Source organism: Carnobacterium sp. CP1, assembly GCF_001483965.1.
Taxonomy (GTDB): domain Bacteria; phylum Bacillota; class Bacilli; order Lactobacillales; family Carnobacteriaceae; genus Carnobacterium_A; species Carnobacterium_A antarcticum.
Genome location: NZ_CP010796.1, coordinates 1,381,786 through 1,770,000, shown reverse-complemented (window position 1 = coordinate 1,770,000; position 388,215 = coordinate 1,381,786). Strand labels below are relative to the sequence as shown.

At 38.1% G+C, this 388,215-nt stretch carries 378 protein-coding genes, 2 rRNA genes, 9 pseudogenes and 5 other annotated features (2 of these 394 cut by a window edge); of the genes and pseudogenes, 308 read left to right on the top strand and 81 right to left on the bottom strand.

What is annotated here, in order from left to right; genetic code table 11:
* The 6 genes and pseudogenes from NY10_RS08375 to NY10_RS08350 form a co-directional block, all read left to right on the top strand.
* A 23S ribosomal RNA gene (locus tag NY10_RS08375) occupies nucleotides 1–1,120 on the top strand (it extends 1,800 nt beyond the left edge of the window).
* Between the two features lie 92 nt (nucleotides 1,121–1,212).
* Nucleotides 1,213–1,328: ribosomal RNA gene (gene rrf / locus NY10_RS08370) — 5S ribosomal RNA — on the top strand.
* A gap of 199 nt (nucleotides 1,329–1,527) precedes the next feature.
* Nucleotides 1,528–4,173: a magnesium-translocating P-type ATPase gene (mgtA, locus tag NY10_RS08365; protein WP_058919541.1), complete on the top strand. Its 2,646-nt coding sequence runs from the start codon at nucleotides 1,528–1,530 to the stop codon at nucleotides 4,171–4,173.
* A gap of 317 nt (nucleotides 4,174–4,490) precedes the next feature.
* Entirely contained in the window at nucleotides 4,491–5,855 is a 1,365-nt protein-coding gene (locus tag NY10_RS08360) for a L,D-transpeptidase family protein (protein ID WP_058919540.1), read from the top strand.
* A 126-nt stretch (nucleotides 5,856–5,981) separates the two neighbouring features.
* The gene (gene gntK / locus NY10_RS08355) at nucleotides 5,982–7,517 is read left to right on the top strand and encodes a gluconokinase (protein ID WP_082664222.1); all 1,536 of its coding nucleotides are present in this window, start codon (nucleotides 5,982–5,984) and stop codon (nucleotides 7,515–7,517) included.
* Nucleotides 7,518–7,596: 79 nt separating this feature from the next.
* A pseudogene (locus NY10_RS08350) lies at nucleotides 7,597–8,145 on the top strand (sugar O-acetyltransferase); the annotation flags it as partial.
* A 122-nt stretch (nucleotides 8,146–8,267) separates the two neighbouring features.
* Here NY10_RS08350 and NY10_RS08345 read toward each other — a convergent pair.
* Entirely contained in the window at nucleotides 8,268–9,374 is a 1,107-nt protein-coding gene (locus tag NY10_RS08345; protein ID WP_058919538.1) for an ABC transporter ATP-binding protein, read from the bottom strand.
* A 543-nt stretch (nucleotides 9,375–9,917) separates the two neighbouring features.
* Here NY10_RS08345 and NY10_RS08340 point away from each other — a divergent pair.
* The 12 genes and pseudogenes from NY10_RS08340 (at nucleotide 9,918) to NY10_RS08290 (ending at nucleotide 20,828) form a co-directional block, all read left to right on the top strand.
* Nucleotides 9,918–10,451 carry a dCTP deaminase/dUTPase family protein gene (locus NY10_RS08340; RefSeq protein ID WP_058919537.1) on the top strand — a complete coding sequence of 178 codons (534 nt, stop codon included), beginning with the start codon at nucleotides 9,918–9,920 and terminating at the stop codon, nucleotides 10,449–10,451.
* Nucleotides 10,452–10,683: 232 nt separating this feature from the next.
* Nucleotides 10,684–12,054 carry a DNA repair protein RadA gene (radA, locus tag NY10_RS08335; RefSeq protein WP_058920296.1) on the top strand — a complete coding sequence of 457 codons (1,371 nt, stop codon included), beginning with the start codon at nucleotides 10,684–10,686 and terminating at the stop codon, nucleotides 12,052–12,054.
* Between the two features lie 83 nt (nucleotides 12,055–12,137).
* Entirely contained in the window at nucleotides 12,138–13,247 is a 1,110-nt protein-coding gene (locus NY10_RS08330; protein ID WP_058919536.1) for a PIN/TRAM domain-containing protein, read from the top strand.
* A gap of 10 nt (nucleotides 13,248–13,257) precedes the next feature.
* Nucleotides 13,258–13,887, top strand: a pseudogene (gene ispD, locus NY10_RS12705) (2-C-methyl-D-erythritol 4-phosphate cytidylyltransferase); the annotation flags it as partial.
* A gap of 99 nt (nucleotides 13,888–13,986) precedes the next feature.
* Nucleotides 13,987–14,463, top strand: a complete 477-nt coding sequence (gene ispF / locus NY10_RS12700; protein ID WP_197409005.1) for a 2-C-methyl-D-erythritol 2,4-cyclodiphosphate synthase — start codon at nucleotides 13,987–13,989, stop codon at nucleotides 14,461–14,463.
* 23 nt (nucleotides 14,464–14,486) lie between these two features.
* Entirely contained in the window at nucleotides 14,487–15,956 is a 1,470-nt protein-coding gene (gene gltX / locus NY10_RS08320; protein WP_058919534.1) for a glutamate--tRNA ligase, read from the top strand.
* A 57-nt stretch (nucleotides 15,957–16,013) separates the two neighbouring features.
* Nucleotides 16,014–16,251, top strand: a binding site (T-box leader).
* An 88-nt stretch (nucleotides 16,252–16,339) separates the two neighbouring features.
* Nucleotides 16,340–16,870, top strand: a complete 531-nt coding sequence (epsC, locus tag NY10_RS08315) for a serine O-acetyltransferase EpsC (RefSeq protein ID WP_058919533.1) — start codon at nucleotides 16,340–16,342, stop codon at nucleotides 16,868–16,870.
* A 36-nt stretch (nucleotides 16,871–16,906) separates the two neighbouring features.
* Entirely contained in the window at nucleotides 16,907–18,313 is a 1,407-nt protein-coding gene (gene cysS / locus NY10_RS08310) for a cysteine--tRNA ligase (RefSeq protein ID WP_058919532.1), read from the top strand.
* A 7-nt stretch (nucleotides 18,314–18,320) separates the two neighbouring features.
* Nucleotides 18,321–18,734: a Mini-ribonuclease 3 gene (locus tag NY10_RS08305; protein ID WP_058919531.1), complete on the top strand. Its 414-nt coding sequence runs from the start codon at nucleotides 18,321–18,323 to the stop codon at nucleotides 18,732–18,734.
* Nucleotides 18,721–19,563, top strand: coding sequence for a 23S rRNA (guanosine(2251)-2'-O)-methyltransferase RlmB (gene rlmB, locus NY10_RS08300; RefSeq protein WP_082664221.1), 843 nt, complete (start codon nucleotides 18,721–18,723; stop codon nucleotides 19,561–19,563). The genes NY10_RS08305 and rlmB overlap by 14 nt, the downstream gene beginning before the upstream one ends.
* A 35-nt stretch (nucleotides 19,564–19,598) precedes the next feature.
* Nucleotides 19,599–20,126, top strand: coding sequence for an NYN domain-containing protein (locus NY10_RS08295; RefSeq protein WP_058920294.1), 528 nt, complete (start codon nucleotides 19,599–19,601; stop codon nucleotides 20,124–20,126).
* Nucleotides 20,127–20,231: 105 nt separating this feature from the next.
* A complete protein-coding gene (locus NY10_RS08290) occupies nucleotides 20,232–20,828 on the top strand; it encodes a sigma-70 family RNA polymerase sigma factor (RefSeq protein WP_058919530.1) in 597 nt (198 codons plus the stop codon).
* A gap of 201 nt (nucleotides 20,829–21,029) precedes the next feature.
* Here NY10_RS08290 and NY10_RS08285 read toward each other — a convergent pair whose 3' ends face one another.
* The 3 genes from NY10_RS08285 to NY10_RS08275 all read right to left on the bottom strand — a co-directional run bounded on the left by NY10_RS08285 (nucleotide 21,030) and on the right by NY10_RS08275 (nucleotide 24,686).
* Nucleotides 21,030–22,010: a polyprenyl synthetase family protein gene (locus NY10_RS08285; protein ID WP_058919529.1), complete on the bottom strand. Its 981-nt coding sequence runs from the start codon at nucleotides 22,008–22,010 to the stop codon at nucleotides 21,030–21,032.
* A 38-nt stretch (nucleotides 22,011–22,048) separates the two neighbouring features.
* A complete protein-coding gene (locus NY10_RS08280) occupies nucleotides 22,049–22,627 on the bottom strand; it encodes a Gx transporter family protein (protein WP_058919528.1) in 579 nt (192 codons plus the stop codon).
* Between the two features lie 196 nt (nucleotides 22,628–22,823).
* Nucleotides 22,824–24,686 carry an NAD(P)/FAD-dependent oxidoreductase gene (locus NY10_RS08275; RefSeq protein WP_058919527.1) on the bottom strand — a complete coding sequence of 621 codons (1,863 nt, stop codon included), beginning with the start codon at nucleotides 24,684–24,686 and terminating at the stop codon, nucleotides 22,824–22,826.
* A gap of 361 nt (nucleotides 24,687–25,047) precedes the next feature.
* Here NY10_RS08275 and NY10_RS08270 point away from each other — a divergent pair, with 361 nt between their 5' ends.
* The 6 genes from NY10_RS08270 to nusG all read left to right on the top strand — a co-directional run bounded on the left by NY10_RS08270 (nucleotide 25,048) and on the right by nusG (nucleotide 29,002).
* The gene (locus tag NY10_RS08270) at nucleotides 25,048–25,575 is read left to right on the top strand and encodes an FMN-binding protein (RefSeq protein ID WP_058919526.1); all 528 of its coding nucleotides are present in this window, start codon (nucleotides 25,048–25,050) and stop codon (nucleotides 25,573–25,575) included.
* 152 nt (nucleotides 25,576–25,727) lie between these two features.
* On the top strand, nucleotides 25,728–26,777 hold the full coding sequence (locus NY10_RS08265) for an FAD:protein FMN transferase (protein ID WP_058919525.1): 1,050 nt from the start codon (nucleotides 25,728–25,730) through the stop codon (nucleotides 26,775–26,777).
* A 37-nt stretch (nucleotides 26,778–26,814) separates the two neighbouring features.
* A complete protein-coding gene (menA, locus tag NY10_RS08260) occupies nucleotides 26,815–27,756 on the top strand; it encodes a 1,4-dihydroxy-2-naphthoate polyprenyltransferase (protein WP_058919524.1) in 942 nt (313 codons plus the stop codon).
* 159 nt (nucleotides 27,757–27,915) lie between these two features.
* Nucleotides 27,916–28,068, top strand: coding sequence for a 50S ribosomal protein L33 (gene rpmG, locus NY10_RS08255; RefSeq protein ID WP_058919523.1), 153 nt, complete (start codon nucleotides 27,916–27,918; stop codon nucleotides 28,066–28,068).
* A gap of 36 nt (nucleotides 28,069–28,104) precedes the next feature.
* Nucleotides 28,105–28,284: a preprotein translocase subunit SecE gene (gene secE / locus NY10_RS08250; RefSeq protein WP_058919522.1), complete on the top strand. Its 180-nt coding sequence runs from the start codon at nucleotides 28,105–28,107 to the stop codon at nucleotides 28,282–28,284.
* Nucleotides 28,285–28,453: 169 nt separating this feature from the next.
* Nucleotides 28,454–29,002, top strand: coding sequence for a transcription termination/antitermination protein NusG (nusG, locus tag NY10_RS08245; RefSeq protein ID WP_058919521.1), 549 nt, complete (start codon nucleotides 28,454–28,456; stop codon nucleotides 29,000–29,002).
* Between the two features lie 415 nt (nucleotides 29,003–29,417).
* Here the strand turns inward: nusG and NY10_RS08240 are convergent, their stop codons facing one another.
* Nucleotides 29,418–30,179 (bottom strand): NRDE family protein, encoded by a 762-nt coding sequence (locus NY10_RS08240; RefSeq protein WP_058919520.1) that lies wholly within the window; start codon nucleotides 30,177–30,179, stop codon nucleotides 29,418–29,420.
* A 154-nt stretch (nucleotides 30,180–30,333) separates the two neighbouring features.
* Here NY10_RS08240 and NY10_RS08235 point away from each other — a divergent pair, with 154 nt between their 5' ends.
* From NY10_RS08235 to NY10_RS08190, 10 genes are all read left to right on the top strand, one after another.
* Entirely contained in the window at nucleotides 30,334–30,819 is a 486-nt protein-coding gene (locus NY10_RS08235) for a hypothetical protein (protein WP_058919519.1), read from the top strand.
* Between the two features lie 124 nt (nucleotides 30,820–30,943).
* A complete protein-coding gene (rplK, locus tag NY10_RS08230; RefSeq protein ID WP_058919518.1) occupies nucleotides 30,944–31,369 on the top strand; it encodes a 50S ribosomal protein L11 in 426 nt (141 codons plus the stop codon).
* Nucleotides 31,370–31,466: 97 nt separating this feature from the next.
* The gene (rplA, locus tag NY10_RS08225; RefSeq protein WP_058919517.1) at nucleotides 31,467–32,165 is read left to right on the top strand and encodes a 50S ribosomal protein L1; all 699 of its coding nucleotides are present in this window, start codon (nucleotides 31,467–31,469) and stop codon (nucleotides 32,163–32,165) included.
* A 53-nt stretch (nucleotides 32,166–32,218) separates the two neighbouring features.
* Nucleotides 32,219–32,346: a sequence feature (ribosomal protein L10 leader region), on the top strand.
* Between the two features lie 55 nt (nucleotides 32,347–32,401).
* Nucleotides 32,402–32,902: a 50S ribosomal protein L10 gene (gene rplJ, locus NY10_RS08220; RefSeq protein WP_058919516.1), complete on the top strand. Its 501-nt coding sequence runs from the start codon at nucleotides 32,402–32,404 to the stop codon at nucleotides 32,900–32,902.
* Between the two features lie 90 nt (nucleotides 32,903–32,992).
* On the top strand, nucleotides 32,993–33,358 hold the full coding sequence (gene rplL, locus NY10_RS08215; RefSeq protein ID WP_058919515.1) for a 50S ribosomal protein L7/L12: 366 nt from the start codon (nucleotides 32,993–32,995) through the stop codon (nucleotides 33,356–33,358).
* An 88-nt stretch (nucleotides 33,359–33,446) separates the two neighbouring features.
* Nucleotides 33,447–34,052 carry a class I SAM-dependent methyltransferase gene (locus NY10_RS08210; protein ID WP_058919514.1) on the top strand — a complete coding sequence of 202 codons (606 nt, stop codon included), beginning with the start codon at nucleotides 33,447–33,449 and terminating at the stop codon, nucleotides 34,050–34,052.
* Between the two features lie 334 nt (nucleotides 34,053–34,386).
* A complete protein-coding gene (gene rpoB / locus NY10_RS08205; RefSeq protein ID WP_058919513.1) occupies nucleotides 34,387–37,950 on the top strand; it encodes a DNA-directed RNA polymerase subunit beta in 3,564 nt (1,187 codons plus the stop codon).
* Between the two features lie 231 nt (nucleotides 37,951–38,181).
* Nucleotides 38,182–41,805 carry a DNA-directed RNA polymerase subunit beta' gene (gene rpoC, locus NY10_RS08200; RefSeq protein WP_058919512.1) on the top strand — a complete coding sequence of 1,208 codons (3,624 nt, stop codon included), beginning with the start codon at nucleotides 38,182–38,184 and terminating at the stop codon, nucleotides 41,803–41,805.
* A gap of 387 nt (nucleotides 41,806–42,192) precedes the next feature.
* Complete coding sequence (locus NY10_RS08195) at nucleotides 42,193–43,653, top strand: NAD-dependent succinate-semialdehyde dehydrogenase (protein ID WP_231726798.1); 1,461 nt, start codon at nucleotides 42,193–42,195, stop codon at nucleotides 43,651–43,653.
* Nucleotides 43,654–43,687: 34 nt separating this feature from the next.
* Nucleotides 43,688–44,605, top strand: a complete 918-nt coding sequence (locus tag NY10_RS08190; protein WP_058919511.1) for an NADP-dependent oxidoreductase — start codon at nucleotides 43,688–43,690, stop codon at nucleotides 44,603–44,605.
* 63 nt (nucleotides 44,606–44,668) lie between these two features.
* Here NY10_RS08190 and NY10_RS08185 read toward each other — a convergent pair whose 3' ends face one another.
* Complete coding sequence (locus tag NY10_RS08185) at nucleotides 44,669–45,442, bottom strand: prepilin peptidase (RefSeq protein WP_156413283.1); 774 nt, start codon at nucleotides 45,440–45,442, stop codon at nucleotides 44,669–44,671.
* Between the two features lie 45 nt (nucleotides 45,443–45,487).
* On the opposite strand from NY10_RS08185, the gene NY10_RS08180 reads away from it, so the two are divergent.
* The 50 genes from NY10_RS08180 to NY10_RS07935 all read left to right on the top strand — a co-directional run bounded on the left by NY10_RS08180 (nucleotide 45,488) and on the right by NY10_RS07935 (nucleotide 82,555).
* Entirely contained in the window at nucleotides 45,488–45,721 is a 234-nt protein-coding gene (locus NY10_RS08180) for a hypothetical protein (RefSeq protein ID WP_058919509.1), read from the top strand.
* Nucleotides 45,722–45,745: 24 nt separating this feature from the next.
* Entirely contained in the window at nucleotides 45,746–46,159 is a 414-nt protein-coding gene (gene rpsL, locus NY10_RS08175) for a 30S ribosomal protein S12 (protein WP_058919508.1), read from the top strand.
* 67 nt (nucleotides 46,160–46,226) lie between these two features.
* Nucleotides 46,227–46,697, top strand: coding sequence for a 30S ribosomal protein S7 (gene rpsG / locus NY10_RS08170; protein WP_058919507.1), 471 nt, complete (start codon nucleotides 46,227–46,229; stop codon nucleotides 46,695–46,697).
* A 116-nt stretch (nucleotides 46,698–46,813) separates the two neighbouring features.
* Nucleotides 46,814–48,898 carry an elongation factor G gene (gene fusA / locus NY10_RS08165; protein WP_058919506.1) on the top strand — a complete coding sequence of 695 codons (2,085 nt, stop codon included), beginning with the start codon at nucleotides 46,814–46,816 and terminating at the stop codon, nucleotides 48,896–48,898.
* A 135-nt stretch (nucleotides 48,899–49,033) separates the two neighbouring features.
* Entirely contained in the window at nucleotides 49,034–50,224 is a 1,191-nt protein-coding gene (gene tuf, locus NY10_RS08160; RefSeq protein ID WP_058919505.1) for an elongation factor Tu, read from the top strand.
* 717 nt (nucleotides 50,225–50,941) lie between these two features.
* Nucleotides 50,942–51,964, top strand: coding sequence for a branched-chain amino acid aminotransferase (locus tag NY10_RS08155; protein ID WP_058919504.1), 1,023 nt, complete (start codon nucleotides 50,942–50,944; stop codon nucleotides 51,962–51,964).
* A gap of 450 nt (nucleotides 51,965–52,414) precedes the next feature.
* Nucleotides 52,415–52,723, top strand: a complete 309-nt coding sequence (gene rpsJ, locus NY10_RS08150) for a 30S ribosomal protein S10 (RefSeq protein ID WP_058919503.1) — start codon at nucleotides 52,415–52,417, stop codon at nucleotides 52,721–52,723.
* A 28-nt stretch (nucleotides 52,724–52,751) separates the two neighbouring features.
* The gene (rplC, locus tag NY10_RS08145) at nucleotides 52,752–53,387 is read left to right on the top strand and encodes a 50S ribosomal protein L3 (protein WP_058919502.1); all 636 of its coding nucleotides are present in this window, start codon (nucleotides 52,752–52,754) and stop codon (nucleotides 53,385–53,387) included.
* A 26-nt stretch (nucleotides 53,388–53,413) separates the two neighbouring features.
* Nucleotides 53,414–54,037 (top strand): 50S ribosomal protein L4, encoded by a 624-nt coding sequence (rplD, locus tag NY10_RS08140; RefSeq protein WP_058919501.1) that lies wholly within the window; start codon nucleotides 53,414–53,416, stop codon nucleotides 54,035–54,037.
* Nucleotides 54,037–54,321: a 50S ribosomal protein L23 gene (gene rplW / locus NY10_RS08135; protein WP_058919500.1), complete on the top strand. Its 285-nt coding sequence runs from the start codon at nucleotides 54,037–54,039 to the stop codon at nucleotides 54,319–54,321. Before rplD ends, rplW begins: the two co-directional genes overlap by 1 nt.
* Before the next feature lie 36 nt (nucleotides 54,322–54,357).
* Nucleotides 54,358–55,191, top strand: coding sequence for a 50S ribosomal protein L2 (rplB, locus tag NY10_RS08130; RefSeq protein ID WP_058919499.1), 834 nt, complete (start codon nucleotides 54,358–54,360; stop codon nucleotides 55,189–55,191).
* A 52-nt stretch (nucleotides 55,192–55,243) separates the two neighbouring features.
* Nucleotides 55,244–55,522: a 30S ribosomal protein S19 gene (gene rpsS / locus NY10_RS08125; protein ID WP_058919498.1), complete on the top strand. Its 279-nt coding sequence runs from the start codon at nucleotides 55,244–55,246 to the stop codon at nucleotides 55,520–55,522.
* A gap of 20 nt (nucleotides 55,523–55,542) precedes the next feature.
* Nucleotides 55,543–55,899 carry a 50S ribosomal protein L22 gene (gene rplV, locus NY10_RS08120; RefSeq protein ID WP_058919497.1) on the top strand — a complete coding sequence of 119 codons (357 nt, stop codon included), beginning with the start codon at nucleotides 55,543–55,545 and terminating at the stop codon, nucleotides 55,897–55,899.
* Nucleotides 55,900–55,902: 3 nt separating this feature from the next.
* The gene (gene rpsC / locus NY10_RS08115) at nucleotides 55,903–56,559 is read left to right on the top strand and encodes a 30S ribosomal protein S3 (protein ID WP_058919496.1); all 657 of its coding nucleotides are present in this window, start codon (nucleotides 55,903–55,905) and stop codon (nucleotides 56,557–56,559) included.
* A gap of 2 nt (nucleotides 56,560–56,561) precedes the next feature.
* A complete protein-coding gene (rplP, locus tag NY10_RS08110) occupies nucleotides 56,562–56,996 on the top strand; it encodes a 50S ribosomal protein L16 (RefSeq protein WP_058919495.1) in 435 nt (144 codons plus the stop codon).
* The gene (gene rpmC, locus NY10_RS08105) at nucleotides 56,986–57,180 is read left to right on the top strand and encodes a 50S ribosomal protein L29 (protein ID WP_058919494.1); all 195 of its coding nucleotides are present in this window, start codon (nucleotides 56,986–56,988) and stop codon (nucleotides 57,178–57,180) included. Before rplP ends, rpmC begins: the two co-directional genes overlap by 11 nt.
* A gap of 27 nt (nucleotides 57,181–57,207) precedes the next feature.
* Nucleotides 57,208–57,474 (top strand): 30S ribosomal protein S17, encoded by a 267-nt coding sequence (gene rpsQ, locus NY10_RS08100; protein WP_058919493.1) that lies wholly within the window; start codon nucleotides 57,208–57,210, stop codon nucleotides 57,472–57,474.
* A gap of 51 nt (nucleotides 57,475–57,525) precedes the next feature.
* The gene (gene rplN / locus NY10_RS08095) at nucleotides 57,526–57,894 is read left to right on the top strand and encodes a 50S ribosomal protein L14 (protein ID WP_058919492.1); all 369 of its coding nucleotides are present in this window, start codon (nucleotides 57,526–57,528) and stop codon (nucleotides 57,892–57,894) included.
* A gap of 36 nt (nucleotides 57,895–57,930) precedes the next feature.
* A complete protein-coding gene (gene rplX, locus NY10_RS08090) occupies nucleotides 57,931–58,242 on the top strand; it encodes a 50S ribosomal protein L24 (protein WP_058919491.1) in 312 nt (103 codons plus the stop codon).
* Between the two features lie 26 nt (nucleotides 58,243–58,268).
* Nucleotides 58,269–58,808 (top strand): 50S ribosomal protein L5, encoded by a 540-nt coding sequence (rplE, locus tag NY10_RS08085; protein WP_058919490.1) that lies wholly within the window; start codon nucleotides 58,269–58,271, stop codon nucleotides 58,806–58,808.
* Between the two features lie 18 nt (nucleotides 58,809–58,826).
* Nucleotides 58,827–59,012 (top strand): type Z 30S ribosomal protein S14, encoded by a 186-nt coding sequence (locus tag NY10_RS08080; RefSeq protein ID WP_016184192.1) that lies wholly within the window; start codon nucleotides 58,827–58,829, stop codon nucleotides 59,010–59,012.
* 32 nt (nucleotides 59,013–59,044) lie between these two features.
* On the top strand, nucleotides 59,045–59,443 hold the full coding sequence (gene rpsH / locus NY10_RS08075) for a 30S ribosomal protein S8 (RefSeq protein ID WP_058919489.1): 399 nt from the start codon (nucleotides 59,045–59,047) through the stop codon (nucleotides 59,441–59,443).
* A 31-nt stretch (nucleotides 59,444–59,474) separates the two neighbouring features.
* Nucleotides 59,475–60,011: a 50S ribosomal protein L6 gene (rplF, locus tag NY10_RS08070; protein WP_058919488.1), complete on the top strand. Its 537-nt coding sequence runs from the start codon at nucleotides 59,475–59,477 to the stop codon at nucleotides 60,009–60,011.
* Nucleotides 60,012–60,056: 45 nt separating this feature from the next.
* Complete coding sequence (rplR, locus tag NY10_RS08065; RefSeq protein ID WP_082664219.1) at nucleotides 60,057–60,413, top strand: 50S ribosomal protein L18; 357 nt, start codon at nucleotides 60,057–60,059, stop codon at nucleotides 60,411–60,413.
* 20 nt (nucleotides 60,414–60,433) lie between these two features.
* Nucleotides 60,434–60,934: a 30S ribosomal protein S5 gene (rpsE, locus tag NY10_RS08060; protein WP_058919486.1), complete on the top strand. Its 501-nt coding sequence runs from the start codon at nucleotides 60,434–60,436 to the stop codon at nucleotides 60,932–60,934.
* Nucleotides 60,935–60,951: 17 nt separating this feature from the next.
* Nucleotides 60,952–61,131 carry a 50S ribosomal protein L30 gene (gene rpmD, locus NY10_RS08055; protein WP_058919485.1) on the top strand — a complete coding sequence of 60 codons (180 nt, stop codon included), beginning with the start codon at nucleotides 60,952–60,954 and terminating at the stop codon, nucleotides 61,129–61,131.
* 43 nt (nucleotides 61,132–61,174) lie between these two features.
* The gene (gene rplO / locus NY10_RS08050; protein ID WP_058919484.1) at nucleotides 61,175–61,615 is read left to right on the top strand and encodes a 50S ribosomal protein L15; all 441 of its coding nucleotides are present in this window, start codon (nucleotides 61,175–61,177) and stop codon (nucleotides 61,613–61,615) included.
* The gene (gene secY, locus NY10_RS08045) at nucleotides 61,615–62,913 is read left to right on the top strand and encodes a preprotein translocase subunit SecY (protein ID WP_058919483.1); all 1,299 of its coding nucleotides are present in this window, start codon (nucleotides 61,615–61,617) and stop codon (nucleotides 62,911–62,913) included. The genes rplO and secY overlap by 1 nt, the downstream gene beginning before the upstream one ends.
* Before the next feature lie 60 nt (nucleotides 62,914–62,973).
* The gene (locus tag NY10_RS08040) at nucleotides 62,974–63,630 is read left to right on the top strand and encodes an adenylate kinase (RefSeq protein WP_058919482.1); all 657 of its coding nucleotides are present in this window, start codon (nucleotides 62,974–62,976) and stop codon (nucleotides 63,628–63,630) included.
* Between the two features lie 253 nt (nucleotides 63,631–63,883).
* Entirely contained in the window at nucleotides 63,884–64,102 is a 219-nt protein-coding gene (gene infA / locus NY10_RS08035; RefSeq protein ID WP_034551736.1) for a translation initiation factor IF-1, read from the top strand.
* A 35-nt stretch (nucleotides 64,103–64,137) separates the two neighbouring features.
* Entirely contained in the window at nucleotides 64,138–64,251 is a 114-nt protein-coding gene (rpmJ, locus tag NY10_RS08030; protein WP_034551737.1) for a 50S ribosomal protein L36, read from the top strand.
* Between the two features lie 30 nt (nucleotides 64,252–64,281).
* Nucleotides 64,282–64,647, top strand: coding sequence for a 30S ribosomal protein S13 (gene rpsM, locus NY10_RS08025; RefSeq protein WP_058919481.1), 366 nt, complete (start codon nucleotides 64,282–64,284; stop codon nucleotides 64,645–64,647).
* A 25-nt stretch (nucleotides 64,648–64,672) separates the two neighbouring features.
* Entirely contained in the window at nucleotides 64,673–65,059 is a 387-nt protein-coding gene (rpsK, locus tag NY10_RS08020) for a 30S ribosomal protein S11 (protein ID WP_058919480.1), read from the top strand.
* A 73-nt stretch (nucleotides 65,060–65,132) separates the two neighbouring features.
* Nucleotides 65,133–66,077, top strand: a complete 945-nt coding sequence (locus NY10_RS08015) for a DNA-directed RNA polymerase subunit alpha (RefSeq protein ID WP_058919479.1) — start codon at nucleotides 65,133–65,135, stop codon at nucleotides 66,075–66,077.
* Nucleotides 66,078–66,103: 26 nt separating this feature from the next.
* On the top strand, nucleotides 66,104–66,484 hold the full coding sequence (gene rplQ, locus NY10_RS08010) for a 50S ribosomal protein L17 (RefSeq protein WP_058919478.1): 381 nt from the start codon (nucleotides 66,104–66,106) through the stop codon (nucleotides 66,482–66,484).
* Nucleotides 66,485–67,140: 656 nt separating this feature from the next.
* Nucleotides 67,141–67,980 (top strand): energy-coupling factor ABC transporter ATP-binding protein, encoded by an 840-nt coding sequence (locus NY10_RS08005; RefSeq protein ID WP_058919477.1) that lies wholly within the window; start codon nucleotides 67,141–67,143, stop codon nucleotides 67,978–67,980.
* Nucleotides 67,956–68,867: an energy-coupling factor ABC transporter ATP-binding protein gene (locus NY10_RS08000; protein WP_058919476.1), complete on the top strand. Its 912-nt coding sequence runs from the start codon at nucleotides 67,956–67,958 to the stop codon at nucleotides 68,865–68,867. Before NY10_RS08005 ends, NY10_RS08000 begins: the two co-directional genes overlap by 25 nt.
* Nucleotides 68,864–69,661 (top strand): energy-coupling factor transporter transmembrane component T family protein, encoded by a 798-nt coding sequence (locus tag NY10_RS07995; protein WP_058919475.1) that lies wholly within the window; start codon nucleotides 68,864–68,866, stop codon nucleotides 69,659–69,661. The genes NY10_RS08000 and NY10_RS07995 overlap by 4 nt, the downstream gene beginning before the upstream one ends.
* A gap of 189 nt (nucleotides 69,662–69,850) precedes the next feature.
* Nucleotides 69,851–70,666: a tRNA pseudouridine(38-40) synthase TruA gene (gene truA / locus NY10_RS07990; protein ID WP_058919474.1), complete on the top strand. Its 816-nt coding sequence runs from the start codon at nucleotides 69,851–69,853 to the stop codon at nucleotides 70,664–70,666.
* A complete protein-coding gene (locus NY10_RS07985) occupies nucleotides 70,667–71,173 on the top strand; it encodes a GNAT family N-acetyltransferase (protein WP_058919473.1) in 507 nt (168 codons plus the stop codon). It begins immediately after the preceding gene.
* A 67-nt stretch (nucleotides 71,174–71,240) separates the two neighbouring features.
* The gene (locus tag NY10_RS07980) at nucleotides 71,241–71,684 is read left to right on the top strand and encodes a hypothetical protein (RefSeq protein ID WP_058919472.1); all 444 of its coding nucleotides are present in this window, start codon (nucleotides 71,241–71,243) and stop codon (nucleotides 71,682–71,684) included.
* Nucleotides 71,685–71,835: 151 nt separating this feature from the next.
* Entirely contained in the window at nucleotides 71,836–72,279 is a 444-nt protein-coding gene (gene rplM, locus NY10_RS07975; protein ID WP_058919471.1) for a 50S ribosomal protein L13, read from the top strand.
* Between the two features lie 13 nt (nucleotides 72,280–72,292).
* Nucleotides 72,293–72,685, top strand: coding sequence for a 30S ribosomal protein S9 (rpsI, locus tag NY10_RS07970; RefSeq protein ID WP_058919470.1), 393 nt, complete (start codon nucleotides 72,293–72,295; stop codon nucleotides 72,683–72,685).
* Between the two features lie 646 nt (nucleotides 72,686–73,331).
* Nucleotides 73,332–74,162 (top strand): SPFH domain-containing protein, encoded by an 831-nt coding sequence (locus NY10_RS07965; protein WP_231726720.1) that lies wholly within the window; start codon nucleotides 73,332–73,334, stop codon nucleotides 74,160–74,162.
* 522 nt (nucleotides 74,163–74,684) lie between these two features.
* The gene (locus NY10_RS12900) at nucleotides 74,685–74,816 is read left to right on the top strand and encodes a hypothetical protein (protein WP_058919469.1); all 132 of its coding nucleotides are present in this window, start codon (nucleotides 74,685–74,687) and stop codon (nucleotides 74,814–74,816) included.
* Nucleotides 74,817–75,329: 513 nt separating this feature from the next.
* Complete coding sequence (locus tag NY10_RS07955) at nucleotides 75,330–75,893, top strand: restriction endonuclease subunit S (RefSeq protein WP_058919468.1); 564 nt, start codon at nucleotides 75,330–75,332, stop codon at nucleotides 75,891–75,893.
* 19 nt (nucleotides 75,894–75,912) lie between these two features.
* Nucleotides 75,913–77,508, top strand: coding sequence for a type I restriction-modification system subunit M (locus tag NY10_RS07950; protein WP_058919467.1), 1,596 nt, complete (start codon nucleotides 75,913–75,915; stop codon nucleotides 77,506–77,508).
* Nucleotides 77,498–78,721, top strand: a complete 1,224-nt coding sequence (locus NY10_RS07945) for a restriction endonuclease subunit S (protein WP_058919466.1) — start codon at nucleotides 77,498–77,500, stop codon at nucleotides 78,719–78,721. The genes NY10_RS07950 and NY10_RS07945 overlap by 11 nt, the downstream gene beginning before the upstream one ends.
* A gap of 13 nt (nucleotides 78,722–78,734) precedes the next feature.
* Nucleotides 78,735–81,905 (top strand): type I restriction endonuclease subunit R, encoded by a 3,171-nt coding sequence (locus NY10_RS07940; RefSeq protein ID WP_058919465.1) that lies wholly within the window; start codon nucleotides 78,735–78,737, stop codon nucleotides 81,903–81,905.
* A gap of 272 nt (nucleotides 81,906–82,177) precedes the next feature.
* Nucleotides 82,178–82,555 carry a pyridoxamine 5'-phosphate oxidase family protein gene (locus tag NY10_RS07935; RefSeq protein WP_058919464.1) on the top strand — a complete coding sequence of 126 codons (378 nt, stop codon included), beginning with the start codon at nucleotides 82,178–82,180 and terminating at the stop codon, nucleotides 82,553–82,555.
* Nucleotides 82,556–83,037: 482 nt separating this feature from the next.
* On the opposite strand, the gene NY10_RS12695 is transcribed toward NY10_RS07935, so the two are convergent.
* Complete coding sequence (locus tag NY10_RS12695) at nucleotides 83,038–83,199, bottom strand: hypothetical protein (RefSeq protein ID WP_197408958.1); 162 nt, start codon at nucleotides 83,197–83,199, stop codon at nucleotides 83,038–83,040.
* A 337-nt stretch (nucleotides 83,200–83,536) separates the two neighbouring features.
* Between NY10_RS12695 and NY10_RS07930 the strand changes: the two genes are divergently transcribed.
* The 3 genes from NY10_RS07930 to NY10_RS07920 all read left to right on the top strand — a co-directional run bounded on the left by NY10_RS07930 (nucleotide 83,537) and on the right by NY10_RS07920 (nucleotide 85,349).
* Nucleotides 83,537–83,746: a hypothetical protein gene (locus NY10_RS07930; protein ID WP_058919463.1), complete on the top strand. Its 210-nt coding sequence runs from the start codon at nucleotides 83,537–83,539 to the stop codon at nucleotides 83,744–83,746.
* 257 nt (nucleotides 83,747–84,003) lie between these two features.
* Nucleotides 84,004–84,744, top strand: a complete 741-nt coding sequence (gene truA / locus NY10_RS07925; protein WP_058919462.1) for a tRNA pseudouridine(38-40) synthase TruA — start codon at nucleotides 84,004–84,006, stop codon at nucleotides 84,742–84,744.
* 380 nt (nucleotides 84,745–85,124) lie between these two features.
* Entirely contained in the window at nucleotides 85,125–85,349 is a 225-nt protein-coding gene (locus tag NY10_RS07920; RefSeq protein WP_058919461.1) for a hypothetical protein, read from the top strand.
* Nucleotides 85,350–85,676: 327 nt separating this feature from the next.
* On the opposite strand, the pseudogene NY10_RS12440 reads toward NY10_RS07920, so the two are convergent.
* From NY10_RS12440 to NY10_RS07905, 4 genes and pseudogenes are all read right to left on the bottom strand, one after another.
* Nucleotides 85,677–86,021 (bottom strand): annotated as a pseudogene (locus NY10_RS12440) (DUF1304 domain-containing protein).
* A gap of 18 nt (nucleotides 86,022–86,039) precedes the next feature.
* The gene (locus tag NY10_RS07915) at nucleotides 86,040–86,327 is read right to left on the bottom strand and encodes a putative quinol monooxygenase (protein ID WP_058919460.1); all 288 of its coding nucleotides are present in this window, start codon (nucleotides 86,325–86,327) and stop codon (nucleotides 86,040–86,042) included.
* A gap of 17 nt (nucleotides 86,328–86,344) precedes the next feature.
* Entirely contained in the window at nucleotides 86,345–86,974 is a 630-nt protein-coding gene (locus NY10_RS07910; protein ID WP_058919459.1) for a nitroreductase family protein, read from the bottom strand.
* Between the two features lie 2 nt (nucleotides 86,975–86,976).
* On the bottom strand, nucleotides 86,977–87,396 hold the full coding sequence (locus tag NY10_RS07905; RefSeq protein ID WP_058919458.1) for a MarR family winged helix-turn-helix transcriptional regulator: 420 nt from the start codon (nucleotides 87,394–87,396) through the stop codon (nucleotides 86,977–86,979).
* A 432-nt stretch (nucleotides 87,397–87,828) separates the two neighbouring features.
* On the opposite strand from NY10_RS07905, the gene NY10_RS12435 reads away from it, so the two are divergent.
* A complete protein-coding gene (locus tag NY10_RS12435) occupies nucleotides 87,829–87,912 on the top strand; it encodes a hypothetical protein (RefSeq protein ID WP_231726797.1) in 84 nt (27 codons plus the stop codon).
* Nucleotides 87,913–87,962: 50 nt separating this feature from the next.
* Nucleotides 87,963–88,149: pseudogene (locus NY10_RS12805) on the top strand (type IA DNA topoisomerase); the annotation flags it as partial.
* Nucleotides 88,150–88,279: 130 nt separating this feature from the next.
* Here the strand turns inward: NY10_RS12805 and NY10_RS07895 are convergent.
* Nucleotides 88,280–89,995, bottom strand: a complete 1,716-nt coding sequence (locus tag NY10_RS07895; protein ID WP_058919456.1) for a catalase — start codon at nucleotides 89,993–89,995, stop codon at nucleotides 88,280–88,282.
* A gap of 325 nt (nucleotides 89,996–90,320) precedes the next feature.
* Nucleotides 90,321–91,634, bottom strand: coding sequence for an IS1380 family transposase (locus tag NY10_RS07890; protein ID WP_058919455.1), 1,314 nt, complete (start codon nucleotides 91,632–91,634; stop codon nucleotides 90,321–90,323).
* 263 nt (nucleotides 91,635–91,897) lie between these two features.
* On the opposite strand from NY10_RS07890, the gene NY10_RS07885 reads away from it, so the two are divergent.
* Nucleotides 91,898–92,323, top strand: coding sequence for a cupin domain-containing protein (locus NY10_RS07885; protein ID WP_058919454.1), 426 nt, complete (start codon nucleotides 91,898–91,900; stop codon nucleotides 92,321–92,323).
* Between the two features lie 750 nt (nucleotides 92,324–93,073).
* Nucleotides 93,074–94,855 (top strand): pyruvate oxidase, encoded by a 1,782-nt coding sequence (spxB, locus tag NY10_RS07880; RefSeq protein ID WP_058919453.1) that lies wholly within the window; start codon nucleotides 93,074–93,076, stop codon nucleotides 94,853–94,855.
* Nucleotides 94,856–94,925: 70 nt separating this feature from the next.
* Here the strand turns inward: spxB and NY10_RS12895 are convergent, their stop codons facing one another.
* On the bottom strand, nucleotides 94,926–95,048 hold the full coding sequence (locus tag NY10_RS12895; protein ID WP_257721131.1) for a helix-turn-helix domain-containing protein: 123 nt from the start codon (nucleotides 95,046–95,048) through the stop codon (nucleotides 94,926–94,928).
* A 339-nt stretch (nucleotides 95,049–95,387) separates the two neighbouring features.
* On the opposite strand from NY10_RS12895, the gene NY10_RS07875 reads away from it, so the two are divergent.
* Nucleotides 95,388–97,307, top strand: coding sequence for a heavy metal translocating P-type ATPase (locus tag NY10_RS07875; RefSeq protein WP_376821393.1), 1,920 nt, complete (start codon nucleotides 95,388–95,390; stop codon nucleotides 97,305–97,307).
* A 178-nt stretch (nucleotides 97,308–97,485) separates the two neighbouring features.
* On the opposite strand, the gene NY10_RS07870 is transcribed toward NY10_RS07875, so the two are convergent.
* The 4 genes from NY10_RS07870 to NY10_RS07855 are packed head-to-tail and all read right to left on the bottom strand — an operon-like array spanning nucleotide 97,486 to nucleotide 101,276.
* The gene (locus tag NY10_RS07870) at nucleotides 97,486–98,739 is read right to left on the bottom strand and encodes an NAD(P)H-dependent oxidoreductase (RefSeq protein ID WP_058919451.1); all 1,254 of its coding nucleotides are present in this window, start codon (nucleotides 98,737–98,739) and stop codon (nucleotides 97,486–97,488) included.
* Between the two features lie 20 nt (nucleotides 98,740–98,759).
* Complete coding sequence (locus NY10_RS07865) at nucleotides 98,760–99,368, bottom strand: NADPH-dependent FMN reductase (RefSeq protein WP_058919450.1); 609 nt, start codon at nucleotides 99,366–99,368, stop codon at nucleotides 98,760–98,762.
* Between the two features lie 43 nt (nucleotides 99,369–99,411).
* Nucleotides 99,412–100,350, bottom strand: a complete 939-nt coding sequence (locus tag NY10_RS07860; RefSeq protein ID WP_376821386.1) for an FAD:protein FMN transferase — start codon at nucleotides 100,348–100,350, stop codon at nucleotides 99,412–99,414.
* A gap of 44 nt (nucleotides 100,351–100,394) precedes the next feature.
* The gene (locus tag NY10_RS07855) at nucleotides 100,395–101,276 is read right to left on the bottom strand and encodes a helix-turn-helix domain-containing protein (protein WP_058919449.1); all 882 of its coding nucleotides are present in this window, start codon (nucleotides 101,274–101,276) and stop codon (nucleotides 100,395–100,397) included.
* A 1,022-nt stretch (nucleotides 101,277–102,298) separates the two neighbouring features.
* Here NY10_RS07855 and mazE point away from each other — a divergent pair.
* From mazE to NY10_RS07825, 6 genes are all read left to right on the top strand, one after another.
* Nucleotides 102,299–102,490, top strand: coding sequence for a type II toxin-antitoxin system PemI/MazE family antitoxin (gene mazE, locus NY10_RS07845; RefSeq protein WP_156413281.1), 192 nt, complete (start codon nucleotides 102,299–102,301; stop codon nucleotides 102,488–102,490).
* A 756-nt stretch (nucleotides 102,491–103,246) separates the two neighbouring features.
* Complete coding sequence (locus NY10_RS07840) at nucleotides 103,247–103,804, top strand: DapH/DapD/GlmU-related protein (protein WP_058919446.1); 558 nt, start codon at nucleotides 103,247–103,249, stop codon at nucleotides 103,802–103,804.
* 36 nt (nucleotides 103,805–103,840) lie between these two features.
* Nucleotides 103,841–103,993, top strand: coding sequence for a hypothetical protein (locus tag NY10_RS12690; protein ID WP_197408957.1), 153 nt, complete (start codon nucleotides 103,841–103,843; stop codon nucleotides 103,991–103,993).
* A complete protein-coding gene (locus NY10_RS07835; protein WP_197408956.1) occupies nucleotides 103,990–104,559 on the top strand; it encodes a dihydrofolate reductase family protein in 570 nt (189 codons plus the stop codon). The genes NY10_RS12690 and NY10_RS07835 overlap by 4 nt, the downstream gene beginning before the upstream one ends.
* Before the next feature lie 28 nt (nucleotides 104,560–104,587).
* Nucleotides 104,588–105,457 carry an aldo/keto reductase gene (locus NY10_RS07830; RefSeq protein WP_197409004.1) on the top strand — a complete coding sequence of 290 codons (870 nt, stop codon included), beginning with the start codon at nucleotides 104,588–104,590 and terminating at the stop codon, nucleotides 105,455–105,457.
* A gap of 55 nt (nucleotides 105,458–105,512) precedes the next feature.
* The gene (locus tag NY10_RS07825; RefSeq protein ID WP_058919444.1) at nucleotides 105,513–106,166 is read left to right on the top strand and encodes an SDR family oxidoreductase; all 654 of its coding nucleotides are present in this window, start codon (nucleotides 105,513–105,515) and stop codon (nucleotides 106,164–106,166) included.
* A 105-nt stretch (nucleotides 106,167–106,271) separates the two neighbouring features.
* Here the strand turns inward: NY10_RS07825 and msrA (NY10_RS07820) are convergent, their stop codons facing one another.
* Both msrA (NY10_RS07820) and NY10_RS07815 read right to left on the bottom strand, forming a co-directional pair.
* Nucleotides 106,272–107,111, bottom strand: coding sequence for a peptide-methionine (S)-S-oxide reductase MsrA (msrA, locus tag NY10_RS07820; RefSeq protein ID WP_058919443.1), 840 nt, complete (start codon nucleotides 107,109–107,111; stop codon nucleotides 106,272–106,274).
* A 190-nt stretch (nucleotides 107,112–107,301) separates the two neighbouring features.
* Nucleotides 107,302–108,303, bottom strand: a complete 1,002-nt coding sequence (locus NY10_RS07815; protein ID WP_058919442.1) for a nucleoid-associated protein — start codon at nucleotides 108,301–108,303, stop codon at nucleotides 107,302–107,304.
* A 211-nt stretch (nucleotides 108,304–108,514) separates the two neighbouring features.
* Between NY10_RS07815 and deoC the strand changes: the two genes are divergently transcribed.
* Complete coding sequence (gene deoC / locus NY10_RS07810) at nucleotides 108,515–109,207, top strand: deoxyribose-phosphate aldolase (RefSeq protein ID WP_058919441.1); 693 nt, start codon at nucleotides 108,515–108,517, stop codon at nucleotides 109,205–109,207.
* A gap of 212 nt (nucleotides 109,208–109,419) precedes the next feature.
* Nucleotides 109,420–110,235, top strand: coding sequence for a MurR/RpiR family transcriptional regulator (locus NY10_RS07805; protein WP_058920290.1), 816 nt, complete (start codon nucleotides 109,420–109,422; stop codon nucleotides 110,233–110,235).
* Between the two features lie 44 nt (nucleotides 110,236–110,279).
* Here the strand turns inward: NY10_RS07805 and NY10_RS07800 are convergent, their stop codons facing one another.
* Together NY10_RS07800 and NY10_RS07795 are read right to left on the bottom strand one after the other, a co-directional pair.
* On the bottom strand, nucleotides 110,280–111,257 hold the full coding sequence (locus tag NY10_RS07800; protein WP_058919440.1) for a Gfo/Idh/MocA family protein: 978 nt from the start codon (nucleotides 111,255–111,257) through the stop codon (nucleotides 110,280–110,282).
* A 54-nt stretch (nucleotides 111,258–111,311) separates the two neighbouring features.
* Nucleotides 111,312–112,328, bottom strand: a complete 1,017-nt coding sequence (locus NY10_RS07795; protein ID WP_058919439.1) for a Gfo/Idh/MocA family oxidoreductase — start codon at nucleotides 112,326–112,328, stop codon at nucleotides 111,312–111,314.
* Nucleotides 112,329–112,655: 327 nt separating this feature from the next.
* On the opposite strand from NY10_RS07795, the gene nth reads away from it, so the two are divergent.
* From nth to NY10_RS07755, 8 genes are all read left to right on the top strand, one after another.
* Nucleotides 112,656–113,300 (top strand): endonuclease III, encoded by a 645-nt coding sequence (nth, locus tag NY10_RS07790; protein ID WP_058920289.1) that lies wholly within the window; start codon nucleotides 112,656–112,658, stop codon nucleotides 113,298–113,300.
* Between the two features lie 231 nt (nucleotides 113,301–113,531).
* Nucleotides 113,532–114,491: a glutathione S-transferase family protein gene (locus NY10_RS07785; protein WP_058919438.1), complete on the top strand. Its 960-nt coding sequence runs from the start codon at nucleotides 113,532–113,534 to the stop codon at nucleotides 114,489–114,491.
* A 45-nt stretch (nucleotides 114,492–114,536) separates the two neighbouring features.
* Nucleotides 114,537–114,929 carry a DUF1398 family protein gene (locus NY10_RS07780; protein WP_058919437.1) on the top strand — a complete coding sequence of 131 codons (393 nt, stop codon included), beginning with the start codon at nucleotides 114,537–114,539 and terminating at the stop codon, nucleotides 114,927–114,929.
* 401 nt (nucleotides 114,930–115,330) lie between these two features.
* Complete coding sequence (gene gap / locus NY10_RS07775) at nucleotides 115,331–116,341, top strand: type I glyceraldehyde-3-phosphate dehydrogenase (RefSeq protein ID WP_058919436.1); 1,011 nt, start codon at nucleotides 115,331–115,333, stop codon at nucleotides 116,339–116,341.
* 596 nt (nucleotides 116,342–116,937) lie between these two features.
* The gene (locus NY10_RS07770) at nucleotides 116,938–118,554 is read left to right on the top strand and encodes a purple acid phosphatase family protein (RefSeq protein ID WP_231726719.1); all 1,617 of its coding nucleotides are present in this window, start codon (nucleotides 116,938–116,940) and stop codon (nucleotides 118,552–118,554) included.
* A 127-nt stretch (nucleotides 118,555–118,681) separates the two neighbouring features.
* Nucleotides 118,682–119,134 carry a MarR family winged helix-turn-helix transcriptional regulator gene (locus NY10_RS07765; protein WP_058919434.1) on the top strand — a complete coding sequence of 151 codons (453 nt, stop codon included), beginning with the start codon at nucleotides 118,682–118,684 and terminating at the stop codon, nucleotides 119,132–119,134.
* 14 nt (nucleotides 119,135–119,148) lie between these two features.
* On the top strand, nucleotides 119,149–119,661 hold the full coding sequence (locus tag NY10_RS07760) for a GNAT family N-acetyltransferase (protein WP_156413280.1): 513 nt from the start codon (nucleotides 119,149–119,151) through the stop codon (nucleotides 119,659–119,661).
* Between the two features lie 170 nt (nucleotides 119,662–119,831).
* Nucleotides 119,832–120,665 (top strand): histidinol-phosphatase HisJ family protein, encoded by an 834-nt coding sequence (locus NY10_RS07755; protein WP_058919433.1) that lies wholly within the window; start codon nucleotides 119,832–119,834, stop codon nucleotides 120,663–120,665.
* 398 nt (nucleotides 120,666–121,063) lie between these two features.
* Here NY10_RS07755 and NY10_RS07750 read toward each other — a convergent pair whose 3' ends face one another.
* On the bottom strand, nucleotides 121,064–122,449 hold the full coding sequence (locus NY10_RS07750) for a M24 family metallopeptidase (RefSeq protein ID WP_082664217.1): 1,386 nt from the start codon (nucleotides 122,447–122,449) through the stop codon (nucleotides 121,064–121,066).
* Nucleotides 122,439–123,233: a DeoR/GlpR family DNA-binding transcription regulator gene (locus NY10_RS07745; protein WP_231726718.1), complete on the bottom strand. Its 795-nt coding sequence runs from the start codon at nucleotides 123,231–123,233 to the stop codon at nucleotides 122,439–122,441. Before NY10_RS07745 ends, NY10_RS07750 begins: the two co-directional genes overlap by 11 nt.
* A gap of 208 nt (nucleotides 123,234–123,441) precedes the next feature.
* Between NY10_RS07745 and NY10_RS07740 the strand changes: the two genes are divergently transcribed.
* The 6 genes and pseudogenes from NY10_RS07740 to NY10_RS12610 all read left to right on the top strand — a co-directional run.
* Nucleotides 123,442–123,858 carry an RrF2 family transcriptional regulator gene (locus tag NY10_RS07740; RefSeq protein WP_058919430.1) on the top strand — a complete coding sequence of 139 codons (417 nt, stop codon included), beginning with the start codon at nucleotides 123,442–123,444 and terminating at the stop codon, nucleotides 123,856–123,858.
* A gap of 71 nt (nucleotides 123,859–123,929) precedes the next feature.
* On the top strand, nucleotides 123,930–124,517 hold the full coding sequence (locus tag NY10_RS07735) for a class I SAM-dependent methyltransferase (RefSeq protein ID WP_058919429.1): 588 nt from the start codon (nucleotides 123,930–123,932) through the stop codon (nucleotides 124,515–124,517).
* Nucleotides 124,518–124,698: 181 nt separating this feature from the next.
* The gene (locus NY10_RS07730; protein WP_082664216.1) at nucleotides 124,699–125,145 is read left to right on the top strand and encodes a MarR family winged helix-turn-helix transcriptional regulator; all 447 of its coding nucleotides are present in this window, start codon (nucleotides 124,699–124,701) and stop codon (nucleotides 125,143–125,145) included.
* An 18-nt stretch (nucleotides 125,146–125,163) separates the two neighbouring features.
* The gene (locus NY10_RS07725) at nucleotides 125,164–126,900 is read left to right on the top strand and encodes an ABC transporter ATP-binding protein (RefSeq protein WP_058919428.1); all 1,737 of its coding nucleotides are present in this window, start codon (nucleotides 125,164–125,166) and stop codon (nucleotides 126,898–126,900) included.
* Nucleotides 126,890–128,776, top strand: a complete 1,887-nt coding sequence (locus tag NY10_RS07720) for an ABC transporter ATP-binding protein (RefSeq protein ID WP_058919427.1) — start codon at nucleotides 126,890–126,892, stop codon at nucleotides 128,774–128,776. Before NY10_RS07725 ends, NY10_RS07720 begins: the two co-directional genes overlap by 11 nt.
* 91 nt (nucleotides 128,777–128,867) lie before the next feature.
* Nucleotides 128,868–128,975 (top strand): annotated as a pseudogene (locus NY10_RS12610) (class 1b ribonucleoside-diphosphate reductase subunit beta); the annotation flags it as partial.
* 158 nt (nucleotides 128,976–129,133) lie between these two features.
* Here the strand turns inward: NY10_RS12610 and NY10_RS07715 are convergent.
* The gene (locus tag NY10_RS07715) at nucleotides 129,134–129,835 is read right to left on the bottom strand and encodes a Crp/Fnr family transcriptional regulator (RefSeq protein WP_058919426.1); all 702 of its coding nucleotides are present in this window, start codon (nucleotides 129,833–129,835) and stop codon (nucleotides 129,134–129,136) included.
* A gap of 205 nt (nucleotides 129,836–130,040) precedes the next feature.
* On the opposite strand from NY10_RS07715, the gene NY10_RS07710 reads away from it, so the two are divergent.
* From NY10_RS07710 to NY10_RS07675, 9 genes are all read left to right on the top strand, one after another.
* Nucleotides 130,041–131,171: an acyl-CoA dehydrogenase family protein gene (locus tag NY10_RS07710; RefSeq protein WP_058919425.1), complete on the top strand. Its 1,131-nt coding sequence runs from the start codon at nucleotides 130,041–130,043 to the stop codon at nucleotides 131,169–131,171.
* A gap of 5 nt (nucleotides 131,172–131,176) precedes the next feature.
* The gene (locus NY10_RS07705; protein ID WP_058919424.1) at nucleotides 131,177–131,971 is read left to right on the top strand and encodes an electron transfer flavoprotein subunit beta/FixA family protein; all 795 of its coding nucleotides are present in this window, start codon (nucleotides 131,177–131,179) and stop codon (nucleotides 131,969–131,971) included.
* A 15-nt stretch (nucleotides 131,972–131,986) separates the two neighbouring features.
* Nucleotides 131,987–132,955 (top strand): electron transfer flavoprotein subunit alpha/FixB family protein, encoded by a 969-nt coding sequence (locus NY10_RS07700; RefSeq protein ID WP_058919423.1) that lies wholly within the window; start codon nucleotides 131,987–131,989, stop codon nucleotides 132,953–132,955.
* 645 nt (nucleotides 132,956–133,600) lie between these two features.
* Nucleotides 133,601–133,834 carry a heavy-metal-associated domain-containing protein gene (locus NY10_RS07695; protein ID WP_058919422.1) on the top strand — a complete coding sequence of 78 codons (234 nt, stop codon included), beginning with the start codon at nucleotides 133,601–133,603 and terminating at the stop codon, nucleotides 133,832–133,834.
* Nucleotides 133,835–133,865: 31 nt separating this feature from the next.
* A complete protein-coding gene (locus NY10_RS07690; RefSeq protein WP_058919421.1) occupies nucleotides 133,866–134,159 on the top strand; it encodes a hypothetical protein in 294 nt (97 codons plus the stop codon).
* A gap of 178 nt (nucleotides 134,160–134,337) precedes the next feature.
* On the top strand, nucleotides 134,338–136,248 hold the full coding sequence (locus NY10_RS07685; protein WP_058919420.1) for a heavy metal translocating P-type ATPase: 1,911 nt from the start codon (nucleotides 134,338–134,340) through the stop codon (nucleotides 136,246–136,248).
* Nucleotides 136,249–136,370: 122 nt separating this feature from the next.
* Nucleotides 136,371–136,514, top strand: coding sequence for a hypothetical protein (locus NY10_RS12605; RefSeq protein ID WP_156413279.1), 144 nt, complete (start codon nucleotides 136,371–136,373; stop codon nucleotides 136,512–136,514).
* 265 nt (nucleotides 136,515–136,779) lie between these two features.
* On the top strand, nucleotides 136,780–137,328 hold the full coding sequence (locus tag NY10_RS07680; protein WP_058919419.1) for a GNAT family N-acetyltransferase: 549 nt from the start codon (nucleotides 136,780–136,782) through the stop codon (nucleotides 137,326–137,328).
* A gap of 107 nt (nucleotides 137,329–137,435) precedes the next feature.
* Nucleotides 137,436–138,419, top strand: coding sequence for a sensor domain-containing diguanylate cyclase (locus NY10_RS07675; protein ID WP_058919418.1), 984 nt, complete (start codon nucleotides 137,436–137,438; stop codon nucleotides 138,417–138,419).
* A 230-nt stretch (nucleotides 138,420–138,649) separates the two neighbouring features.
* Here the strand turns inward: NY10_RS07675 and NY10_RS07670 are convergent, their stop codons facing one another.
* Nucleotides 138,650–138,994 carry a hypothetical protein gene (locus NY10_RS07670; protein ID WP_058919417.1) on the bottom strand — a complete coding sequence of 115 codons (345 nt, stop codon included), beginning with the start codon at nucleotides 138,992–138,994 and terminating at the stop codon, nucleotides 138,650–138,652.
* A 216-nt stretch (nucleotides 138,995–139,210) separates the two neighbouring features.
* Here NY10_RS07670 and NY10_RS07665 point away from each other — a divergent pair, with 216 nt between their 5' ends.
* Complete coding sequence (locus tag NY10_RS07665; protein ID WP_058919416.1) at nucleotides 139,211–140,302, top strand: plasmid pRiA4b ORF-3 family protein; 1,092 nt, start codon at nucleotides 139,211–139,213, stop codon at nucleotides 140,300–140,302.
* Between the two features lie 312 nt (nucleotides 140,303–140,614).
* On the opposite strand, the gene NY10_RS07660 is transcribed toward NY10_RS07665, so the two are convergent.
* A complete protein-coding gene (locus NY10_RS07660; protein WP_058919415.1) occupies nucleotides 140,615–141,061 on the bottom strand; it encodes a hypothetical protein in 447 nt (148 codons plus the stop codon).
* Nucleotides 141,062–141,342: 281 nt separating this feature from the next.
* Between NY10_RS07660 and NY10_RS07655 the strand changes: the two genes are divergently transcribed.
* From NY10_RS07655 to NY10_RS07635, 5 genes are all read left to right on the top strand, one after another.
* Nucleotides 141,343–142,557: a YdcF family protein gene (locus tag NY10_RS07655; protein ID WP_058919414.1), complete on the top strand. Its 1,215-nt coding sequence runs from the start codon at nucleotides 141,343–141,345 to the stop codon at nucleotides 142,555–142,557.
* A gap of 522 nt (nucleotides 142,558–143,079) precedes the next feature.
* The gene (locus tag NY10_RS07650; protein ID WP_058919413.1) at nucleotides 143,080–144,225 is read left to right on the top strand and encodes a DUF8173 domain-containing protein; all 1,146 of its coding nucleotides are present in this window, start codon (nucleotides 143,080–143,082) and stop codon (nucleotides 144,223–144,225) included.
* A gap of 346 nt (nucleotides 144,226–144,571) precedes the next feature.
* On the top strand, nucleotides 144,572–145,684 hold the full coding sequence (locus tag NY10_RS07645) for an S-(hydroxymethyl)glutathione dehydrogenase/class III alcohol dehydrogenase (RefSeq protein ID WP_058919412.1): 1,113 nt from the start codon (nucleotides 144,572–144,574) through the stop codon (nucleotides 145,682–145,684).
* A 35-nt stretch (nucleotides 145,685–145,719) separates the two neighbouring features.
* The gene (gene fghA / locus NY10_RS07640; RefSeq protein WP_058919411.1) at nucleotides 145,720–146,568 is read left to right on the top strand and encodes an S-formylglutathione hydrolase; all 849 of its coding nucleotides are present in this window, start codon (nucleotides 145,720–145,722) and stop codon (nucleotides 146,566–146,568) included.
* A gap of 207 nt (nucleotides 146,569–146,775) precedes the next feature.
* The gene (locus tag NY10_RS07635) at nucleotides 146,776–147,126 is read left to right on the top strand and encodes a hypothetical protein (RefSeq protein ID WP_058919410.1); all 351 of its coding nucleotides are present in this window, start codon (nucleotides 146,776–146,778) and stop codon (nucleotides 147,124–147,126) included.
* Nucleotides 147,127–147,319: 193 nt separating this feature from the next.
* Here the strand turns inward: NY10_RS07635 and NY10_RS07630 are convergent, their stop codons facing one another.
* A complete protein-coding gene (locus NY10_RS07630; RefSeq protein ID WP_058919409.1) occupies nucleotides 147,320–147,883 on the bottom strand; it encodes a plasmid pRiA4b ORF-3 family protein in 564 nt (187 codons plus the stop codon).
* A 582-nt stretch (nucleotides 147,884–148,465) separates the two neighbouring features.
* Between NY10_RS07630 and NY10_RS07625 the strand changes: the two genes are divergently transcribed.
* Nucleotides 148,466–149,407: a 2-keto-3-deoxygluconate permease gene (locus tag NY10_RS07625; RefSeq protein ID WP_058919408.1), complete on the top strand. Its 942-nt coding sequence runs from the start codon at nucleotides 148,466–148,468 to the stop codon at nucleotides 149,405–149,407.
* A 61-nt stretch (nucleotides 149,408–149,468) separates the two neighbouring features.
* Here NY10_RS07625 and NY10_RS07620 read toward each other — a convergent pair whose 3' ends face one another.
* Entirely contained in the window at nucleotides 149,469–149,900 is a 432-nt protein-coding gene (locus NY10_RS07620) for a VOC family protein (protein ID WP_058919407.1), read from the bottom strand.
* 187 nt (nucleotides 149,901–150,087) lie between these two features.
* Between NY10_RS07620 and NY10_RS07615 the strand changes: the two genes are divergently transcribed.
* The 3 genes from NY10_RS07615 (at nucleotide 150,088) to NY10_RS07605 (ending at nucleotide 152,501) form a co-directional block, all read left to right on the top strand.
* A complete protein-coding gene (locus NY10_RS07615) occupies nucleotides 150,088–150,936 on the top strand; it encodes an aldo/keto reductase (RefSeq protein ID WP_058919406.1) in 849 nt (282 codons plus the stop codon).
* Between the two features lie 42 nt (nucleotides 150,937–150,978).
* Nucleotides 150,979–151,482, top strand: coding sequence for a cupin domain-containing protein (locus NY10_RS07610; protein ID WP_058919405.1), 504 nt, complete (start codon nucleotides 150,979–150,981; stop codon nucleotides 151,480–151,482).
* Nucleotides 151,483–151,622: 140 nt separating this feature from the next.
* On the top strand, nucleotides 151,623–152,501 hold the full coding sequence (locus NY10_RS07605) for an aldose 1-epimerase family protein (protein WP_058919404.1): 879 nt from the start codon (nucleotides 151,623–151,625) through the stop codon (nucleotides 152,499–152,501).
* 104 nt (nucleotides 152,502–152,605) lie between these two features.
* Here the strand turns inward: NY10_RS07605 and NY10_RS07600 are convergent, their stop codons facing one another.
* On the bottom strand, nucleotides 152,606–153,208 hold the full coding sequence (locus tag NY10_RS07600) for a hypothetical protein (RefSeq protein WP_058919403.1): 603 nt from the start codon (nucleotides 153,206–153,208) through the stop codon (nucleotides 152,606–152,608).
* Between the two features lie 224 nt (nucleotides 153,209–153,432).
* On the opposite strand from NY10_RS07600, the gene NY10_RS07595 reads away from it, so the two are divergent.
* The 3 genes and pseudogenes from NY10_RS07595 to NY10_RS07585 all read left to right on the top strand — a co-directional run bounded on the left by NY10_RS07595 (nucleotide 153,433) and on the right by NY10_RS07585 (nucleotide 156,382).
* Complete coding sequence (locus NY10_RS07595; RefSeq protein WP_058919402.1) at nucleotides 153,433–153,909, top strand: DUF2975 domain-containing protein; 477 nt, start codon at nucleotides 153,433–153,435, stop codon at nucleotides 153,907–153,909.
* A gap of 10 nt (nucleotides 153,910–153,919) precedes the next feature.
* Complete coding sequence (locus NY10_RS07590) at nucleotides 153,920–154,135, top strand: helix-turn-helix domain-containing protein (RefSeq protein WP_058919401.1); 216 nt, start codon at nucleotides 153,920–153,922, stop codon at nucleotides 154,133–154,135.
* A 482-nt stretch (nucleotides 154,136–154,617) separates the two neighbouring features.
* Nucleotides 154,618–156,382, top strand: a pseudogene (locus tag NY10_RS07585) (glycoside hydrolase family 3 protein).
* Nucleotides 156,383–156,570: 188 nt separating this feature from the next.
* On the opposite strand, the gene NY10_RS07580 reads toward NY10_RS07585, so the two are convergent.
* Nucleotides 156,571–157,398: a sulfurtransferase gene (locus NY10_RS07580; RefSeq protein WP_058919400.1), complete on the bottom strand. Its 828-nt coding sequence runs from the start codon at nucleotides 157,396–157,398 to the stop codon at nucleotides 156,571–156,573.
* Between the two features lie 296 nt (nucleotides 157,399–157,694).
* Entirely contained in the window at nucleotides 157,695–158,399 is a 705-nt protein-coding gene (locus NY10_RS07575; RefSeq protein WP_058919399.1) for a helix-turn-helix transcriptional regulator, read from the bottom strand.
* A 180-nt stretch (nucleotides 158,400–158,579) separates the two neighbouring features.
* On the opposite strand from NY10_RS07575, the gene NY10_RS07570 reads away from it, so the two are divergent.
* The 8 genes from NY10_RS07570 to NY10_RS07535 all read left to right on the top strand — a co-directional run bounded on the left by NY10_RS07570 (nucleotide 158,580) and on the right by NY10_RS07535 (nucleotide 168,638).
* Nucleotides 158,580–158,939 carry a RidA family protein gene (locus tag NY10_RS07570; protein WP_058919398.1) on the top strand — a complete coding sequence of 120 codons (360 nt, stop codon included), beginning with the start codon at nucleotides 158,580–158,582 and terminating at the stop codon, nucleotides 158,937–158,939.
* A gap of 95 nt (nucleotides 158,940–159,034) precedes the next feature.
* The gene (locus NY10_RS07565) at nucleotides 159,035–160,090 is read left to right on the top strand and encodes a PTS sugar transporter subunit IIC (RefSeq protein ID WP_058919397.1); all 1,056 of its coding nucleotides are present in this window, start codon (nucleotides 159,035–159,037) and stop codon (nucleotides 160,088–160,090) included.
* Nucleotides 160,091–160,166: 76 nt separating this feature from the next.
* Nucleotides 160,167–161,438, top strand: a complete 1,272-nt coding sequence (gene serS / locus NY10_RS07560; RefSeq protein ID WP_058919396.1) for a serine--tRNA ligase — start codon at nucleotides 160,167–160,169, stop codon at nucleotides 161,436–161,438.
* Between the two features lie 116 nt (nucleotides 161,439–161,554).
* Nucleotides 161,555–162,928 carry a D-serine ammonia-lyase gene (gene dsdA / locus NY10_RS07555; protein WP_058919395.1) on the top strand — a complete coding sequence of 458 codons (1,374 nt, stop codon included), beginning with the start codon at nucleotides 161,555–161,557 and terminating at the stop codon, nucleotides 162,926–162,928.
* A gap of 560 nt (nucleotides 162,929–163,488) precedes the next feature.
* On the top strand, nucleotides 163,489–164,769 hold the full coding sequence (locus tag NY10_RS07550; protein ID WP_231726717.1) for a M20 family metallo-hydrolase: 1,281 nt from the start codon (nucleotides 163,489–163,491) through the stop codon (nucleotides 164,767–164,769).
* Between the two features lie 326 nt (nucleotides 164,770–165,095).
* Complete coding sequence (locus NY10_RS07545) at nucleotides 165,096–165,890, top strand: MurR/RpiR family transcriptional regulator (RefSeq protein WP_058919394.1); 795 nt, start codon at nucleotides 165,096–165,098, stop codon at nucleotides 165,888–165,890.
* A 344-nt stretch (nucleotides 165,891–166,234) separates the two neighbouring features.
* Nucleotides 166,235–167,824 (top strand): PTS transporter subunit EIIC, encoded by a 1,590-nt coding sequence (locus NY10_RS07540; RefSeq protein WP_058919393.1) that lies wholly within the window; start codon nucleotides 166,235–166,237, stop codon nucleotides 167,822–167,824.
* A gap of 88 nt (nucleotides 167,825–167,912) precedes the next feature.
* Nucleotides 167,913–168,638, top strand: a complete 726-nt coding sequence (locus NY10_RS07535; RefSeq protein ID WP_058919392.1) for a glucosamine-6-phosphate deaminase — start codon at nucleotides 167,913–167,915, stop codon at nucleotides 168,636–168,638.
* A 236-nt stretch (nucleotides 168,639–168,874) separates the two neighbouring features.
* Here the strand turns inward: NY10_RS07535 and trpA are convergent, their stop codons facing one another.
* From trpA to NY10_RS07505, 6 genes are all read right to left on the bottom strand, one after another.
* On the bottom strand, nucleotides 168,875–169,666 hold the full coding sequence (gene trpA / locus NY10_RS07530; RefSeq protein WP_058919391.1) for a tryptophan synthase subunit alpha: 792 nt from the start codon (nucleotides 169,664–169,666) through the stop codon (nucleotides 168,875–168,877).
* Nucleotides 169,659–170,840 carry a tryptophan synthase subunit beta gene (trpB, locus tag NY10_RS07525; protein WP_058919390.1) on the bottom strand — a complete coding sequence of 394 codons (1,182 nt, stop codon included), beginning with the start codon at nucleotides 170,838–170,840 and terminating at the stop codon, nucleotides 169,659–169,661. The genes trpA and trpB overlap by 8 nt, the downstream gene beginning before the upstream one ends.
* Nucleotides 170,837–171,454, bottom strand: a complete 618-nt coding sequence (locus NY10_RS07520; RefSeq protein ID WP_058919389.1) for a phosphoribosylanthranilate isomerase — start codon at nucleotides 171,452–171,454, stop codon at nucleotides 170,837–170,839. The genes trpB and NY10_RS07520 overlap by 4 nt, the downstream gene beginning before the upstream one ends.
* Nucleotides 171,447–172,235, bottom strand: a complete 789-nt coding sequence (gene trpC / locus NY10_RS07515; protein WP_058919388.1) for an indole-3-glycerol phosphate synthase TrpC — start codon at nucleotides 172,233–172,235, stop codon at nucleotides 171,447–171,449. Before trpC ends, NY10_RS07520 begins: the two co-directional genes overlap by 8 nt.
* Nucleotides 172,235–173,308 (bottom strand): anthranilate phosphoribosyltransferase, encoded by a 1,074-nt coding sequence (trpD, locus tag NY10_RS07510; protein WP_231726716.1) that lies wholly within the window; start codon nucleotides 173,306–173,308, stop codon nucleotides 172,235–172,237. The genes trpC and trpD overlap by 1 nt, the downstream gene beginning before the upstream one ends.
* A 79-nt stretch (nucleotides 173,309–173,387) precedes the next feature.
* Nucleotides 173,388–173,633: a binding site (T-box leader), on the bottom strand.
* A gap of 195 nt (nucleotides 173,634–173,828) precedes the next feature.
* Nucleotides 173,829–175,265, bottom strand: coding sequence for a PTS transporter subunit IIC (locus tag NY10_RS07505; RefSeq protein ID WP_058919387.1), 1,437 nt, complete (start codon nucleotides 175,263–175,265; stop codon nucleotides 173,829–173,831).
* A gap of 181 nt (nucleotides 175,266–175,446) precedes the next feature.
* Between NY10_RS07505 and NY10_RS07500 the strand changes: the two genes are divergently transcribed.
* The 13 genes from NY10_RS07500 (at nucleotide 175,447) to NY10_RS07440 (ending at nucleotide 188,856) form a co-directional block, all read left to right on the top strand.
* Nucleotides 175,447–176,460 carry a LacI family DNA-binding transcriptional regulator gene (locus NY10_RS07500; protein ID WP_058919386.1) on the top strand — a complete coding sequence of 338 codons (1,014 nt, stop codon included), beginning with the start codon at nucleotides 175,447–175,449 and terminating at the stop codon, nucleotides 176,458–176,460.
* Complete coding sequence (gene rpe, locus NY10_RS07495) at nucleotides 176,453–177,112, top strand: ribulose-phosphate 3-epimerase (RefSeq protein ID WP_058919385.1); 660 nt, start codon at nucleotides 176,453–176,455, stop codon at nucleotides 177,110–177,112. Before NY10_RS07500 ends, rpe begins: the two co-directional genes overlap by 8 nt.
* Nucleotides 177,113–177,125: 13 nt before the next feature.
* On the top strand, nucleotides 177,126–178,052 hold the full coding sequence (locus tag NY10_RS07490) for a ribokinase (protein WP_058919384.1): 927 nt from the start codon (nucleotides 177,126–177,128) through the stop codon (nucleotides 178,050–178,052).
* A gap of 467 nt (nucleotides 178,053–178,519) precedes the next feature.
* Nucleotides 178,520–178,797: a binding site (T-box leader), on the top strand.
* Nucleotides 178,798–178,869: 72 nt separating this feature from the next.
* Nucleotides 178,870–179,997: an iron-containing alcohol dehydrogenase family protein gene (locus tag NY10_RS07485; protein ID WP_058919383.1), complete on the top strand. Its 1,128-nt coding sequence runs from the start codon at nucleotides 178,870–178,872 to the stop codon at nucleotides 179,995–179,997.
* Nucleotides 179,997–181,211 (top strand): aminotransferase class I/II-fold pyridoxal phosphate-dependent enzyme, encoded by a 1,215-nt coding sequence (locus NY10_RS07480; RefSeq protein ID WP_197409002.1) that lies wholly within the window; start codon nucleotides 179,997–179,999, stop codon nucleotides 181,209–181,211. Before NY10_RS07485 ends, NY10_RS07480 begins: the two co-directional genes overlap by 1 nt.
* Nucleotides 181,208–182,035: a MetQ/NlpA family ABC transporter substrate-binding protein gene (locus NY10_RS07475; protein WP_058919381.1), complete on the top strand. Its 828-nt coding sequence runs from the start codon at nucleotides 181,208–181,210 to the stop codon at nucleotides 182,033–182,035. Before NY10_RS07480 ends, NY10_RS07475 begins: the two co-directional genes overlap by 4 nt.
* A 111-nt stretch (nucleotides 182,036–182,146) precedes the next feature.
* Nucleotides 182,147–183,265, top strand: a complete 1,119-nt coding sequence (locus NY10_RS07470) for a 5-methyltetrahydropteroyltriglutamate--homocysteine S-methyltransferase (protein ID WP_058919380.1) — start codon at nucleotides 182,147–182,149, stop codon at nucleotides 183,263–183,265.
* Between the two features lie 35 nt (nucleotides 183,266–183,300).
* On the top strand, nucleotides 183,301–183,765 hold the full coding sequence (locus tag NY10_RS07465; protein ID WP_058919379.1) for an S-ribosylhomocysteine lyase: 465 nt from the start codon (nucleotides 183,301–183,303) through the stop codon (nucleotides 183,763–183,765).
* A 25-nt stretch (nucleotides 183,766–183,790) separates the two neighbouring features.
* Nucleotides 183,791–184,561, top strand: a complete 771-nt coding sequence (locus NY10_RS07460; RefSeq protein ID WP_058919378.1) for an SDR family NAD(P)-dependent oxidoreductase — start codon at nucleotides 183,791–183,793, stop codon at nucleotides 184,559–184,561.
* A gap of 16 nt (nucleotides 184,562–184,577) precedes the next feature.
* Nucleotides 184,578–185,453: a MetQ/NlpA family ABC transporter substrate-binding protein gene (locus tag NY10_RS07455; protein WP_058919377.1), complete on the top strand. Its 876-nt coding sequence runs from the start codon at nucleotides 184,578–184,580 to the stop codon at nucleotides 185,451–185,453.
* 548 nt (nucleotides 185,454–186,001) lie between these two features.
* Entirely contained in the window at nucleotides 186,002–186,649 is a 648-nt protein-coding gene (locus NY10_RS07450) for an NADPH-dependent FMN reductase (protein ID WP_231726715.1), read from the top strand.
* A 201-nt stretch (nucleotides 186,650–186,850) separates the two neighbouring features.
* Complete coding sequence (locus NY10_RS07445) at nucleotides 186,851–187,666, top strand: AraC family ligand binding domain-containing protein (protein WP_082664214.1); 816 nt, start codon at nucleotides 186,851–186,853, stop codon at nucleotides 187,664–187,666.
* Between the two features lie 110 nt (nucleotides 187,667–187,776).
* Nucleotides 187,777–188,856, top strand: coding sequence for a Gfo/Idh/MocA family protein (locus NY10_RS07440; RefSeq protein ID WP_197408955.1), 1,080 nt, complete (start codon nucleotides 187,777–187,779; stop codon nucleotides 188,854–188,856).
* Between the two features lie 74 nt (nucleotides 188,857–188,930).
* Here the strand turns inward: NY10_RS07440 and NY10_RS07435 are convergent, their stop codons facing one another.
* Genes NY10_RS07435 through NY10_RS07425 form a run of 3 tightly spaced genes read right to left on the bottom strand, consistent with a single transcriptional unit; the run spans nucleotide 188,931 to nucleotide 193,719 of the window.
* Entirely contained in the window at nucleotides 188,931–190,751 is a 1,821-nt protein-coding gene (locus NY10_RS07435; RefSeq protein ID WP_058919375.1) for an ABC transporter substrate-binding protein, read from the bottom strand.
* A gap of 56 nt (nucleotides 190,752–190,807) precedes the next feature.
* Complete coding sequence (locus NY10_RS07430; RefSeq protein ID WP_058919374.1) at nucleotides 190,808–192,271, bottom strand: ABC transporter permease; 1,464 nt, start codon at nucleotides 192,269–192,271, stop codon at nucleotides 190,808–190,810.
* A 17-nt stretch (nucleotides 192,272–192,288) separates the two neighbouring features.
* Entirely contained in the window at nucleotides 192,289–193,719 is a 1,431-nt protein-coding gene (locus NY10_RS07425) for an ABC transporter permease (RefSeq protein WP_058919373.1), read from the bottom strand.
* Nucleotides 193,720–193,832: 113 nt separating this feature from the next.
* Nucleotides 193,833–194,118 (bottom strand) — a binding site (T-box leader).
* Nucleotides 194,119–194,335: 217 nt separating this feature from the next.
* On the opposite strand from NY10_RS07425, the pseudogene NY10_RS12800 reads away from it, so the two are divergent.
* Together NY10_RS12800 and NY10_RS12795 are read left to right on the top strand one after the other, a co-directional pair.
* A pseudogene (locus NY10_RS12800) lies at nucleotides 194,336–195,100 on the top strand (ABC transporter ATP-binding protein); the annotation flags it as partial.
* Between the two features lie 63 nt (nucleotides 195,101–195,163).
* Nucleotides 195,164–196,066, top strand: coding sequence for an ABC transporter ATP-binding protein (locus NY10_RS12795; protein WP_231726795.1), 903 nt, complete (start codon nucleotides 195,164–195,166; stop codon nucleotides 196,064–196,066).
* A 211-nt stretch (nucleotides 196,067–196,277) separates the two neighbouring features.
* On the opposite strand, the gene NY10_RS07415 is transcribed toward NY10_RS12795, so the two are convergent.
* Both NY10_RS07415 and NY10_RS07410 read right to left on the bottom strand, forming a co-directional pair.
* Complete coding sequence (locus NY10_RS07415; RefSeq protein WP_058919371.1) at nucleotides 196,278–196,820, bottom strand: DUF2812 domain-containing protein; 543 nt, start codon at nucleotides 196,818–196,820, stop codon at nucleotides 196,278–196,280.
* A 2-nt stretch (nucleotides 196,821–196,822) separates the two neighbouring features.
* Nucleotides 196,823–197,140, bottom strand: coding sequence for a PadR family transcriptional regulator (locus NY10_RS07410; RefSeq protein ID WP_442857123.1), 318 nt, complete (start codon nucleotides 197,138–197,140; stop codon nucleotides 196,823–196,825).
* Nucleotides 197,141–197,400: 260 nt separating this feature from the next.
* Between NY10_RS07410 and NY10_RS07405 the strand changes: the two genes are divergently transcribed.
* A complete protein-coding gene (locus NY10_RS07405) occupies nucleotides 197,401–197,742 on the top strand; it encodes a DUF1516 family protein (protein ID WP_058919370.1) in 342 nt (113 codons plus the stop codon).
* Between the two features lie 107 nt (nucleotides 197,743–197,849).
* Here the strand turns inward: NY10_RS07405 and NY10_RS07400 are convergent, their stop codons facing one another.
* Entirely contained in the window at nucleotides 197,850–198,986 is a 1,137-nt protein-coding gene (locus tag NY10_RS07400; protein WP_058919369.1) for a helix-turn-helix domain-containing protein, read from the bottom strand.
* Between the two features lie 55 nt (nucleotides 198,987–199,041).
* Between NY10_RS07400 and NY10_RS12600 the strand changes: the two are divergent.
* The 3 genes and pseudogenes from NY10_RS12600 to NY10_RS07390 all read left to right on the top strand — a co-directional run.
* Nucleotides 199,042–199,185: pseudogene (locus tag NY10_RS12600) on the top strand (glycoside hydrolase family 2 TIM barrel-domain containing protein); the annotation flags it as partial.
* Nucleotides 199,186–199,269: 84 nt separating this feature from the next.
* Nucleotides 199,270–199,860: a PfkB family carbohydrate kinase gene (locus NY10_RS07395; RefSeq protein WP_058919368.1), complete on the top strand. Its 591-nt coding sequence runs from the start codon at nucleotides 199,270–199,272 to the stop codon at nucleotides 199,858–199,860.
* Between the two features lie 317 nt (nucleotides 199,861–200,177).
* Nucleotides 200,178–200,462, top strand: a complete 285-nt coding sequence (locus NY10_RS07390; protein ID WP_058919367.1) for a YkvA family protein — start codon at nucleotides 200,178–200,180, stop codon at nucleotides 200,460–200,462.
* A gap of 324 nt (nucleotides 200,463–200,786) precedes the next feature.
* On the opposite strand, the gene NY10_RS07385 is transcribed toward NY10_RS07390, so the two are convergent.
* Nucleotides 200,787–201,191, bottom strand: coding sequence for an RING finger protein (locus tag NY10_RS07385; protein ID WP_058919366.1), 405 nt, complete (start codon nucleotides 201,189–201,191; stop codon nucleotides 200,787–200,789).
* A gap of 514 nt (nucleotides 201,192–201,705) precedes the next feature.
* Between NY10_RS07385 and NY10_RS07380 the strand changes: the two genes are divergently transcribed.
* The 12 genes from NY10_RS07380 to NY10_RS07325 all read left to right on the top strand — a co-directional run bounded on the left by NY10_RS07380 (nucleotide 201,706) and on the right by NY10_RS07325 (nucleotide 216,071).
* Nucleotides 201,706–203,136, top strand: coding sequence for a 6-phospho-beta-glucosidase (locus NY10_RS07380; protein ID WP_058919365.1), 1,431 nt, complete (start codon nucleotides 201,706–201,708; stop codon nucleotides 203,134–203,136).
* A gap of 424 nt (nucleotides 203,137–203,560) precedes the next feature.
* On the top strand, nucleotides 203,561–204,649 hold the full coding sequence (gene chvE / locus NY10_RS07375; RefSeq protein ID WP_058919364.1) for a multiple monosaccharide ABC transporter substrate-binding protein: 1,089 nt from the start codon (nucleotides 203,561–203,563) through the stop codon (nucleotides 204,647–204,649).
* Nucleotides 204,650–204,722: 73 nt separating this feature from the next.
* Nucleotides 204,723–206,252, top strand: a complete 1,530-nt coding sequence (mmsA, locus tag NY10_RS07370; RefSeq protein ID WP_058919363.1) for a multiple monosaccharide ABC transporter ATP-binding protein — start codon at nucleotides 204,723–204,725, stop codon at nucleotides 206,250–206,252.
* Nucleotides 206,253–207,470, top strand: coding sequence for a multiple monosaccharide ABC transporter permease (gene mmsB, locus NY10_RS07365; RefSeq protein WP_058919362.1), 1,218 nt, complete (start codon nucleotides 206,253–206,255; stop codon nucleotides 207,468–207,470).
* Nucleotides 207,471–207,497: 27 nt separating this feature from the next.
* Nucleotides 207,498–207,812: a PTS sugar transporter subunit IIB gene (locus tag NY10_RS07360; protein WP_058919361.1), complete on the top strand. Its 315-nt coding sequence runs from the start codon at nucleotides 207,498–207,500 to the stop codon at nucleotides 207,810–207,812.
* A 336-nt stretch (nucleotides 207,813–208,148) separates the two neighbouring features.
* The gene (locus NY10_RS07355) at nucleotides 208,149–209,243 is read left to right on the top strand and encodes a GntR family transcriptional regulator (protein ID WP_058919360.1); all 1,095 of its coding nucleotides are present in this window, start codon (nucleotides 208,149–208,151) and stop codon (nucleotides 209,241–209,243) included.
* A 307-nt stretch (nucleotides 209,244–209,550) separates the two neighbouring features.
* Nucleotides 209,551–211,158 carry a xylulokinase gene (locus tag NY10_RS07350; RefSeq protein WP_058919359.1) on the top strand — a complete coding sequence of 536 codons (1,608 nt, stop codon included), beginning with the start codon at nucleotides 209,551–209,553 and terminating at the stop codon, nucleotides 211,156–211,158.
* Nucleotides 211,159–211,214: 56 nt separating this feature from the next.
* Entirely contained in the window at nucleotides 211,215–211,916 is a 702-nt protein-coding gene (locus NY10_RS07345; RefSeq protein WP_058919358.1) for an L-ribulose-5-phosphate 4-epimerase, read from the top strand.
* Nucleotides 211,917–211,930: 14 nt separating this feature from the next.
* Nucleotides 211,931–213,355: an L-arabinose isomerase gene (gene araA / locus NY10_RS07340; protein WP_058919357.1), complete on the top strand. Its 1,425-nt coding sequence runs from the start codon at nucleotides 211,931–211,933 to the stop codon at nucleotides 213,353–213,355.
* A 444-nt stretch (nucleotides 213,356–213,799) separates the two neighbouring features.
* Nucleotides 213,800–214,246 (top strand): DUF2871 domain-containing protein, encoded by a 447-nt coding sequence (locus NY10_RS07335; RefSeq protein ID WP_058919356.1) that lies wholly within the window; start codon nucleotides 213,800–213,802, stop codon nucleotides 214,244–214,246.
* Between the two features lie 71 nt (nucleotides 214,247–214,317).
* Nucleotides 214,318–215,250 (top strand): ABC transporter ATP-binding protein, encoded by a 933-nt coding sequence (locus NY10_RS07330; protein WP_058919355.1) that lies wholly within the window; start codon nucleotides 214,318–214,320, stop codon nucleotides 215,248–215,250.
* Nucleotides 215,247–216,071 (top strand): ABC transporter permease, encoded by an 825-nt coding sequence (locus NY10_RS07325; RefSeq protein ID WP_058919354.1) that lies wholly within the window; start codon nucleotides 215,247–215,249, stop codon nucleotides 216,069–216,071. Before NY10_RS07330 ends, NY10_RS07325 begins: the two co-directional genes overlap by 4 nt.
* Nucleotides 216,072–216,209: 138 nt before the next feature.
* Here NY10_RS07325 and NY10_RS07320 read toward each other — a convergent pair whose 3' ends face one another.
* Nucleotides 216,210–217,889: a protein O-GlcNAcase gene (locus NY10_RS07320; RefSeq protein WP_058919353.1), complete on the bottom strand. Its 1,680-nt coding sequence runs from the start codon at nucleotides 217,887–217,889 to the stop codon at nucleotides 216,210–216,212.
* 298 nt (nucleotides 217,890–218,187) lie between these two features.
* Here NY10_RS07320 and NY10_RS07315 point away from each other — a divergent pair, with 298 nt between their 5' ends.
* From NY10_RS07315 to NY10_RS07240, 16 genes are all read left to right on the top strand, one after another.
* The gene (locus NY10_RS07315; RefSeq protein ID WP_058919352.1) at nucleotides 218,188–219,273 is read left to right on the top strand and encodes a DUF871 domain-containing protein; all 1,086 of its coding nucleotides are present in this window, start codon (nucleotides 218,188–218,190) and stop codon (nucleotides 219,271–219,273) included.
* A 257-nt stretch (nucleotides 219,274–219,530) separates the two neighbouring features.
* Complete coding sequence (locus NY10_RS07310) at nucleotides 219,531–220,577, top strand: PTS sugar transporter subunit IIC (protein WP_058919351.1); 1,047 nt, start codon at nucleotides 219,531–219,533, stop codon at nucleotides 220,575–220,577.
* Between the two features lie 39 nt (nucleotides 220,578–220,616).
* The gene (locus tag NY10_RS07305) at nucleotides 220,617–221,543 is read left to right on the top strand and encodes a 2-dehydropantoate 2-reductase (protein ID WP_058919350.1); all 927 of its coding nucleotides are present in this window, start codon (nucleotides 220,617–220,619) and stop codon (nucleotides 221,541–221,543) included.
* Between the two features lie 373 nt (nucleotides 221,544–221,916).
* Entirely contained in the window at nucleotides 221,917–222,552 is a 636-nt protein-coding gene (locus NY10_RS07300) for a CBS domain-containing protein (RefSeq protein ID WP_058919349.1), read from the top strand.
* 9 nt (nucleotides 222,553–222,561) lie between these two features.
* Nucleotides 222,562–223,398 (top strand): pyruvate, water dikinase regulatory protein, encoded by an 837-nt coding sequence (locus NY10_RS07295; protein ID WP_058919348.1) that lies wholly within the window; start codon nucleotides 222,562–222,564, stop codon nucleotides 223,396–223,398.
* Between the two features lie 74 nt (nucleotides 223,399–223,472).
* Nucleotides 223,473–226,097, top strand: a complete 2,625-nt coding sequence (gene ppdK / locus NY10_RS07290) for a pyruvate, phosphate dikinase (RefSeq protein ID WP_058919347.1) — start codon at nucleotides 223,473–223,475, stop codon at nucleotides 226,095–226,097.
* A gap of 199 nt (nucleotides 226,098–226,296) precedes the next feature.
* Nucleotides 226,297–226,950: an ABC transporter ATP-binding protein gene (locus tag NY10_RS07285; RefSeq protein WP_058919346.1), complete on the top strand. Its 654-nt coding sequence runs from the start codon at nucleotides 226,297–226,299 to the stop codon at nucleotides 226,948–226,950.
* Entirely contained in the window at nucleotides 226,947–227,705 is a 759-nt protein-coding gene (locus NY10_RS07280; protein ID WP_035031473.1) for an ABC transporter permease, read from the top strand. Before NY10_RS07285 ends, NY10_RS07280 begins: the two co-directional genes overlap by 4 nt.
* 498 nt (nucleotides 227,706–228,203) lie before the next feature.
* Nucleotides 228,204–229,070 (top strand): YtnP family quorum-quenching lactonase, encoded by an 867-nt coding sequence (locus NY10_RS07275; protein WP_058919345.1) that lies wholly within the window; start codon nucleotides 228,204–228,206, stop codon nucleotides 229,068–229,070.
* 279 nt (nucleotides 229,071–229,349) lie between these two features.
* Nucleotides 229,350–230,570, top strand: a complete 1,221-nt coding sequence (gene fadE / locus NY10_RS07270) for an acyl-CoA dehydrogenase FadE (RefSeq protein WP_058919344.1) — start codon at nucleotides 229,350–229,352, stop codon at nucleotides 230,568–230,570.
* A gap of 144 nt (nucleotides 230,571–230,714) precedes the next feature.
* A complete protein-coding gene (locus NY10_RS07265; protein ID WP_058919343.1) occupies nucleotides 230,715–231,617 on the top strand; it encodes a LysR family transcriptional regulator in 903 nt (300 codons plus the stop codon).
* A 272-nt stretch (nucleotides 231,618–231,889) separates the two neighbouring features.
* Nucleotides 231,890–233,068: an acetyl-CoA C-acetyltransferase gene (locus NY10_RS07260; RefSeq protein ID WP_058919342.1), complete on the top strand. Its 1,179-nt coding sequence runs from the start codon at nucleotides 231,890–231,892 to the stop codon at nucleotides 233,066–233,068.
* Nucleotides 233,069–233,120: 52 nt separating this feature from the next.
* Nucleotides 233,121–234,248: an acyl-CoA dehydrogenase family protein gene (locus NY10_RS07255; RefSeq protein WP_058919341.1), complete on the top strand. Its 1,128-nt coding sequence runs from the start codon at nucleotides 233,121–233,123 to the stop codon at nucleotides 234,246–234,248.
* Between the two features lie 36 nt (nucleotides 234,249–234,284).
* A complete protein-coding gene (locus tag NY10_RS07250) occupies nucleotides 234,285–235,139 on the top strand; it encodes a 3-hydroxybutyryl-CoA dehydrogenase (RefSeq protein ID WP_058919340.1) in 855 nt (284 codons plus the stop codon).
* Nucleotides 235,140–235,154: 15 nt separating this feature from the next.
* Nucleotides 235,155–235,940, top strand: a complete 786-nt coding sequence (locus tag NY10_RS07245; RefSeq protein WP_058919339.1) for an enoyl-CoA hydratase-related protein — start codon at nucleotides 235,155–235,157, stop codon at nucleotides 235,938–235,940.
* A gap of 32 nt (nucleotides 235,941–235,972) precedes the next feature.
* Complete coding sequence (locus NY10_RS07240; RefSeq protein WP_231726714.1) at nucleotides 235,973–237,313, top strand: acetyl-CoA hydrolase/transferase family protein; 1,341 nt, start codon at nucleotides 235,973–235,975, stop codon at nucleotides 237,311–237,313.
* Between the two features lie 114 nt (nucleotides 237,314–237,427).
* On the opposite strand, the gene NY10_RS07235 is transcribed toward NY10_RS07240, so the two are convergent.
* A complete protein-coding gene (locus tag NY10_RS07235; protein ID WP_082664272.1) occupies nucleotides 237,428–238,579 on the bottom strand; it encodes an NAD(P)/FAD-dependent oxidoreductase in 1,152 nt (383 codons plus the stop codon).
* Between the two features lie 103 nt (nucleotides 238,580–238,682).
* Nucleotides 238,683–239,480: an SDR family NAD(P)-dependent oxidoreductase gene (locus NY10_RS07230; protein ID WP_058919337.1), complete on the bottom strand. Its 798-nt coding sequence runs from the start codon at nucleotides 239,478–239,480 to the stop codon at nucleotides 238,683–238,685.
* Nucleotides 239,481–239,770: 290 nt separating this feature from the next.
* Between NY10_RS07230 and NY10_RS07225 the strand changes: the two genes are divergently transcribed.
* From NY10_RS07225 to buk, 8 genes are all read left to right on the top strand, one after another.
* Nucleotides 239,771–240,664, top strand: coding sequence for a metallophosphoesterase (locus NY10_RS07225; protein ID WP_058919336.1), 894 nt, complete (start codon nucleotides 239,771–239,773; stop codon nucleotides 240,662–240,664).
* Nucleotides 240,665–240,905: 241 nt separating this feature from the next.
* Nucleotides 240,906–242,024 (top strand): pyruvate dehydrogenase (acetyl-transferring) E1 component subunit alpha, encoded by a 1,119-nt coding sequence (gene pdhA, locus NY10_RS07220; protein WP_058919335.1) that lies wholly within the window; start codon nucleotides 240,906–240,908, stop codon nucleotides 242,022–242,024.
* Nucleotides 242,017–242,994 (top strand): alpha-ketoacid dehydrogenase subunit beta, encoded by a 978-nt coding sequence (locus NY10_RS07215; protein ID WP_058919334.1) that lies wholly within the window; start codon nucleotides 242,017–242,019, stop codon nucleotides 242,992–242,994. Before pdhA ends, NY10_RS07215 begins: the two co-directional genes overlap by 8 nt.
* A 23-nt stretch (nucleotides 242,995–243,017) precedes the next feature.
* Nucleotides 243,018–244,382: a dihydrolipoamide acetyltransferase family protein gene (locus NY10_RS07210; protein ID WP_058919333.1), complete on the top strand. Its 1,365-nt coding sequence runs from the start codon at nucleotides 243,018–243,020 to the stop codon at nucleotides 244,380–244,382.
* Nucleotides 244,383–244,392: 10 nt separating this feature from the next.
* The gene (gene lpdA, locus NY10_RS07205; RefSeq protein ID WP_058919332.1) at nucleotides 244,393–245,805 is read left to right on the top strand and encodes a dihydrolipoyl dehydrogenase; all 1,413 of its coding nucleotides are present in this window, start codon (nucleotides 244,393–244,395) and stop codon (nucleotides 245,803–245,805) included.
* A gap of 114 nt (nucleotides 245,806–245,919) precedes the next feature.
* Nucleotides 245,920–246,969: a PTS sugar transporter subunit IIC gene (locus tag NY10_RS07200; RefSeq protein WP_197408954.1), complete on the top strand. Its 1,050-nt coding sequence runs from the start codon at nucleotides 245,920–245,922 to the stop codon at nucleotides 246,967–246,969.
* A 143-nt stretch (nucleotides 246,970–247,112) separates the two neighbouring features.
* Nucleotides 247,113–247,910 (top strand): phosphate acyltransferase, encoded by a 798-nt coding sequence (locus NY10_RS07195; RefSeq protein WP_058919331.1) that lies wholly within the window; start codon nucleotides 247,113–247,115, stop codon nucleotides 247,908–247,910.
* A gap of 1 nt (nucleotide 247,911) precedes the next feature.
* Nucleotides 247,912–248,997: a butyrate kinase gene (gene buk, locus NY10_RS07190; protein WP_058919330.1), complete on the top strand. Its 1,086-nt coding sequence runs from the start codon at nucleotides 247,912–247,914 to the stop codon at nucleotides 248,995–248,997.
* Between the two features lie 182 nt (nucleotides 248,998–249,179).
* Here buk and NY10_RS07185 read toward each other — a convergent pair whose 3' ends face one another.
* The gene (locus NY10_RS07185) at nucleotides 249,180–250,061 is read right to left on the bottom strand and encodes a LysR family transcriptional regulator (protein ID WP_058919329.1); all 882 of its coding nucleotides are present in this window, start codon (nucleotides 250,059–250,061) and stop codon (nucleotides 249,180–249,182) included.
* Between the two features lie 306 nt (nucleotides 250,062–250,367).
* On the opposite strand from NY10_RS07185, the gene NY10_RS07180 reads away from it, so the two are divergent.
* From NY10_RS07180 to NY10_RS07165, 4 genes are all read left to right on the top strand, one after another.
* Nucleotides 250,368–250,787 (top strand): hypothetical protein, encoded by a 420-nt coding sequence (locus NY10_RS07180; RefSeq protein ID WP_058919328.1) that lies wholly within the window; start codon nucleotides 250,368–250,370, stop codon nucleotides 250,785–250,787.
* 47 nt (nucleotides 250,788–250,834) lie between these two features.
* Nucleotides 250,835–251,230 carry a hypothetical protein gene (locus NY10_RS07175; RefSeq protein ID WP_058919327.1) on the top strand — a complete coding sequence of 132 codons (396 nt, stop codon included), beginning with the start codon at nucleotides 250,835–250,837 and terminating at the stop codon, nucleotides 251,228–251,230.
* A gap of 116 nt (nucleotides 251,231–251,346) precedes the next feature.
* Nucleotides 251,347–251,868, top strand: a complete 522-nt coding sequence (locus tag NY10_RS07170; protein WP_058919326.1) for a cysteine hydrolase family protein — start codon at nucleotides 251,347–251,349, stop codon at nucleotides 251,866–251,868.
* A gap of 70 nt (nucleotides 251,869–251,938) precedes the next feature.
* Complete coding sequence (locus NY10_RS07165) at nucleotides 251,939–252,430, top strand: LURP-one-related/scramblase family protein (RefSeq protein WP_058919325.1); 492 nt, start codon at nucleotides 251,939–251,941, stop codon at nucleotides 252,428–252,430.
* Between the two features lie 162 nt (nucleotides 252,431–252,592).
* On the opposite strand, the gene NY10_RS07160 is transcribed toward NY10_RS07165, so the two are convergent.
* Nucleotides 252,593–253,435 carry an aldo/keto reductase gene (locus NY10_RS07160; RefSeq protein WP_058919324.1) on the bottom strand — a complete coding sequence of 281 codons (843 nt, stop codon included), beginning with the start codon at nucleotides 253,433–253,435 and terminating at the stop codon, nucleotides 252,593–252,595.
* Nucleotides 253,436–253,759: 324 nt separating this feature from the next.
* On the opposite strand from NY10_RS07160, the gene NY10_RS07155 reads away from it, so the two are divergent.
* The 49 genes from NY10_RS07155 (at nucleotide 253,760) to NY10_RS06915 (ending at nucleotide 296,239) form a co-directional block, all read left to right on the top strand.
* Nucleotides 253,760–255,817, top strand: a complete 2,058-nt coding sequence (locus tag NY10_RS07155; RefSeq protein ID WP_082664271.1) for a methyl-accepting chemotaxis protein — start codon at nucleotides 253,760–253,762, stop codon at nucleotides 255,815–255,817.
* A 203-nt stretch (nucleotides 255,818–256,020) separates the two neighbouring features.
* On the top strand, nucleotides 256,021–256,476 hold the full coding sequence (locus NY10_RS07150) for a chemotaxis protein CheW (RefSeq protein WP_058919323.1): 456 nt from the start codon (nucleotides 256,021–256,023) through the stop codon (nucleotides 256,474–256,476).
* 48 nt (nucleotides 256,477–256,524) lie between these two features.
* Nucleotides 256,525–257,007, top strand: a complete 483-nt coding sequence (locus NY10_RS07145) for a chemotaxis protein CheD (protein ID WP_058919322.1) — start codon at nucleotides 256,525–256,527, stop codon at nucleotides 257,005–257,007.
* 23 nt (nucleotides 257,008–257,030) lie between these two features.
* Complete coding sequence (locus NY10_RS07140; protein ID WP_082664210.1) at nucleotides 257,031–258,059, top strand: protein-glutamate methylesterase/protein-glutamine glutaminase; 1,029 nt, start codon at nucleotides 257,031–257,033, stop codon at nucleotides 258,057–258,059.
* Nucleotides 258,056–258,826 (top strand): CheR family methyltransferase, encoded by a 771-nt coding sequence (locus tag NY10_RS07135; RefSeq protein WP_058919321.1) that lies wholly within the window; start codon nucleotides 258,056–258,058, stop codon nucleotides 258,824–258,826. The genes NY10_RS07140 and NY10_RS07135 overlap by 4 nt, the downstream gene beginning before the upstream one ends.
* A 96-nt stretch (nucleotides 258,827–258,922) precedes the next feature.
* Nucleotides 258,923–260,983, top strand: a complete 2,061-nt coding sequence (locus tag NY10_RS07130) for a chemotaxis protein CheA (RefSeq protein ID WP_058919320.1) — start codon at nucleotides 258,923–258,925, stop codon at nucleotides 260,981–260,983.
* Nucleotides 260,973–261,578 (top strand): chemotaxis protein CheC, encoded by a 606-nt coding sequence (locus tag NY10_RS07125; protein ID WP_082664209.1) that lies wholly within the window; start codon nucleotides 260,973–260,975, stop codon nucleotides 261,576–261,578. The genes NY10_RS07130 and NY10_RS07125 overlap by 11 nt, the downstream gene beginning before the upstream one ends.
* A gap of 3 nt (nucleotides 261,579–261,581) precedes the next feature.
* A complete protein-coding gene (locus NY10_RS07120; RefSeq protein ID WP_058919318.1) occupies nucleotides 261,582–261,944 on the top strand; it encodes a response regulator in 363 nt (120 codons plus the stop codon).
* 9 nt (nucleotides 261,945–261,953) lie between these two features.
* A complete protein-coding gene (locus tag NY10_RS07115) occupies nucleotides 261,954–262,370 on the top strand; it encodes a chemotaxis protein CheW (protein WP_231726713.1) in 417 nt (138 codons plus the stop codon).
* A gap of 2 nt (nucleotides 262,371–262,372) precedes the next feature.
* On the top strand, nucleotides 262,373–263,371 hold the full coding sequence (gene fliM / locus NY10_RS07110; RefSeq protein ID WP_058919316.1) for a flagellar motor switch protein FliM: 999 nt from the start codon (nucleotides 262,373–262,375) through the stop codon (nucleotides 263,369–263,371).
* Entirely contained in the window at nucleotides 263,371–264,417 is a 1,047-nt protein-coding gene (gene fliY, locus NY10_RS07105) for a flagellar motor switch phosphatase FliY (RefSeq protein ID WP_058919315.1), read from the top strand. Before fliM ends, fliY begins: the two co-directional genes overlap by 1 nt.
* 851 nt (nucleotides 264,418–265,268) lie before the next feature.
* Nucleotides 265,269–265,556, top strand: coding sequence for a flagellar biosynthesis anti-sigma factor FlgM (gene flgM / locus NY10_RS07100; protein ID WP_058919314.1), 288 nt, complete (start codon nucleotides 265,269–265,271; stop codon nucleotides 265,554–265,556).
* 8 nt (nucleotides 265,557–265,564) lie between these two features.
* A complete protein-coding gene (locus NY10_RS07095) occupies nucleotides 265,565–265,933 on the top strand; it encodes a flagellar motor switch protein (RefSeq protein ID WP_058919313.1) in 369 nt (122 codons plus the stop codon).
* Between the two features lie 12 nt (nucleotides 265,934–265,945).
* Nucleotides 265,946–267,391: a flagellar hook-associated protein FlgK gene (gene flgK / locus NY10_RS07090; protein ID WP_058919312.1), complete on the top strand. Its 1,446-nt coding sequence runs from the start codon at nucleotides 265,946–265,948 to the stop codon at nucleotides 267,389–267,391.
* 3 nt (nucleotides 267,392–267,394) lie between these two features.
* Nucleotides 267,395–268,318 (top strand): flagellar hook-associated protein FlgL, encoded by a 924-nt coding sequence (gene flgL / locus NY10_RS07085; protein WP_058919311.1) that lies wholly within the window; start codon nucleotides 267,395–267,397, stop codon nucleotides 268,316–268,318.
* Nucleotides 268,319–268,451: 133 nt separating this feature from the next.
* The gene (locus NY10_RS07080) at nucleotides 268,452–269,060 is read left to right on the top strand and encodes a hypothetical protein (RefSeq protein WP_058919310.1); all 609 of its coding nucleotides are present in this window, start codon (nucleotides 268,452–268,454) and stop codon (nucleotides 269,058–269,060) included.
* 83 nt (nucleotides 269,061–269,143) lie between these two features.
* Nucleotides 269,144–269,392 (top strand): hypothetical protein, encoded by a 249-nt coding sequence (locus NY10_RS07075; protein WP_058919309.1) that lies wholly within the window; start codon nucleotides 269,144–269,146, stop codon nucleotides 269,390–269,392.
* Between the two features lie 98 nt (nucleotides 269,393–269,490).
* Nucleotides 269,491–270,411, top strand: coding sequence for a flagellin N-terminal helical domain-containing protein (locus tag NY10_RS07070; protein WP_058919308.1), 921 nt, complete (start codon nucleotides 269,491–269,493; stop codon nucleotides 270,409–270,411).
* A 71-nt stretch (nucleotides 270,412–270,482) separates the two neighbouring features.
* Nucleotides 270,483–270,851 (top strand): flagellar protein FlaG, encoded by a 369-nt coding sequence (locus tag NY10_RS07065; protein WP_058919307.1) that lies wholly within the window; start codon nucleotides 270,483–270,485, stop codon nucleotides 270,849–270,851.
* Nucleotides 270,852–270,855: 4 nt separating this feature from the next.
* Nucleotides 270,856–272,310, top strand: coding sequence for a flagellar filament capping protein FliD (fliD, locus tag NY10_RS07060; protein ID WP_058919306.1), 1,455 nt, complete (start codon nucleotides 270,856–270,858; stop codon nucleotides 272,308–272,310).
* A 53-nt stretch (nucleotides 272,311–272,363) separates the two neighbouring features.
* Nucleotides 272,364–272,726 (top strand): hypothetical protein, encoded by a 363-nt coding sequence (locus NY10_RS07055; RefSeq protein ID WP_058919305.1) that lies wholly within the window; start codon nucleotides 272,364–272,366, stop codon nucleotides 272,724–272,726.
* Between the two features lie 199 nt (nucleotides 272,727–272,925).
* A complete protein-coding gene (fliS, locus tag NY10_RS07050; RefSeq protein ID WP_058919304.1) occupies nucleotides 272,926–273,291 on the top strand; it encodes a flagellar export chaperone FliS in 366 nt (121 codons plus the stop codon).
* A 425-nt stretch (nucleotides 273,292–273,716) separates the two neighbouring features.
* Nucleotides 273,717–274,097, top strand: coding sequence for a flagellar basal body rod protein FlgB (gene flgB / locus NY10_RS07045; protein ID WP_231726712.1), 381 nt, complete (start codon nucleotides 273,717–273,719; stop codon nucleotides 274,095–274,097).
* Nucleotides 274,098–274,121: 24 nt separating this feature from the next.
* Nucleotides 274,122–274,556: a flagellar basal body rod protein FlgC gene (gene flgC / locus NY10_RS07040; RefSeq protein ID WP_058919302.1), complete on the top strand. Its 435-nt coding sequence runs from the start codon at nucleotides 274,122–274,124 to the stop codon at nucleotides 274,554–274,556.
* Between the two features lie 36 nt (nucleotides 274,557–274,592).
* The gene (gene fliE, locus NY10_RS07035; protein WP_058919301.1) at nucleotides 274,593–274,910 is read left to right on the top strand and encodes a flagellar hook-basal body complex protein FliE; all 318 of its coding nucleotides are present in this window, start codon (nucleotides 274,593–274,595) and stop codon (nucleotides 274,908–274,910) included.
* Between the two features lie 27 nt (nucleotides 274,911–274,937).
* Nucleotides 274,938–276,542 carry a flagellar basal-body MS-ring/collar protein FliF gene (gene fliF, locus NY10_RS07030; RefSeq protein WP_058919300.1) on the top strand — a complete coding sequence of 535 codons (1,605 nt, stop codon included), beginning with the start codon at nucleotides 274,938–274,940 and terminating at the stop codon, nucleotides 276,540–276,542.
* 9 nt (nucleotides 276,543–276,551) lie between these two features.
* Nucleotides 276,552–277,556, top strand: a complete 1,005-nt coding sequence (fliG, locus tag NY10_RS07025; protein WP_058920279.1) for a flagellar motor switch protein FliG — start codon at nucleotides 276,552–276,554, stop codon at nucleotides 277,554–277,556.
* Nucleotides 277,540–278,304 (top strand): FliH/SctL family protein, encoded by a 765-nt coding sequence (locus NY10_RS07020; protein WP_058919299.1) that lies wholly within the window; start codon nucleotides 277,540–277,542, stop codon nucleotides 278,302–278,304. Before fliG ends, NY10_RS07020 begins: the two co-directional genes overlap by 17 nt.
* Before the next feature lie 70 nt (nucleotides 278,305–278,374).
* Entirely contained in the window at nucleotides 278,375–279,652 is a 1,278-nt protein-coding gene (gene fliI / locus NY10_RS07015) for a flagellar protein export ATPase FliI (RefSeq protein WP_231726793.1), read from the top strand.
* A gap of 22 nt (nucleotides 279,653–279,674) precedes the next feature.
* Nucleotides 279,675–280,109 (top strand): flagellar export protein FliJ, encoded by a 435-nt coding sequence (fliJ, locus tag NY10_RS07010; RefSeq protein WP_082664208.1) that lies wholly within the window; start codon nucleotides 279,675–279,677, stop codon nucleotides 280,107–280,109.
* A 73-nt stretch (nucleotides 280,110–280,182) separates the two neighbouring features.
* Entirely contained in the window at nucleotides 280,183–281,568 is a 1,386-nt protein-coding gene (locus NY10_RS07005; protein WP_058919297.1) for a flagellar hook-length control protein FliK, read from the top strand.
* Between the two features lie 24 nt (nucleotides 281,569–281,592).
* Nucleotides 281,593–282,018 carry a hypothetical protein gene (locus NY10_RS07000; RefSeq protein ID WP_058919296.1) on the top strand — a complete coding sequence of 142 codons (426 nt, stop codon included), beginning with the start codon at nucleotides 281,593–281,595 and terminating at the stop codon, nucleotides 282,016–282,018.
* Nucleotides 282,018–282,398, top strand: a complete 381-nt coding sequence (locus NY10_RS06995; protein ID WP_058919295.1) for a TIGR02530 family flagellar biosynthesis protein — start codon at nucleotides 282,018–282,020, stop codon at nucleotides 282,396–282,398. The genes NY10_RS07000 and NY10_RS06995 overlap by 1 nt, the downstream gene beginning before the upstream one ends.
* A 73-nt stretch (nucleotides 282,399–282,471) precedes the next feature.
* Nucleotides 282,472–283,335 carry a flagellar hook-basal body complex protein gene (locus NY10_RS06990; protein WP_058919294.1) on the top strand — a complete coding sequence of 288 codons (864 nt, stop codon included), beginning with the start codon at nucleotides 282,472–282,474 and terminating at the stop codon, nucleotides 283,333–283,335.
* Nucleotides 283,336–283,444: 109 nt separating this feature from the next.
* Nucleotides 283,445–283,648: a flagellar FlbD family protein gene (locus tag NY10_RS06985; RefSeq protein WP_058919293.1), complete on the top strand. Its 204-nt coding sequence runs from the start codon at nucleotides 283,445–283,447 to the stop codon at nucleotides 283,646–283,648.
* On the top strand, nucleotides 283,645–284,445 hold the full coding sequence (locus NY10_RS06980; protein ID WP_058919292.1) for a motility protein A: 801 nt from the start codon (nucleotides 283,645–283,647) through the stop codon (nucleotides 284,443–284,445). The genes NY10_RS06985 and NY10_RS06980 overlap by 4 nt, the downstream gene beginning before the upstream one ends.
* A 1-nt stretch (nucleotide 284,446) precedes the next feature.
* The gene (locus NY10_RS06975; protein ID WP_058919291.1) at nucleotides 284,447–285,169 is read left to right on the top strand and encodes a flagellar motor protein MotB; all 723 of its coding nucleotides are present in this window, start codon (nucleotides 284,447–284,449) and stop codon (nucleotides 285,167–285,169) included.
* Nucleotides 285,170–285,172: 3 nt separating this feature from the next.
* Nucleotides 285,173–285,640, top strand: a complete 468-nt coding sequence (locus NY10_RS06970; RefSeq protein ID WP_058919290.1) for a flagellar basal body-associated FliL family protein — start codon at nucleotides 285,173–285,175, stop codon at nucleotides 285,638–285,640.
* A gap of 23 nt (nucleotides 285,641–285,663) precedes the next feature.
* Complete coding sequence (locus tag NY10_RS06965; RefSeq protein WP_231726711.1) at nucleotides 285,664–286,053, top strand: flagellar biosynthetic protein FliO; 390 nt, start codon at nucleotides 285,664–285,666, stop codon at nucleotides 286,051–286,053.
* On the top strand, nucleotides 286,050–286,808 hold the full coding sequence (fliP, locus tag NY10_RS06960) for a flagellar type III secretion system pore protein FliP (protein WP_058919289.1): 759 nt from the start codon (nucleotides 286,050–286,052) through the stop codon (nucleotides 286,806–286,808). The genes NY10_RS06965 and fliP overlap by 4 nt, the downstream gene beginning before the upstream one ends.
* A 9-nt stretch (nucleotides 286,809–286,817) precedes the next feature.
* On the top strand, nucleotides 286,818–287,081 hold the full coding sequence (fliQ, locus tag NY10_RS06955) for a flagellar biosynthesis protein FliQ (protein ID WP_058919288.1): 264 nt from the start codon (nucleotides 286,818–286,820) through the stop codon (nucleotides 287,079–287,081).
* Nucleotides 287,078–287,854: a flagellar biosynthetic protein FliR gene (gene fliR, locus NY10_RS06950; protein ID WP_231726710.1), complete on the top strand. Its 777-nt coding sequence runs from the start codon at nucleotides 287,078–287,080 to the stop codon at nucleotides 287,852–287,854. The genes fliQ and fliR overlap by 4 nt, the downstream gene beginning before the upstream one ends.
* An 11-nt stretch (nucleotides 287,855–287,865) precedes the next feature.
* Nucleotides 287,866–288,933, top strand: a complete 1,068-nt coding sequence (flhB, locus tag NY10_RS06945) for a flagellar biosynthesis protein FlhB (protein ID WP_058919287.1) — start codon at nucleotides 287,866–287,868, stop codon at nucleotides 288,931–288,933.
* Nucleotides 288,934–288,964: 31 nt separating this feature from the next.
* A complete protein-coding gene (gene flhA, locus NY10_RS06940) occupies nucleotides 288,965–291,046 on the top strand; it encodes a flagellar biosynthesis protein FlhA (RefSeq protein ID WP_058919286.1) in 2,082 nt (693 codons plus the stop codon).
* A gap of 47 nt (nucleotides 291,047–291,093) precedes the next feature.
* The gene (locus NY10_RS06935) at nucleotides 291,094–291,810 is read left to right on the top strand and encodes a sigma-70 family RNA polymerase sigma factor (protein ID WP_058919285.1); all 717 of its coding nucleotides are present in this window, start codon (nucleotides 291,094–291,096) and stop codon (nucleotides 291,808–291,810) included.
* Nucleotides 291,803–292,561: a flagellar hook-basal body protein gene (locus tag NY10_RS06930; RefSeq protein WP_058919284.1), complete on the top strand. Its 759-nt coding sequence runs from the start codon at nucleotides 291,803–291,805 to the stop codon at nucleotides 292,559–292,561. The genes NY10_RS06935 and NY10_RS06930 overlap by 8 nt, the downstream gene beginning before the upstream one ends.
* 12 nt (nucleotides 292,562–292,573) lie before the next feature.
* Nucleotides 292,574–293,329, top strand: coding sequence for a flagellar hook-basal body protein (locus tag NY10_RS06925; protein ID WP_058919283.1), 756 nt, complete (start codon nucleotides 292,574–292,576; stop codon nucleotides 293,327–293,329).
* A 299-nt stretch (nucleotides 293,330–293,628) separates the two neighbouring features.
* Nucleotides 293,629–294,345, top strand: coding sequence for a cell division ATP-binding protein FtsE (gene ftsE / locus NY10_RS06920; RefSeq protein ID WP_058919282.1), 717 nt, complete (start codon nucleotides 293,629–293,631; stop codon nucleotides 294,343–294,345).
* A 187-nt stretch (nucleotides 294,346–294,532) separates the two neighbouring features.
* Complete coding sequence (locus NY10_RS06915) at nucleotides 294,533–296,239, top strand: methyl-accepting chemotaxis protein (RefSeq protein WP_058919281.1); 1,707 nt, start codon at nucleotides 294,533–294,535, stop codon at nucleotides 296,237–296,239.
* Nucleotides 296,240–296,478: 239 nt separating this feature from the next.
* Here the strand turns inward: NY10_RS06915 and NY10_RS06910 are convergent, their stop codons facing one another.
* The 3 genes from NY10_RS06910 to NY10_RS06900 form a co-directional block, all read right to left on the bottom strand.
* Nucleotides 296,479–297,342, bottom strand: coding sequence for a glycosyltransferase family 8 protein (locus tag NY10_RS06910; RefSeq protein WP_058919280.1), 864 nt, complete (start codon nucleotides 297,340–297,342; stop codon nucleotides 296,479–296,481).
* Nucleotides 297,343–297,494: 152 nt separating this feature from the next.
* Nucleotides 297,495–298,826 (bottom strand): DUF438 domain-containing protein, encoded by a 1,332-nt coding sequence (locus NY10_RS06905; protein ID WP_058919279.1) that lies wholly within the window; start codon nucleotides 298,824–298,826, stop codon nucleotides 297,495–297,497.
* Between the two features lie 4 nt (nucleotides 298,827–298,830).
* Nucleotides 298,831–299,055, bottom strand: coding sequence for a DUF1858 domain-containing protein (locus tag NY10_RS06900; protein ID WP_058919278.1), 225 nt, complete (start codon nucleotides 299,053–299,055; stop codon nucleotides 298,831–298,833).
* A 454-nt stretch (nucleotides 299,056–299,509) separates the two neighbouring features.
* Between NY10_RS06900 and NY10_RS06895 the strand changes: the two genes are divergently transcribed.
* The 11 genes from NY10_RS06895 to NY10_RS06845 all read left to right on the top strand — a co-directional run bounded on the left by NY10_RS06895 (nucleotide 299,510) and on the right by NY10_RS06845 (nucleotide 309,843).
* A complete protein-coding gene (locus NY10_RS06895) occupies nucleotides 299,510–300,277 on the top strand; it encodes a hypothetical protein (protein WP_058919277.1) in 768 nt (255 codons plus the stop codon).
* Nucleotides 300,274–301,506, top strand: a complete 1,233-nt coding sequence (locus tag NY10_RS06890) for a glycosyltransferase family 2 protein (protein WP_082664206.1) — start codon at nucleotides 300,274–300,276, stop codon at nucleotides 301,504–301,506. Before NY10_RS06895 ends, NY10_RS06890 begins: the two co-directional genes overlap by 4 nt.
* Nucleotides 301,503–302,546: a hypothetical protein gene (locus NY10_RS06885; RefSeq protein WP_058919276.1), complete on the top strand. Its 1,044-nt coding sequence runs from the start codon at nucleotides 301,503–301,505 to the stop codon at nucleotides 302,544–302,546. Before NY10_RS06890 ends, NY10_RS06885 begins: the two co-directional genes overlap by 4 nt.
* 74 nt (nucleotides 302,547–302,620) lie before the next feature.
* Nucleotides 302,621–303,343 carry an EAL domain-containing protein gene (locus NY10_RS06880; RefSeq protein ID WP_058919275.1) on the top strand — a complete coding sequence of 241 codons (723 nt, stop codon included), beginning with the start codon at nucleotides 302,621–302,623 and terminating at the stop codon, nucleotides 303,341–303,343.
* Between the two features lie 55 nt (nucleotides 303,344–303,398).
* The gene (locus tag NY10_RS06875) at nucleotides 303,399–304,496 is read left to right on the top strand and encodes a diguanylate cyclase (protein ID WP_058919274.1); all 1,098 of its coding nucleotides are present in this window, start codon (nucleotides 303,399–303,401) and stop codon (nucleotides 304,494–304,496) included.
* Between the two features lie 146 nt (nucleotides 304,497–304,642).
* Nucleotides 304,643–304,981 carry a thioredoxin family protein gene (locus tag NY10_RS06870; RefSeq protein ID WP_058919273.1) on the top strand — a complete coding sequence of 113 codons (339 nt, stop codon included), beginning with the start codon at nucleotides 304,643–304,645 and terminating at the stop codon, nucleotides 304,979–304,981.
* Between the two features lie 531 nt (nucleotides 304,982–305,512).
* Complete coding sequence (locus tag NY10_RS06865) at nucleotides 305,513–306,445, top strand: PLP-dependent cysteine synthase family protein (protein WP_058919272.1); 933 nt, start codon at nucleotides 305,513–305,515, stop codon at nucleotides 306,443–306,445.
* Complete coding sequence (locus NY10_RS06860; RefSeq protein ID WP_058919271.1) at nucleotides 306,442–307,584, top strand: bifunctional cystathionine gamma-lyase/homocysteine desulfhydrase; 1,143 nt, start codon at nucleotides 306,442–306,444, stop codon at nucleotides 307,582–307,584. The genes NY10_RS06865 and NY10_RS06860 overlap by 4 nt, the downstream gene beginning before the upstream one ends.
* Before the next feature lie 18 nt (nucleotides 307,585–307,602).
* The gene (locus tag NY10_RS06855; RefSeq protein WP_058919270.1) at nucleotides 307,603–308,244 is read left to right on the top strand and encodes a class I SAM-dependent methyltransferase; all 642 of its coding nucleotides are present in this window, start codon (nucleotides 307,603–307,605) and stop codon (nucleotides 308,242–308,244) included.
* A gap of 16 nt (nucleotides 308,245–308,260) precedes the next feature.
* Nucleotides 308,261–308,731, top strand: coding sequence for an S-ribosylhomocysteine lyase (locus tag NY10_RS06850; protein ID WP_058919269.1), 471 nt, complete (start codon nucleotides 308,261–308,263; stop codon nucleotides 308,729–308,731).
* Nucleotides 308,732–308,982: 251 nt separating this feature from the next.
* Nucleotides 308,983–309,843, top strand: coding sequence for a pyridoxamine kinase (locus NY10_RS06845; RefSeq protein WP_058919268.1), 861 nt, complete (start codon nucleotides 308,983–308,985; stop codon nucleotides 309,841–309,843).
* A gap of 88 nt (nucleotides 309,844–309,931) precedes the next feature.
* On the opposite strand, the gene pepT is transcribed toward NY10_RS06845, so the two are convergent.
* A complete protein-coding gene (pepT, locus tag NY10_RS06840; protein WP_058919267.1) occupies nucleotides 309,932–311,161 on the bottom strand; it encodes a peptidase T in 1,230 nt (409 codons plus the stop codon).
* A 17-nt stretch (nucleotides 311,162–311,178) separates the two neighbouring features.
* Entirely contained in the window at nucleotides 311,179–312,843 is a 1,665-nt protein-coding gene (locus NY10_RS06835; RefSeq protein WP_058919266.1) for a peptide ABC transporter substrate-binding protein, read from the bottom strand.
* A gap of 407 nt (nucleotides 312,844–313,250) precedes the next feature.
* Here NY10_RS06835 and NY10_RS06830 point away from each other — a divergent pair, with 407 nt between their 5' ends.
* Nucleotides 313,251–313,772: a LapA family protein gene (locus tag NY10_RS06830; protein ID WP_058919265.1), complete on the top strand. Its 522-nt coding sequence runs from the start codon at nucleotides 313,251–313,253 to the stop codon at nucleotides 313,770–313,772.
* 87 nt (nucleotides 313,773–313,859) lie between these two features.
* On the opposite strand, the gene NY10_RS06825 is transcribed toward NY10_RS06830, so the two are convergent.
* Nucleotides 313,860–314,348, bottom strand: coding sequence for an ECF transporter S component (locus NY10_RS06825; RefSeq protein WP_231726709.1), 489 nt, complete (start codon nucleotides 314,346–314,348; stop codon nucleotides 313,860–313,862).
* A 148-nt stretch (nucleotides 314,349–314,496) separates the two neighbouring features.
* Nucleotides 314,497–315,147: a peptide-methionine (S)-S-oxide reductase MsrA gene (gene msrA, locus NY10_RS06820; RefSeq protein WP_058919263.1), complete on the bottom strand. Its 651-nt coding sequence runs from the start codon at nucleotides 315,145–315,147 to the stop codon at nucleotides 314,497–314,499.
* A 457-nt stretch (nucleotides 315,148–315,604) separates the two neighbouring features.
* Here msrA (NY10_RS06820) and NY10_RS06815 point away from each other — a divergent pair, with 457 nt between their 5' ends.
* Nucleotides 315,605–315,985 (top strand): VOC family protein, encoded by a 381-nt coding sequence (locus NY10_RS06815; RefSeq protein ID WP_058919262.1) that lies wholly within the window; start codon nucleotides 315,605–315,607, stop codon nucleotides 315,983–315,985.
* Between the two features lie 164 nt (nucleotides 315,986–316,149).
* Here the strand turns inward: NY10_RS06815 and NY10_RS06810 are convergent, their stop codons facing one another.
* The 4 genes from NY10_RS06810 to NY10_RS06795 all read right to left on the bottom strand — a co-directional run bounded on the left by NY10_RS06810 (nucleotide 316,150) and on the right by NY10_RS06795 (nucleotide 319,467).
* Complete coding sequence (locus tag NY10_RS06810) at nucleotides 316,150–317,136, bottom strand: permease prefix domain 1-containing protein (RefSeq protein WP_058919261.1); 987 nt, start codon at nucleotides 317,134–317,136, stop codon at nucleotides 316,150–316,152.
* Nucleotides 317,136–317,468: a PadR family transcriptional regulator gene (locus NY10_RS06805; protein WP_058919260.1), complete on the bottom strand. Its 333-nt coding sequence runs from the start codon at nucleotides 317,466–317,468 to the stop codon at nucleotides 317,136–317,138. The genes NY10_RS06810 and NY10_RS06805 overlap by 1 nt, the downstream gene beginning before the upstream one ends.
* A 175-nt stretch (nucleotides 317,469–317,643) precedes the next feature.
* Nucleotides 317,644–318,438 carry an ion transporter gene (locus NY10_RS06800; RefSeq protein WP_058919259.1) on the bottom strand — a complete coding sequence of 265 codons (795 nt, stop codon included), beginning with the start codon at nucleotides 318,436–318,438 and terminating at the stop codon, nucleotides 317,644–317,646.
* 288 nt (nucleotides 318,439–318,726) lie between these two features.
* Entirely contained in the window at nucleotides 318,727–319,467 is a 741-nt protein-coding gene (locus NY10_RS06795) for an SDR family NAD(P)-dependent oxidoreductase (protein ID WP_058919258.1), read from the bottom strand.
* A gap of 231 nt (nucleotides 319,468–319,698) precedes the next feature.
* Between NY10_RS06795 and pepF the strand changes: the two genes are divergently transcribed.
* Nucleotides 319,699–321,510 (top strand): oligoendopeptidase F, encoded by a 1,812-nt coding sequence (pepF, locus tag NY10_RS06790; RefSeq protein ID WP_058919257.1) that lies wholly within the window; start codon nucleotides 319,699–319,701, stop codon nucleotides 321,508–321,510.
* An 84-nt stretch (nucleotides 321,511–321,594) separates the two neighbouring features.
* Here the strand turns inward: pepF and NY10_RS06785 are convergent, their stop codons facing one another.
* Complete coding sequence (locus NY10_RS06785) at nucleotides 321,595–322,014, bottom strand: pyridoxamine 5'-phosphate oxidase family protein (protein WP_058919256.1); 420 nt, start codon at nucleotides 322,012–322,014, stop codon at nucleotides 321,595–321,597.
* Between the two features lie 226 nt (nucleotides 322,015–322,240).
* Here NY10_RS06785 and NY10_RS06780 point away from each other — a divergent pair, with 226 nt between their 5' ends.
* The 3 genes from NY10_RS06780 (at nucleotide 322,241) to NY10_RS06770 (ending at nucleotide 325,376) form a co-directional block, all read left to right on the top strand.
* A complete protein-coding gene (locus NY10_RS06780; protein ID WP_058919255.1) occupies nucleotides 322,241–323,554 on the top strand; it encodes an ABC transporter substrate-binding protein in 1,314 nt (437 codons plus the stop codon).
* A gap of 101 nt (nucleotides 323,555–323,655) precedes the next feature.
* Nucleotides 323,656–324,528, top strand: coding sequence for a carbohydrate ABC transporter permease (locus NY10_RS06775; RefSeq protein WP_058919254.1), 873 nt, complete (start codon nucleotides 323,656–323,658; stop codon nucleotides 324,526–324,528).
* A gap of 32 nt (nucleotides 324,529–324,560) precedes the next feature.
* The gene (locus NY10_RS06770) at nucleotides 324,561–325,376 is read left to right on the top strand and encodes a carbohydrate ABC transporter permease (protein ID WP_058919253.1); all 816 of its coding nucleotides are present in this window, start codon (nucleotides 324,561–324,563) and stop codon (nucleotides 325,374–325,376) included.
* Between the two features lie 129 nt (nucleotides 325,377–325,505).
* Here NY10_RS06770 and NY10_RS06765 read toward each other — a convergent pair whose 3' ends face one another.
* Nucleotides 325,506–325,868, bottom strand: a complete 363-nt coding sequence (locus NY10_RS06765) for an MFS transporter (protein WP_058919252.1) — start codon at nucleotides 325,866–325,868, stop codon at nucleotides 325,506–325,508.
* 259 nt (nucleotides 325,869–326,127) lie between these two features.
* Between NY10_RS06765 and NY10_RS06760 the strand changes: the two genes are divergently transcribed.
* The 5 genes from NY10_RS06760 to NY10_RS06740 all read left to right on the top strand — a co-directional run bounded on the left by NY10_RS06760 (nucleotide 326,128) and on the right by NY10_RS06740 (nucleotide 329,883).
* On the top strand, nucleotides 326,128–326,592 hold the full coding sequence (locus NY10_RS06760; protein ID WP_197408952.1) for a VOC family protein: 465 nt from the start codon (nucleotides 326,128–326,130) through the stop codon (nucleotides 326,590–326,592).
* Between the two features lie 65 nt (nucleotides 326,593–326,657).
* Complete coding sequence (locus NY10_RS06755; protein WP_058919251.1) at nucleotides 326,658–327,332, top strand: CAP domain-containing protein; 675 nt, start codon at nucleotides 326,658–326,660, stop codon at nucleotides 327,330–327,332.
* Between the two features lie 186 nt (nucleotides 327,333–327,518).
* Complete coding sequence (locus tag NY10_RS12680; RefSeq protein WP_058919250.1) at nucleotides 327,519–327,707, top strand: NADPH-dependent FMN reductase; 189 nt, start codon at nucleotides 327,519–327,521, stop codon at nucleotides 327,705–327,707.
* A 345-nt stretch (nucleotides 327,708–328,052) separates the two neighbouring features.
* A complete protein-coding gene (locus tag NY10_RS06745; RefSeq protein WP_058919249.1) occupies nucleotides 328,053–328,880 on the top strand; it encodes a YsnF/AvaK domain-containing protein in 828 nt (275 codons plus the stop codon).
* A 169-nt stretch (nucleotides 328,881–329,049) separates the two neighbouring features.
* Nucleotides 329,050–329,883, top strand: a complete 834-nt coding sequence (locus NY10_RS06740; RefSeq protein WP_231726708.1) for a histidinol-phosphatase HisJ family protein — start codon at nucleotides 329,050–329,052, stop codon at nucleotides 329,881–329,883.
* A 46-nt stretch (nucleotides 329,884–329,929) separates the two neighbouring features.
* On the opposite strand, the gene NY10_RS06735 is transcribed toward NY10_RS06740, so the two are convergent.
* Nucleotides 329,930–330,385 (bottom strand): YaiI/YqxD family protein, encoded by a 456-nt coding sequence (locus NY10_RS06735; protein ID WP_058920274.1) that lies wholly within the window; start codon nucleotides 330,383–330,385, stop codon nucleotides 329,930–329,932.
* Nucleotides 330,386–330,581: 196 nt separating this feature from the next.
* On the opposite strand from NY10_RS06735, the gene NY10_RS06730 reads away from it, so the two are divergent.
* Together NY10_RS06730 and NY10_RS06725 are read left to right on the top strand one after the other, a co-directional pair.
* Nucleotides 330,582–330,989: a secondary thiamine-phosphate synthase enzyme YjbQ gene (locus NY10_RS06730; protein WP_058919247.1), complete on the top strand. Its 408-nt coding sequence runs from the start codon at nucleotides 330,582–330,584 to the stop codon at nucleotides 330,987–330,989.
* A gap of 51 nt (nucleotides 330,990–331,040) precedes the next feature.
* Nucleotides 331,041–331,517 (top strand): AI-2E family transporter, encoded by a 477-nt coding sequence (locus tag NY10_RS06725; RefSeq protein ID WP_231726707.1) that lies wholly within the window; start codon nucleotides 331,041–331,043, stop codon nucleotides 331,515–331,517.
* A 93-nt stretch (nucleotides 331,518–331,610) separates the two neighbouring features.
* Here the strand turns inward: NY10_RS06725 and NY10_RS06720 are convergent, their stop codons facing one another.
* Nucleotides 331,611–332,216, bottom strand: a complete 606-nt coding sequence (locus NY10_RS06720; protein ID WP_058919245.1) for a 50S ribosomal protein L25 — start codon at nucleotides 332,214–332,216, stop codon at nucleotides 331,611–331,613.
* A gap of 173 nt (nucleotides 332,217–332,389) precedes the next feature.
* Complete coding sequence (locus NY10_RS06715) at nucleotides 332,390–333,571, bottom strand: acetyl-CoA C-acetyltransferase (protein WP_058919244.1); 1,182 nt, start codon at nucleotides 333,569–333,571, stop codon at nucleotides 332,390–332,392.
* A gap of 355 nt (nucleotides 333,572–333,926) precedes the next feature.
* Here NY10_RS06715 and NY10_RS06710 point away from each other — a divergent pair, with 355 nt between their 5' ends.
* On the top strand, nucleotides 333,927–335,120 hold the full coding sequence (locus NY10_RS06710) for a hydroxymethylglutaryl-CoA synthase (protein WP_058919243.1): 1,194 nt from the start codon (nucleotides 333,927–333,929) through the stop codon (nucleotides 335,118–335,120).
* A 446-nt stretch (nucleotides 335,121–335,566) separates the two neighbouring features.
* Here the strand turns inward: NY10_RS06710 and NY10_RS06705 are convergent, their stop codons facing one another.
* A complete protein-coding gene (locus tag NY10_RS06705; protein ID WP_058919242.1) occupies nucleotides 335,567–336,478 on the bottom strand; it encodes an aldo/keto reductase in 912 nt (303 codons plus the stop codon).
* Nucleotides 336,479–336,646: 168 nt separating this feature from the next.
* Nucleotides 336,647–337,489, bottom strand: a complete 843-nt coding sequence (locus NY10_RS06700) for an aminotransferase class IV (protein ID WP_231726706.1) — start codon at nucleotides 337,487–337,489, stop codon at nucleotides 336,647–336,649.
* 185 nt (nucleotides 337,490–337,674) lie between these two features.
* Between NY10_RS06700 and NY10_RS06695 the strand changes: the two genes are divergently transcribed.
* The gene (locus NY10_RS06695; RefSeq protein ID WP_058919240.1) at nucleotides 337,675–338,292 is read left to right on the top strand and encodes an NUDIX hydrolase; all 618 of its coding nucleotides are present in this window, start codon (nucleotides 337,675–337,677) and stop codon (nucleotides 338,290–338,292) included.
* 308 nt (nucleotides 338,293–338,600) lie between these two features.
* Here NY10_RS06695 and NY10_RS06690 read toward each other — a convergent pair whose 3' ends face one another.
* Entirely contained in the window at nucleotides 338,601–339,191 is a 591-nt protein-coding gene (locus NY10_RS06690; protein WP_058919239.1) for a general stress protein, read from the bottom strand.
* A gap of 192 nt (nucleotides 339,192–339,383) precedes the next feature.
* On the opposite strand from NY10_RS06690, the gene NY10_RS06685 reads away from it, so the two are divergent.
* The 10 genes from NY10_RS06685 to cydC all read left to right on the top strand — a co-directional run bounded on the left by NY10_RS06685 (nucleotide 339,384) and on the right by cydC (nucleotide 351,377).
* Nucleotides 339,384–339,857 (top strand): Dps family protein, encoded by a 474-nt coding sequence (locus NY10_RS06685; RefSeq protein ID WP_058919238.1) that lies wholly within the window; start codon nucleotides 339,384–339,386, stop codon nucleotides 339,855–339,857.
* Between the two features lie 175 nt (nucleotides 339,858–340,032).
* Nucleotides 340,033–341,016 carry a YsnF/AvaK domain-containing protein gene (locus NY10_RS06680; RefSeq protein WP_058919237.1) on the top strand — a complete coding sequence of 328 codons (984 nt, stop codon included), beginning with the start codon at nucleotides 340,033–340,035 and terminating at the stop codon, nucleotides 341,014–341,016.
* A 348-nt stretch (nucleotides 341,017–341,364) separates the two neighbouring features.
* A complete protein-coding gene (locus NY10_RS06675) occupies nucleotides 341,365–341,937 on the top strand; it encodes a TetR/AcrR family transcriptional regulator (RefSeq protein WP_058919236.1) in 573 nt (190 codons plus the stop codon).
* A gap of 78 nt (nucleotides 341,938–342,015) precedes the next feature.
* The gene (locus tag NY10_RS06670) at nucleotides 342,016–343,140 is read left to right on the top strand and encodes an ABC transporter permease (protein WP_058919235.1); all 1,125 of its coding nucleotides are present in this window, start codon (nucleotides 342,016–342,018) and stop codon (nucleotides 343,138–343,140) included.
* Nucleotides 343,140–343,814 (top strand): ABC transporter ATP-binding protein, encoded by a 675-nt coding sequence (locus tag NY10_RS06665; protein WP_058919234.1) that lies wholly within the window; start codon nucleotides 343,140–343,142, stop codon nucleotides 343,812–343,814. Before NY10_RS06670 ends, NY10_RS06665 begins: the two co-directional genes overlap by 1 nt.
* A gap of 137 nt (nucleotides 343,815–343,951) precedes the next feature.
* Nucleotides 343,952–345,181: a dicarboxylate/amino acid:cation symporter gene (locus NY10_RS06660; RefSeq protein WP_058919233.1), complete on the top strand. Its 1,230-nt coding sequence runs from the start codon at nucleotides 343,952–343,954 to the stop codon at nucleotides 345,179–345,181.
* Nucleotides 345,182–345,462: 281 nt separating this feature from the next.
* Nucleotides 345,463–346,833, top strand: a complete 1,371-nt coding sequence (locus tag NY10_RS06655; RefSeq protein ID WP_231726792.1) for a cytochrome ubiquinol oxidase subunit I — start codon at nucleotides 345,463–345,465, stop codon at nucleotides 346,831–346,833.
* Nucleotides 346,834–346,841: 8 nt separating this feature from the next.
* Nucleotides 346,842–347,858 carry a cytochrome d ubiquinol oxidase subunit II gene (cydB, locus tag NY10_RS06650; protein ID WP_058920273.1) on the top strand — a complete coding sequence of 339 codons (1,017 nt, stop codon included), beginning with the start codon at nucleotides 346,842–346,844 and terminating at the stop codon, nucleotides 347,856–347,858.
* A 2-nt stretch (nucleotides 347,859–347,860) separates the two neighbouring features.
* Complete coding sequence (gene cydD / locus NY10_RS06645) at nucleotides 347,861–349,603, top strand: thiol reductant ABC exporter subunit CydD (protein WP_058919231.1); 1,743 nt, start codon at nucleotides 347,861–347,863, stop codon at nucleotides 349,601–349,603.
* Complete coding sequence (cydC, locus tag NY10_RS06640; protein WP_058919230.1) at nucleotides 349,596–351,377, top strand: thiol reductant ABC exporter subunit CydC; 1,782 nt, start codon at nucleotides 349,596–349,598, stop codon at nucleotides 351,375–351,377. The genes cydD and cydC overlap by 8 nt, the downstream gene beginning before the upstream one ends.
* A gap of 43 nt (nucleotides 351,378–351,420) precedes the next feature.
* On the opposite strand, the gene NY10_RS06635 is transcribed toward cydC, so the two are convergent.
* The gene (locus NY10_RS06635; protein WP_082664205.1) at nucleotides 351,421–352,407 is read right to left on the bottom strand and encodes a polyprenyl synthetase family protein; all 987 of its coding nucleotides are present in this window, start codon (nucleotides 352,405–352,407) and stop codon (nucleotides 351,421–351,423) included.
* Nucleotides 352,408–353,332: 925 nt separating this feature from the next.
* Here NY10_RS06635 and NY10_RS06630 point away from each other — a divergent pair.
* A complete protein-coding gene (locus NY10_RS06630) occupies nucleotides 353,333–354,538 on the top strand; it encodes an NAD(P)/FAD-dependent oxidoreductase (protein ID WP_058920271.1) in 1,206 nt (401 codons plus the stop codon).
* 88 nt (nucleotides 354,539–354,626) lie between these two features.
* Here the strand turns inward: NY10_RS06630 and NY10_RS06625 are convergent, their stop codons facing one another.
* The 3 genes from NY10_RS06625 to NY10_RS06615 all read right to left on the bottom strand — a co-directional run bounded on the left by NY10_RS06625 (nucleotide 354,627) and on the right by NY10_RS06615 (nucleotide 356,963).
* Nucleotides 354,627–355,061 (bottom strand): acyl-CoA thioesterase, encoded by a 435-nt coding sequence (locus NY10_RS06625; RefSeq protein ID WP_082664204.1) that lies wholly within the window; start codon nucleotides 355,059–355,061, stop codon nucleotides 354,627–354,629.
* A 67-nt stretch (nucleotides 355,062–355,128) separates the two neighbouring features.
* Complete coding sequence (gene add, locus NY10_RS06620; RefSeq protein ID WP_058919228.1) at nucleotides 355,129–356,169, bottom strand: adenosine deaminase; 1,041 nt, start codon at nucleotides 356,167–356,169, stop codon at nucleotides 355,129–355,131.
* Nucleotides 356,170–356,402: 233 nt separating this feature from the next.
* Nucleotides 356,403–356,963 (bottom strand): hypothetical protein, encoded by a 561-nt coding sequence (locus tag NY10_RS06615; RefSeq protein ID WP_058919227.1) that lies wholly within the window; start codon nucleotides 356,961–356,963, stop codon nucleotides 356,403–356,405.
* 408 nt (nucleotides 356,964–357,371) lie between these two features.
* On the opposite strand from NY10_RS06615, the gene NY10_RS06610 reads away from it, so the two are divergent.
* Both NY10_RS06610 and NY10_RS06605 read left to right on the top strand, forming a co-directional pair.
* Entirely contained in the window at nucleotides 357,372–358,229 is an 858-nt protein-coding gene (locus NY10_RS06610; protein WP_082664203.1) for a glycosyltransferase family 8 protein, read from the top strand.
* A 107-nt stretch (nucleotides 358,230–358,336) separates the two neighbouring features.
* A complete protein-coding gene (locus NY10_RS06605; protein WP_058919225.1) occupies nucleotides 358,337–359,197 on the top strand; it encodes a glycosyltransferase family 8 protein in 861 nt (286 codons plus the stop codon).
* A 208-nt stretch (nucleotides 359,198–359,405) separates the two neighbouring features.
* Here the strand turns inward: NY10_RS06605 and NY10_RS06600 are convergent, their stop codons facing one another.
* The gene (locus tag NY10_RS06600; protein ID WP_058919224.1) at nucleotides 359,406–360,242 is read right to left on the bottom strand and encodes a helix-turn-helix transcriptional regulator; all 837 of its coding nucleotides are present in this window, start codon (nucleotides 360,240–360,242) and stop codon (nucleotides 359,406–359,408) included.
* Between the two features lie 207 nt (nucleotides 360,243–360,449).
* On the opposite strand from NY10_RS06600, the gene NY10_RS06595 reads away from it, so the two are divergent.
* The 6 genes and pseudogenes from NY10_RS06595 to NY10_RS06570 all read left to right on the top strand — a co-directional run bounded on the left by NY10_RS06595 (nucleotide 360,450) and on the right by NY10_RS06570 (nucleotide 368,810).
* Nucleotides 360,450–362,207, top strand: a complete 1,758-nt coding sequence (locus tag NY10_RS06595) for an ABC transporter ATP-binding protein (protein WP_058919223.1) — start codon at nucleotides 360,450–360,452, stop codon at nucleotides 362,205–362,207.
* Entirely contained in the window at nucleotides 362,194–363,975 is a 1,782-nt protein-coding gene (locus NY10_RS06590) for an ABC transporter ATP-binding protein (RefSeq protein ID WP_058919222.1), read from the top strand. The genes NY10_RS06595 and NY10_RS06590 overlap by 14 nt, the downstream gene beginning before the upstream one ends.
* Nucleotides 363,976–364,105: 130 nt before the next feature.
* Entirely contained in the window at nucleotides 364,106–364,873 is a 768-nt protein-coding gene (locus NY10_RS06585) for an acyl-[acyl-carrier-protein] thioesterase (protein WP_058919221.1), read from the top strand.
* Between the two features lie 4 nt (nucleotides 364,874–364,877).
* Nucleotides 364,878–365,858 carry a LacI family DNA-binding transcriptional regulator gene (locus tag NY10_RS06580; RefSeq protein ID WP_058919220.1) on the top strand — a complete coding sequence of 327 codons (981 nt, stop codon included), beginning with the start codon at nucleotides 364,878–364,880 and terminating at the stop codon, nucleotides 365,856–365,858.
* A gap of 151 nt (nucleotides 365,859–366,009) precedes the next feature.
* A pseudogene (locus tag NY10_RS06575) lies at nucleotides 366,010–367,389 on the top strand (sucrose-specific PTS transporter subunit IIBC); the annotation flags it as partial.
* Nucleotides 367,390–367,427: 38 nt separating this feature from the next.
* Nucleotides 367,428–368,810, top strand: a complete 1,383-nt coding sequence (locus NY10_RS06570; protein ID WP_058919218.1) for a glycoside hydrolase family 32 protein — start codon at nucleotides 367,428–367,430, stop codon at nucleotides 368,808–368,810.
* Nucleotides 368,811–368,856: 46 nt separating this feature from the next.
* On the opposite strand, the gene NY10_RS06565 is transcribed toward NY10_RS06570, so the two are convergent.
* Nucleotides 368,857–369,822, bottom strand: a complete 966-nt coding sequence (locus NY10_RS06565) for an asparaginase (protein WP_058919217.1) — start codon at nucleotides 369,820–369,822, stop codon at nucleotides 368,857–368,859.
* Between the two features lie 83 nt (nucleotides 369,823–369,905).
* Nucleotides 369,906–370,523 carry an MBL fold metallo-hydrolase gene (locus NY10_RS06560; RefSeq protein ID WP_058919216.1) on the bottom strand — a complete coding sequence of 206 codons (618 nt, stop codon included), beginning with the start codon at nucleotides 370,521–370,523 and terminating at the stop codon, nucleotides 369,906–369,908.
* Between the two features lie 328 nt (nucleotides 370,524–370,851).
* Here NY10_RS06560 and NY10_RS06555 point away from each other — a divergent pair, with 328 nt between their 5' ends.
* Together NY10_RS06555 and NY10_RS06550 are read left to right on the top strand one after the other, a co-directional pair.
* On the top strand, nucleotides 370,852–372,300 hold the full coding sequence (locus tag NY10_RS06555; protein WP_058919215.1) for a DEAD/DEAH box helicase: 1,449 nt from the start codon (nucleotides 370,852–370,854) through the stop codon (nucleotides 372,298–372,300).
* A gap of 98 nt (nucleotides 372,301–372,398) precedes the next feature.
* Complete coding sequence (locus NY10_RS06550; protein WP_058919214.1) at nucleotides 372,399–372,734, top strand: hypothetical protein; 336 nt, start codon at nucleotides 372,399–372,401, stop codon at nucleotides 372,732–372,734.
* A gap of 131 nt (nucleotides 372,735–372,865) precedes the next feature.
* Here the strand turns inward: NY10_RS06550 and NY10_RS06545 are convergent, their stop codons facing one another.
* Both NY10_RS06545 and NY10_RS06540 read right to left on the bottom strand, forming a co-directional pair.
* The gene (locus NY10_RS06545) at nucleotides 372,866–374,497 is read right to left on the bottom strand and encodes an ABC-F family ATP-binding cassette domain-containing protein (protein ID WP_058919213.1); all 1,632 of its coding nucleotides are present in this window, start codon (nucleotides 374,495–374,497) and stop codon (nucleotides 372,866–372,868) included.
* Between the two features lie 226 nt (nucleotides 374,498–374,723).
* A complete protein-coding gene (locus NY10_RS06540; protein ID WP_058919212.1) occupies nucleotides 374,724–375,764 on the bottom strand; it encodes a hypothetical protein in 1,041 nt (346 codons plus the stop codon).
* 155 nt (nucleotides 375,765–375,919) lie between these two features.
* On the opposite strand from NY10_RS06540, the gene NY10_RS06535 reads away from it, so the two are divergent.
* From NY10_RS06535 to NY10_RS06520, 4 genes are all read left to right on the top strand, one after another.
* Nucleotides 375,920–376,882 carry a phosphoglycerate dehydrogenase gene (locus tag NY10_RS06535; RefSeq protein WP_058919211.1) on the top strand — a complete coding sequence of 321 codons (963 nt, stop codon included), beginning with the start codon at nucleotides 375,920–375,922 and terminating at the stop codon, nucleotides 376,880–376,882.
* Nucleotides 376,883–377,199: 317 nt separating this feature from the next.
* Complete coding sequence (locus NY10_RS06530) at nucleotides 377,200–378,096, top strand: transporter substrate-binding domain-containing protein (RefSeq protein ID WP_231726705.1); 897 nt, start codon at nucleotides 377,200–377,202, stop codon at nucleotides 378,094–378,096.
* A 57-nt stretch (nucleotides 378,097–378,153) separates the two neighbouring features.
* Nucleotides 378,154–378,987 carry a transporter substrate-binding domain-containing protein gene (locus NY10_RS06525; RefSeq protein ID WP_058920269.1) on the top strand — a complete coding sequence of 278 codons (834 nt, stop codon included), beginning with the start codon at nucleotides 378,154–378,156 and terminating at the stop codon, nucleotides 378,985–378,987.
* Between the two features lie 17 nt (nucleotides 378,988–379,004).
* A complete protein-coding gene (locus tag NY10_RS06520; RefSeq protein WP_058919210.1) occupies nucleotides 379,005–379,685 on the top strand; it encodes an amino acid ABC transporter permease in 681 nt (226 codons plus the stop codon).
* Nucleotides 379,686–379,803: 118 nt separating this feature from the next.
* On the opposite strand, the gene NY10_RS06515 is transcribed toward NY10_RS06520, so the two are convergent.
* A complete protein-coding gene (locus tag NY10_RS06515; RefSeq protein WP_231726791.1) occupies nucleotides 379,804–380,769 on the bottom strand; it encodes a LacI family DNA-binding transcriptional regulator in 966 nt (321 codons plus the stop codon).
* Nucleotides 380,770–380,934: 165 nt separating this feature from the next.
* Here NY10_RS06515 and brnQ point away from each other — a divergent pair, with 165 nt between their 5' ends.
* Both brnQ and NY10_RS06505 read left to right on the top strand, forming a co-directional pair.
* Nucleotides 380,935–382,296 (top strand): branched-chain amino acid transport system II carrier protein, encoded by a 1,362-nt coding sequence (brnQ, locus tag NY10_RS06510; RefSeq protein ID WP_058919208.1) that lies wholly within the window; start codon nucleotides 380,935–380,937, stop codon nucleotides 382,294–382,296.
* Nucleotides 382,297–382,398: 102 nt separating this feature from the next.
* Complete coding sequence (locus tag NY10_RS06505) at nucleotides 382,399–383,160, top strand: MerR family transcriptional regulator (RefSeq protein ID WP_058919207.1); 762 nt, start codon at nucleotides 382,399–382,401, stop codon at nucleotides 383,158–383,160.
* Nucleotides 383,161–383,225: 65 nt separating this feature from the next.
* Here the strand turns inward: NY10_RS06505 and NY10_RS06500 are convergent, their stop codons facing one another.
* On the bottom strand, nucleotides 383,226–384,389 hold the full coding sequence (locus tag NY10_RS06500; RefSeq protein WP_058919206.1) for an MFS transporter: 1,164 nt from the start codon (nucleotides 384,387–384,389) through the stop codon (nucleotides 383,226–383,228).
* A gap of 266 nt (nucleotides 384,390–384,655) precedes the next feature.
* Nucleotides 384,656–385,135, bottom strand: coding sequence for a nucleoside 2-deoxyribosyltransferase (locus NY10_RS06495; RefSeq protein ID WP_058919205.1), 480 nt, complete (start codon nucleotides 385,133–385,135; stop codon nucleotides 384,656–384,658).
* Between the two features lie 156 nt (nucleotides 385,136–385,291).
* Between NY10_RS06495 and NY10_RS12930 the strand changes: the two genes are divergently transcribed.
* From NY10_RS12930 to uvrC, 3 genes are all read left to right on the top strand, one after another.
* Nucleotides 385,292–386,476 carry a 3D domain-containing protein gene (locus NY10_RS12930; RefSeq protein ID WP_058919204.1) on the top strand — a complete coding sequence of 395 codons (1,185 nt, stop codon included), beginning with the start codon at nucleotides 385,292–385,294 and terminating at the stop codon, nucleotides 386,474–386,476.
* A gap of 28 nt (nucleotides 386,477–386,504) precedes the next feature.
* On the top strand, nucleotides 386,505–386,765 hold the full coding sequence (locus tag NY10_RS06485) for a hypothetical protein (RefSeq protein ID WP_058919203.1): 261 nt from the start codon (nucleotides 386,505–386,507) through the stop codon (nucleotides 386,763–386,765).
* A gap of 150 nt (nucleotides 386,766–386,915) precedes the next feature.
* Nucleotides 386,916–388,215, top strand: partial view of an excinuclease ABC subunit UvrC gene (gene uvrC / locus NY10_RS06480; RefSeq protein WP_058919202.1) — the 5' portion only. Its footprint extends 473 nt past the window's final position; 1,300 of the gene's 1,773 nt are visible here — the first part of the coding sequence; it begins with the start codon at nucleotides 386,916–386,918; its stop codon lies off the right edge, out of view.

Sequence of the window (388,215 nt, the reverse complement as noted above, 5' to 3'; positions counted from 1 at the left end):
CAAAAACACAGGTCTCTGCTAAATCGAAAGATGACGTATAGGGGCTGACGCCTGCCCGGTGCTGGAAGGTTAAGAGGATGGGTTAGCTCTCGAGCGAAGCTCAGAATTGAAGCCCCAGTAAACGGCGGCCGTAACTATAACGGTCCTAAGGTAGCGAAATTCCTTGTCGGGTAAGTTCCGACCCGCACGAAAGGCGTAATGATTTGGGCACTGTCTCAACGAGAGACTCGGTGAAATTATAGTACCTGTGAAGATGCAGGTTACCCGCGACAGGACGGAAAGACCCCATGGAGCTTTACTGCAGTTTGATATTGAGTGTTTGTACAGCTTGTACAGGATAGGTAGGAGCCGATGAAACCAGGACGCTAGTCTTGGTGGAGGCGTTGGTGGGATACTACCCTTGCTGTATGACCACTCTAACCCACAGCCATGATCTGGCTGGGAGACAGTGTCTGACGGGCAGTTTGACTGGGGCGGTCGCCTCCTAAAGAGTAACGGAGGCGCCCAAAGGTTCCCTCAGAATGGTTGGAAATCATTCGTAGAGTGTAAAGGCAGAAGGGAGCTTGACTGCGAGACCTACAAGTCGAGCAGGGACGAAAGTCGGGCTTAGTGATCCGGTGGTTCCGCATGGAAGGGCCATCGCTCAACGGATAAAAGCTACCCTGGGGATAACAGGCTTATCTCCCCCAAGAGTCCACATCGACGGGGAGGTTTGGCACCTCGATGTCGGCTCATCGCATCCTGGGGCTGTAGTCGGTCCCAAGGGTTGGGCTGTTCGCCCATTAAAGCGGTACGCGAGCTGGGTTCAGAACGTCGTGAGACAGTTCGGTCCCTATCCGTCGCGGGCGCAGGAAATTTGAGAGGAGCTGTCCTTAGTACGAGAGGACCGGGATGGACACACCGCTGGTGTACCAGTTGTTCTGCCAAGAGCATCGCTGGGTAGCTATGTGTGGACGGGATAAACGCTGAAAGCATCTAAGCGTGAAGCCCCCCTCAAGATGAGATTTCCCATCACGCAAGTGAGTAAGACCCCTGAGAGATGATCAGGTAGATAGGTTGGAAGTGGAAGTACAGCGATGTATGGAGCGGACCAATACTAATCGGTCGAGGACTTAACCAATTTTTTAAACGGTGTCTTGGTTTCGACACGATGTTGCAAAAGAAAAACACTATCCAGTTTTGAGAGAACACCGTTCTCTTGATGAAAAAATGTGCGGTGGTGACGGCAAGAAGGTCACACCTGTTCCCATGCCGAACACAGCAGTTAAGCTTCTTAGCGCCGATGGTAGTGAAGGGTTTCCCTTTGTGAGAGTAGGACGCTGCCGCGCAATCTAAAAAGGTACCATCTTCGGATGGTACCTTTTTTGTGTTATACTGAATAACAATAACGGATTTAAGGTTATATTAAATGAAAAATCACCATCGTAAACGGTTATCTGAAGAATTTTTAGGTAAGATACATTCCATGAGCAGCATCTTTAATTTCTTTACTGTTTTGTTTTTTAGAACAATGGAGGTGTGTGGGTGATGAAAAAAAAAACTGAGACTTCACAAAGCCAATCAAAAGCAGCTATTCAAACATTAGTGAGATTCAGTAAAAAGGATATTGACCAAATCTATAGTGAATTGGACACAGATAAAGAGGGATTGTCTGATGAAGCGGTAGCAGAAAAAATAGAAAAATACGGTCTCAATCAACTAACTCATGAAAAAAGTGTTCCATGGTATAAGCAGTTGATTAAATCTTTTATCGATCCATTTACTTTAGTATTGATGACATTAGCAGTAATCTCTTTTATAACTGACGTTTTGTTATCTCCTCCCGAAAGCCGCAGTTTTAAGACTGTGATCGTTATCAGTACTTTAGTAGCTATTAGCGGATTTTTGAAATTCTCACAAGAATACCGTTCAAACAAAGCCGCGGATAAGCTTAAGACATTGATCAGTTCGACTTCAGATATTCTGCGAAAAAAATCAGGTATTCAAGAAATAGATGTGGAGAACATTGTGCCTGGAGATATTATTAGTTTAGCAGCGGGTGATATTATTCCTGCTGATTTAAGGCTGATAGTCAGTAATGATTTACTGGTAAGCGAATCATCTTTAACAGGTGAATCAGAACCGGTTGAAAAAGTTGCTTCTCCTTTAAACAGCATTTCTGACGATACAGGGGTCACTGAACTGAGCAACATCTGTCTGTTAGGAACAACGATTGCAAGCGGTAGTGCGACAGGCATTGTGCTTGCTACGGGAGATGCTACTTACTTTAGTTCAATCGCGTCTTCTATTGTAACGCAAAAAAATAAAACCAGTTTTGATAAAGGCATAAAAAAAATTAGTTTGCTTTTAATTAGATTGATGATATTAATGGTTCCTTTAGTCTTTGTCGTAAATGGGATCACGAAAGGAGACTGGCTGCAGGCACTGTTATTTGCTATTTCTATTGCGGTAGGACTGACGCCGGAAATGCTGCCAGTCATTGTGACAACGAACCTTGCAAAGGGAGCCATTTTAATGGGCAAGCATAAAACGGTGGTCAAAGAATTGGACGCTATTCAAAATTTCGGTGCAATGGATATCTTGTGCACGGATAAAACAGGAACGCTGACAATGGATGAAATGACCGTTACAACGTATTTGAACGCTCGGGGTGAAGAAGATCCAACGGTCTTAAGAAAAGCTTATTTGAATAGTTTCTTTCAAACAGGTTTACGCAATTTGATGGATGTTGCAGTTCTTGAAAAGGGAAAAGATAACGGGTTCAGCAATCTTGAACACCAGTACAGTAAAGTAGAAGAAATCCCATTTGATTTTATCCGAAGAAGAATCTCAGTGGTTTTAAAAGACACGGAAGGCAAAAATAAAATGATAACGAAAGGTGCTTATGAAGAGATAATAGGCATTTGTACTCAAGTAGAAAACGGCGGAAAAATAGAAACCCTTACAGCAGATGAAAAGAAAGAAGCTTTGGATAGAGCTAAAAAGTTAAGTAGTGAAGGCATTCGAGTGATTGCCATTGCTCAAAAAGAACAACCAGCAGCTAGCGAAGCAACAAGCAAAGCGGAAGAAAAAGAATTAGTATTAGCAGGTTTCGTGGGTTTCTTAGACCCGGTCAAAGAATCTGCAGGCGAAGCTCTAAAAGTGCTTGAAGAGGATGGCATAGACGTTAAAATTTTAACAGGGGATAGCGGAGCGGTCACTCTTAAAGTCTGTCAAAATTTAGGATTAGTTGTTCAAAGAGTTTTGCTAGGCAACGAAATCGGCAAAATGTCAGATGAAGAGCTGGCAGCTGCTGTAGAAGAAACCAGTGTCTTTGCCAAACTTGAGCCGTTACAAAAATCTCGTATCATCCAATCTTTACAAGAAAAAGCCCATATTGTAGGCTATATGGGAGATGGCATCAATGATGCTGCCGCACTTCATCAAGCGGATGTTGGCATTTCAGTCGATACCGCTGTTGGGATCGCTAAAGATTCAGCCGATATTATTTTACTTGAAAAAGATTTGCGGGTATTAGAAGAGGGCGTTATTGAAGGACGCAAAGTCTTTGGCAATATCATGAAATATATTAAAATTACAGTCAGTTCTAACTTTGGGAATGTTTTTAGTGTCTTACTGGCTAGTTTGGTACTGCCGTTTTTGCCGATGCTGCCCATTCAGCTGCTCGTTCAAAACTTATTGTACAATATATCTCAACTAGCCATACCTTGGGATACAATGGATCAAGAATATTTAAAAAAGCCGCGTAAATGGAACGCTGATGATATCGGAAAGTTCATGTTATTTGTTGGACCGATCAGTTCTATTTTTGATGTCGTAACGTTTTTAGTGATGTGGTTTATTTTTAAAGCTAATACACCAGCCATGCAGTCTTTGTTTCAAACAGGCTGGTTTGTGGTCGGGCTTTTATCTCAAACGTTGATTGTACACATGATTCGAACCGAAAAAATTCCTTTTATAGAAAGCAGAGCTACGCTTCCAGTAATGGCATTGAGTGGCGGTATGATGCTGATAGGAGCTGGTTTGCCGTTTACACCTTTTGGCACATCTATCGGCTTAACAGCATTGCCGCTAGCTTATTTTCCTTGGTTGATTGGAATTTTATTCAGTTATAGCTTGTTGTTGCAATTGGTAAAAAAAAGATACATTAAAAGATTTAATCGATGGCTTTAAAGGAGATGAAAAAACAAGCAGTGGGGAAAAAGAGCCGTATTTAATGATCAAGGATAAAAATCAGCGGTATTTTACTGGTTCGTCCACTGTTCAATAGTACAAATCTTAGGATAAGCAGTTGAATAGTTGAACATTAAAAATAGGCCTGCTCTTTTCTTAGAGGAAATGAAGAAAGGAATGGAATGTTCTTTAATTACGGTCAAAACATGGTAAAATAAAGGTGACCACGTAGGTTATCTTTTTAAAAATTGTTTGATGGTTGGGCACTCTCTCATAACTCAGGAACTTTACGTATAAACAAAAAGGAATGAATACAAATGGAGACTAATAAAAAATCAATATTTATTGGATTAGGGATATTTTTGATTTTGATTGGAGGCTTTTATATTTTTAAAAGCATGCAGTACCAGGATCAATTTCTGCCTAAAACCACTGCTGACGGTATCTCTATCGGAAAGCAAACAGTAGAAGAAGCAAACAAAACACTTCAAAAACATTACCAAGAAAAAACGTTTAAAGCGACCGAAAAAGGCGAAGAACTGTTTGCCTTTACTGGATCTGATATAGGTGTATCGAATGATTTTAGCGAAACGCTAGAAAAACAATTAGCGAAACAAAATCCTTGGTCATGGCCAGTGAGTCGTTTTAGTTCCAAGAACAAACAAGTAGCCATTGAAGGGGCTGCCTCGGATGAAGCACAAGTAAAAGAATTTGTAGCTGCTTTGCCATTGGGAAATGAAAACCGTACAAAACCGGTAAATGCAACGCTTAAAAAAACAGAAACAGATTTCGAAATTCAGCCTGAAGTGAAAGGGAACAGTTTTGATTTAGAAAAAGTCAATCAGCTGATCAGAGAGGCTGTTCAAAAAAACTCAACTACTATAGAGTTGGAGCAAGCGTATGCTACTCCAACGGTTTATGCAGACGATGAAGCATTGCAAGCCAATTTGGCAGAGGCAAAAAAACTAAGCGATCTGTCGATCACTTATCAAATATTTGGTTCAGAAGAGATTGTGCCACGTGAAACATTAGTCAATTGGCTGAATGTGGACGATACAGGTTCAGTGGGAGTAGATAAAGCTCAACTCACTGCTTATATGCAAAAATTAAGCGATAAGTACAGTACGTATGAGAAAGCTCGTGATTTTACCTCTTCTAAAAAAGGTGTGGTCAGTGTTCCAGCTGGAACGTATGGTTGGACTTTAGATGTGGCACGGGAAACAGAAGCTCTGGCTGAGGATATCTTGGCTGGTAAGGATGTTGACCGGACTCCCCGCTACAATGGATCTGGATATGCAGATGATGGTAATGAGTTTGGAGAAAATTATATAGAAATCGATTTAGAAGCACAACATATGTGGTTTTACAAAGATGGAAAGTTAGCTTTAGAGACGGATGTTATCACTGGTAAACCAAGTACACCGACTCCTAAAGGAATCTTTTATGTTTGGAAACAAGAACGCAACGCTACCTTAACCGGTGAAGATTATGCAACGCCGGTTGATCATTGGTTGCCGATCGACTGGAGCGGAGTAGGAATCCATGATTCACCATGGCAAACGAATTATGGTGGGAAAACTTATTTGACCAAAGGTTCTCATGGGTGTATAAATACTCCTCCTGAGGTAATGGTAAAGATATATGATCAAATTGAGATCGGAACGCCTGTAATTGTTTATTAAAATAGAAAAAGCGCAACGAAATGAAACTTTTCGTTGTGCTTTTTTTATGAAAGGCTATACTTTTTATAAGGCAGTGCCGTTAAATAATCAAGTTATCAAGAGAAAGATAATTAAGGAGGACTTTTTTTGAAACAACAGTATGTTATTGGGGTCGATATGGGAACAACCAGCACAAAAGCGGTTTTGTTTGAACCGAATGGAACAGCGATAGATGTAGCGTATACAGCCTATCCGTTGATCAAGGAAACACCCGACATGGCGGAACAAGATTTAGATGTTTTATTTGAGGCCGTGTTGTTAAGTGTTGGAACATTAATGGATAAGACAGCCTGCCGTCCTGAAGATATTCTATGTGTTAGTTTTTCAAGTGCCATGCACAGCTTGATTGCGATGGACCAACTGAATCAACCTTTGACGAGAAGCATTACATGGGCAGATAATCGTTCAGCCAAATGGGCGGATCAATTAAAAGAAACAAACGGTTTAGAAATATACCACCGGACAGGAACACCGATTCATCCTATGTCTCCATTAGCTAAAATCATTTGGTTGAGAGAAGAGCATCCTGTTATTTTTAATAAAACAGCAAAATTTATTGGTATAAAAGAATACATTTTTTATCAATTATTTGGTGAATACATAGTTGATTATTCCATTGCTTCTAGCACGGGTTTGTTTAATATTCATGATTTCAAATGGGACAGTCTGGCCTTAGCAACCGCTGGTATTGACGAAAGTCGATTGTCCAGTTTAGCAGCACCGACTAATCAACTAGCGGGAATGTCGGCGAAGTATGCAGAGCAAATGGGGCTTTTGCAAGATACTCCATTTGTTCTGGGAGGAAACGACGGCTGTCTTTCCAATTTAGGAGTAGGAGCTGTGGAGCCAGGGATAGCAGCGGTCACTATTGGAACAAGCGGCGCAGTTAGAATGGTCACCGATCGTCCGGTTACAGATCCGCAAGGGCGGACCTTTTGTTATGTTTTAGATGAAAAACATTGGGTGATCGGGGGCGCAGTCAATAACGGCGGCGTGGTTTTAGAATGGGCAAGCCATCAGTATTTTCAAATGGAACAGCAATTGGCCGGTGAAAAGGAACAGACAGCTTACGATTGCTTGATGGAACAAATTGCTGCTGTGCCAGCCGGTTCTAAAGGCTTGTTTTTTCATCCTTACCTCAACGGCGAACGTGCGCCGTTATGGGATGCAGAAGCACGCGGTTCGTTTTTTGGAATTAATACGATGCACCGTCCTGAACATTTTTTGAGAGCGGTTTTAGAAGGCATCTGCTTTAATCTTTACGACGTTCTACATGATTTGACTGAATTGGCGGGCAAGCCTAAAAAAATCATGGCAACGGGCGGGTTTTCAAGATCAGAAGTTTGGCGCCAAATGTTGACAGACATTTTTAATCAGGAATTAACATTGCCGGAAAGTTTTGAAAGTTCTTGTTTAGGTGCGGCAGTCTTCGGCTTAAAAAGCATGGGAGTCATCCAAGAACTATCAGAAGTAACGTCAATGACCGGCTTCGAATACAGTCATGCTCCCCAAGCAGCAGAAGGGGAAATCTATGGAACGATGTTTCCAGTCTATCGACAACTAAGTCAAACATTTGCCAGCAATTACCATCAAGTTGCAGCAATACAACGGATTTTAGAATAAAACAATTTAAGGTGAGTCGCATATAGTACAGAAATATGGGATAATAAAAAAGAGATTTAATAATGAAAGGGGAAACAAGATGGCTTCTCAAAAAGAAAACATGATTGCTGGTGAAATGTACGATTCATCAGATTCAGAATTATCAACGGCTCGAAAATTTGCTCGAAAAACATTAAGAGAGTTCAATCAAGCAGAAGATTCAGATGAGGCAAAAGCACTGCTGAAAAATCTTTTTGGTTCAACAGGCGAAAATTTTCACTTCAATCCAGGCTTAGTAGCAGATTATGGATTTAATATACATATAGGTGAAAATTTTTATGCGAATTTTAACTGTACATTATTGGATATCTGCCCGATCACCATTGGAAAAAATTGTATGTTAGCTCCCAATGTCCAATTGTACACAGCGACTCATCCTTTAGATCCTGTAAAACGCAATACGGTTTGGGAGTATGGCAAGCCGATCACGTTGGGCGATAATGTTTGGATCGGCGGAGGCGCAATCGTGATTCCGGGAGTTACTTTAGGTAATAATGTTGTTGTGGCAGCTGGTGCAGTAGTCACGAAGTCATTTCCTGATAATGTGGTTATCGGCGGAAACCCTGCTAGAGTTATCAAAGAATTGGATCTTTAATACAAACTAAAAAACTATCCAATGAGGTAAAGTGCCTCAATGGATAGTTTTTTGCGTCCCGCTAAATTACAGCAGAGACTAAACCTCCTCCTGATTTACCAGGAGGAGGCAGGGGATTATAAGCGAATGACATCTTGCGTTTCTGTATCAAAGAAGTGAGACTTGTTCAAGTCAAAAGCTAAATCGATAAATTCACCAGGAGCATGGTAATCACGAGCATCTACTTTTGAAATAAATTCCGTATCATCCACACGAGTATAAAGCATCGTTTCAGCACCAAGCAATTCAGAAACCACTACTTCAGCATGTACCACACTATTTGGATTGGTATCTAAAGCAATTTGTTCGCTATGGATATCTTCTGGGCGGATACCAAAGACTAATTTTTTACCTTCATAGCCTTGTTCTATCAAACTTTTACTTTTGCCTTCAGGAATGGTTAATTTTAAACCTGCTCCATTTGTGATGACATTGCCGTTCAATGTAACGTTAAAGAAGTTCATGGCCGGTGAACCGATAAATCCAGCTACAAAAACGTTTACTGGCGTGTCGTAGACTTCTTTAGGCGAACCAATTTGTTGAACAAAGCCGTCTTTCATAATAACGATACGATCGGCCATTGTCATCGCTTCTGTTTGGTCATGTGTAACATAGATAGTAGTCGTTTCTAAACGACGGTGCAACTTAGCGATCTCAGCCCGCATCGCGACACGTAATTTAGCATCCAAGTTAGATAAAGGCTCATCCATCAAGAAAACTTTAGCGTCCCGTACAATAGCTCGGCCTAAAGCTACCCGTTGGCGTTGTCCGCCAGATAATGCAGCCGGTTTGCGTTTTAAGTATTCCGTTAAGCCTAAAATCTCAGCGGCTTCTTCTACACGGCGTTTGATTTCTTCTTTTTTATATTTACGTAATTTCAATCCAAAAGCCATGTTATCGTAAACAGTCATATGCGGGTACAAGGCATAGTTTTGGAAAACCATAGCGATATCGCGGTCTTTAGGCGCTACATCGTTCATCAACGTATCTCCAATAAACAATTCCCCTTCAGAAATATCTTCTAAGCCGGCGATCATTCTTAAGGTCGTTGATTTCCCACAACCGGATGGTCCAACGAACACGATAAATTCACGATCTTTGATTTTTAAATTAAAGTCTGTTACGGAGTACTCTGGATTATTTTCGTATTTTTTATGAATATTATTTAAAGCGATCTCTACCATGTTTTTCACCTGTCCTATTCATTAGTTTATAAGTAACTCAATACATTCAGTGTAATGTAAACGCTGTCTTTTTGAAACGTAGCAGTGCACAAGTTTTTGTACATTTTTTTGTGCAACATGCCGATTTAAGTGGATAGGTGACAATTGAAGGGGAAAATCGCACCCTGTTATGAGCTAGAGTCCATTTATCTCACAATTGATCCAAAAAAGAGTAGCAAATTGTTAGATAAAGCCAGTCTAGTTCTGTAGTGTCCGTATAATGGTGTGAAAAGAGAAAGGTCAGTTCAACTTTTAATACAATATAGTTCCCACAACAAACATTGAGAAAGGATAATGGTTATGACCCAACTAAATCCTAATATAAATGTTGATTGGAAATTTATTGGATTCGAAAATGTCACTACCTGCTAGTCGGAAGATATCGTAATAAAGCCTGGTTTTTGGTATAATGAATAAGGAGTTTTAGGAATCTTGAAAAATAATATACAGTGATGTAAAAGTTTTCTATTAAACGAACTAGATTTAAAGGGGACCCAGTATAGAATGGAAAAAGTACGTGGATTTGAACGTGTGTCACATTACGAAACAAAAGATATTCAGTTACCGATCAGAGCAACGAACCATGCGGCCGGTTATGATTTTGAAGCTGCAGAAGATTGTTTAGTACCGTCGATTTGGAAAGTGTTGTTTAAGAATAAAGCAAAAGAAACCTTGGCAACGGATGCTGTTTTTCCGGAAGAAAATCGCAAATATTTAAAATCAACGTTGGTGCCAACAGGCATTAAAGCGTATATGGGAGAAAATGAGTATTTACAGTTAGCCAACCGCTCCAGCAACCCGATCAAAAATCAACTGCTGTTGCCTAACGGAGTAGGGATCATTGATGCGGATTATTACAATAACGAAAGCAATGAAGGACACATTTATTTTCAATTTGTTAATTACGGCATCACAGATCACTTGATCAAAAAAGGTGACCGAATTGGACAAGGAATTTTTATGCCTTTCTTGAAGGCTGATAACGAAAGAACAACCGGGCAAAGCCGATCTGGCGGTTTTGGTTCATCTGGCAGATAACGGCAAGTTGAAATGACAATGGCATAAGAAAAAGAAGAAACCAGGAGCTAAAGCTTCATGGTTTCTTCTTTTAAAAATCACAGTTTAAGCATTTGCGTATTCTATACTAAACGTGACGTTAACACAAACGGATTTGAAAGGCTTTTTGGTGGTTTTAAAGCGTATTCTCCTTTTATTTGTGGTAAAATAAGATTAAATTCAGCTTAATGAATCAGAAGGGAATGTTCGATTGGTGGCAAAAAAAATAGCAACAAAGTTTGTCTGCCAGGCTTGTGGATATGAATCCCCAAAATGGATGGGCCGCTGCCCAAACTGTGGCGCATGGAACCAAATGGAAGAAGAAATAATAGCAGATAAAAACAATCGTAGAAGCCGAGTCAGTATGGCTGGTAAAACAGCTAAGGCACAGGCTATAGAAGACATTACCGTTTCTAAAATCCCCAGAGTAAAAACTAAGCTAGCTGAACTGAACCGTGTATTAGGCGGAGGAGTTGTTCCTGGATCAATGGTGTTGATCGGTGGAGACCCGGGTATCGGAAAATCTACTTTGCTGCTGCAAGTCTCTGCCCAGCTCAATCAAGCAGGCGGAAAAGTTCTTTATGTATCAGGCGAAGAAAGTGCCGGCCAATTGAAAATGAGTGCCAATCGTTTAGGTGTAAAAGGTTCAGATTTTTATATTTATCCGGAAACGGATATGGCTGCCATTCGTCAGACTATCGAAGAGATCCAACCGGATTTTGTGATCATTGATTCCATTCAAACGATGAGCCAACCCGATGTTTCAAGTGTGGTCGGAAGTGTGAGCCAAGTACGTGAAAGTACCGCTGATTTAATGAAAATTGCTAAAACAAATAATATTGCTATTTTTATCGTTGGGCATGTAACCAAAGAAGGATCGATTGCCGGACCGAAAATGCTGGAACATATGGTAGACACCGTGCTTTATTTTGAAGGCGACCGACACCACACGTTCCGAATTTTACGGGCAGTCAAAAACCGTTTTGGTTCAACCAATGAGATCGGCATCTTCGAGATGCGAGAAGGCGGTCTAGTCGAAGTCGTGAACCCTTCAGAAATGTTTTTGGAAGAGCGACTAGCGGGTGCAACCGGCTCTGCCGTTGTTTCAGCCATGGAAGGTACCAGGCCGATTTTGGTAGAGATTCAGTCACTGATCACGCCGACTGTGTTTGGAAATGCTAAACGGACGGTTAGCGGACTAGATCATAACCGTGTATCTTTGATCATGGCTGTCTTAGAAAAACGAGCAGGGTTATTGCTGCAAAATCAGGATGCTTATCTAAAAGCAGCAGGCGGTGTAAAATTGGATGAACCTGCAATTGATTTAGCCATTGCCGTCAGTATTGCTTCAAGTTACCAAGAAAAAGAAACACGGCCTAAAGACTGTTTTATCGGAGAATTAGGTTTAACAGGAGAAGTCCGGCGCGTAAGCCGAATTGATCAACGAGTTCAAGAAGCTGCTAAATTAGGCTTTACTCGCTTGTTTATACCCAAAAACAACATTGGCGGCTGGACGTTCCCGGAAGGAATTGAAATCGTCGGTGTTACAACTATAGCCGATACGATCCGTAAAGCATTCGCTTAGATATAAAAGCAAGACAATCAAATGGAACATGCGTTTTTTGCTGAAAAAGTAAAAAACGCAGCCATTTCTAAAGGAGGATTATTTTGGCTAAAAAAATTATTACTGGAATTTTTTTACTGATTGGTGGAAGTGTAGGAGCGAGTTTTTTACCAATGGTATGGGAAATCTTTCATATATCAAATCAACTATTTAACAATTCATTTGTGAACATTTTAATTGGTGCTATTATATTTTTATTACTATCTATTCCTAGCGAGAAATACATTGAACAAGGCATAAAAAAATTAGAACTTTTATTAAGCCAACAAAGCGTCACATATTTACTTTTTGGCAGCCTTGGAACGATTATTGGAATGGTCTTGGCTTGGTTGGGCAGTTTATTTTTGATCGGCTTATCTTTGCCAGTGATCAGCAATGTTTTTCCGATCATTGTTATGGTCGTATTTGCTTATTTAGGTTTCCGGATCGGAACGACCCGACGCGAAGAATGGCGCAAGCTGTTTCAATCAAAAGCGAAGAAAAATACAGAAGACGATAGTCAGGTTTTGGAAAGAAGAGCAGATGAAACGTTCCGCAAATACAAAATTTTAGATACCAGTGTTATTATCGATGGACGGATTTACGATATCGCAAAAACCGGATTTCTTGAAGGAGTTATTTTGATTCCTAATTTTGTGCTGCAAGAACTGCAGTACATTGCGGATTCTTCCGATAGCCTCAAACGCGTTCGCGGACGCCGCGGGTTAGATATTTTGAATGCACTGCAAAAAGAAAATGATATGGAAGTTGAAATGTACGATGGCGACTTCGAAGACATTACGGAAGTCGATTCAAAATTGATCAAATTGGCTAAATTGTTAGACGGTGTGGTTGTGACCAATGATTACAACTTAAACAAAGTCAGTGAATTTCAAAACGTCCCTGTTTTAAACATCAATGCCCTTGCCAACGCTGTAAAACCTGTGGTCATACCTGGGGAAAATATGACAGTGTTGGTGGTCAAAGTTGGAACGGAACGCAATCAAGGTGTTGCTTATTTGGATGACGGCACGATGATCGTTGTTGAAGATGGACAATACTTTATGAATAAAACCATTGAAGTTGTCGTAACGAGTGCGCTCCAAACGGCAGCAGGACGAATGATTTTTGCGAAACCCGTCCACTCTCAAAAAGGAATTAAAGAAAAAGAATAGGGGACTTGTGATGAACAAAGACTATGAGCTGATTTTATTGGCGGCTGGTCATGGGAGGCGGATGAACGCTTCTGAAAATAAAGTTCTATTGCCGCTCCTGAATAAACCAATGATTGCTTATCCCTTAAACACTTTTTTAAGCGATAAAAACTGCCGGCACATTATTATAGTGGCCAAAGAAGACGAAATCTCCTTATTGAAAGAGCTGGTTAAAAAAGACAATACTTCTGCCCAGACACCGATTACGTTTACTGTAGGAGGGCGGGAAAGACAAGACAGTGTTTACGCTGGTCTAAAAAGCCTTCATGAGCCAGCTTCAGGTTTTGTGATGATCCATGATGGAGCGCGACCGTTCATTGAACGGAAAAGCATCGATCAGCTAAACGAAAAAGTTCATACTGCTGGTTCGGCTATTTTGGGCATGCCGGTCAAAGATACCATTAAATCGGTGGAACTAGGAAAGGTCAAAAAAACCTTGCCGCGGCCTGAACTTTGGCAAGTCCAGACTCCTCAAGCATTCAGCAGTCCATTGATTTTCAAAGCGCATCAAAAAGCGGATGAAGAACATTTCTTCGGAACGGATGATGCATCATTGGTTGAACGCTTAGGCGGAGCCGTAACAATGGTCGAGGGCAGTTATGACAACATCAAAATAACGACGCCGGAAGATTTGATCACAGGTGAAGCGATTCTTCAGCAACAATTAAAAGAGCATCAGAAAGAAAAAGGAGCTGATCTTATGCTGCGAGTTGGACAAGGATACGACGTTCATCAATTGGTTAAAGGTCGGCCTTGTATCATCGGCGGAGTGACGTTGCCTTATGAATATGGGCTACTAGGGCATTCTGATGCAGATGTTTTGATTCATGCAATCATTGATGCCTTACTCGGAGCCGCTGGATTAGGCGATATCGGCCAGTTGTTTCCAGATGACGATCCTCGATTTAAAGATAGCGATTCAAGACAGCTGCTGCAAACAGTCAGCGGCTTGCTGGCATCAAAAGGGTACCGTGTCGGCAACATCGATGCCACTCTGTTGGCTGAACAGCCTAAAATGCACCCTTATTTAAAAGAAATGCAAAAAAACCTAGCAATTGATTGTCAAATAGGCATAGAACGTGTTAACGTAAAAGCAACGACATCTGAAAAAATGGGTTTTGTCGGTCGCCAAGAAGGTATCGCAGCAATGGCCATTTGTTTATTAGAAATAAAATAAAAAACCGGAAATGAGGAAATAACATGACAAAAAAAGTTCGGGTACGTTATGCACCAAGTCCAACAGGGCATTTACACATTGGGAATGCTCGTACAGCATTATTTAATTATTTGTTCGCACGCCATAACGGTGGAGATTTTATTTTAAGAATTGAAGATACCGACCAAAAACGCAACATTACAAATGGCGAACAAAGCCAATTGGAAAACTTAGCATGGTTGGGCATCGATTGGGATGAAAGTCCTGACAAACCTGGTGAATATGGTCCTTACCGACAATCAGAACGCCGGGAAACTTATGATCCATTGGTAGAACAACTCCTATTAAGCAATCGTGCTTACAAATGTTATTGTTCTGAAGAAGAATTAGAAGCAGAGCGGGATGCGCAACGTGCTCGTGGAGAAATGCCTCATTATGGTGGAACTTGTGCTCATTTGACCGCAGCAGAAAAAAGCGAAAAAGAAGCAGAAGGAATTGAACCGGTTATTCGTTTCCGCGTGTCGCCAGAAAACACGTACAGTTTTGAAGATATTGTAAAAGGCCATATTTCTTTTGAAGCCGCAAGTGTTGGGGGCGATTTCGTGATCGCTAAACGCGATGGTATGCCTACATACAACTTCGCAGTCGTTGTGGACGATCATTATATGGAAATTACACACGTTTTACGTGGCGATGATCATATTGCTAATACGCCAAAGCAATTGATGATTTACGAAGCCTTTGGATGGAAAGCACCTGAATTTGGCCATATGACGTTGATCATCAATAGCGAAACAGGGAAAAAATTAAGCAAACGGGATGAAAGTATCCTGCAATTTATTGAACAATACCGTGATTTAGGCTACTTGCCGGATGCAATGTTCAACTTTATTGCATTACTGGGCTGGTCACCGGTCGGAGAAGACGAAATTTTTGACCAAGAAGCCTTTATTAAAATGTTTGATCCGAATCGTTTAAGCAAATCACCAGCTGCTTTTGATCCTAAAAAATTAGAATGGATCAACAACCAATACATGAAACAAGCAGACCTTGAAACGGTTACGTCTTTAGCATTGCCTCACTTGATCAAAGCGGGCTATGTAGAAGAAAACCCTTCAGCTGACAAACAAGCTTGGGTCCAAAAACTGATTGGCTTGTACCATGAACAAATGAGTTACGGCGCTGAAATCGTAGAGTTGTCTAGTTTATTCTTTACTGAAACTCCAGAGCTGGACGAGGTTGCCAAAGAAGTACTGGCCGGAGAAACGGTTTCTGAAGTTCTCCATGCATTTTATGACGTTCTGGATACATTAGAAACTTTTGATGTCGCTAGCATCAAAGCTGGCATCAAAACGGTTCAAAAAGAAACAGGCATTAAAGGGAAAAACCTCTTTATGCCGATTCGTGTAGCTGTAACCGGTCAATCTCACGGTCCTGAACTAGGAGAAACAATCGAATTATTGGGTCGCGAAAAAACAAAAGCTCATTTAAAAACCGCTATTGCTCATTTATAAGAGCCTTGCACGAAGTTGACTTGATATAAAACGAAGAACAGAAAGAATTAAATAGCATAAAAAACAGTGAAGAGAAAGAGTACCTTAAAAGAAACCTCCAGAGAGTCTGTATGGGTGAAAGCAGATGGTTTAGTTTAAGCGAAGTGCCTCTCTGAGTTGAGGTATTGAACCTGCAGTAGGTACCTATCGGCTAACATCCGTTAACTTGTCCAAGGTAGTTGTTGAAGGAATACAAAAAATGTAGACCTGACAAACTACGAAGAAAAGTGGAACCACGCGAGACAGCGTCTTTTATGCAGATAAAAGGCGCTGTTTTGTTTTTTTTGACCCATTCATTTGGTTGCTAAAAGTTAAATTGTGCAATGAAAGCGAGGAAAGGGTAGATGAATAGGCTAAAGGAAGATATACAAACGATCAAAAAAAATGATCCTTCAGTAAAAAGTACACTTGAAATTATACTGGCATATCCAAGTTTTTACGCGGTCTTATTGCATCGGTTGGCACACAGCCTTCACCGTCATCGTTTTTATTTAATTGCACGAATTGTGGCTGCTGGCTCTCGTTTCATTACGGGAATCGAAATTCATCCGGGAGCTGTTATCGGCAGAAGGTTGTTTATTGACCATGGCATGGGAATCGTGATAGGAGAAACAGCTGTGATCGGAGAAGACGTAACCATTTTTCATGGGGTAACACTAGGCGGAACCGGTAAAGACAAAGGCAAACGTCATCCGACTATTGGAAACAATGTTCTCTTATCTGCCCATGTTCAAGTACTAGGCCCCATTACGATTGGCAATAATGCTAAAATCGGCGCTGCAGCAGTGGTTCTAGAATCTATTCCAGCTGATGCTACAGCAGTGGGTATCCCGGCAAAAGTTGTGAAAAAAGCGGGTGTCAAATTGCCGCACTAATTTTTTCAATAAATGAATGATTAAAGGAGAATAGATATGTTAAAAATATACAATACATTAACAAGAGAAAAAGAATTGTTTGTGCCATTAGAGACCGGCAAGGTAAAAATGTATGTATGCGGACCAACGGTTTACAACTACATTCATATTGGAAATGCACGAAGCACCGTTGCTTTTGATACGGTTCGCCGTTATTTAGAATACCGAGGCTATCAAGTGAATTTTGTCTCCAATTTTACAGATGTAGATGACAAAATCATTAACGCAGCTAAAGCGTTAAACTTAACGGCACCAGAAGTAGCTGAACGGTTTATTCAAGCTTACTATGAAGATACGATAGCGTTGGGTGTTGAGAAAGCGACCGCCAATCCGCGCGTAATGGATAACATTCCAGCTATTATTGAATTTGTTGCGGTTTTAATTGAAAAAGAGTATGCATACGAATCCGCTGGAGATGTTTATTACCGCACCCGTAAATTCAAAAAATACGGCCAGTTGAGCGGTATTTCTATTGATGAGCTGGAAATCGGCGCCAGCAATCGGATGGAAGCCAATGAAAATGAAAAAAAAGAAGACCCGCTTGATTTTGCCTTATGGAAAGCAGCTAAGCCAGATGAAATCAGTTGGAATTCTCCTTGGGGAGCTGGGCGCCCTGGTTGGCATATTGAATGTTCCGTGATGGCAACCAAATATTTAGGCGATACCATCGATATCCATGCCGGCGGACAAGACTTGTCTTTTCCACATCATGAAAATGAAATAGCTCAAAGTGAGGCCAAAACAGGGCATACGTTCGCACGTTATTGGATGCACAATGGATTCGTGACGATGGATAATGAGAAAATGAGTAAATCGTTAGGGAACTTTGTCTTGGTTCATGATATTATTAAACAAGTCGATCCGCAGATTTTACGCTTTTTTATGGCTACGACTCAGTATCGCCGCCCGATCAGCTATAATGACGCAACGATCGATGAAGCACGCAACAATTTGACTAAATTAACCATGGCATTTGATAATGTTTCTTATCGATTAGCTGATGCAGTCGCACAAAAACCGGCTGACCAGCATGAATTGGAAAAATTAGCTGAATTTAAGCAGCGGTTCATAGCAGAAATGGACGATGATTTTAATGCGGCCAATGGCATCACAGTTGTTTATGAATTGGCAAAAGCCATGAACGTCTACAGCGAGCAAAAAGAAGTTTCAAAAACCGTGTTAGAAGCAATGTTAACGCAATTTCAAGAATTGATGCAAATTTTTGGGATCACATTCGGCAAAGAAGAGCTGTTGGATCAAAAAATCGAAGAGTTGCTTGAAGAACGTACGGCTGCGCGTAACAATAAAGATTTTCAAAGAAGCGATGAAATCAGAGATTTGCTAAAAGCGGAAGGAATTATTTTAGATGACACCCCACAAGGAACAAGATGGAGAAGAGGATAACAAAAAAATGACAGAAAAAAATTGGGCTCTTTTAAATGGGCTGGCATTAGCTTATGTAGGAGATGCGATTTACGAAATTTATATTCGCGAACACTTGGTTCAAATTGGGCAGACCCGACCAAACCAATTGCATAAAATTGCCACTAAATATGTTTCTGCTAAAGCCCAAAACAGCTTGATGCACGATATGCTGGCAGAAGAAAATTTTTTAACGGAAGAAGAAGTAGCTATCTATCGGCGCGGACGAAATGCGAAAAGCCATACGTCTGCTAAAAATGTTGCTGTGACAACTTACCGGGTCTCAACCGGTTTTGAAGCCTTAATGGGTTATTTGCATTTGTCTAAACAGACCGAACGTATGGAAGAATTGATCAACTGGTGTATTCAGAAAGTGGAGGTAGCAAATAATGTCCAAAGATAGAAAGAAATTTGAAAAACGAAGCTCGAGCCAACAACGTCCGAATCGTCAAAAACCGCAAAATAGACCGGTCGAACCGGTTGAAGAGGTGGAAGAAGAACGCGATTTAGTGGCAGGACGTCTTCCAGCAATCGAAGTGTTAAAGTCAGAAAGAGACATCAATAAAATCTTCATTCAAGAAGGACTAAGCGGTTCGAAAATGAATGAGATTCAACAATTAGCTAAAAAACGCAGTGTTCAAGTATCGTTCGTTCCTAAAGCAAAATTAGACCAGTTAGTTGATGGAGTAAATCATCAAGGCGTTGTTATCGCTGCAGCTGCGTTCCAGTATGCTACGATTGATGATTTGTTTGCGGCAGCGGCTGCAAAAGGGGAAGAACCGTTCTTTATTATTTTAGATGGAGTAGAAGATCCTCATAACCTTGGTTCCATCATGCGTACAGCAGATGCCAGCGGAGCACATGGTATGATCATACCCAAGAGACGTGCAGTCGGATTAACCGCTACTGTAGCCAAAGCTTCAACAGGAGCTATTGAACATGTTCCAGTAGCTCGTGTGACCAATTTGACCCAAACCATCAATGAATTAAAAGAACGTGGTGTTTGGCTTTATGGAACAGACATGGAAGGGCAAGATTATCGGCAATGGGAAACTAATTTACCGATTGGGTTAGTGATTGGCAATGAAGGCAAAGGCATTTCACGTTTAGTAAAAGAACAAATGGACGGCATGGTAACGATTCCGATGACAGGTCATGTCCAAAGTTTAAATGCGAGCGTTGCAGCTAGTTTGTTAATGTACGAAGTTTTCCGAGGAAGATCTGCAAAATAAGTTAAAATAAGATGAGAAGGGTGGGCGGATTTATCATGAAAAAAGAATTGTTAATTATTGATGGGTATAATATGATAGGCTCATGGCCAGAATTAGTGAAATTAAAAGACAAAGATGAGATGGAAGATGCTCGTGATTTGTTGCTGCATGAGTTAGCTAATTACCAACAATATGAAGGCATGGACATACGCGTGGTATTTGATGCCCAACTTGTTCCCGGAATCCAGAAAACGTACAAAAAATACCATTTATCGGTTGTTTTTACGAAAGAAGGAGAAACAGCGGATAGTTATATTGAGCGGATGATCGGAGAAGAAAATCTGCTGATCACTCAAGTAACCGTTGCCACTAGCGATCTTGCGGAACAATGGTTAGTCTTTCAAAGAGGTGCGTTACGTAAATCGGCTAATGAGTTGTATAATGACTTAAAACGCGCTAAAAAAGCCATCGATGCCGATGCAAAAGATTATCGTTTTCAAAATTACCGTCGAAATTCGCCCTGGAATCACCACCAATTAGATACACTAGAAAAGCTAAGAGATGACTTAACGAAAGAAAAATAAGGTGCTTGCTTATTTTTTGAGAATTTTCGAGAATAGTAGACTCAAAAATATAATTGTTGTTATTTTTTAGCTTGAATAGTAGACCATCTAAAGGAGGAACAAGATTTGTTGGATAAGGAGAATTTTTATACGCAAATGAGCGACAGCGAATTGATTCAAAGCATTAAAGGCGGGAACGAAGAACCATTTGATATTCTTTTTGAGCGATACCGTGCTTTAGCTATCAAAATGACAAACGGTTATTATTTGAAAAGTTTCGAAGCGGAAGATTTTTTACAAGAAGCCCGGATGATTTTTTTAAAAGCAATTCATACTTATGATAGTGAAAAAGGTCACACGTTCGGAAATTTTTATAAATTGAACTTAAAACACCATATGTTCAGCCTCGTGCGAAAAGATATGGCCAAGAAGAGAACCATTGAAAAGCTTGCAGAATCTTATGATAACTTGCTTGAAATGAGAGAAGGAATGCAGCATCCAAGGCACGGGAATGTAGAAACCCCTACGCTTGAACTGCTCCAAGTACGTGAAAAACTGGCTGATTATCAAGCGACTTTGTCTGAATTTGAGCAAAAAGTATTTTTAGATTATATTCACAATGTCGATGTAGAAGATATTGCGGAAAATTTGAACTGTGACCTCTCTCAAATAAAAAATGCTTTGGACCGTTGTAAGCGCAAAATGAAACAATTATTTGATTGACTCATTTGTGTCTAAAAGTTGATAACACTTCAATAAACTCGTTTTAAAAGATGCATTCAGCCTTAAATGAAAGCGGATACTTTCGGTGGAGAGCTGAAGTTTTTCTGGAAATACCCCATGTGTCTACTATTCTTGCAAGTTTTTAAACACTTGTAGAAAAAGCCTTTGAAAAGATTAGTCATCTTTTCAAAGGCTTTTTTATTATAGTCGGCGATTTAATAAGCTAAGAGTAACTTCGCGAATGATCTCTTTCTCAACTTGATCGGGCAATTGCTGAATACGTTTGAGAGCTTTTTGCGTATATTTTTCTGCTAACTTTTGAGCTTCAGCTAATCCGCCGAGTTTGATAACCAATTGTTGAACTTCTAGGGCATCCTCCTTGGTCATCTGTTCTTGTTTTGCAATCAATTGTTTTAAACGTGGATCATTTTTCCGCAAAGCGTAAATCAAAGGAGAGGTGTACACGCCTTGTTTGACATCTTCTAAAACGGGTTTGCCAAAGTTTTCTGTACTTTGCGAATAATCTAAGATATCATCCATAATCTGAAAGGCCATTCCAATATGACTGCCAATGTAATATCCGTTTCGAGCAAACCGTTCGGATTGTCCGCCTTCTAAAGCCCCAGAATAGCAGGCAAGGGAGAATAGCTGAGCCGTTTTTCCGGATATTTGAGTTAAATAATTTCGAATGGTCATCGTTTGTTTATAACGCAAATGCATCTGGTCTAATTCTCCTAATAAAATGCGTTCCATACCTCTCGTATTTATTTCGATTTGATTGTCTGTAGTCGCATAGGTTGATAAGAGCCGAAAACAGACTGTGAAAAGATAATCGCCCGCATAAACAGCTACATCTTTGCCATACTGTGCTTGAATACTAGGTTTTCCGCGCCTTTTCGGAGAATCGTCAATGATGTCATCATGAATCAAAGTCGCCATATGCAACAATTCGATTGCAGCAGCTACTGAACGGGTTCTTTCGCTATTTTGTTCTTTTCCGAATTTAGAAAAGAGAAGAGTGTAAGCAGGTCGGACCATTTTTCCGCCGGCATGAATACGATCTAAGAGCACGGATTCAATTTCTTTGTTTCGTAATCGAACTTGTTCACCCATTAATTGGGTCGTTTTTTCTAATTCTGCTGCTAATTCAGGATAGGTTGTCCATAAAGGATGGATCTGCATAGCTCTTTCTCCTTTCTTTTCTAAACGCTAAGAAGCGGTTAGCTTTCAAGTGGTTTGAACCATTTGGTCAGTTTTTTCTTTTTGGCAGGCTGATCGTAATAGACAGCACGAAAATCGCGTAGTGTACGGACATGATCCAATAAGTAATTAGCGGCAATGCCGATAGCAATGCCAGATAAGATGCCCATAAAGGAAAGAACAGGTAAGTAGAGCATCACGGTCCAGGTCTGTGAGATCCAGCTCGCTACCATCAACTGCCCGACATTATGCAAGATTCCGCCAGTGGCGCTGATGCCGATTATGCTGACATATTTAGAACCTAATTGTTTCACGATCATCATGCCTAGGTAACTGAGGAGAGCCCCGGCACAACTATACATAAAAGTAGACAATGTTCCGCCTAATAAAGTAGTCATGATCAATCGCATCCACACAACAGTGAAACTATCTTTAAAAGGCAGTGTAAAAATCGCGACGATCGTTATTAAGTTGGCAATACCTAGTTTTGCTCCTGGAGCAAAAGCGAAGGGAAAGGGTATGCTTCTTTCTACTAAACCAAGAATTACGGCTTGAGCGGCAAGCAAAGCGATGTAAACAATTTTTTGGTTTTTAGTCATAGGCCATCCATCCTTAGTTTAATAGTTATTATGAGTGTTCAAGAAAAATAGTAAGAGACAGCAAAGAATGGTCAAAAAAATCATTCTTTGTTCTATCTTAGCATTTTAATGGAGCTGACTGCTAATAAGGTAAGATGAGTGAAAACAGAGACGTTCTGCTTCCACACATCTTTACACAAATTAATATCTATTCGGTTTATTTATATAAAGATCTAGGCGTTCCATACCACCATTTTCCAGCAGCTTTTTGCACCCAGGGAATCACGTAGTAGTCTAAACCAAACGCACGTCCAGAACCATTCATTAGCGCGATCGCTACGAAAACGAACCAGATATTTACCCAGTAGAACATACCGGATAATGCGAAACTAGCAACTAATCCAATGGTCAAAGCACTCAACAACCAAACAAACAAACCGGCGATGATTGCTAACCCAATGGCAATTTCAAGCAAGGTCATGACTTTTTGGAAAATTAGCGCCACTTCTGGAGTTGGGACCATAAATTTCATTAAACTCTCAAACCAGGCTGGGGCTTTAGAGAACACCATCATCGGTTCTTCACCATACGCAAAGCTCAAACTAAAGACTGGTTTAGCAACTTCCGCAACGGCTTCTCCAGCATCTGCTGCTTCAGAAGCACCGGTTGTAGCTTCTTGTAACCATGAGAACGGCAAAACGACTTCATTGCCAAACCAGCTTGTTGTTCCAAATAAGCCGAAGACTTTTTTTACTCCTTCGAAAAGCCACATGCTTCCGTAGAAAACACGTAGCGGAACGCTCCAAAGAACGTTTCCGTAGCGAGAAAGGTGTCCGCGGAAAATGTTGCGTTGGTCTTTTATGTGGAAAAATTCATGGAAAATATATTGAACGGCATAATAGCCTGAACGAATCCCAAAGAAATAATACAAGTTAACAAGGTGTTTCATTAAAACAGCTAAAAATCCGCTCAAATGAATGTTGTCGCCTAAGTGGGCAACGCCGTATTTAGAACCGATCGAAACCATAAATCCTTGATATTTTCCAACGTACTTCTGTTTCTCTGTATTTTCAATTGCAGCAATAATGTTTTCAGCAGCGGTATGTCCTGTTTGTTCAGCTGCTTGAACGATTTGCGGTGTTGGAGTATCTTTGAACTCTTCATAATAAACGAGGTCTCCGATAACATAAACATTCTCTAGGCCTTTAGCTTCCATGTATTCATTTGCTACCAAACGTCCTGCTCGTCCTTCAACCATATCGAAAGCTTCGGTGTCCGTATTTGCTTTTACACCTGCTGTCCAAATCAAGGTGTGTGTCGAAATTTTTTCACCAGATTTCAGTGTAATGCTTTCAGCGTCAACGGCTATGATTGGAGAAGACTTCAATAACTGAATACCTTTCTTGGTCATAAACCGTTCGGCTTTATCTGCATCGCTGCGAGAGATCATATTAAGAATAGTTGGAGCAGCTTCAACAACGGTTAACGTGATTTCAGAAGCATCGATTTTATTGTCTTTTGCTAAACGTTTTTTCCAATCTAATAACTCGCCAATCATTTCGATCCCGGTAAACCCAGAGCCGCAGACAACGAACGTTAACATGGCTTTGCGTTTGGCAGCATCTCGTTCAAGGGCTGCTTTGGCGACTGTTTCTTCTATATGAGTGCGGATTTTCACGGCATCTTCTAAAGACCAAAGAGTAAAGGCGTGCTCTTTTACGCCGGGAGTCCCAAAATCATTAGGTTCTCCGCCCATACCTAAGATAAGGTAGTCAAAGGCGTAAACATCATTTTCGGTAATGACTGTTTTTTTATTGTGGTCGATTTCGGTTACGGTATCTGTTACCAAGCGAACGTTTTTCAAACGGCAAAATAAACGTTGCAGATCATATTGGATAGCATTTGGTTCAACTCGTCCTCCGGCTACTTCATGTAATTCAGTCATATACGTTTGATACGAATTCCGATCGATAAGTGTGATGGTTACCTCGGGGTTCTTTTTAAATCGTTTTGCTAATTTTTTGGTGGCCGCAATTCCTGCAAATCCAGCGCCAACAACAACAATATTTTTTTGGGACATCTTTCCCACTCCTTTTATAGTTAATAGATCTATTGAGCATACTTGCGATTAACCTACCTTGAAAAGTTATTTGTAAAGACTATTTCTAAAAATAAAAATTGCTTAAAAAAATATTTAGTTAACTATTTCACAAGTAACTTCGAATTCATTATATAAGATAAAAGTTTTCTTGTCTAGTGTTTGTTGTGGTTTTTTTAGTATCCAGTGTACTGAAATGCTATTTTTAAAAAATGATTCATTAAACTTGTGAAAAAAGTAGACAACTAAAACGAAACAGGCTATACTGAACTCAGATATTCCTTCAGGTTGTGAATTATTTATCAAACTAAGGAGTAGACTAAAGAAAAGGTGGTAAATGATTATGGAAATCAAAAAAGGTTTTAAGTTGGCATCGGTTATTTTTACTTCAGCAATTGTTTTGGCAGCTTGTGGAGACAACACGGCCACGGAAGATACTGCTTCATCAGCGGTTTCAAGTGAGGTGGCATCAAGCGAAGTACTATCAAGTGAAGCAACTGTTGGCGAATTACAAGATGGAACTTATAAATTAGAAGAAAAAAACTTAGATGATAATGGTTGGAAAGTCAACTTTACTATGGTTGTCAAAGACGGCAAGATTGCAGAATCAAACTATGACTATGTGGACAAAGACGGCAATTTGAAATCAGAAGATGAAGGCTACCAAGAAGCGATGAAAGAAAAAACCGGCACAGGCCCTGCAGAATACATTCCTGAATTAAATGCAGAGTTAGTGGCTAAAGGCGACCCGGCTGAAGTTGAAGTCGTAACCGGAGCTACTCACTCAGCAGAAGCGTTCAAGATGTATGCTCAACAATTGGTAGATGCTGCTGAAGAAGGAAATACAGAAACGATTATGGTAGACAATTAATAATCAATAGAAGAATCATCTTTCGCTAGCCGGCATCCGTGCTCAGTAGGTCTTAGATTAACTTCTAGGACCTATTTAACTGTTTTTATAGGCGGCGGGTTAGATATAATGAATACAAAGAACGGATAAAAGTGATAAAGGGGTTCTGAGAAATGAAACAATGGAAAATGCTCTTTTCTTTAATCGTTGCTTTGTTGATTGTTACAAGCTGCGGCAAAGAAAACGAAGCACGCGACTTAGTGAGCGATCCTTATAGTCGGACAGAATTTATGATGGGAACCGTTGTAAATGTAAAAATTTATAATGAAGGAAAAGAAGAGGTGTTAACAGCTGTTTTTGACCGCATGGAAGAATTGGCGGGAAAAATCACCGTGGATGAACCGGGATCAGAAGTTGAAGCGATCAATCAACAAGCTGGTATTGCTCCAGTAGCTGTTTCGGAAGATGTTTACGAGTTATTAGAAGCTGCATATGCTTACAGTGAAGAGACCCGCGGAAGTTTTGATATGACGATAGGGCCGTTGACTGAATTGTGGCATATCGGGTTTGACGATGCCCGAAAACCGGAACAAGCTGAAATAGACGAAGCTTTAACATTAGTAGATTACCGACAAGTTGAGTTTTATGAAGCCAACCAGACGGTCTACCTTCCAAAGCAAGGGATGCGGTTAGATTTAGGTGCTATCGCCAAAGGTTACATCACCGATGAAGTCGTCAAAGTATTGAAAGAACACGAAGTAGATACCGCTATTGTGGATCTTGGCGGGAATGTTTTTGTGTTAGGCCACAGTCCGCGAGCTGAAAACGCGGATTGGAACGTTGGTGTTCAAGATCCTTTTGAAACAAGAGGGGAAATCTTGGGTTCCATTCCGGTCAGCAATCAAACGATAGTGACATCTGGTATTTACGAACGTTTTCTTGAAGTAGATGGAATGCAATACCACCATTTGATGGATCCGGAAACGGGTTACCCTTTTGACAATGAAATAGCCGGAGTCAGCATTATTTCAGAAAAATCTATTGATGGGGACGGGCTTTCAACAGCGGCTTTTTCAGATGGGCTTGAAGCTGGACTGGACTATATCGAACAAATAGAAGGTGTTGAAGCCATTTTTGTGACTAAAGATCGTAATGTCTATGTAACAGATGGATTGAAAAAAGGTTTTCATTTAAATAACGACACATTTACTTTACAAGAGTGAAAGAACATAAATAAGACTCAAGAAAGCAGGTGATGTAATGAAGGCAGCAACTTTTTTTAAATTAGTAGAGATTCAAACCAAAATTGCCAGTCTTTTTCCTTTTTTATTAGGGACATTGTTTGCTGGCTATTATTTTAAAGCCGTTAACTTTGGGAATACGATCGTTTTCTTTTTAGCGATGATTATTTTCGATATGACAACGACAGCTATTAACAACTTAATGGATTATCAAAAAGCAAAAGACAATGGCTACAAAGATGATGTCAATATTATTGGGCAAGAACAGATTCCTGAAGCGATCGTGATTCGTTTGATTTTAACGATGTTAGCAACAGCAGCGCTCCTTGGCCTGTGGTTAGTAGTGCGGACAAATGTATTGTTGTTCTTTATGGGAGGCGCCTGTTTTGTTATTGGAGTTTTTTATACATTTGGACCGGTACCGATTTCTAGAATGCCTCTGGGAGAAGCTGTTTCTGGATTAGTGATGGGATTTGGTATCTTTTTTATAGCGGTATATGTGAATATTCCCTCAGAACTCTTGCTTAGTTTAGCTTTTCAAGGAGTTGTTTTTTCATTAACGGGCAACCTCTTAACAATTATTAAAATCTTTTTTGTCTCGCTGCCCACAGTCTTTCTAATTGCCAACATCATGTTGGCCAATAATATTTGTGATTTAGAACAAGATATTAGCAATCATCGTTTTACACTGCCTTTTTATATTGGGAAAAAGAATGCAGTAGGGCTTTTTAATCTTTTAATGTATGCTGCTTACGGAGTTGTAGTAGGGGCTGTTCTATTGAAATTGCTGCATCCTGTATTATTAGGAGTGTTGCTCACACTGGCTCCTGTTAGGAAAAATCTTGCGCAGTTTAATCAACGGCAAGTTAAAGAAGAGACGTTTTCGGTGGCGATTAAAAATATTTCACTTTTTAGCGGAGCAGAAATTCTTTTGTTGGCCCTTAGTTTATGGCTGCCTTAAAGGAAGCTGAGCGATTTTTACTTTTCAACTGGTGAAGTTTATTTACAATTTTACGATAAGGATTATGCTGCTGAAAAAAGAACAATTGACACCATGGAAGAGTGATGGTAAATTTAGGGAGATGTTACTCGCCAATTCAGAAAGTATAGGTGGAAAAAAATGAACACTAAAAAAGCAGCGTTAGCCTGTTCTGTGTGCGGCTCTAGAAATTATTCTAAAAAGGTCAACAGTGCTGGCCGTACAGAGCGATTAGAAGTGAAAAAGTTTTGTAAATATTGCAATCAACATACCGTTCATCGTGAAACAAAATAACAAAAAACAGTTAGGTGTCCGTTCGGAGGGAATAACATGGGAAAAATAAAAAACTTTTTCGGTGACGTACGCCGAGAAATGAAACAAGTTACTTGGCCAACGAGCAAAGAATTAAAGAAAAACACGCTGATAGTTTTTGGAGTTTGTTTATTATTTGCAGTTTTCTTTATGGTTGTTGACTTTGGAATCGTCTCTATTCTTGATTTTATTTTATAAAATTAGCAGGAACCACTAGCGGGTTTGTCCGTTAGATGGTATACTTAATGCAAATAGATAGCGCGTAGAACCTTCTTTAATCCTAAGTGAATGAAGGTTTTTTTTGTGTCGTGAATAAGAATGAAACAAATCAATTGAAATTGAACTAAAAAGAATAGGAGTGGTTGAGATGGAACAAGTTGAAATCGAAAAACACTGGTATGTCTTACACACATACTCAGGATACGAAAATAAAGTAAAACAAAACATCGAATCGCGTGCGAACAGTATGGGGATGGAAGATTATATCTTTCGCGTTGTGATTCCGGAAGAAGAAGAAACAGAAACAAAAAATGGGAAAGAAAAAGTGAGCATGAAAAAGACATTTCCGGGATATGTTTTAGTGGAAATGATCATGTCTGACGATTCTTGGTATGTCGTACGGAATACTCCCGGTGTTACTGGATTTGTTGGCTCTCATGGAGCTGGAAGCAAGCCGGCACCGTTATTAAAAGAAGAAATCGAAGCTATCTTGCGTCGTTTAGGCATCAGCACGCGTCATAAAGAAGTTGAGTTTGAAGTCGGCGAAACTGTAACGATCATTGAAGGTGCGTTTAGCGGTATGACCGGGAAAGTTACCGAGATTGAATATGAGAAAGCTAAACTGAAAGTCAATGTTGAAATGTTTGGTCGTGAAACAAGTACTGAACTTGATTTCGAACAAGCAGATAAACTTTAATCACCATTAAAAACGGACCCTTTGGCAAATCGTGTTGGTAACTCTTAAGGGTGGGAATTTCCTCCGGAAATTTCAAGTTTGTAGCATGAAGTCCCTTCCTTTATCAACATCAAAAATGAAGGAACCTTTTATTCTAACGGTGAATTTTGACTGTAATTATTTTTTCACAAAAAATAATGTAGTGATTTTGATTCACCAACGTTAAGTATTATAGAACCTAAAAACGAAAAGCTTTTTGTCGAAGACCAGCAAATCTTATGGATCAGCTGTCTCTGGCAAAAAGCTTCTTTTGTATTTTTGGCTCTTTGTTAAATCATATTGGCGACTCTTGGGCAGGAAGATTTCCGCCAGAAATTTCAAGGTCGTGGAGTACAGTCATGACGTTTGCTGATATCAAAGAGGATAGCCCTGATTTTTAAGGAGTGATTTGAAACTGGAATTGGTTTTCTTCAATCTGTTCGGTCTGATTGTAGCGTCGTTCTGCAAATGTGACAAAATCGTTGTTATCGATGAATAAGGCTGTGGAAGAAACTGTTCCATTTAAAGAGCTGCTGATAAAGAGAGCATCTGTTTCTTGATTTGTGTTTGTTTTTTGCGAGTTGGCTGTATCAGCCGGCTTTCCAAAAAGGTCAAGAAGAACAGTGGGAGATAGAGTTGCACTTTGTTTAACGTACTGCGCTAATCGTCGATTGCCTTCCACAACTTTAGGCCAAGGAGTATCAAGCGTAGCATTGCTCAGTCCGTGTGCTCCTGGCGAAAGCGGTATGAGTTGATCTAGGCGGCTATTGTAATGCATCAATGTTTCAGAATCTCCAACGAGCAAGTTGAACCCGTCGAATAGAGAACGTTGTTTCCGTAAATCATGCAAGAAGGTTTCTGGGGACATCTCGGTTGTTAAATAGTGCTGGACGATCGTTCCGCGGGATCGTGGTTTTGGTTGGCTGGCCATACTGGCTGTAGCAGAAGAGTGAGCATTCGTTAGAGCTGCGAAGCGCCCTGTTTTAGTGATGCCTAACCATGTTCCGAACTTACGCAAATCCCGGCCTGCTAAAATAAACGGCTCGTCTTCCCAAAAATGAGCTGCGGCAGTTGGGCGGTCATAAGCTTCATCACGGTTAGCGACTAAGATAAGTTTGTAATTAGGGTGTTCATGGAATTGGAAATTAAGCAAGCACATAGCGGACTTCCTTCCTATTGGTTTCTTTCTTAAGTATACTTAAGCTTAGAAAGCAATGCAAAAACAAGAAGTGCAGCTGAGCAATAAAGACTGTGCTATACTGTTGCCTTGAAACCGTTGTTGATTTGTAAGTTGCATTTTGGAGGGAACAGAAATGAAAGAAGCTATTTTACTGTTGGCTAAGCTGGTAAATGAGGTGCACGATGTCTTGGCGTATCAATTTGGCGTTCGTATGACTGATAAGGATTTGCATTTTTGGGTTATGGGCATCATTGGGATCATCTTTTTCCTGTTCGTCTATGTATTCTTTAAAGCGATTGAAAAAATGAAATTCAGCACAACCATTTTGGCATTTATTTATACCTTTACTATGATGGTGGTTTTAGTATTTGCGATTGAAATACAACAAGCGATCACGAATCGAGGCAATATGGAATTTGCAGATGCTGCCATCGGTTTATGGGGTTTTTTAGTTTTTTTCTTTGGTTATGCACTATTTGCGGGTATTGTTTACAGCGTTGTCCGTTCAGTGAGAAAAATGAGAAAGCAGCCGGAACAAACAGAAAAACAACTAGAAATAGAAGTTGAGGATAAGCCGACTAGACGCTATCGAACAGAAAAACGAAAAAACAAAAAATAGGGGTTGTCGTTAAGTAAAAGAGATGGTATAGTAATTGGGTACGTTTTGACGTATGCAAGAATGTGGGAGGGGAAATTTTAACCCCATTAACCACATCACGGACTCATTCAAGGAGGTATGTCTCGTGGCCAAAAAAGTTGTTAAGATAGTTAAATTGCAGATTCCTGCAGGAAAAGCAAATCCAGCTCCACCAGTAGGACCAGCTTTAGGTCAAGCGCAAGTGAACATTATGGGATTCTGTAAAGAATTCAATGCTCGTACGCAAGATCTAGGTGGCTTACTAACACCAGTTGTAATTTCTGTTTATGAAGATCGTTCATTTACATTTGTTACAAAAACACCGCCTGCTGCTGTTTTACTTAAAAAAGCTGCTGGTATTGATAAAGCATCTGGTGAACCAAACAAGAAAAAAGTTGCAACTGTTACAAGTGCACAAGTAAGAGAAATTGCTGAAACTAAAATGCCTGACCTAAACGCTGCTTCAGTTGAAGCTGCTATGCAAATGGTTGAAGGTACTGCACGAAGCATGGGATTTGTTGTAGAAGGCTAATCTCGAAACACGCTTCTCAGTGTCTCTCGTATGAAAGAAGACGAGGATCAAGTGGGAGGTAAAACCGTTATAACCACAATCAAGGAGGAAATGAAAGATGGCTAAAAAAAGTAAACAATATTTAGCAGCTTTGGAAAAAGTTGACACTGAAAAACTTTATTCTGTAGAAGAAGCTGTAGCTTTAGTGCAAGAAACAAACTATGCTAAATTTGATGCAACTGTTGAAGTAGCATACAGACTTGGTGTTGACCCTAAAAAAGCTGACCAACAAATTCGTGGGGCAGTTGTTCTTCCAAATGGAACAGGTAAAACACAAAAAGTTTTAGTTTTTGCTAAAGGTGAAAAAGCTAAAGAAGCAGAAGCAGCAGGAGCAGACTACGTCGGCGACGCTGAACTTGTTCAAAAAATCAATGGCGGATGGTTTGATTTCGACGTTGTTGTAGCAACTCCGGACATGATGGCTGAAGTTGGTCGTTTAGGACGCGTTTTAGGACCCAAAGGATTAATGCCTAACCCTAAAACAGGAACAGTTACAATGGATGTTGCTAAAGCAATCAATGAAATTAAAGCTGGTAAAGTAACGTATCGTGTTGATAAAGCAGGAAACGTTCACGCTCCAATCGGTAAAGTATCGTTTGATGCAGCTAAATTGGTTGAAAACTTTGCAACGATCCAAGACACAATGGTGAAAGTAAAACCTTCAACTGCTAAAGGCGACTACATTAAAAATGTTACCATTACAAGCACGTTTGGACCTGGTATCAAAGTTAACGTAAGTACGTTTAACAAAGCTTAATTTAAAAAAACAAAAAATGTCTTGACCTGGACGGTTTGAGTTGATAGAATCGTCTAGGTTAAGAACTATTACCGAAGACAGTAGGTGGCTATATGCCTTAATTTCCTGCCGAGGATGATATGTGAAAGCATACAATACTCCCTCTATGTCTACGGTGACATGGAGTTTTTTACGTTATAGAGACTTTTTAGTTGATGAAGCGAAAAAATTCCAATCGATCGGGAGGTGAAAAGTTAATGAGTCAAGCAGCAATTGAACAAAAACAATTACTTGTTGAAAAAGCAACAACTCGATTCCAAAACGCAGCATCTGTTGTAGTGATGGATTACCGTGGTTTAACTGTTCAAGAAGTAACAGACTTGCGTAAACAATTACGTGATGCAGGAATTTCAATGAAAGTTATCAAAAACTCTGTGTTGAGCCGTGCAGCAGAAGCAGCTGGTTTAGCAGGAATGGATGATGTTTTTAAAGGACCTACTGCTATCGCATTTAGTGATGAAGATGTTATTGCACCTGCAAAAATCATCGCTGACTTTGCAAAAGAAGCACCAGCTTTAGAAATTAAAGGTGGCGTCATCGAAGGCAAAGTTTCATCAGTAGAAGAAATGAACGCTCTTGCAAAACTACCAAACCGCGAAGGTTTGCTATCTATGTTACTATCAGTACTTCAAGCACCGGTTCGCAACACTGCTCTTGTTATCAAAGCAGTTGCAGAATCAAAAGAAGAAGTAGCTTAATAAGAGAAATGGCTTATTGTTCGTTTGAACACGTAAGTTAAGTAAGATGAACAAAACTAACCTATAAACCTATAATGGAGGAAAATAACAATGGCATTAAACATTGAACAAATCGTTGCTGATTTGAAAGAATCAACAGTATTAGAATTAAACGACTTAGTAAAAGCAATCGAAGAAGAATTTGGCGTAACTGCAGCTGCACCTGTAGCTGCTGCTGGTGGCGGAGAAGCTGCTGCTGCTGAACAAACAGAATTCACAGTAGAATTAACTTCTGTTGGAGACGCAAAAATCAAAGTTATCAAAGCAGTTCGCGAAGCAACTGGTTTAGGCTTGAAAGAAGCTAAAGCTTTAGTTGACGGAGCTCCTGCACCAATTAAAGAAGACGTTTCTAAAGAAGACGCTGAAGCTATGAAAGAAGCATTAGAAGCTGTTGGCGCAACTGTAACACTTAAATAATCAATCTGCTTTAACAGTAGAATTTTTAGACACGCAGTTCGCTGCGTGTCTTTTTTAACTTTAAAGCTAAAATCAAGGAGGGTTTGATATGGCAGATCATTATTTCACGAATAAACCAAGCGCGGCAAGCGAACATTCAGCGTGGACATACGAATTGCGCGGCCAAACATTTAAGTTTGTTACGGACTTGGGTGTGTTTTCGAAAAAAACAGTCGATTTTGGGTCGCGTTTATTGGTTGAGACACTTGATTTAACTTCGTTAGTTGAGGGAGATATTTTAGATGTAGGCTGTGGTTATGGACCGATCGGATTGGCATTCGCCAAAGAAGCTAGTGAACGTACGGTAGAGATGGTCGATGTAAACGAGCGGGCGCTTGGCTTAGCTAAGCAAAATGCTTCTAATAACCGAATCGGCAATGTTTCTATTCATATTTCTGATATTTACGAACAAGTAGCGCAAAAAGAATTTGCAGCAGTCGTCAGCAATCCGCCGATTCGTGCCGGGAAATCAGTCGTGCACGGTATTTTGACAGGTGCTTATGACTATCTCAAAAAAGATGGTATATTAATGATCGTGATTCAAAAGAAACAAGGTGCTCCTAGTGCTAAAGCGAAAATGGAAGAAACATTCGGCAATGCAGAAGTCATTAGTAAAGACAAAGGATATTGGATTATCCAAAGCGTTAAACGGTAAAAACCAAAAAGATGGTCATCTTTAACAAAACAGGATTTATTGTGCTTGACAGAGGGCTTTTTTTTCGGTAAAATAATCTAATGCAGTAAGTGTGTCCAGTAGAAGTAAACTTGTTCTGAAATATTGTCCAGAATAGGTTTTTAAAGAAAAACAAAAGAAAATGTGATTTTTATTTAAAAGTTCACGACTCTTTTGGTTTTTTTTTGTCAAAAAATAGGGTTGCAGATCAAATGTTGCGTATTTTTAATAATTGTTACGCAATTGTAATATGTTGATCCGCCGTAAATTTTGATGGTCTACGTACACAATCAAAACATTTTGAGGGGTGAACAGGTTGGCAGGCCATTTAGTAAATTACGGAAAACACCGTACACGTAGAAGTTTCGCACGAATCAACGAAGTTTTAGAACTTCCGAATTTGATTGAAATTCAAACCAATTCCTACCAATGGTTCTTAGATGAAGGCTTACGTGAAATGTTTAAAGACATTTCTCCAATAGAAGACTTCGCAGGAAACCTATCATTAGAGTTCCTTGATTACCAATTACAAGAATCTAAATATACCGTTGAAGAAGCTCGTTCTCACGATGCAAACTACTCAGCGCCTATTTATGTGAAATTACGTTTGATCAATAAAGTAACCGGTGAAGTGAAAGACCAAGAAGTCTTCTTTGGGGATTTCCCTTTGATGACCGACATGGGAACTTTTGTTATTAACGGAGCAGAACGAGTTATCGTTTCTCAGTTGGTTCGTTCGCCAGGTGTTTACTTTAACAGTAAACTAGATAAAAACGGTAAAGAAGGTTTCGGATCTACCTTGATTCCAAACCGTGGAGCTTGGTTGGAGTACGAAACAGACGCAAAAGATATTTCTTATGTGCGTATTGACCGTACACGTAAAATCCCGTTATCTGTTTTAGTTCGTGCGCTTGGGTTCGGATCAGACGATCAAATCCTTGAGATTTTTGGAGAGAATGAAAGCCTTCGTTTAACTCTAGAAAAAGACTTGCACAAAAACGCCAGCGACTCGCGGACGGAAGAAGCGTTAAAAGATGTTTATGAACGTCTGCGTCCAGGTGAACCTAAAACAGCAGATAGCTCAAGAAGCTTATTGACTGCTCGCTTTTTCGATCCAAAACGTTATGATTTAGCAAACGTGGGTCGTTACAAAGTGAATAAAAAATTAAACCTAAAAACACGTTTATTCAATTTAACATTAGCTGAAACTTTGGTTGACCCAGAAACAGGAGAAATCTTAGTAGAAGAAGGAACTAAATTAGACCGTGACCAAATGGACATTTTAGATCCTTACCTTGATGCTGGTCTAAACAGTGTTACGTATTACCCAACAGAAGATGCGGTCGTTACTGAACCGATCACTCTGCAAGTTGTAAAAGTTGTTTCTCCAAAAGACCCTGAACGAGTTGTGAATGTGATCGGAAATGGCGTAATATCAACAGAAATCAAAAATGCTACACCGGCTGATATTATTTCTTCAATGAACTATTTCTTTAACTTGCAAGAAGGCATCGGCAATGTAGATGACATTGACCACTTAGGCAACCGTCGTATTCGTTCGGTTGGTGAACTATTGCAAAACCAATACCGTATTGGTTTGTCTCGAATGGAACGTGTGGTACGTGAGCGGATGTCGATCCAAGATATGGCTACCGTTACACCACAACAATTGATCAACATTCGTCCAGTTGTTGCGGCCATCAAAGAATTCTTTGGGTCATCTCAACTGTCACAATTTATGGATCAAACCAACCCATTAGGCGAGTTGACTCATAAACGTCGTTTATCTGCTTTAGGACCCGGTGGTTTAACCAGAGACCGTGCTGGATACGAAGTTCGTGACGTGCATTACTCGCATTATGGCCGTATGTGTCCGATTGAAACACCTGAAGGACCAAACATTGGACTGATCAACAGCTTATCTAGTTTCGCAAAAGTAAATAAATTTGGATTCATTGAAACACCTTACCGTCGCGTAGACCGCGAAACTGGTAAAGTAACAGACCACATCGACTATTTAACAGCAGATGAAGAAGATGCGTATGTTGTTGCGCAAGCAAATGCAGAGTTGAATGAAGATGGCACATTTGCGAACGATATCGTATTGGCTCGTTATGTAGAAGAAAACTTAGAAGTACCGATCGGCCGTGTAGATTATATGGACGTTTCTCCTAAACAAGTAGTTGCTGTAGCAACAGCTTGTATTCCTTTCTTGGAAAACGATGATAGTAACCGGGCATTGATGGGTGCAAACATGCAACGTCAAGCTGTACCGTTGATCAGACCAGAAGCACCATTAGTGGGAACTGGTATGGAACACGTAGCGGCAAAAGACTCAGGCGCGGCAATTATTTGTCAAAATGACGGAATCGTTGAATACGTAGACGCTAAAGAAATTCGTATTCGTCAAGACAACGGGGCATTAGATAAATACCCTGTTACAAAATTCCGTCGTTCAAACGCAGGTACTTGTTACAATCAACGTCCAATCGTTGCTAAAGGCGATCGCGTAGACAAAGGCGAGATTTTAGCAGATGGTTCTTCTATGGAAAATGGGGAAATGGCTTTAGGTCAAAACCCATTAGTAGCCTTCATGACTTGGGAAGGGTACAACTATGAAGATGCGATCATCATGAGCGAACGTTTAGTCAAAGATGATGTGTACACGTCGATCCATATTGAAGAATATGAGTCAGAAGCACGTGACACGAAACTTGGACCTGAAGAAATCACTCGTGAGATTCCTAACGTCGGAGAAGATGCTTTAAAAGATCTAGATGAAATGGGTATTATCCGCATTGGGGCTGAAGTTCTTGATGGCGATTTGCTGGTTGGGAAAGTAACTCCTAAAGGGGTAACGGAACTATCAGCAGAAGAGCGTCTATTGCATGCGATCTTTGGTGAAAAAGCTCGTGAAGTAAGAGATACTTCTTTACGCGTACCACATGGTGGCGGCGGAACAGTCCATGATGTTAAGATCTTTACTCGTGAAGCAGGAGATGAGTTATCTCCAGGAGTAAACATGCTTGTTCGGGTTTACATTGTTCAAAAACGTAAAATCAATGAAGGGGACAAAATGGCGGGACGTCATGGTAACAAAGGTGTTGTTTCGTTGATTATGCCGGAAGAAGATATGCCGTTTATGCCTGATGGAACTCCTGTTGATATTATGTTAAACCCATTAGGGGTACCTTCACGGATGAATATTGGACAAGTACTTGAATTGCATATGGGAATGGCCGCTCGCAAAATGGGCATTCACATTGCATCGCCTGTATTTGATGGAGCCAATGAAAAAGACGTTTGGGAAACAGTTCAAGAAGCCGGAATGGCTGCAGATGCGAAAACCGTTCTTTATGACGGACGTAGCGGAGAACCGTTTGACAACCGCATTTCTGTCGGAGTAATGTACATGATCAAACTGGCCCACATGGTCGATGATAAATTACATGCTCGTTCAACTGGACCTTACTCACTAGTTACACAACAACCATTGGGTGGTAAAGCTCAATTTGGTGGACAACGTTTTGGTGAGATGGAAGTTTGGGCACTTGAAGCTTATGGTGCAGCTTATACACTGCAAGAAATCCTGACATACAAATCAGATGATGTTGTTGGACGTGTTAAAACGTACGAAGCTATCGTTAAAGGCGATCCTATTCCAAAACCAGGTGTTCCTGAATCATTCCGCGTATTAGTTAAAGAATTACAAGCTTTAGGATTAGATATGAAAGTATTGAATGCTGAAGATGAAGAAATTGAACTACGCGATATGGATGACGATGATGACATCGTAAACATTGATGCTCTGAGCAAATACGCTGAAGAACAAGAAAAAGTTCGCGCAGAAGCAGCAGAAAAAGAACGACTAAAAGATTAAGATGCGAAGCGCTCTGTTCAGCTCTGACAGAAAAATAGAAAAATTCCCGCAGAAGGCTGTAAGCCTTGAGGACAATTTTGTCTTTTTTCCGAAGAGCTAGAGCGCGCAGCTCGATTAAAGAAGATGCGGAGAGTTCCTCCGGGGACTCGGGTTTCCGCTCTATTTTGTAATGAACCAAAACAGTGAGCAGATAGGGCAGCTCGATATAAAAAATAAAGGGAGGTAGGCCCCTTGATAGACGTTAATAATTTTGAAAGTATGCAAATTGGTTTGGCCTCTCCAGATAAGATTCGCAGTTGGTCTTATGGAGAAGTCAAAAAACCTGAAACCATTAACTATCGTACATTGAAACCTGAACGAGATGGTTTATTCTGTGAACGTATTTTCGGACCTTCAAAAGACTGGGAATGTGCTTGTGGAAAATACAAACGAATTCGTTACAAAGGCATCGTCTGCGACCGTTGTGGAGTTGAAGTAACTCGTTCTAAAGTACGTCGTGAACGTATGGGTCATATTGAATTAGCAGCACCAGTTACTCACATTTGGTATTTCAAAGGGATTCCAAGCCGTATGGGACTTGTGTTAGACATGAGCCCACGTGCTCTTGAAGAAATCATTTATTTCGCTTCTTACGTTGTTATCGAACCTGGTAACACACCGATGGAAAAGAAACAATTATTGACTGAAAGAGAATACCGTGAACGTCGTGATCAATATGGAACAGAATTTCAAGCTGAAATGGGAGCAGAAGCCATTAAGCAATTATTGAACGATGTAAATCTTGAAAAAGAAGTGACTGAATTAAAAGAAGAATTAAAAACAGCACAAGGCCAAAAACGGACACGTGCTATTCGTCGCTTGGATATTCTAGAAGCTTTCCGTAATTCTGGAAACCACCCATCATGGATGGTTATGGATGTTATTCCGATTATTCCTCCAGAAATTCGCCCAATGGTTCAATTAGAAGGCGGACGCTTTGCGACAAGTGATTTAAATGACTTGTACCGTCGTGTAATTAACCGTAACAACCGTTTGAAACGTCTACTAGATTTAATGGCACCGAATATCATTGTTCAAAATGAAAAACGGATGTTGCAAGAAGCAGTCGATGCTTTGATTGATAATGGTCGTCGCGGCCGTCCAGTTACTGGACCAGGTAACCGTCCATTGAAATCATTGTCACACATGCTAAAAGGAAAACAAGGTCGTTTCCGTCAAAACTTACTTGGTAAACGTGTAGACTATTCAGGCCGTTCGGTTATTGTTGTTGGACCAACGCTTAAAATGTACCAATGTGGATTGCCGAAACAAATGGCCATTGAACTTTTCAAACCATTTGTAATGAGAGAACTTGTTGCCCGCGATATCGCCAGCAATATCAAAAACGCAAAACGCAAAATCGATCGTCAAGACGATGCTATCTGGCCTGTCTTGGAAGAAGTTATCCGCGAACACCCAGTTCTATTGAACCGGGCACCAACATTACACAGATTAGGAATCCAAGCTTTTGAGCCTGTTCTTGTAGAGGGTAAAGCTATTCGCTTGCACCCATTAGTCTGTGAAGCTTATAACGCCGACTTCGATGGAGACCAAATGGCTGTCCATGTACCGTTAAGTGAAGAGGCACAAGCTGAAGCGCGTATGTTGATGCTTGCTGCTCAAAACATTCTAAATCCAAAAGATGGTAAACCAGTAGTTACTCCTTCTCAAGATATGGTATTGGGGAACTATTACCTTACAATGGAAGAAGAAGGACGCGAAGGCGAAGGAATGACATTCAGCAGTTTGAATGAAGCATTGGTTGCTTACCAAAGCGGCTATGTGCATTTACATTCACGGATTGGAATCCGTGCAATCGATATTCCGAACAAACCGTTTACTGAATGGCAAAAAGATAAAATGATGATCACGACTGTTGGGAAATTGATTTTCAATGAAATCATGCCTGGGGAATTCCCATACATGAATGAGCCGACTCAAGTAAACCTTGAGGTTGCTACACCAGACAAATACTTTGTCGAAGCAGCAACGGATATTCCGGCTCACATTAAAGAGCAAGCGTTGATCAAACCATTTAAGAAGAAAAACCTTGGTAATATTATTGCAGAAGTTTTCAAACGTTTCAAAATAACCGAAACATCAAAAATGTTAGACAGAATGAAAGACTTAGGATACAAATATTCTACTATTGCAGGGATTACCGTAGGAATTTCGGATATCGTTGTCTTGCATGAAAAACAAGAGATGTTAGATGAAGCTCATGGACAAGTAGACAATGTAACCAAACAATTCCGTCGTGGTTTAATTACGGATGATGAACGTTATGAACGTGTTATTGCTATCTGGAATGCTGCTAAAGACCGTATTCAAGTGAAATTGATGGAAAGTTTAGATGACCGCAACCCGATCTTCATGATGAGTGACTCAGGTGCCCGTGGTAACATCTCCAACTTTACTCAACTGGCTGGTATGCGTGGATTGATGGCTGCACCGAATGGACAAATCATGGAATTACCGATCACATCTAACTTCCGTGAAGGACTATCAGTTTTAGAAATGTTTATCTCTACCCATGGTGCTCGTAAAGGAATGACCGATACGGCTCTGAAAACGGCTGACTCGGGTTACTTGACTCGTCGTTTAGTAGACGTGGCACAAGATGTTATCATTCGTGAAACAGATTGTGGAACGGACCGTGGTTTAGAAGTTACTGCTATTAAAGAAGGCAATGAAGTGATTGAACCTCTTGAGGAGCGTTTGTTAGGTCGTTATACACGTAAAACGATCTTTAATCCTAAAGACGGATCTGTTATCATCAAAAATAACGAAATCATCACAGAAGACATTGCAAAAGAAATTATAGACGCAGATATTGAACAAGTTACCATTCGTTCAGTATTTACATGTAATACTAAACATGGTGTTTGTAAGTATTGTTATGGCCGTAACTTGGCTACAGGTTCAGAAGTTGAAGTTGGAGAAGCAGTTGGAACAATTGCAGCTCAATCAATTGGAGAACCAGGAACCCAATTAACCATGCGTACTTTCCATACAGGTGGAGTTGCCGGAGACGATATTACTCAAGGTCTTCCACGTATCCAAGAAATTTTTGAAGCTCGTCATCCTAAAGGACAAGCTGTTATCACTGAAGTAACCGGTGAAGTCATTGCGATTGAAGAAAATCCAGCAGATCGTACGAAAGAAATTACGATCAAAGGAGTAACCGATACGCGTAGTTACCAAATTCCGTTTACTTCCCGCATGAAAGTTGCTGAAGGCGACATCGTTAAACGTGGTTCAAGCTTAATTGAAGGATCAGTCGATCCTAAACAACTATTAGGTGTCAGCGATGTTCTTTCTGTTGAAAACTATCTCTTACGTGAAGTTCAAAAAGTTTACCGTATGCAAGGGGTAGAAATCGGCGACAAACATATCGAAGTTATGGTTCGTCAAATGTTGCGGAAAGTTCGTATCATGGATCCAGGTGAAACAGACGTCTTGCCAGGAACGTTGATCGACATCCATGATTTCACAGACGAAAATAACCGTACGCTATTAGCCGGCGGTGTTCCAGCGACAGCTCGTCCAGTTTTACTTGGAATTACTAAAGCTTCTCTTGAAACAAATAGTTTCTTGTCAGCTGCTTCCTTCCAAGAGACGACACGTGTCTTAACAGATGCTGCTATTCGCGGAAAACGTGATCCGTTATTAGGATTGAAAGAAAACGTCATTATCGGAAAAATCATTCCAGCTGGTACAGGAATGCCGAAATATCGTAAAATGGAACCAAAAGGAGTTGGCGTTGTGAGCGAGAATGTTTACAGCATCAATGACAAAAAGGAACCGAATATATAAGATAAGTTAAAAAGGCCGTTCAACTGATGCTACAATCAGCTGAACGGCCTTTTTTGTTTGCCTAAACTTCATAACTTTAGTCGTTGCTTTTCCGTCGATAGTGCGAATTCCTTTTGCGTGCCTTAACAATGTTAAAGCTCTGTCCATGAGGTACGCAAATCCTTTTTGAGTACCTCAACATTGCTAAACCCCTATCGTTAAGGTACACAAACCCTATTTGCGTACCTTAACGATGTTAAATCTCTCTCCTTAAGGTACATAACCTCCTTTTTTCATTTGCCTACTTATTTGAAAGTGACATTATTTTTAGTGAGCCGGAAGGTGTGCTATGCTAATTATGAGTAGAAATATAAAAACCAAAAAATTGAAGGAGTGTTTTAAGTGGGAATAACACGAAAAAAATTACCGGATATGCAATCAGGGCTTTATATTGACGGACAATGGACAACAGGCTCGCTGGAAAGTAAAGCAGTCAACAACCCTGCTACAGGCGAAGAGTTGATACAAGTGGCACAAGCCGATACAGCTGATACTGAAAAAGCTATTGCAGCAGCAAAAGCGGCTTTTCCAGTATGGTCAGGAATGGAATTGAAAGAAAGAGTAAAGATTCTGCACAAAATTGCGGATTTAATGGAAGAAAATGCAGATCGACTAGCACTGATCATGACGCTAGAACAAGGCAAACCACTAGCAGAAGCAAAAGGCGAAATCAAAACGAACGTAGAAAATATGCATTGGAATGCTGAAGAAGCTAGGCGGATCTATGGTGAAACGATTCCTGCTCCTAATAACCACAAATTTGAAGTTAAGAAGCAGCCAGTAGGCGTTGTTGGTGCCATTACCCCTTGGAACTTTCCGTCTAACATGATCATACGGAAGATATCGCCCGCTATTTCAGCTGGCTGCACGATTATTTTGAAACCAGCCAGCAGCACACCGCTCTCTGCTATTGCATTATTTGAGTTGTTTGAACAAGCGGGGTTACCGGCCGGCGTAGCTAATTTGGTAATGGGGCCATCAAGTGATATCGGTAAAGCCTTAACGGACAGTAATGATGTTCGCAAATTAACGTTTACCGGCTCAACCAAGGTAGGGCAGCAATTGTATGAACAGTGCGGGGCTACCTTGAAAAAAATCTCATTAGAATTAGGCGGGCATGCACCGTTTATTGTTTTTGCAGATGCACCGATCGAAGAAACGGTCAAGACATTAGTAGCTATGAAATTCAGGAACAATGGGCAAGCTTGTACATCGCCTAACCGTATTTTTGTCGAAAAATCGATCAAAAAAGAATTCACGGCTGCTTTAAATCAAGCTGTTTCTCAAGTGAAGGTCGGGAATGGGCTAGATGAAGTGACGGTAGGCCCGCTAATCAATGAAGAAGCTCGTGAAACGATTGATGCTCAATTAGCGGATGCAAAAAATAAAGGTGCAGACATTCCTGTCGGTGGGGGTCGCTTGACAGAAGGAGAATATGAAAAAGGATTCTTTTATCAGCCAACTGTCGTCGATGGCGTAACGAAAGAAATGGATATATTCTATGAAGAAACTTTTGGTCCAGTCGTTCCGCTGATTGAATTTGAAGAAGAAGATGACGTGATTCAAATGGCTAATGATACCAACTTCGGTTTGGCTTCTTACGTTTTCACTACTGACTTGCGTCGTGCTGAAAAAGTGAGTCGAGCTTTAGAGTATGGATTAGTAGGAGTCAACAATACGCAAGTTTCTCAGTCAGAAACACCTTTTGGCGGTGTGAAACATTCTGGTCTAGGCCGCGAAAATGGGCATTATGGAATTGAAGAGTTTCTTGAAGTTAAATTTGTCCACACCACTTACTTTGCTGATTAAGAGAGAGTGCCTAAAAAAGAAAGAAGGGCTAAAGATGAAAGCTGTACGGGTTGATGAATTTGGCGGACCGGAAGTACTGAAATTAGAAGAAACCGAGACACCGGTGCCAAAGGATGATGAGGTACTGATCAAAGTTCGTTATGCAGGAGTATTGCCGGTTGACTGGAAAATCCGACAAGGCAAGGCAGGCAAGAGACATTTTCCTTATACTCCGGGAATTGCCGCTTCGGGGATTATTGAACAAGTTGGTAAAGATGTGGTAGGTTTTAAAATCGGCGATGCCGTTTTCGGCAGAACAAAACGCGGAGCCTATAAAGAAAAGGCCGCTATTCCCATGACAGCCTTGAATCACAAACCTGTCAATCTTTCATTTGAACAAGCGGCTACGATTATTGCCGGTGCAGAAACAGCCTGGAAAGCTTTATTTACACAAGGCGATCTAAAAGCTGGTCAACGTGTTTTGATCCATGCTGCAGCTGGCGGAGTAGGACATTATGCCGTTCAGTTGGCTAAATGGAAAGGGGCAGAAGTTATCGGAACAGCATCAACGGATAACCAAAGCTTTTTAAAAGAATTAGGCGCAGACCAAGGAATCGATTATAAAAAGCAACGGTTTGAAGAAGAGGTAGCGGCCGTTGATTTAGTTATTGATTTGATTGGCGGCGAAACCCAAGACCGATCTTGGGAAATCATCAAGCCAGGTGGAAAGTTAGTCAGTTTGGTCGGCATTCGCAACCCACAAGCTGCAACAGATCATTTAGTTACAGGAATAGACAATCAGGATAGCCCCACACTAAGTGATTTGGACCAATTAGCAGAACTGATGGCTAATGGTACAATCAAAACAGAAATCGAGAAGGTTTATCCATTGGAAAAAGTTCGAGAAGCTATGATGCAAAGTGAGACTGGCCACGGCCGAGGGCGCATTTTGCTGAAGGTGACAGCTGATTAACACTGGATTAGATAATAAGACAGAGCAAAAGGGATAAAAGTACTTTTGCTCTGTTTTATTTTGTCAGATAAAAAGTTTCTCAGTTAAGGCCAAGAGAGCTTCACCGTAGCGGATAGAAAAGAACACACCGAAAAAGATAAAGGGAGCAAAAGGCAGATGAGTTTGGCGAGTTATTTTTTTTAATAGTAAAAGAATACTAGCCAGCAGCAACAACGATAAAGAAGCTGCAAACAAGGTGAACAGCATTAGTTTGAAACCTAAAAATAAGCCAAGGATACCAAAAAGTTTTACATCGCCGCCGCCAATGGCTTGATCTGTGATCCAATACAAGGCATAAAACAAACTAAAATAAAAGAGAGCGCTGAGCAGATAGTGAGTAAATGAGAGTGGATGATACAACATTCGACCGATCAACACGAGAGAAAAAAAGGACGCCATAAGCGAGTCTGGCAATAACTGGTAGTGGAGATCGGTTACGCTGAAGATCAGACTAAAGGCAACCAGCAGATACATTAAAAAAAGTTCTTGCGGTTGAGCTGCAAAAGCTAAGGCAATAGAAACAAAGAGAAAACCAGTCCAAATTTCGCTAAGCGGATAAAAAAGCGAAAGGGAAGCGCGGCAATGGCGGCACCGTCCTTTCTGAAACAGAAAAGAAAAAACAGGAATCAGTTCAGTTGGACCAAGCGAATGCTGACAATCAGCACAATGCGAGGCCGGATGGACAATGGATTGTCCCAAAGGAATTCTTAAACCGACGACCATAAAAAAAGAACCGAAACAACAACCAAGCAATCCGATCAATAGAAACAAGAGAAACACAGACATTTTTTGATTCACCTAGCTTTCTTCATTCATTTGCTTTTGTTATAAGGAATATACGTAATGTTTAATGAAAAAAATTATTTTGAAGAAAAAAGAAAAAATGTTGTCCTTTTGTTGACAAGAAAAAAAAGACATGGTATGATTCACAAGGTGCTTTTGTATACAGATTCCTGTCGATCAGTCGTTCTGACTGGTACAAGGGCCATTAATTCTACAAGTAAAGCTGGTTGCGATTTGCAGCACTATTTTTTTGCTGAAAAAAGAACCACCTGGATGTGTGGACTAGAAAGATAAACACAGGGAAGGAGGAAATTACCAATGCCTACTATTAATCAATTAGTTCGTAGCCCTCGTAAATCTAAAGCAGAAAAGTCTGAATCACCTGCTTTGAACAGAGGATATAACAGTAAAAGAAAAAAACAAACAACAGTAAACTCACCTCAAAAGCGTGGTGTTTGTACTCGTGTGGGAACTATGACTCCTAAAAAACCTAACTCAGCGTTACGTAAATATGCACGTGTTCGTTTGTCTAACTTAATTGAAGTAACAGCATATATCCCAGGAGAAGGACATAACCTACAAGAACATAGTGTTGTACTTATCCGTGGAGGACGTGTTAAGGATTTACCGGGTGTACGTTACCACATCGTTCGTGGTGCATTAGATACTGCTGGTGTTACTGACCGTAAACAAAGTCGTTCTAAATATGGTGCTAAAAAACCTAAAAAATAAGCTAACTGCTTAATTTGAAAATGAAATTCGTATTCTAAAAAAACTATTATTGAAAGGAGGAATTTGGATGCCTCGTAAAGGTCCTATTACTAAACGTGATGTGTTACCTGATCCAATTTATAATTCTAAATTAGTTACTCGCTTAATCAACCGTTTAATGGTTGATGGTAAACGTGGGAAAGCTGCTACTATTCTTTACAGCTCACTTGATGTTGTTAAAGAACAAACAGGCAACGATCCTATGGAAGTGTTTGAACAAGCAATGAAAAACATTATGCCTGTTCTTGAAGTTAAAGCTCGTCGTGTTGGGGGTTCTAACTACCAAGTTCCAGTCGAAGTTCGTCCAGAACGTCGTACTGCACTTGCTCTTCGTTGGTTAGTAAACTACGCTCGTCTGCGTGGAGAAGATACTATGGAACAACGTCTTGCTAAAGAAATCATGGATGCTGCAAACAACTCAGGTTCTGCAGTTAAAAAACGTGAAGATACACATAAAATGGCAGAAGCGAACAAAGCTTTCGCTCACTACCGTTGGTAAAATTTTTCCAAAAAAAGGCTTGGTTCCTATTGTAGAAACCTGGCCTTTATTGGAAAAGAGTGTATTTAAACTAAACATTAAAAACTTAATTAATTTAAGAGAGGTGTTATTGCAAGATGGCTAAAAGAGAGTTTACTCTAGAAAATACCCGTAATATCGGAATCATGGCCCATATCGATGCTGGTAAAACAACAACGACTGAGCGTGTCCTTTATTATACTGGCCGTATCCATAAAATTGGTGAAACCCACGAAGGTGGAGCACAAATGGACTGGATGGCACAAGAACAAGAGCGTGGAATCACGATTACATCTGCTGCAACAACAGCTGCTTGGAAAGGACACCGCGTAAATATCATCGATACTCCAGGTCACGTTGACTTCACTGTTGAAGTTGAACGTTCTCTACGTGTATTAGATGGTGCTGTAATGCTACTTGATGCACAATCAGGTGTTGAACCTCAAACTGAAACAGTTTGGCGTCAAGCAACAACTTATGGTGTACCTCGTATTGTATTCATTAACAAAATGGATAAAACCGGAGCAGACTTTTTGTATTCAGTAGGCACAATGCACGATCGCTTACAAGCAAACGCTCACCCGATTCAGTTGCCGATGGGTGCTGAAACAGAATTTATCGGAATTATCGATTTAGTTAAAATGAAAGCTGAAATCTATGAAGACGACATGGGCCAAGTGGTTCGTGAAGAAGACATTCCTGCAGAATACCAAGAGTTAGCAGACGAATGGCGTACAAAATTGATTGAAGCTGTTGCTGAATTAGACGAAGATATGATGGAAAGATACCTTGAAGGCGAAGAGATTACTGAAGCAGAACTTATTGCTGGTATTCGTAAAGCAACTTTAAGCGTTGAATTTTACCCAGTTCTTTGTGGTTCAGCATTTAAAAACAAAGGTGTTCAAATGATGCTAGATGCAGTTATTGATTACCTACCATCTCCAATCGACGTTAAACCTATGGAAGGTATCTTACCAGGTACTGAAGACACAGTTGAACGTCCTGCAGATGATAGCGCACCATTCGCAGCATTAGCATTTAAAGTTATGACTGACCCGTTTGTAGGTCGTCTAACATTCTTCCGTGTGTATTCAGGAACGTTACAAGCTGGATCATATATCCAAAATGCTTCAAAAGGCAAACGTGAACGTGTAGGTCGTATCTTGCAAATGCATGCGAACTCTCGTAGCGAAATCCCTGAAGTATTTGCCGGAGACATTGCAGCAGCAGTCGGATTGAAAGATACGACTACTGGAGATACACTGTGTGACGAAAAATCACAAGTTATCTTAGAATCAATGGACTTCCCGGAACCTGTTATCCAAGTAGCGATTGAACCTAAATCAAAAGCTGACCAAGATAAAATGGGTGTTGCATTACAAAAATTAGCTGAAGAAGATCCAACTTTCCGTGCTGAAACAGACCACGAAACAGGTGAAACGATCATCGCTGGTATGGGTGAATTACACTTAGATATCATCGTTGACCGTATGAAACGTGAATTCGGTGTTGAAGCTACTGTTGGAGCTCCTCAAGTTTCTTATCGTGAAACATTCCGCGGTTCGACTCAAGCTGAAGGTAAATTCGTTCGTCAATCTGGTGGTAAAGGTCAATACGGTCACGTATGGATCGAATTCTCACCAAATGAAGAAGGAAAAGGCTTTGAGTTTGAAGATGCAATCGTTGGTGGTGTTGTTCCTCGTGAATACATCCCAGCAGTTAAAGCGGGATTAGAAGCTTCATTAGATAACGGTGTTCTTGCTGGTTATCCGTTAGTGGATATCAAAGCAAAACTTTATGATGGTTCTTACCATGATGTCGACTCAAATGAAACGGCATTTAAAGTAGCGGCTTCAATGGCACTTAAAAATGCTGCGAAGAAAGCTAACCCTGTTATTTTGGAACCGATGATGGCTGTTGATATTACAATTCCTGAAGACTATTTAGGAGACGTAATGGGACACATTAGTGCTCGTCGTGGACGGATCGAAGGCTCAGAAGTACGTGGAAATACGACTATCGTTAAAGGTACGATTCCACTAGCTGAAATGTTCGGATACGCTACAGCATTACGTTCAGCAACACAAGGCCGTGGTACATTCTCAATGACATTTGATCATTACGAAGATGTTCCTAAGTCGATTTCTGCAGAAATCATTAAGAAAAATGGCGGCGAAGCGTAAAGTTAACGGTAATCGTTAAGTATTGCTTTTCCCGGCATTAATCGGTATAATTCTTACAAATGATAGGGACGAACTGAGGTTTTTCCCTATCTAAAATAAAAAATGAAAACTCATTCCAAGGAGGAAATTACTAAAATGGCAAAAGAAAAATACGATCGCTCAAAACCCCATGTTAACGTTGGTACTATTGGACACGTTGACCATGGTAAAACTACTTTAACAGCTGCAATCACAACTGTATTAGCTAAAAAAGGTTTCGTAAGTACTGCAAAAGACTACGCTTCTATCGATGGTGCTCCAGAAGAGCGCGAACGTGGAATCACAATTTCAACTTCTCACGTTGAATACGAAACTGAAAACCGCCACTACGCTCACGTAGACTGCCCAGGCCATGCTGACTATGTTAAAAACATGATCACTGGTGCTGCACAAATGGATGGCGCTATCTTAGTAGTATCTGCTGCTGATGGCCCAATGCCTCAAACTCGTGAACACATTCTATTGTCTCGTCAAGTTGGTGTTCCATACATCGTTGTTTTCTTAAACAAAGTTGACATGGTTGATGACGAAGAATTACTAGAGTTAGTTGAAATGGAAGTTCGTGACTTGTTAACAGAATACGAATTCCCAGGAGACGACACTCCAGTTATTGCTGGTTCTGCTCTTAAAGCTCTTGAAGGCGTTGCAGAATACGAAGACAAAATCATGGACTTGATGGAAGCTGTAGACACTTACATTCCAACTCCGGAACGTGCTACTGACAAACCATTCATGATGCCAGTTGAGGATGTATTCTCAATCACTGGACGTGGAACAGTTGCTACAGGACGTGTAGAAGCTGGTGAAATCAAAGTCGGTGAAGAAGTAGAAATCATCGGAATCCATGAAGCGACAACTAAATCTACTGTTACAGGTGTTGAAATGTTCCGTAAATTGCTAGACTACGCTCAAGCAGGGGACAACATCGGTGCTTTATTACGTGGGGTTGCTCGTGAAGACATCCAACGTGGACAAGTATTAGCTAAACCAGGTTCAATCACTCCGCATACTAAATTTAAAGGCGAAGTTTATATCTTATCAAAAGAAGAAGGTGGACGTCACACTCCATTCTTCGCTAACTACCGCCCGCAATTCTACTTCCGTACAACTGACGTAACTGGTGTTGTTGAGTTACCAGAAGGTACTGAAATGGTTATGCCAGGAGACAACGTTACAATTGACGTTCAATTGATCGCACCAATCGCTATTGACCCAGGTACTAAATTCACTATCCGTGAAGGTGGACGTACTGTTGGAGCTGGCGTTGTAGTTTCAATCGAAGCTTAATCAACAAAAACTAAAAGTGATTTAAAAAGGACTCTGCCAGTGGCAGAGCGTGTTCAGACAAGAAAAAAGCCGTATCGGTTATCCGATGCGGCTTTTTTATGTTCTTTTTTTGATTTGTTAAAAAAGTTGGGTACCATATAGAAGATGGAATAGTAGTCGTATGGTACACGAAAATAGGTTATATGCCCTATTATTGTGTGATAAAACTAGAGTTAAAGTGCAAGAACAGGATACGAACCTTAACTGTATGATAAGACTCGACTTGAGGCACACAAAATCCAGATGCGTACCTTAAGAGTGGATTCGAATAGAGCATAAGGTACACAAACTCTTTTTGAGGACGGTAAGGATAGAAAACCTCTCTCCGTATGTCACGCAAGACAAGTGCATTAGTTGGGTTTTTCGTCTGTGGTCGAGAAAAGCTCCGATTGGATTGGGTTGGCTAAAACCAAACCGGTTAAGAGTCGTATGGACGATGGAATAGCATAGGGCGCATAAGAACAAAGCGCGTTTTTTAGAAAAGGGCTTTTAAAAGAAGGTGACGCTTAATATGCAATGCTAAAGAAATAAAATATAAAAACTATTATTCAGAATCTAATCCAAAATAACTATAAAACAGCTTGTTTCTAAAGTTTTAGAAGATTTAGAAACTTAACCTCATCTTATTCTAATAATTGTGTTACACTAGAAAGCAATATAGCGTAAGGAGTGGTTGGAATGAGAAAAACAGTAGACTTGGATTGGGCAAATTTAGGATTTAGCTACATTAAAACAGATTACCGTTACATCTCGTATTGGAAAGATGGAAAATGGGATGATGGAGCTTTGACAGAAGATAATAAAGTACATATTAGTGAAGGGTCGACTGCTTTGCATTATGGCCAAACGGTTTTTGAAGGAATGAAAGCTTACCGTGCAAAAGACGGCAGCATCAATCTGTTTCGAGCGGATCAGAATGCTGAAAGAATGCAACGGAGCTGTCGACGTTTGCTGATGCCGGAAATTCCTACAGATACCTTTATAGAAGCGGTTAAAAAAGTTGTCAAAGCGAATGAAGCGTATATCCCACCGTATGGTACAGGAGGATCGTTGTATCTTCGTCCGTTTATGATTGGTGTAGGAGACAACATTGGGGTTAAGCCTGCTGAAGAATATCTATTCTCAATTTTTTGTATGCCGGTCGGAGCTTACTTTAAAGGCGGCTTGCTTCCAACAAACTTTATGGTATCTGGATATGACCGAGCAGCTGGGAACGGAACAGGTGCTGCTAAAGTTGGGGGTAATTATGGCGGGAGTTTGCTGCCAGGCAGAGAAGCGCAACAAAAGAATTTCAGTGACGCGATTTATCTTGATCCGATCACGCATACAAAAATTGAAGAAGTGGGGTCAGCGAACTTCTTTGGAATTACTAAAGATAATAAATTTATCACTCCCGTTTCGCCTTCTATCTTGCCGAGTATCACAAAATATTCTTTGTTGTATTTAGCTAAAGAACGTTTGGGGTTAGAGGTGGAAGAAGGAGATGTTTATGTAGATGAATTGGATCGGTTTGCGGAAGCAGGAGCTTGCGGAACAGCCGCAGTTATTTCGCCAATCGGCGGCATTCAATATGGAGAAGATTTCCATGTGTTTTATAGCGAAACAGAAGTTGGGCCGATAACCAAAAAACTTTACGAAGAATTGACGGGAATCCAATACGGAGAAGTTCCGGCTCCTGAAGGCTGGATCGTCAAAGTTTGATTATTTCAGTAGTCATCTAAAGATTGAATACCATTCTTCTGATCGGTAAGAAGGTCAGTTAAATAAAAAGAGATTTCTTAACACTTTTAAGTAGACAAATGAAACAGAATAAGTTACGATAAGCGAGTTGATCACTTCTTATCGTAGCTTATTTATTTTAACCAAATGATTGCTTTCTTCTATAGAATAAGAAGAATGTTTCGGCAAGAACATAAAAAAGCAAAACAATAAAAATAAAAAGTAAAAAATGCTTGATAAAAAAAGATGTATCTTGTATAATTGAACAGGTGCTGATTTCAAAGAAGAGATCGTACTGGGTATTTCGAAAGAAACCCAATGGCTATGAAACGAGAGGTTGCGACACACCCGGCCGCTTTGCCACGGCGAGTGTGACGGAAATTTTCGTGGAGCAATGTCTAATTTCTAAGACTAGGCGAAGGAGGGAAAATGATGGCAAAACAAAAAATTCGGATTCGTTTAAAAGCTTATGAACATCGTCTTTTAGACCAATCAGCAGAAAAGATTGTAGAAACAGCAAAAAGAACTGGTGCTAGCGTGTCTGGTCCAATTCCATTACCAACAGAAAGAAGCCTTTATACTGTGATTCGTGCGACTCACAAATATAAAGATTCTCGTGAGCAATTTGAAATGCTTACACACAAACGTGTGATTGATATTATCAATCCTACACCAAAAACTGTTGATGCTTTAACAAAACTTGATCTACCATCTGGCGTAGACATCGAGATCAAACTTTAATACAAACTAAAAAAATGGAGGTGTACTCATGACCAAAGGAATCTTAGGCAAAAAAGTAGGGATGACACAAATCTTTACAGCGTCAGGCGAATTAATCCCTGTAACTGTAATCGAAGCAACACCAAACGTTGTTTTGCAACTTAAAACAATGGAAAACGACGGCTATGAAGCTGTTCAATTGGGTTACCAAGACAAACGTGATATTTTATCAAACAAACCTGCAAAAGGACATGTAGCAAAAGCAGATACTGCTCCTAAGCGCTTCATACGTGAATTTGACGATGTTGAGCTGGGAGAATACGAAGTGGGTAAAGAAATTCGTGTTGAGACTTTCGAAGCTGGAGACATCGTTGATGTAACGGGGACTTCAAAAGGTAAAGGATTCCAAGGCGTTATCAAACGTCACGGATATGGCCGCGGCCCAATGTCCCACGGATCCCGTCACCACCGTCGTCCTGGTTCATTGGGTGACGCTAACGCAGCTCGCGTATTTAAACAAACATTACTACCTGGCCGTATGGGCGGAAACCGCATTACAATTCAAAACCTTGAAATTGTTCGCGTAGACGCTGAGAAAAACGTTATTCTTATTAAAGGAAACGTACCAGGAGCTAAAAAATCCTTAATCCAAATTAGATCTGCTCACAAACAAGCAGCTAAATAATGAACTAAGAGAGGAGGAACAAAGGAATGCCAAAATTAGCATTATACAAACAAGATGGTACCCAAAATGGTGAAGTTACTTTAGACGACGCTATTTTCGGTATTGAACCAAACGAAAACGTTGTGTTTGACGCAATCATTATGCAACGCGCTTCATTAAGACAAGGAACTCATGCAGTTAAAAGCCGCGGTGCAGTACGCGGCGGTGGACGTAAGCCTTGGCGTCAAAAGGGAACAGGTCGTGCTCGTGCAGGATCTACTCGTTCTCCAATCTGGCGTGGTGGTGGTACAGTCTTCGGACCTACTCCTCGTTCATATAGCTACAAACTTCCTAAAAAAGTTCGTCGTTTAGCTATTAAATCAGTTCTTTCTACTAAAGTAGCAGAAGAAGATTTAATCGTTGTTGACGCATTGAACTTCGATGCACCAAAAACTAAAGAGTTTGCAAAAGTGTTAGAAAATCTAAACGTTGATACAAAAGTATTAGTAGTTGTAGAAGACGGAAATGATTTCACAATGTTATCAGCACGTAACCTTCCTGGAGTTACTGTAGTAGCTCACGACAACGTTACTGTACTGGATGTTGTATCTCACAACAAAATGATTTTGACACAAACTGCTCTTACTAAGGTAGAGGAGGTTCTTCAATAATGGATGTACGTGACGTAATCAAGCGCCCAATTATCACTGAAGCTTCAATGCTTGCTCAAGATGATAAAAAATTCACTTTCGAAGTGGATGTTCGCGCTAATAAAACTCAAGTAAAACAAGCAGTTGAAGAAGTTTTTGACGTTAAAGTTAAAAATGTAAACATCATGAACGTACGTGGGAAATTAAAACGTATGGGTAAACATGCTGGCTACACAAAAAAACGTCGTAAAGCAATCGTAACTTTAACAGCTGATTCTAAAGACATTCAATTCTTTGAAGCATAATTAAGACTTCAAAATACTATTCGGGAGGGAAAACACGTGGCGATTAGAAAGTATAAACCTACCACAAACGGTCGTCGTAATATGACTGGTTCAGATTTCGCTGAGATCACTTCAACAACGCCTGAAAAGACTTTGTTGGAACCGATCAAAAGAAATGCTGGTCGTAATAACGACGGTAAAATCACTGTCCGTCACCGCGGTGGTGGCCATAAACGCAATTACCGTGTGATTGACTTTAAACGTAACAAAGATGGTGTTGTCGGCATCGTCAAAACGGTTGAGTATGACCCAAACCGTTCTGCAAATATTGCATTAGTGCAATACACAGATGGAGTTAAAACATATATCATAGCACCAAAAGGAATCGAAGTTGGACAACAAATTTTCTCTGGAGCAGATGCAGATATCAAAGTTGGTAACGCACTTCCATTAGAAAATATCCCAGTGGGTACTGTTATCCATAACATCGAATTGAAACCAGGTAAAGGTGGACAATTAGTACGTTCTGCTGGAACTAACGCACAAGTGTTAGGTAAAGAAGGAAAATACGTATTGGTTCGCTTAAACTCAGGAGAAGTTCGTATGATTTTGGCAACTTGTCGTGCTACTGTTGGTTCTGTAGGGAACGAGCAACACGAATTGATCAACATTGGTAAAGCTGGTCGTAGCCGTTGGTTAGGCAAACGCTCAACTGTACGTGGATCAGTAATGAACCCGAACGATCACCCGCATGGTGGTGGTGAAGGTAAAGCTCCAATCGGACATCCAAGTCCAATGACTCCATGGGGCAAACCTGCTCTAGGATTGAAAACTCGTAACAAAAAAGCTCAATCTGACAAATTTATTGTACGTCGTCGTAAGAAAAAATAAATCAAGGTTAGCTGGTCAGCCAGCTACCTAATGAATGGAAGGAGGTTCAACCATGGGTCGTAGTCTTAAAAAAGGACCTTTTGTAGATGAACACTTGATGAAAAAAATGGAAGCATTGGCTAAAAGCGAAAAGAAATCTGTCGTTAAAACATGGTCACGCCGTTCAACGATTTTCCCAAGTTTTGTAGGATACACAATAGCAGTCTATGATGGACGCAAACATGTTCCTGTTTATGTACAAGAAGATATGGTCGGACACAAATTAGGCGAATTCGCACCAACAAGAACTTACCGCGGTCACGCTGCGGATGACAAAAGAACTAGACGTTAATATCGAGGGGAGGATTACTCATGCAAGAACAAATTACAGCAGCTAAAGCAACTGCAAAAACTGTTCGCATTGCGCCTCGTAAAGTTCGTTTAGTTGTCGATCTTATCAGAGGTAAAAGCGTTGGAGAAGCAATTTCAATTTTGAAATTCACTCCACGTGGAGCATCGCCAGTAGTTGAAAAAGTGCTTATGTCAGCAATTGCAAATGCAGAACATAACTACGATTTAGATGTAGAAAACTTGGTAGTTAGCGAAGCTTTTGTTAACGAAGGGGCAACGATGAAACGTTTCCGTCCTCGTGCTAAAGGATCAGCTGCACCAATTATGAAACGTACAAGTCACATTACAGTTGTGGTATCAGAGAAGAAGGAGGGATAATCTGTGGGTCAAAAAATTAATCCAACGGGGTTACGCGTAGGCATCATCCGCGATTGGGATGCTAAATGGTATGCAGAAAAAGAATATGCTAACTATTTACACGAAGATCTACGTATCCGTGAATACATTGCTAAAAAACTTAGCGACGCTTCTATTTCACAAATTGAAATCGAACGTGCTGCTAATCGTGTAAATGTTTCACTTCATACTGCTAAACCGGGCATGGTTATCGGTAAAGGCGGTTCTGAAGTTGATTCACTACGTAAAAAATTAAACGAGTTAACAGGCAAACGTGTCCACATCAACATCGTGGAAATCAAAAAACCTGACTTAGATGCAAAATTAGTTGGCGAAGGAATTGCTCGTCAATTAGAAAGCCGTGTTGCTTTCCGTCGTGCTCAAAAACAAGCCATCCAACGTACTATGCGTTCTGGCGCTAAAGGAATCAAAACGCAAGTTTCTGGTCGTCTAAACGGTGCAGATATCGCTCGTAGCGAAACTCACTCTGAAGGATCAGTTCCATTGCACACATTGCGTGCCGATATCGACTACGCATGGGAAGAAGCAGATACTACTTATGGTAAATTAGGCGTTAAAGTCTGGATCTACCGTGGAGAAATTCTTCCAACAAAAAAGAACGCTGAGAAAGGAGGGAAATAATCATGTTAGTACCTAAACGTGTAAAATTCCGTCGTGAATTTAGAGGTAAAATGCGTGGTGAAGCTAAAGGTGGTAAAGAAGTAACCTTTGGAGAATGGGGCTTACAAGCTGTTGATTCTCACTGGATCACTAACCGCCAAATCGAAGCAGCACGTATCGCAATGACACGTTATATGAAACGTGGTGGGAAAGTATGGATTAAAATCTTCCCTCACAAATCATATACGTCTAAAGCAATCGGAGTTCGTATGGGTTCTGGTAAAGGAGCTCCTGAAGGTTGGGTAGCACCAGTTAAACGTGGAAAAATCATGTTTGAAGTTGGTGGCGTCTCTGAGGAAATCGCTCGTGAAGCATTACGTCTAGCTTCTCACAAATTACCGATCAAAACGAAAATTGTAAAACGTACAGAAACTGGTGGTGAATCGAATGAAGGCTAATGAACTTAAAGAGTTATCCACTGCTGAAATGATTGGAAAAGAGAAAGAATACAAAGAAGAACTATTCAATCTGCGATTCCAATTAGCAACAGGTCAATTAGAAAATACTTCTCGTTTAAGTGAAGTTCGCAAATCGATTGCACGCATTAAAACTGCGTTACGTCAAGCTGAGCTACAAAAATAGTTGATTGGCAAAGGAGGCTACCAAACAATGAATGAAGAACGTAATCATCGTAAAGTTTACCAAGGACGCGTTGTTTCTGACAAAATGGATAAGACAATCGTTGTCGTAACAGAAACTCAAAAGAGACATAGCAAATACGGTAAACGTATGAAATATTCTAAAAAATACAAAGCACATGATGAAAACAATGTTGCCAAAATGGGCGATATCGTAAAAATTATGGAAACTCGTCCGTTATCAGCTACAAAACATTTCCGTTTAATGGAAGTTGTAGAAGAGTCAATTATCATCTAATTGAAACTCAAGATGAAGATCTGTTTCTAATTCCGAAAGGAGGATACTCTAGTGATTCAATCAGAAAGTCGTTTAAAAGTTGCTGACAACTCAGGCGCACGTGAAGTGTTAGCTATTAAAGTTCTAGGCGGTTCAGGCCGTAAGACTGCTAATATTGGTGATGTAATTGTTTGTAGTGTGAAACATGCAACACCAGGTGGCGTTGTCAAAAAAGGTGAAGTTGTTAAGGCTGTTATTGTTCGTACTAAATCTGGCGCTCGTCGTACAGATGGTTCTTACATTAAATTTGATGAAAATGCTTGTGTAATCATTCGTGACGATAAAAGTCCGCGTGGAACACGTATCTTTGGACCTGTTGCACGTGAATTGCGTGAAAACAATTTCATGAAGATCATTTCATTAGCTCCAGAAGTTCTATAATAACCAACCATCCACTAAAGGAGGTGCAAGAAACACATGTACATTAAAACAGGTGATAAAGTAAAAGTAATTACTGGTAAAGACAAAGGAAAAGAAGGCGTGATTTTAAAAGCTTTCCCTAAAAAAGACCAAGTAATCGTTGAAGGAATCAACACGGTGAAAAAACACCAAAAACCTAGTTCATTAAATCCGCAAGGAGGCATTCTTGAAACTGAAGCTCCAGTTCACGTTTCTAACGTAATGCTGATTGACGCTTCTACTGGCGAACCAACACGCGTTGGCTACAAAGTTGAAGATGGTAAAAAAGTACGTATTTCTAAAAAAACTGGTGAAGTTTTAGATAAATAAATCATAAGGAAGGAGGGACAACCCGCATGAACCGCCTTAAAGAAAAATATTTGAACGAAGTAACACCATCATTGGTGGAAAAATTTGAGTACAAATCAGTTATGCAAACTCCAAAAGTTGAAAAGATCGTTATCAACATGGGAGTCGGCGATGCTGTATCAAACGCTAAAAATTTAGATAAAGCTGTTGATGAGTTAACCGTTATTTCTGGTCAAAAACCAATCATAACTAAAGCTAAAAAATCAATTGCTGCTTTCCGTTTACGTGAAGGTATGCCAATTGGTACTAAAGTTACTTTACGTGGAGACAGAATGTACGATTTCTTAGACAAATTGGTTTCTGTTTCACTTCCTCGTGTACGTGACTTCCATGGTGTAAGCAAAAAAGCTTTCGACGGACGTGGAAACTACACTTTAGGAATTAAAGAACAATTGATCTTCCCAGAAGTTAACTACGATACTGTAGATAAAGTTCGAGGAATGGATATTGTTATCGTAACAACTGCTCAAACAGATGAAGAAGCACGCGAACTTTTAACACAACTTGGAATGCCATTCCAAAAATAAACTAAGGAGGCGAACTACGTGGCTAAAAAATCAATGATTGCTAAGAACAAACGCCCTGCAAAATTCTCAACTCAAGAGTACACTCGTTGCGAACGTTGCGGACGTCCACACTCAGTTTATCGTAAATTTAAACTTTGCCGTATTTGCTTCCGCGAACTTGCCTATAAAGGACAAATTCCCGGCGTGAAGAAAGCAAGCTGGTAAGACGATACTCGCATAAAGGAGGCTAAAAACAAATGGTCATGACAGATCCAATCGCAGATTTTCTAACTCGTATTCGTAATGCCAACCTGGCACGTCACGAATCATTAGAAGTACCTGCTTCAAAAATTAAAAAAGATGTTGCTGACATTTTAAAACGTGAAGGTTTCGTAAAAAATGTAGAGTACATGGAAGATGACAAACAAGGGGTTATCCGTGTTTTCTTGAAATATGGAAAAGACAACGAACGTGTTATCACAGGTTTGAAACGTATCTCTAAACCAGGTTTGCGTGTATACGCTAAATCCGGCGAAGTGCCTAAAGTTCTTAACGGACTTGGGATCGCGATCGTATCAACTTCTGAAGGTGTATTTACAGATAAAGAAGCTAGAGCTAAAAACGTCGGTGGAGAAATTATTGCTTACGTTTGGTAATTTTGGAAATTAAACAAGGAGGTGCATAGCTGTGAGCCGTATCGGTAATAAAACAATCACTGTTCCTGAAGGCGTAACGATTACTCGTAACGAGAATGAAGTTACTGTTAAAGGACCAAAAGGTGAATTGACTCGCTCTTTCAGCCCTATTATTACAATGACTGTAGATGGTAACGAAATTTCTTTTGCTCGTCCAAACGATTTGAAAGAAAATCGTGCGATGCATGGAACAATGCGTGCCAACTTAAACAATATGATTGTTGGTGTAACTGTAGGATTTGAAAAAGCTTTAGACTTAATCGGTGTTGGGTACCGTGCACAATTACAAGGAAACAAACTTGTAATGAACGTAGGATACTCACATCCAATCGAATTCAATGTAGAAGAAGGATTAACTGTTGAAGTTCCTGCTAATACTAGAGTTGTCGTTAAAGGTACAAACAAAGAACGTGTCGGAGAATTAGCTGCGAATATTCGTGCTGTTCGTCCACCAGAGCCTTATAAAGGTAAAGGAATTCGTTACGTTGATGAATTTGTACGTCGTAAAGAAGGTAAAACTGGTAAGTAATTACCTAGTTGCCTAAGCAAGTAAAAAAATAAAGAGGTGACAATTGTGATCAATAAACCAGACAAAAATAAAGTACGTTTGAAAAGACATTCACGTGTACGTTCTAAAATTTCTGGTACTGCAGAGTGCCCACGTTTAAACGTTTTCCGTTCTAATACAAATATCTACGCTCAATTAATTGATGACGTAGCGGGTGTGACGCTAGCAAGCGCATCTTCATTAGACAAAGGAATTTCAGGCGATACAAAAGTTGCTCAAGCAACAGCTGTCGGCGAATTAGTAGCTAAAAACGCTGCTGAAAAAGGAATCAAAAAAGTAGTCTTTGACCGTGGTGGATACCTTTACCATGGCCGTGTGCAAGCTTTAGCTGAAGCAGCTCGCGAAAATGGACTAGAATTTTAAAAAAAGGAGGAATACCACACATGGTTTACATCGATCCAACTCAATTGGAATTAGAAGATCGTGTAGTTTCAATCAACCGCGTAACTAAAGTTGTAAAAGGTGGACGTCGTTTACGTTTTGCTGCATTAGTTGTTGTAGGAGATAAAAACGGACACGTAGGTTTCGGTACTGGTAAAGCTCAAGAAGTACCTGAAGCTATCCGTAAAGCAATTGAAGATGCTAAGAAGAATCTTATTGAAGTACCTATGGTTGAAAGTACGATTCCTCATGAAGTTATCGGACGTTACAGCGGCGGAAACATTTTAATGAAACCTGCTAAAGAAGGTTCTGGAGTATCTGCTGGTGGCCCAGTACGTGCTATCTTAGAGCTTGCTGGAGTAGCGGACATTACAAGTAAATCTTTAGGATCAAGCACACCAATCAACATGGTTCGTGCAACAGTTCAAGGATTACAACAATTAAAACGCGTTGAAGAAGTTGCAAAACTTCGTAACAAATCTGTAGAAGAAATTCTAGGATAAAAGGAGGACAATAAGAAATGGCTAATTTAGAAATCACTTTAAAACGTAGCGTTATCGGACGTCCTCAAAATCAACGTGATACAGTTAAAGCATTAGGTTTGAAAAAAACTAATACTACTGTAGTTAAACCTGCTAATGAAGCAATCAAAGGTATGGTTAACACAATTTCACATTTAGTGGACGTTAAAGAAGTTTAAAAAAAAGAACGAAATCTTTTATTGAAGGAGGTGCCCAATCTATATGAAACTTCATGAATTAACATATGCTGAAGGTTCTCGTAAAGAACGCAACCGCGTTGGACGTGGATCTTCATCAGGTAATGGTAAAACTTCAGGTCGTGGTCAAAAAGGACAAAAGTCACGTTCAGGTGGTGGCGTACGTCTAGGGTTCGAAGGTGGACAAACACCATTGTTCCGTCGTTTGCCTAAACGTGGATTTACAAACATCAACCGTAAAGAATATGCTATTGTGAATCTTGAAACCTTAAACCGTTTTGAAGATGGTACAGAAGTAACACCAGCAATGTTGGTCGAATCTGGTATCATCAAAGCTGAAAAATCTGGGATTAAAGTTTTGGGTAACGGTCAAGTTGAACGTAAACTAACTGTTAAAGCAAGCAAATTCTCCCAAGCAGCTAAAGAAGCTATTGAAGCTGCTGGTGGTTCAATCGAGGTGATCTAATGTTTACATTACTGAAGAATGCATTCCAAGTAAAAGACATTAGAAGCAGAATTCTCTTCACTCTCGGTATTTTAGTAATCTTTCGCATAGGAACCCATTTAACGGTTCCTGGCGTAGATGCCACGGCTTTACAAGGCCTTTCATCTTCTTCGAATGGTCTGTTTGGTCTGTTGAATACCTTTGGTGGGGGAGCATTGAGCAATTATTCTATTTTTGCACTAGGTGTTTCTCCTTATATCACATCTTCAATCGTCGTCCAATTGTTACAAATGGATATTATTCCTAAGTTCGTTGAATGGTCAAAACAAGGTGAAGTAGGACGCAGAAAGTTAAATCAAGTTACACGGTACTTAACGATCGGCTTGGCATTTGTTCAAGCTATCGGTATCTCATTTGGTTTTAACGCGCTGACAGGTACTGGCTTAGTCAAAAACCCTGGAACGTCTGCTTATCTTTCGATTGCAATTATCTTAACAGCCGGAACTATGTTGGTTATGTGGCTGGGGGAACAAATTACAGTCAAAGGATTTGGGAACGGAACGTCAATGATCATCTTTTCAGGGATCATTGCAAAAATACCGACAGATATAGCAACTTACTACAACATCCAAATTCGTAATGCCGGAGATGAGCTTGTAGGGGCGATTCTTTTTACAATTGCTATTTTAGTTGTAATAGCGTTACTTGTAGTTGTAGTCGTTTATATCGAGAATGCAAAACGTAAAATACCTGTTCAATATTCGAAACGAGTGACTGGCTCAGGCCAAAGCTCACACTTGCCTTTAAAAGTAAACTCAGCTGGAGTTATTCCAGTTATCTTCGCAAGTTCGTTCATTATGACACCACAAACGCTGTTGGGATTCTTTAGTCAGAATAACGCAGATGCACAATGGTTCGTCATTCTGAATAAAATCTTTAACTTGCAAGAACCAATTGGTGCCGTATTATATACGTTGCTGATTGTGGTCTTTACTTACTTCTATGCATTCATTCAAGTGAATCCAGAAAAAGTAGCAGAAAACTTACAAAAACAAGGCGGCTATATCCCAAGTGTGCGTCCTGGTAAACCGACACAAGACTTTCTCTCTCGTACATTAACCCGTTTGAGTACAGTCGGTGCCCTTTATCTAGGAATTATCGCATTATTGCCGATCGTCGCATCCGGCTTGTGGAATTTGCCTCCATCTCTTGCTTTAGGTGGTACGAGCTTACTGATCGTAGTAGGTGTCGCACTAGATTCAGTTAGACAACTGGAAGGCCAAATGATCAAACGGAGTTACCAAGGCTTTATACAATAAGAAGAAAGTGTTGGGGAATTATCCTCAGCACTCATTCTTACATTAATAGGAGGGTAAATGATGAATCTCATTTTAATGGGTCTTCCTGGTGCAGGAAAAGGAACGCAAGCTGAACAAATCGTGGACACATACCATGTGCCTCACATTTCAACAGGCGATATGTTCCGTGCTGCTATCAAAAATGAAACTGCCTTAGGTTTAGAAGCAAAAACATTTATGGATAAAGGTGAATTGGTACCTGATGAAGTAACAAACGGGATTGTAAAAGAACGTTTAGCTGAAGCAGATACTGAAAACGGCTTTTTATTAGATGGATTTCCAAGAACCCTAAATCAAGCGGAAGCTTTGGAAAACATTCTTAAAGACTTGAACAAGAAATTAGATGCCGTTATTTACATCAATGTAAACAAAGACATTTTAATGGAACGTTTAACTGGACGGATTATCTGTCGTACATGTGGTGCAACTTATCATAAAACCAATAAGCCGCCAAAAGTGGCTGGTACATGTGATCGTTGTGGCGGACATGATTTCTATCAAAGAGAAGACGATAAACCTGAAACCGTTGAAAACCGAATTGCTATTAACCTTGAATTAACAAACACTCTGTTAGACTTTTATACAAAACGTTCTGTTTTGCATACTGTCAATGGCGAGGACGATGTTCAAGACGTGTTCAAAGATATTCAAGAAATTATTGCTGATACTAAAAAGTAAGGCGAAAATTGAGTCTGTTCTTTTGATCCGTTTATGATACCTGCTCTATATTGAAGTTGTTAAGTAAGCAAAGCGATAGTCTGCAGTAGGCTTGTTACTATGTTAAGTTTGTGTTATAATGTGCCAGGTGTTGAATTTTCAACTCTGTTATGTTGTGTAACAATTAATAGGTTAAAAAAACAGAAGGTGAGGGCTATGGCGCTCACTGTTTATCGCGTTTAAGATGCGAAACACTTTAAAGGAGGTACGAGGCGTGGCGAAAGACGATGTCATTGAAATTGAAGGAACAGTCGTTGAAACTTTGCCGAATGCAATGTTTAAAGTCGAACTTGAAAATGGCCATATTGTATTGGCACACGTTTCAGGCAAAATCCGTATGCACTACATTAGAATTCTACCTGGAGACAAAGTTACAGTTGAGTTGTCCCCATACGATCTAACACGTGGTCGCATCACATATCGCTTTAAATAATTGTACTCCGTCAATTAAAATGGGAGGTATAGTTCATGAAAGTAAGACCATCAGTTAAGAAAATTTGTGACAAATGCAAAGTTATCCGTCGTAACGGACGTGTTATGGTGATTTGTGAAAATCCAAAACATAAACAACGTCAAGGATAATGATTTAAACTATTAGGAGGTGTAATTGAAATGGCTCGTATTGCTGGTGTAGATATTCCGCGTGATAAACGTGTAGTAATTTCTCTAACATATATTTTTGGAATCGGTAAAACAACAGCTCAAAAAGTTTTGAAAGCTGCTGACGTTTCTGAAGAAATTCGTGTAAATGACTTAACAAATGATCAATTAGATGCTATTCGTGCAGAAATTGACAAATTAAAAATTGAAGGTGACCTTCGTCGTGAAGTAAGCCAAAACATCAAACGTTTGCTTGAAATTGGTTCATATAGAGGCATGCGTCACCGCCGTGGTTTACCAGTTCGTGGACAAAACACGAAAAACAACGCGCGTACTCGTAAAGGCCCGTCTAAATCAATTGCAGGTAAGAAAAAATAATAATTAAGTAAGGAGGTCAACCTTCATGGTAAAAAAAGTTGTACGTAAACGCCGTGTGAAAAAAAATATCGAAAGTGGGGTTGCTCACATTCGCTCTACTTTTAACAACACTATTGTAATGATCACAGATGTTCATGGAAATGCTATTTCATGGTCTTCTGCAGGAGCTTTAGGCTTCCGTGGATCAAGAAAATCAACTCCATTTGCAGCTCAAATGGCCGCAGAAGCAGCCGCTAAAGTATGTATGGAAAATGGTATGAAAACTGTAGAAGTTGCCGTTAAAGGTCCTGGTTCAGGTCGTGAAGCAGCAATTCGTTCTCTACAAGCAACTGGTTTAGAAGTTACTGCTATTCGTGACGTAACTCCTATCCCGCATAATGGATGCCGCCCTCCAAAACGCCGTCGTGTTTAATTGAGAGCTGCTTCGTTTTGTTGCTTTGCGCTCGTTAACATGAACTTCACGTTTTGAAAGGGGTATAGATAGAATGATCGAAATTGAAAAACCAAGAATTGAAACGATTGAGATCAGCGATGATGCTAAGTTTGGTAAATTCGTTGTAGAGCCACTTGAACGCGGTTATGGAACAACGCTAGGAAACTCTCTACGTCGTATCTTGTTGTCTTCTCTACCGGGAGCAGCAGTAACCACTATTCAAATTGATGGTGTTTTACACGAGTTTTCAGCTGTCGATGGTGTACTTGAAGATGTAACGTCAATCATTTTAAACATAAAAAAACTTGCACTCAAGTTATATTCTGGTGAAGATAAAACGATTGAAATCGATGTAAAAGGTCCAGCAGTTGTCACAGCAGCTGATATCGTTTACGATAGCGATGTTGAAATCTTGAACCCTGACTTGTACATTTGTACTGTAGCAGAAGGCGCGCGTTTCCACGTTCGCATGACAGCTAAAACGGGTAGAGGTTATGCAAGAGCTGAACACAATAAACAAGATGATATGCCTATTGGCGTATTGCCAATCGATTCGATTTACACCCCAGTTAGTCGTGTAAACTACCAAGTAGAAAACGCACGGGTTGGTCAAAAAGATATTTTTGATAAATTAACGCTTGATGTATGGGCAGATGGTTCTATTAGCCCGGAAGAAGCTGTTAGTCTTGCAGCTAAAATTCTAACTGAACATTTAAATATCTTCGTGAATCTAACCGATGAAGCTCGTAAAGCTGAAATCATGGTAGAAAAAGAAGAAACGCATAAAGAAAAAATGCTTGAAATGACTATTGAAGAACTTGATTTATCTGTACGTTCATACAACTGTTTGAAACGTGCTGGAATTAATTCTGTTCAAGAATTAACCGATAAATCAGAAGCTGAAATGATCAAAGTACGCAATCTAGGACGTAAATCACTTGAGGAAGTTAAATTTAAGTTATCTGAACTTAATTTAAACTTACGTCAAGACGATTAGTACTGTACCAAGGGAGGAAAATCAAAATGGGTTACCGTAAATTAGGCCGTACAAGCTCACAACGTAAAGCAATGTTACGCGATTTAACATCTGACTTGATCATCAACGAGCGTATTGTTACAACTGAAACACGCGCTAAAGAAATCCGTAAAACAACTGAAAAAATGATCACTTTAGGTAAAAAAGGCGACTTGCACGCACGTCGTCAAGCAGCAGCTTTTGTTCGCAATGAAGTAGCTTCTATTAAAGAAGAAGGCGAAGAAATCGTTGTTCAATCTGCTTTACAAAAACTATTTAGTGATATCGCGCCTCGTTACACTGAGCGTCAAGGTGGATACACGCGTATCATGAAAACAGAACCACGTCGCGGCGATGCTGCACCAATGGTTATTATTGAATTAGTTTAATCTTATAACTGGATGGAAACTGCCGCATTGGATACGTTCAGTGTGGGAACGAAGTTGGTTGAGAAAACGAAATTCAAATGAAGTTCGCTTTTTTGATGTAATGTAAAGAGTGTTATGATGATGGAATGAACAATTGGTTTATTCCAAGTCTAGCTCGAAACTTCTCTTGAATGAAAATGGGTTTCATTCAAGAGAGGTAAATTCATCGAGAAAAGTGATTTTTTTTGTCTTAAAACAGGCAACAAATAAGTGGGTCTGTCCCCTTATTTGTTGCCTGTTTTAGTATAAAGAATGCTATCTCTTTGCTGAATCGTGTTTGCGATCCTTAGGAGTTGAAATTTCCTCCAGAAATTTCAAGAATGTAGAATACATCTATTTCACTTGTTAACAACAAAAAAATAAAAGTAAAAATTCAACCACCATGATCACTAATAAAGAAAGAACTGTTTTCACCTATAAAATGAAAAATAAACGCAACAAGTCTGACCGGTTTAGATGTTATAAACACGTTAAAAAAGACTAATGGAGACGGCAATTTAAAAAGCAGGCATTTGAAGCGGTTACCTTGGTAACAAAGGCTTGAGCGTATTGCACCGGATCCTTTTTTTTGATAGTCTTAAGAAGACTTGAATTAAAAAGAACGCGAGGAATGTTCAATGGAGAAAATCATATCGTTAAAAGATATTTCATACCAATACCATGCAACAGATACTAGATTAGCTTTGAACAACGTTTCTCTTTCCATCGAAGCTGGAGAGTGGGTCGCGATCATCGGCCATAACGGTTCGGGAAAGTCTACATTAGCCAAAACAATCAATGGATTGATCGCTCCTGCCAGCGGAGAAGTAACCGTTGGAGGATTAGCTCTTACTGAAGAAAACATTTGGAAAATCAGAGAAATGGTCGGAATGGTTTTTCAAAACCCTGATAACCAATTCGTTGGATCAACGGTTCAAGACGATGTTGCCTTTGGTTTAGAAAACTTGGGCGTTCCAAGAGAAGAAATGATTGAACGGGTGGCGGATGCCATTGAACGTGTAAAAATGTCTGATTTCATGGAGAAAGAACCTGCTCGTTTATCTGGTGGACAAAAGCAGCGTGTCGCGATTGCGGGTGTTGTAGCATTGCGTCCAGCTATCATCATATTAGATGAAGCGACGAGTATGCTGGATCCTCAAGGAAGACAAGAAGTTTTGGCTACGGTCAAAGCGATCAAAGAAGAAGCTAACTTAACGGTCATTTCGATCACGCACGACATCGATGAAGCAGCCAATGCCAACCGAATTTTGGTAATGGAAAACGGCGAATTGATCCAAGAGGGAACGCCGGAAGAAATTTTTGCTTCAGGAGAAAAATTGATTCACATGGGCTTAGATTTGCCGTTTCCTGAGCGACTGAAATTAGATCTAAAAGAACGCGGCATTGATGTGCCAAGTGAGTACCTGACAGAAGAAGGGATGGTGGACTGGCTATGGACATTACTTTCGAAGAAGTAGGGTTCACTTATCAAAAAGGCACGCCTTTTGAAAACCGGGCTTTATACGCCATTGATATGACCATTAAAGAAGGCAGTTTTACAGCTTTAGTCGGCCATACCGGCAGCGGGAAATCAACGGTGCTGCAGCACTTAAATGCACTGATGAAACCAACAGAAGGAACGGTCACGATCGGAGAACGAATAATCACACCGACGACCAATAATAAAAATTTGAAATCGATTCGCAAACAAGTAGGTATTGTATTTCAATTCCCAGAAGCCCAATTGTTTGAAGAAACCGTTGCTAAAGATATTGCTTTTGGTCCTAAGAACTTTGGGGTTCCTGAAGCTGAAGCAATTGAATTAGCCCGAAAGATGCTGCCGTTAGTCGGTTTAGATGAAATTTTTATGGAACGGTCACCGTTTGACTTATCCGGCGGCCAAATGCGACGTGTGGCCATTGCCGGTGTATTGGCGATGGAACCGCAAGTACTGGTGCTAGACGAGCCGACTGCAGGACTAGATCCGCAAGGCAGAAGAGAAATGATGGAGATGTTTTATGATTTGCATCGTGAAAAAGGACTGACGATCGTTTTGGTGACTCACCAAATGGATGATGTAGCTAATTACGCTGATCATATGGTTATACTTGAAAAAGGTACCGTTATTAGAGAAGGCGCACCGCAAGAGATTTTTCAAGATGGCGACTGGCTGAAGTCAAAACAATTAGGCGTACCAGCTGCTGTTTCATTCGGACAGCTGTTACAGGCTAAATTGCCTTCGTTTAACGAACGTTTGCTGTTAACGACTAATGAACTGGCAGATGCGATTGCAGCGCAGGTGAATGCTCTAACAGCGAATGAGCGCCATCAAGAGCCTACAAGTGAAGCAGGTGAACCTAAATGATGGATAAACTGATTTTTGGCCGTTACATTCCTGGCGATTCTTGGATCCATAAACTCGATCCCAGAGCCAAGTTAATGGGCAGTATGTTCTTTATTGGAATTATCTTTCTAGCAAACAACTGGCAAACGTATTTCTTGCTCTTTTTGTTTACCATGTTTGTGATTCAATTATCTAAAATCAAATTGAGCTTTTTCATTAATGGGGTCAAACCTCTGATTTGGCTGATTTTATTTACGGTCATCTTGCAAGTTTTGTTTACAGGCGGCGGGACGGTCTACTTTTCTTGGGGACCGATCGTGGTTTCGCAAGAAGGACTCTTGAACGGAATATTTATTTTCTGCCGTTTTGTCCTGATTATTTTTATGTCGACGTTATTGACGCTAACGACCATGCCGCTTTCTCTGACGGATGCTATTGAATACCTGTTGCGGCCGTTAGTGTTTTTGAAAGTGCCGGTTTATGAAATCGCACTGATGTTGTCGATTGCTTTGCGTTTTGTACCGACATTAATGGACGAAACCGAAAAGATCATGAACGCACAGCGAGCTAGAGGAGTCGACTTTGGTGAAGGAAACGTCTTTCAGCAAATGAAAGCCATCGTTCCCTTACTGATCCCTTTATTCGTCAGTTCGTTTAACCGTGCAGAAGAATTAGCAACAGCCATGGAAGCTCGTGGTTACCAAGGTGGAGAAGGACGAACCAAGTACCGCCAATTGAAATGGGCTTCACGCGATAACCTTGTGATCATCGGCTATGGATTGCTGACTGTCGCTCTAGTCGCTTTAAGAGCCTAAGATAAAGCAGAATAAAGACTCATTCATCAGCTGTTGGAAGAGTCTTTTTTCTTTTGAAAATAAAAGGGTCTTTGTCAAATCAGTATGAGGAACGCTTAGGGAATAACATTTTCTCTAGAATACAGCCGCTTCACTTATGAATACCCAAAACGATAGAATCAAATAAAACATTTTTAGGAGTCAATGATAATGGAAACAACACGCTATAAAATCATTATTCAGTACGATGGAACCAATTTTAGCGGCTTTCAAATCCAACCTCACGATCGAACCGTTCAAGGCGATATTGAGAAAGCTTTAAAAATCATGACCAAAGGCATCGAGATCAAAATACAAGGTTCTGGCCGGACCGATTCAGGTGTACATGCACTCGGACAAGTGATCCATTTTGATTACCCTATTCAGATGCCGATAGCAAACATGAAACGTGCGCTGAATAGTTTAACGACGGATGAGATCGAAGTTTGTGATGTAGAAATCGTTAGCGAAGACTTTCATGCTCGCTACCTGACAACTGGGAAAAAGTACCAATACCGTGTAGACACCAATAAAGACACCAACCCTTTCAAACGGTTGTATACGAAGCACCATCAATACCCGATAAACATGGAAGCTCTGCAGCAAGCCTTAAAAGACATTGAAGGAACCCATGATTTTACGAGTTTTTGTGCTTCTAACAGCGGGCGGGAAAATAAAGTACGGACGGTTTACGAAGCCAGTGTGGTACAAGACGCAGCAAATGGCGAATTGATTTTTACGTTTCGCGGCAATGGTTTTCTATACAATATGGTTCGGATCTTCATCGGCACGTTATTGCAAATTGCCAACGGCAGACGCCCGGCAGACGATATGAAACGATTATTGGAAGTGAAAGACCGCAATCAAGCGGGCCCGACTGCAGCGCCTCAAGGATTGTATTTGGTAGAGGTTTATTATGACCTAGAAGAAGCAACGAAAGGCACCGCTTTTTATACACCCGAGACTAAAAAAATGGGAGTTAACTAAATGGACATATACATTCGAACCAGCCAATGGGCTGATTACCCGCAAATCGTAGAGATCGAAAACCAAATCTGGAATTCTACCAACACGCCGCAAGTGACCCATTATGCTTCACCAGAAGAGTATGCAGCACGATTTCCAGTAGGGTCGCATTTAGTGGCGGTCTCCCGCATCCGAAATGAAGTGCTAGGGTTTATTGGATTTCATCGTGCTACGAGCATGGAGGCCCACCAATGGACGTGGACGATCGATATTGGCGTCAACCCCGCTGCACAAAGTTCAGGAGTCGGAACAAAACTGCTGGATGCTGTAAAAAAACAAGCCCAAAGCGAACAGATTCATAAACTGAGCCTTCGTGTTTTAGGAACCAACCAAAATGCGATTCGTTTTTACCAAAAAAACGGCTTTGAAATCGAAGGCATTTTGAAAGATGAATTCTATCTCGACGGTCATTTTGTAGACGATATTTTCATGGCCTTTCCTTTAAAAAATGATACTCATTTGGTATAATGACACAATTATAAAGTCAAGTGCATAACTATAAGCGGACATAACTGAACAGTAAAGGAGTAGTTACATGAAAAAAGCACTATTGGTCTTTGTGGCGACGGCCTTCGTTTTAACAGGGTGCGGAACAAACAAAGCTGAGGCACCTACGAATGGTACTTCAGAACAATCAAGCCAGACGAGTCAAGAAAGCTCAGCTGTCGAAAGTTCAACAACGATAGAAGAAGCAGATAAAGAAGACAGCGACATGGCTTCAATCAGCGAAGAGGAACTAGAAAACGCTGAACCAGCAACTGATATCAGTCAGTATGAAGAATTAACTTATGTGCAAGAAAAAGTAGACTTATCAGACTATGAGAGCCGCATTGTAACAGACAATCCAGGTACACGCGTGATGCTGTTTCTTGATGGCACCAAACAAGTCTATAAAACAGTCTATGTGAAGCATAAGCAATGGCTGAAAGTAATAGATTTGCAAGCGAACAATTTAGTGATAAATGAATCAATACAGTAGCCGATAAAAGTTTCAAAAAGTTAGTTAGAATGATTGACAATTAGCTTTTAAAAAGGTATTATGTTAGGTGGTATTGTTTGCCCCACATAATGAGCCCCGGAAACTTATATTGTGCAACAAACAAACAGATAAGAATATGGAGGAAAAAAACGTGCGTACAACTTATATGGCTAAACCTAGCGAAGTAGAACGTAAATGGTATGTGGTAGACGCAACCGATATCCCTATGGGACGTTTGTCTACTGTAGTAGCATCCATTCTACGCGGTAAAAATAAACCAACTTTCACACCACACATCGATACAGGTGATTTCGTGATCGTTATTAATGCAGAAAAAATCAAATTGACTGGTAAAAAAGCAACTGACAAAATTTATTCTCACCACACTGGTTACATTGGTGGATTGAAACAAGTATCAGCTGGTGAATTGCGTGCTAACAACCCGCGTAAACTAATTGAATTGTCTGTAAAAGGTATGTTGCCTAAGAACACTTTAGGACGCAAACAAGGCATGAAATTACACGTTTACGGTGGTTCTGAACACGAACACCAAGCACAACAACCAGAAGTACTAGACATCACTAACCTAATTTAAGGAGGGAATTTCATTGGCACAAGTACAATATACCGGCACAGGCCGTCGTAAAAACTCAACAGCCCGCGTACGTTTAGTACCAGGTACTGGAAAAATCATCATGAACAAAAAAGACATCACTGAATACATGCCTTTCCCATATCTATACGTAATCGTTAAACAACCTTTAGCAGTTACTGAAACATTGGAAAACTATGATGTGCATGTAAACGTAAATGGTGGAGGCTACACTGGACAAGCAGGCGCTACTCGTCATGGTATCGCTCGTGCGTTGCTACAAGTAGACCCAGCTTTCCGTTCACCGTTAAAAGCTGCAGGCTTGTTAACACGTGACCCACGTATGGTTGAACGTAAAAAACCAGGTCTTAAAAAAGCTCGTAAAGCTAGCCAATTTTCAAAACGTTAATACTACGTTATATATTATCAAAAGAGAACCGCCTTATATGGCAGTTCTCTTTTTTTATGCACGAAAATTGGCGGTCTCAATTTGCTGTGTCTGTTCGAACAAAGAGAGTTACAGACACAGTAGTAGGCGTAACGAAGTGAAGCGTAGTTTCCATAGTGATGTACGAATGTAGTACAAGGCGAACGGAGAGAGCATGCAAAAAACGTTAATTGCTGGAGCCGTCGCGAATTTATTCGCTTACGGATACAGTATGGGACGGAGATTTCGAAAGAAATCGAGTACCAATCATTACAATATCAAGAAGAACTGTCATATGGCAGTTCTTTTTTTGCTTTAAATTTTTTAAAAATATTTAATTAAGGGTAGAAATTTAAGGAATTCAATGTTTTGGCTCATTTTTTTGGTATAATTAAAAGTGATGATTTTTTATGGGAAGAGGCAGAAAAAACAATAATCAACTCGTAAAAGAAAAAGTATGTAGAGAAGAATGCGTAGACTTAAAGCAGGAGATTCTGTGTATTTCTCTTTATATATTGCAGTAAACAATTATACGGGGTGATAATTTTGTAAGTAATAAAATAAAAAGGGAAGTTTTAGTTATTATTACGTTAGTGGTTCATTTGAAAAAAGAAAAGAGGAAATAGAATTGAACGAAAAAGTATACGATAAGAACAGCATCAAAAAAATCAAAGGGCTAATCATTGGTATTATAGTAATTATCCTATTAATAGGCGGCTTTTTAGTGTTTTTTGAAAAAATAGAAAATGGTTATGTAGGTGTTCGTTATTCAATGAATGGCGGAGTTAAAGATCAAACTCTAAGTCAGGGGGTTAAATTTGTAGGTCTTGATAAAGTAACCCAATATCCTATTCGATTGCAAACGGTTAAAGCAGAAAAGTTAAATTTAGCTACAGAAGATGGAAAAGCTACTCACGTATCTATTACATATGCTTATAAAGTAGACTCAAAAAAAGTTTCTGACGTATTTAAAGAATTTGGAAGTATTAACGTTGAAGACATTGAAGCCAATTGGTTAAAAGCACAATTGCTTAAATCCTCCCGTGCTGTAGTAGCTAGATATAGTTTATTGGATGTAACGGGATCGAAATCAACAGAAGTTCAGCAATCAATCTTAGAAGATTTCACTAAAGCAGTTGAACAAAAAGGATTTCTGGTAGAAGATGTTGCTTTTGGAGTTCCAGATGTAGATGCTGAAACACAAAAATCAATTGATGAAATTATTAAAGCTGGTCAAGAAAAAGAAAAAGCTATCTTAGAAGCTGATACAGCAAAAACAAAAGCTGATAGTTTAGCCTATCAAAAAGTAAAAGCAGCAGAAGCTGAAGCTGAGGCAAATAAAAAGTTATCAGAATCCATTTCAGAAGAATTAATTAAGTTAAAAGAAGTAGAAGCACGTTTAGAACATGGTTGGGTTGAAGTACAAACTGGTGAAGTAATTGTTGATACTACTAAGTAGGTGATAAAATGATTTTTTTCTTAGGTAAGCTTATTTTTATAATTATACTAGTAATACTAATAGGTAGTTTATTATTTGAGCTTTTTAAAGGCGCTAATAAAAACAAAGATGATGATTTAAACTTTTAAGTACCTTTTTGAAAATGTATAGTTGAAAATTTTGAGAAAGAGGTTCTTGTGATTACAAGGATCTCTTTTCTGTTACTTATCTCAAATCTCATTCTACTAAAAAATATTGCCATTTATTGGACAAGTTATTTGCTTAATAAATTAAAATTTGTTTGTTACTTCTCGGTTTATCCTGTATGATTTAAGGAAGATTGTAAAACCAAATATTGTACTGTTGGGCAAAGGATACGGAAAATAATAATGGATTTAAGAAATAGTGTTATGCGGTTTTAAAAATGGATTCACCATTTTTTAAAAGCTCGTAGACATTAAAATTAATTCCATTAATGTAGTCATCACTCCTCTTATCTCACTGAAAGTATTTAGTGCTACATTAACGAGGCGGTGTGAAAAAGTGAATTCAAAAGAGAAAATGTTAGAGTTAATTAAAAAGAAACAAGCAGGTGGCGGAAAATCTAAACAAACCAACACACCAAAAAATGATATAAAAAATATGCGAAAAGGTCCAAAGATTTTTAATAAATAAGCTAATTACACTACTTTGAAGAGGCAATGGATAGTGATGGATTGCGAATATCTGCTGTCCGTCTAATGTTCTAGTCCTGAAGCTGAATGAATAAAATGATGAAGATAGTAGAGTTGAATGTAGTTTATTTTACGCGACACCTAAAACTAGTAAATCTTCTCGCTTTTAAAGCGTTCATACATCTTATATATCAATAATTCAAGACACCTTCCTTATGAAGAGTGTCTATTTTTTTGCCTAAATTGGCAATCTCAATTTACTAAGTCCGTTCAAATAGATAGTTACGTATACAGTCAGTAGTAGGGGTAACGAAATGAAGTATAGTTACCAAGTTTTTGGATTTCTATTTTTCTGTAGTATTTAAAAGTTAGTGATAAAGGATTTGAAACCCAAAAATTAATTTTGTAATTTCGTGGAATTACTTATTAAATATTGACTAATTTCTAATCTATGTTATCATTCAAACGTACGTTCTTCGTAATTTGTTTAAATTACTCGGAAGGGAGTTGACGTATGAAATTCGAAAAAGTAGTACAGATAAACGTTGGACAAAATATCTCTAGATTTAAAGGGAAACAAAGTGATCGTTCAGGTATTTATACTAATGAGGATTTAATTGGTGATTTGCAAGAAGGTTTAAGGAATTTGACGACTAAAGCTGATACAAGTCTTTCTCAAAAGGATAAGTACCAATTATTCCCAGGAGACATTTTGTATAGTTTTGTAAGTTCCAAAGCAGGGATTGTTAGTAATAAGAATACAGGAAAATTGTTTAATCAGAACTTTGCAAAACTGACATTGCTATCTGACGAAATAGACTCAAAATACATATGCTATATTTTGAATGAATCAGTAAGTATAAAGAAGCAAATGGCCATTTTAATGCAAGGCAGCGTTGTTCCGAAGCTAACTCCAGCTATTTTACGTGAAATTGATATTAAACTCCCAAACAAAGATACGCAGTCAATTATTGGAACCAACTACTTTAACTTAAACAGGTACCAATACTTAACCGAATTAGAGATAGATCTAAATAGAAGAATATATTTAGAAATGCTAAAAAAATTAGATGTTTAAAGAAAAGAGGAATTAAATTATGGGAAACAATTTAAATCAGAAATTATTTAGTGCAGCGGATAATCTTCGCAGCAAAATGGATGCTTCCGAATATAAGAACTACTTATTAGGGTTGATTTTCTACAAATACCTTTCTGATAAATTATTGCAAAAAGTGGTGGAGTTAGCGGATGAGTCGTTAGAAGAATATGATACTGCAGATAAACAAACAGCTCTTTATCAAGAGTTGTTATCTGATGAAGAATCCAAAGAAGATTTGATTGCAACGATCGTCGATACCTTAGGTTATGATATCGAGCCAGCTTATCTCTTTAATGTGTTAGCGGATCAAGCTAAACAAAATGTTTTTCAGTTGAATGAATTAAACAAAGCATTCATCCAATTATCGTCGAACTATGATCAATTTAGTGGGCTGTTTGATGATGTCGATTTGCAATCAAGAAAATTGGGAGCGGATGACCAGCAGCGGAATGTCACGATCACAGAAGTCTTAAAGAAATTAAACGACGTTGATGTAATTGGGCACCAAGGAGACGTCATAGGGGACGCTTATGAGTATCTGATCAGTCAATTCGCCTCAGAGGCAGGTAAGAAAGCCGGAGAGTTCTATACTCCGCATATGGTCTCAGACATGATGGCGCAAATCGTGACGATTGGTCAAGAAGACAAGCGGTTGCTTAGTGTTTTTGACCCAACGATGGGTTCAGGCTCGTTGATGCTTAACGTAAGAAACTATTTGAACTATCCAGAAAACGTCAAATACCATGGTCAGGAATTAAATACGACAACGTATAACTTAGCTAAAATGAACTTGATCTTGCACGGTGTAGATGCAGAAGATATGGAGCTGCGCAATGGGGATACGCTGAATAAAGACTGGCCGACTGATGAACCTTATACGTTTGATTCAGTCGTCATGAATCCTCCTTATTCGGCCAAATGGTCTGCAGACGATACCTTTTTAGACGATTCTCGCTTTAACCGCTATGGCAAATTAGCACCAAAATCAAAAGCGGACTTTGCGTTTCTTTTACACGGTTATTATCACTTAAAAGAAACAGGTACGATGGCGATTGTTTTGCCGCATGGTGTGTTGTTTAGAGGAGCAGCAGAAGGTGTTATTCGTAAGAAGCTGTTGGAAGATGGCAGTATCTATGCTGTGATTGGTATGCCGGCTAATTTGTTCTTCGGAACTTCTATCCCAACGACCGTTATTATTTTGAAGAAGAACCGAACCAACCGTGATGTTCTATTCATTGATGCTAGCAGTGACTTCATTAAAGAAAAGAATCAGAATAAATTGACTCAAGAAAATATCGAAAAAGTTGTTTCAACTTATAAAGAACGAAAAACTATTGAAAAATACGCTCATGTAGCAAGCTTTGAAGAAATCAAAGAAAATGACTTTAACTTAAATATTCCTCGGTATGTGGATACATTTGAAGAAGAAGATCCTATTGATATGGTATCCATTGGAAAGGAAATAAAAGAAATACGCCAAGAAAAACAAGCACTTGAAACAAGTCTTTTCGAAGCTATTTCTTCGCTTCAGGTAAATTCAGAAGATGCGGAATGGATCAAAGGCGCTTTAGAGGTGTTTAACTATGAAAAGTAATAAACAACCAGAACTTCGTTTTCCTGGATTTCGTGAAGAATGGGAACAGCATAAGTTAGGCGACATCACAGATAGTTTTTCTGGTGGTACGCCAACTGCAAATAATAACTATTACTATAATGGACATGTCCCTTTTATTCGCTCTGGTGAGATTAGTTATGATACAACTGAACTTTTTATAACTGAAGAAGCTATAAAAAAATCATCTGCTAAGCTCGTTAATAAAGGAGATATTTTGTATGCTTTATATGGAGCAACTAGTGGAGAAGTTGGTATTTCTCAAATAGATGGTGCAATTAATCAAGCTATTTTAGCTATAAAGCCAAGATTTGGTGATGATTCTTATTTTATATCCCAATGGTTGAGAAAACAAAAACAGATAATTATAAGTACTTACTTACAAGGAGGACAAGGTAATTTATCAGGTGGAATAGTAAAAAAATTAATGATTGATATTCCAGTTAGTAAGGAAGAACAAAGAAAAATAAGTATATTTTTCAAACAACTCGATGATACTATTGTGCTTCATCAGCAAGAACTTACTACCCTTAAAGAAACTAAACAAGGCTTTCTACAAAATATGTTCCCAAAAGAGGGGGAGAGGGTTCCTGAAATCCGTTTTCCAGGATTTACTGACGATTGGGAACAGCGGAAGTTTGAAGATGTAATTACCTCAATTCAAACTGGAACTAATTTATTGGGTTCGAAGGCTAACCTAGGAATTCCCTTAATAAAAATGGGCAATATTCAAAGAGGTTATTTTAGTTTTAATAAATTAGAGTTTCTAAGCTCAACTGAACAAGTAGAAGAGAAAGACATTGCTTATTATGGAGATTTTCTTTTTAATACTAGAAATACTTTAGAACTTGTGGGGAAAGGAGCTACATGGTTTGGAGAAAGTGGCAAGTACGCGTTTAATAGCAACATCGCTCGATTCAAATTTGAAAGTGTCAATACTTCTTTTTTTAATTACCTTTATAACACACCGGAACTAATTAAACAGGTACAAGCAAGAGCAGTTGGAACAACTAGTGTAGCTGCAGTTTATCCAAGAGATCTGGACTCTATAAAATTTTTGCTTCCAAAAATTGATGAGCAAATAAAAATAGGTTCATTTTTCAAACAGCTCGACGACACTATCGCTCTTCACCAACGTGAGTTAGACCTATTAAAAGAAACCAAAAAAGCATTCTTACAAAAAATGTTTGTTTAAGGAGATGAGTTCAATGAATAAAATCAATCATCGTGATGAAGCTGAAATTGAAAAACATCTCATTGATGTGTTGGGGGAAGGACATAACCAATGGACTTATCGCCCAGATTTGAAATCTGAGGAGGATCTTTGGCAAAACCTGCGCCATAAAATCACGCAAAATAACCTATCTGAAATTGAAGAACATCCTTTGACCGATAAAGAGTTTGACACCATCAAAACAGAATTGCTTTTGCGTACTCAAACGCCGTTTGATGCGGCAAAATGGTTAAAAGGAGAAAACGGCATTTCTCGGATCACCATTGATCGTGAAGACAGGAATTTAGGTTCAGTCTCATTGGTTCTTTATTCTAACCAAGATATTGGCGGCGGCATTTCCAGCTATGAAGTGGTCAATCAGATCGCCAAGAAGGGCAGTAGTGTTGATGCACGCGATCGTCGTTTTGATGTGACCTTATTGATCAACGGATTGCCGATCATTCAAATTGAATTGAAACAAGTGACTGCAAAAGATGGGGTTTACCAAGCGTTTAATCAAATTAAAAAGTATGCAGAAGAAGGAATGTTCAGAAATAATATCTTTTCAACTTTGCAGTTATTTGTCGTATCCAATGAACAAACCACACGCTACTTTGCGAATGCGATGCCAAAAGACATGCACCGGAAATTCTTGTTTAGCTGGCGTACGAGAGACAACAAAAAAGTAGATAATTTATATGAATTCTGCAAACAAGCCTTGAACATCCCGGATGCCCATCGTTTGATTGCACATTATACGATCGTCAGTGAAGACCAAGACAATAAAACACTGATGGTTTTGCATCCGTATCAAGTTCACGCGATTGAAGCGCTCTTTACAGCTGCCAACAAACACCAATCAGGTTATGTGTGGCATGCAACTGGCTCAGGAAAGACCTTGACCAGTTTCGTTTCGACAAAGCTGCTTGCAAGAAAATCAGGTATTGATCGGACAATTATGTTGGTGGACCGGAAAGATTTGGATAACCAAACGACTAGTGAATTTACGAAATTTGCTTCAGAATTCAATACCGGCATATCTTCAGGAAACTCTAAAGCAAATAGCCTGATTGTTGGAACGGGAAGTGCTAAAGAATTAAGCGATACCCTTTTAGCAGATGCCAATTCGAATGTTATCATTGTTACCACTCGTCAAAAGTTGGATGCTGCTTTAAAGTACGCCAACAAGCAAGAAGAACAAAAAGGAACGAACCGCTACCGTAAATTAATGGGTCAGCATATCGTCTTTATTGTAGATGAATGCCATCGTGCTTTAAGTGCTGAAAACATGGAAGAGATCAAAGCATTTTTTCCTAATTCTACTTGGTTTGGTTTTACCGGAACGCCTATTTTTAATGAGAACAAGAAACAGGCTAAAGGCCAACTGGCACGAACAACCCATGACCAATATGGAGAAGTTCTACATACGTACACCATAAAAAATGCATTGGAAGATGGAGCTGTCTTAGGGTTTCAAGTAGAACACGAAGACACGATTGAACCCACTTCTTTAGACAATAAAATCCATCACCAGTTTCGTGTGAATGAGAAATATGCTCACTATACAACTGAAGAGATTAATAAAGTAATTGATGAGATGGATGGCATCAAAAAGGAAAGTTATTTGGCAAGCAGCACATATGAAGATGATGAACATATTCAAAAAGTCATCCATAAAATTTTCCGGCCGGATAATGCCTATACGAAATTCGATTTTCGAAACGGAAAACCGACAAAGTCAGCGATTCTAACGACTAGCTCTATTGTCATGGCAAAGAAGTACTATCAAGCGATCAAAGAAATGATGAAAGATTCAGATTGGATGGAAAAAGAGTTTCCCAATCATCCAGTTCGAGCAGGACGTACAATGGATGATCCAGACTTTCCGCGAATTGCCATTACCTACTCACTGGAAGAAAACGCAGGTGATTCCAGTGAACAGCAAAAAGAAATGCAAGAAATTATCGAAGAATACAATGCTTATTACCATACTGCCTGGAATTTAGCAGAGATTGATCGTTATAACGGAGATATCAATAATCGATTGGCACGAAAACGAGCTGAATTTAAACAATTTGGCCGGCAAGTAGACTTAGTCATTGTTGTAGACCGCTTATTAACGGGCTTTGATGCGCCCACAGTCCAAACTCTTTTTGTAGATCGGAATTTAGACTATGCCGGTTTGATTCAAGCTTTTTCTAGAACCAATCGGACGTATCCAGACAAGACTAAAGGAATGATTGTGACTTTCAGGAAACCAGCAACGATGGAAAAGAACGTGGCAGATGCTACTAAATTGTATTCAGAAGCAAAAGAAGAAACAGGGTTGATTTATCCGACCTATACGGAATCCAAGAAACGCTTCAAAAAAGCCTATCGAAAAATCCAAGAATTCACATTCGTATCTGATGAGCTAGACGAGCACAGTTCTGTAGAAACTCGTGTCGATTATGTCAAAGCTTTTCAAGAGTTGAACAACGCCTATGAATCTCTGGTTACTTATGATGATTACAATGATGATATGGAACAATCATCAGCACTGCAAGGACAAGTGAATGTCTTGGAAGAACAAGTGGGAGTTTATGAAACGGTTAAAGGATCACTTATCGACATTGAACCGGATCCAGATCAAATAGATCCAGAAATACCGGATTTTTCAGAAATATCCTTTTACACGGATAGTACGATCAAGTTATACGATATCGATTCCGCTTATATCGATCAATTATTGGGAATTTATGCAGCCAATAGTTTAGATGCGAGGGAAGAAATTGAGAAAGCTTTGCAGAAGCTAAACAAGACGGAAAGCGTCAAACAAGTCTATCGACACATTTTAAATGCGATTGACCAGGAAGAAATCGACGCAAAAGAAGATATTTTTGTGATAAAAAGACACTTCTTTACTCAAGCACAGGATCAATTGATTCAGGATTTTTCTAAAGAGTGGTTTGTATCTCCCAGCGAACTAAGGTCTTCAGTCGTTCAATACATGATTGGTATGGAATCCATTCCCAATCTCAAAGGAATCATTGAAAGCAAAGATTACGACGCCTATAAAAACCTTCACCCAGAAGTAAAACCATTTAAATACCCTCAAGCCATGAAGCGCGCCTGGCGGGAAGTATTAGACGAACAGATCTTGCCGTTAGATAATGAATTAAGATGATAAAAGATGAAATAATTTCGGTCGCTCAAAAAAACATAGCTAGTTTATTTGATGTAGGTGTTCCAACTATAAATAAGCATCAAAAAATATAGTAAAACAAGAGAACTTTCTGAAGAATGAACTATTTCCAAATGGACATAGTTCAAAACGAATACGAAATACTGGAAGGTTAGGATTAATTAATCTTCCAATATTCATACCTTGTATTGAACGCACATTCGGAAAGGGGTATAATAAAAAAGTCACAAAGGTACGTAAGAGGAGGAAAAAATGTGTTAAGTAAAAAGTTTTATGAGGTAATTCAACAAGAAGGAGTTGTTTCCGTAACTTCATGGGGAAATGATGATAAGCCCAACGTTAGGTGTACTTGGAATTCCTATCTGCGTATTATGGAGGACGAACGTATTTTAGCTCCTATCGCAGGATTTACAAGTGTTCAAGGTGATGTTGTTAAGAATGACCAGGTTATTTTAACATTAGGCAGCCGCGAAGTAGAAGGATTCAATAACTATCAAGGAACTGGCTTCTTAATAGAAGGCCGGGCACGTTTTACAGATTCTGGTAATGAATTTGAACAAATGAAAGCAGAGTTTCCTTTCATGAATAAATTACTTGAAGTAACTGTAGAATCAACTAAACAGCTCCTTTAAACTATACCCTTTAATTATCTACGCTATATATCCTGTAGCATTATTAGCTAGTTATTCAAAAGACACATTGTATTCATTGCAGTGTGTCTGTTTTTCTAGATGTGTCCGTCTCGGACAACAGTATAGAAACTTACTCTATTACTGGAAGTTAAAATGATTTTTAATTATCTTAGCCGCATCTTCAGGAGAAAGAGACGTATTATCAATTTTCAGATAATGATAAAAAGGAATTTCGCCTTCTATGCTTTCGCAACGCCACCAATTATCAACGTCTAATAAGTTCTTGTTAGACTAATCTAAATTTCTTTTTGAAGGTTTATTCTCAAGACGATTTTGCGTTTGGTTTCGCTTCAACCGTTCTTCTTGTGTAGTCACGAGCTTTATGCAACAAACTTCTTCGTTTCTTTTCGTAAACAATCCGCTAATATAATTTATGTATTCCTAATCAGAAGGTTGGTAAAATGCCCACAAATAAGTAAATACTAACCTGTAATCTTCTGTCTTAGCGTATTCATCTTGAAAAACTTCTCGAAGTCTTTTAATGGCTTGTCCATTGTATTCACCAAATACTTCAATAGCTGGTTCAATTGTCCTACTGTCATTTTTCCAACGGCAGCATTCCCAATAAGCAGCACTAGTTTCATCTATTTCCCCTCCATCTCCAAATAAACCAGAAAGCAAATTTATTGTATAACAGTTCTTTTATTTTGAGCTGGTTTCTAACTTATATTAGTAGTTAAGCATAGCAAATGAGATAGTTCTTACCAATATTCTCTTACTACTATTTACTTTTAGAGCCGGTCAAAGTTGATTCATAACATAATGTGTTTTCTAGACTAGTCTAGCTTAATGATATGCCTTCCATCTATTTAATTGTATCAACTCATGCTATAATGAGGAGCTTAAGATAAATGGGCTTTTACTTTGAACGGATGCCAAGAAAAGCCTCCGACTATCGATAAAATATGGAGGTGTAAGAGAATGAATAAACAATGGACGATTGATACGATTAAAGAATTCGTTGAAAAAAATTCAGACAGTAAGTTGCTGACGACAGAATATCACGGTTTTTCTCAAAAACTACTATTAGAATGCGAATGCGGCAACAAGTTTGAAAAATCCTTTACGAAATTTAAAAACAAAAATCAACGTAAGTGTGAAGTTTGCCAACCGCTAAAAGAGGCACGCTAAACATAGAGGGAATAAACGAAATGCCGGTTTCTTTTAAGAGAAGTCGGTATTTTTTTGGTGTAACCGTTGTTCTGCATTTAGCAGTTAAAGGCCCCCCTGCCTTCATAATATGTAAAAAAAAGCTTTAGTAAATATGGTTTTCAATAATATGTTTTAAGTTATTTCGTGTATTTATAGAGTCTTTTTGACGTACGCAATTAAATGCGGCATAGTAATAAAAGAAACGAAAACAGAATAAGATGAATAAGAGGGATAACATGAGAAACATTAAAATGAGCATTGAATATGACGGCGGCAGATACCAGGGATGGCAAAGACTAGGGGATTCTGACAAAACCATTCAAGGGAAAATAGAGAATATCCTGTCGGAAATGACGAAAACCAACATTGAAATCGTCGGATCAGGCCGGACAGATGCCGGAACCCATGCCAAGGGACAGGTAGCCAATTTCAAGACGACATCTAACTTGGATTTGGTGGCGATGCGGGATTATCTGAACACTTATCTCCCACGAGATATTATCGTTAAAGAATTGGAGGAGGTTCCTGAAAGGTTCCATGCCCGGTATAATGTCGTCGGTAAAAAATACAGCTATTATGTCTGGAATACTGCTGTACCATCTGCATTTGAACGCAATTATAGCTACCATTACCCTGAACAACTTGATGTCGATAGGATGAATGAGGCTTGCAGCAAGCTTATCGGAACCCATGACTTCATCGGTTTCTCTTCGCTCAAGAAGACGAAAAAGTCGACGGTCAGGACTATTGATGAAATTACAATCCACAGAGAAGGTGATTTGCTGAACTTTACGTTTATAGGGGAAGGCTTCCTGTATAAAATGGTTAGAATCATTATGGGGACGCTCCTGGAAATCGGGGCAGGAACAAAAAGTCCAGAATGCATTGATGCCATCTTTAAGAGTGGGGTCAGAAGTGATGCCGGGATGACCGTGCCTTCTCAAGGACTGTTCTTAGATGAAGTTTATTACGATTGATGGGACTAAGATGACGTATTAGATGGTTATCCGCATGAAGGCGTTCTTTCAAATAGAGCAATAAAAATTGAGATTGAAAAAATCACACAGTAGATAGCAAAAAAGAAACTAAAAAAGGGCTAACCAGCGATGAAGTAGGAACACAAGAAGCCTTTCTAAAAAGTATCTCAAATTTTATTAACCATTTGATTGGTTTAAAAAACAAAATGTTTATACATGATTTCATTTCTAATACAAAATAAACATGTATTGGAGAGGTTTATAAAAAAAGAACCCTATGGAGATAGAATTCCCTATACGGGATTTTATCCAATTTCATGTATCGAATTTTTAAGTTAGCTAGGGTACAATAAATCTAATCAGTATAGAGGAGGAAGAGTATGAAAAATGCAGGTGAATGTCCAAAGTGTGCATCAAGAAATATTGTAAGAATTCCAGGCCAAACAGGTGCGGTTGGAATTGGTAATAATATTTCTATTGGCTCAGTTATTCCTACTTTAGTAGATGTATCAAGATACTTATGTTCTGAATGTGGCTTTTTGGAGGAATGGATTGTCGATAAAGAAGACATAGAAAAAGTAGTCAAAAAATTTAAAGGTAAATAGATTACTAGTGGAGATATAGTGAAAAAAACAAAGAAAGTAAATGGAACCTAAATAATTCATAGTTTTTCTGAAAGCTATCTAAAATCTTGATTAAATACTATACTTACTGAAGAGAGAAATGATAGCTAAAAAAACTGACACCAGCACTGGGATCAGTTTTTTAGTTTTTTAATTAACCCTCTTTTTTTATTGTCTTTGAAACAAGGGGTCAAGTTAAATGTTTTTAGCACATATTAAGGCTCTATATCGGTCTATTGTGTATTAATAATTTGTAAAATCCAAATATTTTTTAACACTAGCTCCTTCGTAGAGACGTAGTTATAAAAATTAAAAGAGTGTTGAAATTAAGGTTACTAGAGCTGGACCACCTTGTGTAAAAATAATTTTTTTACTACTTGTAACACTACCATATGAAGCAACAACTATAATGTAAACTAATAGCAATCTTGTGACTTCAAGAGAATCTGTTGATAAAAATGCACCATAGAGCAATCCTAACCCAAATAAACCATTATATACTCATTGATTTTTGAGTAATACATTAAGTGATTTTTGACTTAATTCTTTCTGATCAATGTTGAATATACGACTTGTCTTGCTAGAAGTTGTAATAATTGTTTGGATATACAGGATATAAAAAAACTCAATTGCAACCACTACCGTTAAAATAATAGATCATGTAGACATAAGTTATTCGCCTAATTCGGAAATTTTTAAGTCTGGCGCTTTTAAGCTGTAATCAGCTATTTTACTAACAAAATTTTGTAGTAAAGGATTTTGATTATGGGTATCAATTGCAAATTGATCTTTCCAAATTTCTACCATAATGAATGTATTTCTTTCTTCTAGTGATTCGTAAAGATTGTAGGCTAAACAACCGTCTTCTTTTCTAGTTTCTGAAATTAATTCTTTGGTGTCTGATAGAAAATTATCACGTTGATCTCCTTTGATAAAAAATGAGGCATTAATAACTTTCATTAAATAATCTTCCTCTCTTATTTAAAAGTAGTGAATTCTTTTGCATCCAGTCGAATAGAATCATATCCTTCTTCTAATGCTTTACCAATGGATAGAATCATGACCGGTACATAACGTTCTTTTTCTAAGCCAAATGCTTCTGCTAATTCATCGGCTTCAAATCCACCAATAGGGTTCGTATCATATCCATAAGCGCGTGCAACAAGCATAAACTGCATAGCAGCTAAACTGGAATCAATTTTTACGACATCATTCATTTCTTCTCTAGTGAAATTTTTGTAATAAGGGATAATTGCAGCTAATTGCTCATCTCTCACTTTTGGAGACATTTTGCCTTCAATTACTGCCTGATTATAAATCGCTTCTCCATACTCATAACATTCCATATCTCCAAATATAAGTATCATTGCTGAAGATGTGTCATTTTGTCTTGTATTGAAACGAATTAATGGTTTCAATTTTTGTTTTTCTTCAGTACTCTCGACAACTACGAAACGCCAAGGCTGCATATTTACTGACGATGGTGCTATGGTTGATTTCTGGATCATTTCAAGCATTTCTTCTTTAGAAATTTTGACACTCTCATCGTACAATCTGATAGATTTTCTATTATAAGCGATATCTGAAAAGTCATTATTTATTGTCATTTTTAAACCTCTTCTTGTTTGATTAACTTTTTAAGCAATAGTTGTAACTGCTTTTCTTCTACAGAACTAAGTAGATGATATAAAGGATTTTGTAGCTTATCATGTTCTTCTTCACAGATTTCAAGATCCTGTTTTGCTTTCTCAGTAATTTCTACGAAGACTTCTCGATTATTTTCTTTATTTCTTTCTCGAATTACATATTCTTTTTCTTCTAGAACTTTTAAATGTCTCGTTACGGCAGCACTATCTATTCGTAGCTTATGCTGTATTTGCTTTTGCGAACATTTTCCTGTTTCTTTAAGAAGCATCATTAATTCATATCTGGTTAAACTAAATCCAGTGGCTTTCTCAAATCTGGATGTCATTTCTTGATTCGCAATCTTTATCTGATAAAGAAGACTACTAAATTCTCTAAGATTCAAACTATACCTCCTTTTTAATTCTATAATTGATTAATCAATCGTTGACAAGTCAAATATGGAATTAAAATATCATTTTGTAAACAATAAAAAATAAATTTAAACAATTACTATTATCCAGGTTTTAGAAAAATCATTAAAATATTTTTCATTTCTAATAAAAAGGAGGTTTAAACATGGTAGTAGTGCAGGTTGGTTTAGAGCTTCCAGATGATATTCAAGAAGGTATTGCAAAAGGTATACCAAGGATGTCTGGTAGTGTTGTTAGAAAGGTCAATAGTGGAGCAATTGTGAGACATTTAAAAGAAGCAAATATTGATAAAGAAAAAGACAGTCATATCTTTAGTTTGAAAAAGGCCAGTGAGATAGTAAGTAATGTAAATCCCAAGACTAAACTAATTGTTGGAAGTTCTCTTATTTTAGGCGTAGCAACTACTGGAGACTCACTCTTATACACAGGTAGAGAAAATGACAGGAATTAGCAAAAGTACCTTAACAAGATATAAGCGGAAGAAATAATTGAAATAGTACAAAATACGTTTAGTAACAGCTAAATAAAGATCCATGTAAAAGAAATCGATAATAGCCTCACTATTGGAACTTGTCCCAAATATCGGAATAATAATATTGGAAAAGGGAAATTTTATGGTTGTTCTAACTATCCGACTTGTAAATTTACTTTATCCAATAATTTTCGAAAAGAAAAATATAAAAGAATTATTAGAGGGCAAAGAAATGTTAGTCAAAAGTATTAAAAAACCTATAATGCAACACTAGTGGTAAATATTATATAAAATAAAAAAATGAGATAACTTTGAGCATAGTCAAAATTATCTCATTTTTTTATTATATTTTAGCATATTAACGACTATTAGTAATGGTTATTTTATAAGACAAATGGATCGTTCATGATATCGGAGTAAGCTGTTGGATCTCCAGCATTTGTATCACGGCCATTTTCACCTAAGTCTTTGGCTGTTTCTGGTACACCAACTGGTTCAGAAGGTACATTTAAATCTGCATAACCACGTGCATTTGCTTCTTCCCAAGCTTTACGAGAATCATTCGGTGTTGGTGTTACATCGACATCATTGATAGCGATATTCATAGCAGCTGCTACACCTTTTCCGTATTCTGGGTCGGCTTGATAAGTATTGCGAATGTGACGGTGTTTGATTTGTAAAGTAGCATCTCCCATATTGCGGGCTGTGTTTTCAAATAACACTAATTGTTGTTCAGCAGACATAGCACGGAATAATTGACCTGGTTGAGTGTAGTAGTCATGATCATCTTCACGGAAATCATAAGTAGCTACCGGTCCGTTATCTTGTGCAGGCGTTTCGTTTTCACGGTTATCAGTCCAGTTACCATAACTGTTTGGTGTGTAATGAACTTCACTTCCGCCGTTCCCGTCAACTCGCATAGCGCCATCACGGTGGTAGATGTGGTGGTCTTTAACACCACGTGGTGCATTTACTGGAATTTGGTGGCTATTAACACCAATACGGTAACGTGCAGCGTCACTATAGCCGAACAAGCGAGCTTGTAGCATACGGTCAGGTGAATAACTGATACCTGGTACAACGTTAAGTGGTGAGAATGATACTTGTTCTACGTCTTGGAAGTAGTTAGCAGCATTACGGTTTAATTCAAATTCACCAACTTCGATGATTGGGTAATCTTCTTTCGGCCACATCTTTGTTAGGTCGAATGGATTATTTTTCCAAGCCTTTGCTTGCTCTTCAGTCATAATTTGGAAATACATCTTCCATTTCGGGAATTGCCCTTGTTCAATGGCATTATATAAGTCGTTTTGATGAGACTCACGGTCTCCTGCAATGACTTGTTCAGATTCTTGGTCTGTTAAGTTTTGGATACCTTGCTCAGAACGGAAGAACATTTTCACCCAAACACGTTCGTTATTTTCATTAATCAAGCTATATGCATGGCTACTAAATCCATGCATATGGCGATAAGATGAAGGAATACCACGATCACTCATCACGATTGTGACTTGTAGCAAAGCTTCGGGTAGAGATGTCCAGAAATCCCAGTTGTTATTAGCACTACGCATGTTTGTACGTGGATCACGTTTAATTGCGCGGTTCAAATCGATAAATTGTTTTGGCTCACGGATGAAAAATACTGGCGTATTGTTACCAGCCATATCCCAGTTACCTTCTTCAGTATAAAACTTCAAAGCAAAACCACGGATATCACGTTCAGCATCAGCAGCACCACGTTCACCAGCTACTGTAGAGAAGCGAGCAAACATTTCTGTTTCTTTCCCAACTTCTGAAAATAATTTTGCTTTTGTATATTTTGATATATCATTTGTAACTTTAAAGGTACCAAAAGCGCCTGACCCTTTTGCGTGCATACGACGTTCAGGAATTACTTCACGGTTAAAGTTTGCTAGTTTTTCTTGTAACCAAGCGTCCTCTAAAAAAGTTGCGGGGCCGCGTTTACCGGCAGTCATGGAGTCAAAGTTATTGTTTACTGGTGCACCACTTTGATGATGAAGTGCTTTTTGATCTCCTGTTGTTTGATTGCGACTAGGTTCTGAACCGTTCAAACCATTCTTGTCCATTGGATTAGACATTTAATCTTCCTTTCATCATTTAAATTTAATAGTACTCTTAATAGTATAGCGGTCTTTAGGCAAAAAAATAAGGTAAATGTTCAAATGTTTAAAAGATAACGTTTTTATATAAAATATCACTAGCCTGAATAATTCATACTTCTAAAATTTATCTGTAAAAGTTATTTTTTTTATCTGTCCATCCCAATTAATTTACTTTTTTATTCATTAAAGGATGGAAAAAGTTAAAATAGGTAAAACGATGAGCTGAATGATAGGGTATTACTTAATTTTGGCCGCACGAACTCCCTGAAAGAAATGAATTTTTTAAAATTCATTTGGATGGTCACCAACAGAGTTGTTGTATTTTTTCTAACAACTGATAGAAACTATCTTGAAAGACATGAGTCGTGCTCAGTTTTAATAGCAATCTACGGCTACTTCGTACCAATTTTCCTGCTACTTTAAATAAATGCAAGCGGAGAGTATCAATTTGAAGTGTCGCTTCTTTTGCTGATAAACAAAGTGTTCGCATAAAGTTAACGATATTGTAAGCCAATAGGCTTATCATCATATGAGCATGATTTTCCAGAAAAGTTGAGCTATCGGTTTTATCAAAATAGAATCCATTCTTTGCTTCTTTAATAAAGTTCTCCATCGTACCGCGATTTTGATAGGTATAAAATATGTTTTCAGCGGATAAATTTTCTGAACAATTGGTGATCACATATTCATGGCGAAAAATCAGCTCTCCTGCTTCTCTAGTTGATTTGATGCAAACCCGACGTTCTTGTGACCAACTTTTTGCTCGATAAGACGTAGAATAGTAGTGAACTTCTTTTTCTTCCCAATGATGATCATCGCCAATTAAAATGAATGATTCTGCTAACTTTGCTAGTTGAGCATTGGCTTTCAGACGAATCACATAAAAGCTTTCGTTCAATTCACAAGTTTCATATACTTCTGGTGTCGCAAAGCCGCTGTCTCCACGCACAAGAATCGTTGTGCAAGGAAGTTTCTGGCTGTAATGATTGAGTAAAGGCCTTAGAAAATCCCTTACACCGTTTGATGTATAAACATTTCCAGAACGAAGTTCTGCCTTTAAAAAGTCGCCCGTTAGCCCATCAAAAGCAACTAAAGGGTGGTAACCGTTTGTTTGATAGTGGGCATTATAGTTCGTTCCTTCTTGATTTCCAAAAGTATCCGAATGAGTAGAATCCAAATCAATGATCATCTCTGTTGTGTTTCGCTTCAATCGTACTTTATCAATCAAAGCTTGATTCAAATCTTGGAATTGACGGATCGTTTTTTCATCTATTCGGTCCCAGAAACGTGAAAGAGAAGGTTGTGAAGCAGCAGTTTCTTTATTTAAAATAAGTTGGAAGATGAGATCTTCCTTCAATAGTTTAGCTGATGAATCTGCAGCGTAGCCAGAGATCAGTTGGAAAAGAAGTTGTTCTAGTAAGGAGATATTGTCGTGTCTCCAGTAAGTCCGGTCCTCTTTGATTTGAAGGAAGCTTTTGGCTAATTCTAAAAATCCAAGTGAGTCCATAAATTCTTTTACTAAAATCAATCCGGCATCTGTTGAAAGATTACCACCAGTGTTGGAAACTGTTAGTTTAGGATTGAAATTTATCCGTTTTTCCTGTAATGTAGCCATTGAGAGAACTCCTTTCATGGTTTAGTTTAGTCACTTTAACCATAACAGATTGGGGTTCTTTTTGTACACCCAAAGGGTGTTGTAAAATATGTGAAATAATGGCTTCACTGTAAGGTTTTAGATAGCTTTCAGAAAAACTATGAATTATTTAGGTTTGAATATAATATTAAATATTTGCTTTTTAACTTAGTTATTAGTAAAGTTATCATATAGATAGTTTGTAATGATTGTAAAATGAAACTTATTCTAAGGAGGAAGAAGAAATGGAAATTAACGATAAAAAATATGGAAAAAAACCTTATATAGTGAATATCGAAGAGGCTACTGTCCAAAATGATAGGTATCGGACAACAATGTGGACGGGTGAAAAATTACAAGTCACCGTTATGTCTATCCAGCCTAATGATGATATAGGGTTAGAAGTTCACCATGGTATTGATCAATTTATTCGTATTGAAGAAGGAAACGGACTATGTAAAATGGGCCCTACAGAAGACAACTTGAATTTTGAACAAAAAGTTAAAGATGATGACGCTGTTTTTGTTCCAGCTGATATGTGGCATAATATCTTGAATACAGGTGATAAACCTTTAAAACTATACACGGTTTATGCAGGTCCAGATCATATTCCAGGTACTATACATGAAACACATGATGATGCACGTAATGATCCTAATGAACAAGACTAGAATAAATTTGTTTTAAATTGAAAAAAAAAGGCTTAGGACTTTTGTCCTAAACCTTTTTTTCCAAATACACTATTATTTTATTTGGATCAGTTTAAGTTCTAACCCAAAATAAACATTTACTAGGTATTAATCTGATTTATTTTTCGCTGTCTATTATAAATGTCGATTAAAATATTCAGATTTCCTAACTTAAAAAACCATGTATATATACCCTTGATTTAATAAGGTTTTATATACACGAATTTATCTAATTTCATGTATCGTATATTATTTTTTATTTAGTATTAACAGTAAAGATAGTAATTCGAGCAGCCTTATCTTTTTACATCTTTTTAGATAACATTTCTCCTATGAAAATAAATACAGCAAATACAATTGCACCTATAACAGCAGCTGTTAATTCAGTTGAATTATTAACAAAGTATTGAGTTAATAAGCTAGCAATAAAATATACACCTACTAGTAATAGGCACTTTTTAAAGTTAATTTTTTCATAATTAGTTGTTCCTTTTTTATTTTTAGTACATCAAAGATGGACAATCTTTATTCGAATCTTTATTTTAATCTAAAGTAAAAAAACTAAAAAAACAATCTTGGTCTAATAAGGTTCTAGATATATGATACTATCCAACTACTTTTCTTTATGAAAACGTATTTAATGGAAAATGAACTTTGATTATTAATCTAAACGTGGTAAAATTGTGTTTGAATTTTATTTTTGCGAAATTAATCTCTAGGAGGATTTTTTAAATGACAGATGGAAAAACTAAAGTTAGTACAGCTTCACTGAAAGTGTTAGCAGGATGGGGAATAGACACAATTTATGGAATTCCTTCGGGAACTTTAGCCCCTTTAATGGAAGCTTTAGGTGAACAAGAAGAGACAGATATTAAATTCCTTCAAGTAAAACATGAAGAAGTTGGAGCAATGGCAGCTGTAATGCAATGGAAATTCGGCGGAAAATTAGGTGTGTGTGTTGGATCAGGTGGTCCTGGTGCATCTCACTTAATCAATGGTCTTTACGATGCAGCTATGGATAACACACCAGTTTTAGCTATATTAGGATCTCGTCCACAAAGAGAACTAAACATGGATGCTTTCCAAGAATTAAACCAAAACCCAATGTTCGACCATATCGCAGTATACAACCGTCGTGTTGCTTACGCTGAACAATTACCAAAATTGATCGACGACGCAATCCGTACTGCTATCTCTAAACGTGGAGTAGCTGTATTAGAAGTACCTGGCGACTTCGGTTACCACGAAATTGCTAACGACGCATTCTACTCTTCAGGTCACAGCTACCGTGATTACGTTTCTTCTGCAATCAATGAAGCAGATATCGACGCAGCTGTTGAAGTGTTAAACAACGCTAAACGACCTGTTATCTATGCAGGTATCGGAACTATGGGACACGGTCCAGCAGTCCAAGAATTATCTCGTAAATTAAAAGCTCCAGTTATCACAACTGGTAAAAACTTTGAAACTTTCGACTATAACTTTGAAGGATTAACTGGTTCAACATACCGTGTTGGTTGGAAACCAGCTAACGAAGCTGTTAGAGAAGCAGATACAGTTCTTTTCGTTGGTTCAAACTTCCCGTTTGCTGAAGTAGAAAATACTTTCGGAAGCGTTGAAAAATTCATCCAAATCGACAACAACCCAACAATGCTTGGTAAACGCCATAACGCAGATGTTGCTATTCTTGGTGATGCTGGTGAAGCAGTTCATTCATTACTAGAAAAAGTAGCACCTGTTGAAGAATCAGCTTGGTGGAATGCTAACTTGAAAAACGTTCAAAACTGGCGTGACTACATGACTAAGTTGGAAACTAAAGAATCTGGTGCTTTACAACTTTATCAAGTATACAACGCTATCAACAAATATGCTGACGAAGATGCAATCTACTCAATTGATGTTGGTAACTCAACTCAAACATCTATCCGTCACTTGCACATGACTCCTAAAAACATGTGGAGAACTTCTCCATTGTTTGCTTCAATGGGTATCGCACTTCCAGGTGGTATTGCAGCTAATAATGTTTACCCTGGACGTCAAGTATTTAACTTAATGGGTGACGGTGCGTTCTCTATGAACTACCAAGATGTTGTTACTAACGTTCGTTACAACATGCCTGTTATCAACGTAGTATTCACTAACACTGAGTATGGTTTCATCAAGAACAAATACGAAGATACAAACACAAACACTTTCGGTACTGAATTTACTGATGTAGACTACGCTAAAATTGGTGAAGCACAAGGTGCTGTTGGTTTCACAGTAAGCCGTATCGAAGACATGGATCAAGTAATGGCTGAAGCTATTAAAGCTAACAAAGAAGGTAAAACAGTTGTAATCGATGCTAAGATCACTAAAGATCGTCCAATTCCAGTAGAAACATTGAAATTAGACCCTGCATTGTACAGTTCAGAAGAAATCAAAGCTTACAAAGAAAAATATGAAGCTGAAGAATTAGTACCATTTAGCGAGTACCTAAAAGCTGAAGGTCTAGAATCTATCTTAGCTAAATAATTTTTTGATGTACAACTTATAGTTTAATAAAAAAGGTGAGTCGCTATGTTATAGTGACTTGCCTTTTTTGTTAGGCAGATTTTATAAAGAACTTTGTCGTACAGTTTGCCGGCAAAGACTTTAGATGATATTGTACCGTTTGTTTGGTAACACCGATCATATCTGCTCCCTCTGTTACCGTTTTATCTGTCAAAACTACACCTACATACATGATTCTATTTTCTACCCTTTATTTTAAATTATCTATTCGTGTACCGTATTAATTCATTGGTTGTTATTAAGGTCTGGAACAACGGCATAAGAAAACAGATTGATTCTGTTGACAAAGTATAATCAAAGGATATAATAAAAGTGTAGACATATGAGTGTATGTTCATATGTAGTTCGTAACTGTTCCGATTTGCGAAAAAAACCAACTGCCATGCAGTTCAAAATGCTGGATGGTTGTAAGCCGAATAGTTTGAAATAAGCGTATAAAAATACACAAGGTTTTAGAAAGGTGATAGAAATGGAAAATGCCGAAAAGAAACAAATGCACACAAGTCATGATCATTCTCATAGCCACGACCACAGTCACGAAGATGAGCATAGTCACGGAAAAATGCCGGTTGTATTATACTTTATTGGGTTAATCGCGTTTTTTATCGCGTTCTTTTTAAAAAATGACAGTTTAGTGTTAAAAAACGTCTTGTTTTTGACGGCTGCTATTACCGCCGGCTATGACGTTATTATCCTTGAAGGAATCAAAGAAACGATTGCAAACTCTAAAAGCCAAAAGAAATTTATGCCCAACTCGCATATGTTGATGGGGTTGGCAGCATTAGGCGCTTCCCTCATAGGCCAATTTAGTGAAGGGGCGTTATTGATTCTCATCTTTTCGGGTGCGCATTTTCTTGAAGAGTACGCTGAGGGAAGAAGTAAAAGAGAAATCACTAAATTACTTGAAATGAATCCAACGACAGCCAGACTGATCATGACTGATGGCACTACAAAAATCGTTGATGTCAGCGAGTTAAAGGTTGGAGACCAACTCCAAGTACTAAATGGTGACCAAGTACCCATTGACGGAATGATTTTATCGGGCACCACCTCAATTGATGAATCTTCTATCAACGGTGAAAGCATGCCTAAAGAGAAGTCAAAAGGAGATGCGGTTTTCGGAAGTACGATTAATGGAACCGGCACTTTTACGATGGAAGTCACTAAAGAAAACAAAGATACGGTCTTCTCGAAAATCTTACAACTCGTCAATCAAAACCAAAACAACCAAACAAAAGCTGCCAGTATTATACAAAAATTTGAACCTAAATATGTTAAGGTAGTTTTGATTTTGGCATCAGCAGTCATTCTATTCACACCTTTTATGTTGGGCTGGTCATGGGCGCACAGTATTTACAGAGGATTAGTTCTTTTGATTGCAGCTTCTCCTTGTGCTTTAGCAGCAAGCACCGTCTCAGCAACGTTGTCCGCAACCTCAAATCTTGCAAAACGAGGAGTGCTGTCAAAAGGGAGTGCTTATTTATCACAATTAGCAGAGATCGATGCCATTGCTTTTGATAAAACAGGTACCCTTACTTATGGGAAGCCTGAAGTAACAAATGTTCATTTTTCTGATGCTGTAAATAAAGAAAACATGATCGATATCGTAATCGCTCTTGAAAAAGAATCGAATCACCCACTTGCAGACGCTATATTAAGAAAGTTCGATGCCAAAAACAAACTACCCATCGAAGTGACCAACCAAATCGGAAAAGGGTTAGTTGGAGAACATGATGGATCCCAATATCGTGTAGGCAAGCCGACTTCTTTTGAAGATGTTTCTGCTGAATACACTCGTTTAAATGCTAAATGGGCATCAGAAGGAAAGACCGTTGTATATATAGCCGAAAACGAAACAGTTATTGGGCTGATAGCTCTGATGGATGTTCCGAATAAAAATGCAAAAGCAACGATTGATTACTTTAAGAAACTCGGTATCCATACGACTTTGATCACTGGAGACTCAGAGATGACTGGAAAAGCTGTTGCTGAACAATTAGGAATAGACGAAGTTGTCGCTAATGTTATGCCTGAAGACAAATCTAACATTATAGAACAACAAAAAGAAAAATACGGAGTAACGGCCATGGTCGGTGATGGTGTGAATGATGCACCAGCCCTTGTTACAGCAGATATCGGCATTGCTATGGGAGACGGTACCGATGTAGCAGTAGAAGTATCGGATTTGGTTTTAATGCAAAGTGATTTGTCTAAATTAGTAGAAGCTCACAAAGTTTCTTCAAAAATGAATCGTGTTACTTGGCAAAACATTATTTTTTCAATGGCAGTAGTTGTCTTTTTAATTGTCGTTAGTTTCTTGGGATTAACCAATATTGCGATTAGTGTAATCGTCCATGAAGGAAGTACTTTAGTGGTGATACTAAATGGGCTCCGGTTGCTACGATCTCGCTAACGGTTCGAAATACGCCAGTTGTCTGGTTTGTCAGTAATAAAATCGCGTAAAGCGGACAAGCAAGCAGCTGGATGTTCAAATCTAAGCATAAAAAATACGTTTACTAAAACAAACAGACCCGGCAAGCAGAAATGCTTATCGGGTCTATTTATTTTTTAGTTGGATCGTTTTAATACTATTATCCCTTAACAGAAGCACTCGAAACGCTGTCTACGGCTACAGCTACTGGAACTTCTTCTTCGCTTTCGGTAACACTAGCACTTGAAACACTGTCTACTTCTTCTTTTTCTTTAGTAGAAGCACTTGATACTGCATCGACATCTCCAACCAACGTTTGTTTGGTTTGTTTTAAATACCAGTCGATGATTGGTTTGAAGTCTAAAATGAATTCATTGATTCCGACATAGTTGCCTTCTTCGTCGTGCATGGCTTGGTAATTATGAACGACGTATTTATCTGGTCCGTGTGTTGGCACGTGAACCCGGACAGCATCTTGTTCTCCTGAACGCAGTTGTTGAATAACCCATTCAACATTTTTCAATGCTTTTTCTGGGTGGCAATTTGCCAACGGGTTTCCTGCTTGTCCAGGTACACGAGACGCTAACATCTCACTGCCAGGTTTTGTATGGTTGTAGTATAAGAACTGGTTGTTTTGGTCAGCATATGTTAATTCCATCGGCATAGACGCTAAGAAGTAATTCAATTGATCAACGGTAAGGATTCCGCGATTTAATTTAACATAGGCTTTTCCTTCGACAGCGTTAACGGCTTCAGCAGCTCGCTCGACCCAATCCTCAGCAGACATATCGACGCCTTCAATGGTTGTGTCGCAAGTTCCTGTTGCATGCAAATCTTCTGGTTCAGCAGGTTTTGGTTTAGGACCTTCTAATAAAGACACAACATTGATAAATTGGATGAATTTTTGCAAAGAGCTTTCTAAAAAGTTGCTTGTATTTTGATCTTTTAAATTTTCATTTTCGTCAAAAGCTTCTTTTACCTTGCCTAATAAAAACTCATTACCGGGCAGGACCATCGCATTAACACCAGGAGCATCTAGAATTTGACGCAAGTGCAGTTGTGCGCGAGAAGAACCTTGATCGTAATAAGATGCGCCAACGATCATGACGGGTTTGTTTTCTAATGGATGGATTTTAAACGATAACCATTCCAATAAGCTCTTTAAACCAGCGGGAATGGTGCGGTTGTGTTCAGGTGTAGCGATGATGACGCCATCAGCACTTAAGATTTTGTTGCTGATCTTTTGAATAGCAGGGCTGCTTGTTTGGTCATCGCTTTGGTTGAACAACGGAATGTCTTTGATTTCTAGTACCTCTAATTCGAACAAATGACCAAATTGTTTAGCAATGTATTTTAACAATAAACGATTATATGATACTTCTGCGTTAGATCCTACAATACCGACTAATTTCATTTTCTTTCGTCTCCTATTCTTTAAAGGTTTTCCCATGAGAAGCTTTCAGCTTCTTTTTTGTTGATAGCGTGTGCGCTTTTTAATTGGTTGGTGATGTCCATAAAAATTTGGAAATCTTCAAACAGTCCTTCTAGCTTTTCAATTTGTTCGAAATCGATCAAGCCGGCGTCTTCGTTAAAAGCTTGTAAAGAATGGCTTAATAAAAATTCAGAACTTGGCATGACACGAGCTTTTAATTCTGGAGCGTCGAGGATTTGGCGCAAATGCATTTGTGCTCTTGAAGAACCAAGTGTTCCGTAAGAAGCTCCAGTAGTCATAACGGGTTTATCCACAAAAGGGAATATGCCGTATGAAAGCCAGTTAAGAGCATTGATCAGTGATGCAGGAACAGAGTGGTCGTATTCTGGCGTACTAATGATCACACCGTCAGCATCCTCAATTTTTTTAGCCAATTCTTGAACGCTAACAGGCAATTGTTTGTTCTCTGGTTTGTTAAATAGGGGAAGATCTTTGATTTCAACCACTTCAATCTGTGCTTGATTTGAAAAATGTTTTTGAATAAACTGCAATAACATCCGATTAGTAGAGTGATCTGAATTTGTTCCAACTAAACCAATAATTTTTTTCATGTTGGTACTTCCTTTCAGTAATGTTTTTAGTGTAAGCAATAAACTAATTCATTTTGATGATTTTGTCTTCTAATGCAGCGGAATAGAGCATTTTTACTTCTTTTGTAATGACCAATCCGTCTATGCCTTCTAATTGATTTAAGATATGCATAATTTCTTCAGACGATTTTCCAAATAAACGAGTCGTCCATATTTCGCCATCGATCGATTTGTCGGAAACAATTGTTAAGCTTGCAACATCGGTTTCTATTGGATAGCCCGTATGTGGGTCCAAAATATGATGATACGTTTGTTCGTTATCGCTCAGGCTTCTTTCGTAAATACCTGAGGTGACGATGGATTGATTCAAAGCTTTTAAAGCAACCATCGATTGATCGCGAGAGGGCCCAGGACGCCGTATACCAATTTTCCAATGACGGTCTTTATTAGTAGGCGAAGGGCCTAAAACCACAATGTTTCCGCCTAGATTGATCAAAGCAGATAAGGTACCGACACTTTTTAAATAATCGATCAGCAAATCGGCGATGAAGCCTTTTGCTAAAGAACCTAAATCGATCAGCATGCCAGGTTCTCTTAAAAAAACCGTTTGGGCTTCGTCATTTAAGACAATGTTTTGTGGGTCTGTTTTTTTGAGCAGGAGTTGAATGTCTTCTGCTGCAGGAACTTTAGCGTCATCGAAACCAATACGCCACGTTTGAACTAATGGCCCGATAGCAATGTTTAGGTTGCTGGCTGGAGAACAGCTGTGGTGTTTCCCAATTTTGATCAATTGGTATAAGTCAGGATGGACAGAAACGGGTTGGAACCCGGCATTTTTATTGATGGCCATTAACTCAGAGCTTGGATCATTTGCACTAAAGCGGTGTTCATATTCCTTTAATCGAGTAACCAACTCGTCTAATACTAAATCAGGAGTTTCGTGTTGAACCAATAAATCAATGACGGTTCCCATCAAATGAATGACTCTTCGTTTTTGATCCAACTGTTATCGCCTCTTTTCTTCTAAAGAATGTTGCTAACAAATCGTTACAGTTTATTTTCACCGCTACGAGACAATACCGTTTTTTCTAGTACAGCCAGCTCTCTGAGCAAAACATAATTTTTATTGATTTTGGCATAAGCCCTAGCATCATAGACTAATTCTAAAATATGTTCTTTTGATTCATTCTGACTAACGGCATTTTTGACTAACTGGAAAGCGGCTCGTGCAAGATAGAACGTTACGTGATTATCTGAGCAAATTGATATAGCATACTTCAACAACGTATTGCTTGCTTCTAGTTCATGAACTTCAGCGTAAAACACACTGCATTGAAAGACGATATTAAGAACTCGCCAAGTATCTGCTAATTCCGTTGTTTCATAAGAATAAATTTGTTCAAGAACTTTATTAAAATAAAATTCGGCTTTTTCTTGATCCGCTTCGCGAAAGTAAACCATCCCAGTTCCGGTATACGCTAATAATCGAAAAATTTCCGAATCATCGGTATCTTCTGCTAATAAGATTTTGTCAAAGTTGAACAAAATATCCGTGATAGCACAATTTTGAAAAATCATGATAAACCCTTTTAAATAAAAGTAACGCAAGGATAAAATAGAATCTGCAATCGTGTTGACAGCAATAGTATTAAGCAAAGCTGCTGCTTGTTCATATTCGCTGGTAACAAGGAAAAACTCCGCTTTGTTCATCGTTTCAATCGTCTCTGTATACCTGATTCCCACTCTTGGAAATAAATCAGCTAATGGAAGTCCTAAACGATTACAAAGTTTGATCAGTATTTTCAAATTGGGGACTTGTCCATTATTTTCAAATCGGCTTAAGGTTGCTTGAGTACAAATGCCTTCAGCTAATTCTACTTGAGAAAACCCTGTCGCTTTACGCGCTTCAATAAATCTCTCAATGTTCATGCTGTTCCTCCAATGTTTGTTAACTTGTTCGTTATTGAGTTTGTTTGTTTTAATAACCGGTTACATCGATAAAGAAATAATTCAAGATAGCTACTATTGACTCTTTTCTTAGAATGGCCAAGTCACGTCTACCAAAGGATTTATGAAGGTTTTCGCTTAATCTTCCCATTTCGATAACACATCCCTTTTTTGTTGTGATTTTATTCACATATCTTCTACACACTTATAATACTCTGTTAAAACATTTATGTCAATACAGATATATAAAATAATATATAAAAAACGATATAAAGGTTTTAAACTAATGGTTCATGAATATTGAACTTCTATTTTAAAAAAATCTTTTCGGCTGCGGCCGCAAAGGTCCGATCGGATTGGATAAACGCGGTTGCGTGCCTTAACGTGTGATAGACATAGAAAATAAGGCACACAAAAGCAAGTTGCGTACCTTATGAGTGGGTTCGAATGGAACTTAAGGTACGCAAATCCTTTTTGAGTACCGCAAGTATGAAGCAGAAGAACTTGAACTGTTTAGTTATTTCTTAGAACAAGAAGGCCTTCAATTAAAAGTGGACCAAACAAACCAAAAATCTAACGTTAAAAAAACAAGCACTGATTAGGTGCTTGTTTTTTTGATTTATCGGTTCTAAATGTTTAACTTATATAACTTAAATCCCTTATAATGAATGTACTAATAAGAATGTGAATTGTTATAATGCGTTCAGAAAAGGTGCTATCTATTAAGAAAGGTAGGGATAAAGGTTGAAATATAGAGGGAAGTTTAAGAATGTTAAACTGTCATTTTACAGATCTCGGTTTGAAGTTGAAACATTCTCCAAAATAAGTACAACTGAAATATATATAAAGTTGAAAAGGAAAAAAGAAACTAAGTTCGAAAAATCTCTGAAAGAAGGTATGAAAAGATATGACCATGCTCTTAGAGAATTAGCGAAAAGATAATCAGAAAGAAGAGGATACTAATGGTCTTGAAGAGAAAAACCTTTTTAGTAGGAGATTCACTAATGATTAATCTTCCAGACGAATTACACGTAAAAGAGAATGCCACATATTATTTCCATAAAAAAGAAAATGGCGCAATAGTTCTTATACCTGAAGTAGATGATTATTTCAAAGAAGTGAGAGATGGAGAATTTAGTGAAGCACTTGCATGGGAAGATATCTACATTCCTCAAGTGAGAGAATGGGAAGAATAATAAATTTAAAAAATATAATAATAGATTCACGTAAGTAGAGAAAGAGCTGCTCAGTTTTTTTGGATTTAAGCAGCAATTTCTCTGTTTTTTTTGCCGGTGGATGGTGTACTTAAGATTTTTCCGTAAACTGGTTGGTATCAGCCTGGATCTTAATCTGTAAACGTTGGAAAGCCAAAATTTAAAGGCTAGATGTCAATCTTGATTTTCAAAAAATGTTTGTAGATTTAACTTTTAATCTTTAATAAGCGGCATTCGCCCTTTGTATCCACAAAAAGGACAAGTTATGATTCGTTCATCGGGTATACCTGTTTTTAAAGCAAGTGCAAAACTTATTTATGATAATTTAAAACTGGAGCCACAATTCGGACAGATAAAGTGAGTTGTACTCGTATATGTGTCCGTATATTTTTTTATCATTAAATACATAAACACAAGTGCTATTGCCGTGGTAAGTAACCCAATGATAGTATCCATTTCAATCCTCCTCATAAGATATGTTTTAAGAACACCGAATTTTCCTTTGATCATAAACAGCTCATTTTTTAACAAATTCTAAATGTTCTATAGGAAGAGAATTTAATGAATCTTATACCTGATCAAGACTAGTAACGAACTAATGAACTAGATAATTAAAAATAACCAGCTATAGACAAAAAGAATAGATGAGTATTCTATATAAGTATTAGTCAGATTAAGATTATCCTAGTATGATGAAGTTAAATAACAAGAAATAACTGAATAGGTGGGTGAAGGGATATGAAAGACTTATTAAAACAAATTATTGGTAAGGAAATAGTAAAAGGTTCCCCAATTTTTGAAGAAATACACGAGCAAAAGGCAGAAAATGAAAGATTAGTGATGGAATTGAATACCGAATACCATGCTCCGTCGGATGTGCGTGCAGCACTTGAAAAAATTACTGGTGAATCGATTGATTCTTCAGTTACTGTTTCGTTGCCTTTTTACACAGATTTTGGAAAACATATTTCATTTGGAAAAGATATTTTTCTCAATCAAAATGTTACTTTTGTTGATTTAGGCGGTATTTACCTTGAAGATAATGTGTTGATCGGACCTGGGGCGCGATTGCTCACAGTGAACCATTTAGTGGACCCGGCAAAAAGAAGAGGAATAATAGTAGATTCGATTCGAATTAAGGAAAACGCATGGATCGGTGCAAATGTAACCGTTTTGGCTGGCGTAACAATTGGTAAAAATGCTATTGTTTCAGCAGATGCTACGGTCACCAAAGACGTGCCAGACAATGTAATTGTTGCAGGTACACCTGCGAGAATCATTAAAGAAATTGATTAAACAATCAGTTTATATAAATAGGAGGAAAATTAAGCTATGAATAAACCGTATGTCATTATCCATACACACACCTCTATCGATGGCAATCTAGATATCATGGATTTGCCAGAATTTAAAGAAGCGAGCCGCCAATACCAGGAACTTTCCATAAATCCAGAAAACAACAATTCGGAATCCATGGTTATTTGAACGGAAAAACGACAACTGAAGATAATATGACCCATTACAAAACACCGAAGCTGGATGAAAATGCAGCACCCGTCCCTGAAGGGGATTATGTAGCAGATCCAGATGCTCCTATGTATTATTTGTCCATTGATGCACGTGGAGAACTGGCTTTTGAAGAAAATTTCTCTGATTATGGCGGTGTTTCTTCTCATATTGTAGAAGTCTTGACGGAACAAGCGTCAAACGCGTATAAAGATTTTCTTAGAAAGAAAAAGATATCGTATATCATTGCTGGTAAAGAGCAAATCGACTATGAAGCGATGTTGGACAAATTCTACAATCTATTTGGCATCAAGCGAATGATGGTTGGAGGCGGCGGAACGCTTAACTGGTCATTTGTTCAAAACGGACTGGTTGATGAAGTCAGTGTCATCTTGTCTCCTATCGCAAATGGGGATCCGGGTGGACACCGTTTCTTCGTTGCCAAAGAACCATATACCCAAATTAAAGAAACAGCTTTCCAATTGGAGTCTGTTGAAACATTGGAACACGGCACCATATGGATTCGCTATTCTGTCAAAAAATAAGCAGAGATAGAAAGAAGGCAATAAAATGGTGTTAAATGAAACGTATACATTATCAAATGGGGTTAAAGTTCCTAAATTAGGTTTAGGTACATGGATGATCGATAATGAAGCAGTGGTTCAAGTTGTAAAAGATGCTCTTGATTCAGGCTACCGTCATATCGATACGGCTGAAGCTTATCTTAATGAAGAAGGCGTAGGGCGCGGTATAAAAGAGTCTGGCATCCACCGCGAAGATGTTTTTGTTACTACAAAGCTCGAAGGCGACATCAAAAACTACGATGAAGCTGTCAAAGCAATCAATGAATCGCTGGAACGCTTGGATATGGCTTATATCGACTTAATGATTATTCATAGTCCACAACCATGGGCTAACTTCCGTGACGGCAATCATTACTTTGAAGGAAATTTAGAAGCCTGGCGTGCCTTAGAAGAAACTTATGAAGCAGGCAAACTACGGGCAATAGGCGTTTCTAACTTTGAACAAATAGATTTGGAAAATCTAATTAATAATGGGAAAGTTAAACCAATGGTGAACCAAATTCTCGCACACATTACAAATGTTCCTAGCGACGTAATTGAGTACAGTCAAAGTCTCGATATTGTTGTCGAAGCATACTCACCAATCGCTCATGGTGCCATTCTTGACCACCCTGTTGTCAAAGGAATTGCTGAAAAGTACGAGGTTTCGCCTGCTCAATTAAGCATTCGCTATGTCATACAATTAGACATGGTCGCTTTGCCTAAATCTACTAACAAAGAGCATATGAAATCTAATGCCGCGGTAGATTTTACGATCTCTGAGGAAGATATGAAAACTTTAAATGAGTTGCCTCTTATCGAGACTTATGGTGACGATGAGGTCATGCCAGTCTTTAGTTCACAATACAAGAATAAGTAAGAAATATATGCTATGCTGAATTCAATTCGCGTAATATATTGAAAGGAGTTTTCAAATGAAAGTATTAGTTGTAGGTGCCAATGGGAAAGTAGCTCGTCATTTTGCTGATTTTGCAAAAGAAGATTCTGCTATTGAAGAAATAGCAATGATCCGCAATAGTGAACAAGCTGGTTTCTTCGAAGAACGAGGGATTGAAACAGTTCTCTTAGATCTTGTCAAAAATTCAGTAGATGAATTGGCTGAAGCAATGAAAAATGTCGATGCGGTTATCTTTAGTGCAGGTGCTGGCGGAAGTGGTTTTGATAAAACTGTTCTAATCGACTTAGATGGAGCTATTAAAGCAATGACCGCTGCAGAACAAGCTGGCGTTAAACGTTTTGTTATGGTTAGCACCTTCCGTACAGGCCGTGAGGAAATGGCTAAAGAACATGATTTACAAGTTTATACAATCGCCAAAAATTATGCGGATGAATGGTTGAAAAATCGTACAGAACTAGATTGGACGATTGTCCATCCTGGTATATTAGTTGATACACCTGGTACCAATCAAATAAAAGTTGGTATGGGACAAGACATCAATGAGATTCCACGTCAAGATGTGGCTCAAACCTTGATTTCTGTACTTCATAATGACAACACGATTAAACAAGAATTTGAAGTTCTAGCTGGCAATACAGCCGTCGAAGAAGCTATTAGTAATTTAAAATAAATAGATGTTTAAAAAAATTAAACCAAAGACCCCAAAAGCTTTTTATGTTAGCTTTTGGGGTCTTTTTATGCAGTGAGATACAATAAACTATACATTGTTTAATGATTAAGGTTTCTTAGTAAACCGTTTGACTTCAGTCCTAAATTTACCTTGCAAACGTTGAAAAGCCAAAAATTGTTGACGAGACCGTTCAATTCTTTTGTATCTCTTGCGGTTTTTCTTATAAAATTGTTGGTGATAGTTTTCTGCCGGCCAAAATACGCTTGCAGGTTCAATTAATGTAACGATTGGATGCTTGTATTTGCCGGATTCTACTAAACACTGTTTTGATTTTTCAGCAATCTGTCGTTGCCTCTCATTTCGAACAAAAATAATCGGACGATACTGATTGCCCCGATCTTGAAATTGACCAAACTCATCTGTGGGATCGGTCAACTGCCAATAAAGCTCTACTAAATCTTCATACTGTATGATTCTTGTATCAAAAATAATTTCAACGGCTTCTACATGCCCGGTATATTGACCGCTCACTTGATCATAAGTGGGGCAGTCAATATGTCCACCAGTGTACCCAGATAAGACGGAAACGATCCCATCAAGAGTTTCAAAAGGCTCTACCATACACCAGAAACAGCCGCCTGCAAATATAGCGGAATCTTGATAAGCCAGTTCATCAGTGGAGTGTTTCGTAAAATCAAATTGAGTATTGGCAGCAGCATTACCGGTAATCTTATTATAAAAATCTGTCACATCAGCAGTTAAGTTATTTCTTAAAGCAAGCGGACGTAAATCAGCTTCAAGTTTTGAAAGCTGATCTTCAAAATTAGCACCGTCTTCTATAGCTTTTTTGGTTGCCAATAATAATGACCGTTCCCATTCCCGAGTTGCTGGATTGAGTATGAGATTATATAGATTTTCGAGTGTCTCTTCATGATTATTGTTCATCTTGAAGACCATCCTTACGTATGATTTTTTAGTGAAAAGCTTCTGAATTAAACTAGTTAAAAATGAATCTTCTTACTTCATTATACATTAGCAAGTATGGCACAAGTACTTTTAAAACTCGCAAGGAATAAAATAGAAAATCGTACCCTGGATGAGTTTTTCAATACTCACTTAGGGTACGATTTACTTATTAAAACAAGTTTTTTATTTTTTCAATGTTTTTGATCATAACTGAAGTGGTTCCATCTGGGTTATTAATAAACTCGACAACTTCTGGATCTTTATAGAGATCTATAGGGATACTGATTTCGATACCGTTATCTAAACGGAATTTTTGCTTCGAATATTTCGGGCCAGCTACGGCTACTTCAGCAGGAGCGCGATCTACGTATCCCATTTCAGTTATTTCTTCAAAGAACTTTTCTTTTTTCGCATGATTATCCCCGTAAAGGGTCTCGGCAATCACTTGGTTATCAATGACGTTTTCTTCAGTCATACTATGAACAAGCGCTTCTTTCGTATCGGCCAACACTTGGAACTCTTCATCATTAAAAGCTTTACTTGTTTTTTGAACAGCTTTTTTTATGATCGAGATGTTTTCTTTCAGACTTGGCTGAGGTTTATCTTCTAAAAACAATTCTGTAAAATAATAAACTTTCTCTGCTAATTCAGCAATCATATGTTTTTTCTCGATAATGTGATATTCCATGGTGTTTAAATTCAGCACCATTCCTTCTTGAATCGCTTGGCGAGCACTCGGTAAAATGGAGCGATTAACAATCAACTGATTCGTTAGTATTTCCTCTTCATAAGAGACATAATGGGTGATGCTGTCAGAATAATTTAACTTGAAAAGTCCTAAATGAGGCACTTCGTCCAAGGTGAAGAAGACAAATAATAAATCAGCTGGCGGTATTTCTGGATTGATTTTTGTAATGGAAAAGAATTTATCGCTCAACGTTTTTGTCATCTCAATAAAATCTTCTTGAATAGTAGAAAAAGTTTGGCTTAAAGGGTTATCTTCTGTTAATATCCCGGTTTTCATATTGTCTGAATCTTCTACTTTTTCAATCATGGCTTGAAGATAATCCATTGTAAATTTCTCCGTCAAATCTAATCCAGCAAAAGAAAAAATCGGTTCGTTGCTGTTCAAGTCAAAAATGTGTAAAATGGCTTCTTTTATATAAATCATTTTGTTCCCTCCGTTTTCAGTCACGCTTAGTAGTATCTCACAAATGTGACATTCGCAAAAGAGATTTTTCGAGAAACGGGATAGTAAAAACACAGATGGCTAAAAAAACTTTCTTCTCCAAAGTCCAGAACGTTCTTTTTCCTTGATGAGACCTAGAAGAGTCTTAATTGTGTTAAAATGAAATCGAATTCAATAAGAGGAGGAAGCAAAAATGACATTTCAATTGAGCGTGACAGAATTAGCAAATATGGTGGACCATACATTGTTGAAAGCAGATGCACAGAAAGCCGGATTTGAAAAATTGTGTCAAGAAGCTGATGAATATGGGTTTAAAATGGTGGCGATCAATTCCGCACCGGTTGCTCTTTGTAGTGAATTATTAAAAGAAAGTCCCGTTCATGTCGGAGCGGCCATTGGTTTTCCGCTGGGGCAGACTACAATTGCTGCTAAGGTTTTTGAAGTCGCGGATGCGATCAAAAATGGTGCTGATGAAATTGATTATGTAATCAATATCGGCGAGTTAAAAGAAGGAAACTTAGCGTATATAGAACAGGAAATGAAAAAAATCGTAGCTGCCTGTCAAGCGAATAACGTGTTAAGCAAAGTGATTTTAGAAAATTGTTATTTGACAAATGAAGAAAAAATTGCTGTTTGTGAAATTGCTAAAAGAGTTAAACCTGATTTTGTAAAAACGTCAACAGGGTTTGGCACTGGCGGAGCAACGATTGCAGATGTAAAACTAATGAAAGAGACAGTAGGAGCAGAGGTCAAGATAAAAGCAGCAGGAGGCATACGTGATTTTGCAACGGCTAAAGCAATGGTAGAAGCTGGTGCTGAGCGATTAGGAACTAGCTCAGGGATTAAAATTATTAACGAGTATAAATCGTTCGTCAAGGAAGCCTAATTTATGATAATGCAAAAAGTGATGACCAAATCAAACCTAATGTTTTCATCTGATGGGTTCCTTAGTTCGTATATAAAGATATATTATTTTATATTCGCGGTTAGATAGTAAATGATAATTAATTGATATAGGTTCATTTTAGAAAGGAGTTGTTAAAGTTGGTACAAACATTGACTAAGTTGAAGGATCAAACGAACTTTACAAATACGGAGATGAGGATTGCCGATTATATCATCCAAAACATCACTAAGATTCCTACGATATACATTGAGGATCTAGCAAAATTAACGTATACTTCTCACTCGACGATTATCCGTCTCTGTAAAAAAATGGGATACGATGGATTTAGAAGTTTTAAGGACGCTATTTCAGGTGTAGTTTATAGTCAATTGCATTTACCTAGTGAAGTAGATGCTAATTTTCCTTTTAAACAAGAAGATTTAACCATGGATATAGCTAAGAATATGGCAAATTTAACGATTGATACAATAAAAAAGACTTTAAATCAATTAGATGAAGATTTACTACAATCAGTGGCAGAAATTCTTTTCAAATCTAAGCATATTTTTCTGTTTTCTCGTGGTGATTCACAAGTACGAGCGAGAAGTTTTCAAAATAAATTAGTAAAGATTAATAGATTTGCTATTATTTCTGAAGAATATGCAGATGAGGCATGGAATGCTTCTAACCTTACTCCAAAAGATTGTGCTTTATTTCTGTCTTATAGTGGAACTAGTCCGCAATACAAGCGTATGTTACAACATTTTTCTAACAAAAAGATCCCAACTATTTTGATAACAGGGAATACAGAATCTGATTTGATTAAATTAACTACCAAAACGATAGTGGTAGTCCAGGAAGAATATGATTTTGTAAAGGTTGGGACTTTTGCATCACAAGTTGCCTTTCAATATGTATTAGACACGTTGTATTCTATTTTATATGCAAAAGAATACAGCAGTAATTTGGAAAAATTAAAAGAAAAACAGTCACTCATTCAAAATGGAATTTTGTCAGAAGAACTATGACCCATCCATATATTGAAAAAGCATCTGTTTTTCACTTTAAAAATTTAGCCTAATGATATACCAGCAGAATCTAATCCTTTATCTACAATAGACATAACCATTTCACTGTGATCAAGGTGGTTTGTCATCGTTTCAACGTCAGATTCTCTTATGATTCTTTCAAATTCAGTAAATTCCTCATACATCCGATGCGTATGCACTTTAAAATCAACGATTTCGCTCTTATTTTGATTGTCTATTATAGTAAACCTATCGATAGTACTTGTCGGTCCGTCAATAATGATAGCTCCTTTATCGCCTTGGATAATGGTTCGTATCGGAGCTGTAGAATCTTTAGCACCTATGCAGACTACTTTTTTATCCCCATAATCCAAGCTTAGGATGCCAGAAGTATCAATTCCGTTTTCAACATTTGCCAAGTAACTGACTTTTTGGGGCTTTCCAAAAATACCCGTTACAAAATGGATATTATAAATATTAATATCCATTAAAGCTCCACCACCCATTTTAGGATTGAAAGCTGGTAATATATCTCCTTGTTTGAAGGCATCATACCTTGATGAGTATTGTGAATAATTGCATTCAATAATTTTAATAGCTCCAATAGTCTTTATAGCTTCTTTTATTTTTTTGTAATTGGTTAAATATTGATTGGTTATAGCTTCTAACAACATGACATTGTTTGCTGAAGCTAATTCTCTTAGTTCTTTCATTTCGGATAAGTTTAAGGTAAAAGGTTTTTCACATATAACATTTTTTTTATTAAGGATGGCTTGTTTAGCAAAAGAAAAATGCAAATGATTGGGCAATGCAATATAAACAGTATCGATAGCCTTACTTTTTAAACAATCTTCATAATTAGTTAAGACTTGACGAATGCCATAGTTGTTTTTTAAAAGCCTCATTTTATCCATGCTTCTATCCGTTCCTACAATTGCCTCTAATTGAATCCCTGGAACATCACAGACCATAGTTAAAAAATCATTCACGATCATGCCAGAACCTATAATGGCTAGTTTCATTGTAAACCTTCTTTCTTAGTTGAATGATCCTTGTTTTTCTAACGAATAGATAAATTAATATTTAATACTTTGAATACCTTCTTCAAGTATCTCTAGTTGACGAATCGTTTCTTCATCTTTCACGGACTTATCTTTTCCATTGATAATAGACTCATACAATCCTTCATAAACACGACTGTAATCCCCAATTTCTGAAATGACTTTTTCTTCATGATAAAGGCCATCAGTATCTATATAAGTCACAGTACCGTAATGATTTGGGGTATCTATCCCGAAATCGGCATTAGTTGGCATATAGAACAATTTTAGGTGTTCTTCTTGTCTATCTTTCTCTTGCTTGATAAACATGCCCTTCTTACCATATAGAACAAAACTTGGTCGTGGTTTTATTCTGAAGTAACTTGATTTAACAGAAACCTTTATTTTTGAATAGTAAAAGTCCAAGTCAAAATAATCATTCATTCGATTAGGACCCAATAATTGTCTTACATCATAATGAATGGAGTCTGGATCTCCAAAATAGGAAAGAACTTGATCGATTGTATGGCACCCATGTCCATACAAATAGCTTGAAGATGCTGAAAATTCTGTGCTGTTTTCTGGAACTTCTGGTCTGAAATAATCATAATGCATTTCTACTTCTAGCAATTCACCTATAACGCCGCTTTCGATAATTTTTTGTGCGGTCAGAAAATCTGAATCGTAGCGTCTGTTTTGGTAACATTGAACGAGTAAATTTTTTGATTTTGCTAACTCAAATAGTTCTTTTGCTTCTTCAGCAGTTTCGGTAAAAGGTTTTTCAACTAGTGTGTTTTTCCCGTTCTCTAGTGATAATTTTGCAAATTCAAAATGTAATGAACTAGGAAGGCAAATTGCAACCAATTGAATTTCTGGATCATTCCAAATGTCTTCTAAATTCGTTGTGTAGTGGACTCCAGGAACCTTATCCCATGAACTATTTTCATGACGAGAATAGATAGTCTTCACTTTAATGTTCCCTGTTTTTAATGAAAAAGGTAAATGATAACGATTCGTACTTTTCCCATTACCGATATAAGCTATTGTTAACATAAAAAAACCTCCTATAGTATCTGATAATTAGATTATATATGAAAATGATTGAAATAAACCGTTACTCATCCATTCAGGTTCCCAAGTTCTTGTTTCTTCCAAATAAAGTAATATAACCTGAACATTATGTTCAGAGATAACTTTCACGTTTTTTACAGGTTTATTTTATTTAACATTAGGGGTTGACACATAAAGATTATTCTTTGCCTTTCTAGTATTCTAAATACCAGAGAATCAATGTGCAGCGCTAAAGAACCGATGGGAATGTATTTTAGTGCTGTTGAAAATATGGTATATTTTAAAAAACGAATAAAGAAAGGAAAGCCTATGCTGACAAAAGAAGCCGCTCAACACGTTATCTATGAAATTATGAAACTTTATCCTAACGCTGTCCCAATGATGCACTATCAAAACCCATTTCAATTGTTGATGGTCGTTATCTTAAGTGCGCAGGCAACAGATGTGTCAGTCGCTAAAGTGAAAGACAAGTTATTCGAACGCTATCCCAATCCTCAAGCTGTTAGCGAATCTTCACCGGAAGAAATTGAATCATACATAAAAACAGTCGGACTTTACCGGAACAAAGCAAAGTATATCTATAAAAGCAGTTGTCAATTACTTGAAAAATTTGATGGAAAAGTTCCAAATACACGCAAGGAACTGCAATCATTAACTGGAATTGGACCTAAATCAGCTAATATATTATTGAATGTCGCCTTTAGCCAAGATGCTTTTGCAGTGGACACACATGTCGCACGAGTTTGTAAGCATCACAAAATAGTAGAAGAAAATGCCACGCCCAAACAAATTGAAGAACGCGTGACAGAAATTATCCCAGCAAAATACTGGGGAAGAGCACACCAGTCCATGATCTCACTCGGAAGAGAAATATGCACACCCAGAAATAAGAAGTGCCATGAGTATCCACAGTTGTATAAGGATTTAGAAGAAGAACCAACTGATACTGTCTAGATTTAGATACGGTTATTAAGCAGAAAGCAAAAAGAATCTGATCAAGCTGGGAAACTAAAGTATTAGAAGTTTTATTAACCAGGATATAAAAACAGTTGTTTTTAAAAAAAGCAGATAAACGTTTAATTAACAGACTAATCTATTTGTTATTCTTGATCATGCTACCTATAATGAAAATAGAAGACAACTACAAATAATGTATAAAGTTCAGTATTTGAAAGGGGAATAATGATGGGATTATTAGTAGACGGCAAGTGGCATGATCAATGGTATGACACTGAAGGCAGCGGAGGACGATTTATTCGTCAAGAGTCACAGTTCCGGAACTGGATCACACCAGATGGAAGTGCAGGACCAAGCGGTGAAGGCGGGTTTAAAGCTGAACCTGGACGTTATCATTTATACGTAGCATTAGCCTGTCCTTGGGCAAACCGTGCGCTGATCATGCGTAAATTAAAAGGATTAGAAGAGATGATTTCAGTCTCTGTTGTGAATCCTTTAATGGCAGAAAACGGCTGGACATTTGAACCAGAAGAAGGTGTGATTCCTGATCCGGTGATTGATGCAAACTATCTTTATGAAGTTTATACGCATGTCGAACCTGAGTATAGCGGGCGCGTGACCGTGCCTGTTTTATACGATTTGAAACAAAATGAAATCGTAAACAATGAATCTGCTGAAATTATGCGCATCTTAAATTCGGCTTTTGATGAAGTCGGCGCAAAAGCAGGCGATTATTATCCTGAAGAGTTGCGTTCAGAGATCGATACGATCAATGAGAAAGTGTATGATTCTGTCAATAATGGGGTATACAAAGCAGGATTTGCAACGAAGCAAGAGGTTTACCAAGAAGAAGTCACTAAACTATTTGATGCTCTTGATGAACTAGAAGAACGGTTAGGGGAGAACCGCTATCTAATAGGCGACCAAATAACCGAAGCTGATTGGAGATTGTTTACGACGTTGATCCGTTTTGATAGTGTCTATTACGGTCATTTCAAATGCAATATCAAACGAATAACGGACTACAAAAATCTTTGGCGCTACACAAGAGAGTTATACAATTGGCCGGGTATAGCGGAGACGGTGAACTTTAAGCACATCAAAGAACATTATTACCGCAGCCATAAAAACATTAATCCGACGAGTATCGTTCCAGTAGGACCAGAATTGGATTTTAGTTTGAATTGATTGAATAGAATCAAAGAAACCGTTCAGCAAAAGGAGCTTATCTAAATGAGTCTAAATTATCAAGAGATTGAAAAAGTGGTCAATGCAGAAAAAAATGCTGGTGAATTTGCGCAATTAATGCACGAATTAAAAAAATTAGGTGTTAAACGCTATGATTACTTAGTAGCTGAAGGAATCTATCGCTATTTTGATGAGGATAATTCTGTTGACTTAAAATTGAATGGGATCCCAAAAGAAGTTTTTGAACAAAGTAATCCTGAAGCCATCAAATCGGCTGTCAAAAGAGCTCAATCAGGAGAGTTTGATTTTGAAAAATTTTGCGAGTTAGCTGGAGAAGCTGGCGTTCCAGTTTGGACAAGCGATTTAGTATCGAAACAAGTCACTTATTACAGCACTGATCATCAGGTATTACTAGTAGAGCCGATTCCTGGACTATGAGGCAATCAAGTAGTAATAACATAGAACCTACAGTTTTGTAGAAATTCTATTTTTAGTTGTGCTTTTTCAACTAAAGCAATCAATTTATTGATACATTTGAAAGTAACTGTTTGGAATATATAGCATAAAAAGAGAACCGCTTATATGCGGTTCTCTTTTTATGCTTGAAAAATAACGGTCTTAACTCGCTGGAATCCGCATCTTAATACTGATATAGACTAGGAAAATCCGGGAAACTTTTAATATAATTCTGCCCCATTTTTCATTGTTATTCCTTCATGGAAAGTGTTTGTAGAACGGACTGTGCCTAGCAGCCAAAACGAATGAAGCATACAATTGGAAACTTTGTTGTAAAAGCGTTACCATAAAAATAGATACAAATAAAGAAGGAGGAAATATTGATGTCGATAAAAGTAGCGATTAATGGATTTGGACGTATTGGACGTTTGGCATTGCGTCGGATGTTGGAAAAGGACACAGACTTAGAGGTTGTCGCAATCAATGACTTGACGAATAATGACGACTTGGTTTATTTGCTAAAATACGATACGGCACAAGGCCGGTTCCCGTATGATGTAGAAGTTGGGAACGATGCGATTGTGGTAGATGGGAAAAAAATCAAATCGTTTGAAGAAAAAGATGCTAGTCAGTTACCATGGGGCGATTTAGGCATCGACATTGTCTTGGAATGTACTGGTTTTTATACTTCAGCGAAAAAATCACAAGCCCATTTGGATGCAGGTGCAAAACGTGTCTTAATCTCTGCACCGGTAAAAGCTGCGGGAGCGGAAGTAGACAATACTAAAACAATCGTTTATGGTGTGAATCATGATTCGCTTGATGAAAATGACAAAATCGTCTCTGCAGCATCGTGCACCACGAACTGTTTAGCACCAATGGCAAATGTATTGAACAACAAGTATGGAATCGACAGTGCTTTAATGTCAACAATTCATGCGTATACTGCATCGCAAGCATTGCAAGATTCCCCAGGTGGACGTAAAAACCGTGCAGGGGCACAAAATGCTATACCGGCTTCAACAGGTGCTGCCAAAGCGGTAGGGAAAGTTATTCCTGAATTAGATGGAAAAATTGACGGAACGGCTGTCAGAATTCCGACTATTACGGGATCAATGACAGAACTATACTCTGTTTTGAATAAAGAAGTAACAGTGGAAGAAGTAAACGCGGCAATGAAAGAAGCTTCAAACGATGCGTTTCTTTATACTGAAGACGAAATCGTATCTTCAGACGTTATCGGAGTACCTGCTGGCTCAATTTTTGATGCCACTCAAACAAAAGTAATCGAAGGCACTAAGGGACAATTAGTCAAAACGGTTGCTTGGTACGATAACGAGTATGGCTTTGTGTCTAACATGGTAGGTACTTTAGAACATTTTGCTGCTATTTAAACAACAGGCTAATTAACGGGGAGCAGAAAGCTTCCCGTTTTTTTGTGTTTCAAAACGTTAATATTATACATACCAATGCTTAAAGGCACTTTTAAATTTTAAAGAGTGCCATTTTATATTGATTCTATTTTCCACGAAACGTTCATATTGAAATCAAAAAGTATGTACAAATCCTCAGTTTTGGAAGCACCAAACTCAACTTAGAATAGCAATTGCCCAGTGTGAATTCATTCTATTCTTCATAATTGATTGTCAAAAAAAGGACTGTTTATTTGGCAGCTCTTTCTTTGTGTAAATCCATGTTTACTGAATCTTTACGTGTTATTGATCAACACTAAACATTCGTCCTCTACAGTAAGAGTATAGGCTCATTTGATTGAGGGCTTATAAATATATCTTGATTTGGGAGGAAAAGAATTGCATATAAAAAAAAAGTTAATAGATTTTCTGTTCCAAGTATAGCTGCCGTGGTTTTGTTGGTACCGTTTGTGTTAGCCGGCTGCCAAACAAACGCAGCACCAAGCACTTCAGAAACGGCTTCTTCAGTGGTTAGTTCTTCAGGAAATGAGATAGAGTTATTAGAGAGTAAGCCAAAGGTGGCTGAAGTTGAAGCAAACAATGTACCTAACCGTATCATTACGACACTCAATGGAGATACTCAAACTCAAATGGGCTTTAATTGGTATACAACGGATAAATTTGACGATGCCAAAGCGTGGGTAAGTACGTCAGAAGATTTAAGCGATCCATTAATTTTTGAACCAGAAGCTGTCGAAGTGACGAATCAATACGCAGAAAGAACAGAAGACGGTTTTTATATTTATGCAGATTTGGAAATGGATGAAGAAGGAAATCCTGTGGAAGGAGAAAACAGCGAACCCGTTGTGAATGGCTACTACACAGATGAAGGCAAAAGCGGACCGGAATGGACAAGCGGAGATGCAGTCGGTTCGTTAGATTTGGTTGACGTGACAGAATACTCTTATAAGACCTTAGCAACGGATTTAGAGCCGAGCACCACTTACTACTACCAAGTTGGAAGCGAAACGGGCGAAAAGAGCGAGGTGGGAACATTCAATACCTCAGGTGAATCAGGCGATGAATTTACTTTCGTACAATACACCGATACTCAAAATGCTTATTGGAATGAAAATGTCCTCAATGAAGCGGCTTACGGTGCAGATACCATTAAACAAGCTTTGGAAATTGCTGATGCCGATTTTGTGCTGCACACAGGGGATGTCGTGGAAACAGCCGAAGTAGAAGATGAATGGATCGATATATTTTCTCAATCTGAAGAATCTTGGTTGCAGCAGCCGTTAGTCGTTGCCCCAGGAAACCATGATGAATATGCGTTAAAGTATGGCGACTCTCAATTAACTGAGAAATTTAATGAACATGTCAATGTGCCGGTAACAAATGATAAAGTCGATGGCGGATCTTATTACTCGCTTGATTACAATGGCGTACATATCGTAGTCGCTAATACGAACGACAATAAAGTATCTGAAGACAATCCAGAAGGCAAGGCTTTAGGCGAAGAACAATTAGCATGGATCGAAGCAGATATCAAACAAGCTCGTGAAAATGGTGCTGAATGGGTTGTGTTAACTTACCATAAACCGTTGTACTCTAAATCTTATCATTCGCTTCAAGACGAAGATGTTCAAAAAGTCAGAGAAGAATTTATGCAAATGATTGATGAATTAGATGTTGACCTGGCTTTACAAGGACACGATCATGTCATCTCTAGAACGAAGTCTCTGAACTTTGTACCGACAGATGAAAATTTCTCCAATGCTACAATCGACCAGTCAGAAGTTGTTATTGGAGAAGACAATGTCGAATACTACAAGAACCCGTCTGGGACAGTATTTGTATTACCGAACACAGGAGGGACAAAAGCCTATGATGATCTTTACAGCAAATCACTGGAACATGTTCATGAGGTAAGACCGGATTTAGATTGGATGACTCAAGAAGATTTAGATTACTACAACAACCTTTTTGCTTTCGGCGGACAACCGCAAAAAGATGGTGTATTTGCAAATTCGCATTCCAACAATCGGGACTCCACTGTTCAAAACTTTGCCGTTTATAATGTAAATGGAGACGAACTGACAGTAGAAATTTACCAAGTATTTGGCGAGCTGCTGGAAGGCGAAGAACGTGCAGTTGAAAAAGTACATGAATTTGGAATTGTGAAAGAGTAAAAGTACGTAGGTAGAACATAATTTATCAAAAGGGAGAGGACTGCTTATACGGCACCTCTCTTTTTTGTTGTATTTGCAACAAAGTTTTTATACAATAAGAGTGTCAATGATGAAATGAGGGAACGAGATGATAAATATTCTTCGTGATATTGGTGTCATTGCGAGATCGTTAGATTCGATCGCCAATATAGAGTTTAAAGAGTTAAATCTTACAAGAGGACAGTACCTTTATTTGGTAAGAATTAAGGAGAACCCGGGAATTATACCGGATAATTTAAGCGAAATGATAAAAATTGATCGAACCACTGCGTCAAGAGCCATTCGAAAACTTGAGGAACGCGGGTTTATTGAGAAGAGATCCGATTCAGCAAACAAAAAGATAAAAAGATTATTTACTACCAAAAAAGGCGATGAGTTAGCTGATTTTATAATCAAAGAGAATGAATACTCGAATGAAGTTGCTTTAAAGGGTTTGACGGATGAGGAAATCGAGACTTTTTCTCAACTTTTAAGCAAAATCAAACTCAATACTGAACGAGATTGGGGCTTTGTAAAAAAAGGAAATAAAAGGACTTACTGAAGGAGCTGTTAAATTTGGAATTTAAAAAAGGCACATTAGCTGATGTAATGCTGCTTCAGCAAATCAGTATTGAAACATTTACAGATACTTTTAAAGAACAAAATACCGAGGAAGATCTAAAACAGTATTTAGAGAAAGCTTATACTGTTGATCAGCTCAAAAAAGAATTAGCTAATGAGAAATCTTCTTTTTTCTTTTTACAAGATAATGAAGAAACAGTAGGTTATTTAAAAGTAAACGTAGAGGATGCCCAAACAGAGGATATTGCTGAAAGTGCTATGGAAATCGAACGAATTTACATTCGCAGTCATTATAAAAGAAAGGGTTATGGGAAATTCTTGATAGAACAAGCTGAAAGGTTTGCTCAAAAAGCAAACAAAAAGGCTATTTGGTTAGGTGTTTGGGAGGAAAATACAGCAGCTCTAGCCTTTTACAAAGATAGAGGATTTGTTCAGACGAGCTCACACTCCTTTTTCATGGGAGATGACGAACAAACAGATCTCATCATGACAAAACAATTGGTTTAATGGTGAAAGGAATCAAGAATTAACAGGTTGATGAAATAAAGGATAAAAGAAGTACCAACCTATTAACTGTCTAGAGCGATTATAAAAATAGGGGGAAAAGCGATGCGCGATTACCATACAGCAAAGAATGGCGAATAAAAAAATGGATGACTTAAGGGAGTTTTGTTTAGATGGTTTATGCGGATTATCATGTCCATAGCGATTACAGTGACGATTCCTGGTATTTAATGGAAGATGTCGTAAAAGATGCTATTCAGTTAGGTTTAGAGGAAATTTGTTTTACTGATCATGTAGATTATGGGGTCAAACCCGATTGGAAACCAGAGGAAGAGTTTCAAGCAGGTGAGAATAAAGACGTTAAAAATGTTCATTACGAACTTTATTTTTCGGAGCTAGAGAAACTTTCTAAGAAATATGAAAAAAACATAACCATTAAAAAAGGCCTAGAGTTCGGTATGCAAATCCATACAATTCCGCAGTTTGAGAAACTCTATCAGTCTCAAGACTTTGACTTTATTTTGTTATCAGTCCATCAAATTGAAAATAAAGAATTTTGGACAGGAGAATTTCAAAAAGGGCACACACATCGGGAAAGTTACGATAGGTATTACGATGAGATGTATCAATTAGTCACTTCTTATAAAGAGTATAGCGTGTTGGCACATATGGATTTGGTGAGACGTTACCTAGATAAAGAAGTTGATATGTTTGAGTATAGTAAAGATAAAATAGTGAAAATATTAAAAAAAGTGATAGAAGACAATAAAGGAATAGAAATAAACACATCCTCAGTTCGGTATGGAATCAACGGTTTGACGCCTTCTATAGAAATCTTAAAATTGTATCATGAGCTTGGAGGTAAGATCATTACGATTGGCAGCGATAGTCATAAACCAGAACATTTAGGGTTTCACATCAAAGAATCCAAGAAAATTTTAAAAGATATTGGTTATACTCATTTTTGTACTTTTGATAAAATGAAACCTATCTTTCACAAACTATAGAATTTTTGGTATTGTGTTGATTCTCTATTTGTAAAATAGATAGTGAAAAAATGTAGAAGATAGATACTCAATTCCTTTTACGTACCTTAAGTTGGTTGAATTTCTATCGATAAGGCAGGCAAATCCATTTTGCATACCTTAAGTAGGATAAAATTTCTCCCTTAAGGCACGCAAATCAATTTTGCATGCCCTAAAGGAGAAAAAGACTATCATTTAAGTCACGCAAACTTTTTTTGAATAAAATAATGTCTTTAACCTCCTACTTATTTTGGCTAAATCGGTAGGATTCTTCCATATATAATAAAAAATGACACCTTCCTCTTTTTTATACAGGAGAAAGGTGTCATGTTTATTTGTTTATTTTTTTTTAACGAGTAAGTTGAAAGCGAAATTTTAGTTTACGCTTCTTTTGTATAAGCTAGTGTTTTATTCAAGAAGAATGGAGTATAGAAAGCTACAGTATCGCTTAAAGGTAAAATATCATCAGAAAGATCAATGTTGATTACATTTTTGATGTAGTTTCTTCTATCTTCAATACGTTTCCAAACATCTGGATACTGCTGTTTTAACTCGTCTCTCAAAGCTTTATCGGCTATAGCGATTGGTTCTTCAGCGCTTGCACCTGAGTAGCCTGGCACACTTGGAATGATATCCACTTGGAACAGTTGTCCGCTTTTAACTACAGCTTTAGATCCTGGGTAGAATGGAGAAGACATCCACTCGTCATCTCCTGTGTAGTGTCCAGGGTTTAGGGTCCAGCCATAAACGTCAGAAGGGAATACTTTCTCGATCATAGAGTAAAATTCATCGCCAGAAATACCAATGCTGATATTTTCTAACCAAGTTGCATAGGCTGTGAAGTAAGGTTTGCCCAATTTATCCAAATAATCTTTTTGATTCTCTGGCAGTTCTTCTTGAGAAGAAACTACAAATCCAGCACGACTGCTCAAACCGCCTTTGTAGCCTACAGTTATGGAGTAGTTGTCGGACAATTGGGCTTCTTTATCTCTTGGATAAAGAGTCGCATTAGTGAACCGTTGTCCGGCAGCACTAATGGTCGTGACAGTATTTGGTTGTCCATCTTGTGCAAGCAAAGCGCCAATTTCTTTTTCGGTTTTGCCAGCTTCAATTGCTTGTATCGCATTAAACATGCCGATACCTGCTAGAGAAGCACCGTATTCAAAATGAGCAATTTCATTGGCATTATGCGTTGTACGCAAGCCGCCTTCAGGAGAGCTCAAAGAAAACGTGAAGTTCTTTAACTGGCTTCTGTTCGAAACATAGTTTAACAAGCTGTCTATGATATAAAATGGCAAATCAAATAAATCTGCATTATCGTAACTGCTAGAAGTAAAAAGTTTCCAGCCAATGATACCAATTTGAGCATCTGGTTTAATTTGGCTTTCTTCAAAATGATCTTCCAACGTTTTTTCGCCATCCATCGGTTGGTTTGGAAGAGAGAAGAAAGGAACATGGATTGGTTTAGCATCCACTCTAGAATGTTCCGCCAACTTCAGATTTTCATTTCCTAATAATAAATAACTGTCTCCATTAGCATGAATGACTAAGCAAGCTTCTTCGAACCGTGGGATAAAGCCAGTAAAATATTCAAAGTTGGCTCCGTGTTCACGATCGGCATAGATGATCGCCGTATCCATTGAATAGGTTTTCATTTGTTTTAGAAAGTTTTCTTTTCTAGCAGCCATTGTTTCGTCCGTTAATATGACGGATTGCGGGTTAGAGTGTATAGTAGGCAGCGTTACAGTGTTTAAATTAATGTTCATTTTTAATTTCCTCTTTTCTAACAGATTTTATATTGGTTAATTGGTTTATTTCTTTAAATACAGGTTGTTCACTTTCCAAGTCCGTTACGATCATATCAAAGTCGGTAATTTCCCCTACTTTATGGAGATAAGACAAACCAAATTTCTTGTGATCGGCTACGAGCACATTTTTTCTAGATTGTTTCATAATATTCTTTTTGGTAAAAGCATCTTCTCCATTTGGCAGTGTAATCCCTGAGTTAACAGTAATGCCTTCTGTGCCTATAAAGGCAATATCAAAATTGAAATTTTTGACAAAATCAGATGTTTCTAAACCTAAAAAGCCTTTTGAAAGATCTCGATACTTTCCAGGAACACAATGCAGCTGAATGTCCTCAAATTTAGCTAAAGAATTCATAACCAATAATGAATTGGTATAAAACTGACAATTTTCGATATTGAATAATTCTCTGGCAACGGCTAACGTGGTTGTTCCGGTCTCAATAAAAACAGAGCTTCCAGGTTTGACTAAGGTTCGGCAAAATTTGGCAATCATTTTTTTCTCATAAATACTGACTTCTTCTTTGATCGATATTGGGTTTTCAAGTGAGGCATCTTCTCGGTAGATAGCACCTCCATGGACCAATTGGATTTCTTCCCATTTGGCGAGCTCTTTTAAATCTCGATTGATCGTCATCATAGAGACGCTTAGTTCATCAGCTAGTTCTTTTGTAGTAACCTCACCATTGATTTTTACTAAATCGAGGATAAGTTCTTGTCTTTTCGTTTGATTCAATTGAAACACCTCCTTAACTTATCTACTGGTGTTGGTTTCTTCTCATTCATTGTAACATTTAACGGAATAAAAGCAACACATAATAACATATTGTTAGTTTAGTGTTATTTTAAATTTATTTCAAAAAGATGTTTTGACTAAATTATCATTAAATGATAAGATGAAATTTAATTAAGGATAATAAGAGTCTTTAATATCTTTAATAAGGAGGGAAACCATGAAATACTCAAAAGCTACTGATAATGCATTGCACACAATGGTGTATTTAATGACTTTGCCTGAAGGAGATATGATAGGGGTTCAGAGCCTAGCGGAAACACAAAGACTTTCGCCAACCTATTTGTCAAAGATATTAACGAAACTTGCTAAAGCTGGATTAGTAGAATCGACACGGGGAGTTAAGGGAGGATATCGAGTCTCTAAACCAAAAGATAACATCACATTTTTAGATGTCATAAAAGCAATTGAAGGAGACTCTAGTTTGTTCAGTTGTTCTATAAACCATAATCAAGGCTGCATGATTGAGGATGTCATGATAAAAGCAGAACAAAATATGAAAGACGAACTTGAGCATAACTATCTCATTGATATCGTCTCTAAAATGGAAGAAAAGCATATGCATAAAAACAAATAAAATGAAGAACAAGGGACTGTTGGCAGTTTTATCTACGGTGCCAAACAGTTAAATTGAAAAGGAGAATGAATATGAAAAACTATGACCACTCACATCATAAGGGTAATTTTGAAAAGAAAGTCGCGTCTCTAGACAATGCAAAAAGAAGAGAGGAATTCCCGCCAGAACAGTTGCTGAAACAATTTCCAATCAACGCTAACGACACTATTTTAGATATAGGGGCAGGAACGGGATTTTTAACGATACCGGCTGCTAAAGCAACTGATGGTCTGGTCTATGCTCTTGATATAGATCCTAAAATGTTGCAGATCATCCGTTCTAAGGCTGATGAAGAAGGACTTAAAAATATACGAACCATTAAAGAAGAAATGAAAGATTTGCCTTTATCAGCCAATTCAATGGATATTGTTTTAGCTTCGTTAGTCCTGCATGAGATAAATCCTTTACCTGAGATATTACAGTTCATCAACCAAGTCCTTAAAACAAAGGGCACATTTGTATGTGTGGAATTAGAAAAAGAGGAAAATTCAAGTCAGCATCACCCAAGAATAGCTTCAACTGAAATGGAACAACAGCTAAACCGAGCAGGGTTTGAAGTAACCAAGAAATATCATCCGACAGATGCTATTTACGTTATCATTGCTCAAAAGAAAGACTAAGTTGAGACGCTTAATTTTATCTCAAAAATAATATTGATCATGTAAGAGAAAAGCAATGTATTTTTATAAAATTACTTTGAAAAGGTAAGTAGATTTATCTATCTATTTATTTTTTTTTTTGCTAACATAGTTACTTATAGTAACTATGTTAGGTAACTTAATTCGGAAGGAGAGGGAAACAATGGATCATCAACTATCGGAAGAATATATTGATGCCTGTATGTGTGCAAAACAAACGATACAGTTTTTGCCTGAGCCGCCTCTTGAAGTACAAAAGAGGCATATTTATATCATCAAAACATTGTATAACTTGTCAATAAAGTTGGATGAAGTACGCATCAGTGACATTGCTGAGACAATTGGGGTAACGTTGCCGAGTATTACTAAGAATATCACAACGTTAGAAAAACAGGGTTATATCAATAAAGAAGCAAACAAAGAAGATAAGCGAGTGGTAAATATTCGATTAACTAAAAAGGGGTTAGCGTTGCATCAAAAAATGGTCTACGATTTTCATCACAAAAATAGTCAGATTTTAGAAGAAGTTCCGGATGAAGACATCCGCTTGACGATCAAAACGATTTACCGAATACATGATCTAATGGAGCGAGCACATTTGCTCAATTAAAAGAAGAGGAGTACGACAATGTATAAAACATTAATGAAATCATTGCGGCAATATAAGAAACCTGCCTATTTGACCATGCTGTTTATGGCCTTAGAAGTTGCTGTGGAAATCTTCATTCCTTTTCTTATGGCAAAGATTATTGATAGAGGGTTGATGGAAAGGGATATAGCGTATATTTTGAAAATAGGTTCATTAATGTTTGTGATGGCCTGTTTTTCCATGCTGTTTGGAGTATTGGCCGGAAAATTTTCTTCCGATGCGGCAGTAGGACTTTCAACGAATCTTCGTCAAGATATCTACGAAAATATTCAAACCTTTGCATTTGATAACATTGACAAATATTCCTCATCTAGTCTGATTACAAGACTCACAACAGATATTACGAATATTCAAATGGCTTTTCAAATGGTACTAAAAACTATTATTCGCTCGCCATTCATGATTGCATTTGCATTTGCAATGGCATCTTATACAAATTTGAAATTATCTTTGACCATTCTCATCATTGTTCCTATTGTAGCGTTCATTTTGATCGGTCTTATCTATCGTGTGCATCCTTATTTTATAGAAGTTTTCAAAAAATATGATCGATTAAATCAAACCGTACAAGAAGATATTAATGGAGTGCGTGTGGTGAAATCGTTCGTTCGTGAAGAGAAAGAAATTGAAAAATTTAAAAAAGCTTCTGAGGATATTAAATCTCTATTTATGAAGGCAGAAAAAATTATTGCTTTTAATGCTCCGGTGATGCAGATCGCTATTTATTCTTGTTTGCTCCTTGTTTATTGGTTTGGGGCCAAGTATGTTGTCGGCGGAACAATGAGTACGGGTGAGTTAACGAGTTTTATTACTTACATGATGCAAATCTTAACGAGTATTATGATGATTTCCATGATTTTTGTGATGATCGTTATTTCTGAAGCTTCGGTAGAACGGGTTGCTGAAGTTCTGAATGAAAAAGCGACATTGTCAAATCCAGAAAAGCCGCTTACGACAATTGAAAATGGCGACATTGAATTTAAAAATGTTCAGTTTAAATACAATAAACGATCAGAAGAGGCAGATTTAAGTCAGATTAATTTAACCATCAAGTCTGGTGAAACGATAGGGATCATTGGTGGAACGGGTAGTGGAAAGAGTACACTTATTCAGTTGATTCCCAGATTATATGATGCAACTGAAGGAGAAGTATACGTTTCAGGACATGATGTAAAAGACTATGATTTAGTGACGTTGCGTGACCAAATTGCAATGGTATTGCAAAAGAACACATTATTCTCAGGAACGATCATTGAAAATTTGAGATGGGGAGACAAAGAAGCTTCTGAAGAAGAAGTTCAACGAGTTGCCAAATTAGCTCAAGCAGATGATTTTGTTCAAGCCTTTCCAGATAACTATGAAACGGTGTTGGATCAAGGTGGTTCGAATGTTTCCGGTGGTCAGAAACAGCGGTTGACGATTGCGCGCGCATTATTAAAACAACCTAAAATCCTAATTTTAGACGATTCGACCAGTGCAGTAGATACAAAAACAGATGCTTATATTCGAAAAGCATTTACAGAAGAAATTCCGAATACAACAAAAATCATTGTGGCACAGCGCATTTCTTCCATTCAGGATGCTGATCGCATTATCGTATTAGAAGAAGGCAAGATCGATGGCATTGGGACACACGAAGAATTGTTGGAAAACAATATGATCTATAAAGAAGTATTCGATTCTCAAGTAAAGGGAGGGACGATAGTTGAAGAATAACTCGAACGTGAAACCAGCTGTTAGTCCATTAAAAACACTTAAAAGAATTCTTTCATATGCAACGAAGCAATATAAAGTACGGATACTCATCGTAATTGTCAGTATTATCATTAGTGCAGCAACCAATGCAATTGGAATCAGCTTTACGAAAACATTGATTGACGACTATATTGCTCCTCTTCTTACTCAAGAAACGCCTGATTTTTCAAATCTAGCACGTATTATTAGTCTAATGGCACTATTGTATTTGACCGGTGCCCTTTTCACCTATATTTTTAATCGTACAATGGTGACTGTATCGCAGGGAATCTTAAAAGACATTCGGGATGAACTGTTTACGCATATGGAATCTTTGCCGATTCGTTACTTTGATAGCAATGCGACAGGTGATATTATGAGTCATTACACGAATGATATTGATACGCTAAGACAGATGATCAGCCAATCGATTCCGCAAATTTTTTCTGCACTGATTACGATTTTATCAATTATTATTGCGATGTTCATTATTAATATACCGATGACGTTGGTTGTCTTATCTATGATAGGTGTGATGATTGCCGTTGTTCGTACGATCGGTAGTAAAAGCAGCCGTTACTTCTCTATTCAACAAGCTGCATTGGGAACATTGAATGGCTATATAGAAGAAATGATTGAAGGCCAAAAGGTCGTTAAAGTCTTTAACCATGAAGAAGAGGCAATTGCTGATTTTAGTGATTTGAATGAAAACCTAAGAGAAAATGCTACGAAAGCCAATACCTATGCCAATATCTTAATGCCGATCATGGGAAATATTGGGAATTTTATGTATTTATTAACGGCTGTAATAGGATCCATTTTTTCGATTACAGGAATCACGACGCTGACAGTAGGAAGTATCGCGTCGTTTGTTCAATTCACGAAAAGCATTAGCATGCCTGTATCGCAAATTTCGCAACAGTTTAATGCGATCATCTTGTCGTTAGCGGGTGCAGAACGTATTTTTAAACTATTAGCTGAAAAACCTGAAGAAGACACTGGAACAATTGAGTTAGTTAATATCACTAAAAGTGTTGACGGGAAAATCGAAGAATCCAGACAACGCACAGGTGAATGGGCATGGAAACAAACGACTGCTGATCACGAGGTTGCTTATACGGAATTAACGGGAGATGTGCGCTTTAACGGTGTAACGTTTGGGTATAATCCCAATAAAACGATTCTTCACAATATTAATCTATTTGCAAAACCCGGTCAAAAGATTGCGTTTGTTGGGGCAACTGGAGCTGGAAAAACAACGATCACCAATTTGATCAATCGCTTCTATGATATTCAAGAAGGGACCATCACTTATGATGGCATTGATGTCAAAAAAATCAAAAAAGATGCTTTAAGAAAATCATTGGGTATTGTATTGCAAGACACGCATTTATTCTCAGGAACGATCAAAGACAATATTCGTTACGGCAGATTAGATGCCACCGATGAAGAAGTTGAAGCAGCTGCAAAATTAGTCAATGCTGACTTCTTTATCAGACAATTGCCGCATGGTTACGATACTGAATTAACAGGTGATGGCGGCTCGCTTTCTCAAGGACAAAGGCAATTGCTCGCAATCGCCAGAGCTGCAGTAGCAAATCCGCCAGTTCTGATTCTTGATGAAGCAACTTCAAGTATTGATACGCGGACGGAATCGGTTGTTCAAAGCGGAATGGATGCCTTAATGAAGGGAAGAACGGTATTTGTGATTGCCCACCGGCTTTCAACAGTTCGCAATTCAGATGCGATTATGGTGATGGAACAAGGACGAATCATTGAAAGAGGAAACCATGAAGAGTTGATTGCTCAAGAAGGAGAGTATTATCAATTATATACCGGTGCATTTGAAATGAATTAACGAATAATAGACCAAGAAGTAATAGGTTTTTTATGGTGAACATCACAAGGGAGTAATCAGATGAAAAACACAGATACTCAACAATTAGAAAGATGTCAATCCCATTGTTATGAATGAGATATCCAATGAAACAGCTAATCATGATTTCTTTTCACAAGTTGGAGCAAGTTACTTGATGGGCAATGCCGAGATCATGTGAGACGAAGGTTAGGAGTTTTAATACAATAGCCTAATTTCGCTGCTTCGTTAGATCGAAATAGTGTTAGTTAAAAGTATAATATCTAAACTAAAAAAAGTTGCTAATAAATTTTATTAGCAACTTTTTTAGTATTTAAGAATAATGATTAGTTTTATTTTTTATAAAATGTTTAACAATTTAAATTTCCCATATGCAATTTCTTCAATGATTTTTTCTTTTTCTAACCAGGTCAACTCTCGGCTTAACGATTCAGAAGTTGTTCCTAAGTAAGAAGCCAAATCTTTTTTAGCCATGTTTAATTCAACAATGGGCTCTTTTTCTGCAGAATCAACCAAGCTCATTAAAAAGTGCAGCAATCTGTTTCTAACCGTTTCAGTTGTTGCCCAAGCAGTTTGTTGTTCAGAAGTACTCAACCTGTTGGTAATGGCACCTAGCATTTCAATAGAGATACTTGGATGTTCTAATAGTAGCTCACGGAAATCTTCATGTCTAATTGCACAAATAGAACAATCTGATTGCGCTTGCGCAAAGGCTTCATAAACGCCTTTCTTGAATAAAGCCAATTCTCCAGTAAATTCATTTTGATTAACCATTCGTACTAATTGTTCTTTTCCTGTTTCTGATAAACGGTACACACGTAATTTCCCGCTTTTTAAAAAATAAAAGGAATCAGCTATTTCTCCAGGACGATAAATCATCTCTCCATGGAAGAATTGTTTTCGGTGGATTAAGGAATGAACCTTTCCCATTTGTTCAGCTGTTAAGGATTGGAATATAGGAACAGTCTGTATACAGTATTGTTTTTTAGCTTTGCATGCACATTCACAAGTATGATGAGATATTGATTTTCTTTTGTCCATCTTATACTCTCCTCTATTAATACTTTGTATGTCTCTTTAATTTTATCACTTTTCTGCTCTGAAGAATAGACTAAGCAATTATAAACAAAAGAATACTGTTGTACTTGATTTAAATCAAGTACATATGAAAAAAAATACGCTATATTTAGTTTATTGAAGTATTAGGATTTTTCTTGTGTATATTTGAACAAAGGGAGTGTAAAGAATGAGTATAAAATTAACTCAGTCGCAAGTCATGTTACATCAGATGGTTACAGATTTTGCGGATAAAGAAGTAAAACCATTGGATATATTGATTGATAAACAGAGGAATTTCCCTGCAGAATTATGGGATAAATTTGTAAACACCGGGTTTTTAGGCTTAACAATACCAGAAGAATACGGTGGTGCCGGATTTGATGTTATTGCTAGTTCTCAAACAGTTTATGATTTTGCTGTTCGAAATGCCAGCATAGCTTTTACTTTAGAAGGCCATTATAAGTCAGTTGATCAAGTATTAAAATATGGAACAACTGAGTTAAAAGAAAAATATTTACCTCAAGCAAATAATCGGATTTTTGGTTTCTCTTCAACAGAGCCGCAAGGCGGATCTAATGTGATGGGCCATACAGCCAAGGCAGTTAAAGAAGGCGATAAGTGGGTTTTAAATGGCAATAAGACCATGATAACAAATGGCGGATTAGCAGAAGTATATTGTGTGCTTCTTAAAACATCTCCAACAGAGTTATCTTGCTTCCTTGTTGATGAAGATATGCCTGGTTTTAAACATGGAAAAAGAGAGAATTTCATTGGGATGAATGGGACACCTATAGGAGAAATTTTTCTGGAAAACGTTATTGTCAGTGAAGAACACTTGCTTGGAACTGTAGGGCAAGGTGTAGCAATAGGAGACAATGCCCACTATGATGCTCGTATTTTGATGGGTGCGATTGCAGCCGGGATCACTGAACATGCCTTGAATATTGCAATTGATTACGCAAAACAACGTGAAGTGAAAGGCGAGCCTATCACTCAATTGTATTCTATTCAAGAAAAAATCACAGAAATTGCGATTGCCAAAGAGAATACCCAATTGCTTTATCAAGAGGCAGCTAAATTAAAAATAGCAGGTAAACCTTATGCTAAAGTAGCTACCATGGCGAAATCATATGGCAGCCGCGCTTCATACACTGCAGCCGATCATGCTTTACAAGTGCTGGGCGGTTATGGCTACAGCCGAGAATATCCAGTGGAACATTTATTACGTGATGCTCGTGCTTTGCAGCTTGCTGAAGGATCATTAGAAAAAATGATGATTGAAATAGCTAAAGAAGTTGTAAGTGAGGGAAAGGAGTGAGTTCAATGAGCTTAAAGATTGTCGTATGTATTAAACAAGTGCCTGTTTCTAATAACTTGAAAATTGATCCGATTACTAAAAACTTAATTCGCTCAGGAGAACCTGGAGTGATGAACCCTTATGATAAAAATGCCATTGAAGCAGCACTTCGCTTGAAAGATGAGTGGGGAGGAGAGGTTATCTTGTTGTCTATGGGTCCCCCAGATTTTGAGATGACTTTACGACAAGGCTTAGCTATGGGTTGTGATGATGCTGTACTATTAAGTTCAAGAAAGTTCGGTGGAGCAGATACTTTAGCAACAGGCTATGTTTTATCGCAAGCTGTCAAGAAATTGAAAAATGTAGATTTAGTTTTATTTGGACGCCAGTCAGTAGATGCTGATACGAGTCAGGTTGGACCAATCGTGTCTGAATTTTTAGACTGGCCACAAATTACATTTGTTAGTGAACTGCATGGTCACGATAAACAAGTAATGACTGCAACTCGGTTATTAGAGAATATGCAGCAAAAAATTGAGTTCCAATTGCCTGCAGTAGTGACAGTCCGTAGTGAACTGAACGAGCCGCGTTACCCAAATCCTCGCAACATCCAAAAAAGCTATCAAAAAAATATTCGTGTTTGGGATGAAAACAACTTAGCTGTTGACGCTGAGAGAATAGGCTTAAAAGGGTCACCAACAGTCGTGCGTAGTGTATGGGCGCCGGAAAAAGAAGTGAAAGCCACAACATTTCTTGAAGGAACACCTGATGAAGCCATTCGTGAATTATTAATACAAATGAGAGCCAGCAATTTGCTCTAAGAAAGGTTGAGAAAAATGACTAGCCAGGAAATTTGGGTATACGCGGAAAAGCATGTAGGAATCATCCAACCCGTTACCTACCAATTGATAACCAAAGCAAAAGAGATTGCTGGTGATAAAAAGGTTGTTGTGATCTTATTTGAAGCAACTGATAAAAAATTAGAAGATAACATTAAAGAGTACGGTCCAGATGAAATAGTCGTAGTAAAAGATGATCGTTTGAAAGATGCAACCGATTCTGAAATTGCTAGTCTAATGGCAGAGTTAGCAAAACATCGCAAGCCAAATAGTATTCTTTTTGGAGCTACAGTTGTCGGCCGTTCAATTGCACCTCGCTTGCAAGCAAAGCTAAATACTGGTCTGACATCAGATTGCTTAAATCTAACGTTCGATGGCGATTTACTTGTTCAAATAAAACCATCTTATGGTGACAATATTATGTGTGAGATTATCTGTCCGGACCATCGCCCGCAAATGGCTTCCGTACGACCAAATACCTTTGAAGCTAAGAAAAGTAATAGTGAATTAGTTACAGTAACAGAAGTAAGTGATTTGTCTTTTAAAGAAGCAAAACGAGTGAAAATTATAGAAGAAACTCCTCTACTTTCTAAAAGCGACAGTATTGCAAATGCAGATCGAGTAATCGCACTAGGAAGAGGAGCTGCAGATGAAAAAGCTGTTGCTTTGGCAGAAGAACTTGCCCGCAAACTTGGGGCAAAAATCGGAGTGACACGTCCTCTAACAGATCATCCTAAATTTAGTGGAGATGATCAAATTGGACAATCTGGAAATGCTATTGCACCCAGACTATTGATTAATTTGGGTATCCATGGAGCAGTACAGTATACAACTGGAATTGGAAGTGCAGAACTAATCGTGTCTGTTAATAAGGATCCAGAAGCACCCATTTTCCAACATTCAGATTACAGTTACATTGGAGACTCAGTCAGCTTCTTAGAAGGCTTCTTAAAAGTTGTTCAGTAATGATGAGAGACCGTGTGTTATGGTGAAACAATTTTTATAAAAAAAAAAAGCCAAAGGTAAAATGTAAATTTCTACGCCAAACATATTAAGAACAGCAATACATATCCATGACCGTGGATGTGTACTGCTGTTCTTTTTGGTATAGAATAGTATAAAACAATTGTAGGAAAATAGGAAAAAAGCTTTTACCAAAGGGTTCAAAATCTCGCTGCACTCGCTTTGTACGATTCGACGAACCGACTAAAGCTGGAAGTCTCCTGCCTATTACGCTCTGCGTTGCTCCCCAAGCCTGATTTCCTAAATTTCTTTCTAGTCAAAGCGGGCTTATCCTGATTTTTTTATATAGTAGAGGCGAAGATGGGGCCGCTAACACCAGAAGCGGAATGGCACCTTTTTTAGCAGCCGTTCACCAAGTAAACCAACTGCAGCTGTTCGCCTCAATTATTTTCCAAGAAATGATCCAACCGTTTTTTTCTGAAATAAACACGTAAAACAAATGCGAACGCATCCAAATTCAAAAAAAAAATAAAAACTTGATGCGCGTCAATTTTTATTCAGTACAAACCAACTATACTACAAGTGTAAAGAGAAAGAGGCGAAGAAAAAACCTCTACTACAAATAAAAAAATAAAGGGGAAATGAATGATGTCAAAAGCAGTCCTTACATTAGAAGCATTATCTTGTCCAAGTTGTTTGCAAAAAATTGAGAGCGCAGTAAAAGGGTTGAACGGAATCGACAAAGACAGTGTAAAGGTTTTGTTTAACTCCAGTAAAGTAAAAGCCGATTTTGATGCAGATACTCTTTCTATTGAAGAAATTGAAAAAGCAATCATCGACTTGGGCTACCCAGTCCTTAAAACCAAAGTGAAATCTTCTTAAACGAACACAAATCAGAAAGAAGGAATGTATAATGGCACTACTCAATGAAGTGGCAGATAAGTATTTTGAAAAATTAGATATATTTACAGTAGCAATTACACGTGCCCATGGTAAGAACCACCCTGAAGCGTTTGAAGTACGAGAATTGTTCAGTGAAATAAAGGAGAAAATACAAATAGCCGGTTCAACTAAACCCAATTTAGATGCGGAACTCACTCAATTGCGTGAAGTTACAAACAATTACACCATCCCTGGTGATGTTTGCGGAACGTATGCTGCGGTATACAACATGCTTTCTGAAACAGATCAAGCGTACCAAGCTTGATGTATCTTTAAAAAAATGTACGCCCAGAAAGAAACTAACTATTCTTTCTGGGCTTTTTTCTTAATTAACTCCAATGAAATAAATAGAAATTCTCCAAACTTGATGGCCGTCAAGTTATATATTTTGAAATTGTCCTATACTTTACTTAACAACAAAATACACATTGGAGGAAAAAATTATGCAGCATTATATACTAAGTAAGAAAAACCAAATGACATTGATCAGCGGTGTGTTGATCGGACTAGGATTCTTTAGCCATTTTATTTTAGAAAACGTGAGGATCTCTGAATGGTCTTTGATCATCGCTTCTATTTTTGGAGTCGCTCCAATTGCTATCCAAGCGTATCAAGCAATAAAAGTAAAAGTTGTCAGCATTGATTTGCTAGTCACTATCGCTGTCATCGGAGCTTTTTTAATTCAAAATTACGAAGAAGCAGCTATTGTTACTTTCTTATTTTTATTTGGACATTTCTTGGAACAACGCACATTGAATCAAACCCGATCTGCTATCAAAGAATTAACTGAAATGGCACCAGAAAGTGCTTTAAGACAAATGGAAGATGGAGAATTTGAAGAAGTAGACGTGGAGGATGTAGACGAAGGAGAGGTCTTGCTCGTCAAAACCGGCGCAAAAGTCCCAGTAGATGGAACCATCATTTCAGGTGAAGGCCATATTAATGAAGCCAGTATCACAGGGGAATCAGTTCCAGCAAACAAAACAGTTGGTTCAGAAGTCTTTGCAGGCACCATTTTAGAAAATGGAACGATCCAAATTCGTGCTGATCGAGTGGGAGAAGACACGACGTTTGGAAAAATCATTGAATTGGTTGAAGAAGCACAAGATTCTAAATCCGAAGCAGAACGGTTCATTGACCGCTTTGCCAAATACTACACGCCAATTGTCTTAGTACTTGCATTTGTTGTGTGGGTGTTCAGCCAAAACATCGAATTGGCGATTACCATTTTGGTGCTGGGCTGTCCAGGTGCATTGGTTATCGGAGTTCCCGTTTCGAATGTTGCCGGTATTGGAAATGGTGCCCGTAACGGGGTTCTGCTAAAAGGAAGCGAAGTTATTCATGACTTCAGCCGAGTGGATACGATCGTATTTGATAAAACAGGAACATTGACAGTAGGGAACCCAACTGTAGCGGAAACAGAATTTTATGGGAAAGGTGGCACTGAAGTACTTGGTTATTTGGCAAGTGTGGAACGTGAATCCGATCACCCGCTTGCAAAAGCCGTCCTCCAACAAATTGGCGAAACGACTCTTTCTACCGTGGAAGGAACAGAAGTCGTCAAAGGCGGCGGTATTGTGGCAAACGTGAACGGACACCGGCTAGCTATTGGAAATGTTGCATTGATGGAAAAAGAACATGCCGTATTCAGTAAAAAAGCACAAAAAGACGTAGAACGCTTTGAAAAAAATGGCAACTCGTTGGTACTGACAGCGGTCGATGGCGAATTGAAGATTCTGATGGGCATTCGTGATCAAGTCCGCTTGGGAGTAAAAGAAGATCTGCAAGAGTTAAAAAAATTAGGTGTGAAAAACCTGGTTGTTCTTTCTGGCGATAATCAAGGAACGGTGGATGCCGTTGCTCGCGAACTAGGATTAACAGAAGCACATGGACACATGCTGCCGGAAGATAAATCGGCTCATATCGAGAAATTACAAAGAGCAGGCCAAATCGTTGCTTTTGTCGGAGATGGGGTTAACGACAGTCCTTCTCTAGCTTTAGCGGATATCGGAATTGCGATGGGAAATGGAACAGACGTTGCCATTGAAACGTCCGATGTGGTCTTGATGAACTCTGACTTCAGCCGTTTACCGCATGCGTTAGGTTTGGCAAAAGCCACTGCTCTAAATATGAAACAAAATATTATCATTGCAGTCGGTGTGGTCTTAGTCTTATTGGCCAGCGTCTTCTTTAGTGAATGGATGAATATGTCTATCGGCATGCTGGTGCACGAAGGAAGCATCTTAGTTGTTATTTTCAATGGAATGAGACTATTGAACTATCGTTTACAAGGCAAAAGGATCCTCAAGAAAACGAAAACTAACTCAACATCAGAAGCAGCACATACTGCTTAATTTTTTTAAAAGAAAGCACTTGCCAAAGAGAAGGCTGCTAAAGGATCAGATAGGATTATTTGACTCTTTAGCAGCTTTAATTATTGGAAGGTGTTTTTTTTGCTGTTTAGGACCCAAATAATGTGAACAAATTTGACATAATAAATGAAGCGATAGTGAAATTGGACGAACTATACCATAACGAAGAAGTACAAGAGTATATCGAGGAACAATTTGACGGTATAAAAGTTACTGTCCAAAAAGACATTTCTTATTTAGAAGAATAGCAAAAATAGTGTGGGAAAAAGCGTTTAGACTTGGAACTTCTACCTCACAGATAATACCCCTAAGCAACTTCAGCTGTTTTGTAGGGTCCATTTTATTTTGTTAGAGGCTTTTTTTCTTGTGTTTTTTAGATAACTGTCTGATATGCGCCTATATTCACTCAGAGCATTTAAAGCCATAATTTGTAAAAAAATTATCTGCTGAATTGTATAAATATATCAGGTATTATATATACATAGAAGAACGATACCTGGGGAGGATAATCGGATGAGAAACAAAGGAACTCAACAACTCGAAACAGGAAGATTACTCTTAAGAAGAATCACATTGAATGATGCAGAAGATATGTATCATAACTGGGCAAGTGATAAGGAAGTAACCAAACATTTAACTTGGAAACCGCATAAAAGTATCGAGGATACAAAAGCCACTATCTCAAGTTGGGAAAAAGAATTAGAACAAGAAGACTGCTACCGTTGGTGTATAGAATTAAAAGGAAACCGGCAAGTCATCGGAACAATTGACGTGGTCGAGATAAATAGCGACATTGAATGCGCAATGATTGGATACTGCATGGCTAAACGTTACTGGGGTCAAGGGACTATGACAGAAGCATTCATTGCTGTTAAGGACTTTTTATTTGAAGAAGTTGGGATTAATAGAATAGAAGCCAGCCACCATACTGAAAATCCAGGTTCCGGAAAAGTTATGGAAAAGGTTGGCATGAGTTTTGAAGGAACCAAAAGAGAAGGAGCAAAAGATAATGAAGGAAATCTTTGCGATATAGCAACTTACGCCATCCTTAAATCAGATTAGGAAATGGGAACTTTGGTGTAGAGTAAAAAGAATTACCTTTTATTATTGGAAGGTGTTGTTTAAAAAATTCCAGAACTATGTGGAAGTTTTAAAAAGGAGACTGGACTATGCAAGACTATCAAGAATATACAAAAGAAGAGTTGATTCTGCAGATGACTTCTTTGACCAGATTAAATAAAGAATTGTTGCAAACCATTCAAGAGTCAGAACGACTAGAATTTGGATGGACAGGAAATCTAGGGCAATGGTTTTGGGATTTTACTACCAATGAAGTAACATTTAACCCTTTAAAAGCAGAAGCTATTGGGTATATGAAAGAAGATTTACCAGAGAAAGTTCCTTATCAATTTTTTACAGACAAAGTTCATCCCGATGATAAAGATGAAGTGATGCAGCAGATGACAAATCACCTGACTGGGAAAACGCCCGTTTGGGAAGTGAAGTACCGTATTCAAGCTAAAGATGGCTCATGGAAAGTGTATCAGGATCGTGGAAAGGTAACGGAGCGAAACGAAAAAAATGAACCGCTTTTTCTTAAAGGAATAGTATTTGATATCACACAAGAAGAGCAGGAAAGAGAGCTATTGAAGGTTAAAAATAAAAACTTAACTAGTCGAATGAAGATAGATACGCTTACTTCTCTGCGCACACGATCGTCTATTATCGTAGAGTTGGTAAAACATGCGAACAGATCGAAAAAAGAGGACATCCCGTTATCAGTGATGGTTCTAAATGTCGATAATTACACTAAATATGAAGAAGATTTTGGAATAGTGTTAAGTGAAGAGATATTGAAAGTCGTAGGACAGGTGATAAAAGCTGCTACTGAAGACAAATATGTGGCTGGAAGATACAGAGATTCTGTGTTTTTAATCCTATTGGAAAATACGCAAATAGAAGAAGCGTTGATATTGGCTGAAACAATCAAGCAGACCGTTTTGGAAACTGTTTTTGATGTGCCTCACCATATAACGATTAGTGGAGGAATTTCTACATTTCAATCAGAAGAAGCAATCAGCGAGTTGATTCAAAAGGTTGCTAAGAAATTAGTAGCCGCCCAAAAAAATGGTGGAAACCAGATTGTAATATAAAAATGCATCAAGAGGTTTGATAAAACGTAGCTAAAAAGAAAAAGTATCTAGAGAAGTCAATAAGGTTTCTCTGGATGCTTTTATAATACAAAAAGAAACCTTCCTGATACAATGCAAATACAGATATTCCACTTACCAACACCAAAAAGAATAGAACTAGTTTTTTAGTGATTTTATTTTACCTTCCAATTCATAACGGGTATTCTGTATAAATTAATATCTTAAGAACATTAACTCTGCTGAATCATTTCTTCTAGTTTATCTGTTAAACGGCACATTTTTGGCCATGAGAGAGATACTTTCCCTTTTTCCCATTTTGGAATATCGTATTTGCTGGCATGGCTTAATCGAATTAAGTCTTCTTCGGATAAGTTGAGTTGTTCTTTCCACACCTTTACTTTTCTAAAGCGTTTTTTATAAACAATGCTGTAATAGAGACCAATAAAAGCAGGGACAAAAGTAATGATAAACCAAGGATTTCTCCAATCAAAAAAGAAATTAAAAGAAAGACCAAATAAAAAACAAACAATCGTAACCAATAGGATGATAATACTATCTTTTTTTAATCGACTCATTATTACACCTCTTCTACATAAAAATTGTCCTTTATTTGATGGATTATTTGGTTCATTAGAAAAGCGATACAGTTTAAGTGTAACATTAATTATTCTATAAACAATGCTATAATATAGACCAATATAAGTAGGAATGAAAATAATGATAAACCAAGAATCTCTTCATTCAAGGAATAAGATATTGTTCTTAAACTTATAATAAGAGGAGGAACGAGTATGTTGATACAAGGAACAAAGAAATTGTTGGATCAATTAAAACTAAAACCAGCGGATTTAACGGTTTTGCCAGAGGAAGAAGCACTGTTTTGCTGGCATGCGAACTTAGTGATAATCAATCGACGAAAAGCAGTGATATTGATGCAAGATACTTCACGCTACATCGTGGTGTTATGGGGAATGAAACAGAAAGAGTTTCAAAAAATCGATGATTGGATCATAGAAGCCATTAGGCAGACGATGCTTGCAGAACAAATAAAGCCAGAACTGGTTGAACGTTATCTAAATGAAGCTGGGCCAGTCAGATTTGGAAAAACAAAGAATCGCTCACATGTAGCGCAGCTAAACTTGGCCATAAAGGAACTATCCTTTTGGGAGGAAGAGTTGAACCCAGAAACTATTATTCAAATAGATGCCGCCATTCGTTCCGGCAAGCGACTGGTGGGAGATGGATCAGGAAGTTACAGATATCCAAATGAATGGTTTTATTCAGAATTTAAAAAACGATACGGGGAAGCGGTATTTAGTTGTCCTATGGCAGAACTAGAGGTTCAATTGCAGTTGGAAGGCAAACCAACCATTAGACAACTGAGTGTGCCGTTATCCCGAACATTTGAAGAACTTCATGAGATTCTGCAAGCGTCATTTGGATGGCAGAATAGCCATCTCCATGAATTTAGTTTTACTGCACAAAATGGAAGGCCTCGAACCCGGTTAGTGATGGATGAAGAGGCATTTGAATATGCAATTGGTGCTGAAAAACTGATTCGAGATCATGAGGTCACATTAGCCGACTATTTGACTGAGGGCTTATTGTTTCAGTATATTTATGATTTTGGAGATCATTGGGAACACAACATCTTAGTGAAGAAGATAAGCGCAGCTGGAGAATTCAATCATCCAATTTGTACAAAAATAGAAGGGACTACACCGCCAGAAGACGTAGGCGGACGTTATGGCTACGAGGACTTTCTGAGTATTATTGGAGATTCAGAAAATGAAGCATATGAAAACATGAGGAAGTGGGCAAAGATGCAAGGTTATAGCGAGCCGAACAGCAAACGAATCAATCATGATTTGAAAGGTCTCTAGGAAAAGAAATAAAAAGCTTTAGACATAAGATCAACTAAAGGATTAGAGAATAAAAGGATATCTATCTAAAAAGTAATATAGCGTAGTTAAAAGCAAAACATGCGGCATAGATCAAAGCACCTCCTTAATTCTGATAAAACTAAGGAAGTGCTTTTTTATGCAATCAGCTTGCTGAATTCTTTTTTTGAAAATAATACAAAAATCCCTTTGTGATAGACACAACCTTGAGCAGGTCTGTGTCTATCACAAAGGGAACATATCAATGTTTTGGTACAGTCCATCCATTTGAACGGTTTTATTTAAGTTCAGGATTTAGCGCAAATTTGCATATAGAGCAGTGATCCACAAATCGAAGTTTTCTTGTTCTTCGTATTGCATCACATCATACATTTCAGAGCTGACAACTTGGAATTGTTTTTTGAAGACAGGCAGATCAAATTCTTCCATCTGCGTGTCTCGTTTAACGCGGCTAAAAATCTTAGCAAAATCTTTACTGCTGTATCCGATATCTTTTCTTTTCAATACTAGAGGTACACCTTTTTTCGTGATGCCCATCGCTTGTGCGGCATTAAAAGCAGCTTCTTTAACGGCAAAAACCCGGTCGCTTGATGCAAGTTTCGTTAGAATATATCTTGATTTTTGGCAATCGTACTTCGCCAATTCGTTAACGGCTGCGAGTCTGGTTTCCCAGCTGTCTTTTGTAGTCGCTTTGATTTTTAATTCTTCTATATTAGCGGGTTCTGCTTGAATGATTTTCATGGTCACGCTGCCTCTTTCTGTTTCTAGTCTAACGTTCATACTATAGAGTTCGTTTTACTTTTACAAGGTTATTTTGATTAAATACACTATTTCTTCTGGTCGTATTTTTTAATTTCTTTAGATACTATAGTTCAACGAATTAAATAACGGTTTTAGTTCCCGCAAAGTCAGGTTGAAGTTTTGACGCAAAAATAACAATGTGCTATGTTAGTGATATGAAATGAAAGCGATTTCCGTTTCGGGGGAGTTGGATAAAATAATAAAAAAGGAAGGTGTTAACAGTGAATAAGAAAGTTTCTTTGTTCTTTATAGCGTTTGCAACGCTTATTCTTGCGTCATGTTCTGATTCAGGCAATACTATAACCGACGATAATTCTGCAACTTCTACTGCTGTAGAAACTTCTGAGGTAAAAGATAACGCAAATGAAAGCTCTTTAGAAACAGAAGAACCAAAAGAGAATACGGAAGAATTATTCCAACAAGTTCGTAATAATGAGCCTACAAGCGAGCGAATAGCAGCTCTTGAAGAAATCGCGATGCATTATTATTGGTATGGCGGTGATATGAAAAAAGCTGAAAAAGAATTGTTTCAAGGAATAACGTTGCATGGCGATTATGATGTAGTAGAACAATCTTTTGCCCGTGCGACAGTTATCGACCCTTATGACGTCGAATTAAAGCGTTCATTGGCTTCTGCACAGATATTACAAGATAAAATACCAGAAGCCCTAAAGTCATTTGAAGAAATTATTGATATTGACCCTGATAATTTTGAAGCTCACATACTGCATGCTGCTTATTCAAAAGTTACAGGAGATACAGACTCATTTGAAAAAGACATACAAAAACTTTCTGAAATAGACCAAGAACGAGGGCAAGAATACGAGGTGAAATTTGATTCTATTGAGGAAATAGAAAAAACGACACTTAATTCTGAAGTTCCTGAAAATATTACTAAAGATAATCATGCTATCATTACCTTAGGTTACGCTCTTTCAGATGAAGGAGAAATGCAGGAAACCCTCTTAGAAAGATTAAAAGTCACTTTGAAGGCTGCAGAGAAGTACCCAGATTCAAAAATCATTGTAACGGGCGGAGTACCTAAAAAAGGACACACAGAAGCAGAACTAATGTATGATTGGCTAGTTGAAAAAGGTATTGATAAAGAAAGAATATTTAAAGAAGCATTGGCCACAGATACTGTTGAGAATGCATTGTTTTCTATGGATATCGTAAGAGAAGAGGGACTGCAAGATATTACGTTGATTACGAGTGCAAGTCATATGAGACGGGCACTTGTAACGTTTAATGAAGCCAGTCAATTGATGGATACGTTAGAGAATAAAACATCAAATCGAGAATTTACGAATGTTGTGTATATGGATTACGATAGTGAAGAAGAAGCACAAAAAGTGACGGAAGAAGAAGAGATGGTTATCTACCGTGACTTCATTCGTACTTCTGGTATATGGCAATTCCCCGGATTACAAAGGTAAATTGAAATCAAGAAAGACAGTCATAAACAAAGAGAAATTGTTTGTGAGTTTATACCCTATTTTTTTAGGGCACTATTCGGTTTATAAAACTTCTTTAATTTAACGAAAAGAAAACATTCCACTACACATGTTTCGTTAAGAGCATGTCGTAATGGAATGTTTTTTTGTGTAAAAGTTTTATTATTTAATAGCTGCTTCCAGAGCAACATTGATCATGTCGCCGAAGCTTGTTTGTTGTTCATGGAAGTTTTTCGGATTCGAAAATGTTACGAGAATATTTTGATATCAACGAACAACTCTATTTGTTACCGCTTGCAACAATGGTGTAGTATAATAAGTTTATAAGAGACGCGATGAAACTATCACAAAACCAGAACAGTTGGAGCGGTTATCCATCTCACTTAGTGATTTGATGTTAAACTGTTTGGTTAATAGTGGTCAGCTAATTTCCCATAGATTTGATGAACTAAACGGCAGCTAATGATTTCCAAATAGGTGAAAAACTTAAAGGAGAGGGGTCTTATGCTAAAGATCAACCGCAACAAGAAATTTAAAGCACTACTTCTATCGTTGCTCTTGGTTGTATTTATGTCGATTCCTTTTGCGAGTGTTTTAGCGGAAAGTATTTCTGGGGACAATATTGTTGTAGAGTCAGGTGAAACATTAGAAAAAACGAGTTTTCTTTCAGGAGAAAATGTTCGTGTCGATGGGGATATAAATGGGACTACTTTTATAACTGCTGGTAACGTAGAGGTTAATGGAACGATTGATGGAGATTTATTTGTAGCAGGTCAAAGTACGGTTATAAATGGTACAGTCAAAGGTAGCGTATTTGTGGCTGGGCAAAATGTCACTCTAAATGGTGTTGTTGAAAATACTATTTATCTAGCTGGAGCTACATTGAAAGTGAAGTCTCAAACAAACGGCAGTGCTTTTTTAGCAGGACAAAATATCTTCGTTGAAAAGGGTACAGTCATTGAGAAAGATGTTTTTGTTGGTGGAGCTAAAGTTTATCAAAATGGCGTAATCAATGGTGATTTGTCTAGTTCAAGTGATTCTTTATCTATTGATGGTAAGATCGGCGGAGATTTAAAATACAGCAGTCAAAACAAAGCAGATTTTTCCAATAATTCTGAAGTCATAGGAGAAACAACTTGGAAAAAAATTGAACCTAAATCTTCTGAATCTGCTAAGTCAGTGTTTACGACTGCACTCTTGATGAAAATTCTTTTTAGCATAATAGCTCCTTTAGTTGTATGGCTTTTTGTTAGATGGATCAGACCGGAGTTTTGGCCTAACGTAGCTGAAAAAATAGCAGTTTCTCCACTTAGAGTCCTTGGTTTTGGAGCTTTAGCTGTTGTATTGATTCCTATCGTTTCTATCCTTTTAATGATTACAGTTATAGGGATACCGTTAAGTTTTATCTTATTAGCACTATATGGAGTAGCTTTTTATATTTCAAAGATCATTCTTTCAGTTTTTATGGGTCTTTGGTTCCAAAAAAGATTTAATTGGTCCAATGCACGATCATTTTGGTTGTTTTTATTAGGATTAATTATTCTCTCTGTTTTAGGAGTTACCCCAATAATTGGTATGATTGTTGGTCTTGTCATTGCATTTTTCGGAATGGGATCCATCGTATTGTCTCTACTAGAGGGCAGAAGTTAAATAAAAAACACCTGGAAAGGTATGAACCCCAAAAAGTCAGATGTGCTCGTTCTATTTATAGATGAGAGCTGTGACCTCAAAAAGTTGGTTTTTGCAGAGTAGGGTTTCCTGCTCTGTTCTTTATTGTTTATTTTTACAAAATCAGCATCCAATTTTTGTCTGGTTTTAATGCTAAGAACATTTAAAGAAGATAAGCAGATACAATTGAAGCAAGTTGTAGCAAAAGAACAGGCATGGTATCATTTGGCTAAGATGCATTTTTTAGGGGGAAGCAGAGTATGCAAGCAATAGAGTATATACCCCTTGATTTTGGATTAATTTGATAGGATAAAAGGAGACAAACAAAATGAAATCACGCGCAGCAGTTGCATTTGGACCAGGTCAACCTCTTGAAATAGTAGAAATCGATGTAGCAGGACCTGAAAAAGGGGAAGTATTAGTTAAAATTACAGATACAGCTGTTTGTCATACGGATGCCTATACCTTATCTGGTACGGATCCAGAAGGCGTTTTTCCCGCAGTATTGGGACATGAAGGCGGTGGGATCGTTGTAGAAGTCGGAGAAGGAGTAACTTCCGTTCAACCAGGGGATCATGTGATTCCGTTATACACACCGGAATGCGGCAAATGTGAATACTGTACTTCAGGTAAAACGAACTTATGTCAAGCGATTCGTGAAACGCAAGGCAAAGGATTAATGCCGGACGGAACGACTCGTTTTTCTTATAAAGGAGAACCTATCTATCATTATATGGGAACAAGCACATTTAGTGAATATACGGTTGTTTCTGAAATTTCGTTAGCAAAAGTAAATCCAGAAGCACCTTTAGAAAAAGTCTGCTTATTGGGTTGCGGTGTAACCACTGGGATTGGTGCGGTAAGCAATGCAGCGAAAGTAACAGAAGGCGATACTATCGCTGTTTTCGGGTTAGGCGCAATCGGGTTAGCGGTTATTCAAGGAGCTGTTCAAGCAAAAGCTGGACGCATTATTGCTATTGATACAAATCCAGATAAGTTTGAATTAGCTAAAGAAATGGGCGCTACCGACTTTTTAAACCCCAAAGAATACGATCGTCCTATTCAAGAAGTCATCGTTGACTTAACAAATGGCGGTGTGGATTATAGTTTTGAATGTATCGGAAATGTACATGTGATGCGTTCAGCTTTAGAATGCTGCCATAAAGGCTGGGGAGAAAGCGTCGTTATCGGGGTAGCCGGAGCTGGCGAAGAAATCAGCACTCGTCCATTCCAACTAGTGACTGGACGCGTTTGGCGCGGTTCTGCTTTTGGCGGAGTAAAAGGGCGCTCAGAATTGCCAGGTATGGTTGAGAAAGCGATGAGCGGCGAGATTCAATTGGATCCATTTATCACGCATACTTTGCCATTTGAACAAATCAATGAAGCATTTGATTTACTGCATGAAGGAAAATCAATTCGTACGGTTCTTTCTTACCATTAAGTTGTTTCAATCAATTTCATATGAGGGGGATAAACATGTCAAAATTAGAACTGCTTGAAGAACACGTTGTTTTTGACGGAACACAATACAAATATCGTCATGATTCACACACTTTAGGTTGCCCAATGACCTTCAGTTTATTTTTGCCAAATAAAGAAAAGTTTTCTAATCCGCCTTTATTTTGGTGGTTATCAGGCTTAACGTGCACCGATGATAATTTTACGCAAAAATCCGGCGCACAAAAAGCTGCTGCGCGTTTAGGCGTAGCGATGATCATGCCAGATACTAGTCCTCGTGGAGAGCATGTAGCAGATTCAGAGGATTGGGATTTAGGCCAAGGAGCAGGATTTTACCTTAATGCTACCGAACAGCCGTGGGAGCCTCATTATAAAATGTACGATTACATCACTAAAGAACTGTCTGCCATCGCTCATGACCAGTTTCAATTAACTGGCCCAGAATTTATTTCAGGTCATTCTATGGGCGGCCATGGGGCTTTAGTGGTTGGACTGCGTAATGCAGAGCGGTTCCACTCGATTTCTGCTTTTGCGCCGATCGTTAATCCTAGTCAAGTTCCGTGGGGGATAAAAGCCTTCAACGCGTATCTTGGCAGCGATAAAGAAAAATGGCGTGAATGGGATGCAGCAGAACTGCTAAAGAATTACACGGGCAAAAAGATTCCAGTGTTGATTGATCAAGGAGATGCGGATTCTTTTTATGAAAAACAATTGCAGCCATCTAAGCTAGCGGCTGTTGCAGAGGAGAAAAACTATCCGTTGACGGTCCGAATGCAAAAAGGACATGACCATAGTTATTATACGATTGCGAGTTTTATTGAAGAACACCTAGAGTTTCACTTATCTCAATTGGCTAATAATCAATAAACGAAGACTTTCTGTAAACAAATCGGTTAGAAATAAAACAGTCAGTAATGCCAGCATACTGGTATGGCTGACTGTTTTTTTTTAGCGCTGTATCAAGAGTATTGGTGATTTGAAAATCATGTGTATGTGCGTCTATAAAATTATGCTAATGTTATTAAAGTAAAGCAGCAAGTGAGTATACAAAAGTCCTATAAGGGGTTGATAGTCTTGGTTGATAAAGAAACACAAATAAAGATACTGTTGTATGGAAATGCATTAGATTTTGCCTGTAAAACTCTTGGGATTAAAAATATGAGGTACCATAAGTACTCTAACGTTTTTACGGTTAGTGAAGCAGAAGTATATGACTATACATTGATCCATGGTATCCCGCAGAGTGATGCAACAAGATCATCTATGGCTGAAGGCTTCCATTATTTTAAAGAAGAAGACAAATGGACTACTTTTTTTAGCGAAAGAGGTTCGATCTTCCATGAAAAAAACTTTAAGGATGACGAGCTCGGTAAAAAGTATATCGTACATACACTGCTGCAATTAGCTGGTACTGGCCTCTATTAGCAGTTGTTTTTAATAACTGAACGTTTTTTCTAAGTAATAATGGCCTGATTTCTCGATTTAATATTGAGAAATCGGGCCTTTATTTAAAACCATTAAGGTTACGCAAGATTAATGAAAAGAAAGTCACTGAAAAGCGCAACGAATCAATCCATAGTCGGTATAGCTATAGTTTATCTTATTCCAACTTTATTGATTACTTAAAATCTAAATCAGAAAATCCTTCCCCCAACATATCATTGATGTCTTCGACAATCTCCTTCGAATCTGGATTAATTAATAAGAAATCACCGTCTATTAGTTCGCCTCGGCTGTTTTCTTCAGGAGTGTCATTTTTTGCTTTAAGACAAATAGGGTAGTACATATCAGGAGCAGGTTCTAAAATTTTCTCGAGTACGATTTCATGTTCCCAGTCATCTCCGAAATCATATGTATAAACAACTCGATCTTTTTCTTTTTTGAACCACTTAGCTAGAGTTTCTTCTTCCTCATTTAAATTTTCAATGAACGAGGCGAAGTTGCCCCAGCTAGCATCCGAGTTAGGCCCTTGATACTCATTATCAGGTTCGATAAAAATATTTTGGATCTTTCGACCATTTGATTTTCGAATAGAAAAGTTGTGTAAATGAGAATTATACCAATCGAAAGCAACTTGAATAACTTCATGTAGTTCACGAAAAGTGGAATCACTATTCACCTGGACTCTTCGCCATACGGGTACTCCGATATCTAGTAAAGAAATTTTAAATTGAAAAATCATACAAGCACACCCTTCTCTTTTAATTATTCATAAAACTTAAAGAAGCAAAAAAATAGCAGCTTTCACTCAACTATATTATCACAAGAGAACATATTATGAAAAATTAAATTCTATGACCTATCTAGGGTTGCATGAAACATTCATTGTTCCACAATAAGGTCTTTATCGTTCCTCAAGAGAGTTTTGCGCGCCTTAATCCGACTTTTACTGTACAGTTAAGGCCCCCATGGCTTGTTCTAAATCGATAAAGGTTTGATAAAGCAGCAGCTTTTTTGTCGCTTGAACAAGTTTAAAAAGTTAATGCTTATCATGCCTGCAAGTACTGGGGAAAATGGTAGTATAGTAAAATGCAGAAACAATAGAGTTAGGTGCGTACATTCCTAGCTGAAAAAGACATAGAAGCTTTCTTAAGTGCATTAATCAAACAAGGAAGCTAGAATAGAAAGTATAATATTCTACAAGTTCCCTTGTTGAGCAGCAAATGTATTCGTGTTTTAAGTGCACATAATGAATTCTTTTTATTTTTTCAATAAATGAACAAGCCTAATCCGTTTCAAACGGAAGGACTGAGGAGGAAGAAACATGGTAAAATTTATGAATAAGATTCCAGCAGGAACGTTTCTCGTTCCAATGCTGCTGAGTGCATTGCTTTATACTTTATGGCCGAATTTATTTAGCAATCTAGGTGGGATTACAAATGCTTTTCTTGGAGGAAGCGGAACGAATTTTATCATAGGATTGATTTGTTTTTGTTCCGGAATCGGGATCAATCTTAAAACACTTGGCAAACTTTTTAAACGCCATGGGGTATTGTTGCTCGTGAAGTTGGTTTTAACTGTTGGTTTTGGACTATTATTTATCGCCCTTTTTGGACAATCTGGCGTTTTTGGTATTAGTGCTTTGGCTTTTATAGTAGCCATTTGCAGTATGAATCCTGCTCTTTATATTTCAATTGTAAATGATTTCGGAGACGAAGTAGATAAAGCAGCTATTGGTTTAGTCGGTTTATTTGGAATTCCTGCAGTACCCATGCTTATTTATGCCATTTCTGGTCAAGGAGAAATCGCATGGATGCCGATTATCTCAACTATTTTGCCGCTTATATTGGGAATGATTTTAGGGAATTTAGATAAAGATTTTTCAAAGATTTTTGGTGCAGGAATCAGTGTACTGCTTCCAATACTTGGCTGGAATATTGGTCAAGGAATGAACTTGATTGAAGGACTGCAATCTGGTATTTATGGAATTATACTAGTCGTCGTATTCTATGTCTTGATGAGTCCGCTAGTTGTAGTGGATAAAATGATTCTAAAGAACGATGGAGTGGCCGCATTATCCATGAATGCAGTTGCAGGAGTTTCAGCGTCTTTCCCAGCCATCATCGCTCAAGTCAATCCTGGGCTAGAGTCTTACGTTACCAGTGCAACGACACAAATCGTCACTTTAGCCATTATCACTATTCTAGTTACACCGATGTTGGCTCGCAAATTGTACCAACAGACTCATAAAATCGATTCTAAATAGAAAGAACAAAAAAGGAAAACTGCCATCGCTGCAGTTCTCCTTTTTTTGTATGGACAATGAATTAGTCAAACGTTTCTTTTAAGATATCAATTCTTTCTTCATAGCTCACTTCGCGGTGAATTTCATGCAGCATCCAAACATAACCAAAAGGGTCTAAAAACTGTGCATTTGAAATGCCGAATTCTTCCATTCTTGTTACACCTTGTATCTCTGAGCAGCCATTCTCAATAGCGGCTTGATAGGTCTTATCTATATCATTAACCATAATATTGAACCAAAAAGATTGCGGATGACCTTCTTTAGGAGCTACTAAGTGGTATTCAGGGTTCTCGTCTAGCATATGAAAACGAGCTTCGAAAATAGTAAAGACAACTTCATTTGTGCCAGGTTTAAAGTCAGACACTTCTACACGTTTAACCGGGAAGATCTTTTCATATAATTCAAGAGCTTTTAAACTATCCTTTACAACAAAATCAAATTCTACAACTTCCATTCATAATCCCTCGCTTTTATTTTTAGTATAGCAGAAAAGATTTTATTAAACATTAGTCGCGCTAAGTAGAAGGTATGTTTTTATTAGGAGATATTTCAGCTACTGAATGCGTATTACATGATAGACTTCTCTTAATCCTTTATACTGAATAATGTAAGCTATTATTCATGGAGAGGATGAAAGCAAGATGACAAAAACAGAAAAATTCGAATTAAATGATGGAACAAGTTTGCCGGCGATTGGATTTGGAACGGTAAATATTCAAGGAGCTAAAGGTGTGAACAGTGTTCTTACAGCGATTGATGCGGGTTATCGACTCATCGATACTTCAACCAACTATATGAATGAAGGTATGGTAGGAGAAGCGATTCGTCGTTCGACCGTTCCGCGCGAAGAATTGCTCATCAGTTCAAAATTACCAGGAAAAGCGCATGAATACGATAAGGCAATCAAAATGATTCAAGAATCGTTATATCGTATCGGCATTGATTATTTTGATAAATATCTGATTCACTGGCCGTTGCCTAAACAAGGCAAATACGAAGAAGCATGGCAAGCGTTGGTAGATGCACAAAAATTTGGTCTGATCAAAACGATTGGCGTATCGAACTTCTTACCAGAGCACCTTGAACGCATTATCGAAAAGACGGGTGTTACTCCTGCTACGAATCAAATTGAACGCCATCCCTACTTTAATAATAAAGAGTTGGTCGAAGCCAATAATGAACTGGGTATTGTAACAGAAGCTTGGAGTCCGTTTGGTCGTGAAATCAATGATGTATTGGAAAATGAAACCATTGTTGCGATTGCGGAAAAATATGGAAAAGAACCTGCTCAAATTATTATCCGTTGGAATTTGCAAAATAACGTTATGCCCATTGTAAAAGCTTCTTCTTTCAGTCATCAAAAAGCCAATCTCGATGCCTTTGATTTCGAATTAACAGAAGAAGACTGTCAAAAAATCGATGCTTTAGATAAAGGGGAAGCTGGCAGGGTAGAAGGACAACATCCAAATGAATATGAAGAGTTTGATTAAGATAATTTTTGAACAGGTGTAAGAGAAAGGAAGTTAAAAACGATGGTAGAAATTTTTTATACCGAAGAAAATAAACCCTTTCCTAACAATTCGCTCCCTGTCCTTTATTATCCTCAAGGAGTGGCTGATTTATTAGACAAGTCTGATCCAGCACAGAATGTACTGGCTCTATTTGAACAAAACGGTTATTCAAATGGTTGGGTGAATGGTATCTTTCCTTATCATCATTTTCATGCTACGACCCACGAAGTATTGGCTTGTATTGCTGGCGAAGCGACCATACAGCTGGGTGGTCCAGATGCAGAAAAGTACCCATTTACTCAAGGAGATGTGTTGCTCCTGCCAGCAGGCGTAGCTCATAAGCGGATAGATGCAAGTCATGATTTCAAGATAGTAGGCGCTTATCCTGAAGGGCTTGAACCAGATATGCAAAAAGGCGAAGCAGAAAATTATGAGGTCATCAAACAACTGATTGCTTCTGTTGTTCGGCCAGCTAAAGACCCAGTTGAAGGGGAAGATGGAGCAGTCATAAAGCATTGGACCTAGAAAATTATTCTAGGTCTTTTTTTCTTCTTTAAAGCACCGATTTTTTCTGGAAGGGAAGATTCAACATTTCTGATTCTATTGATTTTGAAAGGATGGAAGCGTATGCTTGAAAAGCGCAATAGAAATAGAGGAGGAAAAAAATGCTGAAATTAGAAAATGACCAATTACTTGTTGAAGTAGCTGCACAAGGAGCAGAGCTGCAAAAAATTTATCATAAAAAAGAAAAATTTGATTATCTTTGGGATGGAAATCCTGATTTTTGGGGAAGCCATGCACCGAATTTATTTCCAATTATTGGTCGTTTAAATGAGTACAAATACAACAAAGATGGACAAACTTACGAATTGCCGCAACATGGGTTTGCGAAAGATTTTGAATTTGAAGTAGCAGAATCTTCCGCTGCAAAAGCAGTGTTTGTGTTGAAATCAAATGAAGAAACACAAGCAATGTATCCATACGATTTTACTCTAACGATTACTTATAGTTTAGAAGGTCCTGAACTTAAGGTGGCTTATAAAGTGAAAAACCATTCCGCTGAAACAATGCCTTTTTCAATCGGAGGCCATCCTGCATTTAATATTCCAATGAATGGCGAAGGAACTTACGATGACTATACATTGACCATTGATCCTAAAAAAGAAGTGAGTTATTTCGAAATTGATCCAGTTCCTTACCGAAGCGGTGACAAGAAACCCTTTAAAGACATGGAAAACGGCATTTTAAAAATGAACCATGAAACATTCCGTGATGGACTGATCATTATAGATGAACCAAATATTGAAACGGTTACGTTAGCATCGCCTAACAATAAACACGGAGTCACAGTTGATGTTTCAGAGTTTCCTTATTTATGCTTATGGACTAAAGAACAAATGGATGCACCTTTTATTTGTATCGAACCATTCTATGGACTTCCAGATGTCATCGGAGAAGTTGGAACGCTTGAAGAAAAAGAAGGCATTATCTTGTTAGAAGCAGAAGAACAAAAAGATGTCGCCTTTACGATTGCAACATTCTAAGAATGAAATGAACCAAAAGCTCAACATTCATAAAAGCACAACTCGTTTTAAAAAGTATGCTGCCTCCCTAATATTAGGGGCGCAGCATACTTTTTTGTTTAAAATCAATATTTCTTTTTTGGGTGCCGATCAATTACTTCTGGGTATTTAGCAAGCAATTCTTCTCCAGCTGGCGTCAGTTGGTAACCTCTGATTTTGAAATATGGAGCGAGTTGCTCTTCTGTTAATTGTTCTTTAGCTAATTCCATTAACTCTGTTTTGTTCAGCTTAGAATAGCCAGTCAGTCCAAATTGTTTGAAAATGGCTTTTAACTGTGCAGCATTGAGGTGAGTTAATGAGTCAGTTGCCGAAAGTTCTTTCGCATAACCCATTTGTTGGACTTCATCTAATGCTTGTTTTGCGTTGATGCCGTAATCGTATTCAAAATATTTTGGAAAAACGCTCGTATTCGTAAATGTACCAAAATTTATGCGCCATAATAAAATAAGGTGACCAGGCAAGATATCTTCCTCGAAACGAATCATGTTTCGTTTTGGGACAGTATTTCCTGAGCCGATACTGACCGAGTTTAACCACTCTTCCAAATCACGGTTTGGCGATATATAAGGTGCTTCTGCATAATCCTGATAGAGTGAGAGAACGTTTTGTACGTCTTTGTTCTTTAAATCTAAATGACTATTTTGTTTATCGATGTTAGTTGTATTCATTAGAATCTCCTTTCCATGATAAATAATTATGATTCTCTTCTATTTTGATAAATGATAGAAGAGAAGTCAATAGATTTAAAAAGTATTCAGTCCTATTTTCTCACTATTTTTATATTTGTTTATTTATTATAGTTTAAGAAAAACGTAAACCGATATAAATATATTGTAATACGATAAATAAGGTGCTAAAGTAAAATAAATAATTATTAAATGAGGTGTTTTTTGTGAAAAAAGGTACTACACTCTTTTTAAAGTTAGCTGTTCTTCTTATCGGGCTTCCTATTCTTGCATTGAGTTTATTTGGACTGACTTGGTTAATTAATAATCCAGCAAGCCCAGCCTATAATCAATTATTATATCCCATTTTGATTGGTATATATGTATCTGTATTCCCATTTTTCGCTGCTTTATACCAAGCGTTTAAGCTATTAAATCATATTGATAGGAACCAATCTTTTTCTGATCTATCAGTTAAAGCGTTAAAAAATATCAAGTTTTGTGCACTGCTAATCAGTGGCTTATATTTGGTGATTTTGCCATTTATGTTTGGCTTAGCCCAAATGGATGATGCCCCTGGTCTAGTCTTAGTCGGAATGGTTCCTGTTTTTGCTTCACTGGTGATTGCCGTTTTTGCTGCAGTTCTGCAGAGGCTGTTACAAGAAGCAATTAAGATAAAATCAGAAAATGAATTAACGGTCTGAGGTGAATAATATGGCAATTATAATCAATATTGATGTGATGTTGGCTAAAAGAAAAATGAGCGTAACGGAACTTTCGGAGAAGGTTGGAATTACGATGGCGAATCTTTCTATATTAAAAAACGGAAAGGCAAAAGCGATTCGATTAACAACTTTAGAGGCAGTTTGTAAGGCCTTAGAATGTCAGCCTGGAGATATTTTGGAATACCAAAGGGATGAAGATGTTTAAAGGAAATAAATAAAGTAGGTTCAGATTCGTTTAACTAACGAGTAATTTAAATGGATAAATATTTTAAAGCTGGTCACGAAATAGTGAGCAGTTTTTTTTATTCTATTACAGTTTGAATACCTCAGGAAGATTCTGATTTAAAGGACACAATACGCAATTTTTTGGGATGAATTTAAATTTTAGTGCCAATTTTAGAAAAATGGGTATGACAAAATAAATTAAAAATGCTATAATGAAAACGCTTTGTGATACCAAGTTTCATTATTCGATACTTAGCTATTCGTAAAAGTAAAAACAAGAAAGCGTTAAAAGATAGTTCAATCGTTGTTGTTTCTTGAATTTGTTAATATTATTAGCATTCCTCATAGAAACCGTTAACTATAATTGAAAACGTTTTTCCGGGTAGATATTTTTGTAGAAAATGGAACAAGCAGCAAAATATAAGAATAACTAGAAATTAATGTTAAAAGGAGATGTCTATAATGAAAGTGGATTTACAAGCACAACCTTATAATTTAGATGAAACTGGAATAAAATGGGTGAAAGATACCATTGAAGAGATGACCATTGAAGAAAAAATTGGTCAACTATTTATCAACATGGGAGCTACTCGTGATGAAGATTACCTGAAAAGTGTTGTAAATGATTACCACATTGCTGGTGTACGTTACAATCCAGGTAAAGCTGAAGAAGTTTATTAACAAAATAGAATCTTGCAAGAAAACAGTAAAATTCCTTTATTGATCGCTGCTAATACAGAAGCAGGCGGAAACGGCGCTTGTACTGACGGAACGTACATTGGGCATGAAGTGAAAATTGCTGCAACAAATGATCCGAAATACGCATATGAAATGGGGCGTGTATCCGGAGTTGAAGCTGCTGCGATTGGATGCAACTGGAGTTTTGCTCCAATCGTTGACATCAACCGCAACTGGCGCAACCCAATCATCTCAACTCGTACTTGGTCAGCGGATGTAGACCAAACGATCGAACTGTCATTAGCTTACATGAAAGGGATTCAAGAAAGCGGCATTGCACCAGCTGCAAAACATTTCCCAGGAGATGGAATTGATGAACGTGATCAGCATTTATCATTTGCTCCAAACTCATTGTCGGTTGATGAATGGGATGCAACATTTGGAAAAGTATACAGCAGTTTATTCGAAGCGGGCTTACCTTCGATTATGGCTGGACACATTGGCTTGCCTGAATATGTCAGCTATTTCAATCCAGATGCAACCATTAAAGAAAGAACATTCCCTGCAACACTAAACAAGTATATTTTAATAGATTTATTGCGCGATAAAAATGGAATTCAATGGGTTAGTTGTTACGGATGCGAGCCACATGGTTGCTTTAACTTCTCCAATGAAACGTAAAGACATGTTGCCGGCAGCAGTTGCAGCTGGTTCAGACTTATTCTTGTTCTTTAATGATCCAGACGAAGATTTCCAATGAATGATGGAAGGGTACGAAAACGGCGTTATTACGGAAGACCGTTTACAAGAAGCGTTAACGCGTATTTTAGGAACTAAAGCAGCATTAGGTTTGCATAAAAAAATTAAAACTGAAATTATGCCGCCTAAAGAAGAAGCTTTAGCTAAGATCGGTTTACCTGAAAACAAGAAAATTGCTGAAGAAGTTGCGGACAAAGCAATTACTTTGGTTAAAAACAATGAAGATATTTTCCCGATTTCACCAGCAAAACAAAACCGTGTTTTATTAGTAGACATTAAAGGTGTAGAAGGCGGTTTTGGGGCTTTAATTGGTGGAGGTGGGCAAAAACCTTCTGAAATGTTGAAAGAAAGATTAGAAGCTGAAGGCTTTGAAGTCAGTATTTGAGAATCTGCGATGGATAAAATCATGAAGCTTCCTGAAAAAGAAATGAAAGCTGCCATCGCAAATGTTTACGCTCAAAAACGTCCGATTTCAGAATTAACAGATAACTATGACTTGATCATTAACTTGTCGGTGGTTAACCCAAATACGAATCAACGAATCCAATGGCCTGCAAGTAAAGGTACACCAGATATTCCATTCTACGTGCAAGAAGTACCGACAATCTTTATTTCATTATTGTCACCATTCCATTTGGCAGACGTACCTCAAGTTCAAACGTATATCAACACTTACGACAGCAAAGACTTCACAGTAGATGCTTTAGTAGAAAAAATGTTGGGACGTTCTGAATTCGCTGGCGTTAGTCCAGTTGACGCATTCTGTGGGTTTGAAGACACTAAATACTAAGAGTACATGATGCTTACCGCTTATTAGTCGTTAATTGGAGACTGATAAGGGAATAAGGGTCAAACAAAACAACCAAACAGGCTGAATCCTCTAAAGGATCCCGGCTGTTTGGTTGTTTTTTATTAAGTTTGTCAATAAAACAACAACTTTAGTTCAAAATTTACGGATATCGTAAGCTCGATATCTTTTTAATCTTTTACTACCTCGTTATCATCGTAACTAACCCAATCACTATAGCCGCCTGGATACAACTTGGGTTTCAAACCAGCTTCTTCCATGAATAACACATTGACTGTTCCGGTTATGCCTGAACCGCAGTGGACAATGATTTCCTCGTATTTATCAAGAGATTTGAACTTCTCGTTTATATTTTCGATATCTATTATCGTGCCTTCATTGACCAAATCCATCCAAGGATAGTTTAGAGCGTTAGGAATATGCCCAGGCAATTTATCTAAAGGCTCTATTTGTCCCGAATACCGTTCATGTGCTCTGGAATCGACAATGGCTGTAGAGGTTGATGCAGCAGCTGTTTTTACCTCTGAGATCTCAGCGATCATGGCTGAATTTAGATTTAAATTTAAAGATGTAGATATTCTAGGCTTTGTAATAGCTGTAGTCGTTTCTAGACCGTTATCAATCCAATGCTTGATGCCGCCTTCTAATAAAAATACGTTATCCTTACCAGCATATTTTAGCAGCCACCATAGTCTGCCCGCCATGGCCAAATTTCCATCATCATAAACGATGATTGTAGAGGAATCATTGATTCCTAAATTTTTCATCTCGTCAATAAAGATTTTCATATCGGGTAAGGGATGTCTGCCGCCATGAGGGCCAATTTCACCGGTCATCGTATTTTCCATGGAGACGAAGTGAGCTCTGCTAATATGTCCTTCTTTGTACTGATTAAAGCCTGCTTTCGCGTCATTCAACTCTGCGCGGGCGTCTAGTATGATCAAATCATCATTTAAACGATTCTCTAGCAACCACGATTGCGTAACAAAATTCTTCATATGTCCTCCTAAATAGATAAATTGTTGAAATAAATTACTAATCACACACTAAAACTGTTCAATTCGCATTTTTCTGAAAAAAATTCTTTGCAATGGTTGATAAGATAGTTTATTCAAAGTTACTGTAAAGGTTTGCTGCTACGGATGAGCATATATAAAAACCTTTATTAGGAAAGAACTTGACTGATTTATAAAAATTGGAACTAGATTGCTTTACTTGTTTTTTAATTAGGGAAAATTTTGATTTAAGCTAACAGAAACGAACTATAAGGCAATAAAGTTTTATTAAGGCTGACTTACGCTTGATTTGTTTTGGCTACAATTTTTAAGTAACGATAAACACTTGGCTCGGATACATTTAAAACTTCGGCTACTTGGGAGACTGCCCCCTTTAGTTGGAAGATTCCTTTCTTCTCTAACTGCTCTACGATATGAATTTTTGCTTCTTGATTTAGAAGAAAATTTTCATCAAAAATAGAAGGACCGATAATATCAGAAATGATGTCTTTTATGTTACTGGAAAGGACTTCTACAAATTCATCACTATTTTCCTGAGCAGTGCTTGGGGCTAGTTGGTTTGGATTTATTGTGTTATTTTCACTGTCCAAGACATCATCTTTTGCGTTTATGAGCTGAAGGATATCCTGTGCAATAGTTTTGTATTTTGTGTAGTTCGTATTAATGCAAAGCATTCCTTCCAATCTTCCTTGGTTATCTTTAATAAAAAAGGTAGAGCCTTGAATATGGTTGACGCCATTGGCTTTTGCTTTGTAATTTGTTACATAGTCGCTTTTCAAATATTCTTTTTTCTTTATTAATTCTAAAGCAAAACCAGTAAGCGGAGAATTTTTTGTTCTTCCGCTGATAGAGTTATTTTCAATGGCAGCGATATAAGACTGTTCTTCTTCTATCACATGAAACACGATTTCATGATTAGGGCCTAAAGTTTTACCTAAAAAACAAACTAAGCCTACATATTGATTAAATGTCTCTTTTTTCATTTTGGATTCTCCTTTTTTAATGTAAGTAACGTACAAATATTATATCATAATGATAAAAAAGTTACATCTTGACTTTATATTTTAATAATGATTATAATTTTTATTAATAATAATAAAAAGTTATTGACAGCGCTTTCCTATATGTTTATAGTAAAGGAAGAACACAAGGAGGTGATATATATGCAAACTGTGCCATCAGCAATAGGTCCTTATTCTGCTTATCGAAAAGCTGGGAATCTTCTTTTCACGTCAGGTCAATTGCCTATAGATCCTAAAACAAACCAATTAGAAGACAATTTTTCAGACCAATGTAAGAGATCTTTAATGAATATTCAATCTATTTTAGAACAAGAGAATTTGAAAATGGAAGATATTGTTAAGGTAACAGTTTTATTAAAGGACTTATCTTATTTTGAAGAAGTAAACAGGTTATTTGAAGAATTTTTTCAAAAACCTTATCCTACACGGACGGCTTTTGAAGTTTCAAAGCTTCCTAAAAACGCTCTAATTGAAATAGAAGCTATCGCGTTTTTGAAATGATTTTGCAAAGAATTCTAAACCATAAAAAATTTTGAATCACAATGAAAAGGTTTACAATTTCGTGTGTTTTTACTGAGAAAAAGGGAGGGAATTCGATGGATATTTTACTTGGAACGGTTTTATTATTAGCAGTACTGTCTTTTTTCACGATATTCAATTACAAAGCACCACATGGATCAAAAGCAATGGGAGCATTGGCTAACGCAGCTTGTGCAAGTTTTTTAGTGGAAGCCTTTCACTACGCTTTTTTTGGAAATGTGTTGAATTTAAAATTCTTAGGGGAAGTAGGTGCTGCTAATGGAAGCCTTGGCGGTGTAGCAGCAGCAATATTAGTTCCTTTAGCTTTAGGAGTTTCTCCAGTGTATGCTGTTTTAGTAGGACTTTCTTTATCAGGTATGGGAATATTACCTGGTTTTATCGCTGGTTATCTTATCTCTTTTGTTATTAAGAAGATGGAAGAAAAGATACCTGGTGGATTAGATTTAATCGTTATTATCGTGATTGGTGCTCCTTTAGCTCGTCTGATTGGAGCAATAAGTTCTCCTCTCGTAGATGCCACACTTCTTCAAATTGGTGAAATATTGACTTCTACTGCTAATTCTAGTCCTATAATGATGGGAATTATCTTAGGGGGAATTATCACAGTAGTTGCAACAGCTCCATTAAGTTCTATGGCATTAACGGCAATGTTAGGCTTAACAGGTGTTCCAATGGCTATAGGAGCATTAGCTGTATTTGGGTCATCCTTTATGAATTATGTTCTATTTAGCAGAATGAAATTTGGAAGCAAGAAAGATACCATATCTGTAGCTATAGAACCTTTAACTCAAGCAGACATTATTTCCGCTAATCCCCTTCCTGTTTATGGAACGAACTTTATTGGAGGAGCTGCAAGCGGAATTATCGTGGCACTTATGGGACTTGTAAATAATACTCCAGGTACGGCTACCCCAATTGCAGGTTTTGCAGTCATGTTCGCGTATAATCCAGCAGGAAAAGTACTGATTACTGCTTTAGGATGTATCATTGTAAGTGTAGCAAGCGGTTATCTTGGATCTTACATCTTTAAAAACACTAAAATCGTAACGGCTGAAGAAGTTAGAACAGGTGGAGGGTTAGCAAAAAAGAAAGCTATTGAAGTTATAACCTGACATTAAACTATAAATAAACAGATAGATATAAGATAAATGAGAACAGTTCAATAACTACGAGGGGAGGATAAATGAAGTGCTGGATATCAATAAAATCAGAACAAACGAAGATTACTATCATAAACGGATGATGGACAGAGGGATAGAAAAAGAAGTAATCGAGGACATAATAGATTTAGATAAAAATCGCAGAACTAAACTAAAAGAAGTTGAACGGTTGAGAAGCGAAAAAAATGCGGATAACAAAAGGATTCAGCAGTTGCAGAAAGAAGAGATCCATGCTGATAAAGTAATTTATGATACAAAAGAAAAAAATAAAGAAATCAAAAAGTTACAAGAACAACTAACGAAAATTGAAAAAAAGTTGTATGAACTTCTTATCACACTTCCGAATATAGCAGATGATAGTGTCCCTTTGGGAGACGATGAACAAGAAAATAAAGAAATACGTGTTAGAGGTGAGAGAAAAAACTTTGAATTTGAGCCGCTGCCTCATTACGAATTGGGAGAAAATCTAGGAATTCTTGATTTTGTAAGAGGATCGAAAGTTTCAGGTAATCGGTTTGTGTATTACAAAGGAATAGGAGCTAGGCTGGAAAGAGCTGTTTATAATTTTATGCTAGATTTACACACTAGGAACCATGGGTATACAGAAGTCATTCCTCCTTACTTAGTGAAAGAATCAGCGATGTTTGGTACAGGACAGTTTCCTAAATTCAAGGAAGATGTTTTTAGTATCGAAAATGAAAACTTAGTATTGATTCCAACTGCAGAGGTTCCGTTAACGAACTATTATGCTAATGAAATCATTGAATACGAAAAGCTGCCTATTTACTTTACAGCATTAAGTCCTTCATTTCGTTCAGAAGCTGGAAGTGCTGGAAGAGATACACGCGGTTTGATTCGGATGCATCAATTTCATAAAGTCGAAATGGTCAAGTTTACAGATAAAGAATCTTCTTTTGAAGAATTAGAAAAGATGACTCATGATGCTGAAGAAGTGCTGCAGGTATTAGGACTCTCATATAGAACTATTGTATTGTGTACAGGAGATATGGGCTTTTCTGCCACAAAAACTTATGATATAGAAGTTTGGTTTCCTTCGCAAAATACTTATCGAGAAATCTCTTCTTGTTCCAATTGTTTAGATTTTCAGGCACGAAGAGCTAAAATTCGATATCGGGATCAAAAAGGAAAAAGCGAGTATGCCCATACTTTAAACGGATCTGGATTAGCAGTAGGAAGAACAGTGGCTGCTATTTTAGAAAATTATCAACAGGCAGATGGCAGTATTCTTATTCCAACAGCTTTGATTCCATATATGGATGGCATTGAAGTAATTCGATGATTTCATATCTCAGCTATAAATTTGCGTGCCCCACAGTCAAATGAGAGCGTTTTAATCTGTTTGAAAGTTATATTCAGTAAAAATATTATTAATTTAAATCTTAGGAGGAAAATAATATGAGTGAACAAATTATTGCAGGTAAAACATTGGGAAATTGGGAAGAAGAAATACCAGTATTAAAAAACATCATGGAGACAGAGAGTGTTTTTTGGATCAATCGTTTCAAAAGCGATTTTGCAACGGCCTCAAAGAAAGTGGAACTTTCCAAAGCTGATGTAGACGATGCTGAAGAACGTTTAGCACGCTTTGCTTCCTTTATAGTAACTGCATTTCCAGAGACAGAAAAAACAAAAGGAATCATTGAATCGAAAATAACTGCTATACCGACAATGAAGGCAGAACTTGAACAATATTACGATACGATTATTGAAGGAAAACTACTATTGAAACGTGATGACACATTGCCGATTGCAGGCACGATCAAAGCAAGAGGGGCAATCTACGAAGTATTAAAACATGCAGAAACACTTGCGTTAGAAGAAGGTTTGCTGAAAAGCATCGATGAAGACTATATAATTTTCGCAAGCGATGAGTTTCGTGAGTTTTTTGCTAAACATAAAATCATGGTAGGAACTACTGGAAACCTAGGTATTAGTGTAGGGATAATGGGAGCAAAATTGGGATTTGAAGTTACTGTTCATATGTCTGTAGAAGCTAAGCAATGGAAAAAAGATTTATTAAGATCCCATGGTGTTACGGTAATTGAGCACAATACAAATTTTACAAAAGCAGTGGAAAATGGAAGGATGCAATCAGACCAAGATCCGACGTGTTACTTTGTTGATGACGAACATTCCATGGACCTGTTTTTAGGATATACAGTAGCTGGTAATCGTCTAAAAAAACAATTAGATGAACAAAGGGTGAAAGTTGATGAAGACCATCCATTATTTGTGTATTTGCCATGCGGAATCGGGGGCAGCCCAGGAGGTATTACATTCGGATTAAAACAAGTTTATGGAGATAATGTTCATTGTTTCTTCTCAGAACCAACACATATGCCTTCAATGATGCTAGGGTTGATTACAGATGAGTATGATGAAGTATCAATAGACGACTTTGATATTGATGGCAAAACTGGAATGGATGGATTAGCGGTTCCACGAACGTCCGGTTTTGTTTCAAAGTTAATGAAAAATTTCTTTGATGGCGGTTTTACATTGCAAGAAAAAGAAGCTCAGCATTTCTTGACAGCCATGATAGATAAAGAAGGTATTGGCTTAGAACCAGCAGCTTTAGCTGGTGTTCCAGGGGCTGCTCGTTTATTTAGTACAACAGAAGGGAAATGTTATCTGTCCGAAAAAGGATTAACTGAAAAGATGGGCCAAGCAACACATATTGCCTGGGCTACAGGAGGAAGTATGGTTCCTAAAGAGGATATGAAAGAGTTTTATAGACAAGGTTTAAAGAAAAGTGATGTTTTAAGCTAATCGAAATAAATTTCATGGAAATAAACAACTTGTTTTATCTTGAATAGCAGCGGCTAACAGCTTACTTTATTTTAAAAAAACAAAGAAGTAATCAAGAGTAGGAATCCTCATTACTACACTAAATAAAAGACAAAGAGCAATAACGAATAAAAGTCTCTTATTCAGCCTTAAAAAGTTGAGTAAGGGACTTTTTCGCATTATGTTACAACTACTTATTGGCTGAATTTTTGTAGGTAGTATTTTTAAGATACAAGGTATTACGTAAATTTAATAATTTGAGATTTTGATGCTTTATATAGCTAAAAAACATATGTATATGGTACTGTTTAAATCACTATTGTATGGCTATATAATTTTTGCGGTTTATAGATTTAAGATACATAGATTATTTATGAATAGCTGTGTATCTAATTTTTTCTAGAAAAATAGTACACCTTTTTAAGAAATAATATTCTAAACGTGAATATTATTTCTTAGTGTTCTCAGAACGTTGTTTACAATATTTTCCGGTGTTACGATGAGTTTGATAAAAATAAACTATTATACCGGAGGCGTATCAAATGTTGGAAACAAATTTAGAGCGAATTATTGATAATATCGAAACCCTAGCTACCTTTAATGCCACACCTGGAAATGGAGTCACCCGGTCCGCTTATTCAAAAGAAGATCAGCAAGCTAAAGAGTATTTAATTAATGAAATGAAAAAGCTTGGATTAACTATTTGGGAAGACGGCTTCTCAACTTTATTTGGACGCAAAGAAGGAAAATTAAAAGATGCGCCGGTTGTTATGATTGGTTCTCATTATGATTCTGTTGTTAATGGCGGTGCTTTCGATGGAGCAGCTGGTGTAGTTTCTGCATTAGAAACCATGCGTGTTTTATTGGAAAATAATATCGAAAACGATTATCCAATTGAATTGATTTTAATGAATGCAGAAGAAGGCGAAACTTTTGGACCGGGAACAGGTGTATCCAACTCACGTGCTATGGTGGGAACGATGACTGAACTGGAACTTAAGACGGTTAAAAACCGTCATGGACAAACGAAGTTAGAGGCGATGAAAGAATACGGACTAGATCCTGATTTAGAAAGTGCTAAAAGAGCGCCAAAATCAATTAAGAATTTCGTAGAATTGCACATTGAACAAGGGCCAATTTTAGAAAAAGATAACGTTGATGTTGGCTTAATTGAGTATTTACCAGGTATAGGCCGCTATAAGATGAGATTTCATGGAGAATTAGAGGATTCTACAGCTCCAATGGACAAACGCAAAGATGCGTTAGTAGCAGCTTCAAAATTCGTTATTGCTGTTAACGATATTATGAAAGGACTAGGATCAGGAATTGCTGGTACAGTTGGTGCCTTGGACATTTCTCCAAATTCTAATCAATTTATTCCAGATTATGTACAAGCATTAGTTGAAATCAGAACATTTGATAAAGCAATTCTCGATAGCACTGATTTGAAGGAAGAATTCCAGAGAATTTTAGCAGGTATCGAAGCAGAAACGGGTGTTCAAACTGAATTACTGGAAATGGCTCGTATTGGCTACCCTAACCCAACCCCGCCAAGTATGATGGATGCTGAAAATGTAGATAAAATGAAAGGGATCTGCGACACATTAGGTTATTCGCATGCTATTATTAATAATGGAACGGGACATGATGCTATGATCATGACTGATTTTGCACCTACAAATATGATTTATGTTCCAAGTAAAGAAGGTGTTTCTCATCATCCAGATGAATGGACAGATTATGCTGACTTGAAAAAAGGAGCAGATGTGTTGTTAAACTTGACGATGGATATTTGTATGGAAAATAAAGAAACAGAATTTTAAACGAAAGTGAAAGATCCTCGGAGATACCCTATAAATTCTTATGAATAAATCTAGTTAGATAGATCTTACTGTGCAGTTTAAACAGAGTAAGGTCTTTTTTATTTGAGAAAACGTATTATCATCTACAATCAATGAATGCTTATAAGAGTTGTAATTTATTTAGAAAAAGAAGCAGCAAATTGAAATAATAACAGTTCCATAAGAAATTTTTACATTCATCAAAGAGGTTTCTAAACATATTAGAGACTTTTAATATAAACCGTTCTTATGTTAAACTGATATATAACAGAATTTTGAATTTAGTTAACATAGGAGGCAATTGACCCATGAGATTAGAGCAGCTTATTAATAAGTACTACGATTCGCTAAATGAAAACGATTTATATGTCATCAGCTTCATTAGCCAAAACCTTGAATTATGCGGCGACAAAACGGTGTCTGAAATTGCTCAGTACTCGAATGTTTCAGCTTCAACGATTATTCGTATGGTTAAAAAACTTGGATTTAAAGGGTATAGCGAATTTCGCTACTTTTTAAAAGAAGAAATTAAAAGTATGGAAAATACTAAAGTTTCCAGCAACGATTATTTTAACTCTTCCACTGTATTAGAAGATGTCAAAGCTACTATCCGCCTATTTGAGCAAGATAAAAGTGCTGAAAAAATTTATGAATTAATGGTCAGTTCTAAACGGATTTTTGCTTATGGTACAGGTTATGGACAAGGATTGATGTTGAGCGAATTTTCAAGGTGCTTGATGAACAGTAACATTCATTTGATCATTATCCCTAGCAAGGTAGAACTGGAATTAATCGCTCAAAGTATCACATCAGATGACCTATTGTTTATTATAGGATTGTCAGGAAATGTAGATTCTATAGAACCAGTGCTTAAAAGCATCTCGCTTAAAGGAACGCCGATGGTTTCAGTGACAGTTTTTTCAAGGAACACACTATCCTACCTGACAGATTATAATCTTTATTATCAAGTATCAAATATGAACAAAACCAGTAATTTAAACAACACTTCTTTTTGTACATTGAATTTGGTTTTAAGTTTGTTGTATGAAGGATTCATTAATTACAGTAAAGATCATCCACAGTCTTTCCTGCAAGAAGAGTAACTTCTTAACGATTAAATGAGACTATTTTTATAAAAATAAAAGAATTATAAAAAGATTGCCAACATTGATTGTTGCCAATCTTTTTTAATACCTGCTGAAAGAATATAGCAGTACAAAAAAGCCTGAATAATAATTCAGAAAATGAACCAAAATCCGTGTTCTGGTTCATTAATTTATCTGCATGAAAGCGATTGATAAGTTTTGGACAAGATGATAATCTTTATTTAGCAAGTCGACTGTAAACGTTTACCAGTAAAAAGGAGGATGAACGGTTATCTTATATGGGTATAATAGTGAATCGTTTTATCAGAAAAAAATTAAAATTTAAAGAGGGTGGGGAATAAATGAGAACACAAATTCAAAAATTAGGAAAAACGTTGATGGGCCCGCTATCCATCATTGTAGCATCAGGGTTATTATTAGGCATCGTATCTATTCTGCAAAATCCAGCCATTGTTGGTGAAGGACTAGCTAATGCATATGCGATTCAAACATTTATAGGCGGAGCTCAAGCCATTGTGTCTACCATGTTTGGGTTGCTGCCAATTTTATTTGCTATTTCTGTTGCGACAGGTATGGCGAAAGAAGACAAAGAAATTGCTGGTTTTTCAGTGGTTATCGGATTTATTCTATTTCATGTAGTCATCAATTATTTGTTGCAGCTCAATAACATTACTGCAGAAAATACTTCTATTGAATACTTAACTAGTCAAGGCTTGAGCGACATACGTGCAGTAGAATTCGGTAGTGTCTATGAGACCATGTTAGGTGTCTTCACTTATCGGATGGGTGTTTTTGGCGGTATTGTAGTCGGTCTTTGGACAGCATTTATCCATAATCGGTATCATACAAAACAATTGCCTATAGCATTTAGTTTCTTTAGTGGAAATCGTTTTGTACCGATCGTCATTATTCTAACGATTCCGTTTCTTTCTATTATTTCTTATTTCGTATGGCCGTTCTTTAACATAGCAATCAATGGCTTAGGTAGTTTAATTGGGCAATCAGGTGCTTTTGGTTCCTTCATCTATGGTTTTTCAGAACGCTTATTGATTCCAACTGGGTTGCACCATGTGTTAAACCAATTGATTCGTTTCACACCACTTGGAGGAACAGCTATGGTTGATGGAGAAACAATTTCAGGAGCACTATCTATTTTTAACGCTGAAATGGCTTCGCCAAATATGAATTTAGTTGTATTACGGCAATCAACGAGATTCTTAACACAAGGGTATCACCCTTTTATGTTATTCGGTTTGCCTGGAGCATGTTATGCAATGTATAAAACAGCTTATCTAGAACAACGTCCGAAAATTAAAGGAATGCTCTTTGCTGCTGCATTGACTTCTTTTGTAACCGGTATAACGGAACCAATTGAATTCGCCTTTATTTTCATATCTCCAATTCTTTGGGTATTCCATGCCTTTATGTCAGGTCTGTCCTTCTTATTAATGACATTGATGAATGTCGCTGTAGGGAACGCCGGCGGAGGTATGATTGATTTAACGATTTTCGGTATTTTGCAAGGCACTTACACCAGGTGGTATTTATGTGTGGCAGTAGGTCTAGTTTATGCAGTTGTGTATTATTTTGTATTTAAATATGTGATTGAACGCTTTGATGTGAAAACTCCAGGTAGAACAAACGTTGCTGACGAAACTGAAGAGGATGCAGTCGTGGTATCAAATGATAATTTAGGAGCAAGTATTTTAAGCGCTCTAGGGGGCAAAGAAAACGTTGTTGAAATTGATAACTGTATCTCACGTTTACGTTTAGTACTAAAAGACACTTCTATCGTAAATGAACGGTTGTTAGCATCGACAGGGTCTATGGGATTAGTCAAGATCAACCAAAATAATATCCAAGTCGTTTATGGCGGGAAAGTGGAAAAAGCAGCTCAATCGCTAAAACAAGAGATAAAAGCACAAAAATAAGTATGGTAGAATAGAAATAGATAAAAAATAACTGCCTCAGCAATGAGAATGATGTAAAGTTGAGGCAGCTTAAAGGAGAAAAAAGAATATGCAAACAATTTTTGTAAAAGATTATGATGAAATGTCAAAGAAAGCTTTTGAAGTATTGAAAGAAGTTATTGAAGAAAACAAAGAACCGGTACTTTCTTTAAATACAGGAGGCACTCCTAGAGGGTTATTTAAGTATTTAGTAGAAGGGATAAACAATGGCCTAGATATCAGCAATGCTACCATCTTTAATCTAGATGAGTATGTAGGTCCAAAAAATGCTGTGTACACTGTTCGGACCTATATGTATGAAAACCTTTTTAATTTAATTCAAAACCAACCCAAACAGGCATACTTGATTGATGGAGAAACAGCAAACCCTGATCAAGAGATTGAACGATACAAAGAGCTTCTTTCCCAAAACAAAAGAGATATCCAAATACTAGGTCTTGGAACAAACGGACATATTGGGGCAAACGAACCAGGAACGCCATTTGATTCAACCATGTTTTTAGCTGAACACGAAGAATCGACTGTACAAAGCACGATGAAAGAATACGGCATTACTAGAGAAGAAGCACCGACTGAAATGTTTACATTAGGATTTTCAGAAATTTTAGATGCTGAGAAGGTACTGTTGTTAGTTTCAGGTGCACATAAAGCTGAAGCAGTCAAAGCGTTCTTAGAAGGCGAGATTACTCCAGATTGTCCTGTTACAGCTTTAAGAAATCACGATAATGTTATTGTTATCATCGATGAAGCTGCTGCTTCATTATTAGAAAAGTAAGTCTTGTGTTAAACCTTTAAATAATAGACGTAAAAAATCGGCAGAATTTCTTTGCCGATTTTTTATCTTTTTTACCAATAGAATCCATGCTTATTATACTCTTGGATAGAAGAAAAGTCAGAAAAATTTATGGAACTAAGTTAAGAAAGCAGTGCTATATACATACGGTATCAAGTATTCATAAGAAATTTTATCGCTATAGTTACTTATTTAAAACCGATAGAAGAACCATAAATTCAAACGTGCATTTTCAAATCATCTCCCATAGCCATTACCATACTGTTAATGTATTGATGAACAGCATCTGGAGATTCTGTTCCTTTTTCTGCGATAATATTGACGATTGCACTTCCAACGATCACGCCATCTGCTGCTTGAGAAATCTCTTTTGCTTGTTCGGGGGTGGAGATGCCAAAGCCAATGGCACAAGGAATGTCACTGACTTCTCTAACTTTTTTGATGATGTCTGCGATATTGGTGCTGATATTGCTGCGGACTCCTGTTACTCCAAGAGAAGAAACGACGTATAAAAATCCCGTAGCTTCTTTGGCGATTTTATGGATTCTTTCATCAGAAGAAGGAGCGATCATAGAGATGTGCTCAACACCGTATTGTCTGCAAGCACCAGAAATGACGTGTTTTTCCTCGAAGGGCATGTCTGGAACGATGATCCCGTCCACTCCAACTTCTTGGCAGCGGGCCATAAATTTATCCACGCCATACACAAAAACGGGATTGAGATAAGTCATCAAGACAAATGGTGTTGTGATGTCTTCGCGCAAATCCTGCACCATTTGAAAAATATCATCCACATTGATGCCATTTGATAGTGCCCGTTCGTCCGCTTGTTGGATGGCAGGACCTTCAGCTACAGGGTCAGAAAAAGGGATGCCGATTTCAATGAGGCTTGCGCCGGCGTCTACAGCTTTTCGAATGACCCGTTTAGTGGTAGCGATCGTGGGATCTCCAGCTGTAATAAAAGGAATAAAGGCTTTCTTATTTTTAAATGCTGCTGCTATTCTACTCATGAATATCCACTCCTTTGTAACGTGCAATGGCAGCCACGTCTTTGTCTCCTCGCCCGGATAAACAGACGACGATCACTTGATCTTTGTCCATTTCGGGAGCGATTTTTTTAGCATAGGCAATGGCATGCGAGCTTTCGATTGCGGGTATAATGCCTTCGGTTCTCGATAAGTAGCCAAAAGCTTCGACCGCTTCTTCATCGGTAATGGATACATAGGTCGCTCTGCCAATATCGTGCAAATTAGCATGCTCAGGACCAACTCCTGGGTAATCTAGACCCGCAGAAATAGAATGAACGGGAGCGATTTGTCCATAACTGTCTTGGCAGAAATAAGAGGACATGCCATGGAAAATACCTTGTGTCCCAACGGCGAGAGTAGCGGCTGTTTCTTTGGTATCAATTCCGCGGCCGGCAGCTTCACAGCCAATCAGTTGTACATCTTCATCTTCTATAAAATCATAAAACATTCCAATGGCGTTGCTTCCGCCTCCGATACAAGCCATGACCATATCTGGAAGTTTGTTTTCTCTTTCCAGAATCTGGACTTTTGTTTCTTCGCCGATGACTTTTTGGAAATCTCTTACCATGGTAGGGAAGGGGTGAGGACCCATCACTGAACCGATAGCATAGTGTGAATCTTCGAAATTAGAAGTCCAGTCTTTCATAGCTTCATTGACGGCATCTTTTAAAGTCCGCGTACCCGTAGTTACTGGAATGACTGTCGTGCCCAGCAGTTCCATCCGGAAAACATTCAATGCTTGTCTTTGGGTGTCTTCTTCTCCCATGTAAACTACGCACTCCATATCTATCAGAGCTGCAGCAGTAGCAGTGGCTACTCCATGTTGGCCAGCGCCTGTTTCAGCGATGATTCGGGTTTTTCCCATTTTTTTTGCTAGCAAAACCTGACCAAGCACATTATTGATTTTATGGGCGCCGGTATGATTCAAATCTTCTCTTTTTAAATAAATTTTTGCACCGCCAAGTTTTTTTGTCATTTTTTCAGCATAATACAAAAGAGAAGGGCGCCCAGCATAAGTGGCTAGCAAATGGTTCAGCTCAGCGTTAAAATCCGCATCCTCTTTATAAAAATCGTAAGCTGTTTCCAATTCCGCAATGGCATTCATCACCGTTTCTGGAATAAATTGCCCACCGTGTTTTCCAAAATAGTTTTTCATGCTGTAACCTCCTGTATATTTGATAACAATTGAATAATCTTATTTCTGTCTTTGTATCCATCGGTTTCAACACCGCTGGAAATATCAACGGCATAAGGATGCAGCTGTTGAATGGCTTGCTTGATGTTTTGAGGGTTCAAGCCGCCTGCTAAAAAATAGTCTTCTTTTTTATCTCTCAACATTTCCCAGTTGAACGTTTTTCCTGTTCCGCCCATCTTGTTTCCGTGATAGGCATCATAAAGCAAGTAGTCAGCTGCATAGGACCGATTCAGATTGGATTCAGAAGAGACTCGAACGGCTTTGATGATTTTTGCATCTGTCTGTTGTGCCAATTCTTTTAAGTACTGGTCGTCTTCATCCCCATGCAGCTGAATCAAATCGATGACTTGTTCATTCACTAGCTGCAAAATCGATTCGACGGGTTCATTCACAAAAACGCCCACCGTTTGTATCCGACGGTCCAGATGGCGACGGAGAATTTCTGCTTCTTGAAAAGTGATTCTCCGAGGGCTTTTTGCAAATACAAAGCCAGCAAAATCGGGCAAAGTTTCATTTAAAATAGCACTATCTTCCAAACGGCGGATGCCGCAGATTTTGACTTTTGTTTTAGACACTCAAGACACCACGTAATTCTGCTAATTTCGCTTGTTTATCTGTTGCTTGCATCAATGTTTCGCCAATTAGAACACCATTTACGGCCTTTTCTTCTAACAGGGATATGTCTGCTCGCGTTTTAATTCCGCTTTCCGCTATAAAAAGGATATTTTGGGGCACCTGATTTCGAAGCAGAACAGCATTTTGGATATCGACTTCAAATGTCTTCAAGTTTCGGTTGTTGACGCCGATGATGCGTGGATTTATGGATAAGGATTTTTTGAGTTCTGACTGAGAATGAACTTCTACCAAGGCTGACATTCCTAGAGTGTGTGCCAACTCTTGATACCGTTTCAGTTCTTCAGTTTCCAATAAAGCAGCGATCAACAGAATGGCATCAGCACCAATAACTTTGGATTCATAAATTTGGTACTCGTCGACGATAAAGTCTTTTCTTAAAATCGGAATCGAAGTAGTCCGTTTGATTTTAGATAAAAATTTATTTTCACCTTGGAAAAAATCCGGTTCAGTCAATACCGATAGCGCAGCTGCTCCAGCAGCTTCATAGGATTGAGCAATCGTTTGATATGGAAAATCCACTGCGATCACACCTTTTGATGGTGAAGCTTTTTTTACTTCACAAATGAAACTCATATTTGATGCTGCTAAAGCTGTTTCAAAAGGAAAATCTTGTTCAATAGGCAATGCAAAGGCTTGTTTTTTTAAATCTTCTAAAGCGAGTTTTTCTTTTGCGCGTGCCACTCGGTGTTTGGTTGCGGCTGAGATTTTATCGAGTATCATTATTTATTCACCTCATTTGAAAGTTGTTTGAATTGCTCCATTTTTGCTAAAGCTTGTCCGCTGTCGATCAAGTCTGCAGCTTGCAAGATAGCTTCCATAATGGAAAGATTATCTTTAGCTAAGTAAATAGAGAGCCCGGCATTGCAGATAACGGTGTCTCGTTTGGCTCCTGTTTCTCCAGAAAGAACTGCTAATGTAATGCGGGCATTTTCTTCAGGACCGCCGCCAGTCAACTCTTCTTTATGGCAATAGTCAAATCCATATTCTGCAGGATCAAACTGGAAATGGCGGATAGTGCCGTTTCGGATTTCAGAAACTTCTGTGGTGGTCGTCAGCGTGATTTCGTCTAATCCGTCATTTCCGCAGAAAACCATCGCTTTTTCCATTCCCAAATTTTTAAGCACTTCGGCTAAAGGTTTTACCAATTGTGTATTGTATACTCCCAGCATTTGCATTCGAGCACCCGCAGGATTTGCCAAAGGTCCGAGCAAATTGAAAAGAGTTCTGATTCCAATTTCTTTGCGCACAGGAGCAGCATATTTCATTGCCGGATGATAGGTGGGAGCGAACATAAAGCACATGCCTAACTCTTCTAATATTTTTTCGCTCTGCAAAGCCGTTAGATGGATATTGATGCCCAATGCTTCAAGCACATCTGCACTGCCGCTTTTGCTGGAAGCACTGCGATTTCCATGTTTCGCTATAGGGACCCCAGCTGCAGCAATCACAAAAGCAGAAGTAGTAGAAATGTTGAAGGTATAAGCTTCGTCGCCTCCTGTACCTACGATATCAAGAGTATTTGCCAAAGAATGAACTTTTTCAGAATAGTTTCTCATTACTGAAGCTGAAGCCGTGATTTCTTCTACGGTTTCACCTTTCAGACGCAAAGCCGTGAGGTAAGCGGAAATTTGAGCGTTCGTCGCTTTGCCATCCATGATTTCTGCCATTGCTTCTGTAGTTCGTTCGTAGCTCAAGTGCTCGCCATTCATTAATTCAGAAATGGCTGTTTTAATACCTGCATTCTTTATTGGGGAAGTCATTGTCTCAGGAGTCTTTAGTTGTTTGAGAGCCATTTTTTATCATCCTTTCTATTGATCAATTAGGTCCATATACGTATGTTTTCGTACAAAAAAAGCTCTTGTCCCTCTATAAAAAAGGGACAAGAGCTTAGACTCCTGCGATACCACCCAAATTGGCGCTGTTATAGCGCCCACTCGTTTTACATACTATCATATGTACCCTGCTTGTTAACGGATAGGGTTTCCCGTCAGCTCCTACTATGATTTCAGAGCTGCCCTCTCTAGTCCATTCAAGAAAATTCCTGTTGCCGTATTCTCACCATTGACGGCTCTCTTTAAACATTCATCATTCTCTACTACTCTAGATTATCGGTTTGGTTAAAATTGATTAAGTTAGATTCATTTAAATTTAATGTTTTGTTAATATACCGAGAAGTATAGTTCAACTTTTTATAAGTGTCAACCTTTATGATAAAAGAATAAAAAGATGCCAGTAAATAAAACCACTGGCACCAAATAGGTAAAAGTATGCTCATATTTAATGATTTTATAAAAATTTGAAACAGTAAAACAACTATTCACTTACATTAACAGCTTTTTGTTTTGTAAAAGAAGATTTGTTCAATTCAGCAGCTTTTAAATTATCTTTTTTCATTTGTTTAAAGTACCACACGAACATTAAAATATAAGCCGCTAATGCTGCTACAGATAACAAGATTAAGGATAGATCCATAGTGTCGACCGCTTTCCCTAATAATACAGCTAACATTTTTTCTAAAGGATCCGAATCGACAGAACTAAATAACTGTCCTTCTGATAAACCAGCAGGGAAGTTATTCATCGCAATAGATGCTGATGTAAGGAAATTTCCTATAAGAGTGGCTGCCCATAAGAATAATGGAATCATGATCGTACCAATAATGGTCATACGGATTACTTTTCCTTTAGTAACAATCAACAAGGCAGGGGTTAGGACCGTTAATAAAATTCCTCCTAAAGGAAGGACTTGGTTTCCTGGAAGAACCATCGCGATAATTAAAAGAATAGGAGCTAAAATATTAGCTACTGCCCATACCTCGGCTCTTGAAGCAAGAATCGGCCAATCGATGGCGATAAATAATTTTCGGCCTCGTAAACGTTTGCTCATTAAAGTAGTAACTCCATCTGATAATGGTTCAATAGCAGGACCGAACCAACCGCCAACATAAGCAAACAGTTCCAAAGCAACTCCTGCAGTAAACGCTAGAGTGAAGATTTCTTGAGGACTTTGTTGTCCTAATAAGCCAATAAACAGGCCTAAATAAACACCAATGGCAAATTTACTGCCCCAAAAACCAATTTTTTTATTTAAAATTTCAGCATTAAAATCATATTTATCGATAAAAGGAATACAGATATCAATTAATTTATTAAAGACCATTACGATAGGAGCTACTAGTAAAGATGGATGCGCTGTCGTAGTGATATTTGTTTCTTCGTAGTCTAGTAATTCGTTGATTGTCGGTTTCATGACATCCGCATTGATCAACATAAGGGCATAGATAAAGACTACAAAAATGGAAGTTATAAAAATGTTGTTATTAGAGTATTCTAAAATAATCAATCCTATAATAGATATATTCCAAATATTAAATAAATCAACATTTAGGGTTTGAGTAAGGGACGTAAACAATAGAATTAAATTCATAATGATACAAATGAACGCAAAATATAGGGTATACATAGATCCCCATGTAATCACAGCTAGAGGTGCCCACCCTAAATCGGTTATAGACAAAGAGACACCAGTAGATTCAACAAAGCTATTTAAAGCTGGTCCAAACGCACCGGTTAGTAAGGATATAATAGCGCCCATACCGGTTAATGCAATGGCCATTCTGAGACCGCCTTCAATTGATTTTGAAAAAGAAACTTTAAATACTAACGATAGTAACGTAATAACAATAAACATCATAGCAGGTGCGCCTAATCCAATGAAAAAGTTAAATCCTGCATTTAGTGCATCAAACATATTCAACATCCCCTTTAATTTTCGTAAATGCGTAACCGGTTACGAATTTTGAGGACGTTTACAATTTATCACATTTAACTTTTAAACACAAGGGAAAATATTTGAGTTGACAAACGCTTTCAAAAGGAGTTATGATAATAAGCGTAATCGGTTACGTTATTTTCAAAGAGGAGTTTAAAGTATGACAACAATACGCGATGTAGCAAAGTTAGCAAATGTTTCTACTGCTACTGTTTCTAGAATCATTAATGGAAAGGGAGAAGCAAGCCCTGAAACTATTAAACGTGTAAATAAGGTAATAAAAGAAGTAGGCTATAGACCTAATTCATTAGCTAAAAGCTTATCAAAGCGAGATTCAAATTTGATAGCTTTAATAATACCCACTTTAAATAATCCTTTTTTTCCAGAATTAGTTGAAGCAATTGAAACCGCAGCTAGTAAATATGGATACAACTTATATCTTTGTAATAGTGAAGACCAACGATCAAAAGTTGAGTACTTTCTCGATTCAATCGTAGATCATTATGCATGTGGAGCAATTATTAATTCGTTACATGTCAATGAAGAGGATTTAAAACGTTTAGAAGAACGGGGGATCCCCACAATTACAATCGATAGAACACAATTTTCACATCCTTATTCTGCCGTTGGAGTAAACCATAAAGATGGCGGATACCAAGCTGTTTCTCATTTAGTTAAAAACAATAACTGTAAGAAAATCGTTTTTTTGTCGGGACCAGATGGTGAAAAAAGCTCTTTAGATCGTTTAGAGGGTTACAGAGAGGCTTTAAAGGAAAATAAAATAAAAGATTTTGAAAAAATTGTTTATGGCAATTTTGAAACGGTTAGTGGATATGAAGCAATTAATGAATTAATTAAAAATGGTTGTATTTTTGATGCCATTTTTAGTTCTAATGACGCAATGGCATTTGGTGCTATTAGAGCATGTATCGATGCAGGCTTAAAAATACCAGAACAAGTAAAAATCATTGGATATGATAATGTTTTGCTTTCAAGTTATTTTTATCCCAAATTAACTACTGTTAGTCAGCATAAATCACGTATTGGAGAACTTACGATTAAAGAATTGGACCGTTTGATAAACGAACCAAACAGTAAGCCCAAAAAATATAATCTTTCTCCTGATTTAATAGTCAGAGAGTCATCAAATAATAGGAGTGTAAAAAATGAATAAACTAGGACCATCATTAATGTGCACGGATTTGGGAAATGTAGAACAAGATATTAAAGAATTAGACAATGCAGCAGTGGATTTTTATCACATTGATGTTATGGATGGGGTTTTTGTTCCGAATTTTGGTCTTAACCCCGACTTTGTTAAAAGAGTTCGGGAAATAACTGAAAAACCACTTGATGTACATTTAATGGTGACAGACCCAAGTCGCTATATCGATACATTTGCAGAAGCAGGTGCAGATATGATTTCTATACATGCTGAAGCAACATCTAATTTACAAGGCGACTTAGCAAGAATCCAAGCACATGGTTTGAAAGCAGGGGTAGCCATCAATCCTGCTACTTCACTGGATGTATTGGAATACGTCTATGACGTAACCGATTACGTAGTTGTGATGACGGTAAATCCAGGGTTTGCAGGTCAAAAATTTATACCGGCTACCTATGATAAAATCCAGGAGCTTAGTGATCAAATAAAAAAACGCGGGCTGCAAATTGAAATACAAGTAGATGGAAATATTGGAGAGAATACGATTCCTAAATGTAAGGATAATGGAGCAACGATGTACATCGGCGGATCAAGTGCGGTATACAATAGCACAGGAACACTTAAAGAAAATGTCCAAAAGACAAAACAATTATTAGCGTAGGGAGGAAGTAAAGATGAATTATGATGTAGTCGTACTTGGGAGTATCAACATGGATGTACGTGTGGAAACGAATAACTATCCTGAATATAGTGAAACTGTTTTCGCAAATAAAATAGAAATGCTGCCTGGAGGAAAAGGTTCAAACCAAGCCGTTAGCGTAGCGAAACAAGGGAAGAAATTAGCTTTTTTAGGTGCTGTTGGTCAAGATAGCGCGGGCAACCAAATGCTTCAAAACCTAGAAAATAAAGGTATTTCAACTAGCAATATTTTGCAAACAGATAAAGCAGGTACAGGAACTTTTGTAGCGATTGTTGATAACAGTGGTGAAAATACAATGGTTGGTACGATGGGCGCTAACGAAAAACTTCTAAAAGAAGACATAAGAGAAGTTTTTTCAGATATTGATGCTAAGATTTTATTATTGCAAATGGAAACGAGTAAAGAGTCTATTATTGAGACTATGAAAATTGCGAAAGAAAAAAAGATGTACACTATTTTAGATCCTGCTCCTGCAGATGGGTATTTTGAGGAAGCTCTTAAGTATGCAAGTTTGGTTACTCCTAACCAGCAAGAAACAGAAAAAATAACTGGAATCAAAGTAGTAGATGAAGAGACAGCATTTGAAGCAGCTAAAAAAATACATGCCATGGGAGTTCCTGATGTTATCGTTAAAATGGGGAACAAGGGCAGTTTAGTATACAAAAATGGAGAAAAGATTTTAGTTGATTCAATCAAAGTCAGGGCAGTTGATACGGTTGGAGCTGGAGACACTTTTGCTGGAGCACTAGCAGCCGCATTAGTTGATACAGATGATTTAGTAGAAGCTGTACGATTTGCAAACATAGCAGCTGGCATCAAAGTTTCTAGGTTCGGGGGACAAGAAGCTATACCGACTAGAGAAGAAGTTATAGCATACCAAAAAGAAGCTATAACACAATAAAAATACTAGAGACAGCTAAAAGAAGATGAAGAGAGTAAAAAGTTTAATTTATTAAGAAACCATTTGAGTTTTACCTAAAGAAAAGCTAAAGGCAACTTGTTACCATTAGCATCAATGAAACCAAAAAAGTTTAGTAATGAGTATGGCAAATGAATAGTCCATTGCCATACTCATTTTTTTACAGTAAAAGCTAAGTGTAACCTATCCAGATGTTAAATTTCTATCGTTAAGATAGGCAAATCCTTTTTGAATGCTGTAAGGAGTTTAAATCCACATTTTTACTAACGAAATATGAGATAGAACTCTTTGAACTGCTTTTTTATTTTATCTTTATGGGCTTTTGAGGTATGTTTTTGCATTCTAGGCGTCAAAATCTCTAAAGATTAGAAATTAAAGTTGACAAAATAAATGAGAGATGTTAAATTAGCGTTACATTAAATTTTGGTTATAATAAAATTTGAATTGAGTGGAACGCAATGATAAGAAAAGTACATTTAAGCGGAATCTTTACAGAGAGCCCTGGTAGCTGAAAAAGGGAAGAGAAAGCTGAATGGAAAATGGTCTTTGAGTGGAACAATTGAACGTTCTAGTGAGTTTTTCATAGAACTTTAGGTTGTTACGGGTGCACCCGTTACAGTGCTACAGTATGGCGAGTAGTTTTTTGCTTTAGTACTGGAAAAGGTGGGAACTGTGAAGTTTTCATAAACCAAGGTGGTAACACGAAATCAATGATTCCGTCCTTGCACAAAAGATTTTTCTTTTGTGTGGGGGCGGATTTTTTTGTTTGCAAATAGAAATAAAGCTGGAGGGTATGCAGATGTCATTAGTTGTAAGAACAGGTCCACAAGAATATGAATGCGGAATCGGCGTTTTAGATTCCTTAACAAGCAAATTAAAAGCACGAGGTATTCGTAAAGCTGTGATCGTTCATGGAACAAACTCTTGGAAAAGAGCAGAAACGTATTTATCCCATCTGATCAACAGTGAGATCACATTAGAATTTGTAGCATTCAATGGGGAATGTACCTATGAAGAAGTGAATCGAATCGTGGAACGGCTAAAAGAAACCCACGCAGAGGCAATTATTGGAGTAGGTGGCGGTAAGCTGATGGATACCGTCAAATATGCTGCAGAAAAAATTACTGGGGTTCAATCGATTTTGATTCCGACGTTAGCCAGCAACTGTGCCCCATGGACGCCCTTAAGCGTGATGTATACAGCAGATGGCGTTTGCTTAGGGTTTGATATTCACACGAAACAAGTAGCCTTATTGGCTATTGAACCGAGTTTGTTACTAGATGCACCGGTCAATTACTTTGTGGCCGGAGTAGCGGATACCTTGGCTAAATGGTATGAATCGGATGTCATCTTGTCTCGACCAGAGCACCAAACAAATGCATTGCTGCTGATTTCTCGTGCTGCAGCGTTAAATTGCAGAGATACCATCGTCAACTATGGCCAGCAAGCTGTTGCAGATATTCAAACTCACTCGCTTACTCCAGCCTTTATCCAAGTGTGTGAAACCATTATTGCGGTCAGCGGTTTGGTCGGAGGCTTGGGAGATGAATACGCACGTACGACGATTGCTCATGCGGTTCACGATAAACTAACTATTTTTCCTGAAACTCATGTCTTTTTACACGGCGAAAAAGTCGCTTACGGGATTATGGTTCAGTTAGCGTTTGAAGAAAAATGGGTAGAAGTAGCTCGATTAGCTGTTTTTTATGAATCGCTGCAGTTGCCAAAAACCTTAACCGATTTGAACTTAAGTCGTTTGACGGACGATCAATTAGCGGCATTTACGGCTAGCGTAGCCTTAGACAATAACCTTATTCAATCTGGTTACGAGGCAGCAAAAGAAGACATCCAAAAAGCCATTCATTCTTTAGAAGATTATTTAGGGATAAAAGTAGTTAGTGAAACTAAAATGGGGGAATCTTTATGATCACATTTGAGCCGTCAGATGCGTTAAAGCGGCTTCCAAATCAGTTCTTTACTCGTTTGCGTTCAAAAGCCGCTAAACTTATCGAACAAGGATACGACGTGATCGACTTAGGCATCGGAAATCCTGATTTGCCAACGCCAGCTTTTATCGTTGATGAGTTAAAAGCAGCAGCGGATAATCCAGTGAACGATCGGTACGGACCCTATCGAGGGTATGACTATTTAAGAGAAGCTGTTGCAGCATATTACTGGCGCGAATACGGAGTTGAGGTAGATCCTGAAACCGAAGTAGCCGTATTGCATGGGTCAAAAGCGGGAATTGTGAGCATTAGTCAGTGTTTGCTGAATCCTGGAGATACAGTCTTATTGCCAAACCCTGCTTATCCAGATTACTTATCGGGTATTGCTTTAGCAGATGCTGAAATTGCTTCACTGCCGTTATTAGCTGAAAACAATTTTTTACCTGAATACGGTTTAGTCGGTCCAACGATTGCTGCCAAAGCGAAATTGTTGTTTCTAAATTACCCGAATAACCCAACAGCCGCCACAGCGACTGCAGAATTTTTCGCAGATACTGTTGCCTTTGCCCAAAAGAATCAGATTTGTGTGGCACATGATTTTGCTTATGGGACGATCGGGTTTGATGGCGAAAAACCCTTAAGTTTTTTACAGACGCCTGGAGCAAAAGAAGTCGGGATCGAGTTTTTCACTTTATCGAAATCACACAATATGGCTGGATGGCGCATTGGATTTGCCGTCGGAAATACATCGGTTATCGAAAGTTTGAATGTGATGCAAGACCATACGAATGTCAGTTTATATGGAGGAATCCAGCAAGCAGCGGCCAAAGCCTTAAGGGGAGACCAAACCACAGTAAAAGAATTAACCGCTATTTACGAAAAACGCAGAAACCTATTTCTCGCTGAATTGGAACAGACTGGATTAGAAATTCAAAAGCCCAAAGGTTCTTTTTATGTATGGATAAAGGCACCAGACGGATTTACATCAGCAGAATTTTTTGATGTCTTGCTAAATGAAGCGCATGTGATCGTGGCAACTGGGGATGGGTTCGGGACGTTGGGTGAAGGATATGTTCGTGTAGGGCTGTCACAAGCAGATGACCAAATCCTCGAAGCAGCAAAAAGAATCGCTCAGTTAACTCTATTTAAAGCACCAATAGCAGAAAAAACACTTGTTAGGAGGACACTATCATGAAACGAAAACTAGGAATGATCACAACGTTAGCCATCGGAGCCATTTTGACAGGATGCAGTGGAAATGAAGCAGCTTCTTCAGAAAAAGAAGGGTTGTTGAGCGATGGCGTATTAACCGTCGGCGTAACAGCTGGTCCGCATGAAGATATTGTAAATGAAGTCAAAAAATTGGCGGCAGAAGATGGGTTTGAGATCGAGGTGGTCTCATTTACAGATTTTGTTAAACCGAATACAGCTTTAGAAGAAGGCGAATTAGACATTAATTCCTTTCAAACAGGTATTTTTTTAGACAGTGTGGTAGCAGAAAGCGGATATGAATTAACCAAAGCGGAACCGACCATAACGATTCCGATGGGCATCTACTCTGAAGCTTATCAGGATATTAGTGATATCAAAGAAGGAGACACCATCGGTATCCCAAATTCACCTACTCAAGAGGGACGTGCATTGCAATTATTTGAAGAAGCCGGATTGATCACATTACCAGAAGGTTCTGGAGTAGAAGTCATTATCAGTGACATTGTTGAAAATCCTTTAAATCTAACCTTCCTTACTTCAGAGGCGGCCCAATTGCCTTCCCAACTGCAAGATTTAGGAGCGGCAGGCATCAATTCAAATTATGTATTGGATGCTGAAATGGATCCTGAAGAATATGGTTTGTTAATGGAAAATGTCGACGATTTGGTACAAGCCAATTACGTTGTTTCCCGCACCGAGAATAAAGATGATGAAGCGTTAGCGCAATTTATCGACTACTATAAAACGGACGAGATCAAACAATTTATTGAAAAGGAATTTAAAGGCGCGGTCGTTCCTTCGTGGTAAAAAACTAGTTGGTTAAGGACTACGGCAATTTCTCCAGTATGAAAATGACAGAATTGTTTCTTTAATGTAAGGCAGATTTGTTTAAATACTAATTAGAAAGAGGGAATGAAAATGACAGTAGCTGCAGAAAAATCAACCAGAACCGTTGCACCATTTAGAGGAGATCAAGTAGGGAGTTTCTTACGTCCAAGAGCGTTGAAAGACGCTCGCCAAGCTTTTGTGTCAGGAAGTATTTCTTCAGAAGAATTGCGTAAAGCGGAAGATGAAGAAATCAACAGACTGGTCGATAAACAAGTGGAAGTGGGACTCAAAGCAGTAACTGATGGTGAGTTCCGCAGAAGCTGGTGGCATTTAGATTTCCTAGAAGGCTTAACAGGAATTGAAGGCTATGTGCCAGAACACGGCTATTTCTTTGAAGGAGTAGAAACGGAAAAATACGATGTTCGAAATACAGGAAAAATCGCTTTCAATCCGAACCATCCTTTTTTTAAAGACTTTGTCTATTTAAAAGAAAGTGTAGGCGACAGAGCGCTGCCGAAAGCAACGATTCCTAGTCCAAACCAATTGCTGCACCAAGGCATTCGTGATGAAACTATTTACCCAACAGTAGAAGCTTTTTGCAAAGATATTCAACAAGCGTACCGTGAAACGATTCAAGAGTTTTATCGCTTAGGCTGCCGTTATTTACAAATCGACGATTGTTTCTGGGGTGTATTGTGTTACGACAAAGTGGTAGAAGATATTTCTGAAGAAGAATTAACCAATTTGAAAGAATTGTCTGCAAAAAATGTGCAAGGCATTTTGAAAGATAAACCGGCTGACTTAGTGATCACCACACACATTTGCCGCGGAAACTATGCTTCTACCTTTGCTGGGAGCGGAGCTTACGAACCGGTGGCTAAAGAGTTGTTTGGCCAAACAGATTACGATGGCTACTTTTTAGAATACGATACTGAACGATCTGGCGGTTTTGAACCGTTGCGTTTTTATAAAGGCCAAGGTCAAATCGTGTTAGGGCTGATAACGTCTAAAACCGGTGAGTTGGAAGCAAAAGAAGACATCAAAGCACGTATCCAAGAAGCCGCCAAATATGTTCCATTAGAGCAGCTTTGCTTGAGTACACAATGCGGTTTTGCTTCAACAGAAGAAGGAAACCATTTAACCGAAGAAGAGCAGTGGAATAAAGTGAAATTGGTACTAGAAGTTGCCCAAGAAGTTTGGGGAAATTAACCGTTGAAAATGGAAAAAATTAGGAGGAATGCAGCATGGCAAAAGTAGAAAGTTTTGAATTAGATCATAATTTGGTGAAAGCACCGTATGTACGTGTAGCGGGAGTGGAAAAAAGCGGTAAAGGCAGTATTGTTCAAAAATATGATTTGCGCTTTTTGCAGCCGAATCAAGATGCATTGCCTACAGCAGCTCTGCATACATTAGAACATTTGTTAGCGACTTACTTGCGAGATGAGCTGGAAGGAATTATTGACATTTCGCCGATGGGCTGCCGTACCGGATTTTATTTGATCAAATGGGAGGAAGATTCGCCCGAAGTTGTAGCAGCAGCTTTAGAGAAAACCTTGCAACGTGTTTTAGAAACAGAAGATGTTCCAGCTGTATCCCCAACTTCTTGCGGAAATTACAAAGACCATTCTTTATTTGCGGCGAAAGAATACGCAAAGATCGTACTAGAAAAAGGCCTTAGCAGAGATCCATTTGAACGTGTATTTGCATAATGTCACTCTTAGGAGGTAAGCACTAATGATCGGAATTGATTTGTCTGGCAAAGTAGCTTTGGTAACCGGCGGAAAAAGCGGGATAGGAAAAGCGGTCGTAGACAGTTTGCTGGAAGCCGGGGCTTTTGTGGTTTCTGGAGATTTAGGTTATAAAGAAGGCTTCGAACTGGAAACAGACCGATTTGCCGTTTCAAAATTGAATGTTGCTTCAGAAGCGTCAGTCCAGAGCTGGTTGGAGAGTACAATAGCAGCTTTTGGTAAAGTCGACATTCTAGTGAACAGCGCGGGTATTTCAACTATGGATTTAGTGGTAGACAGCCAAACTTCTGACTGGGACAAAGTCATGGATGTGAATGCCAAAGGAGTATTTTTGACTTCAAAGTATGTCGGAAAGCTTATGCAAGAAGTTGGGAATGGCGGTCGGATCATTCAGATTGCTTCACAAGCTGGAAAAAACGGCTATACCGCACTAGGCACCTATACAGCTTCTAAACACGCTGTTTTGGGGTTCACCAAAACGATGGCAAAAGAGCTGGCAAAAGACAATATCTTGGTCAATGCTGTCTGTCCTGGAGTTGTCGAAACAGAAATGAAGCATCGTGAAAGAGTAGAAGGCGGACTTATCAGAGGCATGACGCCTGAAGAAATTTATGCTGAGGACTGTTCGCAAATACCGCTTGGTCGCACAGCAGCAGCATCGGAAGTTGCGAGTGTGGTTCTATTCTTAGCAAGCCACTTGTCAGCATATATGACAGGACAAGCGATCAACGTGACCGGCGGCATGACTATGCATTAAGAAAGGACGATGAGGTATGAAAAAAAGACAAAGCGTTCTATCATCCATTTTAATCACAACAGCTCTTGTATTGGCTGCCTGCAGTTCAACAGGAGATGCGTCAGAAACCGAATCTTCGAAAAACGATTCGAGCGAATCACAAACAATAGTGATCGGAGCCCAAGCATCAGATGTTCAAATTTGGGAATACATTGCTCGATCCGATGCTGCAAAAGAAGCAGGAGTCACATTAGAAGTTGAAGAAGTAAACGGCGGTCCTCAATTGAATACGGCGACCGTTGAAGGCGAAGTGGATGTCAATGCCTTTCAATCATGGGCATACTTAAACTCATTTAATGAAGAGAGCGGGTCCGATTTAACTGCTTTTGCAACAACTTACTTAGAACCAATGGGCATCTACACTGACAAATTTGACGCTATAAAAGATGTGAGCGAAGGCTCTGTTGTGGCGATTGCCGACAATCCATCGAATGCTTCAAGAGGCTTATTATTGCTCGAAGCAGCAGGGTTGATCACATTACCCGATGACTTTGATGCATTAGGCACAACCAGTGATATCATCGAGAATCCTAAAAATTTAATCTTTGTTGAAATCGATGATACAACCGGTCCGCGAGTGCTGCAAGATGTAGACTTGGTCTTGATCGGAAATACGGTTGCACTGGAAGGCGAATTGAATGTCTTGGAAGATTCAATCTTCCATGAAGAGATCAACGACGAAACAAAAAATAACGTTAATATTCTGGTTACACAAAAAGCGAATGCCGCTAATGAAGATGTTCTGAAATTAGGCGAACTGTACCACGATGAAGAAGTTCAAGAATATATCGAAGAACAATTTGACGGCACAAAAGTCCCTGTCAAAAAAGACATTTCTTATTTAGAAGACTAACAAGAAAGATAGGCTCTTTGTCCAATTGTGTTGGTAATTCTTAGGGAGCGAAATTTCTTCCAGGATTTATGTGTTTGCTTGTAGAAAGCTATGGGACCTCCTGGAGAAGACTTATGTCTTCAGGTTTTCAAGCCTCTTCATGGCTACAAGCAGCCACTATTCCTCCAAAATTTCAAGATTGTAGCATACAGTCATTTTAGTTGCCAGCCTCAAAAAGGATAGAACCTAAAAATGCAGCAATCGATCATTAGTTGATCCATTGCTGTATTTTTTTGATTAATTGAGCTGACCGATATTTATTTGGTGTAGAAAGGAAAAAAAGAAGTACCTTGAAACCATTAGTGATACCGTTACCATTTCTTTGTTTAGAGGAATTGAACCAAAAGATTAAAAGACCAATAAAGTAGTTTTGATAAACAAATCTCTAATTCGTGATAAATTAGCTTGAAATGCTTTTAATTCTGTGGCATACTAAGCAAGTACTTACGAAATGTAAGTGAATGATTGACGGTCCACCTTCAATTAAATAAATCAACGGAGGAAATACATTGAGCAGTAAATCAGTATTCACTCGAATGAGCGAAGCGTTATTCGGAAAAAAAGAAGAAACAATAATAGAAGAAAAGGGGAAAAAAATTATGAAAATCGGTATTATCTCAGGAAGCGTACGCGAAGGAAGAAACTCAGAAGCAGTAACACAATGGATTTATGATTTTGCAGTAAACAGAAACGATGAAGGAGTAGAATACGAAATCGTTGAGTTAGCTGATTATGATCTACCGCTATTGGGAGCTAAACTTCCTGAAGAGCGTCAAGCAGCAGCAGGTGCAGCTATTCAAGCATGGTCTGAAAAAATGGCTTCATTTGATGGATATGTATTTATCACTCCAGAATACAATCATGCAGTAGGTGGAGCATTAAAAAATGCTACTGACTTCTTAAAACCAGAAGTAGCGAATAAAGCAGCAGCATTGGTTGGATACGGCAGCTTAGGCGGCGCACGTGCTCACGAAAATATGCGTTCGATCTTAGGCGAATTGAGTGTTGCTACTGTCCACACGACAACAAACTTCTCTATAATGTCTGACTTTGAAAACATGAGTATTTTCAAACCAAATGACTACAATAAAGTTAATGCACAAGGTATGTTTGATGACTTATTGCTATGGTCACAAGCTTTCAGCACAATCAGATAAGCATAAAAATATAGAATAAATGCCCTTCAAGGTAGTCGCGATAAAAAGTGACTGCTATACTTGAAGGGCGTTTTTTATGGAGAAGTTTTTTATTTGATTGTCCAATAATGTGCTACACTAAGACAAAAAGCAGTTTCAGTCAATCATTTAACAACAAGTGAACACGACTAGATAATGAAATGTCCAAGGAGGAAATGTATAATGAAAGGGTATTCAAAAAAGCCGCACAAGATGAATTATCAACTATCTTTGGTTGCTTTTTCTCATATCAAGGGACAAGCGAAAGATTTAGAGTTTCATTCTCACCAACACTATGAACTTTATTTTTTTCATGGAAGAGAATGCAAATATTTGATCAATAATCAGATATATGATTTAAAACCTGGAGACATGTTGTTTTTAGATGGTTTGGATTTGCATAAAGCACATGTAACGGGCAATAAAGAGTTATACGTCGGTATGCTGCCTTTTGATGCGATGGCTTCTTTAGAAAAAGTCATCGAATTCTGTCATGAAGCAAACGATGTAGCTAAGAAATTAGCCGAACATGGGATAAAATTGTATTACCACAATCATCACATCGAATTAAAAAAATACGATGGAAAATATTTGTTGGATATTATCCGTGAAGAAGCTCCTTTATTAGGTTTTGAATTGGATGTCCACTGGGTACAACGCGGCGGTAAAAACCCGGTTTCTGTATTAAAAGACTATGCTGGAAAAGTAGATCTAGTGCATTTGAAAGATTATCGAGTCGCTAGTATCCCTCCGGAAGCTTTTGATGCTTTAAAAGAAGGGGACTACGAAACCTTTATGACGGCATTTGCCAATATCATTCAATTTGCGGAATTAGGCCAAGGCAGTTTAGATTTGCCAGAGATCATTGAACAAAGTATCGCCAGTGGAACACGTTATTTATTGGTGGAGCAAGATGATCAATATGGACGCGACCCATTCGACTGTTTGATTACTTCACGCGATTATTTGTACAACGCAGGCTACAAAAACTTATTTTAAATCTAGGAAATAAACGATATATGGGGCTAAGAGTTCGACGCTTAGCTCCATATATTTGTTAAGTTTATAATCAGAAGAATAAAAAAATAGTTGGTGGAAGGATGATCGAAATGAAGCAAGACGGAATGAACTATGCACCAAAAGGCAAGCCAAATCCAGTAGTTGAACCCGGTGAGTTTAATTTTGCCGTAACAGCTTTGGATCACGGACATATCAATGGGATGACCAATGGATTGCTGGAAGCAGGAGCAACATTAAAATGGGTCTATGACCCAGATCCAGAAAAAGTAGCCGCTTATCAAGAACAATTTCCTGAAGCGGCAGTAGCGGAATCATTAGAAGCCATTCTTGCGGATCCAGCGGTTCAATTAGTTGCAGCTGCCGTTATTCCAAATTTACGCAGTGAGATGGGCAATCGAGTGATGCGGGCCGGAAAAGATTATTTTACGGATAAAACAGCTTTCACAACGATGGCGCAATTGGAAGAAACTAAAAAAGTTGTTGCTGAAACAGGCCGCAAGTTTTTTGTTTACTTTAGTGAACGCCTGCATGTTGAAGGAGCAGTTTTTGCAGGACAATTGATCAAAGACGGTAAAATTGGAGAAGTCATTCAAGTGACCGGTTTTGGTCCACATCGTTTGGACAAAGACATACGCCCAGACTGGTTCTTTAAGAAAGAACAATATGGCGGAATCTTGTGCGACATCGGCAGCCACCAAATTGAACAGTTCTTGTATTATACCGGCAATGAAAATGCTGAAGTTCTGCACAGTAAAGTCGGAAACTATGCTAATCCCGACACTCCTGAACTGGAAGATTATGGAGATGCAACATTCCTAGGCGACAATGGAGCAACTTTCATCTTTAAAGTCGATTGGTTTACACCAGATGGCTTAAGCACTTGGGGAGATGGCCGAACATTTATTACGGGGACTAAAGGAACGATTGAAGTTCGCAAATACCTTGATGTAGCGCGTGAAGAAACCGGCGATCATTTGTATTTGGTTACTGCAGAAGGAGAGGAACATTATTCTCTAACGGGAGAAGTAGGCTTCCCATTCTTTGGCGAAATGATCAAAGACTGTATCAACCGTACTGAAAAGGCTATGACACAAGAGCATATTTTTAAAGCTCAAGAGTTGTGCTTGATTTCGCAAGAAAAAGCAATGGTTATTCCAACAAAAAAATAAACAACTTATCCTTAACAAACGAAAAGCCGCATCAAAAATCCTATTATGGATTTCTGATGCGGCTTTTTCTTAGCTTATTTTGCTGAATCTAAATAATTTTGATAGAATTCTTCTACTTTAGCTGGATCGGCTACTAACTCATTTCCAGTGTCGACTAACGGACTAACAGTCGAGTAAGCTTTTAATTTCAAACCATCGTAAGCAGAACTGATTTCATCTTGGTTGATGGAGTAAAGAATCGATTTACGCAAATCGGCACTATCAGAAACATCCCGTCCATTGGTATTGAACAACATGTACGTTACACCATTACTTGGCATACTTTGTAATGTTAAGCTGTCTTCGCCTTCAACAACGTCATATTTTGTTTCATCTAATCCATACAATAAGTGGATTTCACCAGAACGTAAAGCAGATAGGGCACTATCCGCATCTCCGATAAAACGAACCGTCACATTAGCAATCTGTGCTTCGTTTTCTGTTCCAGCCATATAAGCCGGATTTTTTTGGAAAGTTGCGGCATAGTCGTCTTTTTGGATCATGATGTAAGGACCGCTGGCATACAAATGATTGTCATATGTTTCGCCTTTTGTTACGGTCCGTTGGTCTCCGTAAGGGATATCAGTAGTGATATCAAAGTTTTCGATATCGTATGTGTTGATGCTTTCAACTTGTTCTTGTGACACGATTCCTGCAGATTGGTGCGCCAAGTAGTTTAAGACTTGCGGGAAAGGTTCTGTTGTGGTCATTTTGATCACTTGGTAATTTCCTGAAGCATTATCAACTTGTTCTGCATCTTCTACAACTGCAGCAATAGGAGCTTCTAAACCAGCTTCTAAAGCTTCTTTGACAGACCCGCTGCCGTCAGACAACTGAGCATTTTCAAGTTCAGTAAGATCTGTAACCAAGCTAGCCGAGTCGATGTGCTCATGTAAACTGTACGTCCGGTGGTCTGGTACAGAATTCGGATTTTTTGCGCGGTTTAATGAGAAAATAGCATCTTGACCACTGACCATTTTACCAGTATCGACAGCTTGTCCATCTTCAACGGCTGCAAAATTAATATCATCGCGTAAAATGAAGTAGTAATCCGAGTTGCCGTCTGCGATTGCGTGGTTGTAACTTAAAGAGCCATCAGAAACAACTTTGTCATCATCTGTTAAGTTCACTAAGCGGACATACATATTCGTATTCAATTGATTAATCGATCCGTCATTGCCTTTGATAGGGTCTAATGAAGTCAAATCTCCCATCGTTTGCGTCAACAGCAGGGATTCTGTATCGTTCAAAGCCGTGTCGTTAAATTGCACGTTTTCCCAAGCAAAAGCACGCGATTTTGACAAACGAATAGAATCAGGCTTTAAGAGTTCGCTGTTAAATGCTTGAGCTTTTAAAGAAGTATAAAGCGGGGCGATATAAGCATTTTCAGTAACTAAGACATCTTCTAATCCTTTATACGTTTGAGTATACTCATCAGCAGTTTGCAGAGCTGCTTCATCAATCAAAGCATCTACTTCGCTGTTTGACATGCTGCTGTTATCGCCGTCTGTAATAAATAAAGAACGCACAGCATAGTCAGGATTTCCGGTTACAGTTGTCCAGCTTGAGATCGCTAGATCATAATTACCAGCTTCTTTTTGGGTTTGGAAACTAGCATAGTCCGGCTGAGTATTCAATTTTACATCGAAGCCATTTTTGATCAATTGATCTCTGACGATATTCATGTCGGTTTCATTGCTTGAAGTGCCTAATAGTTCAATCGTATTTTTTTCCGTTGTTTCACTAGTTGAAGCAGAGTTGCCGTTGCTCGCTTGGTCTTCTGTTTGAACACCACAAGCTGCTAATAAAACCACACCAGCTGTAAGAGTTAGTAGAGATAATAATCGTTTTTTCATTGCACTTAACCTCCAAGTTTTTTTATTGTCTATAAAACAAAGATAATGAACCCTTATTAATTCAATTTTGGATCGGTGGCATCTCGGATACCATCGCCCAAGAAATTAAACGATAAAACCAGCAGGATAATCGCTAACCCTGGATAGATCGCCAAATACGGACTAGTCTCTAAGTATTGGCTGCCGATCCTTAAAATATTTCCCCACTCTGGAATGTGAGCTTCAACCCCGAGTCCAAGATAACTTAAACTGCTTGTCGAAATAACGGCCGTTCCGATTGTTAACGTTGAACGAACGATCATTGGAGCCATCGCATTCGGGATAACATGCCTTGAAATGATCCGGCCGTTAGTTTGTCCCAAAGCCCGAGCTGATTCAATGTATTCCAAATTGCTGACTTGCATGACATTGGCTCGCATCGTTCTAGCATAAGATGGAATCGAGCCTAAACTTAATGCAATGACTAAGTTCGTTGTTGAAGCGCCAAATGCCGCTATGATCGTAATGGCTAACAGCATGCCGGGAATGGCGTAAAGCACATCCAATAATCGCATGATTACGTTGTCGGTCGTACGGCCGTAAAAACCAGATATTGCGCCTAAAACGCCGCCAACGACTAAAGGAATGGCGGTTGCGATCAAACCGACAGACAACGAAATTTGTGTGCCGAAAATAATTCTTGAAAAAACATCGCGTCCATAATTATCCGTGCCAAAAGGATAACGTAAAGAAGGACTTTTCAAAATCGAGCTGTAGTCATTTTGAACCGCAAAAGAATAACTAAACGTCCAATTACAGGTAACCGCCAGCATGATCAAAAAAGTAATGAACAGCAGTCCAAGCAAAGCGGCTTGATTTTTGATCAACTTTTCGCGAATACTGGTTTGACGTTTCCCTATGTGGTCGGGTTTATTATTTTGATACAAAGAAGCTGCGACAAAAAAGACAAGTATGTTCCCTGTAAGACCGGTCAGCGCCAGTATGAGCAACGTTATTTTTTGAACCGTTGGCTGCCAGTCAAACCATCTTTGTCCAAAGGCTAAAACGAAGCTATGGAAAATCAGAGAAGCAATCATCAGATAAAAGAGCGGTAAAAAAGTGTTCGATACAAACGGTTTGAACACATTCAATGCCGTCACAGCAATGACGAGTACATCTACCAACACCATATAAATAGCATAAATCAGGCTAGTCGTTAGTGTTTTTTTCAGCGTGATGATTCCTGAAATAAAAGCAAAGATATTTCCAATCAAAAGACTAAAGAGCATGACCACTGAAAGGATTTTAACTGAAGGAAGTTTTATTTCAGCATGGAAATCGTCTTTTTTGACCATTTGGAGTAACCATTGGTGTACTAAACTGACGAGTACATTTAAAACACCTATTCCTAGAATCACCGGTTTAAATCCAAACGGCTGAAATTGAATGCTCAGCAGTACCCATAATACGGCATACCCCCAAGTCAATCCATTGTTGAAGCGGATTTGTTGGTAAACCAAATTTGTTTGGTATGATTTCACTTAAGAGACACCTGCTTTCATCGTCCGCTTTTGATCCGAGAACGAATTCGTGGATCAATAAAGCTGTAAAGTAAGTCAATAAAGACATTGACCATCGATAAGATAACGGCGATATAAATAACGCCGCCCATAACACTTGGGATATCTGGAACAAACTGTTTATCGACAATATAGCTCCCTACACCATTGATATTAAATACTTTTTCCGTCACAGAGGAGCCGCCCAGCATTCCGCCAAACTGTAAGCCAATAATCGTAACGATCGGAATCAAAGCGTTTGGTACGGCATGCCGCAGAATAACTCTTCTAGTTGACAGGCCTTTAGCTCGGGCTGTCAAAATGTAATCTTCATTGATGACTTCCAGTGTCGATGAACGGGTCATTCGCGCAACCGAAGCCATCAAGCCCGTTCCCAGAACAACGGCTGGCATAATAAGAGAAACCAGATTGTCCGCATTGTAAGTAGCCGGCAGCCACCCTAAGTTGATAGAGAATGTCAAAATAAAGATCAATCCTTGCCAGAAACTAGGAATGGATATTCCGATCAAAGCAATCAACATAAAAAGATGGTCAAACGTTGTGTTAGCTTTAACCGCTGCATAAATTCCAGCAGGGAGAGCAACTACAACGGAAAGCGCCAAGGCGAATAAAGTCAATTGTAAAGTGACTGGGAAGCGACGCATGATCATTGTTACAACACGTTCATTTCCTTCAAAAGCATTGCCTAGATCAAATGTGAAAATACCTTTGATGGTTCGGCCCAACTGGATCAGATAAGGATCATCTAAGCCATGAACAGCATTAAAGTTGATAATTTGTTCAGGCGTTGCTTGTACTCCTAAAATGTTTGTCGCTGAATCTGAAGGCGATAAGTACAATAAAGTAAAGACGATAATGGTAACGCCGATAATAACGAACACCATCATAATTAAGCGATCAACAATGTAGCGCAACGTAGGAATAGAGACGATCAACAAGAGTACATACATAGGCAAGCCCAGAAATAGAGACAAAACAAAACCCAGCGGCTGCTGCAGCCATTTGACGGTTTCATTCAAGAAACTGGGCTGCTCGCTAGTTGATTCTTGGTAATAAGCCAATGTACGCTCCTTTAGTTCTTTTTGATAAGCCGTCTGATAAAGTTCATTCACTCTTTTTTCCATCTGTGCTTTCGAGCTGTTTTGCTGCAGAAAATCAGCCTTTCGTTTTTCTTGGTTCAGAAGGTTTTCCTTTAAAGCCGCTGCCGCACCGCTTTCTTCAAATGTTCGTTTGATTTTTTTCTCCACAGCGTGTAATTCAGATAAGCGATTCTTTAGTAAGTAGCGGATGAGCACGAGCAGTTGAAACGGGAAGCTGAGCAAACCTAAACCCAAGGCAATAATGCGTTGCTGAGAAGCTTCTTGATAAGATTGACTGATCGTTTGCAGCCAATTTGGTTTGGCGTGCATGGCATTTCCTCCTTTCGGTTTTTTATTTTTTTAGTGATTCGTTAGATGTGATTTTTCCTGAAAAACAAACAAAAAAGCCCTTAAACGGCTCTTCTTCATATGATGAAGAGCTGTTTAAGGGCAAAATGCAATATTTTACGGTTCCACCTTAATGGTTACAAAGAGAAAAAGAACTGCCATTCTTGTTTTACTTTGTATGCTTAATTCGGTACGGCGCCATAAATAACAGACGGATATACCGATTTGCTGTAACGGGCAAACCCGATATGGTCTAAAGAAATGTCCATTCAACCATACAACTCCAAGATGCACTTCCAAATTTTCTTCCAGATCCCTTTCCACCAGACGGGACTCGCTGTGCTGTCATCCAACTTGTACTTTTCTTTTCATCGTTTTTCAGAGGTGTTCACTTGTCTAACTAGACATAAATATAGCAAACACTCTTATATTCGTCAAGCGATTAAGTGGAAAACTTTTAATTAGTAAGTAACGGGGTTTATTTTTAGATTGAATCGTGTTACATTTCTAAGCAAGAGAACTGCCATTTAATACCTAAAACAGCCTAAACAGGATCATCTTTATTTATTTTGACTAAGAATGGTTAAAGGAGTCGCTTATGGAAACGCTATTGAATGTAAACAATTTATCTGTCTCTTTTACGACAGGAAGCAGTACACAGCAAGTCACCTCGAATGTTTCTTTCGCAGTTAAAAAAGGAGAAACACTGGGAATCGTTGGAGAATCTGGCAGCGGAAAGAGCGTAACGGCTCGCTCGATTATGGGGTTGTTAGCGCCCAATGCCTATGTTCATTCTAAAAGCAATATTGTATTTATGGGGAAAGATTTGCTTAGCCTGCCTGAGAAAAAAATGAGAGGTATACGGGGAAAAGATATCGGGATGATTTTTCAAGATCCGATGACTTCTTTGAACCCAACGATGACAGTCGGAAGCCAAATCACTGAAACGATTCTTTATCATGAAAAATTATCGAAAATAGAAGCAGAAATCCGAGCAAAAGACATTATGCATCATGTTGGGATCACTGATGTAGACGTACGGTACAAACAGTATGCCCATGAATTTTCAGGAGGCATGCGTCAGCGGATGATGATTGCTTTAGCGTTAGTCTGCAAACCGGCACTGTTGATCGCAGATGAACCGACAACAGCATTAGACGTCACGATCCAAGCTCAAATTTTGGACTTATTAAAAGAGGTTCAAGAGAAGTTTGGGACAGCGATTATTTTGATCACACATGACTTTGGTGTTGTAGCAAATATGTGCGATCAAGTGATCGTTATGAAAAATGGCCAAGTAGTAGAAACAGGCGAAACAAAAGACGTTTTTCAGCACCCGAAAGAAGCGTATACTAAAATGCTTTTGGCTGCCATTCCCAATTTGCATAAAGAAAAGTCAGAACGACATAAAAAAAAGCTGGCAGAAATCCACTCAGGAAAACGAAAAAAACTGCTAGACGTTTCTCATCTAGAAAAACATTTCCCTTTAGGAAAAACCGGTCTATTAAAAGCAGTGGATGACATCAGCTTTGCCATTTATGAAGGGGAAACCCTTGGCTTAGTTGGTGAATCTGGCTCTGGAAAATCGACTACCGGAAGAACGATTCTTCGTTTGCATGAAGCCACTGGCGGAGAAACCTTGTATCAAGGGTTTGACTTGAACCATCTGTCTCCAAAAGAATTAAAAACGATGCGCAAGCACATGCAGATCATCTTTCAAGATCCGTATGCTTCTTTGAATCCGCGAATGAAAATTCAAGATATTATTGGTGAAGCTTTGGATATCCACCATTTAGCCAAAAACAAAAAAGAACGCAATGCTAAAGTAGCTGAATTGTTGCGTCTCGTTGGACTAAATGAAGAATTTGCACAGCGTTATCCGCATGAATTCTCAGGCGGTCAAAGACAGCGAATTGGTATCGCACGAGCTTTAGCAGTAGATCCTGCATTTATTGTCCTCGATGAACCATTATCAGCATTAGATGCGTCTATTCAAGCACAAATTGTTGAACTTTTAGAAGAGCTGCAAGAAAGACTAGGGTTATCCTATTTATTTATTGCTCATGACTTAGCGATGGTCAAGCAGATATCAGACCGAGTAGCTGTGATGTACAATGGTCGAATCGTAGAATTAGCCGATGCGGAAGAATTATTTTCAAATCCCATTCATCCGTATACGAAAAAACTATTAGCTGCCATTCCAGTTCCAGACCCAGCTTATGAGGCGACTAAAAAACCAATAAGTGCAGCGACCGATGAAGAAGCTGGATTTCATTCAGAAAAAAGTGTCTTTAAAGAAGTCAGCCCTCATCATTGGGTAGCTCAATGAACTGAAAAAAATAAAAAAAGGTTTAAATCAAAGGGAAATTTGATTTAAGCCTTTTTTTACGGATACATATGAAATCATCTGTAAAAAAGAGATCTGTTCCAACCTCTATTAAATAATACTGCTTTTAATCCTGCTGCTATTCTTTTAGTTGAGGTACTAAATAAATATTCTGCACATATACCTACAGTTTAAATTAAATTGAGCAAGTTGCTTATGTCTGTTCTAATTGATTGATTTTTTTTGTTAAGTTAAAGAAAAGCTTTCCGTAGAGGATTAAAATAATCAGGAAACAAATGGTTATTGGAATACCGCTGATAAGGGATCTGGTAGTGAATAAATTTGATAATAGAAGAAAAAGCAAGATAAGTGACATAGTCATTCCGAACCAGGTCCAATGCATTCTTACCTTTTTCAATAAACCAATCATCGAATCCTTGTCCGTAAAGATTTCAAGATTTTGAGTTTCGTCTGTACTAAGTTTTCTGAAGTAAATCCAACTGCCTTGAAATATAGGATAAGAGTAAACAGCTTCCCAACCAGCATCTTCAAAAATAGCCAAATATTCATCTAAATCTTCTAAAGTTTCTTTGTAGTCAATACGATAAACATAGTTTGCCGGTTTACCTTGTTCAAATTGGTACTGAAAGTTTTTATATTTAGAAAAATGCCAGCCTTCTAAAGCCATATTATGCAGAAAATCCTGCTCTTTTTCCAGTTGATCTACTGTAATGAATTTAAATACTTTTTTCTCCATGATTATAGACCTCCTTTAGAGTTTAGATAGAGTTCCTCAATACGTGCTTTCTCACTATCTAAAATCTCTTTTCCTAAGGGTGTGATTTGATAAATTTTTCGGTTGCTTTCTTCTTTTACTGGTTCGATCAAACCGTCATTTTTCATCTTTGATAAAGTTCCATAAATAGTTCCCGGACCTAATGAAATACGTTTTTTAGTCAGCTTTTCAACATAATCAATAATGGCATATCCATGTTTCGGTGTAACTAAAGATAGAAGGATATAGAATGCAGTTTCAGTCATCGGAATATAAGAATGTTTCAATTTTTTGTTGTTCAATATATCACACCTCGATGTATTTGGTAAGTATAGTATATCACGCTGCGATATATATTGTGAAAGAAAAGGTATCGTAACGCGATGCTGTTTATCCTTAGTATTGCGGAGTGCTACTCCAGATATAATATGGATACCTTATAGACTAATGAAAATAAAAAAGAACAATAGTATAGTCAGCGATTCTTCTAATTGATTGAAAGTGACACTAGTGTTACAATGAGAAATGTAAACACACTAATTAATTAGAGGAGGAGAAAGAAATGTGGCTGCACACTCATTTAACAGCTTTTATACTTTTATTTATAGCCGTTTTAGTAAAATTACTTAACCAGGATAAAGAGATGAAACCACTCTTGATGGTCATACGGGTGATTTATCTTATCTTGATCGTAACGGGAGCACGTTTAGTCTTTTATACATTCGAATCTCAAATGGTATTAACGATAGTGAAGATTTTACTTGGGTTAAGCACAATTGGTATTTGTGAAATGGCCTTTAGCAAAAAAGGCACAAAAGCGATGAAAAATGGACTAGTTGGTTTACTAGTAATAACTGCAATTGTCGGGTTAGTACTAGCAGGCGGACGACCGTTTATATCTTAATAGAATTAGAAAAGAACATGACAAAAAAGGTGCCTCAAAAACAACAGTTTCTGAGGCACCTTTTTTGTCTAATTTCAATGTATACATAGCATTTCTCGAAAAAGTTGCTACTTATTTGTATTGGCTATGAAAAGAGAAGGAGTCATACCCGTCACTTTTTTAAACACTTTCCCAAAATAATTGGAATCATTAAAACCAACGAGTAAAGCAATTTCAGTAATGGATAGACTTCCTTTTTCTAAATAAGGTTTTGCTTCTTCTATTTTTTTGTAATGAATATATTGTGTTAGCGTCATGTGTGTTTCGCTTTTAAACTTACGGGACAAATGAGCTGGATTGACATAAATTTTTTTCGCGATTTCTTCCAACGTTAATGGATAATCGATGTGCAGCAAAATATAATGAATCGCTCTTTTGACAATATCACTGTACTCTGGATTTGAATACGTACGTACACTTTCGCTGTATTCCATTAAGAGCGCTCTTCTAATTTCATATAACGTTGGCAGATCCTTGGTGCGTTCAATCATGATGGCAAATTTTTCAGAAATGCTGTGCAGATAGATAGGGTGGACTCCGCCTTTTTCAGCAGCTTTTCGATTCAACGTGTTTAATGAGAACAAAAGGTTTTTATATGCTCGAATAGGATTATCGCTGGCCCGATACGAGAAGTCGATCAATTCTAGGTGCTCATCCATAATTTTGATGGCGAGAAGCCCATCGCCTTTAGCAACCACTGACATGAGTTCGTTTTCAAATTTATAGCGAGCTTCGATAGTCTGTTGTGTAGGTTCTTGTTTACTGAGGACTTCATGTTTTGTAGAGAAAGATGGAAGAGAATCAGATGATCGTAATTGCGGCGCCACATAAGGATGTGAAAACAAATTTGTCAAAAGGACATTCAAATGATTCAACTCATGGGGATGAACGACAATTAAAGAATCGTAAAAATCTTGCAGTGTTTTACGACTATGAAGGGGTAATTGATTGGAAGAAATTACACGGTTAATAAAGTCAAGGTTAGGCGCATTAGAAAGAAAAGGGCCAACAAAAATAGAACCTTGAAATTTTTCTTCTTCCCACAAACCAATCGCACTATATTCTAATCCAAAACTGGTATTAAAAAAATAGCAGCAATTCGGTTTTTGTTTCTGTAATTGTTCTGTTACCTTCAAAAAAGTATCCATAGTAGGCATTATTTCTTCAGAAAAAGATGGATGAACCAACTGAATTAAGTTTACCAACCGTTGCCAACAAAAGACGTTATGGCTGTGCCAGCTTCATTTAATGATCAAGGTGTCGGATTTTGAAATGAAGCAAGGTACCAATCGTGTGCAAGGGAATAAAAAAGGAGTATTCAATCGTGCTCGCCAGCCAAAAATGGTTGTTCGCTCACTAAGAGACCGCTGGAAAGCTATTCCTGATTTTAACTACAAAAAATAACGACAAGAAAATTGGGAGGATCAGGCATAACTTGATCCTCTTTTAAAAAAAGAATAAAAAAACGGTTAGGAAGTGGAAATAGCAATGAAGAAAGATGTTGTTTTAATCGGTGAAGCGATGGGTTTATTTAGTGCATATGAGTCTGGAAAATTAGACGATGCATATTATTTCTCCAAAAAAGTTGCTGGAGCAGAAGTAAACGTAGGAATCGGCTTATCTCGCTTAGGGATAGATGCAGAACTCATTACCCGCCTAGGGGACGATTACTTTGGACGTTACATTTTAAAGTTCTTAGAGTTAGAGGGAATTGGGACCGAATTCATTTCTCTGGATGAGGATAGCAATACGGGTTTCATGTTGAAAAGCAAGATGGATGAAGGAGATCCTGAAACAGCGTATTATCGAAAAGGCAGTGCCTTTTCCAAGCTGTTTATTGAAGATGTAATCGGTCTGGTTGATTTTAAAAATGTAAATGATACTGTAGGAGCAGGTGACGGATTTGCGGTAGGAATCATTAGCGGTTATTTAGATGGGTTAACTTTAGAACAATCCACTGTTCGTGCAAACGCTATCGGAGCGATCCAAGTACAAAACCTTGGGGATAATGAAAGGCTGCCAGATAGAGAGACGTTATTGGATTTTATTGAACAAGGGAACAGTTTGATTCAAGATTAACCAATTTATAAATGGTTATCCATTAATAGACAGAGTAGTTTTTTTTAACTATTCTGTCTATTTTTATTTAATTAAACTAACTTTTTTTCGTGTATGAATGTCATACTCTAGACTGATTTATTTCTTCGGGAAATCCGTTATACTAAAGCCATGAACGAAAGCGATAGGTTCAATAAAGAATCTTTGCCTATTATTTCGTTAATAAAGTCTCCCAAAAGGCTAGTTTTCTAAACAAGTTGCAAAAGCATCCGCTCAGTCTCAGGAATTTGGCAAGCAAGTCTAACTAATTTTTCTATAATTGCAAAGGATGATGAAAAATGAAAATGGTACAAAAACAAAAGAAGACACCTATGACACAAATAAAATCACTTTTACTATCCCTTTTTAGTACAAAAGTAAGTGGGAAAAAGAAATTGATGGTAGGGGCAATCGTTCTTTATATTATCAGCCCTATCGATTTTATTCCGGATTTTATTCCTGTAGCAGGCTATGCTGACGATGTGATACTACCGATTTTACTGATTATTGCCAATAAATTATTGTCGGATAATAGCGGATTAGAAACCAATAAACCAATAAAAGAAGCTGAAAAGGTTCAATAAATCTACAAAAAAAGAATAGCTCTTTGTCGTGTTGGAAACTCTTAAAAATTGAAATTTCTTCCGGAAATTTTAAGATTGTAGATTACATTCATTTCCCTTATCAATACCAAAAACGATAGAAAAAAAGAATTGTCACATAGACAATTCTTTTTTTTAGCTTTAAATAAAATGAGATAGTGAATTTACTGAAATATGTTATCCATTATTTAACGCAGACCTTTTTTAAACAGAGAAAACAAAATCCCGTTCAATCTATCGGGAAAGTTCGACAAGAGATGAACGGGATTCTTTTAAAAAAGTACTGTCTATTGAGAAGTTGTTACATTAAGTTTTTTTGATGAATTGCTCCTTGCAGTGAGGACAGGTAATGTTGATTTTTCCTTTATTTCGCGGAACACGCAATTTTTCATGGCAGTTGGGGCAAGAGTAGAACTTATATGCTTTGCGTTGGTAAAATTTGTTCCGTTTTTTGTTCCATTCTCCCTTAAGCCGGCGAGTAAATGTTAGATATTTCAGGTTTTCTTGATACCGTTTTGTCCGATTGCGCGAAAATATTCGATAATAACTAATGATGATGGCTGCCCACCCTAGTAAGCCGCCAATCGGCCAATTCAGTAAATTAAACAAGATAATGAAAGCAAGACCACCGTAAAGCAAGAAGCTGGAGAGTTTATCCACGCCGTATCTGCCAATCATAAATTTCTGGAATTGAGTTTTGATTTTTCCCATTCAGTTTGTCGCCTCTTTCTGTATTACGTATATGGATAGTAATAAGTAGTATACCATTTCAAATAAAAGTTGCGACTGTCTTTGGTCTGAGTTTAGGGTTGAAGTTACCAATAGGGTTGAAGACGTTTAGGATGATTTCTTCAATGCACTTATTTTTTCTTGTACACCTTATCTGTGTAGTCTAAGCTAAATAAAATAAGGATGACACACAAAAAACTTTACACCAATCATAGGGGCTCCGCCCAAAATGATAGAAGCATGTGTAAGAGGAAAATTCCCCCATCTGGATCAGGAAGTCACGTATTGGAATCAATAGATAAAAATCCTATTGTGTTTGACTGTACACAAGTTATTAGCGAACTAAAATTTGAGAGGAAATTAAGGTTCCTCATAAGTTTAACGGAATTTTAATAAAACGCCTTCATAGTCCTTACAATGGAAAAACCACTGTGCTACACTAATAGAGAAGTACAGAAATACAGCTTTCACTGAATAGAACTGAAGGAGGATATTTATGGGACTTAGGAAAGATTTTTTGTGGGGCGGCGCTACAGCAGCCAATCAATGCGAAGGTGGCTATAATAAAGGCGGACGCGGTCTAGCGAACGTAGATGTCGTTCCGATTGGAGAAGATCGTTTTCCGATTATTGCTGGGAAACAAAAAATGTTTGATTTTGACGATGAGCATTTTTATCCAGCAAAAGAAGCCATTGATATGTACGATCACTACAAAGAAGATATTGCTTTATTTGGAGAAATGGGGTTCAAAACCTATCGTTTATCTATTGCTTGGAGCCGCATTTTTCCAATGGGAGACGAAGCAGAACCAAACGAAGAAGGCTTGCAATTCTATGAAGACTTATTCAAAGAATGCCATAAATACGGTATTGAACCCTTAGTGACCATTACGCATTTTGATTGTCCAATGCATTTGATCGAGAAATATGGAGCATGGCGCAGCCGCGAAATGATCGGTTTTTATGAAAATCTTTGTAACGTTATTTTCCGTCGTTACAAAGGGCTGGTAAAATACTGGTTAACGTTTAACGAAATCAATATGATTCTTCATGCTCCATTTATGGGAGCGGGATTATATTTTGAAGAAGGCGAAAATGAAGAACAAGCAAAATACCAAGCTGCTCATCATGAATTAGTAGCGAGTGCCATTGCTACACGTATCGCTCATGAAGTAGACCCAGAAAACCAAGTGGGCTGTATGCTAGCTGCAGGGCATTATTACCCTTATTCATGTAAACCAGAAGATGTCTTCAAAGCGCAAGAAGCCGACCGTGAGAACTACTTCTTTATTGATGTTCAATCACGTGGAGAATACCCTGCCTATGCTTTGAAAAAACTAGAACGTGAAGGCGTCACGATTCAAATGGAAGATGGAGATTTAGAGTTGTTGAAAGAAAACACAGTAGACTTTATCTCTTTCTCTTACTATTCTTCACGTGTTGTTTCGACTGATCCAAAAGTAAATGAAACAACATCTGGCAATATATTTGCTTCTGTAAAAAACCCTTATTTAGAAGTCAGTGAGTGGGGCTGGCAAATAGACCCATTAGGACTAAGAACGACGATGAATTCATTGTATGATCGGTATCAAAAACCTCTTTTCATCGTTGAAAACGGCTTAGGGGCTATAGACGAACCAGATGAAAATGGATACGTAGCTGACGATTACCGTATTGACTACTTAGCAGCGCACTTGCAGGCTATGAAAGATGCCGTTGAACTAGACGGAGTAGATTTGATGGGATATACAAGCTGGGGCTGTATTGACTTAGTCAGTGCCGGTACGGGTGAAATGAAAAAACGTTACGGTTTTATCTATGTTGACCGCGACAATGAAGGCAACGGGACTTTAGCTCGTTCTAAGAAAAAATCATTTGACTGGTACAAAAAAGTGATCGCAAGCAACGGAGAAGACTTATCTGTTTAAAGAGTGCTGATTCGTTTAAAACAAAAATGTTATATTAAGGTAAAGAGCCTTTCTCAGTGGAGAAAGGCTTTTTATGATGCTTACGTATTGGTGAGTTGTGAGGTTTATACTATACAGATATTATAGACTATTCATCAATTTGTTCGGACAATAAAAATAAAAATGTTTACACGTACGTATAAGTGGGGTATAATAATTTTTGAAAGCGCTATTAAAAATTAAGTTAGGAGAATTAAAATGACATAATACGCGATAGCTGTTGACCTGATATACTGTTTATCCAATTGTATTTTAGAACTTGAATTTAAAAGGTGGTGTAGTTAAAGCAAGCTGAATTAGAAAGCAATTATTCTATTGCTAGTTTTAAAAATTGTAACAGTAGAACGCATAGTTAATTCAAAAAAATTAGTGAGGAGAAATAAAAATGACTAAAAAAAATATAAAAAAATTTATTTTGTCTTTTGTAGGACTAATCTCGTTTGTATTACTAGCAGCATGCGGCAATTCAGAAGCAGATGATTCAACAGCTTATATAGGTATTTCTATGCCGACGCAATCAGCAGAACGCTGGATTGATGATGGAAACAATATGGTTTCTAAATTAGAAGAGTTGGGTTACAAAACAGACTTACAATATGCTGAGGACGTTGTAGATAATCAAGTTTCTCAAATTGAGAACATGATTACAAAAGGTGTGGATATTATTGTAATCGCTTCCGTTGACGGATCAGCTTTAACGGATGTATTACAAAAGGCAAAAAATGAAGGAATTGAAGTTATTGCCTATGATAGATTACTAATGAACAGTGAAAATGTAGATTACTATGCAACTTTTGATAATTTTGGAGTTGGTGTTTTAGGTGCATCTTATATTGAAAACGCTTTAGGTTTGAAGGATGGGGAAGGACCTTTTAATATAGAATTATTTGGTGGTTCACCTGATGACAACAATGCCGTCATTAACTTTGATGGGGTTATGTCTGTGTTTAAACCTTATTTTGATAGTGGACAATTAGTTGTTCCTAGTAAACAAACCAAGTTTAACCAAATCGCTACATTGCGTTGGGATGGGGCAACTGCGCAATCTCGCATGGATAATCTTTTAAGTGCTAATTATACTGACGAAACGATAGATGCTGTTTTATCTCCATATGATCCAATTAGTTTAGGTGTTATCTCTTCATTAAAAGGTGTAGGTTACGGTTCGGACAGCAAACCATTGCCAGTTATTACAGGACAAGATGCTAACTTGCCAGCAATCAAATCTATTGTTGCCGGTGAACAAACACAAACTATCTTTAAAGATACTAGAGAATTAGCATCTGTAACGATTGATATGATCGAAGCAATCGTAAATGATAAAGAAGTAGAAGTTAATGATACAGAAACATATGATAATGGCGTAAAAGTCGTTCCTACTTTTACAGTAGAGCCAGTTTCAGTAGATGAAGACAATTACAAAGAGGTCTTGATTGACAGTGATTACTACACAGAAGAAGAAATCAATAATTAATAACTAATATATTATTCTGGGTCTTAGCTATTTTATTCTAACTAAGGTCCAGAATAAGATTAGGAGGGATTATGTGTCAGATATTATACTAGAAATGAAAAATATTACTAAAGATTTTTCAGGTGTGAAAGCATTAGATAATGTCAATCTTAAAGTTAAAAAGGGAGAAGTTCATGCTTTATGCGGAGAAAATGGAGCAGGAAAGTCTACACTTATGAAAATTCTCAGCGGTGTTTATCCTTTTGGAGAATACTCGGGAGATATCATTTACAACGGTGAAGTTTGTCAATTTAAATCAATATCTGATAGTGAACGAAAAGGAATTGTTATCATCCATCAAGAATTAGCCCTTATCCCTTATTTGTCAGTAAAAGAAAATATCTTTTTGGGAAACGAACAATCAAAGAAAGGAATCATTGATTGGGATTTAACCGAAAAGAAAGCTTCAAATTTATTGAAAACGGTTGGATTGACTATTTCCCCAAATGTTTTAGTTACACAGTTGGGTGTTGGACAGCAACAGTTAGTCGAGATAGCAAAAGCATTCTCCAAGAATGTTCAGTTGCTAATACTAGATGAGCCGACGGCAGCTTTAAACGAGGATGATAGTGAAAATCTTCTAGAACTTATCAAAGAATTTAAAAAACAAGGGATAACTTCTATTATTATCTCTCATAAGTTGAATGAAATAACAGATATTGCAGATAATGTAACCATTATCCGAGATGGAAAATCGATTGAAACATTGTCAAATGAACAAATTGACGAAAACCGGATCATCAAGGGAATGGTTGGAAGAGATCTAACGAACAGATACCCTGATAGAGAACCCAAAATAGGGAAAAAAATATTTGAAGTAAAGAATTGGAATGTTTATCATCCTCTGGATACGAAGAGAAAGGTGAATGATAACCTGAATTTTCACATCAAAGCTGGAGAGATAGTTGGTATTGCTGGATTGATGGGAGCAGGAAGAACTGAATTTGCTATGAGTGTTTTTGGAAAGTCCTATGGTTCTAACATCAGCGGGCAAATCATAAAAAACGATAAAGAAATTAAATTAAATAATGTATCTGAAGCCATTAAAAACCGAATTGCTTATCTCTCGGAAGATAGAAAGAATTATGGATTAAATCTATTACAAGACATCAAAGAAAACGTTACTATGGCGAGTTTGTCAAAAATTTCAAGTAAAGGAGTTATAGATAAAGAAAAAGAAATTACTGAGGCTGAGAAATATCGAGATAATATGCGAATAAAAACAAAAGATATTTATCAGAATGTAGGAAATTTAAGTGGAGGAAATCAACAAAAAGTGGTCTTAGGCAAATGGTTGATGTCTGAACCTGATATTCTTTTTCTTGACGAACCTACACGTGGTATTGATGTAGGAGCGAAATTTGAAATTTATTCTATTATTGAACAAATGGCGCGAGCAGGAAAAGCTATTTGCATTATTTCGTCAGAATTACCTGAAATATTAGGAATGTGTGACAGAATTTATACAATGAACGAAGGGCGCTTTACAGGAGATGTTCCTAAAGAAGGGGTTACACAGGAAGATCTAATGAAACTTATGACTGCTGAGGAGGCAATGATATAAATGGAACAGACAAGTGATGAAAAAACACTATCAAAAGAGAATAACAGAGAGAAAAAAACAATTAAAGATATAGCGTTAGATATTCTTAGCAAATACAGTATGATTTTTATTTTAATAGCTATTTTGATTGCATTCCAGCTTTTGACAGATGGAATTCTTTGGAAGCCGTTAAACATTACCAACTTGATATTACAAAATAGTCATGTGCTTGTTTTAGCCATAGGAATGCTGCTTGTCATATTACTTGGAGATGTAGATTTATCGGTGGGATCAGTTGTAGCTTTCGTTGGAGCTGCATCAGCTGTTATGATGGTTCAGTGGCAATGGCATCCAATGATCGCTATCATAGCCTCTTTGCTAGTGGGCGGTTTAATAGGAGCTTGGAACGGCTTTTGGATTTCTTATGTTGGTATTCCGGCATTCATTGTTACTCTAGCAGGTTTATTGTCCTTTAGGGGGCTGACTCAGGTTATTCTCGGCGGCACTACACTGGCACCTTTTCCTACATTTTTTACTAAGTTAAGTTCTGGATATATTCCTGACTTTATTGGTAATGGGGAACTACATTTAACCTCTATTTTAATAGGATTGGTTTTATCATTGCTTTCAGTTTGGAATATGTGGAAAGCACGTAAAAGAAAGAAAGATAATCTATTCGAAGTAGAATCTTCAGCATGGTTTATAACTAAAGCAGCAATCATGTTTGCTTCAATTATGTTGTTGACTTTTGTATTGGCTTCTTATCAAGGATATCCAGTTATTTTGATTCTATTAGCCGTCTTAGTCATGATTTATGGTTTTTTAACAACAAAAACAACTATTGGAAGACAAATATATGCAACAGGAGGGAACCGAAAAGCTGCTGAATTATCAGGTGTTAAGACAAAGAAGCTGACTTTTTGGATCTTTGTTAATATGGGAGTTATGGCTGCTTTGTCTGGTTTGTTAGTAGCTTCTCGTTTAAATGCAGCGACACCAAATGCTGGTAATGGGTTTGAATTAGATGCTATTGCAGCAGTATATATAGGAGGAGCATCTGCATCAGGTGGTATTGGAACGATTCTTGGAGCCGTTATCGGCGGGTTGATCATGGGTATTTTGAATAATGGAATGTCTATTATGGGAATCGGTATTGATTGGCAACAAGCTATCAAAGGATTGATACTATTACTTGCTGTTGCTTTTGATATTTATAGCAGAAAAAGAAAAGCATCTTAATATATATATATGAGGAGTGGATGATTTATGGAAAATAAAACAGTCCTTCTTATCTGTACAGCAGGAATTACAGCAGGATTAATCGTAAAAAACATTCAAAATATTATGGAAAATAAAGGGGAGAATTATCATATTTATTCTGCGCCTGCAATTGTTGCAGAAAATATTATAAAAGAACAAAAAATTGATGCTTTGCTGATTGCTCCCCAGTCTAAGTATGAAGTATCAAGATTAGAAGAGTTGCTCAATTATAAAAAGGTACCGTATAGATTAATTGATGAGGAAGATTATGAGATATTAAATGCTCAAGCGATTTATAATAAATTGAAATCAATGTTATAACATAAGAAGGAAGAATTGCTAAAAATGATAACTAAGCATGTCATTAAGGGACAAAGTTATCTATTTAAATACCTCAAGCAGCTATGTCAACAGTATAAAAAGTTGACATAGCTGCTTTTTTTAGGCCATCTGTGTGGGAATGTTCCTTGCCAGTCAACAGTATTGGATAGGCAACACTTTATGATGTTTTCAACAAAAAGATTGAAGGCATTAACAATAACCGTAATAGAAAATATAATTTGCGGAAGTTTTATAAAATAAAGTTGTACGTTATTGCAACTATATATGACTTGCTGTACTATATACGTACGTACAAGTTTGAGGAGGAGCGAAACTATGGCGAGTGAACCCAAATATATAGTTATTAAAAATAAGTTGAAACAGCTTATTTTAAATGGAGAATATGATATAGGCAGCAAAATACCTTCAGAAGCAGAATTGAAGGATAAGTTTAATGTTAGTCGGCATACTATACGTCAATCTATTTCAGAATTAGCAAACGATGGTTATTTAAGAAGAGAGCAAGGATCAGGAACGTATGTAAGCAATCAATACCAGATAGAGACAAAAGAGACATCACAAAAAACGATAGGTGTTATTACAACGTATCTTTCTGATTATATTTTCCCCTCTATTATTAGAGGAATAGAAGACGAGTTGAGTAAAAAGGGATATGCTTTACTGCTGTCTAGTACCCAAAATAATGTCGAGAATGAAAAAAGAAGTCTCGAAATGATGCTTGAAAAGCATATTGATGGTTTAATTGTTGAACCGACTAAAAGTGCAGAGTTAAACCCAAATCTAAACTATTACTTACGTATGCAAGAGAGAGGAATTCCTTATGTGTCCATCAATGCTTCTTATGAAGAGTTGGATGCACCAGAAATAAGAATGAACGATATATTAGCAAGCGAAAAACTAACTTCTCATTTACTAGAATTAGGACATACCCGCATTTGTATGATAACAAAAACAGATGACTTACAAGGAAAAGAGCGAATGAAAGGATTTATCAGAGCTTATAGCAAAGTTAATAAAACATTTGATGGCAGCTTAATGATTACCTTTGATACAGAGCACATAGGTGAACTGCCAAAAGATATTGATCGTGTCTTAAAACTTGAAAACTCTCCAACTGCTTTTGTTTGTTACAACGATCAGATAGCTATAAAAGTCATTGAACGCGTTACTAATAGTGGAAAAGAAGTTCCGCTAGATATTTCAGTCGTCAGCCATGACAATTCTCTTTTGAGCACAGCAACAGATATAAAACTAACTTCTATTAACCACCCCAAAGAACAATTAGGAAGAGATGCAGCAAATTGGATTATACAAGCGATTGAAAAAAATTCATTTAAGCAACAATCTATTATTTATGAACCGGAATTAATAATGCGGTCTTCTACAAGTAAAAATAATGAAATTGATTAATCTATCTTTAATGGGCAGTACCGATCTATATTTGTCATTGAAATTCAAAAGAAGAATTGCTTTAATAATGCCAGTGAAATAGAACAAATTTGGCCTTTCAATGATGTTATATAGCGAAGAAAATAGCAACAATCGGCAGAATGAAATGATAGAAAAATAAAGTGGTATAAAAAACCTTTATGTACGTACAATTGTAATAAATATGTTGACGTGTACGTACATTAAGGTTATACTTTTATTGTAGATTTGATAGCGCTTTCTACTTTAGGTATTTTTATTAAAACTTTGAGGGAGGAGTGAATAAGAATTGAATAGTAAATTCGAAAAAATTAAAAAAGATATTTTGAGTAACCGGACTACTTTGGGAATCGAGTTAGGTTCCACTAGAATTAAAGCAGTGTTGATTGATTCAGACTATCGACCTATCGCATCAGGAAGCTATGAATGGGAGAATCGTCTAGAAGAAGGTGTTTGGACCTATTCGTTTGAAGACATTTGGAAGGGGATACAAGAAAGTTACCGAGTGATGGCTGAGGATGTTCAAAAGCAATATGGCGAAGTATTGACAGCGGTAGGCTCTATTGGATTTAGCGCCATGATGCACGGTTATTTAGCATTTGATAAATACGGGGAGCTTTTAGTTCCTTTTCGTACTTGGCGAAATGCAATGACGGAACAAGCTGAAAAAGAGCTGACCAAACATTTTGACTACCCGATCCCGCAACGATGGAGTATAGCCCACTTGTATCAAGCGATATTAAATGATGAAGAACATATAAATGAAATCGATTTCTTTACGACGCTTGCTGGATATGTTCATTGGAAACTAACTGGTGAAAAGGTGCTTGGGGTGGGAGATGCTTCAGGGATGTTTCCAATTGATGCGACAACTAAAAACTATCATCAGAAGATGCTTGTTCAGTTTGGAGACCTGATCCAAGAAAAAGAGTACGCTTGGAAACTTGAAAACATTTTGCCGGAAGTTCTAGTGGCAGGCAAAAAAGCCGGTTCATTAACGAAAGAGGGAGCACATCTGTTAGATCCTTCTGGAAATTTACAGGCTGGTATTCCTTTGTGTCCACCTGAAGGCGATGCTGGAACAGGAATGGCGGCAACTAACAGTGTGGCTGAACGCACAGGGAACGTTTCGGCGGGGACCTCAGCATTTGCTATGATTGTTTTAGAGAAAGAACTGGAAAAGGTTCATCCTGAAATTGATTTGGTGACGACTCCTACTGGAAGTTTAGTCGGCATGGTGCATACGAATAATTGTTCTTCAGACGTGAATGCTTGGATAAACCTTTTTGCTGAATTTACAGTTGCTGCTGGGCTGCAAATGGATAAGAATGAACTGTTTAGTCTTTTATTTAATGAGGCTCTAAAGGGAGAACCAGACGGCGGTGGTTTACTGTCCTATGGATATTATTCTGGCGAAAACATTACACATATGACTGAAGGCAGACCGTTATTTGTCCGTCAACCAGACAGTCAGTTTACTCTGGCTAACTTTATGCGTGTTCATTTGTTTTCAGCATTTGGAGCTATGAAGATTGGAATGGATATCTTAACAAAAGAAGAACAGATTAATATTGATTCAATCGTCGGGCACGGTGGGGTTTTTAAAACTGAAAAAGTAGGACAGCAAGTAATGGCAGCCGTGATGAATGCACCAGTGACTGTTATGGAGACAGCTGGAGAAGGCGGAGCTTGGGGAATTGCCTTGCTAGCTGCGTACTTGCGTGAAAAAGAGAGCGGAGAATCTTTGGATGGTTTCTTAGAGAAAAAAGTATTCAAAGAAGAAAAAGGATCGACTATTGCGCCTCTTCAAGAAGATGTGGCAGGTTTTGAAGTGTTTATTGACCGCTATCAAAAAGGATTACCAATTGAACAGGCAGCAATCGATTGTTTGCGTTAAATAAAGATAAAATACTATAAATAAAATAATGGAGCTAAAAAACAGGAGGTTGAAAAGTGTTAGATGCATTAAAAAAAGAAGTCTATGAAGCCAATATGCTGTTACCTGAATACCACCTGATTACATTTACTTGGGGAAATGTCAGCGGTATTGATCGAGAAAAAGGACTAGTTGTCATTAAACCAAGTGGCGTTGAATATGAGCATTTGAAACCTAGTGATATGGTGGTAGTGGATTTAGAGGGTAGAGTGGTTGAGGGAGACTTAAATCCTTCAAGTGATACGGCTACACATGTTGAGTTATATAAAGCTTTTCCTAATATACAAGGTATCGTGCATACTCATTCACCATGGGCTGTTTCATTTGCACAAGCTGGACGTTCTATTCCAGCAGCAGGAACAACACAAAGTGATTACTTCTATGGAGATATCCCAGTGACGAGAGCAATGAAAGAAAGTGAAATCGTAACGGAGTACGAAAAACAGACAGGAACAGTTATCATCGAGACATTCGACGAAAAAGGACTTTCACCTGAGGAAATTCCGGGAGTATTGGTAAACGATCATGGGCCATTTACTTGGGGAACATCCGCTAAAAATGCTGTTCACAATGCAGTTGTCCTGGAGCAAGTTGCAGAGATGACGTATCATTCCTTACAATTGAATCCATTTGATATTCGGATGGACCAAGTACTGTTAGATAAGCACTTTAAAAGAAAACATGGGAAAGACGCTTATTATGGACAAACTAAAAAATAGAGGAGCTAACTGAAATGTTGCAAACAAACGCTAAAGAATTCTGGTTCGTTGTGGGAAGTCAAAACTTATACGGAGAAGAAACGTTAAACCAAGTCAAGGAACATGCCGCACAGATCGTGGAAGGCCTAAATAAAAGCGGGGTTTTATCTTATCCTTTGGTTTTTAAAGACTTAGTAACAACTTCTGATGAAATCAAACATGTGATGAAAGAAGTAAACTACCAAGATAATGTTGCTGGTGTAATTACATGGATGCATACGTTTTCTCCAGCAAAAATGTGGATTGCTGGAACAAAATTATTGCAAAAACCATTATTGCATTTAGCAACCCAATTTAATGAAAAAATTCCTTGGGATACAATCGACATGGATTTTATGAACTTAAACCAATCAGCTCATGGAGACCGTGAGTATGGCTTTATTAATGCTCGTTTGAAGAAAAACAACAAAATTGTTGTAGGGTATTGGGGAAATAAATCAGTTCAAAAAGATATTTCCTTGTGGATGGATGCAGCCATTGGATTTATCGAAAGTCAAAATATTAAAGTAGCTCGTTTTGGGGACAATATGCGCCATGTTGCAGTTACAGAAGGAGATAAAGTTGAAGCAGCTATTCAATTTGGCTGGACTGTGGATTACTATGGTATCGGTGATTTGGTAGCAGAAATGGATAAAGTAACAAATGAAGAAATTCAATCAACCTACGAGGAATGCCAAAAATTGTATGAATTTGAACAAGGAGATAATGATCCGGCCTATTACGAAGAACACGTAAAAGAACAAATCAAAATTGAAATAGCGCTACGAAGATTCCTTGAAGCTGGCGGTTACACTGCCTTTACAACGAATTTTGAAGATTTGCACGGTATGAAACAATTACCAGGAATGGCTGTTCAACGCTTAAATGCAGAAGGATATGGTTTTGCTGGAGAAGGCGATTGGAAAACCGCTGCACTAGATCGCTTAATGAAAATTATGGCTAAAAACAAACAGACCGGCTTTATGGAAGATTACACATATGATTTAACAGAAGGTAGTGAAATGATTCTACAATCTCATATGTTGGAAGTTGACCCTACATTGGCAAGCAATAAGCCAAAGGTAATTGTGCACCCGCTTGGTATCGGTGACAAAGAAGATCCTGCTCGTTTAGTATTTGATGGAGCGGCAGGAAGCGGCGTTGTAGTTTCTATGCTGGACTTGGGAACTCATTACCGTTTGTTGATCAATGCTGTAGAAGCTGAAATACCAACTCAATCAGCTCCTAATTTGCCAGTAGCGCGAGTATTGTGGAAACCAAAACCAAACTTTAAAGAGGGCGTAACAAAATGGATTCAATCAGGCGGTGGACACCATACAGTTGTTTCACTCGTGTTGACGGTAGAACAGATTCAAGACTGGGCGAAATTAGTCAACTTGGAAACTGTAGTAATTGACTAAAAAATGTAACTTCCTCGAATAAAAAAAATTTAAGGAATAGAAGAGTATTAAAGTTATGTAAACTCAAAATGTTTTATGTTTAAAGCTGTGAGACGTGGAGCGAATAGAGATAGGAAATTCATAGATCGTCGAGTACTATTTATGAAGTAGACATATAGTATATGTAAGATAAAAGTAGTTGGATAGAAAACAGGAACTGAGGCTTTTATCTCAGTTTCTATTTTTTTTAGTAATTTACATAAAACAAATAAGTTTGCTGATGCTTTTACAACTATTCTTATAACGGCATTGAATACTACAAAATTATTTTCAATAGAATGAACTCGTCTTTCTTGACATCATTATCGTACCTCGTTATACTAATTCCATAAAGTTACACATGTGTAACTTTGGGAAGATAACATGGAAAAATAAGGTATCAAAGACCAAAGAGGAGGAATAAAAATGAAACGATTATTAAATACTAGTCTTTTTTATGCTGTTTTTGGTTTAGCAGCTGGTTTATTTTATAGAGAATTTACGAATGTCTATAATTTTACGGGGTGGACGCCGCTAAGCGTACTCCATACGCATGCTTTAATGTTAGGGATGTTTACATTTTTGATTTTGCTGCTGTTTGAAAAAGTATTCCACATTACACAACACAAAAAATTTAAGCCATTTTACATGATTTACAATATAGGATTATTATCGACTTTACTGATGCTGACGGTTAGAGGCGTTACGACGGTTTTAGGAACAGATTTAACCTCAGGAGCAAACGCTGCTATTTCTGGCGTAGCCGGCTTAGCACATATTCTCTTGACCGTAGCTATCATACAATTGTTTATTCTGCTGTATACCATCATTGGTAATGAAAACAATCTCGTTAAATCTAGTCAAAAAGAATAATTCAGACTCCATTTATTTTTTGTTATAAAAAACAGAATTCCAGGTAAAAAAAACGAAAAAGGAGAATGATGATGAAACCGATTATTGAAGTTAAAAACTATACCAAGAAGTATGGCGACTTTACAGCAGTGGATAACGTTTCTTTTGAAGTAGAAGAAGGCAGTGTTTTTGCCTTTCTTGGTCCAAATGGAGCGGGAAAAAGCACGACTATCAACACACTGTGTACAATGATGGAAAAAACATCAGGAACGTTGCTGATTGACGGCAAAGATGTCTCAAAAGAAAAAGATGAAGTACGCAAAGCGATTGGAGTCGTTTTCCAATCACAAACATTAGACGAGAAAATGACTATTTCCGAGAATTTGAATATGCATTGTGTTTTTTATAGTATTCCTAAAAAAGAAGTGAAAGACAGAATTCATTTTGTACTAGAGCTTGTGGACCTGCTTGATTGGAAAGACAAAAACGTCTCTAGTCTGTCAGGTGGAATGAAGCGGCGGGTTGAAATCGCTCGTGCTTTGTTACATTATCCAAAAGTGTTGTTTCTAGATGAACCAACGACCGGATTAGATCCTCAGACGCGTAACCGCATGTGGGAGTATATTACAAAACTTCAGAAAGAAAAAAACATTACAATATTTCTGACCACCCATTATATGGACGAAGCTGAAATTTGCGACCATGTGGCGATTATGGATGATGGAAAAATTATGGTGGACGATACTCCTGAAAACTTAAAACAGCAGTATACAAAAGATAAAGCGACTTTGCATGTAAGCAGTCCGGAAAAATTTGAAGAAGCATTAACAAAGGAACACGTTGGTTACCAAAGAGAAAAAGAAACGTTTTATGTCGATGTTGATGCAGCTAACATTCAGACTTTTTTAGATTTTATTCAGCCGTTTAAAAACGAAATTCAAGACTTAGAAATCAAAAAAGGAACATTGAATGATGTGTTTTTGAAAATTACAGGTAAAGCTATAAGAGAGGAGACTTCAGAATGAGAACGATCACGGCACTATGGTTAAGAAATATTCGAGGGTTTGTTCGCGACCGAGTAAAACTGATTACTTCGCTTGTTATTCCGTTCTTCTTTCTCTACGTTTTTAGTTCAATTTTTAAAACAGATCAAGTAGAGGATCCAACTGCCTTTTTACTAGCTGGGATTACTGTTGCAACAGTATTTCAAACCTCATTAAATATTGCAACGTCTACGATTGATGATACAGTATCAGGGTTTATGAAAGAGGTTTTAGTCAGTCCGACTAGCCGCTTGCAAGTAGCACTAGGCCAAATATTATCAGCAGCTACTATCGCAACAGCTCAAGGGGTGTTGATTTTGATTATTGGTTTCTTTACAGGTTTGAGGTTTGACCATTGGCAAACGATTTTTTATGTAGTAGCGGCACTGATTTTGATTGGTTTAGTGTTCTCAGGATTGGGTTTGTTTTTAGCCTCTATGGTAAAAAGCTCATCTACCTTCCAAGTGGTGCAGCAAGCCGTCGTACTGCCGTTCACATTTTTATCGGGTGCATATATTCCAATCGAGTTTTTGCCTAAAGTATTAAAGTTCGTTTCTTATTTTAACCCCATGACTTATACCACTGCTTTTTTCAGAACGATTATGTTAGAAAAAGGCGGTTTAACTCAAGCGGGATGGTTAAAACTAGGTTTAGCATTTGATTTCAATGGATTTATTGTAACACCGTGGATAAGTGGAGTCGTGATCGCTGCTTTTGGCGGCTTGTTCTTATTCTTAGCGACAAATTCTTTTGTGCATGCGGATTTTAATAAAATTTCTCGTACACCAGCAGCAGGTAAATAGAAAAAAGAGGTATCTTAAAAAAACCGTTGACTAAAAATCAACGGCTTTTTTATTTAAAGACGATTAAATGTAAGCGAGAGACACAACCATTTCAACAGCTTGCCGTTCTTTATTGAGATCTTGAACAAGATAACCTTGTCATTCGACCTTTTCTATTATTGCAGGCAGATCAGCTAGTTTCCAATATTGAACAAATGCAGCTGGAAGATCAGCACCGATTCGGCAAGGAATATCGGCTAGCTTTGCTTGTGCCGAATGAACCTTGTCAGCATCGCCTGCTAGTATTGCCTGCCAATAATTGAAATCTTCTTGAACCCGTTTCAACCAAGGTCCGATCGCTTGTTGAAAAGCACTATCTCGGACTTCCGACAATTTCCAACTGGCTTCAACCAATTGTTCTAGTTGACCTGTAATAAAATCAACATCTTTTTCTCGGATAGCTTTTTGCTGTTCAAAGGTAAGGACTTCTCGTGTGTATTTGTTAGGATTAAATTGAGCAAAAACTTTTAACGAGTGAACATATTCAACCGGCAGGTACTCATTCAACGTTTTCTTCCAGCTGTCTGCTGTCTTATAGCCGGTCGGGTCCCAGAGAAATTGACTCATATTATGGATAGTCAATTTTGAGAGTTCCCATTGTGCCATGGGGTTAGAAACAACTCCAGCAACACGGAATTGTTCTTGTCCCAGCAATGGAGAACGGTTTTCGTATGGACTTAGAAAAAGCAATTCATAGTCTTTTTGATAATCGTTTACCGGAATGTTGTCCCAGATGATCATCGGACGCTTATAGGCAGCAGCCATGGTTTCAACTTCAGCAGTGGTGATTCGTGCAGCTAAAGTTGAAGGACCTGTCCAAAATAAGGGGATACTTTCCGGCATCTTTTCACTCAAAATCTCCAGATAAGACGAGTCTTGGTGATTATCGTATTCTGTTGGACAAACGACTAAACAGTAGTCTTCTAGTTCATTTTTTAAAAAATTGTCGACTTGCGTAACCAAATAGGCATGTGCACTGGCAGAAGAGGCAAACTTCTTTTTAGCGTTGCCTTTTAAGAGGTAGTCGATATCATCCAACAGCAAGCCGAAGTTTCTAATACCTGAATCGATTAACTGCTGTAATTTGGTCGTCAAAACTCTGACTTCTTCTGCTTGAGTGTAGTCAATATCGTTACCAGGACTAATCATATAATAAAAATCGATCATCTCTTTTTCAGCGGTTTCGATAAGCTCTTCAAACTGACAAAGAGCTTTTTCAGGATACAACGTACGCCATAATTTACGTTGGTAGACATCATCTTTTGGAGCGTACATATAAGTATTCATTCGATGGTTACCAAGATAACGCAGAACATCTAAGCGGTCGGAATGCTGCCAGGGAAGCCCGTAAAAGCCTTCGATAACACCGCGTACTTGAAAAGAAACCGAATGGGCAATTGAAATCAACAAACAGGCTGTGCCACTGGTAGTTTTTTCAAACAGCAGATTTAAAGCTTCAGCTGCGTAGCGAAAGCCGCGTAAGTTTTTGGTTTTAATAATGACTTCCTTCTGCTCGGTGACCGTTAAAGTAAAACTATCAGATTTTAAATTACGGTCAAACTCATGCGTTAATACCATATCGGTTTCTCCGGAAAAGTCATTCGGCACCATTTCAAAAAGGGTATCGGTTAGCCTGCTTCCAAATGCATCTTGAAAAGTCTCAAAACGGAAAAACTTTCCTGAAAATTTAATCTTTAAGGGCCCATTTGCAAAAGAAAGGTATTTGCCTTTCGTATAAACTTCTTGGTAGGCAGAGAATTTTTGTAGTAATGTTTCCAATTTTTTTCCTCCTAAAATAGAGTGAACTAAAAAAATGAATAGAATGATAATGTTGTAGTCTATTTTACTCCTATATACAGCTTTTAATAGATACAAACTATAGCAAAATTAGCAATAACTTAATGACTTTAATAAGGTTTAGACAATTTATCTTTTGGTAGTTCAAATTTCATTTCTTTGCTTTAACGTTTAGAACTTCGATTATCAAGAAAAAAGCTTATAGTCCTTTACAATTATACGGAAAACGCTTACCATGGATGAGTATAAGCAAAAAACAGAACTTTTATGGAGGGTTACAATGAAAAATATCGGAATTTCTATTTATCCAGCTAAAAGTACGTTTGAAAAGGATAAAGAATACTTAACTTTAGCAAGTAAATACGGCTTTACACGAGTTTTTATGAGCTTACTGGAAGTCGAAGGCGACACTACGGAAGTCGTTGAAAAATTCAAAAAAGCGATCAACTATGCGAATTCAGTTGGGATCGAAACGGTTTTAGATATCAATCCTGGTTTATTTGGACAGCTGGGGGTCAGCTACAGCGATCTGAGCTTTTTTAAAGAACTCGGTGCAAGCGCTATCCGGTTGGATCTAGGCTTTACAGGTGCTGAAGAAGCCCATATGACCCAAAACCCAGAACGGTTGAAAATTGAAGTAAACATGAGCAGCGGGACAAAGTATATTGACAATGTGATGAGCAACCAGCCGAATCGGGATTATTTAACAGCTTCTCACAATTTCTACCCGCAACTTTACTCTGGTCTTTCTCAAGAGCACTTTGAAAAGACAACTGCACAATTCAACCAATATAATCTTCATACCGCTGCATTTGTCACAGCCAAAAATGGCGAACTTGGTCCATGGCCGGTTCAAGCCGGGTTATGTACATTGGAACAGCATCGTTATTTACCGATCCATACACAACTTACTCACTACAAGCTAATGGATTCGATTGATGACTTGTTGATTGGAAATGCATATGCTGCTGAAGAAGAATTAAAAGCTGTAGCAGAAGGTTATCTTGGAGCTTATCCACAATTGAAAATAGAGTTTACGGAAAGTGCAACAGATCTAGAAAAGAAAGTTATTTTAGAGGAAATCCACAGTTACCGTGGCGACCGTTCTGAATATATGATTCGTTCTTCTATGACACGTGTTAAATACAAAAACGAAGATTTCCCTGCACATCAAACAGGGCAAATTAAAAAAGGCGATATTCTAATTTGTAATGATCAATTCGGGCAATACAAAGGCGAAACGCAAATTGCTTTGAAAGAAATGGAAGATGACGGAACCCGAAACATCGTGGGCCGCATCAAAGAAGAAGCGGTATTCTTATTGGATTACTTGCCGCCTTCAGCCAACTTCTGTTTTGTAGAATAAAATAAAAAACACCCCTGTAAAAGTCTGTTTTTATTATACTTTTATAGGGGTATTTAGTTACTGAAGTTAAATATTCATCTTGGCTAAGTTAGAAAATAATTAGAAATAGAAGGATTTACACGAATTAGTTCAAAAAAAATTGAAGTCTATAAAAGTTTGTGATATTATGAACTTGTAAGAAAGATATGTGAAACAAATCACAGAAATAAAAAGTACATGGTCTCTATCAATTAAAATAGGAAAGGTTGAGTTTAATAATGGAAAATAAAGTTGCGTATACAGGGAAAGATTATTTAAATAAAGTCTTAGCAGGAACAGCCTCAGGAGTCGTTATAGGATTGATTGCAAATGCAATATTGGGTTCGATCTTCAAGTCGCTTATACCGTATGGATCTGTATTTGAGTTATTAGCAAGTGTTGTCATGATCATGCAATTTATCACACCAGCAATTATTGGAGTTCTAGTAGCCTTACAGTTTAAATTAAGCGGAATGGAAAGTGTCGTTATAGGAGCCGCCGCCTTTTTAGGTTCAGGTGCTTATCAAGTTACTGAAGCCGGAGTGCAATTAGTTGGTATTGGGGATTTGATCAACGTTATGCTCGTCTCTGCTATTGCAGTATTTGTTACACGGCTTCTGCAAGGTCGATTAGGTTCATTAACACTGATACTAATGCCGATCATCGTTAGTGTAGGTGTAGGCACGTTAGGTTTGATCATGCTTCCATATGTTGGCATCATCACTTCTTCACTTGGAAACTTGATCAACAGCTTTACTTCTTTACAACCATTACTAATGACTATCTTAATATCTATTGCGTTTTCTATCATCATTATTTCACCAATTTCAACCGTTGCGATAGGAATTGCTATCGGAGTTACTGGATTAGGAGCTGGAGCAGCAGCAGTGGGAATAACGGCATGTACTGCCATTTTAGTAATCGGTTCTATCCGAATCAACCAAACTGGGACAACCTTAGCCATTTTATTGGGAGCCATGAAAATGATGATTCCTAACTTGATCAAACATCCAAAAATCATGATTCCAGTTGTTATCAATGCCTTTGTTTCAGGGATTGGTGTTTATATGCTGACCATTCAAGGTACACCGCAAACAGCTGGTTTTGGAATCGTTGGTTTAGTTGGACCTATCCAATCCTTTAATATGGGAACAGGGTTAATGAACGTTCTTTTAGCCTACTTTGTGATCCCTTTTGTAGGTGGTTACCTTATTGACTTTGTTTGCAATAAAGTACTGCATATTTATGAGAATGATATCTTCAAATTTATACCAGCTTCAAATTAAATGAAAGATAATTTATTAAACAAATGGGGGAATTTTAAAATGAAAATAGCAATTGCGGGTTCTGGAGCTTTAGGTTGTGGATTTGGTTATATGATGCAAAAAAATGGAAACGACGTTACTTTGATAGACTTTTGGGAAGATCACATTAAAGCCATTCAAAAAAACGGTTTGACTATAACTGTAAATGGAAAAGAAGACAACATTGACATTCCCATAGGAAAACCTGCTGACATTAAAGACACATTCGATGCTGTGTTTATTTTCACTAAATCAATGGGCTTACGTCATATGTTAGAAGAAATTAAACACTTGCTGTCAGAAGATACTAAGGTTATCTGTTTATTAAATGGATTGGGACATGCTAAGACAATTGCTGAATACATTCCAGAAAAAAATATCATTATGGGTACGACTGTTTGGACAGGTGGGCTAGATGCGCCAGGGAAAACACATTTCATGGGTGAAGGTCCTGTTGAAGTCCAAAATGCGGATATCAACGAAAAAGAAAGTACCCTTCAAATAGTGAAAATGATGGCCGATAGCGGGTTGAACGGTGTCTATAGTCAAGATGTTCATTTTACAACATGGAGAAAAGCTTGCGTCAATGGCACAATGAACGCTTTGTGTTCCCTACTAGATTGCAATATTAAAGAGTTGTTCGCAACTTCTGAACATGAAGACCTGATCAAAGAAATCGTCAGTGAATTTTCTCTTGTGGCGGAAACTGAAGGTGTCCATTTAGACGTAGAAGAAACGGTTAGCTACTTGAAAGCGACAGCAGAAAAAGTTGGAGCTCATTATCCTTCTATGCATCAAGACTTGCAGAATAAACGTCTGACCGAAATTGACTTTTTGAATGGTACAGTAGCAAAAGAAGCAGAAAATAAAGGATTAAACGCTCCTTATAGTAAATTGATCACTCAATTGATTCATGCCAAAGAAGATATTCTAGGCATCAAGCGTTAAGGCAAATCAATATGCTATCTTAAATAAGACAAAGCACGACCTGATACTTTTAGTTAATGAGAGAGTAGTCATGCCCGAATGGGTTTAAAATGGAAAGAATATTCCTGAATTGTAGGATTTATTTAATTAAGAAAACATCAAAAAATAAGGAGTGAGGATAGATTATACTGTCTAATCTCCTTATTTTTTTGGTTTTAAATAGCTTAATTTATTGCTTATTTTCTTGACAACTAAGCAAATAAAACGGAAAAATGTTTTTACAAAGGACTTATTAAACAACAAGACCATTCAATAGAGTATATATTAGTTGACAATATTTTTAATGTGACATACTATATTGTGTATGTGATGGCTTATTGAAAGAGGGGAAACAATGGAACTAAGCGAACGTCAAAAAGAAATTATTGAGATAGTAAAAAAGAATGAACCGATTACAGGGGAAAATATCGCTGGATTACTAGGATTCTCTCGCTCAACGTTAAGACCCGATTTATCACTCCTGACATTAAGTGAATTGTTGATTGCGAAACCTAAAGTAGGGTACTTTTACAATGCCCATAGAGTAGAGCCATTTATAATAAAGGATATAAAGGAAAAAAAAGTAGAAGATGTTATGAGTGTTCCCGTAATCGTCAGCTCCGATACATCCATTCAAGATACTATAATAAAAATGTTTTTAGAAGATGCAGGCTCGATTTATATCACAGAACAACACCATCTTGTTGGGATCGTCTCTAGGAAAGACTTATTAAAAACAGTGATGGGGAAAATGAATATTGAGGAAATACCGATTAGTATGGCCATGACTAGAGTACCGAATATTGCCTATGTACTTAGTGGTGACTCGGTTGAGTTCGCTACAAAAAAACTTTTAGAACATGAAGTTGATAGTCTTCCGGTCATAGAATCTACTGATGGAAATGGACCGAGGCCGTTAAAAGTAATTGGCAAATTTTCAAAAACTTTAGTTAGCCGCTTATTCTTGAACATTATCAATAATGAAATTTAGGAGGATCATATGAAACCAGCAGCAATTTATCTTATTTCTGACTCGATAGGGGAAACTGGTGAGCAAGTCGTACACTCTATCCTTTCTCAGTATTCGTTAGAAGTGGAGAACATCAAAAAATATACCCATATATTAACTAAAAATATGTTAGATGCGGTGCTTATCAGTATCTCTCAAGAAAGAAATGTGGTTGTCTTTTATACATTGGTTCAAGAAGAATTAAGACAGCACTTAACTGATTTTGCTGAAAAACAGAACTTTCTTTTAGTGGATATCTTAGGAAACGGATTGGCTGCTATAGCGCAAGCGACCTCTTTAAAACCATTGGGAGAACCAGGCATCATCCGGAAAATGGATCGAGAATATTTTAACCGAATTGAAGCAATCGAATTTTCTGTTCGATATGATGATGGGAAAGACCCCAGAGGCATATTAAAAGCCGATTTAGTGATTTTAGGAGTATCTAGGACTTCTAAAACGCCTTTATCTATGTACTTAGCAAATAAAAATATTCGCGTTGCAAATGTTCCACTTTTTCCTGAATCTGAACCGCCAAAAGAAATTTACCAAATTTCACCAACTAAAGTTATTGGTTTGACCAATACTCCTGAAAAGCTAAACAGTATAAGAAAAGAGCGGTTAAAGACTTTAGGATTGCCGCAAAATGCTAGTTATGCTGAAATGAACCGTATTTTGGAAGAACTAGAGTACGCTGATAAAATCATGAAAAGAATTGGTTGTTTAGTTATAGATGTCTCTAATAACGCCATAGAAGAAACGGCGAACTTGATTTTTGATTATATGAAAAAAACAAATACTGCTCTAATCAATAAAAATGAAAGTTAGTAATAATGATGAGTAGAAAAACGCAACGCATTCGTGTATAAAATAACAGATAAAAAAAGAAAGAGGCTGATAAAATGACTGAAAAATACGTTTATAACTTTAATGAGGGTAAAAAAGAAATGAAAGAATTACTTGGCGGAAAAGGGGCTAACTTAGCTGAAATGACGAAGATAGCACTACCTGTCCCTTCAGGATTCACTTTAACTACAGAAAGTTGTAACCGTTTTTTTGTTGAAGATCAAGTTATTTGGACTGGTTTAGAAATGGAAATCAATGATCATTTAAAAGAACTAGAGCAGTCGACGGGGAAAAAATTTTCAGACATGGAAAACCCGCTGCTTTTATCTGTTCGATCAGGAGCAGCTCATTCTATGCCAGGTATGATGGATACAGTTCTAAATTTGGGGTTGAATGATCATTCGGTCATTGGGCTGGCTAAAGCAACGTCTAATGAGCGCTTTGCTTATGATAGCTACCGCCGTTTTATACAAATGTTCTCAGATGTTGTCATGGAAATCCCTAAAATACATTTTGAATCCATCTTGGAAGAAGCTAAAAGGAAGCAGGGAGTTGCATTAGACAAAGAACTTGATGGAAATGATTTAAAAGAAATCGTTAAAAAATACAAAGAAGTGTATTTACAAGAAACTGGCGAAGACTTTCCGCAAGAACCCATGGTGCAGCTGATACTTGCTATCAAAGCAGTGTTTGCCTCTTGGAATAATCCAAGAGCAGTATTTTATAGAGAAATGCACGGGATATCTAAATTGAATGGTACTGCTGTCAATGTACAAGCAATGGTATTTGGAAACAAAGGAGAATCTTCTGGGACAGGAGTAGCTTTTACTAGAAACCCTGGAAACGGCGAAAAAAAATTATTTGGCGAGTTTTTATTAAATGCACAGGGCGAAGATGTTGTTGCAGGCGTTCGTACACCAAATGAGTTAGCAGAACTAAAAGATCTGATGCCCAAAGTGTATCAACAATTAGAAATAGCAGCAAAAAATCTTGAAAGCCATTACAAAGATATGCAAGATATTGAATTTACCATTGAAAATGGAGAACTTTTTTTATTGCAGACCCGAAACGGAAAAAGAACGGCACATGCAGCCATCACTATTGCCGTTGATTTACACGAAGAAGGAAAAATTACTAAAGAAGAAGCTTTGTTAAGAATTGATCCCCAACAATTAAATCAATTGCTGCACCCGAATTTTGACGAAAAAGCTGCCGCTCAAGCAACGGTTTTGGCAAAAGGGCTTGCGGCTTCACCGGGAGCAGCTTCAGGAAGAATTTATTTTACTGCTGAAGCAGTAGAAGCAGCCTATGAAAAGGGAATAAAATCTATTTTAGTGAGACAAGAAACATCTCCTGAAGACATCTCTGGGATGGTTAAATCAGAAGGGATTTTGACAGCCAGAGGAGGGATGACTTCTCATGCTGCCGTAGTGGCTCGTGGAATGGGGAAATGCTGTATCGCCGGCTGTACAGAAATGAAGGTCAATGAAGAGGAAAAGATTGTCAAATACAAGGGCGGCGTGTTAAGTGAAGGAGACGTTATTTCGTTAGATGGCACAACTGGGACCGTTTATCTCGGTGAAATAGAAAAAAGCAAGCCGACTTTAGGAGGCAAGTTCACCAAGCTGATGGAATGGATTGATGAAACCAAAACAATGGCTGTTCGTGCCAATGCGGATACACCAGAAGATGCGAAACAAGCCTTAGAATTTTATGCTGAAGGCATCGGACTTATCAGAACCGAGCATATGTTTTTTAAAGAAGGGCGAATTTCTTCATTCAGAAGAATGATTTTAGCTGAAACGGTTGAAGAGCGAGCAAAAGCGTTGAATGAGATATTGCCTATGCAAAAAAATGATTTTTATCAAATCTATGAGGTCATGGGAGAGCTTCCAGTAACGATCCGCTTGTTAGACCCACCTTTACATGAATTCATGCCTGTTAAAGAAGAGGAAATTCGCCAGTTAGCTGAAACGATGTCCTTGAGTTTAGAAGAGTTAAACGGACGCATAAATGAATTGCATGAAGTTAATCCAATGTTGGGACACCGGGGGGTTCGATTAGGAATAACTTATCCTGAAATCAGCAGAATGCAAGTAAGGGCCATTATGGAAGCTGCTTTAGAACATAAGTCGGATAAAAACAGCGACATTCAACCAGAAATCATGATTCCGCTTATCAGCGATGTAAAAGAATTGTCTTATATCAAAGCAGAAATAGAAGATGAAATCCAAAAAGTGTTCATTGAGAAAGGCAAGTCACTTGCTTATCACATTGGAACAATGATCGAAGTTCCTCGAGCTGCACTGACAGCTGATAAAATTGCCGAGGAAGCCGATTTCTTTAGTTTTGGAACTAACGATTTAACTCAGATGGGGTTTGGTTTTTCAAGAGACGACTCTGGTGGTTTTATTTCGGAATACATGAATAAAAATATTTTTGAAAACGGACCCTTTGATACCATTGATCAAGAAGGTATCGGTCAGCTAGTTGAAATGGCTGTCGAGAGAGGACGCATCACCAAACCGAATTTCAAAATAGGTATTTGCGGGGAGCATGGCGGGGATCCTGCATCTATTGAATTTTTCCAAAGACTGGGAATAAATTATGTCTCTTGTTCTCCATTCCGTGTACCCATTGCACGTCTGGCAGCTGCCCAAGCAGCGATTAACGATCGTTAGTTTAATCAAAACATAGGAGCAGAAGTTTTTTACAGGAATAAACAGGCCAAATGTTAGGTTTCCTAGTAGAAAATCACCCGAAAGAAGAAACTTCATTGGATCATTAGTTGATAACTGTTATAATATAAGCTGCTCTATCAATGAGCAGCTTTTTTTATGTTTACATAAACTGTTTTAAAGAAAACAAAGGAGGAGACAGATGAGCAAACCGATTATTAAATTGACTCAACTGAGTTTTAAAGCAAATGATAACTTGATTTTAAATGACATCAATCTTTCCATTGAAGAAGGAGAATTTGTGACGATTACCGGACCATCTGGCAGCGGAAAAAGTACGCTTTTAAAAATAATGGCTTCTATGATCTCGCAAACGGCCGGCTCAATAGACTATCAAGGTAAGCGTCTGGAAGAGTATGATCCGATTGCGTACCGTAAAGAAGTTTCTTATTGTTTTCAGACAGCGGTATTGTTTGGGAAAACCGTTCAGGAAAACCTGTCTTTTCCTTATGAAATCAGACAAGAAACTTTTAACTCTGAAAAAGCCGCAGCTTATCTAATGAAGGTCGGATTGAATAAAACGTATTTGACAAAAAATATCAACGATCTGTCAGGTGGGGAAAAACAACGGATCGCTTTAGTGCGCAATTTGTTGATTACACCCAAGGTTCTATTGCTGGATGAAGTTACTAGTGCACTGGATGCGGAAAATCAATTTATCGTCAGACACTTGATTCGAGAAATGAATCAAACAGAAGGCATTACTGTATTGTGGGTCACACATAACGCTGACGAAATTGCAGAATCAGACCGTGTCATCCAGATTGTCAATGGAGAAGCGGAGGAAAAAAGATGAATTTAGAAATCAGCAACACCTCATTGTTACTGGCAACAGGATTAGTGTTGGTTGCACTGGGGGTTGTTTACAAAGAAAAGCTTGATTTAGGAAAAGACATTCTATGGGGCGTTTTTCGCGCTGTCGTCCAATTATTTGCAGTCGGTTATGTACTTGGATATGTTTTCAAGTTGGACAACACCATAGTCACGCTGGCCATGTCATTGGTTATTGTTTTTAATGCTTCCTACAATGCTGCTAAAAGAAGTCAAGGGATTCCGGGAGCGTTTAAAACATCTTTTATTGCAATTTTAACTGCGACTGCTTTGACATTGGTTATCCTGTTATTTTCAGGCTCCATTGCATTCAGCCCTTCTCAAGTCGTTCCGATATCCGGAATGATTGCCAGCAACTCAATGATTGCAATCGGAATTTGCTATCGAAATCTGAATAGTAAATTTACCGACCAGCGTCAGCAGATACTAGAAAAATTAGCACTGGGAGCGGACTTAAAACAAGCTTCCATTTCAATTGTCCGAGACAGTATTAAAGCGGGAATGTCCCCGACGATCGATTCAGCTAAGACGCTTGGCTTAGTCAGTTTGCCAGGGATGATGTCAGGGTTGATGTTTGCTGGAGTTGATCCGACACAAGCCATAAAATACCAAATCATGGTGACATTTATGTTGCTCTCAACGACTAGTATCGCTTCGGTTATAGCCAGTTATCGAGCCTATAAAGGTTTCTATAATGAACGAAAACAACTAATTGGTTAAAGAAAAAATGAGAAACAAGCCTGAGATTCTATTTCAGGCTTGTTTTTTTTTGAGTGGATCAGGCAAGGAACGGTGCTTTACTAGAGGGTGGGAACCAAAAGGGAGCGACTCCAGATAGCATTCCCTACATACGTATTGACCTTACTGTTAAAGATCGATCATGGGCAAGAACACAAACTGAGTAAGCGATTGGAAGTTTCCTGTGATAACTGATTTATAATGCCTGTCTGGGAGAAGTATTAAAACGAATCCAGCAAATCTGAGGCAACCTTTAAACATTAGACCTAAAAATATAATTCTCTGAGGTTTTTTCATAGAAAGAGTATAAAATTATGTATTGGAATAAGTACGAATTCCTTTCAGTAGAAAAAATTAGTAGCAATATTTTTTTGTTTGATAGTGTTAACGTTAATTATTTTACCTTTGAATAAATACAATGTTATGGTTATAATCGATTCGGAATAGCAGAAAGCGTTTTTTGACAAAAGGAGGATATAGATGGATACTTTGGATTTTTATAATATGAGATTGACTTGGATGGATGGTGGAATCACCTCAATGGATGGTGGAGCGATGTTTGGCGTTGTACCTAAGCCATTGTGGTCGCGTAAATATCCATTTAACGAAAAAAACCAAATTGAATTACCGACGGATTCGATACTTATTCAATATCAAGGCAAAAACTATATGATCGATGCTGGAGTAGGGAAAGGAAAGCTGACAGATAGACAAAAACGCAATTTTGGAGTAAGAGAAGAGACAGAAATACAACAAAGTCTAGCTGAAGTAGGTCTAACAGTTGAGGATATAGATTTCTTATTGATGACTCATTTGCATTTCGATCATGCAGGCGGCTTGACGCATATTGAAAATGAAGAATTGGTTTCTACTTTTCCTAACGCGACTATCTATGTTAATGCAATTGAATGGGACGAGATAAGAAATCCGAATATTCGCTCTAAAAGTACTTACTGGAAAGAAAACTGGGAGCCTATTCAACACCAGGTCACAACGTATCAGGATTCGTTTGAAGTTGTTCCGGGAATTGAGATGATTCATACCGGAGGCCACAGTGCGGGACATGCAATTATCAAGTTGACACAAGAAAATGAAACCATGCTTCATATGGCAGACATTATGCCAACACATGCTCACCAAAATCCGTTATGGGTGTTAGCTTACGATGATTACCCAATGACTTCTGTCTTTAGCAAAGAAAAATGGATGAAAGAAGCGTATGAGAACCAATACAGCTTTGTTTTTTATCACGATGCATATTACCGGATGATGAAATGGGATAAAACAGGTAAAGAAGTAGTAGATTCTTTAAAAAGAAGTAAAAAAGCTTATATTACATTTGATTAAATGAAGTAGCGCTAGTTGAATACTGATTTGTTTAAATCCGTATTCAATTAGTGCTTTTTTTAGTCTTTTTTTAAAAAAATAGAATTAAAGATATTGAAAATTTTGGTGAGGATAAGTAGAGGAAGTTAGAATAAATAAGTACATTCAAGAAGGATATAACTTTTACTTATATATTCTATAATTATAGGTAAGTAGACGGAAGTTGAAGAATGCCTTAAATTAAGTGTTGTAAGCGGTTCAAGAAAATAAGTCTATTAAAACAACTAAGGGGAGAATAAAATGATGAACACAATTCAAAAGAAAAGACCGGTCGACTTAGCAACGTTTTATCCGTCAGATTTATATGAATATTCAAGTGAATTAACAGACGGAGAATTAACTGTTTTAAAAGAATTACGTGAAGCGTTAGAAAAAGAACTAAGACCATTACTAAGCGAGTATTGGGAAAAAGCAGAATTCCCATTTGAAGCGTTTAAAAAAGTAGAAAAAGTTAGAATGATGGATAACCCATTATTATTTGAAGGTCGTGAAGATAAACGCAAACCAAGTGAATTATACAATGTCTTCAGATATTTTGAGTTAGCTAAACTTGATGCTTCTATTGCAACATTCTATACCGTTCACGGTGGATTATTCTACGCAACACTGTTGGAAGGTGGAAGCGAAGAACAAATTGAACGTTGGGCTGGAGAGACAGCGTCATACAATATTCAAGGCTGTTTTGCTTTGACTGAACCAGACCATGGTTCAGATATCGCAGGTGGATTGGCAACAAGCGCAAGAAAAGAAGACGATAAATGGATTATTAATGGTGAAAAACGCTGGATCGGTGGAGCTGGATCAGCTGACGAAATGGCAGTTTTTGCCCGTGACGAAACAGATGGAAAAGTTAAAGCTTTCATCATTCCCGGTAAAGCTAAAGGAGTACACGTAGAAAAAATTGAAGGGAAAATTTCATTACGAATGACACAAAATGGACATATCACGTTTACTGACGTAGAAGTGGGAGAAGACCGTCGTTTACAAAATGTGAATTCATTCAAAGATGTAGCTGGCATTTTGCGCATTACTCGTGCGGATATTTCACACTTAGCAACAGGATTAACAGCGGGTGCTTTTGAAGCAGCATTACGTTACGTGAAAAAACGTGAACAATTTGGTAAAAATTTAGGAGCATTTCAATTGGTTCAAGAAAAATTATCTATTATGCAAGCGAATGTAACAGCGAACTTAAGCTTCTCTGTACGTCTTGCTCAAATGCAAGAAAAAGGGAACTATGGTGAAGTAAATTCATCAATGGCAAAAATGCACAATGCTTTACGCATGAGAGAAACCGTTGCATTAGCACGGGAAGTAGTGGGCGGAAATGGAATCACTTTAGAAACAGATGTAGCTCGTTTCTTTGCAGATGCAGAAGCTATCTATTCTTACGAAGGTACACATGAAATTAATGCCTTAATTGTTGGCAGGTATTTAACAGGCGTAGGTGCGTTTGTTTAAAATAAACGAATGGCTCATAAAACAGAGATAACATTATTCTGTTTTATGGGTTTTTTGACTTCTATTACACAAATAAATAGAACCGTGGTATTCTATAGATGATTACAGATAAACAGATTTAAAACATAAAGGAGAATAAAGGAATTGGATATCACACAATTAAACTATTTCGTCAATATTGTTGAATGCGGTTGCAATTTGTCTCTAGCTGCCAAAAAAATACATATCTCTCAGTCAGCATTAAGTCAGATGGTCACTAATTTTGAAAAAGAAGAAGAAATAAATCTTTTTTATCGAAAAAATGGACGTCTTGAAGAACCGACAGCAAGCGGAGAGAAATTGTATCACTACGCGTTAGATATTTTAAAAATGCATGATGAAATGAAAGATATGATTCGAAAAGAGTCGTCAAAACAAAAAGGTACTATTCGTTTAGGGTTGCCTTCATTGATTTTGCGGGTTTTCTTCTCCAATTTCTTTTCCAAATTTATTGTAGAAAACCCTGAAATTAAAATTGAAATCGTAGAAGATGGCTGTAATGAATTAAGAAGGATGCTTTTGCAAAAAGATTTAGATTACGCTGTCTTGATTGAACCAACTAATTTGGATACAAAAGCATTTGAAGAGCATGTTATTCAAATCGATGAGCTAACAGCTTTTATGTCGACAGCACATCCTTTAGCGAAAAATAAAAAAATTGCATGGAGAGAATTGGATAATTTTCCAATTGCAACGTTCAATGAATCTTTTGTAACCAATGATTTAGTTAAAAGAACATTTAAAGAAAATCAGTTGGAAACTGAAATAATTTTTACTTCATCCTCATGGGATTTTTTGATTGAAACCACTCGTTACACAGACACGATCGCTATTTTGCCTTCTCCGATTCGTCGCTACCTGAGTACCGAAAACTACGTTGAAAAGTCTTTTAAAAATCCTATTCCTTTTAATGTTTTATTGTGTCGTCCCATTAAAAATAGTTATTCGTCTGTAGAAACAGTATTACACGAGTCTATTTTAAGTTACTTTTATCAACCGATAGAATAATATGAAGAGTAAACGCATTATATTGTGCAGAGCTTTTCGATAGACAAGAACGAAAAAAACGACGTCTGTGTCAGTTTTTTTCGTTTTTTTTTGTTGCATGGTAAACGGTTCACAATTATATTAGCAAAACTTATAGTTTTTGTAATTTATACTTGTTAGACCTTTGTTGAAAAACCCTATATGATTTGGTTGTAAACGCTTCACAAGAAAGCATTATATATGAACCTATAAGCTTAATGAAACAGAAGAACAATTATTTGGAGGGAATTTACATGACAGAAGCTGTAATCGTATCAGCATTAAGAACACCAGTCGGAACATTTGGCGGAGCTTTTAAAGATGTATCAGCAGTTGATTTGGGGACCGCTGTTGTAAGAAAAGCTATTGAAAGTATTAATTTAGACCCATCGACAATTGACGAACTTGTTTTTGGAAACGTTTTAAGCGCAGGATTAGGTCAAAATGTTGCTAGACAAGTAGCCATGAATGCAGGAATTCCAAAACATGTTCCTTCTTTCGGCATTAACAAAGTATGTGGATCAGGTTTGAAGACAGTTGCTTTAGCAGCTCAGTCGATTCTTTCAGGAGATAATGAAATCGTTATTGCTGGAGGTACAGAAAGCATGAGCCAATCACCATATGTGCTGCCTGATGCTCGTTGGGGCAAAAGAATGGGTAATGGACAAATGGTTGACACGATGTTGAAGGATGGCTTAACGGATGCTTTTACAGACATTCATATGGGTGTAACGGCTGAAAACATAGTTGAAAAATATCACTTTACTCGCGAGCAACAAGATGAATTAGCTGTTCGTAGCCAAAATAATGCAGAAAAAGCTGTCACTTCCGGACGATTTAAAAATGAAATCGTGCCAATTGAAGTGCCGCAACGGAAAGGTGAGCCAAAAGTTGTAGATACAGATGAGCATCCAAGATTTGGCACAACAATGGAGTCAATGTCTAAGCTGAAACCTGCCTTTAAAAAAGATGGTTCCGTTACAGCAGGAAATGCTTCAGGTTTAAATGATGGTGCAGCGGCTATTATCGTAATGAGCCGTGAAAAAGCAGAAGAACTAGGTTTAAAACCATTAGCTACCATCAAATCATATGCTAGTGCGGGTGTCGACCCTGAAATTATGGGGTGCGGTCCAATTCCAGCTACTCAAAAAGCATTGAAAAAAGTAGGTTTAACTGTTAAGGACTTAGATTTAATAGAAGCGAATGAAGCTTTCGCTGCTCAAGCATTAAGCGTTATTACTGACTTGGAATTAAACACAGACATCGTAAATGTAAACGGTGGAGCTATTGCTTTAGGACATCCAATCGGAGCTAGCGGTGCTCGTATATTGGTTACATTACTTCATGAAATGGAAAAGCGTGACTCAAAATGTGGACTAGCGACATTATGTATTGGTGGAGGACAAGGAGTTTCATTAATTGTAGAACGTTAATATTTAAATTAGATTGTCAAGTCCTTTAGGTACCAGAGAGGAGTAAGAAGCTATGACGATTTCAGCAATAGAACAAATAATTAACCAAGTTGCTGACTTTTCTAAAAAAAGTATTCAACCGGTTGCATCTGAATATGATAAGACAGAAGAGTTTCCAGAAAAACAACTGAAACAATTGAGTGATATGGGTGTTTTTCGGATTCCGATCGAGCGTTTGTATGGCGGGCTTGAAGGTTCATTTAAAGATTTCTTGAACGTCATTCAAATTATTTCAAAAGACTGTGCTTCAACAGCTAGTGTTTTGTTAACACACTCCTCAATGGGAACTTGGCCAATTTATCAGTATGGTACAGAACGTCAAAAGCAAGAGTATCTGCCAGCGATGTTAAGCGGAGAAACACTTAGTGCGCTTGCTTTAAACGAGCTGGGAATGAGCAATGATTTAGAAAACATGGAAACACTAGCAGTGGAACAAGAAGATCACTGGGAGTTGAATGGAGCGAAAGCATTTGTTTCAAATGCTGGAAAAGCTAAGTTTTACTTAGTTGCTAGTAAGACGATTGCTACAGATGGAAAGAAGGGTTACGGCGTATTTATTATAGATGCTGAAATGCAGGGGCTTATTATCGGGAAGATTGAAGAAAAAATGGGAATTCGAGCACTTCCAGTAGCTCCACTTGAATTTGTGAATATTCGTGTACCGAAAGAAAATTTGTTAGGCAATCAATGCGATGGAGAAAAGCAGTGTCAAACCGTCAGGGACCGCATGCGCTTATCGGTTGCTGCTCAAGCTGTCGGGATTGCTGAAGGAGCTTTTGAACGGGCATTGAATTACGTCAGTCAAGACCGAAAATTCGGTCAAAGATTAATTGATTTACGCAATACTCAGTTCAGATTAGCTGAAACGTACACTGAATTACAAGCAACAGTTGCTTTTTTGGATAAGATAGCCAGCACTCACTGTGCAGATTCTATGCAGATTGCCATGGCCAAATTAAAAGCGGCTGCTATTGCTGAAGAAGTGACAGAGATGGCTATTCAGGTAACTGGAGGCTACGGGTATATGCGAAACAATGATATTGAACGCTATGCTAGAGATGCTAAGTTAACGACCATTTATGGAGGATCCCTAGAAACACTAAAAGAAATTATCTCAAAAAACTGGGTAGATCAAGGATGAAATAAAGTAAGTGTAAATCTTTAGAGGAGTGAAGAAATGGAAATCAAAAAAATAATGATCATTGGATCAGGACAAATGGGTAGTGGAATCGCTCAAGTAATTGCAGAAGCTGGATACGATGTGATTTTAAACGATATTAAAGAAGAATTTGTGCAACAAGGTTTTAATAAAGTTGAAAAAACTCTAACAAGAGATGTTGAAAAAGGCCGCAAAACAGCAGCTGAAAAAGAATCAATCCTTTCTCGTTTTGTGCTTTCAACAGATATTCAAGATGCTGAAGAAGTACAACTAGTTGTTGAAGCAGCAACTGAGAATAAAAAAATTAAACTATCTATTTTTAAAGAACTGGATGAAATAACGGCAAGTGATACGATCTTAGCTAGCAACACATCTTCTCTTTCTATCACAGAAATCGCTTCTGCGACAAAGCGACCTGAAAAAGTAATTGGATTGCATTTTTTCAACCCAGTTCCAGTAATGAAATTAGTTGAAATCAATAGGGGGATGGCAACAAGTACTGAAACAACAGCTGCCGTCAAGAAGTTAAGCGAAAAAATCGGAAAAGTTACTATCGATATCAAAGATTCACCGGGTTTCGCTGTAAATCGTATTTTAGTTCCGATGATTAATGAAGCAATTTTTGCAATACATGAAGGCGTCGCAACAGCACAAGAAGTGGATGAAGCGATGAAATTAGGTGCAAATCATCCGATGGGGCCAATTGCTTTGGCTGATTACATTGGCTTAGATGTTTGCTTAGCGATCATGGAAGTCTTATACACTGGATTTAATGATTCGAAGTACCGTCCTTGCCCATTATTGAAAAAATATGTAGAAGCTGGCTGGCTGGGAAAGAAAACTGGTAAAGGGTTTTATGATTATGCTTCGTAAGGGAGAGAATTAAAAATGACAGAATATAAAACACTTACATTAGAAAAATCAGAAGGAATTGCTATTTTAAAAATAAATCGTCCTAAAATGTTGAATGCCCTAAGTTTAGAAGTGCTCCAAGAGTTAACACTTGCGCTTGATGCGGTTGAAATAGATCCATTTGTCCATGTACTGATCCTGACTGGATCAGGTGAAAAAGCCTTTGTAGCGGGTGCGGATATTACTGAGATGAAAGAAAAGAATGCGATTGAAGGAAGAGATTTCTCTCTATTTGGAAATGCAGTCTTTTCTAAATTAGAACAATTGCGTCAACCGACTATTGCTGCAGTGAATGGTTTTGCACTAGGAGGAGGTTGTGAATTAGCCTTGGCTTGTGATATTCGAATTGGAGCTGAGAACGCAAAATTCGGCCAACCAGAAGTTGGTTTAGGAATCATCCCTGGATTCGGCGGGACACAACGTTTGCCACGTTTAATTGGAATAGGCAAAGCAAAAGAATTGATTTATACAGGTACCAACATTGCAGCTGAAGAAGCTTATCGGATTGGTCTGCTAAATAAAGTTGTGGCAGCTGAAGAACTGATAGATGAAGCTAAAGCAATGGCTGAAAAAGTCATGAAAAATTCTCCATTAGGTGTAGAAGGCAGCAAGAAAGCCATTAACCAAGGGTTGCAAATGAATTTGCAACAAGCTTTGGCATTGGAATCTGAAATTTTCGGAGCTTTATTCGCTACCGAAGATCAGAAAGAAGGTATGGCAGCTTTTATTGAAAAACGCAAAGCTCAATTTGGAAATAAGTAAACCACCAAAATAGCGGTAACTGTCAGGAGGATATGATGATGTTAAGAATCTACGAAAAAATGTATGAAAAGAAAAAAACAACAGCACAAAAGGCTGTTCAACTGGTTGAACCGGGAGAAGGCATTATTTTCCCGATAATGCCAGGCGAACCGCCAGCTCTATTGGAAGCGTTACCTATGAACGGGGAGCTGAGCGGCAACACCTTGTACCGTATGCTGCCAAGCTTTCCGACTGTGGATATTTCTCCAAATAAATTAAAGCAAGTATCGATTTTTTTATCGGGTATGGATCGAAAAGGTTTTAACCAAGGGAATATAGACTTGTTGCCTAATCATTTTTCTGATATACCGGCCTTGCTCAAAAGACGAACAAATCGGCCAGTTATTATGGCAACCGTATCGCCTATGGATGAAGAGGGAAATTTCTCATTGGGCACTAGTCCTTCTTATGTAGCTTCATTGATTAAAGATGCTAAAACTATAATTCTTGAAGTGAATAAGCACATGCCGCGGACGTTTGGTGAAAAAAACACGATTCATATCAGTGAAGTGGCGGCTTTAGTTGAACATGACTTTGAGCTTCCGACATTGCCAAACCCAAAATTAAGTGAAAAAGATTTGGCGATCGGTAAAATTATTGCTGAAACAGTTAAAGATGGCGATACAGTTCAAATCGGGTTCGGATCGATGCCGAATGCTGTAATGGAATACTTAATGGACAAACGTAATTTAGGTATCCACAGTGAAATGCTGCCTGATAAAATCGTTGATTTATATGAAGAAGGGGTCGTCAACAACAAATACAAAACGACTTATCCAACAAAAACAGTTTCAACCTTTGCAATCGGTTCAAAACGATTATATGAATTTATGGACAATAACCCAGATATATTAATGCTGCCATGTGATGTAACCAATGATATCCGCGAAATTGCTAAAATTGATAATTTAAAGGCCATCAATTCATCCGTTGAAGTTGACTTTTTAGGACAATGCAACTCAGAGATGGTGAAAGGAACTTATTATTCATCGACAGGCGGGCAAGCAGACTTCACAAAAGGCGTTAGATTGTCTAACAACGGCCGTGGAATCATTTGTCTCTATTCAACAGCTAAAAAAGACAGTATCTCAACTATTGTGCCAGAACTGGCCCTCGGTTCTGCTGTCTCGACTTCCAAAAATGATATTGATACAATCGTGACGGAATATGGAAAAGCTGAATTGATAGGGAAAACAGTACAAGAGCGAACAGAGTCTCTTATCGAAGTAGCCCATCCAAATTTTAGGGAAGAACTACGACAAAAAGCGATTGAAAAATGCTTTATTACAGAAGCAAAAAATAATGAAAAAGAAGAAACATTGGCAATGATGTGAAATTCTTAAAAAATTAAAAACGTTCTAAGTCTTTATATGACAATAAAGAGCACTGCTTTAGGTTCAAATGAATCTAAGGCAGTGCTTTTTTTCATTAGAGAGATTTTTTTACGTTTATTCTTCTTTTTCTCGGATAGCGCCTTTCAATGCATTTGAATCGGACGGCGGATCGCTAAGAATGTTGCGGACGTCGTCTAAATCTGCTTCAACATTCCAAAGCAAGATACCCACAGGTTTATCGTCTTTAAGGTAATAAACAACTTTTCCGTCGCCGACTTTATTGATCAACGTATCCAGCTCAGGATCTAAGGTTCCAATAGCTTTCCAAGAGATATCAAATACGACAGAATAGAAGTAAGGAGTGTGTGTATAAGGTTCATCTGCTCCGGCCATCGCTTTTCCAACAGCTTCTCCTGAATTTCGCGCATGATCGACGTGTTCGATTCGGTTTTTGCCTAAAATCTTATCTGGATAAGCAGCGATATCTCCGGCGGCATAGATATCGGGATCTTCAGTCCGCAAATACTCATCAACAACGACACCGTCTTCTACTGTTAAGCCGCTTTCTTTTGCCAGTGAGACACGAGGGGAAACGCCCAGACCGCTTACGATAGCGTCAGCTTCTAGTTCGGAACCGTCATCAAGTGTCAATGTTAGTTTATCATCTTCTTTTCGATAGGATGTAGCGCGTTTTCCATTTACAAGTGTGACACCTACTTTTCGGAAAGCTGCTTCATATTCTTTAGCGATTTCTTCAGGAAACTGCTTGCTTCCAAGTACTTCATCAGGGTAGATCAGCGTGACCCTAGTCTCATTTTGGACTAAACCAGCTGCTAATTCGGCCCCGATATATCCGCCTCCAACTACTAAGATATGCCGATTATGGCCGGAAAGTTCACGGAGTCTTCGGTAGTCTGTCCAGTTCCTAAAGAAAATCGCACGGTCATCTTCAGGACCGTCAATTTTAGCTGGTTCGCTGCCTGTTGCCAAGAGTAATTTGTTATAGCCGATAATCGTTCCGTCTTCCAGATGAACTGTGTGCATGTCTCGGTTGATTGCTGTTACAACGGTTTCTAATTCAATCACAGCACCCGTTTCATCTTCTGTATTAAGCGAAACTTGATCCTCTGTAAACTCATCGTCTGTCCATAATTTTTTCGTTAAGGCAGGGCGTGTGTAAGGCGCATCCACATCTGCTGAAAGGATGCCGATTGTACCGATTTTATCCAGTTCGCGTATTCCTTTCGCAGCATAACCGGCGACCATTCCACCTCCAATAATTAAGTAATCATAAGGATGGTTAGCTTGTTGTGTCCGTTGAATATCATTTTTTGGTTGTTTTCCCACTGATTATTTCTCCTTTCTTAGCTTAAATAGTTGCAACTGATCCAGAGTCTACGCGGTAATTAGAGCCATTGACAAAAGAAGCCTTTTCAGAGCAGAGGAAGGCAATAACGGCAGCTACTTCTTCTGTTTGCCCGCGGCGTTTAAGTTCCATATAAGGTCTCTTTTTATCCAGAAACGATTGAATCGCTTCGTCTTTTGACACGTTTAACTCTTTAGAACGTTTATCCATCATGGCATCGGTCATCGGTGTCTCAATGAAAGCTGGTGAAACGGTGTTGACCAGCAGTCCTTCACGAGCATAAGTGCGCGACAGTCCTTTTGCAAAAGCAAGAATCCCGGCTTTTGCACAGCAATAAGGCAATTCATCATCGTAAGGTTGTACAGCATCTTCAGAAGCTATTAAGACAAGTCTGCCCCAGCCGCCATCTCTTAAGTCTGGTAAGAATTCTTTTACCACACGAACAGGTCCGAGCAAATCAACTTCAAGTGTCGATTCCCAGCCCTCCATATCGATTTCATGAAAAAGTCCCTGCGCACCGGTGATGCCGGCTGATTGAACCAAGATATCGATTTTGCCGACTTCTTCTGCAATTTTATCGTGCATCGTTTTCAGCTCTTCGCTACTGGTAATGTCTGCTGCATAATGAAAAAGCTTATCATTCGTTCCCATTTTAGCCGCGGCTTGTTCTAATTTCTCTTGCTTTTTACCCGTAAGAATAACCGTAGTGCCTTCTTCTAAAAGAACACGAGCGGTTTCCCAACCAATGCCCGAACTTGATCCAGTGACCAAAGCTATTTTTCCCTCAATACCTAAATCCATGCTGCTTTCCTCCTCAATGATTTGTCTGCTGATTTGAATAATCGGGTGAATTCGCTAACATTTATCTGTTACTTAAAATGGTACTATTCTATCTGATCAAATACAATTATTACGCATTATGGACATTTAGATGCATCATCAACAATTCCCACTGCAATCCCAGACACAAAAAGGAAAATGTTCATCAGGCTATTATTTTTGTTATTAGTATAGATAAAGTATACTAGTAGTAAGATAACCAAGAGATTAGTCTGATTTAAAGGAGACTAAAGTGAAATGAGGTGAAGAAAATGTTCACAGACAGACGTTTAACAGAAGCTTATAAAAAAGCTAGAGTGGAATATTTTGATGAGGATTCAAAATATGTGTTTTTTAGTGATGTCCATCGAGGAGATGGCAGTATGTCAGATGAATTTACACGAAATCGGAATATTTATCTTCATGCTTTAAAACATTATTATGAAAATAATTTTACTTATATTGAAGCGGGAGACGGAGATGAAATGTTAGAGTATTCAGATTTTAAATACACTAAAAATGCTCACCGCGAAGTATTTGATATCATAAAAAAGTTTTTCGATAAAAAGCGTTTGATACGGTTATATGGCAATCATGATATATTTTTGAAGAATAAAAAATTCGTTGAAGAGAATTACTATACAAATTACGATGAATACAATGAAGTGTTTTTTGATTTTCTTAAAGGGCTTAAACCAGTTGAGGCATTAGTATTAAGAAACTTAGAAACAGGTCAGGAAATTTTAACGGTACATGGCCATCAAGGAGATGCACCTAACGATCAATTTGCGTTTTTTACGATGCTTTCTCTCAAATTTTTTTGGCGGTTTCTCCATGGATTTGGCATAAGGAATCCGTCAAGTCCGATAAAAAATGTCTCTAAGCGGCATAAAATTGAAAAGAACTTTAACAAATGGATTAAAAAGAATAAGATGATGCTGATTTGTGGACATACCCATCGATTTAAATACCCAAAAGACAAGGAGCTGCCTTATTTCAATACAGGTTGTTGTGTCTACCCAACTTTTATTACAGCAATTGAACTTACAGAAGGAAAAATTCAATTAGTGCGTTGGGCAATCAAAGTGAGTCCAGATGGCGTATTGACGATCGAAAAAGAAATAATGAGAGGACCAGAACCTGTTGAAGAGTTTGATATACGATAAGTAGCAATTAATAAAATAAAGCGGAGGCTAAGAGGTAATATTCCTAGCCTCTTTTTTTTGAGAAGAAAAAAATCTTAAGCAGAACTTTCAGTTTTAGCTCAAAGAAAAAACCGATTTTGTAAGCGTTTTTATTCATTCTATATGCCTATAGAATACGTCAATTATCCTAACCGAACAATAAGGGGTACAATGAATTTGTAAAACGCTTACACAAAAAGTTGTTAAGGAAAGGGATGTAGATATGTCTAAAAAAAACGGGACAACATTTAATTTAGATCACATTGTAGAGAGCTATAAAAAAGAATTTCCTTTTTATCAAGTTTTAGATAAAGCAGGAAAAGTCACCAATTCAGAATTAGAACCTGACTTATCAGATGAAGAATTAACGGAATTGATGCGTCGGATGGTTTGGGCAAGAGCCTACGATCAACGAGTCACTCTATTGAACCGTCAGGGAGCTCTAGGAAACTACGCTCCAAGCGGAGGACAAGAAGCCAGCCAGATTGCTACTCACTACGCTTTAGGAGATGGAGATTTTTTTGCGGGAACCTATCGAGACCTGGTTCCGCTGATTTTTCATGGACTGCCGTTAGAAAAAGCTTTCTTATGGTATAAAGGCCATATGAAAGGAAACGAATATCCAGAAGATCTGAATGCATATGTTCCGCAAGTTATCGTCGGTGGTCATATCACTCACGCGATGGGTGTAGCATTGGGAATGAAAAAAAGAAATAAAAACAATATTGTCCTTTCAATGAATGGAGATGGAGCAACTTCTCAAGGAGACTTTTACGAAGGTATAAACTTTGCGGGAGTTTATAACGTTCCATATGTGATCGTTATTCAAAATAACCGCTATGGAATATCTGTTCCGCTTGAAGAACAGACAAAAGCAGAAACACTTGCGCAAAAAGCAGTAGCAGCCGGAATTCCTGGTATTCAAGTAGATGGTATGGACCCATTGGCGATGTATGCAGCTGTATCAGCAGCACGCGACCATGCATTGGCTGGTAAAGGTCCAGTTGTTATTGAAGCTTTAACATATCGTTTTGGACCACATACGATGTCTGACGATCCAACGCGTTACCGTAGAGAAAAAGAGTTAGCAGAATGGGAAGAAAAAGATCCACTGATTCGCATGAGAAATTACTTAATGGAAAAAGGATTGTGGAGTGAAGAGCAAGAAGACGAGGTCATTGAGACATGTAAAAAAGAAATCAAAGAAGCCGTGACAGCGATCGGGAAAGTTGAAAAACAAAAAGTATCTGATTTCTTGAAGAACATGTATGAAGTTTCCCCTCAAAATATACAAGAGCAAATTGCATCGTACGAAGAAAAGGAGATGTCACAAAATGACTGAGAAAACAATTGTTCAAGCCATTAATGATGCCTTAGATTACAAATTGGAGAATGATGAAAACACATTGATTTATGGAGAAGACGTAGGTCCTAATGGAGGCGTTTTCAGAGTAACCGATGGATTGCAGACCAAACACGGAAAAGAGCGAGTATTTGATACCCCATTAGCTGAATCAGGTATTTTAGGGATGTCTATCGGTCTTGCAACTGAAGGATTTAGACCGATTCCGGAGATTCAATTTTCAGGATTTATTTTAGAAGCAATGGACCCTATAATTGCTCAATTTTCCCGTATGCGTTATCGGACAGCTAATACCAGAAACATGCCGATCACGGTCAGAGCACCTTATGGAGGAGGCGTCCATACTCCCGAACTTCATTCAGATAATCTTGAAGGAATCTTGTCACAGGTTCCCGGCATGCGGATTGTTATTCCAAGCAACCCTTACGATGCAAAAGGACTATTGATTTCTTCAATCGAGAGCAATGATCCGGTTATTTTCTTAGAACATTTAAAACTCTACCGTTCGATTAAACAAGATATTCCAGACGAAGATTACCGCGTGCCGTTAGATAAGGCTGCAATCACACGAGAAGGGTCAGATGTGACAGTAGTAACTTACGGTTTAATGGTCAGCGAATCATTGAAAGCTGCTCAAACGTTAGAAAAAGAAGGTATTTCTGTTGAAGTTCTTGATTTGAGAACCGTATCCCCAGTAGATATGGAAACAATCGTTGAATCGATCAAGAAAACTGGACGTGTTGTTGTAGTCCAAGAAGCGCAAAGACAATCAGGTGTTGCAGGGCAAATCATGTCTGAAATCGGAGAACGAGCATTTATGTATCTAGAAGCTCCAGTTTGCAGAGTGACAGCTCCAGATACTGTCTTCCCATTTGGGGCAGCAGAAGCAGAATGGATTCCTAATGCTAGTGATATTGCAAATAAAATCAAAGAAACGGTTGAATTCTAACCAGAAATAAGGAGGGCGTACAAATGACCTATTCATTCATACTACCAGATAGTGGTGAAGGAATTCATGAAAGCGAAATCGTGACTTGGGATGTAAAACCGGGTGATAAAGTAAAAGAAGATGATATTTTAGCAGAAATTCAAAGTGATAAAGCAGTGATCGGTTTGCCATCCCCTGTATCAGGCACGGTAACTAAGATATTGGTTGCTGAAGGCGAAATTGCTAAAGTAGGAGACCCAATCGTAGAAATTGAAATCGACGGAAAAAGCGACAATGTCAAAGAAGATGAAGAAACGCTGCAAAAAGATGATCCGCAAGAAAATGAAGTGGTAAAAGAAGGCACCGATACGGTAGCAATCGAACATGAAGATGTTAGCCACTTAAAACCTGGTAAAGAATCCATTGAACCTAGCAAAGAAGCTGCGTCGACTTCTCGCAAGCAACATTCTAATACTGATATCAGAATGCTGGCCATTCCATCTGTCAGAAAATACGCACGCGAAAAAGAAGTGGATTTAACACAAGTTCCGGCAACAGGTAAAAATAATCGAGTCACACGTGAAGACATTGATCATTATTTGGCTTCAGGTGTTTCAAAACCAGCTGCTGAACCGAAAAAAGAAGCTGTTCCATCTGCGTGGCAAGAAGAACCCGCTAAAACAGCTCCAGCTTCAACTGGAAAAGAACGAAGAGTGAAAATGTCAGGAACACGTAAAGCTATTGCTAAAGCAATGGTAAATAGCAAAGCTACTTCTCCGCATGTAACGGTACTGGATCGAGTTAACGTAGAAAAACTGGTGGAACATAGAGAACGGTTTAAAGTTATCGCTAAAGAAGAAGGAATCAAGTTGACTTATTCAGCTTATTTTGTCAAAGCTTTAGTTGCTGTTTTATCCCGTTATCCAGAATTGAATGCATCAATCGACGAAACAACAGATGAAATCGTCTACCATGATTACTTTAATGTCGGTATTGCAACGAATACTGATAAAGGACTGTTCGTACCGATAATTCGTGATGCAGAACGCAAGAGTCTGTTCACGATTGCTGAAGAAATGGCAGAAAATACGGAAAAAGCTATAAATGGAACTTTAACGAGAGCAGATATGGAGAATGGTTCAATGACAATCACAAACGTTGGCTCAGTAGCGACGAGCGGGGTATGGTCCACACCAATCATCAATCAGCCCGAAGTTGCTATTTTAGGGATGGCAAGAATCGAAGATGAAGTAATCCCAGATGAAAATAGACAGCCCATCGTAGTTCCAATGCTGAAAATCTCATTCGGCTTTGACCACCGGATTATTGACGGCGTAACAGCACAACAAGCAATCAATGATTTGAAAAAGTTTTTAGCAGACCCAGAACTGCTTTTTGTGAAAGGATGATGAGTAACTTATGGTAGTAGGAGATTTTGCAGAAGAGTTAGAAACAGTCGTTATTGGTTCCGGACCAGGGGGGTACGTAGCAGCTATTCGCGCTGCTCAATTGGGACAATCAGTAACATTGATCGAACGAGGAAACATTGGCGGTGTGTGTTTAAACGTCGGATGTATTCCTTCTAAAGCACTGATTCATGCTGGCGAAGAGTACCAATCTTCTTTAAACGCTTCATCAACAGGGATCCAAAACAAAGAAACTACGATTGATTTCAAAAAAACACAAGCTTGGAAAAACAAAAAAGTTGTACAGCCTTTAACCAAGGGTGTCGAACAATTGTTGAAGAAAAATAACGTTTCTATCATTAAAGGAGAAGCTTATTTCGTCAACAGCCAAACCCTTCATGTGATGTTTGATGAAGAAAAAGGACAAACATACAAATTCGAAAAGGCAATTATTGCCACAGGCAGCCGGCCGATAGAGCTGAAATCCTTTAAGTTTGGAGAACGCATCATCGACTCTACAGGAGCGCTGAGCTTGACCGAGATACCTAAAAAAATGATTGTTATCGGGGGAGGCTACATCGGAACTGAACTGGCCGGAGCTTATGCTAAACTAGGAACAGAAGTCACGATTTTAGAAGGAATGGACCAAATCTTGATGGGATTTGAAAAAGATATGGTGAAACTAGTTGAGCAGAATTTCAAACGCAAAAACGTGACAGTAGTTACAAATGCGATGGCTAAATCAGCTGAACAAAATGAACAGCAAGTAACCGTTACTTATGAAGCAGACGGAGCAGAAAAACAACTTGAAGCAGACTATGTATTAGTTTCAGTTGGGCGTCGGCCAAATACGGATGATATCGGATTAGATATCGCAGGTATCGAAACCGACGGTAAAGGCTTTATCCAAGTAGATGAACAAGGAAGAACAAATAAGAAGAATATTTTTGCTATCGGTGATATTGTTCCTGGTTTAGCCTTGGCACACAAAGCAAGCTACGAAGCTAAAGTTGCTGCAGAAGCTATTTCTGGAAGCAAAGGAGCAGCGGTTGACTACTTAGCTATGCCGGCTGTCTGCTTTACTGATCCTGAATTGGCAACTGTCGGATTTACAGAAAAAGAAGCAAAAGAAAAAGGATTTGAAGTGAAAACCAGCAAGTTTCCGCTGGCCGGGAATGGACGTGCTTTGTCGTTGAACAAAGCAGAAGGGTTCATCCGCTTAGTAACAGAAAAAGAGAGCCAGGCATTGCTGGGAGCGCAAGTTGCCGGTGTTAATGCCAGCGATTTGATTGCTGAATTGGGCTTAGCTGTTGAGAATGGATTAACGGCTGAAGATATTGCGTTAACGATCCATAGTCATCCTTCACTAGGAGAAAGTATTATGGATGCTGCTGAATTAGCCTTAGGACAGCCGATCCATATTTAACTGAGCATCACCACAGCAAGAAAATAAGTGAAGGGCTTTAAGAAATCAAGAAATGACTGAAAGTCCTTCCTTATATTTGTTATGGAATTTCTCATAAAAAAAGGAGAATGGATCATGGAAACTGAGAGACTTACCCCTAAAAAGTATGCAATGAATGTATTAAACGGTCTAGCCATTGGGACAGTTGTTGCTTTAATTCCTGGAGCATTACTAGGAGAGTTGTTTAAAGCATTGCTTCCGGTATTTCCTCAAGGAGAATTTGTGTTGAACGCTACGTCCATGTCTAATTCGATGTTAGGACTGGTTGTCGGTGTGTTAGTCGGAATAAACTTTAAGTTTACTCCTATTCAGTCTACTTCTCTAGGATTAGCAGCTGTTTTAGGCGGCGGAGCTGTTCAATTTACTGCAGAAGGAATGACTTTAAATGGTACTGGAGATGTGATCAACGTAGGTCTGACTGCAGCTATTGCAGCTGGATTGATTTTAGTGTTAGGTAACCGCTTAAAAGCCTACACGATACTTTTGATTCCTCCAATTTCTTTAATTGTCGGCGGCGGAGCGGGGCTGTTTATTTTGCCTTATGTAAAGAGTATTACCACGCTTATCGGTCATTTGACCGCACAACTGCTGAATTTCCAGCCAATCGTTATGTCTGTGTTGATTGCCATCATTTTCTCTATTTTAATTGTTTCTCCTATTACTACAGTAGGAATAGCGTTAGCTATTTCATTAGTAGGAATTGGTTCAGGAGCAGGAAACCTAGGCGTTTGTGCTGCCGGCTTCGGATTAGCAGTTGCTGGATGGAGAGTCAATCCTATCGGAACAAGTTTGGCGCATTTTATTGGTTCGCCAAAAGTATCAATGTCGAACGTATTTGCTAAGCCCAAGATTATGCTGCCAATCATTTGCAATGCAGCTTGTTTAGGTGCACTAGCCGCTATCTTTAACATCCAAGGTACACCGATGAGTGCAGGATTTGGCTTTAGTGGGTTGGTAGGACCCGTAAACCACCTGAATATCGCAGGATGGTCAGTAGGCAACATCATTGTGACAATTCTCGTTTTTCTAGTGGCACCTATCGTATTTGGTGTTGGATTCAACCATTTATTTACTAAAATCTGGCCGATTATTTCGCCAGAAGATTACAAATTAGAATTAGCATAGGCAGGAGGCAGCAAAATGATTCAAAGTTTCAAAGAATTGCAGCAAGAATTGATGCAAAAAAAAATGAACCTAAGAAAGTCGCCGTTGTTAAAGCTGCCAGCAGACATGCTTTAGAAAGCATTTTTGAACTGGCAGAAGAAAATTTGGTCATTCCGTATTTGATTGGTGATGAAGAAGCCATCAAAAAGCATCTGTCAGAAATAACGATTAAAAATGCATCGTATATTATCGTGCATGCTGAAACAGATACAGAAGCAGCTTTTAAAGGAATTCAATTGGCAAAAGAAGGTCAAGTCGAGTTCATTATGAAAGGCGATTTGCAGACAGGAACGTTGTTGAAAGAAGTAGTGAATCATGAAACAGGCATTCGCAAACAAAAAGTACTGTCTCATTTAGCTTTGATTGAAGTCCCTGCTTACCCAAAGCTTATTGGAGTAACCGATGGGGGAATGGTTTTAACTCCCGACATTGAACAGAAAAAGGCCATTATCAAAAATGCTTCAGAAGTGATGCAGGCTTTAGGTTATCAGAAGGCCAAGTTTGCCGTTCTGTCCGCTGCAGAAGTCGTACAGCCAAAACTCCCGGCTTCTGTTGATGCTGCAGAACTGACCAAAGAATTTTCTCATGCACCAGACATGATTGTTGAAGGCCCGATTTCTTTGGATATTGCATTAAGCCCGGAAGCAGCCGGCGAGAAACGGTATCAAGGAAAAATACAAGGAGATACAGACGTGTTAGTAGCGCCAGACATTGTATCAGGCAACGCTCTTTCTAAAAGTATGACTCTTTTAGCTGGCGGAAAAATGGCTGGTATCATTGTGGGAGCTGAAGTTCCTATCATTTTGACTTCCAGAAGTTCTTCAGCTGCAGAGAAAAGAAATTCGCTTCTGCTGGCTCTCAAAGTTAGTCAAGGAGCTAATAAGAAAGGAGTATCTGAATAAAATGACAGATCATATACTAGCTATTAATCCCGGTGCTACTTCTACTAAAATCGGGTATTTTGAAGATGATGTCCTGCAATGGAAACATGAACTAACTTATTCTTATGAAAAAGTGGCTGAATACCAGACTATTATGGAACAATATGGATTTCGTTACCAAGACATTGCTGATTACTTAACGACTAAAAATTTGTCAGCAGGTTCTCTAGATGCCGTTGTTGGGCGAGGAGGATTGTTGCCTCCAGTCGATGCAGGGGCGTACTTGGTTAATGATGCCATTATGGATTGTTTGAAGAACCGCCCTATTTTAGAACATGCATCTAATTTAGGAGCGAGCCTTGCAAAAGGGATTTCTGAAAAATTTGGTACTCTTGAATGCCAAGCCTATATCTATGACCCGGTGACGGTTGACCAAATGGAAGACGTGGCTCGTATATCAGGTTTGGCACTGATTGAACGAAAAAGTATCGGACATGTTTTAAATATGCGGGCTGTTTGTATGAAGGTTGCTGAAGACGAGCTGAAAAAACCTTATGAAGAAAGCAACTTTGTAGTGGCACATGTAGGAGGAGGCAGCTCTGCTAGCGCTCACCAAAAAGGGCGGATGATCGATTTGATTTCAGATGATGAAGGATTGTTTTCAGCAGAACGTACCGGCGGACTACCGTTAAAAGAAGTTATCCCGCTGTGCTACAGCTACTCTAGACAAGAAATGACAGATCTGACTAGGAAAAAAGGCGGGCTTGTTTCTTACTTTGGCACAAATGATGCACGAGCCATTGAAAAAAAAGCTCAACAAGGGGATGCAAAAGCTAAAATCGTCTTGGAAGCAATGGCTTACCAAATCGCAAAAACAATTGGTGAGTTAGCTACCGTTCTTTATGGAAAAGTAGACGGTATCATTTTAACAGGAGGTCTGGCTCATTCTGCTCGTATTACAGAATTAGTTAAAGAAAGAACTTCTTTCCTTGCTCCTGTATACATTGTTCCTGGAGAAGAAGAATTGACAGCTTTAGCCAAGGGTGCGCGACGTGTATTGACTGGACAAGAAAAAGCAAATATTTTTCGAGAACTTGCTTATAATTAAATCTTTAAACACAAAAGAAGCTGAGGAGTTTTCTCAACTTCTTTTTTTACTATTATTGAACCAAAACACACTTTAAAAGAGGTTGTTTATTTCTAAGTAGGTCCTTGTCGCTGTTTATTTCATTTTTAACCACCATAGTATTATAGAGCATGCTGTTTTTTTGATGTGAAAAATAAGAGCAGCTAATTTTTTTTCATAAAGTTAACGAAACGGATAGCATGTTCTTCCAAATTTTGATTTTTTTTATAAGCGATGCCTATTTCAAAAAAATTTGCTTTATCTTTTAAAGGAATCCATTTCAAATTTTTAAAATTGCTGATTCTCTCCAATGCTTGAGGCATTAAAGTTAAAGCCTTTGTTGTCAAGGTATTCTGTAAAAGAACTTCCCAATTCTTATTAGTAAAGATTATGTTAGGATGGAACCCAGATTCCGAACAACGTTCGTGGAGAATGTTCCCCAGTACATAATCATTAGAAAAAGAGCAAATATCATAACCTTTTAAATCTTTGATTTCAATAGTTTCTTTTTGTGCAAGCGGATGATCAAAAGGCAAAACGACAGAAACAGTATATTGGGAATGAGAAGTATTTAACCGTTCTATCTCAATAGAGGATTCATAATTAGGAAAAGAAACCAAGCCAATATCTATTTCATTTTGAGCAAGTTTCTCTTGGATTTCAACAGACCCGCTTTGAACAAATGTTAGTTCAACTTCAGGATTCATAGTTGTAAATTGAACGATTTGTTCCATATATTGGATAACGAAAAGAACGGTGATACCCACTTTCAAGTTTTTCTTCCCAGGTTTCATTTTATGCATATCTTCGATTAAGCCTTCAAATTCATCTAAGACTTTTTGTCCGCGCGTCAGTAGCTTTTCTCCTTTTTCTGTTAACTGAAGTCCTTGTTTAGTTTGAAAAAATAAATGAGCATTAAACTCTTCTTCCAATTGTTGAATATTCCAACTTAAAGTAGGTTGTGTGACAAATAAACTTTTTGCAGCTGCAGTATAACTTCTAGTATTAGCAATTGTGATGAAATACTTTAATTGACGAAGTTCCATTGTTTACTCCTTTCCTTTTAAAAAACATTGTCTAATACCTAACAATATTAAACTGAAGACGGTTGCTTTGGAAAACGCTTACTTATATAGTGAGTTTACCATATATCCCTAATCAATGGATTAAAAAAAGATGAGACCATTTTGAAACTTCTTGAAAACCCAAAATTCTAATGTGTGAGGAAACCGAAGATTTGTTTAAAAAATTTATAGTTAGTGAGAATGAAAAATATTGTTTATATGGGTAATAAAGTATACTATTACCATAAATAGAACTAAGAAAAGACGAAAGACATAAAGTGGTATCAAATGAAGAAAAATATTGGAATAGTGTTGTTGACGCTCAGCAACATCCTATCGACGCTAACCGTTTTTGCCATCGCTGGTTTGTTAGCATATCTTAATACACTTGCATTAGAGAACGCAGCAAGTTCAACAAATTGGGATACTCCGATAAATTGGGTAACTATCTTATTTGAATTGGTTAAGTGGTTTAGTTTCTATCAAGTAGTTTTCAAAAAAAGTTTAACCTGGATAAAGATTTATATTGTACTTGCCTTGGTTCTAGTACTGACTAGTGCAGCGTTATTATTTCCATTGTTAGCCACGGTATTTTCTATCCTAGCATTATTTTTATTGTTTTTGGTACTGCTTTTGATTATTTTGTATGCAACTTCAATTGTTTTATTATTCTCATCCATTAAGAAACCAGCAGAGATTCATATTTAAACAAGGTAAAGCTTTAAAAAATGAATAAGGGAAGAGAGGTTATCGACATGAACGTCATATTAAAGGAAGAAAATTACCTTGATCACCTTGCTGTAACATATACTGACTCGAAATTTGAGAAAGGAAAGACGATTATTGGACAAAAAATTGGTGCAAACTTTTTCTATTGCATCTACATAGGTGAATCTTTTTTTGTGGTTACAGCTACTAGTACTGCGACGTTTGATTTTTATGATTCTTTCAAACGAGATATAAGCGAGCTGTTGAACCTAGATATAAAAGAAAACCTATTTACTATTAGAATATTATTAACGTTAAACGAAAAAATAGACGGTCAATACACCATTACGGAACGAAAATTTAAAACGTCAAAACTGTTGCTAACGGATTTTAATAAAAAAAATACGAGAGACTTCATGAGTCATCAAAAAACGGATAATTAAAGAAGCTAGTTGGTTTAGTGAGGTTTTTCTTTTAGTTTAAGGCTTAGCAGAAACCTTAGATTAAAAATAGAATCTGACATTATAGAAAACAATCGTTAATAGGAGGTTGGAGTGCAATGCTATTTATTATTGATATGCAAAATGATTTTGTTGATAACGAAAAAGGGAAATTACCAGTACCTGGTGCAGCCGCAATTGTTCCAAAAATCATCCAAGAAATAAAGAAACAAGAAGAACAAGGCGAATCAATTTATTATACTTTGGATCAACACGATACAGAAGACGATGAGCGTTCTAAAGAAGAAAAACAATGGGGTATGGACTTGTATCTTCCTTTAAAAGAGGCTTTGAAAAATCACACAGCTATTAAGAAAACTTTTCATTCTATCTCGCCGGAAGATGCAGCTGAACTGAAAAAAGAATACGGAGAAGATCCTGATAGACTTATTGAATTTGTCGGTGTTGAAACAAATGTCTGTGTCCTCTCAAATGCGGTGATGCTTCACACATCATTTCCTCTAGCCTCAATTCGGATTTTAAAAGATATGTGTGTGGGTACAACACCTGAACTTCATCAAGCAGCTTTGGATGTTATGAAGAGCTTAAAAATGGAAGTGCAAACTTCAGATGAAACCTAAACATCGAAGAAGTGTGTTCGTTTGTAGAAATCAGGAGAAAGAAACCTTTAAATTAGAAAGGCGATAGCCAATGGAGTATTATATCAAGCAGAAAATATTTTCTTGGAATGACCGGTTTACAATTAAAAACAACCAAGGACAAGATGTTTATTCAGTAGAAGGCGAACTCTTTTCATGGGGAAAGAAATTGCATGTGCAAGATATGAGCGGAAACGAAGTACTGTATATCGAACAACGGCTGTGGCGGTTTTTGCCTACGTATTCATTGTTTATTGAAGATAAAGAAGTGGCTGCAGTGATCAAAGAACTCACTTTTTTAAGACCGCGTTACACAATTGAAGGCCCTTCTTGGAATGTAGAAGGTTCTTTTTGGGAACATAATTATCAAATCGTAGAACAAGGAAGAGTGATTGCAGATATTTCTAAAGAGTGGCTGAGCTGGGGGGATGCCTATGCACTGAACATTAGCGATGAAACCAATGTGTTAGCAGCTTTAGGCGTAATCATTGTTATCGATTGTGTGATGGCAAGTCAGCGAGCCGCTGGCAGCAGTGGTTCATAAAAAGAAAAATTTATCAACACATGACATATAGAGAGAAAAATAAATAATAAAATAAACTCTCTATAAAATGTGAATAAAACTATTAGTTTATTGAAAGAACTTAAGCTCATAAACTAAAAAAACAGGTACTAGCGGTTTTACTCCCTAGCGCCTGTTTTTTATTTAAAACTCTTCATATTCAGCTGGATCTTGATTCTTGTTGCGTCCATCTGGTTTGTTTAAGGCAGAGATCAGAGTCATTTCTTCGTCAGTCAATACAAAATCAAAAATCGATAAGTTGTCTAATTGGTGTTTAAATGAAGAGGACTTAGGAATCGGAATAGAACCTAATTGGATATGCCAACGTAAAATGGTTTGCGAAATAGATTTTTTGTGGGTATCTGCGATTTCTTTGATGGCTTTATTTTGCAAGATATCGTTGGCTCTGCCTAAAGGACTCCAAGATTGTGTTTGAATACCCTGTTCTTTGTTCCAAGCGAGTTGTTTTTCTTGAGTAAAATAAGGATGGAGTTCGATTTGATTGATACTTGGCAATACGTCTGTTTCTTTTTCTAATCGTTTTAAATGTTCTGGCAAAAAGTTAGAAACGCCGATTGAACGAATCAAACCAAACTTTTGTGCATCAATTAAGGCTTGCCATGCTTCTATATACTGGTCTTGTTTAGGGTTAGGCCAATGAATCAAATAAAGGTCATAGTAATCAAGCCCTGCCCGGTAAAGGGATTCTTGGATAGCAGTGACGGCATCATCATACAGGTGGTAACGACCAGGAAGTTTTGAGGTTACCACTAATTTTTCGCGGGGAACAGAACTGCGCTTGATGGCTTGTCCAACGGTTGCTTCGTTTTCGTAATTATAGGCGGTATCGATTAAACGGTAACCCGCAGCAATGGCATTTTCAATAGCATTAACTCCACGTGCTCCTTTTATAGTATACGTACCAAAGCCAATATTGGGCATAATTAATCCATCGTTCAATGTGATTTCTGGAACATTTTTATCCATATCATCTCTCCTCTTAAAATGCTGGTTCTACAATAGAAGTTTACCATGTAAAAAAATGGCTGCAAGGAAATGCTTTAACGGTTTAGATTTATAATTTGAGAAGATTGCAGAACAATTCTTTTTTGGAAAAAGCGCTTAAAAAAATAATAAACTGTCCGATATAAACAAAGAGTAAATTGTCGCGAAAATAAAGCCGGTTTTTGCCATAGCTGAAAATAAGAGAATGAATGAAAGACAAACTCTGGATAACGCTTTGTTGAGAACCAATAATAAGAGGAGGATTTTTAAGTGGTCCGTAAAGAGAGAAAGAATAAAGTGGAAAAAATGAAGTCCCAGAAAAAAAGTATCGGCATGAATGTGGGCATAACCTTGTTTTTAGTTGTGATTATACCTGTTATTATTGTTTTATTGACGAGCTACAACAGTACAAAAGCTTCATTGACACAGCGTGTTGAAACGGGTGAGAAAAGCAGCACGACACAGTTCGCTACTCAATTAGATTGGATCGGGCAAGAATTAGAGGATACGTTAGAAATATTAGCTCAAAAACCTGATTTTTGGGAATTGTCGGAAGATGCTGCACTTGAAGAAAGTATTTCAGAAGATCTATTATTTGTTGAGACGAGTAGTTTATACATAGAACATGCTTATTATGTGCCGGTAGGGGAAGGCATAATTGGTGAAGGACTCGATGAATCAATAGACAATACTACTCGAGAATGGTATCAGCGGGCCGTCGAGCGGCACGGCGCACTTTATTGGAGCGAAGCCTATACGGATGCGGGAACTGGAAAACCTGTAATGACTATTTCTAAAGCGATTGTCCGTGATGGCGAAGTTTACGGGGTATTAGGGTTTGATTTGAGTTTTGAAAAAATCAATAAATTGATTACTTCTTCTCAAGTTGGAAATACCGGAGAATTTTTTGTGATTACTGATAAAGGAACGTATGTGATGGCAAAAGACCCTGAAAAGATAGGGAAAGATGTCTCAGATAAACCACTCTTTACACAAATAGTCGGTCAAGCCGGCTTTGTTCATGACGATGCTTATAATAAAGACATTGACCTTTATTATAAAGAAGTCGATAGACTAGGAATGATCGTTTATGGAGCTGTTCACCCAGAAGAAATGGCTGATGAAAACAAAGCGAGCCTTAATAGCGCTTTAATCGTTTTATTGGTTTCTTTAGTCATTGCGTTAATTGCAGCTGTCTTATTCTCAAAATACATTAAGAAATTAACCACTGCTTTAACGAACGCTTTTAGCAAAGTCCAAGACGGTGATTTAACCGCTCAAATGACAGCAAAAGACATTATGATCTTGCCTAGAATGAAATGGTTTAGAAATAAAAAAGAAACTAGAACAGAAGGAAAAGAACTTGATCGAAATGGAAATGAATTGCATCAAATCGCCCTTTCATTCAATGAAATGGTGCACAATTTTAGAATAATGGTTGGCGGTATCCAAGAAAATAGTCATAAGATAATCGATATGTCGACTACCCTAACAGAGATTGCGAAACAAACGAGTTCAGCAACAGAAGAAGTTTCAGAGACGATCACAGGAATCGCTGAAGCAACAAGTATCCAAACCCAAGATGCAGAAGAAACTTCAGGTAAAATGGAAGAACTATCAAAAGTCTTAGGGAAAGTAGAACAAAACATTCAAAAAATGGGGCAAAGTGCTGATGACACAACAGTAGCCAATGGACGAAACAGTGAGAAAATGTTCCATGTCTATGAAAACTGGCAAGCGAATATTGAAATGATGGTGCAGTTAACGGAAAGCATTAATGTAGTCGTTGCAGAAATCCAAAGCATCGAAAACATCAGCCAAGTAATCAGCGGTATTTCTGCCCAAACCAACTTGTTAGCACTGAATGCTTCGATTGAAGCGGCTCGTGCAGGCGAATCTGGCAGAGGGTTTGCTGTGGTAGCAGACGAAGTCAGGAAACTAGCTGAACAAAGTGCTCAATCCACTAAAAATATTGGGGACATCATTAAAACTGTTCAAAAAAGTTCTCAAACCATGATTTCGAAAATGAATCAATCTTTTGAAGAAAGTGAAAAACAAACACACACGATCGATGAAGCAATCGATTCTGCTAATACAGTAACCGATCAAATGGAAGTTTTAGTAGAAAACATTATCAGTGTGGCCGGTTTAAGCAGCCAAATCGAATCTCATAAAGATGAAGCCGTTTCAGCTGTTGAAAATATTGCTGCATCCGCACAAGAAAACTCAGCTGGAACACAAGAAGTGTCTGCGAATGCAGAAGAAATTTTGGCAACGATGGAAGAATTTTCTGCCAGCATTGCAGATTTGGATAATATTGCTAAACAATTAAATGAAGAAGCCAAACAGTTTAAAATTAATTGACCTTTATTTTGAATGACCAAAGAGTGTGCTGATTTATTCAGCTTATAACAGGAGAAATCAGTGGTGATCCGGCAGTATGGGCAGAAATAAAAAGGTTCTGCCTGTACCAAAGGTCCCACTGGTTTTCTGTTATTCTGCTATGAAAAATAAGTACATCAAAACTCGACAGTACCATAAAAAAGAAACTATGCAGGAGGAACAACATGGAAAAGTTTATTGTTTTTACCAGCGGCGCTCAAAATTTTGCGATCCCGATAACAGATGTGGAAAAAATCATCATGATGGAAGATCCGACAAGAATTCCTGATACCTCATCCTATTTACTAGGAGCTATTCCATATAGCGACCGGCTCTTGCCGATTGTTGATTTATCTGAACGGCTGTTTAAACAGCTGACGCCTTTAACACCAAAAACAAAAGTCATTGTAGCCGAATGGAAAGAACTGAAAATCGGATTAGTGGTAGATGATGTCCTTGCTGTCAATAATTTTGAAGAAATTCCGGCTGATGAAGCAGAAGCGGCTGAAGAAATGAGAGGCGCAGCAAAATATGTACGTGCGCTGTTTAAAACAGAAGCAGGGATCATTTTGGTATTAGATGTGGATGCTCTCTTTTCAACAGAAAATGAAAAAGAACTGATTGAACTCATCAATAAATAAGGTAAACTAAAAAAGCGAACGGTAAGACAAAGGATTGGGGAAAGAGGCATGATGAACGAAATAAAAGTAGGTATCTCAGACTACAAAGTAGCACGGATGCCTCAAACGCTGATGACGATTGGGTTAGGTTCGTGCGTAGGAGTAGCGATCTATGACCCAAAAACAAAAGTCGGCGGCTTGAGTCATATCATGCTGCCAGACAGCAGCTCATTTAAAGGAGCCAATAAAATTGAGAAATTTGCTGATTTAGCGATTCCACAAATGGTTGCAGAAATTAGAAACCAGACAAAAAACCAGAAATTAATTGCTAAAATTGCCGGCGGAGCCAGTATGTTTCAAGTGTCGAAAGACGCGTATAAAGGCAGTATCGGCGATCGCAATGTTTTAGCAGTAGAACGCAGCCTGAAAGAAATGGGCATACCCTTACTCGGCACACATACCGGCGGAAATATGGGCAGAACGATGATCGTAGATTTAACGACATTTACAGTCAAGGTCCGAATGGTCAACAGAGAAATTATTGTATTGTAAAGCGGACAGGAGAGACTTAAAAGATGGGGATCAAAGTGTTGGTCGTGGATGATTCTGCATTCATGAGAAAAATAATAACAGAGACGATATCGGAAATAGCAGGACTGGAAATTGTCGGAACTGCAAGAAATGGCCGGGATGCTTTAAAAGCTATTCCAGCACTTAAACCAGATATCGTGACGTTAGATATCGAAATGCCAGGTTTAAATGGACTGGAAACACTTGAAATCATTAAACAGGAATTTCATATTCCAGTTGTGATGATGAGCTCTCATAGCGGAGAAGATAATACCATCGAAGCTTTAGAATTAGGGGCAATGGATTTTATCGAAAAACCGGTTGATTTGAAAAATCAAATAGAAGAATTTAAAAAAGAAATCGAAAGAAAAATCAAACCACTGTTTGAAACAAAAGAAGTAGCAGGTCTGCTAAAGCCGCTTGCTAAAAAAGCGGCACAAAAAGAATGGCAGCAGGCCGTTCCGAAAAAAGTGAAAGCTATTGTGATCGGCGCTTCTACTGGGGGACCAAAAGCCTTATTGCATGTTGTGCGCAATTTGCCAGAAAGCTTGGATATTCCTGTTTTTATCGTTCAGCACATGCCTAAAGGTTTTACAGCTTCTTTTGCTGAACGGTTGGATATGAAATCAACGGTAACCGTTGTTGAAGCACAAGAAGGTATGCAGATTCAAAATGGAGTCGTCTATTTGGCTCCGGGTGATTATCATATGACGATTGAACAAAATAAGATCAAACTGGATAGTTCGCCAAAAATTTTAGGTGTAAGGCCGGCAGTCGATTATTTGTTTCAATCGGCAGCTGCTGTTTATGAAGAGGCGTTAGTGAGTGTTATTTTGACTGGAATGGGGCATGATGGAAGTGCCGGAATGAGTGAAATCAAAAGAAAAGGCGGTTTTACACTGGCTCAAGACCGCGAAACATCTGTCGTCTACGGAATGCCGGGCAATGCAGTGAAAAAAGGTGTTGTAGATGAAGTTGCCAGCTTAACAGAGATATCTGAAATGATAAATTGGATAGTAAGGGTGAGACAATGAAATTAAACTACGATTATTTTTATGATTGGACTAAAGCAAACCTGAATATCAATCTGGACGGGTATAAAGAAAAACAGTTGCAAAGACGGATTGCCAGCGTAATGAAAAATGCGGGCGCTGTTACATTGGAAGACTATTCACGGAAAATACAAAAAGACCCAGCCGTTAAGCAACAATTTTTAGATTACATTACTATCAATGTTACAGATTTTTTTCGGAATCAGGATATTTTTGAAGAATTTGAAAAGCAAATGCTGGTATTGTCTGCAGAATTTCCTGCGATGAAAATCTGGAGTGCTGCTTGTTCTACCGGAGCAGAAGCTTACTCGATGGCAATGATTCTAGACAAGCATAAAATGCGGACATCAGACAAAATCTTAGCGACAGATATCGATGATACTATTCTAAAACGGGCCAAATTGGGTGTATACAAAACACATGAAATGAAAAATGTTTCAGCAACGGACCGCAACAGTTATTTTGAAGAAAAAGAAGGCAACTATCACTTGAAATCGAACATTAAAAATAATGTACAATTTAAAAAACATGATTTGATTGCCGATAAATTTGGCAAAGGATTCCACATCATTGTTTGCCGGAATGTCACTATTTACTTTAAAAATGAAGTCAAAGAAGAGCTGTATCAAAAATTCAGCGATTCGCTTGTACCTGGCGGACTGTTCTTTACCGGAGCAACCGAAGCTATCTATAGTCCAGAAGTTTATGGACTCAAAAAAGTGTCCGCATTTATCTACGAAAAAATGTAGGATGCAAAAGAGGATGCGGAGCGTCATCACACTGATTGGCACCCATCTTCGCTTCGGCCGATCCATATAAGCACGTATAAAAAAGGAGGGATACTTATGGATGAAAATAGTAAGTACCTTGAATTGTTTTTTGAGGAAACAGATGAACATTTACAAAGTTTAAATGAACAAGTACTTGAATTAGAGAAACATCCAGAACAATCAGAAATAGTCGATGTGATGTTCAGATCAGCCCATACCATCAAAGGAATGGCCGCAACCATGGGCTTTGATACAATGGCAAAGCTGACGCATAAAATGGAAAATGTCTTTGATTTGCTGAAAAAGAAATCCATTCAAGTTAACGAAAAATCGATTGCGCTTATCTTCGATTGTTTGGATACCTTATCAGATTTAGTCGAAGACTTAAGAGAAGGTAATGAAGCCGATCGAGATATTACAACACTGGTTGAGCAGCTTGATGCAGTCGCTGACGGAAAAAACACTGCAGCAGAAGAAAAAAGTGAAGAAGAGCCCGAAGAAAAGGATGAAGATTTTAATCTAACGTTACATACACTGGACGATTCCAATAGACAAGTTATTGAAAGCGCAAAAGAAAGCGGCTTTAATGCTTATGTGGTAGCTGTGAAAGTAGCGGAAGACAGCAGCATGAAAAACGCACGTGTTTTCTTGGTCATGAGTAAGCTGGAACAACATGGAGATGTGCTTTATGTCGAACCGAATGCAGAGGTATTGGAAAACGAAGATTTCGGGACGGTTTTTAAACTGATTTTTCTAAGCAAATTAGAAGAAGAAGAGGTTAAGAATCTTGCATTAGATAACAGCGAAATTGAAGATGTCTTGATTCAAACCATCACTGAAACAACTCTTGAAACAGACGCGCTGATCCATGAGGCAGCCGTTGAAGAAGATGAAAAACCTGTAACCCTAACAGAAGATGTGCTTGTTCCAGACAAAGCAGCTCCGAAAACTAAAGCGCCGCAAAAGCAAGCGATGAATCATTCTGTTCGAGTCGACATTGAAAAACTGGATACGTTTATGAACTTAGTATCGGAATTGGTTATTTACCGTACACAATTGGAAGATATCAGTTCGCAAGTTCAAGCGTCAGAACTGGAAGAGCCGCTGGAACAAGTTGCCAGAATCAGCGCTGATTTGCAAGAGCTGGTTTTAAAAATCAGAATGCAGCCAGTCAGTGCAGTGATGAGTCGTTTCCCAAGAATGGTTCGGGATTTGGGTAATGACTTAGGCAAAGAGTTTGAACTGGTGATCGAAGGAGAAGACACAGAATTGGATCGGACAGTGGTTTCTGAATTAGGAGAACCGTTGATTCATTTGATTCGGAATGCTGCCGACCATGGAGTGGAAATGCCTGAAAAGAGATTGGAACTTGGGAAAAATCCTAAAGGGCAAATTAAAATCACGGCTTATCAAGAAGGCAATCGCGTCGTTTTAACCGTTTCCGATGATGGAAAAGGTGTTGATCCGGCTGCTGTGAAAGCAAGTGCGGAACGCAAAGGCATAGCGACAGAAGGCTTAAGCGATAAAGAATTGCAACAGCTGATTTTTCATGCAGGATTTTCTACAGCTAAAGAAGTAACCAGTATTTCTGGTAGAGGCGTAGGAATGGATGTAGTCAAACAAAAAATCAATACATTGGGTGGAACTATTGAAATTGACAGTGTCATCAATCGAGGAACAGTCTTCAAAGTGAATTTACCGTTGACGTTATCTATTATCCAAGCGTTGTTGATCAAAGTTGGCAATGAAGTATTTGCTATGCCGCTTGGAAACGTTCAAAAAATCATTAAACCAAAATCAGTTGAAATCATTCAAGTTCACAACCGTGAAATTTATATGTTTGAAAATACAGCTGTACCTGTCGTTCGGTTAAATGAAGCATTTGATATTGCAGCTGTTGATGACGAAAACCTTCATTTGATTTTAGTCAAACAAGGCGAAAAACAGTATGCATTGGTTGTAGATGATATCATTAGACAACAAGAAATTGCTATTAAAAAATTAGGCAAAGAATTGAGTATGCTGAAAAAATACCTCGGAGCTACTATTATGGGAAATGGCGGAATCATTATGATTCTAGATATTGCCAGCATTTGCCAGGCTAGTGCTAGTCAGGAGGACGACCTTGAATACTGATTATTCTGTTCTTGAACTGGATGCACTTAAAGAAATCATCAACATTGGCGGCGGCAATGCCGCCACCAGTTTGTCACAATTGATAGACAAGCCGGTCAATATGACGGTTCCCATCATTGAAATGCTGGAGTACTCAGAGCTTTACGAACAAATCATGCCCGAAGATGCGGTGGTTAAAGCCGTTTTGACGAAAATGCTTGGAGATGCAGAAGGAATATTCCTATTCACTGTCGATGAAGCTGCTTCTGACAGTATCGTGACGATGATGATGCCTGATGGAGTCGTTGCTACAGAACAATTAGCTGACTCAGCTTTGCAAGAACTGGTCAATATTCTGGTCAACTCTTTTCTGAATGCGATTATCAAATTATTGGATATTCACCTAATAACTTCTGTGCCGCTATTGACAAAAGATATGTTTGGAGCGATTATGAGTAGTGTCTATTTAGAACAAGGACAATACGAAGAAAATGTTATGATTATTAAAAATGAATTTTACTATGCAGGAGATCGTTTAGAGTCTTCATTATATTTTGTTCCCAAGCCGGGAATATTAGAAAAAATGTTTACATTATTAGGAGTCGGAGGAGAATAACAAATGACAAAAAAAGTGATGGTAGTAGACGATGCAACATTTATGAGAATGAAACTGAAGGATATTCTAGAAAAAAATGGCTATCAAGTGGTGGCAGAAGCTCAAAACGGATTGGAAGCAATTGAAAAATATAAAGCAGAAAAACCAGATTTGGTTACGATGGATATTACTATGCCAGAAATGGACGGCGTCGAAGCCTTAAAAGCCATAAAAGCATTCGATTCAGCAGCTAAAGTAGTGATGTGCAGTGCAATGGGGCAACAAGGAATGGTAATGGACGCCATTCGTTCAGGAGCAGTAGATTTCATTGTAAAACCTTTCGATACAGACCGTGTTATCAAAGCCTTAGATAAAGCTATGTTGTAGGGTGAGCAGATGATGCAAATAATTATTTTCACACTAAATAAGAAGTATTATGCTTTTTCTTCTGAAAGTGTAGAAGAAATAACCAAAAAGATGCCTTGGACGGCTATCCCGCAATCTCCAAAATGGGTTCAAGGATTGATCAATTTAAGAGGAAACGTCATTACCCTGATAAATTTTTATGAACTGCTCTTCCCTACTGATGTATCTGAAGAATTATGTTACAATAACATCATCATTGTGAAAAAAGATGAAGAAAAACTTGCATTCATGGTGGATAATGTTGCATGGGTTACGGAAATAGACCCAGCAGATATTCAAGAGCTTGAGCACCAAGCTGAAGATAAAGTATCCGGATTGATTCAAGTGAAAGATCAGATAGTGAATATAATCAATATGGAGACACTATTTTATAAAAATGAGGGATAGTAGTGAAACAAGTTTTATCACAACAAGAAATTGATTCTTTACTGAAAGCGGTAGAAAGCGGAGAAATTGACGCAAAAGGTTTAGAAGAACAGGAAAAAGAACAAAACAAAGTTAAAAACTATGATTTTAAACGTCCTGCCCGTTTGTCTAAAGAATATATCAGTACATTAAATATGGTGTTTGAAGAATTTGCAAAAATTGTTGGAAACAAGTTATCAACTCAAGTCAGAACCAATGTTGAGTTGCAGCTGGCGTCTATTGAACAAGTCAGTTTTGATGAATTTGTGCATTCGGTTCCTCGTTTTACTTTAATGGGCATGTTTCATTCTAGACCATTAGAAGGGACGCAGATCGTCGAACTGAGCCCGCAGCTTTGTCTGCAGCTGATCGACTTGTTATGCGGAAGTGCTGAAGTGAGAACGACTGGCGAAGAAGTAGTGAAAGAAAACTTCACGGATATTGAAAAAGCGATTTTAGATGATATTCTAGTTGATTTTATTCGTGCATTTGAATTAGCTTGGCGCGATGTTGTCGAACTGGATGTACAATTAGAAACAACGGAAACAAATCCGCAGCTGCTGCAAAATATGTCACCTAACGAACCGGTTGTTTTAGTGACCTTTACCGTTGAATTATTCGGCGTGCGGACATTTGCTAATATATGTGTTCCTTACATATTCTTTGAAACGATTTTAGATAAACTAAGCTTAAAGAACTGGTTCCACACTGAAAAAGGAACAGATCATTCTGACAGCAAAAGAATAGAAGCCAGTTTAAATTCTGCCAAAGTAAACTTAGAAGTTCTTTTAGGAGAAGCTACGATGACATTGGAAAACTTCCTTCAACTGGAACTAGGCGATATTATTCCTCTAGAAGGGAAAACTTCAGATCCGCTGATTATGTCAGTAGAACAACGTCCGCACTATCTCGTGAAACCGGGATTAAAAGGCAAAAAGAGGGCGATTGAAGTATTACAGTATATTGAAGGAGAGACAGACTGATGAGTAACGAAATGCTATCCCAAGAGGAAATAGATGCAATGTTAAATGCACCCACTGAAACAACAGCTGATACAATTGATAAAGACCAACAAGATATCATTGGTGAAGTTGGCAATATAACTATGTCCCAAGCTGCAACAACACTGTCTTCCATTCTTAACCATCGGGTAACGATCACAACTCCACGTGTCACTTGTCTAAAATTTCAAGAAATCATTGATGAAAGCAAAGCACCTAAAGTGGTTACAACGATTGAATTTAAACAAGGGTTGGTTGGCAGCAATTTGTTGATGATGGACATAAACGATGCGATCATCATTGCTGATTTAATGATGGACGGCGATGGCGACGCAACCGGTAAAGAATTTACTGAATTGGAACTGAGTGCCGTTGGAGAAGCGATGAATCAAATGATCGGTTCTTCTTCAACAGCGATGGCAACCATGCTGGAACGGACAGTTGATATTTTGCCGCCTGATGTTGAGGTCTGGAAAGATAATGAAACTGTACAATATGACAAAATCAAAGGCGATACAGTTGTTTGTAAAATTGCTTTTAAAATGACTGTCGATGACCTCATTGAGAGTGAAATCATGCAGATCTTCACATTGGATACCGTCCGGGATATTGCTGCAATCATGATGAGCAGCGATGCTGAAGTGTTGGAAGAAAGACAATTACCGGCTGAGCCGGCACCTGTTCCAACTACACCGGAAACATCAGAAAAAGTAGGGATTCAAACGCCTGAATTCCAAGAACTGACGAGTACCGGTACACTGACCAATGCTCGTAATTTGGATTTAATCATGGATGTTCCGCTTCACTTCAGTGTTGTCTTAGGGGAAAACCAAAAGACGATCAAAGATATCTTGGCACTAGGGGCTGGATCTGTTGTTGAATTGGATAAAATGACCGACGAACCGTTACAAATTTTTGTCAATAATAAACTGATTGCCGAAGGAGAAGTCGTTGTCATCAACGAAAGCTTCGGAGTCCGCATCACCAATATTCTAAGCCAAGAACAAAGAATCAAAAAGTTAAAATAACAGGATGCGAAGTGCCGCAAGGGAGTTTCGATTCAAAATTAGGAATCTTGACGGAAATGTTTCATTTCCAGAAAGATTATCTATTTTGACGAGAAACTGCGGCACGCAGCTCAACTAAAATAAAAGGATGCGGAGAACGCTGAACAGGCATGACAGAAAATTACTTAGTCTCTGTTGGATGTATCATCCTTACAGAGATTTAAGAGAGAGAAACGAAGTGACCTTCTGCGGGAATTTTGTCTATTTTTCGAATGCCTAGCGTTCGCAGCTCAACTAAGAAGTTCCTTATAAAACCGTGTTAGTAATTTCTTAAGGGAGTAAAATTCCTTCCGGAATCTACGCGTTTGCTTGTAGAAAGCCATGGGACCGCCTGGAGCCCTTGGGTCTCCAGGCTTTCAAGCCTCAAACGTAGCGTAAACGCTTCGTAATTCGCATTGAATCCTTTTCATGGCTACAAGCAAACACTATTCCTCCAGAAATTTTGGGATTTCTGAATAGGAAATACATTTATTTCACTTGCTAGCATAAAAAATGATAGAACTCATTAAGTAAGCTAATAATTTTAATTTTCTTAGAACTAAACAAGTCAGACCTAAAGAACCGAAACGAATTGTTTCGGTTCTTTTTTCAATCTCAATGAGAAATGTTTATTGTTTCATTTCATGGTTTTCTGTAGAATGAAATTAGTTTGACTAACTTAATGATCTTTTTTAAAAGAATAAGGTTAAGTTTTTTGGAAAGCAACCGATATAATTTATGAAAAGAGAATTTGTATTCTAATGATTGACTATCCTGTATTTAAATACTAATAAAAATATTTTAAAAAGAAAAACCCGGAAGGAGCGCTTAAAATGAAAATTGAAAATGGCTACAACCAATATATGAACGCTGTCCGCCAAAATAAGGATCATGCCCAATCTAGAGGTTTGTCCCCAAAAATTGAACCAACAGAAAAAGAAGAGTCGGTTCAAGTCACTATTTCAGATGCAGCCAAAAAACTGTCACAAGCCAAAACAACCGAAACTCGTCAAGCAGACATAGAAGTGATCAAAAAATCAGTTTTAGATGGAACGTATTCTGTTTCCCCTGAAAAAATCGCTAAAAATATGATAACTGCCATGAATGCACAAAGAAAGTAGACAAATATATGAAAACACAAACTCAAGTTATTGAAACACTAAAAAAATTCAAAAAAGTCTTATTAGAAGAAAAAGAAGCCTTGATAAAAAACGACAGTGCTAAAGTCGTGGCTGTTATTGCAGAAAAAGAAACCTTTATGGAGGTCCTTCCAACGCTCAATTCAACTGGACTGAAAAAAGAAGACCTGTCAGGAATCGTCACGGAAATCAAAAACCTGCAAGAAACAAATTTGTTATTAACGCAGCAAGCGCTGCAATATCAAGAAAAAATGATGGAAGCCATTACGGACAGCGCGAAAACATCGGGCTCAACGTATTCTAAAAATGGCCATTACAGTGCTGAAAAGCAAGCAACGATTATTGATCAATCCCTATAATGAGGTGAAAGAATGTCAGGTTTATTTGGAACATTAAATAATACATCAAGAAGTTTAGGTGTGCAGCAATCTGCTCTGCAAACCACTGGACACAATATTGCCAATGCTAATACAGAAGGTTATTCAAGGCAACGGGTTTCATTGGTAGCCAGTAACCCATATACATTAACAGGCATCGGGCAATTAGGAACAGGCGTCAGGATTTCTACGATCGACCGAATCGTTGATCCCTATGTAAATAAACAATTGCAAGGCGAGAATTCGTCGTTGCAATTGTATAAACAGAAAGCAGATGTATTGGGGCAGTTAGAATCTATATTTAACGAGCCGTCTGATACAGGCTTGAATAACAGCATCAATGAATTTTATTCTTCATGGACTTACCTAGGTTCAAATCCTGAAACGTTAACCTCTAAAACTATGGTCGCGCAAACAGGGAAAACGTTTACGGATACGATTCATCATATGTCGAACCAAATGGATAACATGCGAGATGGAACAGTAAAAGATGTTGAAAAAAACGTTCTTGATTTCAATACAAAATTAGAACAATTAAACGCACTGAACAAACAAATTTTTAATGTTGCCATTAAAGGCCAAGCACCAAATGATTTATTGGATCAACAAGATCGATTGGTCAGCGAACTTTCAGGAATAGCCGGTGTTGAAACCAGTTATGATCAATACAATCGAGTAAGCATCAGTATGAGCGGTAACGATGTATTGAACGGCAGCACACTTAATACCCTTGGAACAACTGACGATGGGACTGGCAACTTGGTAATTAACGGTCCAAATGGCAAAACAACAGCTATTGAAATCAAATCTGGAAATATAAAGGGTTCACAAGATGCTTTAAAAGTGATCGACGAAAGAGTAGAAGAACTGGATAATTTAGCTTTCACTTTTGCAACAGCTGTAAATACGATTCACAGTGACAATGGCAAAGGCGAACCGTTCTTTACAATTGGTACAGACAGTAAAGGTGCAGCTAAAGACATCAATGTAGATGCAGCTATTATGGATGATGTAACAACTATCAACGCTGGAAAAGACATTGAAAATGTAGTCGGCGGAGATGGAACACGTGCGCAAGCAATCGCTTCATTGCAGGATACGCTATTAGATTTCTCGGATAGTGGGAAAACGAATACCGACAATTATGATCCAACAACGATGAAAATAAAAAATCAGCCAGGCGGCACTAGTATATCTGGAGCTTATAATGACATGGTCACTAAAACAGGAATCATTAAACAACAAGCGGATAATATGGAAGCCAGCCAAGAATCACTGGTCAGTTTATTGCATGCACGAAAAGAATCCATTTCTGGTGTATCTATTAATGAAGAAGTAACGGATACCATTAAATATAAAAGTGCCTTTCAAGCAAATTCTCGGATGATCACAGTCATCTCAGAAATGCTAGATACTTTAATCAATCGTACGGGGGTATAATAAATGAGGGTTACAGACTCCTTAATGTCACAAAATTTTTTAAGAAATTTGAGTACAAACGCTGCAAATGTTCAAAAGTATCAGACGCAATTGTCTACACTGAAAGAAGTCAGTAAATCTTCCGATGATCCGTTGCGTGTGTCTAAAATTATTGATTTAAAAGGCAACGTTACACAAAATAAGCAATACAACAACACTATTTCAGACAGTATCGATTTTACTAATGTACAGGATTCTGCATTAAGCAGTGCGACCGATTCGTTGCAACGAATCAAGACGTTAACTCAGTATTCTGCCAATGATGCTTTGTCTGATGAAGGGCGTCAAGCTAATAAAGCTGAAATTGAAGAAGAAATCAACAACTTTGTCAGTGCGTTAAACACAAAATTCGGGAACCGCTATTTGTTTGCGGGGAAAAATACCACTGAAGCCCCTTTTGAAGTTCAAAGAGACGATGACGGTGTATTTACTGGAATTAACTATAATGGCACAACTGACCCATCCGATAAAGGCAATTTGACTCGAGAAATTGCAGCAGGTGTAACCATTGAATTAAGTACAGATGGGCGTGCGTATCTTAATGAACAAACTCCTGGTAATGACATTGGAACCTTCTTTAAAGATGTGTTGACTGCGTTAGATAAAAACGATACAAAAGCTCTTTCAGGTTTATTGACTAGAGCAGACGATGAAATTGATAATGTTGTAAATAACCGATCAAAAATCGGAGCGATTTACAATAGTCTGCAAGCAACAAAAGGCCGTAATGAAAGTGAAAAGTTAAATTTAGACTCTACTCTTTCTGAAAACCAAGATATTGACTTGGCAGAAAAATATACACAATATATGATGGAAATGACTGCTTACCAATCATCAATGATGATGGGAACTAAAATCCTTCAAACCAGTATACTGGATTATTTATAATATCAAACCATTTTCTAAAGAATATCTTTGGGAAATGGTTATTTTTTCGGAAAATATAAAATAGGGATCTTTTATGTCAGAAGTTTTGTTTTCATCAACTGTTATTTGAAATATTATCACCGGTGCTTATTCATTGATTCAATTTCAGAAAGCCAATTCACTACAATATATTACGGAAGAACGAAAAAAATGGCGTGAAGAAATTAGGAAAATCATGGAAGGAATAGAAAAAAGTGAAGAAAAAAATATTTCTGAAGTATTGGTTCAGTTAAAAGCCAGAATAAATGCTTATGGTCTTTGTTCAGAGATGGATTATTCAAAAGACGCTCATATTTGGAAGCATATTGCAGAAATGGAAAAACAGGAAGCTGCAAGGAATAAAAATGAATATTATTGGGAAGAACCGGATAGTAAACAAGAAGAATATGATGAAAGTAAAGACCTATTGTTAAAATTTCTATCGCTTTTTTTAAAAAGTGACTGGGATCGTTCTAAATATGAAATAGAGGGAAATAAACAAATTCTATTAAATAATCTCTTATATATTACTGCTATTACCTTATACGCAATGATGTTAAGCAAAAAGATTAATCTAGTATTAAAAATAAACAATATACTGTTGGTAAGTATTTCAATTGGCAAGGGACAAGCATTAGCGATGATGAAGCATGGACCTACTGCCTTAAGAAAAGGATTAACTAAAAAACAACGACAGTCTACGAAAAAAGTGGCAACATCTTAAAATAAGATAACGAAACTCGTTTTTAAACTAACAAAAGAAGAACAAAAGAAAATAACTTTCATAAAAAAGGAATATATCTTTTTATGCCCTCTATACTTATTCTTTTAGTAGATGGGTATGCTTTGATAAATGAGAATTTTGATGTAACTTATTTATTATTTATATTAATTACTATTGTTTTATTGCCTTCGACCTGGGGCTGTTACGATAATGAAATTGAAGCCTTTCACAGAAAACAAAATTATTTCTTTACAATAAACCAGTTGTTAACCAATAATAATAAGATTGAAAAAGCTAAACTTGAAACATTTCCTGAAAAGCAGGAAAAATAAAATATAAAAACAAATTTTCTATTAACTGTTCTAAAGTCCTGCCGATATAAAGGATAGAGGCAAGACCTCAAACAAATTTTCCTAGGAGGAACAACAACATGAGAATCAATACAAATACAGCAGCAGCAAATACTTATTCACGTTTAAACTCAGCAAATGCGTCAAAAGCTAATTCTTTAGCTAAGTTATCATCAGGTCTACGTATTAACAAAGCGGGAGACGATGCAGCTGGGTTATCTATCTCAGAAAAAATGAAAAACCAAATCAGTGGTTTAACACAAGCTACTCGTAACGCACAAGATGGAATTTCATTGATCCAAACAGCTGAAGGCGCTCTAAACGAAACCCACAGCATTTTAAACCGTATGCGCGACCTATCTGTTCAAGCTTCCAATGATACAAACTCAGTAGACGATAGAAGTGCTATCGATGCTGAAATGGAACAATTATCAACAGAAATCGATCGTATCTCTTCAGATACTAAATTTAACGGTATTTCATTACTTTCAGGAAAAAGAGACTTAAATATTCAAATTGGAGCAAATTCATCTGACAAAGCTTTAACAATTCAAACAGTTGATGCTAGTTTTGCAGGGATTGCTGTGACTGCTCAAGAAAAAACAGCAATCACTGATGCAGTAGATGCGTTAACAGTTATGACGGACCCAAAGAACCCAACAGCTGGTGAATTGACAGCTCTTGCTGAAGCACAAGAAACAGATTCTAAGGCCTCTGTTGCAGCAGCTCATGCTAATGTTGATAGACTTGATAATGCCATTAAAACTGTTTCTGATCATAGAGCAACATTCGGTGCACAACAAAACCGTTTGGACCACACGATCAACAACTTAACAACATCAAAAGAAAATTTATCTGAAGCAAACTCGCGTATTCGTGACGTTGATATGGCTGAAGAAATGATGAACTTTACGAAATCAAACATCCTTTCATCTGCTGCTACTTCAATGTTGGCACAAGCAAACCAAATGCCGCAAAGCGTTTTACAATTACTACAATAATTCTCTACAAGCGATATAGATAAGAAGCTGGCATTTGCCGGCTTTTTATTTATAATGAAAGGAGAAACAAAATGGAAATGAACCGAATCGACTTAGAAAGCATACAATCGATCAACAAAATTCGTTTTACTACTCTGCTGGAATCCAAGCTGTCTTCTGAAAACCATGAAATGGTCACAAAAGAACGTTTGTCACAAGAACCAAAGAATGAACTTTCAAGAGACGAATTGGATAAAGTGTTGAATCAAGCCAATCAGTACACTCTTGGAGAAAATGCTCAGTTCGAATTTAAGATTCATGAAGGAACAGGCAGAACATTGGTACGTTTGGTCAATATAGAAAGCGGGGAAACCATTAAAGAAATCCCGCCTCAAAAAATGTTGGATATAGTTGCCAGCATCTGGGATGCAATGGGCATCAATGTAGATATAAAGGAGTGAAAATGTGGTAGGAAGTTTAAGTTTTATGGGCTCTTATTCAGGAATTGATTCAAGTACGATCGATTCGCTGATCGAAGCAGAATCTGGAAAGTTAGTTCAATATACAAATAAGAAAGAAAATTTAACAAAAGAAAAAACTGCTTGGAATGATGTCAATACGCGGCTGGATACGTTATATACAAAACTAGGCAATTTGGCAAAAGAAAATGCTTTTCAATCCAAATCAGTCACTACCAGCGATGCAAGCAAACTAACGGTCAAAGCAGATTCAAAAGGACAAGTCGGAACATATAAAATCAATATTACTCAATTGGCAACAGCGACACGCATAACGTCAGCTGAAATTGGTCAAATGGATGGTAAGAAGATAACCGATAAGCTGGAACTAACCGGAACACTAACTGTTGGGAACTCTGCTATGAAAAAAGATGGTATCGAAAACGGTGGTATCGATATCGAAATCGATTCAAAAGACAGCTTGAAAGATATTGTCGGAAAAATAAATGATACATCCAAAGAGTCAGGTGTTTCGGCTTCAATCGTGGATAATCGGATTATCTTAAGCAGCACGACAATGGGCAACGAAACGTTATCGATTACAGGGACGAATGGTTTGGCAGATACACTAGGATTCAAACCGGAAATAATCTCTGACCAGCAAAAAGGCCAAGAGGCTATATTTAAAGTAGATGGCATCGAAGTTACACGCCCGAGCAACCAAATTGACGACGTTATTGAAGGCGTTACATTTGAGTTGTTAAAAGTGGATGAAGGCTCTGAAGTCAGTACCATCAAAGTCAGCGAAGACACCGATAAAACCATTTCTGCTGTCAAAGAATTTGTCAGTCAGTACAATTCAACGATGTCATTTATTGGAGAACAATTGAAAGTTGGCGATCCGTCAGTTGAAAATAATACAGTCGGTCCATTAGCGGGTGACAGTGCCTTGATTAGATTGCAGACACAATTAAGAACAATGGTATCTGCTAATATAGAAGATAGCAGCAGTAGCATTAAAAACGTAAAAGACATAGGTATTTCAGTTGACCGGTATGGAACAGCCACTCTTGACGAAGAAAAGTTGAAAGAAGTATTGGCTGAAAATCCATCAGCTGTAGAAAAGTTGTTTAACAATTCAACAAAGACGACTGAACAAGTAACGGATAAAGATGGAAATGTAACTGAAGTGGAAAAAGAAATCAAATCAGGTGTTGCTCAAAAAATGCAATCACTGGTTGACACTTTTATTTCCAAAACAACTGGAATCATCTCTACAAAAGCAACGACATATGATAAGATGATCAAGGACATCGGCAAACAAATCGATACTTTTAATGAACGTCTAGTTAAAAAACGAGAAACGTATGTCAAAACCTTTACTGCATTGGATGTAGCAATGATGGAAGCAGAGTCTCAAATGTCTTATTTAGCTAGTCAAATGGAATCTTGGTCTAGTTAACATAAAAGACTGCGAGTTAAATTTGTATTGAGCCAAGAGAGGAAGTTTGAGCCGTGCAAGAAAATGAACAGCATTTGTTGCGGATGAACATGCTAAAACAAATGGAAGCTTTAATGGCAACTTGGGATGGCACACTAGAATCAGCCGGAAAACTTATTTCTGAGAATAAAAAGAACATGCTGCAATTAAAACAATTAGAAACCCAATCAGCAGCAAACCCATTGGGTACCTATAACGAAACAGAAAAAAACATTATTGAAGGTATTATCCATCAACAAGAAAAGATGGTGCATCAAATTAAAATCGAGCGGGAAAGTTTATTGAACCGCATGAAACAAATCAATCAAAAAGATAAAGTGATCAGCAATTATGTCTCTGCTAACCGTGCGCCTATGTTTATCGACAAAGGACTATGATGCATTAACTGGTTTTTGCGCAATGGTTTGCAAAAGAACATGGGCTCTTATTAAGCATAGACAAATAAAAGACGGTGATCATTCTTTTATCGGGTTCTGATAAAAAAGATCAACGTCTTTTCTTCTGAACAAAATAGTCAATTTCGGATGGATAAAAACTGAAGCATAATTAAAAAAGAATATAAAAGGAGACTATACAATGGGATACAATCGGAATATACCTGATGTCTATAAACAAAACCAAATCTTGAACGCAACACCTAAAAAACTGGTTATTTTACTGTATGAAGGAGCCATAAAAAACTTAAAGTTGGCTGAACTTTCAGCAGCTGAAAAGAAAATCGAAGCTACTGGAAATGCATTAATCAAAGCTCAAGATATTATTCGTGAATTGATGAGTACATTGGATTTTGAAAACGGCGGAGAAGTAGCTGGAAATTTGAACCAGCTTTATGACTATCTGATGACTGAAATCATTAAGGCAAATATATCTAAACAACCGGAAGATATAGCAAGAAGCCGAGTGATGTTGGAAGAGTTGCGGGATACTTGGATTGAAGTTTAAGAAAGGCAAATAAACAACTGTCGGTTTTCTGACACAATTAGAAAGACCTGAAAAACACCTTCAGAATACTGAAGCAGAGCAGTAATCCTTACCGTTTTAGAAGTAAGGATTTTTCTTTGTCTAACGGAAAGTGAGCGCTTTCTTATTTGTTGGAAACGTGTAAATACTCCTGTCAGATATGGTTTTTTAATGAAAAAGACAGCTGTTTTTAAAATCAACACTAGACATAAAGATACAAAAGTTATTGCTGAATTAATTTAATTCAGTTATACTTCTTTTGGCAGTCTAAGGACGTATTTTTATCAGAAAAACAAATATTATTTTAATATACATACATAACTTTTATATACTTTGAAGAAGGATATAATGTCTCGATAAAAATAGAATGAAGTATTAAAAATCTATTTAAAGCGGAGGGGTATCAAGTGAGCGATTCTACATACAATTTAATTAAACAGGCTTTGGATGCAACTGAATTAAGACAACAAATGATTTCCAGCAATATTGCGAATGTCAACACACCTGAGTATAAAGTCAATAAAGTAGAGTTTGAAAGCATTCTAGGTAAAGCTTTCGATGGGATAGGGTTGACAAAAACGAATGACCGGCACATAGGTATCGGAACGCCGGATGAAGTCTTGCCGGTTGTGACGAAAAGAACAAATTCAATGGTTAAAGACAATGGCAATAACGTAGATATCGATATGGAGATGACGGATGAAGCTGCGACATCTATTCAATACAATGCGTTAGTCACACAGTTGAATGCGAAATATTCAATGTTGTCTAGCGTGATCACAAAATAATTAAACCGTTTGGAGGAACAGGTAATGGCCATTTTTGATTCCCTACATATTAACGCAAGCGGCTTAAGTCTGGAAAGATTGAAGCTGGATACCGTTTCCACGAATATCGCTAACATCAATACGACACGTACTGAAGAAGGCGGACCCTACATAAAAAAAGAAGTGCTGTTTGAAGAAAGCCTAAAAAACGTTGAATCTTCTTTAACAGGAAGGCCAGAGAAAAAAAGTTTTGGCGTAAAAGCAACAGAATTAGCAGGAAATGCTGAAGATATCGTCAGAGAATACAATCCCGGTCATCCAGATGCGGATGAAGCCGGTTATGTCCAGTTGTCAAACGTCAATATGGCTGATGAAATGATTGATATGATCACGGCTCAACGGACCTATGACGCCAACGTCACGGCTATGAATGCCAGCAAAGAAATGCTGAAAAAAGCTTTGGAAATAAAAATCAATTAAGTTTAACGCAATAAGTAACTAAAGAGGAGAATTCAAGTGAATATAGAAGCATTATATAGCAATTTATTAAATGGAGCTGGACAAGTCGGCACTATGGAGACACCTGCACGTGAAGCAGCGGCAGCCGGTTCATCTAGTTCATTTTCCGGGATGATCGAACAAGCAATGATCAATTTAAACGATAAGCAAGTATCCGCTGATCAAGCTGTTCAAGGCTTGGTAGCCGGCGATGCGGATAATTTACATAACGTCATGATCCAAACATCAGAAGCGCAATTGACACTGGATCTAGCCTTGCAAGTAAGAAATAAATGTTTAGATGCCTATAACGAAGTAAAAAACATGCAATTTTAATGCGTTTTTGAGGGAGCTACAGCAATAATGGAATCAGTTAAAAATATGTGGAATGGAATCAAAGAGGGCTGGAAGAATCTTGGGAAACCAAAACAGCTGGGGTTAAGCGCAATAGTGATTATAATTGTGGCTATCGTGATGGGGCTTACGTATTATACCCAAAAGGTAGAATACGCTACGTTGTTTTCTAATTTAGAAGAGAGCGACGCTGGTACAATCGTAAATGATTTGAAAACGAAAAAAATAGCCTACAAATTAGAAGATAACGGAACAACGATTTTGGTGGAACAGGATCAAGTCGATACTTACCGAATTGATCTGGCTGTAAATGATATGCTGCCGCAAAATTCAGTTGGATTTGAAATATTTGATGCGACCAGTATGATGGCAACCGATGAAGATCGGAAAATCATGTATCAGCGGGCCATAACCGGCGAACTGGAAAGGTCTATTTCTGCTTTAGATTCCATTAAATCAGCTAAAGTATTATTGTCGATGCCTGAAGACAGTGTCTTCACTAGTCAAGAAGATCGATCAAAAGCTTCAGCGTCTGTCGTACTGACAACAACTAACGGTCAGATTCCGGAAGACTCAGCGGTACAAGGAATAGCTTCCCTAATTGCTGGAGCGGTAGACGATCTGCCTAAAGAAAACATTAAAATTGTTGATACAAAAGGCAATTTGCTAAGCGCTGCTTTAGAAGACGACAACAGTATAAATGCTACCGATATGGTCAGCAAATACCAAGCGATCAAGGATCGTTACGAGCAAGAATTAGAAAAGAAATTGGTCAGTACATTAGGTCCGATTTTTGGGATAGAAAAACTGACTGTTGCCGTAAATGCGGATATGAATTTTGACTCGATACAAAGTGAGAATGTGAACTATTCAGATGAACCGGTTCTCAGGAGCGAAACGGTTTCGGCAAGCGGCGGTACGATCGATGTTGCTGAAGGAACAGGTACCGACAACGCCATTAACGAAGTTATTGAAGGCGAAGGCGGCACGAGTTCGACTTATGACCGGACAGCCAATTATGAATTAGATACAGAAACAACCAGTACAGTCAAGGCGCCCGGATCCATCAATCGTTTGACGACTTCAATCATCTTAGACAAACAATTAAGCAATGCTGAAGAAGAACAAGTTGATGAGATCGTAAAAGCGACGATCGGTTTTAGTGAAGAACGAGATGATACGGTAACGGTTCAAGGAATGACTTTTGCCAAAGAACCGGAAGAAATCGAACCAACGACTCCGCAAGCAGAAATCGGCGAATCAATTAAAGAAACATTGATGAGAGACTGGCCGTATCTTGCTGGTGGGTTAGGAGTCTTGATTCTGTTGATCGTATTGCTGCGTATTATATGGAGAAAACCAAACAGAGCAGAAGACGATGAATTGGATTTCTATGAAGAAGCACCCTCTGATACAGCAGCAAATGAACTGAAAAGCGAATTAGAAGCGATGAAGAGAAAAGCTAACAGAGAACAAAAACAAAAAGAAACTGCAGAATTAACGGAAGAGTTGAATCAAGCAATGTCGGCTAAAGAAACGGCAGCCAGAACATACGCAAAAGAAAACCCCGAAGCTTCAGCAGATTTAATAAAAATATGGATGAAGGATGAGTAGGTGAATAATATGCAGGAAATGGATGGAATAAAAAAAGCTGCAATATTGTTGATCTCTTTAGGTTCTGAAACATCAGCAAAAATCATGAAAACACTGCCTGATAACTATATTCAGAAAGTAAGTTATGAAATTGCCAATATTGATTATGTAAGACCTGAAGAACGGGATGCTATTGTTAATGAGTTTATCGAATTGTCGCAGGCCAGAGAATATATGATCGACGGCGGAATCGATTATGCAAAAAACTTATTAAATATGGCAATCGGTCCCCAAAGAGCAAAAGAAGTGATCGATATGCTGAATCAGATTCAGTTGCGCGAACGGCCGTTTAATATTGCTAGAAAAGCGGATCCTCAACAGTTGACGAACTTATTGTTAAATGAGCAGCCTCAAACGGTAGCGTTGATCTTATGCTATATGCAGCCAGATAAAGCGGCGTTGATTTTGTCGCAATTCCCGCTAAATCTTCAATCGGAGATTGCTGAAAGAATCGGAACGATCACGAATACGTCTCCAGCGATTATTGAGAAAATTGAAAAAGTCATTGAGAATAAATTTTCAAATTACATTGAAAATGACTTGGAAGCAGTTGGTGGCGTTAAAACACTGGTTGAGATTCTTAATTCTGTCGGCAGAAGTACAGAGAAAAATATTATCGGTGTGTTGGAAGAAAAACAACCAGAATTGGCTGAAGAAATCAAATCCAGCTTGTTCACCTTTGAAGACATTACATCCCTCGAAAAAGGCGATGTTCAAAAAGTGCTTAGAGAAATCAATAACGATGACTTGGCATTGGCGCTTAAAGGTGTATCAGATGACATTAAAGACTTTATCTTTGCCAATCTATCTGCACGTGCAGTCGATACGCTCAAAGAAGACCTTCAGTTTATGGGACCTTCGCGCTTATCTGCGGTTGAAGAAGCTCAACAACGAATTGTCTCTATCATCCGTATGCTGGATGAGAAAGGCGAAGTTTATTTGAGAAGAGGAGAACAAGATGCTATCGTCTCATAAAATCATAAAACAAAAACATGCGTTTGCCGAAGAACAGAAGTCGTTTATCCAAACGAAGATAACCGCTCCGCCGGTGATTATTGAACCGGAAGAGGCAGAAGACGAAACTCCGTTAACAGCTGAATCTAAAGAAGCCGCTATAGCTAAAGCTCAATTAGCAGAAGCTTTTGAACAAAAAGAAGCTTTGCTGACAGCAGCTCAACAAGAAGCGGAAGACATAAAAGCAGCGGCTTTAGAACAAGGATTTAATGAAGGACAAACCAAAGGCTATCAAAAAGGCTACGCCGCAGGATATGACAAGGGCACGCAAAAAGCGGAAGAAGAAAGCATTCAGATGAAAGAAACTATTCAACAGATGCTGGCGGAAGCCGAAGCGTTTGTCGAACGCTATTACATTGAACAAAAGGGATCCTTATTGGACTTAGCAGGGCATATGGCAGAAACAATCACTCATGCCACGATCGATGCTTCTTCTGAACAGGTGATGGACTTGATCAAACCGGTTATCCACCGATTGAAACGGAAAAGCCAGTTGATTACATTATCTATTCGCCCTGAACAAAGTGAGCTGGTCAAAGCTAAAGTTAAAGAGCTGGAAAAAGAACATCCAGAAATCCGTTTTGCGGTGTTGACTGATAATACATTGGATAAAAACGGCTGTACGATTGAAAGCGCCCATGCAATCATGGATCTGCAAGTCCGGAAACAAATAGATGCGATGTTGGAACAGATGAAGGATATGGAGTGAAACAAACGTGTTTGAACTACCTTTTGAGGCTTACCACAACGAACTGAATAAAAGAAATTACTACTTAAAGATGGGGAAAGTCAGTCAAGTAACGGGATTGATTATTAAAGTAGAAGGATTAGATGCATTCGTTGGCGAAGTGTGTGTAATTCACATCAAATCATCGGACAGAATTGCACTGAGTGAAGTGGTCGGTTTTGTGGATGAGACAGTCTTGTTGATGCCATTGGATGAATTAGAAGGTATTGGACCAGGCTGTCTGGTCCGTCCGACAGATAAAACGCTGAAAGTTGAAATCAGCGAGAAACTTCTGGGCAATACATTGGATGGATTAGGTCGTCCAATGGATGAAAATCTAGAAGTAGATGGCGTTTTTTATGACGTCAACAGAAGTTCGCCAAATCCGTTCAAACGTAAAAAAATTCAAGATGTCATTCCTACAGGCATTAGAGCTATCGACGGTACACTGACTGTCGGAGAAGGACAGCGGATCGGGATATTTGCCGGAAGTGGTGTCGGAAAAAGTACGCTGCTCGGTATGATGGCCCGTTACATTGAAGCCGATGTGATCGTGATCGGTCTGATTGGAGAGCGGGGCAGGGAAGTCCTTGAATTTATTGAAAAAGATTTAGGCGAAGAAGGCTACAAAAAATCCGTGGTCGTTTGTGCTACGTCAGACATGCCCCCTCTTGTAAGGCTAAAAGGCGCTTCAGTCGCTACAACTATTGCGGAGTATTTCCGCGACCAAGGGAAAAAGGTTGTTTTGATGATGGATTCTGTGACTCGTGTTGCAATGGCACAACGGGAAATCGGGTTGGCAACGGGTGAACCGCCAACGACTAAAGGGTATACTCCATCTGTGTTTACGACATTGCCAAAGTTATTAGAACGCAGCGGAATGTCAGAAACGGGTTCCATCACAGCTTTTTATACGGTTTTGGTTGAAGGGGACGATATGAACGAACCCATTGCCGATTCTGTTCGGGGAATATTAGACGGACATATTATTTTGTCACGGAAGATATCTTCTGAGAATCATTATCCAGCAATCGATATTCAAAACAGCATCAGCCGATTGATGAAAGACATCACGACGGAGAAACATTACCTAACTGCAGGGAAATTAAAAGAGAATATGTCGATTTATGCGGACTCAAAAGACTTGATTGACGTTGGAGCTTACCGAAAAGGCAGTAATCCGTTGGTAGACCGAGCCGTTCAGTTAAATACTCCTATAAAAAATTTCCTGAAACAAAATGTTAATGAGCGCGTAGCCTTTGACGACGTAGTCACGACATTGGATACATTATTTAAAACGCAACAAGTAGGCAATCAACCAATGGGTTAAGGAATAAATAGGGGTGTAGAACTTGGGTAAATTTCGATTTTCAATGGAAAAGGTCCTAGATTGGCGTTCAGATACAGAAGAAGCCAAGAAAAAGGAACTTGGAGATGCACAAAGAGAAAAATTTCAGCAAGAGGCGTTATTGCAAGAGTTGATTCAAGAAAACATTAAAATTAAAAACGAAAGCTTAACAACGACTCGGATCGATATTCTGCGTCGTCAGAATATGTACAAAGTTATGCTGGATGAACGAATCGTTCAGCAAAAAAACCAAGTGGAGATAGCTGAGAAATCTGTTGAAGCAGCTCGTATCGCGTTGATGGAAGCTCATAAAGACAAAAAGGCCATGGAAAAACTGAAAGAGAAAGAATATACCTTTGTGATGGAACAAGAGAAAAGTGAAGAACAAAAACAATTGGATGAAATGGCTACCTTAAGTTATGGCAGATCTTTCTATTAATGGATTGAAGTTGTTGAAGGAACACTAACTTTTAGGTACCAGCATTCATTCAATAAAAAGGAGGTGAATTAAATTGGAACAGCTCTCACTAAGTTCAGTTGAATCCGCAGGTACTGCTAGTTTGATAGGGACGGCTACAAAGCAAGAAACAGTTTCCGCAGAAACATTTCAAAGTTATTTGGCTGAACAATCAGGCCAATCCGGGACAACCTCTGAAAAAGAGTTGGACAACAAGGCAAAAACAACAGCTGACAAAAGCAATGAAGAACTATCGGATGATAGCACAGAAGTAGATGCAGCTGCGTTCTTTTACGGCTTTATGTCAAGCATTCAAGAACAGGCAACGAGCATTTTGGAATTAGGTTCAGTAACTGAAGAAGAGCTGCCAGAGTCGGAATCACCAGATTACATAGAACCAACAATTTTAACGAATCCGACAGGTAGAGTGACTTTAGATGATAACCAAATGGAAGCAGACCTAGTTGTTCTTTCTGAAGAAAAAAGCAGCTTTAAACCGATGAGCAACTCGGTAGAAAATAAACAATCTATCTTACAAAATGACTTGCCTGTTTTTATATCCGAAGAAGAATTGAATACAATAGCTAAGGAAAAAGAACGTTCTTCAAATGCAGCAGTACAAGTCGGTGCATCAGAAACGGCAGAAACAATGGTAGATGAGATTTTACCGACCAGCCGCCTATTGACGAAAGATTGGGCTCAAACAGTAAAGTCGGCGTTAACGGTTGACCAACCTGCAATTGAACCGAACGAATCAATCGATCCAGCAGAGCAACTGAATGAGTTGCCTCAACCAAAAACCAGTGAAAACAACAGTGGGAAAATGGATTTGATTGATAACAAAGGAAAAGAACCATCTGTTTTGATGGGGGTTTCGGTTGAAAAAGAACCAACAACAAAAAATGCGGATGATTCGAATCTTAAAAATGAACTTAGCGGACCCGCAATTGTTCGAGGGGATGCCGCAGAAGCAACGGGAAAAGCAGTCGAGAGTCCTAAAACGATCCGGCAGCAAGTAACCCAGGCAGTCAACGAAGTCATTACAAAAACAGTAGAAACCTTTCAGAATGGGAAACACTCAACGGCAAAAGTGAGCATCTCGCCAAGCAGCATGGGAGAAATCACGATAACGCTGGAAATGGTTGATAATGTCTTGTCTACAAAAATTATGGTAGAAAGTTTAAAAACACAAGAATTATTGACCGGGGGGGTACCAAAATTATCGGACAATCTAAACCGTCAACAGATTCAGTTGGGTGAAGTTACGATTCAATTAACAACAAATGGAGAGACCGGTTCTCAGTTTAACGATAGACAACAAGAAAAAAACCGGCCAACCAGCCGCTTATCCAATCAAGTTTCTTTCGTTGAGGGACCAGTAACAGAACTTGCTGAAGAGAAGTCGGGGATTCGTTCAGGACGCTTGAGTATTTTAGTTTAATTTGAGTAGAGGAGGAATGAAAAAATGGAGATTCCAAGTAATTTTCACATTGGTACAGTAAAAAGTTTGACCGGAAATGAGAATAAAACCAATGAGCTTTCTACAGACGATTTCTTGCAGATTATGGCAGCAACAGTCAAAATGCCGTCAATGCCTGGAGAAGATGGAGGTGGAGGAGGCGGTGAAACCGACTACCTGACTCAGTTGGCTCAATTTAATATGATGGATCAATTAACAAATATTTCAGAAAAAATGAATTCAAGCCTATTGATGAACCAACAGCAGCAAGCTTTTAGTTTGTTAGGGAAAGATGTAAAAGTAACAGACGGCAGTGATCTAGTCAATGGCGTTGTGGAAAAAGTCCGCTTTGATCAAGGGTACGCCACTGTTCAAGTAAATGGAAAAGATTTTTATTTAAACGATATTTTAGAAGCAAGTAATCAAGCCTGATGTCGTTTAAAGTAACTCCCAATCAAACTCAACCGTCAGAAATAAAGCCAGCAGCGATACGTCCAAAAGTAGACCGGCGATTCAGTTCATTTTTAAGCGAATCAATTGAGAAACCGCTTGGTCAAAAAGAGGTCAAAATTTCTAATCATGCACAAAAACGACTGGAAGAACGCGGACTTCAATTGGACCAGCAAGATATGCATCAATTAGAAGCAGCGGTTGAAGAATTGAGTGGAAAAGGCTCAAAGAACTCGTTGATTTTTTATAAAGATATGGCACTCATCACCAGTGTCCCTAACCGTACGATCATCACGGCGTTAAATACACAAGAAATGGATATGGTCACCAATATTGACAGTGCTATGCGCATCAATCAATAAAAGGCTGGACCTATACAGGAAGCCTTAAATCCGCGGACCGATTGAAGCGGATCAATCGAATGGAGGAAGCAACATGTTAAAATCTTTATACTCAGGTGTTACAGGAATGAAAAATATTCAAACAAAAATGGATGTCATTTCGAACAATATTGCTAACGTTAATACAACGGCTTTTAAAACGGGAAGAGTTCGTTTTGAAGATATGATCAGCCAAACCAATGCAAGAGCACAAGGTGGTACAAATGCGCAACAAGTCGGACTTGGGGTACAAGTAGGCTCGATCGATACCGTTATGTCTGGCGGATCGCTGCAATCAACTGGACGACCATTAGACTTTGGGATTGAAAACGGAGATAACTCATTTTTCACCGTTAAGCAAGGCGACCAAACATTTTATACACGTGACGGCGGATTCTATAAAGACAACGCCGGAAACTTGGTAACGAGCAGCGGGTTAAGTGTTATGGGGTACACAGAAGGAGCACCGGCTGTAAATGATGCAAACTTTGTGATCGACAGTTTAGGGAAAAACCCGCAGCCTTTAACGATCAATGAAAAATTAACAATCGATGGAAAAGAAATAGAACTGCAAGATTACGTCATTGATAAAGATGGTTTTATCGTAGGAACATACAGTGATGAAAATACATATGTGTTAGGACGCGTCGCATTGACCAGCTTTTCTAATCCAGATGGATTGGAAAAACAAGGTGGCAATTTGTATTCTAAATCAGCCAACTCAGGAGAGCCAACATTGGGCAACCCATCTGATCCAGGATACGGTTCCGTTCGTTCAGGATTTTTGGAAATGTCGAATGTCGACTTGGCCAATGAATTTACAGAAATGATCGTAACCAGCAGATCCTACCAAGCCAACTCTAGAAGTATCACTGTTTCCGATACAATGTTAGAAGAATTGATCAACCTGAAGAGATAATAAGGCGTTAGCAAAGTAAAAAAAGACAAATATCTCGGACAGTTTCATTTCGTTGAGCTGTCCGAGTGTATTCTTTTTTTGCCTTTTACTTTAGAAATGAGGTTTTTAGATGATAGCTTTAACAGATGTCTCAGGAAGAGAGTTTTACTTAAATTGCGAATTGATATACAGAATAGACCGTTCTTTCGATACTATTATTACTTTAACTGACGGAAAAACCTTGCGAGTCATAGAAAAAGAAACAGAAATAGTAGAAAAAGTAATTTCTTATAAGAGAAAAATACATAGCGGTTTTTCAGAGGGAGAAAAATGAAAAAAAATATTGTACCATTGGCCGGTTTTATCTTAGGGTTGGCTCTGATCGTCTGGTCAATTACTTCAGCGGGTGAATTAAATAGTTTTCTGGATGCTCCTTCGCTGGTAATTACCTTAGGAGGTTCTTTTAGTGCATTGATCATCAGTTTTCCTTTAAAATCTTTGCTGAAGATACCGTCGATTCTTAAAAATTTATTATTGAACCCTAATAGCAATTATGAAGAATTGATTGAGACGTTCGTTAATTTGTCTAAAAAAGCCAGAAGCCAAGGAATCTTATCCATTGAAGAGGATTTACAGGAAGAAGACAATGAGTTATTAGTGACAGGTTTGCAAATGGTGATCGATGGAATGGACCCAGAGACTATTCAAGAGATATTAGATATAAAAACAGAAAATATTGAAAAAAGACATCGTGTCGGACAAGATATTTTTTTGAAGTGGGGAGAATTAGCACCAGCGTACGGGATGATCGGAACATTGATCGGATTGATTATTATGTTAGGTGAGTTAAATGACCCAAATACAATTGGCACAGGTATGGCCACGGCTTTGATCACAACCCTTTATGGTAGTTTTTTAGCAAACTTAGTTTTCCTTCCAATAGCTACCAATTTACAAATGCAAACCGATGAAGAGATGCAAGTGTGTGAAATGGTTATTGAAGGTGTGCTTTCTATCCAAGCCGGTCAGAATCCGCGTATTATTGAGCAAAAATTAAAAAGCTATTTACGCGATGAAAATCAAGAAGAAGCTGTAAGAGAAGCCGAACAACTTCAACGTGAGGAGCAATAGCATGGCTAGAAGAAAAAGACTTGAAAAGAAAAGCGAGAGCTCAGGAGGTTGGATGACCACTTTTTCTGATCTGATGTCTTTATTGCTGACTTTTTTCATTTTGCTTTATTCCATGTCTAATGTCAGCGAAACAAAATTCCAAGCAGCTACTCAATCGATTCAAATGGCGTTGAGTGGAACGGGAGGCACTTCTATTTTAGAAGAAACGAATTCTGCAGTAGAAAAAGAGCCAACTCCTTCGGCAGATAATGGTATTGATCCTGAAGTAGAGGAGTTATATGAGAAGGTCACAACTTATGTAACAGAAAATAAGATGAATTCAAAAGTTTCAGTAGATATGGATAAAGATGGCGTATATGTAGATATTCAGGAATCTGTACTGTTTTCTTCGGGAAGTGCAGAAATTTCAAACCCTGGGCAGCAAACATTAGATATACTGGCGAATTTAGTCAGTACATTTGATAACAGTATTGTAATAGAAGGGTACACAGATAATGTTCCAATAAAAAATTCGAACTTTGACAGCAACTGGGAACTTTCTTCGGGAAGAGCCGTATCTGTCTTGCGTTATCTGAGCGAAGAAGAGGACATTGAAGCTCATCGTTTATCTGCCAAAGGGTATGGAGAATATAACCCGAGTGTTCCTAATGATACAGATGAAAATAGAGCGAAAAATAGAAGGGTAAATATCGTCATCGTTTATGATGGGCAGGAGGCAAAGTAGCGAATGGAAGTACAATCGACAAAAGATAAAGAAAAAAAGAAGTGGTTGAAGCCGTTGATTATCATTGTTAGTGCACTTATTATCGGAGGAATCGTTAGTTTTAGTATAACTTCTGGAAAGGTTCAAGCATTTGTACAGCGTTTAGGAGAAGAAGAGAAAATAGAAACGACTGTTCCGCTGGAAGAGTTTTTAGTAAACTTATCCCCAGGAGAGACAGGAAAAGGACAATACTTAAAAATAGAATTATCGGTTTACAGTCTTGAAGAAGATGCGCAAGAACTGATCGATAAGAACATACCCCAGATACGAGATGCTGTTATTAGTGTTTTACGTACAAAAACGAGCGACACTGTTTTTCAAGAAGAGGAAGGTTCATTGGTTCTGAAAAAGGAATTGATCAGCCAAATCAATGAAACACTGGGGAACGCAGTAATTAGGGATGTATTTATTACAAATATCATCATGCAATAGAGAAAGTGAAAGGAAGCTGAAACATGGGATTGGGAATTGGGATAGGTTATGTGGTAAAAAGTATTTTTGCTTTGGCCATTATTATTTTTATAGCCAATTATAGTTTAAAATATTTGAATACTTTTATGACCAAAAAAGGCAAAGCTATCCAGATCATCGAAAGAACAGCCATAAATAAAAGTTCTTCTATTTGCATTGTGGAAATAGCGGGTACATATTATGTGATGAGTTTTACGGAAACACGTAATGAGATCCTTAGACAACTAACAGAAGCTGAAAAAGAAGCAGTCATTAAAACCCAGGAGACACTGGAAGTTAAACAAGAAAAACCTGATTTCCCAAATGGAAAGCCTAGCCAATTTCTTAAACAACTCCAATCCCGTTATCAAAATTTGTATGAAAAGAGGAAATAAAGTTGAAAAAAAAAGGACTGTTAAGTATTTGCTTTATCCTCTTCTTACTTAGTTTTAGTTTTCCGCACGAAGTTTCCGCTGTTGGCACAATAGACGACTTGACTAATGCAGTTGGAAGCCAGTCTGGTGAAACTTCGGATGTAGTGAAATTATATGTATTAATGGGATTGCTCAGCTTAGCTCCTACATTTCTAATTTTGACCACCAGTTTTACGCGCATCATTGTTGTTTTGTCTTTTGTAAGGAGTTCATTGGGGACGCAACAGAATCCACCTAACTTAGTGTTGACAGGTATTGCTTTATTCTTGACGTTTTTTATTATGCAGCCGATTTATTCACAAGTGGCGGATGATGCGCTGACCCCCTATTTAAATGAAGAAATATCGGGACAGGAAGCTTTTGAAAGAGCAGAAGAACCGATCAAACAATTTATGTACCAACAAACAAGGGACGAGGATATCAAGCTCTTTTTGGATATATCGGAAACGAAGAAGCCGGAAGATTTACAAGAACTTCCATTGACGATCATCGTCCCTGCATTCGTTATCAGTGAATTGCGGACAGCTTTCAGTATCGGATTTTTGATATTCATTCCATTCCTGGTCATCGATATTGTTGTAGCCAGTATTCTGATGTCCATGGGAATGTTTATGCTGTCTCCCGTTATGATTTCGCTGCCCTTTAAACTATTATTATTCGTGTTGGTTGACGGGTGGTATTTAGTCGTCGAGTCGCTTGTCACAGGTTTTCAATAGAGGTGTAAAATGACAATAGTAACAGTTTTAGACATTATCAGAGAAGCATTTATGACGATGATCATTGTAGCAGGCCCGACTTTGATCATTGCCCTTGTGGTAGGCCTGTTGATCAGTATCTTACAGGCTACAACTCAACTTCAGGAGCAGACCTTGAGTTTTGTTCCTAAAATCTTAGCAGTGGTTGTTTCGCTGATCGTTTTCGGTAATTTTATGTTAAATGCTTTAATTGGATTGACACAAAAAATATTTGAAATGATTGCAGCGCTTTGATTGAGGAAATCGGGGGTCTGCAAATCCAAACAGCACTGTTGATTTTTATCAGGATCACAGCATTTATTGTTATCAGTCCGGGATTTTCCATAAAAGGGCTGCCCAGTTTAGTTAAAATTGGGTTATCGGTCGGAATTACGATTGCAGCTTATCCGGTCACTTCAGCTTTATCAGCGGAAGTGCCAATGGAATTATTTGTATTGCTGGCTATAAAAGAAACCCTTTTAGGACTAGCGATTGGTTTTATTACAAAACTTATTTTTTCAGCGATTGAAATGGCGGGGAATTTTGTGGACTTTCAAGTTGGTTTCTCAATGGGAGCAACATTTGACCCGGCATTGGGCGTTAATGTTTCGTATTACGGAAAAATTTATTATTGGTTGTCGATTTGTATTTTTTTCTTAACCGACCTGCATCATGTCGTGATAAAAACAGTGGTTAAAACCTTTCAATACGTCCCCATCGAAAGCACGGACCTTGGAGGATTTGGGGTTGAAGGAATGGTGAAACTATTTGCCATCGTTTTTGAAACAGCTTTAAATTTAGCCGCGCCCTTAATGATCGTGGCATTGCTGACAGAGGTCGTATTGGGGTTGATTTCCCGGACCGTTCCGCAAATCAATGTATTGATTTTAGGAATGCCGTTAAAAGTATTGGCTAGTTTTGTCTTTATGTTGTTATTGCTGCCGACATTGATCAAAAACATTCAGACAACGATGCCGTTAATGATCAAATATATCAATGAATTTATCCAGTCGTTGCCGACAATATGAGGTGAGAATGCATGGCAGAAAAAGATGGCAAAACAGAAAAAGCCAGTCCTAAGAAACTAAAAGATTCAAGAAAAAAAGGCGAAATTGCTAAAAGCCAAGATCTGACTTCTGCTGTCACATTTGTCGTCTTTATCGTCTCCTCAACTTTTCTGGGAACCTACATATTAAAACAAGGTTATCTTTACTTGAAAATTTATTTATCAGAAGGTTTGGTAGTTAAAGGTTTAGAAAACAATTTAGGAAATATCGGTATGCGAGCCATTATTTTTACATTGATCTTGGCAGGACCCTTTCTGGCGATTGGCTTTTTTGCTTCTTTGGTGGCCAGCATGCTGCAAACGGGTTTTCTTTTTACATCCACACCGTTAAAGGTTGATATTAAAAAGATAAACCCCATCAGCGGATTTAAAAATATGTTTAGCAAAAAGACGATGTTCACCTTATTAAAAAATCTAATGAAGTTGGGCCTGGTTTTTTGGATGTCTTTTACAATGATTCGATCATCGATCAATCATTTAGTCAATTCCGGTAATGTTGGGACCCAGAAGTTATTCTTTTTAGTAATGGAACTAGTAAAAAGTCTGGGGGTTCAATTAGGTATCCTATTGCTCGGATTGGGCATCGGCGATTATATCTATCAAGTATACGATTACCGTAAAAATTTGAAAATGTCTAAACAAGAAGTAAAAGATGAATACAAAGAAAGTGAAGGAGACCCGCAAATTAAAGGCAAACGTAGGCAATTCCACAGACAAATGACCAACGGCACGTTGGCAGATGTGGAGACAGCGACTGCTGTCATTACCAATCCTACTCACTTAGCTATTGCGATCCGTTACGATAAATCACAGGATGAAGTTCCAATTATCGTTGCGAAGGGAGCAGACCATCAAGCTGCTAAAATCAGAGAACGAGCGAATGAGTCTAATGTTCCGATTATAGAAAACAAACCGGTTGCTCGAGCAATGTATAAATCTATTGAAGTAGGACAACCGGTCCCAGTCGATATGTACCAAGCGATTGCTGAAATTTTAGCGTTGGTGTATCAAATGGAAGAAATGAATAAACATAAAATTTAAGAGTGTTTTAAAGGATGAAGGAGTCGAAGAGATGTTAACTGCTTTTACGGGGAAATTTGGAAAACTAACAAAATCATTGGATGTCATCATTGCTTTTTTTGTAGTGGCTATTTTAGGAATGATCATCATTCCGTTGCCTTCTCCAATGTTGGATTTTATGTTAGTTGTCAATATAGCTTTATCGATCACTATTTTGCTTTTAACTCTTTTTTCTAAAAGCGTATTGGAATTTTCAACTTTTCCCACACTGTTGTTGATTACAACGATGTTCAGACTAGCATTGAATATTTCTTCCACTCGTTTGATTTTAACGGTAGGAGAAGCCGGAACCGTTATCGATACTTTTGCCAATTTTGTGGCGGGGAACAACATTGTTGTAGGAGCGGTTATCTTTATCATTATTGTCATCATTCAAATGATGGTCGTAACGAACGGAGCCAGCCGAGTTTCGGAAGTATCGGCTCGTTTTACGCTAGATGCCATGCCCGGAAAACAAATGTCCATTGATGCAGATTTAAATTCAGGGCTGATCAATGAAGATCAAGCTAAAAGCAGACGGTCGGATCTTGAAAGAGAAACACAATTTTTTGGAGCAATGGACGGAGCCAGCAAGTTCGTTAAAGGGGATGCGATAGCGGGTATTATCATTACCGTCATCAACTTAATTGGAGGAATCGTGATCCACACGGTTCAAAGCGATATGGCCGTTATGGAAGCTCTTAACCAATTTGGGAAATTAACGATTGGGGATGGCTTAGTCAGTCAAATTCCTTCATTATTGATCTCAGTTGCTTCAGGGATATTGGTTACACGCTCAGGCAGCAACACCGGCTTTGGCAGCGCAGTTGGAAAAGAATTATTCCATGCTCCTAAAGTCATGCTGATGCTCTCTGCGATTTTAGTTTTGTTTGCTATCATACCCGGCTTTCCCACATTACCCTTTTTACTATTAGGAGTAGCAGCAGGAGTCGGCGGGTATTTGACACTGGAAAATGAAAAACATCAACAGTCTTCAGACCAAGCGGATGAAATGAAAAGCAAAGATGCATTACGAGCACGGCAAGAAAAAAGCGAAGAAGAATCGGTCTTTTCTTTTCAAGTCGATCCTATTTCAGTCGAAATTGGGTATGGCCTGATTCCAATTGCAGATGATACACAAGATAACAATTTAATGAATCACATTTCTAATATCCGTAAACAAAGTGCTCATGAACTCGGCATCCTGCTCAGCCCGATTCGGATTCGGGATAACTTGCAATTGAAAGCCAACGATTACCTGATTAAAATCAAAGGCAATACAGTTGCCCGGGGCGAACTGTTTTTGGATAAATATATGATTGTTGATCCTGGTGAAACCGATTTTGATTTTGATGGGATTCCGACAAAAGAACCGGCCTTTGGTTTAGACGCCATGTGGGTGGATGAAGCAGACCGAGAAGCAGCTGACTTAAGAGGGTATACAGTGGTTGAACCACTGACAGTATTGGTCACGCATCTTAAAGAAACCATTTATAAATCAAGTTATGAACTATTAGGCAGACAAGAAGTCAAACAATTATTAGAAGGAATCAAAGACAAGTACGGTGTAGTGATCGATGAGTTGATTCCAGATATCTTACGGCTCGGCGAAGTTCAAAAGGTTTTGCAAAATTTATTGAAAGAAAATATTCCGATCAATGACTTGGTGACGATTTTGGAAACCCTGGCCGATTATGGAAATACGACTAAAGATGCAGAAATGCTGACAGAATATGTTCGGCAGGCATTGAGTCGGACAGTTGTAAAACAATATTTGGATGAAAATGACACCTTACAAGTTGTTACGATCTTACCGGATACAGAAGAACTGATCAGCCGAAGCATTCAGAAGTCTTCAGCTGGATCCATTCCGGTCCTTCAATCTGATATTGTTACAAAAATATTTGACAGTATCACTGCTACTCATAATCAATTGACGATGAAGGGAATTCCGCATGTCTTATTGGCGTCTCCCAAAATCAGACCGGCGATGAAAAATTTGATTTCATATAATTTTCCTGATTTGGCCGTTTTATCTTTAAATGAAGTTCCTAATGACGTGCCGATCGAAACCGTGGGTATCATTGAAAGCTAGTAAAAGTGAGAACAGTTTAGTTGATTTTTCTAATAGGAGGGTAGCAGATGTATTATGAAAACGATAGAGAAAAAGAAATCATAAAATACCTGCCCTTGGTGGAAAAGGTGGTAAGCGGGCTGAGCATCAAACGCAGTGATTATGACCGCGATGACTTGTATAATATCGGTGTGATCGGGTTAATGGATGCTCTTGAAAAATTCGATAAAACAAAAAAAGTTCCTTTTGAAGGGTATGCCTATATCAGAATCAAAGGAACCATTATTGATGAAGTCAGAAAAACAGCACCGGTTTCAAGAACGAGGCTTGGTCAACTGAACGACTATTATCGCGCCAAAGAAAAACTTGAAAAAACAACTATGCGGACACCGACAGAACAAGAGATTTGTCAGGAACTAACGATCAATGAAAAACAACTGTCTAAAATTCATGAAACGGTCCATCATTTAGCATCTGTTTCACTTGAAAAGGTCATGTTCAATGAGGATGGAAATGACAGTGAATTAATCGATTTCCTGGAAGACGATCGTACCGTTGATACTGAAGAAGCACTGACGGACAAAGAGCGCCAAGGGTTGTTAACGTCACATATCAGTCAGTTATCTGAACGAGAACAGATGATTTTGAATATGTATTATGTTGATGAACTAACACTGAAAGAAATTGCTTTTATTTTTGATATATCTGTGCCGCGTGTTTCGCAAATCAATGGAAAGACGTTACTGAAACTGAGAGAATCGATGAGGAGAGAATACGATGATTAGAAGTATAGATACGCTTAGCCGAAATTTTGATATTCTACAAAAAAAGCAAGAAAACATTAGCGCCAATGTAGCTAATATCAATACAGCAGGATATAAATCACAAGAACTCATTCAAAGTACACTTGCTTCTAAACCAATGGTCAATCATTTGGGCGGACCGTTATTAAACCAACAAAATGACATCGGTTCATTTACTTTCGGCAACCAAATTGACGAAGTCTACACAAACTTTGAGCAAGGCGGGCTGAAAGGAACGGCTTCGATTACAGATATTGCCTTGCAAAGCGATGGTTTTTTCACAATAGCTGGAGATGATGGTCAGACTTATTACACGAGAAATGGCAACTTTACGGCTAATGCTGATGGAGAACTGGTAACTCAAGAAGGACATCATGTTATGGGAATTGATGCTGGCGGACAGCCGACTTTTATTCCGGCTGGCGGAATGGATTTCTCTGTGGACAGCACTGGGAATATTAATGGAACCGGCTTGCGTTTGCTAGTGACTGAATTTAACGATCCGTCTACTTTGACCAGTGTCGGGGACACATTGTATACAGGACAAGGCGGAACAGCAATGAATGGCGGAGTGACCATTTATCAAAGCATGGTTGAAACATCAAATGTTAAAACAGCCGATGAAATCACGAACTTGATGATGGTTTCCAGAGAATTCGGAGCGAATCAAAAAATGCTGAACGCTGCGGATGAAACATTGAAAAAATCGGTTAACGAGATCGGAAGAGTCTAGGAGGAGCAGAAGATGAGTATACCTTTAAGTATCAGCAAAAGTGGAATGAATGCCGTTCAAACGGCAATGGATGCTTTATCAAATGATATAGCCAACGTTAATACCACTGGTTATAAATCAAAAAATGTCAGTTTTAATGAACTGTTAAAAAACGATATCAATGGAGGAAATATCCTCTTATCTGATCAGACTCAAAACAGTGCGATCACTATTGGAACAAAAAGCGGAGTAAATACGATTAATATGGCACAAGGCTCACTTGTTTCTGATGAAAATGCTTATCATTTGGCAATTGAAGGGGACGGCTTTTTTGGAGTAACGGATGCCAATAATCAATTCTATTTAACTCGTGATGGAGCTTTTCAATTAAACGGCGATAAATCGATCACCAACAGCAATGGGGACCGGTTATCCATTGAATCAGCTATTCCCCCTGAACAATGGCCGGCAGGCGACTTGTCGATTGCAGCTAACGGCGAAATCAGAATCCAGACAGAAGACACGAACATGCTGATTGGAACGATTCCATTATTTACTCCAGCTGTTTCAGATGCATTAGTTCCAGTTGGCGGAAATAAGTTTACTTATAATGGAGATTACATACAAACAACTGGTTCGATCCATCAACATTATTTAGAATCTTCCAATACAGATTTAGCAACAGCGATGACGGATATGATGTTGGCACAGCGCTCGTATTCATTAAACACGAGAGTCGCGCAAGGAACAGATGATATGATGTCGATGATCAACCAATTCAAACAATAACAAAAGGCTGTGATAAACTTCGTTTATGCCTGACTAAAAATACTTAGTGACTGTGGGGTGTTTCATCCTTACAGTCATTTAAGACAGAGAAGCGCCAGCGACGTTGTGGGAATTGGGAGGCAGAACATACTGCGCATACGCCCAATTCATCTTTTTTACGAAGGCATGAAGTTTAGAGCGTAACAACAATAAGGAATTGAAGTCTACGCTTTAGCTTTTGGCAAATGCATTAACGGTTCGGGTTGACGCGGGAAAAACGGGTCAGGAAAGAGTTTGAGGGATAACACGGGTGATGACAGATGATTAAAATGAAAAATGTAGCAAAAACTTATCCAAAAGGAGTAAAGGCACTTCGAGATGTATCGGTTACCATTGAAGATGGTGAATTTGTATATGTAGTCGGCGCAAGCGGTTCAGGGAAATCGACCTTCGCAAAGCTGATTATTCGGGAAGAAAAGATGACCCGTGGCCAAATGGAAGTTTGCGGGTATAATTTAGCAAAACTGAAAAGCAGTGATGTTCCTAAATTAAGGCGTCAAATCGGAGTAGTTTTTCAAGATTACAAACTGTTGAATGACCGGACAGTTTTTGAAAACATAGCTTATGCTCTGGAAGTGATTGGAACTAAACCTGAAGAAATCAGGCCGCGTGTAATGGAAGCTTTGGCTCAGGTAGAACTTGAATTAAAAGCTGACCTAAAGCCCACAGAACTATCTGGAGGCGAACAGCAAAGAGTCGGAATTGCCCGAGCGATCGTCAATAGACCTCAAGTACTCATTGCTGACGAGCCGACAGGCAATCTTGATCCCAAGACAGCTTTAGAAATAATGCGGCTGTTTTACCGCATCAATTTGCAAGGAACCACTATTATTATGGTCACTCACAACCGTACGATTGTTAATAAAGTACACAACCGTGTCTTAGAAATCAAAAATGGCGAAATAGTAGGGGATGAAAGTAAAAATAACGGCAGTCTTCAATACGATTACAACTCCGGTGACTATGTAGTCATTTAAATAAGCCCAGACAAAAAGTCTTGGCTTATTTTTTTGGAAAAAGTGTTCTTTCAGCAATACAACCTTACAATTGTTTATTTTATTAGCTAAAAAAATTAAAATAATGGATCTTGCTATAAAGTTTTCTTTCAATCTACCGATATAGACAATTAGAGAGAACTAAATTGATAAGAAAAGGATTGAAAAAATGAAAAAAAAGAAAGAAAAACAAAGTAAAATCAAAAGTTTACGTACAAGAATATTAGTAGGATTTGGTGCAGTAGTTCTACTCATCATGTTATCGAGCCTATTTAATATCTTGAGTTTGAACGATATAAACAAATCAATGCAAACCATTATGGAGCAAGAAATGAAATTATTGATCAACGATGAAAAGTTATTAACCGATATGAATAAACGTACAAGTCTGATTCGAGGCTACATGGCTTATAATGATGAAGCTTACCGAATTCAATTCAATACAGAGACTAAAGAAAGCATTAAATTAGAAAATAAAGCTTTAGAACTAAGTGATGCAGCAGAATTAAAGAAACTAATCGATAAGAAAGTCGCTTGGGGAAGATTAACCGATGAGGCATTAGAAGCTTATGATAACGGCGATCCTAAAAAAGCTCAAGATATTATGAATACGCAAGCACAAGTGTTGGAAAATGAGCTTGAAAAAGGATTTTCTGATTTAGCAGCAAAGAGAGAAGATAACATTCAAAAATTTGGCGATGACATAATGAGAAAAGGTAAAATAATCGAACTCTTAAGTTATGTGGTCACTATTTTGGTCGCTCTCTTATCTGCACTCGTGGCTTACTTGACATCTAGAAGTATAACCAGACCAATCAATTTGGTCATGAACCATATGCAGACAATAGCAGGTGGTGATTTAAGTGTTGAACCGTTACCTGTTACGACAGAAGACGAGACTGGACAGTTAGCAGCAGCGATGAATATGATGCAAGATATCTTAAAACAAACGATGCATAAAATATCAGAAGACTCAGAGACATTGACAGCTCACAGCGAAGAATTAAATCAAGCGGCTTTTGAAGTGAAATCAGGTTCAGAGCAAGTAGCCACAACGATGCAAGAGTTAGCGACCGGTACAGAAACGCAAGCCAACACAGCTAGCAGTCTGTCGATTGTAATGGGGAACTTTACTAAAAAAGTCCGCGATACCAATAAAAGCGGCGATCAAATCTCTAAAACTTCTCAAAAAGTATTGGAAATGACAACGGAGGGCAGCCGATTGATGGAGTCGTCTAATCAGCAAATGCAAAAAATCGACAGTATTGTTCAAGACGCTGTTGAGAAAATGGCAATTTTAGATAATCAAACCAAAGAAATTTCAAATTTAGTCTCGATCATCCAAACGGTAGCCGACCAAACCAATCTGCTTGCTTTAAACGCAGCGATCGAAGCGGCCAGAGCTGGGGAACACGGCAGAGGCTTTGCGGTTGTTGCTGATGAAGTTAGAAAATTAGCTGAACAAGTGGCTGTATCAATCGCCGATATTACTGGATTCGTTACAACGATCCAAGCTGAATCAAAGAAAGTCAGCGACTCTTTGCAAAACGGCTATACTGAAGTTGAAGAAGGAACGTCTCAAATCAATACAACTGGGCAAACGTTCAACAAAATCAGTCAGTCGGTCACCAGCATGGTTAATGAAATTCAGAGTATTTCTGGAAACTTGGAAAGTATTGCAGCTAACAGCGAAATTATGAACGGTTCAATCGAGGAAATTGCGGCTGTTTCTCAAGAGTCAGCAGCTGGAGTAGAAGAAACATCAGCAGCTTCTCAACAAATCAGCAGTTCGATGGAAGAAGTGGCCGGAAATTCAGAACACTTAGCAGCATTAGCTGAAGATTTAAGTCAAATGGTCAATCAATTCAAATTATAAAAAAATCAAGCCATGGAATAAGACGAAAATGTCTTATTCCATGGCTACTTTTGTTAATAGTTTTCTGCTTTTTGACCTTGTTTAAATGAGGAATAGGGGGCCATGGCTTCACCAATGAGCGGCTACAAGAATAAGTACCGGTAACGTGTTTAAATCCATTAGAACTCAGCCATTCGCAATAGTTGCACATTTAGGTTTGTCGGTTGAAGGATGGGATCATTGTAAAGTATCTAAATGGTTTAAGCATCGTTTTGTTCCTCTAGTTCTGGATGGTAAGCAGGCAAATAGGTATGCTTAGTTTCAAATTCATGATAATAAAAACCGAGATCATAGCGGTATTTTTCATTTTCCAGCCAGGGTTTATGCTTACCGCAATAGTGAATGAAGACTACATTCATTTCTACCCATTCTTGATTGTAAATTGCAGGAAAAAAGAGTTTCAGTTTTGAATAAAAACGCGGGTCTAAGTTGTAAATACGCCAATCTGCTTCGCCGATGCGGTTCCAATATAAATGATTGAAAATATCTTGATCCGGCAAAACGAGACGGTTTTTGTTCGTTTGTATAGCTTTAAAAATATCATCTGGCGTTACTTTTGTCCGTATTTCGGACAGATTCATCAATAAAATTCCAGTATTGAAATAATCTTCAGATTTTAGTGTTCCTAAGCGGAGATTATTAAGAGGCTGAATCCACTTGGTTGCATATTCATGAGTTGTTGCAATAAATAGATTATCTTTAAAATCTTGATTGTAGAACTTAGCAAATGAATTTAAATTAATGATATCTGGATCCAAATATAGAATACGATCTAATTTGTCTGGCAATACAAAAGGAGCCAACAACCGGTAATACATTTCAATGGAATAATACCGGTTGACGACCGTATCTTCTTCAAAAAGATTCGTACAATCAATGACATGTAAAGAATGCCCTTCATTGTTAATAAATGCTTCTAGCCGAAGAAGCTGGTTATCCGAAATGTCTTTGTGCATTAAATAGATGTCAAATACTTCTTCACGACTGTTTGAGTAGAAAATCGAACGAAGCAATGTATAAAATGGCGGCAAATAAGTTTCGTTTAAAGTAAACAATAAATTCATTAGACAGGCTCCTATATCATTTAACATTCTACTATAAGTATGTCTGAAACTATCAAGAAAATCCAAGAACAAGTTAAATGGAGCTGCTAGTATCAGCTGACAAGGTAGGAGAAAAGGATTTTAAATACATTGACTTCTGTAACATCTCAAATTCAGCTTTCTTCACTCAATAACCGGTTTTCTCCTTGAATTTTTTGTATTTCGGTAATGTCTTGTGTAACTTCTAAACAACCTAGGTAATCATTGGTTTCGGTGTCGTAAATAGCAAAATAACGGATATAAATCATTTTTCCATGCATGTTGATCCAGAAATCAGCTTCAGTTCTTTCTCCAATTCTAAAATCATCAAGAATCTTTTGAACCATATGCATGCTCTTATGAGGATGACAATTGATAACTTCGCGCCCGATGACGGAATTTGTGCGTGGGAAAACCCGGTTCTTCCCTTCAGAGTAGAAGCGTACACGATCGTCTTTATCGACGAAAGTTAAGTCAACAGGCAATACGCCAAAAATGGCGGTTAATTCTTTTAGTCGAAGGACACCAGTTGGCAAAACAATTTCGCCTTCGCTTAATGGGCTGTCTCGCCAATCGTACTGTTCTGTTTGATCAGTAGACATAGGCAAATCTAGTTCTGCAGCAATCGTTTCTGTCATCGCCGCCGCTTTTTTTGCAGCTTCTGAACGGTCTGCTTGCTGTTCCTTTTCTTGTTTCAACGCTCTCTTACTTGGTTTCCAAGTAAGAGGCTGAGGAATAAAAGCAAAGCCGATATCCAAACTATCTTCAGCAATTCTTTGCCAATCGGTTAGACTAAAAACATCTAAAATCATCGGAATCAGTATTTCTTCCTCTTTAAAAATCATTTCTTCGACTTCCGTCATAACATGTTCAATTTTGTCATGTAAAGGGTTGATAGCAAACAGTTTGCTGTTTAAATAAGCATTTACATCTTTGATCGCCGCACGAATATCATCGTCGACGCCCCACATGACTTTTGGGGGAGCAGTAATACCATACCGTTCCATATAAGAGAAAATCAGTGTTTCTTTTCGGGCATAATGTTTATCGATTTGCATCAAATCTAGTAAAGCGTTTTGCAAACGTTCTTTTTGAGAAAAGTCTCCGCCAGAAAACCGTTCAAAAGTTCCTTTGATCTCATCTTGTATGAGTGAGCGAATCACTTTATTTTCTAGCTTCAAAGTATGAATGGGATGTCCTGGCTGTTCGTGTTCATAATTTGAGCGGTGGATATCTCTGATAGAGCCTTTGAAAACGGCTGCATGAACGTTGCACAAATGTTGGATTTCTGAAGGGTCTAAGCCGCCGGCAATCAATTCTCTTTCTGCCGCCGTGATCTCGCTGACGTCTATCCCATCGAAGGATTCATCGAAAAGACGCTTTGCTTCTTCAAACGCACCGCCTTCGTGAAGCAGTGTTAATATTTCGACAATCTTTTTTTGACGGTGAGCCATATTGTTTTCCATACAATCACTCCTTAATGGTAAAACCTAATTGTTCTAACTGGTCAATAATCACGTGGAGGTCAACTTTTTTCATTTTTGCTCCTTTAGGGATAGTCATATATCTTCCCACAGTCGTTAACATAGCAGGGTTTTGAATATCTTTTAAACCTAAATCAAATAGAACGGTTTGAATTTCGGGGTAAGCTGTGACCAATTCGTACACAGAAGAACTTAAGTTGATTTCTTTCATATCAATTGCTCCATTTCTAAAAAGATAAAAGCGATTGTTAACTATATCACATACTATACCGCATAAGACTAAAGAGGACAAGAGGATTTGGTTTATTCTTTGTTCTTTATTCCTAATTACACAGCATCTTGAGTGTTTTTGAAAAAAAACAGGTACTTTAGAAAATAATTATAACAAGTGATAAATCTCTTATTCTCAGGAATTTATTGAAAAAATATAAACGGAGTAAGAAAGAAATAGACTGATATGCTGCATTCTAACTATTAGGAATGATAATTTTATTTTTTTGTAAAAGGAAGACAGAATAGCAGTTCAATTGTGAACAAAATAAACATAATAACCGAACAAAAAAATGAAATGGCTATAAAGTAATAGATTTTAAAAAAAGGGTGTGATATAAAATAACATTATATAACTTAAAACCTTTAAATACAGAAACGAGGTACAGCTTGATATGTCAAAACGAACGTCATCTTTATCGCTTTTTCTTGCTTTATTGTTAGTCGTTTTTCTTCTGATTTTTCAATTTACTACAAAAAGTCACCTTTATATTAGTTTCTCAGTTCTTCTGATAACAGCACTGATCATGAATTTTCTATCTACTTCTAAAAATTTTATTTTAATACTTACCATTATTTTCAGTACCGGTTTTTCACTTGCCGTTTTATCAGGTACAAGTATAAAGTCTCAAACTTATTTGATTGGTGAATATATACTGTTGATGGCAGCTTTGATCCTTATGTGGTTAGTGTTTGCAGAAGCGAAAAGAAACAGTGAAGAGCTGACTAGCCTAAGAAAAAAAGCTGAAGAATTAGAAAAATATGTAGGAACATCTAATTTGCTGACCCATTCAGAGTTTACCAATCGAATTAAAGTTATTATGGCAGGGACCCAAAGACGAGGAGAAGAAAATTTTTATATCTCGGTTAAGACCACTCCTTTAAACACAACAAAAGAATCAATGAATTTTTTATTGATGCAAACATTGTTACAAACAGTGAGATCTGATTTCGATTTAGTAACAAAGCTAGCAGACGGTTCTTATCTGGTCTTTTTGCAAAACACTAAAAAAGAAGGCTGCTTAAAAGTAGTAGAGCGGCTTTATCAATCTTTACGAACAGAGTTAAATTTGATTCAACTGCCGATTAGTTATGAGATTTTGAATCAAGAACAAGGTCATGACTACTATGTGGATCACAAGGATGGAGAACTTAAAAAATGAATATAGCGATGATAGTGATTATGTTTTTCTTTTGGGCGATGTTGGTTTTTTATTCCATTCTTACAATAGCAGGCGTGATTCAGCGGTTAACAAAAAAAGAAGAAATCATCTTAACGAATTATCCATCGGTCGCGGTTTTGATTCCTGCTCATAATGAAGGTGTCGTTATTAAGGATACGTTAAATGCAATGGTCAAGTTAGAGTACCCGGGAGAGCTGACCGTTTATCTATTAGACGACAATTCAGCAGATGATACAGCGAGTATTGTACAAGAATTCAGCCAATTATTTTCTAGAATTTGTTATATCAAAGTCCCGCCGGGCAAACCAACAGGTAAGTCACGTGTACTAAATTATGGGCTTTCTATCACAACATCGGATTACTTTTTAGTGTTTGATGCAGACAACCAGCCGAACAGAAATGCAGTGATTGAATTGGTGCATGCAGCAGAAACGACGAAAGATTCTGCAGGAGCAGTAGGCTATGTTAAAACGATCAATGCCAGTCAAAATTTGCTGACACGAATGATTGCGATTGAATTCCAAGTATTCCAATTGCTGATGCAAAGCGGCCGCTGGAAATTGTTTAAAGCCGGTTCTCTGGCAGGTACCAATATGCTGCTTAAAAGAGAAGTTCTTCAAGCGGCCGGAGGATATGACCCTTATGCTTTAGCGGAAGATGCCGAGTTAACGGTCCGAATAGCAGCAATGGGGAAAACACTGCCGGTTGTCCACCAATCGCATACTTGGGAGCAAGAACCTGAAAATATAAAAATCTTTATCAAACAGCGGACCAGATGGTTGACCGGTAACTTGTATTTGTTAGAGAAATCTTTACGCGATTGGAGTTTTTGGAAAGGGAAAACGTTTATTTACAGTCTGCAGCATGTCTTGACTTACTTCTTTTTTGTAGTGTTGCTCTTGGTTTCCAACATTTGGTTTGTTTTAGGGTTGTTTGGGTTTTCCGTTCCTTATTTTGATATCCCATTATTGTTTATTTGGTTTTTAAGCTATGTCGTTTATACAGCACAAGTTATCAGTGCCATGGTATTGGAGAATTCCATCTCTCCATTCAATATTTTTGTGGGATTGATCATGTACTTTACTTATGCACAATTTTTCCTATTGTTATTGTTAAGAAGTGCTAGTCAATACATTTGGAGCCGAATCACCAAAACAACAATCACGTGGGATAAGACAAAACGATTCAAAAAAGGGAGCACAGTGTGAAGAAAAAAAGGGTTTATGTCATCTTGCTGATTGTTCTTTTAATGAGTTGTTTGTTAGCCTTAGGTTTTCAAAGGAAGATAGGTGTTCAGCAGGTAGTGGATAACAACTATAAAACGAATAAAGACTTGATTAAAAATTACGCAAAAGAATCCAATACCCAATATCTATCTGAAAGCATTGGCCAATACCTTTATTATTTACTGCTTGCGGAAGATGAAAAAGAATTTAAGCAACAAGTAGACAGTTTAAGGAAAAACTTTTTAGCGAAACAACCAAACGGAACGTTTATTAAATGGGTAGCCACTGCTGAAACCACAACAAATGCTTCGGTTGATGACTTTCGCATCATCGAAGTACTTAGAAAAGCGAGTACTCGTTTTCAAGATTCATCGTATTTGAAATTAGCTGATGAACTGGAAGAAGCGTTAAATTCAAACCAATTGACCGATGGCGTCTTGGTCGATTTTTATGATTGGAACGTGCAAAAGAAAACGAACACTTTACATTTATCGTATATCAATCACCAAATCATAAAAGAAAATACAGCAGTAGATAAAGCGGCGTATCAAAAAATAGTAATAGAATCAAGCAAGCTTGAAACACCTTTTTTTAAAGAAATTTATGACGTTGAAAAGCAGGTTTATTTATCAGCTGATAAAGGGACGGTTAATATGATTGACCAACTAATGATAGCTATTCAGTACATCCATTTCACAGAACAAATACCTAAAGCCTTTGATCAATGGCTGAAAGAAGAATGGGATACAAAAGGAAAATTGTTCGGAGGATATCTTAAAGAGGATCTCGCTCCAGCCGTTCCTTATGAATCAAGTGCGGTTTATGCTCTAGCTATCCTTTATTTCAATTTATCTCATGAAGAAACATACGTTAACGAACTCCAAAGCATACTCTTAAACCAACCTTCTTTTGATAAAAATGCTGATTATTCAACCATTCATTTTTTTGATTACATGTGGTCGGAAACGGTCAATCTCTTGTATAAAAATGACTTTGTTAATAAACAGTGGGAGTGGGACTGAGAATGAAAAAACACTTACAGCCTTATTTTTCCGCGAAAATGACCGATTTAAGTAGTAGTAGGGGAGGTCTTCAAATGGATGAGTTTCAATTTCACTTTCAACCTAAAGTCGATGTGCAGAACAATCGAGTGATTGGATATGAAATCTTATTAAGAAACAAAGAGCAAAACCCGCATTACCCAGCTGCAAAAATGGAAAAGATTATCCATAGCAAAAAAGAACACAGTCATTTTTTAAATTGGTTTCAAGAGGAACTAGTGCGATTGGTGCAGTTGTTTCCGACAGTGCAGTTTTCTATCAATTTCGCTCCTAGACAATTATTTTATCCGGAAACCACTGATTTTTTTACGACGATGCAGCCGTATGCTAAACAATTGGCCATCGAAATAACTGAAGACGCTCCATTATTTGCTGCTTCAACTGAAAACGTTGATTCTTTAACGATCGATCAACAACTGCAATCTATTTTTGCATCGATCAAAGCAAAGGGCTACTGCATTGCATTGGATGATGTGGGCTCAGGAAAAAATTCATTGGATGAGGTTTTAAAATATACTCCTTATCTAGACCAAATTAAATTTTCAATCGTAAAATGCACTAAAAAAGATATAAAAGAAGAAACGCTGCATCTGTTCTTAGGTGCTTGGCAACGGTTTTCTGAAGATTACCACCTTGATTTCATCGTGGAAGGTATTGAAGATCAAGCAACAAGTGAGGGGCTGAAAGAACAAGGGATAGTCCTTCAACAAGGTTACCACTTTGGAAAACCTTCAAAATGCATAAAGAAATGTCGGTAACAAATTAAACAGACTATTTTTATTTACTATGGCTAGCTGATTGGAGGAATTTATTATGCTGTCATCTATTCTCTTAAATATTATTGCCAATATTTCGATTCTCACTACGGTATCTTATGTATTCGTTAAGTTGATTCCAAAAGAGAAAACGTACACGTTGAATATAAAACAAAAGCTGTTGATGATTGGGCTATCTAGTATAACAAGTTTTATTTTAATGCTTTTTTCAGTGGATTTGCCTGAAGAAGTTATTATGGATTTCAGACACGTTATTTTAATTTTTCTGGTTTATTATTTTGGCCCTTCAGTTTCTGTTCCGACAGCTTTTTTGATGGCAGCGTTGCGTCTGTTTTGGGGAATAAATACTACTTCAATCCGAACAGCGATAATGTACGTTGTACTGGGATTAGTATTGCCAATCGTATGTAAGAGACTAACGAAACAGTTAAATAAATATGCCGTCTTGCTGCTCCTCAATGCTGTTTGTGTGTCAACGATCACTATAAACTTGTTCTTTTTATATGACGACTTTTTATTGAGTGCTCTTATTTGCCTAGGTTTATTGATTCTTTCCAGTATTGTAACGATTACAGTAACAGCTTTTATTGAAGATTTGATAAAAAATCTGCATTTATATTTGAAAGAACAAGAATATGCAAAAATGGATTATTTGACTGGTTTATACAATATGAGAGAATTTAATAAAAAATGGAAAATGATCCAAGCTGACCACTCGATTGCAACGACTGCGTTTGCAATGTTGGACATTGATCATTTTAAATGGATCAACGACACTTATGGTCATGCAAATGGGAATTTTATTTTGCGGCAATTAGCAACGATTCTGAAAATAGGAGCTCCCGACAATGAACTTGTTTACCGTGTTGGCGGAGAAGAATTTTGTTTGATTTTAAACGATTTGCCGTATACAGAACAAGAAGCCATAGCTGAAAATATCAGAGCTAGCGTGGCAGACACAGAATTTTTATTAGAAAATGGAGCCGGTATCCATATAACCATATCCATAGGTTTGGCTGCTTCTGCCCAACAAAAAGACATGAAGAAGCTGTTCCGCTTAGCCGATCGGTGCTTATATATGGCTAAAGACCAAGGAAGAAACAAAGTAATTGGAGCAACAATGGAAAGTGAGTAGGGGTGTGATTTACTCTTATAGAGAAGCTTTATTTGTCTCATCAATAGGAATAGTGTTAAACTTGAAAAAATTGAGTCTAAGTTAAGGGATTCTAAAAAGTACACTTTAAATAATTAATAGTGAAAAGAAAAGAGGCGGCGATAAGGATGAACACTTTTCCTCAAGCAACCTCTATTAACGAGGTCAGAAACTTCATTGATGAAAACCCATTGGCATTTGTATACATTTCAAGAGAGAATTGCGGCGTTTGTCATGCCGTTCAACCTCAAGTTCAAGAAATGTTAGTAGAATTTCCTATGATCAAACCCATTCAAGTAAATGCAGATAAAGTTCCTGAAATTGCAAGTGAATTCACAGTATTTACTGTTCCTGCTTTGCTTTTGTTTGCTGATAATAAAGAAGTTGTCCGAGAAGCGCGTTTTGTCGTTACGGATAATCTGCATGATCAATTCCAGCGCGTCGTTGAAAATTATGAGCAACTGTAAGAAATTCGTTCTTTATTGTTAGTTATTGATCCAAGAAAAAATTTAAGTCAATTGAAGGCAACTACACTTTTTTAAAAAAGAAACAACTATCTGTTTAGCAGCTATAAAGGCAAATGAAAGAAGCAAGAGAATAAGTTAAAGAATAACCTAAGCGATAAAATTAAATTGACAAGGTAAAATAGGGCTGTTACAATGAATCTACTTTTACCAAAAAAGATTAAAAACAAGAGGAGGAAGCCGAGATGAAAAAGATGAACTGTAAAAATGTGTTGTGTTGTCTATGTTGTATGAATCGCTCATGTGAACAGTTACGATCTTTTGAATTGGCTTCTGATTTACTGACTTAACTTTTTGTGTTTTCGAGAATAGACAGCTATGGTGGTTTAGTTTACCCAGCTTTCTATGGAATGGATGAAAAGGGTTTCAGTTTAAAAACCAGCTGGATTTAAAGAGAGATTTTCTGTGTGCATGAGTCTATACTCATGCACTTTTTTTTGTACCTTTTTTTAAGATAAGGAGAGGAGTTAAGAGATGTTAGTCAGAAAAATCACAGATTTAATAGGCAATACACCCTTGTTAGAAATCCAGGGATTTGACCTACCGGAAAACACGAAAATATTTGCTAAGTTAGAAATGCTTAATCCAGGCGGCAGCGTTAAAGACCGATTGGGAATAAAATTATTGAAAAGCGCCGTCGATGAAGGATTGATCAATAGTGAAACCATTATTATTGAACCGACTGCTGGAAATACTGGAATAGGGCTAGCTTTAGCAGCACAAAAATACAATTTGAAAGTAATTTTTATTGTTCCAGAAAAATTTAGTCAAGAAAAACAAATATTGATGAAAGCTCTAGGAGCAACAATAGTTCATACTCCTAATAATCAAGGAATGCTAGGAGCCATTAAGAAAGCTGAAGAACTAGCCGCTGAACTGGAACACAGTTATCTTCCTTCTCAATTCGAGAATCCAATGAATCCTTTAGCTTATTATGAAACTCTGGGCCCGGAACTTATTTTTGATTTAGGTTCAAAGCGAATTGATGTATTTATTGCCGGTGCAGGCAGCGGAGGGACCTTTTCTGGCACTGCACGCTATTTAAAAGAACACTATTCAGAAACTGTAGCTTGTGTTGTTGAGCCAGAAGGATCCATATTGGGAGGAGGGCAGGCACACAGTCATAAAACGGAAGGAATAGGAATGGAATTTATTCCGGATTTTATGGACCAAAAATTGATTGATAAAATTTACACGATTTCAGATGAAGAAGCCTTTTACTACGTAAGAAAGCTTGCCGAATCAAATGGAGTGTTTGTTGGAAGTTCAAGTGGAGCAGCGTTTGCTGCTTGCCTGAAAGAAGCCCAAGAGTTGCCGGCTGGGAGCACTATCGTAACGGTTTTTCCCGATAGCAGCGAACGCTATATGAGTAAAAATATTTATCAAGAAGGAGTGTCTAATAAATGAAAATGAAGACAAAATTAATTCATGGGGGCATTAGCCATGACGAAGCAACGGGATCACTTAATGTGCCCATTCACCAAACCTCTACTTATAAACAAGAAAAAGTCGGCAAACATAAAGGCTATGAGTATTCAAGAACGGGCAATCCGACACGATTTGCTGTTGAAGAACTGATCAGCGACTTGGAAGAAGGTGTGAGAGGTTTTGCATTTGCTTCAGGTTCAGCCGGAATACACACTGTTTTCTCTCTTTTTTCAGAAGGAGACCATATTATCGTTGGAGATGACGTTTACGGAGGAACGTATCGGTTGATCAATGCCGTTTTAATTCGTCTGGGATTAGAATTTACAACTGTTGATACCAGTAATGCTGCTCTTATTGAATCCGCTATTCGTCCAGAAACAAAAGCTGTATTTTTGGAAACACCCACCAACCCATTGCTAAAGATTACCGATATCCAGGCGGTGGCAGCTATCGCTAAAAAGCATGATGCTTTAGCAATTGTCGACAATACGTTTGCGACTCCTTATTACCAACGTCCGCTTACTTTAGGAGCAGATATTGTGGTTCACAGTGCTTCGAAATATCTAGGTGGGCACAGTGATCTTGTTGCTGGTTTGGTTACTACCAACAATGAAGCAGTAGCGGATGAAATTGGCTTTCTGCAAAATGCTATTGGGGGGATTTTAGGACCGCAAGATAGTTTTATCTTGCAACGGGGTATTAAAACATTAGGCGTTCGTATGGAAGAACACGAAAAAAATGCACAAGCCATTGTCGAGTATCTGAACAACCATTCAGGAATCGAAAAAGTATATTATCCAGGTCTAGCAACACATGCCGGACACGCTATTGCCAAGCAACAAGCGAGTGGTTTCGGCGGTATGGTTTCTTTTGAATTAAAAGCGGGCTATCCTGTTGAAAAATTTGTAGAAAAACTTGAAGTTATTACCCTTGCAGAAAGCCTTGGAGCAGTTGAGAGTTTGATAGAGATCCCAGCTTTGATGACTCATGGCTCTATTCCAAAAGCAGTCCGCTTAGCATCAGGTATTAAAGATGAATTGATTCGTTTATCCGTTGGGCTGGAAGATAAGGAAGATTTAATTGCTGATTTGGAACAAGCTTTAGCGGCTATGGATTAAGGAAGGCGGAGTTGGTTTATGGGAAGAGAATTTTTAGAAATTTTTTCAGACTGGTCAGAAGATTATGATGAGTTTGTTGAAGGAAAAGACCCAGAGTACCAGGAAGTCTTTAAAAATTATGATAGGATATTAAATGAGCTTGTTTCAAGAAGCGGGAACAGCATCATAGAGTTTGGAATCGGTACAGGAAATTTAACGCTCAAATTGCTAGCAGCAGGAAAAACGGTTTTTCCCATTGAGCCTTCTAGGGAAATGCGGGAAGCAGCTCAAAAAAAACTGCCAACCGAACTTGAAATTATAGATGGCGATTTGCAGAAGTATCCAAAACCTGACAGAGCAATAGATACAATGGTTAGTTCCTATGTCTTCCATCATTTGACAGATAAAGAAAAGGCTCTAGTACTAAAGGATTACGCTCTCCAATTGGAAGAGAATGGAAAAGTCGTTTTTGCTGATACGATGTTTAAATCCAAAGCAGCATTTTTTCAAAAGCTTAACGAAGCCAAGAAACAGAACTTTTATCGATTAGCTGAAGATTTGGAGCGTGAGTATTATCCTATTGTTTCGACGGTGGAGCAGCTTTTTGAAGAAGCCGGTTTTGATGTGGATGTTCAGCAAATGAATGATTACGTCTGGATAGTGACTGGAACCAAAAAATAAAGGAGATGTTTAGGATATGACAAAAAAAATGAATGTAGAGAGTTTTAATTTAGATCATACAAAAGTAAAAGCCCCTTATGTACGTCTTGCGGGAGAAAAAGAAGGTCGTAACGGTGATTTGATTTTAAAATATGATGTGCGATTCACACAACCAAATGTAGAGCACATGGATATGATGTGTGTTCATTCGTTGGAGCATTTGACAGCTGAACTGATTCGAAACCATGCCGACTATGTCGTTGATTTCGGTCCGATGGGGTGCCAAACAGGTTTTTATTTAACGGTGATCAACCACAATAATTACGATGAAATTTTAAATGTAATCGAAAAGACGATGCAAGATGTGCTTATAGCTACTGAAGTACCAGCTAGCAACCCAAAGCAATGTGGTTGGGCTGCAAATCATACGTTAGAAGGAGCACAGCAGTTGGCAAGAGAGTTTTTGTCTAAAAGAGATGAATGGAGTAACGTGTTTTCCATTGGCTAATATAAAAAGCAACGAATGAAACAGTCATTTTGTTGTGAGACATAAAACCGGTTTTTTAATAGTTGTATCAAAGATAGACATAAAGATTACCGTTAAAACCACAAAACTTTTTTCCGATTACCTTCTACTGCTTCCCTCAATGCGGCGTATTCTTCAGTGTTGGACATAGCAGAATTTTTAAAAAAATCCGGCAGAGCAGCTGAAGTATGCTAAACTAAAGCTAGATTATATTGCAGAAGAGGGGAAACAGCGTGAAGCAACCAAGAATTTTAGTCATCCAAGATATCTCAGCTAGTTGCCGGATCTCAATGAATGTAGCCGTCCCTATTTTGAGCTGTCTGGGAAATTGGGTCAATGTCTTGCCTACTGCCTTGCTTTCCACGCATACCGGCAAAGAGTTTGAAAAGTATACCTTTCTGGATTTAAGCGCTGAGAACTTGGCGATTCTGGAGCATTGGCGTTCATTGAATATTAAATTTGACGGCATTGTCATTGGGTATTTAGGGACTTTGCAACAAATAGAACTAATGCAAAAGGTGATCAAAGAGTTTACTACCGAAGAGGCATTGGTCGTTTTAGACCCAGTGATGGGAGACGAAGGACAATTGTATGATGGCTACACTCAGCAGCATGTGCAAGCCATGCGTGAACTTTGCAGTTATGCGGATGTCTTGATACCTAACATCACGGAAGCGTGCCTGTTGACGGGACGACCGTATCTAACAAAGCCTCATCAAAAAGGCGAAGTGGAAGAGTTGGTCAAACAACTGCAGCAGTTAACAGACAAAGAAATTATTTTATCTGGTGTGATGCTGAATGAAGCAAGCGTTGGAGCAGCCATCGTTTCAAAAACGAATGCAGTCAAGATCCAGTATACATTTGCACCAGTTTACCCGGGACATTTTGATGGTACGGGAGATTTGTTCACCAGTACGGTCGCGGGCTTCTTGTTTCAACAGCAATCATTGCTGCGTGCTGCTCAAGTAGCGGTAAACTATGTATCTAAAGTTGTTGAACAGACGATCCAAGAGGGAATTGATCCGTTATATGGAGTGGTTTTCGAAAAAGAGTTGTTTTATTTGATGCAGCAGTTGAGAGAAGGAACAGATTAAACTTAAAACCCCAGCAATTCCCGAAAAAATTCTCGGAAGTTGCTAGGGTTTTAAGATTTTTTTGTTTAAATTAACCAATCACCAAGTACTATTTTGCAGCGGTTAATTCAATGATTTTCATGACCACATCAGCGGCTTTTTCCATGCCTTCCAATGTAACGAATTCGTATTTGCCATGCAAGTTTTCAGACCCGGTAAAGATATTAGGCGTTGGCAAGCCTTTGTAGGTGATAATCGATCCATCTGTTCCGCCGCGAAAAGGTTTCACGTCCGGCTCAATGCCTAATTCTCGATAAGCTTCTAAAGCCAAATCAACACTGTACATATCTTTTTCAATAATATCGCGCATGTTGTAGTACTGGTCATACAGTTTCAAACTCAAACGTGGTTGATCAAAGGTGCTGTTGAACTGATCGACCAATTCCTTGAAGTGACGCTTCCGATTTTCAAATAGTCTTTTATCATGATCACGGATGATGTAAGTAGCTTTGACTTCGTCGATCGTTCCGACTTGGCTAGAGAGCATGTAGAATCCTTCATAACCTTCCGTTTTTTCAGGAACTTCTTCTTGCGGCAAAGCAGTCGCAAATTGTGCTGCTAACAGCAAAGCATTGACCATACTGTCTTTTGCTGAACCGGGGTGAACGCTCGTACCTTTAAACGTTATCTCCGCTTGCGCAGCATTGAACGTTTCATACTCGAATTTTCCAACGATACCGCTGTCCAGTGTATAAGCGAAATCAGCATCGAAATGTTCTACGTCAAACAAGAGAGCACCTGTACCAATTTCTTCATCCGGTCCAAAAGCTACTCGGATTTTGCCATGCGGCCGTTCTGGGTGTTTGATGTACTCTTCCATAGCGGAAACAATGGACGCCATTCCGGCTTTATCATCCGCACCTAATAAGGTAGTTCCATCCGTTGTGATGACGGTTTGACCAACGTAATTCTTTAATTGCGGAAATTCTGCCACAGTCATTGTGATCGCCAGTTCTTCATTCAGCAAAATATCCTTGCCGTCATAGTTTCTATGCACTTGTGGTTGAATGTTTTCAGCAGCGTAATCAGCTGTATCGATGTGGGCAAGAAAACCAATGACGGGAACATCTTTGTCTACATTACTTGGTAAAGTAGCGGTGACAAACCCATTGTCTTCATTGTATTCAACTTCATCCAATCCGATTTTTTTTAACTCCTCAGCTAAGTTCAAAGCAAAATCAATTTGAGAAGGAGTGGACGGAATTGTAGAACTGTGCGGATTTGATCGAGTATTTACTTTCGCGTAAGCGATGAAACGGTTTAATAGTGGTTCGTACATAATGATAGTTCCTCCTTTTATTCGGCTACATAAGCACGGCGGTAATCGTAACGGCCGCTGACGGAATGAATTTCTACATCTTTTAATTTAGGGTTGCGCAAATGAGCTTCCGCTGTATGGTACAAAGGAATCAAGCCGTATTCTTCCAACATGATTTTTTGTGCATCGAGCATATTTTGCCAGCGGGCATTTGGATCATTAGCGTTTACCGTTTCAGCATCATTCAATAACTGATCGACCTTTTCGTTTTTGTAAGGTCCGTTATTAAATGTGGTTTCACTATTTAGGATATCAAGTAAGTTGATAGCATCGGGTAAAATGGCGCCCCAACCGCCTAAAATGATATCGAAATCACCAGATTGTCCTTTTTCAATTCGATTGTTTTTGGGTATGTTGACCAAATTTATTTTCAAGCCATCAAAGTTATTTTGCAATTCGCCTTGAATATACTGTGAAACCACTTTACTCGTTTCATCGTCATCAGCGATTAAATCAATTTCTATCTTGTCCATATTTAATTCTTCTTTAGCTGCCTCAAACAGCTCTTTAGCTTTTTCAGGATCGTAGGTTAGGAAATCGCCGGCATCATCTGCAAAATCATTTCCGGTATCGGCATTGCTGACAAAATCATGCGGCACAAAAGCAGCAGCCGCAATCGAGCCATTGCCTAAAATAGTAGAAGCTAATTCGTTGCGATCCAAGATCAGCGAAAAAGCAGCCCTTAAATCAGCGTTAGAAAAAATAGGGTTGTCCGTATAATTGAATTCTAAAAAATTAGTACGAGCTTCGGGCTCTACTACATAAGCTTCGTGGCTTGTATATTGTTTAGCTGTTTCACCTGAAAGGATAGCATCATCTAACTGCCCCGATTCAAATAAATTTAAGGCAGTAGAAACCTCTTTGATGACTTGAACCGAGATACTGTCCAAAATAATGTTATCTGCATCCCAGTATTGATCATTTTTTTCATATTTCCAAGATTGATTGGTACCGTTCCACCCGGTTAGAGTAAAAGGCCCGTTGTAAAGCGTTGTTTCACTACTGGTTCCGTAACGCTCTCCCATCTCTTCTACAAAAGCTTGGTTCTGCGGGAAAAACGGCAGGAAAGCCATTTCTCCGAGGAAGTAAGATACCGGACCAATCAAATGCACTTCTAATTCATGGTCACCGGTAGCTTCGATACCTAGCGTTTCTGGCTCCATTTCACCATTGATGATCGCTTCGGCGTTGACGATGGAAGTGAACATATATGAATAAGGAGCGGCTTTGTCAGGATTGACCGCTTGTTGCCAAGCATACACAAAGTCATGCGCCGTTACCGGATCGCCATTTGACCATTTGGCATCTTCTCTTAACTTGAAATGATACGTTAAGCCATCTTCTGAGACGGTTGTTTCTTCAGCAAGCGCCGGCTCTGGTTGATTGTTTTCATCCAAACGATAAAGGCCTTCTAAATATTGACTCATAGCCGTGTTGGTTCCAATATCGGACACCAGTAAAGTATCTCCGGTAGAAAGCTCATTCAGTACACCGACTGAAATTGTTTGTTCTGCTGCATGGGCAGCTTCTTCATCAGTGGTTGAAGAGGTTGCTGACTGATTTTCTGTTCCTCCGCAAGCGGTCAAAAAAGCAGCTAACACTGTGAGAGAAAAAAGGAAGTGATTTTTTTTGAATTTTTTCATGTTGAAGCCCCCTAAAAATAAAAGTAGCTTTATCTTAACACTATTATGTCAATAAATTAACCTTTTTATTATCTTTTTTTAATAAAAGTCGGTAATACAAATAACAGAAGCTAATGTTAAAAACTTATGTCTCATTCAAAGTTAGAGAGAGAACCAGGCTTCAAGATACTTATTATTAGGCGCTATGAAAAAAAGAAAGTATACTTAGCTTACAGAGCCAAGAGGGAAATAAATTTGGTGAAGGACCATAAAGATCTTTATTTGTTCAATCTCGAAGCTGCAGCTTTTTCAACTTTCAAAAGACACTGAAGCCAATCTGCTGTTACTGGAAATACAAATTTATTGTAAGCAGTAAGAAAATTTGGGTAGTGAATCGAACAAGAGGGTTCAAGAAAGGGGAAGAGGAAATGGGCGCGATTATAGGGATAGTGTTGCTTTTATTGGCAATAGGGGTTATTGCTTTGAATATGAACCCGCTAGTACCGATCAGTTTATGGTTTACGTCAGTCACTTTGCCAGTTTGGACGGTCATCGCAGGAGCTTTAGTTTTAGGGCTTTTAATTGCTTGGCTTTTGGCACTCTCAAAAGGAACTAAGAATAGAGAAAAAAAGAAAGAACAAGAAGATAAACTAAGAGTTGCAGACCTATCAAAAAAAGAAGCGGTCGATCAAGCTAAACAAGACTCTGAAGCACAGCTGATACAAAAAAATGCTGAAATTGAAGGATTAAAAAAACAAGTCAGCAGTCTTGAAGAAGAGATGAATAAACATCTAGCGACTACAGACATACAAAGCGAGCAGAAAACTTCAACCACAAAACTTGCAGAAGCTGATGTTGATCAACAAGAGTTAAAAAGCGAAAACGTAACCGATAGTATCCGGATAGAGCCTGATACAAAACAAACAAGAACGAGTAAGAATAAGAGATAATGTACGATGATCAATCTATAAAAGCTAAAGACCAGTGGAAGTTTGTCTCACTGGTCTTTAGCTTTTTAGGTATTTAAAGTACATATTTTAATTCTTTATTACCTTTTTTCCAAGGCTTTTTTCTAATAAAATAGCTCCGATAGCGCCTACGATTCCTTGCACCAAATTACCTGGAATAGATGCGATGGCTCCCCCGATGCCATACATCAAGTAACTAACGATAAAGTAACCGAAAACCATGAAAAGACCTGCAGGAAGAGTCGCAAAAGCTGGTTTCTGATAACCTGTTTTTTTGAAGATCCACCCGCAAATAAATCCTTCTAACCCTTTCACAATAAAGGTGAAAGGTGCATAGTAAGCATACCCGGTCAAAATATCAGCCAGTGCGCTTCCAAAACCACCGACAAAAAAGCCCGCTTTTTTACCTAAAAACATACCAGTAAAAAGCAAAACCATGTCGCCTAAGTTAATGTAGCCATTCAGTGTTGGTATTCGGATAATCATCGTCATAATAACCGTTAAGGCCATCAATAATGCAAATAGCGTAATTTCTTTAGTTGTAATTTTTCTCATCATCTTCACCCTTTTTTTTAACAATACACTTATCATAGCGGTTTTCATTACGCTTGTCATATATTTTTTAAAAAATATTTTATAATTAAATGAATTCATGTATCAAAAGAGGGGATTCCTTCGATCAGCCGGCTTTTAAAGAGAAACTGAATTACCATTTAATGTTCTCCAGTAGTTCTTTCAATACATGTTCATTATCTGGATCAAGGCCCCAATGATGGATTTCTGCCCTTATGTCTTTTAAGGTACCAAATTCTCTAACGAAACCATTCAAACGTGCAGCAATAGTTGAATCGACAAAAGCCTTGTCGCTTGGAAAAAGAGGTAGAAGAGAGTCCATTGCTTTCGAAAAACGTCTCAAAAAATACTTTTGATGGCGATGCTCAGCACAATAAAAAACAGTGTAGGGTTGAAATTCTGTTTGGATTTCTTTTCCTAAAATTTGCTCTTGTTCGGTTTTGATTTGGTAGGCAATCCTTTTTTGCTCTTCACTATGATAGAGCAAAAGCGAAATGTATTGACGTTCCTTGTAAAAACGGTCTTTTGCTGCATCATGATTTTGCCAAAAAACCGTTAAAATTTCTTCATAAGAAAGGATTTCAGGATCAAATTCTATTTCAAGAGTTTCTGTATGGTCTCCAATCGTTCGATAAGTTGGATCAGTTGTCGTGCCGCCAGCATAGCCGACGCGTGTTCGGATAACACCAGGCAGTTGGCCAAAGCGGCTGTCTGGTCCCCAAAAACAACCCATGCCCAAAGTTGCTCGTTCGATCGTAGCAGCTTGTCTGTTTAGTTCAGTCATATCTATTCTCCTTTGGGTTTTATTTAAATGATTCCACTAGTGGTGCAAAAAAGCAGACTGATTTCTCTGCGAAAAATAAAAAGTCCTCTCTAATGGATGATTCAAGACCACTCTAAAGGACTGGATTTATAGACAAGTATCATTTAAAATGTCTTTTTGTAAACAAATTGAACCAGCAGTTGATCATCTGTGCTTTTCGGCTGAGGCCGAAAAACTCCGATTATGCAGCATCATTTTTAATGCACCACTAGTTAAACGACCCCTATTGTTTATTCAGCATAACAGAAAAAAAGCAAGTCGTCAGCTCATTGACTTGGAAGGGTTTACTTTGTATACTGTGCTTATTAAAGGCTTCGGTTCAGTCGTTATAAAAGAGCTGATAAGCAGAGTATCTATTAGAAACGCAAACGAAATAAGCAGCAGTTCACACAAAAACTAATAAAGGATGGAATCCATTATGAAAATAGAACACTTGGCTCTATGGGTAAAAGATTTGGAAGCAGCAAAAATATTTTATGAAACTTATTTTGAAGCACAATCAAATGAGTTGTATCATAATCCTATAAAAAAATTTAAGTCTTATTTCCTTACGTTTAAAGAAGGGGCTCGTTTAGAAATCATGGAGCGGGAAGACGTGAACCAACAGTCATCAACAGAAATTTTAGGCTGGGCACATATCGCTTTTTCTGTCGGAAGCAAAGAAAAAGTAGATGAATTGACCAATAAGCTAATCAGCGATGGTTATACATGTACAAGCCAACCACGACTGACAGGCGACGGTTATTATGAGAGCGTAATAGAAGATCCAGAAAAAAATCTGATTGAAATAACGGTTTAATAACTTTCGAAACAGGTGCAGTCTTCAAGCAAGATGGCCTAAAGACTGAGACAATATCAGTAAAAACTAATTCAACCTTGCATAACAACAAAAGAATCATATCACTCCAGTATTCTAGGAGGGTATGATTCTTTTATTTGAACCGATTTTGTGGAATTTATCTGTTATTTTCTGCGTCTTAATGAGCCGAGGCTTTCGGATGCGGCAGCAAAAACAGCAAAGAGTATACCGACAATCGGAAAGATGATCCAAGCTGTTCCCCAAGTGTTAAAAAGGAAGCCGGATATAACGTAAACTGCCGCAGCAAGAGGAAAAACAATACTTGCTACAGTATCAATCAATTTCTCAGCAGCCACTTTTTTAGGGGCATAGGATCCAATAGCCAACAGTTTATGATAAGTTGCATGAATAATCCCAGAAAATACGAACAGGAAAACACCCACAGCAACGAAGCTAAGCAAAAAGATAACCGACCAATAATTATCGTAGCCTAATAATACAATCGACAACAACAGAACGATAGGAGCGATAATACAAAGAACGACTCCTGAAGCAATTGCTTTGGCAAATTGCGGTTTAAAGTTTTTCAGTTCACTGTTTAATTCTGAACGAGTAGTTGAGTCAATTGAAATCGTTCGATCTGTCAGTTCATATTGCTGTTCTTTTATTCCAAAAATAACAAACAAACCAACAGCAAGTGCAATAAATAAGAATAGCGGAATGAGAGAGAAAATAATCAGCGTATCCTCCGCTGCATGATTGATGAACGGTAAAAAGCTTGAAACTTCTTGAACCAGCAGCATAATAGCAGGGGCTAGAATACAAAGGAACACTCCAGCTGCGATACCTAAACTGAATTTTGCGCGGTGAGATAAATAGTCTTCAACTTCTTCATGAGATAAGAATACGGTATGGTTATTTTCTTCATCTTGGTCATCTGTCTCCAAATTGTAAGCTTCAATGATTTCGTCAATATTGCCAAATTCAGCTAAAACCGTTCCGATAGCTTCATTCTCACTGCGATTTTCTGCTTTCAATTGATTGTATTTTTCTTCCATATTGAGCAGCATATCTTCTTTAAGTCTGAACATTTCTGGAGTTTGCGGCAAGTTTATAAAAATCGAGTCAACATAATTTACAATCGTATCCATTAGCGGTTCTCCTCCTTGATAAACTGGTCGATGATGTCTTTTGTTTCCTTCCATTCCGTTACTTTATCAAAATACGTTTGTTTGCCTAAGGGAGTGAGGGTGTAATAGGTCCGTTGTTTGCCGTACGTTTCAGTACTGGAATAAGCTTGAATCAATTTTTGTTTTTCTAAACGATTAAACGCAGAATATAATGTCGTCTCTTTCATCACATAAGCTCCGCCGGTTATTTCTTTAATGGTATTTGAGATTTGATAACCATAAGAATCCCCTTTCATTAAAATGGACAAAATAATTAAACTATTAAAGCCGCGCATGACATCACTTGATATCAAATTGATCCCCTCTTTTACTTCATCTATCGTAGTAATTAAAGTATACTCTATTTACTACGACAGGTAAAGTAAAATGACCAGCAGAAAACTATAAAAAAGAAAACAACAGCCAACAGAAAAGGAAATCCGATTCTTGATTAGGCTGTTGTTTATTTCTGGATGGAAAGCTTGATGTTTACAGTAATTTTTTTCCGCAATGAGGACAATACTGGATGGAGTTTGGTTCCTGCACAGTGGTAAGCTGCTCAACAAATCCAGCAGACAAAATACCAGTGGGAATAGCAACCATTCCTACTCCTAAAAAAGTAATAACAATGCCAAATAATTTTCCGGCTAAAGTGATCGGATAGATATCTCCATATCCAACTGTCAGCAATGAAGAGGCAGCCCACCAAAAGCCTGAAAAAGCGTTAGTGAATACATCCGGCTGGGCTGCATGTTCAAAGTTATACATCACTAATGAAGCAGCGGTCATTAAAACAAAAATAATAAAAACAGATGAAATCAATTGTTGTTTTTTATTTTTAAGGACATCTGTAATAACATTGAGCGAATCATAGTATTGGTTGATTCGAAATAGTCGTAAAATTCGGACGACTCGGAATATCCGAAAGGCTACAGCGCCATCTGGGAAAAAGAACGGCAGGTAAAAAGGGAAAAAAGATAAAAAATCAACAAGACCTGTAAAAGAAAAGGCATACTTGAAGATAGCTCTGCTTTTTGAAGTATTTGGATAAAGATAGTTAGCCGTCCATATTCTTAGTCCATACTCAATGGTAAACAGTATAACCGTTGCCATTTCAACCGTATGAATGATACCAGCATAATCTATGGAACTATCGAAAGTAGAATAAATAGTGAGGACTAAGTTTGCTGAAATGGCTGTAACGATCGTAAAATCAAATATTCTGCTTAAAATATCCGTATCGCGCCCAATTTGAATAATTTCAAAAATCCTTTTTTTCTTCATCTTCAATTACCTCGTTTTCACTGATTTTATTAAAAACATACGTCAAGCTTTATTATAATTCGTCTGCTAGTGATTATGCTATATATAAACGGTTTTTTATAGAAAATAGAATAATTAAGTAAAAATAGATACCTTACTATTCTAACCATCTTTAGAATAGCAGGGTATCTATTGGTTTACAGTGGTTCTATCATTTTTGGTGTTGGTAAGTGAAATGATTGGATTCTACAACCTTGAAATCCCAACCCTCAGAGACGCTAACACGATTTGACAAAGAGCCGTTATAGTTCATCGGCCGACAGTCCAACCGCCGTCAATTTTTATTTCTGCGCCTTGTATATAATCGGATTCATCGGAAGCTAAAAACAAAGCCAATGCTGCGACTTCCTCTGGTTTACCAGCACGTTCAGCAGGAATGTCTTTTAGTCTAGGGTCATCAATGCCTTCAGTCATTTCAGTATCAATAAAGCCGGGAGCAATTAAATTAGCTTTAATGCCTTTTCTGCCAAAATCATACGTTAATTGCTTTGTAAAACCGACAATGGCGTGTTTTGAAGTCACATAAGCTGCACCGCCCGCGCCTGCGACAAAACTAGATTGCGAGCCGACATTGATAATGGTTCCTTTGCCTTTATCCAACATCGTTGGCAGAGCAGCTTTAGAAAGCAGGAAAGGACCTTTTACATTAATAGCCATCAGTTTATCCCACGACTCTTCATCGGTTTCTAACGCATTGTCATAAGCATCATGGATTCCGGCACTATTAAAAAGAATATCGATCGTTCCGTATTTTTCCAGCGTTTTAGCGACACATTCTTCAACTTCTGTATGTTTTGTCATATCGGCTGAAATAAACATCGCTTCTCCGCCAGCCTCTTTGATGGCAGCAACTGCTTCTGCTCCACGTTCTTCATTTCTGCCGACGACAACGACTTTTGCACCTTCAGCAGCATACAATTTTGCTGTTGATTCCCCTATACCAGAAGTGGCTCCAGTAACAATTGCGACTTTGTCTTTTAATTTGCTCATTTTACCATGCTCCTTTTGTCGTTAATATGTTGTCCAAATTCAGTATACTAGAAATCAAGAACTGGAGGAATTATTCTGTTTAAGGTACCAAGAGGGGAAAGAACGCTTAGAAATCGAAAATCCTGTTGTGTACAAATTAATTCTTTAGGTTTTCACATTAAGTGCTATACTAGTTTATACAGGATTAAAATTAGGTTAAAATCAAGAATAACTAAAAAGGAGCGGATAAGCATGGCACAAGAAGAATTAAAAAATCGGGCAGATGTCCCAGAAGAATTAACATGGGACCTCACAGCCTTATACGAAACTCGAGAAGATTTTGATGCGGCTGTAGCCGAAATGAAAAGAAACGTTGAACAGTTCTGCAAAAATTATGAAGGCAAGTTAGGAAATGCAGCAACTATCATAGCGGCTTTGAAAGACTATGAAACCATTATGCAGACGATGACCTGGACGCATCATTATGCTTTTCTGCCGGAATCAGCGGATATTACCGATCCCGCTAATACTGAACTTTCTCGTCAAATGAACAATTTGATGGCAGAAATCAGTGCTCAGTTGTCTTTTTTTGATTCGGAACTGGTGAGCAGCGAAGCAAGCGTATTGGATCAAGTTGCACAAGAAGTACCGCAATTCGCCTCATATATTCGCCATACGAAAGAAAACAAACAAATCCAATTAGACCCGGCTGTGGAAAAAGCTTTGGCACAATTGGAACCTACATTAGATGCAGCAGGAGCCATATATGAGCAAGCTCGTTTAGCGGATATGGATTTCGGAACGTTTACAGTAGCGGGAAAAGAGTACCCGCTGAGCTTTGTATTATATGAAGATTATTATATGTACCATTCAGACACAGCTATTCGCCGTGCTGCGTTTGACAAGTTTTCAGAAACGCTTAGCCACTACCAAAATGTAGTAGCAGAGGCTTATTATACACAAGTCCAAAAAGAAAAAACGATGGCTACGATGCGTGGGTTTGATTCAGTCTTTGATTACTTGCTGTATGACCAAGAAGTAGATCAAGACTTATACAACCGGCAAATCGATACGATCATGGAAGACTTGGCACCCGTGATGCAAAAATACATTACTCATGTTAAGGAAGTCAGTGGACTGGATAAAATGACTTACGCAGATTTAAAAATCGATTTAGATCCCGAGTATGCTGTTGAAGTAACGGTCGAACAATCTAAAGAAATCGTTGAGGATGCGTTAAGTACGTTAGGGCAAGATTATGTCGCTAAAGTAATGCAAGCTTATCCAGAACGTTGGGTTGATTTTGTGCAAAACAAAGGGAAGTCGACGGGCGGATTTTGTACAAGTCCTTATGGCAAACACCCGTATATCTTGATGTCTTGGTCTAACCAGTTGTCAGATGTTTATACGTTTATCCATGAAATCGGACATGCTGGACAAGGCTTATTAGCTGCAGAAAACAATTCTATTTTAGGTGAGAACCCATCTCTTTATTTAATTGAAGCTCCTTCAACCTTTAATGAATTGCTGCTGACAGATTCTTTAGCACGTAAAAGCGATCATCCGCGGATGGAGCGCTTTGCATTAACCAATATGCTTACAAACACTTATTTCCATAATTTTATTACGCATTTATTGGAAGCTGCTTATCAACGTGAAGTTTATAAATTGATCGATGCCGGCAAAGGTTTTGATGCAGCGAAATTAAGCGAGCTCAAACGAGCTGTTTTAGAGCAATTCTGGGGAGATGCAGTAGAAATCAATCCTGGTGCTGAATTGACTTGGATGCGCCAAATCCATTATTATATGGGACTGTATTCTTACACGTATTCTGCTGGATTAACGATTGCTACACAAGCATTCTTGCGTATAAAAGCAGAAGGACAGCCTGCTGTTGCAGAATGGCTGGAGTTTTTAGCAATGGGCGACCAATACAAACCAGCTGAAGCAGCCAAAAAGGCTGGCGTAGATATTACGACCGATAAACCTTTGAATGATACCATTCATTATTTAGATGAATCGGTCAACAAGATCATTGAGTTAAGTGGAGAGATCGAAGAATAAATGCTCTGAATAAGTTTTTACAGGATAAAAATAGTATTAAAAAGGGGACTGAGAATTAAATTCTCAGTCCCCTTTTTAATGGAATTAACTTAAATCGATAGAAATAACTTCTGCATCTTTTGTTCCTTTAAGAGAAACAGTTTCTGGTTGGATTTGTAAAATGAGAATATTGGGATCATCTTTTCCATCAAAGATAAGGTTCATATACGGACTCCAAAGGTGCTCGATTAACGATTGGTCGTCTGTAAGAGACGTTTTTCCTTCAATCTCTACATATTGGTTGTGCAGTAAACCAGTGTCATAGCCTAGCAAAACAAATGTGTTAGGATTTTTCTTTAAATCTTCAACTTTTTCTGTGCGTTTGTCTGTAAGGGTATAAAGAACAAAACCTTCGTTAAAAAAAGTCATGTAACGAGAAACGGGTTTGTTGTCAGAAATGGTGGACATCGTACCAATATTATTTTTGCTAATAATTTTTAGTGCTTTTTCCCGTGCATCTGCCATTAGAATACCTCCATTCTTCATTACCGCAATTATCGCATATGCTCCGTTTTCAATCAAAGAAAACGGTTTCTGTTGTTTTTAACAGCAGAGGTATTTTGGGAAGTAAAAGTTTGGTCAAGAATGAAAGCGTTTCATTTATGTTAGGAGGCCGAAACGTGTTATTATGAAGAAAATACAAGTGCAAAAAATAAAGGTGTTCTAAAAAATTACTTTGGAGGTTAAGGATATGAAGAAAAAGTGGGCAGTTTTACTTTACAGTGCATTAAGTTTATCTTTGCTTGCAGCATGTTCTGATTCTGGCGGGAATGAGGCAAAGCAGTCAGCAGGCTCAGACGATTCAACGTTGACCGTTTGGGCGTGGGATAAAAATTTCAATATCCCGATTATGGAAATGGCCGGAGAGTATTACAAAAAGGACGGACATGAAGATTTTAAAGTAAATGTGGTGGAGATGTCTAATGAGGATACCAAGCAAAAAATGGTTTCTGGATTTACATCGGGTGTATCGGAAGGGTTACCAGATATCGTATTAATAGAAGATTATGATACACAAAGCTTTTTTATTAACTATGAAGATAAATTTGCTGAATTATCAAATGATATCGCTTTCGAAGAGTTTGCTCAGTATAAGGTCGATGCCGTAACGCATAATGACGGTGTTTATGCCATTCCATTCGATTCTGGCTCAGCTGGACTGTACTATAGGACCGATTATTTGGAAGAAGCCGGCTACTCGCCTGAAGATATGCAAGATTTGACTTGGTCAGAATTCGTTCAAATCGGCAAAGATGTAAAAGAAAAAACCGGCAAATGGTTCGTGGCTTTCATTCCTAACAGAGGGACACATTATATGCAAATGGCCATGCAATCTGCTGGACTTTGGTATTTTGACGATCAGGGAAAAGTATTTTTCAAAGATAATCCTGTTATTAGAGAGATGGCCGTCATTCTTAAAGACATAGAAAAAAACCAATTGGCAAAACCAGTCGATTACTTTGCAGCAGAGGGTATTGGAGCGGTTACCAGCGGAGAAGTGGCAGCGGTTAATTCAGCCGTCTGGTATTCGGCAACCATTAAATCAGCAGAAGACCAAGCGGGCAAATGGGCATATACGAATATACCGAAACTGGAAACAGTAGAAAACGCTACTCATTTTTCAAATTTGGGAGGCTCTAGCTGGGCAGTTCTAGAAGATTCGCCTAATAAAGACCTCGCTATTGATTTCCTTAAAACGGAATTTGCTGGCAATGATGAGTTTTACCAAGAAATCCTTGTGGATAAAGGAGCAGTCGGAACTTACATTCCTTCTCAAACAGGGGAAGCCTACCAATACAAAGACCCGTATTTTAATGATGCGCAGATTTACAAAGACTTTTCTGAATGGTCAGCTGAAATTCCAGGAGTCGATTACGGTGTAAATACAAACGTAGCAGTAGATGCTTTAAGATCTGTTTTACAGGATTATTTCGATGACAAACTGACATTAGATGAAATGCTTGAACAAGCGGAAGAGTATTACAATATGCAAGTTGGAGAATAAATTTAGTTGAACGAGCAGCGGCTGTTCTTTAGCTTAAAAGTCTGCTGCTTGTTTTTTTATTAATTAAGACAGTTTTCAAACTAAGAGAAAGGAGAACGGCTATGAAACCTAAAAAATCCTCAGGACAGCGGGAAGTTTGGAAATTTATTGTGTTTGCGGTGATTTTCGGAAGTGTTTTCTTATTGTATCCAATTTTTTATTCCATTTATATCTCCTTTCATAATATGCAAGGAATCCAATCAGTTTTTACTGGATTTGATAACTATATCCGCATGTTTCACGATAAAGTTTTTGTTAAAGCCTTGATGAACAATTTTACGTACTTAATTTTTCAGGTGCCTATTATGTTGGTGTTAGGATTGCTGTTAGCTTTTATTTTAAATTCACCAAAATTGAAAGGGAAAAACTTTTTCATGTTGGCTCTTTTTCTGCCATGTGTGACGTCATTGGTTTCTTATGCAGTATTATTCAAAATGATGTTCCAAGTCAGTGGGATCGTGAACAAGATGTTACTGACGATCGGGTTGATTCAAGATCCAATCAATTGGCTCAACAGTCCTTTTTGGGCGAAAGTAACGGTGATCATGGCATTGTGTTGGCGTTGGACTGGCTATAATATGATTTTTTACCTAGCTGGATTGCAAAATATTTCAACAGAAACGTTAGAGGCTGCTTCAATTGACGGTGCTAATGCCTTTCAAAAATTCTTCTTTGTTATTATTCTGCAACTTAAACCGGTCATTGTTTTTACTACTATTACCTCGACGATTGGAACCATTCAGTTGTTTGATGAAGTAGTCAACTTGACTGGCGGCGGGCCTTCCAATGAAACACTGACAGCTGCTCAGCTGATTTATAATCATTCGTTTGTCTACACATCCAATTTTGGTTACTCAGCAACGCTATCTTGGGCGCTGGTAGTGATCATCGCTATTCTATCGGTCATTCAATTAGCAGTCACTAATAAGGAATAGCCGTTTTCAGTCTAAGAGGAAAGGAGAACGTTATGAAATCAAAAATACTGACCCCTTTAAAATACTTGTTCCTGATCATCTGTTCGATTATTTCGATTTTCCCTTTCTATTGGATGGTGGCAGGCGCGACCAATACCTCCAATCAAATTGCTGAAGGTAAAATCACTTTGGGAAATCAATTTTTAGTTAATCTCAAAAGTTTGTTTGAGGGTTACAATATACCGTTGATCATGTGGAATTCGATTAAAGTTACGCTCATCACGGTAGTTTTAAGCTTGTTGGTAACGTCATTGGCAGCATTTGGTTTTGAAAAATTTAAAACGCGTAAAAGCGAAATAATTTATTCGATTTTTTTGCTGTTTATGATGATTCCTTTTGCTGCACTCGTGATCCCATTGTTTAAAATGATGGCTGGTTTTCATCTAGTCAATCAACATTTAGCCCTTATTTTGCCGTCTGTATCCAATCTTTTCTTGATTTTTTTCTTTCGGCAAAGCTTTAAATCCTTTCCAAATGAAATCATTGATTCAGGACGGATCGAAGGTGCAGGCAGCTATGGTATCTTTTTCAGACTCGTGTTCCCCATGATGAAATCAACGTATGCCGCGGCAACGATCTATTCTTTTATGAATTCATGGAACAGTTATCTTTTGCCGTTGATCATCTTGCAGACGGAAGACAAATATACAATGACATTGTTGATCTCTGGACTTTCTTCCGCTTCTTATGTCGCCAATTACGGTGTTCAAATGGTAGCTATTGTGATAGCTACCATTCCAACTCTGATTTTATTTGTTGCGATGCAAAAGAGTTTTGTCGCAGGTATGACCGGTTCTATAAAGGCTTGATACGTTAATACAATAGTAAAGAAGGTGCTGACGAACGATAGGATCAGCACCTTTTTTTGCCCATAAAACAAAGCAAGAGAGTTCGATCAACTCTCTTGCTTTGTATTTAAAATGATAAGGTTAATACCTTTATTGTTGATTGCGACGTGCTGATAGAGTAGCCACGTTAGCGTTAACAGTGTTTTTGTCTAATGGATAAATAAAGAACAAACAAGCAGCAACAAGCAGTGATATGCTCCCAATAGCTGGTACGATACTCGCAACAGAGTAAAGCTTACCTAGAACAGCCGTATTTTGGACTGTAGCCGTAGAAGCATATCCAATAGCCGTTAAGGCAAATCCACCTAAACCACCAGCTAATGCTTGCTCAATTTTACGAGAGAAAGAGTATACAGCATAAACCGTACCGTCTTCACGTTCTCCGGTTTGGACTTCTTGGTAATCGATAACATCGGTAATGAAGGCCCAGATAATGATGTTAAAATAGTTCATTCCTAAGTTTTCTAAGAAAGCAAACGTAAGATAAAGGCTGTCATACTTGTATTTGTTAAATGAAAGAAAAGAATGGACTTTTTAGAAGATATTAGTTGAAATAAAACTTTTTAATTGACACTCTAGCTCATCCAAGTATGCTTAAATGAACAAAGGCAATCGCTTTATTTTGACACTTACTCATTAACGTTTGCTTTATTAAAAGCCGCATTTGCCCAGTGCTAATAGCCTGTTCAACTAAAAGGAAAGAGGAAACAACATGCAAAAGATCATCACTCATTTGTGGTTTGATAATGAAGCACAAGAAGCCGTTGATTTGTACACCAGTATTTTTGCAGATTCAAAAATTTTAACGACCGAGCATCTAAACGCTCCCGGCGAAGGAAATGAAGGAAGTGTCATGGCAATTGAATTTCAGTTAGCAGGACAAGAGTTCATCGCCATTAATGGAGGTCCTTATTTCACATTTACCCCAGCAATGTCACTGTATATTAACTGTGAGACCCAATTAGAAGTTGATACCATCTGGGATACTTTAGTATTAGAAGGCGAGCCGGGAGAATGCGGTTGGCTAACCGATAAATACGGTATTTCTTGGCAAGTTGTTCCTACTGTATTAAGAAAACTTTTAACAGATGCTGATCCGGTCAAACGGGATGCTGTTTCAACTGCTATGTTCAAAATGAAAAAAACTAGAGATAACAGAATTACAAAAAGCTTATGATAATGCTTGATCACTCCTTGTTTTTCAAACAGCTGTAAAAAGGTCAAAATGAAGGGACCGGTTAAATGAAACGTTTTTTATCCACTGTAGTTATGCTTGCTTTAGCCATTGTGATTGGTTTTTGGCTGGGAAGCACGAATGTTTTAGATGGAACAAAGATCGGCGATGCCCTTTCTTTTATAACTGAAAAGATTCCTGTCCCTCAAGATTGGAAGATTTTGCTTCCTGATGAATCAGAATCATCAATGCCCCAAGTGCCTAACAACAAAGCAGCAGAATCAAGTTCCTCAGTTCCAGCAACTATTGATGAAGAAGATGAAACATCTACTATTGATTATGTGGCAATAGAAGATCATATACTTGAGCTCTTAAATGATTTGCGCCAGGAAAAGAATTTAAATGCATTAAAACCAAATGAACAATTGAAAAAAGCGAGTCGCCAAAGAGCCAAAGAAACGAAAGAGTCATTTGCCCATACGCGTCCAGATGGAAGGGAAATGGCGACTATATTTGAAGAACCAGAATATGAATATGTTTATCAGTTAGTAGGCGAGAATATTGGTATGGCCACGTATTATTTAGACGAGGAGGGTATGGCTGAATTAATGTTTGGTGGTTGGAAAAATAGTCCCGGACATTATGAAAATATGGTGCGTGAAAATTTTGAAGAAATCGGCATTGGGGTTTACTATGATGGAGAAACACTCTATGCTGCTCAGCTTTTTGGCACACCAAGGTAATCCTTGATTAGTAAAAAGATAGTTGAACGTTAACGATTTACAAGAGGGTACTAAAAAAATCAGAACAAGTAGTTAAAAAAATAGACCTATTCCTTTTTTACAGGAAGCAATTTTTATTGGGTGTTGCATAAGGTCTCTTTTTTTTAATGTCTTTGACATTGGGTCCGCTTTACTGAATGATAGTTATTGGATTTAGCCGAATATGAAATGGTATTTAGTGATGGCCGGAACTATTGGGAATATGATGGAGATGCGAAATATATAGCGGAAACGATTATGGCAGCAGACGCTATTATTATCGGTACCTCGACCTTCCAAGCTTCCATTCCAGCAACGTTAAAAAACATTTTTGATCTGTTGCCGGTCAGTTTCTAAGCTATATGAAAGCTCACATCGTATCAACTTATGTTTTATAAAAGAAAAAGTTTTTTACAGAAAAGAAAACATCAATCCAGGTATACTCTTTCGTATTGAGCGTTTAGTAGAAGACACGATCATGCTGGTTGATGCTTATGCGGCTATTCAACAACAGAAAGACGCGGAGTATGGATTTTAAAAATTGAGCTAAACCTTAGTGGTTTGCTTTTGAAAAAAGTATTTCCTCAGGGGAATGCTTTTTTATTTTGTTTTTTTAGTATAGAAATCGTTTTCTTTGTCGAATTCGAACATCACTTGTATACTTAACTTGTGGTTTAAATGACTCATTAGGAGGAATATAAGATGGGGAAATTTGTACAAGGAAGTTATTCAACTTTAGATGAAGCTGAGAGAGCGATTGATAAAGTCGTTGCTGAGGGCTATGCAAAAAAACTGATCACACTCGTGACCAACCATGAAACGGCTCGTTCCATTCCTGATTCATTAGGAGTAGGAATCAATACAGAGCATGCTAAGAAAGACAAAGAAGACGAGTCCTTTATGGAAAAAGTTAAAGATGCTTTTACGCCGGATGAAGATGAAGTGGACACAACAGATATGGGTTATCAGGCAGATGAAGAGGTTTTAGGCACGTACAAAGAAGATATCGAAAATGGCAAGATCATCGTTTTAGTTGATGACTTTGATGACGAAAAAGGTGCCGTTGATTTTGAAGGAGCTACGCCTAATGCTGCATCAGTTCCGCCGGTTTCCGATGATTTAGACCAAGGAAAAGAAAAGATCGATTTGAAAGCAGAGCGCTTAGATGTTGATACGAAAGAAGTTCAGACTGGTGAAGTAACCGTTGATAAAACTGTGACCGAAGAGATGAAAACAATAGAAGTTCCAGTCAAACATGAAGAAATCACTGTCGAAAGACACCCAGTAACAGATGGGGAAACTGTTACTGGGTCATTGGACATGAAAGACGAAGAAATAACTATTCCTGTCAAAGAAGAACAAATTGAAGTAACAAAACGACCAGTGGTGACAGAAGAAGTAACGATCGGAAAAGATACAACAGAGGAAGTAAAACAGGTTTCTGAACAGGTTCGGAAAGAAGATCTGGACATCCACACGTCTGGAGATGTTGAAGTAAACGACGAAGACGAAAGCAAAAAGAACCTATAATTTAAAAAGAAGGTCGAGGGGAAGCACTCCCGCGGCCTTTTAGGTTGTTCTGGTAAAATGGTTTCAACACATTTTTTTTGATTACTATGTAAACACTCATGCAAAGTTGACTCTTTCATAAGATCTTCGATTTCGGGAGTACTGATTGCCACGTGAGGACCTTTTTAGTATGATGAAAGAGAAGATAGAAGGAGTGTTTACGATGTATTTCACTGATTACCATCACCATACAGACAATTCATTTGATTCAATAGCTCAAATGTCGGCTGTCTGCGAACAAGCAATAATAAAAGGAATAGATGAGATTTGTTTTACAGAACATTTTTCTGTCAATTCCCTGGCACCCACTTATGGGCACATGGATTTTGAACGTTATTTTTCGCAACTGAAAGAAAACAGACAAAGGTATGCTGACAAATTGGTCATCAAAGCAGGAATCGAATTGTGCGAACCTCATTTGATGCAGGACGAATACAAAAAAGCTTTGGCCAACTTGCCGTTAGATTTTGTGATGGGTTCCGTTCACAATGTGAAAGAAGAAAAATTGAGCCGGTATATGTTGAGTAAATCCCCACAAGAAATTTATCAAGGTTATTTTGATGAAGTGTATCAGTTGGTAACGCACTCAGATATTGACGTCTTAGCGCATTTGGATTTGATCAAACGCTATGCGACAGAAACTGCAGGAGCGTATGATTTCTCTGACTACCAAATGATATTGGAAAAGATTTTGCTTAAAGCCATTGAAAGAGGAATTGGAATCGAAGTCAACACTTCTGGGTTAGCGAATAGTAAAATCAAAGAAACCCTTCCTTCAATGGAAGTATTGAAACTGTATCGTTCGTTAGGAGGCAAAATTTTGACTGTCGGCTCGGATTCTCATCGAGCGGAAACGGTTGGGTATGGAATAGAAATAGCATTGAGGATGGCGAAAGAAGCTGGATTCAACTCCATTTACACGTTTGAAAAGCGAGTGCCGACTGCTGTGGAAATTGATTTGTAGTACCTTTTGTAAAGATAAAATGACTCCAAAAAGAAGCCTTTTTAAGTTAAAGGCTTCTTTTTGTTTCGGCAATTGTATTTTTAAAAAGTTCTTGAAATTTTTTGCGATCATCGTTTGTGAACGGTTTAGGACCTTTTGTCCGTTTGCCGCTTTTTCTGACCATCGCACTTAAATAACGAGATTGTAAGAGTTGGTCGATCGTCTCGTTGGTGTATCTGAACCCCATATGATGAAGGATGATACAGCCTTTCCCTAGGGCTAATGAAGCCAAACCATAATCTTGAGTGATGAGCAGATCACCTTTTTTTACAAGCCGCATGATGCGGTAGTCAGCTGCTTCAGCTCCGGTGTCCACGTAAACCGTTTCAACTCCAGCCGGTTGCTGGACAGTTGAAAAATGAGAAATACTGGTTACCAGAACCACAGGAATTTGATCAGCTGTAGCTTCTGAAATAATAATGTCTTTTACCGGACAAGCATCTGCGTCCACATAAACTTTCATATCTTCCCCTGCTTTCATTGTTTCTTACTTCGTTTGATCAATTACCGCTCATTCTATTCTACAAGAAAACACAAGAAGTTTCTTGAGAAAATAGTCTTTGGTATTTTTTTGTTTACTGGATAAATTCGGCATATTAGTTTGGTCTCTGGAAACACTATTGTATGATGGAGCTATACAAGAAAAGGAGATGGAACAAATGGGAAAGACAATGCATACATTTACGATTTCTACTCATGAGAAACAATCGTTCACAACACTTGATCAGTACTTGCAAGAAGCTTTGGACAAAAGCGGTGTGGAAGAGGGCGTGATGGTTGTTTATTGTCCTCATACGACTGCAGCCATTACCATTAATGAGAATGCAGATCCAGATGTAAAAAAAGATTTGAAAGTAGGATTGGATGATACTTTTCCGAATAAACCTGCGTACGTTCATGCCGAAGGAAATTCAGACGGGCATATGAAATCATCCGTAGTGGGGGCGAGCGAAACGTTGATCATCGCAGATGGACAACTCATATTAGGCACTTGGCAAAGCGTTTATTTTGCGGAATTTGACGGGCCTAGGACACGCACGTTTATTGTGAAGATCTTGGCAGTTTAAATTCTAATCAATTGGCTTCCAGATTAAATGTTTTTAAAGAAGGGGTTGCCTATGAATAATGTGATCGACTATTTAAAAGAAGTGCTTAAGGCTACAGGCAAAGGGTTGAAAGGGTATTTGAAAGCTGAATGTAAATTATCGGTACTGACGTTTGTTGTTTTGTGCAGTGGTTTTTTGCTGATTGGCATTGAGCACTGGGGAATCAAAGCGTTCGGGATAGCAATCGTCGATATCATCCCAGTATTGGGCAGCGGGATGATCATGGTGCCATGGGCGGTCATTCGCTTTATTATGGGAGATACGACCATCGCTTGGCAACTTGGGTTGGTATATATTGTTGCGAGCATTATTCGACAAATAGCAGAACCGTTTGTGACCGGTAAAGAAATTGGCGTACGACCGCTCTACACTTTAATCTCCACTGTGATTTGTGTCTTGCTTTTTGGCCCACTAGGCGCACTGGCAGGAGCTCTGGTAGCTGTGATCATTAAAGCGATCTTTGAAGTGAAGTTCATTCGGCGGCTTTAATTGGAAAAAGAAAAAGACCGCTGTCGCCAAGGATACGTTCTTCTTGGCGACAGCAGTCTTTTTTTATTTGTATAATGGTAATAAAGGGAAAAATTAAGCTTCTTTTTCTCCAATAACTTCAGGGTCGCTTGCCTCAGCTGGTTCAGCAGGCTCTTCCATTACAGTTGGCGGTGCTACAATAGCCACTGTTTCGTCTTGTTCATTAAAGACAGTAATTTCTTTATCAACAGACAAGTCTGCTACTGTTAAAGAGTCTCCAATGGTTAAAGCACTAACATCAGCGGTAAATTCAGTTGGAATATTAGCCGGTGTTGTTTCAATTTCTAGTTCATTTAAGGTTTGTGAAACTAAACCTTCTTTGACGCCTTCAGCACCTGATAAAATGATCGGAACTGTCACTGTCAGTTTTTGGTCTTTTGTAATAGCCTGAAGCTCTACATCCAAAATTTGATATTTTAAAGCAGCGCTTTGGAAATCTTTAATGATAACTTGTTTTGATTCTCCCTCTGCAGTTACGATATCAAAAATCCCGTTTTTACCTAATTCTTTTAAAACCTTGTCAAAATCTTTGCTGTCTAACAAGACAGGAGTAGTTTCGGATCCTTTATTATAAACAACTGCCGGGATTTTATTTTCCCGTCTGTAACGATTAGCTGAAGAAGTCCCAACTTCAGTTCTCAATTCTGCATTTATTTTCATCCTTTATTCTCCTTCCGTTTAGCCCAATTTATTAAAAGTCTTCACCCGTTCTAAAAAAAGAACCGATGGAATGGTTAGGCTTAAACTCGTGTTCGCTATTCATTATACCAAATAAAGCACAAACTAGCTATTATAACGGTTTCAAATCTGGAAACAGCTGCGTAACAACGTTTTTAGCTCTTCTCAAGTACCATAGAAATTCCGATTCCGCCGCCTACACATAATGAAGCTAATCCTAAATGAGCTTGTTTTTTTTGCATTTCGTGGAGCAAACTGACTAAAATTCTGGCTCCGGAAGCGCCTATCGGATGGCCTAAAGCGATCGCTCCGCCATTCACGTTGACTTTGTCGCTATGAAGCTTTAAATCTCTAGATACGGCTACACTTTGAGCAGCAAAAGCTTCATTTAATTCAATTAAGTCAATATCATCCAAAGACAAGTTTGTTTTTTTTAAAACCGTTTCAATGGCCTGATAGGGAGCATATCCCATGATCGAAGGGTCAATGCCGATTTCAGCATATCCGCGTATGGTGGCTAAATAAGGCACACCTAATTGTTCAGCACGGGATTTTTTCATCAAGACAAGTGCTGCTGCTCCATCGTTTATACCCGAAGAATTTCCGGCAGTAACGGTTCCGTTTTCGGCAAAAGCAGGGTTAAGAGCAGTTAAACTTTCTAAACTAGTATTCTTTCGAACAAATTCGTCTTCACTGAATAAAAGCGGTTTGCCTTTTGAATCTTTAACCGCAACTGGGACGATTTCTTCCGTGAATCGCCCATTCTCCTGTGCAGCTGCAGCTTTCATTTGCGAGCGTAACGCGAATGCATCTTGTTCGGCTCTTGAAATGCCGTATTGTTCCGCTACTTTTTCAGCGGTCAGACCCATAGGCAGATGATTGAACGCATCCGATAAACCATCATGCATAGCGCTGTCGATCATCCGGTCATCGCCAGCTTTTTTTCCCCACCGATGATGATTTAAAAGATAAGGAGCTTGTGACATGTTTTCTGTTCCGCCTGCTACGATCACATCAGCGTCTCCTAATTGAATGGCTTGACTGGCAAGAATGACGGATTTTAACCCTGAACCGCAAACTTCATTAATGGTCATCGCTGGGGATGCATAAGGAACATCGGCATGGACAGCTATTTGACGTGCTGGGTTTTGTCCTAGTCCAGCTTGTAAGACATTTCCAAAAATAACCTGATTTACTACTTCTGGTGAAATAGCTGCCCGATCAATGGCTTGTTTCGCGACGAGAATACCTAATTCAACAGCGGTTGTGTTTTTTAAGCTTCCGCCAAATTTTCCAATTGGTGTTCTTGCGGCACTAACAATGACAACTTCTTCCATTTTCTTCTTCTCCTTAATGTTGCAATATGCTTTCGTTTTTATGAAGGTACTCGCCATCCCAAAAGACGAAATGAGTGAGTGCTTCTTTCTGTCTATTGTACGATACTTGCGTCTGTTTAACACTTTAAGATTTGTTAAATTTTTTAGAATGAAAAAGACAGACATCCTCTGGTAGATTGTTAAAGTTATCTTTAGATTGTTTTCAACCAGTTGTTTTTTTGTGCTATTTGAACTATTCTTTTAATAGCATCATAAGAGAAAGAAAACTGGTTGTTATAAAGTTAGCGCAAAACGCTTATTTTTGTACCTCATCAACTAACAGACATGAATAACAAAGTAGTGGAGGAGAATTTTTTTGAAAATAGGGATTGATAAAATCGGGTTTTATACCCCTCATTTATATGTTGATATGAAAAAACTAGCGGTTGCTAGAGAAATAGAGCCTGAAAAGTTCACTATTGGCATTGGCCAAGAAAAAATGGCTCTAGCTCCACTCACACAAGACGCGGTTACATTGGCAGCAAACGCAGCTTTAAATATATTAGATGAAAAAGATAAAGAGAAAATTGATTTGGTTATTTTTGGTACAGAGTCTGGTATTGATCATTCAAAAGCTGCAGCCATTTATGTGCATCATTTATTAGGGTTACGTTCCGAAGCTCGTGCGTTTGAAATCAAACAAGCTTGTTATGGAGCAACTGCTGGGATTCAAATGGCAAAAGGACATATAGCGTTAAATCCAGAAAGCAAAGTATTGGTTTTGGGATCAGACATTTCAAGATACGGTTTAAATACTTCAGGAGAAGCTACACAAGGAGCTGGAGCGGTTGCTTTAGTGATTAGCGCTGAACCTAGTATATTAGCATTTGAAGAACAAAGTGCGTATGTGACTGCTGATATCATGGACTTTTGGCGGCCTATCTATTCAGAAGCAGCTTTTGTTGACGGCAAATTTTCAAACGAACAGTACATCCAATTTTTTGCAACAGCTTGGGCCCAGTATAAAGCTAAAACCAATCTAGCCTTAAAAGATTTTGAAGCGATTTGTTTCCATTTGCCTTATACGAAAATGGGACTAAAAGCCTTGAAACCTGTTTTGTTAGAGGAAGGTTCAGCTGCAGACCAAGAACGGCTGCTGGCCAATTATCAAGTAAGCACGGGTTACAACCGAGTAGTAGGAAATATCTATACCGGCTCATTGTACCTCAGCTTGCTATCTTTGCTTGAGCAGCAAGAGGACTTAGCCGATGGAGAGAGAATCGGTTTATTCAGCTATGGTTCCGGCGCAGTGGGTGAATTCTTTACTGGTATTTTACAACCTGGATTCCGTTCGCATTTAAACGTGGTACAACATATGGACTTGCTTTCATCAAGAGCAGAAGTAAGTGTTGCGGAATACGAAGCTATTTTCCAACAAACACTGCCGATAGATGGAACAACGGTTGAATTGGATAATACTAATGACCCAGCAGAAATTTATTTAGCCGGCATGACGAATAATATGCGTCAATACATCAATAAACAAACTGAAGATTCTATTTACTCTTAAATTAAACCAGCATCCTTCGAATAAGAGGGGGTGCTATTTTAATTGTGGTACAATATTTGACGTTGGTGAGTGAAAACTTGCTAACGTATTTTTTCACTTCAACAATTTTAGTCATTGATTTTCCCTCGATAGCACAGACATCGTGCAAACCGTATAAGTGAGATCTGAGTAAAGCATATGTAGTATGTAAATCTCATTTGAGTACTGCAAGGACATGAAAACTCTGTCGATAAGGTAGGCAAACTCCATTTGAGTACCGTAAGGATGTGAAATCTCTGTCGATAAGGTAGGCAAACCCTTTTTGAGTACCGTAAGGACATGAAAACTCTATCGATAAGGTAGGCAAACCAAGTTAAAGATGCTATGCTTTTCGGCTAAAGCAAAAAGGCTCTGCGCTTCTTACTGAATAAAGTAAGAAACGCAGGGCTTTTTAGGTGGATACTCGGTTAAGGGACATTGTTTCCCGCTACACGGTAAATTTCATACCATTCTTCACGAGTCAATCTGACCTCAGAGGCTTTGACGTATTGTTTCAAACGTTCAGGAGTCATCGTTCCTACAATCGTTTGAATATTAGCAGGGTGACGCAAAATCCAAGCGATAGCCGTTGCAGAATTATCTAAACCATGCCGCTCACCAATTTCTTTCAATGTGGCGTTGATTTCTGGATACGCATCGTTATCAACAAATACTCCTTTATCAGCTTTGACAGGGGACCAAGCTTGAATCGTCATATCTTTAAGGCGACTATAATCTAAAACACTGCCATCACGATCAACGGCACCATCAAATTTGGTGTTGACGTTGATACCAGCATCGATCATTCCAGTATGCATGACGCTTAATTGCAGTTGGTTAACGATCAAATCCTGTTTAACAGATTTTTTTAACAAATCAATTTGCATGAGATTATGATTGCTGACGCCAAAGTGGCGAACTTTGCCGCTTTGTTCTAATTGATCAAAAGCTGCTGCTACTTCTTCGGGTTCGACTAATGCATCTGGACGATGCAGCAAAAGAATATCAAGATAGTCGGTTTTTAGTCTTTTTAAGCTGTCGTCTACTGTTTTCAGAATGTGTTCTTTAGAAAGGTCATAGAATCCTTCGCGAATCCCAGTTTTGCTTTGGATAATGATGTTGTCTCGAATCGAAGAGCGTAAATTTAGAGCCGTAGAAAAAACTTCTTCTGATTGGCCTTTGCCGTAAATATCTGCATGGTCAAAAAAGTTTACGCCTAAATCTAATGCGTTTTGGACGACTTCAGTAGCTTCTTGGGTAGACAAACGATTCATGGACATGCAGCCTAAAGCCACGTTTGATACTTGTAAATCACTCGTTCCTAAGGTTATTTTTTTCAACTTTTTTCGCTCCTTTGATTGATTATAGAAACCGCTAACACATTACGAAAACGATTTGGGTTTAGTATAACACTGGTCCAAAAATAATTCTCTTAACTTCTCTTTAAAACGAATCATTGCTGAATTCAGCAATGACTTAAGGTTTTATTTCCATTCATTAAAAGAGAACTAATAAGATTGATTCGCAGTATGTTTGTGGATGTAGCGGGTTACCAAATCATCAAACTTTTGGATTAACGTTAATACGATAGGATCTTCGGTAGAGCGTAAAACCAATTCATCGATTGTGTGGATAGGCAAAACGTTGTTTCCGGTACCCGTGATAAAAGCTCCATCGATTTCATCCAGCTGAGCTGCAGGAAGATGCTCCTCAACGACTTTCCAACCTTGTGTTCGACAAATTTCCAATACTTTTTTACGGACGATCCCAAGTAAGACGTTTTTTGCGGGAGAAGTATAAAGCTGTCCATTTTTTACGATAAAGAGATTTGAGCGGCTTCCTTCAGTGACATAGTCAGACTGGTCAACCAATAAAACTTCATAAGCATTTTTTTCTTCGCGTGCTTTTAAAACTGTTTGTTGATAGTCTGCTCGTTGGAGTTTGATGGTCGGATCTTGCCGCTCCAATTTCAATAAGCTGGTATGGATACCCGAAACATAAGATTCTTTAGGCGGATAAACGCTCTTAGTGAAGAAAATCAACAGCACTCCTTCTTTTTTTTGATTCCAAATGATTTTGATGTTTTGGTTTTCAACGTCGTTCAAAGAAATAAGACGGTAAATGCGTTGCCATAAAATGTCATCTGAAACGGTTAACGGCATGCCGACAGAAGCTGCAGAACTTCTGAGGCGTTCAAGATGGTCTTCTAAGAAAAGCGGAATTCTTTGTTGGACACGAATAACCTCATAAACACTTTTTCCTTCTAATTGTTGAAAAACTTCTAACTCTTTTGTAGACATTTGTTGATCATTTAGGAAATAACTCGTTTGTTCAACTGTTTCCATCATCATTCCTCCTCGTAATAGTAACACTTATTTCATTCACTCATGAGTTCATCGTTCTTAATCTATTGTAGTTTTAATAACCCTGTGTTAGCAAGCTTTAGTTAGCAAGTGACTTCATTCAATGGTTTCACGTATAATAGAAGAAACAATAGAAGCAAGACCGATCATTTGCGGGAAAAGGACGTGTTCATTTGTTTACTGATATTCAAAAACGATTAGCTGAAAGAGAGCCGAAACCACTTGGGAAACAACGGTATTTCTCTGTTTTGCTGCCGATTATCATGGTGGCAGGCGTTCCTAACCTATTATATGAAGTCCGCAGTCAACACATTTCTCAACCTGGTGAAACCTCTTTTCCAGGCGGAGCAGTAGAAGCTGGTGAAACTTATGAAGCAGCGGCTATTCGGGAAACGATGGAAGAATTGAATCTTCCGTTTGACTGCATTCATATATTAGGTGAGATGGATTATATCGTTAGTGACCAAGTTGTTATCCGTTCTTTTGTGGCTGAACTAAAGGATGTTCAACTTGAGGACATCGTATGCAACGAAGAGGTAGAAGAAGTATTTGCGATTCCATTAGACTATCTATTAACCCATAAACCAACCTATTACACGGTCAGTACTAAATTAGAACATCCAGAAAATTTCCCATATGAATTAATACAAGGAGGGGAAAAGTACGATTGGAAGTCCGGGCACCAAGCCATTGCTTTTTACCATTTGGAAAATCACCAATTATGGGGATATACGGCTGGGTTAACCGCCCGGTTTATAGAATTGCTTAAACTGGAAAATCCAATAGAATGAGGAAATAGGCAGTAAAAGAGGGCTCTTTATCAAATCGTGTTGGTGTCTCTTAGACTGAAATTTCCTTCGGAACTTACGTGTTTGCTTGTAGAAAGCCATGGGACCGCCTGGAGCCCCCTTTGGGTCTCCAGGTTTTCAAGCCTACAAGCAGCCACTATTCCTCCGAAAATTTCAAGATTGTAGTATATAGTCAGTTCACTTACCGACACCCAAAATGATAGAACCTAAAAAAGCAGCTAAAAAGGTCTTTAGCTGCTTTTTTCTGCTTATAGTATTTGAGTTAGATAGACTGTACCTTTTCAGTTGCCTTATTCAGGAATATCCCTTTGCTGATCTGTTCCAGGGGAAGAAGGCATGCTCGGATTATCGATTGGATGATCCCCGCCGAATGTACCGTCAGATTCTTCGAGAGGAATACCATCTACGGTGGAAGATTTTTCATCGTTTTCAGCAGTTGGCACATCTGAGTGAGCTGCTGAAAATTCGCCGACATTCGGAATTGTAGCATCGGTATGGCTTTGGATCGGATCGTGGTTTGTTCTTCTAGTAGATGGTGTTTCCTCGCCGTTTAGAATTTCTTCAACGAGAATCACATACCCACCATGTTTAATCGTTTTATTGTAGCGTTCGGTTGTAGCGTCATCTAAATTGTATTTTCCAAGTGGGTTTTCTGGATCGCCATCTGTAAAGATATCTCTTGCTCTGTCCCACACAGATTTATGATCTTCTTGGGTGACCGTATCCACATCAGCAATCGTCAAGCTTTCGATAGTGCCTTTATTTTCTTTGTAGGTTACTACAGTGATATCATCGGCTGCATAACCTTCGACTAACAAATGTTCCACTTCAGCAGCTGCTTCTTCTACGGATTGATAAGCGCCTTTAAATTTTTTCGGCATACTATTTCCTCCTCATGACTTTTAGTTTTTACATTATTATCATACCAAATAAAGAAAGCGCACCCAAACATAAAGGCTTTTGCAAATTAAGACGGAGAAATGGAAGCGTATCGCTAGACATTTTTCTTCGTTCAGATTACACTGATTATAAAGTGATAACCACTTTAATAAAAGTATAGGAGGAAGAAGAATATGGCTCAAACGAACACTGAAGTACAAGGATTGTTAAACGATATGGTAGCATCTCATGGGGTGTTTATTACGAAACTGTATCAACATCATTTTTATGTACAAGGACCTCACTTCTTTACGCTTCATATAAAATTTGAAGAACTTTATAAAGAAACAACTGAACACTTTGATGAATTAGCAGAACGCTTGATTGCGATCGGCGGCAAACCTTACGCTACGTTAAAAGAATTTTTAGAACACTCTGCTATTGAAGAAAAACCGTATACAGAAAAAGTATCTGCAGAAGAAATGGTGGCTTCTACAGTAGCCGATTACCGCATTCTTTGCGATAATTTAGAAGCTGGTATCAAATTGACTGGCGAAGCCGGAGACGATGTCACACAAGACTTATTGATTGCTTACAAAACAGGCGTCGATAAAAATATCTGGATGCTCCAAGCTTTCCTTGGCAAAGACCCATTAGAAGGCAAATAAAACTTGAACCTTTACTGTTATTAAAGCAGCTGGCTATTTGTCAGCTGTTTTTTTGATGCAAGACAGCAAAGGAATTGAAAACGCAATCGTATCAATTGAATTTTCACATCCTGATTAGTATACTAGTAATTGTACAGACCTTTTGTATTCTATTAAAACTAAGGAGTGGTAAAGTATGAGTAAATTTGTAAAAGGAAGCTATACATCTGTTTCAGAAGCCGAAAGTGCTATTGATGGGTTAGTTGCTGAAGGATACTCGAAAACAGACATCACATTAGTTACGAATAAAGACATGAGCAGTTCTGTTGAAAATGAAGGTGTCGATGTTAAGACTGATACTGATGCCAATCGCGAAGACGAATCTTTTTGGGAAAAAATTAAAAATGTTTTTACTGTGAAAGATTACGATGAATCGGATGATGTGTTGGCAGGCTATCAAGATGATATTGCTAAAGGAAACATCGTTCTTTTAGTTGATGGTGATGAAAACAGAGAAAACACGCTTGATATGGATAACGACACAACCATGACACCGCCGATAGCAGGGGTAAACGAACCTGTTGGTACAACGGATTTTGTTAATCCTGCAATGGGAGCAGACAGTTCGCTGGGAGTTAACCCTTCACTGAATGCAGCAGCCGGAACGATGGGCACCGACGATACGCCGCTGCCGGATGATACCGACCTTGAGGCGGCTGATTTAACGGCTGCACCTCTAACCGATGTTGAGGATCATGCTGGTCATACAAATGAAGACAAAGAAAAAATTCGCTTACAAAAAGAAAAACTAGATGTGCATACCAATGAAGTTCAAACAGGTGAAGTTCATGTAGATAAAAAAGTGACTGAAGAAACCCAAACTGTGGATGTCCCAGTCAAGCATGATGAAATCACGGTAGAACGACATCCGGTCGCTGAAGGAGAAACGGCTGCTGGAGAGGCAGACTTGAAAGACGAATCCTTCACGATTCCTGTCAAAGAAGAACAAATCGAAGTTCACAAACGCCCAGTAGTGACAGAAGAAGTTGAAATCGAAAAAGAAACAAAAGAAAATATGAAACAAGTTTCAGAAACGGTTCGAAAAGAAGATTTGGACATTCACACAGACGGAGATGTTGAAATCGAAGATAACGATAAAAAACCGACTGATCGTCCTTAAGGAACGTTCAGTGGTTGGACGAAAAGCAACGTTAGGCTGAAAAAATAGAAAGTTTAACTCAAAAGGCTAAGCAAAAGGAGTAAGATTCTTTTTGTCTTAGCCTTTTTTTGAGGATTGAATCCTTTTCAAGGCGGCAGATACATTTATTTCACTTACCAATATCAAAAATGATAGAGCTTTTTTGGTATGCCGTTTGTGGTTAAGAGGCCGTCAAAAAGCTTCAGCATATAGCAGATGCACACTCATTTATCAGCAGCAGTTTTTTTCAACAGCTTTTTCCAGCTCTAGTCCATTGCCCTGTAATGATGGTATACTATTTAAGCAGTGTTAATGAAGGAGGAGAACTTGATGGCTAGAGAAAAGAAATTTTCAACTGAAGACATTTATCAAGAAGCTCATTCGCTTTTAATGGCGGTTGGCTATGATAAGTTTTCATTTGGGTTATTGGCAAATTCATTGAGCGTTTCGCGAGCCGCTATCTACAAATACTATACTAATAAAGACGAATTGATTTACGATTATATGATTTCTGAGATGGAGAAAATGGTAGACGATCTTGAGAAATTGGACTGGTTAACCGATTACCCAGCACAGTTTCAGCAATTATTCGCCTTAATTTTTGAGTATGGGGATGTCCATCAAATTTCGTTTATGATTCCCAATAAACAAATAGCAGACGATGAAAAGATGAAAGAAAAGAAGCAACGATCCCAATTGCTTCATAAACGTTTTTTTCAGCAAATTCAATCATTTATCCAAACGGGACAAACTAATGGGTACATTAAAAAAGATATTCCGAAAAGTATCATTATTGAACTTATTTTCCATAGCGTAACAATCCCTGATCGTGTGGGGTTATCACAATCAGAAAGGGCCTATTATCTGCAAGAAATCATTTGCCAAGGAATCTTTGAAAAATAAAGGTGACACAAGTGTAACTTTTAGTTAGAATAGAGTTACAACTTGCAAGTTAGTTTATTTGAAAAGAGGCTATACTAAATGTTTTTAGCATTAAAAGAATTAACGTACTCGAAAGGTCGGTTCATGATGATCAGTTTGATCATCATGTTGATTGCTTGGTTAGTATTTATTTTAGCGGGCTTAGGCAACGGATTATCAGATTTAGGAGCGGCCACATTAAAATATGCTGATGTGGACTATGCTGTCTTTGAAGAAAAGTCTGATTTTGCTTTTTCTAAATCAATGCTGCCTGAATCATTAGCAGATGACGTGATGGAAGAAAAAGGAGTAGAAGCGGTCGCTCCAATAGGAACAGCATCTGCTTCAGTCCGTAAAACTGGCAGCGAACAATCAGAAGCTGCAAAAGTCGATGTTTTACTGGCAGGCATTCGCCCAGGTTCTTTTATGGAACCTAAAGTTACTTCAGGTAATGCACTACAAGCCGACGACCCTTCAGGTGTGATCGTAGATGACTCTTTGAAAAAAGATGGTTTTCAAATAGGCGATACCTTAACCATCAGCGGCTCTGTTGAAGAACTGACTATCGTCGGGTTTACTAAAAATCAAACGTTGAGTCATCAGCCCGTTGTTTTTACATCATTAGAGAAGTTCCGTATGTATAAATATGCTGCTCCAGGTTCGGATAACGGCATTAAAGATGTCGTGAATAGTGTGATGGTTCAAGGGAAAGATGTCGATCCTGAAAAACTTGAACAATCGATCGATGGCATTGAAGTTGGGACTAAAAAAGAAACCATCAATGCAGTACCAGGTTATACAGCAGAAAATGGAACCATTATGATGATGTTAGGTTTCTTGATCGTCATTTCAGCAATTGTGATTGCCGTTTTCTTCTATATATTAACCAATCAAAAAGCTCACCAATTTGGAGTGATGAAAGCTATCGGCGCAAGCAACTGGTTTGTGATCAAATCTGTGATTTCGCAAGTCTTTATCTTATCATTGATCAGTATCTTGATTGGCGTGGGATTGACTTACGCAACAGCGGCTATTTTGCCTGATTCCATGCCCTTTAATTTAGAAGGACAATTGGTCGTTACGTATAGTTTGATTTTATTGTTGATCAGTGTGGCCAGTTCGTTGTTTTCTGTATTGAAAATTGCCAAAATTGACCCACTAACAGCTTTAGGGAGGGTGGAATAATGACAGGATTACAATTAATTAATGTTTCAAAACAATATAAAGAAGGCGAATTTAAGACGACGGCGTTGAATCAAGTCTCTTTAACAGTGGAGCCGGGCGAGTTCGTTGCGATCATCGGTCCTTCAGGTTCTGGAAAAAGCACCTTTTTATCGATTGCCGGTGCTTTATTGCAACCTTCCCAAGGTGATGTTCTGATCAACGGGGTCAATATCTCAACGTTAAAAGAAAAACAATTATCGGAAATCCGTTTGAATCAAATCGGATTTATTTTACAAACGTCAAATCTTATTCCTTATTTAACGGTTTTAGATCAATTGCTGGTAGTGAAGAAAATGAAGGGTTCTGTTGCTGCAAGCGACAAATCCTATGCAGCAGACCTATTAAAAGATTTAGGCTTAGAACACAAACTCAAAAAATATCCCAATGAATTGTCTGGCGGAGAACGGCAAAGAGTAGCAATCGCTCGTTCCTTTATGAATGATCCGGATATTATTCTGGCAGATGAACCAACGGCTAACCTAGACACCAATAGAGCTTATGAAGTGGTGAAGTTAATCGCTGAAGAAGTTAAAGCTCGGAATAAAGCGGCGATCATGGTAACACATGATGAACGAATGTTAGTAGATTGTGACCGCGTCTTTCGAATTGAAGATGGTTTGCTGACACAAGCATAAGAAACAATTTTGAAAAAACGATTCATCGTTAACTAGTGACGAATAAATTTCTATGGTAAGATACTGTAATGGATTCTTGGCTTTTTATAAGCTTGAGAGAATCTATTGCAGTCTTATTATAAGGAGTTGGAAAACAATTGGGAAAGAAGAAGTTGGGTTTGGTGCCCAAGCTTTTATTAGCTATTATATTAGGTATTATTTTCGGACAACTGTCGATGCTGCCTGATTTTGTTATTCAGATTGCCGTAACGATTTCGAGTTTATTCAGCAATTTTTTGTCTTTTATTATTCCATTAATGATCATCGGGTTTGTGGTTATCGGCATTGCTGATTTGGCACAAGGGGCCGGTAAATTGTTAGGCGTGACCACGCTGATCGCTTACAGCTCTACGTTGTTGGGAGGGTTCGCAGCTTATTTTGTGGCTACCCATCTATTTCCTTTGTTTATTAATAGTGATCTCAGCACAGCGATACAAGGAAGTGCTCCAGGATTGGAGCCCCTGTTTACGATACCTTTAGAGCCGATGCTGGATGTAACTTCAGCGATTGTTTTTTCTTTTATGTTTGGCATCAGCATTTCATGGATGAGAAGCCAAAATAAAGGGGAAACCATGTACCATTTATTTGGTGAATTTAACTTGATCATTACTAAGGTCTTGAGCACAGTTGTGATTCCAGGGTTGCCATTTTATATTTTTGGGAATTTTGCAAATTTAAGTTATGCTGGTTCTGTATTCACTATTTTATCTGTTTTTTGGAAAGTTTTTGCGTCTGTGATTGCGATGCAGCTCACTGCAGTGGCTTTGTTTTTTATTATTGCTGGTTTGTATGCCAAAAAGAATCCCTTTACTTTGATGAAGAATCAAGTGCCGGGGTATGTGACGGCTATTGGAACCCAGTCCTCTGCAGCAACGATTCCAGTAAATCTTGAAGTTGCTAAAAAAAATGGGGTGTCCGCTCAAATCCGTGAATTTGTGATTCCTTTAGGTGCCACGATTCATTTATTGGGCAGCATTATTACCATCATTTCCTGCGTAACAGCTGTGTTGCTGATGTATGATTTGCCGCATCAATTCGGCATGATAGCTGGTTTTGTTGCTATGTTGGGCATTGCGATGGTGGCAGCTCCTGGAGCACCTGGCGGCGGGATCATGAGTGCTTTACCCTTTTTGACTATGGTAGGAATCGATCCCACAGGCACAATCGGAAATCTGTTGGTAACTCTGTATCTGACACAAGACAGTTTTGGAACAGCGGCCAATATCTCAGGAGATAACGCTATTGCTGTTATCATAGACAAAATCTACCATAAGTATATTTTACAAAAAAACGACTCTGTTTCCGTTTCTGTGGAAAATGAATCATAAAAAATGGAACTTTTGAAACACATAAATTATGTGGGATAGAAAGGGAACGGAACAGCTTAGTTACTGTATTATTTCTCTTATTTGAGGTATAATTTAGAACAATCTGCTTTGTTCACCATATTATTAATTGTAATTATGACTAGAAGGATTATAATGTAAAATAGAGTTTAAAATTATATGAATTAAAAGATCTTAATAAATAGAAACATTAAGGTTAGAAAATGGAGGAGGTTTTTTAAGTGAGCTTTGATATTGTTTCACTTGCTCGGTTTCAGTTCGGTATGACAACAATTTTTCACTTTTTCTTTGTTCCCTTGTCAATCGGATTAGGATTATCTGTTGCTATTATGGAAACAATGTATGTCATCAAAAAAGATGAAATGTACAAAGATATGGCGAAATTTTGGGGAAATATATTCTTGTTAAGTTTTGCAGTTGGGGTAGTGACCGGTCTGATCCAGGAGTTTCAGTTTGGAATGAACTGGTCGGATTACTCTCGTTTTGTTGGAGATATTTTTGGATCATTGTTGGCCATGGAAGCTTTGATGGCGTTTTTCTTGGAATCAACTTTTATCGGCCTATGGATATTCGGCTGGGACAAATTCAGCAAAAAAGTTCATGCTTTGTTTATGTGGCTAGTTGTTGTAGGAGCGATGTTATCAGCTTTTTGGATCTTAGTAGCGAACAGCTTCATGCAACACCCAGTCGGCTATGAAATCAATAATGGCCGGGCCGAATTAAACGATTTTGGGTTATTGTTATCCAATCCGAAAGTTTGGTATGAATTTACACACGTATTGTTTGGGGCAGTCTTGCTTGGCGGATTCTTTGTAGCTGGACTTGCAGCGTTTAGATTGATTGCTAAAAAAGATATTGAATTCAACAAGAAATCTCTAAATTTGGGATTGATTATTGGTTTAGTCGGAACAGTTTTATCTATTGGTGCTGGAGATTTGCAAATGAAAGCATTGGTAGAAGATCAGCCAATGAAATTTGCTGCAACTGAGGGTCTCTATGAAGACTCAGGAGATCCCGCTTCTTGGACTTTAGTAGGTTGGCAAGATACAGACAAAAATGAATCTGTTTGGACACTTGAGGTTCCTTATATGTTAAGTATCTTATCTTATAATAAACCTGAAGGCAGCGTTCGGGGAATGAATACGATCAATCAAGAATTAATTGCTGAATACGGCGATAGAAATTATTATCCGCCCGTTAAAACCATGTTCTGGAGTTTTAGAATCATGGCCGGCAGCGGAGCATTCTTGGCGTTAATAGCTGTAGTAGGTTTATGGTTCAGCAAACGCAAAAAAACGTTATGGGATATGAAGTGGTTGCTGTACATCATTGGTTTCAGCATGTTTATTCCCTTTATTGCAAATACAGCTGGTTGGTTAGTGACTGAATTAGGACGTTATCCGTGGACTGTTTACGGACTATATACAATTGCCGACAGTGTTTCGCCGAACGTTTCTGCAGCTTCATTGCTGACAAGTAATATTATTTACTTCTTGCTGTTTTCTATTCTTGGAGGCGTTATGGCTTACTTTGTAAGAAAAGAAGTAAAACATGGACCGTATCATATTCAAGAAAGCGAAAATGAAATCAACAGAAAAAATGATGACCCGTTTGAAAAGGAGGCGTTTAAATAATGGCTGATATGAGTGGATTACAATTCTTTTGGTTTCTATTGATTGGTGTGTTATTTGCCGGCTTCTTCTTCCTTGAAGGTTTCGATTTCGGTGTAGGAATGTCGACCCGTTTACTAGCGAAAGACAAAGCCGAACGTGAACAGCTGGTTGGAACGATTGGACCCGTTTGGGATGCCAATGAAGTTTGGCTGATCACTGCTGCAGGAGCAATGTTTGCGTCTTTTCCACATTGGTATGCATCTTTATTTAGTGGGTATTACCTTATTTTGCTGACTATTTTATTCGGTTTGATTATCCGAGGAGTTTCTTTTGAATTCCGGAGCAAAATGGAAGGACAAAAAGGACGTGAGCTATGGGATTGGACGTTATTTATTGGAAGCGTCATTCCTCCGTTCTTCTTTGGCTTAATGTTCACAAGTATGGCTGCGGGTATGCCGATTGATGAAAAAGGCAATATGGTCGCAACTTTTACAGATTACTTTACGCCATTTTCAATTATGGGAGCCTTGGTCTTAACACTGCTGTGCTTCTTGCATGGTTTGAACTATATCGGTTTAAAAACTATTGGAGATGTGCATACACGAGCGATCGAGTATGCGAAAAAATTGTATATCGTGCTGTTCGTAGGGCTGGCGGCATTTGTAGCCTTGCTTTATGTATCAACAGACTTCTTCGAACTCCAAACGACGGCAACGACTGTAATCGTCGCGTTGATGGTTGTGTTAAGTATTTTAGCAACTTATGGAGTATACAACGGAAAAGAATTTTTAGCTTTTTTCACTAGTGGTTTTACGATCATTAGTTTAGTTGCTTTGTTATTCTTTGGTTTATTCCCGCGTGTGATGGTCAGTTCGATTGCTTCAGCAAATGATATCTTGATTGTTAATGCTTCAAGTACACCATATACACTGAAAGTAATGACTTGGTTGTCATTGACGGTATTGCCATTTGTGTTGGCTTACCAAGGATGGACGTATTATGTATTTAAAAATAGAATCAAGAAAGATGACGTGGTGAAATATTAATTATGATGGATAAACGTTTAATGGGTTTATCTGGCATGAAAAAGATTATGATATTGCTTGCAGGGATTTCTTTCCTGCAAGCTTTTATGATTATTTTTCAAGCTCGATTTTTAGCCCTTTCAATTACCGGTTTATGGAACGGTGAAGGATTAGCAGCGCAAACTCAAGCGATACTAGTCTTTTTCTTAGCTTTCGTAGGCCGTCATTTTTTAACTTTGATACGCGAACGCCTGCTTGATAAGTTTGCTTATCAAAAAGGGAAAGAATTAAGAAAAGAATTATTGAATCAAGTTTTTTCTTTAGGGCCAAAATTAGTGCAAAAATCGGGCACAGGAAACGTCGTTACAATGGCTTTAGAAGGCATTCGTCAAGTGGAGAACTACATTACGTTATTCCTTGCTAAGCTGATGAACATGATGATCATTCCTTGGCTGGTTTTAATTTATGTTTTCACACTAGACGTAGATTCAGGGATTACAATGATTGTTGTTTTTCCGATCATCATTCTTTTTATGGTGATTTTAGGCTATGCAGCTCAAGAAAAAGCTAACCGGCAATACGCCACTTATAAAGTGTTGTCGAATCACTTTGTCGATGCTTTGCAAGGCCTGGAGACATTAAAATTATTAGGATTGAGTAAACGATATAGCAAGAACGTTCATAATGTTAGTGAAAGTTATCGCAAAGCTACAATGAGCACATTGAAAGTAGCGATCATGTCCACTTTTGCATTAGATTTCTTTACAACATTATCAGTAGCTTTGATAGCTTTAACGCTAGGGTTACAATTATTAGAAGGTGCTATGTTGTTGCTGCCGGCTTTAACGGTACTTATCTTAGCTCCAGAATTTTTCTTGCCCGTAAGAGAATTTTCTAGTGATTACCATGCAACGTTGGATGGTAAAAATGCGATGGGAGCTATTTTAGATATTTTAGAAGTTGACGTTCCGACGAATACAGAAGTCTTGCCAGCCGAAAAAGCAAATTGGGACGAAACGAGCGAATTGATTATCAAGGACTTAAATGTTACTCATGATAAGCAGCATCAAAATGCTTTGTCTGATATCAATTTTAGCTGGAAAGGGTACGGAAAGATTGGTTTGATTGGAGCAAGCGGTTCAGGAAAGTCTTCTTTTATTGATACGATTGGAGGATTCCTGCAACCGAGTGAAGGAACGGCTATTGAAATAAACGGTGTGGAAGTGCCGCATTTTTCACAGCGAAATTGGCAAAAAGAAATTATTTACATTCCGCAAAAGCCCTATCTTTTCCACGATACACTAGCGAATAATATTCGGTTTTATATGCCGGAAGCAAGCGATGAAGCCGTCTTACACGCTGCTGAAAAAGCTGGTTTGTCTGGATTCATTGAAGAGCTGCCTAAAGGGTTAGCGACTTTGATTGGAGAAAGCGGACGAATGATGAGTGGCGGACAAGCGCAACGGGTTTCGATTGCTCGAGCATTCCTTGATCCCGAACGAAAAATTTTATTGTTTGATGAACCCACGGCTCATTTGGATATTGAAACAGAAGTGGCTTTAAAAGAAAGTATCTTGCCATTGATGGAAAAACATTTAGTCTTCTTTTCAACTCACCGGTTACATTGGACAAATGAAATGGATTATATTTTAGTGCTGGATCATGGTCGAATAGTCGATGCAGGGACTCATGAAGAATTGCTGGCTGAAAATGGAGCTTATGTGGATTTAATGAATCAAATGAGGGGGGAGAAGCCGCATGAATAAAAATAAGTTAACTGAAATGCGCGCTACTTTCGCCAATGATACCTGGGTAAAACCATTTATGGCGAAGTACCGGAAGTTATTGCATCTAGTTTTGTTTTTAGGGTTTATGACTTTATTTAGTGCAAGTGCGTTAATGTTTGTTTCAGGGTTCTTGATCAGCAAATCTGCTAGTATACCTGAAAACATTATGCTGGTTTACGTACCGATTGTTTTGACCCGTGCATTTGGGATCAGTCGTCCCGTTTTTCGTTATATCGAACGATTGACCAGCCACAATTGGGTCTTGAAAATGACATCTGATTTACGCCTCAAGCTGTACCGTTCGCTTGAGCAAGATGCTGTATTTATTAAGAATAAATACAAAACAGGGGATATCTTAGCCGTATTGGCAGAAGATATCGATCACATTCAAAATCTTTATTTAAGAACGATTTTCCCTATTTTGATTTCTTGGGGCATTTACATTGCTGTGATTATTGGGTTAGGTCTATTCTCTCTTCCCTTTGCATTGTTAATGATGCTGATGTTGGCAGTTGTAGCCATCTTATTGCCGCTTGTTTCTTTGCTAGTTAATGGAGCAAGAATGGCTGCGCAAAAAACAGCCAGAAATGGCTTATATGATCAATTGACCGATGCTGTTTTAGGAGTTGGCGATTGGTTATTCAGCGGACGGAAAAACGATTTTCTGAAAAGTTATGAAAGCAGTGAACAAGCTGTCCGGGAAGAAGATTACCGAATCAAACGTTTTGATCGAACACGTGATTTTCTGCTGCAAGTTACATTTGCTATTATTGCAGTTGCTGTTTTGATTTGGACAAGTACTGTTTTTCAGGGTGAACAAGGTGGAGCAGCCAATTGGATCGCTGCATTTGTTTTAGCTGTTTTTCCTTTAGTCGATGCGTTTGCGACGGTTCCAAGCGCTGCTTCAGAATTAACGATTTATGAAGATTCGGTCAAACGCATGAATGCTTTGCCTAAAATAAAAGAAGACGAGTCTGACGATTCATCACATGCGATTGCCATTGCTAAGTTAAATGAACAGTCTTTCCGAGAAATACGGATGGATCAAGTTTCATTCTCTTATGAAACAGGTTCAAAGTTGATTGTGGATGAGTTCACGCTTGCGATTCCAAAAGGCAAAAAAATAGCTATTTTAGGAAAGAGCGGAGCAGGAAAAAGCACCATTGGAAAAATGCTTCGAGGCGATTTGATTCCACAAAAAGGCAGCGTCACTTTAAACGGTGTGCCAACGAGTGAACTTGGAGATGACATTTCGAAATGGGTCGGGGTTATCAACCAAAACCCGCATCTGTTCGATACGTCTGTCTTAAACAATGTTCGTTTAGGAAATATTGAAGCGAGTGATGAAGCAGTTATCGAAGCTCTTTATCAAGTAGGACTAGGCGACATGATAGCTGCTTTGCCAGAAGGATTCCATACTTCTGTAGAAGAAGCAGGTGGACGCTTTTCGGGTGGAGAAGGGCAACGCTTAGCGTTGGCTCGAATCTTGCTTCAAGATACGCCTATTGTGTTGTTAGATGAGCCAACAGTCGGTTTGGACCCTATTACGGAACAAATATTGTTGGATACACTCTTTACTGTTCTAAAGGACAAAAGCATTATTTGGATCACCCATCATCTTCAAGGGGTGGACCAAATGGATGAAGTTGTATTTATTGAGAATGGGAAAATTGAAATTCAAGGAACACCACAAGAATTATTAGCAGAAAATGCACGCTATCAACGTCTCTATCGTCTAGACCGAGGAGAGTAAGCAAAAAAGCGGGACCCTATCAAAACGATAGGGTCCCGCTTTTTTAATAATCTCGGTGGAGGAGTTGTTTAGTTAACTGGTAAAGAACGGCTTTTTCAGGACGTTCCGGTAAAAGCCGGATGGCTTTTAATGCTTTATCGGTATAGCGTTTCGCTAATTGTTTAGCTTCATCTACACCACCGTATTGACTAACCAAATCAGAAACGATTTGAACATCTTCATCAGACATATTCGGACCTTTCGATAAGAAGGGGTCGAACTTTTTTTTGTTTCCTCTTAGTGCCAAAATAAGAGGAAGCGAATAGACGCCTTGTTTCATATCTTCTAAAACAGGTTTTTTTAACGATTCACTATCTTTAGTGTAATCTAAAACATCATCTAATATTTGAAAAGCAATACCAATATTGTGGCCGATATGCTGGCTGCTGGTTGTGACGGCTAGGTTAGCTTGACCGATTTTAGCTCCTTGAAGACAGCTTAAAGAAAAAAGCTGGGCTGTTTTCCCGTTAATATTCCTGAGGTATTGCCGCAAAGTAATTTCGGTGTTGTAGCGTAGGTGCATTTGATCCAGTTCACCAAGCAAAATGCGTTTCATCACAAAAGCGTTCAACCGGATAGTGGAGAGAGATTCGGTTGAGTCTGCAATTAAGCCGAAATAGACAGCAAATAAAAAATCTCCAGTATAAACAGCAATATCTTTTCCATACTTTGATTGAACTGTCGGACTGCCGCGTCTAGTAGGAGAGTCGTCAATGATATCATCATGTACCAAGGTAGCCATATGCAAAATCTCTAATGAGGCTGCGGCATGGGTGATTTGTTTGTGATTTTGTGTTTTGGTGTTTCCAAAACGGGAGAATAAGATGAAGTAAGCAGGTCGTAAAAGTTTTCCGCCCGAACGCAGTAAGTCAAAGATAACCTGTTCAACTTCCTTGTTTCGTATATGAACCTTTTTTTCCATCACTGCATAGCTTTCAGCTAATTCGTCTTTAATTTCTGGGAAATCATCCCACATAGAATGAATCGGCATAGCTGTATCCCTTTCAAGTAGAATCCACGATTCTATTTTTAAATTTTGACCATAATACTGATTATATCACAAACCCGAATTTTATCGTATGGTTAAGTTTAAGTCAATAAAGTTCAGCAAAAAAGAAAATTCAGAAACTCTGTGAAATTTAGAAATAAAGAAATAAAATCTGCTGTTTTCTATTGACTTTTTTATGGTTGAGGCGCATAATTGCACGGTTGTAAATGATATGGAAATGGAAAGAACAACCTGTTAAATTGAACTTATTTACCGTCTAAGGCTGCTTATAAGGGAAAACTTTAGCTAAACACGTGAAAAAAATACGAAGAAATAAGCAGTTCTTCAAGGTGATTCATTTGTGTAGTGAAAAATTAAACCATTTACGAGTTTGTGAAAAGTTCGTTTTTAAGGATTTAATTAGAAATCTCGCTTAAAAAAACGTTTTCTTTCCTGCAAGAGGTTTAATGATTGAAATTAGTCCTTATATGCAGTACAGTAGGCTTTATGCGGCTGTCTTTGGAGGGCCTTTTTGTGGCGAGGTTGACTTTAAGAATCTCTGATCTGTAAGAGAAAAGTGAACAAGAGAGCATGGTTGATGACAAATTGATATAATTAAGGGGATGAGTCGTTGGGAAAAAGGTGAAATAAGTTACATGAATTGCCTTTTGTTTAATTTAGATCGTTTCAGTACGGGTGCGCCTTAACTGAATAAGCGCAAATGAAGCTTTCTTAGCTACCCAAATGAAACTTGTACTTTTAATTCCCTAGTGAAAAATCGAATAGGGTGTCAAGGTTCTAGACTCACAAAATGAAGAGATTTGGTTTTAGTGAGTCATGAGAATGGTTAATTTAGACATGTTCGTCTAAAAAAATGGAAATTGAAATGAAAATAAAGAATGTGGATAAAGAAAGTGAGAGAAAGAATATGAGCAAAACAAACGTTGTTATTTTAGGTGCAGGTTATGCAGGACTTAGAGCTTTGAGAAGTCTTCAAAGCAAACGATTAGATATAGATATCACTCTTGTGAATAAAAACGAATACCACTATGAAGCAACATATCTACACGAAGTAGCCAGCGGAGCGCATGCTGCTGAAAGAATCAGCTACCCAATCAAAGATGTTGTAACCCCAAAACGAACTAATTTTATTCAAGACACTGTTGTAGTAGTCAATAAAGACGAAAAGACAGTTGAATTAGAAAAAAACGGCACTATTTCATTTGACTATTTGATCTTAGCACTAGGCTTTGAATCAGAGTCATTTGGAATCAAAGGTGTTGACGAGTTTGGTTTGCCGATGGTCGATATTGAAACGTCAAAAGCAGTTGACGAACACTTACGGAAACAATTCGAAAAATACAATGAAACAAAAGACGAATCTTATTTAAGCATTGTCGTTTGTGGAGCAGGGTTTACAAGTATTGAATACATTGGAGAATTAACGCTTCAAATGCCGAAATTGGTCAAACAATATAATGTACCGGCTGAAAAAATACAAATCACTTGTATTGAAGCGATGTCTAATTTATTGCCAATGTTCGATAAAGAACTATCTGACTACGGTATCGAAATATTGAAAAAACGCGGTGTTAAATTCTTTGTTGGAACGCCGATCAAAGAGCTTACAGCTGACACTGTAATCTACGAAGAAGCTGGAGAATTAAAATCAGTTAAAGCGAAAACGATTGTTTGGACAACTGGAGTTCGCGGCAGCAGCATTGTCGAACGCTCAGGTTTTGAACAAAGACGTAACCGCGTAATGGTAGAAAATGATTTAACGGCTCCAGGTTATCCAGAGATCTTCATTATTGGAGACTGTTCAGCCGTAATGGATAGTAAAACCAACCGTCCATTCCCGCCAACTGCTCAAATTGCTTTGAAACAAGGAGTCAGCGCTGCTAATAACCTAGAAGCCAAATTGAAAGGAACTGCCATCAAACCATTCACATTTACTTCTTTAGGAACAGTTTGTTCTATCGGCAATACTGAAGCAATCGGAGAAGTTATGGGCCGCAACTTAAAAGGCTACCCAGCATCGGTTATGAAAAAAATAATCGGAGACCGTTCGTTAATGATGACAGGCGGAGTGGGAATCACTGCTAAAAAAGGCCGTTTTGACTTTTTCCGTTAAACTGACTAGAAGAATCTAAAAAACAAAAAAGTCACCCGTCATATAGCGGGTGGCTTTTTTTCTATCTAAAAATCGTTTGAAAACAGCGTTATCCAAGGTCTTTTCCAATAAGTTCTTCAAATAAGTCATAGATTTTTTTATTAGCTTTTTTTAACGAAATAGGACGATAATCTTTATCTAAAAAACAATGATTGCTTTTTCCAGCAGCTTTTAGTTCGCCAGTTGCTTTATCGGTGATTTGATAAGAAATGGTCATTCTGATGCCATTAAAGGTTTCTACTTTTGGTAAGATCAAGACCGTTTGGTTGTAGCGCACCATTGATGTGTAATCACAAGAAATAGCTAATACAGGAACGATGATGCCTTCTTTTTCCATCTGATCGTAGCCAAACCCCACTTCATCCAGCAAGCTGGTTCTTGCTTCTTCAAACCAACGAATGTAATTTGAGTGGTGAATAATGCCCATTTGATACGTTTCATAATATTGTGCTTTGTGTTCGTATTGAGATAAGTTCTTTTTCACAATGTGATCCTCACTTTAATCTAGTTAGTTTTTTCAGGTATCAAGCAAAAGAAGACAAACGAATCGCTTAGGTAGAAGCAGCTTCAGACATTAATTGCGGCAGGTACCCTGAAGAAATCCGTGCTGCTAGCTGTGATTTTGTCTGTTCATCTGTGAAAGCATAAGCGAGTGCATCTAAATTTATTTTTTGCATCAAAGCATAATCCAATCCGAAATGGTTGTGCAGCAGTAAGTACTCGTCTGTCAAAGTTGTATTGGAAACAGTCCGATTATCGGTATTGATGCTGACTTTTAATCCAGCATCAATAAATTTTCTGAAAGGATAGTCTTCCCAGCTGTTAACGGTTTTTGTTTGCAAGTTGCTAGTTGGACAAATTTCGAGTAAAACATTTTTATCTATGCAAAACTGAATCGTTTCTAGACTGTCCTTAACGGCTATCCCATGTCCAATTCGAACGGCTCCTAAAAGAATCGAATCGCGTACATTTTGTGCACATCCACATTCACCAGCATGAGTGGTGATCGGAATCGCATATTTTTCTCCAAGCTGGAAAAAATCCTCAAATTCAGCCGGAGGATAATCTTTTTCATTTCCGGCTAAATCAATCCCAGCAACTCCTTTTTTTAGGAATGTTCGTGCCGCTTCCACTACTGAAAGATTATCTGCCAATGAATCGCCGCGCATGCCGCACAACAATAAGTTGCTTTTGACATGAAAGTTTTTTTCAGCTTTAGCCAACCCTTTTAGAATGGCTTCAATAACAGCGTCGCAACTCAAACCATTTCGAGTAGACAACAAGGGTGCATAACGAATCTCAATGTAAAGGATATTTTCCTCCGCAGCTTGTTCAACCACATCATATGCAGCTGTTTCCAGCGCTTTTTCAGTTTGGAGACAATCTAATACGGGATCAAAACAAGTTAAGTACTCTTCTAAATTTTTGCACTCTTCTGGCGCTTGCAAAAGCTGCTTCAGTTCTTGTTCTCCTGAGGGCAATGGGTATCCTTGTTCCTCGGCAATTTTTCTTAAGGTAGCAGGACGAATTGAACCGTCAAGATGGCAATGCAATTCAATTTTAGGTAATTTTTTTAATATAGCGTGTTGCATGAAGTCACTCCTGACACAAAGATAGTGGGTTTGAGAAAGGCTATGTACTGATTTAAAAAAAACGATTTACTGGGAAAGAATGGTTTAAGAGGCATTATAGCATAGTTCAGCTATTTTGTGTGCACATATGCAATTGCTGTTCAAAATCATAAAAATTAAAAAAGAAAGCCCAGAGCAGAAACAGCTTAGCTGATTTTTCTCTGGGCTTTCAATGATGAGTAAGTAATGAAGAATCAAACTTCTGTAAGTGCCAGTAGTTCATTGGGAATTTCTTGAACAGAGGCTAAGTATTCATATAATGAACCGACATATACGGAACGGAATATAGGCAAAGCTGCCAAATCTTGGGGAGTGACAAAATGGATTTCTTTTTGAAAGTCGTAAATGGTACTTTCATCTAATAAAGTAGCAACAAATTGAGAACAGAAAAAAGCATCATTGCGTTTAAAATCGATTTTAAGTGCTAACGTTATAAGTCCTAATAAATTATAATGGTACATATTTTTCGTTTGTTCGTAATACTGAATCAAATCGGCGATCAGCGCAAATTGTTCAGCGGTCACATCACAAGAATGAATACTGCATTGTGCTCGTAGAAAGTAATCCCGAGATAAATCTTCTTGAATAAAACCGGCATTAAAGGGATTGCGAGGACGTTTGCGTCCGAAACTATAGATATCCTTTAAAGTCGGGTCTAACGCAAGCGAAGCATGATTGTATTCAGCTCTAGTATAAAGCTTGATTGTTCTGGAAAATAATGTATTTGTATCTGTTAAAACGAGATAAATTTTCATAAAAAAACCTTCTTTTCTTAATTTCACAACCGCATCGAAACTCACTAAGGTAGAAATGAATCGATCCTACTAACTAAAAATTATAAGTTCATTCTAATCTCACTATCCGGAATCAGCAGAAGCCTTGTTTTAGTATACACTATCCCATTTTTTTTACCATAGTTCTTTAGACGGAGAAGAGAATAAAACAGCAGCCGCCGACCGGAATCCACCCAACTTTATCCATAATTGTTTTTTTCTTTGAAACTATTTTGGACGGCTGTTTTTCCGCATAACTGTAAAGGAACGTTAACCTGCAAGGGGTATTGTTTGCAAAAATAAAAAAAAGAGTATAATATAGAACTTAGCAACGGAGTTTTTAATCTGTTCGCCATTTATTTTTAATGTTATTTGAAAGGAAGGTTGGAAATGAGCCGAAAAAGGAAAATTCCAATTGTGAGTGCCGCAGATGAAAATTATGCACCGTATCTGAGTGTAATGATGATGAGTTTGCTCGAAAACTTAGCAAATGACGTTGAAGTGACGTTTTACATTATCGATGACCATATCTCGGCGGATAGCAAAGAAAAGTTGAACCAAGTAGTTTCCAATCAACCAGCTACTATTAGCTATTTAGAAGTGGATTCCGACTTGTACGCAGATGTGTTAGAGAGTGATCATATTACTCAAACTGCTTACTACCGCATCTCTTTACCTGATTTACTAGCAGATAAACATTATGAAAAAGTCCTTTATATCGATTGCGATGTTTTAGTGCAAGCAGATATTTCGGAACTATACGATACAGACATTGGCGATAACGTCATTGGCGCCGTTATCGATCCAGGACAAGCACTTGTTTTAGGCCGGTTAGGAGTTGAAACAGAAGATTATTACTTCAATTCAGGACTGATGCTAATGGATTTAGACAATTGGCGAAAAGCGAATATTACAGAAAAAACACTAACTTTCTTACAAGAAGAAGATGAAAAAATTATTTATCATGACCAAGATGCATTGAACGCGATTGTTTATGAGAAATGGTTTCCGCTTCATCCTAAATGGAACCTCCAAACGTCTTTATTATTCGAAAGACATCAACCGCCAACAGAACAATATGCGAAATGGTACAAAGAAGCCATTCAAAAGCCCTCAATCATTCACTTCACTGGCCATGATAAACCTTGGAATTCAGAGGAATATCATCCTTACACTGAACTTTACCTAGAAGAATTAGCGAAATCACCGTTTCATTTAAAAGAAACTGAGAAAGAATCAACTAAATAATAATTAAAAAAATTATTTTCTAAAGATTAAATAAGCCTCGTTTTAGAGGCCTTTCTTTAATGTACGTTCATTTTAGAAAGTATGATTTTTTTGAAGGAGGAAGCATTATGTTTGATTCAAAAAATATAACGATTGTGTCATCCAGTAATGAAGCTTTTGTGCCGCACTTAGCTACGCTTTTTCTTTCACTATTAGTCACGAAAAAGCCAGATACGACGCTGCATTTTTATGTGATCGATGACAATATTTCATTAAACTCAAAATTTTTATTAAACCGGACTGTGAATAAATACAATGCTCGGATCAGTTATTTAACGATTGATGCCTCAGAATTTGACAATGTGGTAGAAAGCGATCGTATCCCTAAAACTGCTTATTACCGCATATCGATTCCAAACCTTTTAAAAGACACGCCGCGTGCCATTTACCTTGATTGCGATATGATTTGTCTAGAAGACATCCAAACGCTGTGGGAGCTCGACTTGGGCGAAAACTTGCTGGCAGCTGTGGAAGATTCGGGCTTCCATGATCGGTTGAATTTGATGGGGATTCAATGCAAATCGGATACGTACTTTAATTCAGGGATGATGGTAATGGATTTAGAAAATTGGCGTAAAGAAAAAATTACGGAACAAGCCTTTGCGTTTATCGACGAGCACCCTGATTTATTGCGTTTCCATGACCAAGATACTTTAAATGCGATTTTACATGACCGGTGGTTGGAATTGCATCCTCGCTGGAATGCTCAAACCTATTTGATGTTGGAAGAGAAAGAACATCCAACTGCTCTTGGACAATCCCAATGGGAGGAAGCGAAAGCTGATCCAGCTATCGTCCATTTTTGCGGACATGAAAAACCATGGCATGAAAATTCTGTTCACCCTTACCGGGAAACGTACTTTGCCTTACGCAATCAAACGACCTTCCCAGTTGCTGCTCCCGCAAAAGATGTCAAACAGGTCAAATAAGCGGCAAGCTAGTTTTTTTGATGGATAACTAAAAAAATGGAGCTGAGATCAATGTCCCAGCTCCGTTTTTTATATGAAGGATTTTAAAAAAATAAGTTCTAAAAAACAAGCACCAAAAAGTACAATGAAGCTTTGAGATCTACCAAACGCATGGCAGCTTAAAGCGGTCATGCGTTTTTCAATTCAAAGGACAGTTCTTAAGCAGTCTTTAACTGCTTTTTTGTAAAAAGCTAGAGGGTGGTTGGCCGTAATATTTTTTGAACAGCTTGCTGAAATATAAAGCATCCTCATAGCCAACCAAATGAGAAATTTCTTTAACGGTGATGTCTTTTTCAGTTTCCATTAAAGCTTTTGCTTGGTTTAAGCGGATTTTAATCAAATGATTGATTGGAGAATCACCTGTTTCTTCTTTAAAGATACGAGAAAGATTGGCGGGGCTGATAAAGTGTTCTTGAGCTAAGCTGTTTAAAGTAATGTCTTCTATATAATGGCCTTCCAAATAGAGAATGATCTCGTTGACGATTTGTTGTTTTTCCTGTTCTTCGGCTGTTAGCGCCGACGTTAAATGGTGTGCGGAAAGAGTATTTTTGTCTCGTAACAAAAACACGATGAGCCTCATAACTAACGTTTTTAGCATCAGTTCATAACCAGCCTGACTAGTTGAACGTTCTTTAATGATCTCGCGACAAATAGCAAAAAAATCTTTGTTGTAGTCGTTCAATCGAATGATTGGAGATTCAACGGGAAAATAGTCTTTTGGGAAACGATCTAAATTTACATTGCGAAAACCGATATGGATTTGAGTGTTTTCTACCCCTGCTGGAGCTTGTTCATGGTGACTGACGCCGGGATTGAATAATAGAATCGTTTCTTCTTTTAAATGAACCTCTTGGTTTTCAATCGTATAAAAAGTTTCGCCTTCAACAAGGATCGACATTTCTAAGAAGTCATGATGGTGTTTTTTACTCGTTGAAGGGCCAGTGGTAGTGACATCAAAAACATATAAAATTTCAGGGTTAAACGTTTTCACATTCATTTTCAACATCTTTTTACCTCCCAAATCAACACGTACTGATACTCAAGATTATAAAGTATCTAGAAAGGCAGCGCAATCATTCAGCTTTACACCATCTTAAGCATAATGGAGGGTTCGTTATTTACTCCATCTATTTTGAGAAAAATGACCATTCTTTTTAAAAGGAGTTTCCCTTATGCTTAAATTAAATAAACAATTTAAAAGGAGGCCATAAATATGGGAAGTATTAAATGGGTCTGGAAATACATCAAACCGAATAGATGGAAAATGTTCTTCGCCACGATTTTAGTTATTGTGGTCGCGTTGTTGAATATTGTTTCTCCATTAATAGGTGGGATGCTGGTCGATGAAGTTATCGTAGACCAAAGGATCGGACTACTGATTCCGTTGTTGGCGGTTATGATTGCTGCTTCAGTTCTTCGAACAGGTTTGCGGTATGTGTATCAAATCATGTATGAACGCATCGGACAAAATTCAATTTACAAAATAAGAGAAGATATGTATAAAAAATTACAAGAGCTCGACTTCACCTTCTTTAACAATACACGAGTTGGGGACTTAATGGCTCGGATGACAGGGGATACGGACGCTATCCGACATGCTATTTCTTGGTTGTCGTATAACGTTTTAGACAACTTTTTACTCCTCGTCTCAGCTATCGTTGTGATGGGTATCATTGAATGGCGATTGATGTTAGCATTGATTGTTGTAACACCTTTTATTGGAATTTTAACGATTATGTTATCCAATAAAGCCAATCCAGTCTTTTATGAAATACGAGAAAGTTTTTCCAGATTAAACTCAATGGTAGAAGAAAATATTGGCGGAAACAAAGTGGTCAAAGCTTTTGCCAGAGAAGATTATGAAATCGAAAAATTTAACCATTTCAATGAAAACTACAAGCGCAGGAATTTAGAATCTGCAGCAGTCACGAAAGCTTATTTGCCGGCATTAGAAACGCTGGCAGCATTCTTATCTGTTATTACGATCGGTTTCGGCGGTTTCTTGGTTATTGGCGGACAAATGAGCTTAGGCGATTTGGTAGCTTTTAACGGGTTCATCTGGATGTTGAACCTTCCAATGCGAAATGTTGGCTGGTATGTCAACGACTTGCAGCGCTTTATTGCGTCAACATACAAAATCAGAGAATTATTAGCAGCTAAACCGATGATTCCGCTTGAACAACGACAAACGACACCAACGATCAGAGGAATCGTGGAATTCCAAGATGTTTCCTTCCATTTTGCTGATGACCCAGATACAGAAGTACTAAGCCATATTTCCTTAAAAGCAGTGCCAGGCCAAACGATTGGGATCCTGGGGGAAACGGGTTCAGGGAAATCAACATTAGTGAATTTGATTTCGCGCTTTTTTGATCCAACAGAAGGGCGTATCTTAATCGACGGACAAGACGCAAGACGAATCAATGTTCGGGAATTAAGAAGACACATCGCCATCGTAATGCAAGATGTCTTCTTATTCTCAGAAACAGTTAAAGAAAACATTGCTTTTGGAACACCTGGAGCGGAGTTGGAACGAATCAAAAATATGGCTCGTGTGGCTGATGCCAGTCCGTTTATTGAACGGATGCCTGAGCAGTATGATACGTTTCTTGGCGAACGAGGCAGCGGGTTGTCAGGCGGACAACGCCAACGGATTTCCTTAGCTCGCGGTTTAATGAAAGACCCTGCTATTTTGATTCTAGATGACACGACTTCGGCAGTTGATATGGAAACAGAGGTTAAAATTCACAACGAACTGCAAGATGTGATGCAACAAAAAACAACCTTTATTATTGCTAACCGTATTTCTTCGGTCAAACGAGCGGATGAAATTATTATTCTTTCACATGGGAAAATCGTAGAACGAGGAACGCATACATCCCTATTGGCAGCTAAAGGGGCTTACTACAAAATTTATTTGAAACAACTAGGGAAAACAGAGGAAGAGGTGACAAGCGATGGCACAGAGTAACGCTAGAACAGATGAAGAGCTGGAACAAGAATTTAATATAAACCAATTTAAACGTTTAGGCGGCTATTTGAAGCCTTACAAAAGTGCTTTGATCAAAATTCTGTTTGTCATCTTGATTTCGAATATTGTCTTAGTGCTAGGTCCATATCTTACCAGTATCGTGATCGATGAATCCATTCCAAACAAAGACACCGGCCAAATGACTTGGATCATCGTCTTCTTTTCATTGGCGACTTTGGTCGGAGGCTGGTGTTCAAGGTATCGCATCCAACACATTACTTTGCTAGGGCAAGATGTCTTAAAAGATATGCGGTCTGAAATTTTTGAACATTTGCAAAAATTATCTTTTTCTTATTTCGATACTCGGCCTCATGGGAAAATCGTTATTCGCGTAGTGAATTACATCAACTCATTGAGCGATTTGCTTTCAAATGGGCTGATCAATGTTATTTCAGATGTTTTAAGTTTAGTGGTGACATTAGTCTTTATGTTTTCGATCGATGTCAAACTAACGTTGTACAGTTTTATTTTATTGCCTGTTTTATTCGTGATCACATTAGTGATTCAAAAGAAACAACGAAAAGCTTTCCAAGAAGTCAGCAACAAACAAGCCAATTTAAATGCTTATATCCATGAAAGTGTTTCAGGAATTAAAATAACTCAATCCTTTACACGTGAAACGATCAATAACACTATTTTCGCAGAAGTGAGTGAAGACCAACGCACAACATGGATGAAAGCTGTGAAAATCCAATTGCTGCTAGCGCCTGCTATCCAAAACATAGCGACCATCACTATTTCAATTATTTACTTTGTTGGAATTCGAGGATTAGGCGTTGATGTTTCAACAGGTGTGTTGATTGCTTTTATTGGATACGTCAATAACTTTTGGAATCCGATGGTCAATATTGGTAATTTTTATAATTCACTAATTACGGGGACAGCCTATTTGGAACGGATTTTTGAAACATTGGATGTTGAACCTGAAATCACCGATGCAGAAGATGCTTTTGAAATGCCTCCAGTAAAAGGCGATGTTGTCTTCAATGATGTTACCTTTGGCTATACGCCAAAACAAACTATTTTTGAGCACCTGTCATTTCACGTGAAACCGGGAGAAACCATTGCCTTGGTAGGACCGACAGGAGCAGGGAAATCGACGGTCATTAACTTGATCAGCCGGTTTTATGATGTTAACGATGGTGAGATTTTAATAGACGGGATGGACATCCGAAACGTGACGTTAAACTCATTGAGAAACCAAATGGGCGTGATGCTGCAAGATACCTTTATCTTTTCTGGTACCATTCTAGATAATATACGCTATGGTAAATTAGATGCGACGGAAGAAGAAGTCATGGAAGCCGCCAAAATCGTGCGGGCTCATGAGTTTATTATAAATATGAAAGATGGTTACCGGACAGTTATCAAAGAGCGAGGCAGTACGTTATCTGCCGGACAACGGCAATTGATTTCATTTGCCAGAACGCTGTTATCTGATCCTAAAGTACTGATTTTGGATGAAGCAACTTCCAGTATCGATACTCAAACAGAAATTATCTTGCAAGAAGGATTAGACCGGCTATTGGAAGGACGCACGGCTTTTATTATTGCTCACCGTTTGTCTACAATTAAAAATAGTTCGCGTATTTTCTATATTGCGGATAAGAAAATTCAGGAATCAGGCAGTCATGATGAACTGATGGCTCAAAAAGGCCTTTATTATGAATTGTACAAAACTCAGTTTGATTTATTGCAAGAAATCTAAAGCGAGAAAAAAGTCAGATGCGTTGAAACCGTATCTGACTTTTTTTGTCGCAATCCATTCTATTAACGAGTAGAATAGTGGTATGTTATGCTTGAACTAGAATGAAAAGAATGAAATGAGGACTACAAAAATGACAAACCAGATTTTTGAAAAAGAACACCAAGTCAGCTACTACGAATGTGATGCAACACGTCGAATCACTATCCCGATGCTGATCAATATTATGATGCACGTTTCAGGCGAGCAAAGCCATGCGCTAGGCGTAGGCGATGAACAATTGAATGATAAAGGATTGGCTTGGATCGTTTTACAATACGAAATGAACATTACGCAAGTTCCTGAGTTTTATAAAACCATTAAAGTGACCACGCAAGCTATGTCTTACAATAAATTGTTTTGTTACCGTGATTTTAATGTATACGATGAAGCCGGCAATCTATGTGTTACAGCGCACAGCACATTTGCACTGCTGGATGTTACGCAGCGGAAAATGGTTCGTATCCAAGATGAAGTTGTCGCACCTTTCGAAGCAGAGTTTTCTAAAAAGTTGATTCGAACACCAAAGCCTGAAAAGGTAGCAGATGAATTGACGGTATCAAATGAATATCGTGTGCGTTATTTGGACATTGACAGCAATCAGCATGTGAATAATTCTAAATACATTGACTGGGCAATGGACACTTTAGATTATGAGTTTTTGACTACTCATAAATTAACCTATCTAAACATTAAATTTGAAAAAGAAGTTTACTATGGCGATAGGATCCAAAGTCAAATGAGCCTGCATGAAGCGGAAAATGGCAAAATCGTATCGGCTCATCGCATTGTAACAGGAAGTACAACCAACAGTGAAGCTAGTATGGTCTGGGAAAAATCAGAAGATGAAGTAAGCAGGTGAGTGCATGGTAACCATCAACGATATCGCTAAACGTGCAAATGTCGCAAAAAGCACGGTTTCAAGGTACTTAAATGGGGGTTCTGTCAGTCAAAAAACAAAAGAGAAATTAAATCAAATTGTGGCCGAGACTGGTTATACTCCTAATACATTTGCGCAAAGCCTAAAAGCGAAAAAAACGAATATGATCGGCACCATTATCCCACGATTGGATTCTTATTCAGCCAATGAAGCGTTAGCCTCTATTGATGAAGAACTGAGAGAACGCAATTTTCAATTATTGATCACCAATACGAACCAGTTGTCGGCTAGAGAAATTGAGAGCATTTATTCTCTAGCTAAGCAAAAAGTAGCAGGCATTCTTTTATTTGCTACAGTGATTACAGAAGAGCACAAAAAAGCCATCACAGAAGTAGGCATACCGGTTATTTTGTTAGGCCAACAAGCAGAAGGTTTTTACCATATTGTTCATGAAGAGTACCAAGCGGGTTATAAGTTGGGAAAATACGCTACTCGTTTAGGCCATAAAGACTTTTTATACCTAAACGTTTTTGAAGCAGATGTTGCAGTTGGACAGTTACGAAAAAATGGTGTTTTGGCTGCGTTAAAGGAAGAAAAGGAAAGTTCTGTAGAGATGGTTGAAGTAAGCTTTTCTTTTGAAAAAGCTTACGAACAAGCATTAAAATTGTTGCCCACGTTAAAAGCAACATATATCTTTTGTGCAACCGACAATATTGCGCTAGCGGTTTTAAAAGCAGCACACAAACTAGGATTAGAAGTTCCAACAGCTTTTTCATTATCTGGTTTCGGAGGGTATCAGATTACGTCCATTGTGACTCCCTCGATTACCACCGTAAAATATGCCTATAAAGAATTAGGGCAAGTAGCGGTGCAAAACCTGATTAAATTGCTTGATGGCGAAGAGGTTCCTGAAGAAGTTCAGCTAACCAATGAATTGATTGCAAATGAATCCACCCAACAGTACTGAAAAGAGCCTAAACCTATCGTTTCGCAACAGGTTTAGGCTCTTAATTTTAAAAATCCAAGGCAATTAAACTAGACAATAACAATGAAATCGGTTAAACTAATAATAGAAACCGGTTCCAATAAAAAGAATTCCTTAAAAGGAGGAAATAAAGATGTCAGAAAATGAGAGAATTGCTAAAGAAGTGATTGCGGCAGTGGGAGGAAAAGAAAACATTCAATCTATTGCTCACTGTGCCACACGTTTGCGTATTATGGTAAATAAAGAAGAAGCAATAGACAAAGAAGCGGTAGAAAATATCGATAAAGTAAAAGGGGCATTTTTTAATTCAGGTCAATTTCAAATCATTTTTGGAACCGGTACCGTCAATAAGATTTATGAAGAAGTTGTGGGGCTTGGTGCATCTGCAGGGTCGACTAGCGAAATGAAACAAGAAGCTAAGAAACAAGGAAACGTATTCCAACGGATGATTCGTACTTTTGGTGACGTATTTGTCCCGATTATTCCAGTATTGGTTGCGACAGGACTGTTTATGGGCTTGCGTGGGTTATTGACACAAGAACAAGTTTTGGCAATTTTTGGCATGGCGCCCACAGATATTAGTGCTAACTTTTTGATGTATACAGAAGTATTAACCGATACAGCTTTTGCTTTCTTACCGGCATTGGTTGCCTGGTCTTCATTTAAAGTATTTGGCGGATCGCCCGTTATTGGGATTGTTTTAGGTTTGATGCTGGTCAATCCAGCGCTTCCAAATGCTTATGAAGTTGCAGCGGGTACCGTAAACCCCATCACCATGTTTGGCTTTATTCCAGTAGTTGGTTACCAAGGAACCGTTTTGCCTGCTTTTATTGCCGGTTTTGTGGGAGCTAAATTAGAAAGATGGATACGGAAGTACGTTCCAGAATATTTAGATTTACTGTTGACACCTTTCTTGACACTCTTGATCATGAGTGTTTTATCGTTGTTTATTATTGGGCCGGTTTTTCATTCATTAGAAGAAGTAGTATTGAATGCGACAATTTGGGCACTAGCGTTGCCATTTGGCTTAGCAGGATTGATTATAGGCGGCTTAAATCAAATCATTGTGGTGACGGGTATTCACCACCTCTTTAATTTCCTAGAGATTCAGCTGTTGTCAAATACTGGAGTAAACCCATATAACGGGATCATTACGGCCAGTGTTGCCGCACAAGGCGGAGCTTCTTTAGCTGTAGCGATGAAAACAAAATCTAAAAAACTGAAAGCTCTAGCTTATCCTTCTACATTATCAGCCTTTCTTGGCATCACAGAGCCAGCTGTTTTCGGAGTGAATTTACGTTATGTCAAACCGTTTATTTTTGGTTTAGTCGGTGGAGCAGCAGGAGGTTTCTTTGGAAATATTATTGGTTTAGAAGCAACAGGGATGGCTGTAACGGTTATTCCAGGAGCCTTATTGTATTTAAACAACCAAATTCTTTGGTACCTGTTGACGAATGTGATCGCCATTGCGGTAGCTTTTGGCTTAACTTATTTCTTTGGTTACAGTGACAAAATGAAAAATGAATTGGAAGCTTGAAAGGAAGTTTAAGGATGACACGTACTAAAAATAGAGGAGAATATGAGCTGGGTTATCACATTACGCCTCCTAAAGGCTTGTTGAATGATCCCAATGGATTGATTCAATTTAAAGGGGTCTACCATGTCTTTTACCAATGGAACCAAAACGATACGACCCATAATACCAAAAGTTGGGGGCACGTTGCTTCAACGGATTTGATTCATTGGACCGAGCAGCCAGCAGCTTTGGAACCGGTCGATTGGTTTGATAAAGATGGCTGTTATTCCGGCAGTGCTGTATCTTTTGAAAATAAATTGTATTTGTTCTATACCGGAAATGTCCGAAACGAAGCGAATGAACGCGAAAGCTATCAATGTTTAGCTGTTTCAGAAGATGGCGTGCATTTTGAAAAGAAAGGGCCGATTTTGAAACAGCCCGCGGGATACACAGCACATGTGAGGGATCCAAAAGTTTGGCAAGGAAAGAATAACGATTGGTGGATGGTATTAGGGGCACAAAAAGTTGATTTGACGGGGGATGCTTTGGTGTATCATTCGAAGAATCTAATCGATTGGACATGCACAGGTTCGCTTTTGGATGATGAGCTTGATTTTGGATTTATGTGGGAATGTCCGGATTTAGTGCACTTCAACCAAAAATCAGCGTTTATTTTTTCTCCACAAGGAATCATGGCCCGAGGAGATGAGTTTAACAATATTTATCAATCCGGTTATTTAACTGGGGTATTTACAGAAGCAGGCAAATTTTTAACCGATGAGCAGCCTTTTAAAGAGTTGGATAGAGGGTTTGAATTTTACGCTCCGCAAACTTTCCAAGACGATAAAGGACGTCAGCTTTTATTTGGTTGGATGGGAGTCATGGAACCAGCAATTGAAGCAGCTGTTCCCACTATCCAAGACGGCTGGATCCACTCTTTGACGATTCCTAGAGAATTGATTTATGCTGATGGACAATTAAACCAGCGGCCAGCAGCAGAATTGAAACAATTAAGGCATGGTTCTCCTTTAGTTGTGGAAGGGAAAGCCGAAGCATCACTGCAGCTGCCTACATTGCAAAATGAGATTCTGGTAGACTGGGAGAAAACGGCCGGTTCATTCAAGCTTCAGATAAGAAAAGATGTTGACATTGAGTACGATCAGCACCGAAACCGAGTGCAGGTTTCGCGGTCAAATTGGCTGACTGGCGATAGAGAGACCCGGGCGGTCACATTGACAAAGCCTTTGACGCAACTGCACTTGTTTCTTGAAAGTTCTTCGTTGGAATTGTTTGTTAACCAAGGGGAAGAAGTTTTCTCCTTGCGGTATTTCCCGGAGCAAGAAGCAAGGACAGTTGATGTGGATGCGTGTGAAACGGGTAAAGAACCCCAAATCACATTGTACACTCTAGAAAATTGATCTAAAAAAGCTCCATTCTCTGATCGTAGAGAATGGAGCTTTTGGATTAAAAATACTGAGCAATTTCTTCAAGATTTTGAGTTTTATTTAGAGCAACCATTAATTTGATCCGGGCTTTAGGCCCAGTCAGACCATTGGTGAAAATAACGCCAGCTTCGCTCAACCGTTTACCGCCGCCAGGATAATCATAGACGTCTTGAGCAATGCCGTTGAAAGAGCGTGAAACCAAAACAACAGGAATGTTTCGATTTAAAATACGCTGCAATGCCGGCAGAGTCGCTGGCGGTAAATTTCCGGCACCAAGCGCTTCAATGATCAGCCCGTCGGTTTGGTCATTATTTAGAGCATCAAATAAAACGCCATCCATCCCAGAATAGGCTTTTAAGAGGTAAACGGACTTATCCACAGTCGTGATCTCGAATTTTTCTTCTGCAATCAATTTTTGGAAAAAAAGGACCTCATTTTTAGAAATAAGCCCAATCGGCCCAAAAGTCGGGGTTTGGAAAGTTGCGACGTTTGATGTATGTGTTTTTGTCACATAGCGGGCAGTATGGATCTCATCGTTCATAACTACCAGCACGCCTTTGTTTTGAGCTTCATCTGCTAAAGCAACCCAAACAGCGCTTTGAAAGTTGTAAAGACCATCAGAGCCGATTTCATTGCTGGAACGCATAGCTCCCGTGATGACGATGGGCACTTGATGATCCAGTGTTAAATCTAAAAAGTAAGCTGTTTCTTCTAACGTATCGGTTCCATGTGTAATGACGACACCGTCAGCTTCTTTTGACAAAATGGCTTTTTCGATCCGTTTTTTTAACAACAACATTTCTTTTGGCGTGATGTGAGGAGAAGGGAGTTGAAAAAAATCCTCCACGATCAAATGAGCTTCTTGGTCAAATAAATGGCTGTGTTTCTGTAACGGGTTCTCTGCATTTGGACGAACTTTACCAGTGGTTTGGTCTTCGCTCATCGCAATCGTTCCTCCAGTGTGTAAAACTAGAATAGTTTTCATTTAAAATGCCTCCTTATTCACAGATAAACACACTGCTAAAACCTTCGTTCAGCAGTGTGCTCGCTTCGGTCAATATTCAGACCTTAATTAAAAAACGGATTCGTTAATTTTTCGTCTCCGATAGTTGAAGCGCCGCCATGTCCTGGATAAATACGCATCTCGTCTTCTAAATTAAAGAGTTGTTCACGGATTCCTTCCAGCAAAGCTTCAGGATTGCTTCCGGGTAAATCAGAACGTCCTATGCTGCCTTTAAATAAGGCATCACCTGTGATGACGAAATCTTCAAAAATAAAACTAATTCCTCCAGGCGAGTGTCCTGGTGTTGGAACGACTCTGAATGTCAAACCGCCTAAGGTATAATCTTTCATCAATTCAAACTCAAATTCAGCTGGTTGAGCGATGATCGGTTTATCTCCATGAGCCGAAAGATTTAGTTCAGGATTGCCAAGCCAGTCTTTTTCTAAAGAACTAACGTATACAGGAATGTTATAAGTGGTACGAGTTTCTTCTAAAGCCCCGATATGATCATAGTGACAATGCGTTAATAAAATAGCTGCCGGTGTAACTTGCAATTCTTCAATTGCATTCATGATTTTTTGGAAATCATTACCTGGATCGACGATCAAAGCAGTTAAATTTTCATAAATAATATAACAGTTTTCTTCAATAGCGCCTGTTGCGATACGTTTAACTTCAGCCATATTTACTCCACCTTCTCTTTTCTATTTAGTCTAAGTATAACTGAAATAAGACATAAATCAAAAGGCTGGACATTTTATTAGCTGTTGCCGACAGAGCACCTTTATTTAATATGAGGAGAGAGCATGGTACACTTTAAAGAAAGAAAACCTTAGTCAAAGGCAGTTAATAATGAAAAAAACTAGAGCATAAAAGTTGGCGTTTAGCGGTTTCATTGGTTTATCGATGAAAAAGAAATTGTGAGAGACTGCTAAAATAGCCAGTAAAAAGCTATATTTCAATTGAAATCCTGTTATACTAGTAAAAATAAAACAAGTGAGTGAGGCTATTATGAAAAAGAATACATTTGAAGAATTTGGTATTGGAGAAGAACTGGTAACAGCATTAGAAAGTTTACGCTATTTTAAACCGACTAAAGTTCAAGAAGAAGTACTGCCATTGGCTTTAGCAGAAAAAGATGTGATTGTTGAGTCACAAACTGGCAGCGGAAAAACCGTGAGCTTTGGAATCCCATTATGCGAAAACGTGATATGGGAAGAAAACAGACCCCAAGCCCTTGTTTTAGTACCTACGAGAGAATTAGCATTGCAAGTAAAAGAAGACATTACGAATATTGGTCGTTTAAAACGTATCAAAGTAACCTCTGTATTCGGCAAAGCTTCTTTTGACAAGCAAAAGTCTGAGTTAAAACAAAAGAGCCATATTGTAGTAGGGACACCTGGTCGTGTCTTGGACCATTTACAAAAAGGAACGATGAAAGTTGATAAATTGCGTTATTTAGTGATCGATGAAGCAGATGAGATGCTGAATATGGGGTTCATTGACCAAATGGCAGCTATTATAGAGTTTTTGCCAGAAGAACGACAAACTCTATTGTTCTCGGCTACAATGCCGCCAGAGATAGAACGTTTGGCTAGTTTCTATATGAAACCCGACAGAGCAGCTATTAAAATCGAAATGACAGAACAATCAAGACCTAAAATCGTACAATCATACCTTAAAGTCGAACCTGAGAAAAAGGAACAGCAGTTGTTGGATTTATTGATCGTTGAGAATCCAGACAGCTGTATGATTTTCTGTAACACTCAAGAAGCCGTGAATCGTTTGTACACGTTCTTAAATAAAGCGGGTTTGCCGATTGATAAAATTCATGGCGGTATGGTGCAAGAAGATCGGTTCGATGTGATGGATGACTTCAGAAAAGGGAAGTTCCGTTATTTAGTCGCAACAGATGTAGCAGCTCGAGGGATCGATATCGATAATGTGACGCATGTCATCAATTACGATGTACCCGTAGAAAAAGAAAGTTTCGTACACCGAACAGGACGAACAGGGCGTGCCGGGAAGACAGGAGTAGCACTGACTCTGGTCACTCCAAAAGAAAGACCTTGGTGGCAAGAAGTTAGAGCATACGTGCAACAAGAAATTTCTGAAATCACTGCTCCAAATGCTCGCGTTGTACAAAGTCATAAATCGGCTTTTGAAAAGAAACTTCAAGAACGGCTGGTTGTGAAAAGAGCTCGTAACAAGGAACTGAATCAAGGGATCACAAAAATTTATTTTAACGGCGGGAAAAAGAAAAAACTTCGCGCAGTGGATTTTGTCGGTACGTTGACGAATATTCCGGGAATCAAAGCAGATGATATCGGTATTATTACTATTCAAGAAAATGTTACCTATGTAGAGGTATTGAATGGAAAAGGTCCGAGAGTCATTGAAGAAATGAAAGATCGTACGGTTAAGGGAAAACAATTAAAAGTCTATAAAGCAAATAAATAAAAAATGTTTAAAAGCAATTGATGAAGAAAAACTAGCTGAATCAGATTGTTTCATAATAATAGAATACTTTTACAGGGAAATTAGAGGGAGCTGCAAAAATGATTATTTATAATATCCATACAGAAAGTGATTTAAGCGGCGTTGCTTTTCAATATTCTCAAGACGTAGAAGTGATTGAATCAGATTACTTTCAACAAATAGAAGCTGCCAGGCCGATTATTTTAGAAGCCGATTTTCTTTTTCTTAAGGGAGTAGCAGATGCTAGAGGCTATATTGAAATAGGCATAGGGCTGGCTTTGAATAAAAAAATCATTATCCTAGAGGATCCTTTTATCAAACACACTAGCATCGACCCGGAACTTATGATAGAAGGTACGACTATCCATAAAATGACGATCCAAGAATTTTCAGATTGGACGGACCAAGTTAACTGATTTAACCTATTCTGTAAAAGGCGATCCAATTAAAAATCGATTCCTATTTCACTACAAACTAAAAAACTAGCTGAACACCTCACGTATGCGTGAAGCAGTTCAGCTAGTTTTTTTGGTTTTAAAGAGATTTGTTATTTTGCATATAATTTTTTGATTTGTTCTTGAACAGTTTTGTTTTCTAAGAATTCTTCATAAGTGGTGTCCGCACGGTCCACTACGCCATTTGGTGTAACTTCGATAATGCGGTTTGCAATCGTTTGAACGAATTGGTGGTCATGTGAAGAGAACAAGATTGAACCTTTATTAAAGGAGATCAAGCCATCATTCAAAGCTGTTATTGATTCTAAATCTAAATGATTCGTTGGATCATCTAAAACGAGTACGTTGGCTTTGCTCAACATCATTTTAGATAACATGCACCGAACTTTTTCGCCACCAGAAAGAACAGAAACTTCTTTCAAAACATCTTCTCCAGAGAAAAGCATCCGGCCCAAGAAACTACGTAAGAAAGTATTGTCGCTTTCTTCTTTCGAAGCGAATTGACGCAACCAGTCTACAATCGTAATCTTACCTTGTTCAAATTCAGCACTCGTATCTTTTGGAAGATAAGATTGTGAGGTGGTGACACCCCATTTAAAGGTTCCTGAATCAGGTTCTAGTTCTCCCATCAAAATTCTGAACAGAACAGTGATTGCAACGTCATTATGACTGGTAAAGGCCACTTTGTCGTCTTTATTTAAAGAAAAGCTGATATTATCTAAAATCTTTTTGCCATCGATGGTTTTCGATAAGTTCTCAACACGAAGCAAGTCGTTTCCAATTTCACGCTCAGGTGTGAACCCGACGAATGGATAGCGACGAGAAGAAGGCTGGATATCATCTAAAGTGATTTTTTCTAAGGTTTTCTTACGAGACGTTGCTTGTTTTGATTTAGATGCATTTGCACTAAAACGAGCAATAAAGTCTTGTAATTCTTTGATGTGATCTTCTTTTTTAGCATTTGCATCAGCAGCTAATTTGCTGGCTAATTGACTAGATTCCAACCAGAAATCATAGTTACCAACATAAACTTTGATTTTACCAAAGTCGACATCAGCCATATGCGTACAAACTTTGTTTAAGAAGTGACGGTCATGGGAAACGACGATGACGGTATTAGGGAAATTAATTAAGAATTCCTCTAACCATTCAATCGATTGTTTGTCTAAACCATTCGTTGGCTCATCTAACAAAAGAACATCTGGTTTTCCGAATAAAGCTTGTGCTAATAATACCTTAACTTTTTCTCCACCAGCTAGTTCGCTCATTTTTTTATCATGCAATTCTTCTGAGATGCCAAGGCCTTGTAATAAAACAGCTGCTTGAGGTTCTGCTTCCCAACCATCTAATTCAGCAAATTCGCCTTCTAATTCAGCAGCACGTATGCCATCTTCATCAGTGAAGTCTTCTTTCATATAAACTTCATTTTTTTCTTGCATGATTTGATACAAGCGTTCGTGTCCCATAATGACTGTTTCTAAAACAGTGTTGTCTTCATAGCCGTAGTGGTTTTGACTTAAGGTTGCTAAACGTTCGTCTTGTCCTAATGCAACATGACCTGTTGAAGGTTGGATCTCGCCAGCCAAGATTTTTAAGAACGTAGACTTGCCTGCTCCATTTGCACCGATTAAGCCGTAACAATTGCCAGGGTTAAATTTAATGTTGACGTCATCAAACAATTTGCGGTCTGAAAATTCTAAACTTATATTAGATACTGTGATCATTTAATTTATTTACCTCTATTCTGTAGTATATCTAACCTATTTTAACATGTATGAAGCTTAATTGCGATGTTAAATGGTCTATTCTCATTATTCTAACAGCATTATAGCGGGTATTTGTCCTAGTTACAATGCTTAAAGCAATTTAAAAGGCTTTCATTCTAAAGTCGGCAATACCGCATCAGAAAAAGAAGGAATGCTTTTTTCTGATGCGGTTCTATAGTAGTAGTTATCTTTTAACTTCAGTAAATAAATACAGTACTAGTTCATGAGGGAATAAAAGATGCAATTGATTTCGATAGTAGCGTGTCCGGCTATAAATACGCCACTTTTTGATGGTTGAACTAGGCAAACTTAAGATGGGGTCATCTTGTAAGGTGACTGACAACTGCTTGTTTCGTTCGCTTACGACCAAAGCGTCTGGATCAGTGGCTTGGTTTTCACTCAGCGGGTGGCTGGCAGTTAATAAGTGAATCGTTTGTGAACGGTAAAAAGGGTTCTTTTTAACTTTGTACTTATCCGTTTCAAAAGCAAATAAAGAACCATCATTCATTGAAGGTCGATTAAACGATAAAGCTAACGGTAGTTCACGGATTTGAAGCGGCGAATCATTTGCAGTCTGATTCAATGGTAAAATGTACGTTAAGCTCAATACCCCTTTTTGTGAAACAAAGCGGAGCAAGTGTGTTTCTTGCTGGGAAGGGTCCCCGTACTGAATCAAATCTTGCTGAAGCCATTCGGTTCTGGACGTATAAGTTGAACTTAATTGGAAAAGCCTAGGCGTTAAAGCATGTTTAGTTTGTTGGAAAAGATAGTTATGCGACACTAAGTATTCGAATAAGCCCTTTTCACCGGCAGCCAAAGCCATCCGTCCTGATGAAGAAAGATTGATTTGAAAAACGGGCAAAGGATAAATGAGTTCTTTTTCAGCTTCTTTATTCATTAAAGAGTAGCGATAAAATCCGCTTGGATCAGAATAATACAAAACATGGTTAAAGATAACACTGTCATAGAGCGGTTCTGTGAACAAAACTGTTCGTTCTCTGAAAGGTTCTAATTCTTCGGTTTTTATCGTTAACTGTTCTGTAGGTTGCGGTTCAAAATAGATAGGACGATCTATCGATGTCAGCTGCTGCATCCATTTATTCCAATTGTAAATGTTCAATTCGTTTTTAGTCGTCCACAAATAGAACTTCCCACTATACAGTTGAAAATCCTGAAACGTTCCGCTAATTGTAATTTTTGTCGTCAACAGATGTTCTTTGTCCACCTAAACACCTCTTTCTCAGTTGGACTTCTTTGATTATATTATACCATTTTAATGAATAGGATGTGAGTCCTAACCAAAACAAAAGGGCAGTTCATTTGGTTTCAAGCGATTAAAATGAGACAATAAACAAAAATAAACAATTGGAGGATGAAGCAATGACGAAAAAAGGCATTTGGTTAGCCCAAGAAACAACACCAGAACAATTAAATACATTAAAAAAACTCGCACCAGATTATGAACTGATCGAAGCATGGAACGATAACGATTTTGATTTTCCATTGGAAGATATTGAAATCATTTACGGTTGGAAAGGCCAAAAGAGCAGTGAATTGTTAACAAATAACAAAAGCCGATTGAATTGGGTTCAAGGGAAAGCAGCAGGAGTCGACTTCTTAGACTTAGACGGTTTAAAAGAAAAGGATGTTTTACTGACTAACGGAAGCGGCATCCATAGCATTTCGATTGCAGAATCTGTTTTTGGAATGTTATTAGCTTATGCAAGAGGGATTCAAGAAGCCATCCGAAACCAAACCACTAAAACTTGGCATCAAACAGATCGTTTAATGGAATTGCACGATAAAACGATGATGATCGTTGGAACGGGGAATATTGGCAAAGAAGTTGGACGTTTGGCTAAAGCATTTGGAATGAAAACCATTGGTGTAAACCGCAGCGGACACGAAGCGGCTAACATGGATGTAGTCATACCTCAAAAAGACTTGGTCAAAAAAGTTTCGGAAGCGGATATTGTGGTAAATATTCTGCCTTTAACCGATAAAACAACTCATTTCTTCAATGACACAGTATTTAATGCTATGCAAAAAAGAACGCTCTTTTTGAATGTGGGACGAGGCCCGACAGTCGATACTTCACATTTAATAGCAGCTTTAGACACAGAGCAAGTTGCTTTTGCCGGATTAGATGTTTTTGAAACGGAACCGTTGGAAACAGAAAGTCCGTTATGGGAACGTAGCGATGTGTTGATTACTCCACACATTTCGGGGATAGCAGAACACTTCAAAAAACGCTTGTTTGCTATTTTTGAAGAAAATTTGCAAGCATATCTAGCCGGAGAAGAATTGCCTAAAAACCTAGTTGATTATGAACGTAGTTATTGATTTTTAACATCCAATCAGAAAAAGCTGATAGTGCATCTAAGGTCTAAGCCTATTCATCCTTGATGCATCATCAGCTTTTTTTGTTTTTTATTTTTGTTAACTGCAGAGAATATAACAGATGAAAAAAGGTGTTTCTTTCCAATAAATACAATGTTGTTTTTGTTTAAGGTGTGAGGAACGTTGATAATTCAGTTTTTTTTAAAAAACAGACCTTAAAGAAACAAAAATAATCTTTATTTTTTTAACCTTTTTTGACTACAGTGAGAGAGGTTGTTACTATATTTAAGGATGTAAAAAGAAAAAAAGGAGTGTTTACAGTGTTTAAACACAAAAAACGATGGATAGTAAGCCTCGTCTTAATGATAACGCTTGTAGGATTAGCAGCTTGCGGAGAAGACGAACAAGAATCAAAAGAAGTGAGTTCTCAGGGAGAAAACGCAGAAACAGAAGCAACAGCTTGGGATGCTTTAAAAGAAAAAGGGACCTTTACAGTAGCAACGTCTGGTACGCTTTTTCCGAGTTCATTCCATGATGGTGAAAACAACGAATTGACAGGATATGAAGTGGAAGTGGTTAAAGAGATCGGTAAACGGTTGGAACTACCGATTGAATTTGTCGAAATGGGCGTCGATGGTATGTTGACTGCAGTTAAAAGCGGTCAAGTTGATGCAGCTGCAAATGGTTTAGACATTACTGAAAAACGATTAGAAGATTACAATTTCTCTGAACCGTATAAATATTCTTTTGGTGGAATTGTTGTCCGAGCTTCAGACGATTCTGTTGTTGAGTCGCTGGAGGATTTAAAAGGAAAGAAATCTGCCGGTGGTGCAACGACTATTTACATGCAAATATCGGAAAAATTTGGTGCTGAACCGGTTGTTTACGATAACGCGACAAACGATGTGTTTTTTAGAGATGTCGCTAGTGGACGCACAGATGTCATTTTAAATGATTTCTATATTTCCAATACGGCTGTTAATAAATTTAAAGAACTAGGCGTGAAGATGTCTGATATTTATTACAATCCTACATCTGCTGGTATTCTTTTGAAAAAAGAAGATGATTCAATCAAAAATAAAATTGATGAAGTACTTGAAGAACTGCATGAAGATGGAACCTTGACGAAATTATCAGAAGAATTTTTTGCAGGAGAAGATGTTTCAAAACCTATTGAAGGTATAGATGATTTGCCTGTTGTTGAGCTGGACCAATAAAGAAGGAAAAGGGAGCTGGATCGTGTGTTTACAAAGAAAATCGTTTTAGGTTTAGTTATGATAGGAAGTTTAACATTAGCAGCATGCGGCGCTAGTGCTGGATCAGATGCGTCGTCAACGAAAGAAACGGAACAAACGGCTTGGGAAAAAATTGCCGAGAATGGAACGTTAAAAGTAGCAACATCAGGAACGCTTTATCCAAGCTCTTTTCATGAATCTGAAACCGATAAACTGACCGGTTATGAAGTAGAAGTTATTCGGGAAGTCGCGAAACGATTGGATTTAGAAGTTGATTTTACTGAGATGGGCGTTGACGGTATGCTGACGTCAGTCAATAGCGGAGCCATTGATGTCGCAGCGATGGGGATCGATCGTGATGGAGAAAATGCAGATAAGTACAATTACACCATTCCATATAAATACTCTTTTGGTTCGATGGTGGTGAGAGAATCGGATGACTCAGGTATTGAGACTCTAGAAGACTTAAAAGATAAAAAAGCAGCTGGAGCAGCAACGACTTCTTATATGAAAGTTGCCAGACATTATGGAGCTGAGGAAGTCATTTATGATAATGCGACTAATGATCAATACTTGAGTGATGTAGCCAATGGGCGGACAGATGTGATTTTAAACGACTTTTATTCGCAAACTGCAGCTGTCGCCGCGTTGCCTCATATCCCAGTTAAAGTTCATGATATTTTTTACAATCCTTCAGAAACCAATTATTCTATCAAAAAAGGCAACGATGAATTGACGGAAAAATTAAATGGAGCATTAGAAGAGGTGAAAGAAGACGGTACATTAGCGGAATTATCAAAACAATTTTATGATGGGGCAGATGTAACCGAACAAATCGATTATGATTTTCCTGAAATCGACTTAAAAGAGTAGAAAGCAGGTGATAGAAAATGTCTGATATCCAATGGCAATACATTTTTGATCCTGCTTTAGCCCTCGACAGCTTGCCTTATGTTTTGAAAGGGTTAGGTTACACTTTAGGAATCTCAGTTAGCAGTATGATTTTTGGGACACTGCTAGGATTTCTTTTAGCAATTATGCGGATGTCTTCTTTTAAGCCCTTAAGAATAATCGCAAAAATCTATATTTCATTTATGCGGGGAACGCCAACATTGGTTTTTCTGTTTATTCTCTACTTTGGTTTCCCTTTTATCGGCATTCAATTTGAAGCTATCAATGCAGCCGTCATCGGTTTCAGTTTGAGTTCCAGTGCCTATATTGCTGAAATCATTCGTTCTGCTTTAGCTTCCATTGACAAAGGACAATGGGAAGCGGCTTATGCATTAGGATTGAAATGGTCTTTCATCATGCGCAAAGTAATTGTTCCGCAAGCTATGCGTGTTGCTGTTCCGCCATTAAGCAATGTCTTACTGGATCTAATCAAAGGAACTTCTCTAGCAGCAATGATTACGGTTCCTGAAATCTTTCAACAAGCAAAAATCGTTGGCGGCCGTGAGTTTGATTATATGACCATGTATATTTTAGTTGCTCTTGTGTATTGGGCCATTTGTAGTTTGTTTACGATTTTCCAAAATTATTTGGAAAAGAAGACGGCAGTTTATACCAATTAAAAATCTGATGGATTTGGTAGAGTGTCTATATAAAGGGTAAAGGCCGGTTCCTCTAAAAAAGAGAAACCGGCCTTTACTCGGTTAATAAGATGTTCAATTATCCAATGAAGAGAACCTTTCAGTTTTTGGTTGTTTTGCGCGAAATCAACTGAAAATCTAAGGGTTCTAAAAAGACTTCTCTATTAGTCAGCTGATGGAAAATCAAGGCAAAAGCATTTTTAGCTTGTTTAGCAACGGGGTAATCGATCGTTGAGATGTCTAGTAAACGAGAAATTTCAATATTGTCAAAACCAATCACTGAAAAATCCTCAGGTAAATGACAGCCTAAGCGTTGAGCCTGAGTCACAAGTCCTGCAGCTACAGAATCAGAACTGGTCATAAAAGCATCTGGTTTAACCGATTGTTCCAGCCACCACTGTGCGACACGTTCTCCATCACGACTAGTGTTTAACCCCATAAATAAATCAGCTGAGTGAACTGGTAAAAGGTGCCGAGTGCAAAAATCTTCATAAGCTTTAATGCGGCTTTTTGTATTTAACCCATGACTATTGCTATATAAATTTACGATTGACCGGCATCCGCTGGCATATAGATGTTCTAAGCCTAATGTATAGGCGTGGTATTGGTCCATATAAACGGAAGCAATATGATTTGAGTCGACCCGTTGCCAAGTAACGATTGGACCGTACTTGGCATACGGCTCAATAGCCGACCAGTCATTTAAACGAATCAATAAAAAAATGCCATCCAATCGTTTTCCGCGTAGCATTTCTAACACATCGAGTTCTTTTTGTTTGTCTTCGTCAGTGATATAAAAAGTTACCGTATATCCTTCTTGCTGAGCAGCGAGGGTAAAGCTTCGCACAAGAACCATCATGGTGTCCGAGAAGTTAGAAGCCACAATGCCCAGTGTTTTGCTTGAACCGGTCTTTAAAGAAACGGCTTGGCTATTCGGAACATAATCCATTTGCTGAATAGCTGCTTCAACTTTTTTTCGTGTCTCACTGCTGACATATCCGCTTTGATTGATGACGCGCGAAACGGTAGCTGAAGAGACGCCGGCTTTTCTTGCAATATCTTGCATATTAGACAACTTATTCCTGCCTCCTAGTTGGTTACTCATTGATTTTAGTATACCAAATTACTATTTTTAAAGGTAGTGTTGAAAAAAGCAAATTGCTTCTTGAAGTGACATCTAAAAAACGTTATAGTCAGAACTAAGTAAAATGCATTTAGAAAGGAATGTCCTATGGAAAAAAAGTTATCGCTATCTTCTTATTTTTATCTTGGTTCAATGCTCTTTGGACTATTCTTTGGAGCTGGAAATTTAATTTTTCCAGTTCACATGGGACAATTGGCAGGCGCTAACGTCAGCTGGGCCACATGGGGATTCTTATTGACGGGTATTGGTCTCCCGTTTTTAGGAGTCGTAGCTATTGGTGTCTCCAATAGTAATGGGTTGTTCGAATTATCTAGTCGTGTACACCCTTATTATGGGTATTTTATGACCATCGCTCTCTACCTAACGATCGGACCGTTTTTTGCATTGCCAAGAACCGGTACAGTATCTTATGAAATCGGCTTGTCGCCTTATATAAGCACTCAATACCAAACGTTAGGGTTAGCTATTTTTACATTGTTGTTTTTTGGAGCAGCACTACTGTTTTCGTTGAAGCCGACAAAAATTTTAGTTTATGTAGGAAAAGTATTAAATCCGATTTTCCTAGTGTTTTTAGGTATTTTAATGATTACGGCCTTTATAAAACCTTTAGGAGGAATTGCGACAGCACCTATCACAGGTGAGTACGCAACGGCGCCATTCGCCAGCGGCTTTACCGAAGGGTACAATACCATGGATGCTTTAGCATCATTAGCTTTTGGAATTATTGTTGTTCAAACGATCAAAGGAATGGGCATTACTAAACCGGCTGCGATTGCGAAAGATACGATCAAATCAGGTTTGATCAGTCTTGTTTTAATGGGAGTCATCTATGGTAGCTTATCTTATCTCGGTACGATGAGTATCGGTCAGTTTCCGGTTTCTGAAAATGGAGGAATAGCGCTGACGCAGATTGCGCGTTATTACTTCGGCTCATTCGGCAGTGTCTTATTAGCCATCATCGTTACGGTAGCTTGTCTTAAAACCGCGATTGGTTTGATCACTGCTTGTGCAGAAACCTTCCGAGAGATGTTTCCAAATTCAATCAGTTATAAAGCTTACGTCATTCTTTTTAGCGCTGTCGCTTGTTTAGTTGGGAACGTCGGATTGACTAAGATCATCGCTTATTCCATCCCGGTATTGATGTTCTTGTACCCGTTGGCGATTACGTTGATTTTGTTAGCTTTGCTTTCGCCTTTATTCAAAAATCGGCAAATTGTTTATGGCATGACCACTCTTTTGACTATTTTTGTCAGTATTGCCGATATGTTAAATGCTTTGCCAGAGCCTATCCATAATTTGGATGGAGTACAGACCATTTTGAATTTCTATAGTCATTATCTGCCATTTTTCGATAGCGGCATGGGCTGGATACTGCCGGCAACGGTCGGCTTGATCATTGGCTGGCTGATCAGTTTAGTAACGAAACCTAATCCGAAAATGATCCATTGATTCTGTAAAACCGGCTTTTTTAGCCGGTTTTTTGTTTTATGCTTGACCTTGACGTTACGTCAAGGCTTAAACTAAGGCTAGTTAAAGGAAAGGAGGGGTGGAATGGACTATACAGTCAACCAATTGAGCAAAATTGCTGGAGTGAGCGGACGCACGTTACGTTATTATGATCAAATCGGTTTGTTGAAGCCGAAACGAGTGAGCTCATCTGGCTACCGCATTTATGGAACGGAAGAAGTAGACTTATTGCAGCAAATTTTATTTTATCGGAATTTAGAAATGCCTTTAGAAGAAATCAAAGAAATTGTTTTGGCAGCTGATTTTGATCAAGAAAAAGCTTTACTGCTGCATCAACAGCGACTGAAAATGAAAAAAGCACAATTAGATACGTTGCTGTTAACGATTGAGAAGACCTTAGCAGACAAGAGAGGAGAAAGACAAATGACCGATAACGAAAAATTCGAAGGATTCAAACAAAAAATAATCGATGAAAATGAAACAACATATGGGCAAGAAGTGAGAAAGACTTATGGAGAAAAAGCCGTTGATCAATCCAATCAAAAATTTGCAGGGATGAGTGAAGCGCAATTTGCTGAATGGCAAGAATTGGATGAAACGATACAACAAAAATTGGCTGCAGCTATGATAGACGGAGATGCTTCAAGTGATGCAGCACAGCATATCGCTGAATTGCACAAAAAATGGTTAAGTTTTACTTGGCCTGATTATTCTAGGGAAGCTCATCGTAATTTAGCTGAAATGTATGTTAGCGATGAACGTTTCACAGCTTATTATGATGAGAGAGCTGGCAAAGGAGCAGCTGCTTTTTTAAGAGATGCAATCAATCAATTTACTAAAAACTAGATGCTTCATAAGATAACATGAAATAAGACAGAACACGCTCCTTTTTGTTCTGTCTTATTTGTACTTTATCCTTTTTTAGAAGAGTAATTGATACGTTCTGTACTGGCGATCATAACGAGGGCACTAACCAAGAGAAAATAAGGATAAATAGACATACTGAATTTTGTTGTCAAAAAACCGAAAAACAAAGGCATCGTCATACTGCCAATGGCTGCGAAAGCCATTTGAAATCCAATAATGGATTGAGAAAGAGTTTTCCCGAAACGCTGAGGTGTCTCATGCACCATAGCAGGGTAAATAGGCGCACAGCCTAATCCAATCAATATCAAACCAATCATTAAAAAGATAGATGGCAATGGAAGGATCATTAAAAGACTGCCAGCTAGAATAGCAAGTGATCCAGCTCTCATTAAGTGTTTGCTGGTTATTTTTATCGTAAGAAATCCGGCAATGAAGCGTCCCAAAGTAATGCCGACAAAAAACAAGGAAAGCCAATTTGCAGCAGTTTTTGCGGGGATAGCTTGATAATTCACTAGGTAGCTGCTCCCCCAGACATGAGCAGTCGTTTCCACAGCACTATAAGAAAAAAAAGAAATTAAGGCAGGAAAAATCCCTTTAACTTTAAATAAGTTTTTAGATTCATTCTTTTTGCTTTCAGGTTGGCTTTCTAACAAATCCGTTTCGACTTTTTTCCATAAAGGGAGAGAGAGAAATAGGATGACGACTAAAATAAATTGAATAATTGAAATGGCAAGGTAACCTTTTCGCCATTGGTTATTCTGGCCTATAAAGTAAGCAAGAATAATTGGGCCTATTGTTGCACCAACGCCCCAAAAACAATGAAGCCAGTTCATATATTGTGCTCGGTAATGCAGCGCAACAAAATTATTTAAGCCGGCATCAACTGCTCCGCCGCCTAAGCCAAGTGGGATAGCAGCAATAACCAACCAGAAAAAAGAAGGCAGTGAATAAAAGCCGAAGAGTGCCACTGCTGTCATAAGGACACTGATCAATGTCAACTTCCCGGTACCGAAACGTGCAATCAATTTTCCGCTGAAGAGACTGGAGAGAATCGATCCTCCGCTAATAACCATAGAAAGACTGCCGGCATTTGCCAAAGGAACACCTAAATCTAGATGCATTACAGGCCATGCAGCACCTAGTAAAGAATCAGGTAAGCCTAAACTAATAAAAGAAGTAAAGATAATCATTAAAAGCAGCGTCATCATAAGTATGAAAACCTCCAAATAGGAATTAACTATTAAAATAAAGTTTGATAGCGTCTGTTATTCTGTTATTAAAAACAGTGTACCTTAGATAAGAAAAAATTTGGACTTTTTTATCATAATGATCATTTTATTTCTGAAAAGCTTTCATAATAAATAATTATCGCCACAAAACAAGTTAGTATAAACTTGTTTTGTGGCGATAATCCGTTTTGTAAAGACTTTTTAGTCTTTTAAATGTAACGTGAATGTTACAAAAAAGCTGGAATTTAACAATAAGGCGTAATAGCCTTAATTAATTCATCAATCGTATTGACAATGGTTCCGTTTGTTTTAACGATTCCAACAGTATAAAGATTGATATAAGAAAATTGGGATTCAGCGATTTCTTGCAAGGCGTCTAATTTCTTTTGATTAGTTGCGCCTTGCTGTCTTGAATCGGTATAGAGACCAATAATTGGAATCCCCGCTTGGTAAGCTACGCCAATTTCAGTAGCCACACCAACATCAATAGCAGCTCCATCTAAGACAGCTATCATAAAATCACAACTCAGCAATTGGTCTGTATCAAGTTTAGCAATCATGATTGAATCGGCATAAGCGTTTTTATCATTGATTTCTTCTTGATCTTGGGGCACATATAACTCTAAATCCGAGAAAGTTTTTTTTATTTCACTGACGACATACTTATTGTACATCACTTCCATTTCAGAAAATAAAGGGCTGGCAAAATAAGCTTTCTTTAACATTTACATTCCTCCTAATACGATTGTTACAAAAACAGTATACCTTAAATTGCGATTGTAATAAAAAGTAATCCGTCCGAAATATACTAAGAGGTTTTATCCGTTATACTATTGAGGAGTTAAAAACGAAGGAATAATAATGAAGGGTGTTGTCAATCTGTGAAAATTGGTAAATTAGTTGCAAGCTCAATAATAGCCTTTTTATTGATTACTGTTAGTCCAAGTACTGCATTTGCTGCAACGTTAGACGAAATTACATCTAAACAACAAGCCAAACAAGAAGAAATGGCAAAATTAGATAGCGAAGTCAGCCAAACATTAGTTAAAGTAAACGAAAAGAATACTGAACTTGAAAATTTAAACGCGAAAATAGAAGAGAAAAAAGGAAACATTGAACAGACTTCAACTGAGATCGATGAACAAGAAGAAGTTGTTCAAGCACGTGTTGATCAAGCTAAAGAACGTCTGCAAACCATTCAAACTTCTGAAGTTAATCAAAATGTGATTGTTTCATTATTTGAATCAGAAAGTGTTTCAGATTTATTTAATCGGGCTTATATCTTAGCAACTTTGCAAACTGCTGGAAATGATCAATTGAGTTTGGCAGAAGAAGAGCAAGAAAAGTTAGCTGATTTAAAGGAAAAATTAAATGAAGAAGCGATCGCGTTAGAAAACCAAACACAAGCAGCTGAAGAACAAAAAGCTGATTTAGATAAACAAGTGGCTGGTTTACAAAAAACGATGGATGAAAACCAAGATATTTTGAATGAATTAGACAGTGAGAAAAGAGCAGAAGAAACGAGAATTGCTGAAGCTAAAAAAGCTGAAGAAGAAGCTGCTGCTGAAAAAATCAAAGTAGCGCAAACAGCTGCCAAAGCAGAAAAAGAAAAAGCTAGTCAAGCTGCTGGTCAAGCAAAAGCAGAAGCGACAAAAGAAGCTGCAGAAGTGAAACCAGAAGCAAAAGTTGAAGCTGCACCAGCAGAAACTAAAACAACTGAAACTGCTAGTCCGAAAACAGAAGCGAAGCAGCCAGCTGAATCTGCTCCAGCAGCTTCAACAGGCAAAACACTAGTTGTATCTGCAACAGGCTACTCTACGGCTGAAGCAGGATTAAGCACACATACAGCTACTGGGATCGATTTAAGAAGCACACCAATGGTTATCGCTGTAGATCCGCGTGTGATCCCATTAGGATCAATGGTGGAAGTTCCAGGATATGGTGTAGCCATCGCTGGCGATACAGGCGGAGCGATTAAAGGGAACAAAATCGATGTCCACTTCTCATCAGTCGAACAAGCTTTTGCTTGGGGAAGAAAAACAGTAACCATTAAAGTGTTAAACTAATTTCTAAAAGAAAGAACAGGTGAAGAAATTGGCTGAACAAGTAGATATTGATTTTTACCAAGAAAAAGACGAAGCTGCTTTTTTAGAAGCATGGGAAGCCGCGTACGGTCCTATATCGAATGAAGAAATAGACGAATTATACAAAAAAATAGCTTTAGATATTCATGAGAAAGTTCAAAACGAAACCATTAAATTAGGCGATAGTTACCGTTACAAAGAAGTACTAGTCGGCTATTGTGATTACAGTTCATTTAATCAATTGTATTTATTTAGCCAAACTAAAAAGTAAACAAAACAACGATAGAAGCCAAAGCTTCTATCGTTGTTTTAGTATTCATGGACATTAGATAGAGAAACAAAGCAAGAAACTTTACAATTTGGTCAAAGGGCTGTAAAATTAATTGGCTTATGTAAAGCAAAGCGATGGGGGATTAAGAGAATGATCAACAATCATATCAATAATAAATTACTGTTGCTTCCTGAATTACCTGGATGCTATTTAATGAAAAACAGTGAAAAAGAAATTATTTATATTGGGAAAGCAAAGAATTTAAAAAACCGTGTCCGTTCTTATTTTAGGGGAACACATGAAGGCAAGACAGAGTTGCTGGTTAGAGAAATCGTCGACTTTGAAACCATTATTACCTCAACAGATAAAGAATCGCTTCTATTGGAAATTACACTGATCAAAAAACATCAACCCAAATACAATATTAAGTTAAAGCAAGGGACAAGCTACCCTTACCTTAAAATTACCAATGAACGCAATCCTCAATTGATCATTACATCTGAGGTTAAAAAAGATGGGGGGCTTTATTTTGGTCCATATCCAAACGTCTACGCAGCGAGCGAGACGCAACATTTTATCCAAAAGATTTATCCGCTTCGAAGATGCAATGGGAACCAAAAAAGAGCGTGCTTGTATTACCATATGGGCCAATGCTTAGGCCCATGCGATCATGAAGTTCCGGTAGAGGAATACGAAGCACAAATTGATAATATCAAACGCTTTTTAAATGGGGAAGTAAAAGAAATAAAAAGAGAATTGCATGAAAAAATGTTAGAGGCTGCCAGTGAACAAGCGTATGAACGAGCAGCGGAATACCGCAATCAGATCCATTACATTGAAACAACAGTGGAAAGACAAAATATAATCACTAATGACCCAACAACACGGGATGTCTTTAGTTATTATATGAATAAAGGATGGATCTCTATTCAAGTCTTTTTTATTCGCCAAGCAACATTGATCAAACGAGAAGCCGCTATCTTTCCTTGTTACGATTCGCCGCAAGAAGAGTTAGCCTCTTATATCGTTCAATTTTATCAAGAAGAAAATCACATTGTGCCAAAAGAAATATTGGTACCTAAAGAAGTCGATACGGAAATCTTAGCAGAGATTCTAGGAGTCTCAGTCAAGGTTCCGATTAGAGGACGAAAAAAAGATATGTTGGATTTGGCTACTAAAAATAGTGAAATCACATTAAATGAAAAATTTAATTTGATTGAACTAGATGATCGAAAAACAATTGGAGCAGTAAAAGAATTATCGGCAGCGATGAATTTACCATTTATTAGCCGTATTGAAGCTTTTGACCACTCAAATATACAAGGAACAAATCCTGTGTCAGCCATGGTTTCTTTTGAAGATGGCCGTCCCGACAAAAGCAATTACCGTAAATATAAAATCAAAACCGTTCACGGAAGCAATGAATTAGCGACAACTGAAGAAGTCGTTC

Coding starts and splice junctions, on each gene's coding strand:
- NY10_RS06930 (WP_058919284.1), top strand. CDS start 291,803: ATGATTAGAAGTATAGATACGCTTAGCCGAAATTTTGATATTCTACAA.
- cydB (WP_058920273.1), top strand. CDS start 346,842: ATGAGTGGATTACAATTCTTTTGGTTTCTATTGATTGGTGTGTTATTT.
- NY10_RS06935 (WP_058919285.1), top strand. CDS start 291,094: ATGTATTATGAAAACGATAGAGAAAAAGAAATCATAAAATACCTGCCC.
- NY10_RS07475 (WP_058919381.1), top strand. CDS start 181,208: ATGAAACGAAAACTAGGAATGATCACAACGTTAGCCATCGGAGCCATT.
- NY10_RS07315 (WP_058919352.1), top strand. CDS start 218,188: ATGAAAAATATCGGAATTTCTATTTATCCAGCTAAAAGTACGTTTGAA.
- nth (WP_058920289.1), top strand. CDS start 112,656: ATGCTGACAAAAGAAGCCGCTCAACACGTTATCTATGAAATTATGAAA.
- NY10_RS06810 (WP_058919261.1), bottom strand. CDS start 317,136: ATGGATACGATTGTAAATTATGTTGACTCGATTTTTATAAACTTGCCG.
- brnQ (WP_058919208.1), top strand. CDS start 380,935: ATGGAAAAAAAGTTATCGCTATCTTCTTATTTTTATCTTGGTTCAATG.
- NY10_RS07405 (WP_058919370.1), top strand. CDS start 197,401: ATGTGGCTGCACACTCATTTAACAGCTTTTATACTTTTATTTATAGCC.
- NY10_RS06630 (WP_058920271.1), top strand. CDS start 353,333: ATGAGCAAAACAAACGTTGTTATTTTAGGTGCAGGTTATGCAGGACTT.
- NY10_RS07260 (WP_058919342.1), top strand. CDS start 231,890: ATGACAGAAGCTGTAATCGTATCAGCATTAAGAACACCAGTCGGAACA.
- NY10_RS12695 (WP_197408958.1), bottom strand. CDS start 83,199: ATGAAACTAGTGCTGCTTATTGGGAATGCTGCCGTTGGAAAAATGACA.
- NY10_RS07765 (WP_058919434.1), top strand. CDS start 118,682: ATGATAAATATTCTTCGTGATATTGGTGTCATTGCGAGATCGTTAGAT.
- NY10_RS06995 (WP_058919295.1), top strand. CDS start 282,018: ATGTCGTTTAAAGTAACTCCCAATCAAACTCAACCGTCAGAAATAAAG.
- NY10_RS07955 (WP_058919468.1), top strand. CDS start 75,330: ATGAAATTCGAAAAAGTAGTACAGATAAACGTTGGACAAAATATCTCT.
- NY10_RS07645 (WP_058919412.1), top strand. CDS start 144,572: ATGAAATCACGCGCAGCAGTTGCATTTGGACCAGGTCAACCTCTTGAA.
- NY10_RS07620 (WP_058919407.1), bottom strand. CDS start 149,900: ATGGAAGTTGTAGAATTTGATTTTGTTGTAAAGGATAGTTTAAAAGCT.
- NY10_RS07490 (WP_058919384.1), top strand. CDS start 177,126: ATGAATTATGATGTAGTCGTACTTGGGAGTATCAACATGGATGTACGT.
- rpsS (WP_058919498.1), top strand. CDS start 55,244: ATGGGTCGTAGTCTTAAAAAAGGACCTTTTGTAGATGAACACTTGATG.
- msrA (WP_058919443.1), bottom strand. CDS start 107,111: ATGAACAATAATCATGAAGAGACACTCGAAAATCTATATAATCTCATA.
- NY10_RS07715 (WP_058919426.1), bottom strand. CDS start 129,835: ATGGACAAAAGAAAATCAATATCTCATCATACTTGTGAATGTGCATGC.
- NY10_RS07825 (WP_058919444.1), top strand. CDS start 105,513: ATGAAAGTATTAGTTGTAGGTGCCAATGGGAAAGTAGCTCGTCATTTT.
- NY10_RS06970 (WP_058919290.1), top strand. CDS start 285,173: ATGGAAGTACAATCGACAAAAGATAAAGAAAAAAAGAAGTGGTTGAAG.
- NY10_RS07305 (WP_058919350.1), top strand. CDS start 220,617: ATGAAAATAGCAATTGCGGGTTCTGGAGCTTTAGGTTGTGGATTTGGT.
- NY10_RS06495 (WP_058919205.1), bottom strand. CDS start 385,135: ATGTTAAAGAAAGCTTATTTTGCCAGCCCTTTATTTTCTGAAATGGAA.
- NY10_RS07445 (WP_082664214.1), top strand. CDS start 186,851: ATGAAAGGGTATTCAAAAAAGCCGCACAAGATGAATTATCAACTATCT.
- NY10_RS12690 (WP_197408957.1), top strand. CDS start 103,841: ATGAATAAACCGTATGTCATTATCCATACACACACCTCTATCGATGGC.
- fliY (WP_058919315.1), top strand. CDS start 263,371: ATGAGTAACGAAATGCTATCCCAAGAGGAAATAGATGCAATGTTAAAT.
- NY10_RS07065 (WP_058919307.1), top strand. CDS start 270,483: ATGGAAATGAACCGAATCGACTTAGAAAGCATACAATCGATCAACAAA.
- NY10_RS07435 (WP_058919375.1), bottom strand. CDS start 190,751: ATGAAAAAACGATTATTATCTCTACTAACTCTTACAGCTGGTGTGGTT.
- truA (WP_058919474.1), top strand. CDS start 69,851: ATGGAAACAACACGCTATAAAATCATTATTCAGTACGATGGAACCAAT.
- gltX (WP_058919534.1), top strand. CDS start 14,487: ATGACAAAAAAAGTTCGGGTACGTTATGCACCAAGTCCAACAGGGCAT.
- NY10_RS07150 (WP_058919323.1), top strand. CDS start 256,021: ATGGAAAAGTTTATTGTTTTTACCAGCGGCGCTCAAAATTTTGCGATC.
- NY10_RS07800 (WP_058919440.1), bottom strand. CDS start 111,257: ATGAAACTAGCCATTATAGGTTCTGGCATGATCGTGAATGATTTTTTA.
- NY10_RS07235 (WP_082664272.1), bottom strand. CDS start 238,579: ATGGTCGCCGGTTATGCTGCGAAAGGAATACGCGAACTGGATAAAATC.
- NY10_RS07280 (WP_035031473.1), top strand. CDS start 226,947: ATGAATTTAGAAATCAGCAACACCTCATTGTTACTGGCAACAGGATTA.
- rplO (WP_058919484.1), top strand. CDS start 61,175: ATGAAACTTCATGAATTAACATATGCTGAAGGTTCTCGTAAAGAACGC.
- NY10_RS06515 (WP_231726791.1), bottom strand. CDS start 380,769: ATGCAAGATATTGCAAGAAAAGCCGGCGTCTCTTCAGCTACCGTTTCG.
- flgM (WP_058919314.1), top strand. CDS start 265,269: ATGAAAATTGAAAATGGCTACAACCAATATATGAACGCTGTCCGCCAA.
- trpA (WP_058919391.1), bottom strand. CDS start 169,666: ATGAGTAGAATAGCAGCAGCATTTAAAAATAAGAAAGCCTTTATTCCT.
- NY10_RS06570 (WP_058919218.1), top strand. CDS start 367,428: ATGACACGTACTAAAAATAGAGGAGAATATGAGCTGGGTTATCACATT.
- NY10_RS06665 (WP_058919234.1), top strand. CDS start 343,140: ATGACAGGATTACAATTAATTAATGTTTCAAAACAATATAAAGAAGGC.
- NY10_RS06825 (WP_231726709.1), bottom strand. CDS start 314,348: ATGATGAGAAAAATTACAACTAAAGAAATTACGCTATTTGCATTATTG.
- NY10_RS07580 (WP_058919400.1), bottom strand. CDS start 157,398: ATGAAGAATTTTGTTACGCAATCGTGGTTGCTAGAGAATCGTTTAAAT.
- rpsE (WP_058919486.1), top strand. CDS start 60,434: ATGGTTTACATCGATCCAACTCAATTGGAATTAGAAGATCGTGTAGTT.
- NY10_RS06890 (WP_082664206.1), top strand. CDS start 300,274: ATGAATATAGCGATGATAGTGATTATGTTTTTCTTTTGGGCGATGTTG.
- NY10_RS07485 (WP_058919383.1), top strand. CDS start 178,870: ATGTCATTAGTTGTAAGAACAGGTCCACAAGAATATGAATGCGGAATC.
- NY10_RS07910 (WP_058919459.1), bottom strand. CDS start 86,974: ATGACAATAAATAATGACTTTTCAGATATCGCTTATAATAGAAAATCT.
- NY10_RS06835 (WP_058919266.1), bottom strand. CDS start 312,843: ATGAAAAAATTCAAAAAAAATCACTTCCTTTTTTCTCTCACAGTGTTA.
- NY10_RS08280 (WP_058919528.1), bottom strand. CDS start 22,627: ATGACTAAAAACCAAAAAATTGTTTACATCGCTTTGCTTGCCGCTCAA.
- NY10_RS06715 (WP_058919244.1), bottom strand. CDS start 333,571: ATGGAAGAAGTTGTCATTGTTAGTGCCGCAAGAACACCAATTGGAAAA.
- NY10_RS07300 (WP_058919349.1), top strand. CDS start 221,917: ATGGAACTAAGCGAACGTCAAAAAGAAATTATTGAGATAGTAAAAAAG.
- NY10_RS07855 (WP_058919449.1), bottom strand. CDS start 101,276: ATGAACATTGAGAGATTTATTGAAGCGCGTAAAGCGACAGGGTTTTCT.
- NY10_RS06550 (WP_058919214.1), top strand. CDS start 372,399: ATGATTATTTATAATATCCATACAGAAAGTGATTTAAGCGGCGTTGCT.
- NY10_RS06600 (WP_058919224.1), bottom strand. CDS start 360,242: ATGTTGAAAATGAATGTGAAAACGTTTAACCCTGAAATTTTATATGTT.
- flgK (WP_058919312.1), top strand. CDS start 265,946: ATGTCAGGTTTATTTGGAACATTAAATAATACATCAAGAAGTTTAGGT.
- NY10_RS08360 (WP_058919540.1), top strand. CDS start 4,491: ATGGAGACTAATAAAAAATCAATATTTATTGGATTAGGGATATTTTTG.
- NY10_RS07440 (WP_197408955.1), top strand. CDS start 187,777: ATGAAGCAAGACGGAATGAACTATGCACCAAAAGGCAAGCCAAATCCA.
- rpsJ (WP_058919503.1), top strand. CDS start 52,415: ATGGCAAAACAAAAAATTCGGATTCGTTTAAAAGCTTATGAACATCGT.
- NY10_RS07245 (WP_058919339.1), top strand. CDS start 235,155: ATGACAGAATATAAAACACTTACATTAGAAAAATCAGAAGGAATTGCT.
- NY10_RS08235 (WP_058919519.1), top strand. CDS start 30,334: ATGAAAGAAGCTATTTTACTGTTGGCTAAGCTGGTAAATGAGGTGCAC.
- NY10_RS06580 (WP_058919220.1), top strand. CDS start 364,878: ATGGTAACCATCAACGATATCGCTAAACGTGCAAATGTCGCAAAAAGC.
- NY10_RS07920 (WP_058919461.1), top strand. CDS start 85,125: ATGAAAAATGCAGGTGAATGTCCAAAGTGTGCATCAAGAAATATTGTA.
- NY10_RS07380 (WP_058919365.1), top strand. CDS start 201,706: ATGGGACTTAGGAAAGATTTTTTGTGGGGCGGCGCTACAGCAGCCAAT.
- secY (WP_058919483.1), top strand. CDS start 61,615: ATGTTTACATTACTGAAGAATGCATTCCAAGTAAAAGACATTAGAAGC.
- NY10_RS07130 (WP_058919320.1), top strand. CDS start 258,923: ATGGATGAAAATAGTAAGTACCTTGAATTGTTTTTTGAGGAAACAGAT.
- NY10_RS06895 (WP_058919277.1), top strand. CDS start 299,510: ATGTCAAAACGAACGTCATCTTTATCGCTTTTTCTTGCTTTATTGTTA.
- NY10_RS07285 (WP_058919346.1), top strand. CDS start 226,297: ATGAGCAAACCGATTATTAAATTGACTCAACTGAGTTTTAAAGCAAAT.
- NY10_RS07985 (WP_058919473.1), top strand. CDS start 70,667: ATGGACATATACATTCGAACCAGCCAATGGGCTGATTACCCGCAAATC.
- NY10_RS07325 (WP_058919354.1), top strand. CDS start 215,247: ATGAGAACGATCACGGCACTATGGTTAAGAAATATTCGAGGGTTTGTT.
- NY10_RS06700 (WP_231726706.1), bottom strand. CDS start 337,489: ATGATGATGGAAACAGTTGAACAAACGAGTTATTTCCTAAATGATCAA.
- mmsB (WP_058919362.1), top strand. CDS start 206,253: ATGGAACAGACAAGTGATGAAAAAACACTATCAAAAGAGAATAACAGA.
- spxB (WP_058919453.1), top strand. CDS start 93,074: ATGACAGATGGAAAAACTAAAGTTAGTACAGCTTCACTGAAAGTGTTA.
- add (WP_058919228.1), bottom strand. CDS start 356,169: ATGCAACACGCTATATTAAAAAAATTACCTAAAATTGAATTGCATTGC.
- NY10_RS07505 (WP_058919387.1), bottom strand. CDS start 175,265: ATGTTTGATGCACTAAATGCAGGATTTAACTTTTTCATTGGATTAGGC.
- NY10_RS07455 (WP_058919377.1), top strand. CDS start 184,578: ATGAAAAAAAGACAAAGCGTTCTATCATCCATTTTAATCACAACAGCT.
- NY10_RS07700 (WP_058919423.1), top strand. CDS start 131,987: ATGACTAGCCAGGAAATTTGGGTATACGCGGAAAAGCATGTAGGAATC.
- NY10_RS07070 (WP_058919308.1), top strand. CDS start 269,491: ATGAGAATCAATACAAATACAGCAGCAGCAAATACTTATTCACGTTTA.
- msrA (WP_058919263.1), bottom strand. CDS start 315,147: ATGACTGAACTAAACAGACAAGCTGCTACGATCGAACGAGCAACTTTG.
- NY10_RS06850 (WP_058919269.1), top strand. CDS start 308,261: ATGACAAAAAAAATGAATGTAGAGAGTTTTAATTTAGATCATACAAAA.
- NY10_RS07735 (WP_058919429.1), top strand. CDS start 123,930: ATGAAAAACTATGACCACTCACATCATAAGGGTAATTTTGAAAAGAAA.
- NY10_RS07660 (WP_058919415.1), bottom strand. CDS start 141,061: ATGAAAATCATTCAAGCAGAACCCGCTAATATAGAAGAATTAAAAATC.
- NY10_RS06755 (WP_058919251.1), top strand. CDS start 326,658: ATGAAACGTTTTTTATCCACTGTAGTTATGCTTGCTTTAGCCATTGTG.
- NY10_RS08240 (WP_058919520.1), bottom strand. CDS start 30,179: ATGTGCTTGCTTAATTTCCAATTCCATGAACACCCTAATTACAAACTT.
- trpD (WP_231726716.1), bottom strand. CDS start 173,308: ATGGCTCTCAAACAACTAAAGACTCCTGAGACAATGACTTCCCCAATA.
- NY10_RS06965 (WP_231726711.1), top strand. CDS start 285,664: ATGGGATTGGGAATTGGGATAGGTTATGTGGTAAAAAGTATTTTTGCT.
- NY10_RS06990 (WP_058919294.1), top strand. CDS start 282,472: ATGTTAAAATCTTTATACTCAGGTGTTACAGGAATGAAAAATATTCAA.
- rplV (WP_058919497.1), top strand. CDS start 55,543: ATGCAAGAACAAATTACAGCAGCTAAAGCAACTGCAAAAACTGTTCGC.
- NY10_RS07145 (WP_058919322.1), top strand. CDS start 256,525: ATGATGAACGAAATAAAAGTAGGTATCTCAGACTACAAAGTAGCACGG.
- NY10_RS08005 (WP_058919477.1), top strand. CDS start 67,141: ATGGAGAAAATCATATCGTTAAAAGATATTTCATACCAATACCATGCA.
- NY10_RS07890 (WP_058919455.1), bottom strand. CDS start 91,634: ATGGCTACATTACAGGAAAAACGGATAAATTTCAATCCTAAACTAACA.
- NY10_RS07875 (WP_376821393.1), top strand. CDS start 95,388: ATGCACACAAGTCATGATCATTCTCATAGCCACGACCACAGTCACGAA.
- NY10_RS06675 (WP_058919236.1), top strand. CDS start 341,365: ATGGCTAGAGAAAAGAAATTTTCAACTGAAGACATTTATCAAGAAGCT.
- NY10_RS06855 (WP_058919270.1), top strand. CDS start 307,603: ATGGGAAGAGAATTTTTAGAAATTTTTTCAGACTGGTCAGAAGATTAT.
- fadE (WP_058919344.1), top strand. CDS start 229,350: ATGATGAACACAATTCAAAAGAAAAGACCGGTCGACTTAGCAACGTTT.
- rpsL (WP_058919508.1), top strand. CDS start 45,746: ATGCCTACTATTAATCAATTAGTTCGTAGCCCTCGTAAATCTAAAGCA.
- NY10_RS06605 (WP_058919225.1), top strand. CDS start 358,337: ATGTTTGATTCAAAAAATATAACGATTGTGTCATCCAGTAATGAAGCT.
- NY10_RS07615 (WP_058919406.1), top strand. CDS start 150,088: ATGACAAAAACAGAAAAATTCGAATTAAATGATGGAACAAGTTTGCCG.
- NY10_RS07275 (WP_058919345.1), top strand. CDS start 228,204: ATGGATACTTTGGATTTTTATAATATGAGATTGACTTGGATGGATGGT.
- rplE (WP_058919490.1), top strand. CDS start 58,269: ATGAACCGCCTTAAAGAAAAATATTTGAACGAAGTAACACCATCATTG.
- rplX (WP_058919491.1), top strand. CDS start 57,931: ATGTACATTAAAACAGGTGATAAAGTAAAAGTAATTACTGGTAAAGAC.
- pdhA (WP_058919335.1), top strand. CDS start 240,906: ATGTCTAAAAAAAACGGGACAACATTTAATTTAGATCACATTGTAGAG.
- NY10_RS07895 (WP_058919456.1), bottom strand. CDS start 89,995: ATGTCTAATCCAATGGACAAGAATGGTTTGAACGGTTCAGAACCTAGT.
- NY10_RS07570 (WP_058919398.1), top strand. CDS start 158,580: ATGCAAACTGTGCCATCAGCAATAGGTCCTTATTCTGCTTATCGAAAA.
- NY10_RS06735 (WP_058920274.1), bottom strand. CDS start 330,385: ATGAAAGTTTATGTGGACGCAGATGCTTGTCCGGTAAAAGACATTATT.
- NY10_RS07415 (WP_058919371.1), bottom strand. CDS start 196,820: ATGGAGAAAAAAGTATTTAAATTCATTACAGTAGATCAACTGGAAAAA.
- lpdA (WP_058919332.1), top strand. CDS start 244,393: ATGGTAGTAGGAGATTTTGCAGAAGAGTTAGAAACAGTCGTTATTGGT.
- rpsK (WP_058919480.1), top strand. CDS start 64,673: ATGGTAAAAAAAGTTGTACGTAAACGCCGTGTGAAAAAAAATATCGAA.
- pepT (WP_058919267.1), bottom strand. CDS start 311,161: ATGTACGAACCACTATTAAACCGTTTCATCGCTTACGCGAAAGTAAAT.
- NY10_RS07690 (WP_058919421.1), top strand. CDS start 133,866: ATGGCACTACTCAATGAAGTGGCAGATAAGTATTTTGAAAAATTAGAT.
- ppdK (WP_058919347.1), top strand. CDS start 223,473: ATGACTGAAAAATACGTTTATAACTTTAATGAGGGTAAAAAAGAAATG.
- fghA (WP_058919411.1), top strand. CDS start 145,720: ATGTCAAAATTAGAACTGCTTGAAGAACACGTTGTTTTTGACGGAACA.
- NY10_RS06545 (WP_058919213.1), bottom strand. CDS start 374,497: ATGATCACAGTATCTAATATAAGTTTAGAATTTTCAGACCGCAAATTG.
- NY10_RS07210 (WP_058919333.1), top strand. CDS start 243,018: ATGACCTATTCATTCATACTACCAGATAGTGGTGAAGGAATTCATGAA.
- NY10_RS06590 (WP_058919222.1), top strand. CDS start 362,194: ATGGCACAGAGTAACGCTAGAACAGATGAAGAGCTGGAACAAGAATTT.
- nusG (WP_058919521.1), top strand. CDS start 28,454: ATGGAACAAGTTGAAATCGAAAAACACTGGTATGTCTTACACACATAC.
- NY10_RS07675 (WP_058919418.1), top strand. CDS start 137,436: ATGCAAGACTATCAAGAATATACAAAAGAAGAGTTGATTCTGCAGATG.
- NY10_RS07250 (WP_058919340.1), top strand. CDS start 234,285: ATGGAAATCAAAAAAATAATGATCATTGGATCAGGACAAATGGGTAGT.
- NY10_RS08270 (WP_058919526.1), top strand. CDS start 25,048: ATGGAAATCAAAAAAGGTTTTAAGTTGGCATCGGTTATTTTTACTTCA.
- NY10_RS07390 (WP_058919367.1), top strand. CDS start 200,178: ATGAAAATGGTACAAAAACAAAAGAAGACACCTATGACACAAATAAAA.
- NY10_RS06520 (WP_058919210.1), top strand. CDS start 379,005: ATGTCTGATATCCAATGGCAATACATTTTTGATCCTGCTTTAGCCCTC.
- NY10_RS07095 (WP_058919313.1), top strand. CDS start 265,565: ATGAAAACACAAACTCAAGTTATTGAAACACTAAAAAAATTCAAAAAA.
- NY10_RS07000 (WP_058919296.1), top strand. CDS start 281,593: ATGGAGATTCCAAGTAATTTTCACATTGGTACAGTAAAAAGTTTGACC.
- NY10_RS07950 (WP_058919467.1), top strand. CDS start 75,913: ATGGGAAACAATTTAAATCAGAAATTATTTAGTGCAGCGGATAATCTT.
- NY10_RS08285 (WP_058919529.1), bottom strand. CDS start 22,010: ATGCAGATCCATCCTTTATGGACAACCTATCCTGAATTAGCAGCAGAA.
- rplA (WP_058919517.1), top strand. CDS start 31,467: ATGGCTAAAAAAAGTAAACAATATTTAGCAGCTTTGGAAAAAGTTGAC.
- rpmD (WP_058919485.1), top strand. CDS start 60,952: ATGGCTAATTTAGAAATCACTTTAAAACGTAGCGTTATCGGACGTCCT.
- chvE (WP_058919364.1), top strand. CDS start 203,561: ATGACTAAAAAAAATATAAAAAAATTTATTTTGTCTTTTGTAGGACTA.
- NY10_RS06555 (WP_058919215.1), top strand. CDS start 370,852: ATGAAAAAGAATACATTTGAAGAATTTGGTATTGGAGAAGAACTGGTA.
- NY10_RS07140 (WP_082664210.1), top strand. CDS start 257,031: ATGGGGATCAAAGTGTTGGTCGTGGATGATTCTGCATTCATGAGAAAA.
- rpmC (WP_058919494.1), top strand. CDS start 56,986: ATGAAGGCTAATGAACTTAAAGAGTTATCCACTGCTGAAATGATTGGA.
- NY10_RS07355 (WP_058919360.1), top strand. CDS start 208,149: ATGGCGAGTGAACCCAAATATATAGTTATTAAAAATAAGTTGAAACAG.
- NY10_RS07605 (WP_058919404.1), top strand. CDS start 151,623: ATGCTGAAATTAGAAAATGACCAATTACTTGTTGAAGTAGCTGCACAA.
- epsC (WP_058919533.1), top strand. CDS start 16,340: ATGAATAGGCTAAAGGAAGATATACAAACGATCAAAAAAAATGATCCT.
- NY10_RS07885 (WP_058919454.1), top strand. CDS start 91,898: ATGGAAATTAACGATAAAAAATATGGAAAAAAACCTTATATAGTGAAT.
- NY10_RS07995 (WP_058919475.1), top strand. CDS start 68,864: ATGATGGATAAACTGATTTTTGGCCGTTACATTCCTGGCGATTCTTGG.
- NY10_RS07915 (WP_058919460.1), bottom strand. CDS start 86,327: ATGAAAGTTATTAATGCCTCATTTTTTATCAAAGGAGATCAACGTGAT.
- rpsH (WP_058919489.1), top strand. CDS start 59,045: ATGGTCATGACAGATCCAATCGCAGATTTTCTAACTCGTATTCGTAAT.
- NY10_RS08000 (WP_058919476.1), top strand. CDS start 67,956: ATGGACATTACTTTCGAAGAAGTAGGGTTCACTTATCAAAAAGGCACG.
- flgC (WP_058919302.1), top strand. CDS start 274,122: ATGGCCATTTTTGATTCCCTACATATTAACGCAAGCGGCTTAAGTCTG.
- secE (WP_058919522.1), top strand. CDS start 28,105: ATGGGAAAAATAAAAAACTTTTTCGGTGACGTACGCCGAGAAATGAAA.
- NY10_RS07200 (WP_197408954.1), top strand. CDS start 245,920: ATGGAAACTGAGAGACTTACCCCTAAAAAGTATGCAATGAATGTATTA.
- rplW (WP_058919500.1), top strand. CDS start 54,037: ATGGATGTACGTGACGTAATCAAGCGCCCAATTATCACTGAAGCTTCA.
- NY10_RS07175 (WP_058919327.1), top strand. CDS start 250,835: ATGAACGTCATATTAAAGGAAGAAAATTACCTTGATCACCTTGCTGTA.
- fliG (WP_058920279.1), top strand. CDS start 276,552: ATGCAGGAAATGGATGGAATAAAAAAAGCTGCAATATTGTTGATCTCT.
- NY10_RS08210 (WP_058919514.1), top strand. CDS start 33,447: ATGGCAGATCATTATTTCACGAATAAACCAAGCGCGGCAAGCGAACAT.
- NY10_RS06785 (WP_058919256.1), bottom strand. CDS start 322,014: ATGGCAGATGCACGGGAAAAAGCACTAAAAATTATTAGCAAAAATAAT.
- NY10_RS06915 (WP_058919281.1), top strand. CDS start 294,533: ATGAAAAAAAAGAAAGAAAAACAAAGTAAAATCAAAAGTTTACGTACA.
- NY10_RS07740 (WP_058919430.1), top strand. CDS start 123,442: ATGAAATACTCAAAAGCTACTGATAATGCATTGCACACAATGGTGTAT.
- NY10_RS07020 (WP_058919299.1), top strand. CDS start 277,540: ATGCTATCGTCTCATAAAATCATAAAACAAAAACATGCGTTTGCCGAA.
- NY10_RS06725 (WP_231726707.1), top strand. CDS start 331,041: ATGAATAATGTGATCGACTATTTAAAAGAAGTGCTTAAGGCTACAGGC.
- NY10_RS06815 (WP_058919262.1), top strand. CDS start 315,605: ATGAAAATAGAACACTTGGCTCTATGGGTAAAAGATTTGGAAGCAGCA.
- NY10_RS07500 (WP_058919386.1), top strand. CDS start 175,447: ATGACAACAATACGCGATGTAGCAAAGTTAGCAAATGTTTCTACTGCT.
- deoC (WP_058919441.1), top strand. CDS start 108,515: ATGACATTTCAATTGAGCGTGACAGAATTAGCAAATATGGTGGACCAT.
- NY10_RS07550 (WP_231726717.1), top strand. CDS start 163,489: ATGTTGGAAACAAATTTAGAGCGAATTATTGATAATATCGAAACCCTA.
- NY10_RS06795 (WP_058919258.1), bottom strand. CDS start 319,467: ATGAGCAAATTAAAAGACAAAGTCGCAATTGTTACTGGAGCCACTTCT.
- NY10_RS07695 (WP_058919422.1), top strand. CDS start 133,601: ATGTCAAAAGCAGTCCTTACATTAGAAGCATTATCTTGTCCAAGTTGT.
- rpmJ (WP_034551737.1), top strand. CDS start 64,138: ATGAAAGTAAGACCATCAGTTAAGAAAATTTGTGACAAATGCAAAGTT.
- NY10_RS07610 (WP_058919405.1), top strand. CDS start 150,979: ATGGTAGAAATTTTTTATACCGAAGAAAATAAACCCTTTCCTAACAAT.
- NY10_RS08340 (WP_058919537.1), top strand. CDS start 9,918: ATGGAAAAAGTACGTGGATTTGAACGTGTGTCACATTACGAAACAAAA.
- cydC (WP_058919230.1), top strand. CDS start 349,596: ATGAATAAAAATAAGTTAACTGAAATGCGCGCTACTTTCGCCAATGAT.
- NY10_RS07870 (WP_058919451.1), bottom strand. CDS start 98,739: ATGAAATTAGTCGGTATTGTAGGATCTAACGCAGAAGTATCATATAAT.
- NY10_RS08190 (WP_058919511.1), top strand. CDS start 43,688: ATGAAAGCTGTACGGGTTGATGAATTTGGCGGACCGGAAGTACTGAAA.
- NY10_RS07170 (WP_058919326.1), top strand. CDS start 251,347: ATGCTATTTATTATTGATATGCAAAATGATTTTGTTGATAACGAAAAA.
- cydD (WP_058919231.1), top strand. CDS start 347,861: ATGATGGATAAACGTTTAATGGGTTTATCTGGCATGAAAAAGATTATG.
- NY10_RS07625 (WP_058919408.1), top strand. CDS start 148,466: ATGGTAAAATTTATGAATAAGATTCCAGCAGGAACGTTTCTCGTTCCA.
- NY10_RS07600 (WP_058919403.1), bottom strand. CDS start 153,208: ATGAATACAACTAACATCGATAAACAAAATAGTCATTTAGATTTAAAG.
- NY10_RS07930 (WP_058919463.1), top strand. CDS start 83,537: ATGAATAAACAATGGACGATTGATACGATTAAAGAATTCGTTGAAAAA.
- NY10_RS06670 (WP_058919235.1), top strand. CDS start 342,016: ATGTTTTTAGCATTAAAAGAATTAACGTACTCGAAAGGTCGGTTCATG.
- NY10_RS06900 (WP_058919278.1), bottom strand. CDS start 299,055: ATGAAAGAAATCAACTTAAGTTCTTCTGTGTACGAATTGGTCACAGCT.
- NY10_RS07670 (WP_058919417.1), bottom strand. CDS start 138,994: ATGAGTCGATTAAAAAAAGATAGTATTATCATCCTATTGGTTACGATT.
- NY10_RS07215 (WP_058919334.1), top strand. CDS start 242,017: ATGACTGAGAAAACAATTGTTCAAGCCATTAATGATGCCTTAGATTAC.
- NY10_RS07460 (WP_058919378.1), top strand. CDS start 183,791: ATGATCGGAATTGATTTGTCTGGCAAAGTAGCTTTGGTAACCGGCGGA.
- NY10_RS07075 (WP_058919309.1), top strand. CDS start 269,144: ATGCCCTCTATACTTATTCTTTTAGTAGATGGGTATGCTTTGATAAAT.
- NY10_RS06860 (WP_058919271.1), top strand. CDS start 306,442: ATGAAAATGAAGACAAAATTAATTCATGGGGGCATTAGCCATGACGAA.
- NY10_RS06730 (WP_058919247.1), top strand. CDS start 330,582: ATGGGAAAGACAATGCATACATTTACGATTTCTACTCATGAGAAACAA.
- NY10_RS08040 (WP_058919482.1), top strand. CDS start 62,974: ATGAATCTCATTTTAATGGGTCTTCCTGGTGCAGGAAAAGGAACGCAA.
- NY10_RS06680 (WP_058919237.1), top strand. CDS start 340,033: ATGAGTAAATTTGTAAAAGGAAGCTATACATCTGTTTCAGAAGCCGAA.
- mazE (WP_156413281.1), top strand. CDS start 102,299: ATGATTAATCTTCCAGACGAATTACACGTAAAAGAGAATGCCACATAT.
- fusA (WP_058919506.1), top strand. CDS start 46,814: ATGGCTAAAAGAGAGTTTACTCTAGAAAATACCCGTAATATCGGAATC.
- NY10_RS06565 (WP_058919217.1), bottom strand. CDS start 369,822: ATGAAAACTATTCTAGTTTTACACACTGGAGGAACGATTGCGATGAGC.
- NY10_RS07575 (WP_058919399.1), bottom strand. CDS start 158,399: ATGAAAAAAGAGACATTTAATCAATATGTAGGCTTAGTTTGTTTTTTA.
- rplC (WP_058919502.1), top strand. CDS start 52,752: ATGACCAAAGGAATCTTAGGCAAAAAAGTAGGGATGACACAAATCTTT.
- NY10_RS06775 (WP_058919254.1), top strand. CDS start 323,656: ATGAAACCTAAAAAATCCTCAGGACAGCGGGAAGTTTGGAAATTTATT.
- fliI (WP_231726793.1), top strand. CDS start 278,375: ATGGGGAAAGTCAGTCAAGTAACGGGATTGATTATTAAAGTAGAAGGA.
- NY10_RS06800 (WP_058919259.1), bottom strand. CDS start 318,438: ATGAAGAAAAAAAGGATTTTTGAAATTATTCAAATTGGGCGCGATACG.
- NY10_RS06780 (WP_058919255.1), top strand. CDS start 322,241: ATGAAGAAAAAGTGGGCAGTTTTACTTTACAGTGCATTAAGTTTATCT.
- NY10_RS06765 (WP_058919252.1), bottom strand. CDS start 325,868: ATGAACTATTTTAACATCATTATCTGGGCCTTCATTACCGATGTTATC.
- pepF (WP_058919257.1), top strand. CDS start 319,699: ATGGCACAAGAAGAATTAAAAAATCGGGCAGATGTCCCAGAAGAATTA.
- ftsE (WP_058919282.1), top strand. CDS start 293,629: ATGATTAAAATGAAAAATGTAGCAAAAACTTATCCAAAAGGAGTAAAG.
- NY10_RS07295 (WP_058919348.1), top strand. CDS start 222,562: ATGAAACCAGCAGCAATTTATCTTATTTCTGACTCGATAGGGGAAACT.
- NY10_RS06685 (WP_058919238.1), top strand. CDS start 339,384: ATGGCTCAAACGAACACTGAAGTACAAGGATTGTTAAACGATATGGTA.
- NY10_RS07185 (WP_058919329.1), bottom strand. CDS start 250,061: ATGGAACTTCGTCAATTAAAGTATTTCATCACAATTGCTAATACTAGA.
- NY10_RS07590 (WP_058919401.1), top strand. CDS start 153,920: ATGGCAATTATAATCAATATTGATGTGATGTTGGCTAAAAGAAAAATG.
- NY10_RS07710 (WP_058919425.1), top strand. CDS start 130,041: ATGAGTATAAAATTAACTCAGTCGCAAGTCATGTTACATCAGATGGTT.
- rplJ (WP_058919516.1), top strand. CDS start 32,402: ATGAGTCAAGCAGCAATTGAACAAAAACAATTACTTGTTGAAAAAGCA.
- NY10_RS06505 (WP_058919207.1), top strand. CDS start 382,399: ATGGACTATACAGTCAACCAATTGAGCAAAATTGCTGGAGTGAGCGGA.
- NY10_RS07115 (WP_231726713.1), top strand. CDS start 261,954: ATGATGCAAATAATTATTTTCACACTAAATAAGAAGTATTATGCTTTT.
- NY10_RS06560 (WP_058919216.1), bottom strand. CDS start 370,523: ATGGCTGAAGTTAAACGTATCGCAACAGGCGCTATTGAAGAAAACTGT.
- NY10_RS07680 (WP_058919419.1), top strand. CDS start 136,780: ATGAGAAACAAAGGAACTCAACAACTCGAAACAGGAAGATTACTCTTA.
- NY10_RS06595 (WP_058919223.1), top strand. CDS start 360,450: ATGGGAAGTATTAAATGGGTCTGGAAATACATCAAACCGAATAGATGG.
- NY10_RS06535 (WP_058919211.1), top strand. CDS start 375,920: ATGACGAAAAAAGGCATTTGGTTAGCCCAAGAAACAACACCAGAACAA.
- rpsQ (WP_058919493.1), top strand. CDS start 57,208: ATGAATGAAGAACGTAATCATCGTAAAGTTTACCAAGGACGCGTTGTT.
- NY10_RS07840 (WP_058919446.1), top strand. CDS start 103,247: ATGAAAGACTTATTAAAACAAATTATTGGTAAGGAAATAGTAAAAGGT.
- araA (WP_058919357.1), top strand. CDS start 211,931: ATGTTGCAAACAAACGCTAAAGAATTCTGGTTCGTTGTGGGAAGTCAA.
- NY10_RS06830 (WP_058919265.1), top strand. CDS start 313,251: ATGGGCGCGATTATAGGGATAGTGTTGCTTTTATTGGCAATAGGGGTT.
- NY10_RS07725 (WP_058919428.1), top strand. CDS start 125,164: ATGTATAAAACATTAATGAAATCATTGCGGCAATATAAGAAACCTGCC.
- NY10_RS06745 (WP_058919249.1), top strand. CDS start 328,053: ATGGGGAAATTTGTACAAGGAAGTTATTCAACTTTAGATGAAGCTGAG.
- NY10_RS07540 (WP_058919393.1), top strand. CDS start 166,235: ATGAGAACACAAATTCAAAAATTAGGAAAAACGTTGATGGGCCCGCTA.
- rpsG (WP_058919507.1), top strand. CDS start 46,227: ATGCCTCGTAAAGGTCCTATTACTAAACGTGATGTGTTACCTGATCCA.
- fliF (WP_058919300.1), top strand. CDS start 274,938: ATGGAATCAGTTAAAAATATGTGGAATGGAATCAAAGAGGGCTGGAAG.
- NY10_RS07165 (WP_058919325.1), top strand. CDS start 251,939: ATGGAGTATTATATCAAGCAGAAAATATTTTCTTGGAATGACCGGTTT.
- NY10_RS07310 (WP_058919351.1), top strand. CDS start 219,531: ATGGAAAATAAAGTTGCGTATACAGGGAAAGATTATTTAAATAAAGTC.
- NY10_RS06910 (WP_058919280.1), bottom strand. CDS start 297,342: ATGAATTTATTGTTTACTTTAAACGAAACTTATTTGCCGCCATTTTAT.
- NY10_RS07135 (WP_058919321.1), top strand. CDS start 258,056: ATGAAATTAAACTACGATTATTTTTATGATTGGACTAAAGCAAACCTG.
- NY10_RS07180 (WP_058919328.1), top strand. CDS start 250,368: ATGAAGAAAAATATTGGAATAGTGTTGTTGACGCTCAGCAACATCCTA.
- NY10_RS06740 (WP_231726708.1), top strand. CDS start 329,050: ATGATGAAAGAGAAGATAGAAGGAGTGTTTACGATGTATTTCACTGAT.
- NY10_RS07780 (WP_058919437.1), top strand. CDS start 114,537: ATGAGTCTAAATTATCAAGAGATTGAAAAAGTGGTCAATGCAGAAAAA.
- NY10_RS08295 (WP_058920294.1), top strand. CDS start 19,599: ATGAAAAAAGAATTGTTAATTATTGATGGGTATAATATGATAGGCTCA.
- NY10_RS07730 (WP_082664216.1), top strand. CDS start 124,699: ATGGATCATCAACTATCGGAAGAATATATTGATGCCTGTATGTGTGCA.
- NY10_RS06525 (WP_058920269.1), top strand. CDS start 378,154: ATGATAGGAAGTTTAACATTAGCAGCATGCGGCGCTAGTGCTGGATCA.
- NY10_RS06500 (WP_058919206.1), bottom strand. CDS start 384,389: ATGATGACGCTGCTTTTAATGATTATCTTTACTTCTTTTATTAGTTTA.
- NY10_RS06980 (WP_058919292.1), top strand. CDS start 283,645: ATGAAAAAAAATATTGTACCATTGGCCGGTTTTATCTTAGGGTTGGCT.
- NY10_RS07395 (WP_058919368.1), top strand. CDS start 199,270: ATGAAGAAAGATGTTGTTTTAATCGGTGAAGCGATGGGTTTATTTAGT.
- mgtA (WP_058919541.1), top strand. CDS start 1,528: ATGAAAAAAAAAACTGAGACTTCACAAAGCCAATCAAAAGCAGCTATT.
- NY10_RS07650 (WP_058919413.1), top strand. CDS start 143,080: ATGCTAAAGATCAACCGCAACAAGAAATTTAAAGCACTACTTCTATCG.
- NY10_RS07155 (WP_082664271.1), top strand. CDS start 253,760: ATGAAGTCCCAGAAAAAAAGTATCGGCATGAATGTGGGCATAACCTTG.
- NY10_RS07225 (WP_058919336.1), top strand. CDS start 239,771: ATGTTCACAGACAGACGTTTAACAGAAGCTTATAAAAAAGCTAGAGTG.
- NY10_RS08345 (WP_058919538.1), bottom strand. CDS start 9,374: ATGGTAGAGATCGCTTTAAATAATATTCATAAAAAATACGAAAATAAT.
- rpsM (WP_058919481.1), top strand. CDS start 64,282: ATGGCTCGTATTGCTGGTGTAGATATTCCGCGTGATAAACGTGTAGTA.
- fliQ (WP_058919288.1), top strand. CDS start 286,818: ATGACAATAGTAACAGTTTTAGACATTATCAGAGAAGCATTTATGACG.
- menA (WP_058919524.1), top strand. CDS start 26,815: ATGAAGGCAGCAACTTTTTTTAAATTAGTAGAGATTCAAACCAAAATT.
- NY10_RS06690 (WP_058919239.1), bottom strand. CDS start 339,191: ATGCCGAAAAAATTTAAAGGCGCTTATCAATCCGTAGAAGAAGCAGCT.
- NY10_RS07465 (WP_058919379.1), top strand. CDS start 183,301: ATGGCAAAAGTAGAAAGTTTTGAATTAGATCATAATTTGGTGAAAGCA.
- NY10_RS06870 (WP_058919273.1), top strand. CDS start 304,643: ATGAACACTTTTCCTCAAGCAACCTCTATTAACGAGGTCAGAAACTTC.
- cysS (WP_058919532.1), top strand. CDS start 16,907: ATGTTAAAAATATACAATACATTAACAAGAGAAAAAGAATTGTTTGTG.
- NY10_RS07120 (WP_058919318.1), top strand. CDS start 261,582: ATGACAAAAAAAGTGATGGTAGTAGACGATGCAACATTTATGAGAATG.
- NY10_RS06760 (WP_197408952.1), top strand. CDS start 326,128: ATGCAAAAGATCATCACTCATTTGTGGTTTGATAATGAAGCACAAGAA.
- trpB (WP_058919390.1), bottom strand. CDS start 170,840: ATGAAAAACTATTTTGGAAAACACGGTGGGCAATTTATTCCAGAAACG.
- NY10_RS07755 (WP_058919433.1), top strand. CDS start 119,832: ATGGTTTATGCGGATTATCATGTCCATAGCGATTACAGTGACGATTCC.
- NY10_RS06770 (WP_058919253.1), top strand. CDS start 324,561: ATGAAATCAAAAATACTGACCCCTTTAAAATACTTGTTCCTGATCATC.
- NY10_RS07160 (WP_058919324.1), bottom strand. CDS start 253,435: ATGGATAAAAATGTTCCAGAAATCACATTGAACGATGGATTAATTATG.
- NY10_RS07330 (WP_058919355.1), top strand. CDS start 214,318: ATGAAACCGATTATTGAAGTTAAAAACTATACCAAGAAGTATGGCGAC.
- NY10_RS07750 (WP_082664217.1), bottom strand. CDS start 122,449: ATGAACATTAATTTAAACACTGTAACGCTGCCTACTATACACTCTAAC.
- NY10_RS07795 (WP_058919439.1), bottom strand. CDS start 112,328: ATGTTAACAATAGCTTATATCGGTAATGGGAAAAGTACGAATCGTTAT.
- rplQ (WP_058919478.1), top strand. CDS start 66,104: ATGGGTTACCGTAAATTAGGCCGTACAAGCTCACAACGTAAAGCAATG.
- NY10_RS07865 (WP_058919450.1), bottom strand. CDS start 99,368: ATGAAAAAAATTATTGGTTTAGTTGGAACAAATTCAGATCACTCTACT.
- NY10_RS06925 (WP_058919283.1), top strand. CDS start 292,574: ATGAGTATACCTTTAAGTATCAGCAAAAGTGGAATGAATGCCGTTCAA.
- NY10_RS08180 (WP_058919509.1), top strand. CDS start 45,488: ATGTTTAATGAAAAAAATTATTTTGAAGAAAAAAGAAAAAATGTTGTC.
- NY10_RS07685 (WP_058919420.1), top strand. CDS start 134,338: ATGCAGCATTATATACTAAGTAAGAAAAACCAAATGACATTGATCAGC.
- flhB (WP_058919287.1), top strand. CDS start 287,866: ATGGCAGAAAAAGATGGCAAAACAGAAAAAGCCAGTCCTAAGAAACTA.
- ispF (WP_197409005.1), top strand. CDS start 13,987: ATGCTGCGAGTTGGACAAGGATACGACGTTCATCAATTGGTTAAAGGT.
- rpe (WP_058919385.1), top strand. CDS start 176,453: ATGAATAAACTAGGACCATCATTAATGTGCACGGATTTGGGAAATGTA.
- NY10_RS07980 (WP_058919472.1), top strand. CDS start 71,241: ATGAAAAAAGCACTATTGGTCTTTGTGGCGACGGCCTTCGTTTTAACA.
- NY10_RS06720 (WP_058919245.1), bottom strand. CDS start 332,216: ATGAAAATAAATGCAGAATTGAGAACTGAAGTTGGGACTTCTTCAGCT.
- rplD (WP_058919501.1), top strand. CDS start 53,414: ATGCCAAAATTAGCATTATACAAACAAGATGGTACCCAAAATGGTGAA.
- NY10_RS08015 (WP_058919479.1), top strand. CDS start 65,133: ATGATCGAAATTGAAAAACCAAGAATTGAAACGATTGAGATCAGCGAT.
- NY10_RS07255 (WP_058919341.1), top strand. CDS start 233,121: ATGACGATTTCAGCAATAGAACAAATAATTAACCAAGTTGCTGACTTT.
- rplP (WP_058919495.1), top strand. CDS start 56,562: ATGTTAGTACCTAAACGTGTAAAATTCCGTCGTGAATTTAGAGGTAAA.
- NY10_RS06875 (WP_058919274.1), top strand. CDS start 303,399: ATGCTGTCATCTATTCTCTTAAATATTATTGCCAATATTTCGATTCTC.
- buk (WP_058919330.1), top strand. CDS start 247,912: ATGACAGATCATATACTAGCTATTAATCCCGGTGCTACTTCTACTAAA.
- NY10_RS07385 (WP_058919366.1), bottom strand. CDS start 201,191: ATGGGAAAAATCAAAACTCAATTCCAGAAATTTATGATTGGCAGATAC.
- NY10_RS06880 (WP_058919275.1), top strand. CDS start 302,621: ATGGATGAGTTTCAATTTCACTTTCAACCTAAAGTCGATGTGCAGAAC.
- NY10_RS07360 (WP_058919361.1), top strand. CDS start 207,498: ATGGAAAATAAAACAGTCCTTCTTATCTGTACAGCAGGAATTACAGCA.
- trpC (WP_058919388.1), bottom strand. CDS start 172,235: ATGATACTCGATAAAATCTCAGCCGCAACCAAACACCGAGTGGCACGC.
- NY10_RS06975 (WP_058919291.1), top strand. CDS start 284,447: ATGGCTAGAAGAAAAAGACTTGAAAAGAAAAGCGAGAGCTCAGGAGGT.
- NY10_RS06615 (WP_058919227.1), bottom strand. CDS start 356,963: ATGAAAATTTATCTCGTTTTAACAGATACAAATACATTATTTTCCAGA.
- gap (WP_058919436.1), top strand. CDS start 115,331: ATGTCGATAAAAGTAGCGATTAATGGATTTGGACGTATTGGACGTTTG.
- NY10_RS08305 (WP_058919531.1), top strand. CDS start 18,321: ATGACAGAAAAAAATTGGGCTCTTTTAAATGGGCTGGCATTAGCTTAT.
- NY10_RS07705 (WP_058919424.1), top strand. CDS start 131,177: ATGAGCTTAAAGATTGTCGTATGTATTAAACAAGTGCCTGTTTCTAAT.
- NY10_RS06985 (WP_058919293.1), top strand. CDS start 283,445: ATGATAGCTTTAACAGATGTCTCAGGAAGAGAGTTTTACTTAAATTGC.
- NY10_RS06905 (WP_058919279.1), bottom strand. CDS start 298,826: ATGGAAAACAATATGGCTCACCGTCAAAAAAAGATTGTCGAAATATTA.
- NY10_RS07335 (WP_058919356.1), top strand. CDS start 213,800: ATGAAACGATTATTAAATACTAGTCTTTTTTATGCTGTTTTTGGTTTA.
- NY10_RS07805 (WP_058920290.1), top strand. CDS start 109,420: ATGAGGATTGCCGATTATATCATCCAAAACATCACTAAGATTCCTACG.
- NY10_RS07545 (WP_058919394.1), top strand. CDS start 165,096: ATGAGATTAGAGCAGCTTATTAATAAGTACTACGATTCGCTAAATGAA.
- NY10_RS08155 (WP_058919504.1), top strand. CDS start 50,942: ATGAGAAAAACAGTAGACTTGGATTGGGCAAATTTAGGATTTAGCTAC.
- NY10_RS08265 (WP_058919525.1), top strand. CDS start 25,728: ATGAAACAATGGAAAATGCTCTTTTCTTTAATCGTTGCTTTGTTGATT.
- NY10_RS07945 (WP_058919466.1), top strand. CDS start 77,498: ATGAAAAGTAATAAACAACCAGAACTTCGTTTTCCTGGATTTCGTGAA.
- NY10_RS07815 (WP_058919442.1), bottom strand. CDS start 108,303: ATGATTTATATAAAAGAAGCCATTTTACACATTTTTGACTTGAACAGC.
- NY10_RS07630 (WP_058919409.1), bottom strand. CDS start 147,883: ATGATTTTTCAATTTAAAATTTCTTTACTAGATATCGGAGTACCCGTA.
- NY10_RS08275 (WP_058919527.1), bottom strand. CDS start 24,686: ATGTCCCAAAAAAATATTGTTGTTGTTGGCGCTGGATTTGCAGGAATT.
- truA (WP_058919462.1), top strand. CDS start 84,004: ATGAGAAACATTAAAATGAGCATTGAATATGACGGCGGCAGATACCAG.
- rpmG (WP_058919523.1), top strand. CDS start 27,916: ATGAACACTAAAAAAGCAGCGTTAGCCTGTTCTGTGTGCGGCTCTAGA.
- fliS (WP_058919304.1), top strand. CDS start 272,926: ATGGGATACAATCGGAATATACCTGATGTCTATAAACAAAACCAAATC.
- flhA (WP_058919286.1), top strand. CDS start 288,965: ATGTTAACTGCTTTTACGGGGAAATTTGGAAAACTAACAAAATCATTG.
- NY10_RS07665 (WP_058919416.1), top strand. CDS start 139,211: ATGTTGATACAAGGAACAAAGAAATTGTTGGATCAATTAAAACTAAAA.
- NY10_RS07940 (WP_058919465.1), top strand. CDS start 78,735: ATGAATAAAATCAATCATCGTGATGAAGCTGAAATTGAAAAACATCTC.
- NY10_RS07230 (WP_058919337.1), bottom strand. CDS start 239,480: ATGGATTTAGGTATTGAGGGAAAAATAGCTTTGGTCACTGGATCAAGT.
- NY10_RS07535 (WP_058919392.1), top strand. CDS start 167,913: ATGCAAACAATTTTTGTAAAAGATTATGATGAAATGTCAAAGAAAGCT.
- flgL (WP_058919311.1), top strand. CDS start 267,395: ATGAGGGTTACAGACTCCTTAATGTCACAAAATTTTTTAAGAAATTTG.
- NY10_RS06655 (WP_231726792.1), top strand. CDS start 345,463: ATGACAACAATTTTTCACTTTTTCTTTGTTCCCTTGTCAATCGGATTA.
- NY10_RS07425 (WP_058919373.1), bottom strand. CDS start 193,719: ATGCACGCCAAACCAAATTGGCTGCAAACGATCAGTCAATCTTATCAA.
- NY10_RS06635 (WP_082664205.1), bottom strand. CDS start 352,407: ATGCCGATTCATTCTATGTGGGATGATTTCCCAGAAATTAAAGACGAA.
- NY10_RS06585 (WP_058919221.1), top strand. CDS start 364,106: ATGACAAACCAGATTTTTGAAAAAGAACACCAAGTCAGCTACTACGAA.
- rlmB (WP_082664221.1), top strand. CDS start 18,721: ATGTCCAAAGATAGAAAGAAATTTGAAAAACGAAGCTCGAGCCAACAA.
- NY10_RS07240 (WP_231726714.1), top strand. CDS start 235,973: ATGATGATGTTAAGAATCTACGAAAAAATGTATGAAAAGAAAAAAACA.
- NY10_RS07785 (WP_058919438.1), top strand. CDS start 113,532: ATGGGATTATTAGTAGACGGCAAGTGGCATGATCAATGGTATGACACT.
- dsdA (WP_058919395.1), top strand. CDS start 161,555: ATGAGTGAACAAATTATTGCAGGTAAAACATTGGGAAATTGGGAAGAA.
- NY10_RS06865 (WP_058919272.1), top strand. CDS start 305,513: ATGTTAGTCAGAAAAATCACAGATTTAATAGGCAATACACCCTTGTTA.
- NY10_RS07470 (WP_058919380.1), top strand. CDS start 182,147: ATGACAGTAGCTGCAGAAAAATCAACCAGAACCGTTGCACCATTTAGA.
- NY10_RS07565 (WP_058919397.1), top strand. CDS start 159,035: ATGGATATTTTACTTGGAACGGTTTTATTATTAGCAGTACTGTCTTTT.
- NY10_RS06610 (WP_082664203.1), top strand. CDS start 357,372: ATGAGCCGAAAAAGGAAAATTCCAATTGTGAGTGCCGCAGATGAAAAT.
- rplL (WP_058919515.1), top strand. CDS start 32,993: ATGGCATTAAACATTGAACAAATCGTTGCTGATTTGAAAGAATCAACA.
- tuf (WP_058919505.1), top strand. CDS start 49,034: ATGGCAAAAGAAAAATACGATCGCTCAAAACCCCATGTTAACGTTGGT.